Origin of the sequence: Tranquillimonas rosea, assembly GCF_900111315.1 — a bacterium.
GTDB lineage: Bacteria > Pseudomonadota > Alphaproteobacteria > Rhodobacterales > Rhodobacteraceae > Tranquillimonas > Tranquillimonas rosea.
This window is the reverse complement of the sequence record NZ_FOGU01000002.1, coordinates 110,179-434,003: the sequence shown is the minus strand read 5'-3', so window position 1 is coordinate 434,003 and position 323,825 is coordinate 110,179. Positions and strand designations below refer to the sequence as shown.

Annotated in this window: 319 protein-coding genes, 5 tRNA genes and 3 riboswitches (1 of these 327 running past the window's edge); of the genes, 133 read left to right on the top strand and 191 right to left on the bottom strand. The window is 68.5% G+C overall.

What is annotated here, in order from left to right; all coding sequences use genetic code 11:
- The first annotated feature begins 453 nt into the window (after positions 1-453).
- Together BMZ25_RS05155 and BMZ25_RS05150 are read left to right on the top strand one after the other, a co-directional pair.
- Entirely contained in the window at positions 454-2,154 is a 1,701-nt protein-coding gene (locus BMZ25_RS05155; RefSeq protein ID WP_092689417.1) for a hypothetical protein, read from the top strand.
- Positions 2,155-2,275: 121 nt separating this feature from the next.
- Entirely contained in the window at positions 2,276-2,932 is a 657-nt protein-coding gene (locus tag BMZ25_RS05150; RefSeq protein ID WP_092689410.1) for a BRO-N domain-containing protein, read from the top strand.
- Positions 2,933-3,156: 224 nt separating this feature from the next.
- Here the strand turns inward: BMZ25_RS05150 and BMZ25_RS05145 are convergent, their stop codons facing one another.
- From BMZ25_RS05145 to BMZ25_RS20730, 13 genes are all read right to left on the bottom strand, one after another.
- Entirely contained in the window at positions 3,157-4,332 is a 1,176-nt protein-coding gene (locus BMZ25_RS05145; RefSeq protein ID WP_092689404.1) for a DUF6538 domain-containing protein, read from the bottom strand.
- Between the two features lie 63 nt (positions 4,333-4,395).
- A tRNA-Phe gene (locus BMZ25_RS05140) sits at positions 4,396-4,470 on the bottom strand.
- 85 nt (positions 4,471-4,555) lie between these two features.
- On the bottom strand, positions 4,556-4,729 hold the full coding sequence (locus BMZ25_RS05135; protein WP_092689401.1) for a DNA gyrase inhibitor YacG: 174 nt from the start codon (positions 4,727-4,729) through the stop codon (positions 4,556-4,558).
- Positions 4,726-5,763, bottom strand: coding sequence for a ribonuclease E/G (locus BMZ25_RS05130; RefSeq protein ID WP_092689398.1), 1,038 nt, complete (start codon positions 5,761-5,763; stop codon positions 4,726-4,728). Before BMZ25_RS05130 ends, BMZ25_RS05135 begins: the two co-directional genes overlap by 4 nt.
- Positions 5,760-6,338, bottom strand: a complete 579-nt coding sequence (locus BMZ25_RS05125) for a Maf family protein (protein ID WP_092689395.1) — start codon at positions 6,336-6,338, stop codon at positions 5,760-5,762. The genes BMZ25_RS05130 and BMZ25_RS05125 overlap by 4 nt, the downstream gene beginning before the upstream one ends.
- Before the next feature lie 7 nt (positions 6,339-6,345).
- Positions 6,346-6,564 carry a translation initiation factor IF-1 gene (gene infA / locus BMZ25_RS05120; protein ID WP_007205486.1) on the bottom strand — a complete coding sequence of 73 codons (219 nt, stop codon included), beginning with the start codon at positions 6,562-6,564 and terminating at the stop codon, positions 6,346-6,348.
- A 102-nt stretch (positions 6,565-6,666) separates the two neighbouring features.
- Positions 6,667-7,254, bottom strand: coding sequence for a GNAT family N-acetyltransferase (locus BMZ25_RS05115; RefSeq protein WP_092689392.1), 588 nt, complete (start codon positions 7,252-7,254; stop codon positions 6,667-6,669).
- Positions 7,251-7,733, bottom strand: a complete 483-nt coding sequence (locus BMZ25_RS05110) for an arsenate-mycothiol transferase ArsC (protein ID WP_092689390.1) — start codon at positions 7,731-7,733, stop codon at positions 7,251-7,253. The genes BMZ25_RS05115 and BMZ25_RS05110 overlap by 4 nt, the downstream gene beginning before the upstream one ends.
- 4 nt (positions 7,734-7,737) lie before the next feature.
- Entirely contained in the window at positions 7,738-8,217 is a 480-nt protein-coding gene (locus BMZ25_RS05105; protein WP_092689387.1) for a UPF0262 family protein, read from the bottom strand.
- A complete protein-coding gene (gene hisD, locus BMZ25_RS05100) occupies positions 8,214-9,518 on the bottom strand; it encodes a histidinol dehydrogenase (RefSeq protein ID WP_092689384.1) in 1,305 nt (434 codons plus the stop codon). The genes BMZ25_RS05105 and hisD overlap by 4 nt, the downstream gene beginning before the upstream one ends.
- 77 nt (positions 9,519-9,595) lie before the next feature.
- On the bottom strand, positions 9,596-10,072 hold the full coding sequence (locus tag BMZ25_RS05095; RefSeq protein ID WP_092689381.1) for a DUF2948 family protein: 477 nt from the start codon (positions 10,070-10,072) through the stop codon (positions 9,596-9,598).
- A complete protein-coding gene (gene murA, locus BMZ25_RS05090; RefSeq protein ID WP_092689379.1) occupies positions 10,069-11,334 on the bottom strand; it encodes a UDP-N-acetylglucosamine 1-carboxyvinyltransferase in 1,266 nt (421 codons plus the stop codon). Before murA ends, BMZ25_RS05095 begins: the two co-directional genes overlap by 4 nt.
- 16 nt (positions 11,335-11,350) lie before the next feature.
- A complete protein-coding gene (locus tag BMZ25_RS20730) occupies positions 11,351-11,503 on the bottom strand; it encodes a hypothetical protein (RefSeq protein WP_177190387.1) in 153 nt (50 codons plus the stop codon).
- A 163-nt stretch (positions 11,504-11,666) separates the two neighbouring features.
- Here BMZ25_RS20730 and BMZ25_RS05085 point away from each other — a divergent pair.
- Positions 11,667-11,741 (top strand) — tRNA-Thr (locus tag BMZ25_RS05085).
- A 216-nt stretch (positions 11,742-11,957) separates the two neighbouring features.
- Positions 11,958-13,034: an acyltransferase family protein gene (locus tag BMZ25_RS05080; RefSeq protein WP_092689376.1), complete on the top strand. Its 1,077-nt coding sequence runs from the start codon at positions 11,958-11,960 to the stop codon at positions 13,032-13,034.
- Between the two features lie 30 nt (positions 13,035-13,064).
- Here the strand turns inward: BMZ25_RS05080 and BMZ25_RS05075 are convergent, their stop codons facing one another.
- The 8 genes from BMZ25_RS05075 to BMZ25_RS05040 all read right to left on the bottom strand — a co-directional run bounded on the left by BMZ25_RS05075 (position 13,065) and on the right by BMZ25_RS05040 (position 24,035).
- Positions 13,065-13,733 carry an HAD family hydrolase gene (locus BMZ25_RS05075; RefSeq protein WP_092689369.1) on the bottom strand — a complete coding sequence of 223 codons (669 nt, stop codon included), beginning with the start codon at positions 13,731-13,733 and terminating at the stop codon, positions 13,065-13,067.
- Positions 13,730-16,090: an aldehyde dehydrogenase family protein gene (locus tag BMZ25_RS05070; protein ID WP_092689362.1), complete on the bottom strand. Its 2,361-nt coding sequence runs from the start codon at positions 16,088-16,090 to the stop codon at positions 13,730-13,732. Before BMZ25_RS05070 ends, BMZ25_RS05075 begins: the two co-directional genes overlap by 4 nt.
- Positions 16,091-16,098: 8 nt before the next feature.
- Positions 16,099-17,010 (bottom strand): deoxyribose-phosphate aldolase, encoded by a 912-nt coding sequence (deoC, locus tag BMZ25_RS05065; protein WP_092689557.1) that lies wholly within the window; start codon positions 17,008-17,010, stop codon positions 16,099-16,101.
- A 310-nt stretch (positions 17,011-17,320) separates the two neighbouring features.
- Positions 17,321-19,357 carry an ATP-binding protein gene (locus BMZ25_RS05060; protein WP_143071491.1) on the bottom strand — a complete coding sequence of 679 codons (2,037 nt, stop codon included), beginning with the start codon at positions 19,355-19,357 and terminating at the stop codon, positions 17,321-17,323.
- A gap of 172 nt (positions 19,358-19,529) precedes the next feature.
- Complete coding sequence (locus BMZ25_RS05055) at positions 19,530-21,413, bottom strand: acyl-CoA synthetase (RefSeq protein ID WP_092689352.1); 1,884 nt, start codon at positions 21,411-21,413, stop codon at positions 19,530-19,532.
- A 247-nt stretch (positions 21,414-21,660) separates the two neighbouring features.
- The gene (locus BMZ25_RS05050; RefSeq protein ID WP_092689350.1) at positions 21,661-23,442 is read right to left on the bottom strand and encodes an ABC transporter transmembrane domain-containing protein; all 1,782 of its coding nucleotides are present in this window, start codon (positions 23,440-23,442) and stop codon (positions 21,661-21,663) included.
- An 87-nt stretch (positions 23,443-23,529) separates the two neighbouring features.
- Positions 23,530-23,603: transfer RNA gene (locus tag BMZ25_RS05045), tRNA-Gly, on the bottom strand.
- 63 nt (positions 23,604-23,666) lie between these two features.
- Entirely contained in the window at positions 23,667-24,035 is a 369-nt protein-coding gene (locus tag BMZ25_RS05040; RefSeq protein ID WP_092689347.1) for a DUF1428 domain-containing protein, read from the bottom strand.
- A gap of 73 nt (positions 24,036-24,108) precedes the next feature.
- Here BMZ25_RS05040 and BMZ25_RS05035 point away from each other — a divergent pair, with 73 nt between their 5' ends.
- Complete coding sequence (locus BMZ25_RS05035; protein ID WP_092689344.1) at positions 24,109-24,546, top strand: MarR family winged helix-turn-helix transcriptional regulator; 438 nt, start codon at positions 24,109-24,111, stop codon at positions 24,544-24,546.
- 7 nt (positions 24,547-24,553) lie between these two features.
- Here BMZ25_RS05035 and BMZ25_RS05030 read toward each other — a convergent pair whose 3' ends face one another.
- A complete protein-coding gene (locus tag BMZ25_RS05030; RefSeq protein WP_235859776.1) occupies positions 24,554-25,960 on the bottom strand; it encodes a hypothetical protein in 1,407 nt (468 codons plus the stop codon).
- A 94-nt stretch (positions 25,961-26,054) separates the two neighbouring features.
- The gene (locus BMZ25_RS05025; protein WP_177190385.1) at positions 26,055-26,669 is read right to left on the bottom strand and encodes an exopolysaccharide biosynthesis protein; all 615 of its coding nucleotides are present in this window, start codon (positions 26,667-26,669) and stop codon (positions 26,055-26,057) included.
- 447 nt (positions 26,670-27,116) lie between these two features.
- On the opposite strand from BMZ25_RS05025, the gene BMZ25_RS05020 reads away from it, so the two are divergent.
- Genes BMZ25_RS05020 through BMZ25_RS20725 form a run of 5 tightly spaced genes read left to right on the top strand, consistent with a single transcriptional unit; the run spans position 27,117 to position 32,504 of the window.
- Positions 27,117-27,311: a hypothetical protein gene (locus tag BMZ25_RS05020; RefSeq protein ID WP_092689339.1), complete on the top strand. Its 195-nt coding sequence runs from the start codon at positions 27,117-27,119 to the stop codon at positions 27,309-27,311.
- Between the two features lie 10 nt (positions 27,312-27,321).
- The gene (locus BMZ25_RS05015) at positions 27,322-30,465 is read left to right on the top strand and encodes a formate dehydrogenase subunit alpha (RefSeq protein WP_092689335.1); all 3,144 of its coding nucleotides are present in this window, start codon (positions 27,322-27,324) and stop codon (positions 30,463-30,465) included.
- 10 nt (positions 30,466-30,475) lie between these two features.
- Complete coding sequence (gene fdh3B, locus BMZ25_RS05010; RefSeq protein WP_092689329.1) at positions 30,476-31,072, top strand: formate dehydrogenase FDH3 subunit beta; 597 nt, start codon at positions 30,476-30,478, stop codon at positions 31,070-31,072.
- Complete coding sequence (locus BMZ25_RS05005; protein ID WP_092689326.1) at positions 31,069-32,352, top strand: formate dehydrogenase subunit gamma; 1,284 nt, start codon at positions 31,069-31,071, stop codon at positions 32,350-32,352. Before fdh3B ends, BMZ25_RS05005 begins: the two co-directional genes overlap by 4 nt.
- The gene (locus BMZ25_RS20725; RefSeq protein ID WP_177190384.1) at positions 32,349-32,504 is read left to right on the top strand and encodes a hypothetical protein; all 156 of its coding nucleotides are present in this window, start codon (positions 32,349-32,351) and stop codon (positions 32,502-32,504) included. The genes BMZ25_RS05005 and BMZ25_RS20725 overlap by 4 nt, the downstream gene beginning before the upstream one ends.
- A gap of 18 nt (positions 32,505-32,522) precedes the next feature.
- On the opposite strand, the gene BMZ25_RS05000 is transcribed toward BMZ25_RS20725, so the two are convergent.
- The 7 genes from BMZ25_RS05000 to BMZ25_RS04970 all read right to left on the bottom strand — a co-directional run bounded on the left by BMZ25_RS05000 (position 32,523) and on the right by BMZ25_RS04970 (position 39,725).
- Positions 32,523-33,206, bottom strand: a complete 684-nt coding sequence (locus BMZ25_RS05000) for a dimethylsulfonioproprionate lyase family protein (protein WP_092689323.1) — start codon at positions 33,204-33,206, stop codon at positions 32,523-32,525.
- Between the two features lie 29 nt (positions 33,207-33,235).
- Positions 33,236-34,327 (bottom strand): c-type cytochrome, encoded by a 1,092-nt coding sequence (locus BMZ25_RS04995; protein WP_092689320.1) that lies wholly within the window; start codon positions 34,325-34,327, stop codon positions 33,236-33,238.
- On the bottom strand, positions 34,324-34,968 hold the full coding sequence (locus BMZ25_RS04990) for a cytochrome c oxidase assembly protein (RefSeq protein ID WP_092689318.1): 645 nt from the start codon (positions 34,966-34,968) through the stop codon (positions 34,324-34,326). Before BMZ25_RS04990 ends, BMZ25_RS04995 begins: the two co-directional genes overlap by 4 nt.
- A complete protein-coding gene (locus BMZ25_RS04985) occupies positions 34,962-35,348 on the bottom strand; it encodes a hypothetical protein (protein ID WP_235859775.1) in 387 nt (128 codons plus the stop codon). Before BMZ25_RS04985 ends, BMZ25_RS04990 begins: the two co-directional genes overlap by 7 nt.
- A gap of 12 nt (positions 35,349-35,360) precedes the next feature.
- On the bottom strand, positions 35,361-37,901 hold the full coding sequence (gene ctaD / locus BMZ25_RS04980; protein ID WP_092689315.1) for a cytochrome c oxidase subunit I: 2,541 nt from the start codon (positions 37,899-37,901) through the stop codon (positions 35,361-35,363).
- Positions 37,898-38,890 carry a cytochrome c oxidase subunit II gene (gene coxB, locus BMZ25_RS04975; protein WP_092689312.1) on the bottom strand — a complete coding sequence of 331 codons (993 nt, stop codon included), beginning with the start codon at positions 38,888-38,890 and terminating at the stop codon, positions 37,898-37,900. Before coxB ends, ctaD begins: the two co-directional genes overlap by 4 nt.
- A gap of 97 nt (positions 38,891-38,987) precedes the next feature.
- The gene (locus BMZ25_RS04970) at positions 38,988-39,725 is read right to left on the bottom strand and encodes an FkbM family methyltransferase (protein WP_092689542.1); all 738 of its coding nucleotides are present in this window, start codon (positions 39,723-39,725) and stop codon (positions 38,988-38,990) included.
- A 580-nt stretch (positions 39,726-40,305) separates the two neighbouring features.
- Here BMZ25_RS04970 and BMZ25_RS04965 point away from each other — a divergent pair.
- The 3 genes from BMZ25_RS04965 to BMZ25_RS04955 all read left to right on the top strand — a co-directional run bounded on the left by BMZ25_RS04965 (position 40,306) and on the right by BMZ25_RS04955 (position 43,181).
- Positions 40,306-40,707 carry a hypothetical protein gene (locus tag BMZ25_RS04965; RefSeq protein ID WP_092689307.1) on the top strand — a complete coding sequence of 134 codons (402 nt, stop codon included), beginning with the start codon at positions 40,306-40,308 and terminating at the stop codon, positions 40,705-40,707.
- Positions 40,708-40,817: 110 nt separating this feature from the next.
- Positions 40,818-42,851, top strand: coding sequence for a hypothetical protein (locus BMZ25_RS04960; RefSeq protein WP_092689300.1), 2,034 nt, complete (start codon positions 40,818-40,820; stop codon positions 42,849-42,851).
- 24 nt (positions 42,852-42,875) lie between these two features.
- Complete coding sequence (locus BMZ25_RS04955; RefSeq protein ID WP_092689297.1) at positions 42,876-43,181, top strand: hypothetical protein; 306 nt, start codon at positions 42,876-42,878, stop codon at positions 43,179-43,181.
- Between the two features lie 50 nt (positions 43,182-43,231).
- Here BMZ25_RS04955 and BMZ25_RS04950 read toward each other — a convergent pair.
- The 4 genes from BMZ25_RS04950 to gcvT form a co-directional block, all read right to left on the bottom strand.
- Positions 43,232-43,307, bottom strand: a tRNA-Ala gene (locus BMZ25_RS04950).
- Positions 43,308-43,353: 46 nt separating this feature from the next.
- On the bottom strand, positions 43,354-46,191 hold the full coding sequence (gene gcvP, locus BMZ25_RS04945; RefSeq protein WP_092689294.1) for an aminomethyl-transferring glycine dehydrogenase: 2,838 nt from the start codon (positions 46,189-46,191) through the stop codon (positions 43,354-43,356).
- A 94-nt stretch (positions 46,192-46,285) separates the two neighbouring features.
- Positions 46,286-46,645: a glycine cleavage system protein GcvH gene (gcvH, locus tag BMZ25_RS04940; protein WP_092689291.1), complete on the bottom strand. Its 360-nt coding sequence runs from the start codon at positions 46,643-46,645 to the stop codon at positions 46,286-46,288.
- A 17-nt stretch (positions 46,646-46,662) separates the two neighbouring features.
- Positions 46,663-47,775: a glycine cleavage system aminomethyltransferase GcvT gene (gcvT, locus tag BMZ25_RS04935; RefSeq protein WP_092689288.1), complete on the bottom strand. Its 1,113-nt coding sequence runs from the start codon at positions 47,773-47,775 to the stop codon at positions 46,663-46,665.
- A gap of 150 nt (positions 47,776-47,925) precedes the next feature.
- A riboswitch (glycine riboswitch) is annotated at positions 47,926-48,015 on the bottom strand.
- A 75-nt stretch (positions 48,016-48,090) separates the two neighbouring features.
- On the opposite strand from gcvT, the gene BMZ25_RS04930 reads away from it, so the two are divergent.
- The gene (locus tag BMZ25_RS04930; RefSeq protein WP_092689285.1) at positions 48,091-48,645 is read left to right on the top strand and encodes a gamma-glutamylcyclotransferase family protein; all 555 of its coding nucleotides are present in this window, start codon (positions 48,091-48,093) and stop codon (positions 48,643-48,645) included.
- Here the strand turns inward: BMZ25_RS04930 and gltX are convergent.
- Positions 48,642-49,964 (bottom strand): glutamate--tRNA ligase, encoded by a 1,323-nt coding sequence (gene gltX, locus BMZ25_RS04925; RefSeq protein WP_092689282.1) that lies wholly within the window; start codon positions 49,962-49,964, stop codon positions 48,642-48,644. The genes BMZ25_RS04930 and gltX overlap by 4 nt on opposite strands.
- A 150-nt stretch (positions 49,965-50,114) precedes the next feature.
- Here gltX and BMZ25_RS04920 point away from each other — a divergent pair, with 150 nt between their 5' ends.
- On the top strand, positions 50,115-50,528 hold the full coding sequence (locus tag BMZ25_RS04920) for a metallopeptidase family protein (protein WP_092689279.1): 414 nt from the start codon (positions 50,115-50,117) through the stop codon (positions 50,526-50,528).
- A gap of 63 nt (positions 50,529-50,591) precedes the next feature.
- On the top strand, positions 50,592-51,434 hold the full coding sequence (locus tag BMZ25_RS04915) for an MBL fold metallo-hydrolase (protein WP_092689273.1): 843 nt from the start codon (positions 50,592-50,594) through the stop codon (positions 51,432-51,434).
- 4 nt (positions 51,435-51,438) lie between these two features.
- Here the strand turns inward: BMZ25_RS04915 and BMZ25_RS04910 are convergent, their stop codons facing one another.
- The gene (locus BMZ25_RS04910; RefSeq protein ID WP_092689270.1) at positions 51,439-51,990 is read right to left on the bottom strand and encodes a 2OG-Fe(II) oxygenase; all 552 of its coding nucleotides are present in this window, start codon (positions 51,988-51,990) and stop codon (positions 51,439-51,441) included.
- A gap of 170 nt (positions 51,991-52,160) precedes the next feature.
- Between BMZ25_RS04910 and BMZ25_RS04905 the strand changes: the two genes are divergently transcribed.
- The gene (locus BMZ25_RS04905; RefSeq protein WP_092689267.1) at positions 52,161-53,111 is read left to right on the top strand and encodes a 1-phosphofructokinase family hexose kinase; all 951 of its coding nucleotides are present in this window, start codon (positions 52,161-52,163) and stop codon (positions 53,109-53,111) included.
- Positions 53,112-53,178: 67 nt separating this feature from the next.
- On the opposite strand, the gene wrbA is transcribed toward BMZ25_RS04905, so the two are convergent.
- Positions 53,179-53,772, bottom strand: a complete 594-nt coding sequence (gene wrbA, locus BMZ25_RS04900; RefSeq protein ID WP_092689264.1) for an NAD(P)H:quinone oxidoreductase — start codon at positions 53,770-53,772, stop codon at positions 53,179-53,181.
- A 110-nt stretch (positions 53,773-53,882) separates the two neighbouring features.
- On the opposite strand from wrbA, the gene BMZ25_RS04895 reads away from it, so the two are divergent.
- The gene (locus BMZ25_RS04895; protein WP_092689261.1) at positions 53,883-54,380 is read left to right on the top strand and encodes a cupin domain-containing protein; all 498 of its coding nucleotides are present in this window, start codon (positions 53,883-53,885) and stop codon (positions 54,378-54,380) included.
- Here the strand turns inward: BMZ25_RS04895 and BMZ25_RS04890 are convergent.
- Positions 54,377-56,041 carry an NAD+ synthase gene (locus BMZ25_RS04890; RefSeq protein ID WP_092689258.1) on the bottom strand — a complete coding sequence of 555 codons (1,665 nt, stop codon included), beginning with the start codon at positions 56,039-56,041 and terminating at the stop codon, positions 54,377-54,379. The two genes, BMZ25_RS04895 and BMZ25_RS04890, sit on opposite strands and share 4 nt — an antisense overlap.
- 160 nt (positions 56,042-56,201) lie before the next feature.
- On the opposite strand from BMZ25_RS04890, the gene BMZ25_RS04885 reads away from it, so the two are divergent.
- Both BMZ25_RS04885 and BMZ25_RS04880 read left to right on the top strand, forming a co-directional pair.
- On the top strand, positions 56,202-57,650 hold the full coding sequence (locus BMZ25_RS04885) for an MORN repeat-containing protein (RefSeq protein ID WP_092689254.1): 1,449 nt from the start codon (positions 56,202-56,204) through the stop codon (positions 57,648-57,650).
- 5 nt (positions 57,651-57,655) lie between these two features.
- On the top strand, positions 57,656-58,012 hold the full coding sequence (locus BMZ25_RS04880) for an antibiotic biosynthesis monooxygenase family protein (protein WP_092689250.1): 357 nt from the start codon (positions 57,656-57,658) through the stop codon (positions 58,010-58,012).
- A 124-nt stretch (positions 58,013-58,136) separates the two neighbouring features.
- On the opposite strand, the gene BMZ25_RS04875 is transcribed toward BMZ25_RS04880, so the two are convergent.
- From BMZ25_RS04875 to BMZ25_RS04865, 3 genes are read right to left on the bottom strand one after another with little or no spacing between them, the layout of a single operon-like run.
- Positions 58,137-59,666, bottom strand: a complete 1,530-nt coding sequence (locus BMZ25_RS04875; RefSeq protein ID WP_177190383.1) for a cryptochrome/photolyase family protein — start codon at positions 59,664-59,666, stop codon at positions 58,137-58,139.
- Positions 59,663-60,325, bottom strand: coding sequence for an SDR family NAD(P)-dependent oxidoreductase (locus BMZ25_RS04870; protein ID WP_092689532.1), 663 nt, complete (start codon positions 60,323-60,325; stop codon positions 59,663-59,665). The genes BMZ25_RS04875 and BMZ25_RS04870 overlap by 4 nt, the downstream gene beginning before the upstream one ends.
- A 5-nt stretch (positions 60,326-60,330) precedes the next feature.
- Complete coding sequence (locus tag BMZ25_RS04865; protein ID WP_092689247.1) at positions 60,331-61,062, bottom strand: SDR family oxidoreductase; 732 nt, start codon at positions 61,060-61,062, stop codon at positions 60,331-60,333.
- 252 nt (positions 61,063-61,314) lie between these two features.
- Between BMZ25_RS04865 and BMZ25_RS04860 the strand changes: the two genes are divergently transcribed.
- On the top strand, positions 61,315-62,880 hold the full coding sequence (locus tag BMZ25_RS04860) for a 2-isopropylmalate synthase (RefSeq protein ID WP_092689245.1): 1,566 nt from the start codon (positions 61,315-61,317) through the stop codon (positions 62,878-62,880).
- A 73-nt stretch (positions 62,881-62,953) separates the two neighbouring features.
- On the opposite strand, the gene gndA is transcribed toward BMZ25_RS04860, so the two are convergent.
- Positions 62,954-64,354 (bottom strand): NADP-dependent phosphogluconate dehydrogenase, encoded by a 1,401-nt coding sequence (gene gndA / locus BMZ25_RS04855; protein ID WP_092689243.1) that lies wholly within the window; start codon positions 64,352-64,354, stop codon positions 62,954-62,956.
- Between the two features lie 77 nt (positions 64,355-64,431).
- Between gndA and BMZ25_RS04850 the strand changes: the two genes are divergently transcribed.
- Positions 64,432-64,641: a hypothetical protein gene (locus tag BMZ25_RS04850; protein ID WP_092689240.1), complete on the top strand. Its 210-nt coding sequence runs from the start codon at positions 64,432-64,434 to the stop codon at positions 64,639-64,641.
- A gap of 4 nt (positions 64,642-64,645) precedes the next feature.
- Here BMZ25_RS04850 and argF read toward each other — a convergent pair whose 3' ends face one another.
- The 3 genes from argF to BMZ25_RS04835 form a co-directional block, all read right to left on the bottom strand.
- On the bottom strand, positions 64,646-65,551 hold the full coding sequence (gene argF, locus BMZ25_RS04845; protein ID WP_092689236.1) for an ornithine carbamoyltransferase: 906 nt from the start codon (positions 65,549-65,551) through the stop codon (positions 64,646-64,648).
- Positions 65,552-65,633: 82 nt separating this feature from the next.
- Positions 65,634-66,815, bottom strand: a complete 1,182-nt coding sequence (locus tag BMZ25_RS04840) for an aspartate aminotransferase family protein (protein WP_092689234.1) — start codon at positions 66,813-66,815, stop codon at positions 65,634-65,636.
- 204 nt (positions 66,816-67,019) lie between these two features.
- Entirely contained in the window at positions 67,020-67,823 is an 804-nt protein-coding gene (locus BMZ25_RS04835; RefSeq protein WP_235859774.1) for an ABC transporter permease, read from the bottom strand.
- Positions 67,824-67,946: 123 nt separating this feature from the next.
- On the opposite strand from BMZ25_RS04835, the gene BMZ25_RS04830 reads away from it, so the two are divergent.
- Both BMZ25_RS04830 and rimO read left to right on the top strand, forming a co-directional pair.
- Entirely contained in the window at positions 67,947-68,540 is a 594-nt protein-coding gene (locus tag BMZ25_RS04830; RefSeq protein WP_092689231.1) for a GcrA family cell cycle regulator, read from the top strand.
- A 177-nt stretch (positions 68,541-68,717) separates the two neighbouring features.
- A complete protein-coding gene (rimO, locus tag BMZ25_RS04825; RefSeq protein ID WP_092689228.1) occupies positions 68,718-70,076 on the top strand; it encodes a 30S ribosomal protein S12 methylthiotransferase RimO in 1,359 nt (452 codons plus the stop codon).
- A gap of 3 nt (positions 70,077-70,079) precedes the next feature.
- On the opposite strand, the gene BMZ25_RS04820 is transcribed toward rimO, so the two are convergent.
- The gene (locus tag BMZ25_RS04820; RefSeq protein ID WP_177190382.1) at positions 70,080-71,090 is read right to left on the bottom strand and encodes a Hint domain-containing protein; all 1,011 of its coding nucleotides are present in this window, start codon (positions 71,088-71,090) and stop codon (positions 70,080-70,082) included.
- Between the two features lie 301 nt (positions 71,091-71,391).
- Here BMZ25_RS04820 and cutA point away from each other — a divergent pair, with 301 nt between their 5' ends.
- On the top strand, positions 71,392-71,706 hold the full coding sequence (cutA, locus tag BMZ25_RS04815; protein WP_092689224.1) for a divalent-cation tolerance protein CutA: 315 nt from the start codon (positions 71,392-71,394) through the stop codon (positions 71,704-71,706).
- Positions 71,707-71,881: 175 nt separating this feature from the next.
- Here cutA and BMZ25_RS04810 read toward each other — a convergent pair whose 3' ends face one another.
- Positions 71,882-72,610, bottom strand: coding sequence for a M48 family metalloprotease (locus tag BMZ25_RS04810; protein WP_092689221.1), 729 nt, complete (start codon positions 72,608-72,610; stop codon positions 71,882-71,884).
- A gap of 130 nt (positions 72,611-72,740) precedes the next feature.
- On the opposite strand from BMZ25_RS04810, the gene BMZ25_RS04805 reads away from it, so the two are divergent.
- Positions 72,741-72,980, top strand: coding sequence for a hypothetical protein (locus BMZ25_RS04805; RefSeq protein ID WP_092689219.1), 240 nt, complete (start codon positions 72,741-72,743; stop codon positions 72,978-72,980).
- On the opposite strand, the gene BMZ25_RS04800 is transcribed toward BMZ25_RS04805, so the two are convergent.
- Positions 72,977-73,240: a DUF167 domain-containing protein gene (locus tag BMZ25_RS04800; RefSeq protein ID WP_092689214.1), complete on the bottom strand. Its 264-nt coding sequence runs from the start codon at positions 73,238-73,240 to the stop codon at positions 72,977-72,979. The two genes, BMZ25_RS04805 and BMZ25_RS04800, sit on opposite strands and share 4 nt — an antisense overlap.
- Positions 73,241-73,291: 51 nt before the next feature.
- Here BMZ25_RS04800 and BMZ25_RS04795 point away from each other — a divergent pair, with 51 nt between their 5' ends.
- From BMZ25_RS04795 to BMZ25_RS04785, 3 genes are all read left to right on the top strand, one after another.
- Positions 73,292-74,398 (top strand): class II histone deacetylase, encoded by a 1,107-nt coding sequence (locus tag BMZ25_RS04795; protein ID WP_092689212.1) that lies wholly within the window; start codon positions 73,292-73,294, stop codon positions 74,396-74,398.
- Positions 74,399-74,469: 71 nt separating this feature from the next.
- Complete coding sequence (locus BMZ25_RS04790; RefSeq protein WP_092689209.1) at positions 74,470-75,048, top strand: nitroreductase family protein; 579 nt, start codon at positions 74,470-74,472, stop codon at positions 75,046-75,048.
- Positions 75,045-75,761 carry an EI24 domain-containing protein gene (locus BMZ25_RS04785; RefSeq protein WP_092689203.1) on the top strand — a complete coding sequence of 239 codons (717 nt, stop codon included), beginning with the start codon at positions 75,045-75,047 and terminating at the stop codon, positions 75,759-75,761. Before BMZ25_RS04790 ends, BMZ25_RS04785 begins: the two co-directional genes overlap by 4 nt.
- Here the strand turns inward: BMZ25_RS04785 and BMZ25_RS04780 are convergent.
- Positions 75,700-75,987 carry a DUF1467 family protein gene (locus BMZ25_RS04780; protein WP_092689200.1) on the bottom strand — a complete coding sequence of 96 codons (288 nt, stop codon included), beginning with the start codon at positions 75,985-75,987 and terminating at the stop codon, positions 75,700-75,702. The genes BMZ25_RS04785 and BMZ25_RS04780 overlap by 62 nt on opposite strands.
- 128 nt (positions 75,988-76,115) lie before the next feature.
- Positions 76,116-76,520: a methylmalonyl-CoA epimerase gene (gene mce / locus BMZ25_RS04775; RefSeq protein ID WP_092689197.1), complete on the bottom strand. Its 405-nt coding sequence runs from the start codon at positions 76,518-76,520 to the stop codon at positions 76,116-76,118.
- 138 nt (positions 76,521-76,658) lie between these two features.
- On the opposite strand from mce, the gene BMZ25_RS04770 reads away from it, so the two are divergent.
- A complete protein-coding gene (locus tag BMZ25_RS04770) occupies positions 76,659-77,372 on the top strand; it encodes a response regulator (protein WP_092689195.1) in 714 nt (237 codons plus the stop codon).
- 12 nt (positions 77,373-77,384) lie between these two features.
- Here BMZ25_RS04770 and BMZ25_RS04765 read toward each other — a convergent pair whose 3' ends face one another.
- Positions 77,385-78,599, bottom strand: a complete 1,215-nt coding sequence (locus tag BMZ25_RS04765) for a DUF1501 domain-containing protein (RefSeq protein ID WP_092689191.1) — start codon at positions 78,597-78,599, stop codon at positions 77,385-77,387.
- 5 nt (positions 78,600-78,604) lie between these two features.
- On the bottom strand, positions 78,605-79,969 hold the full coding sequence (locus tag BMZ25_RS04760; RefSeq protein ID WP_092689189.1) for a DUF1800 domain-containing protein: 1,365 nt from the start codon (positions 79,967-79,969) through the stop codon (positions 78,605-78,607).
- A gap of 207 nt (positions 79,970-80,176) precedes the next feature.
- On the opposite strand from BMZ25_RS04760, the gene BMZ25_RS04755 reads away from it, so the two are divergent.
- On the top strand, positions 80,177-80,809 hold the full coding sequence (locus tag BMZ25_RS04755) for an MT-A70 family methyltransferase (protein WP_092689187.1): 633 nt from the start codon (positions 80,177-80,179) through the stop codon (positions 80,807-80,809).
- Position 80,810: 1 nt separating this feature from the next.
- Here BMZ25_RS04755 and BMZ25_RS04750 read toward each other — a convergent pair whose 3' ends face one another.
- The gene (locus BMZ25_RS04750; protein ID WP_092689184.1) at positions 80,811-81,542 is read right to left on the bottom strand and encodes a BglII/BstYI family type II restriction endonuclease; all 732 of its coding nucleotides are present in this window, start codon (positions 81,540-81,542) and stop codon (positions 80,811-80,813) included.
- A 154-nt stretch (positions 81,543-81,696) separates the two neighbouring features.
- Between BMZ25_RS04750 and BMZ25_RS04745 the strand changes: the two genes are divergently transcribed.
- Positions 81,697-82,296, top strand: a complete 600-nt coding sequence (locus BMZ25_RS04745) for a L,D-transpeptidase (protein WP_408033424.1) — start codon at positions 81,697-81,699, stop codon at positions 82,294-82,296.
- Here the strand turns inward: BMZ25_RS04745 and BMZ25_RS04740 are convergent.
- Together BMZ25_RS04740 and aspS are read right to left on the bottom strand one after the other, a co-directional pair.
- Entirely contained in the window at positions 82,293-82,979 is a 687-nt protein-coding gene (locus BMZ25_RS04740; RefSeq protein WP_092689178.1) for a GNAT family N-acetyltransferase, read from the bottom strand. The two genes, BMZ25_RS04745 and BMZ25_RS04740, sit on opposite strands and share 4 nt — an antisense overlap.
- A gap of 49 nt (positions 82,980-83,028) precedes the next feature.
- Positions 83,029-84,807 (bottom strand): aspartate--tRNA ligase, encoded by a 1,779-nt coding sequence (gene aspS / locus BMZ25_RS04735; RefSeq protein ID WP_092689175.1) that lies wholly within the window; start codon positions 84,805-84,807, stop codon positions 83,029-83,031.
- 323 nt (positions 84,808-85,130) lie between these two features.
- Here aspS and BMZ25_RS04730 point away from each other — a divergent pair, with 323 nt between their 5' ends.
- Together BMZ25_RS04730 and aac(6') are read left to right on the top strand one after the other, a co-directional pair.
- Entirely contained in the window at positions 85,131-86,363 is a 1,233-nt protein-coding gene (locus BMZ25_RS04730) for an SAM-dependent methyltransferase (protein WP_092689173.1), read from the top strand.
- 143 nt (positions 86,364-86,506) lie between these two features.
- On the top strand, positions 86,507-86,953 hold the full coding sequence (aac(6'), locus tag BMZ25_RS04725) for an aminoglycoside 6'-N-acetyltransferase (protein ID WP_092689170.1): 447 nt from the start codon (positions 86,507-86,509) through the stop codon (positions 86,951-86,953).
- A 103-nt stretch (positions 86,954-87,056) separates the two neighbouring features.
- Here the strand turns inward: aac(6') and BMZ25_RS04720 are convergent, their stop codons facing one another.
- Complete coding sequence (locus BMZ25_RS04720; RefSeq protein ID WP_092689167.1) at positions 87,057-87,737, bottom strand: CPBP family intramembrane glutamic endopeptidase; 681 nt, start codon at positions 87,735-87,737, stop codon at positions 87,057-87,059.
- 146 nt (positions 87,738-87,883) lie between these two features.
- On the opposite strand from BMZ25_RS04720, the gene carB reads away from it, so the two are divergent.
- Positions 87,884-91,222, top strand: a complete 3,339-nt coding sequence (gene carB / locus BMZ25_RS04715; RefSeq protein ID WP_092689164.1) for a carbamoyl-phosphate synthase large subunit — start codon at positions 87,884-87,886, stop codon at positions 91,220-91,222.
- 38 nt (positions 91,223-91,260) lie between these two features.
- Here carB and BMZ25_RS04710 read toward each other — a convergent pair whose 3' ends face one another.
- Positions 91,261-91,764: a BrnA antitoxin family protein gene (locus BMZ25_RS04710; RefSeq protein ID WP_092689161.1), complete on the bottom strand. Its 504-nt coding sequence runs from the start codon at positions 91,762-91,764 to the stop codon at positions 91,261-91,263.
- Positions 91,765-91,945: 181 nt separating this feature from the next.
- Between BMZ25_RS04710 and BMZ25_RS04705 the strand changes: the two genes are divergently transcribed.
- Together BMZ25_RS04705 and BMZ25_RS04700 are read left to right on the top strand one after the other, a co-directional pair.
- The gene (locus BMZ25_RS04705; RefSeq protein ID WP_092689158.1) at positions 91,946-92,377 is read left to right on the top strand and encodes a DUF2267 domain-containing protein; all 432 of its coding nucleotides are present in this window, start codon (positions 91,946-91,948) and stop codon (positions 92,375-92,377) included.
- Between the two features lie 77 nt (positions 92,378-92,454).
- Complete coding sequence (locus BMZ25_RS04700) at positions 92,455-93,036, top strand: thymidine kinase (RefSeq protein ID WP_092689155.1); 582 nt, start codon at positions 92,455-92,457, stop codon at positions 93,034-93,036.
- Positions 93,037-93,038: 2 nt separating this feature from the next.
- Here the strand turns inward: BMZ25_RS04700 and BMZ25_RS04695 are convergent, their stop codons facing one another.
- The 14 genes from BMZ25_RS04695 to BMZ25_RS04635 form a co-directional block, all read right to left on the bottom strand.
- Positions 93,039-93,989 (bottom strand): 2-hydroxyacid dehydrogenase, encoded by a 951-nt coding sequence (locus BMZ25_RS04695; protein WP_092689152.1) that lies wholly within the window; start codon positions 93,987-93,989, stop codon positions 93,039-93,041.
- The gene (locus BMZ25_RS04690; RefSeq protein WP_092689149.1) at positions 93,989-94,327 is read right to left on the bottom strand and encodes a tRNA-binding protein; all 339 of its coding nucleotides are present in this window, start codon (positions 94,325-94,327) and stop codon (positions 93,989-93,991) included. Before BMZ25_RS04690 ends, BMZ25_RS04695 begins: the two co-directional genes overlap by 1 nt.
- Positions 94,324-95,136, bottom strand: coding sequence for a pyrroline-5-carboxylate reductase (gene proC / locus BMZ25_RS04685; RefSeq protein ID WP_092689146.1), 813 nt, complete (start codon positions 95,134-95,136; stop codon positions 94,324-94,326). Before proC ends, BMZ25_RS04690 begins: the two co-directional genes overlap by 4 nt.
- A 175-nt stretch (positions 95,137-95,311) precedes the next feature.
- Positions 95,312-95,815 (bottom strand): type III secretion system chaperone family protein, encoded by a 504-nt coding sequence (locus tag BMZ25_RS04680; protein WP_092689144.1) that lies wholly within the window; start codon positions 95,813-95,815, stop codon positions 95,312-95,314.
- Positions 95,816-96,090: 275 nt separating this feature from the next.
- Positions 96,091-96,228 (bottom strand): hypothetical protein, encoded by a 138-nt coding sequence (locus BMZ25_RS20720; protein WP_177190381.1) that lies wholly within the window; start codon positions 96,226-96,228, stop codon positions 96,091-96,093.
- Between the two features lie 202 nt (positions 96,229-96,430).
- Positions 96,431-99,577 carry an efflux RND transporter permease subunit gene (locus tag BMZ25_RS04675; protein ID WP_092689141.1) on the bottom strand — a complete coding sequence of 1,049 codons (3,147 nt, stop codon included), beginning with the start codon at positions 99,575-99,577 and terminating at the stop codon, positions 96,431-96,433.
- Positions 99,574-100,728, bottom strand: coding sequence for an efflux RND transporter periplasmic adaptor subunit (locus BMZ25_RS04670; RefSeq protein WP_235859773.1), 1,155 nt, complete (start codon positions 100,726-100,728; stop codon positions 99,574-99,576). Before BMZ25_RS04670 ends, BMZ25_RS04675 begins: the two co-directional genes overlap by 4 nt.
- Before the next feature lie 219 nt (positions 100,729-100,947).
- Positions 100,948-102,726 (bottom strand): gamma-glutamyltransferase, encoded by a 1,779-nt coding sequence (ggt, locus tag BMZ25_RS04665; RefSeq protein WP_092689135.1) that lies wholly within the window; start codon positions 102,724-102,726, stop codon positions 100,948-100,950.
- Between the two features lie 69 nt (positions 102,727-102,795).
- Complete coding sequence (locus tag BMZ25_RS04660) at positions 102,796-105,864, bottom strand: efflux RND transporter permease subunit (RefSeq protein WP_092689132.1); 3,069 nt, start codon at positions 105,862-105,864, stop codon at positions 102,796-102,798.
- Complete coding sequence (locus BMZ25_RS04655) at positions 105,861-106,955, bottom strand: efflux RND transporter periplasmic adaptor subunit (protein ID WP_092689129.1); 1,095 nt, start codon at positions 106,953-106,955, stop codon at positions 105,861-105,863. The genes BMZ25_RS04660 and BMZ25_RS04655 overlap by 4 nt, the downstream gene beginning before the upstream one ends.
- A gap of 144 nt (positions 106,956-107,099) precedes the next feature.
- Positions 107,100-107,894: an NAD-dependent epimerase/dehydratase family protein gene (locus BMZ25_RS04650; RefSeq protein WP_092689126.1), complete on the bottom strand. Its 795-nt coding sequence runs from the start codon at positions 107,892-107,894 to the stop codon at positions 107,100-107,102.
- A gap of 14 nt (positions 107,895-107,908) precedes the next feature.
- Entirely contained in the window at positions 107,909-109,189 is a 1,281-nt protein-coding gene (locus BMZ25_RS04645; RefSeq protein WP_092689123.1) for a TRAP transporter large permease, read from the bottom strand.
- A gap of 4 nt (positions 109,190-109,193) precedes the next feature.
- Positions 109,194-109,706 (bottom strand): TRAP transporter small permease, encoded by a 513-nt coding sequence (locus tag BMZ25_RS04640; protein ID WP_092689120.1) that lies wholly within the window; start codon positions 109,704-109,706, stop codon positions 109,194-109,196.
- Positions 109,707-109,764: 58 nt separating this feature from the next.
- The gene (locus tag BMZ25_RS04635) at positions 109,765-110,751 is read right to left on the bottom strand and encodes a TRAP transporter substrate-binding protein (protein WP_092689117.1); all 987 of its coding nucleotides are present in this window, start codon (positions 110,749-110,751) and stop codon (positions 109,765-109,767) included.
- A gap of 101 nt (positions 110,752-110,852) precedes the next feature.
- Between BMZ25_RS04635 and BMZ25_RS04630 the strand changes: the two genes are divergently transcribed.
- The 5 genes from BMZ25_RS04630 to BMZ25_RS04610 all read left to right on the top strand — a co-directional run bounded on the left by BMZ25_RS04630 (position 110,853) and on the right by BMZ25_RS04610 (position 115,694).
- Positions 110,853-111,581 (top strand): FadR/GntR family transcriptional regulator, encoded by a 729-nt coding sequence (locus BMZ25_RS04630; RefSeq protein ID WP_092689114.1) that lies wholly within the window; start codon positions 110,853-110,855, stop codon positions 111,579-111,581.
- A gap of 78 nt (positions 111,582-111,659) precedes the next feature.
- Positions 111,660-112,565 (top strand): 5-dehydro-4-deoxyglucarate dehydratase, encoded by a 906-nt coding sequence (gene kdgD / locus BMZ25_RS04625; RefSeq protein WP_092689112.1) that lies wholly within the window; start codon positions 111,660-111,662, stop codon positions 112,563-112,565.
- On the top strand, positions 112,562-113,695 hold the full coding sequence (locus tag BMZ25_RS04620) for a mandelate racemase/muconate lactonizing enzyme family protein (RefSeq protein WP_092689109.1): 1,134 nt from the start codon (positions 112,562-112,564) through the stop codon (positions 113,693-113,695). Before kdgD ends, BMZ25_RS04620 begins: the two co-directional genes overlap by 4 nt.
- A 6-nt stretch (positions 113,696-113,701) precedes the next feature.
- The gene (locus BMZ25_RS04615) at positions 113,702-114,565 is read left to right on the top strand and encodes an amidohydrolase family protein (protein WP_092689106.1); all 864 of its coding nucleotides are present in this window, start codon (positions 113,702-113,704) and stop codon (positions 114,563-114,565) included.
- A 97-nt stretch (positions 114,566-114,662) separates the two neighbouring features.
- Positions 114,663-115,694: an ABC transporter ATP-binding protein gene (locus BMZ25_RS04610; protein WP_092689103.1), complete on the top strand. Its 1,032-nt coding sequence runs from the start codon at positions 114,663-114,665 to the stop codon at positions 115,692-115,694.
- On the opposite strand, the gene BMZ25_RS04605 is transcribed toward BMZ25_RS04610, so the two are convergent.
- The 3 genes from BMZ25_RS04605 to BMZ25_RS04595 form a co-directional block, all read right to left on the bottom strand.
- The gene (locus BMZ25_RS04605) at positions 115,691-117,394 is read right to left on the bottom strand and encodes an ABC transporter permease (RefSeq protein ID WP_092689100.1); all 1,704 of its coding nucleotides are present in this window, start codon (positions 117,392-117,394) and stop codon (positions 115,691-115,693) included. The two genes, BMZ25_RS04610 and BMZ25_RS04605, sit on opposite strands and share 4 nt — an antisense overlap.
- Position 117,395: 1 nt before the next feature.
- Positions 117,396-118,379: an ABC transporter substrate-binding protein gene (locus tag BMZ25_RS04600; RefSeq protein ID WP_092689526.1), complete on the bottom strand. Its 984-nt coding sequence runs from the start codon at positions 118,377-118,379 to the stop codon at positions 117,396-117,398.
- 80 nt (positions 118,380-118,459) lie between these two features.
- Positions 118,460-118,708, bottom strand: coding sequence for an accessory factor UbiK family protein (locus BMZ25_RS04595; RefSeq protein WP_092689097.1), 249 nt, complete (start codon positions 118,706-118,708; stop codon positions 118,460-118,462).
- 95 nt (positions 118,709-118,803) lie between these two features.
- Between BMZ25_RS04595 and lgt the strand changes: the two genes are divergently transcribed.
- From lgt to BMZ25_RS04575, 4 genes are all read left to right on the top strand, one after another.
- Positions 118,804-119,688, top strand: coding sequence for a prolipoprotein diacylglyceryl transferase (gene lgt, locus BMZ25_RS04590; protein WP_092689094.1), 885 nt, complete (start codon positions 118,804-118,806; stop codon positions 119,686-119,688).
- On the top strand, positions 119,685-120,746 hold the full coding sequence (locus tag BMZ25_RS04585; protein ID WP_092689091.1) for a class I SAM-dependent methyltransferase: 1,062 nt from the start codon (positions 119,685-119,687) through the stop codon (positions 120,744-120,746). The genes lgt and BMZ25_RS04585 overlap by 4 nt, the downstream gene beginning before the upstream one ends.
- Positions 120,743-121,498 (top strand): peptidoglycan editing factor PgeF, encoded by a 756-nt coding sequence (gene pgeF / locus BMZ25_RS04580; RefSeq protein WP_092689088.1) that lies wholly within the window; start codon positions 120,743-120,745, stop codon positions 121,496-121,498. The genes BMZ25_RS04585 and pgeF overlap by 4 nt, the downstream gene beginning before the upstream one ends.
- A gap of 326 nt (positions 121,499-121,824) precedes the next feature.
- Positions 121,825-122,607, top strand: coding sequence for a Hint domain-containing protein (locus BMZ25_RS04575; protein WP_177190380.1), 783 nt, complete (start codon positions 121,825-121,827; stop codon positions 122,605-122,607).
- A 9-nt stretch (positions 122,608-122,616) separates the two neighbouring features.
- On the opposite strand, the gene BMZ25_RS04570 is transcribed toward BMZ25_RS04575, so the two are convergent.
- Complete coding sequence (locus BMZ25_RS04570) at positions 122,617-123,117, bottom strand: Lrp/AsnC family transcriptional regulator (RefSeq protein ID WP_092689082.1); 501 nt, start codon at positions 123,115-123,117, stop codon at positions 122,617-122,619.
- A gap of 203 nt (positions 123,118-123,320) precedes the next feature.
- On the opposite strand from BMZ25_RS04570, the gene trxB reads away from it, so the two are divergent.
- From trxB to BMZ25_RS04555, 3 genes are all read left to right on the top strand, one after another.
- Positions 123,321-124,325: a thioredoxin-disulfide reductase gene (trxB, locus tag BMZ25_RS04565; protein WP_092689079.1), complete on the top strand. Its 1,005-nt coding sequence runs from the start codon at positions 123,321-123,323 to the stop codon at positions 124,323-124,325.
- 218 nt (positions 124,326-124,543) lie between these two features.
- A complete protein-coding gene (locus tag BMZ25_RS04560; protein ID WP_092689077.1) occupies positions 124,544-126,256 on the top strand; it encodes a bifunctional sulfate adenylyltransferase/adenylylsulfate kinase in 1,713 nt (570 codons plus the stop codon).
- 156 nt (positions 126,257-126,412) lie between these two features.
- Positions 126,413-126,730: a hypothetical protein gene (locus BMZ25_RS04555; protein WP_092689074.1), complete on the top strand. Its 318-nt coding sequence runs from the start codon at positions 126,413-126,415 to the stop codon at positions 126,728-126,730.
- 72 nt (positions 126,731-126,802) lie between these two features.
- Here the strand turns inward: BMZ25_RS04555 and BMZ25_RS04550 are convergent, their stop codons facing one another.
- Complete coding sequence (locus BMZ25_RS04550) at positions 126,803-127,030, bottom strand: DUF1150 family protein (RefSeq protein WP_092689071.1); 228 nt, start codon at positions 127,028-127,030, stop codon at positions 126,803-126,805.
- 1 nt (position 127,031) lies between these two features.
- Positions 127,032-127,460 (bottom strand): Hsp20 family protein, encoded by a 429-nt coding sequence (locus BMZ25_RS04545; RefSeq protein WP_092689068.1) that lies wholly within the window; start codon positions 127,458-127,460, stop codon positions 127,032-127,034.
- Between the two features lie 167 nt (positions 127,461-127,627).
- Between BMZ25_RS04545 and BMZ25_RS04540 the strand changes: the two genes are divergently transcribed.
- From BMZ25_RS04540 to BMZ25_RS04525, 4 genes are all read left to right on the top strand, one after another.
- Positions 127,628-127,843, top strand: coding sequence for a YdcH family protein (locus tag BMZ25_RS04540; RefSeq protein ID WP_092689065.1), 216 nt, complete (start codon positions 127,628-127,630; stop codon positions 127,841-127,843).
- An 84-nt stretch (positions 127,844-127,927) separates the two neighbouring features.
- Entirely contained in the window at positions 127,928-128,410 is a 483-nt protein-coding gene (gene purE / locus BMZ25_RS04535; protein ID WP_177190379.1) for a 5-(carboxyamino)imidazole ribonucleotide mutase, read from the top strand.
- A complete protein-coding gene (locus tag BMZ25_RS04530; protein ID WP_092689062.1) occupies positions 128,403-129,482 on the top strand; it encodes a 5-(carboxyamino)imidazole ribonucleotide synthase in 1,080 nt (359 codons plus the stop codon). Before purE ends, BMZ25_RS04530 begins: the two co-directional genes overlap by 8 nt.
- A complete protein-coding gene (locus tag BMZ25_RS04525) occupies positions 129,479-129,925 on the top strand; it encodes an NUDIX domain-containing protein (protein ID WP_092689059.1) in 447 nt (148 codons plus the stop codon). The genes BMZ25_RS04530 and BMZ25_RS04525 overlap by 4 nt, the downstream gene beginning before the upstream one ends.
- A gap of 157 nt (positions 129,926-130,082) precedes the next feature.
- On the opposite strand, the gene groL is transcribed toward BMZ25_RS04525, so the two are convergent.
- Both groL and groES read right to left on the bottom strand, forming a co-directional pair.
- Entirely contained in the window at positions 130,083-131,735 is a 1,653-nt protein-coding gene (groL, locus tag BMZ25_RS04520; RefSeq protein WP_092689056.1) for a chaperonin GroEL, read from the bottom strand.
- A 57-nt stretch (positions 131,736-131,792) separates the two neighbouring features.
- The gene (gene groES / locus BMZ25_RS04515) at positions 131,793-132,080 is read right to left on the bottom strand and encodes a co-chaperone GroES (RefSeq protein ID WP_092689053.1); all 288 of its coding nucleotides are present in this window, start codon (positions 132,078-132,080) and stop codon (positions 131,793-131,795) included.
- Positions 132,081-132,391: 311 nt separating this feature from the next.
- Here groES and BMZ25_RS04510 point away from each other — a divergent pair, with 311 nt between their 5' ends.
- The 6 genes from BMZ25_RS04510 to BMZ25_RS04485 all read left to right on the top strand — a co-directional run bounded on the left by BMZ25_RS04510 (position 132,392) and on the right by BMZ25_RS04485 (position 137,342).
- Positions 132,392-133,312 (top strand): manganese-dependent inorganic pyrophosphatase, encoded by a 921-nt coding sequence (locus BMZ25_RS04510; RefSeq protein WP_092689050.1) that lies wholly within the window; start codon positions 132,392-132,394, stop codon positions 133,310-133,312.
- A 78-nt stretch (positions 133,313-133,390) separates the two neighbouring features.
- Positions 133,391-134,263: a TIGR01459 family HAD-type hydrolase gene (locus BMZ25_RS04505; protein ID WP_092689047.1), complete on the top strand. Its 873-nt coding sequence runs from the start codon at positions 133,391-133,393 to the stop codon at positions 134,261-134,263.
- A gap of 93 nt (positions 134,264-134,356) precedes the next feature.
- The gene (locus BMZ25_RS04500) at positions 134,357-134,800 is read left to right on the top strand and encodes a MaoC family dehydratase (protein ID WP_092689044.1); all 444 of its coding nucleotides are present in this window, start codon (positions 134,357-134,359) and stop codon (positions 134,798-134,800) included.
- A 39-nt stretch (positions 134,801-134,839) separates the two neighbouring features.
- Positions 134,840-135,778 (top strand): bifunctional riboflavin kinase/FAD synthetase, encoded by a 939-nt coding sequence (locus BMZ25_RS04495; RefSeq protein ID WP_092689041.1) that lies wholly within the window; start codon positions 134,840-134,842, stop codon positions 135,776-135,778.
- Between the two features lie 41 nt (positions 135,779-135,819).
- On the top strand, positions 135,820-136,293 hold the full coding sequence (locus tag BMZ25_RS04490; RefSeq protein WP_092689038.1) for a YcgN family cysteine cluster protein: 474 nt from the start codon (positions 135,820-135,822) through the stop codon (positions 136,291-136,293).
- On the top strand, positions 136,290-137,342 hold the full coding sequence (locus BMZ25_RS04485; protein ID WP_092689035.1) for a threonine aldolase family protein: 1,053 nt from the start codon (positions 136,290-136,292) through the stop codon (positions 137,340-137,342). The genes BMZ25_RS04490 and BMZ25_RS04485 overlap by 4 nt, the downstream gene beginning before the upstream one ends.
- 94 nt (positions 137,343-137,436) lie before the next feature.
- Here BMZ25_RS04485 and BMZ25_RS04480 read toward each other — a convergent pair whose 3' ends face one another.
- Together BMZ25_RS04480 and BMZ25_RS04475 are read right to left on the bottom strand one after the other, a co-directional pair.
- Positions 137,437-138,243, bottom strand: a complete 807-nt coding sequence (locus tag BMZ25_RS04480) for an alpha/beta fold hydrolase (RefSeq protein ID WP_092689032.1) — start codon at positions 138,241-138,243, stop codon at positions 137,437-137,439.
- The gene (locus BMZ25_RS04475) at positions 138,240-138,839 is read right to left on the bottom strand and encodes a 2-hydroxychromene-2-carboxylate isomerase (protein ID WP_092689519.1); all 600 of its coding nucleotides are present in this window, start codon (positions 138,837-138,839) and stop codon (positions 138,240-138,242) included. Before BMZ25_RS04475 ends, BMZ25_RS04480 begins: the two co-directional genes overlap by 4 nt.
- Before the next feature lie 106 nt (positions 138,840-138,945).
- Here BMZ25_RS04475 and BMZ25_RS04470 point away from each other — a divergent pair, with 106 nt between their 5' ends.
- Positions 138,946-139,965 carry a ribose-phosphate pyrophosphokinase gene (locus BMZ25_RS04470; RefSeq protein WP_092689029.1) on the top strand — a complete coding sequence of 340 codons (1,020 nt, stop codon included), beginning with the start codon at positions 138,946-138,948 and terminating at the stop codon, positions 139,963-139,965.
- Between the two features lie 18 nt (positions 139,966-139,983).
- A complete protein-coding gene (locus tag BMZ25_RS04465; RefSeq protein WP_092689026.1) occupies positions 139,984-141,099 on the top strand; it encodes a helix-turn-helix transcriptional regulator in 1,116 nt (371 codons plus the stop codon).
- 179 nt (positions 141,100-141,278) lie between these two features.
- Here the strand turns inward: BMZ25_RS04465 and BMZ25_RS04460 are convergent, their stop codons facing one another.
- The 7 genes from BMZ25_RS04460 to BMZ25_RS04430 all read right to left on the bottom strand — a co-directional run bounded on the left by BMZ25_RS04460 (position 141,279) and on the right by BMZ25_RS04430 (position 147,616).
- Entirely contained in the window at positions 141,279-141,629 is a 351-nt protein-coding gene (locus BMZ25_RS04460; RefSeq protein ID WP_092689023.1) for an H-type lectin domain-containing protein, read from the bottom strand.
- A gap of 99 nt (positions 141,630-141,728) precedes the next feature.
- On the bottom strand, positions 141,729-142,160 hold the full coding sequence (locus tag BMZ25_RS04455; protein WP_092689020.1) for a F0F1 ATP synthase subunit epsilon: 432 nt from the start codon (positions 142,158-142,160) through the stop codon (positions 141,729-141,731).
- Positions 142,161-142,169: 9 nt separating this feature from the next.
- The gene (gene atpD / locus BMZ25_RS04450; RefSeq protein WP_092689017.1) at positions 142,170-143,594 is read right to left on the bottom strand and encodes a F0F1 ATP synthase subunit beta; all 1,425 of its coding nucleotides are present in this window, start codon (positions 143,592-143,594) and stop codon (positions 142,170-142,172) included.
- A 16-nt stretch (positions 143,595-143,610) separates the two neighbouring features.
- A complete protein-coding gene (locus BMZ25_RS04445; RefSeq protein WP_092689015.1) occupies positions 143,611-144,489 on the bottom strand; it encodes a F0F1 ATP synthase subunit gamma in 879 nt (292 codons plus the stop codon).
- A gap of 21 nt (positions 144,490-144,510) precedes the next feature.
- Positions 144,511-146,046, bottom strand: a complete 1,536-nt coding sequence (gene atpA / locus BMZ25_RS04440; protein WP_092689012.1) for a F0F1 ATP synthase subunit alpha — start codon at positions 146,044-146,046, stop codon at positions 144,511-144,513.
- A complete protein-coding gene (locus BMZ25_RS04435; protein WP_092689009.1) occupies positions 146,047-146,613 on the bottom strand; it encodes a F0F1 ATP synthase subunit delta in 567 nt (188 codons plus the stop codon).
- A gap of 259 nt (positions 146,614-146,872) precedes the next feature.
- Positions 146,873-147,616, bottom strand: coding sequence for a methyltransferase domain-containing protein (locus BMZ25_RS04430; RefSeq protein ID WP_092689007.1), 744 nt, complete (start codon positions 147,614-147,616; stop codon positions 146,873-146,875).
- Between the two features lie 63 nt (positions 147,617-147,679).
- Here BMZ25_RS04430 and gloB point away from each other — a divergent pair, with 63 nt between their 5' ends.
- From gloB to BMZ25_RS04415, 3 genes are all read left to right on the top strand, one after another.
- Positions 147,680-148,450: a hydroxyacylglutathione hydrolase gene (gene gloB, locus BMZ25_RS04425; protein WP_177190378.1), complete on the top strand. Its 771-nt coding sequence runs from the start codon at positions 147,680-147,682 to the stop codon at positions 148,448-148,450.
- 178 nt (positions 148,451-148,628) lie between these two features.
- Positions 148,629-150,947: an ATP-dependent Clp protease ATP-binding subunit ClpA gene (gene clpA, locus BMZ25_RS04420; protein ID WP_092689001.1), complete on the top strand. Its 2,319-nt coding sequence runs from the start codon at positions 148,629-148,631 to the stop codon at positions 150,945-150,947.
- 71 nt (positions 150,948-151,018) lie between these two features.
- Positions 151,019-151,915 (top strand): M23 family metallopeptidase, encoded by an 897-nt coding sequence (locus tag BMZ25_RS04415; RefSeq protein WP_235859781.1) that lies wholly within the window; start codon positions 151,019-151,021, stop codon positions 151,913-151,915.
- A 6-nt stretch (positions 151,916-151,921) separates the two neighbouring features.
- Here the strand turns inward: BMZ25_RS04415 and BMZ25_RS04410 are convergent, their stop codons facing one another.
- From BMZ25_RS04410 to BMZ25_RS04400, 3 genes are all read right to left on the bottom strand, one after another.
- A complete protein-coding gene (locus BMZ25_RS04410; protein WP_092688998.1) occupies positions 151,922-154,228 on the bottom strand; it encodes a peptidoglycan -binding protein in 2,307 nt (768 codons plus the stop codon).
- 3 nt (positions 154,229-154,231) lie between these two features.
- Complete coding sequence (locus tag BMZ25_RS04405) at positions 154,232-155,446, bottom strand: biopolymer transporter ExbB (protein WP_092688995.1); 1,215 nt, start codon at positions 155,444-155,446, stop codon at positions 154,232-154,234.
- A gap of 68 nt (positions 155,447-155,514) precedes the next feature.
- Positions 155,515-156,066, bottom strand: a complete 552-nt coding sequence (locus tag BMZ25_RS04400; RefSeq protein ID WP_092688992.1) for a gamma-glutamylcyclotransferase — start codon at positions 156,064-156,066, stop codon at positions 155,515-155,517.
- Between the two features lie 64 nt (positions 156,067-156,130).
- On the opposite strand from BMZ25_RS04400, the gene BMZ25_RS04395 reads away from it, so the two are divergent.
- Positions 156,131-157,138 carry a DUF2125 domain-containing protein gene (locus tag BMZ25_RS04395; protein ID WP_092688989.1) on the top strand — a complete coding sequence of 336 codons (1,008 nt, stop codon included), beginning with the start codon at positions 156,131-156,133 and terminating at the stop codon, positions 157,136-157,138.
- On the opposite strand, the gene BMZ25_RS04390 is transcribed toward BMZ25_RS04395, so the two are convergent.
- From BMZ25_RS04390 to BMZ25_RS04370, 5 genes are all read right to left on the bottom strand, one after another.
- Positions 157,135-157,917: an extensin-like domain-containing protein gene (locus BMZ25_RS04390; protein ID WP_092688986.1), complete on the bottom strand. Its 783-nt coding sequence runs from the start codon at positions 157,915-157,917 to the stop codon at positions 157,135-157,137. The two genes, BMZ25_RS04395 and BMZ25_RS04390, sit on opposite strands and share 4 nt — an antisense overlap.
- The gene (locus tag BMZ25_RS04385) at positions 157,914-158,834 is read right to left on the bottom strand and encodes a prephenate/arogenate dehydrogenase family protein (protein WP_092688983.1); all 921 of its coding nucleotides are present in this window, start codon (positions 158,832-158,834) and stop codon (positions 157,914-157,916) included. The genes BMZ25_RS04390 and BMZ25_RS04385 overlap by 4 nt, the downstream gene beginning before the upstream one ends.
- Entirely contained in the window at positions 158,831-159,916 is a 1,086-nt protein-coding gene (gene hisC, locus BMZ25_RS04380) for a histidinol-phosphate transaminase (protein ID WP_092688980.1), read from the bottom strand. The genes BMZ25_RS04385 and hisC overlap by 4 nt, the downstream gene beginning before the upstream one ends.
- Positions 159,917-160,224: 308 nt before the next feature.
- Positions 160,225-160,845 (bottom strand): 30S ribosomal protein S4, encoded by a 621-nt coding sequence (gene rpsD / locus BMZ25_RS04375; RefSeq protein ID WP_092688977.1) that lies wholly within the window; start codon positions 160,843-160,845, stop codon positions 160,225-160,227.
- Positions 160,846-161,040: 195 nt separating this feature from the next.
- Positions 161,041-161,595, bottom strand: coding sequence for a L,D-transpeptidase (locus tag BMZ25_RS04370; protein WP_177190376.1), 555 nt, complete (start codon positions 161,593-161,595; stop codon positions 161,041-161,043).
- 259 nt (positions 161,596-161,854) lie between these two features.
- Between BMZ25_RS04370 and BMZ25_RS04365 the strand changes: the two genes are divergently transcribed.
- The 4 genes from BMZ25_RS04365 (at position 161,855) to cydB (ending at position 167,233) form a co-directional block, all read left to right on the top strand.
- Positions 161,855-164,317 (top strand): heavy metal translocating P-type ATPase, encoded by a 2,463-nt coding sequence (locus tag BMZ25_RS04365; RefSeq protein WP_092688974.1) that lies wholly within the window; start codon positions 161,855-161,857, stop codon positions 164,315-164,317.
- Positions 164,314-164,703 carry a Cu(I)-responsive transcriptional regulator gene (cueR, locus tag BMZ25_RS04360; protein ID WP_092688971.1) on the top strand — a complete coding sequence of 130 codons (390 nt, stop codon included), beginning with the start codon at positions 164,314-164,316 and terminating at the stop codon, positions 164,701-164,703. Before BMZ25_RS04365 ends, cueR begins: the two co-directional genes overlap by 4 nt.
- Positions 164,704-164,805: 102 nt before the next feature.
- Entirely contained in the window at positions 164,806-166,215 is a 1,410-nt protein-coding gene (locus tag BMZ25_RS04355) for a cytochrome ubiquinol oxidase subunit I (protein ID WP_092689503.1), read from the top strand.
- A 13-nt stretch (positions 166,216-166,228) separates the two neighbouring features.
- Positions 166,229-167,233, top strand: a complete 1,005-nt coding sequence (gene cydB / locus BMZ25_RS04350; RefSeq protein WP_092688968.1) for a cytochrome d ubiquinol oxidase subunit II — start codon at positions 166,229-166,231, stop codon at positions 167,231-167,233.
- Positions 167,234-167,398: 165 nt separating this feature from the next.
- Here the strand turns inward: cydB and BMZ25_RS04345 are convergent, their stop codons facing one another.
- The 4 genes from BMZ25_RS04345 to eutB form a co-directional block, all read right to left on the bottom strand.
- Positions 167,399-168,580, bottom strand: a complete 1,182-nt coding sequence (locus BMZ25_RS04345) for a M24 family metallopeptidase (RefSeq protein ID WP_092688965.1) — start codon at positions 168,578-168,580, stop codon at positions 167,399-167,401.
- Between the two features lie 7 nt (positions 168,581-168,587).
- Positions 168,588-169,958, bottom strand: a complete 1,371-nt coding sequence (locus BMZ25_RS04340) for an aspartate aminotransferase family protein (protein ID WP_092688962.1) — start codon at positions 169,956-169,958, stop codon at positions 168,588-168,590.
- A 141-nt stretch (positions 169,959-170,099) separates the two neighbouring features.
- The gene (locus BMZ25_RS04335) at positions 170,100-171,113 is read right to left on the bottom strand and encodes a cyclodeaminase (RefSeq protein WP_092688959.1); all 1,014 of its coding nucleotides are present in this window, start codon (positions 171,111-171,113) and stop codon (positions 170,100-170,102) included.
- On the bottom strand, positions 171,103-172,110 hold the full coding sequence (gene eutB / locus BMZ25_RS04330) for a hydroxyectoine utilization dehydratase EutB (protein WP_092688956.1): 1,008 nt from the start codon (positions 172,108-172,110) through the stop codon (positions 171,103-171,105). The genes BMZ25_RS04335 and eutB overlap by 11 nt, the downstream gene beginning before the upstream one ends.
- Before the next feature lie 103 nt (positions 172,111-172,213).
- Here eutB and argE point away from each other — a divergent pair, with 103 nt between their 5' ends.
- The gene (gene argE, locus BMZ25_RS04325; protein WP_092688954.1) at positions 172,214-173,368 is read left to right on the top strand and encodes an acetylornithine deacetylase; all 1,155 of its coding nucleotides are present in this window, start codon (positions 172,214-172,216) and stop codon (positions 173,366-173,368) included.
- Here the strand turns inward: argE and BMZ25_RS04320 are convergent.
- Together BMZ25_RS04320 and BMZ25_RS04315 are read right to left on the bottom strand one after the other, a co-directional pair.
- A complete protein-coding gene (locus tag BMZ25_RS04320) occupies positions 173,362-174,165 on the bottom strand; it encodes a fructosamine kinase family protein (RefSeq protein WP_092688951.1) in 804 nt (267 codons plus the stop codon). The two genes, argE and BMZ25_RS04320, sit on opposite strands and share 7 nt — an antisense overlap.
- Entirely contained in the window at positions 174,162-174,635 is a 474-nt protein-coding gene (locus tag BMZ25_RS04315; RefSeq protein WP_092688949.1) for a low molecular weight protein-tyrosine-phosphatase, read from the bottom strand. The genes BMZ25_RS04320 and BMZ25_RS04315 overlap by 4 nt, the downstream gene beginning before the upstream one ends.
- 146 nt (positions 174,636-174,781) lie before the next feature.
- A riboswitch (cobalamin riboswitch) is annotated at positions 174,782-175,000 on the top strand.
- A gap of 130 nt (positions 175,001-175,130) precedes the next feature.
- On the opposite strand from BMZ25_RS04315, the gene BMZ25_RS04310 reads away from it, so the two are divergent.
- From BMZ25_RS04310 to BMZ25_RS04295, 4 genes are read left to right on the top strand one after another with little or no spacing between them, the layout of a single operon-like run.
- Positions 175,131-176,993 carry a TonB-dependent receptor plug domain-containing protein gene (locus BMZ25_RS04310; protein ID WP_092688946.1) on the top strand — a complete coding sequence of 621 codons (1,863 nt, stop codon included), beginning with the start codon at positions 175,131-175,133 and terminating at the stop codon, positions 176,991-176,993.
- Between the two features lie 7 nt (positions 176,994-177,000).
- Positions 177,001-177,813, top strand: coding sequence for an ABC transporter substrate-binding protein (locus BMZ25_RS04305; protein WP_235859771.1), 813 nt, complete (start codon positions 177,001-177,003; stop codon positions 177,811-177,813).
- An 8-nt stretch (positions 177,814-177,821) separates the two neighbouring features.
- Positions 177,822-178,793, top strand: a complete 972-nt coding sequence (locus BMZ25_RS04300) for a FecCD family ABC transporter permease (protein ID WP_092689494.1) — start codon at positions 177,822-177,824, stop codon at positions 178,791-178,793.
- On the top strand, positions 178,790-179,548 hold the full coding sequence (locus tag BMZ25_RS04295; protein WP_092688940.1) for an ABC transporter ATP-binding protein: 759 nt from the start codon (positions 178,790-178,792) through the stop codon (positions 179,546-179,548). Before BMZ25_RS04300 ends, BMZ25_RS04295 begins: the two co-directional genes overlap by 4 nt.
- Positions 179,549-179,557: 9 nt before the next feature.
- Here BMZ25_RS04295 and xylA read toward each other — a convergent pair whose 3' ends face one another.
- From xylA to BMZ25_RS04245, 10 genes are all read right to left on the bottom strand, one after another.
- Entirely contained in the window at positions 179,558-180,859 is a 1,302-nt protein-coding gene (xylA, locus tag BMZ25_RS04290) for a xylose isomerase (RefSeq protein WP_092688937.1), read from the bottom strand.
- A gap of 60 nt (positions 180,860-180,919) precedes the next feature.
- Positions 180,920-181,561 carry a ThuA domain-containing protein gene (locus BMZ25_RS04285; protein WP_092688934.1) on the bottom strand — a complete coding sequence of 214 codons (642 nt, stop codon included), beginning with the start codon at positions 181,559-181,561 and terminating at the stop codon, positions 180,920-180,922.
- The gene (locus BMZ25_RS04280; RefSeq protein ID WP_092688931.1) at positions 181,558-182,667 is read right to left on the bottom strand and encodes a Gfo/Idh/MocA family protein; all 1,110 of its coding nucleotides are present in this window, start codon (positions 182,665-182,667) and stop codon (positions 181,558-181,560) included. The genes BMZ25_RS04285 and BMZ25_RS04280 overlap by 4 nt, the downstream gene beginning before the upstream one ends.
- Complete coding sequence (locus tag BMZ25_RS04275) at positions 182,664-183,674, bottom strand: ABC transporter ATP-binding protein (protein WP_092688928.1); 1,011 nt, start codon at positions 183,672-183,674, stop codon at positions 182,664-182,666. The genes BMZ25_RS04280 and BMZ25_RS04275 overlap by 4 nt, the downstream gene beginning before the upstream one ends.
- 24 nt (positions 183,675-183,698) lie before the next feature.
- Positions 183,699-185,342, bottom strand: a complete 1,644-nt coding sequence (locus tag BMZ25_RS04270; RefSeq protein ID WP_092688925.1) for a glycoside hydrolase family 43 protein — start codon at positions 185,340-185,342, stop codon at positions 183,699-183,701.
- 2 nt (positions 185,343-185,344) lie between these two features.
- On the bottom strand, positions 185,345-186,175 hold the full coding sequence (locus BMZ25_RS04265) for a carbohydrate ABC transporter permease (RefSeq protein WP_092688922.1): 831 nt from the start codon (positions 186,173-186,175) through the stop codon (positions 185,345-185,347).
- Positions 186,172-187,098: a carbohydrate ABC transporter permease gene (locus BMZ25_RS04260; protein WP_092688919.1), complete on the bottom strand. Its 927-nt coding sequence runs from the start codon at positions 187,096-187,098 to the stop codon at positions 186,172-186,174. Before BMZ25_RS04260 ends, BMZ25_RS04265 begins: the two co-directional genes overlap by 4 nt.
- 80 nt (positions 187,099-187,178) lie before the next feature.
- The gene (locus tag BMZ25_RS04255; RefSeq protein ID WP_092688916.1) at positions 187,179-188,441 is read right to left on the bottom strand and encodes an ABC transporter substrate-binding protein; all 1,263 of its coding nucleotides are present in this window, start codon (positions 188,439-188,441) and stop codon (positions 187,179-187,181) included.
- Between the two features lie 132 nt (positions 188,442-188,573).
- Complete coding sequence (locus BMZ25_RS04250; protein ID WP_092688913.1) at positions 188,574-189,602, bottom strand: LacI family DNA-binding transcriptional regulator; 1,029 nt, start codon at positions 189,600-189,602, stop codon at positions 188,574-188,576.
- An 84-nt stretch (positions 189,603-189,686) separates the two neighbouring features.
- Positions 189,687-190,289, bottom strand: coding sequence for a sulfotransferase family protein (locus tag BMZ25_RS04245; protein WP_092688910.1), 603 nt, complete (start codon positions 190,287-190,289; stop codon positions 189,687-189,689).
- A 312-nt stretch (positions 190,290-190,601) separates the two neighbouring features.
- Here BMZ25_RS04245 and BMZ25_RS04240 point away from each other — a divergent pair, with 312 nt between their 5' ends.
- The 3 genes from BMZ25_RS04240 (at position 190,602) to BMZ25_RS04230 (ending at position 192,529) form a co-directional block, all read left to right on the top strand.
- On the top strand, positions 190,602-191,291 hold the full coding sequence (locus BMZ25_RS04240) for a winged helix-turn-helix domain-containing protein (RefSeq protein ID WP_092688907.1): 690 nt from the start codon (positions 190,602-190,604) through the stop codon (positions 191,289-191,291).
- 68 nt (positions 191,292-191,359) lie between these two features.
- The gene (locus tag BMZ25_RS04235; RefSeq protein WP_092688904.1) at positions 191,360-192,019 is read left to right on the top strand and encodes a hypothetical protein; all 660 of its coding nucleotides are present in this window, start codon (positions 191,360-191,362) and stop codon (positions 192,017-192,019) included.
- 30 nt (positions 192,020-192,049) lie between these two features.
- A complete protein-coding gene (locus BMZ25_RS04230; RefSeq protein ID WP_092688902.1) occupies positions 192,050-192,529 on the top strand; it encodes a pyridoxamine 5'-phosphate oxidase family protein in 480 nt (159 codons plus the stop codon).
- Here BMZ25_RS04230 and BMZ25_RS04225 read toward each other — a convergent pair.
- Positions 192,526-194,817: a glycosyl hydrolase family 28-related protein gene (locus BMZ25_RS04225; RefSeq protein ID WP_092688899.1), complete on the bottom strand. Its 2,292-nt coding sequence runs from the start codon at positions 194,815-194,817 to the stop codon at positions 192,526-192,528. The genes BMZ25_RS04230 and BMZ25_RS04225 overlap by 4 nt on opposite strands.
- A gap of 92 nt (positions 194,818-194,909) precedes the next feature.
- On the bottom strand, positions 194,910-195,323 hold the full coding sequence (locus tag BMZ25_RS04220; protein WP_092688896.1) for a DUF4864 domain-containing protein: 414 nt from the start codon (positions 195,321-195,323) through the stop codon (positions 194,910-194,912).
- Between the two features lie 138 nt (positions 195,324-195,461).
- On the opposite strand from BMZ25_RS04220, the gene BMZ25_RS04215 reads away from it, so the two are divergent.
- Positions 195,462-196,364: a CHAD domain-containing protein gene (locus BMZ25_RS04215; protein WP_177190375.1), complete on the top strand. Its 903-nt coding sequence runs from the start codon at positions 195,462-195,464 to the stop codon at positions 196,362-196,364.
- A gap of 12 nt (positions 196,365-196,376) precedes the next feature.
- Here the strand turns inward: BMZ25_RS04215 and BMZ25_RS04210 are convergent, their stop codons facing one another.
- The gene (locus tag BMZ25_RS04210) at positions 196,377-197,966 is read right to left on the bottom strand and encodes a lysine--tRNA ligase (protein ID WP_092688890.1); all 1,590 of its coding nucleotides are present in this window, start codon (positions 197,964-197,966) and stop codon (positions 196,377-196,379) included.
- Between the two features lie 181 nt (positions 197,967-198,147).
- Between BMZ25_RS04210 and BMZ25_RS04205 the strand changes: the two genes are divergently transcribed.
- A complete protein-coding gene (locus BMZ25_RS04205) occupies positions 198,148-198,519 on the top strand; it encodes a tellurite resistance TerB family protein (RefSeq protein ID WP_092689491.1) in 372 nt (123 codons plus the stop codon).
- 72 nt (positions 198,520-198,591) lie between these two features.
- Complete coding sequence (locus BMZ25_RS04200) at positions 198,592-198,777, top strand: PLDc N-terminal domain-containing protein (RefSeq protein ID WP_092688887.1); 186 nt, start codon at positions 198,592-198,594, stop codon at positions 198,775-198,777.
- Between the two features lie 4 nt (positions 198,778-198,781).
- Here BMZ25_RS04200 and dacB read toward each other — a convergent pair whose 3' ends face one another.
- Complete coding sequence (dacB, locus tag BMZ25_RS04195) at positions 198,782-200,266, bottom strand: D-alanyl-D-alanine carboxypeptidase/D-alanyl-D-alanine endopeptidase (RefSeq protein WP_235859770.1); 1,485 nt, start codon at positions 200,264-200,266, stop codon at positions 198,782-198,784.
- Positions 200,267-200,305: 39 nt separating this feature from the next.
- Positions 200,306-200,944 (bottom strand): nicotinate-nucleotide adenylyltransferase, encoded by a 639-nt coding sequence (locus BMZ25_RS04190; protein ID WP_092688881.1) that lies wholly within the window; start codon positions 200,942-200,944, stop codon positions 200,306-200,308.
- A gap of 83 nt (positions 200,945-201,027) precedes the next feature.
- Here BMZ25_RS04190 and BMZ25_RS04185 point away from each other — a divergent pair, with 83 nt between their 5' ends.
- Positions 201,028-201,984 carry an MBL fold metallo-hydrolase gene (locus BMZ25_RS04185; RefSeq protein WP_092688879.1) on the top strand — a complete coding sequence of 319 codons (957 nt, stop codon included), beginning with the start codon at positions 201,028-201,030 and terminating at the stop codon, positions 201,982-201,984.
- A gap of 36 nt (positions 201,985-202,020) precedes the next feature.
- On the opposite strand, the gene BMZ25_RS04180 is transcribed toward BMZ25_RS04185, so the two are convergent.
- A complete protein-coding gene (locus tag BMZ25_RS04180) occupies positions 202,021-203,184 on the bottom strand; it encodes an AI-2E family transporter (protein ID WP_235859769.1) in 1,164 nt (387 codons plus the stop codon).
- Between the two features lie 129 nt (positions 203,185-203,313).
- Between BMZ25_RS04180 and ettA the strand changes: the two genes are divergently transcribed.
- Entirely contained in the window at positions 203,314-204,969 is a 1,656-nt protein-coding gene (gene ettA, locus BMZ25_RS04175) for an energy-dependent translational throttle protein EttA (RefSeq protein WP_092688876.1), read from the top strand.
- A gap of 105 nt (positions 204,970-205,074) precedes the next feature.
- Here the strand turns inward: ettA and BMZ25_RS20715 are convergent, their stop codons facing one another.
- The 4 genes from BMZ25_RS20715 to BMZ25_RS04165 form a co-directional block, all read right to left on the bottom strand.
- The gene (locus BMZ25_RS20715) at positions 205,075-205,236 is read right to left on the bottom strand and encodes a hypothetical protein (protein ID WP_177190374.1); all 162 of its coding nucleotides are present in this window, start codon (positions 205,234-205,236) and stop codon (positions 205,075-205,077) included.
- Positions 205,237-205,448: 212 nt separating this feature from the next.
- On the bottom strand, positions 205,449-205,619 hold the full coding sequence (locus BMZ25_RS20710) for a hypothetical protein (protein ID WP_177190373.1): 171 nt from the start codon (positions 205,617-205,619) through the stop codon (positions 205,449-205,451).
- Positions 205,620-205,805: 186 nt separating this feature from the next.
- Complete coding sequence (locus tag BMZ25_RS04170; protein ID WP_092688873.1) at positions 205,806-206,018, bottom strand: TOBE domain-containing protein; 213 nt, start codon at positions 206,016-206,018, stop codon at positions 205,806-205,808.
- A gap of 132 nt (positions 206,019-206,150) precedes the next feature.
- The gene (locus BMZ25_RS04165) at positions 206,151-207,176 is read right to left on the bottom strand and encodes a LacI family DNA-binding transcriptional regulator (RefSeq protein WP_092688870.1); all 1,026 of its coding nucleotides are present in this window, start codon (positions 207,174-207,176) and stop codon (positions 206,151-206,153) included.
- A gap of 78 nt (positions 207,177-207,254) precedes the next feature.
- Here BMZ25_RS04165 and BMZ25_RS04160 point away from each other — a divergent pair, with 78 nt between their 5' ends.
- From BMZ25_RS04160 to BMZ25_RS04105, 12 genes are all read left to right on the top strand, one after another.
- The gene (locus tag BMZ25_RS04160; protein WP_235859768.1) at positions 207,255-207,836 is read left to right on the top strand and encodes a gluconokinase; all 582 of its coding nucleotides are present in this window, start codon (positions 207,255-207,257) and stop codon (positions 207,834-207,836) included.
- A gap of 66 nt (positions 207,837-207,902) precedes the next feature.
- Positions 207,903-208,889 carry a TRAP transporter substrate-binding protein gene (locus BMZ25_RS04155; RefSeq protein ID WP_092688867.1) on the top strand — a complete coding sequence of 329 codons (987 nt, stop codon included), beginning with the start codon at positions 207,903-207,905 and terminating at the stop codon, positions 208,887-208,889.
- 71 nt (positions 208,890-208,960) lie between these two features.
- A complete protein-coding gene (locus tag BMZ25_RS04150) occupies positions 208,961-210,874 on the top strand; it encodes a TRAP transporter large permease (RefSeq protein ID WP_092688865.1) in 1,914 nt (637 codons plus the stop codon).
- A 32-nt stretch (positions 210,875-210,906) separates the two neighbouring features.
- The gene (locus BMZ25_RS04145) at positions 210,907-211,674 is read left to right on the top strand and encodes an SDR family oxidoreductase (RefSeq protein WP_092688862.1); all 768 of its coding nucleotides are present in this window, start codon (positions 210,907-210,909) and stop codon (positions 211,672-211,674) included.
- Positions 211,675-211,881: 207 nt separating this feature from the next.
- The gene (locus BMZ25_RS04140; protein WP_092688859.1) at positions 211,882-212,247 is read left to right on the top strand and encodes a response regulator; all 366 of its coding nucleotides are present in this window, start codon (positions 211,882-211,884) and stop codon (positions 212,245-212,247) included.
- On the top strand, positions 212,244-214,148 hold the full coding sequence (locus BMZ25_RS04135) for a chemotaxis protein CheA (protein WP_092688856.1): 1,905 nt from the start codon (positions 212,244-212,246) through the stop codon (positions 214,146-214,148). Before BMZ25_RS04140 ends, BMZ25_RS04135 begins: the two co-directional genes overlap by 4 nt.
- Entirely contained in the window at positions 214,145-214,678 is a 534-nt protein-coding gene (locus BMZ25_RS04130; RefSeq protein WP_092688853.1) for a chemotaxis protein CheW, read from the top strand. The genes BMZ25_RS04135 and BMZ25_RS04130 overlap by 4 nt, the downstream gene beginning before the upstream one ends.
- Entirely contained in the window at positions 214,678-216,321 is a 1,644-nt protein-coding gene (locus BMZ25_RS04125; RefSeq protein ID WP_092688850.1) for a methyl-accepting chemotaxis protein, read from the top strand. Before BMZ25_RS04130 ends, BMZ25_RS04125 begins: the two co-directional genes overlap by 1 nt.
- Before the next feature lie 22 nt (positions 216,322-216,343).
- Positions 216,344-216,808, top strand: coding sequence for a chemotaxis protein CheW (locus BMZ25_RS04120; protein WP_092688847.1), 465 nt, complete (start codon positions 216,344-216,346; stop codon positions 216,806-216,808).
- On the top strand, positions 216,805-217,665 hold the full coding sequence (locus tag BMZ25_RS04115) for a CheR family methyltransferase (protein WP_235859767.1): 861 nt from the start codon (positions 216,805-216,807) through the stop codon (positions 217,663-217,665). The genes BMZ25_RS04120 and BMZ25_RS04115 overlap by 4 nt, the downstream gene beginning before the upstream one ends.
- Positions 217,665-218,744, top strand: a complete 1,080-nt coding sequence (locus tag BMZ25_RS04110) for a protein-glutamate methylesterase/protein-glutamine glutaminase (RefSeq protein ID WP_092688844.1) — start codon at positions 217,665-217,667, stop codon at positions 218,742-218,744. The genes BMZ25_RS04115 and BMZ25_RS04110 overlap by 1 nt, the downstream gene beginning before the upstream one ends.
- Positions 218,741-220,327 carry a hypothetical protein gene (locus BMZ25_RS04105; protein ID WP_092688841.1) on the top strand — a complete coding sequence of 529 codons (1,587 nt, stop codon included), beginning with the start codon at positions 218,741-218,743 and terminating at the stop codon, positions 220,325-220,327. Before BMZ25_RS04110 ends, BMZ25_RS04105 begins: the two co-directional genes overlap by 4 nt.
- Positions 220,328-220,374: 47 nt before the next feature.
- On the opposite strand, the gene BMZ25_RS04100 is transcribed toward BMZ25_RS04105, so the two are convergent.
- Positions 220,375-220,451: transfer RNA gene (locus tag BMZ25_RS04100), tRNA-Met, on the bottom strand.
- A 121-nt stretch (positions 220,452-220,572) separates the two neighbouring features.
- Between BMZ25_RS04100 and BMZ25_RS04095 the strand changes: the two genes are divergently transcribed.
- Entirely contained in the window at positions 220,573-221,208 is a 636-nt protein-coding gene (locus BMZ25_RS04095; protein WP_092688838.1) for an alpha/beta family hydrolase, read from the top strand.
- Between the two features lie 41 nt (positions 221,209-221,249).
- Here BMZ25_RS04095 and BMZ25_RS20705 read toward each other — a convergent pair whose 3' ends face one another.
- From BMZ25_RS20705 to BMZ25_RS04055, 8 genes are all read right to left on the bottom strand, one after another.
- Positions 221,250-221,426 (bottom strand): hypothetical protein, encoded by a 177-nt coding sequence (locus tag BMZ25_RS20705; protein WP_092688835.1) that lies wholly within the window; start codon positions 221,424-221,426, stop codon positions 221,250-221,252.
- The gene (locus BMZ25_RS04085; protein WP_092688832.1) at positions 221,423-222,547 is read right to left on the bottom strand and encodes a YeeE/YedE family protein; all 1,125 of its coding nucleotides are present in this window, start codon (positions 222,545-222,547) and stop codon (positions 221,423-221,425) included. Before BMZ25_RS04085 ends, BMZ25_RS20705 begins: the two co-directional genes overlap by 4 nt.
- Before the next feature lie 7 nt (positions 222,548-222,554).
- Positions 222,555-223,490, bottom strand: coding sequence for a sulfurtransferase (locus BMZ25_RS04080; RefSeq protein WP_092688829.1), 936 nt, complete (start codon positions 223,488-223,490; stop codon positions 222,555-222,557).
- A gap of 189 nt (positions 223,491-223,679) precedes the next feature.
- Positions 223,680-224,048: a response regulator gene (locus BMZ25_RS04075; protein WP_092688827.1), complete on the bottom strand. Its 369-nt coding sequence runs from the start codon at positions 224,046-224,048 to the stop codon at positions 223,680-223,682.
- The gene (locus BMZ25_RS04070) at positions 224,041-227,493 is read right to left on the bottom strand and encodes a CheR family methyltransferase (RefSeq protein WP_092688824.1); all 3,453 of its coding nucleotides are present in this window, start codon (positions 227,491-227,493) and stop codon (positions 224,041-224,043) included. The genes BMZ25_RS04075 and BMZ25_RS04070 overlap by 8 nt, the downstream gene beginning before the upstream one ends.
- Before the next feature lie 110 nt (positions 227,494-227,603).
- Positions 227,604-228,170, bottom strand: a complete 567-nt coding sequence (locus BMZ25_RS04065) for a PAS domain-containing protein (RefSeq protein WP_092688821.1) — start codon at positions 228,168-228,170, stop codon at positions 227,604-227,606.
- Positions 228,171-228,254: 84 nt separating this feature from the next.
- Positions 228,255-229,727 carry a sodium:solute symporter family protein gene (locus BMZ25_RS04060; RefSeq protein ID WP_092688819.1) on the bottom strand — a complete coding sequence of 491 codons (1,473 nt, stop codon included), beginning with the start codon at positions 229,725-229,727 and terminating at the stop codon, positions 228,255-228,257.
- Position 229,728: 1 nt separating this feature from the next.
- Entirely contained in the window at positions 229,729-229,908 is a 180-nt protein-coding gene (locus tag BMZ25_RS04055; protein WP_092688816.1) for a hypothetical protein, read from the bottom strand.
- Between the two features lie 131 nt (positions 229,909-230,039).
- Between BMZ25_RS04055 and BMZ25_RS04050 the strand changes: the two genes are divergently transcribed.
- The 8 genes from BMZ25_RS04050 (at position 230,040) to BMZ25_RS04015 (ending at position 238,863) form a co-directional block, all read left to right on the top strand.
- A complete protein-coding gene (locus BMZ25_RS04050) occupies positions 230,040-231,260 on the top strand; it encodes an NAD-dependent epimerase/dehydratase family protein (RefSeq protein ID WP_092689480.1) in 1,221 nt (406 codons plus the stop codon).
- Positions 231,257-232,087: a glycosyltransferase gene (locus BMZ25_RS04045; RefSeq protein WP_092688813.1), complete on the top strand. Its 831-nt coding sequence runs from the start codon at positions 231,257-231,259 to the stop codon at positions 232,085-232,087. Before BMZ25_RS04050 ends, BMZ25_RS04045 begins: the two co-directional genes overlap by 4 nt.
- Entirely contained in the window at positions 232,084-232,938 is an 855-nt protein-coding gene (locus tag BMZ25_RS04040; RefSeq protein WP_092688810.1) for an NAD-dependent epimerase/dehydratase family protein, read from the top strand. The genes BMZ25_RS04045 and BMZ25_RS04040 overlap by 4 nt, the downstream gene beginning before the upstream one ends.
- Before the next feature lie 230 nt (positions 232,939-233,168).
- Complete coding sequence (locus BMZ25_RS04035; protein ID WP_092688807.1) at positions 233,169-234,095, top strand: response regulator; 927 nt, start codon at positions 233,169-233,171, stop codon at positions 234,093-234,095.
- A 4-nt stretch (positions 234,096-234,099) separates the two neighbouring features.
- Positions 234,100-234,459 carry an Hpt domain-containing protein gene (locus BMZ25_RS04030; RefSeq protein ID WP_092688804.1) on the top strand — a complete coding sequence of 120 codons (360 nt, stop codon included), beginning with the start codon at positions 234,100-234,102 and terminating at the stop codon, positions 234,457-234,459.
- Between the two features lie 174 nt (positions 234,460-234,633).
- Complete coding sequence (locus BMZ25_RS04025; protein WP_177190372.1) at positions 234,634-236,670, top strand: sensor histidine kinase; 2,037 nt, start codon at positions 234,634-234,636, stop codon at positions 236,668-236,670.
- A 120-nt stretch (positions 236,671-236,790) separates the two neighbouring features.
- Positions 236,791-238,449, top strand: coding sequence for a PAS domain-containing sensor histidine kinase (locus BMZ25_RS04020; RefSeq protein WP_092688798.1), 1,659 nt, complete (start codon positions 236,791-236,793; stop codon positions 238,447-238,449).
- An 18-nt stretch (positions 238,450-238,467) separates the two neighbouring features.
- A complete protein-coding gene (locus BMZ25_RS04015; RefSeq protein ID WP_092688795.1) occupies positions 238,468-238,863 on the top strand; it encodes a response regulator in 396 nt (131 codons plus the stop codon).
- A gap of 3 nt (positions 238,864-238,866) precedes the next feature.
- Here BMZ25_RS04015 and BMZ25_RS04010 read toward each other — a convergent pair whose 3' ends face one another.
- Genes BMZ25_RS04010 through thiD form a run of 10 tightly spaced genes read right to left on the bottom strand, consistent with a single transcriptional unit; the run spans position 238,867 to position 246,223 of the window.
- A complete protein-coding gene (locus BMZ25_RS04010) occupies positions 238,867-239,604 on the bottom strand; it encodes an ABC transporter permease (protein ID WP_092688792.1) in 738 nt (245 codons plus the stop codon).
- Positions 239,601-240,326, bottom strand: coding sequence for an ABC transporter ATP-binding protein (locus BMZ25_RS04005; protein ID WP_092688789.1), 726 nt, complete (start codon positions 240,324-240,326; stop codon positions 239,601-239,603). Before BMZ25_RS04005 ends, BMZ25_RS04010 begins: the two co-directional genes overlap by 4 nt.
- Positions 240,323-240,988, bottom strand: a complete 666-nt coding sequence (locus tag BMZ25_RS04000) for a TenA family protein (RefSeq protein WP_092688786.1) — start codon at positions 240,986-240,988, stop codon at positions 240,323-240,325. Before BMZ25_RS04000 ends, BMZ25_RS04005 begins: the two co-directional genes overlap by 4 nt.
- A complete protein-coding gene (locus BMZ25_RS03995; RefSeq protein ID WP_092688783.1) occupies positions 240,988-241,923 on the bottom strand; it encodes an ABC transporter substrate-binding protein in 936 nt (311 codons plus the stop codon). The genes BMZ25_RS04000 and BMZ25_RS03995 overlap by 1 nt, the downstream gene beginning before the upstream one ends.
- A complete protein-coding gene (locus BMZ25_RS03990; protein ID WP_092688780.1) occupies positions 241,920-242,903 on the bottom strand; it encodes a HesA/MoeB/ThiF family protein in 984 nt (327 codons plus the stop codon). The genes BMZ25_RS03995 and BMZ25_RS03990 overlap by 4 nt, the downstream gene beginning before the upstream one ends.
- On the bottom strand, positions 242,900-243,496 hold the full coding sequence (locus BMZ25_RS03985) for a thiamine phosphate synthase (protein WP_092688777.1): 597 nt from the start codon (positions 243,494-243,496) through the stop codon (positions 242,900-242,902). Before BMZ25_RS03985 ends, BMZ25_RS03990 begins: the two co-directional genes overlap by 4 nt.
- Positions 243,493-244,266: a thiazole synthase gene (locus BMZ25_RS03980; RefSeq protein WP_092688774.1), complete on the bottom strand. Its 774-nt coding sequence runs from the start codon at positions 244,264-244,266 to the stop codon at positions 243,493-243,495. The genes BMZ25_RS03985 and BMZ25_RS03980 overlap by 4 nt, the downstream gene beginning before the upstream one ends.
- Before the next feature lies 1 nt (position 244,267).
- On the bottom strand, positions 244,268-244,465 hold the full coding sequence (gene thiS / locus BMZ25_RS03975) for a sulfur carrier protein ThiS (protein ID WP_092688771.1): 198 nt from the start codon (positions 244,463-244,465) through the stop codon (positions 244,268-244,270).
- A complete protein-coding gene (locus tag BMZ25_RS03970; protein WP_092688768.1) occupies positions 244,434-245,423 on the bottom strand; it encodes an FAD-dependent oxidoreductase in 990 nt (329 codons plus the stop codon). The genes thiS and BMZ25_RS03970 overlap by 32 nt, the downstream gene beginning before the upstream one ends.
- Positions 245,420-246,223, bottom strand: coding sequence for a bifunctional hydroxymethylpyrimidine kinase/phosphomethylpyrimidine kinase (thiD, locus tag BMZ25_RS03965; RefSeq protein ID WP_092688765.1), 804 nt, complete (start codon positions 246,221-246,223; stop codon positions 245,420-245,422). Before thiD ends, BMZ25_RS03970 begins: the two co-directional genes overlap by 4 nt.
- A gap of 65 nt (positions 246,224-246,288) precedes the next feature.
- Positions 246,289-246,392, bottom strand: a riboswitch (TPP riboswitch).
- Positions 246,393-246,643: 251 nt separating this feature from the next.
- On the opposite strand from thiD, the gene BMZ25_RS03960 reads away from it, so the two are divergent.
- The 7 genes from BMZ25_RS03960 to BMZ25_RS03930 all read left to right on the top strand — a co-directional run bounded on the left by BMZ25_RS03960 (position 246,644) and on the right by BMZ25_RS03930 (position 253,208).
- Positions 246,644-249,493, top strand: coding sequence for a monovalent cation/H+ antiporter subunit A (locus BMZ25_RS03960; protein WP_092688762.1), 2,850 nt, complete (start codon positions 246,644-246,646; stop codon positions 249,491-249,493).
- Between the two features lies 1 nt (position 249,494).
- A complete protein-coding gene (locus tag BMZ25_RS03955) occupies positions 249,495-249,842 on the top strand; it encodes a Na+/H+ antiporter subunit C (RefSeq protein ID WP_092688759.1) in 348 nt (115 codons plus the stop codon).
- Complete coding sequence (locus BMZ25_RS03950) at positions 249,839-251,371, top strand: monovalent cation/H+ antiporter subunit D (RefSeq protein WP_092688757.1); 1,533 nt, start codon at positions 249,839-249,841, stop codon at positions 251,369-251,371. The genes BMZ25_RS03955 and BMZ25_RS03950 overlap by 4 nt, the downstream gene beginning before the upstream one ends.
- Complete coding sequence (locus tag BMZ25_RS03945) at positions 251,368-251,859, top strand: Na+/H+ antiporter subunit E (RefSeq protein ID WP_092688754.1); 492 nt, start codon at positions 251,368-251,370, stop codon at positions 251,857-251,859. Before BMZ25_RS03950 ends, BMZ25_RS03945 begins: the two co-directional genes overlap by 4 nt.
- The gene (locus BMZ25_RS03940) at positions 251,856-252,125 is read left to right on the top strand and encodes a K+/H+ antiporter subunit F (RefSeq protein WP_092688751.1); all 270 of its coding nucleotides are present in this window, start codon (positions 251,856-251,858) and stop codon (positions 252,123-252,125) included. The genes BMZ25_RS03945 and BMZ25_RS03940 overlap by 4 nt, the downstream gene beginning before the upstream one ends.
- 7 nt (positions 252,126-252,132) lie before the next feature.
- On the top strand, positions 252,133-252,507 hold the full coding sequence (locus tag BMZ25_RS03935) for a Na+/H+ antiporter subunit G (protein WP_092688748.1): 375 nt from the start codon (positions 252,133-252,135) through the stop codon (positions 252,505-252,507).
- Between the two features lie 314 nt (positions 252,508-252,821).
- Complete coding sequence (locus tag BMZ25_RS03930) at positions 252,822-253,208, top strand: helix-turn-helix domain-containing protein (protein WP_092688745.1); 387 nt, start codon at positions 252,822-252,824, stop codon at positions 253,206-253,208.
- 7 nt (positions 253,209-253,215) lie between these two features.
- Here the strand turns inward: BMZ25_RS03930 and BMZ25_RS03925 are convergent, their stop codons facing one another.
- Positions 253,216-255,747, bottom strand: a complete 2,532-nt coding sequence (locus BMZ25_RS03925; protein ID WP_092688742.1) for an ABC transporter permease — start codon at positions 255,745-255,747, stop codon at positions 253,216-253,218.
- A 22-nt stretch (positions 255,748-255,769) separates the two neighbouring features.
- The gene (locus BMZ25_RS03920; RefSeq protein ID WP_092688739.1) at positions 255,770-256,465 is read right to left on the bottom strand and encodes an ABC transporter ATP-binding protein; all 696 of its coding nucleotides are present in this window, start codon (positions 256,463-256,465) and stop codon (positions 255,770-255,772) included.
- Here BMZ25_RS03920 and BMZ25_RS03915 point away from each other — a divergent pair.
- Positions 256,464-257,168 carry an arylesterase gene (locus tag BMZ25_RS03915; RefSeq protein WP_092688736.1) on the top strand — a complete coding sequence of 235 codons (705 nt, stop codon included), beginning with the start codon at positions 256,464-256,466 and terminating at the stop codon, positions 257,166-257,168. The genes BMZ25_RS03920 and BMZ25_RS03915 overlap by 2 nt on opposite strands.
- Here the strand turns inward: BMZ25_RS03915 and BMZ25_RS03910 are convergent.
- From BMZ25_RS03910 to BMZ25_RS03895, 4 genes are all read right to left on the bottom strand, one after another.
- Positions 257,165-259,225, bottom strand: coding sequence for a hypothetical protein (locus BMZ25_RS03910; RefSeq protein ID WP_092688733.1), 2,061 nt, complete (start codon positions 259,223-259,225; stop codon positions 257,165-257,167). The two genes, BMZ25_RS03915 and BMZ25_RS03910, sit on opposite strands and share 4 nt — an antisense overlap.
- Before the next feature lie 91 nt (positions 259,226-259,316).
- Positions 259,317-262,100, bottom strand: a complete 2,784-nt coding sequence (locus BMZ25_RS03905; RefSeq protein ID WP_092688730.1) for a DUF4159 domain-containing protein — start codon at positions 262,098-262,100, stop codon at positions 259,317-259,319.
- A gap of 45 nt (positions 262,101-262,145) precedes the next feature.
- A complete protein-coding gene (locus tag BMZ25_RS03900) occupies positions 262,146-263,021 on the bottom strand; it encodes a DUF58 domain-containing protein (protein ID WP_092688727.1) in 876 nt (291 codons plus the stop codon).
- Complete coding sequence (locus BMZ25_RS03895) at positions 263,018-264,031, bottom strand: AAA family ATPase (protein ID WP_092688724.1); 1,014 nt, start codon at positions 264,029-264,031, stop codon at positions 263,018-263,020. The genes BMZ25_RS03900 and BMZ25_RS03895 overlap by 4 nt, the downstream gene beginning before the upstream one ends.
- Positions 264,032-264,097: 66 nt before the next feature.
- Between BMZ25_RS03895 and BMZ25_RS03890 the strand changes: the two genes are divergently transcribed.
- Complete coding sequence (locus tag BMZ25_RS03890) at positions 264,098-264,691, top strand: DUF1285 domain-containing protein (protein WP_092688722.1); 594 nt, start codon at positions 264,098-264,100, stop codon at positions 264,689-264,691.
- On the opposite strand, the gene BMZ25_RS03885 is transcribed toward BMZ25_RS03890, so the two are convergent.
- Positions 264,688-265,344 (bottom strand): hypothetical protein, encoded by a 657-nt coding sequence (locus BMZ25_RS03885; RefSeq protein ID WP_092688719.1) that lies wholly within the window; start codon positions 265,342-265,344, stop codon positions 264,688-264,690. The two genes, BMZ25_RS03890 and BMZ25_RS03885, sit on opposite strands and share 4 nt — an antisense overlap.
- A 79-nt stretch (positions 265,345-265,423) precedes the next feature.
- Positions 265,424-266,185: a DUF1013 domain-containing protein gene (locus BMZ25_RS03880; RefSeq protein WP_092688716.1), complete on the bottom strand. Its 762-nt coding sequence runs from the start codon at positions 266,183-266,185 to the stop codon at positions 265,424-265,426.
- Between the two features lie 140 nt (positions 266,186-266,325).
- Here BMZ25_RS03880 and BMZ25_RS03875 point away from each other — a divergent pair, with 140 nt between their 5' ends.
- Positions 266,326-266,955 (top strand): ribonuclease T2 family protein, encoded by a 630-nt coding sequence (locus BMZ25_RS03875; protein ID WP_092688714.1) that lies wholly within the window; start codon positions 266,326-266,328, stop codon positions 266,953-266,955.
- Positions 266,956-267,094: 139 nt separating this feature from the next.
- Positions 267,095-267,964, top strand: a complete 870-nt coding sequence (locus BMZ25_RS03870) for a DUF2189 domain-containing protein (protein WP_092688711.1) — start codon at positions 267,095-267,097, stop codon at positions 267,962-267,964.
- Between the two features lie 43 nt (positions 267,965-268,007).
- Here the strand turns inward: BMZ25_RS03870 and BMZ25_RS03865 are convergent, their stop codons facing one another.
- From BMZ25_RS03865 to BMZ25_RS03855, 3 genes are read right to left on the bottom strand one after another with little or no spacing between them, the layout of a single operon-like run.
- Positions 268,008-268,982 carry a quinone oxidoreductase family protein gene (locus tag BMZ25_RS03865; RefSeq protein ID WP_092688708.1) on the bottom strand — a complete coding sequence of 325 codons (975 nt, stop codon included), beginning with the start codon at positions 268,980-268,982 and terminating at the stop codon, positions 268,008-268,010.
- Positions 268,983-269,010: 28 nt separating this feature from the next.
- Positions 269,011-270,003 carry an NAD(P)H-quinone oxidoreductase gene (locus BMZ25_RS03860; protein WP_408033423.1) on the bottom strand — a complete coding sequence of 331 codons (993 nt, stop codon included), beginning with the start codon at positions 270,001-270,003 and terminating at the stop codon, positions 269,011-269,013.
- A gap of 60 nt (positions 270,004-270,063) precedes the next feature.
- Positions 270,064-270,756: a COQ9 family protein gene (locus BMZ25_RS03855; protein ID WP_092688705.1), complete on the bottom strand. Its 693-nt coding sequence runs from the start codon at positions 270,754-270,756 to the stop codon at positions 270,064-270,066.
- A gap of 171 nt (positions 270,757-270,927) precedes the next feature.
- Here BMZ25_RS03855 and rpsU point away from each other — a divergent pair, with 171 nt between their 5' ends.
- The gene (rpsU, locus tag BMZ25_RS03850; protein ID WP_008885097.1) at positions 270,928-271,134 is read left to right on the top strand and encodes a 30S ribosomal protein S21; all 207 of its coding nucleotides are present in this window, start codon (positions 270,928-270,930) and stop codon (positions 271,132-271,134) included.
- 126 nt (positions 271,135-271,260) lie between these two features.
- Here rpsU and mscL read toward each other — a convergent pair whose 3' ends face one another.
- Positions 271,261-271,719, bottom strand: a complete 459-nt coding sequence (gene mscL, locus BMZ25_RS03845; protein WP_092688702.1) for a large conductance mechanosensitive channel protein MscL — start codon at positions 271,717-271,719, stop codon at positions 271,261-271,263.
- Positions 271,720-271,856: 137 nt separating this feature from the next.
- Here mscL and BMZ25_RS03840 point away from each other — a divergent pair, with 137 nt between their 5' ends.
- On the top strand, positions 271,857-272,552 hold the full coding sequence (locus BMZ25_RS03840; RefSeq protein WP_092688700.1) for a glutathione S-transferase family protein: 696 nt from the start codon (positions 271,857-271,859) through the stop codon (positions 272,550-272,552).
- A gap of 3 nt (positions 272,553-272,555) precedes the next feature.
- Here BMZ25_RS03840 and BMZ25_RS03835 read toward each other — a convergent pair whose 3' ends face one another.
- A complete protein-coding gene (locus tag BMZ25_RS03835) occupies positions 272,556-273,464 on the bottom strand; it encodes a LysR family transcriptional regulator (RefSeq protein ID WP_092688697.1) in 909 nt (302 codons plus the stop codon).
- A 96-nt stretch (positions 273,465-273,560) separates the two neighbouring features.
- On the opposite strand from BMZ25_RS03835, the gene BMZ25_RS03830 reads away from it, so the two are divergent.
- Entirely contained in the window at positions 273,561-274,766 is a 1,206-nt protein-coding gene (locus tag BMZ25_RS03830) for an MFS transporter (RefSeq protein ID WP_092688694.1), read from the top strand.
- A 4-nt stretch (positions 274,767-274,770) separates the two neighbouring features.
- Here BMZ25_RS03830 and BMZ25_RS03825 read toward each other — a convergent pair whose 3' ends face one another.
- The 7 genes from BMZ25_RS03825 to pyk all read right to left on the bottom strand — a co-directional run bounded on the left by BMZ25_RS03825 (position 274,771) and on the right by pyk (position 281,447).
- Positions 274,771-275,241, bottom strand: coding sequence for a YtoQ family protein (locus BMZ25_RS03825; protein ID WP_092688691.1), 471 nt, complete (start codon positions 275,239-275,241; stop codon positions 274,771-274,773).
- Positions 275,242-275,304: 63 nt separating this feature from the next.
- Entirely contained in the window at positions 275,305-277,698 is a 2,394-nt protein-coding gene (pheT, locus tag BMZ25_RS03820; protein WP_092688688.1) for a phenylalanine--tRNA ligase subunit beta, read from the bottom strand.
- Between the two features lie 127 nt (positions 277,699-277,825).
- The gene (gene pheS, locus BMZ25_RS03815) at positions 277,826-278,890 is read right to left on the bottom strand and encodes a phenylalanine--tRNA ligase subunit alpha (protein ID WP_092688685.1); all 1,065 of its coding nucleotides are present in this window, start codon (positions 278,888-278,890) and stop codon (positions 277,826-277,828) included.
- Positions 278,891-279,047: 157 nt separating this feature from the next.
- Positions 279,048-279,410 (bottom strand): 50S ribosomal protein L20, encoded by a 363-nt coding sequence (gene rplT, locus BMZ25_RS03810; RefSeq protein WP_092688683.1) that lies wholly within the window; start codon positions 279,408-279,410, stop codon positions 279,048-279,050.
- A 12-nt stretch (positions 279,411-279,422) separates the two neighbouring features.
- Positions 279,423-279,626, bottom strand: a complete 204-nt coding sequence (rpmI, locus tag BMZ25_RS03805; protein ID WP_092688680.1) for a 50S ribosomal protein L35 — start codon at positions 279,624-279,626, stop codon at positions 279,423-279,425.
- Between the two features lie 119 nt (positions 279,627-279,745).
- A complete protein-coding gene (locus BMZ25_RS03800) occupies positions 279,746-279,970 on the bottom strand; it encodes a hypothetical protein (protein ID WP_092688677.1) in 225 nt (74 codons plus the stop codon).
- A 31-nt stretch (positions 279,971-280,001) separates the two neighbouring features.
- Positions 280,002-281,447: a pyruvate kinase gene (pyk, locus tag BMZ25_RS03795; RefSeq protein ID WP_092688674.1), complete on the bottom strand. Its 1,446-nt coding sequence runs from the start codon at positions 281,445-281,447 to the stop codon at positions 280,002-280,004.
- 185 nt (positions 281,448-281,632) lie between these two features.
- On the opposite strand from pyk, the gene BMZ25_RS03790 reads away from it, so the two are divergent.
- On the top strand, positions 281,633-281,923 hold the full coding sequence (locus BMZ25_RS03790) for a DUF1244 domain-containing protein (RefSeq protein WP_092688671.1): 291 nt from the start codon (positions 281,633-281,635) through the stop codon (positions 281,921-281,923).
- 50 nt (positions 281,924-281,973) lie between these two features.
- Here BMZ25_RS03790 and BMZ25_RS03785 read toward each other — a convergent pair whose 3' ends face one another.
- Genes BMZ25_RS03785 through dgcN form a run of 3 tightly spaced genes read right to left on the bottom strand, consistent with a single transcriptional unit; the run spans position 281,974 to position 284,840 of the window.
- Positions 281,974-282,828, bottom strand: a complete 855-nt coding sequence (locus tag BMZ25_RS03785; RefSeq protein WP_092688668.1) for a D-amino-acid transaminase — start codon at positions 282,826-282,828, stop codon at positions 281,974-281,976.
- A 54-nt stretch (positions 282,829-282,882) separates the two neighbouring features.
- Complete coding sequence (dgcA, locus tag BMZ25_RS03780; RefSeq protein WP_092688665.1) at positions 282,883-283,845, bottom strand: N-acetyl-D-Glu racemase DgcA; 963 nt, start codon at positions 283,843-283,845, stop codon at positions 282,883-282,885.
- Positions 283,842-284,840, bottom strand: coding sequence for an N-acetyltransferase DgcN (gene dgcN, locus BMZ25_RS03775; RefSeq protein ID WP_092688662.1), 999 nt, complete (start codon positions 284,838-284,840; stop codon positions 283,842-283,844). Before dgcN ends, dgcA begins: the two co-directional genes overlap by 4 nt.
- 193 nt (positions 284,841-285,033) lie before the next feature.
- Between dgcN and BMZ25_RS03770 the strand changes: the two genes are divergently transcribed.
- Entirely contained in the window at positions 285,034-285,990 is a 957-nt protein-coding gene (locus BMZ25_RS03770; RefSeq protein WP_092688659.1) for an L-malyl-CoA/beta-methylmalyl-CoA lyase, read from the top strand.
- Positions 285,991-285,993: 3 nt separating this feature from the next.
- Here BMZ25_RS03770 and BMZ25_RS03765 read toward each other — a convergent pair whose 3' ends face one another.
- On the bottom strand, positions 285,994-286,845 hold the full coding sequence (locus tag BMZ25_RS03765) for an AraC family transcriptional regulator (protein ID WP_092688656.1): 852 nt from the start codon (positions 286,843-286,845) through the stop codon (positions 285,994-285,996).
- 119 nt (positions 286,846-286,964) lie between these two features.
- Here BMZ25_RS03765 and BMZ25_RS03760 point away from each other — a divergent pair, with 119 nt between their 5' ends.
- Positions 286,965-287,927, top strand: coding sequence for an acetyl-CoA carboxylase carboxyltransferase subunit alpha (locus BMZ25_RS03760; protein ID WP_092688653.1), 963 nt, complete (start codon positions 286,965-286,967; stop codon positions 287,925-287,927).
- 9 nt (positions 287,928-287,936) lie between these two features.
- On the opposite strand, the gene BMZ25_RS03755 is transcribed toward BMZ25_RS03760, so the two are convergent.
- From BMZ25_RS03755 to BMZ25_RS03745, 3 genes are read right to left on the bottom strand one after another with little or no spacing between them, the layout of a single operon-like run.
- A complete protein-coding gene (locus BMZ25_RS03755) occupies positions 287,937-288,689 on the bottom strand; it encodes a lysophospholipid acyltransferase family protein (RefSeq protein ID WP_092688650.1) in 753 nt (250 codons plus the stop codon).
- Positions 288,690-289,592, bottom strand: a complete 903-nt coding sequence (locus BMZ25_RS03750; RefSeq protein WP_092688648.1) for a cell division protein FtsX — start codon at positions 289,590-289,592, stop codon at positions 288,690-288,692.
- Positions 289,589-290,266 carry a cell division ATP-binding protein FtsE gene (locus tag BMZ25_RS03745; RefSeq protein ID WP_092688645.1) on the bottom strand — a complete coding sequence of 226 codons (678 nt, stop codon included), beginning with the start codon at positions 290,264-290,266 and terminating at the stop codon, positions 289,589-289,591. Before BMZ25_RS03745 ends, BMZ25_RS03750 begins: the two co-directional genes overlap by 4 nt.
- A 179-nt stretch (positions 290,267-290,445) precedes the next feature.
- Here BMZ25_RS03745 and BMZ25_RS03740 point away from each other — a divergent pair, with 179 nt between their 5' ends.
- Positions 290,446-291,420 (top strand): zinc-ribbon domain-containing protein, encoded by a 975-nt coding sequence (locus BMZ25_RS03740; RefSeq protein WP_092688642.1) that lies wholly within the window; start codon positions 290,446-290,448, stop codon positions 291,418-291,420.
- Between the two features lie 9 nt (positions 291,421-291,429).
- Here BMZ25_RS03740 and BMZ25_RS03735 read toward each other — a convergent pair whose 3' ends face one another.
- The 5 genes from BMZ25_RS03735 to argH all read right to left on the bottom strand — a co-directional run bounded on the left by BMZ25_RS03735 (position 291,430) and on the right by argH (position 297,390).
- The gene (locus tag BMZ25_RS03735; RefSeq protein ID WP_092688639.1) at positions 291,430-293,997 is read right to left on the bottom strand and encodes a TIGR02302 family protein; all 2,568 of its coding nucleotides are present in this window, start codon (positions 293,995-293,997) and stop codon (positions 291,430-291,432) included.
- Between the two features lie 39 nt (positions 293,998-294,036).
- Entirely contained in the window at positions 294,037-295,302 is a 1,266-nt protein-coding gene (lysA, locus tag BMZ25_RS03730; protein WP_092688636.1) for a diaminopimelate decarboxylase, read from the bottom strand.
- 158 nt (positions 295,303-295,460) lie between these two features.
- Positions 295,461-295,778 carry a DUF2834 domain-containing protein gene (locus BMZ25_RS03725; protein ID WP_092688633.1) on the bottom strand — a complete coding sequence of 106 codons (318 nt, stop codon included), beginning with the start codon at positions 295,776-295,778 and terminating at the stop codon, positions 295,461-295,463.
- A 1-nt stretch (position 295,779) separates the two neighbouring features.
- Positions 295,780-295,938, bottom strand: coding sequence for a hypothetical protein (locus BMZ25_RS20700; protein ID WP_177190371.1), 159 nt, complete (start codon positions 295,936-295,938; stop codon positions 295,780-295,782).
- 60 nt (positions 295,939-295,998) lie between these two features.
- Complete coding sequence (argH, locus tag BMZ25_RS03720) at positions 295,999-297,390, bottom strand: argininosuccinate lyase (protein ID WP_092688631.1); 1,392 nt, start codon at positions 297,388-297,390, stop codon at positions 295,999-296,001.
- A gap of 25 nt (positions 297,391-297,415) precedes the next feature.
- Here argH and BMZ25_RS03715 point away from each other — a divergent pair, with 25 nt between their 5' ends.
- Positions 297,416-297,982, top strand: a complete 567-nt coding sequence (locus BMZ25_RS03715; protein ID WP_092688628.1) for a TlpA disulfide reductase family protein — start codon at positions 297,416-297,418, stop codon at positions 297,980-297,982.
- Between the two features lie 20 nt (positions 297,983-298,002).
- Here BMZ25_RS03715 and BMZ25_RS03710 read toward each other — a convergent pair whose 3' ends face one another.
- Together BMZ25_RS03710 and BMZ25_RS03705 are read right to left on the bottom strand one after the other, a co-directional pair.
- Positions 298,003-299,505: a DUF2252 domain-containing protein gene (locus BMZ25_RS03710; protein ID WP_092688625.1), complete on the bottom strand. Its 1,503-nt coding sequence runs from the start codon at positions 299,503-299,505 to the stop codon at positions 298,003-298,005.
- 32 nt (positions 299,506-299,537) lie between these two features.
- The gene (locus BMZ25_RS03705) at positions 299,538-300,134 is read right to left on the bottom strand and encodes a DNA-3-methyladenine glycosylase I (protein ID WP_092688622.1); all 597 of its coding nucleotides are present in this window, start codon (positions 300,132-300,134) and stop codon (positions 299,538-299,540) included.
- A 77-nt stretch (positions 300,135-300,211) separates the two neighbouring features.
- On the opposite strand from BMZ25_RS03705, the gene BMZ25_RS03700 reads away from it, so the two are divergent.
- The 3 genes from BMZ25_RS03700 (at position 300,212) to BMZ25_RS03690 (ending at position 303,187) form a co-directional block, all read left to right on the top strand.
- Positions 300,212-301,051, top strand: coding sequence for an EAL domain-containing protein (locus BMZ25_RS03700; RefSeq protein WP_092688619.1), 840 nt, complete (start codon positions 300,212-300,214; stop codon positions 301,049-301,051).
- Between the two features lie 109 nt (positions 301,052-301,160).
- Positions 301,161-302,336 (top strand): acetyl-CoA C-acetyltransferase, encoded by a 1,176-nt coding sequence (locus BMZ25_RS03695; protein WP_092688616.1) that lies wholly within the window; start codon positions 301,161-301,163, stop codon positions 302,334-302,336.
- Between the two features lie 20 nt (positions 302,337-302,356).
- On the top strand, positions 302,357-303,187 hold the full coding sequence (locus BMZ25_RS03690) for a patatin-like phospholipase family protein (RefSeq protein ID WP_092688613.1): 831 nt from the start codon (positions 302,357-302,359) through the stop codon (positions 303,185-303,187).
- Between the two features lie 36 nt (positions 303,188-303,223).
- On the opposite strand, the gene BMZ25_RS03685 is transcribed toward BMZ25_RS03690, so the two are convergent.
- The 3 genes from BMZ25_RS03685 to BMZ25_RS03675 all read right to left on the bottom strand — a co-directional run bounded on the left by BMZ25_RS03685 (position 303,224) and on the right by BMZ25_RS03675 (position 304,462).
- Positions 303,224-303,391 (bottom strand): YdcH family protein, encoded by a 168-nt coding sequence (locus BMZ25_RS03685; protein ID WP_092688610.1) that lies wholly within the window; start codon positions 303,389-303,391, stop codon positions 303,224-303,226.
- A gap of 97 nt (positions 303,392-303,488) precedes the next feature.
- Positions 303,489-304,250, bottom strand: coding sequence for a tRNA1(Val) (adenine(37)-N6)-methyltransferase (locus BMZ25_RS03680; protein WP_092688607.1), 762 nt, complete (start codon positions 304,248-304,250; stop codon positions 303,489-303,491).
- Complete coding sequence (locus BMZ25_RS03675) at positions 304,247-304,462, bottom strand: putative signal transducing protein (protein ID WP_092688604.1); 216 nt, start codon at positions 304,460-304,462, stop codon at positions 304,247-304,249. The genes BMZ25_RS03680 and BMZ25_RS03675 overlap by 4 nt, the downstream gene beginning before the upstream one ends.
- Before the next feature lie 64 nt (positions 304,463-304,526).
- Between BMZ25_RS03675 and BMZ25_RS03670 the strand changes: the two genes are divergently transcribed.
- Positions 304,527-305,513, top strand: a complete 987-nt coding sequence (locus BMZ25_RS03670) for a polyprenyl synthetase family protein (protein ID WP_092688601.1) — start codon at positions 304,527-304,529, stop codon at positions 305,511-305,513.
- A 9-nt stretch (positions 305,514-305,522) separates the two neighbouring features.
- Here the strand turns inward: BMZ25_RS03670 and BMZ25_RS03665 are convergent, their stop codons facing one another.
- The 3 genes from BMZ25_RS03665 to BMZ25_RS03655 all read right to left on the bottom strand — a co-directional run bounded on the left by BMZ25_RS03665 (position 305,523) and on the right by BMZ25_RS03655 (position 309,807).
- Positions 305,523-306,362: a 4-(cytidine 5'-diphospho)-2-C-methyl-D-erythritol kinase gene (locus tag BMZ25_RS03665; protein WP_092688598.1), complete on the bottom strand. Its 840-nt coding sequence runs from the start codon at positions 306,360-306,362 to the stop codon at positions 305,523-305,525.
- A complete protein-coding gene (locus BMZ25_RS03660) occupies positions 306,352-308,064 on the bottom strand; it encodes a tetratricopeptide repeat protein (RefSeq protein WP_092689473.1) in 1,713 nt (570 codons plus the stop codon). The genes BMZ25_RS03665 and BMZ25_RS03660 overlap by 11 nt, the downstream gene beginning before the upstream one ends.
- 90 nt (positions 308,065-308,154) lie before the next feature.
- A complete protein-coding gene (locus BMZ25_RS03655; RefSeq protein WP_092688595.1) occupies positions 308,155-309,807 on the bottom strand; it encodes an electron transfer flavoprotein-ubiquinone oxidoreductase in 1,653 nt (550 codons plus the stop codon).
- A 313-nt stretch (positions 309,808-310,120) separates the two neighbouring features.
- Between BMZ25_RS03655 and greA the strand changes: the two genes are divergently transcribed.
- Together greA and BMZ25_RS20695 are read left to right on the top strand one after the other, a co-directional pair.
- The gene (greA, locus tag BMZ25_RS03650; RefSeq protein ID WP_092688592.1) at positions 310,121-310,591 is read left to right on the top strand and encodes a transcription elongation factor GreA; all 471 of its coding nucleotides are present in this window, start codon (positions 310,121-310,123) and stop codon (positions 310,589-310,591) included.
- A 21-nt stretch (positions 310,592-310,612) separates the two neighbouring features.
- Positions 310,613-311,605, top strand: coding sequence for a hypothetical protein (locus BMZ25_RS20695; protein WP_092688589.1), 993 nt, complete (start codon positions 310,613-310,615; stop codon positions 311,603-311,605).
- Positions 311,606-311,618: 13 nt separating this feature from the next.
- Here the strand turns inward: BMZ25_RS20695 and BMZ25_RS03640 are convergent, their stop codons facing one another.
- Genes BMZ25_RS03640 through BMZ25_RS03625 form a run of 4 tightly spaced genes read right to left on the bottom strand, consistent with a single transcriptional unit; the run spans position 311,619 to position 315,778 of the window.
- The gene (locus BMZ25_RS03640) at positions 311,619-313,763 is read right to left on the bottom strand and encodes a molybdopterin-binding protein (protein ID WP_328586831.1); all 2,145 of its coding nucleotides are present in this window, start codon (positions 313,761-313,763) and stop codon (positions 311,619-311,621) included.
- Positions 313,760-314,254 (bottom strand): molybdopterin-guanine dinucleotide biosynthesis protein B, encoded by a 495-nt coding sequence (mobB, locus tag BMZ25_RS03635; protein ID WP_092688587.1) that lies wholly within the window; start codon positions 314,252-314,254, stop codon positions 313,760-313,762. The genes BMZ25_RS03640 and mobB overlap by 4 nt, the downstream gene beginning before the upstream one ends.
- A complete protein-coding gene (mobA, locus tag BMZ25_RS03630) occupies positions 314,251-314,868 on the bottom strand; it encodes a molybdenum cofactor guanylyltransferase MobA (RefSeq protein ID WP_092689467.1) in 618 nt (205 codons plus the stop codon). Before mobA ends, mobB begins: the two co-directional genes overlap by 4 nt.
- Positions 314,869-314,899: 31 nt before the next feature.
- A complete protein-coding gene (locus BMZ25_RS03625) occupies positions 314,900-315,778 on the bottom strand; it encodes a formate dehydrogenase accessory sulfurtransferase FdhD (RefSeq protein WP_092688583.1) in 879 nt (292 codons plus the stop codon).
- Positions 315,779-315,832: 54 nt separating this feature from the next.
- Between BMZ25_RS03625 and BMZ25_RS03620 the strand changes: the two genes are divergently transcribed.
- Both BMZ25_RS03620 and BMZ25_RS03615 read left to right on the top strand, forming a co-directional pair.
- On the top strand, positions 315,833-316,561 hold the full coding sequence (locus BMZ25_RS03620) for an AzlC family ABC transporter permease (protein ID WP_092688580.1): 729 nt from the start codon (positions 315,833-315,835) through the stop codon (positions 316,559-316,561).
- Complete coding sequence (locus BMZ25_RS03615) at positions 316,558-316,890, top strand: AzlD domain-containing protein (RefSeq protein ID WP_092688577.1); 333 nt, start codon at positions 316,558-316,560, stop codon at positions 316,888-316,890. The genes BMZ25_RS03620 and BMZ25_RS03615 overlap by 4 nt, the downstream gene beginning before the upstream one ends.
- On the opposite strand, the gene BMZ25_RS03610 is transcribed toward BMZ25_RS03615, so the two are convergent.
- From BMZ25_RS03610 to BMZ25_RS03595, 4 genes are all read right to left on the bottom strand, one after another.
- Complete coding sequence (locus tag BMZ25_RS03610) at positions 316,884-317,513, bottom strand: hypothetical protein (RefSeq protein ID WP_092688574.1); 630 nt, start codon at positions 317,511-317,513, stop codon at positions 316,884-316,886. The genes BMZ25_RS03615 and BMZ25_RS03610 overlap by 7 nt on opposite strands.
- Complete coding sequence (locus BMZ25_RS03605; RefSeq protein WP_092688571.1) at positions 317,510-317,656, bottom strand: aa3-type cytochrome c oxidase subunit IV; 147 nt, start codon at positions 317,654-317,656, stop codon at positions 317,510-317,512. The genes BMZ25_RS03610 and BMZ25_RS03605 overlap by 4 nt, the downstream gene beginning before the upstream one ends.
- A gap of 84 nt (positions 317,657-317,740) precedes the next feature.
- Positions 317,741-318,787, bottom strand: a complete 1,047-nt coding sequence (locus tag BMZ25_RS03600) for an MBL fold metallo-hydrolase (protein ID WP_092688568.1) — start codon at positions 318,785-318,787, stop codon at positions 317,741-317,743.
- Positions 318,787-320,496 (bottom strand): acyl-CoA dehydrogenase, encoded by a 1,710-nt coding sequence (locus BMZ25_RS03595; RefSeq protein ID WP_092689464.1) that lies wholly within the window; start codon positions 320,494-320,496, stop codon positions 318,787-318,789. The genes BMZ25_RS03600 and BMZ25_RS03595 overlap by 1 nt, the downstream gene beginning before the upstream one ends.
- 128 nt (positions 320,497-320,624) lie before the next feature.
- Between BMZ25_RS03595 and BMZ25_RS03590 the strand changes: the two genes are divergently transcribed.
- The gene (locus BMZ25_RS03590) at positions 320,625-321,566 is read left to right on the top strand and encodes an L-threonylcarbamoyladenylate synthase (RefSeq protein WP_092688566.1); all 942 of its coding nucleotides are present in this window, start codon (positions 320,625-320,627) and stop codon (positions 321,564-321,566) included.
- On the opposite strand, the gene BMZ25_RS03585 is transcribed toward BMZ25_RS03590, so the two are convergent.
- Positions 321,563-322,138: a YqgE/AlgH family protein gene (locus tag BMZ25_RS03585; protein ID WP_092688563.1), complete on the bottom strand. Its 576-nt coding sequence runs from the start codon at positions 322,136-322,138 to the stop codon at positions 321,563-321,565. The two genes, BMZ25_RS03590 and BMZ25_RS03585, sit on opposite strands and share 4 nt — an antisense overlap.
- 112 nt (positions 322,139-322,250) lie before the next feature.
- Between BMZ25_RS03585 and BMZ25_RS03580 the strand changes: the two genes are divergently transcribed.
- Both BMZ25_RS03580 and BMZ25_RS03575 read left to right on the top strand, forming a co-directional pair.
- Positions 322,251-323,048, top strand: a complete 798-nt coding sequence (locus BMZ25_RS03580; RefSeq protein ID WP_092688560.1) for a protein-disulfide reductase DsbD domain-containing protein — start codon at positions 322,251-322,253, stop codon at positions 323,046-323,048.
- A gap of 67 nt (positions 323,049-323,115) precedes the next feature.
- Positions 323,116-323,664 carry a hypothetical protein gene (locus BMZ25_RS03575; RefSeq protein ID WP_092688557.1) on the top strand — a complete coding sequence of 183 codons (549 nt, stop codon included), beginning with the start codon at positions 323,116-323,118 and terminating at the stop codon, positions 323,662-323,664.
- Here the strand turns inward: BMZ25_RS03575 and BMZ25_RS03570 are convergent, their stop codons facing one another.
- Positions 323,665-323,825, bottom strand: the final stretch of a protein-coding gene (locus BMZ25_RS03570) for an alpha/beta hydrolase (RefSeq protein ID WP_092688554.1). Its footprint extends 619 nt past the window's final position; 161 of the gene's 780 nt are visible here — the last part of the coding sequence; the start codon falls outside the window, past its right edge; the stop codon is at positions 323,665-323,667. It lies immediately after the preceding gene.

The following is a 323,825-nucleotide window of genomic DNA, read 5'->3' as shown; positions in this document are numbered from 1 at the left end:
GCGAGGAGATCCGCGCCAGCCTGTTGGAGCTTCTTCTTGATAACGGCCAGCTGTGGGAGATGCTTCGGCGCAGCGGTGGGTCTGCCGGGGAAGATGTACGCACCGGCTGAGCGAACGCTCGAGAGGTTGGGTGCCACCATTGCACAACTCTGCGTCGCCCTTGGCGGAGTGGACCTCTTGCGTCCTGCTCTCGCGGTGGCGTCGAACCAGCAATGAGGACCCATCACCATGTATCACACCACAGCGTCGTTATTCGTGGGTCGTCCTGTCTCGTCGACCTCGTTGAGGGGGCAGTTTCCTGTAGAGACCCCTATAGGTTTTCACCCCCCGAACCATAACTGCCTTGCTACTGTGGCCATGCGATCACTTCAGCAGGAGTTGGAGGACCATGGTTGCCCCTCCTCCTCGACGACTTGGAGGGGACTACACGCTGTTGCGGAAGCACTCGAGCAGATGGCCGAGGGTGAGTCGCTGCCTCGGTTTCACCTCTCGAGCTTGGATCCAGGGACTGGCAAGACCCTCCTGGTCAAGCACTTCATCAAGACCCTGCTTAGTTCTTCCAATCATGAAGAGGTCGCCGTCCTAGTCTGTGTCTCTCGCCTGGAGGAGGTCGACAGGATGTGGGTTGCCCTCGAGGCGTGCCAGGACGAGGTCGCGATCTGGACTGGGGATGAGGAGGTCAACGCCAAGTCTAGCACTCCTGTCAGCGAAGCTCGGGTCTTGCTCACCACACAGCAGAAGTTGGAGGCGGTGTGCCAGGGCAACAGTTTCAAGGCGACCACTGCCTTCCACTACCTGGGACGACCACGCGAAGTTCGCATCTGGGATGAAAGCTTCCTGCCGGGCACTGAGGGCTTGCTTTCGTCAGATGATCTTGGGGGCCTGTTAGGATACTTCCGCCGCTCTGCGCCCGAGCTGTGTTCCGCGTTGGAGAACCTTCAGGACGAACTGAAGCTTGCAGCCCATGGGGACATTCTCGACGTGCCCAGCCTTGAGGAGATGGGCGGTCAGGTCGGGATCGCGGAAGTCCAGAGGGTCGGTAACGCCGAGACCACGTCCCTGGTCGACAAGAAACGGCTTGAGCGTCTTTGTCATGCTGTTGGCGACAGCCTTCCCGTCCACCGGAACAACCTCGGTGAGATCAAGCTGCTCGACTACCGAGACACGCTGCCCGACGACCTCGCCCCTATGATGATCCTCGACGCGTCGGGGCGCTGTCGGGAGACCTATGCCCTGATGGAAAGTGAGCGCCAAAGCCTAGTGCGGCTGCCGTCAGCCGTGAAGGACTACAGCAACCTCAAGATCAGCCTATGGGCCAAGGGAAGCAGCAAGGCATCGCATTGGCGGGACAAGGAGGAGGTCCTCATCCAAGGGATCGCCGAAGCGGTCATGACCCGACCTGACGAGGAGTGGCTGATCTTCCATCACAAGGAGCTGACGTACCTCAGGGATCGGCTCGAGGCATATCTTCCAGATGGCCTCTCCGACCAACTCAACTTCCTCACCTGGGGCCACCACCATGGGACGAACGCCTTCGCACATGTTCCGAACGTGATCCTCGCGAGCCTGCTGTTCCTGCCGCCTGAGGTCTACGAGACCCGTGCCCGGCTCTGCGCAGGAACATCCACCACCGAAACGGTCTGCGAGAAGACCTGCTTGTCTATGGAGAGCGGGGAGCTGCAGAACGACGTCTTGCAGGCCCTGTGCCGTGCTTCTGTGCGCGGAATGCAGGCAGAGGGGACATGCCCACCTTGTCGAGCCTGGATCATCGCAGCCAAAGCAACAGGCCTCGAGGATCGCCTCCCTGAGTTGTTCCCTGGGTGCCGGGTCGAGCCGTGGCGCCCTACAAAGGCGACCAAACTGTCGGGGTCCATCCGCAAGGCTTTGGACGTGATCGACCGGTGGACTCACGAGGGGGGCGGTGACGAGATCGTCTTCGCGGAGGTAGCAGAGGCGATCGGGATGTCTCTGAAGGACTTCAACAAACGCGTCGCCAAGGACCCACGTTTCAAGCGGGAGTTGGCCAAACGCGACTTCGACGAGGTCATGGTCTCCAGGCAAACCATCAAGGGGCGCCGCCAGGCCAAGGGCATCACCCAGGCATCACCGGCTTCCCCCTTCATCCCTGACCCCGAGGCGACGTTCATCGTCTGAGACCCTCTGGAGGTTTTGGGGGTCACATGTCCGAGCGCCTTTTCAATAGTGCGTCCGCTCGACTTCCCCCCATCGCTTTGACGGCCCCACCCCATGCGAAGGCATTAGGGGACACCATTGCATGAGCCAGCAGACCGCCACTGCGGCACAATCCGACAACTGGAAAGAAACCATCATGACCGCCAACGTCACACTGAACATCAACACCTTCTGCCCGCTGCCCATCTGGATCCCGACCGTCAAGGATGATCGCGATGGGGCTTGGTTCATACTCACCGATCAGCTTCGAAAGCTATTGGAGTTGCCGAAGGACTTTGATCACGAGGAGATGCTCGACCTCGATGAATGGTCCCGGCGCCCACTCGAACTTGGGCAGGGCGAGAACCGGGAGTTCCAGCTCATCTCAGAGAGCGGCCTCTACAAGCTCATTCTCTTGAGCGATGCGCGGCCTGTCCAGGCCTTCAAGTCCTGGGTCTTGCACACTGTCGCACCGAGCCTTGCTGAGGACGGCCTGTTCAAGATGGGCGAGGAGGCCTTCTTCCATGCACCCGAAGGCTATGACCTCACCCAGGATGACATCTGGGACGAGTTCGCCTCTGATAGCGGCAGCGCAAGTGACCTAGCCAGGCGCTACCTGCCCGAGCTGCGCAAATGGGGAACTGCCGAAGAAGGCATGGTCTGTTTGCTGGACCGGCAACCTACGCTACTGGAGCAAAACGTTGCCGACGCCTTCGCGCGGAAAGCCGAAAGGCAGCGCGTGCCAAGAGAGGCGGCCTGAACCGGCGACCGTAGACCAAACCGTAGACCATCCGGTGCCTGTTGACGCCGGGTGGTCGATCCTCTTAACCCTTGTCTTGCTGAAAGAAACACCCGAGAGGGTGCCTGTAACGGGAATAGAACCGGGGACAACAACAGCCCCCGGGCACCAGTTCTCTCAGGTAACCCTTTGTTTTTCTTCAGCTTCAACACGAGCTGAGCAAAGGCGTAGACCATGCTCGCTCGTTATGTTGCCGCTTCCAGCCATTTCGCCAGAACTTGGAGCGGATATCCGTTGCCGTAACCGTGGCCCACGCCTTCAGTCTGCCAGCCGCCGATCTGGTCGACGATGTCAGAGGGGCACTCGACCGCTCGCAACCGATCCCGCATGGAGTGGCGAAAACTGTGCATGGTGCAACCGTTCGGCACGTCTCCTTTTACCCATTTGTTGAGTGCGGCACTGGCTGAGTTTGCGTTGGTTGTCTCGCCCCTATTGTATCGAGGGAAAGCGAACCGGTCACTACGGCTCTCCTCGACGATCCTCTGTGCGGCCCAGAGCGAACTGCCTACGAGCGGGACCAGACGACGGCTGCCATCAGTCTTGAGCCGGCGCCACGGGTGCTGCTCAAGGACGACATGAGGAATGGTGGCATCGAGCTTGATATCGTCGATCAACAGGCCGGCCGCTTCTGCCAGACGCATCCCGGTATCCGACACCAAGGCGATGAGCCAGCGAGCCTCATCATCACGCGAGCGGCACTTGGTCTGCAGGGTGCGAATGACATCGAGAGGGAGCGGTTGCCGGTCGGCGACACCCGCCCTCCTGTCGTAGTAGACCCCGGAGAATGGGTTCTGAAGGGATATCCCGATCTCAGAAGCGGCAAAGTTCATAACTGAGCGTACCGTCCCGATGACCCGCGTGATGCTGCTCCCGGCTAAACCTCTGGCGACCAGCGCGTCGCGAAGGGCGTTTGCGTCAGCCCTTTTATAGGCTGTGATATCCTTGTTGCCACAAGCGTCGATAACATAGCCACAGGATCGCTCAGCGGCGCGGTGAAAGGTGTCAGGTCGGTTCTTGCCTTTGAGACGCAAGTAGATCGAAACTGCTTCGCTTAGTGTCACGGCGTCTTCAGCGTGTTGTACACTCTCAGCGGCGGACGCGGCACCTTGGCCGAACGTCGAGCGCAGCAGGTGCCTACCCGGCAGATCAACCTCTTGGATGCGCAGGTGATACCAATGCTCATCGAGCTTTTGCGCAGCACGTGTCGCCCTGGATGCCGCGACAGCAACGGACTTGGTGCGCAACGAGAACATGACCCGCGATGTCGTGTAGTGGTGTCTCAGATCGTTCGGAACGCGTCGTGAGAAGTAATAGATGCCCTGCTTTACAAATGTGAAAGCGGCAGTCTTGGTCTCCAGCATGGTCTACGCCTTTGCTCAGCTCGTGTTGAAGCTGAAGAAAAACAAAGGGTTACCTGAGAGAACTGGTGCCCGGGGGCGGAATCGAACCACCGACACGAGGATTTTCAATCCACTGCTCTACCCCTGAGCTACCCGGGCACGGGTGACGTGGGCTGGCGCCCCGTCGGGTTGCGACCTTCTAAGACCCAAGGGATTGGGTGTCCAGAGCCGCGGGGGCAAAAATTCAGTGCGGTTTGCCTTCGGGCGGCACGCTATCCTCGTTCCACTCCTCGTCTTCGCCCGCCGGAACGGAATAGGCGCCCGAGAGCCATTTCCCGAGGTCGATGTCCGCGCAGCGGCGGGAGCAGAAGGGGCGGTATTTCGGATCGGCGTCCTTGGCACAGATCGGGCAGGTCATCGGGGCTCCGTCAGGGTCTCGGACAGCGGGAGTCGCTCGCGCTTGCGCTGAAGTTCGAAATGGCCGAGCGGAGTCCAGCCAAGCGGGACCGTCTCGACAGGGCAGGCGCGGAACGCCGCCCGCAGCGCGTTCTCGAGGTTGCGCCGCTCTTTCTTGGGCATCGGCGCCAGGTCGAGCACGATCTGCCCGCCAAGCCCGCGGCAGCGCAGTTGCGCCGGCAGGGCGCGGACGAGGGCAAGGTTGGCCTTCATCCCCGCCGACTGGCTGGTGTCGCCGCCGGTATTCACGTCCACCGCCACGAGCGCCCGCGTCGGCTCGATGAAGGCGCTCGCGCCGCCGGAGAGGCGCACCTCGGGCGAGGTCAGACGATCGATCCACTCGGCGACACCGGTCCGCTCGAACGCGCCCGGCTCGGCCAAGACACTGTCGGCATCCCAGTCCCGCCAGGAGATGGCATGGGGATCGGGCCCGTCCAGCAGCAGCTCGGCCCCGTCGTCGGGCGAGCCCATGACCTTGGCCGCGATGTCCTGCATGGCGGCGATATCGTCGGCGATCTCGTCGTCGTCGGCCGTCTCGGCGGCCGAGCGCAGGATCAGTCCGGCGCCCTCGGGCAGATCGGCGACATCCGTGGCCAGCGAGCGCAGTTCGACGCGGCGCTCCTCGTCGTGGATCGAGCGCGAAACGTTGATGCCGGGCGCGCCGGGGGTGACGATGGCGTAGCGGCTCTTGAAGAGGATCTTGGGCGTCACGGGCACGGCCTTTCCGGCCTCGGCGTGTCCGGTGACCTGCACCAGGAACCGCTCGCCCGGCGCGATGCCCTTGATCTGCCGCAGGAAACCGGTGGCATGGCCGAGATCGACCGTCAGGCCGCCCTGCCCCTTCATCGGACGCTGCGCCACGGCGCGGTAGATCGCACCCGGCACGGGCCGGTCGTCGGAGGGGGCGATCAGGAGATCGTCGAGTACGCCGTCCACCAGCAGCGCCGCCGCGGGTCGGCCGTCGATCTCGTCCAGAACGATCTGCCGTCCCTTCACGCCGCCGCCCCCGTCACGTCATAGCCGGCGGCGCCGAGAAGCTGGGACGTTTCGGCCAGCGGCAGCCCGACGATCGCGGAATGAGAGCCCGAGATCCACGGCACGAACGCAGCCGCAGGGCCCTGGATTCCATAGCCGCCCGCCTTGCCCTGCCAGTCGCCGCTGGCGAGATAGCCGTTCACCTCGGCATCGGAGAGCTGCTTCATCCTGACGGCGCTGACGACGTCGCGCTGCCAGACCTGGCCGCCGGCGCGCACCGCCACGGCGGTGACGACGCTATGGCGCCGCCCGGACAGCTTGTAGAGGAAGGCTGCGGCCTCGCCCGCGTCGGCGGGCTTGCCCAGGATGCGGCGCCCCAGTGCCACGGTCGTGTCCGCGCACAGCACGACCTCGTCCGCGGCCGCGGGGACCGCGTCCAGCTTTTCGCGCGCCATGCGGATGCAGTAGCGGCGCGGCAGCTCACCCTTGGAGGGGGATTCGTCGATATCGGGGGCGCGGACGTCGTCCGGGGTCAGGCCGAGCTGCGCCAGAAGCTCAAGCCGTCGGGGCGAGCCCGAGCCGAGAATCAGGCGCATGATGGCCTTACTTGAAGCGATAGTTGATGCGTCCCTTGGTCAGGTCGTAGGGGGTCATCTCGACCTGCACCTTGTCGCCAGCCAGAACGCGGATGCGGTTCTTGCGCATCTTTCCTGCCGTGTGCGCGATAATCTCATGGCCGTTCTCCAGCTCGACCCGGAATGTCGCGTTCGGCAGGAGTTCCTTCACGACGCCGGGAAATTCGAGCAGTTCTTCCTTGGCCATGGTCACTCCGTGCAAATGGGGCCCGCCTAGTTCAGGCGGGCGTCCCGTTAGATGCGCCCAAAAGGCGCGTTTTTCAAGCCTTTTAAGCAAGCGAATTGGCAGTCAGAGGCGCTTCAACCAAACTTGAAGCGGTTTGTCGGTTTCCTGCGCGTCGCCGACGTCCCGCCACGCGAAGGTGGCGACCGCTCCATCGACCGGGGCATAGCCGCGCCGCCGCCAGAAATCGTCGAGGGGCACGTAGTCGGTGGGGCGCTGCGGATGATTCTCGGGGCGAATCACCGCGCAGAACATAGAATGAGTCCGTCCCAGCGCGCGGGCGTGCTCCTCGCGTGCCTCGAAGAAGGCGCGACCGGCGCCCTGCCCCCGGTAGGCGGGCAGCAGGACGCTTTCAGCGCAGTAGAACACCGACCCGACGTCCAGCCCGGTCACCTCAAGCGGCTTCGCGAAGTCGTCCGCGTGATCCTCCATCGGCGTGCCCGTGGCTGCGCCGACCAACCGGTCGCCATCGAAGGCGCCCACGAGGATCGCGTCGCGCGCGTTCTGGTAGGTCGCCATGTACTCCCGCTCATAGCCGAGATCCCCGTCATAGAGGTACGGCCAGTCGCGGAACACGTCGATCCGCAACCGCGCGAGGTCGTCCAACGCCCGCTCGACCTCCGCGCCGGTCAGCGTCTCGAATCTCAGGCTCATCGCTCGTCCCCTCCGGTCTCGTTCGGATTGGCATGCGGCGGGCCGAACCGCGCGATCAGGCGGTCGCGGATCTGATCCCGCGCGATACGGTAGCGTTGCAGGATCGCCTCGCGCCCATCGTCCAGCCCTACCGGATCGAGGACGGGCCAGTAGACGACCTCGGGGTCCCGCGTGCGCGTCAGCTCGAGCGCCCGCCGCTGCGATGCGGGCGACAACGCCACGACCAGCCCGAACCCGGCCAGGTCGTCGCCCCATTCCTCCATCTCGTCGAAGCTGCGGGTGCGGTGGCGCTCCAACTCGATCCCGATTTCGCGGCAGACGGCGATGGCGAAGCCGTCGATCTCGCGGTCGCTGCGCACGCCGGCCGACTGGACGTAGGCGGCATGGCCGTACATCCGCTTCATCAGGCCCTCGGCCATCGGCGACCGGACCGAATTGTGGTCGCAGCAGAACAGCACCGAGTCCGGGAAAGGGTCCATCGCGCTACCCGTCGGCAGAGAGAACGCAGATCAGGGTGAACAGCCGCCGGGCCGTGTCGAGATCGACCTCGGCCTTGCCGTCCAGACGCTCCTGGACGATCCGCCCACCCTCGGTATGGATGCCGCGCCGGGCCATATCGATCGTCTCGATCTGGGCCGGGGGCAGCGTCTTGACCGCGTCGAAGTAGCTTTCGCAGATCTGGAAGTAGTCCTTGGTCGCCTGGCGGAACGGGCCGAGCGACAACTGGAACTCGCGCACACGCGTCCCTGCCGCGTCGGCCACGTCGAACACCAGCCGCTTGTCCCGGATCGCGAGCGTCAGGCGGAACGGACCGGGGGGCGCGGCGGCGCCGTCGAGCGGCGGCAGCTCGAAGCTGTTCTCTTCCAGCAGGTCGAAGAGCGCGACGCGCCGCTCCTGCTCGATCTCCGGCGCCGGCGGCGGCAAGCCGCCATCCTCGATGTCGATATGGACGATCCGGCTCATTGCTCGTTCAGCCGATCCAGGCGCGCCCGGACGCTCAGCCCGTGCGCCTCGAGGCTCTCGGACCGCGCCAGCCGCTCGGCCGAGGGGCCGATCGCCTTGAGCGCGCCGGGCGTCATGGTGGCGATCGTGGTGCGCTTGAGGAAATCCATGACGCTCAGCCCGGACGAGAAGCGCGCCGAGCGGGCCGTGGGCAGGACGTGGTTCGGGCCACCGACATAGTCGCCGATCGCCTCCGGAGTCCACTTCCCGAGGAACATCGCGCCCGCGTGGCTGATGTTGTCGGCCAGCGCCTCCGGCGTGGCGACGCATAGTTCCAAGTGCTCGGGCGCGATCATGTCGGCCAGCTCGGCCGCCTCGCCCAGGTTGTTGACGGTGACGATCGCACCGAAATCGCGCCAGCTCGCCCCGGCGATCTCGCGCCGCTCCAGCGTCTTCAGCCGGGCCTCGACCGCCCGCGCCACGTCGTTCGCGAGGCCGTCGTCGGTGGTGATGAGGATCGCCTGGGCGCTCTCGTCGTGCTCGGCTTGGCTGAGAAGATCCAGCGCGATCCAGTCGGGATCGTTGTCACCGTCCGCGATCACCAGGATCTCGGACGGCCCCGCGATCATGTCGATACCGACGCGCCCGAACACGCGGCGCTTTGCCGCCGCGACATAGGCATTTCCCGGACCTGTGATCTTGTCGACCGCCGGGATCGTCGCGGTGCCATAGGCGAGCGCGGCAATCGCCTGCGCCCCGCCGACGCGAAAGACAGTCTCGACGCCGGACAGGCGCGCGGCCAGCAGGACGAGAGGGTTCGCCTTACCGTCGGGCGTGGGCGCCGTCACCACCAGCCGCTCGACTCCCGCCACCTGGGCCGGAATCGCGTTCATCAGCAGCGACGAGGGATACGACGCCAGCCCGCCGGGAACGTAGAGCCCCGCCGCCCGCACGGGCGTCCACCGCCAGCCCAGCGTGGCGCCCTCGGGGTCGACCCATTCGGCGTCCTCTGGCATCTGGCGCGCGTGATAGGCCCGGATCCGTTCGGCGGCGCGTTCCAGCGCAGCGCGGTCGGCGTCCGGGACCCTGGCGATCTCTTCGTCGATCTCGTCCTCGGTAAAGGCCAGCGTGTCCGGCGTCAGCGTCAGCCGGTCGAACCGCCGGGTCAGGTCGATGACGGCGTCGTCGCCCCGGGTGCGGACATCGGCGATGATGCGGCCGACCGCCTCGTCCACGTCGGGGCTGTCTTCGCGCTTCATCGCCAGGAGCCGCGCGAAGCCCTCGTCGAAATCTGCGTCCTGAGTCGAAAGGAAATGGGGCATCGTCGTCTCCTGCGTCCGTCAAACGACATAGCCGCGGTGCAGCGCTGCCTCAAGCATCCGCGACGGAGCTTGCCGGGTCAGTCGTCGTGGCGGGGCGCCTGGCCCGAGGGCGCGCGGTAGGGCCGGGTCACGTCGCGCAGCATCAGTTCGGCGGCTTCCACATCGACCGCGATGGCGCCATCACCTGCCAACGTCAGCAGGACGCGGCCCGACGGGGAGTCGCCATCGATCCAAGAGATCGACAGAAGCGACATCACCTGGTCCCGATCCTGCTGGTCGATGCCGTCGGATTGCACGTTTCGGACATTCTCGATGGTCAGAACAGATTGCACCCGCTCGAAGTCCCGGCCACGGCTCTCGGCGGCGCCGGCATCCTCCCAGCGGAATCGGTTCAGCAGGATCGCGAAGCGCCGGTCGGTCTTCTGCCAGGCGACTTCGGTGATCGGGAAAACCGCGTCCTGCACCAGCGCCGAGATGACGGCGATATCCTCGTCATCGAACGCCGCCAGCCGCAGCGGGGCCTCTCCGCCATCTTCGAAACGTGCATCGCTCATGCGTGGATCCGTTCGATATCCGCACCGCAGGCCCGCAGCTTTTCTTCGACGCGCTCGTAACCGCGGTCAAGGTGGTAGACGCGGTTCACCGTCGTCTCGCCCTCGGCCGCGAGACCGGCGAGGATCAGCGAGATGCTCGCCCGCAGGTCGGTCGCCATGACCGGCGCGCCCTTCAGCTTCTCGACACCATGCACGGTGGCGGTGCCGCCGGAAACATCGATTCGCGCGCCCATCCGAATGAGTTCGGGGGCGTGCATGAAACGGTTCTCGAAGATACGTTCTTCCAGCACGCTTGTCCCCTCGGCCGTGCACATCAACGCCATCATCTGCGCCTGAAGGTCGGTGGGGAAGCCAGGATAGGGCTCTGTCTCGACATCGACGGCCCGGATCCGGCCGTTCTTGCGCGACACGCGGACGCCGCGATCGGTCTCTTCGACCGAGACGCCGGCAGCTTCGAGCCGTTCACAGAAGGCCCCCACCAGATCTATCCGGCCGCCCAGACATTCGACCGTGCCGCCGCAGATCGCGGGCGCCAGCATGTAGGTGCCCAGTTCGATCCGGTCGGGCACGACCGGATGCGTGGCCCCGGACAGCGTGTCGACGCCCTGCACGGTGATCTCGGATGTGCCCTCGCCCTCGATCTGCGCACCCATCCGGCGCAGGCACTGGGCGAGATCGACGATCTCGGGCTCGCGCGCGGCGTTCTTCAGAACGGTCGTCCCCTTGGCCAGCGTCGCGGCCATCAGCACGTTCTCGGTCGCGCCGACTGAGACCAGCGGAAACTCGACGAAACCGCCGCTCAGCCCGCCCGGAGCCTTGGCGTGGACGTAACCGTCGCGCAGGTCCATCTCGGCGCCCATCGCCTCGAGGCCGCGCAGGTGCAGGTCCACTGGACGGGCCCCGATCGCGCACCCGCCGGGAAGCGAGACCTTCGCCTCGCCGAACCGCGCGAGAAGCGGCCCGAGCACGAGGATGGAGGCGCGCATCTTGCGGACGATGTCGTACTCGGCCGTCAGCTTGTTCAGGTCGTGCGAACTGAGCGCCAGCACCCGCCCGCCCTGAAGCGCCGAGACCTCGGCCCCGAACGAGCGCAGAAGCTCGGTCATCGTGGCGATGTCCGACAGGCGCGGCGCGTTCGTCAGCGTGAGGGGCTCGTCGCTGAGCAGGGTCGCCGGCATCAGCGTGAGGCAGGCATTCTTGGCGCCCGCGATGGGAATCTCTCCGTTGAGCTCGCCATTGCCGCGAACGATTATCGAATCCATGGGTGTGCCTGCCTTCTCAGTCCTGCTCGTCCTGCCGCCCCTTGCGCGCGCGGGCCTGCGCCTTTCGGCGGGCAAGGTTCGCCCGCAGCGCTTTCTTCAGCCGCGCATCGCGCTCGTTCTCGCGCTCTTTTGGCGTCTTTCGCGTGGGATCGGAAGGCTTCTCTGCCATACCGATCCTGTACCCTACGGCGCGCAACGCGTCCAGAACGCCGGCACGCCCCGGCAACGGGTCCATGCGCGGCCACCTGCACACCGAAAATCGCGGCGCGGAAGACACGGATTCCCGCTTGCACCCCATGTTTCATCCGTCTATTCACCCGCCACGCAAACGGGCTGCCGTAGCTCAGGGGTAGAGCACTCCCTTGGTAAGGGAGAGGTCGAGAGTTCAAATCTCTCCGGCAGCACCATTTCTCCAGACATACCAATCTCCGGATGAACGCTTGGCCCGTGCCGTGATCGTCCTGCGCCTCGTGCGTTATGCTGCTGCTGCAATCACCGTCTAGCGACAGGCGCGGACGGTCGCGCGCATCCCCCTTGCATGTCTTTGCCGAGACACCGCTAGCCGCTTTACGCGATCATGGGTTGGATCTAACAACCTATAGTTGCACAACGGGACGGAGCGGATGTTCGGAACCTTTCGCACTCTTCTCGCCTTCGCGGTCGTCTTTCACCACGTCCGCGTTCTCGTGCCCTTCGGCAACCACGCGGTCGGCGGGTTCTTCATCCTGTCAGGCTTCCTGATGACGCTCGTGATGCAGAAGAGCTACGGCTACTCTGCCGGCGGGATGCGAAACTTCGCGATGAACCGGGCGCTTCGCCTTCTGCCTTCCTACTGGGGGGCGCTGGCGCTAACCCTTCTCTGCATCGCCTGGATCGGCCCCGACGCGGTAAGGGCCTACAATCCGCACATGGGGATACCGGACGAGGTCGGGACCTTTCTCCAGAACCTGTTACTGTTCTATCTCAGCCCCTTCCCGCAGGACATCGCCCCACGCATCTCGCCTGCCACCTGGGCCATCTCGGTCGAGGTCTTCTATTATGCGCTGATCGCGTTCGGCCTGTCGCGGAGCCGCCGGATCACCTGGTTGTGGTTCGTCCTCGCGCTGGCGTGGCACGTGGGCGTGGTAATGCTCGGGCTCGACAAGCAGTACTGGTACTTCAACGTCTTCGCGGGGGCGCTGCCCTTTTCGATCGGGGCGCTGATCTTTCACCATCGCGAACGATTGTCCCGGCCCCTGGACGACGCGGCGCTGCCGCTCGCGGTCGGGTTGTTCGCCGGGTTCGTGGGCCTGGCCTATGGCATCCGGGTCGCGCGCTGGCACGTGAACTTCGACGTCGCCCTGCTGGGGTATTACCTGAACTTCGCCCTATGCGCCGCGCTGGTCCTGTGCCTGTCCAACATCAGGCGTCCGGCGATGAAGGCCGCCGACAAGTGGATCGGCGACTTCAGCTACCACACCTACGTGCTGCACTGGATCGTGGCGACGGTCTGGGCGACGCAGGTCTTCGGCGTCACCGCGCCGAACCGGAGCGAGACCAGTTTCTGGATCGCGATGCTGACCGTCATCACCTGCTGCGGGCTGAGCCTGCTGTTGACCCGCTTCATCGACGAACCGGTGGAGCGGCACCGCAAGCGACTGCGCGAGCGCGCCATGCCGGCGGGAGAAACGGCGGCCGCGCGTAAGATGCAGGCGCCCTAGCGGAAGACAGGCCCGATCCAGCAGCCCGCCCTACACCCGCGCGATCCCGGCGTGCAACCTCTCGGCGGTCGCAGGCAGGTCGCGCATGCTCGTCACGACCGCCACCGCGCCCGCGGCCCGCAGACCTTCTGCATGGCCGGGAAAGCTGTGACGACCACCGGTAAAGCCGATCGCGGTCATTCCTGCGGCGCGAGCAGCGGTCACCCCGGCGACGCTGTCCTCGATCACCAGGCAGGACCGGGCGTCAGCCGCGGCACGGGTGGCCGCGAAGAGAAAGACGTCGGGCGCGGGCTTGCCGCGGGCCACCTGCTCGGCCGAATAGACGTGGGGCGAGAAGTGCCCGAGCAGCCCACACTGGCGCAGCGACTGGTGCAGCTTGTCGAGCCGCGAGGACGAGGCGACCGCCCTTGGCACATCGAGCGCCTCCAGCGCCGCGTGAACCCCCTCCACCGGGGCGAGGTCGGTGGCGATCCTCTCGGAGAGCATCGCCTCCGCACGCTCGATCAGGCCATCGGGCCAGGACACGCCGCGCTCTTCGGCGATCGCGGCCCAGATCTCGCGCTTGGGCCGGCCGATGTAGCCGGCGATCAGCTCTTCCGTGGTGATCGGATGGCCGGCCTCCCGCATGAGGCCCGCGTCGATCCCGCACGAGAGGATCTCGCTGTCGACCAGGACACCGTCGCAGTCGAAGATGATCATTCGCCGTAGGGCACCCAGATGTTTTTGACCTGCGTCGCCCGGTGCAGGAACCCGCGCCCCTGCCCGGCGCCGCCGCTCCAATCGCGGGCGGCCTCGTCCTCGACCCAGGTCTGCTTGAGGTTCCCGGCGCTGTCGGCCTCAACCGTCGCGCATCCGTCCGCGGTGCCGAAGTACCACATCGCCGCGACCTCGTCATGCTGGGCCAGGGTTCGGGCCAGGCTGTCCCGCGGACCGGTGACGATGTTCACGACGCCGCCGGGAATGTCGGACGTGTCGAGCACCTGGTAGAGATCGGTCGCCGCCAGCGGATGCGTCTGCGAGGGGACCAGCACGACGCTGTTGCCCATCGCGATCGCCGGTAGCACGGTCGACAGCGCGCCCAGCAGCGGATGCGCGGTGGGCGCGACGATGCCCACGACGCCCAAGGGCTCGTGCATCGCCAGGGTGACGTGCGCCGGCTTGGTCTGGTGCACGGCCCCGTCGAACTTGTCGGCCTGCGCGGCGTACCAGAAACAGCGCCGCACGCTGGCCTCGACCTCGGCGCGGGCGGCCTTCTCGGTCGCGCCGAAGCTGCGCAGGCGCTGCTCGAATTCGGCCGACCGCGCGGCGAGGTTCTCGCCAACGTAATACAGGACCTGCGCCCGGTTGTGGCCGGTCGCCTTGCCCCATCCTCCGGCCTTCGCGGCCGCCTCGACGGCGTTGCGGATGTCCTTGCGGTTGCCCAGCCCGGCCCGGCCGACGGGCCCCTTCGGCCCCTCGACGGCGTAGACATAGCCCGAGTCGGGGCGCGCCTGCTTGCCGCCGACATAGAGCTTGGCGGTGCGGTCGATCCCGCTTTCCGCCCCTGCGGCGTGGGGTGCGGCGTCGGGCGCGGGCAGCTCCTTCGCGCCGCTCTTCGCCCTGGGTTTGGGATGCGCGAGATAGGCCATCATGCCCTCGCGCCCGCCTTCGCGCCCGAACCCGCTTTCGCGGTAGCCGCCGAAGCCCGCGCCCGCGTCCAGCACGTTGGTGCAGTTGATCCAGACCACGCCGGCCTTCACCTTGGCCGCCACATCGAGGCAGAGATTGACGTTCTCGGACCAGATCGACGCGGCAAGGCCGTAGCGCGTGTTGTTCGCCAGCGCGACCGCGTCCTCGGGGGTGCGGAAGGTGGTCAGCGTCGCGACGGGGCCGAAGATCTCTTCGGTCGCCAGGACGGACGCAGGCTCGACCTCGGTCGCCAGCGTGGGCGGATAGAAACAGCCCTGCGGCGCCGCGACCTGGTGCAGCTTGGCGCCTTCGGCGACGCCCCGCTCCATCAGGGTCTTGATGCGATCCAGTTGCACGGGATGCACGATCGCCCCCACATCGGTGCACTTGTCCAGCGGGTCGCCGGTGCGCAGGGTCTCCATCCGGGCGCGGAGCAGCCCGGCAAAACGGTCGGCCACGGCCTCGGCCACGAGAATCCGTGCGCCGGCACAGCAGACCTGTCCCTGGTTGAACCAGATCGCATCGACCACGCCCTCGACAGCGGCGTCGAGATCGGCATCCGCAAAGACGACGAAGGGCGACTTGCCGCCAAGCTCCAGCGTCAACGCCTTGCCGGAGCCGGCGGTCTGCCGGCGGATCAGCTTGCCCACCTCGGTCGAGCCCGTGAACGCCACCTTGTCGATGTCCTTGTGCCCGGCGATCGCCCCGCCGGTGTCGCCATCGCCGGTGACGATGTTGACGACGCCTTTCGGAAGGCCGCATTCCTCGACGATCCCGGCGAAGGCCAGCGCGGTCAGCGGCGTGTACTCGGCCGGCTTCAGGACCACCGTGTTGCCCGCGGCCAGCGCCGGAGCGACCTTCCAGGCCAGCATCAGAAGCGGGAAGTTCCAGGGGATGACCTGCCCGCAGACGCCGTGCGGCGCGGTGCCGGGAAATTCGTCCTTGGCGATCTCGGCCCAGCCGGCATGGTGGTAGAGATGCCGCGCCACGAGGGGGATGTCGATGTCGCGGCTCTCGCGGATCGGCTTGCCGTTGTCGAGGCTCTCGAGCACCGCGAGGAACCGGGCATGCTGCTGGACATGCCGCGCCAGCGCGTAGAGATGGCGCGCCCGCTCGTGCCCCGACAGCGCCGCCCATTTCGGTTGCGCCTTGCGTGCGGCGGCCACCGCGGCATCGACGTCCTCGGTCGTGCCCTGCGACGCCCGCGCGATGACGTCGCCCGTGGCAGGGTTCATCACCTCGAAGGTCTCGCCTGGCCGGGTGAAGCTGCCGTCGATGAAATGGCCGAAGCCGTCGGCATGGCGGGCGAGCCAGTCGGTCACGATCGAGGCGTCCTCCGGGGCGGGTCCGTATTCCATGGTGTCGAGAATGTTGGCAATTGTGGTCATGGACTTCCTCAGGACATCGCGTGGCGGTGCGCGGCGGCGTAGCGCCCGGTAACGTGGTGTTCGAGCTGCCGCTCGATGTCGCCCAGCATGGACGACGCGCCGAAGCGGAACAGATCGGGGCTCAGCCAGGGGCGGCCCAGTTCCTCTTTCATCAGGATCTGCCAGGCCAGCGCCTCTTTCGCGGCCTTCATCCCGCCGGCCGGCTTGAATCCGATCCGATATCCGGTCGCGGCGCCGTAGTCGCGCAGCGCCCGCAACATCACCAGGCTGACGGGCAGCGTGGCGTTGACGCCCTCTTTCCCGGTCGAGGTCTTGATGAAGTCCGCTCCCGCCTGCATCGCCACCATCGACGCGCCATAGACGTTCCGTAGGGTCTGCAGGTCGCCCGTGGCGAGGATGGCCTTGAGATGCGCGTCGCCACAGGCCTCGCGCATCGCGGCGACCTCGTCGTACAGGGCCTGCCAATCCTGCCTGAGCACGTGCTCGCGCGTGATGACGATGTCGATCTCGTCGGCGCCCTCGTCCACGGCATACTTGATCTCCTCAAGCCGCAGCTTGAGCGGCATCAGACCCGTGGGAAAGCCCGTCGCCACCGAGGCGACCGGCACGCCCGACCCCTCCAGCGCGCGGACGGCATGGGCCACCATGGTCGGATAGACGCAGACGGCGCCGGTGGTCAGCGGCATGTCCGAGATGCCGAGCTCTTCCTTGATGTGCCCGGCGAGCGGGTTGCGCGCCTTGGCGCAGAGCCGCTTGACCCGCCCCTCGGTATCGTCGCCGGCCAGCGTCGTCAGGTCGATGCAGCGGATCGCGTTCACCAGCCACGCCGCCTGGTGCAGCTTCTTGACAGACCGGCGCGTGCCCAGCGTCGCCGCGCGCCGCTCGGCCGCGCTGCGGTTGACCGCGTGCCCCTCGAACATCCCCAAATCCAGCGGCAGACCCGCGTTGCGCACCGGGTGACCGTCCTCCGTGCGGACCGGAACCGGGTGCGACGGCGTCGCGATGTCGCTTTCCGACGTGGTCTCGAGGGTCATGGGACAAGCTCCAGTGCGGTTTCGTGTTTCTTTCGCCGTGGCGGCAATCAGGACAGGATTGGACCGCGGGCGCAAGGCATGTGCCGCCGCGTCGTGCACGATGGAACCGCCAACGCTCCTCCCGATGCGCGCAAGAGTTCACGATCGGACGGCGATTGTCGATGTCGCGGCGCATCCAAGCGACCCGGCGCGGCGCCTAGACCGCGCTGTCGGCGGCGCGCGGGAGGGTGAGGATGAAGGCGCTCCCCTCGTTCGCGACGCTTTCGACAGATAGGTCGCCTCCCTGAGCCCGCGCCAGTTCGAGCGAGATCGCAAGCCCCAGGCCGGTGCCGCCCACGCGCCTTGCCGCACTCGAGTCGACTTGGTGGAAGGCATCGAAGATCTTGCACCGCTCCGCGTCCGGAATTCCCGGCCCGCTGTCCCGCACCGTGAATCGGACGCTCTCGGCCAGCATCTCGACGCGCAGCGCGATGCCCCCCGTCTCGGTGAATTTGACGGCATTGCCGATCAGGTTGAACAGGATCTGCCGTGCACGCACCTCGTCGGCCAGCACGCATCCCGGATGCAGATCGACGGAAAACGACAGGCCCTTCTCCTCGGCCGCGAGGCGCATCTGCTCTTCGACCGGGCCGACGATGCGGTAGATGTCGCACGGCGTCGGCTCGACCGAAAGCGTGCCCGACTCGATCTTGGCGAAGTTCAGCATCTCGTTGATGAGATACAGGAGGTGATCGCCGGACTGCTCGACCCGGTCCATGCTGGCCGCGATCGTGTCGACGACATCGTGCGCGCGGGCCGCGATCCGGTCGCGCGGGGTGTCGGGATCGGCGATCGCCTCGAACAGCTTCCTGCCGGCCTCCATCCGGTCGACGTGACGGACCAGCCGAACGTGGCCCAGGACCACTGTGAGCGGCGTGCGCAGCTCGTGGCTGAGCAGGCTGATGAACTGGGTCTTGGCGGCGTTCGCGGCCTCGGCGCTTTCCTTGGCGCGATCCAGCTCGGTCACGTCGACGCGCAGGCCCACCGTGCTGCCGTCGCTCGTCCGCCGGTCGGAGACACGGATATGACGGCCCGAGCCATGAAGCTGCACGTGCTCGGTGTCCGCCGCGAGGAAGGACGCGACCCTCTCCTGCACCCATTGCTCCCGCTGTTCCGGCGGAACGGAATGTTGTCCGCGCCGAAGTTCCTCGCGCGCAAGCACCTCGAACTCCGCGCCCGGCACGGTGATGTCGGCGACCTCGCTGTAGATCTTCTTGTAGCTCGCATTCGCCATGACAAGGCGGCCGTCCGGCCCGAACATCGCGAACCCGTCGTCCAGGGCCTCGATCGCATCCGACAGCCGGAGTTGCGCCATGCGCCGCGCGTCGGCCAGATACATCGTGTAGGCCAGCCCGCCCAGAAACAGTAGCCCGACCGAGATCATCGCCGCCCTCTCCCGGCCGAAATCGGGATGCGTCGCCGGCCAGCCGCCGAGCGTGGTCGCCATGAACGTCCAGGACCCGTCGGGGAAGTCGAACTCGAGCGTGATGTGATCGGTGTGGGCGACCTCCGGATCGCCGAAGATCAATTCGCCACCGCGGTCGTCGACGACGAGCACGTCCAGCGTATCCGCGACCTCGATCAGCCCGGCCCCCCGGAGGAACGCGTAGAAGTCGATGACCAGCGACACCACGCCCCACAGCTCGCGCCCGTCGGGTCCGTCGGTATAGACGGGCCGATGCGCGATCAGCCCCGTGCCCCCCTGCACAAGCGTCACCGGCGCGGTAAGCACGACGTCACCGCTGCGGATGGCTTCAGTGACGGGGGCCGACCCCCCGTCGTGGGTGCGATAATTCAGCCCGAGGACCGCGGCATTCGGGGCCACCGGGTAAGTCATCGCGACTTCCAGGTCGGGAGCGGCGGCGATGTTGAGGATACTGTCGCCCGGCGCGACGAGGCGACCGGCGAGCCGGGAGAACTCCTGCTGGCCGAGATCGGGGTTCTCGCCGATATACGTGGCGACCTCGTTGAGGATCAGCATGTCCTCGAAAATCCGGGCCTCGACGCCTTCGCGGACGTCGATCAGGTCGACGGTGGTCGACAGCTTCAGATCCTGCAGGTACGCGCTGTAGCTGAGCTGCTCGATCCGCAGGCCCACCAGGGCGAGGACCAAGGCGGCCATGGTGAAGAGCACGCCCATGAGCACGCGGCGCTGGGTCGTGGGAGAGACCAGTCGGCTCTTCAGTCCTACCAACACACGGTTCCCCGGCCCCTCTATTGGCGCCTCCGCCCGGCGCGCTGCGACGGCGCGGAATGCATCCCGAACTGGTATCCACAAGGACACCGGTGCGTCTGCCCCCGGCCCCGCGTTTCAGCCTGACGCCGCGGTCATGTTGCCCCGTAACAACGCCGGGGCGGCGGGTGCGTCACCCCGCCCATTCCCACGGGCGCGTGAACTCGCCCAGTGTTGTGGCGACACGGGCCTCGTCGACCTCTCCGTCGCGGGCGAGCCGGGCGACGAGACCGCGCTTGGGATCCTCGATCACCTCGGCGACGTGTACCGGATGGCCCGCCTCGGCCAGGGCGGCGTCATAGACCCGCCGGATCGCGCGCTTGCGCAGGTCGGGCTTGAAGATCTTGCCCACGGCGGTCTTCGGCAACTCGTCCAGGATCTCGATGTATTTCGGACGGGCAGCCCGCTCGTGCACGGTTTCGGCGGCATGGGCCATCAGGTCCTCGGAGGTGGCGGTCGCCCCCTCGCAGAGTTCGACATAGGCGCAGGGCAGCTCGCCCGCGAAGGCGTCGGGCTGGCCGATCGCGCCGACGAAGGCGATGTCCTTGTGCGCGGCGAGCGCCTCCTCGATCTCGGCGGGGTCGATGTTGTGGCCGCCGCGGATGATCAGGTCCTTGGCGCGGCCGGTGATCCAGAGATAACCATCGGCGTCGATCCGTCCGAGATCGCCCGTCCGCAGGTAGCGGTCGTGGTGGAACAGGTCATGGTTCTTGTCGACCTCGGTGTAGGTCGAGCCCGGAAAGACGCCCGGACTGTCGATGCAGATCTCGCCGACCGAGTCGGTGGGACATTCCTGCGGCCCCTCCGGCGTGTGCTTGAGGATGCGCACGTCGGTGTAGGGGAACGGCAGGCCGATGGAGCCGACCTTCTTCTCGCCGTCGGGCGGGTTGATCGAGACCAGGCACGTCGCCTCTGTCAGGCCGTAGCCCTCGCAGATCGTCACGCCGGCGGCGGCCTCGAACCGCTTGTAGAGCTCCAGCGGCAGGGGCGCGGAGCCGCAGAAGGCCAATTTCAGCGACGAGATGTCGGCGTCGACCTTGCGTTGCATCAGCGCCGAGATCGCCGTGGGGACGGTGATCATGAATGTGACGCGATAGCGCTCGACCAGTTTCCAGAAATTGTCGAACACGCCGGCGCCGCGATAGCCCTGCGGGGTCGGCAGGACGATATGCGCCCCCGACCCCAGCGACGCCCCGAGCGACACGATCGTCGCGAAGACGTGGAACAGCGGCAGCGGACAGATCTGCACGTCCTCGGCGGTGAACAGCAGGCGCGAGCCCAGCCAGGCGTTGTAGATGATGCCCGAATAGCGGTGCTGGGCGACCTTCGGCATACCGGTCGTGCCGCCGGTATGGAACAGCGCGGCCACGCGGTCGCCAGTGCTGTCCGCGAAGGTCAGGTCGGTCTTCTGCCGCGCCAGCTCGGCGTTGAAGTCACGCACGCGGGCCTTGTGCGCGACCTTGTTCTTCGGCCGGATCAGCGGCACCAGGAGCCGCTTGGCCCCGGTGAGATAGCGGCGCAGGTCGACCTCGAGCACGGTCTCGACATTCGGCGCCATCGCCACCGCCTCGGCCGTCTTCTGGGCGACGTCGGTCTGCGGGAAGGCGCGCAGGGTCACGACGACCTTGGCGTTGGTCTGCCGCAGGATCGCGGCAATGTGCTCGGGCTCGAGCAGCGGGTTGATCGGATTGACGATGCCCGCGACCGACCCGCCGAGATAGGTCAGCACCGTCTCGGTCGCATTCGGCAGCACGAAGGCCACCACGTCGTTCTCGCCCACGCCGAGGCTGCGGAACAGGTTCGCCGCCTGAGCGACACGGGCGCGCAGTTCGGCCCAGGTGAGCGTCTCGGCCGGATCGTCCGGGCCGGACTGAAGCTGGAAGGTGGTCGCCGGACGCTCGGCATGGGCGCGGGCCGTCGACTCCAGCATCGACCATGTCGTCGAGGGTAGGTCGCGCGCCTCCCACGGCATCTCGTCCTGGATACGGTTGCGGTCGGCCAGCGTGGCGTAGCTCATGTCGGTCTCCTCCCGTCGCGGTCGGATGTGGTCTTGTCGCCGCCCCGGTCCGCGTTCCCCCTCGGACAAGAACGTGCCAAGCCTCCTCGCGCAAGTGTGACGCAGCGATAGAGATGTATCGCGCGCCGCCCCCTATCAAGCGGCGCGGCGGGGCCGCGTTCCATCTGCCCTTCCGGCGGAGGGGGCGCTGCCCCCGTCCGCCTGGCGGTGGACTCCCCCGGGATATTTCCGGACAGGAGAAGACGGGCTATTCCGCGGCGAGGCCCTCGGTGAACTGGAGCCGGGCGAGGCGGGCATAGAGGCCGCCTTCGGCGACGAGCGCGTCGTGGGTGCCTTCGGCGACGATCCGGCCCTGGTCGAAGACGAGGATGCGGTCGGCCTTCTTCACCGTCGCCAGCCGGTGCGCGACGATCAGGGTCGTGCGGCCCCGGCTGAGACGCTCGACCGCGGTCTGGACGGCCTGCTCGCTTTCGGCGTCGAGTGCGCTGGTGGCCTCGTCGAGCAGCATCACCGGCGCGTCCCGGAGGATGGCGCGGGCGATGGCGATGCGCTGTTTCTGGCCGCCCGACAGCATCACGCCGCGCTCGCCCACATGGGTGTCGTAGCCTTCGGGGAGCGCGGCGAGGAAGTCGTGCGCGGCGGCGGCGCGGGCCGCCGCTTCGACCTCGGCATCGGTGGCCTCGGGGCGGCCGAAGCGGATGTTCTCGCGCGCGGTGGCGGCGAAGATCACCGGGTCCTGCGGGACCAGGGCCAGGGCGTGGCGGAAATCCGGGCGGGCCATGTCGCGCAGGTCGATCCCGTCGAGCCTGACGGCCCCGCCGGTGGGATCGTAGAACCGAAGGAGCAGCTGGATGATCGTCGTCTTGCCCGCGCCGGAGGGGCCGACGAGGGCGACCGTCTCACCCGGCGCGACGTCGAGCGACACGCCGTCGAGCGCCGCCTGTCCCGGACGCGCGGGATAGGCGAAATGCACGTCCTCGAAGGCGATTCGGCCGGCGAAGGCGTCGGGCGGGGTCACAGGGTGTTCGGGGTCGCGGACGGTGTCGGTGGTCTCGAGCAGCTCCACCAGCCGCTCGGTCGCACCGGCGGCGCGCTGCAGCTCGCCCCAGATCTCGCTGAGCGCGGCCACGGATCCCGCGACCATCACCGCGTAGATCACGAACTGCACCAGCTCGCCCACGGTCATGGCGTCGGCGCGGACGTCCCGGGCGCCGATCCAGAGCACGCCGACGATACCGGTGAAGATCAGCGAGATAACGATCACCGTCATCACGGCCCGGGTGCCGATGCGGCGCTTGGCAGAATCGAAGCTGGCCTCGGTCACGTCGGCGAAGGTCCGGCGGCTGATCGTCTCGTGAGTGAAGGCCTGAAGGGTCTGGACCGAGCTCAGCGCCTCGGAGGCGTTGCCCGAGGAATTGGCGATCCAGTCCTGGTTCTCGCGGCTGAGGCCGCGCAGGCGCCGGCCCAGCACGATGATCGGCACGATCACCAGCGGCACGATCAGCAGCACCAGGAGCGTCAGCTTCACCGAGGTGAACATCAGCATCGCCAGCCCGCCGATCAGCAGCAGCAGGTTGCGCAGGGCGACCGAGACGGAGGAGCCGATGACGCTGAGGATCAGGGTCGTGTCGGTCGTGATGCGCGAGAGCACCTCGCCGGTCATGATCCGCTCGTAGAATACGGGGCTCATGCCGATGACGCGGTCGAACACGGCCTTGCGGATGTCGGCCACGACGCGCTCGCCCAGACGCGTCACGAGGTAGTAGCGCAGCCCCGTGCCCACCGCGAGAAGGCCCGCGATCCCGAGGGCGGCGAGGAAGTAGCCGTCGAGCAGCCGCGCGGCCGAGGTCTCGAACCCGTCCACGACGCGGCGCACGGCGAGCGGCAGGATCAGCGACACGCAGGCTGTCAGCACCAGGGCCGACAAAGAGGCGGCCAGCAGGGCGCGGTAGGGGGACATGAACGGCCAGAGCGCGGCGAGCGCCCTCACCTGCTTGGATTTGGCGCGGTCTTCGCGGTTCGGCGGCATGGGGATCCTTCGCTCGTCTGCGGCCCCGTCTTAGGCGCCGAACGAAAGGGCCGCAATCGCCGGCAAGGTCGCAGGCAGAGGGATGGATGGAGCGGGTAGCGGGAATCGAACCCGCACGACCAGCTTGGAAGGCTGGGGCGCTACCATTACACCATACCCGCGGCACTGACTTCCCTATGCCAAGCCACCGAGCCGGTCAAGCCGCAGGCGGGTGTGCGGCCCCCTCAGGCGGGGACCGCGGCGCCGAAGCGCGCAAGTTCCTCGAACCCGCCCCACATCATGCGCATGCCGTCGAACGGCATGTCCTTCATCTCGGCCATGCGCAGGTCGTTCATCATCGCCTCCCACGCGGTGTCGCAGGTCTTCTTGTCGGGCCAGATCATCCAGGAGAAGACGACGACCTCGTCGTCCTTCCGCTTCACCGCCATAGGAAAGGACGTGACCTTTCCGTCCGGCACGTCGACGCCCCAGTTCTCCTGCATGCCGAGGCAGCCATGTTCCTCGAAGATGCGCCATGCCGTTTCGGCCATCTCGCGATAGACCGCCTTGTTGGCCGCGGGCACGGCCAGAAGAAACCCGGTGACATACGACATTGCCCACGCTCCTTGCTCTGGATTGACGGGATCATCTTGCGCCCGGCTTTAGGTTGATATCAACATTATTCGCATGAAAGACCCCGACCTGCCGTTTTCCGCCGCACCGGAGGTGCGCGACCGCTGCCTCTGCCTGCATCTTCAGCGGGCAGCGCGGGTCGTCGCGCGCCGGTTCGACGACTCGCTGCGGCCCCACGGGCTGACGAACGGGCAGTTCTCGGTGCTGATGTCCCTGAACCGGCCCGAAGGCCCGCGGATTGGCGAACTGGTGCCGCTTCTCGGGATGGACCGGACGACGCTGATCGCCGCTCTCAAGCCACTGCGCCGGCGGGGGCTGGTGGAGGCGGCTCTGGATCCGGAGGATTCCCGCGCCCGGCGGCTGCGGCTAACGAAGGCGGGACGCGACGTGCTGGCCCGCGCCCTGCCCGCGTGGCGCGCGACCCAGGACGCGATCGACGCAGAGTTGGGTGGCGCCGACGGGGTGCGAGAGACGCTGGCGCGGATCGGATGACGGCGGCTCAGACCACCGCGTTCAGAACCACCCAGAACGACAGCAGCACCGCCAGCACGAGGCTGTAGACACCGTTCCAGCGCAGGCCGACATGGCGGGCGCTCACGCCGCCGAAATTGCCGGTCAGCAGCGTCGTCGCGGTGAAGGGCGAGTTCACGCCGCTCAACGCCCAGCCGGCGGTGATGGCAACGATCACGTCCGTGGCGCTGACGCCGAGCGTCTCGGGGGATGGCAGGGAAGGTGCCAGGAGCGAGACGGTCAGGATCGGGTTCGCCCCGATCTGGCCGGCCAGCGGGATCAGCCACACGAACGAGGCCAGCAGCAGCCAGGTGGGCACCGCCGTCAGGTCGAGTCCCGCCGCCTCGATCACCGGGACCAGCAGGACCGAGCCGAGCGAGCCGATGAAGCCCGCCATCATCAGCAGCACCAGCTCTCCGCGATAGCCCGGCAGCTCCCGGTGGGCATATTGCGAGACGCTGCGGGCGACGCCCGAGGGCGACTGGAGGATGAGCCAGCCCAGCGAGATCGCGGGCACGACGACGAGGACGACGCCGATGATCCGGACGCCTGAGGCGAAGTTGAGGATCGCCACCAGCGTGACCAGCAGCCCGAGCAGACCGGCGAGCGGCAGGATCAGCTTCCAGTCTCCCTCGGGCGCGGTGCGCGGGGGCGGCGGCGCGCTGAGGCGCGGCTTGAACGCGGTGTCGAGCGCCCAGCCGGTCACCGCGATGATCACGCCGGTGCCGAGACAGGGCAGGACCACGCGCGTCCACTCGGCCCCCGGCACCAGAGCGGTCGAGATGGCGATGGCGAAGGACAGCGGCGACCACGGCAGCGTCGAGATGAAACCGCGCTGGATCGCCAGCAGCATCCGCCGCGTGCGGTGACGCCGGATCTCGTCGTTGGGCTCCTCGCTGGCGCTGGCGACCGAGAGCGAGCCGAGCAGCACGATCGCGCCGTAGTTCAGCAGCAGCGCGAAGAGCTGGCCGCCGACCGTCAGCGCGGCATAGCGGCGGCCCGGCGGCTGCTGCGCCAGGAACCGGCCGCAGGCCCGGATCGCAGGCGAGCCGTCGGCGACGTGACGCAGCGTGGCGAGCGCGGTGAAGAAGCCGGCGATGAAGGCGGCGCGTTCCAGCGCGATTTCCACATGGCTCAGCCAGTCGGCCTGTGTGGCGATGTCCGCCAGGACAAGGCCCAGCGCCACGACCACGAACATCACCCGCCCCCACCGCACGCGCATCGCCAACAGCGCCACCAGCAGCACGGTCATCGCCGCCGAGGCGGGCCCGGCCCAGGCCGCGAGGTCCCATTCGTCGAGGATCACGAGAAACATCGTCGCGACCGCGGCGGAGCCGGTGGCACGGGCGGCGAAGGGCGGGGCGTCCGGCGTTTCGGACGACGCGGAGCTACTCATGGCGAACTCGTTCTGGGCGGCGGACGCGCGCCGCTACTCGGTCGGTAAAGCGCGTGGACCGGAAATGTTCAAGGCACCCGGCTTGCCCGGCCGTTCAGCCGGACAGGCCGCTGGCCGCCGCCACGAGGAACGGCACGCTCGACGCGAAGCCGACGAACAGCAGCGCGACGAGGACGAACAGACCGTCGCGCGACAGGAATCCCGCCGCGATCAGGGCGACGGCCGTGCCCAGCAGAGACGACGAGAACGGCAGCAATTCGAGAAACGGCATCGCCAGCCCGCAGAGCACGCACAGCATCTGCGGGAGCGCGTTCACGGGCGGATCGGTCAGCACTCGCAGGCGCGGCCGGGCCAGCCGGTCGATCCAGTCGGCGATGCGCCCGAGCCAAGTTGCGGCCTTGTGCATACGCGCGCCGTCGAGCCGTCGGCGCATGATGAAATCGGGCAGCCAGAGATGCCGCCTGCGGGCCAGCATCTGTCCGGCGATCAGCGCGATGGAGATGCCGCAGAAGCTCGAGAACAGGGGGATACCGCTGAGCGGAGAGATCACCAGAAGCGCCGGGATCAGCATGACGGGCAGGAACGAGGTCTGGCCGAACGCCGCCACGACCTCTCGCACCGACAGCACGTCGGAGCTGCTGAGCTCGTCCAGACGGTCCACGACGCCGCGGACCGCGTGGGGACGCTCCTCTTGCTCGGTCGCCGTCATCATCGCCCTGCTTGTCCGCAGGCCCCGATGCCTGCCGCCGCTGAGATAGGCACTCTGCCCTTCGAGAGGAAGTCACGAGGTCGCACACGGCCCGGATCGGCGCGGAACCGCGGCACCCGGCGGCGACACACTGACGAGCGTTGCCAATTGGCAACATTCCACACAAGCCGCATGGCGCCGGGAACCGAACCAAGTCATGCAGTGTTCGAGGGTCAAGCTTGGACGTCATCCCTGTGTCGCAAGCCCGGGCCATCTCATCCCTATCCCGGCCCTCACCGGATCGTCGGCGGCATTTTGTTACCTCGGTGCCGCCGACGATCCGACCCCCAGTTCATCGATTTATTAAAGTACGACACAAAACCGTCGGAAAATTATCGACAATTATCGGAACCACTCCCAGCCTCTCGAACTTGACCACTTGATCCTGTCATCTTCTGGAGGAGCGCGATGCGTTCGCACAAACCCGACCGCCGGTCGGTCCTGACCGGGCTCGCCGTGCTTCCGACAGCGGTCGCGCCGATGGCGCAGGCCTCTTCACTGCCGCAGCCAGAGACCAAGACGACGACGGGCAAGCCGCGCCACGATCCGGTCCTCCACGAGACCGATCATACGCGCACCTATTACCGCCTCGCCCGCAGCTGAGGAGACTTCGATGCTGAAGCGCCGGAGCGCCGCCCCGCATGCCACAGCAACCCGCCCGACACCGGCAGGCCCCGACGGCCTGACGCGTCGGGCTTTTTTACGTCGCTCCGGCGTCACGGGCGTTGCGCTCGGTGCGCTGGGGGGCGCGGCGGGCCGCGTCGCGCAATCGCAGGATGCCGGCGCCGCCGCCGAGGCGGCCGATGTCGTCCGCCGCAAGACGGTCTGCCCGTTCTGCTCGGTCGGCTGCTCGATCTGGGCCGAGGTGAAGAACGGCGTCTGGGTGGGCCAGGAGCCGGTCTTCGAAAGCCCGATCAACCAGGGAACCCACTGCGCCAAGGGGGCCGCCACCCGCGAGGTGGCGCTGGGGGAACGTCGCCTGAAATACCCCATGAAGCGCGTCGATGGCGAATGGCAGCGCATCAGTTGGGACCAAGCGATCGAGGAGATCGGCAGCGAGCTGACGCGCCTCCGCGAAGAGACCGGTCCCGACGCCGTGGAATGGCTGGGATCGGCCAAGTTCTCAAACGAACAGGCCTATCTCTTCCGCAAGTTCGCGGCGCTCTGGGGCACGAACAATGTCGATCACCAGGCGCGGATCTGTCACTCGACGACCGTGGCGGGCGTGGCCAACTCGTTCGGCTACGGCGCGATGACGAACAGCTACAACGACATCCGCAACTCGAAGTCGATCATCATCATCGGCGGCAACCCCGCCGAGGCGCACCCGGTGTCTATGCTGCACGTCCTGAACGGCAAGGAAAACGGCGCGCCGCTGATCGTGGTCGATCCGCGCTTCACCCGCACCGCCGCCCATGCCGACGAATATGTCCGCATCCGCCCCGGTGCCGACGTGGCGTTCCTGTGGGGGCTGGCGAAGATCATCCTCGACAACGGATGGGAGGACACCGAGTACCTCGAACAGCGCGTCTGGGGCATGGACCAGATCCGCGAAGAGGTCGCGAACTGGACGCCCAATGAGGTCGAGCGCGTCTCGGGCATCCCGCCAGAACAGCTCGAGCGTGTCGCCCGCACCCTGGCCGAGAACCGCCCCGGAACGCTGATCTGGTGCATGGGCTTGACCCAGTCGACGATCGGCAACAACAAGACCCGCGCTGCATCCGTGCTGCAATTGATCCTGGGCAATATCGGCAAGACCGGCGGGGGCGCGAACATCTTCCGCGGCCACGACAACGTGCAGGGCGCCACCGACCTTGGCGTGTCGTGCGACACCCTGCCCGCCTATTACGGCTTAAAGGAAGGCGCGTGGCGGCACTGGGGCCGCGTCTGGGACATCGACTACGACTGGATGCGCGGCCGGTTCAAATCGAAGGAGTTGATGGAAAGCCCCGGTATCCCGGTGAGCCGCTGGGTCGACGGCATCCTCGAAGACGGCGATGCGCTGGACCAGCCCGACCCGCTGAAGGCGGTGTTCTTCTGGGGACACGCCTCGAACAGCCAGACCCGCGGGCCCGACCGTCAGCGGGCGCTGCAGGACGCCGAGCTCGTGGTCGTCGTGGACCCCTACCCCACGCAGACGGCGATCGAGGCCGACCGAGACAACGGGATGTACATCCTGCCCTCGGGCACGACGATGGAGATGTCGGGCACGGTCACCAACTCGAACCGCTCGATCCAGTGGCGCGAGAAGGTCGTGGACCCGGTGTTCGAGGCCAAGGCCGACACCGAGATCCTCTACCTGCTGTCCGAGAGGCTCGGCTTTGCCGACCAGATGTGGAAGCACATCCGCGTCGAGGACAACGTGCCGGTCGCCGAGGATGCACTGCGCGAGATCAACCGCGGCACCTGGACCATCGGCTATACCGGCCCCAGCCCCGAGCGGGTCAAGCTTCACATGGAACAGCAGGACCGCTTCGACTCGATCTCGCTGATCGGCAAGGGCGGCGACGTCGAGGGCGCCTATTACTGTCTGCCCTGGCCCTCCTGGGGGACGCCGGAACAGAACCATCCGGGCACGCCGCTGCTGTATGACACGTCCAAGAGTGTGGCCGAGGGCGGGCTGCCGTTCCGGGCCCGCTGGGGCGTCTCGCACGATGGCGACAACCTTCTGGCCGAGGACAGCTTCACCAAGGACTCCGATCTGAAGGACGGCTATCCCGAGATCACGGCCGGCATGCTGCAGGCATTGGGTTGGGCGTCCGAATTGACGGACCGCGAGAAACTGATGATCGTTGCCGTCGCCGCCGACCGGTTCCGCTGGGACATGTTCGACATGAGCGATGGCGACGTCGAGGACGCGATGACCCGGCTCGAGGACGAGGTCAGGCGCATGCAGTCGACCGGCGAGTCCGGCGATGTCGAAGGCGCCTGGCAGAACTCGTCGGGCGAAGGCTCGGACCGGCTTCAGCCCGGCCGGGCGCGGTCGTTCTTCCCCGACTACCCCGAACAGGCGCTGACCGCGATCGAGGCCTACCTGGCGCACAACCCGCAGGCGGACGCGCCCGACGACCTGACGCTCTCGGCCAAGATCGCGCGGGTGAACTGGAAGACCGACCTGTCCGGCGGCCTGCAACGCGTGGCCATCGCGCACGGGCTGGCGCCCTACGGCAACGGCAAGGCGCGCGCCGTGGTCTGGACGTTCCCCGACCAGGTGCCGCAGCACCGCGAGCCGCTTTACACCAACCGGCGCGACTTGCTGCCGCAATACGCGACCTTTGACGACACCCGCGTTTGGCGCCTGCCCTCGCTCTACAAGTCGGTGCAGGACACCGACTACAGCGAAGAGTTTCCGCTTCAGCTCACGTCGGGAAGGCTGGTGGAATACGAGGGCGGCGGCGACGAGACGCGGTCGAACCCCTGGCTCGCCGAGTTCCAGCAGCAGATGTTCGTCGAGATCAGCCCAGGCGACGCCCAGTCGGCCGGCATCTCCGACGGCGGCTGGGCCTGGGTCCATACGCCCGAGGGCCAGATCCGCGTGAAGGCGCTGGTCACCAACCGCGTGGGCGAAGGCACGGTGTTCGTGCCGTTCCACTTCGCCGGCATGTGGATGGGAGAGCCCATCCACGAGCGCTATCCCGAAGGCGCCAAACCCTACGTCGTGGGGGAGGCGTCGAACACCGTGCAAACCTACGGCTACGATATCGTGACGCAGATGCAGGAGACGAAAGCCACCCTGTGCCGCGTCGAGAAAGCCTGAGGAGGTCCGATTGGCCCGAGTTAAGTTTCTTTGCGACGCCGAGCGCTGCATCGAATGCAACGCCTGTGCGACCGTCTGCAAGAACGAGCACGAGGTCCCGTGGGGCATGGTCCGCCGGCGCGTGGTGACGATCGACGACGGCGAGCCGGGCGAGAAATCGGTAGCCGTCTCGTGCATGCACTGCACCGACGCCCCCTGCGTGGCGGTCTGCCCCGTCTCGACGCTCTACCAGACCGATATCGGCGTGGTTCTGCACGACAAGGACACCTGCATCGGCTGCGGCTACTGCTTCTACGCCTGCCCGTTCGGGGCGCCGCAATTCCCCAAGTCGACGCTGTTCGGCAGCCGCGGGACGATGGACAAATGCACCTTCTGCGCCGGCGGTCCCGAAGAGAACGGCTCGGAAGAGGAGTTCCGGAAATACGGTCGCAACCGCATTGCCGAGGGCAAGCTGCCGATCTGCGCCGAGGTCTGCTCGACCCGCGCGCTTCTGGCCGGTGACGGCGAGGAAATCGGCGAGATCTACCGTGAGCGCGTGGTGCATCGCGGCTTCGGCTCGGGCGCCTGGGGCTGGGGCACGGCCTATTATCCGGAGGAAGAGGCATGACCGAAACGTCGATGCACACCGGCGGCACCGGACGTGCACAGAGCGTGCACGACGGCGGCGTACGCGGTCGCGACTTCACCGGCTACCGCATCGCCGGCGCGATCTGCGCGGTGGTGTTCCTGTTCCTGCTGGCCTGGCAGGCCGTCTACCTTTTCGCGGGCGACAGCCGGACGATCCCCGAGGTCGCCTGGTCGGCTTCCGAGTTCAACGGCGAGACGGTGCCGGAGGCCGATACCGGCGGCACCCTGGCCGCCGAGGTGCTGACCGAACGCACGCGGCTGCAGGACGAACGTTTCCGCACCGGCCCTTCGCCCGAGGCGACGCCGCCCGAGGCCGCGCTGGGAGAGGGCGAGATGCTGCGCACCGGTCCGCTGGACGACGGTAGCCGCCTGACAGGCGCCTGGGCGACGCTCGACGGCGAGACCGGGTCGATGCTGCGCGCCTCGGACCGGACCGAGGGCATCTCGTCCCTGCCCTATTCCAACGCCGACCTGTTCGAGCGGCCCTTCGCCCGCGACTGGCGGGTGGGAATCGCGGATGTCGTGACCCACATGGGCGCGCTGGCGATCCTGGGGATGGCGTTTCTGCTGTCGGCGGTGCTGGCGCTGCGCGGCCGGGTGCCGATCCGGCACGGAAAAAGCGGAAAATCGGTCAAGCGCTTCGGCTTCGTCGAGCGCGCGACCCACTGGCTGACCGCGCTGAGCTTTCTCGGCCTCGCCTTCACCGGAATCGCCATCGCCTATGGCGAGACACTGTTCGTTCCGCTGGGCGAGCGGGCAATGGGCACGCTGGGCTGGTGGTCCACCTGGGGCCACGTGCTGTTCGCGCCGACCTTCACCATCGGGCTGGTGCTAATGATCGTCATGTGGACCGCGCGCAACCTGCCGTCCAAGCTGGACCTCAACTGGCTGGCGCAGGGCGGCGGCTTCTTCTCGGACGAGGGCGGCCACCCCTCGGCGCGCAAGTTCAACGCGGGGCAGAAGCTGATCTTCTGGTCCGCGGTGCTGGGCGGTCTGTTGATGATCCTGTCGGGCGTGACGCTGATGTTCCCGTTCTACTGGCTGGACCTCGGCGGCATGAGCTGGGCGATGCTGATCCATGCGGGCATCGCGGTGCTGCTGATCGCGGTGTTCCTGGCGCACATCTACATCGGCTCCGTCGGGATGCAGGGCGCCATCGACGCGATGTGGGGCGGCGATGTCGACCGCAACTGGGCGGCCGAGCACCACGACCTTTGGCTGCGTGACGAGGTCGACGGCAAGAAGGGGACGGCGCAATGAAGGCCTTCGTGACAGCCGCCGGTATCGTCGCCGTGGGCGCGGTGCTGACCTACTTCGCGCTCGGCGCCTTCGCCCAGCCGACCGCGCTGCGCTATGGCGACGAGTCGGTGATCCTGCTGGACCACGACATCGGGATGGGCGGCGGCCACTGAGCCGCCGGCCCCCACCGATCACCCCGATTTCCGGCGCGGGGCGGACAGCTTCATGCCGGGCGATTCCAGCGATGCCTCGGACCCGGTCCACGCATAGGCCAGAAGGCAGGGGTCCAGCTCTCCGGTCGTGATGCGGTGCTCGTCGCCCGAGCGGTTCAGGATCAGCGATCCCGGCGCATACACGGCCGCGTTGTTCTCGGACCAGGCGCCGGCGACCGAGATGTAGCTTTCCTCGATCTCCTTGTGGCTGTGCTGCGGATAGGTCGTGTTCGGCGCGAACAGAACGAACCCCAGGATCAGCCGGTTGGTGTGGATCGGTCCACGGGGGCCCAGAACCTCGCAATAGGCGTACTTGCGGGCCAGCGCCTTGGGCACCCTCTCATACCCGTATTCCCAGGTCAGCCGCCCGCGCACCTCGCGCAGGGCGCGGGCCATCCCCTCCATCCGCGTCCTCTCGCCCAGGTCCAGCGCGCGAGAGAAATGCGCGGTCACCGGTTTGGACTGAGGGTCGCGCAGCAGGATCTCGGGGTTCGCGGCCACAACCGAGGACAGGCCCTCGCGCACCCGCTTGCGATGGCTTCGGATCGTCGTGCTGCCGCCCGCCGAACCATAGCGGTACAGCGCCTCGAACTCGCGTAACAGATACAGCCAGTCGGGGCTGTCGTTCAGGCGGGGCGGGTTGGCCGGCTCTGTGTCGGACAAGGGGCGTTCTCCGTTGCCATGCGCGGCGCTCAGTCCGCCGCGCCGCCCGAATAATACGCCGCCAGCGCTTCGATGTCGTCGTCCGTCAGATGGCGCGCGGCGGCGTGCATCTTGTCGTCCTGCCCCAGCGCGCCGTGAGGCGTCTCACGCCAGAGACGCAGCCAGGTGGCGATCCAGCGTTCGGATTGTCCGGCGATGATCGGCCAGCCTTCCTTGCGGTTGGAACCGTGGCAGCCGGAACAGGCGGGGATGTCATGGCTTTCGTCGCCCTCGGCAGCCAGGCGGGCGCCCCGGCTGTCACCCTCGGGCAGCGCGGCGTCGAGCCCGTCCATATCGGCAAAGAGGCGGGCCAGTTCATCCCGCTCGGCGGGGTCTAGCGCGGCCGCCACGGGTTCCATGTAGCCCGATTGCCTTGCGTCGTCGGCATAGGCATCGAGCGCGGCGCGTAGATAGCTCTGGCTCTGCCCGGCCAGCACGGGCGCGGTGCCGCCACGGCCCTGCCCGTCGCGGCCGTGGCAGCGCATGCAGGATTCGGCCAGCTCCAGCTCTCCCGCCGGCATGCCGAAACCCTCGCTCTCGTCGGATTGCGGCGGCTGCTCGGCCGTCTCGCCGAAGGCCAGCTGCCGGTAGCCCTCGGGATCGAGCGTGTCGTAGTCTTCGAGGAACGCGGCCAGCGCCCAAAGCTCGTCCCTCCGGTCCGCCCCTGCCCAGGCGGGCATGCCGGAATAGCGAAAGCCGTTGTAGCCGATCCAGTGTAACTCCGTCGCCGAATAGTCGACATGGGCAAGGTCCGTTGGCGCGGGGTTCATCTCGCGCGCGACGGGATTGCGCGGGCTGCCCGGCGCCCCGTGGCACAGCGCGCAGGCGCTGGCGTAATGTCCTGCGCCCAGCTGTTTCAGCGCGTCGGAGTCCAGATCGACATGGGCGGGCACCCGGTCGAGCAGCGTGCGGTTTCGCACCGAGTTCTGCAGATAGGAATGAAGGACCCAGCCGAACCCCGGCACATGGTGCGCGCGGGCCGAGATCGTGTAGGGCGCGGTCAGCCAGAAAGCGAAGCCCAAGATTGCGGCGATCCCGACCGCCCAGGCAAGGTGGACCCAGCGAAGCGTGAGACGGATCACAGGACGTCCTCCTTCAAGACAAGGCTGCCGCGCAGCCGCGCGAGCGCCGCGACAAGGTAGATCAGCCCCCCGATGCCGGCCATGATCGCGCCCGACAGCTGCTGTTGCTGCAACGCGGTCAGACCGAACCGCCCGGTGACCTGCTGCTCGACGAGGAAGGCCGCGTCGCCCGTGACCGGCCCAGTGGGACCCGCCGGCAGGCCGCACAGAAGTTCGGGGCTGTAGATCAACCGAGGCGCGAGGCCGATGAGCGCACCGAGCAGCGTCATGTGCATCACCGTGCCCAGCAGCACCGCCGTGCCGCCCAGCACCCCGGCGCCGCGCACCGCGGCCCACAGCACGAGGCCGACGGCGAGATAGCTCAGCTGCTCCAGCACGAGGCCCGGCCCAGTCGCAGCAAAGGCGTGCGCCTGCGGCAGGTGCCACGACCAGACGACGACCATCTCGGCGACCACCGCCAGTCCCAGCGCGACCGGTCCCGACAGCGCCAGCGGCGGCGGGTCGAGCAGGGCCGGCACCACGGCCACGACGCCCAGGTGGATCACCATGTGCTCGGACATCGTCAGCCCGCCCGAGGCCGCGGCATAGCCCCAGAGCGCGGCCAGAAGGGCCAGGCCCGAAAGGCGCGGCGCCGTCAGCATGACGGGACGATCACCGAGGGCAGCGCGGTGAACACGATGGCCACGGTGCTGATCAGCGACAGCAGCAGCGCGACATGGCCGGTGAAGGACTTTCGCTCTTCATCGGTGTCGCGGGTCATCTCCTCGTTGATGACGAAATCGGCATTGTAGCGGCGCCAGGCCTTCAGCGCGACAGCGCCCACGCCAAGCAGCGCCACTGCCGTCAGCCCCCAGATCGCGCCCTTCGTCCCAACCGACAGAAGCTCGGAGCTGGCCGCCTTGGCGCAATAGATCGCGGCGATCCAGTAGCACAGCAGGAAATGCGCGGCCCAGATCGTCGGGCTCGCCACGAGGATGTAGAGCGAGCCCTCGTCGATCAGCCTGGGGTGTCTCTCGGCCATCCTGCGTCTCCCTCAGAGCATTGCCGGGAACAGCGCCAGCAGCGCAAAGGTGATCACCGTCGTCACCGCCGCGAAATGCCAGTAGAGCGTGATGTTGCGCAGGTCGGCATCGTAGACCTGCGTGACATAGCCCGCCAGGCTGCGCGCCAAGCAATAGGCCTGCATCAGCGCCCCGGCGGCAAGGTGGCCGCCCAGCCACAGCACCAGGACCCAGGCCGTCGCGTCGAAGGCGTGCCGCGTGGGATCGAGCTCGGGCGCGAACAGCGCCCAGGAAAAGGCCGCAATCGCAGCGAGCGCCAGCAGCGGCGCGGCGCCCATCATCACGCGCGACCGCCCCGCCCGTCCGGCGGTGTTGGCGCTGCGCGCCGCGAGCATCAGCCCCCACGAGACGAGCGCGAGCGCGAGCCCCACGACCAGCCAGACGGTCAGCGGCATCGCCGCGTCCTGCGGCGGCCAGTCGGCGTGGATCGTCCAGAAGAAGAAATACGCGAAGACCAGGCCGAAATAGGCCGTCATGTCGCCGATCATGGTGATGAACATCGCCCACCAGCCCACCGCGGCAGGGCCCGAGGCATAGAGCGGCAGGGTCATGCCGCGGCCGACGTATTTCTCGGGCTTCTCGGGCAGCTGCGCGGTGCCGGTCCAGAGCCACCAGAGGATCGCCGCGATCGCCACCACCGCCGACACCAACGTCGCCGTCCACCAGTGATAGGTGGCGAAGATGAACACGCAGCCCAGCGCCACGGCGGCCAGCAGCGTCTTGTAGGTCGGTCCGGGCACGCGCTGGACGAACATCGGGCGCGCGTCGAGGACGTCGGTGACCATCATCTCGCGCTTGCCCTCCTCGGCGTCGGGAAGGAACCACTCGCCCCGGTCGATCTCTCCGATGATGCCCGGCTGATCCCAGATCGGATAGCGCCCCCTGATCAGCGGCACCGAGCGGATGCCCCAGGGTTTGTCCGGCACCTCGGCCGCCCATTCCAGCGTGCCCGCGCCCCAGCAGTTCCGCTCGACCATCGGGCGGTTGCGCTTGGGCCAGAGCACGTCGAGCGCGAGGATGGCGAAGCCGGCGGCAAAGACGAAGGCGCCCACCGTCGAGACCATGTTCAGAAGCGCCCAGCCCTGGTCGGCGGAATAGGTCCAGACGCGGCGGGGCATGCCCTCGACCCCCGTCCAGTGCATCGGCAGGAAGGCCACGTTGAAGCCCGCGAACATCAGCCAGAACGCCCAGCGGCCCCAGTCGTCCGACAGCTTCTTCTGCCGGGCGAAGGGGAACCAGTAGTAGACGCCGCCCATGAGCGGAAACAGCATCCCGCCGATCAGGGTATAGTGCAGGTGCGCGACCACGAAGTAGCTGTCATGCGCCTGAAGGTCGAACGGCACCAGCGCCACCATCACGCCGGTCAGCCCGCCGAAGACGAAGATCGCCAGCGCCCCGCCCGCGAACAGCATCGGCACCGAGTTGACCACCCGCCCCATCAGCACCGTCGCGATCAGGCAGAAGATCTGCACCCCCGTGGGAATCGCCACCGCCTCGGACGCCGCCGAGAAGAAGGCGAGCGAGATCTCCGGCAGGCCCGTGGCGAACATGTGGTGCACCCACAGCCCGAAGCTGAGGAAGGCCACCGCCACCGCCGAGAGGACGATCCAGCTGTGCCCCACCATCGGACGGCGCACGAAGGTGGGCACGATGCCGGCCATCAGCGCAATCGAGGGCAGGAAGATGATGTAGACCTCGGGATGGCCGAAAATCCAGAACAGGTGCTGCCACAGTACCGGGTCGCCGCCGCGCTCGGGGTCGAAGAAGGCCCAATGGAAGGCACGCTCCATCTCGAGCAGCAGGTCGCCCGCGATCAGCGGCGGGAAGGCGAACAGGATCATGCCGCCCACGACCAGCACGTACCAGCAATAGAGCGGCATCAGGTTCAACCGCATCCCCGGCGGCCGCGACTTGAGCACGCCCACGATCAGCTCGACCGCCGCCGCGATCGACGCCACCTCGATGAAGGACAGGCCGAGCAGCCAGATGTCGGTGCCGATGCCGGTCTGATCCTCGTTCGAGGCGAGCGGCGGATACATGAACCACCCGCCCGCGGGCGCGGCGCCGAAGAAGATCGAGCCGGCGACGAACACGCCGCCGATGACGAAGCAGAAATAGCCGAAGGCCGACAGGCGCGGGAACGGCAGATCCCGCGCACCCAGCATCTCGGGCAGGATGAGGATCGCCACCGCCTCGAAGATCGGGACGGCGAACAGGAACATCATCATCGTGCCGTGCAACGTGAAGACCTGGTTGTAGAGCTCCATCGACAGGAAGTCGTTGTCGGGCACCGCCAGCTGCGTGCGGATCATCAGCGCGAGGATCCCCGCGAACACGAAGAAGCCGAACGCCGTCAGCAGATACCAGATGCCGACCTTGTCGTTGTTCACCGCCGCGAGGTAGCGCCAGCCCGTCGGCCCGCGCCAGGTGTCGAGCAGCCGCTCGCGTTGCGCCTTGTCGCGCTCGGGGTCGTAGGGCGGCGCCGGGGGCAGGTTGTCGGGAAAGCCGGTCATTCGAGCCTCATCAGGAAGTCGACGAGGCGGCTCATGTCGGCCTCGGTCAGGTCGTCGTAGGCGGGCATGTCGGCGCCGGGCTTGATCGCCTCGGGCGCCGCGATCCAGCGGCGCAAGGTGCTGGGAGTGATCTCGCGGATCCCGGCGGCCAGCGTCGTGCGGCTCGCGAAATGGGTGAGGTCCGGCCCCACCCGGCCGCGCGCGGGCGTGCCGCGGATGGCATGGCACGCGCCGCAGCCGTTCTCCTGGAAGACGGCGAGGCCCGGATCGTCGTCGGCCACGTCGGCCGGCCGCGCCAGGCGCTCGAGGGTCGCGGCATGCTCGTCGGGGTCGGTGACGACCACCTTGAACAGCATCTGCGCGTGGGCATCGCCGCAGAATTCGGCGCAGACGCCGTTCCAGATGCCCGTCTCGGTCGGTGTCAGCGTCAGCTCGTTGGTGCGGCCGGGGATCATGTCCATCTTGCCGCCGATCGCCGGCACCCAGAAGGAATGGATCACGTCGTCGCTGGTCAGGCGGAAGGTGACGGGCTGTCCGGCGGGAAGGTGTATCTCGTTGGCGTCGCGGATCGGGCCGTCCTCGCCTTCGTAGGTGACCCGCCACCACCATTGCTCTCCGTCGACCTCGACCACCGTCTCGCCCTGCCCGCGCGTGGTGTCGCGCAGCACGATCAGCCCGAAGGTCAGCAGGCCGGCCAGCACCACGGTCGGCAGCGCCACCCCGCCCCAGCGGACCATAGACCGGGCCAGGCGTTCGGTGCGTTCGGGATCGACCGGCGTGGTTCGGACCGCGTAGGCGGCGATCACCATCACGAGGGTCCAGATCACGCCGGCGCCGATGACGAGGGGCCAGAACAGCATCTCGACGGCCTGCGCCTCGCGTCCGGCGCCGGAGAGCCAGTTCTGAGGGCCACTGCAGCCGGCCAGAATGAGCGCGCCTGCACAGACAAGCGCCCATACGCGCGGGCTTCCGCCGGATTGTCGCCGCATGCGGACCTTCCCCAAGAACCTTCAATCAAATGCGCGAGATGACGGGCGGTTCCCGAAAACGTGAGCGGCGTGGACGGGTGTGTCCGCAGGGAAACAGTCAGTCGAGCCGCAGGTAGATGTCGCCCGAATTTGTGTCGTGGGGCAGATCGGCGACATGCCGGGCCATCGACGCCGGAGAACACCATTCGGGCAGGCAGAGCGTGTGACGCTCGCCCAGGGCATAGTTGCACCGGTACGTCCCGAGCGCCTCGAGCCGTTCGAGCGCCCGCCCCGCCACGTCCCGCTGGAGCGTTGTGAACTCGACCGAAAGCGCCGGCAGCGCGGTGGAAAGCCCCGCGACGACCGCATCCTCCAGCCCCTCGACATCGATCTTGGCAAAGGCCGGGAAACCGTACCTGGCGATCAGCGCGTCGAGCGTGGTCACCGGCACCTCGATGCGCCCGTCCCAGCACTGTTCCGCCCAGCCCTCGGCGCCGTCGGCGGCAGCGACGAAGGTCGTCGAAGCGGTGGCGACCGTCGGGTTACGGGAATTGAGGTGCAGGACCGTCGTGCCGCAGGTACTCCCCACCGCCGCACGGACAAGCGCCACGTCCGGATCGCGTCCATGCAGACGCTGCAGCGCGCGGAACACGGCGGGCTGCGGTTCCAGCGCGACCACCCGCGCCCCGAGACGGCGGGCACAGGCGGTGCGGTCGCCCACATGGGCGCCGATGTCGAAGACCAGGTCGCCGGGCCGGATGAACTGCGAGAGCAGCGCCTCCATCCGCGTGGTGCGGTGCGCGTCGCCGTAATAGGCACGCAGCGATCGTCCGATGGCGCGGGCGGTGCGGGTCATCGCGCCAGTTGGCCCGAGGGTGACGCGGCACGCAACCGGCATCACTGTCGCAACCAGGCGCGTCGCGGCGGCGACCTCACGACCGATCACGGGCGCGTGGTTGCCGCGGCGCCACGGAACAGGGGCGAATTCGGGGGCACCCTTAAACCAAACCGGGTCGGCCACCATTTCTCCCGTGTGAGGGAAAATCGGTCCGCCTCACATTGCGCCGTCGGGTTTCTCCTCCTCCCGGCCCGACGGCGCCAAATCCCCCCAGCGCGCCCGCCGCAGGTAACGAGCTAGCATTGGGCCGAAACCTCCTGAAACGAGAACTCGACCGATCCGTACACCCCACTGGATGTGAGCGTCGCTTGGTTAACGACAGATTAATATCTATCCGCGAATTGGCTCCGCTCCGGAAACGGTTGCGCCTTAATTTTACCCCGCAATAGCTTAACACTTCCTTACTTCGGTCATCCGCCGATGGTCTTTCTGCGTTCGCGACGGACGCGGTGGAACGGCCGCCGGATCGTCGCCCAGACCTAGACGCAAGGACGAATTCGCTTCCATAACAAATGGTTGCGATACATCAGGAGAGACTATGTCCACCATCAAGACCTTTTCCGCCGCTCTGGTTGCCAGCATTATCGCGACGGTCCCCTTCGCCGCCTCGGCGCAGAGCCTGACCGACACCAACGGCCCGCTTTCCGTTTCCATCGGCGTGACATTCGACACCAAGGCCATGGAGTCGCTTCCGCTCGACACGCTGGCCGCCTCGATCGCGACCGGCTCGCAATCGGCCGTCTCGAACGCCACGGCTGTGGTCGACGGCGACTTCAGCGCCACCAACGCGAACAGCGGCGCCACCGGCGGGAAGACCGACTACATGTCCATCAACAGCTACGACATGTATCCCTCGTCGAACACCATCAGCTCGACCGTGCAGTTCAATGATCAGGGCTTCACTTCGAACGTGAACACCGGGAACAATTTCCACTACTGATCGCGACGCGCACCGCAAGAGCCGACAACGCACAAGGCGGGCCGACCGCCTTGTGCGCACATGTACCAAGACCCTTTTTCGGAACGCCGTTCCTCCGGAGACCCCACCGCATGCCCACGAAACGCGCCCGCAGCGTTTGGACCGCCAGCTGCTCGGCGGCCGCCCTCGCCTGTCTTTCCATTCCGGCGATCGCGGACGGGGCGCCCCGGACAGACAAAAACGCCGCACGCGTCGTGCCGCTGACGACGCGCGTTCCGCTCAACGGCGTGCAGCTGGAATTCGGGCTCGAGGGCGTGGCCGGCCTCGGCGCCCTGGGCGGACCGGACCGCGACACGGTCCCGACGCTCGACACCACGTTCACGCTGGACGAGCAGATCGACGAGGCCGTGCGCGGCACGCTCTTCACGCGCCGTCAGACGGGGCTGTACTTCCAGCTGCGCACCGTCGACAACACCCGCACAGTCACCACCACCAAGCGCGAGGCGGTGGACCTTAGCGGGTCGCGGCTGTTCCTCAGCATCACCGGCAAGTGCCTGTTCCGGAACGAAGACCCCGACGCTTACTGCAGCTATACCCCCGGCGCCGACGTGGGCGAGGCCGACGTGAACCCCGACACGCTACTTCCCGAGAACTTCGAGTTCGACAGCACCTTCGGACGCGTCATCCAGCGCGAGACGCACGAGGCGCTGACCGCCCCCGGCTTTCAGCGTGGCAGCGCCGCGACCGGCGAGTATCCCGGCCTCGTCGTCGACCTGCCCAACAACGGCTACAGCTTTTCGGAGCTGCGCGGCGACCGGAACGGCATCAGCCGCTACGAAAACGTCGAGACCCGCCCGATCGCGACGATGTCGCATGTCGAGCAGCGGCTCTACAGCAACAGCGACGAGGCGACACTGGACCGGACGATCCGCGGCGCTGTCGTCCTGAAGGCGGACGAGTGGACCACCGAAGCGCTCGTGACGCAGGGCCTCGCGTGGGTCCTGCCCTCGTTCGACGCGCGCCTGCCCGAAACCGGGGAGGCCCCGAACCTGGGCATCAGCAACAACCTGTTCTACGCCGCGAACAACACCCGCCTGCCCGAAGACAGCTTCACCGCCTATCAGTCCGGCGTGGCCTGGGTCTCGCACCCTGAAACGCCCCCCACGAGCGCCGCGGAAACGCCCGTCGCCTGGGCGAACACCATCTGGCTGGGCTTCTCGCCGGTGAGGGACATCGCGCAGTCGACCAGCTATCGCTTCGACCGGACGGGCACCCGCGACATCGTCGAGTCCGAGTTCACGCAGGGCGGCACCACGGGCCAGGCCGGCGAGATCATCGAGGGTCAGCTGACCATCGTGGACAACCTCACCGACCAGCTGTCCGAGATCGACCTGACCAGCATCGACGACCTTTTCGTGCAAAGCGGCGCCGACGTGACGAGCGAGGACGCGATCCGCGAGGTCACCTCGCAGGAGGTCTCCGACTATCGCTACGTCCCGCACCTGAGCTTTTCCGGCAACCGGACCAGCGGCAACAGCGTGCTGCGCTACTATACCGGCCTGATCGTCGGCGACGACATCAACGCCTATGCGGGCGGAGACGTGCAGGTCAACACGGAAACCGGGTGGGAAGCGTTCGCCGGTGGCACGTTCTACAGCGACCCCGACCGTGACTATTTCAGCGAGCTCTCGGCCAGCCTCAGCCGTCGTGTCGCCCTGGGCGCGGAAAGCAGCCTGCGGTTCGGCGTCTCCGGCTCGGTCGAACTGGACCGCCCCGAGGTGGACGGCACGGTGCTGGAGCCTGGCGAGGGCGCGAACCTGGTCGACGTGGTCGCGGGCTATCGCCGCAGCAACCTCGGCTACACCCTGCGCCAGCGCTTCAGCGATGTCGGCACCGACGAGAACGCGACGAGCACCACCCTTGGCGTGAACTACCGGGTGGACCAGCGCCTCTCGCTGACGATGGAGGTGACGCCCGCCTCCACCGAGGACGCCTATATCAGCGCCCGCGCCGGCCTTGCGTGGAAACTGCGCGACGCGGCCGACGCCCCCACCCTGCGGGTGCAATGGGCGAAGATCGACTACGACTACGGCAACGACGCGATCGGGCAACCGCTCGAGACGTCCGAGCAGACCTTGCTTGCATCGTTGCAGATGCGCTTCTGACGCTGCCCCGACCGGAGAGCCCCGATGCCCAGACCCGTCCTGATTCCGCTCTGCCTTGCCGCCGCGACGCTCTGCCCGACGCCGGGCGCCGCCGAAGAGCCCGATGCCGCGCGCGTCGAAATGGTGCTGATCCAAGAGGGCGACAAGACGGTCGGGATGGCGGTCTCTGTCGCCCACGGCCCCTATACGGACACGGCCTCGTTCATCTCGCCCGACAACACGGCCGTCTCGACCGGTGCCATCGCCTCGGTTTCGCCGGTGGTGACCAACGAGAACGACAGCGGCTACACGCAGTTCACATCGCAGGTCGGCGCGACGCTGGACCGCTGAGCGTCCCGGTCAAGTCGGCGGGAGATATGTCGGATCGTGGCGGAGAGACTTGGTGGAGCTGAGGGGAATCGAACCCCTGACCTCGTCATTGCGAACGACGCGCTCTCCCAACTGAGCTACAGCCCCAAGTCCCGCGCGATTTGGACCATCGCGCGGGCAGTGTCAAGCGGCCTCACTCGGCCGCGTCGAGATATTCTTCCAGCGGCGGACAGGTGCAGATCAGGTTCCGGTCGCCATAGACGTTGTCGACGCGGTTGACCGGCGGCCAGTACTTGTCGACGCGGAACGCCCCGGCCGGGAAGCAGCCCGCCTCGCGGGTGTAGGGCCGGTCCCACTCGCCCACCAGGTCCTCGACAGTGTGCGGGGCGCCCTTCAGCACGTTGACCTCGGCGTCGGCGCTGCCGTCCTCGATCTCGCGAATCTCGTCGCGGATCGAGAGCATGGCGTCGCAGAAGCGGTCCAGCTCGGCCTTGGTCTCGCTCTCGGTGGGCTCGACCATCAGCGTGCCGGCGACCGGCCAGCTCATCGTCGGCGCGTGAAAGCCGTTGTCCATCAGGCGCTTGGCGATGTCGTCCACCGTCACGCCGGCCGACTTGTCGAACGGACGCACGTCGATGATGCATTCGTGCGCGACGCGGTCGTTCTGTCCGCGGTAGAGGATGCCGAACCCGTCGGAAAGACGCGCGGCCATGTAGTTCGCGTTGAGGATGGCGATCTTGGTGGCCTGAGTCAGTCCGGCGCCGCCCATCAGCAGACAATAGGCCCAGCTGATCGGAAGGATCGACGCGCTGCCATAGGCCGTGGCCGACACGGCCGTCCCACCCTGTGCCGGGTCGCCCGGCAGGTGAGGCGCGAGATGCGCCTTGACACCGATCGGCCCCATGCCGGGCCCGCCGCCGCCATGCGGGATGCAGAACGTCTTGTGCAGGTTCAGGTGGCTGACATCCGCGCCGATCTCACCCGGCTTGGAGACGCCCACCATCGCGTTGAGGTTCGCACCGTCGAGATAGACCTGCCCGCCATACTGGTGGGTGATGTCGCAGACCTCGCGCACCGTCTCCTCGAACACGCCGTGAGTCGAGGGATAGGTGATCATGCAGGCAGCCAGATCGTCGCCGGCCTCCGCCGCCTTGGCCCGGAAATCCTCTACGTCGACGTCGCCGCGCTCGGTGCACTTGACCACAACGACCTTCATTCCGGCCATCTGCGCGCTGGCAGGGTTGGTCCCGTGCGCGTTCATCGGGATCAGGCAGATGCGGCGGTCCTGACCATTGGCGGCATGGTAGGCCGCGATGGTCAGCAGGCCGGCATATTCGCCCTGCGCGCCCGAGTTCGGCTGCATCGACATCTCGTCGTAGCCGGTGATCTCGCACAGCTTGTCCGAAAGATCCCGCACCAGCCACTCGTAGCCCCGCGTCTGGTCCTTGGGCGCATAGGGGTGGATGGCCGAAAACTCGGGCCATGTGATCGGCATCATCTCGACGGCGGCGTTGAGCTTCATCGTGCACGAGCCCAGCGGGATCATCGCCCGGTCGAGGGCCAGGTCACGGTCCGCGAGGCGCCGCATGTAGCGCATCATCTCGGTCTCGGCCCGGTTCATCTGGAACACCGGATGCGTCAGGTAGTCCGACCGGCGCACCAGAGCGTCGGGAATGCGGATGCCGTCCGAGACACCGCCCGCGGCCTCGATCCCAAAGGACGCGAAAAGAAGCGCCATCGTCTCGTCGCGCGTCGTCTCGTCCAGGGTGATGCCGAGCTGCGTGTCGCCCACCTTGCGCAGGTTGATCCGGTTGCGCGCCGCGGCGTCGAAGATCACGCCCTGCAACGCGCCGACCTCGACCGTCACGGTGTCGAAGAACGCCTCGTGCGCGACGGTGAAGCCCGCGCCTTCCAGCACCTCGGCCACGCGGACGGTCTTGCGATGGACACGCTCGGCGATGGCGCGCAGGCCGTTGGGCCCGTGGAACACCGCGTAGAACGACGCCATGACGGCCAGCAGCGCCTGCGCGGTGCAGACATTCGACGTGGCCTTCTCACGCCGGATGTGCTGCTCGCGCGTTTGCAGCGCCAGCCGGTAGGCCTTGTTCCCGCGCGAGTCGATGCTGACGCCGACAAGGCGTCCCGGCATCGCGCGCTTGAAGGAATCGCGGCAGGCCATGTAGGCGGCGTGCGGGCCGCCAAAGCCCATGGGCACGCCGAAACGCTGGGTCGAGCCCACGGCGATGTCCGCGCCCATCGCACCCGGCTCCTTCACCAGCGTCAGGGCCAGCGGGTCGGCGATGACGATGCCGACGCCGCGCTGTTCGTGCAGGGCCGAGAACTGCTGCGAGAAATCGGCGAGACGGCCGTGCGTGCCGGGATACTGGAAGATCGCGCCATAGACCTTGGTGGCGTCCATGTCCTCGGGCTTGCCGACGATCACCTCGATGCCCAAGGGCTCGGCACGGGTCTTCATCACGGCGATGTTCTGCGGGTGGCAGTTCTCGTCGATGAAGAAGCCCTTGGCCTTCGACTTGGACACGCGCTCGGCCATCGTCATCGCCTCGGCGGCGGCCGTGGCCTCATCCAGCAGCGACGCGTTGGCGATCTCGAGCCCGGTGAGATCGCTGATCATCGTCTGGTAGTTCAGCAGCGCCTCGAGCCGGCCCTGACTGATTTCCGGCTGGTAGGGCGTGTAGGCGGTGTACCAGGCCGGGTTCTCGAGGATGTTCCGCTGGATCGCGGGGGGCGTCACGGTGCCGTGGAAGCCCTGCCCGATCATCGAGGCGTAGACCTCGTTCTGGGCGGCGACCTCGCGCATGTGGACGATCAGTTCGCTCTCGCTCAGGGCCGGCCCGAAGTCGAGCGGCTTGGCCTGGCGGATCGCCTTGGGCACCGTCTGGTCGATCAGCTCGTCGAGGCTGTCGACGCCGAGCGTGGCGAACATCTCGTCCATCTCGGCCGGCGACGGGCCCATGTGGCGGCGATTGGCGAAATCGTCGGGCTGATAGTCTGTCGGTTCGAACGGCATTCTCTCATCTCCCGGGGCGGCGCTCGGCCACCCTCATCATCTTTCGTCAAGGTGTCCCGCCGGAGCCCGTCTCCGGCCGGCCGGATCGGACCGGTCAGCCGACGAACATGGCGTAGGCGTCCTCGTCCATCAGGTCCGCCAGCACCGAGGGGTCGGCGATCTTCATCTTGAAGAACCAGCCCTCGCCGAGCGGATCCTCGTTCACCAGCGCCGGGTTGTCCTCGAGCGCGGCGTTGACCTCGACGACCTCGCCGTCGATGGGGGCCAGGATGTCCGAGGCGGCCTTGACCGACTCGATCACTACGATCTCGTCGTCCTTGGCGACCTTGGTGCCGGACTCGGGCAGTTCCACGAAGACCAGGTCGCCCAGTTGCTCGGCGGCGTGCTCGGTGATGCCGACGACCACCAGCTCGCCCTCTTCGCGCAGCCACTCGTGTTGCTCGGTGAATTTCATAGTCATTGTCCCTGCTGTCAGCGTTTGTAGGTTGCGGGTCGGAAGGGCGTCTCGGCGACGGTGACCGGACGGCGCTTTCCGCGCACCTCCGCCCACAGCCGGGTGCCTGTTTCGGCCAGCCCGGTCTCGACATAGCCCATCGAGATCGGATGCCCCACGCTTGGACCGAAGCCGCCCGAGGTCACGTGACCGGCGGGGGTTTCGGCGTCTTCTTGTGCATAAAGCGGCGTCCCCTGCCGCATCGGTGCGCGTCCCTCGGGTTTCAGCCCAACGCGCAGGCGGGCCGGACCCTCGGACAGTTCGCGCAGGATGCGCTCGGCACCGGGGAAGCCGCCCTCGCGGTCGCCACCGGGGCGGCGCACCTTCTGCATCGCCCAGACGAGGTTGCCCTCGACCGGGGTGGTCGTCTCGTCGAGATCTTGGCCGTAGAGGCACAGCCCCGCCTCGAGCCGCAGGCTGTCGCGGGCGCCCAGACCGATGGGCTCGACCGCCTCGTCCGACAGCAGAGCCTCGGCGAAGGCCTCGGCATGGGCGGCGGGCACCGAGATCTCGTAGCCGTCCTCGCCCGTATACCCCGAGCGCGAGACCCAGAGTTCGCCGAAATCGCTGTCGAAGCTCGCCACGTCCATGAACTTCATGTTGGCGGCGGCCGGCACGATCCGCGCCAGCGCGGCCTCGGCCGCCGGGCCCTGCAGCGCGATCAGGCCGCGATCGTCGATCATCTCGACCTCGTGGTCCGGCAGGCCGGCCTTCAGATGGGCCAGATCGGCATCCTTGCAGGCGGCGTTGACGACGAGGAACAGGTGGTCGCCCTTGTGGGCGATCATCAGGTCGTCGCGGATGCCGCCCGCGTCATTGGTGAACAGCGCATAGCGCTGGCGGCCTTCCTTGAGGCCCGAAACACTCTGCGGCACCAGCGCCTCGAGCGCCTCGGCCGCACCGTCGCCGCGCACGATGACCTGCCCCATGTGGCTGACATCGAAAAGGCCGGCGGCGCTGCGGCAGTGCAGGTGTTCCTTCATCACGCCGGGCGGGTACTGCACGGGCATCTCGTACCCCGCGAACGGCACCATCTTGGCGTCGTGCGCGAGGTGCATGGCGTGCAGGCATGTCCGTTTCAGGTCGGGCATCCGTCCTCCGCTTGCTCGCCGAGGGGATCGGCCCCGGCACCGGTCGACACGCCGGCCCCGCCGGCAGCGATCAAGGTGCCCCCTCTGTCCTTTCGCCTGAGATCGTTATCCCTTCGGCGGACGCCAATGGCGCCTCTCTCCAGAGTATATGTGCCGACGGCGGTCCTTTGGCCTGAGAGTTTACCGGGGCGGTTGCTCCTTCGGCACCGGGCAGGACCCGGATTCTCCCGTCGTCGTTCCGCGGATAGTTAGACCGTCTGGGCATCAGCGGCAAGCCCTTGCCTTCGGGGCGACCAGCGGCCACACCTGCAAGGCATGAGCGACCCCTACTTCTTTGGCTATGGCAGCCTCGTGAACCGTGCGACCCACAGCTATGCCGCGGCACATCCCGCGCGCTTGCACGGCTGGCGGCGCGTCTGGCGGCATACCGACCTGCAACCGCAGGCTTTTCTGACGGCGGTTCCGGTCGAGGGTAGCGCCATCGACGGCCTGATCGCCGCCGTTCCGGGCGCCGACTGGGCGGCGCTGGACGCCCGCGAGACCGGCTATGACCGCGTCGCGGCACCGCGGGTCGATCATCCTGTCGGGGACGTGGACGTGCGCGTCTACACGATCCCGAAGGGCAAGCATCGCGTGCCCGACGACACCTGCCCGATTCTCCTCAGCTATCTCGACGTGGTCGTGCAGGGATACCTGACCGAGTTCGGCGAGAGCGGCGTCGAGGCGTTCTTCGCCACGACCGACGGCTGGGACACCCCGATCCGCGACGACCGTCACGCGCCGCTCTATCCGCGCGCGCAGGTCCTCGAACCGCGCGAGCGGGCGATGGTCGACGCCCACCTGCGCGCGGTGGGCGCCGTCGCGATCTAGAGCCGCGGCTTGGTCTGCAGCAGCGCCATCACGCCGGCCATCTCCGGCCCGCGCTGGCGTCCGGTTATCGCAAGGCGCAGCGGCATGAACAGCCCCTTGCCCTTGCGCCCGGTCTGGTCCTTCACCTGCGCGGTCCAAGCGCCCCAGGTGTCCTGCGTGTAGGGCGGCTCGGGCAGCAGGCGGAACGCCTCGGCGACGAAGTCGCGATCCTCGTCGGCCACGACCGGATCATCGGTCCCGTCGCGGAACAGCGCCCACCACGGGCCCAGGTCGTTCCGCGTCTCGACGTTCTCGTGCACGACCTTCCAGAACAGCGGCGCAAGATCGTCCGGCACGCCCACCGCGCGGATGTCCTCGGCCATGTCCTCGTAGGGGCGCGCGGCGAGGGTCCGGGCGGTCAGCGGCTTGAGATCCTCGGAATCGAACTTCGTCGGCGCCGCGCCGAAGCGGCTGATGTCGAAGCCCTCGACCAGCTCGTCGAGCGAGCCGCGCAGTTCCACCGGATCGGACGAGCCGAGCCGCGCCATCAGCGACAAGAGCGCCATCGGCTCGATCCCCGCCGCGCGGAAATCCCGCAAAGACAGCGTGCCCAGCCGCTTCGACAGCGCCTCGCCCTGGGGGCCGGTCAGAAGCGAATGGTGCGCGAAATGCGGCACCTGCCCGCCCAGCGCCTCGATGATCTGGATCTGGGTGGCGGTGTTCGTGACGTGGTCCGAGCCGCGCACGACATGGGTGACGCCCATCTCGGTGTCGTCCACGACCGAGGCCAGCGTATACAGCACCTGGCCGTCCGCGCGGATCAGCACCGGGTCCGAAACGCTGGCCGCATCGATGGACACGTCGCCCAGGATGCCGTCGGCCCATTCGATCCGCTCGTGGTTCAGCTTGAACCGCCAGTGGCCGCCCCGCTCGTCGCGCAGGCGGGCCTTCTCATCCTCGGACAGCGACAGCGCGGCCCGGTCATAGACCGGCGGGCGGCCCATGTTCAGCTGCTTCTTGCGCTTGAGGTCCAGCTCTCCGGGCGTCTCGAACGCCTCGTAGAAGCGGCCTTTCTCGCGCAGGTCGACCGCGGCGGCGGCATAGCGGTCGAGTCGCGCAGATTGCCGCTCGACCCGGTCCCAGGTCAGGCCGAGCCATTCGAGGTCTTCCTTGATGGCGTCGGCGTATTCCTCCTTCGAGCGCTCGGGATCGGTGTCGTCGAGCCGGAGGATGAAGGTGCCGCCCGCCTTGCGCGCGATCAGCCAGTTGAACAGCGCGGTGCGCAGGTTGCCGATATGGATGTGGCCCGTCGGCGACGGGGCGAAGCGGGTCGTGGTCATGGGTGTCTCCTGTCGCGGGCTCATTTCCACATGGCGCGGGTCTTGTCCAGAAATGCGCGCCTCCGGACCTGCGTATCCTGTGCCACGCCCGGCCCGCCCGGCGTCGACGCAGCCTTGCGCCCGGCCCCGCCTCGCGCAAGTGTGAGCGGGATGGAAGAGACCGACTACGCCCCCCTCCTCGCGCCCGATGCGGGCGAGATCGCCGCGATGGCCCGTTCGGCGATCGAGGCGCTGCCTCCGCCCGTGGCGCGCGCTGCCCGCGAGATCGCGCTCCGGGTCGAGGAATTCGCCCCCGACGTCCTGCTGGACGAGATGGAGATCGACGACGCCTTCGATCTGACCGGGCTGTATGACGGGGTTCCGCTGACGGACAAGTCCGTCGCCGACCAGCCGCTGCGGCCCGACACGATTTGGCTGTTCCGCCGCCCGATCCTGGACGAATGGTCCGGGCGCGGCGACGTGCCCCTTGGCGACCTCGTGGCGCATGTGCTGGTGCACGAGCTGGCCCACCATTTCGGCTGGAGCGACGAGGAGATCGCCAGCATCGACCGCTGGTGGGAGTAGGCGCCCCTCGACCCGCCCCTTCGCGCGCCTAGCTTGCCGCCCGGCAACCCAAGGAGGCCGCACATGGACACGCCCATCGACAGAAACGCCATCCAGCACAGCCTGCCGCTTGGCGGGTTCACGGTGTCGACGCTGCTGGCGGGCACCCGGACGGTCGCCGACGACCCGCAGAAGACCTTCGGCACCAATGTCCGCGCCGAGGATTTCGCCACGGTCGCGCGGGACGCCTTCCTGCCCGCGGACCGCTGGCAATCGTATTTCACGCCGGTCCTCGTCTCGACCCCGCAGGGGCGCGTCCTGTTCGACACCGGCCTGTCCGCCGACGGCCTGCTGCGCGCGCTCACCGCGGCGGGGCACACGCCCGACGACATCGACACGGTCGTGCTGACCCACATGCACGGCGACCACGTGAACGGGCTGATGACCGATGACGGCCCGACCTTCCCCAACGCCCGGCATGTCGCGGGGCGGGTGGAATTCGACGCCTGGTCGCAGATGGAGAGCGAGACGTTCGAGGCCAAGGTCCGCCCCCTGGCCGAGCGCATGACCTTCGTCGAGGGCGGCGATGCCGTGGTGCAGGGCATCACGGCGGTCGAGGCCTTCGGCCACACACCCGGTCACATGGCATTCCGGCTGGACTCCGAGGGCGAAGAGCTGCTGATGATGGTCGACACCGCCAACCACCATGTCTTTTCGCTCGCCCATCCCGACTGGGAGGTAAGCTTCGACATGGACAAGGCCGCCGCGGCGGCGACCCGGCGGCGCATCGTCGGCATGGCTGCGGCGGAAAAGCTGCCGGTGATCGGCTATCACATGCCCTTCCCCGCCACGGGCTTCGTCGAGGCGCGGGGCGACGGGTTCCGCTGGGTGCCGGCGACCGACCAGTTCCGGATCGCCGCCGGCTGACCCATCAGCGGAACGCCGGGCCGTGTGCCCAAACGGTGAGCGACCGGCGCGCGCCCTCGGTCACCGGCGTGACGCGGTGCAAAAGGAACGACGGGAACAGGCAGGCGGCGCCACGCTCGCGCGGGGCGGTCACGGTGCGGGCCGACGGCATGACCTCGAGCGCGCCGCCGGCATACATCTCGGGCAGCGAAAGCTGGATCACGATCGTCAGCTTGCGCCGTCCCGCCACGGCGCCGTCGCCGATATCGGCGTGCCAGTGGAAGTGGCCTTCCCGGTCCGCCCCATAGCGCGCGACCTGCGCGCTTTCCGCGAACTCCGTCAGGTCGAAGCCGAATGCGTCCCGGTTGGCCTCGCGCACGATGTCGATGATCCGGTCCATGACCCAACCGGCCTCGGGCACGTCGTCCAGCCAGACCAGCTCGGACCGGCGCTGGTTGTCGTCGCGGGCCCGACCGACCAGCCGCGCCTCGGCGGCGGGCGCGGCGTCGGCCTGCGCGACGATGCGAAGACATTCCGCGTCGCTGAACGCGCCGGGGATCGAGTGTGTGTGGATCATGTGTTTTGGGTCACGGAAACAGGGGCGGAAGGCGCGGTGATACAGCGCCCGCGCGGCCCCGGCCCGCCCGTCCGCGACAGGAGCGGCGGAAAACGACATTGCCGAAACCCGCTTGAAACCCGGCCGACGAGGGCGGACGCTGCGGCGAACGCACGGAAGGGGACAGAGACATGCGCGCGCATATCCTGACGATCACGCTCAACCCGACGGTCGATTTCTCGACAAACGCCCCCGAGGTGCAGCCCGAGCTCAAGCTGCGCTGCAGCGAGCCGCATATCGATCCCGGCGGCGGCGGCATCAACGTGGCCCGCGCGATCAAGCAGCTCGGCGGCCAGGGGGTCGCGCTGATCGCCATCGGCGGCTCCACCGGGGCACAGCTGTTGCAGCGGCTAGCGCACGAGGGCGTCGCGACCGTGGCCTTCCAGGGGCCCGGCGAGACGCGGCAAAGCGTGTCGATCATCGACGAGTCGAACGGCGACCAGTACCGCTTCGTGATGCCCGGCCCCTCGTGGGAACAGGGCGATGTCGAGCGGGCGCTGGCCTCGATCGACCAGGCGACCGGGGACGGCACGCTTGTCGTGCTGTCGGGCAGCCAGCCGCCCGGCGTCGCCAAGGACTTTCCCTCGATCCTGGCCAGCCACGTCGCCGGCCGGCAGGCGCGGCTGATCGTCGACACCTCCGGCCCCGCCCTGCACCACCTCGTCGAGACGCCGCACGATTCGGTCTACTGCCTTAGGATGGACGACGTCGAGGCCGAGGAAATGGCAGGCCGCGCCCTGCCCGAAGTCGAGGACACCGCCGCCTTCGCGCAGGACCTCGTCAAGCGCGGGGTCGCGCGGATGGTCATCGTGGCACGCGGCGCCGACGGATCGGTCCTGTCGACCGCCGAGGAAAGCTGGCACTCGGTCGGGGCGAAGGTGCCGGTGCTTTCCAAGGTCGGCGCGGGCGACAGTTTCGTCGGGGCGTTCACCCTTGCGCTGGCCGAGGCTCACGGCCCCGAAGAGGCGCTGCGGTTCGGTGTCGCGGCCGCGTCGAACGCGGTGATGACCGAGGCGACACGCCTCTGCGACCGCGAGACCACGGAAAAGCTCGCGCAGGACTGCTCGCTCCGCAAGCTCTGACGCCCGAATGAAACGGCCGGGGCGACACTGGCCCCGGCCGATCCGATGTCCGTCAAAGCCCGGTCAGTCAGCCGACGAGCTTCTGCGTCATGTCGACCAGACGCTTGGCCTGGTAGGCGATTGACTGCTCGCCCGTCTCGTCCAGCGACCCGGCGGCGAAGGAATAGCCATAGGGGTTGCCGCCATCCTGGAACTTGATGCCGTCCGCGTATGCCGGCGGCACGATGATCGTCCCCCAGTGCATCGCCGTGACGTAGAGGCTCAGCAGCGTCGATTCCTGTCCACCGTGCAGCGTCTGCGCGCTGGTCGTCGCGGTGAAGGTCTTGTTCGCCAGCTTGCCCTCCTGCCAGAGCGGGCCGAGCCCGTCGATGAAGGCGCGCATCTGGCTGGTCACGTTGCCGAAACGCGTCGGCGACGAGAAGAAATAGCCGTCGGCCCAGACCATGTCGTCGTGGGACACCTCGGGGATGTCGGCCATCTTCTCCAGCTGCGCCTTCCAGGCGTCCTGCTGCTCGATGACGTCCTTGGGCGCGGTTTCCTTCACGCGGCGCAGCCTCACCTCGGCGCCGGCCGCCTCGGCGGCGCGGGCGGCGAGCTCTGCGACGCGCTGGTTGTTGCCGTAAGTCGTGTAGAACACGATCGCGATCTTCGGTGCAGCCATGATTGGATCCTTTCGAGCCAGTTGGGCGTTGTTCTGACAGGTAAGGTAATCACGCGCGCCACGGGGCCAACTCACGTAGCCTGTGCGCCGACGCACGAGAGACGAGTGACATGGAAACAGTGAAAACAGTGGTCGCCCCGGCGAACGGCGGCATACCCAACCACCCCCGATGGCCCGCGCTTCTCGAAGCCGACGCCTGCCCCGGTGGCGAATCGCAGCTGCGCGACGTCTTTGCCGACAACGGCTGGGGCGGCATGTGGACGTGGAGTGTCTTCGACTACCATCACTACCACCCCGCCAGCCACGAGGTGCTAGGCGTCGCCGCGGGCCACGCCGAGCTGCATCTCGGCGGTCCGGACGGAGAGATCGTTAAGATCTCGAAGGGCGACGTGCTGGTCCTGCCCGCGGGCTTCGGCCACAAGCTGTTGTCGGCAAGCGAGGATTTCCGCGTCGTCGGCGCCTATCCGCCCGGACAGGAACGGCCCGACATCCTGCGCGCGTTCGACTGCGGGCTCGACGAAGTGCTCAAGTCGATCGCCGCGGTGCCCCGTCCGGCATCCGACCCCGCGCAGGGCCGGGACGGCCCCCTCGCGCAGCACTGGAACTAGCCGCGCGGCCGGTCCCGCCAGCGATTGACGATCGGATACCGCCGGTCGAGCCAGAAGGCGCGCGGCGTCAGCCGCGTGCCCGGCGCCGACTGAAAGCGCTTGTACTCGCTGGCATAGATCAGCGATTCGACCTTTTCGACCAGGGCCCGCTCGTGGCCCAACTGCACCACCTCGTCGATGCTCGCCTCGCGGTCGATCAGCTGCTCCAGGATGACATCCAGCACCGAATAGGGCGGCAGGCTGTCCTCGTCCTTCTGATCTTCGCGCAGTTCGGCCGTCGGCGGCTTGTCGATCACGCGGGGCGGGACGACCACGCCCTCCGGCCCCTTCATCCAGTCGCGGTGATTGGCGTTGCGCCAGCGGCAGGTCTCGAACACCCGTGTCTTGTAGAGATCCTTGATCGGGTTATAGCCGCCCGCCATGTCGCCGTAGATCGTGGCATATCCCACCGCGACCTCGGACTTGTTGCCGGTGGTCAACAGCATCTCGCCGAACTTGTTGGACAGCGCCATCAGGCTCAGCCCGCGCAGGCGTGACTGGATGTTCTCCTCGGTCAGATCGGGCGCGTGGCCCGCGAAGAGATGCGCCAGCGCGTCGGTCACCGCCTGCCGCGGCCCGTCGATGGCCACCTCGTCCAGGCGGCAGCCAAGAGCGTCTGCCACGGCGGCCGCGTCGTCGAGCGACGCCTGAGAGGTGTATTCCGTCGGCAGCATCACGCAGCGCACGTTCTCCGGCCCCAGCGCATCCGCCGCGATCACCGCCACCAGCGCGCTGTCGATGCCGCCCGAAAGCCCCAGCAGCACCTTCGCGAACCCGCTCTTGCGGCAATAATCCCGTACCGCCTCGACCATGGCGCGGTAATCCTGCTCCCACGCGTCCGGCAGCACCGCGCGCGGCCCCTCCTCGGCCCGCCAGCCCTCGTCGGACTCGACGAAATCCACGTGGGCGATCGTCTCGTCGAAGACGGGCATCTGCAGCGCCAGCGCCCCGTGCGGGTTCAGCACGAAGGACCCGCCGTCGAACACCTGGTCGTCCTGCGCCCCCACCATGTTGAGATAGACCAGCGGCAACCCGGTCTCGACCGTCCGCGCGACCATGTGGCTCAGCCTGGTGTCGAACCGGTCGCGGAAATACGGCGAGCCGTTCGGCACCAGCAGGATCTGCGCGCCGCTTTCGGCCAGCGCCTCGGACACGTCGTCGTACCAGGCGTCCTCGCAGATCGGCGTGCCGATCCGCACCGGCCCGATGCTGTAGGGTCCGCTGATCGGCCCCCTGTCATAGAGCCGGACCTCGTCGAACACCGTGTCGTTCGGCAGCCAGTGCTTCAGCACCCGCGCCACGACCGCGCCGTCGCGGCAGATCCAGTAGGCGTTGTAGAGCTTGTCGCCAAAGGCATAGGGCGCGCCGATCCCCAACGCCGGCCCGTCCGCGCATTCGGCCGCCAGCTGCTCCACCTGCTCCATCGCGGCCTGCACGAAGGCGGGCTTCAGCACCAGGTCCTGCACCTGGTAGCCGGTGACGAACATCTCGGGAAAGGCCACCATGTCGGCGCCGGCGTCGCGGCCGGCCGCCCAGGCATCGCGGATCCGGGCGGCGTTGCCCTCGAGATCCCCCACCGTTGGATTGAGCTGGGCGAGCGTCAGGCGGAAACGCTGCGTCATGGTACCTCCGTCGCGGACTGGGGCCGATCTAGCAGAGTTGACCGCGATGGAAAGGCGCCGCGGGCAAAAAGCGTTGCGGGCCCAGGGGGTGAAGGTTACGTTTGCCGCAATCCGGAAAAGGGCGCCGCGGACCGTGCGGCAGGGGGCGAACGTGCAGCGAATGAAGGCAGGCAAACCGTCGATCCGGACCGGGGTCGCGGCCGCGGCGCTGAGCCTGGCGCTGGCCGGCCTGGCCGTGGCGCAGGACGATGGCGACGTGGTCACCAAGCAGTACGAGGACGGCGGCGTCTACGAGGGCACCTTCAAGGGCGGCCTGCAGCACGGCACCGGCACCTACACGCTGCCCAACGGCTACGAGTACAGCGGCGACTGGGTCGACGGCGAAATCCGCGGCGAGGGCACAGCGCGCTTCCCCAACGGTTCGATCTACGAGGGCGCGTTCGTCGCCGGCAAGCCCGAGGGCCAGGGCAAGATCACCTTCGCCGACGGCGGCACCTACCAGGGCGAATGGGAGGACGGCGCGATCAACGGCCAGGGCGTCGCCGTCTACGCCAACGGCGTGCGCTACGAGGGCGCATTCCGCAACGCCCGCCACCACGGCTTCGGCCGCATGGAAAGCCCATCGGGCTACGTCTACGAGGGCAACTGGGTCGACGGTGTCAAGGACGGCCGGGGCACGATCACCTATCCCGACGGCGCCGTCTACGAGGGCCAGCTGGTCCGCGGCGCCCGCGAGGGCGAGGGCACCCTGACGATGCCCGACGGCCTCGTCTACGAAGGCGAATGGAATGACGGCCAGATCAACGGCACCGGGACCCTCACCCAGGCCAACGGCGACGTCTACGAGGGCCAGCTCGTCAACGGAGAGCGGCAGGGCACCGGCAAGGTCACATACGCCAACGGCGACGTCTACGAGGGCGAATTCGTCGCGGACCAGCGCGAGGGCAAGGGCACCTTCCGCGGCACCGACGGCTACATCTATACCGGCGACTGGGTCGCGGGCCGGATCGAGGGCGACGGCACCGTCACCTACCCCGATGGCTCGATCTATACCGGCCAGTTCCGCGACGACCTCGCCGACGGCCAGGGCAAGATCACCTATCCCGACGGCTCCACCTACGAGGGCGGCTGGAGCGCCGGCGTGATCGACGGCGAAGGCACCGCGACCTACGCCAACGGCATGGTGTACGAGGGCGCGTTCAAGGACGCCAAGAACCACGGCACCGGCACCATGACCTATCCCGACGGCTACACCTATACCGGCGAGTGGCGGAACGGCCAGCGTCACGGCCAGGGCAAGGCGACCTACGCCGACGGCACGGTCTACGAGGGCGAGTTCGCCGACGGCGCACGCGAGGGCGAGGGCACGATCACGATGTCCGACGGCTTCACCTATACCGGCGCCTGGCAGGACGGAGAGATCGAGGGCCGCGGCACCGCCACCTATGCCAATGGCGATGTCTACGAAGGCGAGTTCGTCGGCGGCAAGCGCCAGGGCGACGGCACGATCCGCTACGCCACCGGCGAAGAGGCCAGCGGCACCTGGGAAAACGGCGCCCTGGTCGAGAACGAGGCCGCCGCGGACGACGCCGAGACCCAGGCGAACTGACCGCCATGATCGCCGTCATCTTCGAGGTCACGCCCCACGACGAACACCGCGACACCTACTTCTCGATCGCCGCCGAGATGCGCCCGATGCTCGAAGAGGTCGAGGGCTTCATCTCCGTCGAGCGGTTCGAGAGCCTCTCGACGCCCGGCAAGATCCTGTCGGTTTCCTTCTTCGAGGACGAGGCCGCCGTCGCCCGCTGGCGCCGCCTCGCCGCCCATCGCGGCGCCCAGCGCCAGGGCCGCGACATGATCTTCGCCGATTACCGCCTCCGCGTCGCCCATGTCCTGCGCGACTACGGTCTCCACGACCGCGCTGAGGCCCCCGCCGACAGCCGCGCCCATCACGAGTCCGGATCGGCCTGAAGCCCCCCCTTCTTCTGCCCCGAAATATCCCCGCCGGAGGCGTCGCCGGACCGCAGGTCCGGCCCGGCGCGGCGCCCGGAGGGCGGCGCAATTGTCGTGTCGCGCCGCAGGCGCGGCCTTGGGATCAGACCCGGTCGCCGCGCGACATCGCGTCGAGGAACTGGCCCGCCTCAGCCAGGATCGTCTCGCGGCGGTCCTCCGCCATTCGGTCCCAGGTGGCGTACATCTGCGTCATGCGCGGGTTCTTCTCGAACCGCTCCCGGTGACGGTCCATGAACGCCCAGTAGAGCAGGTTGAACGGGCACGCCCCCTCCCCCGTCTTCCGCTTCACCGAATAGGCGCAGTGGTCGCAGTAATCCGACATCTTCGCGATGTAGTTGCCGGACGAGACATAGGGTTTCGAGGCGAACACGCCGCCGTCGGCGAACTGGCTCATCCCGATCACGTTCGGCGCCTCGACCCATTCGTAGGCGTCGGCATAGACCGAAAGGTACCATTCGTGGACCTCGGCCGGGTCAATCCCGGCGAGAAGGGCGAAATTGCCGGTCACCATCAGCCGCTGGATGTGGTGTGCATAGGCCTCCTCCCGCGTCTGCTCGACGACGCGGGCGACGCAGTTCATCCGGGTCGCCGTCTCGTCCCAGTAGAACCATGGCAGCTTGCGCTGGTGGTTCAGGGCGTTCCGCCGCACGTAGTCGGGGCCGTGCAGGAAGTAGATGCCGCGCATGAACTCGCGCCAGCCGATGATCTGCCGGACGAACCCCTCGACCGCGTTGATCGGCGCGTCGCCGGACCGCCAGGCGTCCTCGGCCGCGCGGCACACCTCCAGCGGTTCCAGAAAGCCGATGTTGATGTAGAGCGACAGGACCGAGTGATAGAGGAACCGCGCGTCGTCCAGCATCGCGTCCTGGTAATCGCCGAAGCGCGGCAGGGCGTGCTTGACGAAATGGGTCAGCGCCCGCCGGGCCTGCCCCGCCTCGGTGGCGAACCAGAAGGGGCGCACCTCGCCGAAGCCGTTGCCGAAGCGGCGCTCGACCAGCTCCAGCACCTCCTCGACGGTCTCGTCGGGGGTGAACCGCATCGGACCGCCGAAGTCGATTTCCTCCGGCGCGGGCTCGCGGTTGTCGTGGTCGAAGTTCCACTTGCCGCCCGCCGGCTCGCCCTCCTCCATCAAGAGGCCGGTTTCGCGCCGCATCTCGCGATAGAAGTACTCCATCCGCAGGCTCTTGCGGCCCTCGGCCCAGCTCTCGAACCTTGCGTGAGAGGCGACGAAGCGCGTGTCGGGCAACTGCCGCACCGGCAGCGGCATGTCCTCCAGCACCGAGATCAGCCGCCACTCGCCCGGCTCCGTCGCGACGACCTCGCGCGCTCCGTGTTCCTCGGCCCGGCGCAGCAATTCGCCCGCGATCGAGCCCGAGTTGCCCCTGTCGTCCAGTTCGCTGTAGGCGACCGTCCAGCCGTCGGCGCGCAGGGCGGCAGCGAACTTGCGCATCGCGGCAAGGATCAGCGCGATCTTCTTGGGATGGTGCGGCACATAGGTCGTCTCGTCGGCCACCTCCGCCATCACCACCACGTCCGAGGTCTTGTCGGCCTCCTTCAACGCGGACAGCTCCGGGCTCAGCTGATCGCCGAGGACAAGGATCAGGCGGCTCACCAGGGGATCTCCTTGCCGGCGTAATCGTAGAACCCGCCCGAGTGTTCGGGCGTCAGCGTCTCCACCACGTCCACCAGGCGCTCGGCGGCCCGCTCCGGCCCGACCTTGTCGTGATCGGGATAGTCCTGCGTGAAGCCGGTCTCGACCGTACCGGGATGCAGGCACGCCACGACAAGGCTGCGGTGGCTGCGGCCCAGTTCGATGGCGGCGCCGTGCATCAGCTGATTCAGCGCGGCCTTGGCCGTGCGGTAGGAGTACCAGCCGCCCAGCCCGTTGTCGCCGATCGACCCGACCCGCGCCGAAAGGGCGACGAACACCGCCCGTTCCTTGCGCGGCAGAAGCCGCCGGGCGTGTTTCAGCACCAGCGCCGGCCCCACCGCGTTGGCGCGGAACTGCCCGACCAGGGCCTCCTCGTTCAGCTGCCGCAGGGACTTTTCCGGCCCGTTGCCGTCGATCTTGAGCGCGCCCGTCGCGACGAAAATCAGGTCGAACGTCCCCTCGAGATCGGCCAGGCCCGCCTCGATCCGGGCCTCGTCGGTCACTTCGAAGCCGTCCTCGCTCCGCGAGCGGCGCGTGACCTCGACGTCCCGCCGCTCCAGCTCGGCCGCCACGGCGTGGCCGATCCCGCCGGTGGCCCCGATCACGAGTGCCCTCTTCATGCGCATCACTCCCGATAGATCATCTTGCGGGTCATCCCGCCGTCGACGGTCAGCACCTGCCCCGTCACGAATCCCGCGGCCTCGTCCGCCAGCCACCTGATCGCGGCCGCCACGTCGTCGGGCTGGCCCACCCGCCCCGCGGGATGCTGGGCGTGATCCTCGGGGCGCAGCGTCTCTCCGGTGGTGTCGATCCAGCCGGGTGCCACGGCGTTCACCCGGATCGCCGGCCCGAGGCTGACGGCGAGCGCGTGGGTCAGGGCCGAAAGACCGCCCTTCGAGGCGGCATAGGCCTCGCAATCGGGTTCCGATTGCTGCGCGCGGGTCGACGAGACGTTGACGATTGCGCCCTCGCCCGCCCGCAGCAGCGGCACGCAATGCTTCACCATCAGGAAGGCGCCGGTCAGATTGGTGCCGATCCAGTCGTTCCAGGCGTCGAGCGACAGCGCCTCGACCGGACCCGAGAGCGGATCGGCGATGCCTGCGTTGTTCACCAGCAGGTGCAGTTCGGGCGACCAGCCCGACACCTCGGTCACCGCGCGACGCACGTCGCCCTCGTCCGAGACATCGGCGACGAGGGGGAGGATCTCGCCGACCTCACCCACCAGCGACTCCACCGTCCGCGCGTCGCGGTCGAGCGCCGCCACGCGCCAGCCACGCCGTGCTAGATGCAGCGCCGTGCCGCGTCCGATACCGGCGCCCGCGCCGGTGACCAATGCCGTCCGTGCCGTGTCATCCATGCCGCGCCAGCTAGGGGGCGGCGGTGTCCGGTCAAACGCGAGACATTTTTGATCTTTTCCCTGCGGCGCTTTGCCGTCATACTATGCTTCATGACCAGCACCGCACATATCGTTGCCCGCGCCGCACCCGCGCTGCGCCTTGCCGGTCTGCTTCTCCTTACCCGCCTCTGAGCGTGCCATTCGGCGCGAGCGCTCAGGGGCCGCCTTCCGCGCCGGACGACAAGGCTTAAGGACGAAACGAAAGACAGTTCCATGACCGACCAGACCAAGGACCGGGTGTTGATATTCGACACCACGCTGCGCGACGGCGAGCAATCTCCGGGCGCGACCATGAGCCACGCCGAAAAGCTCGAGATCGCGGGCATGCTCGACGAGATGGGCGTCGACATCATCGAGGCGGGCTTTCCCATCGCCTCGATCGGCGATTTCGAGGCGGTGAAGGCGATCGCCGAGCAGACCGAGCGCGCCACGATCTGCGGCCTCGCCCGCGCCAACACCAAGGACATCGACCGCTGCTGGGAGGCGGTCCGGCATGCGAAATCGCCGCGCATCCACACCTTCATCGGGACCTCGCCGCTGCACCGGGCCATCCCCGACCTGACGCAGGACCAGATGGCCGACCGCATCCACGAGACGGTCACGCACGCCCGCAACCTCTGCGACAACGTGCAATGGTCCCCGATGGACGCCACGCGGACCGAGTGGGACTATCTCAAGCGCGTGGTCGAGATCGCGATCAACGCCGGCGCCACGACGATCAACATCCCCGACACCGTGGGCTATACCGCCCCGGTCGAAAGCGCCGACCTTATCCGCCGCCTGATCGCCGAGATCGACGGAGCCGAGGACATCGTGTTCGCCACCCACTGCCACAACGACCTGGGCATGGCGACGGCCAACAGCCTTGCCGCCGTCGAAGGCGGCGCGCGTCAGATCGAATGCACGATCAATGGCCTGGGCGAGCGGGCGGGCAACACCGCCCTGGAAGAGGTCGTCATGGCGCTGCGCGTGCGCGGCGACATCATGCCTTACCGCACGTCGATCGACACCACGAAGATCATCAACATCTCGCGCAAGGTGGCGACCGTCTCGGGCTTTCCGGTGCAATACAACAAGGCCATCGTGGGCAAGAACGCCTTTGCCCATGAAAGCGGCATCCACCAGGACGGCATGCTGAAGAACGCCGAGACGTTCGAGATCATGCGCCCCGAGGATATCGGCCTGAAGGAAACCAACCTCGTCCTGGGCAAGCACTCGGGCCGCGCCGCGCTGCGTGCCAAGCTCAAGGACCTGGGTTTCGACTTGGCCGACAACCAGCTGTCGGACATCTTCGTGCGGTTCAAGGCGCTCGCCGACCGCAAGAAGGAGGTCTACGACGACGACCTCGAGGCACTGATGCGCGACCAGTCCGGCAGCGACGGCGAGCGGATCAAGCTCAAGTTCCTGCGGGTCATCTGCGGCACCGAGGCGCCGCAGACCGCCGACCTGACGCTCGAGGTCGACGGCGACGATCTGCAGGTGACGGCGCATGGCGACGGTCCGGTGGACGCGGCGTTCAACGCGGTGAAGGAGCTGTTCCCCCACGAGGCGCGGTTGCAGCTCTACCAGGTCCACGCCGTGACCGAGGGCACCGACGCCCAGGCCACGGTCAGCGTCCGGATGGAAGAGAACGGCCGCCTCGTCACCGGCCAGTCGGCCGACACCGACACCGTGGTCGCCAGCGTCAAGGCGTATATCCACGCCCTGAACCGCCTGCTGCTGCGGCGCGAGCAATCGGGCGGCGACGTCAAGCAGGTGTCCTACAAGGACGTGGGCTAGGCGCGACGCGCGCACTGCCGCCAAGGACAAGGGGCGCCCCGCCGGGCGCCCCTTACTCGTATCCGGGTGGCGATCAGTCGGCCCAGGGGCCGTGCTGGTCGCTCAGGCCGTTGTCCGTCCGCTCGAACCCGTGGCGGCCGAAGAAATCGCGCTGCCCCTGGATCAGGTCGGCCGAGCCGCGCGACTGGCGCATCGTGTCAAACCAGGCAAGCGCGCTCGACATGGCGGGCATCGGCAGCCCGGCGCGCAGACCTTCCAGCACCACGCGCCGCAGCGCCGGCACCGCCGTCTCCATCCGGTCGGCAAAGGCGGGCGCGAGCGTCAGCAACCCGTGGGGTAGTCCCTCGCGCGCGGCCTGCGAGATGTCGTCCAACAGGTCCGACCGGATGATGCAGCCGGCCCGCCAGATCTCGGCCACGCGGCCGAGGTCGAGGGACCAGTCGAAATGCTCGGACGCCGATTGCAGCAGTGCCAGCCCCTGCCCATAGGCGATGATGCGCGCGGCCAGCAGGGCCTGCTCCAGCTCGCCGTCATCCAGCGACAGCGTGCCCTTTTCCGCCGCGCCGAACCGGCTCTCGCCCGCGGCGCGCGCCTCGCCCATCGACGACCAGGACCGCGCGGCGACGGCGGACTCGATGGCCGAGGCCGACTGCCCCAGCTTGAGCGCCTCGATCACGGTCCAGCGGCCGGTGCCCTTCTGCCCCGCGCTGTCGCGGATCACATCCAGAAGCGGCCCGCCCGACGTCTTGTCCTGGGCGCGCAGCACCTCTGCCGTGATCTCGATCAGGTACGAGCGCAGCTTGCCCTCGTTCCAGCGCTCGAACAGCGGCGCGGTCTCGGCGGGCGTCTTGCCTTCGCCGTCGCGCAGCAGGCCGTAGACCTCGGCGATCATCTGCATGTCGGCGTATTCGATGCCGTTGTGCACCGTCTTGACGAAATGCCCGGCGCCGTCCGGCCCGAGCCAGGCGGCACAGGGAGAGCCTTGGTAATCCGCGGCGATGGCCTCGACGATCTCGCGGATCGCCGCATAGCTCTTCTCGGGACCGCCGACCATGATCGAGGGACCGTGCCGCGCACCATCCTCGCCGCCGGACACGCCCATGCCGATGAAGTTCAGCCCGCGCTCGGCCAGCGCGGCCTCGCGGCGACGGGTGTCGTTGAAATCCGCGTTGCCCGCGTCGACCAGCGTGTCACCCTTGTCCAGCAGCGGGATCAACTGGTCGATCGTGGCGTCGACCGCCGCCCCGGCGGGGACCATGAGGATCACCGACCGCGGCGCCGACAGCGATGCGACGAGGGCCTCGGGCGTCTCGGCGGCCGTCAGGCGCGATGCAAGCTCGCCGGCACTGTCGACGAACTGCCCGATCTTCTCGACAGTGCGATTGTGCACCGCTATGTCGTATCCACGCTCGGCGATATTGAGGGCAAGCGCCGCCCCCATCGTTCCGAGCCCTACTAGCCCGATGTCGGCCATTGTACTGTTCCTTTCCTTGCCGGCAGCAGATATTCGGGTTACCGCCGCGCGCAAGCGGTGGCGCAACGGGAGCCGGGATGCAACTACTGGAGACCCTCGCGGACGAACTCGCCCAGGAAACCCTGGCCCGCGCCGGCAGGACGGGTGACGAGTCGCTGGTGCAGAAGGTTGCCGACGAAATCGGCTCCTCCTCGCAGACCATGCAGGAAGCGTTCCTGACCGCCGTTCGCGTCCGCCGCGCCGAGGCCCGCGCACGGGCGCTTCTGGCGCGTCACGGCGACGGCTAGACACTCAGACGTCGAGGCACCAGCGCAGGATCGCCTTCTGCGCGTGCAGCCGGTTCTCGGCCTCGTCGAACACGACCGAGCTCGGTCCGTCCATCACTTCGCTCGTGACCTCGTCACCGCGATGCGCGGGAAGGCAATGCATGAACAGCGCATCCGGCTTGGCCTGCGCCATCAGGTCCCGATCCACACGGTAGCCGCGCAGCTGGTTGTGCCGGCGCTCCTTGGCGCTCTGGGGATCGTGCATCGACACCCAGGTATCCGTCACCACTAGGTCGGCGCCCTGCACCGCCTTGTAGGGGTCGCGCTCGATCGTGATCCAATCCCGCAGCGACGGTTCGGGGTCCAGAGGCTGCGGCCCGGTGAAGGTCAGGTCGAAGCCGAACTGGCGGCTGGCATGGGCGAAGGAGGCGAACACGTTGTTGCCGTCGCCCGACCACACGACCTTGCGCCCCGCGATCGGCCCGCGATGCTCTTCGTAGGTCATAACGTCGGTCATGATCTGGCAGGGATGCGTCCGGTTGGTCAGGCCGTTGATCACCGGCACGGTGGCATGCTCGGCCATTTCCAGCAGCGTCTGCTCCTCGTAGGTCCGGATCATGATGAGATCGACGTACCGGCTCATCACGCGGGCAGTGTCGGCGATCGTCTCGCCGTGGCCCAGCTGCATGTCCGCGCCCGACAGGACCATCGTCTGCCCGCCCATCTGCCGGATCCCGACGTCGAACGACACCCGCGTCCGCGTCGACGGCTTCTCGAAGATCAGCGCGACCATGCGCCCGGCCAGCGGCTGTTCGGAATCCGGCACGCCCTTGGGCGCCCCGTTGCGCGCCATCTTCATGGCGCGCGCGCGGTCGATCATGCCCCGCAGCGCCTGCGGATCGGTCCGGTCGATATCGAGAAAATGTGGCATCTGTCCTGTCCTGAAAATTGCGCGGGTCCGACCCCGCCGGGCGGCTCACGCCCACCCCGACGTCTCCGATGTCCCGCGGGCCTCAGGCCGCATCCGCCCGCACCCGCGCGGCCGCGCGGTCCAGACGCGCCGCGGCCTCGGCGATCTCGTCGTCGCCGATGGTCAGCGGCGGCAGCAGCCGGACGACGTTCTCGGCCGCCGGCACCGTCAGCATCTCTTCCGCGAAGCCGGCCTTGACCACGTCGGCATTCGGCGCGCGGCAGACCACGCCCAGCATCAGCCCCTCGCCGCGCACGCTCTCGAACACGTCGGGATGGGCGGCGACCACTCCCTCGAGCTTCTGGCGCAGGAGCCCCGCCTTGCGCGAGACCTCCGCGAGGAAACCGGGATCAGCCACGATCTCCATCACCTTCGAACCGACGGCACAGCCCAGGGGGTTGCCGCCATAGGTCGAGCCGTGGGTGCCTGCCGTCATTCCGGCCGCCGCACGCTCGGTCGCCAGCACGGCCCCCAGGGGAAAGCCGCCGCCGATGCCCTTGGCGATCATCATGATGTCCGGCGTGATCCCGGCCCATTCGTGGGCGAACAGCCGCCCCGTCCGACCCATGCCGCACTGCACCTCGTCGAGGATCAGCAGCAGACCGTGTTCGTCGCACAGCTCGCGCAGCCCTTTCAGGCACACGTCCGGCAGGGGCCGGATCCCGCCCTCGCCCTGGATCGGCTCGATCAGGATCGCCGCGGTCCGCTCGGTCACCGCCGCGCGCATCGCCTCGTGGTCGCCGAAGGGAAGATGCACGAAGCCCGGCAGCATCGGCCCGAAGCCCTTGGTCATCTTCTCGGACCCCGCGGCGGAAATCCCGGCCGTCGACCGGCCGTGGAACGCGCCGGAAAAGGTCAGGATCTCGACCCGGTCGGGCTGTCCCGCCTCGTGGAAGTGCTTCCGCGCCATCTTCACCGCCAGTTCGCAGGACTCGGTCCCCGAATTGGTGAAGAACGCCGTGTCCGCAAAGGTCGCCGCCACCAGCCGGTCGGCCAGGTCCTGTTGCGCGGGAATGTTGTAGAGGTTCGAGACATGCCACAGCGTCTCGGCCTGCCGCGTCAGTGCCTCGACCAGCGCCGGATGGGCGTGCCCCAGCGCGTTCACCGCGATCCCGGCCCCCATGTCCAGGAATCGGCGCCCGTCGGCCTCGACCAGCCAGCTGCCCTCGCCCTTGACGAAGCTGAGCGGCGCACGGGTATAGGTCGGCAGGATCGACGGGATCATGGCGGTTTCCTTCGCGGGAAGAAGCCCGAGTGGTGCCAAAGGGCTGCGGGCAAGTCAATATTTCGGGAACGGACGCGCCCCGTCCGGGCGCAGGAACACGGGACGTCTCAGACGCGGCGGCGTCGACGTCGGATCGCGGGAAGGTTGCGGATCGCGGTATTCATGGCGGAAGCGTTAGACGCTTCCGCCGCTCCTGTCCAGCCGTCAGGCCTTCAGCCGGTAGCCGCGCTTGAACCAGTGCCAGCACACCGCCAGCACCGCCGCCGTGGCGGCCAGGCAGATCACCAGTCCCAGCCAGGGAGAGCTGTCGGATGTGCCGATCACCCCGTAGCGCACCCCGTCGATCAGGTAGAAGACCGGGTTCAGGTGCGTCAGCCAGAACATCGCCGGCGGCAACGTCTCGATCGAGTAGAACGTCCCCGACAGAAAGCTCAGCGGCGTGATGATGAAGTTGGTGATCGCCGCCATCTGGTCGAACTTGGTGGCGAAGATCGCCGCGATGATCCCCAGCCCGCCGAGAAAGGCCGAGCCCAGGACGACAAAGACAAGCGCCCAGATCGGATAGCTCAGCCCGACGCCCACGAAGACCGCCATCATGATCCAGATCGCAACGGCGACGAACACGCCGCGCCCGACCGCGCCGGCCATGTAGCCGATCACCATTTCCAGCGGCGACAGCGGCGGCATCAGCGTGTCGATGATGTTGCCCTGCACCTTGGCGATCATGATCGATGACGACGTGTTCGCGAAGGCGTTCTGGATCACGTTCATCATCAGGATTCCCGGCGCCAGGAACTCGACGAAGCGCACCCCCATCACCTCGCCCCGCGTCGGCCCGATCGCCAGCGCGAAGACGGCCAGGAACAGCCCCGCGGTGATCAGCGGCGCCATCAGCGTCTGGGTCCAGACGGCAAGGAACCGGCGCACCTCCCGCTCGGCAAGGGTATAGAGACCCATCCAGTTCCAGCGCCCGAAGCGGCGGGTGCCCATCTGCATCGTGTCGGCCATGACGCGCTCCTTTTCATCGGTGGGGCGGTTCTTGTTTGCCCCCTCGCGGATGCTTAGAATAGAGGTTTCCGAGAAAACTCAAGGCGGGGGCGGACAAGTCCCTCCATTGCGAAGGAAGCGGCGATGTCCTGGACCGACGAACGTGTCGAGATGCTCAAGAAGATGTGGTCCGAAGGCCAGTCGGCCAGCCGCATCGCCAAGGAACTGGGCGGCGTGACGCGCAATGCGGTGATCGGCAAGGTCCATCGCCTCGGTCTGTCGAACCGCACCGGCGGCACGCCCGAGGCCGAGCCCGAGGCCCCCGCGCAGGCCGCGCCCCCCGCGCCCGACCCGGCCCCCGAGCCCGCGGCACCGCCCCAGGCGGCCGAGCCGGCGCCCGAACCGAAACGTCCCGAGACAGAGGAGCCCGAACCCACCGTGGCACCCACCCCGATGCGCAAGTCGATCATTCCCGCCGGCCAACCGCTGCCGCCGCAGCCCTCGGCGAACGAGATTTCCGCCGAGGCCCTGGAAAGCGTCCGCGAGGTCGAGAAGAAGGCCAAGAGGCTCGGCCTGATGGAACTGACCGAACGGACCTGCAAGTGGCCCGTGGGCGACCCGGCGACCGAGGATTTCTGGTTCTGCGGCCTCCCCGTCCAGACCGGCAAGCCCTATTGCGAGGCCCATGTCGGCGTCGCCTTCCAGCCGATGAACAACCGCCGCGACCGCAAGCGCTGACACCAGGCGCAGCGGCCCTTCTTCTGCCCCGAAATATCCCCGCCGGAGGCACCGCCGGGCCGCCAGGCCCGGCGTGACGCAGCGCCCGCAGGGCGATGCCGACATCATGTCGCGCCGCACGGCGCGGCCGCATGATAGAGCTTCCCGCGGCATCTGCGCGGGCGTATACACCGGCGGATGAGCCAGAACCCGCCAGAGCTGCGCCCCGACCTCTCCCGCGCCCGCATCGCCGAAACAAACCGCGACGGCCAGCCGACGATCGGCATGGTCTCGCTGGGCTGTCCCAAGGCCCTCGTCGACAGCGAGCGCATCCTGACCCGCCTCAGGGCCGAGGGCTACGGCATCTCGGCCGAGTATGCCGGCGCCGACGCGGTGATCGTGAACACCTGCGGCTTTCTCGACAGCGCCAAGGCGGAAAGCCTCGACGCGATCGGCGAGGCGCTGGCCGAGAACGGGCGCGTGATCGTCACCGGCTGCCTCGGGGCCGAGCCCGACTACATCACCGGCGCGCATCCCAAGGTGCTCGCGGTGACGGGGCCGCACCAGTACGAGCAAGTGCTCGACGCCGTCCACGAGGCGGTGCCCGCCGCACCCGATCCGTTCGTCGACCTCCTCCCCGAGGCCGGCATCCGGCTGACGCCGCGGCATTACAGCTATCTCAAGATTTCCGAGGGCTGCAATCATGCCTGCCGGTTCTGCATCATCCCCGACATGCGCGGCCGGCTCCAGTCGCGGCCGCACCGCGCGGTTCTGCGGGAAGCCGAGAAGCTGGTCGAGTCTGGGGTCCGGGAGCTCCTCGTCATCAGCCAAGACACCTCCGCCTATGGCACCGATTGGCGCGACCGCGACGCGAAGGCGCCGATCCACGCCCTCGCACGCGATCTGGGCGGGCTCGGCGCCTGGGTCCGGCTGCATTACGTCTATCCCTACCCCCATGTCCGAGGTCTGATCCCGCTGATGGCCGAGGGCCTGATCCTTCCCTATCTCGACATCCCGTTCCAGCACGCCCATCCCGACACGCTCCGCCGGATGGCGCGCCCCGCCGCCGCGGCGCGGACGCTGGACGAGATCGCCGCCTGGCGCGCGGATTGTCCCGACATCGCCCTGCGCTCCACCTTCATCGTCGGCTATCCCGGCGAGACGGAAGAGGAATTCGCCACACTGCTCGACTGGCTGGACGAGGCTCAGCTCGACCGGGTCGGCTGCTTCCAGTACGAGAATGTCGCCGGCGCGCGGTCGAACGCCCTGCCCGATCACGTCCCCGACGAGATCAAGCAGGAGCGCTGGGAACGCTTCATGCAAAAGGCGCAGGCCATCTCCGAGATCCGCCTCGCCGCAAAGCTGGGCACGCGGCAGGAGGTGATCGTGGACGACATCGACACCGACGGCATCGCCACCTGCCGGACTCGCGCGGACGCCCCCGAGATCGACGGATGCCTCTTCATCGACGAGGACACCGCGCATCTGTTAGTGGGCGACATCGTCACGGTCGAGGTGGACGAGACGGGCGAGTACGACCTCTGGGGCCGACTCTGACGGTCAGGACAGCGCGCCGCCGGTGTGGCTCAACTGCCCCTCGGCAGTGGCCACCGTGCGCGCGGCCGGGCCGCAGAGACGACCGTTCAGCATCTTCAGCTGCGGGAACGCCTTGCGGATCGCCGCCTGCGCCCGCGCCGAGGACGTGGCGTCCAGCGCCTCGCGCGGGAACAGCGTCTCGCACATCAGCCCGCCGGCGCTGACGACTTCGTGGGTGTCGAGCAGCAAGCAGTGATAACGCACCTCCGCGATCTCGTCGTCGCGCGCCACACCCTTCCACTGGGTCAGCGCCGCCGCCGGGACCAGCACCTCCGAGACGCCGAAGAACAGGTCCGCCCGCCAACCGCTGACCAGCACGCGGTGCCCCGGCGCCAGCCAGACCGGCTTGTCCGGATAACCCGTGGCAAGGGCATGACTGTCGAACCGGATCGGGCGCAGATGCGCGTTGCTGTCGTCGAACCTGACCGACATCTCGGTCTTCCAGCGCAGGGGACGGATGCCGCGATCCAGCGTCCAGACGCCGTCGCCGATTTCCAGCTCCTCGACGTTGCGGCGGCCGACGCCGCTCAGCATCGGGGTGCCCTCGGTGAAGCAGACGGACGGGATGTCGGCCCTGCCGCCACGGCGGGCCGGCGTGGTCCGCTGCTGCTTGCCGTAGAAACGCGTCTGGGGATGCCGCCGCAGACCGTCGAGGTCCAGGAGGATGCGCGCACCGCTTCCCCCCGTCTCGAACACGACGTGATTGTCGCCCCCCGCAAGGCCGCGCATCGCCTCGGCCCGCGCGATCAGGTCGGCCGCGATCAGATCGCCACCGGGACCGTGCAGCGCGAAATACAACCTTGAGGGCGCGGCTTCGCCCGAGGGCGGCGCGACCTGCTGCAGCTGGAAGCGTTCGTCGGCCCGGCCCATCGCCCGGACCCCCGAGAGGCGCAGGCGCAGTTCCGAGGCGCGGTGCCCCTCCACATGGGCCTCGTCATAGGTGCCGATCGTGTCGCCCCGAAGATCGTAGAACATTCCATGCTCCAATTTCGCAGGTCGCCGTATCGTCGACCGCATGACAAACGCACCGCCAGACACAACTTAAAGGTGTTCGATGCGAAGGCCAGTCTCCGTCGCCTCGGAATCGGCCAATTGGTTCCTATTTCGTTAACACCGACGCCGCAGGCGAAACGATGCGGTATCTTTGGAAGAATCGTCCACGAAGAAACGCCTCAGGCACCGGCATCGCGCCCCGTCCCACGCAACGTTGGTCCAGCCGCGAATCGCGCGACGGTGGGGTGGTTGCCATGCACGCTGCGGTCGATAGGCTTGTTCCATGACCCAACCCGTAACGCTTTCCGTGCCCTGCCCCGACCGTGACTGTGCCCTGTCCCTCGCACGGGCCGCGGTGGCCGGGCGTCTTGCCGCCTGCGCCAACATCTACGGCCCCGTGACAAGCGTGTTCACCTGGAACGACGCGGTCGAGGAAGAGGACGAGCACGTACTGACGCTCAAGACCGTCGCGGCGCGGGTCGACGAACTGGCGACGCTCTTGCAGACGCGGCATCCCTACGACGTGCCCGCGATCACGTGGGAGACCTGTTCGGCCGACGACGACACGCTGACATGGCTCGCCGACGAAACCCGCTAGCGCGCGCCGGTCACCCGCGCGCTGCCCGCGACGAGAGAGAAGATCGCGCCGGGCCAGTCGGCACGGCGGATGGTCCGCCCGCCAGATGCCGTATTGTGCGATCCACCACCTCCGCGGCGGAATACTGACGCGGAGTGGTTGGCGCGTGATTATCGCCGGATCGACCGCTTCGGCGTCACAATCCTGCCGCGATCCGCCGAACCGTCGCGATGCGCTCGGAATTGGGCGGGTGGGTGCCAAGGAACGAGTTGCCGGGATCGGGAGACCGGGCGAAATACTGCGCACCGACCACCGGATCGTACCCCGCCCGTGCCGCGATCACCGTGCCCAGGGCGTCGGCCTCGAGCTCGTAGCCCTTGGAATAGCGCCGCGCGCCCATCGTCGCGCCAAGGCTCTGCGCCTGCCGCACGGCATCCGGCCCCGCGCCGCCCAGCGTCGCCAGCGCCCCGGCGAGGATCGCCCCGGACATCGCGTTGGCCTGGCTGCGGTCCAGGTGGCCCGAGATGTGGTGCGCCGCCTCGTGGCCCAGGATGAAGGCCAGCTCGTCGCGGTTCCGCGCTTCGGCGATCAGGGAAATGGTAAAGCCCACGACCGGCCGTCCGTCGCGACTGACGGTCTGGAACGCGTTGGGCGGCACCTCGACCCGGTCGTCGACGACGATGGCGAAATCGCAGTTGGTGCCCGGCCCGGTGCGCCGGCGACATTCCTGCTCGGCCACAGGCTCGACCCGCGTGATCACGTTGAAGAAGTTGCTCGCCGCGCGGTCGGCCCGCGCCTCCGTCGACCGGGCTTGGACCTGCTGTCGCGAGGGGGCGCTGGTCGTCGTGCCGCCGGACTGTTGCTGCGGCGGCGGAACGGCACAGCCTGCCAGAGCCACTGCCAGCCCAAGGATCGCCCATCGCATTACCGCACCTCCACGTCGCATCGGGCCTACCTTAACGGCCATGCGGCCGAGGGCCAGTGCCCCGCGCGCCCTGCGTCGGCACGTCACTGCTATGACTTGCGCCTGCCATTATCGGGGATAGTCTCGACCCATGTTCAGCATCGAGCACGACTTCGACGCCACCGTCGTCACCCTCGTCGACGATCCCGCGCAATACCGGCAGGAGGACATCATCGTCTCCGCCTTCGAGGAATGTGTGACGGTCACGCAGCTCGATCCGCGGACGGATCGGGAGCAGACCGTCACCTTCTCGATGGCGCAACTGCGCGACCTGTCCGCAGCGCTCGACCTGCCCGAAGGCGTCTACCGGCTGCGCAGGAACACGCGCTAGTCGACGCGCACCACCTTGTCCCGCCCACTTGCCCCGCGTACGAGCGACAGGCGGGATTTAGGCACGCCCAGCGCCTTGGCCAGCATCTTGAGAATCGCCGCATTCGCCTTGCCGTCCGCCGGCGGCGCGGTGACATGCACCCGCAACTGCCCCGCCTCTTCGACGATGGCGTCGCGCGAGGCGCCCGGCGTCGCGCGCAGCCGCAGTTCGGCGCCGGGGGCGGCAAGGTGGGACAGGTCGGGCGGGCGCTTGCTGGACATCGCGGGGGGCTCGTTTCACTCTCACGCCAATTGACGCGAAAGGGGCACCCGATGGCCACCGGTTTTTTCTGGGACGAACGCTGCTTCTGGCATGCCGGCGGCACCTACGCCTTCACCGTGCCGGTGGGCGGGCTGGTCCAGCCGCAGGCGGCCGGCGGGTTGCCGGAATCGCCCGAGACCAAGCGCCGTCTCAAGACACTGATGGAGGTCACGGGCCTCTGGTCCGAAGTGACGCCGCAGACGGCACCGCCCGCGTCGCGCGACGACCTGCTGCGGGTCCATCCCGAAGCGTTCCTCGACCGGTTCCAGGCCGTCTCCGACGCCGGCGGCGGCGAGCTGGGCCTGCGCACGCCCTTCTCGAAGGGCGGGTTCGAGATCGCGGCGCTGTCGGCGGGGCTGGCCACCGGCGCGCTGCGCTCGGTCCTGTCGGGGCAGACCGAGACCGCCTACGCGCTGTCGCGCCCGCCGGGCCACCATTGCCTGCCGGATTGGCCCAACGGGTTCTGCCTGCTGGCGAACATCGCCGTCGCGGTGGAATCGGTGCTGGCCGAAGGGCTGGCCGGGCGCGTCGCGGTGCTGGACTGGGACGTGCATCACGGCAACGGGACCGAGGCGATCTTCTACGACCGCGACGACGTGCTCACCGTTTCGCTGCACCAGGAGCACAACTACCCGCTCGAGACCGGCGACGCCGACGCGTGCGGCGAGGGCGACGGGACAGGCTGCAACGTCAACATCCCGCTGCCACCCGGCACGGGGCACGACGGCTACCTCGCCGCGTTCGACCGCATCGCCGCGCCCGCCATCGCGCGGTTCGCCCCAGACGTCATCGTCGTGGCGTGCGGCTATGACGCCGCGGCAATCGACCCGCTGGGGCGGATGCTGGCCAGCGTCGAGACCTTCCGCGCCCTTGCCCAGCGGACGATGCAGTTGGCCGCCGACACCTGCGGCGGCCGCATGGCCTGCGTGCACGAGGGCGGCTATTCCGAACTCTACGTGCCGTTCTGCGGCCACGCCGTGATCCGCGCGCTGTCCGACAGCGCGATCGAGGCGCCCGATCCGCTGGCCGACATGATCGCCGCGCGGCAACCGGGCCCGGCGCAATCGCGGTTCATCGACGGCTGGATCGACGAGCTCGCGGCCTTCCACGGCACCTGACCCGTCCGCCCGCCCTTGACCCCGACCCCGACAGCGCCGACATCGGCGCGGACACGGCCACGGAGATCCCCATGCCCCAGCCCAATCCGGCGGCGCTCGACTTTCTGCTGACGCGCCGCTCGCGCCCGGCCAAGACGCTCACATCACCGGTCCCCGACCGCGCCGCGCTCGAACCGATCCTGCGCGCCGCCGGCCGCAGCCCGGACCACGGCAAGCTCGAGCCCTGGCGCTTCATCGTGCTCGAGCGCGAGGCGCTACTGCGGCTGGCCGGCTACGTCGAGACGCGGGGCGCCGCGCTCGGAAAGGCACCGGAGGACATCGAGAAACAGCGCCGGCAATACGCCGACGCGCATCTCGTGGTGGCGGTGATCGCCTGCCCCGAAGCCTCGGACAAGATCCCTCAGATCGAGCAGACCCTCTCGGTCGGGGCGGTGTGCCTGCAGCTTCTGAACGCCGCGCTGGCCTCGGGCTGGGGCGCGAACTGGCTGACCGGCTGGGCCAGCCACGACCCGATGTTCATGGAAGAGGCGCTTGGCCTCAGCAGCGTCGAATGGGTGGGCGGCCTGATCCATATCGGCACCGAGACCGCCGAACCGCCCGACCGCCCGCGTCCCGACCTCGACGCCAAGGTCAGCTGGGTCGCCACATGATCGTCACCGACGCACTCCGCGCCCTGGGCCAGATCGGCGATCCCCGGTTCAGCCGCGTGCTGGCGCGGGGGATCGGGCTGACCGTCCTGCTGCTGGTCGCCGTCTACGTGGCGGTCTTCTACCTCGTCGGCTGGATGGTGCCGGATTCGTTCAGCCTGCCCTGGATCGGGCAGGTCACCTGGGTCGACGGGCTCGCATCCGGCGCGTCGCTGCTGCTGATGATGGCGCTTTCGGTGTTCCTGATGGTGCCCGTCGCCTCGGCCTTCACGTCGCTGTTCCTCGACGACGTCGCCGACGCGGTCGAGGCGCGGCATTATCCCGGCCTCGGCCCCGCGCTACGGGTGCCCTGGGCCGAGGCGCTGCACGACAGCGTGTCGTTCCTGGGCGTGCTGATCGCGGCGAACCTGGGCGCGCTGGTGTTGTACCTGCTGCTCGCCCCGGCGGCACCGCTGATCTTCCTGGCGCTGAACGGCTACCTGCTTGGGCGGGAATATTTCCAGCTTGTCGCGATACGACGGCTCGGGCGGTCAGGCGCCGCCGCGATGCGCCGGCGTCACGCCGGGCAGATCTGGGCGGCCGGCGCGCTGATGGCGTTGCCGCTGACGATTCCGCTGGTCAATCTGTTGGTGCCGGTGCTGGGGGCGGCGACCTTCACGCACCTGTTCCACCGGTTGGCCCCATCCGGCCGAACCAGTCCAGCGTCCGCACGCTGACGAAATCCGTGACGACGAGCACATAGCTCACGCTCCAGAGCACGACGGTCACGGCCGTGACCCACATGAACTTGCGCTTGAGGTTGAGGTCGACCGGAGCGCCCTCATGCGTGCCGGGCACGACGACACCTTCGTCGTGCTGGCTGCGCTGACCGATGGGAAGCGCGACGAAAAGGGCCATGAACCAGATCACGGCGAAGAGGACGAGTGCGGACGTAATAGCCATGGATGCGACTCATGAACGAGCAGGGATTTGCTTCGTGGATCCATTAGTCCAGAGCCGACGTTCAGGCAATCTCGGAACCGATCACCTTTAAGTAAAATATGCTTCGGCGGGCGGAGTGGCGCCGATCGTCACACCTGTTCCAGCTCGATCAGGCAGCCATTGAAATCCTTGGGGTGCAGGAACAGCACCGGCTTGCCATGCGCGCCGATCTTGGGCTCGCCGCCGCCCAGAACGCGGGCGCCCTCGGCCGCCAGCCGGTCGCGCGCGGCGTGAATGTCGTCGACCTCGTAGCAGATGTGGTGGATGCCGCCGCCGGGGTTCTTTTCGAGGAAACCAGCGATCGGGGACCCCTCGCCCAACGGATACAGAAGCTCGATCTTCGTGTTCGGCAGTTCGATGAAGACCACAGTGACGCCGTGCTCAGGCTCGTCCTGCGGGGCGCCCACGCTTGCGCCGAGCGTATCGCGGTACTGCGCGGCCGCGGCCTTAAGGTCGGGCACCGCGATGGCCACGTGGTTCAGGCGTCCGATCATCTGTTCCTCCCTGCGTGCCGGTATCCTCTCTGTAGGGGGCGATCCCCTGCAACGGCAAGCCCGGCGCGACGTTAACCCGCCCTTAGCGCGAAATGCGGTCAATGCCTCCGTCACCCGTCGAAATGTCCGGAGAGACCAATGCAGTCCGTCCAAGCCGAATTCATGCGCCCCCGCCCCACGGCCGAGCGTCCGCTGCTTGGCCAGACGATCATGGTCGTCGAGGACAGCCACGTCGCGAGCGAGACGTTGCGCCTGATGTGCCTGCGCAGCGGGGCGCGCATCCGCAGGGCCGACAGCCTGAAATCGGCGGGGCGGCACCTGTGCACCTACCGGCCCAGCATCGCGATCGTCGACATGGGCCTGCCCGACGGGTCGGGCGCGGACCTGATCACTTCGCTTGCCGGGGCAAGGCATCGGGTGCAGGTCCTGCTGGCCATCTCGGGCGATCCAGCCTCGCTGGAAGAGGCGCAGGAGGCCGGCGCCGACGGCACCCTGGCGAAACCGCTGAGCAAGCTGGCCACTTTCCAGGCCGAGATCCTCTCGCGCCTGTCGGAGTCCGAGCAACCGTCCGGCCCGCGGCCCCTGCCGATGGAGGAAATCGTGCCCGATCCCGCGGCGCTGCAGGACGACTTCGCGCATCTGCAGATGCTTCTGGCGGCGCCCAACGCATCCGGGACCACGCGCTACGCTGCCGGCTTCGCGCTGGGGGTCGCGCAATCCTGCGGCGATGCCGAAATGGTCGCGGCGGCCGAGGCCCTGTTGCGGGCCTGCCATGACGGCCTGCCGCTCGTGCCCCCCCGCGAAGCGTTGCTCGACGCGGTCAGGACGCACCTCGCCCCCGCCCCGGCCTGATGAGCGGCGACACTACAGCAACAGGCCCGGATCGCTGCCCATGTCGAGGCCGGGAAAGACCGAGCGTTCCAGCACGCCGCGCTCCAGCCCGAACAGCCCGCGCATCGCCCAGGCCGCGTAGGCGCGGACATCGCCCGTCGGCATCAGGTCGCGCCGGTCGTAGAGCTCCGACTCGGACAGGCCCGGCCACCGGCCCAGCACGCGCCCGCCGCGAATCGCGCCGCCCGCCATCAGCATCGCGCCCCCGGTGCCGTGGTCGGTGCCCTTGGTGCCGTTCTCGCGCAGGGTGCGGCCGAACTCGGTCATCGCCAGCACCGTCGTCTTGGACCACGCGTCGCCCAGGCCGATGCGCAGCGTCTCGATCACCTCGGCCAGAAGCTCCAGCCGCTGCGGCATCACCTTGGCCTGGCCGCGGTGGTGGTCCCATCCGGGGACCGAGAACGCCGCGATCCGCGTGTCGTGATACAGACGGTCCGCCGCGAACGCCGCAAGGTCGTTCATCGACGAGCTGCGCCCTTCCTGAAGCCGCGCGTTCAGCGCCGCCCCGCGTTCGGTCGAGGTGTCCGGCTCGGCCAGTTCCGCCAGCTCGATCGCCTCGAGCGCGGTGTCCCGGAACAGCGGATCCTCGTGATAGACATGCTCAAGCAGCAGACGGGTCTGCGGCGTGATGTCCAGTGCCACGTCCGGCGACCAGTTCATCACCGGCGCCTTGCCCCGCAGCACCTTCATCTCGTCCCGGCCAATGGCGAAGGCGGTCTGCCCCTCCAGCCCGCCGACCGTCTGCAACATCCGGTTCAGCCAGCCGTCCCGCGCCGCCAGGCGGGAGACATCCATGCCGGTCCCGGCCTCAAGCAGGTCCTGTCCATCGAAATGGCTGCGCTTGTCGCGGTAGGGGGTCGAGACGGCGTGCACCACGCCCAGCTCGCCCTTGCCCCACAGGGGATGCAGCGGCTTGAGCGAGGGGTGCAGCGTGAAGAACCCGTCCAGCGGCAGCCCCGGCGCCGCGGCGTCGAACAGCCCCGCGCGGGCGGGCGCGAAATGCGGGTCGCCCACCGGGCGCACCACGTCCAGCCCGTCCATCGCGCCGCGCAGGATCAGCACCACCAGCCGCTCGTCCCACGGCGCGCTCGCCATCGTCACGGTCGTCGTCAGCGGGAACGCCGCGGCGGAACATCCCAGCACCGCCGCGCCGCCGCGCAAGAGACCCCGGCGTGTGATATCGGCCATGCGACCTACCTTCTGTTGAACTCTGGGGCCGACAGGACCAGCCCAACGCCCTGCGGTCGGGTCTCGGCCGCACCCACCGCCCATGCGAGCCGCCGGCTGGCCGTACTGCCAAGCGCGGTCTGCACGAAGGCTCGCGGATCGGGCAGCGTGTCCCGCAGCGCCGCCGGCGTACGCATCGACCAGACGATGCGCTGCGACAGGCCCTGCGGCGTGATCCAGGCGTCCGCCGCCTCGGGCCAGCCATCCGGCCCCGGCGGCGAGAAGAAGTCCTGCCCCATCTTCACCATCGGCTGCTCGACGTACTGGCGCCAGTCGCGGCGCTTCCAGCCGGCCACCTCGCTGCCCTGCATGCCCAGCGCCAGGAAGGACGAGGCGACGAAATCGAAGGGCTGCTTGGCCTTGCCGCCCGGCTCGGTCCACATCGCGGGATGGGACAGGAGAGCGCGATACACCTCGGTCAGCGCGCCGCCGCTGTCCCGGTAGGCGCGTTCGAGGCTGGCGACGAGATCGGGATCGGGCGTGTCGGCTTGGAAATGCACCGCCAGCTTGCGCGCCACGTGCCGCGCCGTGTCGGGATGCACGGCCAGATCCTCGAGGAACTCGGTAATGTCGGCCTGCGCCGGCCCGCCGGGCCCGCCATAGGTCGCCCCCAGCACCGACTCGGGGCCGGGTTCGGCCAGCGCCGGCTGAAAGCGCACGCCCTTGCGGGGTGTGTAGGTCATGCCGGTCAGAAGCTCGGCGAACTGCCGCACGTCGGCCTGGCTGTAGGTGCCGGTGCTGCCCAGGGTGTGCAGCTCAAGCACCTCACGCGCGAGGTTCTCGTTCATCCCGCGCCGCTGCGTGCGCCCCACGCGAGAGTTCGGACCGGCCGAGCGGCTCTGATCGAGATATTCCAGCATCAGCGGATGCAGCACCGCCGCCTTGAGAAGATCGGCGAAACGGCCGGCTATGTTCGGGCGCACCGCCTCGTCCACGAAGGCCGGGACCAGAGCCCAGCGGCCCGGCCCCTGCCCGACCGCGGTGAAGTGATCCACCCAGAACCCCGTCAGGCGTTCGCGGAACGGCGTGTCGGTGTCGAGGATTCGGGCCAGCCGCTGACGGGCGGCGCCGTCGCGCGCCGCGATCACGGCGCGGCGCAGGGTCTTGGCCTCGTCCTTGGCGCCGTCGACACCCTTGCGCAGATCGCGCCGCGCAGCCTGCAACTGCGCCGCCAGAACGCTGGCCTGTGCAAGCCCAGTCATCGGATAGGCCTTGCGCTGGTCGTCGTCGGTCAGCAGACCGGCGACAATGGCGTCGGGATCTTCGGGCATCGGCGCGCCGCCAAGGCCGTAGCCCATGCGGATCGCCGCGATATCGGATCGCTTGGCCATCGGCCATCCGGCTCCTTTGCAGATGCAGCGACGCTACGCCCAACCGGGGCGGCCCGCAATTGCTCCAATCGCCGCAGCCTCTGTCCGGATGATTGACTGGCGGTGCTCCGCCGACTAGGATGTTCGCTCTACGTTCCGCGCAGATCATCGGCGCGGGGCGGCAGTTTGGAATTGCAGCAGGGCGGGGCTTGGCGCTAGATGTTGGACATGTGCGGCGACCCTTCTCAAGACCTGCAGCAATTCCTCGGCACCGACCGGTTCGGCTGCGTCATGGCGGATCCGCCGTGGCGATTCACCAACCGCACCGGCAAGGTCGCGCCCGAGCACAAGCGCCTGTCGCGCTATCCGACGCTCACCGTGGACGAGATCTGCGCCCTGCCCGTGGCCCAGCATCTCGAGGATCGCGCGCATTGCTACCTGTGGGTGCCGAACGCGCTGTTGCCCGAGGGGCTGGCCGTGCTGCAGGCTTGGGGCTTCGACTACAAGTCGAACATCGTCTGGCACAAGATCCGCAAGGACGGCGGCTCTGACGGGCGCGGCGTGGGCTTCTACTTCCGCAACGTGACCGAACTTCTGCTGTTCGGCACGCGGGGCAAGAACGCCCGGACCGAAGCCGCGGGGCGGCGGCAGGTCAACATGATCCAGACCCGCAAGCGTGAACATTCCCGCAAGCCGGACGAGCAATACGACCTGATCGAGCAATGCTCGTGGGGCCCCTACCTGGAGCTCTTCGGCCGCGGCATCCGCGACGGCTGGACGGTCTGGGGCAACCAGGCCGATTCCGACTACAAACCCAGCTGGAAGACCTACCCCTACAATTCCGGAATGGCCGCCGAATAGGTCAGGCCGTCAGGATCGTCTCGGGCAGACCGATCAGCAGCAGCGGGCACGGATTCCCCACACCCCGCGCGACCCGGTCCTCGAGCTTGGCCCAGTGGGTCGTGGCGGGGCCGAACTTGTCGGCGACGAACTTCTTGGAGAAGGCTTCGGGAAACGGCACGCCCCGCGCAACCTGCCGGGCGACGTTGCGCTTCTGCGCCGCCGTGCGGCTGCCAAGGCCCAGCCGGTCCAGATCGTCCTCGTCGGTCAGCCCCTCGTCCCGCATCCAGCCGGTGATCCGGCGCAGCATGGCATCCTGCATCGACCGCCCCCGCGTCACGATCACCCCGAGAGAGATCGCCGACAGCGCGTGCAGACGGTGGAAGTTCTCGAGATCGCGGTCGAAGAACGGATCCTTGTTGTTCCACTCGATCTCCAGCGCGAGAGAGCCGTTCGCGGCAAACCGGACGTGATCGACCTCGTGGCTCACCGCCTCGCGCTCGCGCCCGTCCACAACGGTCTGGACCGCAAAACGGTGCTTGCCCCAGCCCAGGTCGCTCAACTCGTGGCGCATGCGCTGGGTCTGGCCCGACTCGCCGCCGCCGCCGCCCACCAGCTCGCGCAGCGAGATGCGAAAATCCCGCAGAACCGTCTCCAGCTCTTCGATCTGGCGGGGGAAGTCATGCGCCAGGATCGCCTCGGCATGGTTCTTGGCAAGAATGTCGAATCCCGCCGCCCGCAGGTCACTCAGCATCGGCGTCCCTTTTTCGCTTTTCGGCCCGCGATGCCACCCCGCAGCGCGGCCCGCAAGCCTCACACAGCTGTGTGATGCAAGTGCCGGGGAACCTGTCAGACTCGAGGGCCGTTGGGCAGCCTAGTCTCCCACCCCGCAGAAGGAGTCTGCCATGTTGAGCCGTCGACAGTTTCTCGCCACGACGACCGCCGCCCTCGCCGCGCCGGCCGTCCACGCGCAAACCGCCGACCCGAGGGACGCGAACCTCGTCGATCTTCCGGCCGGTTTCGCGCCGGCCCGCGTCAACCTCCAGACCGAGATTGCGTCGGGCGAGATCCATGTCGTGCCGGACCAGTACCGGCTGTACTGGACGCTGCCGGACTTCCAGGCGATCCGCTATTTCGTCGGCGTCGGCCGCGACCGGTTGTACGAATCCGGCGAGTTCTATGTCGGCGCCAAGAAGGAATATCCCAGCTGGACGCCCACGCCCGACATGATCGAGCGCGAGCCCGATCACTACGGCCAGTACGAGGACGGCATGCCCGGCGGCCCGACGAATCCTCTGGGCGCGCGCGCGCTCTACCTGTTCCAGCCCGACCGCGGCGACACGTTCCTGCGCATCCACGGCACGCACAAGCCCGACACGATCGGATTCGACGTGTCGAACGGCTGCGCGCGGCTGGTCAATGCGCAGATCGTGGACCTCTACGACCGCGTGCCGATGGACAGCCGCGTCGTGCTGCATCCCAAGGACATCCCCAACCCGATCGTCTAACCGGGATCGCGGGAGACAAGGATCGGTCGCGTCAGCTCACCGAGGGGCTGGCGCTGCCGCCCGGCCGCGTCGAAGTTCTCCGGCGCCAGCCAGGTCTCGAACGCGGCGCGCAGCTGCGGCCATTCGGAGTCGATGGCGGCGAACCAAGCGGTGTCGCGGTTGCGCCCCTTCACCACGGTCGCCTGCCGAAAGATGCCCTCATAGCTCATCCCGAAGCGCTCGGCGGCGCGGCGCGACGGGATGTTGGCGGCGTCGCACTTCCACTCGAAGCGCCGATACCCCGCCTCGAACGCCCAGCGCATCAGCAGGACCAGCGCCTCGGTCGATTCGGGCGTGCGTTGCAGTCGCGGCGCATAGGTCAGCCAGCCGGCCTCGATGCTGCCCGAAGCGGGGGCGATCCGCATCAGGCTCAGCGTGCCGCCCAGCCGGCCGTCGCGCATGCGCACCGCGAAATGCAACGGGTCGTGTTGCAGGCGGGCGGTGTCCAGCCAGGCCCGATAGGCGGCGAGGCTGTCGAACGGCCCCGTCGGAAGATACCGCCACATCGCGCCCTCGGCATCCTCGCGGAACGCGTCGAACAGGCCCTCGGCGTGGTCGGGGCCCAGCGGTTCGAGCCGGGCGAACCGCCCGTCGAGGGCGATCCGCGGGGGCAGCGGTGGCGGCGTCCAGTCGGCAAGGTCCATCGGCCCGTCCCTGATTGCGGCTAGGCGCCCGGACGCGCCCGCCCCTGCCCTAGTCCTCGGGCGGCAGCACCCGCAGCCGCAACTCGCGCAGCTGCTCGTTCGTCGGATCGGACGGTGCGCCCATCATCAGGTCCTCGGCCCGCTGGTTCATCGGGAACATGATGACCTCGCGGATATTCACCTCATCCGCCAGCAGCATCACCATCCGGTCGATACCGGCGGCACAGCCGCCATGCGGAGGCGCGCCGTACTGGAACGCGTTGACCATGCCGCCGAAGCGGGTGCGCACCTCGTCCTCACCGTAGCCGGCGATCTCGAACGCCTTGAACATGATGTCCGGCCGGTGGTTCCGGATTGCGCCCGACACCAGCTCATAGCCATTGCAGGCCAGGTCGTACTGGTAACCCTTCACCTCCAGCGGGTCGCCGTCCAGCGCCTCGAGCCCGCCCTGCGGCATCGAGAACGGGTTGTGGCTGAAGTCGATCTCGCCGCTTTCCTCGTCCTTCTCGTACATCGGGAAGTCGACGATCCAGGCAAAGGCGAACCGGTTCTCGTCGGTCAGGCCCAGCTCGGTGCCGATGACATTCCGCGCCCGCGACGCCACGCCGACGAACGAGTCCGGCTTGCCTCCCAGGAAGAACGCCGCGTCGCCCTTGCCCAGACCCAGCTGCTGGCGGATCGCCTCGGTCCGCTCGGGGCCGATATTCTTGGCCAGCGGTCCCGCCGGCTCGGGACCGTTCTCGCCCTCGCGCCAGAAGATATAGCCCATCCCCGGCAGCCCCTCGTGCTGGGCAAAGGCGTTCATCCGGTCGCAGAACTTGCGCGAGCCGCCGCCGGGCGCGGGGATCGCGCGGATCTCGGTGCCCTCCTGCTCCAGCAGCTTGGCGAAGATGGCAAAGCCCGAGCCGCGGAAATGCTCGCTGACGATCTCCATCTCGATCGGGTTGCGCAGGTCCGGCTTGTCGGTGCCGTATTTCAGCATCGCCTCGGCGTATGGGATGCGCGGGAACACCGCGTCGACGGTGCGGCCGCCGCCGAACCGCTCGAAGCAGCCGCGCACGACGGGCTCGATCGTGGCGAACACGTCGTCCTGCTCGACGAAGGACATCTCCATGTCGAGCTGGTAGAAGTCGGTGGGCGAGCGGTCGGCGCGCGGGTCCTCGTCGCGGAAGCAGGGCGCGATCTGGAAGTACTTGTCGAAACCCGACACCATGATCAGCTGCTTGAACTGCTGCGGCGCCTGCGGCAGCGCGTAGAACTTGCCCGGATGCAGCCGCGAGGGCACCAGGAAGTCGCGCGCGCCCTCGGGCGACGAGGCGGTCAGGATCGGGGTCTGGAACTCGTTGAAGTTCTGGTCCCACATCCGCTGGCGCAGGTCCTTCACCACCTCCGACCGCAGCACCATGTTGTCGTGCAGCGCCTGCCGCCGCAGGTCGAGGAAGCGATAGCGCAGGCGCGTCTCCTCGGGGTATTCCTGGTCGCCGAACACGGTCAGCGGCAGTTCCTTGGCGCTGCCCAGCACCTCGATGTCGCGGATGAAGACCTCGATCTCGCCGGTGGGGATCTTGGGGTTCACCAGGTCGGGCGCGCGCGCCTTCACGGTGCCGTCAATGCGGATGCACCATTCGCTGCGGATCTTCTCAACCTGGTCGAAGACCGGGCTGTCGCCGTCGCACAGGCACTGCGTCACGCCGTAATGGTCGCGCAGGTCGACGAACAGCACCCCGCCGTGGTCGCGCACGCGATGGACCCAGCCGGACAGGCGCACGGTATCGCCCACGTTGGCAGAGGTGAGATCGGCGCAGGTCTGGCTGCGATAGGCGTGCATGGAAAGGTCCTTCCGGGGCGAGGGGTGGCTCGGTTGCGGGCCGATACACCTTGCCCGCCGCGCGAAGTCAAGGGAGACGCCCGCGCGCGTCGCCCGAGGCCCGATCCGGTCGTTGCCAGAATATTGCACATGTCAGCCGACATGGCGCAAGATCTTGAAAACCGTGACCGCGCAGCAACGCTTACCCCTCGGGGGGCATTGAATTTTTGCACGATTGTCGCACCATTATGGCCGGAGGCGCGCGGTGGGGCGCGCACGCATTCAGAAAGGACAGGCAGCCGAAAGCCGACACCCGGCGTTCGACGCGCCTCAAGGGGGTGAAAATGTGGAGATGGCTTCTGGACCGGTTCGTCCGACAAATCATCGAAACCGGATCGCTGAAGGTCACCTATCCCGACGGAAGCGTCGGCCAGTACGGTGACGGGACGGGCACGACGGTGCACGTCACCCTGCACCAGACCGCGATCATACCGAAGCTCCTGCGCGATCCCGATCTCGGCGTGGGCGAGGCCTATACCGACGGCACGCTGACGATCGAGAACGACGACCTGCGCGGCTTCATGACGATCGCGCTGACCAACGGCAAGTCGCGCAACGGCTACTGGACCCAGCGCATCCTGAACGCCGCGCGCAAGACCTTCCGGTGGCTCCAGCAGAACAACGTCATGGGACGGTCGAAGGACAACGTCGCCCATCACTACGACCTGTCGGGCGAGCTCTACGATCTGTTTCTCGACGCCGACAAACAGTATTCCTGCGGCTACTTCCCGCGTCGTGGCATGCGCCTCGACGAAGCGCAGGAGGCCAAGAAGCATCACATCGCCCGCAAGCTCCTGATCGAGCCGGGGATGCGCGTGCTCGACATCGGCTGCGGCTGGGGCGGCATGGGCCTGACGCTGGCGCGGGATTACGGCGCCGAAGTCGTGGGCGTGACGCTCAGCGAAGAGCAGATCAAGGTCGCCAAGGAACGCGCCCGGGCCGAAGGGCTGGAGGACAAGGTCGACTTCCGCCTGCAGGATTACCGCGAGGTCGAGGGCACCTTCGACCGCATCGTGTCGGTCGGCATGTTCGAGCATGTCGGCGTGCCCTATTACCGCGAGTATTTCAGCCACATCCACGACAAGCTGACCGAGGACGGCGTCGCCCTGATCCACACGATCGGCCGGGCCGAGCCGCCGGGCACCACCTCGTCGTGGATCGCCAAGTACATCTTCCCCGGCGGCTACGTCCCGGCCCTGTCCGAGATGATGGCGCGGGTCGAACCCGAACACCTCATCGCCACCGACATCGAGGTCTGGCGGCTGCACTATGCCGAGACGCTCAGGCAGTGGGAGGCGCGCTTCACCGCGAACGAGGACCGCGCCCGCGAGCTTTATGACGAGCGGTTCTGCCGGATGTGGCGCTATTACCTGATCGCCTGCGAGATGAGCTTCCGGCACACCGGACAGGTCGTCTTCCAGGTGCAGCTCACCCATCGCCACGACGCCGTTCCGCTGAGCCGCGACTACCTCTATCGCGACGACGTCCCCGCCGAACAGCGCCACGCCGCCGAGTGACGGCCCCGCGGGGGGCCGCCGTCGGCGCGGCCCCTTGCCGAATTCAGCGCAGCGCCGATGGGGTGAGCTGCCGGGAAACAAGCCATTTGGATGTCGGGTTCGCGGACGTTGCAGACGTTCTTGACTGCAGGCAAGCTTGAAAAATGCCGATACGGATCGCCAAACCTGCGGATATCGAGGCATGGGCTGAATTGCGCGCCCAGCTTTGGGAGGATACGTCGCTCGACGAGCATCGGGACGAGATAGCGGCGATGCTTTCAAGGCCCCGAACGGAATGCGCCACCTTCTTGGAGGACGGTGGTAAGGGTGATCTCCTTGCCTTCGCGGAAGCCGCCTTGCGCCGGGACCACGTGAACGGGTGCGATACGACGCCGGTTGCTTTTCTGGAGGGTATCTTCGTGCGTCCCGCACATCGGCAACGTGGCCTCGGTGCCCAATTGTTGCGAGCGGTCCGATCCTGGGCGAGCGAATCCGGATGTTCAGAGCTTGGCTCAGACGCAGATCTCGCAAACGAGGAAAGCCACGCTTTCCACGCGGCCATGGGCTTTGAAGAGACCGAGCGTGTCATTTTCTTTCGAATGCGACTGTAGATCGGGCAGGTTGGGCTGGCACTGCCACGGATGAGTTGGCGGCCCTCGCGGGAAGTCTGTTGAGGGCTCAAATTCGCCAAGGCCGCGCCTCCCGCATTATCCCTCAGAACGGCCGCGTCACGTTCCCGGAATAGAAGAACACGCCCAGCCCCAGCGCAAACACGATGATCCCCGAGATCGCGTGCAGCAGCAGCGCCTCGGGAAAGTTGCGGCGGATGCGGTAGGAATAGCCGAAGGCGAGGCTGCCGAAGAAGGTCATCGCGGCGACCACCCAGCTCCAGTACATCAGATGCGCCATCGAGAAGAGCGCCGCGTTCAGCGTCACCTGCGCCCACGCCCCACCCGGCAGCAGCAGGCCGTAGCGGCGAAAGAACAGCGGACGGAACAGCAGCTCCTGCGGCAGCGCCGACAGCACAGGATAGAGCACCGCGATCATCAGCATCAGGCGCGGATTGCCTGTGACCAGCCGCCCGAAGGCCTCGGGCGCCGTCGCCTGCACCACGCCATAGCCCGTGGCCGCCGTCGCCACCGACCAGCCCAGCACCAGCAGCGGCGAGATCCGCCCCGCCCCTTGCACCAGCTCGTCCCAGCCGAAGCCCGGCGTCAGGTGCAGCAGGGCGATTCCCAGCACGGTGACGGCGAACAGCCCCGGAAACAGCGCGTCTGGCGGCAGCACCACGGCCATCGCCAGCGGCGCCGCCACGAACAGCAGCGCGAACTCGACCCAGAGCTGGGCCTTGCGTCCCGCGCGCGCCTGCGCCGCCGTTCCGCGCGTGTCGGCCATCCCGCGCCCCTCGCTGCCGTGCCGCCCGCTGCCACAGATGGCCCGGAACGACCCCGCGGCAACCCGCCTTGAGCGCAAACGGCCCCGGCCCCTTGCAGCGGCTGCGCGGGCGTCTATAAACCGCACGGATTTGCCCGGGGGACGCCATGCCGAAACGCACCGACATCCAGTCGATCATGATCATCGGGGCGGGGCCGATCATCATCGGCCAGGCCTGCGAATTCGACTATTCAGGCGCACAGGCCTGCAAGGCCCTGCGCGAGGAGGGCTACCGCGTCATCCTCGTCAACTCGAACCCCGCGACGATCATGACCGATCCGGGGCTCGCCGACGCCACCTACATCGAACCGATCACCCCCGAGATCGTCGCCAAGATCATCGAGAAGGAGCGCCCCGACGCCGTCCTGCCCACGATGGGCGGCCAGACCGGCCTGAACACCGCGCTCAAGCTCGCCGACATGGGCGTGCTGGAAAAGTTCGGGGTCGAGCTGATCGGCGCCAACCGCGACGCCATCGAGATGGCCGAGGACCGCGGCCTCTTCCGCGAGGCGATGGACCGGATCGGCCTCGAGAATCCCAAGGCCACCATCGTCTCGGCCCCCAAGACCGGCGACGGCGGGTTCGACCTCAAGGCCGGCGTCGCCCGCGCCATGGACGAGCTCGAACATATCGGTCTGCCCGCCATCATCCGCCCCGCCTATACCCTTGGCGGCACCGGCGGCGGCGTGGCCTACAACCGCGACGATTACGAACATTACTGCCGCTCGGGCATGGACGCCTCGCCCGTGGGCCAGATCCTGGTCGACGAATCCCTCCTCGGCTGGAAGGAATTCGAGATGGAGGTCGTCCGCGACAAGGCGGACAACGCGATCATCGTCTGCGCGATCGAGAACGTCGATCCGATGGGCGTGCATACCGGCGACTCGGTCACCGTCGCCCCGGCGCTGACGCTGACCGACAAGGAATACCAGATGATGCGCGCCGGCAGCATCGCCGTCCTGCGCGAGATCGGGGTCGAGACCGGCGGCTCGAACGTGCAATGGGCGATCAACCCCGATGACGGCCGCATGGTCGTCATCGAGATGAACCCCCGCGTGTCGCGCTCGTCGGCGCTGGCGTCCAAGGCCACCGGTTTCCCGATCGCCAAGATCGCCGCCAAGCTCGCCGTCGGCTACACGCTGGACGAGCTGGACAACGACATCACCAAGGTCACGCCGGCCTCGTTCGAGCCGACGATCGACTACGTCGTCACCAAGATCCCGCGCTTCGCCTTCGAGAAGTTCCCCGGATCGGAACCCGTCCTGTCCACCGCGATGAAGTCGGTGGGCGAGGCGATGGCGATCGGCCGCACGGTGCACGAGAGCTTCCAGAAGGCGCTGTCCTCGCTGGAAACCGGCCTGTCGGGCTTCGACGAGATCGAGATCCCCGGCGCGGCGGACGAGGGCAAGCCCGCCGTCGTCGCCGCCCTGTCGCGCCAGACCCCGGACCGCATGCGCATCATCGCCGAGGCGATGCGCTTCGGCATGGACGACGACGAGATCCAGGCGATCACCAAGTTCGACCCGTGGTTCCTGGCCCGCATCCGCGAGATCGTCGAGACCGAGGAACAGGTCCGCAAGGACGGCCTGCCCGTCACCGAAGAGGGCCTGCGCCGGCTCAAGTCGATGGGCTTTACCGATGCCCGCCTCGCCATGCTCACCGGCCGGGACGAGGCGCAGATCCGCCGCGCCCGCCACAATCTCGGCGTCACCGCGGTGTTCAAGCGGATCGACACCTGCGCGGCCGAGTTCGAGGCCCAGACGCCCTACATGTACTCCACCTACGAGATGCCCGTGATGGGCGAGGTGGAATGCGAGGCGCGGCCCTCGTCCCGCAAGAAGGTGGTCATCCTCGGCGGCGGCCCGAACCGGATCGGCCAGGGGATCGAGTTCGACTATTGCTGCTGTCACGCCTGCTTCGCGCTGACCGAGGCCGGCTACGAGACGATCATGGTCAACTGCAACCCCGAGACCGTCTCGACCGACTACGACACCTCGGACCGGCTCTATTTTGAGCCGCTGACCCTGGAACACGTGATGGAGATCCTGCGCGTCGAGCAGGAGCGCGGCACCCTGCACGGCGTCATCGTGCAGTTCGGCGGGCAGACCCCGCTCAAGCTCGCCAACGATCTCCACGCCGCCGGCATCCCGATCCTCGGCACCACGCCCGACGCGATCGACCTCGCCGAGGACCGCGAGCGCTTCCAGGAGATGTTGTACAAGCTGAATCTCAAGCAGCCGCGCAACGGCATCGCCTCGTCCCACGAGCAGGCCATGCAGATCGCCGAGCGGGTGGGCTTCCCGCTGGTGATCCGCCCGTCCTATGTCCTCGGCGGCCGCGCCATGGAGATCGTGCGCGACGAGGCCCATCTCGACCGCTACATCCGCGAGGCGGTGGTCGTCTCGGGCAAGAACCCCGTCCTGCTCGACAGCTACCTGTCCGGCGCGGTCGAAGTCGATGTCGACTGCCTGAGCGACGGCACCGATGTCCATGTCGCCGGCGTGATGCAGCACATCGAAGAGGCCGGCGTCCACTCGGGCGATTCCGCCTGCTCGCTGCCGCCCTACACGCTCGACGACGACACCATTGCCGAGCTCGAGCGTCAGACCCGCGCGATGGCCATCGAGCTGGGCGTCGTCGGCCTGATGAACGTGCAGTTCGCGATCAAGGACGGCGAGATCTTCGTGCTCGAGGTCAACCCGCGCGCCTCGCGCACCGTGCCCTTCGTCGCCAAGGCCACCGACAGCGCCATCGCCTCGATCGCCGCGCGCCTGATGGCGGGCGAGCCGCTGTCGACCTTCGACCGGCGTCCGCCCTACCCCGCCGGCACCTCGCCCGACGACACGCTGCCGCTGGCCGACCCGATGACGCTGGCCGACCCGGCGATGCCGTGGTTCTCGGTCAAGGAGGCGGTGCTGCCCTTCGCGCGCTTTCCGGGCGTCGACACCCTGCTCGGCCCCGAGATGCGCTCCACCGGCGAGGTGATGGGCTGGGACCGCTCGTTCCCCCGCGCCTTCCTCAAGGCGCAGATGGGCGCCGGCGTGCACCTCCCGACGGAAGGCACCGCCTTCCTGTCGATCAAGGAAGCCGACAAGACCGAGCAGCTGATCGAGACGGCGCGCATCATCGTCGATCTCGGCCTGCGGATCGTCGCCACCACCGGGACCGCCGCCTACCTATCCGAGCACGGGATCGACTCGACCCACGTGCACAAGGTCTACGAGGGCCGGCCGCATATCGTCGACCTGATGAAGGACGGCGGCGTCGACGTGGTGATGAACACCACCGAGGGCGCGCAGGCCGTGGCCGACAGCCGCGAGATGCGCAGCGTCGCGCTCTACGACAAGATCCCCTACTTCACCACGCTCGCCGCCTCCCACGCCGCCGCGCAGGCGATGCGGGCACGACAGGAAGGCGAGCTGGACGTGCGCAGCCTTCAGGGCTGAGCCGCCCTTCGGCGCCGCCGCGACGGCGGCGCCGGGCGCTACCTTCCGTCGGCGGCATCCGACGCGCGGACCATCTCGCGCATCTCCTCGACGATCTCGCGCTGGCGGGCCGCCTCCAGCGCGACGGTCACCCGGCCCATCTGCTCGGCGTTGTCGCCCCATTCGGTGCGCGTCTCGGACAGCTGCGCCCGGCGGAACCCGATGTCCACGGTATCCGGCCCCTCGATCATCCGTGCCAGGCGCCCGTGCATCCATGCGCTCAGCACCCGGTTGATCCGCGCCTGGTAGCCGGACCCCATCGCGCGGAAATACGTCACGATGTCCGCGTCCAGCCGCAGGGTGATCCGCTGCTTCTGCTGCGAGGGGTCGGCGGCGATCTGGTGCCATTCCTTCGGGACGACGCTGCGGGCCTGCGCATGGCTGAAGAGGTCGTACTCGATCATCTGCAACGCGTCGAAGAACAGCCCGGCCTCGCGCCGCTCGGCCTTTGTCATCCGTCTCAGGTCGGTCTCGGGGATCGTCGTCGGATCGGTCCGGGGCATCGCGGATCTCCTCTCTGGTCGCCCGGCATCCTGCCCCGGAAATGGTTAATGGACCGCGAGACCATCGTATGCCGCCCTGTGCACGCGCGGTGCACGCCCGGTGCACGGATTGTGCATCGGTCCGGAACCCGCTCCGGGGCGGTCGGCGTTGCCCGGTCAACAGACGATACCGGAGGACACCATGCCCGAGATGGGACTAGAGGTCATCGACCGCACCGTTAACGATACCAACAACTGGCTGAACCAGATCTCCACGGATCTGGGCTGTGACAAGAAGCACGCCTACCACGTCCTGCGCGGCGGTCTGCACACGCTGCGCGACCGCATGACGGTCGAGGAAGCGGCCCACTTGTCCGCCCAGCTGCCGCACCTGATCCGCGGCATCTACTACGAGAACTGGCGCCCCGCCGACGCCCCGCAAAAGCTGCGCGACCGCGAGGAATACCTTACGATCATGGTCGAAAACGTCGGCGACCGGGAAACCGAGGACGACCCCGAAGAGGCCGCCCGCGCGGTGTTCCGCGTGCTCAAGGCCAATGTCGATCCCAACGAACTGCGCCATGTCGGCGCGCTTCTGCCCGACGACGTGACCGAGCTGTATCAGGCCGCGTAACGCCCTCTCCGGCCCGCCTTTCGTGGCGGGCCGGACCCCGCTTGCCGCCCTCGCCGCACCGGGCTAAGGCACGCGCGATGGCCAAGCTCTATTTCAACTATTCCACGATGAACGCGGGCAAGAGCACCGTGCTCCTGCAGGCCGCCCACAACTACCGCGAACGCGGCATGACGACCTACCTCCTCACCGCCCGCCTAGACCGCCGCGCCGGCGAGGGCCGCATCGCCTCGCGCATCGGCATAGGTGAGGCCGCGGATACCTTCGCCCCCGGCGACGACCTGTTCGAGCGCCTGCGCACGCACCCGCAATTCCCTGATCTTGCGTGCGTTTTCGTCGACGAGGCGCAGTTCCTCACCGAAGAGCAAGCCTGGCAGCTGGCGCGTGCGGCGGACGATCTGAAGCTGCCGGTGATGTGCTATGGCCTGCGCGTCGACTTCCGCGGCAAGCTGTTTCCCGGCTCGGCCACCCTGCTCGCCCTGGCCGACGATCTGCGCGAAATCCGCACCATCTGCCATTGCGGCCGCAAGGCGACGATGGTCGTCCGTCAGGACGAGACCGGCCGCATCCTGACCGAGGGCGAGCAGATCCAGATCGGCGGGAACGAGACCTATGTTTCGCTCTGCCGCCGCCACTGGCGCGCGGCCACCGGCGAGCCCTGAGCTCAGACCAGATTCGGCAGCGTCTCGCCGTCGAGATAGGCGGTCAGGTTGCGCACCGCCATCAGCCCCATCTCGGTCCGGACCTCCAGCGCGGCGGTGCCCAGATGCGGCAGCAGCACGACGTTCTCCATCCCGCGCAGCGCCTCCGGCACCTCGGGCTCGCGTTCGTAGACGTCCAGCCCGGCCCCGGCGATCGTCCCGTCCTGCAGCGCGCGAATCATTGCCGCCTCGTCGACGATGTCACCACGCGCGATGTTAACGAAATATCCAGCCGCCCCGAGCGAAGATAGCACGTCGCCGTCGATCAGGCGCCGGGTCTGCGGCGTGGCGGGTACCGCGCAAACCAGAACGTCCGCCGCCTCTGCCACTTGCGTCAGGCTGTCCAGCTGGCGCCCGTAAACATCCGAGTCCGCAACGGAAGATCGATTATGAAACACGACCTCCATTCCGAAACCGGCCTGCGCCCGACGGGCGATCGCCTTGCCGATCCGTCCCATCCCGACGATGCCCAGGGTCTTTCCGCCCAGGTGCATGCCAAGCAGCTGCGTGGGGTGCCATCCGTCCCACTGCCCGGCCCGCACCATCCGCTCGCCCTCGCCCGCACGGCGGCAGGTCATAAGGATCAGCATCATCCCGATATCGGCTGTCGCGTCGGTCACGGCGCCCGGCGTGTTGGTGACACGGACCCCGGCCGTGCCCGCGGCATCCGTGTCGATATGATCGGTGCCGACACCGAAATTGGCAAGGATGCGGCACCGGACGTCGCCCGCGAACGCCTCGGCCGTGAAGCGGTCGCGCAGCGTCGGCAGTATCGCGTCGTAACGGGCCAGGGCGTCGGCACAATCGGCAACGTCCATCGGCACGTTGCTTTCGCGCAGCGTCACTTCGAAACGGCCGCCAAGCGCGTCGACCACGGGCTGCGGCATCGGGCGGGTGATCAGCAGTGAGGGCATCAGTAAAGCCTCCCGCCCAGCGGCACGTCCTGATCGGGCCGGACCAGCACGACCTCTCCGTCCTCGTCAGGCACGCCCAGCACCAGGACCTCGGACAGGACCTTGCCGATCTGGCGCGGGGGGAAGTTCACTACCGCCATGACCTCGCGCCCGACCAGGTCATCGGGGCGATAGTGCCGGGTGATCTGGGCCGAGGACCGCTTTTCGCCAAGCTCGGCGCCGAAATCGACCCAGAGCTTGATGGCCGGCTTGCGCGCCTCGGGAAACGGCTCGGCGCGGGTGACGCGGCCGACCCGGACGTCGACCTTCTGGAAATCCTCCATGTCGATCTCGCTCATCCCTTCAACTCCCTCGAGCGGTCGGCCGCGGCGGCGACGGTGCGCTGCATCAGCGGCGGCAGACCGGTTTCCTCGTCCATAAGCACCTCAAGCCCCGCTTGCGTCGTGCCGTTGGGTGAGGTGACGTTCTTGCGCAGCTGGCCCGGATCCTCGTCGGAGTCCTCGGCAAGTTGCCCGGCCCCGCCGACCGTCGCCTTGGCAAGCTTCAGCGCCAGCTCGGGATCCAGCCCCTGCGCCTCGCCGGCCCTGGCCAGCGACTCGATCAGGTGGAACACGTAGGCCGGCCCGGAGCCGGAGACGGCAGTGACGGCGTCCATCTGCTCTTCGCTGTCGAGCCGCACGGTCTGGCCCACGGCGCGCAACAGCTCTTCGGCCACCGACAGGCTGTCGGCGCCGCGCCGGTTGGCGATCAGCGCCGTGACCCCGCGGCCGATGGCGGCGGGCGTGTTCGGCATCGCGCGGATCACAGGCGTCGCCGCGCCGAAGACGCTTTCGAAATACCCGATGGCGGTGCCCGCCGCGATCGACAGCACGACCGTGTCGCCGCCGCCGTAAGAGCCAAGGTTCGGAACCGCATCGCCCATCATCTGCGGCTTCACGGCGATCAGCAGGATCGCCGGCGCCTCGGGCAGATCGACGTTCAGGTTCAGGCCGTCCAACCCGCGCAGCCATTCCGACGGGTTGGGATCCTGCACCCAGACCGAACTGGCCGGAAGCCCGTCGTTCAGCCACCCGGCCAGCATCGCCGACCCCATCTTGCCACAGCCAAGAAGCACAAGCCCCCGGTCGTGCACCGCCTGCATGTCCATCGCAGCGTTCCCTCCGATCCGTTTGCAGGGCAGCCTATACCGCTGCCGCCAGAGGTAAAGGGAGGCCCGAACGCGGACCCGCCGCCGAAGCGGGCGCTGCGGCGGCGGGTCATTGCCTGCGATGTAACCACGTCCGGGGCCGCCGGGCCCCGTCCGCCCCTGTCAACGGCGGATCTTACGCCCGTCCGTATGCCTCTGCGATGGCCACCTGCATCGCCTCTTTCGGGCTCTGGTCGCCCCAGGCCACCAGCTGAAACGCCGGATAGTACCGCTCGGCCGCCGCCAGCGCGGCCCCGATCATCGTGTCGATCTGCTCGGGCCCGGCGATCTGCCCGCCGGAAAGGACCAGCCCATAGCGGTAGACCATCAGTTTCTGGTCCGCCCAGAAGCTGAACGCGCCGGCCCAGCAGCGATCGTTCGTCGCGTTCAGCGTCTCGTAGAGCTGCGGCAGTCGGTCTTCCGGCGGCTCCATGTCGAAGGTGCAGATCAGGCGCAGCGTCTCGTCCACGCCGGACCAGGCCAGCGTGATCGCATAGGTGCGCCACTGCCCCTCGACCGCCATCGCGATCTGATCGTCGGCCACGCGGTCGAAATCCCAATCGTTATGCTCGGCCAGATGCTCGACAATATCGATCGGATGGATGTCTCCGGTCTCGAAATACTGCTCGGAAAGCGACATAGCGCGGCCTCTCGGGTTATGGCCCGGCACGGCATTCGCCCTACCAAGGCTGGGTGCCTGCTCAAGGGACGGGATGGGATCACCTGCCCCTCACCAAATATGGTGTGACCAAAGTATGACCCTGTAAAGCGAAATGTTGGAGACAACCTCACCTTCTTGTGGATAGCTCCAAGCCACCCACACTCGATGGACACGCAATCCATCCAGAGACGGTCGTCACAAGGCTCCGCGCCAGCGTGTCGGGCCCGGTCGGGAGGACGCATTGCAGGACGGTCTCAGAGCAGAAGGACGATACCGGCAAAGACCACGGCGATCAGGCCCGCCGTCACCGCGAAGACCAGACCTTCGCCGAACTGCTGTGGTCGCGTCTTGGCGGCGTGGCACAAGCCGCAATACGCGCCGGACGCACGCATACGATGACCGCATTCTATGCACCGAAAGAACCTGAGGGCCATTGCGGCACTCCAATTAAATGATCTGCTTTGAAAAAAGGCACCGTGCGAACGGCGCGGAGACGTCTACCAAGTGAAAATTTATAATCAACTCAGTACGTTATAGCAACACACCAATAAATAGAGAGCGCGCCCGGCGAGCACTTCATGGTTGCAGGCGCGATCACTCCGCCGGCGCGGCCGCCGCACCTCCCTGACGCCGTTCCGCGCGGCGCTGGCGCCATGCGGCGGTGTTGGCGCCCAGCATCAGCATCGCAGGGGTCACGATGAGCGTCAGGATCGTGGCCACGACAAGCCCGCCCGCGATGGCGCTGGACAGTTCCGTCCACCATTGGGTCGAGGGCGCCCCGTAGACGATCTCGCGGCCGAAGAAGTCAATGTTCAGCCCGATCACCATGGGCATCAGCCCCAGCGCCGTCGTGAGCGAGGTCAGCACCACCGGCCGCAGACGCTGCGCCCCGGTGCGCAACACCGCCTCCAGCGGCGAAAGGCCGGTCCGTCGCATGTCGTTGTAGGTGTCGATCAGCACGATGTTGTTGTTCACGACGATGCCCGCCAGCGCGATGACACCGATCCCGCCCATCACCACGCCGAACGGACGGCCCGTCACCAAGAGCCCCAGCAGGACGCCGGCCACTGAGAACACGATAGCCGACATCACCACGAAAGCGTGGTAGAAGCCGTTGAACTGGGTGACGAGGATGGCGAACATAAGGCCGATCGCGGTCAGGAACGCGCCCACCAGGAAGATCATCGCATCCTGCTGATCCTCGGCCTCGCCGCCGAAGGACCACTCGACGCCGTCCGGCAGGTCCGCCGCAACGAGCGCCTGGCGCAGTTCCGCGATCTGTTCGCTCACCAGAAGCCCCGGCGCGACATTGGCGGCGACCGTGACCACCCGTTGCTGATCCACCCGCTTGATCGTGCCGGTGCGCGGCGCGGGTTCGAACGACACGAAGTTCGAGATCGGCACAAGCCCGGACGAGGTCGGCACCCGCAGGTTTTCGAGCTGTTCGAGCGTCCGGTCCGACGACGGAAAGCGCACGCGAATGTCGACCGCGCCCTCGGCGTCGTCGGGGCGGTAGTCGGCCACCGTGATGCCCTGCGTGATTAGCTGGACCGCCTGCCCCAGCAGGCTGACATCCGCACCGAACCGCGCGGCCTCGGAGCGGTCGACGGACAGGCGCCACTCGACACCGGGCAGCGGCGTGGTGTCGGTCACGTCAGTGAAGCCCCCTGTCCGGTCCATCAGGGTGCGCACTGTCTCGACGACCTGCTCCTGCGCGTCGCGGTCGTTGGTGCGCACCTCGAGCTGCACTGGCTTGCCGGCGGCGGGGCCCTGGGACTGGGTCTGGACCTGCACGTCGATGCCCGGGATTTCCGCCATCTCTGTGCGGATCTGCTCGCCGATCACCTCAGCGGTGCGGCGGGTGTCCCATTCGGTGAGCTCGAGCTGGAGCGTGCCGATCACCTCGGCATCGTCGCGGCTGTCGGCGGACGAGCGGGCGTAGACGCTGGCGATCTCGTCATAGTCGTAGAGCCGTTCCTCGACCCGCCGGACCAGCGCGTCGCGCTCGTAGATCGAGAAGTTGTCGCGCGCACGGACCTGCACCTGCATGAAGTCCGGCTCCACCGACGGAAAGAAGCTCGTGCCGTTGCCGAACTTCTCGTAGAGCCCGAACGCCGCCAGCAAAAGCGCGACGGCGAACAGCAGGGTGGCCACGGGCCGCAGGACCGCTGCCTGCAACAGGCGGACATACCTCCCCGTTGCGCCGCCGATCCGGCGTGGGTCGCCCGCCTCGGCCTCGTGCAGCGCGGCCTTGGCCGCGGCGGATTGCGGCTGCCGCTTGCCGATGATGCCACCCACCACCGGGATGAACACCAGCGCCATCGCCAGCGACGCCCCCAGCGTCAGGATGACGGTGATCGGCAGGAACTTCATGAACTCGCCCACCACGCCGGACCAGAACAGCAGCGGAAAGAACACGCTCAGTGTCGTCGCCGTCGAAGCGATGATCGGCCAGGCCATGCGCTTGGCGGCATGGGCATAGGCCGCCTTGGGCCCGTGGCCCTCCTGCAGCTTGCGGTCCGCCAGCTCGGTCGTGACGATAGCGCCGTCGACCAGCATCCCCACCACGAGGATCAGCGAGAACAGGACGACGATGTTCATCGTGTAGCCCATCGCCCAGAGCGCCGCGACACCGCTGAGGAACGCGCCCGGAATCGACAGACCCACCAGCAGCGCCGAGCGCAGGCCGAGCGCGAAGACGATCACGATCATCACCAGGATGATGGCGGCGATGACGTTCGCCTCGAGATCGTTGAGCATGTCCTCGACCTGCTCGCTCTCGTCCTGGAGGTAGGTGATATCGACGCTTTCGGGCCAGTCGGCGCGGGCGCTGGCGATGATCGCCTTGGCGGATTGCACGGTCTCGATGATGTTCGCGCCCGCCCGCTTCTTGATCTCCAGCGCCAGGGCCGGCTGGCCGTTGATCCGCGCGAAACTGGTCGGGTCCTCGAAGGTGCGCCGGATCGTGGCCACGTCGGAAAAGCTGACGACGGTGTCGCCGCGCACCTTGACCGGCATTTCCATCACGTCGTCGATATTCTCGATCAGACCCGGCACCTTCAGCACCAGCCGCCCCGCCCCCGTCTCGATCGCGCCCGCGGCGATCAGAAGGTTGTTGCGGTTGATCTGGCTGATGAGTTCGTCGAACGAGATGTCGTAGGTCTCGAAGACGGTCGGGTCGATCAGCACTTCCAGAAGCTCGGTCCGCGCACCGCCGACATCGACCTCGAGGATTCCCGGTGCGCTCTCAAGGTCGTTCTGAAGTCTCTCGGCAAGGTCGTTCAGCGTCCGCTCGGGCACCGGGCCGGACAATGTCGCGGTCAGGATCGGAAAGAGCGCGGTGTTGACCTCGGTCACGGTGGGTTCGGTGGCATCCTCGGGTAGCTCCGCCTTGGCGCGGTCCACCGCTTCGCGCACGTTGCTCAGCGCCTCGTCGGCATCGAAGCCCGGCTCGAACTCGAGCGTGACACTCGCATAGCCCTCGCCCGCCGAGGCGCTCATCTCGTCCAGCGAGGTGAGCGCGCCAAGCTCGGTCTCCAGCGGCTCGACCAGCAGGCGCTCGGCATCCTCGGGCGAGATGCCGTCGACGGTCGTGACGACATAGATCGTCGGGATCGGGATCTCGGGAGAGCTTTCCTTGGGAATGTTCACATAGGCGAAGGTCCCGACCGCCAGGATCATCACCAGGGCCAGCGCGACGACCCGGCTGCGCGAGAACGCCGCGTCGATCAGTGCGTTCATGGCTGTTCACCCTGCGCGACCTGCGCGCCGAACATGTCCTCGACCTTGGGCGCGACCTCTTCGCCCGCGCTGACGAAGCCCTGTCCGACGGTAATGATGCGGGCACTGTCGGGCAGGCCCCGGACCCAGATGCCATCGGTCTGGGCGCGCACGATCTCGACCTCGTGAAAGACGACGCGGTCCTCTTCGTCCACCGTTTTGACGCCCAGCTGCCCCTCGGGGCCGAGCGACAGGATGGCCGGCGACAGGAAATGCGCGACGACCTCTCCGGTGGCGACGCGAACCTCGGCGCTGACGCCCGAGGGTATCGTCCCGCCCTCGTTCGGCACGGTGATCTCGGCCAGGAACGTCCGGGTCTCGGGATCGGCGCTGGAGCCCAGGAAGGTGATCTCGCCCTCGCGGCTCTCGCCGGTGATGAAGGTGACTTCGGCCGTCTGCCCCACGTCGAGCCGGCCGATCGTCTGCTGCGGCACCTGTAGCGTCACGGTCAGGGGCTGGGTGTCGAGGATGCGGCCGACCTCGCCGCCGGCCTGCACGAACTCGCCCGGATCGATCGGCAGCTCTTCGACGCGGCCGGCGAAGGGCGCGCGAATCTCGGTGTCGTTCAACGCCTCCTGCGCGCTCGTCACGCCGGCCTCGGCGGCGGACAGCGCGGTGCGCGCCTCGGCCACCCGGTCGACGGTGGAGGTGCCGCGCTCGAGCAGGGCGCTGGCATTGTCGAACTCCCGTTGCGCGCGGGACAGTTCTTCTTCCGCCTGCCGCAGGTTGGCCTCGGCGCTGGCGCGCGACAGCCGGGCGATGATCGCCCGTTCTTCGACCATGGCGCCCTTGTCGACCAGCACCTCCGCGACCTCGCCCGAGATCTCGGCGCGGATCGTCGTCTCGCGGTCGGGCTGCGCCTGCCCCTCGGCCACGAAATATTGTGCGACGCTTTCGGCCTCTGACGGGCGCACGGCAACCGCGATTGGATCGTCCGCCTGTTCGGCGACCGGCTCGGACGTCGGCTCGGGCCCGGACGGAAAGACGAGCCCGCTGGCCATCCAGCCGGTCAGCAGGACGACCAGCGCAAGGGCGATCCACGCCGCGCGCGAGGCCCCGCGGTCGTCGGTGAAGGAGAGCGGCTGGCGCTCTGGCTCGTCGTTCTCGGGCAAGTCCTGCCTCCTGTCGTGTCCGAGTGTTCGCGGCACCGCGCACTTCCGAATGGCGGGGAGAGGCCTCCCCGCCTGCGCATGCCATCCGGCCACTGTTCGCCCGAAGGTGGGCACGGAAGCGAAGGACGTCCAGCCAGAACGCTGAAATGCCGCTGCGTCACCCGCCATCGCGGACCAGGAGGCCGTTTCAACAGCCCCCCTTGGCGTCGTGCCCCGTGCTCACTCGCCCAGGGCGATGCCCTCGCGCCGCGGGTCCGCGCCGCCGATCAGCCGGCCATCCTCGATCGCGATGACATGCAGGCCGCTGGTCAGGTCGCGGACCTCGACCTCGAACCCGGCCGCCTGCAGCGGCTGTTCGAGCGCTTCGGCATCGGTCCCGGCCTCGAGATCGAAGGTGCCGAAGCGGTTTATCAGGTGCGGTGTCGAGACGGCCTGCTGCGGGTCCATGTGCCAGACCAGCATGTTGGCGACGCTCTGCGCGACATAGCCGATGATCCGGCTTCCGCCGGGCGAGCCGACGACGAGCGCCGGCGCACCGTCGCGCATGACGATGGTGGGCGACATCGACGACCGGGGCCGCTTTCCGGGCTCGACCCTGTTGGCGATGGACCGACCGTCCTCGTGAGTGGCGAAGGAGAAATCGGTCAGTTCGTTGTTGAGCAGGTACCCCCGCACGAACAGCCGCGAGCCGAAGCCGTTCTCGATCGTCGTGGTCATCGACAGGGCGTTGCCGTCGGCATCGACGATCGAGATGTGCGAGGTCGATGGCAGCTCGAGCGACTGGTCGTCGCCCCACAACATCGCGTGGTCCCATTCGGGATCGCCCGGCTCGGCGGTGTCGAGCGCGGCGTCGGGGCGCAACTGCTCGGCCCGACCGGCGAGATAGCCGTCATCGACCAACCCCTCGGTCGGCATCGGGACAAAATCGCTGTCGGCCATGTACCGGCCCCGATCCGCGAAGGCGAGCCGCGAGGCATCACCGAACAGCGTCCACGCCTCGGGCGCCAGCGGATCCTCCCCGAGGTCCACGTTGTCCAGCATTCCGAGGATCTGCCCCACCGTCAGCGCGCCCGACGACGGCGGCCCCATGCCGCAGACATCCGCGCCCGCGAAGGCGGCGCAGACCGCAGGCCGCTCGATCACGCGGTAGATGGCGAAATCCGTCGGCGTCAGCAGCCCGCCCTCGGCCTGCACCGTGGCGACGAGGTCCTCGACGATCGGGCCGGAATAGAAGGCCTGCGCCCCTTCGGAGGCGAGCGTGCGCAGGCTGTCGGCATAGGCCGGGTTCTTCAGCGTGTCGCCTTCCCGGATCGGTTCGCCGTCAGGGTAGAAGTACTCCGCCGTCGCCTCGAACCGGGGCAGCCGGTCCTCCGGCTCTTCGGCCACGAGGGTGGCGAGGCGGGGCGACACCGTGAAGCCCTCCTCGGCCAGCGCGATGGCGTCGTCGAACAGGTCCGACCACTCGGCCTTGCCCCAGCGCTCGTGCGCCTCTTCCAGCAGCATCGGCGTTCCCGGCGTGCCGACCGAGCGCCCGCCCACGACGGCCTCGTAGAACTCCAGCGGCGCGCCGGCGTTGTCCTGGAAATACTGCGGCGTCGCGTCGAGCGGCGCCGTCTCGCGCCCGTCCAGCGTGGTCAGCTCGCCGCGTTCGGCATCGTACCAGACGAGGAAGGCACCGCCCCCGAGGCCGGAGGATTGCGGCTCCACCAGCCCCAGCACCGCCTGTACGGCGACCATGGCGTCCGCCGCGCTGCCGCCCTCGCGCAGGACCTCGGCGCCCGCCTCGACCGCCAGCGGATTGGCGGCGGCGACCATCCAGTCTTCCGCGATCACCGGGTTGCCGTTGCGTTTGGCCTCCAGCGCGGCCTGTGCCGCATCGCCGAGGCCCCGGACCTCGCCCGCGCCCGCCGCTTCGGTGGTCACCTCGTCGGCCGCCTGCTGGGCGGCGACCGGCCCCGCCAGCAGAAGGGTCAGGAGACAGGTTGTTCGGATTATCATGGCGTCGCTCCACGGTTGAATACCGCCAGAATGACGCATCCTGTGGCTGCGACAAGGACCGAAGCGCACTCAGGCGGTCCGCGCGTCGCCTTCCGCCTGCGACGACGGCTCGGGATCGCGCTGCATCAGGTCGTAGAGCACCGGCGTCAGGAACAGCGTCAGCACCGAGGCGGCCATGAACCCGCCGATGATGACGATGCCGATGGAGAATCGGCTTTCGGCCCCGGCGCCAGACGACAGCACCAACGGCACCGCGCCCAGAACGGTGGACAGGACCGTCATCAGGATCGGGCGCAGGCGCACCGTTGACGCTTCGATCACCGCGTCGCGCACCGATCTGCCCTGTTCGCGCAGCTGGTTGGCGAACTCGACGATAAGGATGCCATTCTTCGCCATCAGACCGATCAGCATGACCATGCCGACCTGCGTGTAGACGTTGATCGCCTGCCCCAGCACGAGCAGCGTCAGCAAGGCCCCCGTGATCGCCAGCGGAACGGACAAGAGGATCACCACGGGCTGCACGAAGCTTTCGAACTGCGCCGCCAGCACCAGAAACACAACCAGCAGCGCAAGGCCGAAGGTCGCGATCAGCCCGCCCGAGGTCTCCTGATAGCTCTCGGCCTGCCCGGAATAGCTGAGCGTGAGGCCCGAGGGGAGCTGATCGGCCGCGCTGTTGGTGATCGAGATCGCGGTGCCGAGATCGACGCCTTCGGCAAGCGAGCCGGAAATTTCGACCGAGGGCTGGCGGTCGTAGCGGTTGTAGGCGCGGACCGACGCCTGCCGCTCGACTTCGACCAGCCCGTCAAGAGGCACAAGCGTGCCGTCCTCAGTGCGGATGTTCAGCCCGCGCAGGTCGTCGGGATTGGTGCGGGCGCCCTCGCGGGCCTGCAGGATCACCGGGTATTGCCGGTCACGCTCGATGAACTCGGTCACCTCGGCCGAGGCGAACAGCGTCTGCACCGTGTTCGCGATCGTCCTCGCGTCGATCCCCAGCTCACGCGCGCGCTGCCGGTTCACGGTGATGTCGTAGCCCGGCGTGTTCACCTCGTAGGCCCGGCGAACATTGGTGATGGAAGGCTCTTGGCGCAGCAGTTCGACGAGGTCCTGAGACCACGTCGCGGCCTGCTCGAAGCTGGGCGCGGTGACAATCGCCTCCAGCGGCGAGCCGCCCCCGCCGGCCCCCAGCCCCGACGGCGCGAAGCCGCGCACGTTGGCCAGGGTAATCTCGGCGAATTTCGGGCGCACCTCGTTCAGCAGGTCGCGCGGCGTCATCTCGCGCTCGCCCCATTGCGCCATCGAGCCCACGACGAAGGCGCTGCCCGGCTCGCCATAGCGGCCGACGAGCGCGATCATGTCGTCCAGAACCCCGTCCTCGCGGTAGGGCGCGAGGATCTCCTCGACACGCTGCACGGCGGCGTTGGTGTAGCCCACGTTCGACCCGGCGGGCGCCTCGACGCTGATGAAGAAGACGCCCCGGTCGGATTGCGGCGTCAGTTGCGAGGGCAGATTCTGGTACAGCGAATAGGACGCCCCGGACAGCAGCGCGGCGATACCGAGAACAAGCGCCGGCGCCCGGATCGCCCGCGTCAACGCGCTGCGATAGCCCGAAGACAGGCGTTGCATGCCGCCGTTGACGGCGCGGGCGAAGCGGTGATCGTTCTGCCCCTGCTTCAGCACCCGCGAGGCAAGGACGGGGCACAGCGACAGCGCCACGAAAGTCGAGACGGCCACGGCGATGGCCAGCGTGATGCCGAACTCGGTAAACAGCCGCCCGACCTCGCCCTGCAGGAACGACAGCGGCAGGAACACCGCGATCAGGGTTGCCGAGGTCGAGATCACGGCGAACAGGACCTGTCGCGCGCCGTTCTTCGCGGCGTCGAACGGCGCTTCGCCCTCTTCCACGCGGCGCTCGATGTTCTCGAGCACCACGATGGCGTCATCGACCACCAGCCCGATCGCCAGGATCAGCGCGAACAGCGTCAGAACGTTGATCGAGAATCCCGCCGCCGCGATCCCAGCGCAGGCCCCGAGCAGCGCGATGGGGATCGTCACGGCGGGCACCAGCGTGGCGCGGGCCGAGGTGAGAAAGACAAAGATCACACCAACCACGACCGCCACGGCGATGGCTAGCGTCTGCACCACCTGGACGATCGAGTTGCGGATATAGGTCGCGTCGTCGCTGGTCACGGCGATCGTGGTGCCGCCGGGCAGGTCCTGCCGGATCTGCGAGACGACTTCTCCGATCGCCGAAGAGATCGCCATCGTGTTCGATTCCGACTGGCGCAGCACGCCCAGGCCGATCGCCGTTTCCTGGTTGGCGCGGAAGATCGAGTCGTCGCTCTCGACGCCCAGCTCGACATCGGCCACGTCGCTCACCCGGATCTGGTAGCCGTCGCGCTCGGCGATCACGAGGTCCTCGAACTCCTCGACCGAGGCGAGCCGCGTCTCGGTCCGCAGGAGATAGCGCCGCGAGTCCGTCTCGATCTGCCCGGCGGGCAGCTCGATGTTGTTGTCGCGCAGCGCAGTGGCGATCTCGTCCACCGTCACACCCCGCGCGGCCATCGCGTCGGGATCGAGCCAGAGGCGCATGGCATAGGCCCGCTCGCCATATATCTGCACCGTGGCGACGCCCGAGACCGTCTCGAGACGGTCGGTGACGAACCGGTCGGCGTAGTCCGTCAGCTCGGAGGCCGAGAGCGTGTCGCTCGTCATCGTCATCCAGATGATCGGATCGCCCTGGGTGTCGTTCTTTTCGACCTCGGGCTCGTCGGCGGCCTCGGGCAGCTCTGGCGCGATGCTCTGGACGGCGGCGCGCACATCCGCGGCGGCCTGGTCGATGTTCCGGTCGGCGTTGAATGTGATGACGCTGCGGCTTCCGCCGAGCTCGGATTCCGACGAGATCGAGTCGATGCCGGACACGCCCGAGATCGCGCCTTCGATCACCGTCGTCACCTCGGCGTCGACTACTCCGGGCCCGGCGCCGGTGTAGTTCACGCTGACCGTGACCTCGGCCGTGTCGATGTTGGGCAGCTCGCGCACCGGCACCCGCATCAGGGCGGCGATGCCGAAGATGACGATCATGATCGACATGACCGTCGCCAGGACCGGGCGGCGCAGACAGAGCTCGGAGATGCTCAATTCAGGGCCTCCTGCGGGGCCTCGCCGTCGGCGACCTGAACCGGCGCACCGTCGCTCAGCCGGTCATAGCCGGTGATGACGACGCGCGAGTCGGCCGAGACGCCGTCGGTGATCTCGGTGCGGCCGTCGTTGCGGCTGCCGAGGCTGACGGGCGTGCGGGCGGCATTGCCGTCGGAGACGGTGTAGACATAGGTCGCGCTGCCCTCGCTGATGATCGCGTCATCCGGCAGGGTCAGCGCCTCATAGGTCTCGAACACGAGGGTCGCTGTCATGAACATGCCGTCGGTCAGCGCGCGGTCCTCGTTCGGCACCCGGACGCGCAGGGTGAAGCTGCGCGAGTTGGCATCGACGCGCGGCGCCTTGACCGACACCTCGCCCTCGAACTCGCGATCGTAGACCGAGCCGTTCAGGATAACCTGCTGCCCTACCTCGGCCCGGGCATAGTACCGTTCCGGCACCGAGAACTGCGCCTCGACGGTCGAGATGTCGTCGAGCGAGGAGAACGACATCGACGTATCGACCCGCTCGCCGGGGTCGATATCGACCAGGCCGAGGACGCCCGAGAATGGCGCGCTCAGCCGCCGGTCGTCCAGCGTCGCCTCGGCCGTCGCCACGGCGGCCTGAGCGCGGCGATATCCGGCGCGGGCCTCTTCCAGTTGCGCCTCGGCGCTGACGTTCTCGGTGGCGAGCTCCTGCACGCGGCTGAACTCGGACTCGGCCTCGCTCAGCGTCGCCTCGGCCTCCTGCAGTGCCGCCTGCGCCGCGCGGTCATCCAGCGCGAAGATCAGGTCGCCCTCTTCGACGCGCTCGCCGGACTCGACCGCGACCTCGGTGACGCGGCCCGACGCCAGTGGTTGCAGCTCGATCGAGCGCACGGCGCGGATCGACCCGACCGCCTGGAAGGTGTCGCGCACCTTGTCCCTCTGCGGCTGGGCCACCTCGACGCGGGTGGGCGGGCGCTCGCCGCCTCCCTGCTCGTCGCTCGGGCGCACCAGGGCGAAGATCTCGGAGGTGCCCCAGACGCCGGCCGCGCCGCACGCCGCGACGAAGACCACCGCAAGACCGATTCCGATTCCCTTCTTCAGCGCCATGGCACCCCCGTTGCGCGGGTTTCCGCAGATCAAACGAGGCACACATCTGTAGCAGTGCGCGGACGTGGCAAGTCACACGAAAATGACCGCCCGGCATCTCGCCGGGCGGTCCGAAAAGGCTAATGCGTCAGTCGGTCGCGGTGCTCAGTCGCGATAGATCGGGTCGGCGGTGAACTTGCCGCCCTGCCACAGCGCGTCGGGGCTGTCGGGGGCGGGACGCGCGTTCTCTGCCTCGACCTCCTCGCGGAAGCGCGACGAGCTGTCCTTGGGCCGCCACCCCAGATAGCGCGCGGCGGAATTGTCCCACCACATCTCGTCGTTGTCCGAGACGCCCCAGATCACCGGGCACCCTAGCCGAGGGACGTTGAACACCGTCTCGATGAGCGAAACGAAGTCGTCGGGGCTGAACCACGTGGCCAGCATCCGGTGGTTCGTGGGGCGCGGGAAGCACGAGCCGATCCGGACCAGCGCCGTCTCCTGCCCGAACTTCGAGTGATACATCGAGGCGATTGCCTCGCCAAAGCACTTGGACACACCGTAGAGCCCGTCGGGCTTCATCGGGTCGTGCGCGGTCAGGTGGCGGTCCTGCGGGTGAAAGCCGATCGTGTGGTTCGAGCTGGCGAACACAATGCGCGGCATCCCGTTGGCGCGGCACGCCTCGTAGAGGTTGTAGACCCCCTGGATGTTGCCGGCCATGATCTTGTCGAAGCGGTCCTCGACAGAAACGCCGCCGAAATGCACGATGCCGTCGCAGCCGGCAACAAGGTCGTGCACCGCGGCCTCGTCGGCGAGGTCGCATTGCACCAGTTCCTCATTCGGGCCGGCCTCGCCCAGATCGGCGATGTCGGACAGGCGCAGTTTCGTCGCGACGTGGCTCAGGCGCTCACGCATCATGCGGCCGAGGCCGCCGGCGGCACCGGTGATCAGCAGTCTTTCCATGCTCGGGATCTCTCCTAGTCGATGAGGCCGGGCAGATACATCGAGAAGAACGGAACGTACGTCACGAGCATCAACGCGGCCAGGATGGCGAGGTAGAACGGCCAGATCGTGCGCACCGCTTCCTCGATTCGGATGTTGCCGACGACACATCCGACGAAGAGGCAGGCACCGACCGGCGGGGTGCACAGGCCCAGGCCGAGGTTCATCATCAGGATCACGCCGAACTGCAGCGGGTCCATGCCCAGGTCGGTGACCACGGGCAGGAAGATCGGCGTGCAGATCAGGATCAGCGCGGCCATGTCCATGATCATGCCCAGCAGCAGCAGGATCACGTTCAGCATCAGCAGGATGACCAGCGGGTTGTCCGACAGCGTGGTGACGCTTTCGGCCAGAAGATCGGGGACGCGGTAGAGTGCCAGCAGATAGGCGAAGGACGACGCCGTCGCGACGAGGATCATCACCAGCGAGGTCGTCCGCACCGCCTGCGTGACGGCGCGCACGAATTTCGGCCAGGTCAGTTCGCGGTAGACGAAGACGGTCACGAGGATCGCCCAGATCGCGCCGAACGCGCCGGATTCGGTCACCGTCATCACGCCCGACAGCACGCCGCCGACGATGATGATCGCGGTCATCAGACCCGGCAGCGCGACCACGGTGGACACGGCCAGCGACTTGAAGCCGGGAAAGGGCTCGGCCGGGTAGCCGCGGCGCACGGCGATGATCCAGGCGACGAGGCCGAGGCACAGGCACATCAGGATGCCGGGCAGCACGCCGGCGATGAACAGGCTCGAGACCGACACGCCGCCGCCCGACGCGACGGCGAACAGGATCATGTTGTGGCTGGGCGGGATCACGACGCCGGCGATCGACGAGCTGACGGTGACGTTCACCGCGTAGTCGGCGTCGTAGCCCTTTTCCTTCATCACCGGCATCAGGATCGAGCCGAGCGCCGAGGTGTCGGCGACCGCCGAGCCCGAGATGCCGCCGAACAGCATCGACGAGGACACGTTCACGAGGCCCAGCCCGCCGCGCATCCAGCCCACGGCCGAACTCGCCAGCCGGACGAGGCGGCCCGCGATGCCGCCCTGGAGCATCAGCTCGCCCGCGAAGATGAAGAACGGGATCGCCAGCAGCGAAAAGACGGAGACGCCGGAGAGGATGCGTTGGAAGCCGATCAGCAGCGGCAGGCCTTCGTAGACGAAGCCGCCCACCGTGGCGAGACCGAGCGCGAACGCCACCGGCATGCCGGTCAGCAGGCCGAGCGCGAAGATACCGAACAGAATGGTCAGGCCCACAGGGTCACTCCTGATGCACGGTGCGGCCGGGCAAGAGACCGGCGAGATGATAGGCCGAGAACACCACGGTGAGCACACCGCAGATCGCCATGGGAAGCGCGCGCCAGCCCTCGGCTATGCCCAGCATCGGGATCGAGCGGCTCCAGGTAGAGGTCGTCAGCCCCCATCCCTGCCATGCGAGGCATGCGCCGAAGACGATCATGCCGAACACGCCGAGCCAGTGTAGCGGCACGCCGATGACGCGGGGCATCGCCTCGCGCACGAACTCGATCGACAGGTGCGAGCGGGTCCAGACACCGGCGGCGGCGCCGAGGAACGTGATCCACGCGACCAGCACCAGCGCCAGCTGTTCGACCCATGTGGGCGTGTCGTTCAGGATGTAGCGGCCGAATACGAGCCATCCGAAGACGGCGATCAGCAGGACGATCTGCACACCGGCCACCAGCATGCAGGCGCGCGCCAGAAGATCCAGCGCGCGGCCCAGCGGTCCCGTGGCCTGTTCGGACATCGGTTTCATGTCCCCTCCTCGACCTGCTGCACGGGCCGGGCGGCGGATGCGCCGCCCGACCGCGGTGTCACTTCGTTTCCTGGATGTCGGAGACGAGCGACTCCAGCTCGGGGTTCTCTTCGACGAAGGCGTCGTAGACCGGCTGCATCGCTTCCTGGAATGCCGCCGGATCCTGCACCTCGTTCACCGCGACGCCGGCTTCCTCGACCTTCTGGCGCGACTGCTCGGAGCGCTCGGCCCAGAGCTGGCGCTGCTCTTCGGCCGCCTCGACCGCGGCCTGGCGGACGATCTCCTTGTCCTCGTCCGAGGTGTTTTCCCACGTCTGCGCCGAGATGCAGATGCACTCGGGGATGATGAGGTGGTTGGTGATCGAGTAGTACTGCGCGACCTCGAAGTGGTTCGAGCTGTCGAAGGACGGCCAGTTGTTCTCGGCGCCGTCGATCACGCCGGTGCGCAGCGACTGGTAGACCTCGGAATAGGCCATGGGCGTCGCGTTGCCGCCCAGCTGGTCGACCATGTCGACATACAGGTCGTTGTTCATCACGCGGAACTTCAGACCGTCCATGTCGGCCGGCGTCTCGATCGGGCGCTGCGTATTGTAGAAGCTGCGCGACCCGCTGTCGAACCAGCTCAGCGCGATGATGTTGTACTCGGCCAGTGCGTCGGCGAAACGTTCGCCGATCTCGCCGTCCATCACCTTGTGCATGTGGTCGAGGTCGGTGAAGATGAACGGCAGCGACAGCACGTTCGTCTCGGGAACGATCTGTCCCATCGGCCCCATGTTGAAGTTCGCGAAGTCGAGCCCGCCGGTGCGCAGCTGCTCGATCGCGTCGGGCTGCGCGCCGAGGACGCCGTTGTGGTAGACTTCGGGCTCGATCCGGCCCTCGGTCCCCTCGGCGACCGCCTCGGCGAAGGAATCCAGTGCCACGCCGTTGGGATAGTCCTCGGGGTGGATGTTCCAGCCGCGCCACGTTTCCGCCGCCGCGGGCCCTGCCAGGATGCCGGTGACCACGCCGATGGCGGCGCCTGCGCGAAGAATGCTCATAACAGTCATGTGTGTCTCCTCCCGTTAATGCGGATATGTATGACAAGTTGCACCGGCACGAGTCAACAGATACGATGAACTCACCGAGACATCGGGAGGAGGACATCTGAATGGAGCGTGGCGAGACCGCGAAGACCGGCGGCCGGCGAAACCTTGTGGCCACCCTGGTGTCCGCCCTGCGCGACGAGATCACGTCGGGCCGCTTCGTGCCCGGCGACAGGCTGCCCTCCGAAGCCCGCCTCACCGAACGGTTCGACGTCAGCCGCACCGTCGTCCGCGAGGCGATCGCCGGCCTCAGGGCCGACGGCCTTGTCGAGCCGCGCCAGGGCGCCGGCGTGTTCGTCCTGCAGCCTCCGCCGGATCCGCCGGGCCTTTTCGAGATCGCGGATTACGAGAAGATTTCCTCGATAATCGAAATGCTTGAGCTGCGCGTCGCGGTCGAGATGGAGGCCGCCGCCCTTGCCGCGCTGCGGCACTCGCCCGCCCAGGAAGAGACGATTTTCGCCGCCGAACTGGCCGTGCGAGAGGGGATGGCAGAGGGCCGCCCGACAACCGAGGCCGACCTTGCCTTTCACCTCGCCATCGCCGATGCGACCAACAATCCGCGCTTCCGCGAATTTCTCGAAGCGCTTGGGGTCTCGATGATTCCGCGCGCCGCGCTGCAGGCCGAGAACGGCACGAGAAGCCCCACCGACTATATCGAGATGATCTCGGCCGAGCACCTGTCGATCGCCGAGGCGATCAGTGCGGGCGAACCCGAGCGCGCGCGCGAGGCGATGCGCGGGCACCTGAAGAAATCTCAGGGACGCTACCGTGAGTTATTGCGGGCGAAGCGCTAGTTGTCATACAAATCTTGACTTCTGCTGGACATGCTTGCTAGCTGACCATCGAGTAACACGGGAGGGGAGGCCCGGCCGATGGATCCACAGCAGTTGAAACACGCTCTCGGGGCCGGCCTTCTGTCGTTCCCCGTCACGGCTTTCGATGACAGGGGACGCTTCTCCCCCGATCCCTACAAGAAGCACATCTCGTGGCTCTCGGGCTTCGACGCGAGCGCGCTGTTCGCCGCGGGCGGCACGGGCGAGATGTTCTCGCTCCTGCCCGACGAGATCCCGATGATCGTCGCCGCGGCCAAGGAATCGGCCGGCGACACCCCCATCGTCGCGGGCTGCGGCTATGGCACCGAGATGGCCGTGCAGGTCGCCCGCAGCGCCGAGAAGGCGGGCGCGGACGGCATCCTGCTGCTGCCGCACTACCTGATCGACGCACCCCAGGCCGGGCTTTACGCCCACGTGAAGGCGGTCTGCGACAGTGTCGACATCGGCGTGATGGTCTACAACCGCGACAACGCGGTCCTTCAGCCCGACACGCTGGCACGGCTGGCGGATGTCTGCCCCAACCTCGTCGGTTTCAAGGACGGAACCGGCGACATCGGTCTGGTCCGCCAGGTCACGGCGACGCTGGGCGACAGACTTACCTACCTGGGCGGCATGCCCACCGCGGAACTCTTTGCCGAGGCCTATCTCGGCGCCGGCTTTACCACCTATTCCTCGGCGGTCTTCAACTTCGTGCCCGGCCTCGCGGTGGATTTCTACAACGCGCTGCGCAAGGGCAACCACGAGACCTGCCGCACCTACCTGACAGACTTCTTCTATCCGTTCATGGCGATCCGGAACCGGCAAAAGGGCTATGCCGTCAGCGCCATCAAGGCCGGCGTGCGACTGCAGGGCTTCGACGCCGGGCCGGTGCGCCCGCCGCTGACCGACCTGACAGACGAGGAGATGGGACTCATGGAAGCGCTGATCGCGCCGTACAAGTCATGAAGATTGACGCCGTCCGCACCCACTTCCTGGACCACAAGCTCGACACCGCGTTCGAGAGCGCCTCGATGCGGTTCGACCGGCGGACCCACCTGCTGGTCGAGATCGTCTGCGACGACGGCACGACCGGCTGGGGTGAGTGCCTCGGCCCAGCCGGGCCGAACGCCGCCGTGGTCGCCGCCTATGCGCCGCGGCTGATCGGGCGCGATCCGCTCGAGACCGAGAAGATTTGGCTCGAGCTCTACAACGCCATGCGCGATCAGGGACAGCGCGGGCTGACCGTGACCGCGCTGTCGGGCATCGACGTCGCGCTCTGGGACATCAAGGGCAAGCACATCGGCGTGCCGGTCTCCACGCTGCTCGGCGGCCGTTTCCGCGACAGCGTGCGCGCCTATGCCACCGGAAGCTTCAAGCGCGACGGCGTCGACCGGGTTGAGGACAACGCCGCCGAGATCGCGCGCTATCGAGCCGAGGGCTTCCACGCCGCAAAGATCAAGATCGGCTTCGGGCTGGACGAGGACCTGCGCGTCATCGCCGCCGTCCGCGAGGCGATGGGCGACGACATGCGCCTGATGATCGACGCCAATCACGGCTACGACGCGATGGAAGCGATCGAGCTGGGCAAGCGCGCGGCCGAGTATCGCATCGACTGGTTCGAAGAGCCCGTGCTGCCCGAACACCTCGCGTCCTACCGCGACGTTCGGGCCGGTCAGCCGATCCCCGTCGCGGGCGGCGAGACGTGGCACACCCGCTGGGGCATGAAAGAGCCGCTCGAGACGCGCTGCGTCGACATCCTTCAGCCCGACCTGTGCGGTTGCGGCGGCTATACCGAGATCCGGCGGATCATGGATATGGCGGCGCTGCACGGCGTCCGGCTTGTACCGCATGTCTGGGGCACGGCGGTGCAGATCGCCGCCTCGCTGCAGTTCATGGCGGCCTTGCTTCCCAACCCGCCGCGCAAGAACCCGATCGAGCCGATCCTGGAGTTCGACCGCACGCCGATGCCGTTCCGGCAGGCCATCGTGGCCCACCCGATCGAGCACGAGAACGGCGTGGTGACCATTCCCGACGGCCCCGGCCTCGGGATCGAGATCGACCGCGCCGCGCTGACAGAATTCGCGCCGAAGGACTGATACCCCATGCTGACCCGCACCCTCACAGGGCCCAAGCCCGCCGTCACCCTGCCCGCCGGCACGGTGGACACGCAGATGCACATGTACATGCCGGGCTTTCCCGCGCAGCCCGGCGGCCCGCCGAACCCCGCCGGCGACCTGCCGACGCCGCAGCAGTACCGTCAGGTGATGGACTGGCTTGGCATCGACCGGGTCGTGATCACCCAGGGCAACGCCCAGCAGCGCGACAACGGCAACGTCATCGCCTGCCTGGCCGAGATGGGCGATGTCGCCCGCGGCGTGGCCGTCATCGACGGTGACACCGACGACGCCGAGATGACCCGGCTGTCCGATGCCGGCGTCGTCGGCGCCCGCGTGATGGATCTGCCCGGTGGCGCCGTCGGGCTGGACGCGCTCGAGGACGTTGCCGCGCGGGCCAAGGCGCATGGCTGGATGATGACGGTGCAGTTCGACGGCTCGCGCATCGAAGAGCTCGAGCCGCGGCTCGCCAAGCTGGACGTGCCGTGGATCCTCGACCACCACGCCAAGATCTTCGACGGCCCCACGCCTGGGCGCGTGGCGGCGATCAAGCGGCTCGTCGATACCGGGAACTGCTGGTTCAAGTTTGCCGGCTGCTACGAATCCAGCAAGAGCGGACCGCCCGACTATACCGACATCGCCGACGTCGCGCGCGAGATGGCCGCCTTCGCGCCACAGCGCATCGTCTGGGGCACGAACTGGCCGCACAACCTTGCCAAGGCGACCGAGGATTATCCCGACGACCGCGCGCTCACCGATACTGTCCTGTCGTGGTTCCCCTCGGACGAGGCGCGGCGGCAGGCGCTGGTCGACAACCCCGAAGCTCTGTTCGGCTTTCCCCGCTTTAGCTGAGCGCTTCCGTGAAACTTCCGTGACAGAGCGCCGCCCGCGCTTGTGAGGGCGCGACCCCGCGGCTAATCGCGAGCGCAAGGCCACCACGGAGGGCAGGATGTCGGTTCGCATCAGCGGCGCATGCAAGACGTTCGGCGATCACCCGGCGGTCGACGGTGTCGACCTTGACGCGACCCAGGGCGAGTTCGTCGTCGTGCTCGGCCCTTCGGGCTGCGGCAAGTCCACGCTTCTCCGCCTTATCGCCGGGCTCGAGACGCTCGATTCCGGCGAGATTGCTCTGGGGGCAGACACCGTGTCGGGGCCCGGCCGCCATGTCCCGCCCGAGGACCGCTCGGTCGGCGTGGTCTTTCAATCCTACGCCCTCTGGCCGCACATGAGCGTCCGCGACAACGTCGCCTTTCCGCTGGAATCCGCCGGTCAGCGCCGCGGCGCTGCGCGCGAGGGGGCCACCGCGCATCTCGAAACCGTGGATCTCTCGGCCCTTGCCGAGCGCAAGCCGTCCGAGCTGTCGGGCGGCCAGCGGCAGCGCGTGGCGCTGGCGCGGTGCCTCGCCGGCGGGGCGCGAACCGTCCTGATGGACGAGCCGCTCGCCAATCTGGACCCGCACCTCCGCGGCCGGATGGAGGCCGAGATCGCCGAGTTCCACCGCAAGACCGGCGTCACCTCGATCTACATCACCCACGATCAGCGCGAGGCGATGGCCCTCGCCGACCGGATCGCGGTGATGTCCGAAGGCCGGTTCCTGCAGGTCGCTCCGCCGCAGGAGATCCACGACCGCCCGGCAACGGCCGAGGTCGCCCGGTTCATCGGACAGGCCGCCGTCGTGCCCGCGACCCTGCGCCACGAGGCCGGCTGGCACGCCGACCTGGGCCCGCTCCGGGTTCCGGTGACCGCGCCCGAGGGACTGAACGGCGGTGCGGGCCAGATCGTCCTGCGCGCGACCGACCTGACGCTCGGCACCGGGCCGCTGTCGGGGCGGATCGACGCCGCCTTCTACCGGGGTGGCGGCTGGGAGGGACGTGTGTCGGTTGACGGGATCGCGGACCCCCTGCCCGTCGCCTCGCGCCGGAGGATGACCGCGGGCGAGCAGGTCGCGCTGTCGCTGCACGGCGGCTGGGCCCTGCCCTAGACGCGCCAGGGCACGACGCCCGGCGGCAGCCGCCGCCCCACCCGGTCGAGCACGGCCATCAGCACGACCGTCGCCAGAACCGTCACGCTCGACAGCGCGGCGGCGAGCGTGGTGTAGCCGCCGTCCTCGTAATTGAAGATCTGCGTGCCGATCGTCTCGTTCCCGGTCGACCACAGCAGGGCCGAAACCGTTACCTCGTTGTAGGCCGTCAGAAAGACGAGGATCGCCCCCGAGGCGGCGGCAGGCGCGACCATCGGCGTGAACACACGCCACAGCCGCCGTCCAAAGCCCGCACCGGCGACCCGTGCCGCATCGTCGAGCGCCGGATCGAGCTGCGCGTAGGCGGCCGTGACCGGCTTGAGCGCGATGGCGAAGAACGCAGTGAGATAGGCCAGGAAAATGATCCCCAGCGTGTTGTAGAGCGACACGCCGACCAACGGCAGGGGCCGGATGAAGGCCAGGATGAACGCGATCGAGATGACGAGGCCGGGAATGGCATAGCTGACATCCCCCAGCACCGCGATCGCACCGGCCGCCCGGCGCCGCGCGACGTCGCGGCGGCTCAGGAAATAGGCGGTCAGCCCGGCGAGCATGGCCAGCGCCAGCGCCGCGGCCCCGGCCGTCAGCGTCGAATTGGCGAAAGCGCGGATCGTCGCTTCCTGACGGAACAGGATCTCGGCGAAATTGCCCCATGTCAGCGTCTCGCGCGTCAGCGGCACGCCATAGGTCGGCACCAGGGCCGTCGCCACCAGCGAAGCGAGCGGCAGCAGCAGCGTGGCGCCGACATAGAGCATCAGCCCCGCCTCGGCCACGGGGCGAAGGCGCCCCAGGCGGATGCGCAGCGATTGCGCCGGCGGCCCCGTCACCTGCGACCTGAGCCGCCGCTGAAGCATGAGTTGCGCAGAGATCGCCGCGATGGCGATGATCGCCAGGAGGAACGAGATGGCCGCCACGTCGCCCAGCACCGACGGCCCGAACCCGGAAAGCCGCCGCCAGATCAGCACCGGCAGCGTGGTGTAGCGCGCCGGGATGCCCAGGATCGCCTGGATCCCGAAATTCCCCAGCGCCGAGACGAAGGCGAGCGCGAAAGCCGCCACCAGGCTGGGCGCGAGGAGCGGCAGCAGAACCCGACGCAGCACCCGTCCGGGCCCTGCCCCGGCGATCCGCGCCGCCTCTGTCAGCTCCCGCGGGAGGGCGCGCAGGGCGGCGAGGATCAGCAACAGCACGAGCGGCATGTGCTGCAGGGTGAGCAGCGCCATGACGCCGCCGCCCGAGTAGAGCGGATGGTCGCTGCCCGGCGCCGGGGCAAGGCCGACCCAGCCCAGCACGGGACTGCCGGGCCCGAGCGCCTGGATCCAGGCGATGGCCGTCACCTGCGGCGGGATCATCATCGGCAACAGCAGCAGGAACACGAACGCGCCCTTGCCGCGCACATCCGTCAACCCGATCAGCAGCGCCAGCGCGGTGCCGACGGCCAGTGCGCCGAGACCGGACATCCCGGCCGATTCGAGGCTGTGCCAGAAGGCCCGGCGCACCGACGCGCTGCCCAGCACCTCGACGATCGGGGACAGCGACGGCGCGCCCTGCGCTGTCAGGCCGACCCAGGCCAACAGCGCCAGCGGCAACAGAAACAGCCCCGCCGCCCAGACAAGAAGCGCGGCGAGGGTCAGCCCCTCGCCGCGCGGGATCCTCGGGCGCATCTCAGCCGCCGAAGAGGTCCATGAACCGTTCCTTGTTCTCTTGGTCATTCGCAAGCGCCTCGGCCGGATCGAACGCCATCAGGCTGATCCCGTCGCGGGCCGGAAAGCCTTCGGGCGGCATCACGTCCGGGTGGGCTGGCAAATAACCCTGACCGGCGGCCATCTCCTGCCCCTCGCGCGAGATCAGGAAGTCGATGAACGCCTTTGCCGCGCCCGGGTTCTGCGCGGTCGACAGGATCGCCGCGGGTTCGGTCACGGCCGAGACCCCCTCTTCGGGAAACACGAACTCGACCGGGGCGCCCTCGGCCTTGTTGCGGATCGGCAGGAAGTCGACGACGAAACCGTAAAGCTTCTCGCCGCCCGCGACAGCCTGGTAGGTGCCGCCATTGCCGCCCTGCGGGTTGGCGTTCTGATCCGCGAGCCCTTGGTAGTAGTCCCAGCCCAGATCGGGATTCGAGGTCAGCGTGGCCATGTGGATCGTTGCCGCGCCCGATGTCAGGGGCGAGGGCATCGCGATCTGGCCTTCGGCCTCGGGCTTCAGCAGGTCCTGGTAGGAACTCGGAACCATCTCGGCGGAAGTGTTGTAGACGATGCCGGTGGTGATAAGCTTGGTCGAGAAGTAGTAGCCCTCGTCATCCATGATGCCGGCGGAATAGGCCGACGTGTCGGCCTCGGGATAGGCCATCAGGCGGTCCTCTCCCTTCAGGCCCTCCATCGTCACCATGTCGGCGATGAGCAGCACGTCGGGCTGCGGCTGGCCGGCCTGGAACTCGGCGCGGAGCTTGGCCATCACCTTGGTGGTCCCGTCGCGGAACCACTCGACCTCGACGTCGGGGTGGCGGTCCTCGAACGCCGCGACCGTCTCTTGCGCGTCGGCGTTCGGCTGCGATGTGTAGAGCGTCAGCGTGCCCGACACATCCTGGGCGGCGGCGGCCGTCGTCAGCGCAATCGCGGACACGCCCGCCAGAGCCATGGTGCGTTTCATCGTCATCTCCTGATCCTGCTTCACGCCTGTGGGTTCGGGCGCGAGCGCTATCAGCGGGGGATGACGGTTTCTTGACGGTCTCAGCCGGTCTTGTCGCCTTCCAGCGCGTCGAGCCGGGCCTTCAGCGCCTCGTTCTCCTCGCGCGCCTTCTGGGCCATCGCGCGGACGGCGTCGAATTCCTCGCGGGTGACGAAATCGCGGTCGGCGAGCCAGCGGTCCACCATGGACTTCATCGCGGTCTCGGCCTCTTCGCGCGCGCCTTGCGCGACGCCCATGGCATTGGTCATCAGCTGCGACATATCGTCGAAAAATCTGTTGCGGGTCTGCATGTTTGCGGCTCCTCTCAGCGTTGTCTGCAATATGGGCCGGGGCAGGCCCGGTCACAAGGTTGACTTCCCCCGCGCTTCACGGCCTTTTCGCCGCCATGCAGGCGGTGCTTCCCTTTCCCGACATCAGCCCCGAGATCTTCTCGGTCAGCCTGGGCGATTTCACCTTCGCGCTGCGTTGGTACGCGCTGGCCTATATCGCCGGTATCCTGCTGGGATGGCGTCTTGCCGTCACGGCGATCAACCGGCCGTATCTGTGGCCGGCGGAAAGCCCCCCGATGACCCGCGCCCAGCTGGAAGAGCTGGTGACGGCGGTGATCCTGGGCATCATCGTGGGCGGTCGTCTGGGCTTCGTCCTGTTCTACCAGCCCGGCTACTACCTGGCCAACCCGTTGGAAATCCCCGCGATCTGGCAGGGCGGGATGTCGTTCCACGGCGGCATGATCGGCGTTGCGGTGGCGGCTCTGATCTTCTGGCGGCGGCAGCGCGTGCCGGTGTGGTCGGTGCTGGACACGCTGGCCCTGGCGACGCCGCCGGGACTGCTGTTCGGGCGGATCGCGAACTTCATCAATGCCGAGCTGTGGGGCCGGCCGTCGGACGTGCCGTGGGCCGTGGTCTTTCCCGGACCGCTGGCGCAGGACTGCCCCGACGTCGAGGGGCTGTGCGCCCGCCATCCCTCGCAGCTCTACGAAGCGGGGCTCGAAGGGCTGCTGCTGGGCGCGATCCTGCTGATGCTGGCCTTCTCCTCTCGCTGGCTGAAACGCCCCGGCGCGATCACCGGCGTGTTCCTGGCGGGTTACGCGATCTCGCGCATCATCGTGGAGTTCTTCCGGCAGGCCGATCCGCAATTCATAACCCCCGACAATCCCTGGGGCCACGTGGTGCAGATCGGGTCGGCGGGCCTGACCATGGGGCAGCTCCTGTCGTTGCCGATGCTGGTTCTGGGACTGGCCGTCGTCGGGGCGGCCCTGCGCCGCGCATGACCGAGCTCGAGACGATCCTGCTGCGCCAGATCGCGGCGACCGGTCCGCTCAGCGTGGCCGAGTACATGCAGACCTGCCTGATGCATCCCGTGCACGGCTACTACACGACCCGTGCTCCGCTGGGCGATGCCGGCGACTTCATCACCGCGCCGGAGATCAGCCAGATGTTCGGCGAGATGCTGGGCCTTGCGCTGGCGCAGGCGTGGATCGATCAGGGCCGGCCCGCCCGCTTCTGCCTGGGCGAGCTTGGGCCGGGGCGCGGCACGCTGATGGCCGACGCGCTGCGCGCGACGCGGGCGGTGCCCGGCTTTCGGGAGGCGGCCGAGCTGCACCTGGTCGAGGTCTCTCCCGCCCTGCGCGAGGAACAGGCGGCGCGGCTTGGCGATGCGGCCCCCACATGGCACGACAGCGCCGAGGACCTGCCCGACCTGCCGCTGTTCCTGATCGCCAACGAGTTCCTCGATGCCCTGCCCGTCCGCCAGTTCCTGCGCGACGGCCCGGGCTGGCATGAGCGGCTGATCGGCGAAAGCGACGGCGCGCTGGCCTTCGGCCTGTCGGACGCGGCCCCGCTCGCGCTGCTGGAGGACCGGCTGGACGACACGCAGGACGGCGACATGGTCGAGACCTGCGCCCCGGCGACCGCCCTGGCCGAGACGCTGGGCCGGCGGATCGCCGACCGGGGCGGCGTGGCGCTGATCGTGGATTACGGCGAATGGCTGTCGCGCGGCGACAGCCTTCAGGCGGTGAAGGGGCACGAGAAGGTCGCACCCCTGACGACCCCCGGCGCCGCCGACCTGACGGCCCATGTCGCGTTCGGCGCGCTGGCCGCGGCGGCCCCCTGCGCCCACGCAGGCCTGACGCATCAAGGCGTGTTCCTGGAGCGTCTGGGCATCACCGCGCGGGCACAGGCGCTAGCCCGCGGCATGTCCGGCGACCGGCTGGACGCGCATGTCGCCGCGCATCGGCGGTTGACCCATCCCGACGAAATGGGACACCTCTTTAAGGTGCTGGCATTGTTTCCGGACGGTGCCCCCCCGCCGCCGGGAGTGGACGCATGACACTGGACATCATCACCTCCGACACGCTCGCGCCGCTGCGCCACGGCTTCTTCGGACGGCGCGGCGGTGCCTCGTCCGGGGTGTTCGCCGGGCTGAACTGCGGGCACGGGTCCTCGGACCAGTCCGAGGCCGTGACGATCAACCGGCGCCGCGTCGCGGACGTGATGGAGGTCGCACCGGACGCCCTTCTGACGGTGCACCAGGTGCACTCGGCCGACGTCGTGGTGCTGGACGACCCGCCCGAGACGGCACCACGTGCGGACGGACTGGTGACGACGACGCCGGGGCTGGCGCTTGGCGTCCTGACGGCGGATTGCCAGCCCGTCCTGTTCGCCGATCCCGAGGCGGGCGTGGTCGGCGCGGCCCATGCAGGCTGGAAAGGGGCGCTGGCCGGCATCCTCGATGCCACGATCGACGCGATGGTCGACGCCGGCGCGCGGCGCGAAGCCATCCGCGCCGTGATCGGCCCGACGATCAGCCAGCGCGCCTACGAGGTCGGCCCCGACTTCTTCGAGGATTTCATTGCCGAGGATCCCGACAGCGCCCGCTTCTTCGCGCAGGGCGACGGCGACCGGATGCTGTTCGACCTGCCGGGCTTCGGTCTCTACCGCCTTCGCGCGGCCGGGATCGCCGAGGCGGAATGGACGCGGCACTGCACCTATTCCGATGCGGACCGATTCTATTCCTATCGCCGCAGCACGCATCTGCGCGAGGCCGATTACGGCCGCATGATTGCAGCGATCCGGCTTTGACATCCTCCACGTGACGGACGCGATCGGCGCGGGATTACCGCACCGCCGCCATCTGATCGCCCGATTTCGGCACGAAGTTGAGGCAACGGATCAACCTCAGGTGCAACGCCCCGTCAGAGCAAGGGAGAGGCTCATGGCATCCCATCGCCGCTGGATGAAGTCGGTTCTCGAGGAAAGCGCAAAGCCCCAGCCGGCACCGGCCTGGCATGGCCGCGGCTCCGACCGGGCCCACGTCTGATACGGGGCGCCGCAGCCCCCCTTTGCCATTCGCCCGACACATCCCGCCGACAGGATCCCGGACCGCCGGGGACGCCGAGGAGACCCCCATGAGCGACGCCAGCCAAGGATCGACGGACCACGCCGCCGCCCGACAACGTCCCTGGACGGTGCGCCGCATGACCGGCCAGCCGATGCGCAGCCGCCCCGAGCCCGAGCCGACGGGCCCGACGCGGCGCTTTGACGTCACCTGCCTTGACGCCTCCGGCGCGCCGATGTCCTTCGCCAAGATGGGCCCGGCCGTGCCCGACTTCGAGAACGCGTTCTCGGCCCTCGCCCGCGGCACGCTGATCCAGACGACGGACGGGCCCGTGGCGATCGAGGATCTCGAACCGGGCGTGCAACTCGAGACGGATCGCGGCGCGGCCGAGCTGGTCTGGATCGGGGCCATCACGCTGCTGCCCCGAGGGCCGCTGAAGCTCTACCGGGTGCCGGCCGATTCCTTCGGCCTCGGCCGGCCGATGCCGGATCTGATGCTGGGACCCTCGGCGCGGCTGGTGCGCCGCAGCGCCGCGCTGCGCCAGAGCGTCGGCGGGGATCAGGCCCTGCTGCCCGTCGCGCCGCTGGCCGACGGCATGAACCTAGTTGAGATCACGCCGCTGTCGCCGGTGCGCGTGTTCCACCTTGCCTGCCGCCGGCACCGGCTGCTGACCGCGAATGGCGTCGAGGTCGAAAGCTTCCATCCCGGCGCGCTGTCGACCCACCACCTGGGCCCAGGCATGAGCGAGCTGTTCCTGTCGTTCTTCCCGTACCTGACGCGCCTGTCCGAGTTCGGCCCGCTGGCGATGCCGCAGGTCGAGGCGAGCGACGAGGACGCGATCAACGCCGCCTGACCGGCGCGGTCAGGCCGATTTCTCCAGCCGCTGCTCCAGCACGTCGAAGGGCACGCCCGGCGCCTCCTTGGCATTGCGGATCACCAGCGATGTCTTGACGCTGCCCACGTTCTTCGCCGCCGTCAGCTCTTCCGTCAGGAAGGTCTGGAAGGTCGACAGGTCCGGCGCCACGCATTTCAGGATGAAATCGACCTCGCCGTTCAGCATGTGACACTCGCGGACCAGCGGCCACTCGCGGCAACGCTCCTCGAACGCCTTGAGATCGGCCTCGGCCTGGCTCTGCAGACCGACCATGGCGAACACCTGCACCTCGAAGCCGAGCGCGCGGGAATCGACCTTGGCGTGGTAGCCCTTGATATAGCCCTGCTCTTCGAGCGTGCGGACACGGCGCAGGCACGGCGGCGCCGAGATCTGCACCCGACGGGCGAGCTCGACATTCGTCATGCGACCGTCGCCCTGCAACTCGGCGAGAATCTTGCGGTCGATAGGATCGAGTTTGGTGCCCGGCATCTGCACGCTCCTGGCCTCAGGTTTTTTCAAAGCTTACGCTGGTCACGCCACCGCCGCAAGAATGTTCCAAAATGGCGCAATATCCTTAATCCGGCGTTGGGGGAGGTATCATCGCAGGGGGGATATGCAAGGGGTTTCGGCGGCGTCCACATGGCCTTATATGCGGCCAATCCGAACGATGTTGCGCACAAGGGAAGACGACGATGGCCGAGACACGGCATGCCAAGGTTCTGATCATCGGCTCGGGGCCGGCGGGCTATACCGCCGCAGTCTATGCCGCGCGCGCGATGCTGGAACCGGTCCTGATCCAGGGCATCCAGCCCGGCGGACAGCTGACGATCACCACCGATGTCGAGAACTGGCCGGGCGAGGCCTCGATCCTCGGGCCCGACCTGATGACCCGGATGGAGGCCCATGCCCGCGAAACGGGCACAGAAGTGATCTCTGACCACGTCATGTCGCTCGACATCTCCAAGCGGCCCTTCACCGCCACTACAGACAGCGGCACCAACTGGACCGCGGACGCCGTGATCCTGGCGACGGGCGCACAGGCGAAGTGGCTGGGCCTGCCCTCGGAAGAGAAGTTCAAGGGCTTCGGCGTGTCGGCCTGCGCAACTTGCGACGGCTTTTTCTACCGCAACCAGGAGGTCGCGGTGATCGGCGGCGGCAATACCGCGGTCGAAGAGGCGCTGTTCCTGACCAACTTCGCGAGCAAGGTCACCGTCATCCACCGCCGCAACGAGCTGCGGGCCGAGAAGATCCTGCAGAAGCGCCTTCTGGACAACCCGAAGGTCGAGATGCTGTGGGAGCACGAGGTCGACGAGGTCGTCGGCACCGAACAGCCGCTGGGGGTCGAGGGCGTGCGCGCGCGCAACGTCAAGACGGGCGAGATCACCGAAGTGCCGAGCAAGGGCTTCTTCGTGGCGATCGGCCATGCCCCGGCTTCGGAATTGGTGGCCGACCAGCTCGAGACGCATCACGGCGGCTACGTCGTGACCCAGCCCGATTCCACCGCGACGTCGGTGCCCGGCATATTCGCCGCGGGCGACCTGACCGACCACGTCTATCGGCAGGCGGTGACAAGCGCCGGCATGGGCTGCATGGCAGCGCTCGAGGCCGAGCGCTTCCTCGCCGAGGTCGGCGAGGACGAGGGCAAGGTCGAGACCTACCCCTTGGGCTACGGCGCCGAAGTCCCCGCCGAGGGCTGATCGTTCAGGGACGACGGGCCGGTATCCTGCGCGCGGGGGCCGGCCCGCTTCCCTGCCCGGCCGGCACCGGGACGGGACTTGCAGTCGGCGCAAATCCCCCATGACGTGAAAAATCGCTGCTCCCGGCTTGAATCTCGGCAAATGCGTGGTCTAGGTCGCCGCGACCTCTCCATCGCGGGCCCGCGCCCAAGATTTCCGACAACGGGATTACACACGACATGCACACGCCGAACGCCGCTCCGATACCCGAGCTGTACGTCTCCTACGAGTCCGCGCAGAAGCTGAAGGTCGAGGCCGGCGATCTGCCCTCCTGGGACCTGACCCCGCGCCAGACCTGCGACCTGGAACTGCTGATGAACGGCGGGTTCAGCCCGCTCAAGGGTTTCCTGACCGAGCAGGACTACGACAGCGTCGTCGACACGATGCGGCTGTCGGACGGCTCGCTCTGGCCGATGCCGATCACGCTGGACGTGAGCGAGAAGTTCGCCGAGACGATCGAGCCCGGCCAGGACATCGCCCTGCGCGACCAGGAAGGCGTGATCCTCGCGACGATGACAGTCACCGACAAATGGGTCCCGAACAAGACCAAGGAGGCCGAGAAGGTCTTCGGCGCCGACGACGACGCGCACCCGGCGGTCTACTACCTGCACCACCAGGCGGGCGGCGTGTATCTCGGCGGCCCCGTGACGGGCATCCAGCCGCCGACGCACTATGACTTCAAGGCCCGCCGGGACACGCCGAACGAATTGCGCGCCTTCTTCCGCAAGATGGGCTGGCGCAAGGTCGTGGCGTTCCAGACGCGCAACCCGCTGCACCGCGCCCACCAGGAGCTTACCTTCCGCGCCGCGCGTGAATCCGAGGCGAACCTGCTGATCCACCCCGTCGTCGGCATGACCAAGCCGGGCGACGTGGACCACTTCACCCGCGTGCGCTGCTACGAGGCTGTGCTGGACAAGTATCCGCAGTCGACCACGAACATGTCGCTGCTGAACCTGGCGATGCGGATGGCGGGCCCGCGCGAGGCGCTGTGGCACGGTCTGATCCGCAAGAACCACGGCGTGACGCACTTCATCGTCGGCCGCGACCACGCGGGCCCGGGCAAGAACAGCCAGGGCGAGGACTTCTACGGCCCCTACGACGCGCAGGAGCTGTTCAAGGAACACGCCGAGGAAATGGGCATCGAGATGGTGCCGTTCAAACACATGGTCTTCGTGCAGGAGCGCGCCCAGTACGAACCCGCGGACGAGATCGAGGACGGCGTCACCGTCCTGAACATCTCGGGCACCGAGCTGCGCCGCCGGCTGCAGGAAGGGCTGGAGATCCCCGACTGGTTCTCGTTCCCCGAGGTCGTGGCCGAGCTGCGCAAGACCCGGCCGCCGCGGGACGAGCAGGGCTTCACGGTGTTCTTCACCGGCCTGTCGGGGTCGGGCAAGTCCACCATCGCCAATGCCCTGCGGGTCAAGCTGATGGAAATGGGCGGCCGGCCGGTGACGCTGCTGGACGGCGACATCGTCCGCAAGAACCTGTCGAGCGAGCTGGGCTTCTCGAAGGAGCACCGCGACCTGAACATCCGCCGCATCGGCTATGTCGCGAGCGAGATCACCAAGAACGGCGGCATCGCGCTCTGCGCCCCGATCGCGCCCTACTCGGCCACGCGCCGGGCTGTGCGCGAGGAGATCGAGCAATACGGCGCCTTCGTCGAGGTCCACGTCGCGACCTCGCTCGAGGAATGCGAGCGCCGCGACCGCAAGGGGCTCTACAAGCTGGCGCGCGAGGGCAAGATCAAGGAGTTCACCGGCATCTCCGACCCCTATGACGAGCCCAAGGACCCCGAGCTGCGCATCGACACCGAGACGATCGACGTCGACAACTGCGCACACCAGGTCGTCCTCAAGCTCGAGAGCATGGGCCTGATCGGCACCGACCGCTGAGGCGGCGGGAAATCCAGGCGGTTTCGGCCCGCCCCGGCGCTTCGGGGCGGGCCTTTTCGTGCGTGGCGCCGGGCGCTCCGCCGCCACCGGCCGAAATGACGCGATGACAGGACGCCTGCCCGGTCGTAGACTTGATCGGCAGAAAGGAGACATCCGATGCAGACCCGTCATCCGCTGATCGCCTTCTACATCCGCTCCTGCCTCCTGGGCTTCGCGCTGGCCGCCGTATTCACCGGCGGCGTGCTCTGGCTGGACGTGGGCCACCTGCGCCACCTCGTCACCAACGTGGACGGTGGCTTTCTGGCGCTGTTCCTGCTGTGGGCCTTCAACGGCATCGTGTTCTCGGGCGCACAGGCCACCGTGTCGGTGCTGCTGATGGCCGAGGACATGCCGGCCGATCGCGGCCCGCGGGGCGGCACGACCGTTCCGATCCCGGTGCGCGTCGACGGACGCCCGACCTCGCGCCGCGCCTGAGCGCCACCCGCGCACGAAAAACCCCCGCCGAAGCGGGGGCCTTGGACCGTTCGTTACCTGTGCGTGGCGTCCTCAGTGGACGCTGACCGGCGCCAGGTCGTTCTGCCGCGCCACGATGAAGGCGAGCTTTCGGTCGCGCACCAGCGCCAGACGGTCTCCGTCGGTGTTGTGAAGCGCGTACAGCTCGTCCAGACCCTCGGCCTGTTCCTGCACGTCTTCCGGCAAGTCGGCGACCGCCACGGGGCGGACATAGACCATGTTGTCGCCGGAGGCGGTGATGATGTCCTGTTCGGTATCCATATCAGTTCCCTTCCGTCTTGCCGCTCGAAATCTGGATCGTACGCACCACGGTGTCGGGCACCGAGCGGTGCAGATCCACGTGCAAGAGACCGTTCTCGAGCCTTGCTCCCGCGACCTCAACGCCATCGGCCAGCACGAAGGTCCGCTGAAACTGCCGCGCCGCAATGCCGCGGTGCAGGAAGTTCCGGCTTTCGTCCGGCTCGGCCTGACGTCCGCGCACGACCAGTTGGCGATCCTCCACGGTGATCGACAGGTCGTCCTCGGCAAAGCCCGCCACGGCCAGCGTGATCCGGTAGGCGGTATCGCTGGTCTGTTCGATGTTATAGGGCGGGTAACCGCCGGGATCGGATTTCGCGGTCCGCTCCACCAGCCGTTCCAGCTGTTCGAAGCCGAGCAGGAAGGGATGTGATCCCAAGGCCATCTTGCTCATCTACACGTCCTTGTATCGAAGCGACTGTGTTTTTCGGGCCCCGTTTCGGCGACCCGTCTAATACGAAATATGGTAGTGCCGCAGCGTTTGCGCAAGGCGGCCCCTATGCGCAGCCGGCGTCACGCGATAGCATTGCGGTGACCTGACGACGGGCGGATGCCGACGACATGAATTCCTCGAAGATGGAACGAGAAGAGGTGCTGCGCGTGCGCCTCGAAGTGCTGCGACGCGAACACCGGGATCTCGACGAGGCGATCACGGCCCTGCAGGAGGCGGGGCGCGCCGACCCTCTCACGCTGCAACGGCTCAAGCGTCAGAAGCTGGCGCTGAAGGACCGCATCGCGCAGATCGAGGACGAGCTGTTTCCCGACATCATCGCCTGACCCCCCTGCCTGTCCGGTAGACGAGTTGCAGCCGCACGCGCGGCTTCTATGATGCGACCGGCGACACTGGGGCGAGAGGCAGGCATGGCCGAGATCGGCATCGTGATGGGCAGTCAGTCCGACTGGGCGACCATGAAGGCGGCGGCGGAGCTGCTGGACGAACTGGAGGTTGCCTACGAGGCGCGGATCGTCTCGGCGCATCGCACGCCCGACCGGCTCTATTCCTACGGCACCGAGGCGGCGGGACGCGGGCTCAAGGCGATCATCGCCGGGGCCGGCGGCGCGGCGCACCTGCCGGGGATGATGGCCTCGAAGACATTGCTGCCGGTGATCGGCGTCCCGGTGCAGAGCCGCGCCCTATCCGGCGTCGACAGCCTGTACTCGATCGTGCAGATGCCCCGCGGCTTTCCGGTGGCGACGATGGCGATCGGCGCGTCGGGGGCGGCGAACGCGGCGCTGATGGCCGCGCAGATCCTCGCCCTGTCGGACCCGGCACTGGCGACCCGCCTGTCGGCGTGGCGCACGGCGCTGTCCGCCTCGATTCCGGAGGTGCCGCAGGATGACTGAGCCCCTTGCCCCCGGATCGGTGATCGGGATTCTCGGCGGCGGCCAGCTGGGCCGCATGCTCGCGGTGGCGGCGTCGCGGCTGGGCCTCGTCGCCCATGTCTTCGACCCCGACGCCGCCGCGCCCGCGGCCCAGGTCGCGGCTCGCCATGTGCGCGCGGACTACGACGATGCCGAGGCGCTGGCCGCCTTCGCCGAGGCGGTCGACGTGGTGACCTACGAGTTCGAGAACATCCCGACCGAGGCGCTCGACCGGATCGAGGCGCTTCGCCCGATCCGGCCCGGACGCGAGGCGCTGCGAGTCAGCCAGGACCGGCTGGTCGAGAAGCGCTGGTTGGCCGAGCTCGGGCTGCGCACGGCCCCCTTTGCCGGTGTCGACGACGCCGCCTCGCTGGAGGCCGCGGTGACCCAGGTCGGGCTGCCGGCGATCCTGAAGACACGACGCTTCGGCTATGACGGCAAGGGCCAGGCCCGGATCGCGGACGACGCCGACACCGGCGCCGCGCTGGACGCGATGGCGGGCGCGCCGGCGGTGCTGGAGGGGCATGTCGATTTCGGCTCGGAGATCTCGGTGATCGGAGCGCGCGGGCTCGACGGCGCGGTCGCCTGTTTCGAACCGGGGCTGAACGTGCACGAGGACGGCATCCTGCGTACCACCACCCTGCCCGCGCCCCTGAGCCACGCCCAGCGGACCGACGCCGTGCTGCTCGCGGGGCGCATCCTGAACGCGCTGGATTATGTCGGCGTGCTGGGCGTCGAGCTGTTCGTGACGCCCGGCGGGCCGATCGTGAACGAAATCGCGCCGCGGGTGCACAATTCGGGCCACTGGACGCAGGACGGCTGCGTTATCGACCAGTTCGAGCAGCATGTCCGCGCGGTGGCGGGCTGGCCCCTGGGCGACGGCAGCCGCCATTCTGACATCCGGATGCAGAACCTGATCGGCGCCGACATCGAGACCGTGCCGGAGCTCGCCGGCTCGGCAAGCGCGGCATTGCATCTCTACGGCAAGGCCGAGGCGCGGCCGGGGCGCAAGATGGGCCACGTCAATCACTGGTTGGGCCCGGCGGCGCCATGACAGGCCCGCGCCTGGCCGTCCGGGCGGTGATCGTCCGCGACGACCGGGTACTGCTGGTCAACGCCTATCCTGACGGCGAGAGCGACATGTGGTGCCTGCCGGGGGGCGGCGTCGAACGCCATACCTCGCTGCCCGACAACCTGCGCCGCGAGATGTACGAGGAGACCGGCCTGACCGTAACCGTCGGCGCGCCACTGGCCCTGAACGAGTTCCACGCGCCGGAGACGGGGTTCCACCAGGTCGACGTGTATTTCCGCTGCACGCTGGAGGAGACGCGGATCGCCCCGGACTGGCACGACCCGGACGGGGTGGTTACAAGGCATGTCTGGGCCTCGCGCGAGGACCTCGCCACGCTGCACCACAAGCCCGACAGCCTGGCCGACATCGCCTTCGGACCGCCGGGACGGGTGTTGTACGATCCGTTGGAAATCCTGACGAAATAGGCTGTGCGCCGCCTGAAGGCGCCGCGACGGCGGGGGCTCTGCCCCCGCACCCCCGGGATATTTGCAGGCAGAAGAAGGAGGCGGCGCGGACCGGTGCCACCCATGAAAAAGGGGCGCCGGAGCGCCCCTTTCGATAGCCTGGCAAAGGGCCGGCAGATTACATCATACCGCCCATGCCGCCCATGGCGTCCATGCCACCGCCGGCGCCACCGCCGCCGGAGCCTTCCTTCTGCGGCTTGTCGGCAACCATGGCCTCGGTCGTGACCAGCAGGCCGGCCACCGACGCGGCGTCTTCCAGCGCGGTGCGGACGACCTTGGCGGGGTCGATGACACCGAACTTGAACATGTCGCCGTATTCCTCGGTCTGCGCGTTGAAGCCGAAGGACAGGTCGTCGGATTCGCGGATCTTGCCGGCAACCACCGAGCCGTCGACACCGGCGTTCTCGGCGATCTGACGCAGCGGCGCCTCGAGCGCGCGGCGAACGATCGCGATGCCGGCGTTCTGGTCGGAGTTGTCCCCGGTCACGCCGTCGAGGGCCTTGGTGGCCTGGACGAGGCTGACGCCGCCGCCAACGACGATGCCTTCCTGCACGGCAGCGCGGGTGGCGTTCAGGGCGTCATCGACGCGGTCCTTGCGCTCTTTCACCTCGACCTCGGTCAGGCCGCCGACGCGGATCACGGCGACACCGCCGGCCAGCTTGGCAACGCGCTCCTGCAGCTTCTCGCGATCGTAGTCCGAGGTGGTTTCCTCGATCTGCGTGCGGATCTGGCTGACGCGGGCCTCGATCTCGTCCTTGTCGCCGGCGCCGTCGACGATCGTGGTCTCGTCCTTGGTGATCGACACGCGCTTGGCCTGGCCGAGCATCTCCATGCCGACATTCTCGAGCTTCATGCCGAGATCTTCCGAGATCACCTGGCCGCCGGTCAGGACGGCGATGTCCTGCAGCATGGCCTTGCGGCGGTCACCGAAGCCGGGCGCCTTAACGGCGGCGATCTTGAGGCCGCCACGCAGCTTGTTGACCACGAGAGTCGCCAGCGCTTCGCCTTCGACGTCCTCGGCGATGATCAGCAGCGGCTTCTGCGACTGGATCACCTGCTCGAGCAGCGGAACCATCGGCTGCAGCGACGACAACTTCTTCTCGTGCAGCAGGATGAGGCAATCGTCGAGCTCGGCGATCATCTTTTCCTGGTTGGTCACGAAGTAGGGCGACAGGTAACCGCGATCGAACTGCATGCCCTCGACCACGTCGGTCTCGGTCACGGTGCCGCGGTTCTCCTCGACGGTGATGACGCCGTCATTGCCGACCTTCTGCATCGCGTCGGCGATCTGCTGGCCGATTTCCTTCTCGCCGTTGGCCGAGATGGTGCCGACCTGGGCGACTTCCTCGGTGCCCGACACATCGCGCGCCGCGTTGCGGATGTGCTCGACGACCTTCTGGGTGGCGAGGTCGATGCCACGCTTGAGGTCCATCGGGTTCATGCCGGCGGCGACCGACTTGAGGCCGTCCTTGACGATGGCCTGGGCCAGCACGGTGGCGGTGGTGGTGCCGTCGCCGGCCTCGTCGTTGGTGCGCGAGGCGACTTCCTTCACCATCTGCGCGCCCATGTTCTCGAACTTGTCCTCAAGCTCGATTTCCTTGGCGACCGTCACACCGTCCTTGGTGATGCGCGGCGCGCCGAACGACTTCTCGATGACGACGTTGCGGCCCTTGGGGCCGAGCGTGACCTTCACAGCGTCGGCGAGAATGTTGACGCCCTTCAGCATCCGGTTGCGGGCATCGATCTCGAACTTGACGTCCTTGGCAGCCATTATGCTTGCTCCTGGTTGTCTTTATGAATGCGGTATTGCGGTGGAAGGGACCGGGCCTCAGGCGAGAACGCCGAGGATGTCCGATTCCTTCATGATCAGGTACTCTTCGCCGTCCAGCGTGATCTCGGTGCCGGACCACTTGCCGAACAGGACCTTGTCACCTTCCTTGACAGACATCGCGATCAGGTCGCCCGAGTCCTTGCGAGCCCCCTCGCCGGTGGCGACGATTTCACCCTCGGCGGGCTTTTCCTTGGCGCTGTCGGGGATGATCAGACCGCCCTTGGTCTTCTCGTCGGATTCGACACGGCGGACCAGCACGCGGTCATGCAGCGGTTTGAATGCCATCTCTGAACGCTCCTATGGCTCATTTTGTGTGCGTTGTCACTCGTGGGTTCCGAGTGCTAACAGCGCGGAGATAGGTAAGGCGCGAAAGCCTGTCAATAAGGCGCGAGGGCAAATCTTCGAGGTTTCGCATCCGGCCGGAAGTCTGCCGCGTCGCGGGTGCCGCGGGGCCGAGAACGCGGAGGGCAACATGCCACCGCCCCGTCCGCAAGCCGACGGGCGGGGCCGGCGGAATCGGGCCGCGGTCAGGTGACATCCCGCCGGGCCGCTCCTATAAGGGCGGCGACCTGCGACTCAGCACCACGGATGGGGACATGACGATCAAAGTATTCGGCCACAAATCACCCGACACCGACGCGACCGGCGCTCCGCTGATCTGGGCCTGGTATCTGACCGACGTGAAGGGCCAGTCGGCCGAGGCCGCGCTTCTGGGCGAGCCCAACACCGAGGCCGCCTTCGTTCTCGATCGGTGGGGCGTCGAGAAGCCCGGGATCATCGGCGACGTCTCGGAGGGCGAGAAGGTCGTCGTGGTCGACACCAACAACCCGGCCGAACTGCCCCAGGGCATCAACGACGCCGACATCCTGCAGGTGATCGACCATCACCGCCTGGCCGGCGGGCTGGAGACCAAGGGGCCGATCGACATCACCGTGCGGCCGCTGGCCTGCACCGCGACGGTCATGCATCAGCTGATGGGCGACGACGCCGCGCGGATGCCCGAATGGGTTAAGGGCGTGATGCTGTCCTGCATCCTCAGCGACACGCTGGAATTCCGCTCGCCCACCACCACCGCGACCGACCGCGACCTGGCCGAGAGCCTGGCGAAGGACCTGAGCGTGAACGTGAACGGCTACGCGGCCGAGATGTTCGCCGCCAAGTCCGATGTCTCGGCGTTCTCGGACGCGGAACTGCTGCGGATGGACTCGAAGGAGACCAAGGTCGGCGGCAAGACGTTCCGCGTGAGCGTGCTCGAGACGACCTCGCCCGAGACTGTGCTGGAGCGGAAGGACTCGCTGCTGGCGGCAACGCGGCAGGTGGCCGAAGAGGACGGAGTCGACGAGGTGCTGATGTTCATCGTCGACATCCTCAAGGAAGAAGCGACGCTGCTGGTGCCGAACGACACGGTGCGCCAGGTGGCCGAGAAGAGCTTCTCGACGGTGTGCGGCGACGACACGGTCGTCCTGCCCGGCATCATGAGCCGCAAGAAGCAGATCATCCCGAACCTCGCGGTGTGATCCGCTTCCGATAGTCCGGAAAAGGGCGCCGCGGGCGCCCTTTTTCATGCGCCCCCTCCCGATCCGCACAGGAATCCCATGACACCGATCATTTCCGCTCTCTCGGAGGTCTCCGACCGATACGACGCCGTGTTCTGCGACCTCTGGGGATGTCTCCACGACGGCGTACGCGCCCTGCCCGAGGCCGTCGAGGCGCTTCAGGGGTTCAAGGCGCGAGGCGGGACCGTCGTGCTGCTGACCAACGCGCCGCGACCGCGGGTGTATGTCGAGCGCCAGATCGAGCGTCTCGGCGTGCCGCGAGATTGCTGGGACACGATCGCCACGTCTGGCGACAGCGCACGGACGGGCATGTTCCAAGGCGACGTGGGGCAGAAGGTATGGTTCGTGGGCGAAGAGACGGACCGGGTCTTCTTCGATCCGCTCAAACTGGTGCACGATCCGGTCGCGGTCGAAAGGGTGGACCTGTCCGAGGCCGAGGGAATCGTCTGCTGCGGCCCGCGCGATCCGCTGTCGCCGCCCGATGTGATGCGTGAGGAACTGGAGGATGCCAAGGCGCGCGGGCTGAAGCTCTTGTGCGCAAATCCCGATGTCATCGTCGATCGGGGCGACTCGCGGGAATGGTGCGCGGGCGCGGTGGCCGCCTATTACGAGGAACTGGGCGGCACAGCGTTGTACTACGGCAAGCCGCACGCGCCGGTCTATGACCTCGCCCGGCAGCGCATGGCCGAGGCCGGACGCGAGCCCGAGGGCGCCCGCGTGCTGGCGATCGGCGACGGCATCGCGACCGACATCGCCGGCGCCGAGGGACAGGGCATCGACTCGCTCTTCATCACCGGCGGGCTGGCGGCGGCCGAGACGAAGACCTCGGATCAGCCCGACGCGGATGCGCTCGGCCGGTACCTGGCAGAGGCGCCGCACACGCCGACCTATGCGCTGGGGAAACTGCGCTGACCCAGTTTTCTCTTGATTTTCTGCGCGCGCAAAGTAATTAAATTGCGTGAGGCCCAAAGAGGCCTGCGCATTTGTTGCGCGCAGGAGGTCAGGATGCTGGACAACATGCCCCGCGGGACGATCGTCATCGAAGAGATCGAGATCGGGATGAAGCGGCACGTCTGGAAAGAGGTGACCGACCGCGACATCGAGCTATTCGCCGAGGTCTCTACCGACCGGAACCCGGTGCATCTCGACGAGGACTACGCGCAGGAGACGATCTTTGCCGGACGGGTGGCGCACGGCATGCTGACGGCGGGCCTGATCTCGGCCGTGATCGGCGAGCAGCTGCCCGGCCACGGCTCGATCTACATGGGGCAGAGCCTGCGCTTCCTGGGCCCGGTGCGCCCGGGCGATCACGTCAAGGCCGAGGTCGAGGTGATCGATGTCGACTATCCCAAGCGCCGGGTGACCCTGTCGACGACCGCCTACGTGAACGAGAAGCCCGTCCTGCAGGGCGAGGCGACGGTCCTCGCCCCGTCCGCCAAGCTCGACTGACGCTTGCGAAGGATCGGCCGGGCCGCTACCGGATGCGGCATGCGGATCATCCGGGATCATCACCAGGTCGCCGCCGAAGCTCGCGGCGCCAGCGCCGCCATCGGCAACTTCGACGGCGTGCATCGCGGCCACCAGACCGTGATCGACATCGCCCGCGACGTCGCAGCGCGCGAGGGTGCGCCACTGGGCGTGGTGACGTTCGAGCCCCACCCGCGCGAGGTCTTCGCGCCCGAGGCCCCTCCCTTTCGCCTGATGAACGCGGTCGCCAAGGCGCACCGGCTGGAAAAGCTGGGCATCGACACGCTGTTCGAGCTGCCCTTCGGGCCGCAGCTGGCCGAGCTTTCGGCCGAGGCCTTCGCCCGCGACGTACTGGCGCGGGGACTCGGGCTATCGCATGTCGTCGTGGGTGCCGATTTCCGCTTCGGCAAGAAGCGCGCCGGCACCACCGACCAGCTGCGCGAGCTGGGCGCCGAGTTCGGATTCGGCGTGACCGTCGCGGAACTGGTGCGGGCCGAGACGGGCCAGGTCTCGTCCACCCGCATCCGTGAAGCGCTGAGCGCGGGCCTCCCCCGCGACGCCGCCGAGATGCTGGGCCACCGCCATCGGATCGAGGGACCTGTGCTGAACGGCGACCGGCGCGGGCGCGACCTGGGCTATCCCACGGCGAACATGTCCATCGCCGGCCTGCACCCGCCCAGATTCGGGGTCTATGCCGTCGAGATCGACATTCTGACCGGTCCCCATGCCGGCCCCCGCACCGGCGTCGCCTCGATCGGAGTCCGGCCGATGTTCGGCGAGAACCAGCCCAATATCGAAACCTACCTCTTCGACTTCGACGGCGACCTCTACGGCGAGGAATTGTCCGTGGCTCTGGTGGATTTCCTGCGGTCGGAAGAGCGGTTCGACAGCCTCGAGGCGCTGATCGCGCAGATGGACGACGACAGCGCGCGGGCGCGGGCCATCCTGGCGGCGGAGTGACGCCTTTTCGACGCCGCGCGAAAGGCCTAGGGTCCGCCGCGATGACAGACGATCCGATCCCCCGCCACGGACTGCGCGACCGCTACTGGGAACGCGTCCCTCTCAAGAACATGTCTCCGCGCGAGTGGGAGGCGCTCTGCGACGGCTGCGGCAAGTGCTGCCTGAACAAGCTGGAAGATCCCGACACCAACGAGATCGCCTTTACCAACGTCGCCTGCCGCCTGCTGGACGACGAGACGTGCCGCTGCGCGCAATACGAGATCCGCAAGCAGTTCGTGCCCGACTGCGTCGTGCTGACCCCCAGGAACATCGCCGAGATCGCGTACTGGATGCCCTCCACCTGCGCCTACCGGCTGCTCTACGAGGGCAAGGCGCTCTATGACTGGCACCCGCTGATCTCGGGCCGGGCGGAAAGCGTCCACGAGGCCGGCATCTCGCTGCAGGGGCGGACCGTGCCCGAGTTCGAGATCGACGAGGAGGAGTGGGAGGACCACATCATCGAGGAGCCCACATGAACTTCGCCTCCGACAACGCGAGCCCGGCCCATCCCAGCGTGATCGAGGCGCTGGCCACCGCGAACGAGGGCTATGCCATGCCCTACGGCGCCGACCCGACCATGGAACGGGTGCGCACGAAAATCCGCGATCTGTTCGAGGCCCCCGAGGCGGCGGTCTACCTGGTGCCCACCGGCACCTCGGCGAACGCGCTGGCCCTGGCCTGCTACTGCCCGCCCTGGGCCGCGATCTTCTGTCACCGCAACGCCCATATCGAGGAGGACGAGTGCGGCGCGCCGGAATTCTACACCAACGGCGCGAAGCTGACCCTTGTCGACGGCGAGGATGCTCGGATGACGCCGGAGGCGCTGGATGCCGCGATCGCCTTCACCGGGCGCGGCGGCATCCACAACGTGCAGCGCGGCATGGTGTCGATCACCAACTCGACCGAGAACGGCGCGGTCTACACGCCCGAGATGGTCGGCGCCCTGTCCGGCGTCGCGAAGGAATACGGCCTGCCGGTCCACATGGACGGCGCCCGCTTCGCGAACGCGCTGGTCGCCGCCGAGGCCAGCCCCGCGGAGATGACGTGGAAGGCCGGGATCGACGTGCTGTCCTTCGGCGGCACCAAGAACGGCCTGATGGGTGTCGAGGCGGTCGTCCTGTTCGATCCCGAGAAAGCGTGGGAGTTCGAAATGCGCCGCAAGCGGGCGGGGCACCTGTTCTCGAAGCACCGCTATCTCGCGGCACAGATGGACGCCTACCTGAGCGACGACCTGTGGCGCGCGATGGCGCGAGACGCCAACGCCTCGGCCCGCAGGCTGTCGGAGGGCATCCTCGAGATCCCCGGCGCGTCGCTGCTGCACCCGACCGAGGCGAACGCGGTCTTTGCCGCATGGCCGCGCGACGGGCACCGCCGGGCGCAGGAGAACGGGGCGCACTATTACCTCTGGCCGATGAACCAGTCGCTCGAGGGGCCGGGCGACGAGATGCTCGCGGCGCGGCTGGTGTGCTCCTGGTCGACGACTGCGGAGGACATCGACCGGTTCCTCGACCTCATCCGCGGCTGAGGCGGGCCGGCGCTGCTGTCCGCCGCCCTGACGGGCGGCGGCGCCTCCGGCGGGGATATTTCAGGGCAGAAGAAGACGGGACGTCGCGCGCCGCTCAGAGCGGCGCGCCGAGGTGCCGGGCGCGGATGGCATCCGCCACGGCCACGGGGTGGGTCAGCGGCGCCATGTGGCCGGCGCCGGGCACGGTCACGGAACGGGCATCCGGCAGCCGCGCGGCGAGCGTCTCGAGGATCGCCGGCATCACGGCGGGGCTTTCGGCGCCCCGGATCAGCAGGACAGGGCGGTTCAGGGCCTCGAGCCGGCCGGGAGCGAGAAGGCCATGGGAATCGGCGTCGAGGGCGGCATCGGCGGCGCCGACCATCCACATCCGATCGGCGAAGCCGTGCTTCTGGGCGTCGCTCAGCGCCTCCCACGGCTGCCCCGCGCCCCAAAGATCGGTGAAGCCGCGCGCGGCGGCGCTCGTGTCGCCACGGTCGAGGGCGGCGAAGATGTCGAGATGGGCGGCCCGGCAGCTGTCATGCCCCGCGCTGCCCCGGGCGGCGGCGAAGAGCACCGGCTCGACCAGGGTGAGCGAGCGGCAGAGATCGGGACGTTCCAGCGCGACCTTCAGCGCCACGACCGCGCCGAAGGAATGGCCCACGAGATCGGCCGGACCGGCGAGGCAGTCGGCGGTGACCCCGGCGCAGAGATCGAGGTAGTCGCCCTGCCCGTGCCAGTCGCCGCTCTGCCCGTGGCCCGGCAGGTCGAACGCGGTCATCGACAGCGCGTCGGAGAGCCGGGTCATCACGCCGCTCCAGGCGCGGTGCGAGGCGAGGGAGGCGTGGATCAACAGGGCCGGACGCGCGCCACGGCCCCGGTGGGCGACGAAGACGGGATGACCGCCGCGGGTCTCGACGCTCACAGTTCGCCGGCCAGATGCCTGTCGAGATGGTGCAGGCGGTCCTGCCCCCAGAAGCGCCCGCCGCTGTCGGTGATGTAGAACGGCGCCCCGAAGGCCCCTGCTGCGACCGCGTCCTCGAGATTGCGCTCGTAGGTCTCGGCCCCGGCGAGCAGGCCCTTGTCGGCCAGAGCGGGGTCGAAACCGGCGTCGGACAGGCAGTCGCGCACGACCTCGTCCTGGGCGATGTCGCGCTCTTCGGCCCAGCAGGCGCGGCAGATGCCGTGGGCGAGACGGCCCAGATCGCCGCCGCCCGCCTGCTGCGCGGCGATGATGGCATAGGAGGACGGCGCGGGATTCGTTGGCCAGTGCGCCGGCTTGAGGTTGATCGGCATGTCGTTGAGCACGGACAGGCGCTGAAGCTCCTGCAGCCGGTATTCCTGGCGCGAGGGGTGACGCTCCTTCGGGGGCGTGCCGCCGGTGCGGGCGAACAGCGCGAGGATGTCGAGAGGCTTGTAGGTCACGGTCGCGCCGTGACGCTGCGCGATCTCTTCCATCCTGAGCCCAGCGAGGTATGTGAACGGCGACACCGTCGCGAAGTAGTAGTCGATATGCGCCATCCGCATCCCCCCGATCCCTGCTTGTATTTCACGCACCGTAGGCGCGTGCTAAGCGGTGTCAACGTGACGACTCCGTGACTCTCCGTCGACCCAGGATCCCTGCCCCATGCCCTCCATGACCGAGCCGAAGCTGATCGCCGGCAACGCCAACCTCACGCTCGCCAATGCCATCGCGCGCCGCATGTCGATGCATCGCGGCATGAGCGTCGGCCTGGTGGACGCGCGCGTCGAGCGGTTCAACGACGGCGAAATCTTCGTCGAAGTGTTCGAGAACGTCCGCGGCGAGGACATGTTCATCATCCAGCCGGTGTCGCGCCCCGCGAACGACAACCTGATGGAGCTGCTCATCATCGCGGATGCGCTGCGGCGATCCTCGGCGTCGCGGACGACGGCGGTGATCCCGTATTTCGGCTATGCCCGGCAGGACCGGCGCACCAAGTCGCGCACGCCGATTTCGGCCAAGCTGGTGGCGAACATGCTGACCGAGGCCGGGATCGAGCGGATCCTGACGATGGACCTGCACGCGGCGCAGATCCAGGGGTTCTTCGACATCCCCGTCGACAACCTCTATGCCGCGCCGATCTTCGCGCTGGACATCGAGCACCACTTCAAGGGCAACCTGGACAACGTCACCGTGGTCTCGCCCGACGTCGGCGGTGTGGCCCGCGCGCGTGAGCTGGCGCAGCGCATCGGCTGCGCGCTGGCGATCGTCGACAAGCGCCGCGAGAAGCAGGGCGAAGTGGCCGAGATGACCGTGATCGGCGACGTGAAGGACCAGACCTGCATCATCGTCGACGACATCTGCGACACGGCCGGGACGCTGTGCAAGGCAGCGGACGTGCTGCTGGAGAACGGCGCGGCCGAGGTCCACGCCTATACCACCCACGGCGTGCTGTCGGGCCCGGCGATCGAGCGGGTGACCGGCTCGCAGCTGAAGAGCCTGGTGATCACCGACACGATCGAGGCGCCCGAGGCGGTCAGGACCTGCCCGAACATCCGCATCGTGCCCACCGCGCCGATCTTTGCCCAGGCGATCCTGAACACATGGAACGGGACCTCGATCTCGTCGTTGCTGGATATCGACACGCTCGGCCCGATCTACGAAGGTACCTACGCCAAGCTCTGACGACGACACAGGCCACGGATGGACAGCACGTCACTCGACCGCCTGACGACGCAGATCATGTCTGCCGCGATCGCGCCAGACCGATGGCAGGCGGTGATCGAGGAGATCTCCCGGGCCCTGCCCGGAACGATGCCGCATCTCTACGGCGTGGGCCTCGACGGCCGGCGGGGCCCGTTCACCCTGGTGACCGAGCACGATCCCTACTGGGTCGACCTCTACGAACGCCATTTCGCCGCGCTGAATGTCTGGGGTCCGCGGCTGGCGCAGGCTCCGGCGGGAACCGTGATGCGCTCCTCCGAGATGTGCCCCGAGCACAAGCTGCTCGGGACCGAGTTCTATGCCGACTGGGTGCGGCCACAGGGCGATGCCCGTGGCGGCGGCGGGGCGGTCATCGCACAGACCGAAGGGGCGACGCTGCTGCTGGGCGGCAGCATCACGCAGGCCCGGCGCGACACGCTGGAGCCGGCCTGGATGAGCCTGCTGCACCGGTTGCTGCCCTCGCTGCGGCAGGCGTGGCAGGTGAACCGCAGGCTGGCCGAGGCCAGCATCGAGAGCGCCGGCACGGCCGTGGCGGAAGGCAAGAGCGCGGCGATCTGCGTGATCGATCCCGACGAGCATATCCTGTTCGCGAACGCCGAAGCCGAGCGGCTGCTGGCGGCGGGCAGCCCGATCCGAAGGGACATGCGGAACCGTCTGCGCTGTGCCGCGCGGCCGCCGGGCAGGCCGCTGCCGATGGCGCCGGGACTGGCCGGGACGATGCTGCGGGACGCGCAGGGCGCGCGCTGGCAGGTCTGGACGGGCGACCTCGCCCCCGACGTCCTGGACGACTGGCATGCCGCCCTGACGCTGGGGCTGGACGGGCCGCGCCGGCTTTTCGTGCTGGCGCCGATGGCGACCTCGCCCGACCTCGTCGCGCGGCTGCAGGCGACCTTGGGCCTGACCCAGGCCGAGGCGGAGATCACGCTGGCGCTGACCGAAGGGCATCTGGTCGAGGAGATCGCCCAGGACCGGGGCGTCAGCGTCCACACGGTGCGCAACCAGATCAAGACGGCGGTGGGCCGGTGCGGATTGCGGCGTCAACTGGACCTCGCGGTCTGCGCCGCGCGGCTCTGCAGCGCGTCCGTGTCCGGCTGAAATCCGAACGAACCGGCGGCGAAGTAAGTAGGGGACCGGTCGCACCAGACCGGCCCCCTTCTCCCATTGAAAATGGGTGTACTAATTAATCGCTATCGAAATCGTGAGTGTTATGCCGAACGCCGCCCGCGACCACATGACCCAAATGGACTAGGTCGACGCACCTTTTCCGGGTGACGTTACGGAACGTCCCACAGATCGTCATCGGACAACGGCCCGAGCGCGAGCCAATCGGCGCGGACACGGGCGATGCGGGTGTCGCCCCAGGTTCGGAACACGATCGTGAACCCACGTTCGGACACCGCGGCGCTGCTGATGTCCGCGCGGATGTTCGCGGCGCTGTCGATGTCCCACATGGACAGGCTGACCTGGACATTGGGCGGCGCGACGAACGGCTCGGAAAAGGCGATGTCGCGCTGAAGCTCACGCGCGCCCGCGCCGGTCCACATCTCGCCCCCGTCCTTGAAATCGGAAAACAGCAGCAGGCTGCCCTGATCGATACCGAGGGTGCGTGACTCGAGACGACGCATGTGACCTCCCCTGCCGCGGGCATCGTATCCCCGGAGGAGATAAAGAAAAGACCCCGGCCGTCCGGCCGGGGTCCGCAACGGATCGCGCTGTGGCGTCCGTCAGAGGTTGGGTTGCCGCGGCGACAGACCGATATGCGACCCCATCGCGACCATGTCGGCGAGCAGCTTGGCGATGTCGTCGGCAGCGCCGTGCTCTTCCGCCTCGCGGGCCTTGCGGTAGTTCTCTTCGGCTTCGGTCATGAAGTCCTCGAGAATGTCCTGCGTGACCTCGCTCACATGCATCGACCGTTCGGCCAGCAGTGAGACGCCCGACGGGCCGATCTCGGCGAAACCGCCGGTCACGGCGTATTCGTCGGACCCGTCAGAGCCGGACAGCCGCACGATGCCGGGCCGCAGCGTGGTCAGCATCGGCGCGTGCTGCGCCATCGCCGTCAGGTCGCCTTCGGCGCCCGGAATGACGACCTCGGTGATCTCTTTCGAGACGAGCAGCCTCTCGGGGCTGACCAGGTCGAACTGGAACGTGTCGGCCATGAGACCTCCTTAGGCGGCGTCGGACGCCATCTTCTCGGCTTTGGCGCGCACCTCGTCGATGCCGCCGACCATGTAGAAGGCACCTTCGGGAAGGTGGTCGTACTCACCGTCCACGACTGCCTTGAACGAGGCGATGGTATCCTCGAGCGGGACCTGCACGCCCGGCGAGCCGGTGAACACCTCGGCGACGTCGAACGGCTGGCTGAGGAAGCGCTGGATCTTCCGGGCGCGGGCAACGGTCAGCTTATCTTCCTCGGACAGCTCGTCCATCCCGAGAATCGCGATGATGTCCTGCAGCGACTTGTAGCGCTGGAGGATGCCCTGCACGTCGCGGGCCACCTGGTAGTGCTCTTCGCCGACGACGCCCGGATCGAGGATCCGGCTCGTGGAGTCGAGCGGGTCCACCGCCGGGTAGATGCCGAGCTCGGAGATCGAGCGCGACAGCACCGTGGTGGCGTCGAGGTGGGCGAACGACGTGGCGGGCGCCGGGTCGGTCAGGTCGTCGGCGGGCACGTAAATGGCCTGCACCGAGGTGATCGAACCCGACCGCGTCGAGGTGATCCGCTCCTGCAGGGCGCCCATGTCGGTGGCCAGCGTCGGCTGGTAGCCCACGGCCGAGGGGATGCGGCCCAGCAGCGCCGACACCTCGGAGCCCGCCTGCGTGAAGCGGAAGATGTTGTCGACGAAGAACAGCACGTCGGTCCCGGACTGGTCGCGGAACTGCTCGGCCACGGTCAGGCCGGACAGCGCGACACGGGCACGGGCCCCCGGCGGCTCGTTCATCTGGCCGTAGACCAGGGCCACCTTCGACTTCGTCAGGTCGTCGGCGTTGATGACGCCCGACTCGATGAACTCGTAGTAGAGGTCGTTGCCCTCACGCGTACGCTCGCCCACACCGGCGAACACCGAGTAGCCCGAGTGCACCTTGGCGATGTTGTTGATCAGCTCCTGGATCAGAACCGTCTTGCCCACGCCGGCGCCGCCGAACAGGCCGATCTTGCCGCCCTTGGCGTAGGGGGCCAGCAGGTCGATGACCTTGATGCCGGTGATCAGGATTTCCGAGCTGGTCGACTGGTCGGCGAAGTCGGGCGCCGCGCGGTGGATCGGGCGACGCTCGTCGCTCTCGACCGGGCCCTTCTCGTCGATCGACTCTCCGACGACGTTCATGATGCGGCCGAGCGTGGCGTCGCCCACCGGCATCGTGATCGGGCCGTCGGTATCAGTGACTTCCTGACCGCGGACCAGCCCCTCGGTGCTGTCCATGGCGATCGTGCGCACGGTCGATTCCCCAAGGTGCTGGGCAACTTCCAGAACCAGGGTCTTGCCATTGTTCTCGGTGGTCAGGGCGTTCAGGATCTCGGGCAGATGTTCGTCGAACTGAACGTCGACGACGGCGCCGATGACCTGGGTCACTCTGCCTTTTGCGTTTGCCATTGTTCTCTCCGGTTCCTTAGAGCGCCTCGGCGCCCGAAATGATCTCGATCAGCTCGTTGGTGATGACGGCCTGGCGGGTGCGGTTGTACTCGATCGTCAGGTTGTCGATCATCTCGCCGGCGTTGCGGGTCGCGTTGTCCATCGCGGACATCCGCGCGCCCTGCTCCGACGCCGCATTCTCGAGAAGTGCCGCGAAGATCTGCGTGGCGACCCCCTTGGGCAGCAGATCGGCAAGGATCGCCTCTTCGTCGGGCTCGTACTCGTAGTTGGGCACGGCGCCGGCATCCTCTTCCGCGGCCTCGAACTGTGCCGGGATGATCTGCTGTTCCGTCGGCTTCTGGGTGACGACGTTCTCGAACTCGGCGTAGTAGATCGTCGCCACGTCGAATTCGCCGTCGTCGAAACGGCCGAGGATGTCCTTCGCGACGCCCTGCGCCTCGGCATAGCCGATGCGCTTGACCTCGCTCAGGTCCACGTGGCCGACCAGCTTGTCGCCGTGGTCGCGGCGCAGCTGCTCACGGCCCTTCTTGCCGACAGTCAGGATCTTCACCGTCTTGCCCTCGCCCACCAGCTTCTCGATGCGGTAGCGGGCGAGTTTCACGATCGACGAGTTGAAGCCGCCGCAGAGTCCCCTCTCGGCCGTCATCACGACGATCAGGTGCGTGCGATCATCGCCCGTGCCAGTGAGCAGCTTGGGCGCGGTGTCGCTGCCGCCAACCGACGCGGCGAGGCCGGACATCACCTTCTGGAACCGCTCGGCATAGGGCCGGGCGTTCTCGGCGGCATCCTGGGCGCGGCGGAGCTTGGCCGCCGCGACCATCTGCATGGCCTTCGTGATCTTGCGGGTCGATTTGACCGACGCGATCCGGTTCTTGAGGTCCTTCAGGTTAGGCATCTAGCTGTCCTTCCTGGGGCTTCAGGCGAAGTCCTTGGCATACTCGTCCAAAGCTGACGTGATCCGGTCGGCGGCATCGCCCTTGATCTTCGGATCCTCGTTGGTGATCCAATCCAGCATGTCCTGGTGCTTGGAGCGCAGGTGCTGCAAAAGACCCTGCTCGAACCGTCCGACGTCGTTAACCTTGACCTCGTCGAGGTAGCCGTTGGTGCCCGCGAAGATGATGCAGACGATCTCGGCGTTGGTCAGCGGCGAGTATTGCGGCTGCTTCATCAGCTCGGTCAGGCGCGCGCCGCGGTTCAGCAGCTTCTGCGTCGAGGCGTCGAGGTCCGAGCCGAACTGGGCGAAGGCCGCCATCTCGCGGTACTGCGCCAGTTCCAGCTTCACCGGGCCGGCAACGGACTTCATCGCGGCGGTCTGCGCCGACGAGCCGACACGCGACACCGACAGGCCTGTGTTCACCGCCGGGCGGATGCCCTGGTAGAACAGCTCGGTCTCGAGGAAGATCTGACCGTCGGTGATCGAGATCACGTTAGTCGGAATGAACGCCGACACGTCGCCGCCCTGAGTCTCGATGATCGGCAACGCGGTCAGCGAGCCCGCGCCGTTCTCCTCGTTCAGCTTCGCAGAACGCTCCAACAGGCGGGAGTGGAGGTAGAACACGTCGCCCGGATAGGCTTCACGCCCCGGCGGACGGCGCAGCAGCAGCGACATCTGGCGATAGGCGACGGCCTGCTTGGAGAGGTCGTCGTAGATGATCAGCGCGTGACGGCCATTGTCGCGGTAGGCCTCGGCCATCGCGGTGGCGGTGTACGGCGCGAGGTACTGCATCGGCGCCGGGTCCGACGCGGTCGCGGCGACGACGGTGGTGTATTCGATCGCCCCGGTTGCCTCGAGCTTCTTCACCAGCTGCGCCACGGTCGAGCGCTTCTGGCCGATCGCGACGTAGATGCAGTAGAGCTTCTGGCTCTCGTCGGTCGCGTTGTCGTTGTAGGTCTTCTGGTTCAGGACGGTGTCCATCGCCACGGCGGTCTTGCCGGTCTGACGGTCACCGATGATCAGCTCGCGCTGGCCGCGGCCGATCGGGATCATCGCGTCGATGGCCTTGAGGCCGGTCGCCATCGGCTCATGCACCGATTTCCGCGGGATGATGCCCGGCGCCTTGACGTCGGCGACGCGGCGCTCGGAGGTCTTGATGTCGCCGCGGCCGTCGATCGCCACGCCGAGACCGTCGACCACGCGGCCCAGAAGCTCGTCACCGACCGGCACGTCCACGATCGAGTTCGTGCGCTTGACGGTGTCGCCTTCCTTGATGTCGCGGTCCGAGCCGAAGATCACGACGCCGACGTTGTCCTGCTCGAGGTTCAGCGCCATGCCCTGAATACCGCCGGGGAACTCGACCATCTCGCCGGCCTGGACGTTGTCGAGGCCGTGGACACGGGCAATACCGTCGCCGACGGAGAGCACGCGGCCCACCTCGGCGACTTCGGCCTCCTGGCCGAAGTTCTTGATCTGCTCCTTCAGGATCGCAGAGATTTCAGACGCTTGGATCCCCATTTATCCGACCTCTTTCATGGTGTTCTGCAGGGCGTTGAGCTTCGAGCGGATCGAGGTGTCGATCATCTTCGAGCCCACTTTAACGACGAGGCCGCCAATCAGCGCCTCGTCGACCGTCGTGTTCAGTTTGACGTCTCGGCCGACGGCGCCCTTCAGCACCTCGGCCAGCTTGCTGCGCTGACCGTCGGTCAGCGCCTTGGCGGCGGTCACGTCCGCGGTGACCTCGCCCTTCTCCTCGGCGATCATCGCCCGCAGGCGCGTGATCAGGTGCGGCAGGGCGAAAAGCCGGCGCTTCTGCGCCATCAGGCGCAGGGTGTTCGTCATGGTCGTCGAAAGACCCATCTTCTCCGCGATCGCGCCGATCGCCTTCGCCAGTTCGGCGCGCGTGTAGATCGGAGATGAGATCAGGTTGCGAAAGTCGGCGCTGTCGTTCAGCGCGCCTTCGAGGGTGTCGATATCGGACTCGGTCCGGTCCAGTGCGCCGTCCTCGCGCGCCAGCTCGAAGACTGCCGTCGCGTAACGTTCTGCAATCCCGCTGGAAATCGATGCTGTCTCGGCCACGTCGATCCTTCCGATTAGTTCCCGCCCCAGACACGCAAAGACGTGCGGTGTGGGTATGCTCAGACCCCACGCCTCACGGGCATGTCATCCACAAAATCGGCGTCCATGTAGCAGAGCCCCCGCTACCCCGCAACAGCCCTTTCCCCACGGCATGCCCCGCGCGACGTTCCCGCATGACAAGGCCATGCCACCGATAGCGGCGCCCGCGACGGGCTGCCGCGCATGCCGGGGCGCGGCGTCTTGTCACGACGATTCCCGCTGTGTCTCACACCGGCTTGGCGCCAGGCTGGCCGATGCCGTCGAGCACACCGAGCGGCTCGCGCGTCACCACCGGGCTGCCCCGCGTGGGCGCCGGGACCTGCTTGAGCGCCTCGACCAGCAGGACGCCGCCCGCATAACGTCGCGACAGCCCCGAGCCCGTGCGCTCCATCAGGGGGCCGGCCCGCATCCAGAAACGCCGCTCGCTCGGCGGCTGGAACAGCGCCGCGGCGTGCTGTTCTGGGACAAAGCCGTGGCGTTTCAGCTGCGCCTCGAGCTGGCTCAGGCTGTAGGGCCGCCCGAAGCCGAACGGCGTGCGGTCGCTGCGCGACCAGAGCCCCGCCCGGTTCGGCACGATGAACATCGCCCGGCCGCCGGGACCGAGCACGCGGTACGCCTCGTCCAGGACGCCGGCGGGGTTCTCGGAGGTCTCGAGCCCGTGCAGGAGGACCAGCTTGTCAGCGTGGCCCGTCTGGATCGGCCAGAGCCGCTCTTCGCACAGGACCGACACGTTCGGACCGCCGGCGGGCCACGGCATCGCCCCCTGCTGCCCCGGCATCAGCCCGATGACGCGCCGCGCCTCGGAGAGGTAGGGACGCAACAGCGGGACGGCAAAGCCGAAGCCCAGCACGTTCTGCTTCTCGGCCTCGGGCCACAGCGCGACGAGCTTGTCCCGCACCGCCCGTTGTGCCGCCCGCCCCAGCCGGGTGCGGTAGTAGAAGCGCCGCAGATCGCGGACATCCAGATGCATTGCCGCCGCCCGTGTTAGCTGCAAGTCTCGCCCAGAGGATAGGAACAGACCGGACGGATTGCCATGCCCCTTCAGATCGAAACGATTCCCTGCCGCACGGACAACTACGCGTTCCTCATCCACTGCGAGGAAAGCGGCGAGACCGCCCTGGTCGATGCACCGGAAGCGGCGCCGATCCTGGCCGCGCTGGAGCGCAACGACTGGAAGCTGAGCCACGTCTTCATCACGCACCACCATGCCGACCACGTCGAGGGGCTGGACGGGCTCAAGGCCGAATACCCCGACCTGCGCGTCGTCGGCGCCGCGGACGACGCGCATCGCCTGCCCCCGCTCGACATGGCGGTGAAGGACGGTGACAAGTTTTCCTTCGCGGACGAGACGGTCGAGGTGGTGGACGTCTCGGGGCACACCGTCGGGCACATCGCCTTCCACCTGCCGGACGAGAAGGCGGCGTTCACCGCGGACAGCCTGATGGCCCTCGGATGCGGCCGCGTGTTCGAGGGCACGCCCGAGATGATGTGGGACAGCCTGTCACGGCTGGCCGCTCTGCCGAAGGAGACAATCATCCACTCCGGGCACGAATATACCATGACCAATGCACGGTTCGCGCTGACGATCGAGCCCGAAAACGAGGCGCTGAAGGCCCGCGCCAAGTCGGTCGAAGCGGCGCGGGAACAAGGACTTCCGACCGTGCCGTCGCTGCTGTCCGAAGAGCTGGACACGAATCCGTTCCTGCGGGCACATTTGAATGAAGTGAAACGCGCTATATCTATGGAAGGTGCCGGGGACGCGGAGGTCTTCGCGGAAATTCGGCGGCGCAAGGACCAGTTTTAAGCCCGCCCTCTTTTTCGCCACGACGACCCCGACACAGACGCCTGCGCCCGAATTGTGAGCGGCGCGACGTAGAAAAGTCTTGAAGCACGGCCGCAAACCCCCAAGCTTTAAGATGAAGAGGCCACGGTCGCGAGAAGGGCGGACGCCCCTAGCGGCCAAGAGAGAAGGAGCACATCGCGTGCCTTCATTTTCGAATACACTCGAGCAAGCCATCCACGCGGCGCTGGCTCTGGCCAACGCCCGCCGCCACGAACTCGCCACCCTGGAACACCTTCTGCTGGCGCTGACGGACGAGCCGGACGCCGCGAAGGTCATGCAGGCCTGCTCGGTCGATCTCGATGAGCTGAAATCGACGCTCGTCGACTTCATCGACGACGACCTTTCCACCCTCGTTACCGAGATCGAGGGGTCCGAAGCCGTACCGACCGCCGCCTTCCAGCGCGTGATCCAGCGCGCCGCGATCCACGTTCAGTCGTCGGGTCGCAGCGAGGTGACGGGTGCCAACGTGCTCGTCGCGATTTTCGCCGAGCGCGAGTCGAACGCGGCTTATTTCCTGCAGGAACAGGACATGACCCGTTACGATGCGGTCAACTTCATCGCCCACGGTGTCGCCAAGGATCCCTCCTTCGGCGAGGCGCGCCCGGTCAGCGGGGCCACGGAGATCGAAGAGGAAATGTCCCAGGAAGACGGTGATCAGAAGGAATCGGCGCTCGCCAAGTACTGCGTCGATCTCAACGCCAAGTCCCGCAAGGGCGATGTCGATCCGCTGATCGGCCGCGAGACCGAGGTCGAGCGCTGCATCCAGGTCCTGTGCCGTCGGCGCAAGAACAACCCGCTGCTGGTGGGCGACCCCGGCGTCGGCAAGACCGCCATCGCCGAGGGGCTGGCGCGCAAGATCGTCAAGGGCGAGACGCCCGATGTCCTGTCGACCGCCACGATCTACAGTCTCGACATGGGCGCGCTGCTGGCCGGCACCCGCTATCGCGGCGATTTCGAGGAACGGCTGAAGGCCGTCGTCTCGGAGCTAGAAGAGCATCCCGACGCGGTGCTGTTCATCGACGAGATCCACACCGTGATCGGAGCGGGCGCCACCTCGGGCGGCGCGATGGACGCGAGCAACCTGCTCAAGCCGGCGCTTCAGGGCGGCCGCCTGCGCTGCATGGGCTCGACCACCTACAAGGAGTTCCGCCAGCACTTCGAGAAGGACCGTGCGCTGTCGCGGCGTTTCCAGAAGATCGACGTGAACGAGCCCACGGTCGATGACGCGGTGAAGATCCTGAAGGGCCTAAAGCCGTATTTCGAGACCCACCACGAGATCAAGTACACCCACGACGCGATCAAGACCGCCGTTGAACTGTCGGCGCGTTACATAAACGACCGCAAGCTGCCCGACAAGGCCATCGACGTCATCGACGAGGCCGGCGCGGCGCAGCATCTCGTGGCCGAATCGAAGCGGCGCAAGACCATCGGTGCCAAGGAGATCGAGGCCGTCGTCGCCAAGATCGCCCGCATCCCGCCCAAGAACGTCAGCAAGAACGACGCCGAGGTACTCAAGGACCTGGAAGGCACGCTCAAGCGCGTGGTCTTCGGGCAGGACACCGCGATCGAGGCACTGTCGTCGGCGATCAAGCTCAGCCGCGCGGGTCTGCGCGAGCCCGAGAAACCGATCGGCAACTACCTGTTCGCCGGCCCCACCGGCGTCGGCAAGACCGAGGTCGCCAAGCAGTTGGCCGCGACGCTGGGCGTCGAGATGCTGCGCTTCGACATGTCCGAGTACATGGAGAAGCACGCCGTCTCGCGCCTGATCGGGGCACCGCCGGGCTATGTCGGGTTCGACCAGGGCGGTCTGCTGACCGACGGGGTCGACCAGCACCCGCATTGCGTGCTGCTGCTGGACGAGATCGAAAAGGCGCACCCGGACGTGTTCAACATCCTCCTGCAGGTGATGGACCACGGCAAGCTGACCGACCATAACGGCCGGGCGGTGGACTTCCGCAACGTGGTGCTGATCATGACCTCGAACGCGGGCGCCACCGAGCAGGCGAAGTCGGCGATCGGCTTTGGCCGCGACCGGCGCGAGGGCGAGGATACGGCCGCCATCGAGCGGACCTTCACGCCCGAGTTCAGGAACCGTCTGGACGCCGTCATCAGCTTCGCGCCGCTGCCCAAGCAGGTGATCCGCCAGGTCGTCGAGAAGTTCGTCCTCCAGCTCGAGGCGCAGCTGATGGACCGCAACGTCTCGATCGAGCTGACCGAGGACGCCGCGGCCTGGCTCGGCGAGAAGGGTTACGACGACAAGATGGGCGCCCGCCCGCTTGGTCGCGTGATCCAGGAGCACATCAAGAAACCGCTCGCCGAGGAACTGCTCTTCGGCCAGCTGTCGAAGGGTGGCGTCGTCAAGGTCGGCATCAAGGACGACAAGATCGACCTGCAGTTTGAGCCGCCGGAAACCCGGCGCCTCTCCTCGAAGAAGCCGCCGTTACTCACGGCGCAGTGAAACGGGCTGCACTCACACTGAGCCTTGTCTCCCTCGCGGCACCCGCTGCCGCGAGGGAACCCATTTTGAGCGTGCCGATTGACTGCGCGCTCGGCGAAACCTGCCACATCCAGCAATACACCGACGCCGATCCCGGACCGGGGGCGACGGATTACACTTGCGGCCCGCTCAGCTATGACGGCCACAAGGGCACCGATTTCGCCCTGCCCAGCATGAAGATGATGGAGGACGGCGTGGATGTCCGCGCCGCGGCACCCGGAACCGTCCGCGCCATGCGCGACGGCGTGGCCGACAGGCTGTATTCCGACGAAACCGCCTCCGCGGTCGAAGGCCGTGAATGCGGCAACGGCGTCGTCATCACCCACGGCGACGGGTGGGAGACGCAGTATTGTCACCTCAAGCAGGGCTCGGTCGCCGTCCGCGAGGGCCAGCGCGTCAACACCACGACCGTGATCGGCCAGGTCGGCCTCAGCGGTCAGACGCAGTTCCCCCACCTGCACCTGTCGGTCCGCCACATGGATGCGGTCGTCGATCCCTTTGCGCCCGACGCCACCGCCCAGTGCGGCCGGGACGACGCCGGATCGCTGTGGAGCGAACCGCCGGCCTACGAGCCCGGCGGGCTGATCTCGGCGGGCTTCGCGGACACGATCCCCGAGTTCGACGCGATCAAGGCCGGCGACGCGGCGACTGATACCCTTCCCACCGACGCCGCGGCGCTCGTGGTGTGGGGCTATGTCTTCGGCGCCCGGCCGGGAGACGAGCTGGCCCTGTCGATCACCGGCCCCGAGGGCAGTGTGATCGAAGAGACCGTCGCGCTGGACCGGCAACAGGCGCAGCTCTTCCGCGCCGTCGGTCGTCGCCAGCCCGAGGGCGGCTGGGCGCCCGGCACCTACGAGGGTGACGTGGTCATGCGCCGCGACGGGGAAGAACTATCGCGCCAGAGCACGACCATCTCGATCGGCGGCTAGCCCCGCTCAGCGTTCCGTCAGTTTCAGTTCGATCCGCCGGTTCTGCGCGCGCGCCTCGGCGGTGTCGGCGGTGTTCACCGGGCGGTACTCTCCGAACCCGGTGGGCGCCAGCCGCTCGGGCGGAAAGCCCAGCTGCTGCGTCATGAACTGCACGACCGACAGCGCGCGCGCCTGGCTGAGCTCCCAGTTGTTCTCGAACTGCGCAGAGGGCAGCAGCGGCGTGTCGTCGGTGTGGCCGTCGACGCGGATCACCCAGTCGATCCCGTCCGGGATCTGGTCGGCGACGTCGAACAGGATCTCCGCGACGTTGGCGATCTGCTCGCGCCCGTTCGCCGACAGCTCTGCCGAGCCCACGCCGAACAGCACCTCGGACGAGAACACGAAGCGGTCGCCGACGATCTGCACGCCCTCGCGGTCGTCCAGAAGGTCGCGCAGCTTGCCGAAGAACTCGGACTGATACCGCTCCAGCCGCTCGGCGCGCTCGGCTTCCAGCTCGGCCCGGCGCTGCGCCTCGGCGGCCGCACGGGCCAGGGCGGCGTTCAGGTCGGCGCCCAGCGTCTCGATCCTCACCTGCGCCTCGGCATCGCTTTCGCGGGCGGCGTCCAGGAGACCCTGCAAGTCGTCCAGTTGCGAGCGCAGCTCCGAGACCTGGGCGTTCAACGCGGCGACCTTGCGCTGCGCCGCCGCCGATTGCGCCTCGGTCCGGTCGAGTTCCCGGTTCGCGGCCTGCAACAGCGTCTCGCGACGCTCCGCCTCGCTCATGCTGGCCTGCGCCTCCTGCTCTGCCGCGATGCGCGCCGCCAGCGCCTCTTCAAGACGCGAGCGCAGGTTCTCCTGCGTCTCCTGCGATTCCTCCTCGAGGCTGGCGAGGGCCGCCCGCGTCGCGTCCAGCTCGTTCTCCAGGCGCTCGCTCGTGGACAGGGCCAGCTGCAGGGCGTCCTCGCTCTGTTGCAGGTCGTCCCGCAGCGCGGCGCGCTCGTCGAGCGCGGCCTGCAATGCCGCGCGGCTCTGCGCCAGTTCGTCCTGTGTTTCCGCCGCCTCGGTCTCGGCGGTCTGTTGCGCGCTCCGGGCCGCGTCGGCATCGCTCAGGGCGGCGGCGAGACGGCGGTTCAGCGCGGCGGCCTCGGCCTCGCTCTCGGCCAGGGCCACCTCGTCCGCGTCGCGCTCCAGCAGCGCCGCGGCAAGGTCGCGGTTCAGCGCCTCGCGCGCCGCGCGCTCTTCCTCGATGGTCTGCCGCGCCACGTCGAGGCTGTCCTGCACGGTATCCCGGTCCAATAGCGCCGAGGCGAGACGGGCGTTCAGGTCGGCGACGTTGCCCTCGGACTCGTCCAACGCCGATTGCAGCGCATCCGCCTCGGCCTCGGCCCGTTCGCGTGTCAGCAGGGCCGTGGCGAGACGGCGGTTCAGGTCGGCCTGTTCGGCCACCGTTTCGTTCAGCTCGCCCTGCAGGTTCTCGCGGGCCAGGATCGCCGCGGCCAGCCTGTCGTTGAGCTGCTCCTTGGCCGATTCCGCCGCGGCGAGCAGGGTCATGGTCTCTTCGGCCTCGCGACGCTGTTCCTCCAGCGCGAGCGTCATGGCGTTCAGTTCGGCCTGCGAGTCCTCGAGCCGCTCGCGCAGTTCCTCGGCGGCCGCCGCTTCGGCAAGGCGGGCCTGTTCCTCTTGCGACAGCTGCTCTTCCAGCTCACCAACCCGCGCGGTCAGCGCCTGTCCTTCGCTCTCGCTCTCTTCGGCGCGGGCGCGCAGGTCGGCGGCCATCGCCTCCAACGCCTCGCGGCGGGCGGCGGCCAGACGGGCGGCCTCGGCCTGCGCGTCGATCTCGTCGCGCGCCTGGGCCAGGGCGAGGTTCAACGATTCCTGCTCGGAGAGAAGCTCCTGCTGCTCGTCCTCCAGCGAGGCCACCCGCTCGCGCGCCGTGTCCCGCTGCGACAGAAGCGAGGCGACCTGTTCCTCGAAACTCGCGATCCGGGCCGTCTGCTCCTCGTTCGCCTGCCGCAGACCCGCGATCCGCTCGGATTGCGCGGCCACCGTCGACTGCGCCTGTTCAAGCTGCTGCTGCAGGTCGGTATTCGCGCCCTCGAGCGCCTCGTTTCGGTCCTGTTCCAGCCCAAGAAGCCGCGTGAGCCCCGCCACCTCGCTCGTCAGCTCGTCCAGCTCGCTCTCCTGCCCCGAGATCGTCTCGCGCAGGGTGAACTGGACGACCATGAAGATCGTCAGCACGAACATCATCACCAGGAGGAGCGCGGTCATCGCGTCCACGAAACCGGGCCAGATGCTGCCCGAGACACGCTGTGTCGAGCGGCGGGTCAGCGCCATGGATCAGCCCCGCCCAGTGCCGACCTGCGGGAAATCGGTGTCGGGCCGGGTCCCGCCCTGCCCCTGCCGCAGCGCGCGCACCAGTTGCCTGATGTCCTGCCGCAGCTCGGCGGTGCTTTCCTGCCGGCCCGCAGACATCTCTTCGAGCACACGCAGCAGCTGCACGTCGATCGACCGCAGCCGCATCCGGCTTTCAGCGTCGAGCCCGCCGGTCGCGCCCTCCTCGATCTGCGCCTCGATGGCGGCGGCCAGCCGGTCCTGCCCTTGCGCCAGCCGGTCCATCGCGGCGGCCCCGCCGCTCTCGGCCTCGAGCTTGCGGGTCAGGCGGTCCATGGATTGCGCGACGTCGCCCAGACGCTCGTCGACCTGGGTACGGCTGGCGTCGGACCTGGTGAAGATGGACTGCAGCCGGTCCATCTGCTCGGACATCTGGTCCATCATCTGCGCCAGCATCGCCTGGTCGGTCGGCGCCTCTTCGCCCGAGGCGAAGCCCAGCCGCGTGATCGTCGACAGCCATTCTTCGAGCTCGCGGTAGAACCGGTTCTGCCCGTGCGAGGCGAACAGTTCCAACAGGCCCACGACCAGCGACCCGGCCAGGCCCAGCAGCGACGACGAGAACGCCACGCCCATGCCGCCCAGCTGCTCCTGCAGGCCGCTCATCAGCCGCTCGAACACCGCCATGCCGCTTTCGCCCTCGCTCGGGGCGAGGTTGCCGATCGTGTCGACGATCGCCGGCACGGTGGTCGCTAGGCCGTAGAACGTGCCCAAAAGGCCCAAGAAGATCAGAAGGTTGACGAGATAGCGGGTGATGTCCCGAGCCTCGTCGATCCGGGTCGCGACCGAATCCAGGATCGAGCGCGAGGACGACGCGCTGATCTGCATCCGCCGCCCGCGCGTCCGCAGAAGCTGCGCCAGCGGCGCCAGCAGGCGCGGCGCGCGCACAAGATCGTGCCCCGGCGTCTCGGCCGCGTGCCCCTCGATCCAGCTGACGGACTGGATCAGCTGCAGCACCTGCCAGAAACAGGCCAGCACCCCGATGACGAAGACGAAGGCAATCACGCCGTTCAGGATCGGGTTAGCCAGAAACACCGGCGCCACCCGCGGAAAGATGACATAGGCGCCCGCGATCACGAGTCCGAGGACGACCAGCATCATGGTGATCTGGCGGACGGGTTGAGTGAATTGCGGCTCGGCCTGACGGCCGCCGATATCCTTCATGAACGCATCCCGGCGTTTCTATTGCGGTGCAGCATACGAAAACTCGCTGCACCTGTCCAAGGTGCGAATCAGGACGCCCCTTCCGCCTCTATCTCACGAACCCGGGCGGCAAGCCATTCCAGCTCGGCGTCGGCGATGCCCAGCTCGGCGAGATGTGCCGTTGTGTTGTATAGATACTCGGCATTGGGCCCCTTCCCGCCATGCGCGGCGGCGATGATTCTGGCCTGATCCTCCAGCGGCAGTCCGTGGACATACTGCTCGTGGTGCGGGTCGATCACGAAGGTCATCGCGTCCACCTCGCGCCCGTCCTCCAGCCGGATCGCCACCTCGGCTTCCAGATAGGCGGCCGAGACGAGCTCGCGCTCGCGCAGATAGTCCACCGTCTCCTCCTCGGCCCCCGCCCGCACGCGGAAGCCGATGCCGTGGCACGCCGAGCCCTGCGTCGGATCCAGCGCCAGCACCAGCCCCGGCCGATCGGAGGTGCCGCGATGATGGATCGAGCGCATGCAGAAGCTGCGCGAATGGCCCGGCAGGGTGGCGATGTGGCGCTCGGCCACCGGAAAGCCGGGGTTCCAGATCAACGAGCCGTAGCCGAAAACCCACAGGGATGTGTCGTGCATGACGCTGGTCCTCCGGTTGCCGCGCCTGTAAACACGCGCTGGCGACGGGAGGAAAGGGGGCGTGATGCGCAAGGTGATCGTGTTGGCGCTGGTGTTGCTGGCCCTGGCCCTGCTCTATGCAGGTTACTGGTTCGTCGGCCAGGCGATGGTCGAGCGCAAGCTCGCCACCTGGTTCCAGGAGCGTCAGGCCGCCGGGTGGGTCGCCGAGTACGACAGCCTGAACACGAGCGGCTTTCCCAGCCGCTTCGACACGACGATCACGGACATCACCCTCGCCGACCCGGCCACCGGGGTCGCCTGGGACGCGCCGTTCTTCCAGATCCTCGCGCTGAGCTACAAGCCGAACCATGTCATCGTCGCCTTTCCCCACGAGCAGTCGATCGCCAGCCCCTACGACACCGTGGCCGTGGGCACCGAACAGATGCGCGGCAGCGTGGTATTCAGGCCCGGCACCGCGCTGGCGCTCGACCGCGTGCAGTTCGTCCTCGACGGCCTGACGCTCGACGGCTCCGGCTGGTCCGCCGCCTTGGACGAGGGCCGCTTTGCCGTCCGCCAGGCCCCGGCGCAGGAGAACGCCTACGAGATCGGCCTCGACGCCTCGCAACTGGTCCCCTCGAAGCAACTCCGCGACGCGCTCGATCCCAGCGGGCGGCTGCCCGAAGAGGTCGAGGTGCTGCGGCTCGACACGATCGTCGGCTTCGACCGGCAATGGGATCGCACCGCGATCGAGGACTCGCGCCCCCAGCCCACCGCCATTGACCTCTCCGAACTCCGCGCCGAATGGGGCGGGATGGAGCTGCGCGCCGCGGGCGCGCTCGACATCGACGACGAGGGCCGCCCGTCGGGCAAGATCACCGTCAAGGCCGTGAACTGGCGCGAGATGCTGCAGGTCGCCCGGCAGGCCGGCGCCCTGCCCGAGGGCCTCTCCGACACGCTGGAACGCGGGCTTCAACTGCTGGCGGGCATGTCCGGGGCGAAAGACACGCTTGACGCGACGCTGACATTCTCCGAGGGCGCGATCTCGTTCGGCCCGATCCCGCTGGGCCGCGTCCCGCCGCTCACGATCCGCTAGCGGCAGTAGGCGCCGCCGCGATACCGCGCGGTGTCGAGGTGGAAATGATCCTGGTGGAACCGGTCGGCGCGCGGGCCCAGGACAGTGCCGAACGTGCCGCAGGCGTTTCGGTGCATCCGGCGCAGCATCCGCCGCGTGGTCAGCCGCCCCCAGCCCTGTTCGACCGTCACCACGTTGCCGTTCGCCAGGCGGATGGCCGAGATGTCGATCGCCCGGCCCTTGCCGTGCTCGGATATCTTCGCGCCGGACTGGTTGTTGCGGGTCCGGCAGGCGTAGTGCGCCGCCACCCGCAGGCCGACAACGCCACCGCCGCGCCGCCCGACCACCGGCTTCACGCCCTCCTGCACCCACTCCTTCAGCGCCCGCGCCGTGGTGCAGTCCATCACCGCCGCATCGCTCAGCGCGACACCGGCGACCGCCGTGACCGCGACCGGATCGGCAACGCCGCAGCCGCGGATGCGCCCCTCTATCGGGGCGACGTCCCGGCCCTGGATCGACGGGTCTCCGCAGATCGCCTCTCCCGCGCCGGCGACGCGGTCGGGGCTGTCGCGCCGAACCCAGGCCGACATGGCCGGCACGACATCGGGCCGCGGCGACGGCCGGAGCGAGCGCAGCACCACGCCCTCCGCCCCGGCGACGACCGGCAGGGGCGCGCGGCGCGTGACCTCGACGGCGGGCGCGGGACGCGCCTCGGGCCGCGGCGTGGCCTCCGGCGCCTGCGCCCCGGCGGCCAGCGGCCAGAGGAGCGTCAGGGCGAGCCACGCTGCGGATCGTGTCATGTCTTGCCGTGCCCCCGTCCGAAATCGGGCGCGTCGGTGTCCTGACCCGCCTCGATGATGCCGCGCCGGATGGCGCGCGTCCGGGTAAAGTAGTCGAACAACTGCTCGCCGTCACCTGTGCGGATCGCCCGCTGCAGCGCGAACAGCTCCTCGGTGAAGCGGCCCAGGATCTCCAGCGTCGCCTCCTTGTTCGTCAGGAAGACGTCGCGCCACATGGTCGGGTCGCTCGCGGCGATGCGGGTGAAGTCGCGGAACCCGGCGGCAGAGTACTTGATGACCTCGCTGTCGGTGACCCGGCGCAGGTCGTCAGCCACCCCGACCATCGTGTAGGCGATCAGGTGCGGCGCGTGGCTGGTCACCGCGAGGACGAGGTCGTGGTGTTCGGCGTCCATCTCCTCGACATGGGCGCCGATGCCTTCCCAGAGGGCGCGCAGCCGCGCCACCGCCTCGGGCTCGGTTCCGGGCACGGGGACCAGCAGGCACCAGCGGTTGTCGAAGAGCTCGGCAAAGCCCGAGCGTGGGCCGGAATGTTCCGTGCCGGCCAGGGGATGACCGGGCACGAAATGCACGCCCTCGGGGATGTGCGGCCCCACCGCCTCGATCACCGACTTCTTGACCGAGCCCACGTCGGTGACCGTCGCCCCCGGCGCGAGATACGGCCCGATCTCGGCGGCCACGGCCCCCATCGCGCCCACCGGTACCGCAAGGACGACCAGGTCGGCCCCGGCGACCGCCTCGGTGGCGGTGTCGACGATCCGGTCGCACAGACCGATCTCGGCCGCCACGGCGCGGGTCTCGGGGGACCGCGCGGTGCCCACGACCTCGCCGGCCAGCCCTGCCCGACGGATCGCCAGCGACATCGACCCCGCGATCAGGCCCAGCCCGATCAGCGCGACGCGCTCGTAGACCGCGCTCATTCGACCGGGCTCATGAACTGGCCGATTCCGTGGGCGACGCGCCGGCACGACGCCTCGTCCCCCACGGTGATCCGCAGGCAGTCCGGCAGGCGATAGCCGCCCACCTTGCGCACCAGAAGCCCCTCGCGCCGCAGATGCGCCTCGCAGGCCTCGGCCTCTTCGACGCTGGAAAAGCGCGCCAGCAGAAAGTTCGCGTGACTCGGGTCGCTCGGCACACCGTGCTTGTCCAGTGCGCGCGCCAGCCAGCGCCGCAGCCGCACGTTCTCCGACAGGCAGCGGCGGGCATAGTCGCGATCCCGCACCGCCGCCTCGGCGGCGACCTGCTGGGACTGGCTCAGGTTGAAGGGCCCCCTGACCCGGTTCAGCACGTCGATCACGTGCCCCGGCCCGTACGCCCAGCCGATCCGCAGCCCGCCCAGCCCGTAGAGCTTCGAGAAGGTCCGCGTCATCACCACGTTCTCGCGCTCCGCGATCAGCCCGGCGCCGCCGTCATAGCCCTCGGCGTATTCGGCATAGGCACCGTCGAGCACCAGAAGAACGTGCTCCGGCAGCCCGTCCGCCAGCCGCGCAAGCTCGGGCGTCCCGATCATCGTGCCCGTCGGGTTCGCCGGGTTGGCGATGAAGACCAGCTTGGTGCGGAAATTGCACGCCTCGAGGATCGCGTCCACGTCGACCCGGCGCTCGGTCTCGGCCACCTCGACCGGCGTCGCGCCGGCCACCAGCGTCGAGATGCGGTACATCGCGAAGCCGTGCTCGGTATGGATCACCTCGTCCCCCGCGCCGGCATAGGCCTGGCAGAGAAAGGCGATGATCTCGTCCGACCCCGCGCCGCAGATGATCCGCTCCGGGTCCAGGTCGTGAACCGCCCCGAGCGCCCGGCGCAGTGCGGCATGGTCGGTCGAGGGATAGCGGTGCAGCTGGTGCGCCGAGCGGCGCAACGCTTCCTTCGCGGCCTCCGAGGGGCCGAACGGGTTCTCGTTCGAGCTCAGCTTGACCACCTCGGTCACGCCCTCGGCCGTGCTCGCGCCTCCCACATAGGGTGCGATCTCGAGTATGCCGGGTTTCGGGCGGATGTCGGTCATGGTCGGGCCTCCTGTCGGCCCTGTTATCCGTGAGGCGGGGGCGTGGCCAGAACGAAACAGGTCCCGATCCGTCCCCCGGCGCTCCACGCTGCGTCTCTTGCCGCAAGCGTTGTCGCGTTACAACGCTCGCCCCCAAGAATACACGCGCCTCTAAACCGTCCGAACCACCCCCACACCTTCTTCTGCCCCAAAATATCCCGGGGGAGTCGCCGCAGGCGACGGGGGCAGAGCCCCCAGCCCACCGCGCAAAAAAAGAGGCCGCGCCAACCCGGCACGGCCCCCTTTCGAGTAATCGGCGCAGGCTGCGATCAGTTCTGCGCGTAGTATTCGATGACCAGGTTCGGTTCCATCTGCACCGGGTAGGGCACGTCCGACAGGTTCGGCACCCGGGTAAAGGTCGCGGCCATCTTCGAGTGGTCGGCGTCGATGTAGTCCGGCACGTCGCGCTCGGGAAGTTGCGACGCTTCCAGAACGCTGGCCAGCTGCTTGGATTTCTGCTGGACCTCGACGACGTCGCCTTCCTTCACGCGGTAGGAGGGGACGTTCACGCGCTCGCCGTTCACCAGGACATGGCCGTGGTTCACGAATTGGCGCGCGGCAAAGACGGTAGCGACGAACTTGGCGCGGTAGACGATCGCGTCCAGGCGCTGCTCGAGCAGGCCGATGAGGATCTCGCCGGTGTCGCCGCGGCGGCGCTCGGCCTCGGCGAAGATGCGGCGGAACTGGCGCTCGGTCAGGTCGCCGTAATAGCCCTTGAGCTTCTGCTTGGCGCGCAGCTGCAGGCCGAAGTCGGACATCTTGCCCTTGCGGCGCTGGCCGTGCTGGCCGGGGCCGTATTCACGGCGGTTCACGGGGCTCTTCGGGCGGCCCCAGATGTTCTCGCCCATGCGGCGGTCGATCTTGTACTTGGCAGAGGTGCGTTTGGTCACCGTCTGATCTCCTTCTCTGTGGCGCCGCCCGGACCGGGCGGCCGTGGAAGGGCGTTGTCCTCTGGCACGGTCCGTGCGGACCGTCCCGACAGGCTTCCCCTTGCGGGGGCCACCAACACCAATGAAGACGGGACCCGCCGAGGGATCCCGCGAAGGGCGCCTTCTACAGGCTTTCGCGCCGGAGTCAATCGCCGATCAGAAGACCGTCACGCGGGTGCCCAAGGGCACGCGCTGGTAGAGGTCCTTCACATGGGCGTTCAGCATCCGGATGCACCCGTTCGACACCGACCGTCCGATGGATTGCGGCTGGGTCGTGCCGTGGATGCGGAAATACGTGTCCCTGCCGTCCTTGAACAGGTACAGCGCCCGCGCGCCCAGCGGATTGCTCGGTCCGCCCGGCTGGACGTAATCGTTATCCACGAAGCGGGAATAGGTGTCGGGCTCGCGCTCGATCATCTCGTTGGTGGGCCGCCAGGTGGGCCATTCCTTCTTGGCCTGGATCGAGGCGGTGCCCTTGAACTCCAGCCCCGCACGCCCGACGCCGACGCCATAGCGCATCGCCTCGCCCTGGGCGGTGACGTAGTAGAGATAGTGCTGCTGCGGCACGATGAGGATCTGCTGCGGCGACAGGCGCGGGTTCACCGGAACGCTCTGCGGCATCAGACGCGGCGGCAGGTCGGTGCCCTGCGCGACCGCGGGGGCGGCGATAAGCGCGGCCCCGGCCGCAAGGAACTGGCGTCGTTTCATCATTCGGTCTCCGATTCTGCGGCGCGTCCGGCCTTCCCCAAGGTTTCCGGCACGGCCTGTGGCAGCGGCCCGGCACGGTAAACGCCGGACATCCGCAGCAGTCTAGCCACTTCCACCGCCGATCTGAGGCGATTCGGGCCCGTTCGGCGGGGATTTTTCCGCGGCCTTGCGCCGAAACCACGATCCTTGCATCCCACCCCTTGACCTTACAGTTACTGGAACCCCCATCTCTGCCCGGACACGACACACCGGAGGCCGCCCCATGTCCCACGCCCGCGACGTCACCCTCTCGCTGCCAGACCTGTCCTGCGCGGGCTGCGTCAACCGCGCCGAGCGCGCGCTGACGGGCGCCGACGGCGTCGCGGCGGCCCATGTCAACCTTGCCACCCGCAGCGCCGCGGTGACGCTGGCCGACGGTGCCTCGGCGGGCCCTGCGCTCGAGGCGCTGCGCCGCGCGGGCTATCCGGCCCGGCTTTACGAGGACAGGTTCCCGCTCGACGGGCTGACCTGCGCCTCCTGCGTGGCGCGGGCCGAGCGGGCGCTCGGGCGCACACCCGGCGTGACCGGCGCCGAGGTGAACCTCGCCACTCGCAGCGCGCATGTCACCGCGACCACGCTCGACGCCCTCTCCGCCGCCCGCCGCAGCGTCGCCGAGGCCGGGTATCCGCCGGCGGCCGAAACGGACACCGACCGGACCCTCCGCGACGACGAGGACGAGGTGACGCGGGCGCGACGGACGACGATCCTCGCTGCGGCGCTGACCGTGCCGGTCGTGGTGCTCGAGATGGGCGGCCACGCGGTGCCTGGCTTCCGCGATTGGCTCACCGGGCTGGCCGGGGCGTTTCCGTTGCTTCTGCTGGAATTCGCGCTCACCTCGCTCGTGCTGGCCTGGCCGGGGCGCGAGTTTTTCGCCAGGGGTGTCCCCGCGTTGCTGCGCGGCGCGCCCGAGATGAACGCGCTGGTCGCGATCGGCACCTTCGCCGCCTGGGGCTATTCCACCGTCGCGGTGTTTGCGCCGGGCCTGCTGCCCGAGGGCAGCGCGCAGGTCTATTTCGAGGCCGCGGCCACCATCGTCACCCTCATCCTGCTGGGCCGCTGGCTGGAGGCGCGGGCCCGAGGGCGCGCGGGCGAAGCCGTGCGTGCGCTGATCGGCCTGCAGCCGCGAACCGCGCGGGTCGACCGCAACGGCACTGTGACCGAGCGCCCGATCGAAGAGATCGCGGTGGGCGACATCGTGCACCTACGTCCGGGCGAACGGGTGGCCGTGGACGGCACCGTCACCGGCGGCAGCAGCCATCTGGACGAAAGCAGCCTGACGGGCGAGCCGATCCCGGTGGAGAAGGCCGAGGGCGATACCGTCACCGCCGGCACGGTCAACGGCCAGGGTGCCGTGACCTACCGCGCGACGCGCGTCGGCTCCGAGACGCGGCTGGCGCAGATCGTCCGGATGGTCGAGGCCGCCCAGGGCGCGCGCCTGCCGGTGCAGGACCTCGTGAACCGGATCACCGGCGTGTTCGTGCCCGCCGTGCTGGCCATCGCGACGGTGACCGTGGCGGTCTGGCTTCTGGCCGGTGCCGGACCGTCGGCGGCGCTGGTCGCCGGCGTCTCGGTGCTGATCGTCGCCTGCCCCTGCGCCATGGGCCTTGCCGTGCCGGTGTCGATCATGGTCGCCACGGGCCGCGGAGCCGAGATGGGCTTGATCTTCCGCAAGGGCGACGCACTGCAGCGCCTCGGTGAGGTCGACACCATCGCGCTCGACAAGACCGGCACGCTGACCGAGGGTCGCCCCGAGGTCGTGGACATCGCGCTCGCCCCCGGCGCCGATCGCCGCGCCACCCTCGCCGCCATCGGCGCGGTCGAGACGGCGTCCGAGCATCCGCTGTCCCGGGCGATCGTGCGGGCTGCGCAGACCGAGACCGACCCCGCGCCGGCGGTGACGGACTTCACGGCGCTGACCGGGGCCGGCGTCTCGGCGTCGGTCGAGGGGCGCCGGGTCCTGATCGGCGCGCGCCGGCTGATGCAGCGCGAGGGCATCGACCTGTCGCCCCTGCCCACCGAAATCGGCCCCGGCCGCACGCCGGTATATGCCGCGATCGACGACCGGGCCGTGGCGCTGATCCAGATCGCCGACCGCCTGCGTGCAAGCACGCCGGGTGCCATCAAGTCGCTGCGCGCGGCCGGGATCGAGGTCGCGATGATCACCGGCGACGACGCGGCCACCGCGCAGGCCGTGGCCGACAGCCTTGGGATCGACAAGGTCACCGCCGAGGTCGCACCCGAGGGCAAGGTCGCCGCGCTGGAGGATCTGCGCCGCGACGGACGGCTCGCCTTCGTCGGCGACGGCATCAACGACGCCCCAGCACTGGCGACGGCCGATCTCGGCATCGCCATCGGCACCGGCACCGACGTGGCCATCGAAAGCGCGGACGTGGTACTGATGGGCGACGACCTGGCCGGGCTGGTCCGCGCGGTCGACCTCAGCCGCGCGACCATGCGCAACATCCGCGAGAACCTCGTCTGGGCCTTCGGCTACAATGTGGCGCTGATCCCGCTGGCGGCAGGGGTGCTTTTCCCCGCCTTCGGGCTTATGCTCTCGCCTGTCCTCGCCGCCGGCGCGATGGCCCTGTCGAGCCTCTTCGTGGTCTCGAACGCACTGCGCCTGCGGCGCTTCGATCACGCCGCCGGGCCGGCGCCGACCGGCCCGCTCAAGGAGGTCACGGCATGAACGTCTCGGATGTCGCCCGCCGCACCGGCCTGCCCGCCAAGACGATCCGGTACTACGAGGAGATCGGCCTGATCGCGCCGCATCGCGCGGCGAACGGGTATCGCAGCTTCGACGATGCGGACATGCACCGCCTCGCCTTCCTCGGCCGCGCCCGCGCGCTGGGGTTCTCGATCGAGGATTGCCGCACGCTGATGGCGCTGTGGGACGACCGCGACCGCTCCAGCGCCGACGTCAAGCAGCTGGCGCAGGGGCATCTCGAGCGGATCGACCGGAAGATGGCCGAACTCGCGCAGATGCGCGACACGCTGGCGCACCTGGTCGAGACCTGCCACGGTGACGAACGTCCCGATTGCCCGATCCTCGCGGACCTTGCGCGCGGCGCATGACGGCCCCGCCGCGACCGCCCGCGACAATGCGCTCGCCGCGCGCGAATTGAGTTCGCGGCTCAAACGGTTATTTCCCGACTAGGACGATAGTTGGAGACGGCCATGTTCGGCATCGAAGCCCTCGACCTCGCTCGATTTCAGTTCGCGTTCACCGTAGCGTTCCACATCATCTTTCCCGCCTTCTCGATCGGACTGGCAAGCTACCTCGCCGTCCTGAACGGGATGCACCTGCTCACGGGCAACGGGCTCTACCTGCGGGTCTTCAACTACTGGAAGAAGATCTTTGCCGTCGCCTTCGGCATGGGCGTCGTGTCGGGCATCGTGATGTCCTACCAGTTCGGGACGAACTGGTCGGTGTTCTCGGACAAGACCGGCCCCGTGCTGGGCCCGCTCATGGCCTACGAGGTGCTCTCGGCCTTCTTCCTCGAGGCGGGCTTTTTGGGCGTGATGCTGTTCGGGCGCGAGCGCGTCGGCCCGAGGCTGCACTTCTTCGCCACCTTCATGGTCGCCGCCGGCACGCTGATGTCGGCCACCTGGATCCTCAGCGTGAACAGCTGGATGCAGACGCCCGCGGGCTACGCGATGAACGAGGCCGGGCAGTACATCCCCGAGGATTGGTGGGCGATCGTCTTCAACCCCTCGTTCCCCTACCGCCTCGTGCACATGGTGCTCGCCGCCTACCTGACGACGGCGCTGGTCGTCGGCGCCACGGGGGCGCTGCACCTGCTGCGCAACCGGAACAACCTGCCGGCGCAGCTGATGTTCTCGATGGCGATGTGGATGGTGCTGATCACCGCGCCGCTCCAGATCGCCGCGGGCGACTTCCACGGGATCAACACGCTGGAGCATCAGCCGCAGAAGGTCATGGCGATGGAGGGGCACTACGACAGCCACGAGGGCGGCGCCCCGCTGATCCTCTTCGGCCTTGTCGATTCCGAGAACCGCGAGATCGACTATGCGCTCGAGATCCCCAAGCTCAGCTCCCTGATCCTCAAGCACGACCTGAACGCCGACCTGGCGGGGCTGGACACGATCCCCGACGACGAGGAGCCGCCCGTGAACATCGTGTTCTACTCGTTCCGCATCATGGTCGCCCTCGGCTTCGCGATGCTGGGGCTGGCGCTGGCGGGCGCGGTCCAGCGGTGGCGCGGGCGCCTCTACGAATCGCCGTGGCTGCAGCGGGCGGCGGTGGCGATGGGGCCGATGGGCTTCGTGGCCGTCCTCGCGGGCTGGATCACGACCGAGGTCGGCCGCCAGCCCTACACCGTCTACGGACTGCTCCGGACCGAGGACAGCGCCTCGGCGATCCAGGCCTCGGCGGTGGGCGCGTCGCTTCTGGCTTTCATCGTGATCTATTTCTTCGTGTTCGGCGCCGGCACGTTCTACCTGCTGCGCCTGATGAAGCGCGAGCCCGAGACCGCCAAGGGCAGCCTCGCCGAAGGGCCGATCCGGTCCGCCGGCATCACGCCGCTGCCCTCGACGGGACCCAATCCCGTGCGTCCGGCCGAATAAGGGAGTGACAGGCATGGAATCCGAACTCGCTTTCGTGTGGGCCGGCCTTCTGGCCTTCGCCATCCTCGCCTATGTCGTGCTCGACGGGTTCGACCTGGGCGTGGGCATCCTCTTTCCGTTCCTCGAGGACGACGACGACCGCGACATGGCGATGAACTCGGTCGCGCCGGTCTGGGACGGCAACGAGACCTGGCTGATCCTTGGCGGCGGCGGCCTGTTCGCGGTGTTCCCCATGGCCTATGCCATCGCGATGCCCGCGCTCTACGCGCCGATCTTCGCGATGCTGGCCGGGCTGATCTTCCGCGGCGTCGCGTTCGAGTACCGATGGCGCACGGTGCGCGGCAAGGTGCTGTGGGACTGGGCGTTCTTCAGCGGCTCGATCGTCGCGGCCTTTGCACAGGGCGTCGCGCTCGGCGCGCTGGTTCAGGGGATTGAAGTCGACGGCCGCGCCTATGGCGGCGGCAGCTGGGACTGGCTCACGCCGTTCTCGCTGCTGACCGGGGTGGCCGTCACGGTGGGCTACGCGATGCTCGGCTCGACCTGGCTGGTGATGAAGACCGAGGGCATCCTGCGCAGCTACGCCCAGCGGTTCGCCGCGGTCTGCGGCGCGGCGACGCTGGTGCTGATGGGGGCGGTCAGCCTCTGGACGCCGTTCCTCGACCCGGACTACCTGGCGCGCTGGTTCGGCGGGCCGACGATGGCCTTCACGCTGATCGTGCCCGCCCTGGTAGCGGCGGCGGCCTTCGTCCTGTTCCGAGGGCTGAAACTGGGGCAGGACGTGCGGCCGTTCCTGGCCGCGCAATCGCTCTTCGTGCTGGGCTTCATCGGCGTCGGGATCAGCTTCTATCCCCACATCCTGCCCCCGCAGGTCACCATCTGGGAGGCAGCCGCCCCCGATGAGAGCCTGCTCTTCATGCTCGTGGGAGCGGCGGTGCTGCTGCCGCTGATCCTGGCCTATACCGTCTACGCCTACTGGGTGTTCCGCGGAAAGATCGACCCGGACGAAGGCTATCACTGATGAAGAAGCTCGGATGGTTCGCGCTGTTCTGGCTGGGCGGGGTGCTCGCCGTCACCGTGGTCGGGCTCGTGATCCGGGCATTCCTGGGCTGAGAGGCGCCAAACGAAAAGAACGCCGCCCGATCGGGGCGGCGTCCTTCATTTCACCAGGTGCGCGGCGGCGCGATCACTTCACGAAGAGGCCGGTCTGGGTCTCGCACAGCTTCTCGCAGCCGCTCTCTGTGATCAGGATCGGCTCGGTGATCTCGAGCCCGCCGTCGTCCAGCCAGAGCGCCGGCATGAAGTGGAAGGTCATGCCCGGCTTCAGCTCGGTATAGTCGCCGCGGCGGAAGGACATCGTCCGCTCGCCCCAATCCGGCGGATAGCTCAGCCCGATCGGATAGCCGCAGCGGTTGTCCTTCTCGAACCCGTAGGTCGCGAGCGTCGAGTTGAAGGCGTTCGCCACATCCTCGCAGCGATATCCGGGCCGCGCGTATTCCAGCGCCTTGTCGGTGGCCACGCGCACCGCCTCTTCGGCGTGGCGGTAGATGTCGGGCACCTTGCCCAGGAACAGGGTGCGCGATTGCGGACAATGATACCGCCGGTGGGCGCCCGCGATCTCGAAGAAGTTGCTTTCCCCGGCCCGCAGGGGGCTGTCATCCCATGTCAGGTGCGCCGCGGTGGCGTCGAGGCCCGAGGGCGTCATCGGAACGATCGCCGGATAGTCGCCCCATTGCCCGTCGGCGCCCATGATCCCCGCGTGGAAGATCTCGGCCACCAGCTCGTTCTTGGGCATCCCCGGCTCGGCCCGCTCGTAGATGATCTCGTGCATCTTGGTCACGATCTTCGCCGCGCGCCGCATGTACTCGATCTCGGGCGGTGACTTGATCGCGCGCTGCCAGTTCACCAGCCCCGTCGCGTCGACCAGCGACGCCTCGTGCAGGTGGTTGGTCAGGACGTCGTGGGCCTTGGCCGAGTAATAGTAGTTCTCGAGCTCGACCCCGATCCGGCCCTGGTGCCAGCCGCGTTCGATGATGACCGAAGCCAGCGTCTCCATCGGGTGCTTGTTGGGGTTCTGGACGTAAGAGTCGTCGTAGGAGACGACGCTTTCCTCGTACTTCATGAAGACGGTGCGGTGCGCGCCGTTGGCGTCGATGCCCCGTCCCCACCAGACCGGCTCGCCCTCCATGCCCAGCAGCACGCACTGGTGGACGTAGAAGGACCAGCCGTCATAGCCCGAGATCCAGTTCATGTTGCTGGGGTCGGTGATGATGACGAGGTCGAGCCCCCGCAGTTCCATCTCCGCGCGGACCTGGCTGATCCGCGCGGCGTATTCGGCATCTGTGAAGTTTGGATTCGACGTCGTCATCGGCAGATCACCCCAGAACCTTGTCGACCGCGGCCTTGGTGGCAGCGACGACCGTATCGACCTCTTCGCGCGTGATGCAGAGCGGCGGCGCAAAGCCCAGGATGTCGCCCTGCGGCATCGCGCGCGTGATCACGCCGTTCGCCAACGTAGCCGCGGCAAGCTGCGCGCCAACCTTTTCCGACGCATCGAAGAAGATGCGATTGTCGCGATCCTTGACGAATTCCACCGCGCAGAGCATGCCCTCGCCGCGCACTTCGCCGACATTCGGGTGGTTGCCCAGGGCCTCGGCCATGCTCTTGCGGAAATAGGCGCCGGTGTCGCGGGCATTGTCCTGCAGGCCCAGCTTTTCGATCACCTCGAGGTTGGCGATGCCCGCGGCGGCGCCGATCGGATGCGCGGAATAGGTCCAGCCGTGGCCGATCGGGCCGAACTCGTCGGTGCCGTCCTCGAGCACCTTCCACATCCGCTCGCCCACGATCGAGCCCGAGAGCGGCGCATAGGCCGAGGTCAGGCCCTTGGCGATGGTCATCAGGTCGGGCTTCATGCCGTAGAAATCCGAGCCGAAGTTGCTGCCCAGCCGCCCGAAGCCGCAGACCACCTCGTCGGCGATCAGCAGGATATCGTGCTTGTCGAGGATCGGCTGGATTGCATCCCAGTAGCCCGCCGGCGGCGGCACGATGCCCCCGGTGCCCAGCAGCGGCTCGCCGATGAAGGCGGCGATGGTGTCCGGGCCCTCACGCTCGATCAGCGCCTCCAGCTCGGCGGCGCAATGGGCCACGAACTGCTCTTCGCTCATGTTCAGGTCGGGGCGGCGATAGAAGTACGGCGCCTCGGTGTGCTTCACCTGCTCGAGCGGCAGGTCGAACTTCTTGTGGAAGCTGTCGAGCCCGGTCAGCGAGCCGGTCATCAGGCCCGAGCCGTGATAGGCCCGCCAGCGCGAGATGATCTTCTTCTTCTCGGGCCGGCCGAGGATGTTGTTGTAGTACCAGACCAGCTTGATGTTGGTCTCGTTCGCGTCCGACCCGCCGAGGCCGAAATAGACCTTGGACATGTTCTGCGGCGCGCGGTCGATCACCATCTTCGCGAGCGTCACGCTGGCCTCGGTGCCATGGCCCACATAGGCGTGGTAATAGGCCAGCTCGCGCGCCTGCTCGGCGATGGCGTCCGAGATCTCGGTGCGGCCGTAGCCCGCGTTCACGCAGTAGAGCCCGGCGAAGGCGTCAAGCAGCTGCTGGCCCGAGCGGTCCTCGATGTGGACACCATGGCCGGTCCGCATGATCCGGCCCTGCGTCTCGCCGCGGGCATGCTGGGCGAGATGGGTCGAGGGGTGGAAGAAGTAATCGCGGTCCCACGCGGCGAGTTCGTCGTTTCTGAGCATGCGGCATCCTTTCAATCGTCCGGGGGCGGTCCGACAGGGGCCGCCGTCTTGGCGCCGGGTGGCCCGCCCGAAGGCCGTCCGGTCGCGTGCGCCGCCGGCCCGAGCGCCGGCGAGGGTGGTGTCGCGGCGGTAAAGGCCGCGTTATGTTTTTGGCTGGCCCTCGCGGGCCGCGATGCGCCGTCCCGCTCCCGCCGCGCCGGCTTGCTCGAGCGCGTGGTTGGCGATGACGGTGTCCTGCGCCCCCGTTCCGGTAAGGTCGCAGATGGTAATCTCCTCTGGCGCCGTACGCCCAGGATGCCGTTCGGTCAAGATCTCACCAAGCTCCGGCGGCGTCGAGTCACGCCACGTTCCCGCCGCGATGGCCGCGCGCAACTCACCGATCGTCTCGCATTGCTGCACGCGGTCGGCGACGTAGAGGTCCGCCCGCGCCAGCGCGGCGGCCTCGATCTCCTGCTTGCCCGGCGCGTCCGAGCCCATGGCGGTGACGTGCAGCCCCGGATGCAGCCACTCGGCCCGCAGGATCGGCTCTTTCGAGGGGGTGGTCGTGACGACCAGCTGCGCCGCGCCCACCGCGGCGCCGGCATCGTCCACCGCCTGCGCGTCGACCCCCAGCGCCGGGCCCAGTTCGGCGGCGCAGGCTTCGGCCTTGTCCCGGTCGCGGCCCCAGATCAGCAGCCGCGCGAACGGCCGCACCAGATGCGCGGCGCGGGCCTGCATCCGCGCCTGCAGCCCGGTGCCGAGGATGCAGCATGTCTCGACCGTCTCGGGCGCCAGCGCCCGCGCGGCCACCGCCCCCGCCGCGGCGGTGCGCAGGTCGGTGAGATAGCCGTTGTCCAGCAGCACGCCCTCGACCCGGCCCGTTTCGGCCGAGAACACGACCATCAGCCCGCCCAGCGACGGCAGGCCGAGCGCGGCGTTGCCGAAGAACCCGGTCGAGACCTTGACCGCAAAGCGCGGCGCGTCCGGCAGGTAGGCGGTCTTGACGTCGACCTCGCCGTGACGGTCGGCCAGGTCCATGGACATCACCGGCGGCATCACCGCCCCGCCCTCGGCCAGCGCGCGGAACGCCGTCGCCACGGTATCCACGGCGCCGAGGGTCAACGGGACGGCCGCGCGCAGCTCGTCCTCGGTCAGCAGGATCACCTCATCGGGCATACGCACGTCCTTTCACAATCATATCGCCCAGCGTCACGTCCTGTCCGGTCACGACGCGGGTGAAGATGTCCATGTCGGGGTTCCGGCCGGTCACGATCGTCGCCACCGGCGCCGCGGCGTCCCTCACCCGGCCGGACAGAAGCGCCGCGTGACCCGCCGCGCAGGCGCCCTCGGCGACGATCCGGTCCTCCCAGTAGAGGACCTGCATCGCCGTGTAGATCTCGTCCTCGGTCACCTGCACCACGTCGTCCAGCAGGTCGCGGCACATCGCTAAGGTCAGCCGGTTCTCCAGCCCGATGCCGCCGCCGAGGGAATCCGCCAGGCTCGCGACCTCTTCGACCTCGACGGGACGGCCCGCTTCCAGCGAGGCGACCATCGCCGCGCCCCGGTCCATCGAGACACCGATCACCCGCACGCCGGGATTTACCGCCTTCGCCGCCAGCGCCACACCGGCGGCCAGCCCGCCGCCCGACAGCGGCACCAACAGCGTGCGGATGTCGGGCCGCGCGGCCAGCATCTCGAGCCCGATGGTCCCCTGCCCCGAGATCACCAGCGGATCGTCGAAGGGCGGGATCTCGGTCAGGCCCTCTTCGTCGGCCAGCCGCCGGCTTTCGGCGGCGGCGTCGTCCTGGCTGCGGCCCACGATCTTCACCTCGCCGCCGAGCGCGCGGATGCCGTCGACCTTGGCCTGCGGCACGAGGTTCGACATGCAGATCACGGCACGCACGCCCCTGGCACGCGCCGCCCAGGCGACCGCGCGGCCGTGGTTGCCGGTGGAGCAGCAAGTGACGCCCGGCGCCTCCGGCGTCAGCGCCGCCGCGGCGTTCAGCGCGCCGCGCAGCTTGAACGCGCCCATCGGCTGCATGCTTTCCAGTTTCAGAAGGACCTCGCCGCCGGTGCGCTCCTCCATGCCGGGCGAGGGCACCAGCGGCGTGCCGTCGGCCTGCCCCCGGACAACGCGGGCGGCTGAGAGGATATCGGCCAGCGTCAGTGTCATCGCGTCCCCCCGGCAAAAGGGCGCCGCATGGACGCGGCGCACATGACCTGTCACAACGGATCGGGGCGTTTGCCCGTTCCGTCAACCTCTTCCGGGTCCGCCGATGCCGTTTCTCGATACAACGCTTCCCATCCTCGACAGACTGATCGCCTTTCCGACCGTGTCGGCGGACGGCAACCGCGCCTGCACCGAGTGGCTGGCCGAACAGCTGACCGAGGCCGGCGCGCGGATCGAGATCCTGCCCGACGCCACCGGAGAGAAGGCCAACCTCTTTGCCACGATGGGCCCCGAGGGCGATGGCGGGCTGGTGCTGTCGGGCCATACCGACGTGGTCCCCGTCGCCGGGCAGGACTGGTCAAGCGACCCCTTCGCGATGACCGAGAAGGACGGCGTGATCTACGGGCGCGGCAGCTGCGACATGAAGGGCTTCGTCGCCGCCTGCACCGCCCTGGCCCACCGCGTCGACGCGACGCGGCTGACTCGGCCGCTGCATTTCGCCTTCACCTATGATGAAGAGATCGGCTGCTTCGGCGGCCAGGCCCTGACAGAGTGGCTGGCCGAACGCGGCCTCTCCCCCGCGCTGACCCTTGTGGGAGAGCCCACGACGCTGTCGGTGATCGAGGGGCACAAGGGCTGCTATGAATACACCACGCGCATCCGCGGCCGCGCCGGGCACGGCAGCGATCCTCGCGCCGGGGTGAACGCCGCCGAGACCGCGGCGGCCTATGTCCAGACGCTGATCGGCTGCCGGGCCGAGCTCGACGCCCGCGCGCCCGAGGGCAGCCCCTTCGCCCCACCGGGCACGACGATCAATGTCGGAAGCATTTCGGCGGGGTTCGCGCACAACGTCATCGCCGCCGAGGCGGTCATCGAATGGGAGATGCGCCCGGTCCAGCCCGGCGACGCCGCGCTGGTGCACGAGCGCCTCGCCACCTTCGTCGACGAGACCCTGCCGGGGATGCAGGCCACAGCCCCCGAGGCCGCGATCGAGACCGAGACGATCGGCGAGGTCGACGGGCTGGAACCCCGGCGCGACAACGGTATGCGCGACCTGATCTTCGCGCTGACCGGGCAGAACCAGGCCGGCGTCGTCGCCTTCGGCACCGAGGCGGGGCTGTTCCAGCAGGCCGGGATGGACGTGGCGATCTGCGGCCCCGGCTCCATCGCCCAGGCGCACCAGGCGGACGAGTTCGTCACGCGGGCGCAGCTCGAGGATTGCTGCGACCTGCTGGACCGGTTGGTGCAGCGGCTCTACTGAGCTTCTCGGATCAGCCGCTCGACGAGCCCGGCATAGCCGCCGCCGAACAGGCGCAGATGCACCAGCGCGGGCCAGAGCGTGTAGATCGGACGCCGCTCTTCGAGCCCCGGCTCGACAGGGCCGTAACCGTCCCAGAACTCGGGCGCGGGACGGCCGAACAGGCACAGCATCGCCAGGTCGACCTCGGCGTCGCCGTAATAGCAGGCCGGGTCGATCAGGCCCGTCACCGCGCCCTCGGCGGCCATCACGTTGCCGGTCCACAGATCGCCGTGCAGCAGCGCCGGCCGGGGCGCCCTGGGCAGCCTCTCGGACAGGCGGCCCGCCAGCTGCTCCAGCTCGCGGGCCAGGCCGGGAGACAGCGCCGGAACGCTGGGCAAGAGCCGCCGCTCGGCCCAGAAGGTCGGCCAGTCATCGAGCGGCGCGTTCGGAATACCGACGCTGCCGAAAGCGTGATCCTCGTGCCAGCCATACTGCGTGCCGGTCTTGGCATGCAGCCGCGCCACAGCCTCTCCCAGCGGGTGCCACGCCTGCGAAAGACCGGTCTCGCGGCCCAGATCGCTCATCACCAGAAGCATGTCGCTCACCGCCAGCACGGCGGGCGCCGGGGTGCCGCTGTCGGCGATGGCCCGCAGCATCGCGGCCTCGGCCCGCGCGGTGCCGCCGGACTTCGCCACCACGGCCCGGCCCGAGGCGAGCCGCACCCGCACGATCTCGGACAGGTCGCCGCCATGCAGCGGCGTGCTGTCCTCGGCCACGTCGTCCAGCAGGTCGGCCGCCTGTTCGGCCAGCGGGTTCATGTGCGGGCCACCATGCCCTGCAGCAGCCCCGCCGCGCCGGCCGAGACGTCCTCCCACGTCGACTCGAATCCGCCGGGCCCGCCGTAATACGGGTCGGCCACCGGCTCTCGCTCGCGGCCGGGAACGTGGTCCAGCAGCATCGTGACCTGCGCGCGCGCGCCTTCGGGACGGTAGATGTGCAGCGTCTCGTAATTGTCCTCGTCCAGCGCGATCATGTGGTCGAACCGGTCGTAATCCGCCCTCGTGACCTTGCGCGCCCTGTAGCCCGAGATGTCGAGCCCGTGCTCCCGCGCGATGGCCTGCGCCCGCGGATCGGGTGCGTCGCCGAGATGCCAGGCGCCCGTGCCCGCGGAATCGACCTCGACCTCCAGCCCCGCCCGTTCGGCGGCGGCCCGGAACGCGGCCTCGGCCAGCGGCGAGCGGCAGATGTTGCCCAGGCAGACGAACAGGACGGACGGTGTGTCGCTCATTCTGCGGCTCCCTTGTTGCGCGGCTCAGACCCTAGCACGGGGGCGCGAGCCGCCCACCCCCGGCGGTGCGCCCTGCCCGGTCGCGGGCCGCACCGCCCGAAAAGTGTGCACGTCCGACGCCTGCTTGACACGGCACGCGCCCCGACGCAGGGTCGCGCCGCCTCGGTTCCGTCGTCTCAGGCGGCGGATGAAAAGGGAACGCGGTGCGGTGCGCTTTCGGTAACGGAGCCACCCATTCCGCGGCTGCCCCCGCAACTGTGAGCGGCGAGCGAAGCCGGACGACGCCACTGTCGCACCCGCGATGGGAAGGCCCGGCCAAGCAACGACCCGCAAGCCAGGAGACCTGCCGGGACGATCACCCTGTCCGCCTGCGGGGCGTCTCGCGGACAACGGACCTTCCGTCGTGGTGACATCGCACCGTCAGCGGAAGGGGACTCCTTCCAACGACTCACACGAAGAACCGTGTCGGCCGGACAGGCCGATGGAGGGACAGACATGACGAAACGCAGCAGCCTTCTGGCCGGCGCGGCGACGGCCGCCCTTGCCGCCACCGCCGCCCCCGCACAGGAGGCCTTCGACCTGGGCGAGATCATCGTCTCGGGCGGCCTCACCCCCGTTCCAGAAGAGACATACGGCCGCTCGGCCAGCGTCGTGACCGCGGACGAGATCGAGCGGCGCGGCATCACCACCGTCGCCGAGGCGCTGCGCAGCGTTCCCGGCGTCAGCGTCAGCAGCTCGGGCGGCAATTCCAGCCAAGTGCGCCTGCGCGGCGGCGAAGCCAACCACACGCTGATCCTGATCGACGGGGTCGAGGCCGCGGCGGGCGACACGGGCTATCTCTTGAGCGGCTTCGAGACCGGCGAGGTCGAGCGCATCGAGGTGCTGCGCGGGCCGCAATCGGTCTATTACGGCGCCAATGCCTCGTCCGGGGTGATCAACATCATCACCCGCAAGGCCGAGCCGGGTACCCATTACGGCGGCAGCGTCGAGTTCGGCAACGGTCACTCGGTCACCGGCTTCGTCTCGACCCGCGGCGCGCGCGGCGGCGTGCGGCTCAGCTACACAGACAGCCGCGACGACGGGTTCGACTATTCCGGCGAGGACGGCGAGGACGACAGCGTCGAGCGCGAGACCCTCCGCCTGTCCGGCGATTTCGCCGTCACCGATGACCTGACGCTCGGCCTCACCTTCCGCCGCGCGCAGGAGACGTCGGACTACGACACCGCCGACAGCTTTGCCGCCACGGCAGACGGCTACATCGTCGACGATCCCGTACCCTTTGGCACCCGCGACGAGCGCGCCGGGGAAATCTGGGCCCGCTACGAGATGCTCGGCGGCCGCCTGACCCACCGCCTCGCCTACCAGCTCACCGACAACGAGAGCGACTACAGCTACGGCACGCCGATCGAGACGCGGAACGAGTCGTTCAAGTACCGGCTGAGCTACGGGCTCGACGGGCGGCCGGTGGACGACGCCGACCAGGTGGTGAACGTCCTATTGGAACGGCAGAGCGACAGCAGCGACTCGAACCCCGATTACGACCGGCAGACCACCTCGGTCGCGCTGGAGTATCGCGGCACCTTCGACAACGGCCTGTCGCTTCAGGCCGGGCTGCGGCACGACGAGAACGAGACTTTCGAGGACGCGACGACCTGGACGCTCGGCACCGCCTACGAGCTTCCGGGCGGCGTGCGGCTGCATGCGTCTGCCGGCACGGGCGTGGTGAACCCGAGCTACTTCGAGCTTTACGCCGACGCCTTCGGCTATTCCGGCAACCCCGCCCTCTCGCCCGAGACGAACCGGGGCTACGACATCGGCGTCGAGGTTCCGCTGGCCGGGCACGGCACGATCGACGTGACCTATTTCGACGAGACGCTGACCGACGAGATCGTCGAGGTCGCCACCGGACCCGGCGCCTTCAGCTTCACCAACCAGGACGGCGACAGCGAGCGGCGCGGGCTGGAGGTCGAGGGCGAGATGGCGGTGACCGACACGCTCGATTTGCGGATGTCCTACACCTATCTCGATGCCACCGAACCCGATGGCAGCGTCGAGATCCGCCGGCCCTTCCACGAGATCGGCCTGGGCGCGACGCTGGCCACCTTCGGCGGTCGCGGCACGGTGTCGGCCGACCTGCGTCACGTCGCCGGCGCCTATGACGACCGGTTCTTCGGCGACTATTCCACCGTCCGCCTGCCCGACTACACCACCGTCGACGTCGCCGCGCGCTACCAGCTGACCGACGAGGTCGCCCTGACCGGCCGCGCGGTGAACCTGTTCGACGCCGACACCGTCGACGTGCTGGGCTATGCCGGGCGGCCGCGCAGCTTCTACGCAGGGCTCGATGCGCGCTGGTAGGAGCCTGATGGCCCTGGTGCTGGCCGGCCTCATGGGCGGCCCCGCCGGGGCCGGCGACCCGCCGGCCCGCGTCGTGTCGACCAACCTGTGCACCGACCAGTTGGCGATGCTGGTGGCCGGCGCGGGACAGCTGCACTCGGTCTCCTATCTCGCCGCCGATCCCCGGTCGTCGTCGATGCCCGAGGCCGCCGCGGCCTATCCGCTGAACCACGGGCGGGCCGAGGAGATCTACCTCATGCGGCCCGACCTCGTCCTGTCGGGTGGCTTTGCCACGCGCGCGACGACCGACATGCTGCGCCGCCTCGGCATCCGCGTCGTGGTGTTCCAGCCCGCCAGTTCGCTGGACGACGTTCGCGACCGGCTGACCCGTATGGGCGAAGTGCTGGGGCGCGAGGACCGGGCGGCGGAGCTGGTCGCGGCCTTCGACGCCCGCCTCGCCGAGCTGCGAGCGACGGACGGAAACCGCCCCTCGGCCGCGCTTTACGCCGCGAACGGGTATACGTCGGGCAACGGGTCGCTTGCGGGGCAGATCCTGGCCACCGCAGGCTTCGACAACATCGCGGACGAGGCGGGCTATCCGAACGGCGGCGCCATGCCGCTCGAGGTGCTGGCGATGGCGCGGCCCGACGCGATCGTCGCCTCGCGCCCCTATCCCGGCCGGTCGCGCGCCGAGTCCGTTCTGGACCACCCCGCGCTCGCCGCCATCGGCGCCGCGCGGGGTCATATCGACGCCGACTGGTCCTGCGGCACGCCGCACGTCCTGGACGCGGTGGCAGAGATGCGCGCCCTGCGCCGCGGGATCGGGGACGACGCCCCGTGACGCGACTGATGCTGGCCCTCGGCGCGCTGGTGGCGGCGCTGTTCCTCGCCGCGCTGGCCATCGGCCCCGCGGGAGCCGGCCCCTTCCAAAGCCTCTCCGCCCTGGTCGGCGGCGACGGCGGGCCGCTGACGCTGATCATGCGGGAAATCCGCCTGCCGCGCGCCCTGCTGGGCGTCATGGTCGGGGCCAGCCTCGGGCTGTCCGGCGCGGCGATGCAGGGTTATCTGCGCAACCCGCTGGCCGAGCCGGGGCTGATCGGCGTGTCGGCCTCGGCCGCACTGGGCGCGGTCCTGGCGATCCATACCGGCATCGCGGCGACCGTTGCGCTCGGCCTGCCGGCGATGGCGCTGGCGGGCGCGCTGGTGGGCACCGGGCTGGTCGTCGCACTCGCCGGGCCGCGCGGCACGTCGCTGACGCTGATCCTCGCCGGGATCGCGATCTCGGCACTGGCGGGGGCGCTGACCTCGCTGGTGCTGAACCTCTCGCCCAACCCCTATGCCGCGAACGAGATCGTGTTCTGGATGATGGGCTCTCTCGCGGACCGGTCGATGCGGCATGTGTGGCTGGCCTTGCCGCTGATGGGCGCCGGCTGGGTTCTGCTCGCGACACTGGCCCGCGGGCTGGACGCGCTGACACTGGGCGAGGACGCGGCGGCGGCGATGGGCATCCGCCCCGCCCGCCTGCGCCTCGCGCTGATCGGCGGGACGGCCTGCGTCGTCGGCGCGGCGACGGCGGTTGCGGGAACGATCGGCTTCGTCGGCCTCGTCGTGCCGCACCTGCTGCGGCCCGCCGTCGGGGCCCGGCCCGGTCGCCTGCTCTGGGCCAGCGCGCTCGGCGGCGCGGCGATGGTGCTGGCCGCCGACATCGCCGTCCGCGTGATCCTGCCCGAGCGCGACCTGAAGCTGGGCGTGCTGACGGCGCTGGTGGGGGCGCCACTGTTCCTGCACCTGATCTACCGCACGCGGAGAGAGATGGCATGACGGTCCTGTCGCTCGACGCGCTCTCGGTCAGCCTGCGGGGACGGCCCGTCCTGCGGGACGCGACGCTGTCCGTGGGTGCCGGTGAACTGGTGGGCCTGATCGGCCCGAACGGCGCGGGCAAGACGACGCTGATGCGCGCGGCGCTGGGGCTGCTCGGCGCGCGCGGGCGGTCGTCGCTCGCCGCGCTCCCGGCCCGAGAGCGTGCCCGCACGGCGGCGTGGATGCCCCAATCGCGCGAGATCGCGTGGCCGGTGACGGTCGAGACGCTGGTGATGCTGGGACGGCTGCCGCACATGGCTGGCGGCCAGCGCCCCGCGGCGGCCGACCATGCCAGCGTCGACCGGGCGCTGGCGCGGATGGAGCTGGACCCGCTGCGCCACCGCACCGCCACCCGCCTGTCGGGCGGCGAGCAGGCGCGCGTCCTGATCGCGCGGGCGCTGGCGCAGGAGACGCCGCTGATCCTGGCCGACGAACCGATCGCCGGGCTCGACCCGGCCTACCAGATCGCGACGATGCAGACCTTCGCCGGTCTCGCCGCCTCGGGGCACGCGGTCGTCGTCTCGTTGCACGACCTGCCGCTGGCGGCGCGGCACTGCACCCGGCTGGTGATGATGGACCGGGGCCGGATCGTCGCCGACGGCGCACCGGACGCGGTGCTGACGCCGGAACGGCTGGCCGAGGTGTTTCATGTCAGGGCCCTCCACCGTCAGACGGAAGAGGGCCCGATCTTTCAGCCGATCGAGGTGATCCGCTAGCGCGAGACCTCAGACGAAGCGGTTGACGATGTTCTCCAACCTCTCCTGCCGGCCCGAACGCGGCTCGGGGCGAAGGTCCTCGTCGCGCACGCGCTTGTCGATCGAGGCAAGGTCGCTCTGCAGCATCTGCCGGGCGGAGTCGGTGTCCCAGCCCGCATAACGCTCGGCCCGCCACGCCTCGAGCGTGCCGTCCTCGATCATCGCCGCAGCCGCCTTCAGGCCGCGAGCACAGACATCCATGCCGCCGACATGGGCCAGCACCAGATCCTCGGGGTCCAGCGACTGCCGGCGCAGCTTGGCGTCGAAGTTGGTGCCGCCGGTGGTAAAGCCGCCGGCCCGGAGCACTTCGTAATAGGCCAGCGCGACCTCGGGCGTGTTGTTGGGGAACTGGTCGGTGTCCCAGCCCGACTGGTAGTCGTTGCGGTTCATGTCGATCGAGCCGAGCATCCCCAGCGACGCGGCCAGCGCAAGCTCGTGCTCGAACGAGTGACCGGCCAGGATGGCGTGGCCCTGCTCGATGTTCAGCCGGACCTCGTCCTCCAGCCCGAAGCGCTTGAGGAAGCCATAGCAGGTCGCCACGTCGAAATCGTACTGGTGCTTGGTGGGCTCCTGCGGCTTGGGCTCGATCAGGATCTGGCCCTTGAAGCCGATCTTGTGCTTGTAGTCGATGACCATCGACAGCATCCGGGCCATCTGCTCGGCCTCGCGTCCGAGATCGGTGTTCAGCAGCGTCTCGTAGCCCTCGCGACCGCCCCACATGACGTAGTTCGCACCGCCCAGCCGGTGCGTCGCGTCGAGGCAGCCCTTGATGGTCGCCGCCGACCACGCGAACACGTCGGGATCGGGGTTCGTGGCCGCACCGGACATGAAGCGGCGGTGCGAGAACAGGTTCGCCGTCCCCCACAGCAGCTTGGTGCCGGTCTGCTCCATCTTGCCGCCGAAATAATCGGCGATCTCGTCGAGCGCCGAGATGTTGTCGGCGAGGCTGTCGAACTCGGGCCGCACGTCCACATCGTGAAAGCAGAAGAACGGCTGGCCGAGGATGCCGAACAGCTCGAACGCTGCGTCGGCTTTGATCTTGGCATGGTCCATCGTATCGCCGAACCACGGCCGGTCGAAGGTGCGCCCGCCGAACGGATCGCCGCCCTCCCACGCGAAGGAGTGCCAGTAGGCAACGGCGAGACGCAGGTGATCCTCCATCCGCTTGCCCATGACCATCTCGTCGGGGTTGTAGTGGCGGAAGGCGAACTCGTTGTCGGTGTCCGGGCCCTCGTACCGGATCTGCGGAATATCATTGAAGAAATCAGTCATTTTGCCCCTCTCGGCCAGTCATGCGCCGCCTCGGTCGGCGCGGTCGGTGTCATCCCAATCTCAGCGCGCGGCCCACAACAGCCCGCGGCGCAGGATCTCCTTCATCTGCGGCGCCTCGAACTCGGACGCCACGTGCCCCAGCGCCGAGTAGAAGACGCGCGCCGCGCCGTAGCGGTGCTTCCACACCACCGGCATGACGGTGCCCTTCGTCCAGGGCGCGTGGGTGCCATCGAAGGTCGTCGTCGCCAGCACCTCGATCCCAGGATCGACATGCATGAAGTACTGCTCGGAGCGATAGTCGAAGTCGCCGATCCCCGCCACGACCGGATCGTCGGGGCGCGTGATCTCGACGCGATAGTCGATGATGTTGCCGGGATGGGCGACCCACTGGCCGCCGACCATGAACTGATAGGCCGGCTCCATCCGGAACGCATCGCCCATGCCGCCGTGAAAGCCGCCCAGGCCGCTGCCCGCCTCGACCGCCGCGATCAGGTTCTGCAACGCATCCTTGTCGATCTGCACCTGGGTCGTCATCGGCACGATCAGGTCGTAGCGGCCGAGATCGTCCTCGGCCAACACGCCGGTGCCCGCCTCGCGCCGCACCTCTATCCCCTCGTCCGTCAGCATCCGCTCGACGATGGCCGAGGTCGCCTCGGGTTCGTGGCCGTCCCAGCCGCCGTAGAAAATCAGTGCCTTGGTCATGCCGTCTCCATTGTCTCGATCCGACCGGTATGGCCGCCGGGGGCAAGCGGCGCGGGCCGCTCGCAGGTTGTCGAAAGCGTCACCGCCGTGCCGCTCGCGGCCGAGGCCAGGAGCGATTCCATCACGTCGAGCGCATGCAGCGCGAGCGCGCCCGAGGCGCGGTGCGGGCGCCCTTCGGCGATGCCGGCGGCCATGTCCGCCAGCCCCAGCCCACGATAATTGCCGTCGCCGTGGGCGTGGCCGGTCTCCTGCGCCTGCCAGTCGCTGGCGAACAGCTCGACCGTGCCGTCGAAGCGGTTCGGGTCGGGGATCAGCAGCGAACCTTCGGTGCCGTAGAGCTCCAGCGGCGTGTGCCGGTGCGCCCTGACGTCGAAGCTGGTGACGATCTGCACCAGCGCGCCGCTGGCGAATTCCATCACGCCGGTGATGTGGGTCGGCACCTCGACCGGCACCTCCTCACCCGCGCGGGGGCCGGTGGCGATGGTGCGCGTCTCGCGCCCCCTGGCCGCCATGGCGGTGACCCGCGACACCGGACCCAGAAGGTTGACCATCGCGGTGACGTAGTAGGGGCCCATGTCCATCAGCGGCCCCGCCCCGGCCCCGGCGTAGTAGAAGTCGGGATTAGGATGCCAGCGCTCGTGGCCCGCCAGCATCAGCGTCGCGGTGCCGGCGGTCGGCCGGCCGATCCGGCCCGCGTCCACCAGCGCCCGTGCGGTCTGGTGCGCGCCGCCGAGGAACGTGTCGGGCGCGCAGCCCAGCCGCAGCCCCCGCGCCGCGGCGGCGTCGGTCAGTTGCCGCGCCTCGGCCACGCTGCCGGCCAGCGGCTTTTCGGAATAGACGTGCTTGCCCGACGCGAGCGCGGCGAGCCCGACCTCCACGTGCGCGGCCGGAACGGTCAGGTTAAGCACGATGTCGATGTCGTCGCGGTTCAGCAGCGCGACCGTTCCCATCGCGGGCACGCCGTGGGCCTCGCCCTTCTCGCGCGCGGCCTCGGGGCGCTGATCGGCGACCGCGCGCACCTCGATCTGCGGGAACAGCGCCGCGTTCTTGAGGTAGATGTCGCTGATGACGCCGCAGCCGACGATGCCGATGCCAAGGGGGGTCATGCGTGGGTCTCCATGCGGGCGCCGTCATGCCCGAAAAGGTGCAGGTTCTCGCGCGCCGGCGTCAGGTACAGGCGCTCGCCCGCCGTCAGCCGCATGTGGCCGGGCAGACGAACGGTCACGTCGCCCATGTCGTCGCCCTTCATGTAGGCGATGGTGTCTGCGCCCAGCGTCTCGACAACTTGCGCCGTCGCCGGCCAGTCGCCGCTCTCGGCATCGACGGTGATGTGCTCGGGCCGGATGCCCACGGTTTTCACGTCGTCCCGACCGATGGCCGAGCCGGACAGCAGGTTCATCTTGGGCGAGCCGATGAAGCCGGCGACGAACTCGGTCTGCGGCCGGTCGTAGAGGTCCATCGGCGCGCCGACCTGCTCGATCCGGCCGGCGTTCATCACGACGATCTGGTCCGCCAGGGTCATCGCCTCGACCTGATCGTGGGTGACGTAGATCATCGTCGCGTCGAGCGATTGGTGCAGCTGTGCCAGCTCGACCCGCATCTGCGTACGCAACGCGGCGTCGAGGTTCGACAGCGGCTCGTCGAACAGGAACACCCGCGGCTTGCGAACGATCGACCGGCCGATCGCCACGCGCTGCCGCTGGCCGCCGGACAGCTGCCCCGGCTTGCGGTCGAGGTAGTCCTCCAGGGCCAGGATGCGCGCCGCCTCGGCCACGCGGGCCTCGCGCTCTTCGGCCGAGGTCTTGGACAGGCGCAGGCCGAAATCGATGTTCTGCGCCACCGTCATGTGCGGATAGAGCGCGTAGGACTGGAACACCATCGAGATGCCGCGCTTCGACGGCTCTTCCAGCGTGACCGTGTCGCCACCGATCATCACGTCCCCCTCGCTCGGCATCTCGAGCCCCGAGATGATCCGCAAGAGCGTGGACTTGCCGCAGCCCGACGGCCCAACCAGAACCGTGAACGACCCGTCGGGCACGGTCAGGTTCAGGTCCGGGATGACGGTGAGATTGCCGAACGCCTTGCTGACGTTCTGCAGGCGGACTTCAGCCATGACGGACTCTCCTCGTTCGTTGCATCACCGGGCCTCGTAGAAGAAGTGCAGGAAATCGGCGGGCCGGCCGCGGCCCGACGTATCGTGCGCGCACATCCCCACGAAGGCGCCGGTAAAGTTGTTTCCGGGTCCGTTCCCCGCCTCGTCCGAGATCGCCGACTGGTCGAGCGCGATCCCGAGGTCGCGCCAGTCGCCGCCCTCGCGGGCATAGCGGAACCGCAGCACCGCCCCGTCGACGTCGCAACCCAGCCGGACCGGGGCCTCGCCCGGCAGCGGGATCGGCGCAATCGGCAGGGTAATCCGCGCGTCGGGCCAGTCGGCGGGACAGGAATAGACCGTCAGCACCCGCTCGCCCGCCTCGTTGGCGGTGACGGCGAGGTAGTGGAACTTGAATCGCCCGTACCACGCCACGAGACCGGCGAAGTGCTGGTAGTCGCCCGGCTGCATGTCGATCTCGGTCTCGGCGGTAAAGGCGATTTCGGTCTGGCGGCGGGCCACCAGCGCATGCTCGAACTGCGAACCCGGCGATTCCCGCCCGAAGAGCCGCAGCGCGCCGGGCCGCTCGGTCAGTGAGAACAGCCGTTCGGGCGCGGGGATGCGCAGCCACTGGAAGTCGATCGGCAGGCGGTCGGGGGCGAACGTGGTCCGCGCCGGCGTGGCATCGAATGGATGCTCGGGCAGGTCGGGCGCCGGGACCGTCGCGGCGGGCGCCGGGCCGCCATGGGCCAGACGGGGAAAGGCGCCGGGCTCCCATGTCAGTTTCTGGATCGCGGTCTCGCGGCCCAGGGGCGAGCGGCGCACATCGTCGGCGTGGATGCCGTCCGCGCGCCCCGTCTCGGTCGCGCGGGTCTCGTCCAGCGGGCGAGAGCACAGATGCACCAGGTAGAATTCCCCGCCCTGCGTCTCGACGATGTCACCGTGACCCGCGCGTTGCAGATACGCGTCGGGCGCGTCCTTGGCGGTGACGAGGTGCTTTTGGGGATCGGTCTCATACGGGCCCAGCAGGTCGCGCGAGCGCGCCATCGTCACCGCGTGGTCATAGCCGGTGCCGCCCTCGGCCGTCAGCAGGTAGTAGTAGCCGTCGCGGCGGTAGAGATGCGGCCCCTCTGTCAGCTTGTGATCGGTGCCGCGGTAGATGTTGTGCACCGGCCCCGTCAGCCGCTGCTCGGCCACCGAGTATTCCTGGCACAGGATGCCGCCGAACCGGTCGCCCCCGGTTTGGTTGTGGTCCCAGACCATGTTGAGAAGCCACTTGCGCCCGTCCTCGTCGTGGAACAGCGACGGGTCGAACCCCGACGAGTTCAGGTAGACCGGATCGGACCACGGCCCCTCGATCGCGGGGGCGGTGACGAGGTAGTTGTGGCTGTCCTTCCACGCCCCGTCGCGGCGCTTCATGTCGGTGTAGATCAGCCAGAACTGCCCGTCCGCGCGGGTCAGGCACGGCGCCCAGACGCCGCCCGAATCCGGGTCGCCCCGCATGTCGAGCTGCGCCGCCCGGTCCAGCGGGCGCGTCAGCAGCCGCCAGTGCCTCAGGTCGCGCGAGTGATGGATCTGCACGCCCGGATACCACTCGAACGTCGAGGTCGCGATGTAGTAGTCGTCGCCGACACGCAGGATCGAGGGGTCCGGGTTGAAGCCGGGCAGGATCGGGTTCTGGATTTCGGTCATGGTCATCCCTTGACGGCGCCGCCCGTGAGACCGGCGACGATGTATTTCTGCGCGGCGAGGAAGAAGACGATCGCGGGCACGATGGTCAGCGTCACGAAGGCCAGCGTGCGGTTCCACTCGGTCACGAACTCTCCGCGGAACTGCATCATGCCCAAGGGCCAGGTGAACGCCTCGCGGCTGTTCAGCACCACCAGCGGCAACAGGAAGTTGTTCCAGCTCTGAACGAAGACGAACACGCCCACCGTCGCCAGGATCGGCGTCGACAGCGGCAGGGTGAAGCGCCAGAAGAAGCGCACGTAGCCGCAGCCGTCGATATAGGCGGCCTCGAACAGCTCTTTCGGCAGCTGCTCGAAGAAGGTGCGGAACAGCAGGATGGCAAGGCTCAGGCTGAACGCCGCCTGCGGCAGGATCACCGCCCAGTAGGTGTCCAAGAGCCCGATGTCGCGGACCTTGATGAACAGCGGCAGGATCGCCGTGGCGAACGGGAACATCAGACCCAGCAGCAGGTACGAGAACAGCATGCGCGAGCCGAAGAACCGGATCTGGGCAAAGACATAGGCCGCCGCCGCGCCGACGATCAGCGTCAGCACCACCGCCAACGTCGAGATGAGCAGCGAGTTGCCGAGATAGCGCCAGAACATCGGGTCGCTGACGATCGAGCCGTAGAACTCCCAGTTCCAGCTGTCGGGCAGCGCGAAGGCGCTGGTGCGGATTTCGGCGTTGGTCTTGAAGCCGCCCAGCACCGTGGCCAGCATCGGCGCCAGCACGAAGCTCGCCACGATGCACAGGAAGCCGACGCGCAGGATGTTGCGGATGATGTGGCCGCGGGTCATGTCTCGCTCCGGTTCATGAAGAAGCGCTGGTAGAAGACCGCCACCGTGATCGCCGCGATGAACAGGATCACGCCCACCGCGCTGCCGAAGCCGATGTTCAGCCGCGTCAGCCCGAAGGTGTAGAGATAGGTGACGATGGTGTGGGTCTGGTTCGACGGGCCGCCATTGGTCAGCGGTATGATGATGTCGAACACCTGCAGCGCGCCGATGATCGCGAAGAAGGCGCTCACCACCAGCGCGTGCTTGATCTGGGGGATCTGAACGTAGCGCACGATCTGGTGGCGCTTGGCGCCCTCGATCCGCGCGGCCTCGATCAGGTCCTCTGGCACGCTCTGCAGGGCGGCGATGTAGATCATCATGTGAAAGCCGAAATACTTCCACACGATCACCGTCATCACCGCCACGAAGGCCCAGTCACGGTCCGCCAGGATGAAGAAGCTCTCGACGCCCATCGACTGCGCGATCGACGCGGTCACGCCGTAATTGCCGTCGAAGACGAAGCTCCAGATCAGGCCCGCGGCGACCTCGGCCAGGATGTAGGGCACGAAGAAGATCAACCGGAACAGCGCGTTCGTCGGGGTCTTGCGATAGATCAGCAGCGCCAGCAGCAGCGCCAGCGGCATCTGCAGGAACAGCGAGATCGCGACGATCTTGAGCGTGTTCGTCACCGCCTTCTGGAACACCGAATGGCCGGCGATCCGCTGGAAGTTCTCCATCCCGACATAGTCGGTCGGCGTGCCGTAGCCGTTCCAGTTGAAGAAGGCGTAGTACACCGACTCGCCCAGGGGCAGCATGACGAACAGCGTGAACAGGATCAGCGCGGGCGGCAGCAGGATCAGGGCCGCTGTGACGCGCCCGTTGTTCAGACTGCGGCGCAGGCGCTCGGACGCCGACAGACGCCGGCTGGCGACGGAAGTGGCCATGCCATCCCCCAGATGCTCGGTTAGGATCGGATGAAGCGGATGCGCGGCGCGCGCGGGTCAGGCGCGCGCCGCGGCAAGGCTCAGCGGAAGTCCCAGGCCTCCTGGACCTGCGCCGCCGCCTCTTCCGGCGTGATCGCGTCCTGCGCGAGGTCGGCCGAGATGTCGTTCACGGTCGCGCCCACCGAGGCCCCCAGGAACTGGTCCAGGAAGATCTGGTGGTAACTGCTGTTCGTGATGTCCTCGGACACCTGCTGGTAGAACGGGTTGGACAGCGCGTCGCCGGTACCCTCGACGATCGGGATGAACAGCTCCTGCTCGGCCGCCTTGCGCTGGTTCTCCTCGCTCAGCATGAAGGCGAGGAAGTCCACCGCCTCGGGCTCGGCCGATTGCGACACCGCCCAGCCGTTGATGCCGCCCAGCGTGGCGCCCTCGCCCCCCTCGGACACCGGGTCGGCCAGGACGGGGAAGCTGAAGATCGCCAGTTGCTCATCCGGCAGGCCCTCGCCGCTGGTCGAGCGCTCGCGCATCGGCAGGTAGTCCCAGTCGCCCATCAGATGGAACGCGCCCTCGCCGTCGGCGAACATGCCGCTCGCCGTCTCGTAGGTCGTGCCCATGAAGCCCGACTGGAACGGCTCCATGTCGGTGAGCTTCTGGAACTCCTTGCCGGCTTCGACGAATGCTTCGCTTTCGAAGCCGCCGTTCTCGCCCGCCATCGCATCGCTCACCACGTCGGGACCGCCTTCGCGCAACGCGAGGTAGCTCCAGTAGAAGTGCAGCGGCCACTTGTCCTGACCGCCGGCGATGATCGGCGTGACGCTCGCATCCTTCAGCGTCTGCACAGCTCCCAGGAAATCTTCCCAGGTCTCGATCTGGTCGATGTCGACCCCGGCCTCTTCGGTCAGCGCGGTGTTGGTCCAGAACACCACCTCGGTCGCGTAGAGCGGCAGGCCATAGAGATTGCCGTCCACCGTATAGGCGTTCAGCCCGGCCTCGGGGATGGTGCCGGTCATCTCTTCGGGCAGCATGTCCGAGATGCCCTGCAGGAAACCGGCATTCGCCTGCTCCACCAGCGTCTGACCGCCCCAGCTGTAGAAGATGTCGGGCCGGGCGTCGGATTGCAGCAGCGTCGGCAGCTTCGACTTGTACGCCTCGTTGGCGATGTACTCGAAGGTGACGGTCACGCCGTCGTTCTGCTCTTCGTAGGCCTGCGCAATCTCTTCGTAATAGGCCTCTTGCTCGTCGTTCACGGCCACGCGCAGAACGTTGATCTCGGTCTGCGCCATCGCGGCGTTGGCACCCGCCACACCGATAAGCAGCGCGGCCGTCGCAACGGAATGTCTCATGCTATCCTCCCTGCATGATCTGGCGGCCGGACGGACCGGCCTCTCGAATCACATCGTTTGACTAACGTACATCAGGAAAAGCCGTGACGCAAATTTGGTATACCATTTTTGGGCGGCGCCGCGTAGGCCCGCTCAGGGAAGGTTGTCGCGCAGGAAAACCTCGACACCGATCCGCTCACCCGCCGCCTCGGGCGAGGCCCCGTCGATCAGCGCCCGCAGCGCCCGGACCGCGCCGCGCACCTCGCGGCCGATGTCCTGGTTGATCGCCGCGTCGAACATACCCGACAGAAGCGCCTCGCGCGTATGGGGCGTCAGTTCGTGCACCACGATCGCCGGTCGCTCGGCCTCGGGCGTGTCCGACAGCGCCCGGATCACCCCGCGATTCCCCGCGCCCAGGCTGTAGATTCCTACAAGGTCGTCATGCGCCGCCAGAAGCGCCCCAAGCTTGTCCGCGACCACGTCGGCGTCGTCGAGGCCCTCGATCGTCGGCATGACCTCGAGCGTGGGAAACTCGCTGCGCATCACCTGCTCGAACCCCAGCCGCCGCTCGACATGGTCGCGCACCACCATCGATCCGGCGATGACAGCCACCTTTCCAGGCCGGAACCGGCAGAAACGCCCCAAAAGACCCGCCGCAGTCCGCCCGGCGACCACGTTGTCGATCCCCACGAAATACCCCCGGCGCGAAGACGGCAGGTCGGAGACCAGCGTCACCACCGGCACCCCGGCCTCCACCAAGCGCGCGATCGCGGCCATCACCGCCGCACTGTCGGTGGCGACCACCGCCAGCCCGTCGACCGCCTCGGGATCGACCGCGCGCAGCCGCTCGGCCAGCGCCTCGGCGTCGAACGGCGGCACCGTCTCGACCGACAACTCGACCCGCTCCGGCCACATCTCCGAGCCGCAGGACTCCACCTCGTCCTGCACCCCGCGCATGAAGGCGTTGGGCCCCTCGGGCAGAAAGAACCGCAGACGATAGCGCCGCCGCTTGGACAGGTTCGCCGCCGCCACGTCGCGCTGGTAACCCAACTCGCGCATCGCCGCGTTGACCCGTTCGAGCGTCGCCGCGCGCACCCCGTCGCGGCCGTTCAACACCCTGTCGACGGTCGACAGGCTGACCCCGGCGGTGCGGGCGACATCGTGGACGGTGGGTCTGCTCATGCTCTTTTCCGACTTCTTGACCAAAGGCAGCCTAGAGGAGCGAGCAATTTTGGGCAACGTACATCAGATATTCCGTCAGCCTCATCAGGCGGAGCTTGCCAGAACCCGTTCGTACAGCGCGACATCGGCGGCCCGCGCCGCCCGGACCCGCGCCGCGATCTCGGCGCACACCGTCAGTTCCTCGCGCGGCGAGACATTGACCTGCGGCAGTTCCACCGCGCCGAACCGCGCCTCTAGGAACCCGCGCAGCCGCTCGGGCCGCTCGTAGGGAAACAGGAAGTCGGGCGGCGCCTTTTTCGTCCATTCGCCCACGAACCGGCTCTGGCTGCCGACCCGAGCGCAGGGCGCGGGCTCGTCCTTCAGCGTCTCCAGCAGGAACGCCTCTGCCGTCAGGCCCGCCGTGCTCTTCGGGCTGCCGGCGATCTGGCCGCGCCGGCGATAGCGGTACCAGCTCAGCAGGTGAGAGAGCGGCTCGCGCACGACAACGAAGAGCTCCGGCGCCCGGCCCGAGTGGCGGGTGATCATCGGCTCCAGGCTATTGCGGAAGCCCGCGACGTTCATGTGACGCAGGCCGGAGGGCGAGCGGATCTCCATCGCCGCACGCCCCGCCAGCGCGGCCTCGACCGCCATCGAACCGGTCTTGGGGTTGGCCAGATAGACCAGGTTCTCCGTCTCGAAATACAGCATGTCCTGTCCCGCCCGGCGTCACCGGCACACCATGATGTGGAAAGCCGCGCGATCTCAATACCTTCCGCGCCGTTCCTGCGGTGCCTTGGTATTTTCCGGACTTTCGGCGCGGTGCTGCCGCGTTTCCGCCACGCTCCGGCAGCATCCCGTCAAGCATGCACCGCGGCCCCTCGATGGGCCACTGGCCCCGCGCGGCAAAGCCCGCGCCTCTCCCCAGAACGGGTCCGGCCACCGCGCCGCAGTCCGTGCGAACGCACGACACCCCTGTTTTGCCCGCCGGCTCGACCGGCCCCGTCCGATGGGAGAAAGACCATGCGCGTTCTCGTTACCGAAACCACCTGGGCCGCTACCGCCATGGCCCACGATCTGATGTCCCAGGGCCTGCTGATCAGCCGCGTCGAAACCGCCGCCGACTTTCTGCACGCACTGGACCACGGCGCGCAGGATGCGGTCGTGCTCGACCCAACCCTCCCCGATCTCGCCGGCCCCGCCGCGCTGCGGACGCTGCGCGCGCGGTCGGCCACCCTGCCCGCTCTCGTCCTGCCGCCGCGCCGCGAGACCGATCGCGCCGCGCTGTACGAGGCCGGCGCCGACCTGGTGCTCGGGTCGGCACGGATGCGCCCCGCCGAAAGCGCCGCGCGCCTGCGCACGATGGTTCGCCGCGCCACCGGCTTCGCCACCGACCGCATCGAGCACGGTCCCCTGACACTCGACCTCGGCGCGCGCCGGGTCACGGTCGCCGGGACGCTCCTGCACCTCACCCGGCTGGAATACGAGATCGTCGAGATGATGGTGCTGCGGGCCGGGCACCTGATCGGCAAGGACGAAATGATGACCCGGCTCTACGCATGGGACGACGAGCCCGAGATCCGCATCCTCGACGTCTATGTCTGCCGCATCCGCAAGAAGATCGCGGCCGCCGGCGGCCCCTCGGATGCGATCGAGACGGCCTTCGGACGCGGCTACCGCTTCACGCCCGCGCCGCTGGTCGCCGCCGCCTGACGCGGCGCTTAACGCGGCCTTAATTCTCTGCCCGGCATGGTTGTCTCCGACCTGATAGGAGACCGCCCATGCGCCGTGCCCTCCTTGCCGCCGCCCTGCTCTGCGCCGGCCCCGCCCTAGGCGGCCCCTGGCTGAGGGAGGAGGGAGAGCTGTTCATCAGCAGCGTCTCGGAACTGACCGAAGAGGACGGCGTGCGCGACCTCTGGGGCGCGACCTATGCCGAATGGGGCGCCCGGCCGGGCCTGACCCTCGGCGCCAAGTACGGCCGCGCCACCGCTACCGAGAGCGGCGAGACATACGGCTTCCTGCGCGTGGCGGTCCCGGTCACCCCACCCTATCGCGTGGCGGCCGAACTTGGGCTCGGCCACCGCACCGACGATGCGGGCAGGGGCGAGCCGCTGCTGCGCCCCGGCCTGTCCTGGGGCCGCGGGCTCACCGCGCTGGGGCGGCCCGGCTGGGTGTCGCTCGACGCGGCGGCCGAGATCGGGCTCGACACCGGCAACCGTGCCTCGAAGATCGAGATCACGCTGGGCCTCAACCCCGACGACCGCTCCCACGCCATCCTCCAGCTGCGCCGTGATGGCGACGACGAGGACAGCGACTGGGTGCTCGCCCCGTCCTATGTCCGCCGCGCAACCAAACGCATGGACCTTCAGATCGGCGGGATCTGGTCGCCCGACGACGAGGGCAAGCGCGGCCTGCTGGCGGGAACCTGGTTCACGTTCTAGCCTCGGCGTACCGCAGCACGACGAGGCCCGATGCCAAACGACCCGTTCCGCCCGCCCGACGCAGACAGCCGCGCCCTCGCCGCGCGGCTGATCCGAGAAGCCGACCATGCCGCCCTTGCCGTCACCCGCGCCGAGACGGGTACGCCTTCGGTCAGCCGGATCGCGCTCTGCACCGGGCCCGAGGCGGGGCTGCTCAGCCTCGTATCGGACCTTGCGCCACACACCGCCGCACTGCGGGCGCATCCCCGCGCTGCGCTTCTGGTCGGCGAGGCCGGGCGCGGCGACCCGCTGGCGCATCCCCGCTTGACCCTGCACGTCGTGGCCGCCTTCGTGCCCCGCGACGGGGCCGAGCACCGCACCCTCCGCGCCCAGCTCCTCGACCGGCTGCCGAAGACGAAGCTCTACATCGACTTCGCGGATTTCCATATCGTCACCTTCACGCCCGAAGGCGGGCTGCTGAACGGCGGCTTCGGCCGGGCCACACGGCTCGACCCCTGCGACCTGCCCTAGATCGGAGAATCCGCGCGGACGGTGACCTGTACCCGCCCCCGCGCCGGCACCGGCCAGCCCAGACGCACGCTCCCCTCCCCGGCCCCGGCCCGTGGCGTCACCGACGGCATGGCATGTACCGCCGCGCCGCCGGTCGTCCGGATCTCGCCCTCGGGGACCACCGCCACCACCGTCCGGGCCGCGCCGCCGAACGGCAGATACGCGCCCGCCGCCAGCGTCCAGGTCGCCGCGTTGGTGTTCTGCGCGTAGTCCAGCACGACCGGGTTGATCGTCGCCTGCCCGACCCCGTTGAAAGTGTTCCCGGCAAAGGTGACGTTCCGCATCCGCCCGCGGTCCAGCGCGGCGATCGAATCGTCCAGACGCTCGACCCGCTGGATCGTCGAGTTGAGCACCTTGAACGTGTTGCCTGTCACCGTCAGCCCATTGATGAAATGCCCCCAGCCGCAGGGCCGCACCACGATCCAGCGGAACGACGCCGCGACGTCGTTGGCGGTAAAGATGTTGCCCGAAAACGAGAGACCGCCGAACGAGAACTCGCTGGAGAAGGCCGGCCGCGCGTCGTGCTCATTTGTCCACTCGACAAAGGAATTGTCCAGGTAGTTGCCGGTGATCACCGTCTTGACGTTCGTCTGTGTCAGCACCAGCCCGGCCGCCCGCGCGCCGTCAGTGCGGGTATCGCCCTGGAACCAGTGGTTGCCCACCAGAAGGTTGCCGGCCCCGCACAGCACCATCGTCGTGCCGAACTGCTGGAAGCGGTTGCCGCGGATCTTGGGATCGTTGGCGTTGACGTTGAAGCCGACGCTCGTGCGCTGCGTCGCGGCCTGCGACAGCTCGGACGAGGTAAAGTTGCAGCCGTCGATCTGCATCCCCTGACAGCCCCGGCCCGGCGAGCTCAGGCCGCGGTCCCTGGGCTTGGTCACGAAGCAGTCCTTCAGCTGGAACAGCGCGCCTTGCGGCGCCAGCATCACGCCGCTCGCCCGGTCGTTCATCTGCAGCTCGACGCCTTCCAGCGCGAATTTCGACAGCTTCTCGAACCCGGAGAAATCCAGAACATAGCGGAACCGCCGGAAGGTATAGGCCTGCACCCCCGCTGGAGCATGCAGCTCTTGCGCCAGCGTCACCGTCCCGGCACCGACATTCTTCGCGGTGACATAGACCTCGCGCCCGACGCCATCGCCTGCGACCAGCGAGCCGACCTCGATATTGGCCACGTTCGCCACGTCGGTCAACGTTTTGGGATTGTCCGCGCTATAGCGCGCCTGGCTGGTCACCACGCCGGTGTCCCAGTCGGGGCCGTCGACCGCGTTGAACGCCCCGTTGCGGATCACCCGCCGCGTCTCGAACCGGGCGCGGTTGCCCACTGCGGCCTGGAGGTCCACCGGAGCGGTCACGTCGATCCGCCGGCCGCACAGGTCCAGGCTGTCGTGATCGGCCTCGTTCAGTAGCGCCTGGAACGCCTTGCGAAACGCCAGAAGCTCATCCCCGAACGCATCCGCATACGCCGCTAGGTCGAACCCCTTGCGCAGCACGAACCGATCCTCCGCCGCCTGCACGATACGCCCCTGAAAGCGCACGGCGCTGTCCAGTACCAGCGGCCCGCCAATGCGGAACGCACCCTCGGGCACCAGGATGCGGCGCCCCCCGGCGGCGGCATCCGCCGCCTCGAACGCGGCCCGGTCGTCGGTCGTGCCGTCCCCCACCGCGCCGAAGTCGCGCACGTCGACCCAGTCCATCATGTCGCGCAGGAAGGCGCCGGTGACGTCTTCGATCGTCAGGTCGTCGATCCGCACCACCCCGCCGTTCGGCCCCGACAGGTCCACCCCGAAATGGCCATAGAGGGCATCCGTCCCCCACACCATGTGGACGCCGGTTCTCGGCCCGCTGCCGACGATGGCGCTGACCTCGACGACCTCTCCATAGGTCTCAAGCGTCACGGACGGACCGCGCGTCACCACGCCCTGCACCGCACCGCCCCCGGCGGCCCCGGCATGGGCGGCGATGCGAACGGTCGGCCGGTTGCCCGAGACGGCCTTCACCCGCGCCCTCACGCGCAGGTAGCACCCCGGCAGCAGCGGCGTCTCGCCGGCATAGCGCAGCCGCTGCAGGCTTTCCGTCTTGAGGATCTCGAGACATCCGCCGAAATCCGGATCGGACGGCACGAAGGCCGCGTCGTCGGCATCGGCGTAACTGGCGCCGCCGGGCGTTCCGTCCCCCCGCGACCACACGTCCAGACCGTTGGCAAAAGGGGGCGGCGTCAGCACAAGGCCGTCGGTGATCGCTTTGTTCATCGGCTATCCTTTCCCGCAAGCCGCTCCTCGCGGCGCTGTTGCGGAAAAGGTCTAGCAACACCGCGTTAACCGCGGCTGAGACCACCGTGCTGTCAGGCGCCCACCTGCGGCTGACGCAACAGGCGCACGCCGTCGATCTGCCAGCCGTCCTCGGTGCGGATCATCTGGTAATCCAGCACGTGATACGCGCCGGACGCGTCACGCACCGTCACCTTCTGCCACAGCGCGCCGTCGATCTCGCGCAGTTCCAGGAACCCGACCTCGGCGTTGCGATACACCATCGGATAGCCCTGCCGCACCATCGCGCCAAAGCGTTCGGGCGTCTGGAACAGGCCCTTGATCCCCGGCGAGGCAAAGGTGAAGGCGGTGTCGACGTCCTCGGACCGGAACGCCCGCATCTGGTCGGCGATCACGTCCTCGATCGCCGGCGCAGCGGCGTTCTCTTGCGCCGTGGCGGGCAGGCTCAGCGCGAGGGCGGTGAGAAGTGTCAGGCAAATCCGGCGCATGGCGTCCTCCGTGCTCTGCCCACAGATACGGGCCACCCGGCCGACCGGTTTCACCGCGCCGGGCGTTGGACGCGCAACTCCCTGTCATCGCTGCCGAGTTTCCGGGAACGCGCGATGGTCGGGCCGCGTTCTGACGCCATGAGCTACAGCTTCAAATCCTCCGACGCGGATGTCGCCGCGGGACTGCGCCGCATCGCGGGCGAACAGCTCGACACCGCGCTCGCCGCGCTCGAGATCGGCCGCGGCACCGATGACGACATGCACGAGCGCATCCACACGGCCCGCAAGAGCGCCAAGAAGGTGCGCGGTCTGCTCCGGCTCGTCCGCCCGGCTTTTCCGGACTACAAGGCCGAGAACCGCGCGTTTCGCGACGCCGCCCGCGTGCTGTCGCCGATGCGCGACCTGACCGCGCGGATCGAAAGCTACGACTGGCTGACCGAGCGGTATTCCGACGCGCTCGACCGTCGCCGTACCGGGCCGTTCCGGGCCGAGCTGACGCGGGACCGCACCACCGCCGAGGGCGGAAACGAGATCACCGACCGCATGATGACCATGGCCGACGCGGTGCGGGCGATCCGTCAGCGGGTCGACGACTGGACGCTGGCAGAGAAAGACTGGGACGCGCTCGGCCCCGGCATGGCCAAGACCTATGATCGCGCGCGCGGCGCGATGGCGGTCGCGGCGGACACGGGGGCCGCCGACGACATGCACGATTGGCGCAAGCGCGTGAAATATCACTGGTACCACGCCCGGCTGCTGAAGAAGACATGGCCGGTGATGATGGACGCGCACCGCGACGCCGCCGACACCCTCAGCGAGCTTCTGGGCGATGAACACGACCTCGTCGAACTCGACAAGCGGCTCGGCAGGGCGACCATCGCCGACGACATCGCGCAGCAGCTGCGCGGCATCATCGTGGACGAACGCAAGCGGCTGGGATCGCTCGCCTTTTCGCAGGGCGCGTTCCTGCTGGCGGAAAAGCCGAAACCGCTGGTCAAGCGCTGGGGCACATGGTGGGGCCTCTGGCGCGAGGGCGCCTGAGCCCCCGCGGCCTCAGGCGGCCAGTTCGCCCGCCAGCCCCTTTTCGATCAGCGCGACAGTCTCGTCGATTCCGTAAAGCGCGATGAACCCGCCGAAACGCGGCCCCTGGCTGGCGCCCAGCAAGACCTCGTAGAGCGCCTTGAACCAATCGCGCAGCGGCTCGAATCCGTGCTCCTTGCCGACGGCGAACACCACCGACTGCAGCGCTTCGGGGTCCAGCCCGCCGTCCCACGCCTTCAGCCGAGCGGCGAGGTCCTCCATCGCGGCGCGTTCCTTGGCATCGGGGGCACGGAAGGTGCGCTCGGGCGCGACGAAATCGTGGAAATACCGCACCGCGAACGCCGCAGCCGCGTCGAGGCCCGGATGCGTCTCGGCCGAGGCGTCGGGCGCGTAGCGCTGGATAAAGCCCCACAGCCGGTCCTTGCTCTCGGCCCCGGACACGGCGGCAAGGTTCAGGAGCATGGCGAACGGCACGACCATGTCCGATTGCGGAACGTCCTGGCCGTGGATGTGGAACACCGGGTTCGCCAGTTGCTTGTCGAGATCCTGGTCGGGATAGGCGCGCAGCTGCTGGTGGTATTCGTCCACCGCCTTGGGGATCACGTCGAAATGCAGCCGCTTCGCCGTCTTGGGCTTCTGGTACATGAAGTACGACAGGCTCTCGGGCGCGGCGTATGTCAGCCACTCGTCCATCGACAGGCCGTTGCCCTTGGACTTGGAGATCTTCGTCCCCTTGTCGTCGAGGAACAGCTCGTAATTGTAGAGCTCCGGTGCCTTCGTCCCCAGCGCCTTGCAGATCTTCGACGACAGCTCGGCCGAGGGGATCAGGTCCTTGCCGTACATCTCGTAATCGACGCCGAGCGCGGCCCAACGCATGCCCCAGTCGGGCTTCCACTGCAGCTTGACGTTGCCGCCGGTCACGGGCAGCTCGACACGCTCGCCGTCGGGCTCTTCGTAGACGATCGTGCCCTTCTCCACGTTGCGCTCCAGCGTCGGCACCTGCAGCACCTTGCCGGTCTTGGGGCTCACGGGGAGGAACGGCGAATAGGTATTCACGCGCTCGGCCTCGACCCCGCCGAGGCTGGGCAGCATGATCTCCATGATCTTGTCGAACCGCTCCAGCACCGTCATCAGCGCCGCGTCGAACCGCCCCTCGCGGTAATAGTCGGTCGAGGAAGCGAACTCGTACTCGAACCCGAAGGAATCGAGAAACGCCCGCAGCCGCGCGTTGTTGTGCGCGCCGAAGCTGTCATGCGTCTCGAACGGGTCGCGCACCTGCGTCAGCGGCAGGTGAAGGTCCTCGGCGACCATCTCCTGGTTCGGCACGTTGGTGGGCACCTTGCGCAGGCCGTCCATGTCGTCGGAAAAGCAGATCAGCTTGGTCGGGATGTCCGACAGGATCTCGAACGCGCGGCGCACCATGGTGGTGCGCTGCACCTCGCCGAACGTACCGATATGCGGCAGGCCCGAGGGGCCGTACCCGGTCTCGAACAGGACGTATCCCTTCTCCGGTGCCGCCTTCTCATAGCGTTTCAGAACCCGGCGCGCTTCCTCGAAGGGCCAGGCTTTCGAACGCATCGCGGCATCGCGCAGATCGGACATCTCGGTTCCAACTCTCATTGACGGTGACCTGCCGGAAACGGGCGCCCGGCAGGCGCCGCTTCCTATTGCCCCTTATGGCCCGCGTCAATAAATTGCCGGCGACACGCAGGACAACCGGGGGACTCGAGCGGTGAGCGACACGATCGAAAAGCTGAGCGCGCCGGACTGCCTGGTCGCCCTGATGGTGGCGATCTCGGCCTCGGACGAGGAAATCCGCACGCCCGAGCTTCTGACGATCGAGCGGATCGTCAACCACTATCCCGCCTTCGCGGAATACGACCAAGGCCGCATCCGCGATGTGTCGCAGCGCGTGTTCGAGCTTTTCCTGGACGAGGACGGGCTCGACACCCTGTTCCAGATCGTGCGCGACAACCTCCCCGCCCGCCTGTTCGAGACCGCCTATGCGCTGGCCTGCGACGTCGCGGCGTCCGACGGCAAGCTGGGCGAGGCCGAGTTGCAGCTGCTGGAAGAGATTCGCTACGAGCTGACGATCGACCGGCTGGCCGCCGCGGCGATCGAGCGGTCGGCCCGCGCCCGCCACGCCACGTTGTAGGCCGGGGAACCCCCGCCGCGCCGGTCCGTTGGCCCTTCGGTGACGGGCATTCCGCCCGCAATGGAGGGACTTATGGAATACGGCCTATTCGGTCTGATCATCTTTATTCTGGACATCTACGCGCTCTACAAGATCATCACGTCCGGCGCGTCGACCGGCGCCAAGATCCTCTGGTCGCTGCTTGTCCTGATCCTGCCGCTTGTCGGCCTGATCATCTGGTTCTTCGCCGGACCGAAGGGCGGCGGTCACGGGATCTGATCCGTCAGGTCCCGAACACGACGCCCCACCGTTCGAGCAATTCCTTCTGCAGGTTCCGCGACCGCGCCAGCCAGGCGCGGCCGCCCGGAGGACGCTCGCGCTGTTCCATAGGCAGGGCGTCGCGCCGCTCGACATCGGCGGTAAAGATCGCGAAGGCCAGCGTCGTGTTTCCTGGCGCCTGCAGATAGCCGACGAGACAGCTGCAGAAGTTCAGTGTGCCGGTCTTGGCCTTGACCTTGAGGTCGGGCCGGCCGGGCACCGACACCTCTTTCATAAGATCGCGCAGCTTGCTGTCGGCACCTTCCTGCACCAGCGCCTGCACCATGTCGCGCGGGCTGACGCGGCTGTCGTCGCCCAGGCCGGAATGATCCTCGAGATCGGTGGCGCGGGCGGAATATTCCTCGGCCAGCCACGCGTTCATCCGCGCCGCCGAGGCGTGCAGATCCTCGACCGGCCCGCCGATCTCGGTGCTCGCCGCCAGCCCCACGACCTCGGCCGTGAGGTTGGTGGAGTATTTCATCATGTCGCGCAGGATGTCGTCGAGCGGCGCGCTCTCGTGCCGGGCCAGCAGGAAGTCGCCGGGCCGGTCCGATCGCCCGATCTCACGCCCCAGCTGGATGCCGTGGGACCGCGCGATCACGCGGAACGCCTCGCCCGCGTATTCGCCCGGCCGCCGCACCGGCAGCCACCGCGCCCCGCTGCCACCCAGGGCCCAGCGCGCAACGGTCCAGTCGTCGATGCCGCCGGAATCCTCGTAGGTGTAGACCGGAGACTTGCGCTCGACGACGCTCATCCGCGCCATCGTCACGTCGGGGCGATACCGCGCGGCGCGGGCATCCATCGACACGTTATAGCCGTCCGAGCCCTTTTCCCACTGGAAGTGGACCCGGTTGAAGTTGAGGTTCAGGCCGCCGACCGCGGGATTGTAGCCGACGTGGTCGGGCTGCTCGATGTCGATCTCGCGCACCGTGGGCAACTCGCCGGTATAGACGCGGAATGTGCCCGAGATCTCGCGCACCCCGGCTTCCTTCAGCCGCTCGGCCAGCGCGCCCAGCGCATCGGTGTCGAGCGTCGGGTCGCCGCCGCCAGCAAGGATCAGGTCGCCGTCGATCTTGCCGTCGATAAGCGGGCCGGTCGTGCGCAGTTCTGTCCCGAAGCGATAATCGCCGCCCAGCGTCTTGCGGGCATAGAGCGTCGTCAGCGCCTTGGCGGTGCTGGCGGGGGGATGGCCCTTGAGCGGGCTGCGCGTCTCGAGCATCAGGCCGGTCGAGACGTCGGCCACGGCGAACCCGACCTCGCCGGTCAGACCGGCGCGGCGCACCAGTTCGTCCGCGGCGGCCTGCGCCTGCTTGTAGAGGCCATCGGGGCGCGGCAGCGGGCGGCGCGACCGCTCGGGCGCGTCGGCCAGCGCGGGGCCGGCCACGCCGGCCATCAGTCCCCCGAGGAGAGCGCGGCGCGTCAGGCGCATCGGATCGTTACTTGAAGCCATCCGGCGCCTTCTAGGCCTGTCCATCATCGGGCCGCAAGCCTATCGGCCCCATCGTCCCTGCGCCCTGATGTCCGAAGATGACAGATCGACCATCGGCACGTTCACGAAACACCATGCCGGCGGCGTCCGCCACGGCAGGCTGCGCGACAGCCGCGCCGGCACCCGCCCCGCGGCAAAGCGCCGGGCCGCCACCGACGCGCGGGCGGGCAGCCGCAGTCCCGGCCGCGCCAGCACGCCGACGGGAACGGTCTCGATAATCCATTGCCACTTGCCCCACAGGTGAAAACTCGTCAGGTTATCCGCGCCCATCAGCCACACGAAGCGGACGCCGGGATAGGCCTGCCGGAGCGCGTCGAGCGTATCGGCTGTATAGCGCGTGCCCAGCCGCGCCTCCAGAGCCGTCACATGCACGAAGGGGTGATCCATCACGCTCCGCGCCTGCGCCATCCGCCGGTCGAGCGGCGCGGGCCCCTCGGACTTCAGCGGGTTGCCTGGGCTCATCAGCCACCACACCCGGTCCAGGCCGAAACGCTTCATCGCCTCGCGGGTGATGTGCGCGTGCCCGTCATGCGCGGGGTCGAACGATCCGCCCAAGAGGCCGACCGCCTGCCCACGCGCGGCCGTGGGCCATCCGGGACCGGGGCGCCGTTCGCGCCGGCCTGTCTCATCGTTCGTCATTGCTGTGCGCTATCCTCTGGCCGCGAACCGGGGGCACCCTAGCTGACCCCCCGAGGGAGAGCCATGCAAGGAGGACATCGCACATGCACCGCAGACAGTTCCTGACGACGGTTCCGCTGGCAGGTCTTGCCGCCGGCGCCGGCCTGCCCGCCGGGGCCGACAGCCACGGCGGAGACGCCCCGGCCCTGCCCGCAGCCCAGCGGTTCCGGATCGGCGACATGACCGTCACCGCGCTTTCCGACGGTTATCTGCATATCGGCCCCGAGGCCCTGAGCGGCATCGACGCGGACGGCTACGACGAGCTGATGCGCGCCGCCTTCCGCGACCCCGCGACCCATCCCAGCGCGGTGAACGCCTTTGTCATCGAAAGCGGCGACGAGACGATGATCGTGGACGCCGGCACTGGCTCGGCGATGGGCGACACGCTGGGCAAGCTGCCCGCCAACCTCGAGGGGGCCGGCATCGACCCCGCCAACGTGACGCGGCTGCTGGCCACCCACCTGCATCCCGACCATGTCGGCGGCGCGGTGCTGGACGGTGCGGCCCTGTTCCCCAACGCCGAACTGGTCGTCTCCGAGACCGACCGCCAGTTCTGGAGCGACGAAAGCAACTTCGCCAATGCCGGCGACCAGGCGCAGAGCTTTGCCAAACTGGCGCAGAACGTGCTGTCGGTCTACGGCGACCGGCTGAGCCCGTTCGACGGAGAGGCCGACATCGCGCCCGGCATCACCGCGATGCCTCTGCCGGGACATACGCCCGGCCATTCCGGCTTTATGCTGGCGTCGGGCGATGCGGGATTGCTGATCTGGGCCGACATCGTGCACGTCCCGCCGGTGCAGTTCGCCCGGCCCGAGGTGACGATCGGGTTCGACGTGAACCCCGAACAGGCCGCCGAGACGCGGGCGCAGATCCTCGACCGCGTGGTCTCGGACCGGATCATGGTCGCCGGATCGCACATGGGCTTTCCCGGCCTCGCCAACATCGCACAGGACGGCGAGGGCTATCGCCCGGTCGACGCGCACTGGGATTACGAGGCCTGAGCGGCTCCGGGACCGGGCGGGACGCCGCCCGGTTCGTCAATGCGGTTCCGGGCGGCTCGGCTCGACCCGCGCCTCGCGGAAATCCGAGGCGGACAGGAAGCTGCCCAGCACGCGCAGCCCCTCGATATGATCGCAGACCACCTTAAGACAGACGAGGAACGGCACCGCCATCAGCGCGCCGGGAATCCCCCAGAGCCAGCCCCAGAACAGCACCGTGATGAACACCGCGAGCGCGTTCATCTCGAGCCGACGCCCGACCAGCATCGGCGTGATGAACTGCCCCTCGAGCGCCGTCAGTCCGAGATACGCCATCGGCACCAGCGCCGCCTCGCCCACGGTGGAAAAGGTCAGCAGCGCCACCGCCGCTGACGCCGCGATGCCGATGACCGCCCCCAGATACGGCAGGTAATTCAGAAGGAACGCCCCCACCCCCCAGAGCCACGCGCTCGGCATGCCCAGAAGGTGCATCGCAAGGCCGATGCACAGGCCGAGGGCCGCGTTGATCAGCGTGATCGCACCAAGGTAGCGCGAGATCTGACGCTCGATGTCGCGCACGATCGAGATCGCTCGGCGTTTGTCGTGGAAGGTGTCAAGCGCGTTGACGATGCGAAGCTGCATCGAATCCCAGCCCGCCAGAAGGAACAGCGACACCACCAGCGCGATCGCCGCCGCGCTGCCCGCCTGCGCGACACTCGCCATTGCCGTCGACAAGAGGTCCGACTCGCGCAGTTCGACCTGCTGCGGCTCGGGCGCGCCGGGGGCGGGCTCATTCTGGCCGTCGGTGATCTTCTGGACCTCTTCGGTCGCCTCCTTCATCTGCTGGAACGAATCCGACACGCCGGCCAGCCGCCGTTCCAGCCTTGTGCCGATGGTGGGCGCCTCTTCCATCATCGTCGTCAGCGGCCCGCTCATCCCCCAGCCGAGCGCGAGCGACCCCACGACGATGGACGCCACCAGCGCCACCGCCGAGATCATGCGCGGCACGCCAAGACGGCGCAGCGCGCGGACGGCCGGCGACAGCGTCAGCGCGATCAGGATCGCCAGGACCAGCGGCAGAAGCATGTTGCGGGAAAAGTAGATGGCGGTGAACGCCGCCAGCAGGAAGATGCCCCAGAGCAGCCGCTCGATGTTGCGGAGCCGGCGTCGCGTGATGCCGACCTGCGCCAATGTCTCGCGCGATCGCTTCTGGTCGTTCTCCAAGATCGGGGTCCCCCTCGCCAACACAGGGCGAACGCCGCCCGCGCCCCCCGGTTCCGCGGCCCCACGGACGATTGAACGTCCCTGCCCGGGCGTCTATCACGGGGGCCGATCAGCAGGAGCAGCATCGACATGGCAGCCTATCAGTTCGTCTACCACATGGATGGCGTCTCCAAGACCTATCCCGGCGGCAAGAAGACCTTCGAAAACATCCGCCTGAACTTCCTGCCCGGCGTGAAGATCGGCGTCGTGGGCGTTAACGGCGCGGGCAAGTCCACGCTGCTGCGGATCATTGCCGGGCTCGACACCGACTACACTGGCGAGGCCTGGGCCGCCGAGGGCGCCCGCGTCGGCTATCTCCCGCAGGAGCCCGAGCTGGATCCCGCGCTCGACGTGCGCGGCAACGTCATGGAAGGCGTCGCCGGCAAGCGCGCCAAGCTCGAGCGGTTCAACGAGCTGGCCATGAACTACTCGGACGAGACGGCCGAGGAGATGGCCAAGCTGCAGGACGAGATCGACTCCGAGAACCTTTGGGATCTCGACGCCCAGATCGATATCGCGATGGAGGCGCTGCGCTGCCCGCCGGACGATGCGCAGGTCGATACGCTGTCGGGTGGCGAAAAGCGGCGCGTGGCGCTGTGCAAGCTGCTGTTGGAAGCGCCCGACATGCTGCTGCTGGACGAGCCGACGAACCACCTCGACGCCGAGACGATCGCCTGGCTTCAGCAGCACCTGATCAACTACAAGGGGACGATCCTGATCGTCACCCACGACCGGTATTTCCTGGACGACATCACCGGCTGGATCCTCGAGCTCGATCGCGGGCGCGGCATCCCCTACGAGGGCAACTATACCGCCTGGCTCGAACAGAAGGCCAAGCGGCTGGAGCAGGAGGCGCGCGAGGACAAGTCGCGGCAAAAGACTCTTGCCCGCGAACTCGAGTGGATCCGGCAGGGCGCCAAGGCGCGGCAGGCCAAGCAGAAGGCGCGGATCAACGCCTACGAGGATCTGGCGAACCAGTCCGAGCGCGAGAAGATCCAGAACGCGCAGATCATCATCCCGAACGGCCCGCGGCTTGGCTCCAAGGTGGTCGAGGTCGAGGGCGTGCGGAAGGCGATGGGCGACAAGCTGCTGATCGAGGATCTCAGCTTTTCCCTGCCGCCGGGCGGCATCGTGGGCGTGATCGGCCCGAACGGCGCCGGCAAGTCGACGCTGTTCCGCATGCTGACCGGCCAGGACGAACCCGATGCCGGCATGATCGACTGGGGCGACACGGTCGAGATGTCCTATGTCGACCAGTCGCGCGACGCGCTCGACGCGGACAAGACCGTCTGGGAAGAGATCTCCGGCGGCGGCGAGGTGATCCAGCTGGGCACCGCGCAGATGAACTCGCGCGCCTATTGCTCGGCGTTCAACTTCAAGGGCGGCGACCAGCAGAAGAAGGTCGGCCTGCTGTCGGGCGGTGAGCGCAACCGGGTGCACATGGCCAAGCTGCTGAAATCCGGCGGCAACGTCCTGCTCCTTGACGAGCCGACGAACGACCTCGACGTCGAGACGCTGCGCGCGCTCGAGGACGCTCTGGTGGATTTCGCGGGCTGCGCCGTCGTGATCTCGCACGACCGCTTCTTCCTCGACCGGATCTGCACGCACATCCTGGCCTTCGAGGGCGAGGCGCATGTGGAATGGTTCGAGGGCAACTTCGCCGATTACGAGGAAGACAAGAAAAAGCGGCTCGGCCCCGATGCGCTGGAGCCCAAGCGCGTGAAATACAAGAAGTTCGCACGCTGAGCCCTGGTCGGCGCCTCGGTTCGCCGGGGCGCCGATGGCTGCCGCGAAAGCAATGGCGCCCGGCCGCGGGGGCCGGACGCCAAAACTCGTAACCAGATCACACTATTACTTCTTCAAGGCCTTGCTGACGTGGCGCACCGCAGTGCGGGCGGCCGCCTGTTTCGGCGAGCTCGTCCGCTTGACCGGGCGGCTATGCACGGGGCGGTTGCTCATCTTCGACCGGGCGGCGGTCGACAGGGCCTTTTTCGCGAAGCTCATGATCGACATCTCGGCTCTCCTTGGTCCGGGCGGCGTCCTGGGCCGCATCTGCCCGTCAACCCCGACAGTGCCCGACGCGTTCCCGGCCGGTTCCACGACCGGCGGGGAGCTGCCCAAAACGACGCTGCCCGGCCCGCCAGTCGCGGGTCGGGCAGGTCTTGCCGGAAGCCCGGCATCGGACAGCGGGCGGGAGGACATCTCCCGCCATCCGCGAGTGAAGATCAGCTGGCCTTGCGCGCCCGCTCCGAGGTGAACACCATCGCGGACTCGGTCCACTTGCCGGCGAAGATGTTGCGATCATTGAGAGATTCGACACGCCCCTCTTGTCGCGCGGCGCGTGTGGCGAGGGCTCGGGTGCGGTTCGCGCGGGCTTTCGCCATCAGGTCGGACATCTCTGTATCCTCGATCTGCGGGGCGAAGCCCCATCGGTTGTTCTTGTCGCGGCCACAATAGCCGACTTTGTATAGATCTGTTCGAAGGTGGTGGCGAATTAATGGTCGCATCGCGCCTGAATTGTGGCAATTCCCTGAACTTTGCGTGGCGCACCACCCTAGGGCGAGTCGCTCCGGAGCGCCGGATCAGTCCCCTGCGGCGACCATCACGTCCGACGCCTTGATCACCGCGTGGGCAGTGCCGCCTTCCTTCAGGCCAAGCTCTTTCACCGCCTCGTTGGTGATCATCGAGGTGATGACGGTGCCGCCGCCGACGTCGATCCGGACGGTCGAATTGACCGCGCCCGTCTCGATCCCGACGATCGTTCCCTTCAGCTGGTTGCGTGCGCTGAGTTTCATGTGCGTTCCCTTTCCGGTTGTGCGTGGCGCCCCCATCCGACCACTCCCCACTCCGCCCTTCAATCGGCGGAAACGGGTGTCACGAACCGTGCACCGCGCGTGCACAGGCCGTGCACCGGGCGTCTGCACATGTCAGCGCGGGCGGGTCGAGGCGCGTTCCACGATCTCGAAGCCCAAATCCTCACGCAGGCCACGCTCCACCCCGGCGCCCGCGACGGCCTCGATCATCAGGCGCACGGAGCGGCGGCCCATCTCGTGCCGGAAGATCCGCACCGACGAGATCGGCGGACAGGTCTGCGCCATCATCTCGAGATCGTTGAAGCCGCAGATCGCCAGCCGGTCGGGCACGCGCATGCCGCGGCGCTGACATTCGAACAGCGCCCCGGCGGCGAGGTCGTCGTTGTTGCAGAACACCGCGTCGGTGTCGGGCATCGCGGCCAGGAGGTCCGACAGGAGCCGTCCGCCCAGCTCGGTGGACGAGGCCTCGGGCGTGGTGAACACGCGGCTGTCGGTCGGATCGTCAAGGTCTGCGACCGCCCGGTGATAGCCCGCCAGACGGTTCTGCGAGCGCGGGTCCATGCGGGCGCCGAGAAAGCCGATGCGTTGGTAGCCGCGCTCACGCAGGTGCCGCACGGCGGCTTCGGCGGCCTCGGTGTGCGACAGGCCCAGCACCATGTCGATGCCGTCGATCTCCGTGTCCATGATCTGCACGATGCGGCAATCGGCGGCGCGCAGCATTTCGGCCGCCGCCGGGGTCTGGTTTCCGCCCGCGATCACGAGGCCCAGCGGCTTCTGGTGGAGGAAGGTGCGAATCAGCGCCTCTTCCTCGGACGGGCGATAGCGGTAATTGCCGATCTGGATGGAATACGGTGTGCCCTGCACCTCGTCGAACGCGCCGCTGAGCACGTCGTTGAACACGTTGTTGGTCAGCGACGGCACAAGGAGGCCGATGATGTTGGTGCGCCGCGACGCCAAAGCCGAGGCGGCGGCGTTGGGCGCATAGCCCAGCTCCGAGACCGCCTGTTCGATTCGCCCGCGCGCCGCCTCCGAGACCTTCTCGGGGTGGCGGAAAAAGCGGGAAACCGTGACCGCGCTTACATTTGCAGCCTCTGCGACGTCCGCCAGCGTCGGCGTCTTTTTGTTTCCCGTCGGGCACATAGGCGGAGAATACAGGGGAATGCGCAATTATCCAGACACGATTGACTTATGAAAACGCTGTCATTTAAGGTGCAGCACATGAACAAGACCAGCGACATGGCACAGATAGACGGCGCCCGGCCCGACCGACCCACGGCTGCGATCCTCGTGACGGGGATCTGCGGCTCGGGGAAGTCGACGATCGCGCAGCACCTGGCGCACCGGCTTGGCGCCGCCTTCGTCGAGGGCGACGACCATCATCCGCCGGAGAACGTGAAAGCGATGTCTTCGGGCACGCCGCTCTCGGACGAGATGCGCGCGCCCTGGCTGGATGCGCTGGCCGCCGCGGCGACGGAGCTGCAGGCGGTGGGCGATGTCGTCATCACCTGTTCGGCGCTGAAGCGGCGCTATCGCGACCGTCTGGCCCGCGACCTGAATAACATCGTTCTGGTGCACCTGACCGCGCCGCGCCCCGTCATCGAAGAACGGATGTCGGCGCGGGAACATTTCATGCCGACCGGTCTGATCGACAGTCAGATCGCCGCGCTGGAGCTTCCGGCCGAGGACGAACGGCCGATCACGATCGATGTCTCCGGATCGCTCGAGGACATCCTCGACACCCTGACGGCGCGCCTGCGGGAGCGCCTGGGCGAAGCGGACGGAGACCCGAAGGGCGCGTGACCGCCCGGAACCGGACACGACCGGACGTCACAGACCGAAACCCACAGACCTGAATTGGGAGGACCAATGAAACCCTTCACGCTTACCACGGGAACCGCCGTCGCGCTGTCGCTGATGGCTGGTAGCGCTGTCGCGCAGGACTTCACCGCGCGGCTGTCGCTCGACGTGCCGGAGGGCAACCCGAAATTCGTCGCGGCCCAGCAATTCGCCGACGGCGTGTCCGAGCGCACCGACGGCGCGGTCGAGATCAAGCTGTTCCCGAACTCGCTGCTGGGCGGCGAGGTCGAGTCGGCCGAAGGCATCCGCCTGGGCTCGATCCAGGCCGGCATCCTGACGAGCTCGGTCCTGGCGCAGTGGGTGCCCGAGGTTCAGGTGCTCGACCTGCCCTTCGTGTTCGAGAGCGACGCGCACTCGGTCGCCGTCAACGAACCGCTGACCGAGGAGCTGCAGGACGAGTTCGCCGACGCCGGCTTTCACCTGCTGGGCTTCACGCCCAACGGCGCGCGCGCGCTGATCAGCAAGGACGAGATCAAGGTGCCCGCCGACGTCGAGGGCAAGAAGATGCGCGTCATCCAGAGCGACCTGCACGTCGACCTGTGGAAGACCGCCGGCGCCAACCCGGTGCCGATCCCGGCGCCCGAGATCTACAACTCGATGCAGACCGGCGTGGTCGACTTCTTCGACAACACCGCCTCGAACTACGAGAACGAGAAGTGGTACGAGGTCGCGCCCTACTTCACCAAGCTGAACCACATCTACGCGATGGGCAGCTGGGTCGTGTCGCAGAGCTGGTGGGAGTCGCTCCCCGAAGAGTACCAGACTGCCGTCGAGGAAGCCGCCGCCGAAGCCCAGCAGGCCCAGCCCGAGCTGCAGGCCGAGGCCGATGAAGAGGCGCTGTCGGCGACCGAGGAAGAAGGCGCCACCGTCGTCTCCGACCTCGACCGTCAGCCGTGGATCGAGAAGATGAGCCCGGTCCGCGAGAAGTACTCGCAGGAGATCCCGCAAGCCGAGAGCCTGCTGGACGTGATCGAGCAGGCCAACCCGGAAAGCTGATTCCGGCCTTGGCGTGACAGGACAGCCGGCGGCGCCCTGCCGCCGGCTTCTCTGCTTTCGAGGGAGGACCCATGGACCACGAGCATCATCCCGAATTCCCCGAGTCGGCCGGGCGCGAACCTGCCGACGCGCCGTTCCAGCCGGGCTGGAAGCGCAACGTGGATATCGCCCATTGGGCCGTGGACCGCATCGTCTCCGGCTTCTGCTTCGTCGTGCTGTCGGCGATGTCGGTGGTGGTGCTGGCCGGCGTCATCAGCCGATACGTCTTCAACGACGCGCTGTCCTGGTCCGAGGAGTTCGCGATCTGGGCGTTCACCTGGCTGATCTTCCTGGGCGCGGCCGTGGCGATCGGCCGGCACGGCCACGTGGCGATGACCTTTCTCTCGAACGCGTTGAAGGGCCGCGCGCGGGACGCGCTGGCCATCGTGCGGGACGGCGCGATCTTCCTGACGTTGTTGATGTTCGTCACCAAGGGGATCGAGCTGTCGCAGATGGTCGGCGGCACCAGCGCCAGCCTGCAATGGCCCAACGCGCTGCGCTATGCGGTGATCCCGGCGGCGGGCGTGATCGGGGCCTTCCTCTATCTCACGAACGACGTGGCGCGCTCCGCCTCGCGGGTGCACCGGCTGGCGGGGCTGGCCCTGTCGGTCGCGGCCTATTTCGCGCTGGAGGGCGGCGCGCTGATGCCGCTTCTGGGCGGCGCCTCGCCCAGCGTGGTGATGCTGGGTGCGTTCTTCGTGCTGCTGCTGCTGGGTGTGCCGGTGAGCTTCTGCCTGATCGCCAGCGTCATGGTCACCACCTGGACCGGCGGCATGCTGCCCGCGCCGGCGGTGATGCAGAACGCGGTCGCCGGGGCCGGCAAGTTCATCCTGCTGGCGATCCCGTTCTTCCTGTCGGCGGGCTACCTGCTGACGCTGGGCGGGCTGTCGAGCCGGCTGATCGACTTTGCCAACAGCCTCGTCGGCCATTTCCGCGGCGGTCTGGCCCATGTCAACGTGCTCAACAGTCTGATGCTGGGCGGCGTGTCGGGCTCGACCAGCGCGGACGCGGCGAGCACGACGAAGATCATCGTGCCCGAGATGGTCAAGCGCGGCTATTCGGCGCCGTTCTCGTGCGCGATCACCGCGGCCTCGTCGCTGCTGCCGAACGTGGTGCCGCCGGCGATCGCGATGCTGGTCTTCGCGTCGGTCGTCGACGTGTCGATCGCGCAGCTCTTCATCGGCGGTGTCGTGCCCGGCATCGTCCTGGCCGCGGCACTGATGCTGACGGCCTACATCATCGCACGCCGCCGCAACTACGAAAGCGCCAAGGCGCGGGCGCCCTATTCCGAGGTCTGGCGCACGTTCCTGCGCGCGATCCCGGTGCTGATCGTGGTGATCGTCGTGCTGGGCGGCATCCGCTTCGGCGTGACGACGGCCACCGAGGCGGGCGTGATGACGCTGTTCTATGTCTTCCTGCTGGGGAAGATCGTGTTCAACGCCTATTCCTGGCCCGACTTCTACACCAACTTCCGCGAATGCTCGGTCGAGGCCGCGACGGTGGCCTTCCTGATCGCCGCCTCGGCGCCCTTCGCCTGGATCCTGATCGCCGAGCAGGTGCCGCAGACGCTGATCGCCTGGGTCAGCACCGTCGCCGACAGCCGCATCCTGGTGCTGCTGGCGATGAACGTCGTGCTGTTCGGGGTCGGCATGTTCCTGGACCTGACGCCGGCGATGCTGATCACCGCGCCGCTGTTCATGCCGGTGCTGGCGAATTTCGGCGTCGATCCCGTGCAGGTCGGCATCATCATGATCATCAACCTGCAGCTCGGCGGCGTGACGCCCCCGGTAGGTATCCTGGTCTTCGTGTCGTCACAGATCGCCAAGGTGCAGCCGGGCCTCGTGTTCCGGGCGGTGATCCCGTTCATCGTCGCCATCCTGGGCGTGATCCTGCTGCTGGACATGCTGCCCTTCCTGACGCTCGGCCTGTGGGACCTGCTGGGCTGAGCCAAACCTGAAACGACTTGGAGCGAACACAGATGACGAGTCCCCTTTTCGACCTGACGGGCAAGCGTGCGCTGGTGACCGGCTCGAGCGGCGGGATCGGCCGCGCGCTGGCCCGCGGGCTGGCCGAGCACGGCGCCGAGGTGATCCTGAACGGCCGCACCGAAAACACGCTGGCCGAGGCGGCCGAGGCGTTCCGCGCCGACGGCCTGACCGTGTCCTATGCCGCCTTCGACGTGACCGACCCCGAAGCCGTCAAGGCCGGCATCGTCGCGATCGAGCGGGACCACGGCACGATCGACATCCTGATCAACAATGCCGGCATCCAGCACCGCGCGCCGCTGGAGGAGTTCCCCGAAGAGGCCTGGGACCGGCTGATTGCGACCAACGTCACGAGCCTGTTCCACGTCTCGAAGGCCGTGGCGCCGGGCATGATCGCCAAGGGCGAGGGCCGGATCATCAACATCGCCTCGGTCCAGGCCGAGCTGGCAAGGCCCGGCATCGCCCCCTACACCGCCACCAAGGGCGCCGTGCGCAACCTGACGCGCGGCATGTCGACGGACTGGGCGCGCCACGGCCTGCGCGTCAACGCGCTGGCGCCGGGATATTTCAAGACGCCGCTGAACAAGGCGCTGACCGAGGACGCCGACTTCACCGCCTGGCTCGAAAAGCGCACACCCGCCGCGCGCTGGGGCAATGTAGAAGAGCTGGTCGGCACGGCGGTCTACCTGTCGAGCCAGGCGGCGAGCTTCGTCACCGGCCAGACGCTTTTCGTCGACGGCGGCATGACCACCAGCGTCTGAACCACGCCTTTCCCGGCGCCGCCTGAGGCGCCGGGACCCCAGTCCGGCTGCTGGGAGCGGCGCGCCGCTCTAAACCAGTTGTTTAGCTCCGGACTATAGCCCTTGCGCAACCGATGCAGCTGCGAGGGCGAAAATGCACGCACCTGACAACACCAGCGCGGGCCGCGCCGCGCGATTCGAATGCCGGGGCCGCGCGGGGGCCACCGGATGAGCAGGACCGTCCTGGTGGCCGACGATTCGCCCTCGGTGCGGCGGATGATCGTGCTGACGCTCAGGGGCGCCGGCTATGCCGCGATCGAGGCCGAGAACGGTCAGGAGGCGCTGGACGTCGCCACCACGCACTCCGTCGATGCCGTCATCACCGACCAGAACATGCCGCGGCTCGACGGTCTTGGCTTTGCCCGCGCCTTCCGCGCCCGCCCCGAGGGGCGGGGCGTGCCGATCGTGTTCCTGTCCACCGAAAGCGATCCCGCCCTGCGCGAACAGGCCCGCGCCGCCGGGGCGATCGGGTGGATGGTCAAGCCGTTCGACCAGGCCAAGCTGCTGGACGTGATGCGGCGGGTGGTCGGATGATGGACGCCGAGACGCTCGCCGTGTTCCGGGCCGAAGCCGAGGGGCTGGTCGAAAGCCTCGAGTCGAACCTTTTGGCACTGAAGGACGCGCCCCGCGACCGGGCGCTGATCGACGGCGCCTTCCGTGACCTGCACACGCTGAAGGGCACCGGCGCCATGTTCGGCCGGGCCGATATCGCCTCGTTCCTGCACGACTTCGAGACCGCCTTCGACCGGGTCCGCGACGGCTCAGTCGAGGTCACGCCCGACCTGCTGTCCGTGGCGCTGGCCGCTCGGGACCACGTGGTCGCCCTGCTGTCGGCCGAGCCGGCCGAGGGCGCGGACCGGGCGGGCGCCGCGATCCTGTCGCGCCTCGCCGCCCTGATGGGCACGCCGGCGGCCCCCGGCGCCGCCCCCGACGCAGGGCCTTGGCACGCGACATTCCGCCTGCCCGCCGACACGGCGGCGCTCGGCGGGCGCCCCGAACTGGTGCTGGAAGAGCTGCGTCGCCTCGGCGCCCGGACCATCCGCGCGCGGACCGGCGACGTGCCCCCGCTCGACCGGCTGGACCCTGTGTGCCTCTACCTCGGGTGGGAGGCCGAGATCGACGCCACCGCGACCGAGGACGACATCCGCGGCGCCTTCCTGTTCCACGAGGACGGGCTGCAATTGTCGCTGACGCCGCCCGCGGCCCCCGACGCCACCGCACCGCCGCCGCGCGGGCCCGAGCCGCCGCAACACCGCGCGCCGGCCCTGATGCGCGTCCCGGCGGAACGGCTGGACGAGATGATGGACCGCGTCGGCGAACTCGTCATCGCCGAGGCGCGTCTGAACGAACTGGCGGCCCGCTTCGGCGATCCGGGCCTCGTGGCCGTGGCCGAGGACATTCAGCGCCTCGCTACCGCGATGCGCGACAACACCATGTCGATCCGCATGACCCCCATCGGCGCCATCACCGGGCGGTTCCGGCGGCTGGTGCACGACCTGTCGCGAGAGCTGGGCAAGCCGCTAGCGCTGGAGGTGACGGGCGAGGAGACCGAGCTGGACAAGACGGTGATCGAACGGCTCGCCGATCCGCTCATGCACCTGATCCGCAACGCCGCCGATCACGGGCTCGAACCGCCCGCGGCGCGCGCGGCGGCCGGCAAGCCCGAAGAGGGACGCATCACGCTGTCCGCCCGCTATTCCGGCGCCGAGGTGCTGGTCGCGCTGTCGGACGATGGCGGCGGCCTCGACCGCGACCGCATCCGCGCGCGGGCGGTCGAGCGCGGCCTGCTGGCCGAGGATGCCGATCCCCCCGACGACGCCCTGTGGAAGCTGATCTTCGAGCCCGGCTTCTCGACGGCCCCGGCGGTGACCGAGCTGTCCGGGCGCGGCGTCGGCATGGACGTGGTGCGCCGCACGATCGAGGACCTGCGCGGCACCATCGACGTCGCCAGCGCGCCCGGCGGCGGCACCACGGTGACGCTGCGCCTGCCACTGACCCTCGCGATCATCGACGGGCTTCTGATCGACGTCGCGGGCGAGCGGCTGGTGATCCCGCTGGCGGCGGTGGACGAGATCGTCGAACTGCCCGACAGCCTCGCAGACGACGACAGCGGCAACGCATTCCTCGACATCAGGTCAAGCCTCGTCCCGTTCCTGCGCCTGCGCCGCCTGCTCGACAGCGAGGGACAGCCGGGCGCGCATCAGAAGGTGGTGGTCGTGACCAGTGGCGAAGGACGGGTCGGCCTCGTCGTCGATCGGATCATCGGGTCGAACCAGACGGTCATCAAGCAGCTCTCGCCGCTCCATTCCGGCATCAAGACCTTCTCGGGCGCGACGATCCTCGGCGACGGCGCGGTCGCACTGATCCTGGACGTGCCGCAGCTCGTCGCCCGCGGCCGCAGCGACACCGACTGCCAGGGCGAGGCCGCCGCATGACCGACGCCGCACAGTTCCCCGGCGCAGCCCGCGACGTGCTGACCTTTCGCCTGGGCGGCGAAGTGCTGGCCGTTGCCGCGACGCAGCTGCGCGAGGTGCTCGAACCCGCGCCGGTGACGCGGGTGCCCGGCGCCCCGGCCTTTTCGGCCGGGCTGATCAACGTGCGTGGCGCCGTCGTGCCCCTGGCCGACCTGCGCGTGCCGCTCCGGATGCGGCACACGCCGCCAGGCCCGGACGCGCGCATCCTGGTCCTGGACCTTCCGCTGGCGGGCCAGCAGGCGATCGTCGGCATCCACGCCGACGCCGTCCACGAGGTGACGCGCATCGGCCCCGCCGACCTGGAGGACATCCCCACCGTCGGCACCCGCTGGCCGCCCCGCTTCGTCGCCGCGATCGGCCGTTGGGGCGGGCACTTCGTCACCCTGCCCGACCTGCCGGCCATCTTCGCCGACTTCCTGTCCGGACAGAGCGGCCGATCCCACCTGCCCGGCCCCACCGCAGCGGGCCAACAAGACCTGGAGATCTCCTGATGCGCCTGACCCTGAAACTGAAGCTCGCGGCCACCTTCGTGCTGCTGATCGCCGTCTCGGCCCTGGCGATGTTCATCGCCCTCGGCAACCTTTCCGAGATGAACCGCAATCTCGTCGCGCTGGTGAACGGCGATTCCGAACGTGTCCGCCTTTCGCAGGAGCTGGGGATGGAACAGCTTCGCGTGCAGCGCGACATCCGCGAATACATCCTGTCGGAGACCGCGCAGACCCAGCAGGAGATCACGGCGCACATGCGCGCGGCCCGCGCCTATCACGACGAGGTGCTCGACGGGCTCAACGCCATGGCCACGCCCGAGGGGCAGACCCAGCTCGCCACCTATGCCGACCTGACCGAAGACATCCGGGCCGTGGGCGAGCGGGCGATGCAGATGGCCGACCGTGGCGACGCTACGGGGGCGTTCCGGCTGCTCAACCGCGAGGGGCAGGCCCTGTGGGAAGAGATGGAATCCGCACTCGACACCGTCCTCGCCGGCAACCGCGACGCGATGGCAGAGGCCGCCGACGCGGCGACGCTGCGCTACGAGGACGCGCGCACGACGCTGATCGTGCTGATGGTGGGCGCGCTGATCCTGGGCGTCCTCAGCGCGGCATGGATCACGCTGACGATCAGCCGGGGCCTCGCACGCGGGATCGCCCTGGCGCGGCAGGTCGCGAATGGCGACCTCACCAATACCGCGACGCTGCGCGGCCGCGACGAGATCACCGATCTCCTCCGCACGCTCAACGACATGGTCGAAAAGCTGCGCGGCGTCGTGGGCGACGTGTCCGGCGGCGCGTCGAACGTCGCCGCGGGCGCGGGCCAGATGGCCTCGACCTCCGAGGAGCTGAGCCAGGGCGCCACCGAACAGGCCTCGTCGACCGAGGAGGCGTCGAGCTCGGTGGAGCAGATGGCCGCCAGCATCCGTCAGACCGCCGAGAACGCCACCGAGACCGAGAGCATGGCACAGAAATCCGCGCAGGACGCCCGCACCAGCGGCAAGGCCGTGTCCGAAGCGGTGGCCGCGATGAAGACCATCGCCGAGCGGATCATGGTCGTGCAGGAAATCGCGCGCCAGACCGACCTGCTTGCCCTGAACGCCGCGGTCGAGGCGGCGCGGGCCGGCGAGCACGGCCGCGGCTTCGCCGTGGTGGCGAGCGAGGTGCGCAAGCTGGCCGAACGCAGCCAGCAGGCCGCGGGCGAGATCTCGGGGCTGTCGTCCAACACGGTGAAGGCCGCCGAAGAGGCCGGACAGATGCTGGACGGCCTGGTGCCAGACATCGAGCGCACCGCCCATCTCGTCAGCCAGATCAGCGGCGCGAGCCAGGAACTCGCGACCGGCGCCGCGCAAGTGAACACGGCGATCCAGCAGCTCGACAAGGTCACGCAAGAGAACACCTCGGCCTCGGAAGAGCTGAGCTCCACCGCCGAGGAGCTGGCAGCCCAGGCCCAGACGCTGCGTGCCACGATGGCCTATTTCCGCATCGCTGAGGGCGCCGCCAGTGTCCCGGCGCCCGAGTCCAGGGTTCCGGCCCCGGCGCCCCGGACGCAGCCGAACAGCGGCGGCGGCTTCGAGTTCGACATGGGATCGGCCGAGGACGCGCTGGATGCCGAATTTGCCCGCCGTGCCCGCGCGGCCGCCTGATCCTGCCGCGGGAGGCCCTGTCATGAATGGCAAGACTGTCGTCACGTTCGGGCTGGGGGATGCGCTGTTCGCGCTGCCCGTCGCCCCGGTGATGGAGATCCTCGACACCTCGCCCATCGCCCCCTTGCCCCGCGCGCCCGCGCACCTTCTGGGGCTGATCGACCGGCGCGGGGCGAGCGTGCCGGTCGTCGACCTCAGGCGCCTTCTGGGCGAGCCGCCGCAAGACGACACGCCCGAGACCCGCATCATCGTGCTGCGGCTCGAGACCGGCGGGATCGGCCTGCGGGTCGACAGGGTGATCGAGGTGACCCAACTGGACGAGGCCGGCGCGGCCCCTCTGCCGGAAGCCGGGCTCCTGAACTGGAACGAGCGGATGGTGGCCGGTGTGGGCCGGCGCGACGGCGCTTTCGTCAGCGAATTGAGGGTCGAGGCGCTCTTCGACCCCGAGATCACCGCCGCCCTTTCGCCGGAGATCGAACTCCAGTGACCAGCGTCACCCGGCCAGACGCGGCGCAGAAGCATCTTGCCACGCTTCGTCGCCTGATCATGGAGACCACCGGCATCAAGCTGCCGGAGTCGAAGCGATCCATGATCGAGGCCCGGCTGCGGCGGCGACTGATCGCGCTCGGCCTGCCTGACCTCGGCGCCTACCTGACCCATCTTTTCGAAGAGCAGGGGCTGGAACGCGAGCTGCCGCGGATCGTGGACCTGCTGACGACGAACAAGACGGACTTCTTCCGAGAGCCCGAGCATTACCGCATGCTGTCCGAACGGCTGATCCCCGAGGCGCTGAACCGGGTCCCCGGCCGGGACCGCGTCCGGTTCCGCCTTTGGAGTGCCGCCGCCTCGACCGGGGCCGAGGCCTGGTCGGCGGCGATGCTGCTGGCCCGTGCGGCCGAGGCCGCCCCCCGGCTGGACTGGGCGATACTCGGGACGGACATCTCGCGCCGCGTGCTCGACGTCGCGCGGCGCGCGATCTATCCCGAGAGCGACCTCGCTCCCGTGCCGGCGCCGCTGCGCGAGGCTTATACGATGCGCGGCCGGGGCCCCGACGGCGCGCCGGCAATCCGCATCGTGCCCGAGCTTCGCGCGCGGGTGCGGTTCGCGCCGCTCAACCTGCTGTCGGCGCCTCATGCCGTGGATACCGGGCTCGACCTCGTCTTTCTGCGCAACGTGCTGATCTACTTCGAGCCCGAGATCCAGGCCCGGGTCATCGCCGGCGTCGCGCGTCACCTGCGGCCGCAGGGCCACCTGATCGTCGGTCATTCCGAGTCGATGAGCGTCCAGAAGCCCGGCCTGCGCCAGATCGCGCCGGGCGTGTTCCGCAACGAAGGAGGGAGCTGATGCGCGAAATCCGCGTGCTGATCGTCGACGACAGCGCCACGGTGCGCAGCGGGCTGCGCCGCCTGCTGGAGGAGGACGGGGCAATCCGCGTCCGCGCCGCCGTGCCGGACGCCTTCGCCGCGGCCGAACATATGCGCAAGGAGCTGCCCGATGTCCTGCTGCTGGACCTGGAGCTGCCGCGCATGGACGGGCTGACCTTCCTGCAGAAGATCATGGAACAGCGCCCGATCCCCGTGATCGTGTGTTCCAGCCACACGGACTCGGGCTCGCGCGCGGCGCTGCGCGCGCTCGAACTCGGGGCCTCCGAGGTCGTCGGCAAGCCCCGCCTGTCGACCCCGGCAGAGCGGCAGGAGGCGCAGATCCGGCTGTGCGACGCGATCCGGGCCGCGGCGCAGGCCGCCGGCGAGCGCACCGCGCCGCCCCCTCTCAGCCCCGGCCCCAAGCTGACCGCCGACGTGATACTGGCGCCGCCCCGGCCCGGCGCGCGCACCGCCGGCCCGCAGCCTTTGATCGCCATCGGCGCCTCGACCGGCGGGACCGAGGCGCTGGCGCGTGTCCTGCCCGCGCTCGCCCCGGACAGCCCGGCGACGCTGATCGTCCAGCACATGCCCGAAAAATTCACCGCCGCCTTCGCCCGCCGCCTGAACGCGCTGTGCGACGTGCAGGTGGCCGAGGCGCGTTCCGGCGACAGGCCGGCCCCCGGAACGGTGCTGATCGCCCCCGGCGACCGGCACATGATCCTGCGCCGACAAGGCCGCGGCTATCTCGTCGAGATCGCCGGCGGACCTTACGTCGCGCGGCACCGGCCCTCGGTCGACGTGCTGTTCCGGTCCGCCGCCATCGCGGCGGGTCGCGCGGGGCTGGGTGTCCTGATGACCGGGATGGGCGACGACGGGGCGCGGGGCCTGGTCGAGATGCGCGAGGCGGGGGCCGAGACGCTGGTCCAGGACGAGGCGAGCTCGATCGTCTGGGGCATGCCGGGCGAGGCGATGCGCCTGGGCGGGGCCCGGCGGGCCGTCACGCTCGATCGGATCCCGCACGAGATTGCCGCCTTTTCCGAGCGCGGGCACGTGGCATGACGGGGCTGCGCACGGACATCCCGCCCGACCGGGCCGCCGCCACCCTCGCCGCCGAGATCGAGACGGTGTTCGACGAGGTGCCACGGCTGCTGTTCGACCTGCTCGACCGGACCGCGCGGACGGCCGACGCCCTGAAGGCCATCGCGCGGGCCTGCGGACCGGAGGGGCAGGCCGACCTCGCGCGGCTGGCGGACTCGGCCGGAGACGCGGCGGCCGCCGTCGCCGCAGAGCTCGGCGCCCTGTCGGACACCGCCGCCGGCATGCGTCGTCGCTCGGACGAGATGAACGCGGTGCTGCAACGCATCAGGCGCGACGCGCGCATGACCCGGATGATCGCCGTCAACGCCCAGATCGTCAGCCGGTCGCTGCCCACGAGCGACGGCTCGCTCGAATACTTCGCCAACGGCACCCGGTCGCTGCTGGACGAGATCGAGGCCGCGCAGGACAGCCTCGGCCAAGCCCTGCGGCACGCGGACACACGGATGGAACGGACGGGGCCCGATCTCGACGCGTGCGTCGCGGCGCTGGCCGGGCTGGGCGCGTTGCACCGCAGCCTGCCTGCCACCGTCCGCTCGGCCTTTGCCGACGCGAACCTCGCGCGGATGGCGGAGGCCGCGGGCGGGCGTGTCGCCGCGCTCAACGACCGCCTGGGCCAGGCCGTCGGCCGGCTGCAGATCGGCGACGCTGTGCGACAGCGGCTGGAGCACGCGGTCACCATCGCCGGCCTCGCCCGAAGCGCGGCCCCGCGCGATCGGCAGGCGCTGCACCAGCTGTGCGCTGTACAGACCGACGCCGCCCTCTCCGACCTGCAGGAGGCGCTTTCCGACCTGCTGCCCCGGCTGGCCCAAATGCTGTCCGAGGTCGAAACGTCGGCCACCGAACTCGCCCGCATCGGGCACCGCGACGGCACCATCGCCAAGGGCCTGTCGCGGGGACCGGACCCCGAGGATCTGGTGGCGCGGGCCGAGGCGCTGCGTCGGGGGATGGTGGAGGCCGCGTCGACCTATGGCGCCGCCGACGCGGCCGCGGCGCAGATCGCGGACGCCGACGGCGCGATCCACCTGCTCGGCCTCAATGCGACACTGGTCTCGGGCCGCCTCGGCACCGCTGGCGATCCGATGGCCGAGGTGTCGAAGCAACTGCGGACCTGTACGGCCCGGATCGGAGAGGAGACACGGCGCCTCATCGCGCTGACCGCCGCGCAGATATCCGATGCCGAACGGCTCGAACAGGACGGAACGCGGCACGGGGCGGGCGAGACGCTCGGCCCCCTGCTGACCCTAGATACACGGCTGCGCGAGTTACTGGATAATGTCGCCAAGCTGGGTCGGGAAAGCGGCGAGGCGTCTGTCGATCTCGTCCGACGGGCGGAGGCGGCGCTGCGCCGGTTCCAGCGCCGCGCCACCGAGATGCGGCCCGCACCGGCCGGTGACGTGGCGTCACCGCTGCCCCTGTCGCCAGAGCTCGCGCAGCGGGTCCGCGCGCTTTATTCGATGGAAGAAGAACGCCGGCTGCACGACAGGCTGCTGGGCACGGCGCCAGGCAGCGAGGCCGACCACGCCGTCAGGAACGTGTTCTTCTGACCGATCCGGTCAGGATCGCCAGCCATGTCGTCGCAGGAAGGGAGGGCTGGTAGCGGAGGAGGGACTTGAACCCCCGACACATGGATTATGATTCCACTGCTCTAACCAACTGAGCTACTCCGCCAAGAGCGAGCGCCGGATTAGGCGAGAGCGGCGGAAGGGTCAAGTAGGATTGTCCGATTTTGTCGCCTTCAATTCTGCCCTATCCAGGGACCTCCCCTTTGCCGGCCCGCGGAGACCTGCGCATGACCGACTTCCGACACGACGGCCCCGTCGAGGGCCCGCGTCTCTTGCTGGCGCATGGTGCCGGAGCGGGGTCCGACTCGCCCGCGATGGAGGCGATGACCGCCGCGCTCGTGGAGGTCGGGCTGGGCGTCAGCCGGTTCGAGTTCGGCTACATGGCCGCCCGCCGGGCCGGGGGCGGCCGGCGCCCGCCGCCGAAGGCCGCGACGATGACCGACGAGTACCGCGAAGCCGTCGCGGCGCTGGACCACCGCGGCCCTCTCGTCATCGGCGGCAAGTCCATGGGCGGGCGCGTGGCGAGCCTGATCGCGGACGAGGCGCTGGACGCGCGGCAGGCCGGGGGCCTTCTGTGCCTGGGCTACCCGTTCCACCCGCCAAAGCGCCCCGACCAGCCGCGCACGGCGCACCTCGCGGCGCTGCGGATGCCGACGCTGATCTGCCAGGGCACGCGCGACCCGTTCGGCGGACCGGACGAGGTGGCCGGCTACGCGCTGTCCGACCGGATCGAGATCGCGTGGTTCGAGGACGGGGACCACGACCTGAAACCGCGCAAGCGGGTCACGGGGCTGGGCCATGCCGACCACCTGGCTGCGATGGCGGCGCGGGTGCGCGGCTGGGTGGACGGGCTGATCGCGTGAGACGAGCCGCGCCCGCACGGGGCGGACGCGGCCGGAGTGGTCTACTGGCTGGGCAGCGCGGCACAGTGGGCGCCGCCGGCGGCCTGCCCCGACCCCAGCGCGACCAGCGGCGGCGCCTGGTACGGGTTGGGCGGCTCGGAGGCCGACAGGTCGAAGGCCAGCAGGGCCGCGAACAGCACGCAGGTCGCGAGGGCGCAGAGCTTGCGGGTGCTGGTCATCTCCGGCCCTCCAGCCCAAGGACGGGGCGCAGGCGGATGCCGACATAGGTGCCGGCGAAGGCGGCGACGAACCATACCCAGCCATGCAGGCTGCCGGTGGAGATGCCGCTGAAAAACGCGCCGACGTTGCACCCGAAGGCCAGCCGCGAGGAATAGCCCAGCAGGAAGCCCGCGACGATCGTGGTCACCCACGCCTTCGCCGGAAGCGACGGCAGCGGCTGCGAGAACCCGCCGCGCCAGGCCGCGACCAGGAACGCCCCCGCCACGATGCCGAGATTGGTGAGCGAGGTCACGTCGGTCAGCAGCGTCTGCTGCACCCGCTCGACGTTCTCTGCCGTCGACCAGAACGCCGACCCCGACAGGTCCGCCCCCAGCGCCGACGCGCCCTTTGCGCCCCACAGGCCCAGGCCGTAGACGATGCCCCAGGGCTGCCCTGCGACGACGAGGTTCGCCAGCGCCAGCACCGCCAGCAGCACGGCGGCGATCACGTAGCGGCGCGGCATGGACCGGTATCCCGGTCTGCCAAGGAAGAACGCCACCGCCGCCGCCACGGCCAGGGCGCCCAGCGTGATCGCCGTGCCCCCTGCCCCTTCGAAGGCGATCACGGGCAGGGTGCCGAGATTGCTCCACCAGATCAGGCCGTAGGCGCCGAAGAAGCTGCCGATGGCGAAGAACGGCAGCGCCACCAGGCTGACGGCGTTGCCGCTGCCGACATTGACCAGCGTGCCCGAGCCGCAGCCCATGACGAGCTGCATGCAGGCCCCGAACACGAAGGCGCCGCCGATCATCGCGAAGCCGACCGGCGCGCGGGCGCCGACCAGTTCGTCGGGATGCGACGCAAGAAGCGGAATCGCCACCACCGCCACCAGCGCGATCGCCAGGAAATGCGCAATCACGCCGGCCGGCTCGCGCCGCACGATCATCGCGCGCCAGGGCCCGGCGAACCCGAAGCGGAAGCCCTCGAGCACCAGCCCGAAGCCCAGACCGATGGCCAGAAGCAGACCGTAGCGCGCGCCCACGAAGACGGCGACGGCCAGCGTCAACACAAGTGCCGCCCCGACCAGGGCGGCACGCTGAAGAGTGGTGGACGCGCCGGAGGGCGCGTCGACGGCTTGTGTCATGGGCGCCTCAGAACGTGCTCTTGATCTGGTTCCAGAGATTCCGGATCGGGCCCGGAACGTTGGCCATCTGGTAGCCCTCGTTGGACCAGCCGACCATGCTTTCGGGGTAGAGCTTGACGTTCTCGACGCCGGCAAGCTCGCTCAGGGCGAACCAGTTGGTCGCCGCCCAGTGACCGGTGTTGCAGAAAGAGATCAGTTGATCGGCGTCGGTGAAGCCCTGCTCCTGCGCCAGCTCGCGGGCCGCCTCGGCATCGACGATGGCCGGACCGCCCGAGAACCAGCCGGCATGCTCGAAGTATTCCGACTGCGGCAGCGTGCCGGGCTTGGCGGCCGCCGGGTGCGACTGCTCGCCGTTCCAGAAGCTTTCGGGCCGCGCATCGAGCAGCAGCGCCTCGTCGTCGCCGTCGACCACGGCGCGAACATCCTCGGCGGTGGCGAGCCACTGGTCCGAGAAGCTGACCTCGAAATCGCTCTCGGACGGTGTGACCTCGGACTCGGACAGATCATTGCCCGCCTCGGTCCAGGCGTTCACCCCACCGTTGAGGATCGACAGGTTCTCGACCCCACTCGACTTGAGCGTCCAGTAGACGCGGGCTGCGGCGCCGAAATCGGTGACGTCCTCCCCCTGGTAGACCACCACGGTGGGACGGTCGGCGGTGACGCCGATGCCGCTGAGAACCTCGGTCAGTTCATCCTCGCTCGGCACCTGGCCGGGATTGTCGGACGGGCCGCGGAACAGGCCGTAGGGCGCGTTGACGGCGCCTTCGATATGCCCGTCGGCATATCCCTCTTCGGCCGCGCGGATGTCGATGATCAGCGGGTTCTGTTCGCCTTGCACCTCGGTCAGCTCGGCCGGCGTCAGAAGCGGCGAGAGGCTGTCCTGCGCGATCGCGGGCGACAACGAGAGAGAGAGCACCGCGGCTGCGGCGAGCGACTGTTTCATATCTGCCTCCGTAAGTCTTGGGACATACATCGTCCAATGGGCCGAAGATGCAAGGCGGCACGCACCGCGGTCACCGGAACGGCCGTCCGACACGGCGGCCGCAAATGGCACACCGCCCTCGCCCGCGTGCGTCGGACAAAACGCCTGTTTGCCGTGGAAACGCCGCCGCCGGACGCCGGTCCTTTTTTGTCAGGCCGGGTCGAGAACCTCGCGCAGGCAGTCGCGCAGCCGCGCCTCGGTCATCGGCTTTGGGCAGAACTTCGCACCCGGATAGCGCTCGTCGATGTGTTCCTTGTCGAGATGGCCCGAGTGGAAGATCAGCCGGACGCCGGCCGCCAACAGGGCGTCGGCAAGACGGAACACCTCTCCGTCGCGAAGGCGGACATCGAGAACGGCGACGTCCGGATTGCACGACAGCCCACGGTCGAGCCCGTCGCGCACGCGGGCGACGGTCGCCACGACCTCGTGGCCCATGTCCTCGAGGATGAAGCGCAGATCGAGGGCGACGATCGCCTCGTCCTCGGCCAGAAGGACGCGCAGGCAGCCGGAATCAATCATGGGGCACGTCCGGCGTGTACGTGAGCGTGATCCGTCGCTGAGAACCGTCTTTTTCCACTTCTACCTCGCCTCCAAGCTGCGTCGCGGAAACCTCGACCAGCGTCGACCCGAACCCTGAACCTGCTTCCTCTTGCGAAAATTCGGTGGCGTAGATTTCGTTCCAATGCAGCGTGACCTGCCCGTCGTCATCGAGCGTCCATGTCACGTCCAGCCGCCCCTCGACTGGGCCCAGAACGCCGTATTTCGAGGCGTTCGTCGCCCATTCATGCAGCAAGAGGCCAATCGACGTGGTCTCTTTGGGGGTCAGCGCCACGTCGGGCCCGTCCGTCGTCACCGGCGCGGTCCCCTCGTAGGGTTCGAGCGCGGCTTGAAGCGCTCTCTTCAACGTGATCGGCTCGCCCCGGACGCCGCGCTGCGTCATGTCGTGCGAGCGGGCCAGCGCCGAAATACGGCGTTCCACGTTGTCGACGACCTCGCGCGGGGTCTCGGCGGTGCGCCCGGCGATCCGCAGCATGCCGGTGATGATCGAGAACAGGTTCTTCACCCGATGGTTCATCTCGCTCAGCATCACCTCGCGGACGCGGGCGGCCTCGCGCTCCATCGTCACGTCGTAGGTCACGCCCAGAAGCCGGCCGCGCCCGGTACCGTCGATCAGGCGGCCGAGCCCGCGCAGGGTGCGCTGTTCGCCGCCCGCGGTCTCGACCCGGAACGTCGCCTCGAAATCGGCCTCGCCCGAGATGGCGAGACGGAGGGATTCGTTCACCGTGTCCGCGTCGTCGGGATGGACCATGTCCAGCAGGCCGCGGACGCTGTGCTCATCGCTTTCGGCCTCGCCGGGCTTGTCCGCCGGGCGCAGTCCGAACATCTCGGCCTCGCTCCGGTCCAGTTCGACGAGCCCGCTGCTGACGTCGTATTCCCAGACGCCCAGGCGCGCGACATCCAGGGCGAGACGCAGGCGCGCGCTCTCTTCCTCGAGCGCCCGCTCCATCGCCAGCGCGTCGGTGATGTCGGTGAAGACAAGCGTGGCGCCCTCGACCTCTCCTTCGCCGGTGCGATACGGGGTGACCAGAAGCGACCATGTGCGGGTCCGGTCGCGGTCCATCACCCGCATCTGCGTCGGCTCTTCGTCCCTGATGACCTGCTCGACCGCCTGGCGGACGGCACCATGATCCTCGAGGATGCTCTGGACGTCGTCGATCGGACGGCCCCGGTCCCCCGGCCGCAGCGGAAAGATCAGGCTGGCGGCCTCGGTGAAGTTGCGGATCGTGCGGTCCTTGTCGAGCACCAGCAGCGGCAGCGCGGTGCTGTCGAAGAAGTTCTGCAGGTCGGCGTTCGCCACCTGCAGCTGATCGACCTTTGACTTCAGCTCGTCGTTGACCGTCGAAAGCTCCTCGTTCGTCGACTGGAGCTCCTCGTTCATCGACATCATTTCTTCGTTGGAGCTCTTCAGCTCCTCGTTTGCCGTCTCGAGCTCTTCGACCGTGGTGCGCAGGCGACCACGGGTGACGCGCAGCTCTTCCTCGAGCTGCTGGACGTGGCTGTCGGATTCCTCGATGTCGACGACATCGCTTTCGTTCGGCTCGAACGGCCCGCGGTCGCGGAACACCAGAAGGATGCTCTCGTCCGGCAGCGGGTCGGCCACGAGGTCCAGCGCCTGCTCGCCGAACTCGGAGCCGGCGCGCAGGTCGCGGGCGACGGTCGGCTTGCCCCGCTTCACCGCCTCGCGCAGCAGCGCCGAGATCGCGTCACGCAGACCCGGCCGTGCCAGCGTCTGCACGATGTCGTTCTCGCGGTTCACCGGATCGAGCGAGAGATACTTCGTCAGACGGCCGTACGAGGCGAGGATCTCTCCCCCGTGTCCCACTTGCAGGGTCGGCGGCGCATGGGTCTGCAGGATACGGTCCGAGGCGATGCCCTGCGTCCAGTCGACCTGCGTGGAATTGTCGGCCTCGCGCGAGGATGACGTCGACGGCGCCGGACGTTCCGTCGACGAGACGGGCCGCAGCCCGGACGGATAGATCGGCTTGGCGTTGTTGCGGCGAAACAGGCGCGCGCGCTGGTCGACCACCTCGAACAGGTTCTCGAAACGGCCGATGCTCTCGGACGGGCCGAGGAACAGGTAGCCGCGCGGACGGATCGAATAGTGGAACACCGGAAGCGCCGTGGTCTGCAGGCGCTCGCCGAGATAGATCAGCAGGTTCCGGCACGACACGAGGTCGATCTTCGAGAACGGCGGGTCCTTGATCACGCTGTGGGACGAGAAACGGACCATGTCGCGGATCTGGGCCGTGATCTGGAAACTGCCCTCGCGGCCGATCGTGTAGGAGTCCCTCATGTCTTCTGGGATCGCCGGCAGGGCGGCCAGCGGATAGACCCCGTTGCGCGCGATCTTCAGCATCTGCTCATCGATGTCAGTGGCGAAGATCTGGATCTTGATCGACTTGCGCTGCCGCCGCACCTCGTCGGCGAACATCATAGCGAGGGAATAGGCCTCTTCGCCGCTGGAACAGCCGGGAACCCACACGCGCACCTCGTCGCCGGCGGCGTCGCGCACCAGCGGCGTCACGGCGTGATCGCGCAGCTCGTCGAAATGCTCGGGGTCGCGGAAGAAGCGGGTGACGTTGATCAGCAGCTCGCGGAACAGCGTCTCGCATTCCTCGCGGTCGGCTTCCAGCCGGCGCAGGTATTCCCACGCGCTGCCGAGGTTCAACACCTGGATGCGCCGCTCGATCCGGCGCACCAGGGTCGACCGCTTGTAGCCCGAGAAATCGTGCCCGATGGTCCGGCGCAGCGTCTGCGAGATGTCATCGATGCTTTCGGCCACGGTGCGCTTCAGCCCGTCGTCGCTTTCGGCCATGGCGCGATGCGCATAGAACGTTTCGATACATTCGACGATCTCGACCGGCGCGCGGATGAAATCGACGAGCCCCGTCCCCTCGGCCGACAGCGGCATGCCGTCATAGCGCGCGGTCTCGGGGTCCTGCGCTATGCTCAGGCCGCCCTTTTCCTTGATCGCGCGCAGCCCGGTCGACCCGTCGGCCCCGGTGCCCGACAGGATCACGCAGGCGGCAAACCGGCCCTGGTCGCTCGCGAGGCTCTCGAAGAAGTCGTCGATCGGGCGGCGCAGGCCCCGTGGCTGGGCGAAATCCGTCAGCTGCAGGACGCCGTCGTTGATCGACAGGCCGTGGCCCGGCGGAATGATGTAGACATTCCCCGCCTCGACCTTCTCGCCACCCGACGCCTGCAGGACGGTCATTTCGGTGTGGCGGCCCAGCAGTTCGGCCAGCATGCTTTCGTGGTTGGGGTCGAGATGCTGGATCACGACATAGGCGAGTTGCGACTCGCGCTGCGCCGTGGTCAGCATTTCACGGATGGCTTCCAGCCCGCCGGCGGAAGCGCCCACGCCCACGATACAGACGCGGCCCAAGTCGTCGGTGTCTTTCATCAACCTGTCTCGTAAGAAGTCGGCGGGCTGCGCCGTCCGCCTATGGTAGTCGCCAATCTGAGCTTGGCTACGTCAACCGACACGCAATCTGCAAGCGGCACAGGTTGACGTTACGTCGCGTCGTCACTGTCGAGGGACAAACGCGCAAGCATCGCCACGGAATCGGCGAGGATCCTGGCCGATCCCATCATCGCCAGCCCGTATTCCTTCCCGATAAGGTCGATGTCGCGCAGATGCTCGCTCAACTGCTCGTCGTTACGGCGCAGTTTCACCCGGTCCATCGCGGAGGTCATGTCGAACTGCGAGGCTAGGATGAAGCGGGTCGATCCGTCTTTGCGCCGCAGACGGCTCATGAAGACGAAATTGTGAAACCGCGTCCCGTCCTTGCGGTAGTTCACGATCGGGAACCGGCCAGAGTCGGTCTCGTCGTCGGCAATGAAATCGCGGACATCGCGGAGCGAGTCCTCGGTCGTGTCGGGCCCCTGCAGAAAACGGCAGTTCTGCCCGATCACATCGTCCGATCCATAGCCCGTGAGCGTGTAGAAGCTTGAATTCGCGAGGATCAGCGGCAGGTCTTCCTGCGAGACATCCGCAAGCGACAGGGCCACGGTCGACGACTCGAAGTAGTCCTCCAGCACCTTCGGAAGCCGGTCCGCTACCGCCTCGTGTTCCGGCATGTCGTTCCTTTCGTTCACTTTGCCGTACGAGCGGCTTTGTCGCACCCACCTAAGTTGGAATCGCGCGAAAACCAGAGGCCTCGCCTACCACACGCGCATCGCGTCAAGCTCGGGGCGCAGGGCCACGGGGAAATCCAGTGCCTCGGGGCGCGGCCGCGTCAGCAGGCTGATTCCAACGAACAGACCGACACTCACGCCGATGACGGTGAAGGCCAGCCACGGGTCGAACACGCTCACGCCCAGCCCCATCGACAGGACGATTGCCGTCGCCGCGCCGCCCAGCAGAGAGGTCAGCGCCCCGGCCGCCGTACCGCCGCGCCAGAAGAACGCCCCCACAGTCGCGGGGACCGACACGACCAGCCCGGCGGCAGACAGCGCGGCGAGCTGATCCACGATCGACGCCTGCCGCACCGCGAAGATCGCGGCGAACACGATCACCAGCACGACGACCACCCGCCCGATGAACACCTGCGCGGCGTCGTGGCCCTTGGCCCGGCCCACCAGGTCACGCGCCACCATCGACCCCAGCGTTAGCGCGATCGAGTCCAGCGTCGAGACCGCGGCCGAAAGGATGCCGATGATCAGCAACAGCGCCACCGGCACCGGCACGGCGCCCGAGGCCAGCAGCGCCGGCGTCGCCGTCGCGGGGTTCTCGAGATCGGGGGCGAGGATCAGAGCGGCATAGCCCCAGATCACCGCGACCAGGGTAAAGACCAGGCCAAAGCCCAGCACCCACAGGATCATCCCCCGCATCGCCGCCATGTCGCGCACGACGAACAGCCGCTGGCTGACCTGCGGGTTCGACAGCGGAAAGAAGAACCACGGCACCGACAGCGCAAGGAAGGTCGGCAGGCTCCACAACCCCGGCCCCGGCACGTCCAGCCATTGCCCCCGCTCTTCGACGAGCGTGCCGACAAAGGCGTCCGGCCCGCCGATGGCAGAGACGACGAAGCCGATCGCCAGCAGCGCCGAGACGAGCATCACCGCCGCCTGCCCCGCGTCGGTCCAGGCGACCGACCGCAGCCCCGCCACGAGGGTCCAGAAGATCGCCAGGACCGCGCCGGTGACGATCGCCGCCTCCAGCCCGATGGCGCCGCCGGTGACCTCGGAGAGCAACAGCCCGATACCGGCCATCTGCGTCGTGCAATAGGGCATCAGGAAGATCAGCCCCAGAAGCGCGGTCGCCCGCGCCACGTTGCGGCTGCCGTAGCGGGCGCCCAGCATCTCGGCGGGGGTGACGAAGCCCCATTTCTGCGCCGCCAGCCAGAACCGCGGGCCGAACACGATCACCAGCGTGAGGCCCGAGAAATAGATCAGCTCGAAGCCCAGAGCGCCCACGCCGCCGCGATAGGTCAGACCGGTCAGCACCACCAGCATGAAGGCCGAATAGGTCGTCGCCGCGTAGGACAGGCCCGAGACCATGCCGCCGATGCGCCGCCCGCCGAGATAGTAGTCGACCGCGCTGCCGGTATTGCCCCGCGCCGCCGCGAAGGCCACCACGAAGCCGACCAGGGCAAAGACGCCCACGGCGCCCCAGACGAGGACAGGCGAGATCATCTCAGCGCCTCCAGCCCGACAGCCCGACCCCGATCAGGACGATCACGCCCAGGCCGAAGACACACCAGAACACGAAGATGTCGGTCGCCGGCTGCCCGCCGCCCAACAGGCCGTAAGGCACGACGATGCCGGCCAGGATGGTCGCGGCCACGGCACTCAGCCAGACCTGAAATCCGCCCATGATGCTGCCGCCCCCTTGCTGACGCTGCACCCGCAGCCTTAAACATCGGGCGACGTAGCGGCAACAGGTGCTGTCGCAATGCCGTTACAGGCGTCGTGCAGGACGCCCCGGACATGCGCGAAGGAGACGAGATGAAGATTGCGATCCTCGGCGGCGACGGTTTCGTCGGCTGGCCCACCACCCTGCATCTGTCGGACCAAGGCCACGAGGTGCATATCGTCGACAACCTCTCGCGCCGGTGGATCGACACCGAGCTGGGCGTGCAGTCCCTGACGCCGATGGACTCGATCCAGGAGCGCTGCCGCATCTGGAAGCAGGAGACGGGTCGCTCGATCCACTTCCACCTGCTCGACCTCGCCCGCGAATACGAGCGGCTCAAGGGCTGGCTGGCCGAGGAAAAGCCCGACGCGATCATCCACTTCGCCGAACAGCGCGCCGCGCCCTATTCGATGAAAACCGACCGCCACAAGGTCTACACCGTCAACAACAACACCAACGCGACGCACAACCTGCTGGCCGCGCTGGTCGAGACGGGGATCGACGCGCATCTCGTCCATCTGGGGACGATGGGGGTCTACGGCTATTCCAGCGTCGGCGCGGCGATTCCCGAGGGGTATCTCGACGTCGATGTCGAGACGCTGGACGGCACCAAGGCGCAGCAGGAAATCCTGTACCCGACCAAGCCGGGCTCGGTCTATCACATGACCAAGTCCCTCGATCAGATCCTCTTCCAGTTCTACGCGCAGAACGACGGCCTCAGGATCACCGACCTGCACCAGGGCATCGTCTGGGGCACCCATACCGAGCAGACGCGCCGCCACGAGCAGCTGATCAACCGCTTCGACTATGACGGCGATTACGGCACGGTCCTGAACCGGTTCCTGATCCAGGCGGCGATCGACTATCCGCTGACCGTGCACGGCACCGGCGGCCAGACCCGCGCCTTCATCCACATCCAGGACAGCGTGCGCTGCATCGAGCTGGCGCTGAAGGACGCCCCCAAGTCGGGCGAGCGGGTGCGGATCTTCAACCAGATGACCGAGACGCACCGCGTGCGCGACCTCGCCGAGCTGGTCGCCAAACTGAGCGACGCGCGCGTCGCCTACCTGCCCAACCCGCGGAAGGAAGCGGAAGAGAACGATCTCGTCGTCAGGAACGACCAGTTTCTCGCGCTGGGTCTGGAACCGACGACGCTGGCCGAGGGGCTGCTGGAAGAGGTCGTCGAGGTCGCGAAGAAATACGCCCACCGGATCGACCGGAGCCGCGTGCCGGCCGTCTCGGCCTGGACCCGTGATCTCGCGCAGCGGGTCGAGCGCGACCCCGAGGGCAAGGCGCTGAAATCGGCCTCATGATCGACGCACCGGCCGGGCATGCGCCGCGGGGCGAGCGGGCCTATGTCACGCTCGTCACCAACGAGGATTTCGCCCGCGGCGCGGCGGCGCTGCTGCGGTCTCTGTCGCTGACCGGCACCGAGGCCGACCTGGTCGTGATGCACACCGCGGCGGTGCCGGACGAGGCGCTCGCGCGGCTGCATGCGCGGGGGGCGCGGCTGGTCCCGGTGGACCTGCTGCCAACCTCCGACGCGTTCAACGCGGCCCATGCCCGCGACCGCCTGCACGGCAACGCCCCCTTCACCAGGGGCGAGAAGCCGCCCTTTCACACGCCGCTGGACAATTTCGCCAAGCTGCGGCTCTGGCAGCTGGACTATGAGCGGGTGGTCTTTCTGGACGCCGACACGCTGGTGTTGCGCAACAGCGACGCGCTGTTCGACTATCCCGAGTTCTGCGCGGCGCCGAACGTCTATGAAAGCCTCGCCGACTTTCACCGCATGAACTCGGGCGTGTTCACGGCCCGCCCCTCTCGCGCGACGTTCAACGCGATGCTGGCACGGCTCGATGCGCCGGGGGCCTTCTGGCGGCGGACCGACCAGACCTTCCTGCAGGACTTCTTTCCCGACTGGCACGGACTGCCGGTGTTCTCGAACATGCTGCAATATGTCTGGTTCAACATGCCGGAGCTGTGGAGTTGGGAACAGATCCGCATCCTGCACTTCCAGTACGAAAAGCCCTGGCAGGACCATGCCAAGGCGGATCGTCTGCGGCCTCTGATCGACCTCTGGCGGGCCTATGAGGGCGACGGGCCGGTGCCCGCCCCCGCAGACCTGCCGCGCCCGGCATGAGGGTCGCCGTCACCGGCGCCTCGGGGCTTGTCGGCCACCCCGTCGCCGCGGGACTGCTGCGCCGGGGCCATGAGGTGACGACGCTGTGCCGCGCGCCCGTGCCCCTCCCCGGCGCCGGCCACCGGGCCTACACGCTGGGCGACCGCCCCGACCTGTCGGGCATCGACGCGCTGGTGCATGCGGCGTTCTCGCACGTGCCGGGCAAGTATCGCGGCGGCGAGGGCGACGATCCGCAGGGGTTCCTGCGGTCCAACCTCGACGGCAGCCTCGCCCTGTTCGACGCCGCGCGGCAGGCCTCGGTCCCCCACGTGGTCTTTCTGTCCAGCCGGGCGGTCTATGGCCCCAATCCACCGGGAACGAGCCTGCACGAAGAGATGACGCCCCGGCCCGACACGCTCTATGGCGAGGTGAAGCTTGCGGCGGAAGAGGCGCTTGCCGCGATGGCGGCCGATTTCGAGTCGGCCGTCAGCCTGCGGGCCACCGGCGTCTACGGCCCGCCGCCGCCCGCGCGCGCCCACAAGTGGGCAGACCTCTTCAAGGCGTTCGCCCGCGGGGACGAGGTCGCCCCCCGCGCCGGGACCGAGGTGCACGCCGACGACCTTTGCGCCGCCATCGACCGCGTTCTGGGGGCGAGAGACCGTCCCGCGCCGCTCTACAACGTGTCGGCATTCGTGCTGGACCGGCACGACCTGCTGGCCTGCTACGCCCGGATCGCGGGCCTGTCGATCGCGCCCCCGCCACGCGCCGACACCACGTCCCTGAACGCCATGTCGACGCAACGACTGCGCCAACTCGGTTGGCAGCCGCGCGGGGCCGAGACGTTGAAGCGCGACCTGCGCGCGATGCTCTGACGGGCTGCCGGCAAAGGTCGATTGTCAACCGACGGGCGATCACCCCTTGCGCGAACCGCCGAGTCGGCGGCCAAGTGGACGCCCAGTCAAGCAAAGCCTCCCGCGCCCCGGATTCGCCAAACAGGCGAAAATTTAACCTAGGTGTCGCCAAAATCTGACCACAATCGTTAGCAAAAGTTAATGAAACGCCCGCACCCCCCCCAGCGTGCGGCCCATCGGGAACCTGACACATGCGCGCACTCCTCGTGGACGACGATCCGCTGTTCATGGACCTGCTGACGCAGTCGCTCAGGACACTCGGATATTCGGACTTCGAGACGGCGGCATCTGGGGACGAGGCCCTGGGCCGGATCGCCCGCGCAGAGCGGCCCTTCGACTGCTTCCTGCTGGACATCCGCATGCCGGGGATGAGCGGGATCGACCTTGTCGGGCACATCCGCCGGCTGCCCGATCACCGTCAGACGCCGGTGCTGATGATCTCGTCGCTGATCGAGAAGGACCAGATCGACAGCGCCTTCCGTGCCGGCGCCCACGATTACATCAACAAGCCGCTCGACCAGACCGAGCTTGCCGCGCGGCTACACATGGTCGAGCGTCTGAACGCCGAGCGCGATCGCTCGGCCGCGCTCTCGGCGGAACTGGGCGAGGGCCGCGCCGCGCGCAGCATCGCGTTCGAGAGCGCGGTGACGCTGGACGAGGCCGAGGGGCTGGTCCCCTACGTCACGCTCGAGAACTGGCTGCTCAAGCTCGGCTCGGTGCGCCTGATCGGCAGCTCGGCCTTCGCTGTGAGGGTGGACAACGCCGAAGACATCCTGCTGGCGCTCGGCAGCAACGCCTTCATCCAGGCGATGACGGATGTCGCCGCGCTTCTGAGCGACGGGCTCAAGGGCGAGTCGCGCCTGATCGCCTATGCCGGCTCCGGTCACTTCGTCTGTGCGATGCAGCAGGGCCGTCCCGACCTCGAAACCCTGGCGCTGCAGATCGAGCTCGGGCTCGACGAGTTCCGCCCGCTCTACCGCGACACCGGAGAGATCCTGCCGCGTGTCACCATCGGCACGGTCGCGACCTATTCGCCGCTGCCGATGCGCCCGCCGACCAAGCTGATCGACGCCGCAATCGCGCGGGTGGGCAAGTCGGACGGCCTGAGAGCGGCCTGAGCCGATGAACCGGGCGTCCTCACAGGCCCAGTTCGACGGGCAGGTCTCGGCGATCCGCGACCAGTTCCTCGCGGGGCTGCCGGACCGCATCCTCGAGATGGAGGCCCTGTGCGTTGCCCTGCGGCGCGCACCCGACCGCGGGCGGATCGACCAGTTGGGGATGCACCTGCACAAGATCGCGGGGATCGCCGGGTCGCTCGGCTATGCCCGGCTTGGCGAAACGGCGCGGCGCGCGGACGCGACCGTGTCCCAGGCCCCGGCCGAGGCGTCGGCCGCCGCGCTGTGGCACGAGATCGAAGCACAGGTCGAGCAGTGCCTCGACGACATGGAAGACGCGCTCGACGCGCTCGACCGAAGCGCGTGACCGAAGGGCGACAGGCCCGCGGTCGTGTTCCCCCGACGCCACGGCCACGCTTGCCAACGGCACCGACGCCGAGATCAATCAGCCACCAATAACAAGCAAGCGGTCCCCCGCGCCGCCAGACCGAGTAGCCCGATGTTCAGCCGGCGCCACAAGCGAGCAAGCCAGCCAGCGAAAATGGCGCGCCCCGCGGGACGACAGCTGGGGCTGACCGCGGCCTATGCCGCGATCCTGTCGATCGCGGTCGCGGCGGGCGTCTACCTGGATCGCTCGGCCCTGATCGACGAGCGGACGAAACTGCGCGCCGCGCTGGCCGATACGGCGTATACCCTGTCGCTGTCCGTCCAGCGCGAGCTCGTGACAAACGAGATGCGTGCGCGCGGCATCAGCGGCTCCATCGCCGGGAACCCCGACTACACCACGGCCCAGTTCGAACAGGTGGCCAGTCACTTGATCTCCAACGCGCCCGAAGTGGTCAACATCGCCGCTGCGCCGGGGCTCGTCATCACCGACATCTTCCCCCGGCGCGGCAATACCAGCGTGATCGGCCTGGATTACAGCGAGGTGCCCGATCAGCTTGCCTCGGTGGCGCGGGCGCTGCGGTCGAACGCGGTCGTGCTCGACGGGCCGGTGAACCTGGTTCAGGGCGGCAAGGCCTTTATCCTGCGCGCGCCGGTCCGCCTGACGCCGGGTGGAAATCCCAAGGGCTCCCTGCCCTGGGGCGTCGTCTCGATCGTGATCGATTCAGAATCGATGATCGCGCGCACCGGCCTCGACCCCGCCCCGGCAGGCACCCGCATCGCCGTCCGGGCGCTGCGCCCCGGTGGCGAGGGCCCCGAGATGATCCACGGCGACGCCGACGTGTTCTCGGCACGGCCGGTGCTGCGGCAGCTTTCGCTGCTCGGCGTCACCTGGCAGATCGGCCTCGCGCCCGAGGGCGGCTGGCCCACCGCACCGACGGGCCGCGGGGCGATGGTGGCGCTGATCGCGGCAATCGCGCTGGTCGTGATGATCGTCGTCCACATCGTCAGCCGCCTCTCGCGAGAACGCGACGCCTCTCGGGCGCAGCTGTTCCAGGCGATCGAGTCGATCAACGACGGCTTCGCGCTCTACGGTCCCGACGACCGGCTGGTGATGTGCAACAGCAAGTATTGCAGCTATTACAACAAGTCCGCCGACCAGTTCGTGCCGGGCGCCCGGTTCGAGGACATCCTGCGCGAGGGACTGAGGCGCGGACAGTACCAGGACGCGATCGGACGCGAGGAAGAGTGGCTGCAGGAGCGGCTGGCCCTTCATGCCCAGGACCACAGCGTCAGCGAACAGTACCTGGACGACGGCCGCTGGCTGAAGGTTGCCGAAAACCGGACCCCTGACGGCAGCACCGTCGGCTTCCGCGTCGATGTGACCGAACTGAAGCGCGCGCAGCATTCGGCCGAGCAGGCGAACCGCGCGAAGTCGGATTTCCTCAACAATGTCAGTCACGAACTGCGAACGCCGCTGACCGTCATCCTCGGCTATTCCAGCTTTCTCCTCCGCCTCGAGCGGCTGCCCGAATACGCGCGGCTGCGCGACCTCATGGAACAGAACGGCGACGTGCCGGCCATCCGCGAGGCGCACGAGACGCACATGGAGACAATCCGCAGCCTGTCGCGGCGCATCGACTCGGCCGGGCAGATGCTGCTGAGCCTGATCAACGGCGTGCTCGACTGGTCCCGCATCGAAGCCGGAGAGATGAACCTCGCCCCCGAGCCGGTGCAGGTGGACCGGCTGGTCGACGAGATCGGCAGCCAGCTTCAGGATCTGGCCGACAGCAAGGGCCTCTGCTTCAACTATTCCGCCGACGAGGCGACCGTGGAAGCCGACCCGGTCCGGCTGCGGCAGGTTCTCATCAACCTCGTCGGCAACGCGATCAAGTTCACCGACAGTGGCCATGTCGCCCTGCGCGCCGAGTGCGACGGCGATGCCCTGACCTTCACCATCGAGGATTCCGGCTGCGGCATCGCGCCCGAGAACCACGAGCTCGTCTTCGAGCGTTTCAAGCAGGTCGACGATTCCATCACCCGCGCCTACACGGGCACCGGTCTGGGTCTGGCGATCACGCGGCAGATCGTCGAGGCGCATGGCAGCCGCATCAGGCTGGACAGCGTTCCCGGCGAAGGCAGCATCTTCAGATTCGCGCTCCCGGTCTGCACCCGGACCGCCAAAGCCGCCTGAACGGAGGCGGTACATGGCCACGTTTTGGGCACAGAGCCGACTTGCTAGGATCAAACTCCCCCGCCAAGATCCGGGCATGGATTTTGATTTTGCTAAGTTTTGTCCGGAAGGCGCGTCTTGATGGCACAACACTCGTATCTCTCCGTGACCGTCTTGGCTCTGCTCGCGCTTCTCGGACTTTACGCGGCATCCCTCGCCTTCGGAGTGGTCGGCCTGCCGTCGGGGCCGGTGATCTCCGGCCTCTGGGCGACGACCGGTCTGCTCGTGGGCAGCGGCGCGGTTCTTGTCCTTACCCGCCAGCAGGACCGGCGTGGACAGCGGCTGCTGCAGCAATACGGCAAGGAACTGAACTTCGGGCGGCAGGCGATCAACGCGCACACGATCGTCAATGTGTCCGAGCGCACCGGCGAGATCATCGAGGTGAACGAGAACTTCACGCGGCTCTTCGGCTATTCCGCCGACGAGGTGCTGGGCCATGAGTTGTCGTTCATCTACGAGAACGGCGAAGAGGACCCGGTCTTTCAGGAGATGATGTCGTGCTCGCTGGCCGGCACCGGCTGGACCGGTGAGCAGCGGCTGCGCACCAAGGATGGCGCGGCGGTCTACACGCAGTGCACGATGATGCCGCTCTTCGACGAAGACGGGCAGCACAGCCGCAACATCACCCTGCGCACGGACGTCACCGCCAGCCGCCGGGCCGAGGCGGATCACTATCTCACCGTCGTCCTCGAGGAACTCAAGGACGAGGTCTTCATCTACGACACCGCCGAGCACGTCATCACCTACATGAACGCCGCCGCCCGTCGCCGGACCGGGTGGGAAGACGGCGCCCGCGGCGGGCGCCGCATCGACGAGGCGATCTCGGACATCGACCCCGGCGTCTTCGCCGAGCACATTGCGCCGCTGACCAACGGCCGCGATCCCATCGTGCGGCTCGAATGCCGCGACGACGCCCACGCGCTCGAGGTGGCCACCCAGCGGATCACCGCCCCCGGCGGCAAGCCGCTCTATGTCTCGGTGATCCGCGACATCACCGAACGCCGCGCAGTGGAGAAGGCCAAGCTCGACATGGTGTCGACGGTCAGCCACGAGCTGCGCGCGCCGCTGACCTCGATCAAGGGCTCGCTGCGGATGCTGCAATCCGGCGCGCTCGGCACGTTCGAGGGCCGCGCCAACACGGTCATCGAGATCGCCGCGCGCAACAGCGAGCGGCTGCTGCTGGTCCTGAACGACATCCTCGACCTCGACAAGATCCGCGCCAAGCAGATGGATTTCACCCGCGAGTCGATGACGCTGGGCCCCCTCCTGCAAAGCGCCATCGACATGAACAGCGGCTACGGCGAGGAACACGGCGTCCGCTTCCGGCTGGACGACCCGACCTCGGACGCGCGGATCATGGGCAATGCCGATCGGCTGATGCAGGTCCTGACCAACCTGATGTCGAACGCGGCCAAGTTCTCGCCGCAGGACGGCGAGGTCCGCGTGGGCCTGCGCGATCAGGGCGATGTCTGGCAGATTTTCGTCCGCGATTCCGGACCCGGCATCGCCGAAAGCGACCGGCCCCGCGTGTTCGACACCTTCGCGCAGCTCAAGCCCGCCGACGGACGCCCGCGCTCGGGCACCGGGCTGGGGCTCGCCATCTGCAAGTCCATCGTCGAGCGGCACGAGGGGGAGATCGACTTCGTCAGCCAGATCGGTCACGGCACGGAATTCCGGGTCGATCTTCCCAAGGCCGCTGGACCAGAAAGAAACCTGACGCTAGAACGTCTGGCCAGCTAGCACGCGAAAGGCGAGTTCATGACACTCCGCTCCATCCTCCACGTCGAAGACGATGCCGACATCCGCGCCATCGTCCAGCTGTCCCTGGAAACCTTGGGCGGATACCAGTTGTCGCAATACGCCTCCGGGCCCGAAGCGCTGGAGGCGGCGCCCTCAGAGACGCCCGACCTGATCCTGCTGGACGTGATGATGCCGGGCATGAGCGGCGAGGACGTCTGGAAGTCCTTCACCGAGATGCCGCATCTGCGCGACGTGCCGACGATCTTCATGACCGCGAAGGCCGAGGGCGTCTATTCCGCCGACCTGATCCGCCGCGGCGCCTGCGCGGTCATCACCAAGCCGTTCGACCCGATGAGCCTGCCGGACGAGATCCGCAGCCACTGGGACAAATGCGCCTCGGAACACTCCGCCTGACGCTCAGCGGGTACGCCGCCTGAGCAGCGCTTCGGTCGCGCGGTCCACGCCAGCATGCAGCAACAGCGTGAAGACGGCCAGCACCAGCAGGGCCGCGAACATGAGGTCGATCTTGGCGCGTCCGTTGGCCAGCAGCATCAGGTAGCCCAGCCCCTTCGACGCGCCGACCCATTCGCCGATGATCGCGCCGATGGGGGCATAGACCGCGGCGAGCTTCAGCCCCGAGACGAAACCGGGCAGCGCCGCGGGCACACGGACGCGCCACATGACCTGCCGCCGCCCCGCGCCCATGACGCGCGCCAGGTCCAGCCAGCCCGACGGCGTGCGCATCAGCGCGTCGAAGAACGCCGACGTCACCGGGAAATAGATGATGAGCAACGCCATCGCGATCTTCGAGGCCAGCCCGTAGCCGAACCAGAGCGTCAGGATCGGCGCCAGCGCGAACACCGGCACCGCCTGGCTGAAGACGAGGATCGGCCGCAGCAGACGCCGCGCCCGCTCGGACGCCGCAAGACCGATGGCCGACCCCGCGCCCAGGACGGCGCCCAGCACCAGCCCGGCGAGCACCTCGATGATGGTGACGACCGCATTCTCGGCGATCAGCACGCGTGACGTCCAGAGCGCCTGCGCCACGCGGGCAGGTCCCGGCAGGATGAAGGGCGGCATGTCCAGCGCCACAACCACCGCCTGCCACAGCGCGATGACCAGCAGCGCCGGCCCGGCGAGGTGCACCGCCCTCATGCGGCCTCCAGCAGGCAGCGGGTGAGCCGGCCCTGCGCGGCCAGTGTCTCTTCCCCGTCCGCGGCGCGGGGCATCGGCGTGTCGGGGGGGGCGACGGTCTGAAGCTCGTGTTCGGTCAGCAGCAGGATGCGCTCGCCCAGCCGCGCCGCCTCGGCCGCGTCGTGGGTCACGTGCAGCACGGTGCGGCCCCGCAACAACTCGGCGGCGAGGTCCTGCATCCGCGCGCGGGTGGCGGCGTCGAGGGCCGAGAACGGCTCGTCCAGCAGCACGACGGGGCGGTCCTCCATCAGCGTCCGGGCCAGAGCGGCCCGCTGGCGCTGACCGCCCGACAGCGCGCCCGGCTTCTTGTCGCTATGGGCCTCGAGCCCCACGCGAGACAGGATGGCGCGGGCGGCGTCGCGGTCGGGCGTCTCTCCCCGAAGGCGCGCACCGAGGAGGGCGTTGTCGAGGACGGTCAGCCACGGCATCAGCAGGTCCGACTGCGCCATCAGCGCGACGCGACCCGCCAGGGGGGCACCGTCGTCGGCCCCGCAGGTGCCGTCCAGCGCGACCTCGTCGTCGATCCCGGCAAAGGTCCGCAGGATCGTCGACTTGCCGACGCCGGACGGCCCCAGAAGACAGGTCCAGCGGCCTGCCGGAACACGCATTTCCAGCGGGCCGAAGACCCGCGTCCCTGCGATGTCGGCAGTGCCGGACAGCGACAGGCCGGGGGCGGTGATCATCCGTCGAGACCCATCTGCCAGAACGCGATCTCCAGCTGCGTTGCGGTCCGGAACCGGCCGCACAGACGCGACCAGCGGGGGCTTTTTTCCGGTTCGGTTCCAATGCGTTGTGCGACGGAGGCGTCGATCTGCGCGCCGACGGTACGGCACAGCGACTGGTACTCGTCCCCGGCATAGGTCTCGATCCACTTGGCGTAGGGGCCGCCGGTGCCGGAGAGGCGGGCGCCGATCTCGCCATAGCCCAGCACGCAGGGCGCCAGGGCGGCGAAGAGGTCGAGCAGGTCGCCAGAATGGCCGGCATCCAGGACGTAGCGCGTATAGGCCAGGTTGGCGGGCGCCTCGACGGTGTCGAACAGGGCCCGGCGGCCGATCCCCTCGTCCGCACAGGTCTGGATATGGAGCGGCATCTCGTCGTGCAGCAGGGCGTACACAACCTGTGCACAGAGCGTATGCTCTTCGTATGTCTCCGATTTCGTCACACCGAGCGCCCAGGCGCGGGCGAAATGGACGAGAAAGACGTAATCCTGGCGCAGGTAATGCAGGAACGACTCGCGCGGCAGCGTGCCGTCCGCGAGGCCCGCGACGAAGGGATGGCGCACATAGGCGTCCCAGTCGTCGCCGGCCGCCGCGCGCCAGGCCGCGAAGGTCTGGCCGTAGGACATCACTCGCCCCCGATCTCGATGGCCAGATCCTCGACCGGCTTGACCTCGTCGATCAGCCCGGCCTCGGCCATGAACCGCTCGAACCGGGCGTAGCGCGACGAATCCAGCGCGGCGGGCCGCAGGGCGAAGCGCGGGATCGTGTCGGTCCACGCCTTGCGGTTCAGCTCGTCCTGAAGCTCGGTCGAGGTCGAGGCGAAGATCTCCCAGCTCTCTTCGGGGTGGTTCACGATGTACTGGGTCGCCCGCTCGGTCGCCTGGAGGAAGCGGCCGATCATGTCGGCATCCATCGTCTCGGGGTTGGCGACGTAGATCAGTTCGTCATAGACCGGCACGCCCTCTTCCTCGAGGTAGAAGCAGCGGCCGGGCACGCCCTCGATCTCCATCTGGTTGAGCTCGAAGTTGCGGTAGGCGCCGATCACCGCGTCGACCTGCCCCGACATCAGCGCGGGCGCGAGCGAGAAGTTGACGTTCACCAGTTCGACATCGTCCATCGACAGGCCAGCAGGTTCCAGCATCGCCTCGAGCAGTGCCTCCTCGACTCCCGCGACCGAGAACCCGACGCTGCGGCCCTCGAGGTCGGCGATCTCCTGCACCGGGCCGTCCTGCCGCACCAGCAGGCAGTTGAGCGGCGAGGCGATCAGCGTGCCCACGCGCTTGAGCGGCAGCCCCTCGGCCACCTGCAGGTGCAGCTGCGGCTGATAGCTGACGGCAAGGTCGGCGCGGCCCGCCGCGGCCATCTTGGGCGGGTCGGCGGGATCGGCTGGGGCGACGATGTCCACGTCGAGGTTTTCTTCCGCGAAATAGCCCAGCTCGTCGGCCAGCACGATCGGGCCGTGGTCTGGGTTCACGAACCAGTCGAGCACCAGCGTCATGTCGTCCTGCGCGGCGGCGGGCGTGGCGCCCAGCGCGAGGGCGAATAGGGGGGCAAATCTCATGTCTCTCCTCCGGATTGGTCGCCCAGGGCGACGAGGGCGATCTCGCCGTTCCAGACGGCGGACAGGCGGTCGGCCGCGCTCCACGAGCGCTGGCCGGACCGGCAACAAAATACCGCGCGCTGCCCCGATGCGGGCACCGGGCCGTCGGCCCCGAACGCGTCGACGGGCAGGCGGCGGGCGGCAGGATGGGCGATGGGGCCTTCCTCGGGGCGACGCAGATCGACGACGAAATCCTCGGGACCGATCGCGTCGGGCGCGATGAAGGCCGGGGCGCCCTGGGGTTCGGGTGCGGCGTGGAAGTCGAAACCGCCGAAACGGTGGCCGAGCGCATCGAAGCTGACGACCCGGCCCAGGGGCGACGGGGCGATCCCGGCGACAAGCGACAGCGCCTGCTGCGCCTGCACCGCGCCGATCACGCCGACCACGGGGCCCAGCACGCCGTCCTCGGCGCACGAGCCGATGCGCTCGGGCAGGTCGGGGAACACCGCGCGCAGCGACGGCGCCCCGCCGCAGAACGCGCCGGAATAGCCGCCCGTGCCGATCACCGAGGCGCTGACCAGCGGCACGCCCCCGGCGCGGCACCAGTCCGACAGGACGTAGGAGGCGGCGAAGCTGTCGGCGCAGTCGAGCACCACGTCGCAGCCCTGCCCCAGCGTGGCGACGTTCGCCGGGCCCAGCGTATCGACCACCGGCGCGACCGCGCTGTCGGGGTTCAGCGCCCGCATCGACGCCGCCGCGGCCTCGGCCTTGGGCGTGCCGATGTCGGTGCCGCGGAACAGCGTCTGGCGGTGCAGGTTCGAGTCCTCGACCCGATCGGGATCGACGAGGCGGATGTGCCCCACGCCGGCGCCGACGAGATATTGCAGCACCGGCGCCGCCAGCCCCCCGGCACCGACAACCAGCACCGACGCGGCGCGCAGGCGGTCCTGCCCCGCCTGCCCCAGTTCGGGCACGGCGATCTGGCGGGCATAGCGGCTCATCTCGTGGCCTCCAGCCAGGCACGGACACGGCCCTCGGGATCGGCGTTCAGCGTGATGTCCGTGACCACCGACACGATGTCGGCCCCGGCGTCGAAGGCGTCCGGCGCCCGGTCGATGTTCAACCCGCCGATGGCGACGAGGGGGATGTCGCCGATACGCGCCTTCCAGTCGCGCACCCGGTCGAGCCCTTGCTCGTGCCATTTCATCTTCTTGAGGATCGTCGGCCAGACCGGCCCCAGCGCGACATAGTCTGGCGCGAGGGACAGGGCGCGGTCCAGTTCGGCTTCGTCATGGGTCGAGATGCCCAGCTTCAACCCCGCCTTGCGGATCGCGGCCAGGTCGGCGGTGTCGAGATCCTCCTGCCCCAGGTGGACCCAGTCGCAGCCAAGGTCGATGGCGTGGCGCCAGTGGTCGTTCACCACCATCGTCGCGCCGGACGCACGGGACAGCGCGTGCGATTGCTCGATCGCGTCGCGCAGGTCCTGGTCGGGCCGGTCCTTGAGCCGCAGCTGGAACAGCCGCACGCCGAGCGGCAGCATCCGGACCAGCCAGGCGGGATCGTCGAAGATCGGATAGAAACGGTCGAGTGTCATTCCAGGAACGCCATGCCGATCACGGGGGTCGAGGGCGCGGCCATGTCGCGCGGCTCCATCGGGTCGGCCTCGTAGCCGAGCCGCCCGGCCTCGAGCGCGCGGGCAAAGCCCTCGGCCATCGCGGCGGGGTCGCCGGCCTTGGCGACGGCGGTGTTCAGCAGGATCGCGTCATAGCCGAGCTCCATCGCCATGGCGGCGTGGCTGGGCATGCCCAGGCCCGCGTCGATCACCAGCGGAACGTCCGGGAACTGCGCCCGCAGGGTGCGCAACCCGTAGACGTTGTTCAGCCCCAGACCGGTCCCGATGGGCGCGCCCCAGGGCATCAGCACCTCGCATCCCGCATCCAGCAGCCGCCCGGCCAGCACGCCGTCCTCGGTGGTGTAGGGAAAGACCTTGAACCCGTCGTCCGAGAGGATGCGCGCCGCCTCGACCAGCCCGAACGGGTCGGGTTGCAACGTGTCGGGGTGGCCCACGACCTCGAGCTTGATCCAGTCGGTGCCGAACATCTCGCGCGCCATCTGCGCGGTCGTCACAGCCTCGCGCACGGTGTGGCAGCCGGCGGTGTTCGGCAGGACCGGCAGGCCGAGATCGCGGATCAGGCCCCAGAACGACTCTCCGGCCCCCTCGCCCGCCGATTCCCGGCGCAGCGAGACGGTAGCGATGCCGGCGCCCGAGCGGCGAAAGGCCTGTTCGAGGACCGCGGGCGAGGGATACTGGGCCGTGCCCAGCATCAGCCGCGAGTCCACCTGCGTGCCGTAGAACGTGGGCATGTCAGCCTCCCTGCCGGGGCGCTAGGATTTCCAGCCGGTCGCCGTCGGACAGCGCCGTCTCACCCCGCGCCGGGACCGGCACGAAGCCCTCGTTCAGCGCCGTGGCGACGCGCGCGCCGCCATAGCCCAGTTCGTCGAGCGCGTCGGTCAGGGTCGGGCCCGCGACCTCACGCTGTTCGCCGTTGACGGTGATCTTCATCGTCCATGACCTCCGGTCGTGTTCCGTCGAGCAGCCAGTCCGCCGTCATCCGCGCCATCGCGGGCGCAAGCAGGAAACCGTGGCGGAACAGGCCGTTGACGTGGGTGGTGGCGCCGCGCTGACGGATGCGCGGCAGGTTGTCGGGAAAGGCGGGGCGGGCGTCGGCGCCGATTTCCAGCAGCGCCGCCTCGCCGAAGGCGGGATGCAGGGCGTAGGCGGTGCTGAGCAGCTCCATCACCGACCGTGCGGTGGCGGGGGCGCGGCTGTCGCTTTCGATCTGGGTGGCGCCCAGCATGTAGACCCCGTCGCCGCGCGGCACGATGTAGAGCGGGTGGCGCGGGTGCAGCAGGCGGATCGGGCGCGTCAGGTGCACGTCGGGCGCGCGAAGCACCACCATCTCGCCGCGGACCCCGCGCAGGTCGGACAGCGCCTCCCGCGCCGCCAGCCCCCGGCAGTCGATCACGGGGCCGTCCCCCGACATCCCGACACGCGGCACGCCGGCGGCGGCGAGCCCGTCGCGCAAGGTGGCGAGGGCGGCGCGGGGGTCGATATGCGCCTCGTCGGCGAAATGCAGCGCGCGGGAGAAGCGGCGCTCCAGCCCCGGCTCGAGCGCGTCGATGGCCTCGGCGTCGAGCGACGAGTGATGCGCGGTCCGCCGGGCGAAGCGGTCAAGCTCGGCCCGGTCGCGCCCCGGCGTGACCACCAGCGATCCACGACGCTCGACCCCGACGCCGCGCGCCTGCCACCAGTCGGCGGCCTCGCGACCAAGCCGGGTGACCGGCTCTTCGGCCGTCTCGCTTTCGCAATCGGGGGCGAGCATGCCGCCGGCCCACCACGAACACGCGTGCGGGCCCGGCCGCTCGTGGGGATCGCACAGCTGCACGGTTGCGCCGCGCGCCGTCAGTTCGGCGGCGACCGCCAGCCCCATGACACCGGCGCCGAGAACCGTGTACGTCATCGCCACACCTCGTGGAAATGATGGACGGGGCCGTGCCCCTTGCCCACGGACAACGCGTCGGCGGCGGCAATCGCTCCATGCAGCCAGCTCTGCGCGCGGCCGACGGCGTCGGTCAGCGTGGCGCCCCGGGCCAGCTCGGCGGCGATGGCCGACGACAGCGAGCAGCCGGTGCCGTGGGTGTTCGCGGTCCGCAGCCGGGGTGCACGGAACGCGGTCGTCCCTGCGGCGGTGACCAGCAGATCGGCACATTCGTCGCCGCCCGCATGCCCGCCCTTCATCAGCACTGCGCGGGGGCCCAGCACCAGGAGCTCGCCCCCCTGCGCGGCGGCCTCGGCCTCGGACGCGGCCACGCCGGTACCCAGAAGGCGGGCGGCCTCGGGAAGGTTCGGGGTCAGCACGTCGGCGCGGGGCACGAGACCGGCAAGGATCGCCCGCACCGCGTCGTCGGCCAGCAGCGGATCGCCGGACTTGGCGACCATCACCGGGTCAAGCACGACCGGGCCGTGAAACCCCGACAGGGCCTCCGCCACGGCCTGCGCCACCGGCGCGGTCGCCAACATGCCGATCTTGACCGCGCCGATGTCGATGTCGTCCAGCACCGAGCGGATCTGCGCGGCGACCAGATCGGGGTCGAGCGCCTGCACGGCCTGCACGCCGACCGTGTTCTGCGCGGTAATCGCGGTGATCGCGCTGGCCGCATAGACGCCGAGCGCCGAGGCGGCCTTGATGTCGGCCTGAATCCCGGCGCCCCCGCCGCTGTCGGAGCCCGCAATGGTGAGTATCTTCGCCGGTGTCTCCATACTCTCCTCACGCGTCACGGATCATGGGCGAGGAGTGGGAGACACGAAGCGCCGGATTTGGCGCCTGACATCGTTCTTCCGTTCCCTACGCCGGCATGGTCCGGATCAGGTTCGATGGGTTGGCATGCGGCCTCTCAGCCCGCGCGAACGGGCACCCCAACGGATGACGCAGAGATAGCAACGACGCGGCCGGGCTTCAAGCCGAAGCGGCCGCAACGGCAGGCATGCACGCCGATCGGCAGGGGGTCGTGCGCCCCGCCAACCCGCGACGCTCTGACGCAGTTTCGCGCGCGCGGGCGCGCGCACGCGTGGCGAACAGGACACGACGTTTCCGACAATCGCCGCACCCCGGCCCTGCCAAGACCATTTTTTTACGCCTTGGGTCTGGCCTCTTGCGCGGATTTCGTGCCGATTGGGGACATGTCGCTGTTTCTGATCGTCGCCCTTCCGTTTCTCGGTGCGTTGCTGCCGGGCCTCATGGTCCAGGCGGGCCGCCGCGCGTGTTCGATCACCACCGGGCTGGTGACGCTTCTGGCGCTGACCGGGCTTCTGGTGAACGCCCCGGCGGTCCTGTCCGGAGAGGTGCAGACGGCGCGGCTGGAGTGGCTGCCGGGCCTCGGCATGAACGCCAACTTCTTCCTCGATCCGCTGGGCCTGTTCTTCGCCGGGCTGATCCTGGGGATCGGGCTGCTGATCATCATCTACGCGCGGTTCTACCTCTCGCGCGAGGATTCGATGGGCGAGTTCTTCACCTACCTGCTGCTGTTCCAGGGCGCGATGGTGGGCATCGTCCTGAGCGACAACGTCCTCGTGCTGCTGATCTTCTGGGAGCTGACCTCGCTGTCGTCGTTCCTGCTGATCGGATACTGGAAACACACCGCCGAGGGGCGACAGGGCGCGCGGATGGCGCTGGCCGTGACCGGCATGGGCGGGCTGGCCCTGATCGGCGGCATGCTGATCCTGGGCAACATCGTCGGCAGCTACGACCTGACCGAGATCCTGCAGAACCGCGAGGCGATCCAGGCCTCGCCGCTTTACCTGCCGGCGCTGATCCTGATCCTGCTGGGCTGCTTCACCAAGTCGGCGCAGTTCCCGTTCCATTTCTGGCTGCCGCACGCGATGGCCGCACCGACGCCCGTTTCGGCCTACCTGCACAGCGCGACGATGGTGAAGGCCGGGCTGTTCCTGATGGCGCGGCTGTGGCCGGTGCTCTCGGGCACCGACGCCTGGTTCTATCTCGTCGGCACGGCGGGGCTGATCACGATGGTGCTGGGCGCGCTGATCGCGATCTTCAAGGACGACCTGAAGGCGCTGCTGGCCTTCTCGACCGTCAGCCACCTGGGCCTGATCACGATGCTTCTGGGCTTTGGCACGCCGTTCGCGGCGCTGGCGGCGGTATTCCACATCCTCAACCACGCGACGTTCAAGGCCGCGCTCTTCATGACCGCGGGCATCGTCGACCACGAGGCGCACACCCGCGACATCAAGCGGCTGGGCGGCCTGCGCAAGCTGATGCCGGTGACCTTCGTGATCGCCACCGTCGCGTCGCTGTCGATGGCGGGCATCCCGCTGTTCAACGGCTTCCTCTCGAAGGAGATGATGCTGGAAGAGGCCGTGCACACGACCTGGGCCGGAAGCCACTGGGTGCTGCCCGTCTTCGTCACGATCGGCGCGCTGTTCTCGGCGGCGTACTCGTTCCGCTACGTGGCGCACACCTTCCTGGGCCCGGTGCGCGACGACTACCCGCACAAGCCGCACGATCCCGGCTTCGGCATGTGGGCGCCCGCGGCGTTCCTGTGCGTGCTGGTGCTGGCGATCGGCCTGATGCCGTTCCTCGTAGAACCGCTGGTCTTTACCGTGGCCGAGGCGGTGATCGGCGGCGTCGGCGAGATCGAGGAGGGCTATCATCTGGCGATCTGGCACGGCCTGACGCCCGCGCTGCTGATGTCGGGCATCGCCGTGGTCGGCGGCCTGCTGCTGCTGGCGCTGCACCGCCCGCTGGACCGCGCGTGGATCGCCACGCCGCGACCCGAGGCCAAGGCGATGTTCGACCGCCTGATGGCGGCCTGCGTGGGCGGCGCGCGGGGCCTGACCGACGCGCTGCACGACGGGGCCCTGACCCGCTACGCGGCGATCTTCACGGTGACCGTGGTCGCCGCGGGGGCGCACGCCTTCTGGACGGGCAACCTGGTGGTCGCCGACCGCGGCGGCGCCATCCCCGACCTCGTGCCGCTGGTCGGCTGGGCGCTGCTGGTCGTCTCGGCCGCGTGGCTGGCGCTGTCGCACCGCCGCCGGCTGCTGTCGCTGGTGCTGGTGTCGATCGTCGGGCTCGTGATCTCGATCGGCTTCAATTACTTCAGCGCGCCGGACCTGGCGTTGACGCAGATCTCGGTCGAGGTCGTGACCGTCATCCTGCTGCTCTTGGCGCTGAACTTCCTGCCCAAGACGACGCCGGTCGAAAGCTCGGTCGGCAAGCGCACCCGCGACGGTCTGATCGCGGTGGTCGGCGGGCTGGGCGTCGGCGCGCTGAGCTATGCGCTGCTGGTCCACGAATTCGCCTTCGAGACGATCTCGGACTTCCACCTCGAGAATTCCTACAAGGGCGGCGGCGGTCATAACGTGGTCAACGTCATCCTGGTGGATTTCCGTGGCTTCGACACCTTTGGCGAGATCATCGTGCTGGGGATCGCCGCGCTGGTGATCTACGCCGCGACCGAGGCGCTGCTGTCGGGGCCGGTGCGCGCGCGCCTGCTGAACTGGGTGCCCGACATGGTCCGCGCCGGCGACGCGCATCCGCTGATGATGGTGGTCGCGACCCGCGTGATGATGCCGGTCGTGCTGATGGTCGGCTTCTACATCTTCCTGCGCGGCCACAACGAACCCGGCGGCGGCTTCATCGCGGGCCTCGTCGTCGCGATCGGCGTGGTGATGCAGTATATGGCCTCGGGCTTTGCCTGGGCCGACCGGCGGCAGCGCTTCCCCTATCACGGGATCATCGGCGCCGGCGTGCTGGCCGCGGGCCTGACCGGCATCGGGGCCTGGTTCGCGGGGCAGCCGTTCCTGACATCGGATTTCGGCTATGCCCGCATCCCGCCCTTCAACGAGTTCGAGCTGGCCACCGCGATGGCCTTCGACCTGGGTGTGTTCCTCGCCGTGGTCGGCGCCGTGCTGCTGTCGCTGGAAAGCTTCAGTCGCATCGCCCGCCGCTCGAACGAGCAAGTGAGCGACTACGCGATGGACATCGATCCCTCGCGCAACGAGGAGGCCTGACATGGAAGCCATGGTGGCCAGCGCCGTCGGGGTCCTGACGGCGGCCGGACTGTACCTTGTGCTGCGGCTGCGCACCTTCCCGGTGATCATCGGGCTGTCCCTGCTGACCTACGCGGTCAACGTGTTCCTGTTCGGATCCGGCGGGCTGGTGGTGAACGAGCCGCCGATCTGGCACGAGCACGACAACAGCTACACCGATCCGCTGCCCCAGGCGCTCGTGCTGACGGCGATCGTGATTTCGTTCGGGATGACGGCCGTCTCGGTGGTGATCGCCCTCGCCGCCTATCTCAGCGGCGACGACGACAGTATCAACATGACGCCGGGCGAGGCGGAGGACGACGCCCCATGAGCCACTGGATCATCGTTCCCGTCGTCCTGCCGGCGCTTCTTGCGGCGTTCATCGTGCTGCTGTGCCGCTTCAACCTGACCGTCCAGCGCGCGCTCTCGACCGCGGGCACGGCCGTGATGGTGGTCATCGCCACGGGCCTGATGCTGCGTGCCGGCACCGGCGCGATCGACGTCTACGAGTTGGGCGACTGGCCCGCGCCGTTCGGCATCGTGCTCGTCGCCGACCGGCTGGCGACAATGATGGTGCTGCTCACCTCGGTGCTCGCGCTTGCCGTCGTGCTGTACGTGATCGGCACCGGCTGGGACAAGCGCGGCCGCCATTTCCACGCCCTGTTCCAGTTTCAGCTGATGGGCGTCTGCGGCGCCTTCCTGACCGGCGACGCGTTCAACCTCTTCGTGTTCTTCGAGGTGCTGCTGATCGCCTCCTACGGGCTGATGATCCATTCCGGCGGGCCGGTGCGGCTGCGCGCGGGGATGCAGTACGTGGTCTACAACCTGCTGGGCTCGACGCTCTTCCTGTTCGCGCTGGGAACGATCTACGCTGTGACCGGCACGCTGAACATGGCGGACCTGGCCGACCGCGTGGCGCAGCTGCCGACCGACGACACCGCGCTGCTGCGGGTGGGCGCGACGCTGCTGATCCTGGTGTTCGCGGTGAAGGCCGCGGTCCTGCCGCTGCATTTCTGGCTGCCGGCAAGCTATTCCAACGCCCCGGCCCCGGTCGCGGCGCTGTTCGCGATCATGACCAAGGTCGGCGCCTATGCGATGCTGCGCTTCCTGACGCTGGTCTTTCCGCCCGACCTCGAGGCGACGCAGGGCCTGTTCGACTTCTGGCTGCAGCCGGCCGCGATGCTGACGCTGATCGCGGGCATGGTGGGCGTCCTCGGCGCGCGACGGCTCGACCGGCTGGCGGCCTTCGCGGTGATCGGGTCGATGGGCACGCTGCTGACCTCGATCTCGCTGTTGACGCCGCAGGGCACGCAGGCGGCGCTGTTCTACATCCTACACTCGACCTTCGCCTCGGCGACGCTGTTCCTGATCGTGGGCCTCGTGCAGGCGGGGCGCGGCGGAGCCGGCGGCCGGATCGAGGCGCTGGCGCCGATCGCCCGCAACGGGCTGGTCGCCGGGTTGTTCTTCATCAGCGCCATCGCCCTCTCGGGCGTGCCGCCGCTGTCGGGCTTCGTCGGCAAGCTGATGGTGCTCGACGCGGCGCGCGCCGCGTCGGGGCCATACTGGCCGGTCTGGACGGCGATCCTGGTGACCTCGCTGATCGCGATCGTCGGCTTCGCCCGCGCCGGCAGCACGGTGTTCTGGAAGGCCAACGAATCCGCCGCCGCTGCCGCCCATCCCGAGGCGCCGCCGGCCACGGGCCTGTCGATCGTGGCCATCGGCGGCATCATGGTGCTGCTGGTCGCGCTGACCGTGCTTGCGGGGCCGGTGATGGCCTTCATGGGCGAGACGACCGATCAGCTCTACAATACCACGGGCTACATCTCGGCGGTGCTGGGTGACGGGGAGGCCGCGCAATGATCCAACGCCTCGTGCCTCATCCCTTCCTGACGGCGCTTCTGACCGCCGTCTGGATGCTGCTGGAGAACACGCTCAGCTGGGGGGTGTTCGTCTTTGCCCTGATCCTCGGGCTCGTCATCCCCTTCCTGACGAGGATGTGGTGGCCCAACCGTCCGAAGCTGAGCCGGCCGTTCAAGGTGCCGGAATACCTCGTCATCCTGATCTGGGACATCATCGTCGCCAACGTGTCGGTCGCGATCACCGTGGTGTTCAAGCGCAACGCCGACATGAAGCCCGCCTGGATCGCGATCCCGCTCGACATCCGCTCACCCGAGGCGATCACCTGCCTCGCGTCGACGATCACGCTGACGCCGGGCACCGTCTCGGCCGACGTGTCGAGCGAGGGCGCCTACCTGCTGGTGCATTGCCTCGATACCGACGATGCCGACGCTGTCCGCGACGAGATCAAGAGCCGCTACGAACGCCGCCTGAAGGAGATTTTCGAATGATCCAGATCGCGCTCGTCTTTGCCTATGTCTGCATCGGGCTGTCGCTGATCCTGGCGATGTGGCGGCTCTGGAAGGGTCCGAACGTGATCGACCGGGTCCTGGCGCTCGACACGCTGGTCGTGAACGGGATCGGCATGATCGTTGTGTTCGGCATTAGCACCGGGGTCGAGACCTATTTCGAATCCGCGCTCATCATCGCGATGCTCGGCTTCGTCTCGACAGTGGCCTACGCGCGGTTCGTGCTGCGCGGCAACATCATCGAGTGAGGCGGGCATGATCTGGGACATCCTCATCGCCGTAGCGCTGGTCATCGGCGCCGTCTTCACCCTCGTCGGCTCGTACGGGCTGGTGAAGATCGACCGCCCCATGTCGCGGCTCCACGCCCCCACCAAGGCCAGCACGCTGGGGGTCGGCAGCCTGCTGCTCGCCTCGATTCTCGACGCCTATTCCAGCGGCGACGGGTCGCTGCACGAAATCCTCGTGATGGCGTTCCTCTTCGTCACCGCGCCGATCTCGGCACACTTCATGGCCAAGGCGCACATCCACCGCGGCACCGTGGCCGCGGCACCGCCGACGCTGGAGTCGGGCGAAACGTGGGCCTGTCTGGACAAGGACCGCGAAGAGCAGCCGGCGGACACCAGCGCCTGATCCGGCGGGCCGGCGCGCTTCAACTCAGCCGAGAATCATTCCGACGCGCCTGGCACTATCTGTCACGATCCGGAAACAGAAATCCGGGCACCCGAAACATTGTTGCTTTGTATTAATGCGCAACCAACCCACCGGCGAGTTTCCGTAACGGAAGGTATTGCGTGAATGGTCACAATCGGAACTGCTTTGACCATAAGTATATTTACTCAAAGGCGTACGACGTCGTGGACAACAGTGATTCATATACTCCGGACTCCGGTCAGCCGGTAGCCGCGGGCCGCGACAAAAGTCGTTCCAAGAATGAAGCGAGTGGAATGGTGCATCCCGTGGACGCCCATGTAGGGCGACAATTGAAGACGGCCCGCCACCTCAGGGAACTGTCCCAGGGCGACGTGGCCCGGAACCTTGGCGTCAGTTTCCAGCAGGTTCAGAAATACGAATCCGGCACGAACCGCGTTTCGGCCAGCCGCCTGTTCGAGCTGGCGGTGATGCTGCACGTGCCACCGGGCTATTTCTTCGACGGCCTGAGCGGGCTCGATTCCCCGGACGAGGACGAGCGGCTGACGCCCGAGGACGCGCAGATCGCGCGCGCCCTCTCGCGCATCACCGACCGCAAGACCAAGTCGATGCTGCACGCCCTGATCTCCGAGATCGCGGGCTACGAGGACGACCGCAGCTCGGACGTGGCCGCCAACTGCTGAGCGCGCGCTATTCCCGCGCGCGCAGGATGCTGGCGGGCCGCGCCGCAAGCGGCCGCCAGGCAAAGACCAGCCCCGCCGCCAGCGTCAGCAGCACGCCGCCCACGACGATCGCCAGCGCCGACAGGGGCGCGAAGCGGAACTCGGTCTCCATCACGAAACGGCTGACGGCCCATCCCGCGCCGCCGCCCGCCGCGACCGCGACCACGCCGGCGGCCGCCCCCAGCAGCGCCGAGCGCAGGGCAAAGCTGGTCAGAATCCGCCGTCTCCCCGCCCCCACCGTCTTGAGGATCGCGGCCTCGTAGGTGCGCGCGCGCTCACCGGCCGCCGCGGCGCCGATCAGCACCACCGCCCCGGTCACCAGCGTCGCCATCGCGCCATAGGTCACGGCCGCCGCGACACCGGCCAGCACCTCGCTGACGCGGTCGATCGCGTCGCGCACGCGGATCGCGGTGATGTTGGGATAGGTGTCCGAGATGTCGCGCAGGATCGCCGCCTCGGCCTGCGGCTCGGCGTAGATCGTCGAGATGTAGGTGTGCGGCGCCCCGCGCAGCGCGGCGGGGTTCATTGCCAGCACGAAGCCGATCCCGGCGGTCGAGAAATCGACCTCGCGGAAACTGGTGATCTCTCCGGTGATGTCGCGGCCGAGGATGTTGATGGTCAGCGTGTCGCCCAGCGACACTCCCAGTTCCGCGGCCTCTTCGGCGGCAAAGCTGATCTGCGGCGGGCCGTCGTACGCCTCGGGCCACCATTCTCCCGCGGTGATCGTCGTGTCGTCGCCCGGCCGGTCCGAGTAGGTCACGCCGCGGTCGCCCTGCAGCACCCAGTGATCGCCCGCGACCTCGTCCGCCGGGCGGTCATTGATCCGGGTGATGATGCCGCGCAGCATCGGCGCGGTCTCGACCCGGCTGACCGCCGGATCGGTGTCCAGCCGCTCGCGGAAGCCGTCGATCTGGTCGGGCTGGATGTCCACCATGAAGAAGGCCGGCGCGACCTCGGGCAGATCGCGCGAGATCGCGCTGCGCAGGTTGGTGTCGATCTGTCCGATCGCCGCCAGCACGCTGAGCCCCAGACCCAGCGACAGCACCACGCTCGTCGCCTCTCCGCCGGGGCCGCCCACGGCCCCCAGGGCCAGGCGCAGCGCGCTGCGCCCCTGCACGACCCGCGCACGGGCAAGGCGCCGCGCCACCCGCCGCACGAGCCACGCCGCCCCCAGCAGGACGACGAACGCCGCACTCAGCCCCGCGGCGGCCCACAGGGTCAGCTCGGGCAGACCCGACAGCCACGCGGCCAGGCCCACCAGCAAGACCACGAGCCCGGCGATCACGGCGAGGGTGCCCGGATGCGGCGTGACGCGGAGGCCGCCGATGTCGCGAAACAGCGCCGCCGCCCGTACCTCGCGCGTGCGAGCCAGCGGCCATAGGGTGAAGATCGCCGCCGCCAGCAGACCGTAGAGCGCCGCCTGCGCCAGCGGCGCGGCATGCAGCCCGAAATCCGCCGGGACCGGCAGCTGCGCCGCGATGACGGGCGAGAACAGGAGCGGAAGTCCCGCCCCCAGTGACACGCCAAGCACGACGCCGACCAGGGCCAGCACGCCGACCTGGATCAGGTAGACCTCGAAGATTGTGCGCCCCTCGGCACCGAGCGTCTTGAGCACGGCGATCGTGCCGGTCTTGCCGTCGAGATGCGCCCGCACGGCCGCCGCGACGCCGACCCCGCCCACGGCAAGGCCGGCAAGCCCGACCAGCACCAGGAACGCGCTGAGCCTGTCGACGAACTCGGACACGCCGGGCGCGCCGTTCCGCCGGTCGCGCCAGCGAAAGCCGGTTTCGTCCAGCACCGCGTCGGCCTGCGCCTCCAGCGCATCGAGATCCGCGCCCGGCGGCACCCGCAGCCGATATTCCGTCTCGTAGAGCGTGCCAGGCACCAGCAGCCCGGACTCGCTCAGCGCCGACGTCCGGACCAGCGTGCGCGGGCCCAGCTCGAACCCGCCGCCGCCGTCGTCCGGCTCGCGCTCCAGCGCGGCGCTCAGCACGAAGGATTGCGTACCCAGGCGGAACGTCTCGCCCACCGACAGGCCCAGCCGGTCGATCAGCACCGGGTCCATCACCGCGCCCGGCAGGCCGCCGGTGCCGTCCAGCGCCTCGGCCAGCGTCATCTCGGGCGCAAGCGTGACCGCGCCGTAGATCGGATAGACGCCGTCTACCGCCTTCACCTGGGTCAGCCCCCGGTCGCGCTCGTCCCCCTCGCCCACCACGGCCATCGAGCGGAAGTCGACGACCTCCGCCACCTCGGTTGCGATGCTGTCGAGGAACGCGCGCTCTTCCGGTTCGGCGAAGCGGTAGGTGAACTGCACCTCGGCATCGCCACCCAGAAGGGTCGCGCCCTCCCGCTGCAACCCGGCCTCGATGCTCTCGCGGACGGTGCCGACGGCGGCGATGGCCGCGATCCCCAGCGCCAGGCAGGCCAGGAACACGCGGAACCCGCGCAGCCCGCCGCGCAATTCCCGGCGCGCGATCCGTGCAGCGATCCCGAGGCTCATGTCCGTTGCTCCGATCGCGCGCTCATTCCGCCGCCCGCGCCATGTCGGCGGGGGCGATCCGCCCGTCTTCGAGCCGCACGACACGGTCGCAGCGGTCCGCCAGCTCGGGCGCATGGGTCACGAGGATCAACGTGGACCCGTGCCGGTCCCTGAGACCGAACAGCAGGTCCATGATTGCCTGCCCCGTCGCGCCGTCCAGATTGCCCGTCGGCTCGTCGGCCAGCAGGATGTCGGGGCGCGGCGCCGCCGCGCGGGCCAGCGCCACGCGCTGCTGCTCGCCGCCCGACAGCTGGCTGGGATAATGCCCCGCGCGCGCGCTCAGCCCCACGGTTTCGAGCTCGGCCCGCGCGCGGTCGAAGGCGTCACGGTGCCCCGCCAGTTCCAGCGGCGTGGCCACGTTCTCAAGCGCGGTCATCGTCGGAACCAGGTGGAAGGACTGGAAGACCACCCCCATATGGTCCCTGCGAAACCGGGCCAGCGCGTCCTCGCCCAGAGCGGTCAGGTCACGGCCCAGGACGGTGACCGACCCGCCCGTGGCGCGTTCGAGCCCGCCCATCAGCATCAGGAGAGACGATTTGCCAGACCCGCTCGGACCGACCAGCCCCAGCGTCTCGCCGCGCGCGACATCCAGGGTGATCCCCCGCAGGATGTCGACCCGGCCCGCATTGCCGTCCAGCGTCAGGCGGGCGTCGGCGAAAGAGAGGATCGTGTCTGTCATGGGGCGTATCCTGGCAATGGCGTCAGGGGGATATGGGGCACGGCCGGCCCCGCGCAACCGCGCCGCGGCGCTCTGCCTCGGGCTGATGTCGGCCGTCGCCTGCCCTGCCGTGGCCGGCGCGCAGGAGGTGACGCTCGCCGCCCTGGGCGACAGCCTGACCCAGGGTTACGGTCTGCCGCCTGAAGACGGCTTCGTGCCCCAGCTTGAGGCGTGGCTGCAAGAGCGGGGTCACGATGTCGCGATCACCAATGCCGGCGTGTCCGGCGACACCACGGCGGGGGGCCTCAGCCGGATCGACTGGACGCTCACTCCGGACGTCGACGGGCTGATCGTGGCGCTCGGCGGCAACGACCTCCTGCGCGGCATCCCCCCCGAGGAAAGCCGCGCCAATCTCGACGGCATCCTGTCGCGCGCAGACCAGGCCGACGTTCCGGTCCTGCTGATCGGCATGACCGCGCCCGGCAATTACGGCCCCGAGTTCAAGGCGGCGTTCGACGCGATGTATCCCGAGCTGGCCGAGGAATACGGCGCCCTCTATGCCGAGAGCTTCCTCGGTGCGCTCGAACAGCGCGAGGACCGCGACGCGGCGATGGCCAGCTACATGCAGGATGACGGCATCCACCCCAACGCCGACGGCGTCGAGGTGATCGTCGACAGCCTCGGCCCCGCGGTCGAGCGGCTGATCGAACGGGCGGCGGACTAGCGCCGCCCCTCGCGCAGCCACGCCCCCACGGTCAACAGCGCCGACAGCAGCAGGAACAGCCACGGCGCGATCAGCGGCGTCACGGTGACATCGGCGGTAAGATACGCCTCGCGCGGGGTGATGCCGATCCAGCCGCGCCCCTCGGCGGGGCGCCCGGCCCGGACCCGGCGCAGGTCCGGCAGCCCCTCTTCGATCCGCTTGATGCCGCCCTCGGTCGGCCCGATCACCGGCGCCAGCGTCTCGCCGGTGGCGACGGTCTGCTCGAACTCCTTCGGCGCCGACGGCCCCAGGGCGATCACCGCCTCCTGGTCGCCCTCGGCCAGCCGGTAGAGCCCGATCTCAGGCCCCTCGAACCGCGCCTGGAACCGGCCCGGCGCGACCTGCTCCAGCGGCAGGGTCGTGACGGTGCCGTCGGGACCCGTGATCTCGACGTCGCCCACCTCGTCGGCCAGGGTGCGGCGGGTGATCGTCATGGTCTGGCCCTCGGCGGTGGCGGTCAGCGCCTCTTCGTCCAGCTCGGGCTCCTTCATCATCCAGTGCGCCAGCCGCCGCAGCAGCTCCAGCTGCGGCCCGCCGCCCTCGAACCCGCGCGACCAGAGCCAGGCGTGGTCCGACCCCAGCAGCGCGACCCGCCCCTCTCCGACCCGATCGAGCACCAGGAGCGCCCCCCCCCCGACGCCGGCCATCACCTCCTGGCCCTGCGGCTGTCCCAGCTGGATGTGGCGGAACCACCGGCCCCAGCCGGGATCCTCGGCCTCCGGCCCCGCCGGCGCGAGACCCTGGGTCACCGGGTGCTTCTCGCCCAAATCGGTGATCTCGGGCAGGAAGCCCTCCTCGAACACCCGGCCGGTCGGCTCCGCCGGCAGCACCTCGCCCAGCGGCGACCGCGAGATCGAGGCCGCCGAGGCGAAATCCGGCCCCGCAGCGATCAGCACCGCGCCGCCCCGCTCGACGTATTGCGCAATGTTGTCGAGATAGAGCGACGGCAGGATCCCGCGTCGCTTGTAGCGGTCGAAGACGATCAGATCGAACTCGTCGATCTTGTCGAGAAACAGCTCCCGCGTGGGAAAGGCGATCAGCGACAGCTCGCTCACCGGCACCCCATCCTGCTTCTCAGGGGGACGCAGGATGGTGAAATGCACGAGATCGACGCTCGAATCCGATTTCAGAAGGTTGCGCCAGACGCGCTCGCCGGGATGCGGCTCGCCCGACACCAGAAGGACCCGCAGCCGGTCTCGCACGCCGTTGATCTGCACCACGGCGGCGTTGTTGCGGTCCGTCAGTTCACCGTCACGTGCGGGCACCGAGAACTGGATCACATTGGTGCCGCCATGGGTCAGCGTGATCGGCAGCTCAAGGTCCTCGCCCACGGGCACGTCGAAGGTCTGCGGGTCGCCGCCGTCGATGGCGACCTGCAGCTCTGCCTGCCCGCCCACCGCGCCGGGCACCGCGCCCTGGTCCTCGATCCGAAGGCCCAGCGTGATCTCCTCGTCGATGATGCCGAAGGCCGGCGCGTTGGTCACCGTCAGCCGCCGGTCCCAGTCCTCCGCGCGCCCGGTCAGCAGCGCGTGCAGCGGCGCCGGCAGGTCGGGCGCGGCCTCGACGTCGTGCAGCCGTCCGTCGGTGATCACCACCGCCCCGGCCAGCCGCGCCCGCGGCTCCTCGGCCATCGCCTCGGCCAGCGCGCCCATCAAGAGCGTCCCGCCGTTCTCAGGATCGTCACCCAGCCGCACGACCCGCAGCTCGGTGTTCTCCATCCCCGCGACCTCGTCCTCCAGCGCCGCCAGCGCCGCCGCGCTCTGGTCGCCGCGGTCCGACAGGTCCTGGCTGGAGCTGTCGTCCACGACGGCAATGACGATGTCCGACAGCGGCGTGCGGTCCTCGTCCTGCAGCGACGGGTTCGCCAGCGCCGCCAGCAGCGCCGCCGCCGCCAGCCCGCGCAGCCACCAGCCCGACAGCCGCCGCCACAGCGCCAGGGCGACGAACAGCACGGCCACCGCGACGGCGCCCCACACCACCGGCAGGGGCACGAGGGGATCGAAGATCACGCTATCCATTCAGGGCTCGGTCCCATGTTCTTCTGTCCAAAAATATCCCGGGGGAGTCGCCGCAGGCGACGGGGGCAGCACCCCCGGGGCGACGGCAGCATCACTGTCCCAGCCGGTCCAGCAGGGCCGGCACGTGAACCTGGTCGGATTTGTAGTTCCCGGTCAGGACATGCATGATCAGGTTCACCCCGAACCGCATGGCGATCTCGCGCTGGCGCTCGCCGGCATAGCCGCGCCCGACCGGGAACAGCGCGGAACCGCTGTCGTCCACCGCCCAGGCCGCGGCCCAGTCGTTGCCGCCGATGACCACCGGCGTGACGTTGTCGTTGAGGTCGCGGAACGGCATCCCCTCGACCTGCTCGGCATCGGCCGGGGCCGCCTCGACCCAGACGTCGGCGCCCGCGTAACGGCCGGGGAAGTCCTGCAGCAGGTAGAAGGTGCGCGTCAGGACATGGTCCTCGGGCACAGGCTCCAGCGGCGGGATGTCCAGCGGCCCGGCCAGCCGCTGCAGCTTGCGCCCCGTATCGGTCGACGCGCCATAGCCCGCGACATCCGCGTCGCGGGTGTCGAACAGGATCATGCCCCCCGTCCGCAGGTAGGTGTTCAGCTTGGCATAGGCCTCGTCCGAGGGGATCGGCTGGTCGGCGTCCACGGGCCAGTAGAGGAACGGGAAAAAGGCCAGCTCGTCGGTCTCGAGGTCCACGGCGATCGGCGCGGCCGGCTCGATCGAGGTGCGCTGGAACAGGGTCCGCGACAGGCCGCGCAGGCCGGCATGGGCGGTCTCGTCCAGCCTGTCGTTGCCGGTGACGACATGGGCGAGCACCACCTCGGTCGTCGCCTCCAGCGCCAGCGGCGGATCGTCGGTCTCGGCCCGCTCGATCTCCTGCGCGGTGCCGGGCTGCGGCACCGCCGCCAGCGCAAGCACCAGCGCCGCCGCGGCACCGGCCCCCGCCCGCGGCCCGCGCAGCCGTCCGGCGAGCGCCAGCGCGGCGAGCACGTCCAGAGCCATCAGCCCCAGCGCGAGCGTCAGCAGCCAGCCCTTCAGCGCGGTCTCGCGCACGATATCCAGCCCCTCCACGGGAATCCGGTCGGGCCAGGCCGTCGGCGCGAGGGTCGTCTCGGCACCGATCACGTTCAGCGACACTCTCCGGTCCTCGCCGCGATAGAGGCCCGGCGGCGTTTCGGGGCCGGGCCGCGCCTCGGCCAGCGCGGCGCCGTCGATGCCCGGCAGCGTGCCCGCGTCCTGCAGGTCGCCGAACGCGGTCAGCACGGTGTCGGGCTCCCACACTGTCCCCTCCAGGTCGGCGGCGTCGGGCCGCGCGGGGCGGGTCGACACGGCCAACCGCTCCAGCATCTGCACGAACAGGCCGGACAGCGGCAGCGTCGACCATTCGGCATTGGCCGAGACGTGGAACAACACGATCTGCCCCTCGCCCACGCGCTTCCGCGTCACCAGCGGGGTGCCGTCCTCGAGCGAGGCGATCACCCGGTCGGACAACGTGGGGTCCGGCTGTGCCATGACCTGCGCGTTCACGCTGACGTCCTCGGGCACGCTCAGCCCGGCAAAGGGTGAGTCCTCCTGGAAGTCGCGCAGCCCCTTGGGCTCGCCCCAGCTCATCGCGCCGCCGACGCTGCGTCCCCCGGCGCGCAGGCGGACCGGCATCAGCGGATCCTCCTCGCTCCGGCTGACATCGCTGGCGGCCAGGCGCGGGCCGGCGAACCGCACCAGCAGCCCGCCGCCCTCGACCCACTCCAGCAGTTCCTCGGCGCGGCTGACCTGGGCCACGTCGGCCAGGATGATCGCGTCGGGATTGGCCTGCATCACGTCGTCCATCGCGCCGTCGATCAGGTCGGCCGTCGGTTCCAGCGCCTCTTCGAGGTAGTGGGTCGGCGACAGCAGTTCGAGCCCCTCGCGGTCGTCGCGCCCCGCCACCAGCGCCACCTCGCGGCGCTGCAGGGCATCGTCGGTCAGAGACACGGCGGCGGCCGAGCGGACGGCGTCCAGTTCGAACCGGGTGATGCGGTTGCGCAGTTCGGGCGGCACCGAGAGGCTCGCCTCGGCCTCCGTCGCGCCCTGTGCGAACGGCAGGGTCGCGGTCACCAGCGCGCGCTCGATCCCGTTGGGATCGGTGCCGTGGCCGGTGACGCCGATCTCGCGCTCCGGCCCCGGCGCCGCGCGCAGGGCCGAAAGCTGCACGGCGCCGTCCTCGAACCGCGCCGGGCGCAGCCCGGTCACCGAACGCGGGCTCTCGAAAACGGTGACGCCGCCGTGGTCTTCGAGGTCGGCCAGCAGGTCGTCGCGCCACGGACGGTCCACGCCGTCCGACAGCCAGAACGTCTCGAACGCACCGTCGAGCGCGCCGCCCCATTCGGCCACGGCGTCCTCCTGCGGCACCCACGGCCGCGGCTGGATGCTGGGCAGGCGCCCGGCCCAGGCGTCGGCGGCCTGGAACGGCACCGGCCCCTCGGGCAGGTCCGTCAGGCTGACCACGGCCGCGGTGCGGCCCTGGCGCGCGGCCTCGGACAGCACGGCCTCGGCCCGGTCCATGCGGCGGGGCCAGTCGCCCGCATCGGCCCAGGTCCCGTCGAGCAGCACCAGCAGCGGCCCGCTGCCCGCCCGCTCGGGCTCGGGGTTCAGCACCGGCCCGGCAAAGCCCAGGATCACGGCCGCCACCGCCAGCGTGCGCAGCAGCAGAAGCCACCATGGCGTTTTGTCACTCTGCTGATCGTCGTCGGAGAGGCCCAGAAGCAGCGCCACGCCGGGAAAGCGGCGGCGCACCGGTGCCGGCGGCACCGCCCGAAGCAGCAGCCAGAGAATCGGAAGCGCCACGAGCCCCAGCAGCAGCCAGGGCGTGGTGAATCCTATTCCGAACAGCGTGAACATCGGCTGTTGCTCCTCATCGCGGGCCGGGCCGGATGGCGCGGCCGCTTACTGCACGTGTTCCAGGGCGCGGTAGAGCCAGAGTAGCGCAGGCGTCGGCGGCTCGCCCGTATGGTGACATTCGTACTGCCACCCGGTCACGCGACAGAGTGTCCTCAGGCGGTCCTTTCGTTCGGCGAGCCGCGCCAGGTACCGGTCGCGCAGGTCGCCGGCCTTCAGCGTCTCGTGCCGCATGGAACCGCCCATGGATTCGAAAATCGTGCGCCCGTCGAACGGAAACGCCTCTTCCTCGGGGTCGAGAACCTGGACCAGCGCCCCCTTCACGCCGCGATCTGCGGCCTTGGTCAACGCGGCTTCCACCGGCTCCATGTCGCCCAGGAAATCCGACACGAACAGCGCGCGCGACCGCGGCAGCATACCCCGCGCCTCGGGCGTGCCGTAATCGGGGACATCCTCGGCCTCGCCCAGGGCGCTCGCCAGCCGCAAGAGCTGCACGGGACCGGCGCGGGGCGGCAGGCCGAAGCCCGACAGGCCTACACGCTCGCCCCCGTGGATCAACAGGATCGCCGCCGCCATCGCCAGCAGCCGCGCGCGGTCGCCCTTCTGGGGCACGTTTCGGCCCGAGGTGAAGGACATCGACCGGGCGTTGTCGACCCAGATCAGCACCGATTGCGCCGCCTGCCATTCCTTCTCGCGCACGAAATGGGCGTCGGACCGGCCGGACCGGCGCCAGTCGACGTTGCGAGCCTCGTCCCCGACCATTGCCGGGCGGTACTGCCAGAACTCGTCGCCCTGCCCCGCGCGGCGGCGACCATGGGCGCCCAGCAGAACCGACTGCGCAAGATGCTGCGCGTCCGCCAGGAGCGGCGGCAGGGGGCTGGCGAGATCTTCGGCCCGTGCGCGGAGGGTGGCGGACGTGGTCACGCGGCGGCCCGTGCCTTCGTCGTCGAGTCGATGACCTCGTGGATGACGTGCTGCAGGCTTTCGCCGCGGGCGCGGGCGGCAAAGGTCAGCGCCATGCGGTGGCTCAGGACCGGCCCCGCCATCGCCGCCACGTCGTCGAGCGACGGGGCGAGCCGCCCCTCGAGCAGCGCCCGCGCTCGGACGGTCAGCATCAGCGCCTGCGCGGCGCGCGGTCCCGGCCCCCAGCCGACATGGGCGCGAACCGGGTCGGGCGCGGTCTCGTCCTCGGGGCGGCAGGCCCGCACGAGGTCGAGTATCGCCTCCACCACGGCATCGCCCACCGGCATCCGTCGCAGCAGCGTCTGCGCCTGCAACAGCTCGGTCTCGGTGAAGACGGCCTGCGCCTCGTCCTCGGCCACGCCGGTCGTCGCCATCAGGATGTCGCGCTCGGTCCCGCGGTCCGGATAGGGCACGTCGATCTGCACGAGGAAGCGGTCGAGCTGTGCCTCGGGCAGCGGATAGGTGCCCTCCTGCTCGATGGGGTTCTGCGTCGCGAGCACGTGGAACGGCTTGCCGAGGGCGTGGGGCTGACCGGCGACGGTCACGGATTTCTCCTGCATCGCCTGAAGCAGCGCCGACTGCGTGCGCGGGCTGGCGCGGTTGATCTCGTCCGCCATCAGCAGCTGGCAGAAGATCGGCCCCTCGATGAAGCGGAACGCGCGGCTGCCGTCATCGGCGGTCTCGAGCACCTCGGAGCCGAGGATGTCGGCGGGCATCAGGTCTGGGGTGAACTGCACTCGCGCGCCGTCGAGCCCCATCACCGTGCTCAACGTCTCGACAAGGCGGGTCTTGCCCAGCCCCGGCAGCCCGATCAGCAGGCCATGTCCGCCGCACAGGAGGGCCGAAAGGACGAGATCGACGACGACCGGTTGGCCGATGAAGCGCCGCGTGATCGAGGATTTCGCCGCGGCCAACTTTTCGCCGAGCGCCTCGATATCGGCGACCAGGGGCTCGGCATTCACGTCGGCCATGACAGATCTCCTTCGGCGCACTATCTGCGGGTGAAGGTATTGCCGCACGAACGATAGGCAAAAGCAATGAGCGCACAAAACATCGTGAAACCCTCGGCCGACGATCTGGCGTCAAGCGCACAGGCTGCCGCGAAAAAGGGCGGATTGCCGCCGGTGCACCTGTGGGATCCCCCGTTCTGCGGCGATCTGGACATGCGGATCGCCCGCGACGGGACGTGGTTCTACCAGGGCACGCCGATCGGCCGCCCGGCGCTCGTCCGCCTGTTCTCGACGATCCTCAAGGTCGAGGACGGCGCGTACTTCCTTGTCACGCCGGTCGAGAAGGTCGGCATCACCGTCGACGATGCCCCCTTCGTGGCGCAGGACTTCACCGCCGACGGCGACGGCGCCGCACAGGTCATCACCTTCGTCACGAATGTCGGGGACAGCGTGGCCGCCGGGCCGGACCACCCGATCCGCGTGGTCCGCGACGCCGAGACCGGCGAGCCTGCGCCCTACGTCATGGTCCGCGCCGGGCTGGAGGCACTGATCGACCGCAAGAGCTTCTACCGGCTGGTGGATATCTGCGAGACGCAGCGGCACGAGGGCACCGATTGGTTCGGCCTGCACTCGGACGGCGCGTTCTTTCCGGTGATCCCCGCGGACGAACTGCCGGCCTAGCAGCTTTCCTGCTCGGACTTGGACAGCAGGCGGTCGACCTCGTCCTGTCGTTCCTCGTCCATCTGGGCCCGCAGCTTGCGCCGCTCGAAGAAGCCGCTCTTCTGGTCGGTCGTCGCGCGTTCCGGCACGAAGGTCCGAGAGCCGTCGACCCAGCCGAGGAAGAAGCAGCGGCGCCCGCCGACAAGGTGCGCGGTGTGCCCGGACGCGGCCACGACCGTCAGGTCGAGCTTGTCGATCTGCATCTCGTCGACATTCCCGTGAAGCCGCGATGCCGCGCGCACCAGGATGTCGCGGAAGCTGCCCATGTCGAGGAACTCGCCCGATTGCAGCGGGCCCTGTGTCGTGCCCTTGGTGGGCGTCGACAGGTCGTCGGAACTGACCTCGTAACGGTCGACGATGTTGGCCGTCAGTTCCTCGCCGCCGCTCGATATCTTGGCGATGACGTTGACGACGTAGATCGGCTCGGCGCCCATGTTGCTGACGAAGCAGCGGGCATGTTCACCCTCGCCCGCGCCACGGTTGATGAGCAGCATGGACTGCCTTTGGCGCAGGAAGTTCATCAGGAAGACCTGAAGATAGCCGACCCAGACGAACAGCATCACCACGTTGATGATGACGTTCAGCCCTGCACTGTTGGCGGACAACCACTCCACACCTGCCTCCTGCGCGTTCCCGTCCCCGGTGACGGCGCAACGTCGCAGGCAGGCAGTGTGGTTCCACGACGAACGTGAATCAGCCGCGATTGTCCTCGTCGTCCGACGAGTCGTCGTCCGGCAGGTTGAAGAAGCTGTCGGCGTCGGGAACGTCGTCCTCGACGTTCTCTTCGTATTCCTCGCCAGTCTCGGACAGGCTGAAGGTCTCCAGACCCGAGATCGCGGTGGGCATCTTCGGCTCGGCCGGCATCTCGAGGCTCTGCTCGGTCGACACCAGCTTGCGGCGCTCGTCGTCGGACATGACCTCGCCCTCGCGGGCGCGACGCTCGGCCGCCTTCTGCACGGACTGGTCCAGCTCGGACTGCTTGCAGAGCCCCAGCGCGACCGGGTCGATCGGCTGGATGTTGGCGATGTTCCAGTGCGTCCGCTCGCGGATCGACTGGATCGTCGGCTTGGTGGTGCCGACCAGCTTCGACACCTGCCCGTCGGTCAGCTCGGGGTGGAACTTGACCAGCCACAGGATAGCGGCGGGGCGGTCCTGACGCTTGGACAGCGGCGTGTAGCGCGGCCCGCGACGCTTTTCCTCGCCCACCGCGGCAGCGTTGAACTTGAGCTTGAGCTTGTGCACCGGGTTCTGCTCGCCCTTGTCGATCTCTTCCTGCGTCAGCTGGTTGTTCGAGATCGGATCGAAGCCCTTCACGCCGGCGGCCACGTCGCCGTCCGCGATGCCCTGCACCTCGAGCTCGTGCAGGCCGCAGAAATCGGCGATCTGCTTGAAGCTCAGCGTCGTGTTGTCCACCAGCCAGACAGCGGTGGCTTTCGCCATGATCGGTTTGTTCATCGCTCGGCGTCTCCTTTCCCGGGTCCCCCCGACAACGGCTCCGCAGGCCGGAGAAAACGGCTGGTCCCACTGGACCCTTACCACGTTTTCGGGGAAGTTGACGCGCATATAGTCTCTGACCGGTCCGGAGAAAAGAGCAAATGCGCTGGCTTGCCGTGCTCATGGCCCTTGCGTCACCCGCCCTCGCCGAGGGCGAGCGGGCCGGCGATTTCGACTATTTCGTGCTCGCGCTCAGTTGGCAGCCCAACTGGTGCGCGCGCGAGGGCGACGCCCGCGACGCCCCCACATGCGCCCCCGAGGCGGATGCCGGCTGGACGGTGCACGGCCTCTGGCCGCAATACGAGACCGGCTGGCCCAGCTACTGCGACACCGGGATGCGCGATCCCACGCGGGACGAGACCGCGGCCGAGGCCGACATCTTCGGCTCGGCCGGGTCGGCGTGGTACCAGTGGAAAAAGCACGGCCGCTGCGCCGGATTGCCGCCCGAGGATTATTTCGCCACCGTCCGCCGGGCCTATGAAGGCGTCACCCGGCCCGACGTGTTCCGGCGGCTGCAAGAGGCGGTCCGCCTGCCGGCGCGCGTGGTCGAGGAAGCGTTCCTCGAAGCAAATCCCGACCTTGCCCCGGACATGCTGACCATCACCTGCACCTCCGGCCAGATACAGGAGGCGCGGCTCTGCCTGACGCAGGGGCTCGAACCGCGGACCTGCGGCGCCGATGTCGTCCGCGACTGCAGCGACAGCGACGCGCTGCTCTACCCCGTCCGGTGAGCGCACGGCAGACGCCGGTGCCCTAAATCGTGATTCTTGCCCTAGCGTAATTCTGTTACGGTGCCCTCAACGCGCGGTCGCCCCGCGCCTTTGGCGGCAGGGCCGGACCGCTGCGTTTCGCAGACAGGAGGTTCTTGCGATGGTCAAGACGATTGAAAACCCGGCATCCCTGACAGCCATCGGGATCGGGCGTGCGGCAAACCACCTCGGCGCCAGTTTCAAGAAGATCGGATCCCGACGGGATGGAGAGCCGGTCGAGCTGCCGCAGGTGCGCGACATGGCCCTCGGCGACATATCCGACGCGCTCCGGCTAGGCATGGAGGATTTCATGCGGTTCCGGGCGGACGTGATCTTTCTGGTGCTGCTCTACCCGATCATGGGGCTCGTGCTGGCCGGGATAGGGCTGCAGCTCGACATGCTGCCGCTGCTGTTCCCGGTGGTCTCGGGCTTTGCCCTGCTCGGCCCGCTCGCCGCAGTCGGCGTCTACGAGATGAGCCGCCGGCACGAAAAGGGACTGAGCGCGAACTGGGGCAGCGCCTTCGCCGTCTTCGGCTCGACCGCGTTTCCCGCGCTGTTCGTCATGGGCATCGTAATGGTCGGACTGTTCATCCTGTGGATGATGGCCGCCTACCTGATCTTCACGCTCACCCTCGGCCCCGCGACACCGGCATCGGCGGGCGCGTTCTTCACCGAGGTGCTGACGACCGGCGCGGGCTGGACGATGACGCTGGTGGGCATAGTGGTCGGCGCCGCCTTCGCCGCCGTCGCGCTGGCGCTCAGCATCGTGTCGTTCCCGCTTCTGCTCGACCGCGAAGTGGGCGTTCCCGCGGCCATAAAGACCTCGATCGCGGTCACGCGCCGCAACCCGGTGGTCGTGGGCGCCTGGGGCCTGATCGTGGCCGGCGGCCTGGTGGTCGGGTCGATCCCGCTGCTGCTTGGGCTGGTGCTGGTCATGCCGATCTTCGGGCATGCCACCTGGCACCTCTACCGCCGGGCGCTGGACTCCTGAGACCGGCCGCGCGCCGCCCCCCCGGCGGCGCGCGGTCCCGTCGCTACAGGGTCAGGATCGTCTGGCCGGTCGTCTCGCGCGCCTCGAGCGCGCGATGCGCGTCGCCCACCCGTTCCAGCGGAAAGGACTGTCCGACCCGGATCGTCACGGCCCCCGACAGCACCTTGTCGAACAGGGCGCGCGCCATGTCCTGGCAGGTCTGGGGGTCGCTGATATGCGTGAACAGCGTCGGCCGGGTCAGCTTCAGCGATCCGCGGCTGGCCAGCATCGTCAGATCGACCGGCGGCACCGGCCCCGAGGCATTGCCGAACGACATCATCATGCCCAGCGGCCTGAGGCAGTTCAGCGACGCCTCGAACGTGTCCTTGCCGATCGAGTCCATCACGGCGTCGACCCCGCGCCCCTCGGTGATCTCCTTCACCCGCGCCTCGAAATCCTCGGTGCGGTAGTTGATGCAGTGCGCGGCCCCGTGATCCAGCGCAAGCTGGCACTTCTCGTCCGATCCCGCGGTGCCGATCAGCGTGATGCCCTCGGACCGCGCCCATTGACAGGCGATCAGACCGACACCCCCGGCAGCGGCGTGGAACAGCACCGTGTCGCCCTTCGACAGAGGCGTCGTGCGGGCAAAGAGGTATTCCGCCGTCATGCCGTTGAGCATCATGGCCGCGCCATCCTCGAAGCTGATGCCATCGGGCAGCGGGCAGACCTGCGCGGCGGGCATCACCCGTTCCTCGCAATAGGCGCCCGGCGGGGCCGAGGCATAGGCGGCCCGATCGCCCGCCCTGAGATGCGTGACGCCCTCGCCCACGGCCTCGACGATGCCCGAGGCCTCCATACCCAGGGCATGCGGATAGTCCAGCTTGTAGAGCCCTGTGCGCTGATAGACGTCGATGAAGTTCAGGCCGCATGCCTTGTGACGGATGCGTATCTCGCCCGGCCCCGGGTCTCCGACCTCGACATCCCGGATCTCGAACTTCTCGGGCCCGCCGGCCTCTGTCACGAAAGCGGTTCTCGCCATCGGTCCTCCACTTGGTCCTGTCGCAGCGTCAGCCGGCGACCTTCAACACGATCTTGCCGATATGGCCCGACTCCTCCATCCGCCGATGCGCTGCGGCAGCGTCCGACAGGGGATATTCGCTGTCGTGGATCGGGCCGATCTTGCGTGCGTCCAGCAGGGGCCAGACTTCGTGCAGAAGCGCCTCGGCGATCTTCGCCTTGGCTATGTCGGATTGCGGGCGCAGCGTCGAGCCGGTGATGGTCTGCCGCCGCACCATGAGCGGGGCGAAGTTCACCTCGGCCTTGGGACCGCCCAGGAACGCGATCTGCACCAGCCGCCCATCTTCGGCCAGCGCCTTGAGATTGCGTGGAATGTAGTCGCCGCCCACCATGTCGAGGATCACGTCGGCCCCGCCGACGCCCTTCATCACATCGACGAAATCCTCTTCGCGGTAATTGATCGCCCGTTCGGCGCCCAACCGTTCGCAGGCGGCGCACTTGTCGGCCGAACCGGCGGTGGCGAACACCCGCGCCCCCCGCTCGCGCGCCAGCTGGATGGCGGTGGTGCCGATCCCCGAGGAGCCGCCATGCACCAAGAGCCGCTCACCGGCCTGCAGCGCGCCGCGCTGGAACACGTTGCTCCAGACGGTGAAATACGTCTCGGGCAGACACGCGGCCGCGCGCATGTCCATCCCGCGCGGCACCCGAAGGGCATGAGCGGCGGGGGTGGCAACATACTCGGCGTATCCGCCGCCGGGCAGCAGCGCGCAGACCTTGTCGCCCACTGCCCACTGGTCGACGCCGTCGCCAAGCGCGACGACCTCGCCCGACGCCTCGAGCCCCGGAAGGTCACTGGCGGTTGGCGGCGGCGCGTAGGCGCCCGCACGTTGCAGCGCGTCGGGGCGGTTCACCCCGGCAAAGGCGACGCGGATCACGATCTCGCCCTGGCGCGGCCGCGGCACGGGCCGGCGCACGGGCGTCAGGACCTCCGGGCCGCCGGGTTCCGAGATTTCGACGGCGGTCATTTCGTCTGGCAGGCTCATTGCGGTCCCTCGCTTGTCGGTCGCGCCCCGTGATGACCCCGGAGCCGACCGGTCGCAAGATCAGCTCTCGCTGTTCCAGCTGCCCGGCATGTCGACCTTGGGCATGCGACGCGGGGGGCGGACCCGGCTCAGCGCCCAATTCGGCCCGGCAAGCAGGGTGCGCATGACCGGGTTCGCGTTGACGCTCGCCTTGGCCTTCTCGAAGCGCATCACGTCCTCAATCCGGCGCTCGAGAAAGGACCATGTCGCCTGGTTTTCGAGGCTCTCGTCGCCCAGCCAGTAGAGCACGGTCGAGCCGTAGACGCCGGACAGCGTGGCGCGCTTGGTGTACCAGTTGATGTCGTCCGAGGGATCGCCCAGCACCGTCCAGATCAGGTCGGCGGTGTCCCAGATCGCCCGGCTGCCGGCCGCCGCGTGCTGCGGCAAGGCAAAGAGCGAGGTCGCCCGACGGGCCGCTTCCTTGTCCTCGATCGCTTCTATCCGGGTGCGCACGGCACGGATGATTTTCTCGCGCACCTTGAGATCGTCGAGCGGCTCGCGGCGCAGCCGCCGCTCCATCTCGGCATCGCCGCGCCGGTGAAAGGCCAGCGCCATGTCGACGCCGCCGCGCGGGAACAGCGCCCGCGCCTCGGACAGGTCGACCCCGGCATCGCGGGCCGCCGCGCGCAGCGTCGCGTCGGACCAGCCGTCGAAGGCAACGTGGATCAGGGCCGCGTCGATCAGGCGGTCTTCCGGGGTCGCTGTCTCGCTCATCGGGTGCTCCTCCATGTGGCATGGCAAGGTCACAGGTTCGCAGGATCATGTAGCGAAACGTTCGGCCGCGACCAGCCCCACTGCACGGTGGACACAGGGGGCGATGGTTGTTAGATACAGGCCTCCTGCAGTTTTCCTGTAACTCAAACCTAGAAAGGTGGTGACAACCACATGCAGGTCAGCGTTCGCGACAACAATGTCGATCAGGCGCTTCGCGCCCTGAAGAAGAAGCTCCAGCGTGAGGGCGTCTTCCGCGAGATGAAGCTTCGGCAACATTTCGAGAAGCCCTCCGAGAAGAAGGCGCGGGAAAAGGCCGAGGCCGTCCGCCGTGCCCGTAAGCTCGCGCGCAAGAAGGCGCAACGCGAAGGGCTCCTTTAAGGCACAAGCCCCGAACTCTGGGTGGCCGCAAGGCCACCGAACTGGCGACCCCCGGGCTGAGAAGCTTCGGGGGTTTGTCTTGTCCGGGTGGCGGGCCAACACGACCGCGCCACCCGACCGTCAGCCTCACACCGGCGAGGATGGCGGCGTGTCGCGCATCCGCAGGGCATCGCGGATCTCGATCAGAATGTCCTTTTCGGACGGGCCTGCCGGTGCCTCTTCGGTCGCCTCGGCCTTCGCCTTGCGCTCTGCCGCTTCCTTCACGCGGTTCACGCCCTTGACCAGCAGGAACACCACGAAGGCGATGATCAGGAAATTGATCACCGCCATGATGAAGCTGCCATAGGCGAACACCGCCGCGCCGGCGTCGCGCGCGGCCTGGAGCGAGGCATGATCCCCGCTCCCGCCCAACACGAGGAACATGTTGGAAAAATCGATCCCCCCGATGATCAGCCCGATGATCGGGTTGATGAGATCGGCGACGAGCGAGCTGACGATGGCGGTGAACGCCGCGCCGACGATGATGCCGACGGCCATGTCCATGACATTCCCGCGCGAAATGAACTCCCGGAATTCCTGAAGCATGTTGTCCTCATGAAAAGGTGCCGCGTCCCGAAGCGGCTGCGCACACCGTGTATCACACCAGCGCGCGAAATTGGCCCTTTCTGATGCGCCGGTCGCGCTTACCTCCTTCCCCGACGACGTAAAGAGGAGCCCACCCCATGGCCGACCTGTCCGCCTTTCCGATCACCAAGCGCTGGCCCGCCGAGGACCCGTCCAGGATCCAACTCTATTCCTTCCCGACACCGAACGGCGTGAAGGCCTCGATCGCTCTGGAAGAGCTCGGCCTGCCCTACGAGGCGCACAAGGTGTCGCTGTCGGACACCGACGTGAAGAGCCCGGAATTCCTGTCGCTGAACCCGAACAACAAGATTCCCGCGATGATCGACCCGGACGGGCCGGACGGCGGCCCGATCGACCTGTTCGAATCCGGCGCCATACTGATCTACCTCGCGGAAAAGACCGGCAAGCTCATGCCCAAGGGGGCCGAGCGCTATGACGTGCTCAAGTGGCTCATGTTCCAGATGGGCGGCGTCGGCCCGATGTTCGGGCAGCTCGGCTTCTTCGTGAAGCTCGGCGGCAAGGACATCGAGGATCCCCGCCCGCGGGAGCGCTACATCAGCGAGGCGCGGCGCCTGCTGGACGTCGTCGAGAGCGAACTTGCCGACCGGGACTGGATCGCCGGCGCGTACAGCATCGCCGACATCGCGCTGGCGCCCTGGCTCAACGCGCTGGATTTCTACGGAGCGAAGGACATGGTCGGCTGGGGCGAACTGAGCCGAGTCCCGGCCTATGTCGACCGGTTCTACGCGCGGCCGGCGGTTCAGCGGGGCAAGGAGATCCCGCCCCGCGACTGACTCTCAGTCCCGCTTGTTCTGGCGGTGATAGGCGGCCGTCGTCTCGATCAGGACGTCGAGGAAGGCCCGCAGCCGCGCGGTGACAGATTGCGGCGAGGGGTAGACGAACAGGATCTCCCGCTTCGCCGCGTCCCACTCGGGCAGCAGGCGCAGGAGCCGCCCGGCGGCGATGTCGTCGCGCGTCAGAAACTCGGGCAGCATCGCGACGCCGCCCCCCGCCAGCGCGGCGTCGCGGCAGCTGAGCGGCGAGCCGAAGGTCATCACCCCGATGACATCGACACCGCGCGTCGTGCTACCCCGCTCGAACACCCAGTGATTGCGCCGCGGCCCCAGCGTGATCGCCGGAAGCTCGCTCAGCTTGTCCGGGGTCGCCGGCTGGCCGCCCGACACGACCGACGGCGCCGCCACCGGGACCGTCTGCCCGCGCGTGAGCGTGCGCACGACGAGGTCGCTGTCGGCCAGTGGCCCATAAGTGATCGCGCCGTCGAACCCCTCTTCCAGAAGATCGGGCAGCCGGTCGAGAAAGACGAATTCCAGCGTCAGGTCCGGATGGCGTTCACGGCACAACGCCGCGACGCGCCCCAGCACGTAGATTCCGTAAAAGCTTGGCGCCGCGATCCTGAGGTGACCGACGGGTTCCCGGTTCGACAGGCCGATGTCGCGCCGGATCGTCTCGGCCTCGTGCAGAAGGCGATCCGCCCTGTGCGCCAGCAGGTCGCCCTCGGGCGTTACTCGCATCCGGCGCGTCGTCCGCTCGACCAAGCGAACGTCGAGCGCGGTCTCGAGATCGCGGACCCGCTTCGACACGGTCGACTTTGGCACCTGCAACAGCCGCGCGGCCGCAGAGAAGCTGCCCGCGCGCACCACGCTGCGGAACACCTTCAGCGCGACGAGGTCGATTTCATCATCCATGATTTTGCACGATCAATCCATAATTCGCCCACTTGTCCATGCTGGTGTTCGACCAAATAACAGGGCGACGCAAGTCATTCCCCGGAGCTGCCACCGATGTCGGAACATCAGAACCCGTCGCGGGTCGTCACGGCCGCGATTCTCGCCTCGTCGAGCCTTACCGTGATGGCGAACGCCACCATCTCGCCGGGTCTCGCGGGGCTCGAGGCGCATTTCTCGGACGTTCCGAACATCCGGACTCTGGCGGGGCTGGTGGTCACGCTGCCGTCGTTGTTCGTCATCCTCTTCGCCGGGCTGTTCGGCTGGCTCGCCGACCGTTTCGACCGGCGGCACCTTCTGGCGATCGGCATGGTGATCTATGCCATCGGCGGCGTCTCGGGCATCTTCCTGTCGTCGATCGAAAGCATCCTCGTCGGCCGGGCGATCCTGGGGGTGGGCGTCGCGGGGACGATGACGCTGGCGATCACCCTGGCCGGGGACATGTGGCAGGGCGAGGCGCGGCAGCGCTTCCTGGGCCTCCAGGCCAGTTCGATGGCGGCGGGCGGCGCGATCTTCATGACGATCGGCGGGGTGCTGGCCAGCCTCGACTGGCGGTATCCGTTCCTCGTCTATCTCTTCGCCATCCCCATCGCGATCCTCGTCCAGATCGCCCTGGCACCGGTGAACACGCGCCCGCAGGGCAACGCCGACGGCAGCGGCAACACGCAGGCGCGCGAGCCGTTCCCCTGGGCGCGCCTCGGCCCCGTCTACCTGGCCGCCGTGCTTTTCATGGTCGCCTTCTACCTCGTGCCGACCCGCCTGCCCTTCCTGCTGTCCGACCTTGGCGTGACCTCGCCCAGTGCGGTCGCGATGGCGATGGCCGGGGCGACACTGGTGTCGATTCCCGGCTCGGCCTTCTATGGCCGCCTGCGCAGGTATCTCTCTGGCCTCGGGGTCTTCGGGCTGGGCTTTTCGCTGATGGGGCTGGGACTCTTGACGATCAGCCAGTCGGGCGGGCTGGCCGGCGCGCTGCTGGGCACGCTCATCATGGGCAGCGGGATGGGCACGCTGATGCCCAACTTCAGCACCTTCATCATGAACCGCCTGCCCGACTCGCAGCGCGGCCGCGGATCGGGCCTGCTGACGACCTCGATCTTCTCGGGACAGTTCCTGTCGCCCATCCTTTCGGCCCCGGTGGGCGAGGTCGTCGGGCTTCAGAACGTGTTCATCGTGTTCGGCGGCGTCGTGCTTTTGATCGGGCTGTGCCTGGCGGTCGCCGCCATGCGGGCCCCCGGCCCGATGCAGCGCCCGGCCGAGGCCTGAGCGCCTATTCCGCCGCCCGCGCGGCGCGGTCGGGCAGCGCGCCCGTCAGCACGTAGCGCAGGATCTCGACCACCTGCTCGGGCTCTTCCGCAACGGCCAGAGCCGCGGCGTCGACCTCTTTCAGGGCGTGCTGATGCTCGGGCGGATGCAGCACCACCAGCGCCTTGCCGAGGGCCGAGGCATAGCCGGCATCGAAGGCAGCGTTCCACTGCTTGTACTTGTCGCCAAAGCGCACGACGACGACATCCGCCTGCTCGATCCCGCGGCGGGTCCGGATCGCGTTGAGCTTGGCGCCCTTGTGATCGTGCCAGAACTTCTGGTCCTCGGCCCCGAGGATCGCGACGCCGCAATCGTCGCTCGCACCGTGGTCGGTGACCGGCGCATCGAAGCTCACGTCCAGATCGCGCGCGCCCACCGTGATGCGCTCGCGCCAGTCGCTGTGGATTTCACCTGACAGATAGACCTTCAGCGTCATGCCATCCTCCGTTCCCTGACGCCCGGGATCATAGGGCGCCCGGGCCGGCGGGGCCAGCACCGCTCAGCCCCGCAAGGTTCCGCCGGTGGCATTGCGCACCTTCTCGACCACCTTTTCGCCCACGGCCTCGATGTCCTCGTCCTTGAGCGTGCGGTCGGTGGGCTGCAGGCGCACCGTGATCGCGAGGGACTTCTTGCCCTCGCCCAGGCTGCCGCCCTCGAACTGGTCGAACACGCGGACCTCCTCGATCAGGGCCTTGTCCGCCCCCTGCGCCGCGTTCACCAGCGTCAGCGCCTCGACATCGCTGTCGACCACGAAGGCGAAGTCACGCTCCACCGCCTGCAGGGTCGCGGCCTGTAGCGCCGGCCGCCCCGAGGCGGTCTTGCGCGGCAGCGGGATTTCTTCGGGCCACAGCGTGAACGCCACCGCGGGCCCCTTCACGTCGAGCGCCTCTAGCACGCGCGGATGCAGCTCGCCGAACACGCCCAGCACCTTCTTCGGGCCCAGGCAGATCATGCCGTGGCGCCCCGGATGCCACCACTCCGAGGCACCGCGCAGGATCTGGACCTTCGCCGGCGCGCCGATGGCGCCCAGCACCGCCTCGGCATCGGCCTTGGCGTCATAAAGGTCGACCGCCCGGTTCGCGCCGTGCACGTCCTTGGGGCCGGTCCGGCCGACCAGTAGGCCGCTGACCAGAAGGTGCTGCTGTCCGGGTTCGCCACCGTGGAAGGCCGGCCCCACCTCGAACAGGGCCAGGTCGGCATTGCCCCGCGCCTGGTTGCGCGCCGCCGCCTGCAACAGCCCCGGCAGCAGCGCCGGACGCATGTGGCTCATCTCGGACGAGATCGGGTTCTCCAGCATCGTCGCATCGTCGCCCCCGCCGAAGAGCGCGGCCGCGGCGGCGTCGATGAAGGAATAGGTCACGCACTCGTTGTAGCCGAGCGCGGCGCAGGTCCGCCGCGCGGTGCGCTCGCGCACCTGGATCTGCGTCAGGATCGGCGCCGGGACGCCGGCCGTGGCGCGCGGCAGCGGCGTGCCTTCCAGCCGGGTCAGCGACGCGACCCTCGCGACCTCTTCGACGAGGTCCGCCTCGCCCATCACGTCGGGCCGCCAGGTCGGGACATGCGCCATGTCCCCGTCCAGCCGGAACCCCAGCGCCTCCAGCGTCGCGCGCTGGCTCTCGGCGGGGATCTCCATGCCGACGAGGCTCTGCACCCGGTCGGTATCCAGACGATACGCGCGCGAGACATCCGGCACCGCGCCCGCCTCGATCACCTCGGACGGCTCTCCGCCGCACAGCGCCAGGATCATCGCGGCAGCGTCGTCCAGTCCCTGCCGGTTGTAGCCGGGATCGATCCCCCGTTCGTTGCGGTAGCGCGCGTCCGAGTTGATCTTCAGCGCCCGCCCGGTATGGGCGATCCGGACATGGTCCCAGTAGGCACATTCGAGCAGCACATCCGTCGTCTCCTCGATGCAGCCGGTCGCCTCGCCCCCCATGATCCCGGCAAGGCTGACGACGCCGGTGTCGTCGGAAAAGACCAGCGCGCCCTCGGGCATCGCGTAGGTGCGCTCGTCCAGCGCCTCGAGCTGTTCGCCACCCTGCGCCGCGTGGATCGTCAGGTCGCCCTTGATCTTGCCGGCGTCGAAGACGTGCAGCGGCCGGTTCCGGTCGAAGGTGAAGAAGTTGGTGATGTCGACCAGCGCCGAGATCGGCCGCAGACCGATCGCCTTGAGCCGCTCCTGCAGCCATTGCGGGCTGGGACCGTTCTTCACACCGCGGATATAGCGGCCGTGGAACACCTTGGCGCCGTCCGCGTCCGCGGCGATGCTCACGCCGACCGGGCTGGGGAAGCCGCTCTCGACGGTCTCTTCCTTCAGCGGCTTCAGCGTGCCGAGACCGCGCGCCGCGAGATCCCGCGCGATGCCGTGGACGCCAAGCGCGTCGGGGCGATTCGGCGTGATGCCGATCTCGATGACGGGGTCGACCTTGGCGGGGTCGTTCTCGGCCAGCCAGTCGGAAAAGCGCTGCCCGACCTCGCCCGAGGGCAGTTCGATGATGCCGTCATGCTCGTCCGACAGCTCGAGCTCCCGCTCCGAGGCCATCATGCCGTGGCTCTCGACACCCCGGATCTTGCCGACCTTGATCTCGGTATCGATGCCGGGAACGTAGGTGCCGGGCTTGGCGACGACGACGGTGATCCCCTCGCGCGCGTTCGGGGCGCCGCAGATGATCTGCTTCTCGCCCTCGTCGGTGGCGACGGTGCAGACCCGCAGGCGGTCGGCATCGGGATGCTGCTCGGCGGCCGTGACGTAGCCCAGGGTGAAATCCGTCAGCCGGTCGGCCGGGCTTTCGATCCCTTCCACTTCGAGCCCGAGATCCGTCAGCGCCTCGGCGATCTCGGCGACGCTCGCGGTGGTGTCGAGGTGATCCTTGAGCCAGGAGAGGGTGAATTTCATCGCGGCAATCCTCGGGTCTGACCGGCGTCTGGCGGCGCATCGCCCTGCCGGCAAATTGGAAACGGTTCACGGGACGGCGGGCGGGGCGAGGCCCGCAGGGCGAGCGCCGTCCCGCCGGAGCGGCCTCTCAGAGCCCCCCGTGCAGCGTCGGCACCTGCAGCGCGCCGAAGCCGTAATGGCGGAGCCAGCGCAGGTCGCTGTCGAAGAAGGCCCGCAGATCGGGGATGCCGTATTTCAGCATCGCGATGCGGTCGATTCCCATGCCGAAGGCAAAGCCCTGCCATTCGTCCGGGTCGATCCCGCCCGAGCGCAGGACATGGGGATGCACCATCCCCGAGCCCAGCACCTCGAGCCAGTCGTCGCCCTCGCCGACCTTCACCGTGCCGCCCTCGAAGCTGCACTGGATGTCGACCTCGGCCGAGGGTTCGGTGAAGGGGAAGTGCGAGGCGCGGAAGCGGGTCTTCACGTCGGTGCCGAAATAGGCCGAGAAGAACGATTCCAGCACCCATTTCAGGTTCGCCATGCTGATGTCGCGGCCCAGCGCCAGGCCTTCGACCTGGTGGAACATCGGCGTGTGCGTCTGGTCGTAATCCGCGCGATAGACCCGGCCCGGCGCGATCACGCGGCACGGGGCGCCGTAGGTCTCCATGTGCCGGATCTGCACCGGCGAGGTATGGGTCCGCAGCACGTGGGGCGGGCGCTCGTCGCCCTCGGCCCGGTGCATGTAGAACGTATCCATCTCGGCCCGCGCGGGATGGTGCGAGGGGATGTTGAGCGAGTCGAAGTTGTACCAGTCGCTCTCGACCTGCGGCCCCTCGGCCACGGCAAAGCCCATGTCGGCGAAGATCGCCGTCACCTCTTCCCAGACCTGGCTGACGGGGTGAATGGTGCCCTGGCGCCGGGGCCGCCCCGGCAGCGTCACGTCCAGCCACTCGGCCTTCAGCCGCTCGTCCAGAGCCGCGTCCGCCAGCGCAGCCTTCTTGGCTGCGAGCGCCGCGTTCACCTCGTCCTTCAGGGCGTTCAGCTTGGGGCCCGCCTCCTTGCGCTCTTCGGGCGTCATCTTGCCCAGTTCGCGCATCTGCAGGCTGATCTCGCCCTTCTTGCCCAGCGCGGCGACCCGCAGCTCCTCGAGCGCGGCCTCGTCCGCCGCCTCGGCGATCAGGCCCAGATACTTGTTCCTCAGATCGTCCATCGCTCACGCCTCTCGCTCTGCCGGGCCGGGTTACCCATTCGCCGCCACGCGTGCAAGCGCGGTCCCGCGCCCGTCCGGCCGTGCCGGTGACCCGACAAAAAAAGAACGCCGCGGAGACCTCCGCGGCGTTCCATTCAGATCGTCCTGTCCCGCGGAATCAGGCCAGCGCGGCCTTCGCCTTGTCGACGATGGCGCCGAACGCCTCGGGCTCGTGCACGGCGAGATCGGCCAGGACCTTGCGGTCCACCTCGATCCCGGCCAGCGACAGGCCGTTGATGAAGCGGCTGTAGGTCAGCGCCTCGTCGTGGCTGCGGACCGCGGCGTTGATCCGCTGAATCCACAGCGCGCGGAAGTTGCGCTTGCGCGCCTTGCGGTCCCGCGTGGCGTACTGGTTCGCCTTGTCGACCGCCTGCGTGGCGGTGCGGTACGCGGTCGAGCGGCGGCCATAATAGCCTTTCGCCGCCTTCAGGACCTTCTTGTGGCGGGCGTGGGTCGTCGTACCACCTTTGACTCGTGCCATGTCAGGGTCTCCTTAGCGCGCGTAGGGCATGTAATGCTTCTTGACCGTCTTCTGGTCGGGCTCGGCAAGCACCTGGGTGCCGCGTGCGTCGCGGATGAACTTGGTCGTCCGCTTGATCATGCCGTGCCGCTTGCCGGCCTGGCCGCCGACAACCTTGCCACGCGCGGTGACCTTGAAGCGCTTCTTGGCGCTCGACTTCGTCTTCATCTTGGGCATTTCCGTCTCCTCGTCTGAAGCGGTGAGAACGGCGACGCTCGGCATGCCACGTGGGCCGGCCCCGCCGGATGAGACGGTGCGCATACACGCTGCGCCGCGCCATGACAAGAGCCGTGCGCCTAGTTCACCACCTTCGCGGCGACGCGGGTGAAGACGTCCGGCAGCTGCGCCAGGGAATAGCCGCCGGGATGCATCGAGACGGCCCAGACGATCGCCCCGCCGCCGATGACCAGCAGCACCGCCGCCAGCCGCGGCGGACGCGATTCGGAATAGGCCGAGACGAGCGAGGGGAAGGACAGCGCGGCGCACAGGACGCCGACAACAAGCACCGTATCAGCGTCCATCCCGTAGCCTCCCCTTCCCTCGCTGGCGAGGCTACTCCGGGTCGGTATTGAAGATCAATCGCTCCTCGCAGGGTGCCACGCGGAGAATGTTGGTCGTTCCCGGCATGTTGAAGGGCACACCCGCGGTGACGACGATCTGGTCCCGCTCGCCGGCGAAACCCTCGCGCCGGGCCGCGCGGGCGGCGTTGACCACCGCCATCTTGAACCGCTCCAGCTCACCGGTGATGACGCAGTGCATCCCCCAGCTCAGGCACAGGCGCCGGGCCGTCGACGTCAGGTGCGTCATCGCGATGATCGGCACGTGCGGCCGCTCGCGCGCGACCAGCAGGGCGGTGGTGCCCGACTGCGAGAAGCAGCAGATCGCCTTGATGTTGGTGGTCTCGGCGATCTCGCGCGCGGCCGAGACGATGGCGTCGGCCACCGTATCCTTCCGCCCGCCCCGACTGGCATCCATCACCTCGCGGAAGGTCGGGTCGCTCTCGACCTCGCGGGCGACGTTGTCCATCGTCGTGACCGCCTCGATCGGATAGGAGCCCGCCGCGGATTCGGCCGACAGCATCACCGCATCGGTGCCTTCGTAGATCGCGGCGGCCACATCGGACACCTCGGCCCGGGTGGGCATCGGCGAATCGATCATCGATTCCAGCATCTGCGTGGCCACGATCACCGGCTTGGCGGCGGCGCGGCACTTGCGGATCAGGCGCTTCTGGATTGGCGGCACGTTCTGCACCGGCAGCTCGACGCCCAGATCGCCGCGGGCGACCATGATTCCGTCGCTGACCGACAGGATCTCGTCGAACGCGTTCACGGCCGCCGGTTTTTCGATCTTCGACAGGATCGCGGCCCGACCGTTGGCCAGGTCGCGGGCCTCCCACACGTCGTCGGGCCGCTGGACAAAGCTCAGCGCCAACCAGTCGACGCCCAGTTCGCAGACGAATTCCAGGTCCTTGCGGTCCTTCTCGCTCAGTGCGGCGAGCGGCAGGACCACGTCGGGCACGTTCACGCCCTTGCGGTTCGAGATCGTGCCACCGACGACGACCTCGCACTCGGCATGCTCGCGCGAGCACTCAATGACTTTCAGGCGGATCTTCCCGTCATTGACCAGAAGCCGCGACCCTGCTTCCAGTGCGGCGAAGATCTCGGGATGCGGCAGGCGTACGCGGGTGGAGTCGCCCTCGGCCTCGTCCAGGTCCAGCCGGAAGGTCTGACCCTCGACCAGTTCCTCCTCGCCGTTGGCGAAGACGCCGACGCGCAGCTTCGGGCCCTGCAGGTCGGCGAGGATGGCGATCGGGCGGCGCTTCTCGGCCTCGATCTTGCGGATCATCTCGTGCCGCGCCCGGATTTCGCTGTGGTCCCCGTGGCTCATGTTCAGACGGAACACGTCGGCGCCCGCCTCGAACAGCGCCCTGATCGTGTCGTAGTCGTTCGATGCCGGCCCCAGCGTGGCGACGATCTTTACATTGCGCAGGCGTCTCATCACATCCTCATGGTCCGGGCCGCCGTCGCGCGGCACATCCGCGTTATGGCGGCTGTGACCCCACCTGACAACCGCACGAACGCAGCATTGTGACCGCTAACGACAGTCATTTCGCGGCGCCCACCGCTTGACGCGGCCCGCCGGCCCGCGCAGCTAGACAACGACCCGTATCGGAGGAGACCGTCATGGACGACCAGACCCGGATCGAACTCGAGGCCGCCGCCTTCCGACGGCTGCGCGATCACCTGGCCGAGCGCACGGACGTGCAGAACATCGACATGATGAACCTTGCCGGGTTCTGCCGGAACTGTCTGTCGCGCTGGTACCAGGAGGCCGCGAACGAGCGCGGCATCGAGATGACCAAGGAAGAAGCCCGCGAGGCGTTCTACGGCATGCCCTACGACGAGTGGCGCGCCAAGCATCAGACCGAGGCCAGCGCCCAACAGCAGGCCGCGTTCTCGAAAACCCACGGCTGAAGCCGGGGCGCGGCCGGCCTCGCGCCGGCCGCACCACTGTCAGGGTCTGGTCAGACCGCCGTCTTGCGGCTTTCGTCGAGGTAGATTTCGCGCAGACGCCGGGCGACCGGGCCCGGCGTGCCGTCGCCAAGCGCGGTGCCGTCGATCTCGACCACCGGCATCACGAAGGTCGATGCCGAGGTGATGAACGCCTCGTCGGCCTCCTTCGCCTCGTCCAGGGTAAAGGCGCGCTCTTCGACCTTCATCTGCGCCTCCTTGGCGAACCGAAGGACCGCGGCGCGGGTGATCCCGTGCAGTATCTCGGTGCCCAGATGGCGGGTGATGATCGTCCCGTCCTTGACGATGTAGGCGTTGTTCGAGGTGCCTTCGGTGACGTGGCCCTCCTCGGTCATCCAGGCGTCGTCGGCGCCCGCGGCCTTGGCCATCATCTTGCCCATCGACGGATACAGCAGCTGCACCGTCTTGATGTCGCGGCGGCCCCAGCGCTGATCCTCGATCGAAATGACCTTCATCCCGGTCTGCGCCTTGGGATTGTCGGCAAGCCCCGGCTTTGCCTGCGTGAACAGCACGATCGTCGGCGTCGGATCCTCGGGATAGGCGAAATCCCGGTCGGCGGCGCCGCGCGTGATCTGGAGATACACCAGCCCGTCCTCTATGCCGTTCGCGCTGACGAGTTCGCGGTGCACCGCCAAGAGATCGTCGCGCGAGATCGGGTTCGGCATCTCCAGCTCGTTCAGCGACCGCTCGAGCCGCGCGGCGTGGCCGTCGAAGTCCAGAAGCTTGCCGCCGATGACGCTGGTGACCTCGTAGACGCCGTCGGCGAAAAGAAAGCCTCGGTCGAATATCGACACGGTTGCCTGCTCTTCCGGCAGATACTCTCCGTTGACATAGACGGTGCGGCTCATCTCGGTCTCCTTTGGTGCCGGTCCGACCGGCTAAATCGTGTCAGCGGGGCGGTGTCAGCCCCAGAGCGCCGGCTCGGACGGATGCACGCCGGCCTCGTCGAAACAAAGCGGCGCGTCGCGGTCTTCCGCCAGCAGGAGCGGCCCGTCAAGATCGGTCACCTTGGCGCCCTGCGCGACGAGCACCGCCGGCGCCATCGCCAGCGACGACCCGACCATGCAGCCCACCATGACGGCGTAGCCCCCGGCGTGGGCGGCGTCCCGCAGCGCGAGCGCCTCGGTCAGGCCGCCGGTCTTGTCCAGCTTGATGTTCACCATGTCGTACTTGCCCTCGAGCGCGGGCAACGACGCGCGGTCGTGGCAGCTTTCGTCGGCGCAGACGGGGATCGGGCGCGCGATCTCGGCCAGCATGTCGTCCTCGCCGGCGGGTAGCGGCTGCTCGACCATCTCGACGCCCAGCCGAAGGAGGTGCGGCGCGAGATCGCTGTAGACCTCGGCGGTCCAGCCCTCGTTCGCATCGACGATGATCCGTGCGTCGGGGGCGCCCTCGCGCACGGCCTCAAGCCGGGGCATGTCGTCGGGCGTGCCGAGCTTGATCTTCAGAAGCGGGCGGTGTGCCGCCGCCGCCGCGGCCTCACGCATCTGGTCCGGCTCTTCCAGCGACAGCGTATAGGCCGTGACCTCGGGCCCCGGAGCCGGCAATCCGGCAAGCTCCCACGCGCGCTTGCCGGCGCGCTTCGCCTCCCAGTCCCAGAGCGCGCAATCCACCGCGTTCCGGGCCGCACCGGGGGGCAACGTGTCCTGCAGGGTGGCGCGGTCGATGTCGGGTGCCAGCCCCTCGATCTGGGCGGCGACGCTGTCGAGCGTCTCGTCATAGCGCGCATAGGGCAGGCATTCGCCCCACCCTTTCACGCCATCGCGGTCGACCGTCACGCTGATCACGCGGGATTCGGTGCGCGACCCGCGCGAGATGGTGAACGCGCGGGCCAGTCGAAACGTGTCGCGGCTGACGGTGATCATGCCGGCAGCGCGTCCACCAGCCGCTCGGCGCCGTGGCGATAGGGATCGACCGTGGGCAGGCCCATGCGATCCTCGATCTCGCGCAGCAGCAGCTCGGCCTCGTCGTCGCCGAGCGCGGCGGTGTTCACCGAGATGCCAGTGACCTGCACGGCCGGGTTGGCGATCCGCGCCAGCGGCAGGACCGTGTCGCGCAGCTGTTCCAGCGTCGGCAGATCGTAATCGGGCAGGCCGCGCATGTGGGTCCGCGTCGGCTCGTGGCACAGGATCAGCGCGTCCGGTTGCCCCCCGTGGATCAGCGCCATCGTCACGCCGGAATACGAGACGTGGAACAGGCTGCCCTGCCCCTCGATGTGGTCCCAGTGATCGAGCTCGTTGTCGGGCGTGAGCCATTCGACGGCGCCGGCCATGAAGTCGGCGATCACCGCATCCAGCGGCACGCCCTCTCCGGTCACGAGGATGCCTGTCTGCCCCGTCGCGCGGAATGAGGATTTCAGGCCGCGCTTCTTCATCTCCATGTCCATGGCGAGCGCGGTGTACATCTTGCCGACCGAGCAGTCGGTCCCCACGGCGAGGCAGCGCTTGCCGCCGCGCTTCTTGCCGTCGGCGATGGGGTAGCGGACGGTGGGCACGCGCACGTCGTGCAGCGCCCGGCCGTGTTCCTTGGCCGCCGCGACAAGCTCGGGCTCGTCCCGGAGCAGGTTGTGCAGGCCGCTGGCCACATCGAAGCCCTGGGCCAGAGCGTCCTTCAGGACGGCCTTCCAGCTTTCGGCGATCACGCCGCCCCGGTTGGCAACGCCGATGACCAGCGTCTTGACCCCGGCCGACTTCGCCTCTTCCAGCGTCATGTCCGGCAGGCCCATGTCGGCGTTGCAGCCGGGCAGCCGGAACTGGCCGACGGCATTGTCCGGCCGCCAGTCGCGGATGCCCTGGGCAACCTTCGCGGCCAGCCGGTCGGGCGCGTCGCCCAGGAACAGAAGATACGGTGTCTCGATCATCGAAGGGACCTTTCAAGCTGCGCGCCAAAGTCAGCACGCCGACCCGCGGACTGCAAGCCGACAAACTATTTGTCCCGGTTATCCATCCTCAGGCGCCCAAATGCCGAGCATCGGGATGCTGTTGCGCAGCGAAGCGCAGTTTCCTAACAATGCAGAAAGCCAAGGCGAAACAAAATTACCCGGAGCCTCTCGAATGTCCTTCCGCATCCAGCCCGCCCCGCCCGCGCGCCTGAACCGCTGCCAGCTTTTCGGGCCAGGGTCCCGCCCGTCGATCTTCGAAAAGATGGGTAAGAGCGAGGCCGACGTCATCAACCTCGACCTCGAGGATTCCGTGGCGCCCGACGACAAGGCCGAGGCGCGCGCGAACATCGTGCAGGCCATCGGCGACGTCGACTGGGGCGAGAAGACGCTGAGCGTGCGGATCAACGGGCTCGACACGCCCTACTGGTACCGCGACGTGGTGGACATGCTGGAACAGGCGGGCGACCGGCTGGACCAGATGATGATCCCCAAGGTGGGCAACGCGGCCGACGTCTATGCCGTCGATGCGCTCGTCACCGCCGTCGAGGCCGCGGCCGGACGCAAGCGGCCGATCGCGCTGGAGGTCATCATCGAAACCGCCGCCGGCATCGCCCATGTCGAAGAGATCGCCGCCGCCTCGCCGCGCCTGGCCGCGATGAGCCTGGGCGCCGCGGACTTCGCCGCCTCGATGGGCATGGCGACGACCGGAATCGGCGGCACGCAGGAGAACTATTACATGGCGCGCGAGGGGCAGAAATACTGGTCCGACCCGTGGCACTGGGCGCAGGCCGCCATCGTGGCCGCCTGCCGGACCCACGGCGTGCTGCCGGTGGACGGCCCCTTCGGCGACTTCTCGGACGACGAGGGCTTTCGCGCGCAGGCGCTGCGGTCTGCGACGCTCGGGATGGTCGGCAAGTGGGCCATCCATCCCAAGCAGGTCGCACTCGCCAACGAGGTGTTCACCCCGACCGAGACCGCCGTGACCGAGGCGCGCGAAATCCTCGAAGCGATGGAAGAGGCCAAGCGGACCGGTCAGGGCGCCGCGGTCTACAAGGGCCGGCTGGTCGACCTCGCCTCGATCCGGCAGGCCGAGGTCATCGTGCGCCAGGCCGAGATGATCGGCACCTGAGCCTCACGCCACCACCTCGGCTCGCAGCGGCACGCAGACATCGGTCAGCAGATCCTCGGGCGCGATGTTGCGCGGGTCGTTGAGATAGATCTCGATCGGCGGGTGATCGCCCGGCTCTTCGTCGGTGCCGGCCAGCCAGTCGCCGTAGAGATACTTGTAGGCCGCCTCGAGCCCCGGATACGGTCCCTTGTAGTGCATCACGGCATACCGCCCCGCGGGCAGGCGCACCTCTTCGAGCGGCGCGGCAAGCGTGACCTCCTCGTCGATCACGATCCCCGCCTTGCTGCGCAGATCGCCTTCGGCGACGGCGGCGGGGTCGTCGTAGTAGACGCCGATCATCTCGTGCGCGTGGGGCCAGAGGCCGCGGGCCGAAAAGATGGCCGCCACGGCGTCGAAGGTCTCTCCGATACGGATATAGGCCCCGCGATGCGGCAGGGCGGCGAGCCGGCGGGCGGGCTGGTCCAGGGTTTCGACGGGATACATGGGGTGGTCTCCTTTGCTGGCGGGACAATGCGGCGGCACAAGCACGCCGCGGTGACGGAACGCCCCCGGAGTCAGGCCATAGGCGGCGCGGAAGGCCCGCGTGAAGCTCTGCTGGCTGGGATAGCCCACGTCGCCAGCGATCAGCCGCAGGGGCCGGTCGCCCTGCACCAGCGCGGCGGCGGCGCGGTACATCCGCGCCCGCCGCACGGCCTCGGCACAGCTTTCGCCGGTCATGGCGTGAAACACGCGATGCCAGTGAAAGCGCGACATCGCCGCGACCTCGGCCAGCGCATCCAGCGACAGGTCCCCGGCGGGGTTGTCGTGGATGTGCCGGAGGACGCGCAGCAGCCGATCCTCGTACTTCGCAGGCATGTCTGTCTCCGGTTCGTTCCGTGCCAACCGTGCCGCGATCGGCGTTCACAAGTCTTGCCAAGTTGCATCTCCCCGGCTTGGACCATTATATCGCCCGCATCGCCCAACCGGAGCGCCTGATGACCCACTACCTCGAATTCGAGAAATCCCTGGCCGAGATCGAAGGAAAGGCCGAAGAGCTGCGCGCGATGGCGGCCAAGTCCGAGGGGATGGACGTCGAGAAAGAGGCCAAGGCTCTCGACAAGAAGGCCGCGACGATGCTGAAGGACCTCTATGGCGACCTGACGCCATGGCGGAAATGCCAGGTCGCGCGGCACCCCGAACGGCCCCACTGCCTCGACTACATCGAGGCGCTTTTCACCGAGTACACCCCGCTGGCGGGCGACCGGAACTTCGCCGACGACCACGCCGTCATGGGCGGGCTGGCGCGGCTCGAGGACCGCCCGGTGATGGTGATCGGCCACGAGAAGGGCAACAACACCAGCAGCCGGATCGAGCGCAATTTCGGCATGGCCCGCCCCGAGGGCTACCGCAAGGCGATCCGCCTGATGGACATGGCCGACCGTTTCGGCCTGCCGGTGGTCACGCTGGTGGACACGCCGGGCGCCTATCCAGGCAAGGGCGCCGAGGAACGCGGCCAGTCCGAGGCGATCGCCCGGTCGACGCAGAAATGCCTGTCGCTGGGGGTGCCCAGCGTCTCGGTCATCATCGGCGAGGGCGGCTCGGGCGGCGCGGTCGCGTTCGCCACCGCCAACCGTGTCGCGATGCTCGAACACTCGGTCTACTCGGTGATCTCTCCCGAGGGCTGCGCCTCGATCCTGTGGAAGGACGCCGAGAAGATGCGCGAGGCCGCCGAGGCACTGCGGCTCACGGCACAGGATCTGCACAAGCTGGGCGTGATCGACCGCATCATCCCGGAACCGCTGGGCGGCGCGCAGCGCGACACCGACGGCACCATCGCCAAGGTCGGGACCGAGATCGGCAAGCTCCTGAAGCAGCTCGACGGCAAGAGCCGCGATCAGCTCATCGCCGACCGGCGCAAGAAATACCTGCAGATGGGCAGCAAGGGCCTCGCGAACTGAGCCGGGCGCTCAGCGCTCGACCTCCTCGATCTCTTCCGGTGTCAGACCGGTCTCGGCCAGCAACTTGTCCGACGCGCCCTCGATGTCCTGACGCAGCTTGTCCATGAAGTGCGGCAGCGGCAGGCCGGGCTCGATCTCGGGAAGAAACTCCACCACCGCCAGCCCGGGCTTGCGCACGACGCCCCGCCGCGGCCAGAACGCGCCGACATTGGTGGCCACCGGTACGCAGGGCTGGCCGAGCTGCTGGTACAGCACGCCCGTCCCGGTCTTGTAGGGCGCGTCGACGCCGGGGGCCACGCGCGTGCCCTGCGGATAGATGATCAGCTGCCCCGGCGCGATCAGGCCCCGGCCCACATCCTGCAGCATCTGCTTGATCGCCCGCCCCCGCTTGCCGCGGTCCACGGGAACGCAGCCGATCCGCATGGCGTACTGCCCGAGGAGCGGCGCGAATTTCAGCTCGCGCTTCATGATGAACTTCCCCGCGGGAACCGAGCTGAAGATCAGGATGATGTCGAGGAAGGACTGGTGCTTGGCCGCGATCATCACCTCGCCCGTGGGTGGCGTGCCGCGCACCTCGCTGCGCAGGCCGATCATCCACGCCGCCGACCAGCGCACCCAGTTGCACCACGTCAGGCACGCCCTGCGGGCCCAATGCCGGCTGAACAGCGCCATCGGGGCGAACGCGATCGCGATCACGAACATGGCGAGATACATCGACACGTTGAAGATCAGCGAGCGGACCCATTGCATCGCCTGTCCCATTCAGCGCACCTCCTTCAGCGCGCGGAATGAGGCGGCGCGCGTCGCCCAGAATGCAACGATAGCGGCGAGCGGCGGGATCGTCAGGGGCAGAAGCCAGCTCGCGCCCGAAAAACCGAGACCCGTCAGGAAGCTGCTCGCCGTCTCGGCACTGGGCAGGGCCCAGACCGCCAGCATCCCCAAGGCCGTGCCGATCGCCGCGCCGGTGAGGCTTCGCAGGGTGAACCGGCGCACGAAGGCGCGGGCGATGTAGGTGTCCCGCGCCCCAACGAGCCGCAGGACCGCGATCACCTGCGCGTTGGCGGCCAGCGCGGCATTGGCGGCGAGCGTGATCATCGCGCCGGTCGTCAGCGTGATCAGCAGGATCGAAGTCCAGCCCAGGCTGCGCAGCCTGTCCGCCGCCCGCACCAGCGGCCGCCGCCACCGCGTGTGATCGTCCAGGATGGCACCCGGCGCCTCGGCCCTGAGCCGCAGCCGCAGCCCCTCGGCATCGTAGCCGGCCTGCGTCTCGACGACCTCGATCAGCTGCGGGATCGGCAACGTCTCGACCGGCAGGTCGGCCCCGAACCAGGGCGCCAGGAGCGCGCGCTGCTCGGCATCGCTCAGGGCGCGGGCGCTTTCCACGCCGGGGGTTTCGGCCAGGATGTCGAGCACCGCCTGCGTCTGCGCCGCGCGCTGGTCGTCCGGCGCCGAGATTCTGACGGTCGAGCTTTGCGCAAGCGCGCTGGACCAGCGCTCGGCCAACCGCCCCGCCGACAGCGACAGGGCAAGCGCGAAGACGGCGAGAAACGCCATGGCCGCGGCGGCGAAGGTCGTCAGATGCGCCGCGACGCCGCTGGGCGGCACAACGCGATCGGCCCGCGGGTCGCCAACGAGGAACGAGATGAACGCGCGCAGCGGCCTCACAGCTCGGCCCCCGCGACCTGCAACGTCCGGTCCCGGATGCGCAGCACGCGCGCGGCGAGCTGCGTCTTGGCCTGCCGGATCAGGGCAAGGTCGTGGGTCGCGATCAGGACGGCCTTGCCCATGCGGTTCAGCTCGACCAGCAGGGTCAGAAGCCGCAGCGACATCTCCCAGTCGAGGTTCCCGGTCGGCTCGTCGGCCAGGATCACGTCCGGCGACATGATCAGGGCCCGCGCCAGCGCGGCCCGCTGCCGTTCGCCACCGGAGAGTTCGGGCGGCAGGGCGGTCGCGCGGTGCTTCAGACCGACCCAGGCCAGCAGCTCCCGCATCTCGGTGCTGTCGGCATGGTCGGGCTGTCCCGAGACGCTGAGCGGCAGCGCGACGTTCTCGACCAGCGGAAGATGGTCGAGGAACCGGCAATCCTGGTGCACGATTCCAACCCGGCGGCGCATCCGCGCCACGCCATCGCGGCTGAGCTGGCGCGCCGGACGGCCAAAGGCCACGACCTCGCCACGCGTTGCCTGAAGCTCAAGATAGCACAGCTTGAGCAGCGTCGTCTTGCCCGCGCCGGACGGCCCGGTCAGGAAGTGGAACGATCCCGGGGAAAGGTTCAGCGACACGTCTGTCAGCAGGGCGTCCCCGCCATAGCTGTAGCCGACGTCGTTCAGCTCTATCACGCGCCTGTCGCCCCCGGCTGCCCGCAGCGCCTGCCTGACACTGCGCGGCCCTTTTGCCTCAGGTGTGATAATCTTTCAATGATCGCCCCGGCGAATGCCTTTGTGGACAGCGGGTTGCTTGCTAGTGCTGTGCACAAGGTGGGGTACGTCAATCGGGGTAGACGGGGCTGGAGACGAGTATGAGGCTGATTTGTCCGAATTGTGCCGCACAGTACGAGGTCGATGCCGGGCTGATCCCCGAGGCCGGACGCGACGTCCAGTGTTCGTCCTGCGGCCACACGTGGTTCCAGCCCTCGACCTCGGCCGCAGAGGACACCGCGCCTGCCAATGACGGCGTAGCGGCGGCGCCCGATGTCACCTCCCGGACGCTGCGCGAGCCCGGCCAGCCCCGGCCGAAGATGGACGAGGCCACCCGCGCGATCCTGCGCGAAGAGGCCGAGCGCGAGGCCGAACAGCGCCGCCGCGAGCGCGCCGGTTCGCTGGAGACGCAGGGCGAGTTCGGGCTGGAAGAACTGCCCGAACGCCATCCCGAAACGACACCGCCACCCCCGTCCGACCCCGAGCCGGCGGCTACGGAGCGCGAGGACACCCTCGACACCTTGTCCGAGCCGGAGCCCGAGGAGCATTCCGAGGAATGGACGACGGCCCCCGACCCGGCCGAACCGGAAGAAGCCGTCACTGAAGCGACGGAGCCGGAGCGCGAGGATACCGCCGACGCCACGCCAGAGCCGGCCCCCGACCCGGCGCCAGAGCCGACGTCCGAGAGCCGGAAGGACGAACCGCCCGAGTCCGGCGCCTCGCGCCGTGACCTGCTTCCGGACATCGAAGAGATCAACTCGACCCTGACGGCCACCTCGACCACGCACCACGCCGAGCCAGCAACCGACGAGGATACGCCGCCGCACGCGCCGCATGGACGCCGCGGCTTTCGTCTCGGCTTCGGGCTGGTGATCGGGATCACGGCGCTGGCCATGCTGCTTTATGGATACGCCCCGCGGATCGCGGCGGCCTCGCCCGCGCTCGAAGCGCCTCTCGAGGCCTATGTCGCATGGGCCAACGACATGCGCGACGGGCTCGACTCGGTGCTCGAGAACCTGGTGGCCCGTCTCGGCAACCTCAGCGACGAGGCCGCGACGGTCACGATCGCCGGCTGAGGCCCACGCTCAGAACCGGTCGAGCAGCCGCCTGAGATAGTCGAGCTCCACGTCCGGACGCTCCTGTTCGCCCGAACGGCGGCGGATCTCGTCGAGGATTTCTTCCGCCCGCCGATACACGTCCTCGCCCTGAAGCAGTTGCTCATCGGTACCCAACCGCCCCTGCGACCCGGCCTGCCGGCCCAGCGGATCGCGCTGCGCCCCCGGCGGCATCTCGCCCTCGGCGCGCGCCTGGCCCTGCCCGCCCTGTTGCTGCTGCTGGGCCATCTGTTCGCCGAGGTTGCGCATGCCTTCGCGCAGGGCTTCCATTGCCTCGGACTGGCGGTCGAGCGCCTCGGCGTAGTCGTCGTCACGCAGCGCCTCTTCGGCCCCGTCCATCGCCTCGCCCGCGCGACCAAGGCTCTCGCGGGCCGCGTCGCCCTCCTCGCTGCCCGCGCCGGGCAGGTTCTGCTGCTGCCGGTTAAGCTCCTCGCGCAAGGCGCGCTGTCTGTCGGCCAGTCCCTGCCCCGGCTGTTGGCCCTGTCCCTGTTGACCCTGTCCCTGCTGCTGTCCCTGGCCTTGCCCCGGCTGCTGCCCCTGGCCGGGCTGCTGGCCCTGCTGGCCCGGTTGCTGGCCTTGCTGCCCCTGCTGGTTCTGGCCGAACTGCCGCTGGAGGTCCTGGAAGGACTCGTCGCTCAGCTCCTGCTGTTCACGCAGGGTCTCGGCAAGACCCTCCATGGCCTGCTGGCCTTCGCCCTGCTGTCCCTGCCCGCCTTCACGGCGGGTGACCTGCATATTCTCCATCATGCGGTTCAACTGCTCCATCAGCTGCTGGGCCTCGGCCATGCGGCCCTGCTCCATCAGCTCCTGGATGCGGTCCATCATCTGCTGCAACTGGTCGCCGGTGATCTCCTGCGTCTCGCCCTGCGCCTGCTGCTGTTCACCGTTGCGCTCGCTCTCCTCGGCGAGCTGCTGCATGTAGTCCTGCATCGCCTCGCGCAGCTCCTGCATCAGCTCGGCGATTTCCTCGTTGCTGGCGCCATTCTCCATCGCCTCGGACAGACGGTCCTGCGCCCGGCGCAGCCGTTCCAACGCGTCCGACAGATCGCCGTATTCCAGCTGCTGCGCGATGTCCCACAGGGCCTGCGCGATCTCTTCCTGCCGCTCCACCGACAGGTCGCCGACCATCATCCCCGCCTCGAGCCGGCGGATCGCCACCCGCAGGCGCAGGTACAGCGTCTCGGACCGGAAGATGTCCTCGGGCCGGTACGACACCGCCCGCAGGATCTGCGCCACGTCGCGACCGTTCTCGCGCGTCCACAGAAGGTCGCGCCGCTGCTCGATCACCGCCTTGGCCAGCGGATCGAAATAGCGCAGCCCGGCCAGCGTCGTCTCCTTCGGGGCGCTGCGCCCGGTCTGGCCCTGGGCGTCGGTCACCTCGAACGTCATCGTGACGGGCAGGTTGGCCCAGGGATGTTCCGAGAAGTTCTCGACCAGCGTTTCCTCGAACGCGGCGCGGTCGCCCGAGATCGGCAGCGGCAGATCGACGATGATCGGATCGCGGGGCTCGGGATCGGCGGCAAGTCCGTGCACGCGGTCGAGCCTGTCCATGTCCAGCGCGATTACCGCCCGCCCGGCGACGACGCCGAAATCGTCCTCGGCCCTGAAGGGCTGCGAAAACTCGCCATCGGCCGTCCGCGACATCTCTGCGGGAATGGTGACCTGCGGCGCCCGGTCCGGTTCCACCGCCACGTCCCAGGCCCGTCCGCCGGGGCCGTCGATCTCGAGCCGGCCGGATCGCGTGACCTCGAAGCTCTGCGACGGGTCCGACGCCGCGCCCGTGTCGCCCGTGCGCCCCGACACCGTCTCCGAGACGATCAGGTCGCCGACGTCACCATACAGTCGCACGGTGATGCGGCTGCCCTCGGGCACGCTCAGCGTGTCGTCCGTGATGTCGGCCAGATAGAGGCTCGGCTTGCCGGTGTAATCCGGCGGCTCGACCCAACCCTCCCAGGCCGGCCCGCCTGCCACGGCCGGGCCGCCCCCCGGCGCCATCTCGGTCACGCTGCCGACGCGCAGGATCGACCCGAAGAGAAGCGCGGCGACGAAGGCCAGCAGCGCCACGTAACGCAGCGCGAAGGGGTCGCGCCTCGCCATCCGCAGGTCCGGCCGCACCGCCCGCGCCGCGCGGGCGCGCTCCGCCATCCGCTCCAGATGCGCGCGCCAGACGCCTTCGGAGCCCGAGTCGCCTGATCCGATCGCCTGGTTGTCGGCCAGTGCGCCCAGCGGCCGGCCGGGCAGCGTCGCGTCCAGCCGGTCCAGCGCCGCCGCCTGCCCCGGCCAGCGGAACCGCGACAGCCCGTACCAGCAGGCCCAGCCCAATCCGGCGAGCGTGATAAGCCCCCCGCCCCAGAGCACCTCGAGCGGCAGGGTCTCGTGCCCCCCGAACATCAGGAAGGCCAGCGCCACGAGAAGGATAGACCAGAGCGGCCAGAAGGCCAGCGTCGCCCGCTCGGCCACCAGGCCCATCCGGGTCAGGAACAGCGGACGTCGCAGGGCGTCACGCACAGGCTCGGGAAGGGGACGTTCCGTGCTCATGCAACTCGCGTCAGCCGGCCCGATGCGGAGGATGCCACGTTAGAGCCATTCCGGAATGCTATCGCGCGCGAGCATCTCGTCAAAGGTCGGGCGGGCGCGGATGACGGCGAATTGATCGCCCTGCACCAGCACCTCGGGCACCAGCGGGCGTGAATTGTACTCCGACGCCATCACCGCCCCGTAGGCCCCGGCACTGCGGAACGCGACCAGCTCTCCCGGCTCCACGGGCGGCATCGGGCGGGCCTTCGCGAAGGTGTCGCCGCTCTCGCAGACCGGCCCGACGATGTCGATCTCCGCGGCCTCGACGCCCGGCGCGGCCTCGATCACCGGGACGATGTCGTGCCAGGCCCCGTACATCGCAGGACGAACGAGGTCATTCATCGCCGCATCGAGGATCAGGAAACTCCGCCCGTCGCCCTCCTTGCGGTAGATCACCTCGCTGACCAGCAGGCCGGCATTGCCGGCGATCAGGCGCCCCGGCTCGATCTCGATCTCGCAGCCCAGATCGCCCACGGTGCGGCGGATCGCCTCGCCATACTCCCGCGGCAAGGGCGGCGCCTCGTTCGACCGCGTATAGGGAATCCCGAGCCCTCCACCCAGGTCCAGCCGGGTGATCTCGTGCCCGTCGGCCCGCAGCATCCGCGTCAGCTCGGCCACCTTGCCGTAGGCCGCCTCGAACGGAGCGATCTCCGTCAGCTGGCTGCCGATATGGACGTCGATCCCGACCACCCTGATCCCCGGCAGCAGTGCCGCCTCGGCATAGACGTCACGGGCCCGGGCGATCGGGATGCCGAACTTGTCCTCCTTGCGGCCCGTGGCGATCTTCTCGTGCGTTCCGGCATCCACGTCCGGATTGACCCGCATCGCGACCGGCGCCTCCACGCCCATCGACGCCGCGACCTCGCTCAATGCCCTGAGCTCCGGCTCGCTCTCGACATTGATCTGCCGGATACCGCCCTCGAGCGCCTGCCGCATCTCGGCCCGGGTCTTGCCCACGCCGGAGAACACGATCCGCTCGCCCGGAATGTCCGCGGCCCGAGCCCGCGCATACTCTCCGCCCGACACCACGTCGACGCCCGCGCCGAGCTCGCCCAGGAGCTTCACCACGGCAAGGTTGGAATTCGCCTTCATCGCGAAGCAGACGAGGTGATCCATCCCGTCCAGCGCCTCGTCGAACAACGCGAAATGCCGCGTCAGCGTGGCGGCGGAATAACAGTAGAACGGGGTGCCCACCGCCGCGGCGATCTCGGGCACGGGCACGTCCTCGGCGTGCAGCACGCCGTCGCGGTAGAGAAAATGATCCATGATCCGCCCAAAGCCTCCGGTATTGCCTGTGGCCTAGCCCGCGTCGGCGCCGGTTTCAAATGCCGCTTCGCTTCTTCTGCCCGGAAATATCCCCGCCGGAGGCCGTTTTCGCCAAAGGCGAAAACCATCGTCTCATGGCGCGCGCCAACGCGCCGCGTTCAGGTCACGGGCCGGGTGCGCAGGAACAAGTAGAGCGGCAGCCCGCAGCTCACCCCGATCAGGAAGGTCGCCGGGATCGCGACCAGCGCCGACCAGTTCCGCCGCATCCAAGTCTCGGCGACGATCCAGACCGTCAGGGCGATCGCCGCGATGGTCAGGTCCCAGGTCAGGCCGGTCGTCGCGGCGTTGACGTACCAGGCGTCGATCATGCCGCCGAAATCCCAGCCGTTTGCGCTGAGCCAGGTGACGAACCAGGCCATCGGGTGCACCGCACCCCAAACCGCCAGCGCGAGATAGGCCATCCGCAGGACCGACATCTCAGAGCTGCGTCGTCACGCCGAAATTCGCGGACCCCGTGACCGAGATGCCGTCGCGCGCCTCGGGCGAGGTCCGGTCGGGGGCGTAGGGTTCCGGCGCGCCGGGCGCGCCGCAGGCCGCCAGCGCCAGAAGTCCGGTGAATAGCATGGCGAGTCGCATCGCTGTCTCCCTTGTCGGCGCGGCGAGCCTAGCATCTGCCGGCGGCGGCGCCAGACGCGCTCAGCCCAGCCGCGCGCGCCAGGCCGCGACCTGTTCGCGCACCCGCTCGGGCGCCGTACCGCCAAAGCTCGTCCGGCTGGCGACCGAGTTGTCGACGCCCAGCACGTCGAACACGCCCTCGGTGATCGCGGGGTTCACCGCCTGCATCTCGGCCAGCGACAGGTCCGGCAGGTCGCAGCCCTTCTCCTCGGCCATCGCCACCAGCGTGCCGGTGACGTGGTGCGCCTCGCGGAAGGGCAGCTCGGCCTCGCGCACCAGCCAGTCGGCAAGATCGGTCGCCGTCGAGAAACCGGTCGCCGCGGCGGCGCGGAGGTTTTCGACATTGGCCGTCATGTCGCGTACCATCCCGTCCATCGCGGCAAGAGACAGCAGCAGGGCATCGGCCGCGTCGAACACCTGCTCCTTGTCCTCCTGCATGTCCTTGGAATAGGCGAGCGGCAGGCCCTTCATCACCGTGAACAGCGCGACATTGGCCCCGAGGATCCGGCCGATCTTGGCGCGGATCAGCTCGGCCGCGTCGGGGTTGCGCTTCTGGGGCATGATCGACGAGCCGGTCGAGAACCGGTCCGACAGCTTGACGAAACGGAACTGCGCCGACGACCAGATCACCAGCTCCTCGGCGAAGCGCGACAGGTGCGTGGCGCAGATCGAGGCCGCCGACAGGAATTCCAGCGCGAAGTCCCGGTCGCTGACCGCGTCCAGCGAATTGGCGCAGGGCCGGTCGAACGCCATTGCATCGGCCGTCATGTGCCGGTCGATCGGGAACGAGGTGCCTGCCAGGGCCGCCGCGCCGAGGGGCGATTCGTTCATCCGCCGGCGCGCATCCTCCAGCCGCCCGGTGTCGCGGCCGAGCATTTCGACATAGGCCAGCATGTGATGGCCCCAGGTCACCGGCTGCGCCGTCTGGAGGTGGGTAAAGCCGGGCATCACCCAGTCGGCGCCCGCCTCGGCCTGATCCAGCAGCGCGTGCTGCAGCGACACCAGCCCCGCCAGCGCCGCGTCGATCTGCGCGCGGGTCCAGAGGCGGAAATCGGTGGCCACCTGGTCATTGCGCGACCGCGCCGTGTGCAACCGGCCGGCCGCGGGGCCGATGATCTCGCGCAGGCGGTTCTCGACGTTCATGTGGATGTCCTCGAGCGCGGCGGAGAACGTGAACGTGCCCTCCTCGATCTCTGACATCACCGTGAGAAGTCCTTCCCGGATCGCCTCGGCATCTTTATCGCTCAGGATGCCCGTCGCCGCGAGCATCGCGGCATGGGCGCGCGAGCCCTGGATGTCCTGGGCGGCAAGCCGCTGGTCGAAACCGATCGAGGCGTTGATCGCCTCCATGATCGCGTCCGGCCCCTCGGCGAACCGTCCGCCCCACATCGCGTTCGAGGAATGATCGGTCATGGCAACGGCCCCTGGAGGATACGGGATGGGAATTGTGAAGTCTGCGGTGCTTTATACGGCGCTCGTGCTGGGTGCAAACGCCGCCAACGCGCAGGCGGCCGACATCTCGGCCCTGCGCGAGGGCGACATGAAGAAGCTCGTGGTGCACGACGACCCCCGGCCCGCCTCCGACAAGAGCTTTTCCGACGCCGACGGCGGCGACCATTCCCTCGCCGATTACGAGGGCCAGGTGGTCCTGCTGAATTTCTGGGCCACCTGGTGCGCCCCCTGCCGCGAGGAGATGCCCGCGCTCGACTCGCTTCAGGCCGAGATGGGCGGCGACGATTTCCAGGTCGTGCCCGTGGCCACGGGGCGCAACTCTCTGACCGGGATCCGGAAGTTCTTCGAGGAGGAAGGTGTCGAGGCGCTGCCGATCCGGCTCGACCCGAAACAGGCGCTGGCGCGCGAGATGGCGGTGCTGGGCCTGCCCATCACCGTCCTGCTGAACCGCGCGGGACAGGAGATCGCCCGCCTGCAAGGCGACGCCGACTGGGCCAGCGACAGCGCCAGGGCGATCATCTCCGAGGTGATATCGGCAGGCGGCGACAGCTGAGCGCCGCCCGCCGGGGGCGTTCAGCGATAGACCATGTCGATGTTGTTGAACGCGCCGTGCTTCTGGTCGGCGCGGAAATAGGCGTGGTCCTGCTGCAGGCGTTCGAGCGCCTCCTCCGCGAACTGCATGATGTCAGAGATGAACAGGTCGCGCGGCTGCGTGGCCTCGACGATGCCGGGCTCGACATCGTAGTCGACCTGCCCCGCGTCGTCCGAAAGGGCATGGGCCTGCGCCAGCGCGCGTCCACAGACATGGGCGTAGGACTTCCACGTCTTGCTCGACAGATCATCGAGGTCGATGTCGTCGCGGAACGGGGCGCGTTCGCGGGTCATGAAGCTGATGCCGTCGATCGTGACCGCACCGTAGAAGACATCGCCATGCGCCAGCTGCACCCGCTGGCCGTGGGCGATCCGGTCGCCCTGGTCCCCGGCATGAAAGCCCGTGGGCGGCGTCAACCCCTCCAGCGCCGAGCGGCGGGCGCGCTTGAACTCGATGATGATGTCGTCGGACGCGTCCTTCAGCGGCCCCTCGATCAGCACGTAGTACCGCGGCAGTCCGAGTGACGCGGTGCCCTGCCCGTGGCGTACAGCGACGTCCTTCACCTTCAGCTCGCCGGCCCGGTGTGGAACCTCGATCCCGTTCGACTTCACCAGTTTCTCGACATATTTCTGGAACTCGTCGCGGCGGCTCGAGATCGGCGTCAGCTCGTCGTTCGAGCGGAAGCCCTTGCCGTGTTCGTCAAGGTAATCGTCCTTCAGCCAATCGGCCCGCTCGTTCCAGGCGTCCTTGAACAGCCGCTGAATCACCTTCGGGCTGTTGTCCATGCGGAACTCGTCGGCCTTCTCGGTGTGGTATTCCGCGTAGGTCTCCATCGCCTCGAGATAGCCTTCGAGGAACTTCCTGACGATCTTGCGCTGGGTCTTGCGTTTCTGATCGCCCTCTTCGCCGGCCGCGACCATGAAGCCGAGCGCGCCGCGCTTCAGATCCCAGGTGAACGGGGCATAGATCGTTTCGTCGAAATCGTTGACGGAGAAGATCGGCACATTGTCCGCGTTGGGCATCACGCCGAAGTTCGACGGATGCACGTCGCCCAGGACCAACACCGTCGGCATGTTCGCATCCGTTCCCGCCAGATCGCGGTAGAACAGCAGCGCCGTGCCGCGGAAGAACTTGAACAGCGATCCGGCGAGTTTCTCGAACTTGACCTCGGCGCCGGACGAGCGCTCTTCGATGCGGGTCTGGTGATCCTCGCGCAGCGTCGCGCGCACGTGCTTGCGCCGGGCCAGCCCCGTCAGGTGGACCGGCGGCATCACCACCTCGCCCCCGGCGATTCGCTGGCTCAGGCCGCGGTAATCCTCGACCCGTCCCTCGGACTTCTTGACCGGCTGGTCCTCGGCCTTGGTCTGCTGGGACTTCTTCGTGCCGGTCTCGGTCGACGCGGTCGACTTCTTGGTCGACGTGCCCGATTTCGTCCGATTGCCCGTCTTGGTCTGCGCAGTCTTGCCCTTGGTCGTGGTCGCCATTGCCGGCCCCCTTTCATGGGATTGCGACCTGCTCAACGCGGTTCCGGCGCCTCCGTTCCCGGCGCCATCGCCGCCACACGCGGCCGGATCGGGCATCCGACGAGGTGATCGTTCACCACGCCGGTCGCCTGCAGCCACGCGTAGACGATGGTCGGACCGCAGAACCGGAGACCCGCCCCGCGCAGCTTTTTCGACAGGTCCTGCGACAGCGGGGTCTGCGCCGGCACCTCGGCCATGGAGGCGAAGGCGTTCTGCACCGGGACGTGACCGACATGGGCCCAGACGAAGTCGGAAAAGCCCTGCGTGTCTTCGATTTCGAGGAAGGCGCGTGCGTTGCCGATCGTCGCCTCGATCTTGCCGCGGTGCCGGACGATGCCCGGATCGGCGAGACAGCGGGCGATCTCGGGCTCGCCCCAGCCCGCGATCCTTTCGGGGTCGAACCCCTCGAACGCGGTGCGGAAGTTCTCGCGCTTGCGCAGGATGGTCAGCCAGCTCAGACCCGCCTGGAACCCGTCGAGCACCAGCTTTTCCCAGAGCGCCCGACTGTCGAACTCGGGCACGCCCCATTCGTGATCGTGATACGCGACATATAGCGGATCGGTCCCGCACCAGTCGCAACGCTCGCCCATGTCTGTCCTCCGTCTCTCGTTCACCACTTCTTAGACCGCATCGGTCAGGTTTGTCCCGACGGACGGAGGAGCCTGACATGACCGCGCGCCAGCCACGGCACTACGCGCCCGACGATTCGACGGAGTCGCCGCTGTCGGTCGCCACCGACGCCCGCGACCGTGACGTCCTGCGATTGGTCGAACGCGCGATCGACACGCGCGCCGTCCTTCTCGCCTACCAACCCGTCGTGCCGGCGCGGCGGCAGGACCAGCCGGCGATGTACGAGGGCCTGGTGCGGCTTCTGGACCCGACCGGCCGCATGATCCCGGCACGCGACTTCATCGCGTCGGTCGAGACGCACGAGCTCGGGCGCAGGCTCGACTGCCTGTCGCTCGACCTCGGGCTTCGCACGCTCTCACGTCATTCCAACCTGCGCATCGCCATCAACATGTCGGCGCGGTCGATCGGCTATCCCGACTGGGTCGGGCGGCTTGAAAGCGCGCTCGACGCCGACAGCACGCTGGGCGAGCGGCTGGTTCTGGAAATTACCGAAAGCTCGGCGATCCTGATGCCCGATCTCGTGCGCGTCTTCATGCGGTCGTTGCAGGACCGTGGCGTCAGCTTCGCCCTCGACGATTTCGGCTCGGGCTTCACCTCCCTCCGGCATCTCAAGGATCTCTATTTCGACGTCCTCAAGATCGACGGGACCTATGTCCGCGAGATCGCCGCGAACCCCGACAACCAGGTCGTCGTGAAGGCGCTCCTGTCGATCGGCCGCCACTTCGAGATGCTGACCGTCGCCGAGGCCGTCGAGACCGCGGAAGATGCCCGCTACCTCGCCCGGATCGGCGTGGATTGCATGCAGGGCTACCACTTCGGCGCACCGACTGTTCGGCCCGACTGGGATGCCCGCGACAGGCGTCATGCGGCGGGTTGATCGCCCGAACGACTCGGAATTGTTGTGAATCGCGTTCTTGCGCCCTATCCCTTAGGCGCAAGGGTCACAAATTGAGCGGACCCGCGAACGCAACGCAAAGGAGCTTTCCATGACCAATGTCGTTATCGCTTCGGCCGCCAGAACGGCCGTTGGCAGCTTTGCCGGGGCGTTCGCCAACACGCCCGCGCACGATCTCGGCTCTGCCGTGCTCGAGGCGCTGGTCGAACGCGCCGGCATCGACAAGTCCGAGGTCAGCGAAACGATCCTGGGGCAGGTCCTCACCGCCGGCCAGGGGCAGAACCCGGCCCGGCAGGCGCATGTCAATGCCGGCCTGCCAGAGACGAGCGCGGCCTGGGGCATCAACCAGGTCTGCGGGTCCGGCCTGCGGGCGGTCGCGCTCGGCGCGCAGCATATCCAGCTGGGCGACGCGCAGATCATCGCCGCCGGCGGCCAGGAAAACATGAGCATGGCGCCCCACGTCGCCAACCTGCGTGCCGGACACAAGATGGGCGACATGAAGTTCATCGACTCGATGATCCGCGACGGTCTGTGGGACGCGTTCAACGGCTATCACATGGGCCAGACGGCCGAGAACGTCGCCGAGAAGTGGCAGATCGGCCGCGAACAGCAGGACGAGTTCGCGATGGCCAGCCAGAACAAGGCCGAGGCCGCGCAGACTGCCGGCAAGTTCGACGACGAGGTGATCCCGTTTACCGTCAAGACCCGCAAGGGCGACATCACCGTCGATAAGGACGAATACATCCGCTACGGCGCCACGCTCGAAGGCATGCAGAAGCTCAAGCCGGCCTTCGCCAAGGATGGCAGCGTCACCGCCGGCAACGCCAGCGGCATCAATGACGGCGCCGCCGGCGTCCTGCTGATGAGCGCCGACGACGCCGAGAAGCGCGGGATCGAACCGCTCGCTCGCATCGTCAGCTACGCGACCGCCGGACTCGACCCGTCGATCATGGGCGTCGGCCCGATCCATGCCAGCCGCAAGGCGCTTGAAAAGGCGGGCTGGAAACCGGGCGATCTCGATCTCGTCGAGGCGAACGAAGCGTTCGCCGCGCAGGCCTGCGCCGTGAACAAGGATATGGGCTGGGACCCGTCGATCGTGAACGTGAATGGCGGCGCCATCGCCATCGGCCACCCGATCGGCGCCTCCGGGGCGCGGGTGTTCAACACGCTCCTGTTCGAGATGAAGCGCCGCGGTGCCAAGAAGGGCCTCGCCACGCTCTGCATCGGCGGGGGCATGGGCGTCGCGATGTGCGTCGAGCGGCCATAACGCGGCGCGAGGATCGCGAGATGGCAAACCTGCCCGAGTTCAACCAGATCGTCTTTTCCGGGGGCGGCACGCGCTGCTTCTGGCAGGGCGGGTTCCTCGACGTGATCGCGGAAGAAAAGAAACTGACCCCGGCGCGCGTCACCGGGGTCAGCGGCGGTGCGCTTTCGGCCGCCTGCTGGATCGCCTCGAAAGAGCGCGAGCTGTTCGACCGGATGCGCGAAACCTTCCGCAAGCAGGAAAGCAACATCGCCTGGCATACGCGCGAGGTGGACGGGATGACCCCGCACCAGCGCCTCTATCGCGAGGTGGTGACCAGCGTGATCGACGCAGAGGCCGAGCAACGGGTCGCCAACGGGCCGGAATTCCACATCCTTCTCGCCCATCCGCACAGCGACGCGGCGGGCACGCTGACCGGCATGCTCTCGACACTGATCTACGAGGCCGAACTGCACATCAAGGCGCGCGCCGACGGCCAGTGGCCAGAGCAGACGGGCGTCGAAAGCAGTTTCGTCGATGCGCGCGACGTTGCGCGTCAGGGACATCTGTGTGAACTGGTCTGCGCGGCGGCGACGATCCCGCCGATCTTCGAACTGCCGGAATGGCAGGGCCGCAAGGTGATCGACGGTGGCATGGCAAGCCAAGTTCCGTTTCCGCAGCCGGACGAGGGAAAGACCCTGATCCTGCTGACGCGGAACTACGAGGAATTGCCGGAGGCTCCGGGGCGCGTCTTCGTGGCCCCCTCGCGGGAGGTTCCCGCCGACAAGATCGACTTTACCGATGCCGGCAAGATCACCCGCACCTGGGATCTGGGCAAGACCGACGCCCGCTCGTATCTTCAATCATTGCGATAGAAAGCCTGGCGAGCGCCGGACGGGATCAGGCGGCGCTCATTGCGCGCTGAGGCGGGAAATCTCCTCCTTGAGGCGCAGCTTCTGCTTCTTCAGTTCGGTGATCTGCAGTTCGTCGGCCGAAGGGCTTCTTTGCGCAGCCTCCACCCGGTCCGAGAGAGTTTGATGTTTCTTCCTCAGCTCATTCAGATGCGAACCCAGGCTCATCGGCAGTCTCCTCTCAGATGATGTGCAGGTTGATTGCAGCACAGATGCTGATTCCTGTCACGTGCATGTCATTAGATGGGTGCAAATCTCCTGATTTTCACCGGCCGGGCCACGGCATCGGCAGCGCATCGCGCAGAACGCCCGCTATTTCGGCGGCATAACTCTCGCCGTCACGCTCGTGCCGGTCGCCCTCGTGCAGCACAACCGGGGCGTGCAGGACCATGGGACTGCGGCCGCCCTTTCGCGCGCGCAACAGGACAAGCCGCGCCGCCCGGCCGTGGCGCGGCGCCAGAGGCAGAACCTCCAGCGCGCCCAGCCGGTCGTCGCAGGCGGCCAGCACGTCGCGCAGCCGATCCGCGCGCTGGATCAGCGTCAGCCACCCGCCCGGCGCCAGACGCCGCGTCGCCACGTCGATCCAGGTCCGCAGATCGGTGTCCTCGGCCAGTGCGGCCTCGCGCCCCGCATCCGCCGCGCCGGTGCGGGTGTCAGGCACGTAATACGGCGGGTTGGCGATCACGTGGTCGAAACTCTGCACCCGGACCGGGTCGGGCAGCCGCGACAGGTCCGCGGTGAAGATGCTCATCCCGATGGCGTTCCCGGCGGCATTCTCCCGCGCGAGCGTGGCATAATCGGCCTCGCGCTCGATACCCGTCAGGTCCAGCCCTGCGACGCGCCGGGCCAGGCACAGGCTGGCCGTGCCGACGCCGCATCCCAGTTCCAGCACGGTGTCTCCGGACCGCGCCGGAACCGCAGCGGCCAGCATCACCGCGTCGACACCGGCGCGAAAGCCGCGGGCGGGCTGGCGCACGGTCAGACGTCCGCCAAGGAACGCGTCGGCGGTCAGGGCCGCGCCGCTCATTGCCCCGTGGGAATCTCGTTGTCGCGCAGCACAACGGTGGCGCGAAAGTGATCGGCGTCCCGCACCATGATGCGACGTGGCAGCACACCGATCGAGCCCTCGAGCACGCTCATGTGGACATCCATCTGAAACGTCTCTATCCCCTCGCCATCGAGAAGGGCGGTGGCGAACGCCACGAGGGTGGGATCGTTGGTGCGCATCAACTCTCTCATATTCCTCAGATAAGTCTGTCGCCGGCCCGTTGTCGAGTGCCAAGGTCTGCCCGAGAGGACGCCAATGCTGCAGACAAAACCGCAGGACCGTCTGAGCGCGGCGCTGGCGCCCGAGCTGGAGCAGGTGAACGACCTGATCCGGTCGCGCATGGCCTCGCGCCACGCCCCGCGCATACCGGAAGTCTCCGCGCACCTGATCGAGGCCGGCGGCAAGCGCATCCGCCCCATGCTGACGCTCGCCGCGGCCAAGATGTGCGGCTATGACGGCCCCTACCACGTGCACCTCGCCGCGACGGTCGAGTTCATCCATACCGCCACCCTGCTGCACGACGACGTGGTCGACGAAAGCCGTCAGCGGCGCGGCCGCCCCACGGCGAACCTGCTGTGGGACAACAAGTCGAGCGTACTTGTCGGCGACTACCTTTTCGCGCGGTCGTTCCAGCTGATGGTCGAGCCGGGCTCGCTGCCGGTGCTGGGCATCCTGTCGAACGCCGCCGCCACCATCGCCGAGGGCGAGGTGCTGCAGCTCACGGCCGCATCGAACCTTGCCACCGATGCCGACACCTATCTGCAGATCGTGCGGGGCAAGACCGCCGCCCTGTTCGCGGCCGCGACGGAATCCGGCGGCGTCATCGCCGGCGCGTCCGAGGCGCAGGTCGACGCTCTGCGGACCTATGGCGACGCCCTGGGCATCGCCTTCCAGATGGCCGACGACCTGATCGACTGGACCCCGTCCGAAACCACCGGCAAGGGCTTTGGCGACGATTTCCGCGAGCGCAAGATGACCCTCGCCGTCATCCGCGCCCTAGAGACCGCTGACGACGACGAGAGGGCCTTCTGGACCCGCACGATCGGCAAGGGGAACCAGACCGACGACGACCTCGAGACGGCGCTGGCGATCCTCGACCGGCGCGGCGCGCTGGAATCGGTGCGGGAGGACGCGCTGGGATACGCGGCGCGGGCGAAAGAGGCGCTGACCGCCCTGCCCGATCACGAATTGCGGGACATGCTGCGCGATCTGGCCGATTTCGTCGTCGAGCGGATCGCCTGACGCCCCGGCTCAGCCCGGTGCCCTGAGCGGCAGCGCGGCGACGATCCACCAGTCCGGATGCAGCGCGGCAAGCTCTGCCGCCGCCGCGTTCGCCTGCACGCTGTCGGCATACAGCCCGAAACACGTCGCGCCCGACCCCGACATCCGCGAGAGAAGGCACCCGTCGGTCGCCTGCAACCGCGACAGCGCGACGCCGACCGCCGGTGCTTCCATCCGCGCGACATCCTCGAGGTCGTTGCGCTGCGTCGAGAGCCACCGTGCAAAAGTCTCGGCGTCGCGCCAGTGCGGCAGATCCTCGGGCATCGGCGGATTCTCCCGGCGGGTCAGCGCCGCGAACACGGCTGGCGTCGGTACCGGCACGCCCGGATTGACCAGCACCAGCGCGCAACCCGGCAGATCCGGCACCTCGGCCTGCGTTTCGCCGATGCCGGACATTCGCGTCGGACGACCGTGCAGGCAGACCGGCACGTCGGCGCCCAGCGTCACCACGTCGTCCGGGATCGCCCGTCCGTCGAGCCGGTGCAGCGCGGTCAGCACCGCCGCCGCGTCGGCCGAGCCGCCACCGATCCCGGCGGCCACGGGCAAGCGCTTGTCCAGGGAAATGCGTGCCGGCGGCCCTTCGGTCATCCGGGCCGCCCGCAGCACAAGGTTGTCGTCACCGCCCGGCACCGACGCCGCCATCGGCCCCGACACGGTCAGCGACCATGCTTCGGCGGGCTCGACCGTGACGCGGTCCGCGGCATCCGCGAACACAACGAGCGAATCCAGCAGGTGATAGCCGTCGGCCCGGCGGCCCGTGACGTGCAGCGTCAGGTTGACCTTGGCCGGCGCCGCAGCCTCAACCGCCATCGCGGGCCATGTCGAGCGGCTCTTCCCCCTCTTCCTCGAGCACCTTGTCCAGCCCGACCTCCAGCTTGCGGCGGATGCGGTCGGGATCGGCGTCGGTAGAGGTGTCGTCGTCGATGAACGACAGCGCACGGCTCCACTGGAAGCGCGCCTCGAGCTTGCGGCCGACGGCCCAGTAGACGTCGCCGAGATGGTCGTTGATCACCGGGTCCACGGGCACAAGGGAGACGGCCTTCTCCATCGGCTCCACCGCTTCCTGGAAGCGGCCCAGACGATAGTAGGCCCAGCCGAGCGAGTCGGTGATGTAGCCGGAATCCGGCCGCGCGGCGACGGCCTCCTCGATCATCGTCAACGCCTCGTCGAGGTTCTCGCCCATCTCGACATAGGAATAGCCGAGATAGTTCAGCACCTGCGGCTGCTTGGGGTTCAGCTCCAGCGCGGTGCGAAAATCGGCCTCGGCCTCGTCCCAGCGGTCGGTCCGCTCGTAGGCGATGGCGCGGGCGAAATAGACCACCCATTGCGGCTCTGCGGGGGAGTCGAACTGCGCGATGGCAGCGTCGTAGGCGGTCGCCGCCTCTTCGTAGCGCTCCAGCTGCCGAAGCGCGTCGCCGAGCGCGGTGTGGATCGCCGGGTTGTCGGGCTGCAGCTCGCTCAGCTGCTGCATCACCTCGATCGCGGCGTCGTCACGGCCCGCACTGCGCAGGGCCTCGGCGCGGCCCATCTCTGCGGCGGCAAAGGCCGGATCGTCGCGCGACACGCGGCGATAGGCGGCGATCGCCTGGTCGTACTGGCCCAGCCGCTCGAGCAGACCGGCCGCCATCAGCGTCGCCTCGGTCAGGTCGGGACGCAGGTATTGCGCCATCCTGACATACAGCAGGATATAGCCGTTCGACGTCTCGCCGCCGAGCGCCCCTGCGATGGACATGTAGATCTCGGCAACGCCGTCGGTCGCATCGCGGATCGCGGAGACCGGCACCCGCTCGCCATCGGCCAGGCGCGCGCGCAACTGGGCGAGCGCAGGGTCGAGATCACCGCCGAACCCCTCGTCGAGCAGCGCGATCGCGTCATCGTTCCGGTCGAGCTGGCTCAGGACCTGCGCGTAGGCGACGATGCCCGAGCGGTTGAGCCGCATCGCGTCGTTCTCGTCGCCCGACATGATCTCGGCGGCGCCCTCGAGGTCGCCCACCGACGCCAGCGCCAGCGCCTTGTGATAGAGCCCGAACGCGCTGACGCCGTCCTGCTCGATCACGCTGTCGAACTGTTCCAGCGCGTCCGAGACGCGCCCCTCGCCGATCAACGTCCAGCCGCGCAGCAGGTCGTCGAACAGCGGCCCGACCGACTGTCCCGCATCGAGATCCTCGAGCACGTTCTCCCAGTCGCCGGACTTCGCGTCAGCGCCCAGAAGCACCATGTTCGCCAGCTGGCTGTCGGCGCCGGTCTGGATCATCCGCCGCGAGATGTCGCGCGCGCTCTCGATCTGGCCGAGGCTGACGAACGCGGTCAGCGCATTCTCCAGCAGCATCGGGTTGTCGGGATCGGCGACCATCGCCTGCGAGAAATAGTCGGTGGCCTGCGCAAACTCGCTCATCGACAGCGCCTGACGCGCCGCGAGATACGCGCCGGGGGCGACCTCCGCCTGGACGGGCGCGGCCACGAGGCCGAGGGCCACGGTCGAAGCAAGGCAGGTCGAGCGCCAGATGGGCATCAGCATGTCTCCCGAAGTGCGTTTGGCGAGGCTATGACGCACCCGGACGGCAAGCAACACCCCTCTGTTGCGGTGCGCGTCGATGCCGCCTCACATGTTGGGATAGTTCGGTCCGTCGCCGCCCTGGGGGACGGTCCAGCGGATGTTGCCGCCGGGTTCCTTGATGTCGCAGGTCTTGCAGTGGACGCAGTTCTGGAAGTTGATCTGGAACCGCTTGGCGCCGTCGTCGCCCTCGACATATTCGTAGACCCCGGCGGGGCAGTAGCGCGCCGAGGGGCCGGCATAGGTCTGCAGGTTCTCGCCGGTCTGTCGGTCGGGGTCGATCAGCTGCAGGTGCGACGGCTGGCTTTCCTCGTGGTTGGTGCCCGAGTAGCTGACATTGGTCAGCCGGTCGAAGGACAGCTTGCCGTCGGGCTTGGGATACGCGATCTCGGGGTGGTCGGCGGCGCGGCCGGTCGCCTCGGCGTCGCTCTTGCCGTGTGCGAGCGTCCCGAAGACCGAACCGCCGAACAGCGTGTTCGTCCACATGTCGAGCCCGCCGAGCGCCAGCGACGCCCCCAGCCCGTATTTCGACCACAGCGGTTTGACGTTGCGCACCGGGCGCAGGTCGCGGCCCACCGGACCGCCCCGCAGCTCGTCCTCGTAGGTGGTCAGCTCGTCCTGCGCGCGGCCCTCCTGCAGCGCCGCGTGCGCCGCCTCGGCCGCCGCCTTGCCCGACAGCATGGCGTTGTGGTTGCCCTTGATCCGCGGAACGTTCACCAGCCCCACGCCGCAGCCCAGGATCGCGCCGCCGGGGAAGCACGCCTTGGGCATCGACTGCCAGCCGCCCTCGGCGATGGCGCGGGCGCCGTAGGACAGCCGCTTGCCGCCCTCCAGCAGCTCGGCCAGCATCGGGTGATGCTTGAAGCGCTGGAACTCCATGTAGGGATAGACATGGGGATTGGCGTAGTTCAGATGCACCACGAAGCCGACATAGACCTGGTTGTTGTCCAGGTGGTAGATGAACGACCCGCCGCCGGCATTCTTGCCCAGCGGCCAGCCCATCGTGTGCGTGACCTGGCCCTGCTGGTGCTTCGAGGGATCGATCTCCCACAGCTCCTTCATGCCCAGCCCGAACTTCTGCGGATCGCGGCCCGCCGAAAGGTCGTATTTCGCCATCACCTCCTTGGTGAGCGAGCCGCGCACGCCCTCGCCCAGGAAGACGTACTTGCCATGCAGCTCCATCCCCGGCTCGTAGCCCGGTCCCGGCGTGCCATCGGCCTGGCGGCCGAACTCGCCCGCGACGACGCCTTTCACCCGGCCGTCCTCGTCGTAGACCAGCTCCGAGCAGGACATGCCGGGGAACACCTCGACGCCCAGCTCCTCGGCCTGTTCGGCCATCCAGCGGCAGACATTGCCCATCGAGACGATGTAGTTGCCATGGTTGTTCATCAGCGGCGGCATCGCGACGTTCGGCACCCGCATCTTGCCGGCTTCACCCAGCAGGTAGAACCGGTCGTCGGTCACCGGCACGTTCAGCGGCGCGCCGCGGTCCTTCCAGTCGGGGATCAGCGCGTTCAGACCGGACGGATCCAGCACCGCGCCCGACAGGATGTGCGCGCCCACCTCGGACCCCTTCTCCAGCACGACCACCTCGAGATCGGAGTCGAGCTGCTTGAGACGGATCGCGGCCGACAGGCCCGCCGGACCCGCGCCGACAATGACTACATCGTATTCCATCGCTTCGCGGGTCGAGTCGGTCATCCTGGCTTCCTTCGATCTGGGCGGTGGGGCGCGGTCGGCCGACCTACCTTGACGTCGGAGCAGAGTTAATGGCCGCGCCGCCCCGGGGTCAATTGCGACACGGCGTTAGAGACCTCGCAGCGGAGTTTTCTGGAACCCTGAGCCCGTGTTCCGACTTGAGCGTGCAGCGACCGGTCAATCGCCGAAGCCGCGTGGAACAGCTATGTCGATTGCCGGTCCGCAAGACCCGCCCGAGCGCTACTTGACTTTGCCTGCGGGGCTTGAATTAACGACCGGGTGTTGCGCACACTCCCGAAAACAAAAGGCACGCGCCATGGAAAAGATACCGCTGACCCGCGCGGGCCACACCGCGCTGAACGACGAACTGAAGCAGCTCAAGTCCGTTGAGCGGCCCGCCATCATCCGCGCCATCGCCGAGGCGCGCGAGCATGGCGATCTCAGCGAAAACGCCGAGTATCACTCGGCCCGCGAGAAGCAGTCGTTCATCGAGGGGCGCATCAAGGAGATCGAGGGCATCCTGGGACGCGCGGACGTGATCGACACGTCCAAGCTGTCCGGCCCGATCAAGTTCGGTGCCACCGTCCGCCTCGTCGACGAGGACACGGACGAGGAACGCACCTACCAGATCGTCGGCGAGCCCGAGGCGGACGTCGAGTCCGGGCGGCTGAACATCAAGTCGCCGCTCGCCCGCGCCCTGATCGGCAAGGAAGAGGGCGACAGCGTCGAAGTGCGCACACCGGGCGGCGAGAAGAGCTACGAAGTTCTCTCCGTCGCCTATTCCTGACCGCCGGGCGGGGGGTCGCAGATGGCCGATGCCGAAGAGCGCCAGGGTCCGGACCTGGGGCTGTTTCACAATGCCTCTCCGACCCGGTCGCGCACGTCGCTGATCGCGGTTGGCCTGTCGGCCGTCTGGATCGTCGTCACCGGCGCCGTGTTGCTGTTCGGCGGCGGCGGCGAGGACGGCGGCGATCCGCTGCGGCTGATCCTCGGCGTGATCGCGGTATTCCTGCCGGTCGCTGTGATCTGGATCGGCGCCGTGACGGCCGACAGCGCGGCGGCGGTGCGGGGCGAGGCCGCCCGCTTGCGCGCCACCGTCGACACGATGCGTCAAAGCTACCTGTCCCAGAACCGCGGCGTGTCCGAGCCCGGGCTGCAGAAGCGCCTCGACGAGATCGCGGCGGCCCAGAAGAAGACCGAGACCGCGCTCGCCACCTTCGCCTCGATCCGCACGGCGACGCCGCCGCCCGCGCCCGAGAGCACGGCGCCCGCCGCGCGGGACGAGCAGCCGACGCTGGCCCTGCCCGACCAAGCCGAGGACCGCGCTCCGCCGCTGTCGAACGCCGACCTGATCGGGGCGCTGCAATTCCCGCAGACCCCCGACGACGTCGAGGGCTTCCGCACGTTGCGCCGCGCGATGCAGGACCGGCAGGCCGCGCAGCTCATCACCGCGGCACAGGACGTGCTGACCCTGCTCAGCCAGGATGGCGTCTACATGGACGACCTCGATCCCGACCGTGCGCGTCCCGATGTCTGGCGACGCTTCGCGGCAGGCGAACGGGGCCGCGCCATAGCCACGCTGGGCGGCGTCCGCGACCGCGAGACGCTGGCCCGCACGGTGACGCGCATGCGCAAGGACACGATCTTTCGCGATGCCGCGCACCACTTCCTGCGCCGGTTCGACCAGGTGTTCGCGGATTGGGCCCCCAACGCGACCGACACCGAGATCGCCGACCTGGCCGACACGCGCACCGCGCGGGCGTTCATGCTGCTGGGCCGCGTGACGGGCACCTTCGACTAGGGCGCTGCGAAGGCTACAGGCCGAACAGCCCGTAGGGCAGGAACGTCACCGGATCGCCCGGCCTGATCTCGGCCGCGCCATCCCCCAGTTCGACCAGCCCCTCGGCCCAGCTCAGCCCCGAGATTCGCCCCGACCCTTCGGAGCGGAACACCTCGACCCGGCCGTCGGGCGCGAGGCGCGCGCGCAGGTATTCGCGGCGGCCCGGCTTCTTGCGCTTCTCGAAGGCGGCGGGCACGACGAAGCCGCGCGTCTCGGGCCAGGGGCCGCCCGCCAGCACCGACAATGCGGGGCGGCCGAACACCAGCGCGCAGACGAAGGCGGCCACCGGGTTTCCAGGCAGGCCGAACACCGGCATGCCGCGCCACATGCCAAGCGCCAGAGGACGGCCGGGCTTGAGCGCGATGCGCCAGGCGGTCAGGCTGCCGGTTTCGCGCAGCAGCGCCGACACATGGTCCTCGTCGCCCGCCGATGCGCCGCCCGAGGTCAGGATCACGTCTGCCCCCGCCGTGTCCAGCCGGTGCGCCAGGGCGGCGCGGTCGTCGGGCACATGGCCCAGGTCGATCGCCGCATGGCCCCAACGCTCGGCCAGTGCCAGAAGCATCGGCCGGTTGGCGTCGTAGGTGCGCGCGGGGTCCTGCGTCGCGCCCGGCGCGGCCAGCTCGTCCCCCGTCGACAGCACGCCGACCCGCAGCCTGCGGCGCACCCGCGCCTCCGCCAGGCCAAGCGCTGACAGAAGAGCGAGGTCCGGCGGTCTGAGCGCGTGCCCCCCCTCCAACGCCACCTCGCCCACTGATACGTCCTCGCCCGCGCGGCGGGTATTGGCGCCCGGCTTGACCGCGCCGTCGAACACGACGGCCCCGTCCTCGAGCCGCGTGTCCTCTTCCAGAACCACCGTGTCCACGCCCTCGGGCAGCAGCGCGCCCGTCAGGATGCGCACGGCCTCTCCCCGCGGCAAGGCATGCTCCAGCGGGCCGCCCGCCGCCGCCCGGCCCCGGGTCAGGGGCAGGCGATGGGGCGCATCGCCGAGCGCGGCGTGGGCGAAGCCATAGCCGTCGACCGCGGCGTTGGCGGCCGGGGGATTGCTGCGTGCGGCAACATGGGGCTGCGCCAGGATGCGGCCGGCAGCCGCACCGACCGGGACCGTCTCGGTCCCGACCACGCAGGTCAGGCGGTCCCGCAGCAGGGTCAGAGCCTCGTCCACCGGTGTCCAGCTGACGCCCGACGGCAGGGCGAAGCAATCGTTGCGCAGGCGGGGCTGGGCGGCGGCCCGCAGCTCTGGCTCGACCCCCACGCCCAGGATCCAGCCTTCTTCCGCAAGGTCAGTGCCCTCGGCCGCGGCAAAGGCAGCGTCGATCCGGCCATCGACACACAATGCCGACAGCGCCTCGGACAGAACCGCCACCTGCACGGCATCCTTGATCGGCCGCCCCTCGCGCCCGGCACCGGGCAGGCTCGCATCCTCGGCCATGCGGCGCGTGACGGCATCGGACAGAAGCGAGGGCCAGACCTCGGCGATGACGAGCGGGCTGTCCCCCACCGGATCGAAGGGCCAGATCGCCGCCTCGGGCCAGAGATGCCGCAGGCGCGACAACGTCGCCATGCCGGTCATCGCCTGCGAGCCCACGGCCCCCGCGCCGCCCATCTGCCAGCACGCGAAGCTGCCCGGCGCCCTGGTCTCGACCAGCCGGCGCTCGGGCGGCCAATCGGCCTGCCGCGGCGGCTTGCCCTTGCCGAGTCCGGGCAGGTCCCGCTTGAGTCCGTTGAACCAGAACGGCCCCTCGTCCCCGGTGAACAGACCGTTCAGGCGCGCGGCGATGTCAAAGCGCCCCTCGCCGTCGGCGAGCGCATCGAACGCCGCCGCGAACCAGTCCCACAACAGGCGCGGGTCGTCGTGGCCAGTGATCCGCCGCGCAGTGCCGGCGGGATAGGCGAAGGGGAAATCGAAGCCCAGCAGCACCCGGCGCCCCACGGCGCGTTCGGCCGGAACGACCTCGGCCAGCCAGGCCTCTGCGGCGGCGCGGCTGCGCAAATAGACCGGCGCGTCGGCCTGCCCGTCCCGTGCCACGCCGGCCCAGATCGCGTCCGCTCTCGGCGTCGCGCCGCGATCTCCGGCGCCGGACCAGTCGACCATTACCACGGTGTCGAACGTCGCGCTCACAATCCCAGCTCCGCCGCGATGAAGTCCGCGATCGCCGTGGTGTCGTCGAGCGGCAGGAGCGGGCAGCCCCCGGTCGCGATCGTCACGTCAGCGGCCACGGCACGGATCGTCGCGTCGTCCGGTGCCATCACCTCATGCCCGGCAGAGGCGCGGAACGCCTCGATCTTGGGATGCCGGTCGCGCTTGAACCCCTCGACCAGCACGAGGTCGACGGGCGACAGCTTGCCCAGCAGCTCGTCCAGCGGCACCTCGCCCGCGCCGCGCAGCTCGGCCATCAGCGCCCACCGGTTGCGCGAGGACAGCAGCACCTCCTGCGCGCCCGCGCTGCGGTGGCGGTAACTGTCGCGTCCCTCCTGGTCGACGTCGAAATGGTGATGCGCGTGCTTGACCGTAGAGACCGCCAGACCGCGTTCCGTGAACTCGGTCACGAGACGCTCCATCAGACCGGTCTTTCCCGCATTCTTCCAGCCCGTCACGCCCCAGAGCTTCATCCGGCCTCCAGCGCGTCTTCGGCCTGCGCGAGGTCCTCGGGCGTGTTGACGTTGAAGAACGGGTCGAGCCCGGTGGTGGGAAACACCGCCTCGGCGGCGCCGTGGCGGTCGGTCCAGATCACCACCTTGCGCAGCCCGTCCTTCAGCGCGCCGCGCAGGTTCTCGCGCAGGTCGACGGGCCAGAGGCCGAAGGTCGGATGCCGCACATGCCCGCGCACCGGATCGGGCGTCGCGGCCAGCGCGATGGGAGTGCCCACGCGTTCGGCGGCAAGGATCAGCTGCGGGACGAGATCGCAGGGAAAGAACGGCGTGTCGGCGGCAGCGGTGACGATATGCGTCGCCCCCTGCCCCGCGGCCCAGTCCATCCCGGCAAGCACGCCGGCCAGCGGGCCGGGAAAGCCGTCGACCGGGTCGGGCACCACCGGCAGGCCGACCGAGGCAAAGCGGGCGGCCTCGCCATTGGCGTTCAGCGCCAGCCCGGCGACCTGCGGCGACAGCCGCTCGATCACCCGCGACAGGATGCTCTGCCCGCCCAGTTCCAGCAGGCCCTTGTCGCCGCCGCCCATCCGCGTGGCGCGGCCGCCGGCAAGGATGACCCCGAGAGGTGCGTCGATCATGGTTTCTCTCCCTTGCGCGCGGGTCCGGTCAGACCGCGCTCTTGCGGCGGTGGCGGCTGTCTTCGTCGGCCACGCTGTCGGGGTCGGCGTCGCGCACCAGCCGGTCCTCGCCCGCGAGGCAGACGAAGCGCTTGCCCTTCAGCCGCCCCACGAGCGTCAGGCCAACCTGCCGCGCGATCTCGACGCCCCAGGCGGTGAAGCCCGAGCGCGAGGCAAGCACCGGTATCCCCATCAATGCCGTCTTGATCACCATCTCCGAGGTCAGCCGGCCGGTGGTGTAGAGGATCTTGTCCTCCGGGCCCACGCCTTCTGACAGCATCCAGCCGGCGATCTTGTCCACCGCGTTGTGGCGGCCGACATCCTCCATGTAGACGAGCGGGCGATCCTCCTGGCACAGCACCGTGCCGTGGATCGCGCCGGCCTCGAGATAGAGCGACGGCGTACGGTTGATCCGGGACGACAGGGCGTAGAGCCACGAGGTGCGCACCGTCGCCGCCGGCAGCGTCAGCCCCTCGAGCCCTTCCATCATGTCGCCGAACACGGTGCCCACCGCGCAGCCCGACGTGCGGGTCTTCTTCGACAGCTTCTCTTCGTAGCTCGTCTCGCCGTCGGTGCGCACCACGACGGTTTCGAGCTCTTCGTCGAAATCGACGCCGCGGACGGTCTCGCCGTCGCGCAACATGCCCTGATTGCGGAGGAATCCCAGGGCGAGATACTCGGGGTAGTCGCCGATGGTCATGGCGGTCACGATCTCGCGACCGTTGAGGAAGATGGTCAGCGGCCGCTCCTCGACGACCGACAGGTCGAGCGGCTTGCCCTCTTGATCGGTTCCGGTGACGCGGCGGGTCAGGTCGCCCCGCCCCGGATCGGGCGCCACGATATAGGAAGGTGCGTCCCGCGTTGACATTCCGTGCGCTCCCGTGTGGGTGGCTCTTCGAGAACGATACCCTAGGGCGAACCCATGGCAGTCTCCACAGCGAATGCGACCGCCCCGCGCGGCGACTTCCTGGCCGGCGCGGCGAAGGCGGCGCCGTTCATCATCATGCTGATCCCGTTCGGCGCGGTGTTCGGCGTGGTCGCGCGCAATTCCGGCCTGGACCTGACGCAGACGATGGCGTTCTCCGGCGCCGTCATCGCGGGGGCGTCGCAGTTCACCGCCGTGCAGCTTCTGGTCGACGACGCGCCGGTCGCGGTGATCGTGGCGACGGCGCTGGCGGTGAACCTGCGGATGATGATGTATTCGATCGCCATGGTGCCGCATCTGGGCCCCGCACCTCTGTGGCAGCGCGCGCTGATCGCCTATCTCAACGTCGACCAGACCTACGCGCTGTCGGTCGCGGAATACGAGACGCGCCCCGAGATGCCGATCCGCAACCGCGTGGCGTATTTCGTGGGCACCGCGGCGCCCATCGTGCCCTGCTGGATCCTGTCGACGCTGGCGGGGGCCACGCTTGGCCGGGCGCTGCCCGAATCCATGCCCGTCGATTTCGTTCTGCCGCTGATGTTCCTGGGCATGGCGAGCCCGATGATGAAGACCCGCGCCCATGTCGCCGCGGCGCTCGTCGCCTCGGGCGCGGCGATCCTGTTCACCGGCTTTCCCGCCGGAACCGGCCTGCTGGCGGCGGCGATCCTGGGCATGATCGCGGGGGCCGTCGTGGACGACGCCGATCCGAACCGGAGGCCGACATGATCGAGAACGACGCGAAGGTCTGGCTGGTCCTCGCACTGCTGGCCGTCGGGACCTACCTGATCCGCCTGTCGTTCCTCGGGCTGGTCGGAAACCGCCGCCTGCCGGACTGGCTGGCGCGGACGCTGCGCTTTACCCCCGTCGCGGTGCTGCCGGCGTTGGTGGCGCCGCTGATCCTGTGGCCCGAGGCGACGGGCGGCACCTTCGACCCGGTGCGCGGCGCGGCCGCCGCGACGACGGTGGGCGTCGGGCTGGTCACCCGGAACACCGTGCTCGCCATCGTCTGCGGCGGCGTGGTGCTGTTCGGCGGGCTCTGGCTGATCCCTCAGTAGGCGATCTCTTCGCGGATCTCGTTCTGCGCCGCGCGGATCAGGACACCGTGGTTGTCGTCGGCGTCGTCGTCGCCGATCCGTCTTTCCTGCACGTCCGGGCGGCCGGCGAAATAAGCTGCCAGCCTGTTGGGAAAGAAGGTCGCCGGCGCGTCCTCGAAACCGGGGAGCTGCCGCAGTATGTTGGCGATCGAGATGGTGCAGCGCGCGGGCCCCACCGCGCCGTTCGACTGCGCGAGCCGCAGCGCCTGCCGCGCCACCGCCGGGCTGACCTCCACCCGCTGTTCGCGGACGTCGTAGGTTTCGCGCGCGTGGAAGTCGATGTAGACCTTGTGGACGTTCGGCGTGAAGCCGTACAGCACGTCGCGCTGCTCGGGCACCTGCGGCAGGTGGAATGTGCCGAAGGGGTCGAACAGCACGCGCTGGTCGGCATTGATCAGCAGCGCCGAGTGATCGCCCGAGCCGCTGCGCGTGTTCGTCATGGTATAGAGCGTCAGCGCGGGCGGGCCGTCATGGCTGTAGGCCCGGCGCGCCACCTCGACGTCCGGGTCCATGACCGTTTCGGCACAGCCCGCCGCGATCAGCGGCAGAAGAAGCGCGAGCGCCAGACGGCGCAGGGGGGTCATCCGTTGAAGATCGCGAGAAGGATCAGCGCCACGATGATCGCGACGGTGCTCCAGGTAACCCACTTGACGAACCCCTCGAAGGTTTTCTCCTGGGTGTCGATGTCCATCGACCCGTGCTCGTGCTTGTGCTGTTGCTCGGCCATCGTGCGCAATCCTCGTAGCTGGCGTTCTGCGATGCGTTAGACGATTCCGGCGCGCCTGTCACGAGGCCACGCCGCGGCGAGATGTCAGACGGCGCGCCAGAGCCACGCCCCGTCCGCCCGACGGGTGCGGCTCGCCTCTCCGGCGTGCCAGAGGTGGAGGCAGTGCGCCATCGCCTCGGCCAGCGCCAGACCGTATTCGGCGCCGCCGATCGTGCTCTTGAAGAGCGGCGGAAAGCATTCGACCGCGGTGCGGGGCTCGGCCAGCCAGGCCCGCAGCCGTCCCAGCGCGCCGTGGTGGTTGTCGATCAGCTGCCGCATCCGGGTCGGCAGGCCGGTGAACGGCAGCTTGTGACCGGGCAGGACCAGCTGCTTCGGCGTGGCATGGGCCGACAGCCGCCCGCACGCCTCCAGCCAGTCGGCCACCGGGTCGGCCTCGGGCTCGGTCGCGTAGACGCCGAGATTGGGCGAGATCGAGGGCAGCATCTGGTCGCCGCCGATCACCAGCTCGCCGGCACGGTCCCACAGCGTGACATGCGCCGGCGCGTGCCCTCCCCCGAGCCGCACGTCCCAGTCGCGGCCCCCGGTGTGCAGCGTGCCGCCTTCGCGCAGCCGGGTGTAGCCCAGCGGCAACGGTGCGACACCGTCGGCAAAGTTGAACGGCCGCTCGGCGGCGCGGTCCTCGACCATCTCGGCCGGCATGCCCGCCGCGCGCCAGAACGCGATCGTCTCGGGCGTCGGACGCTCCTGCACGTCCAGCGTCAGCATCCGCGCCAGAAGCCAGGCGGTGCGGCTGGCCAGCGTCTCGGCTCCGTGGTCCCGCTGGAACCAACCTGCAAGGCCCACATGGTCGGGGTGGTGGTGGGTCAGCACGACCCGCCGCACCGGCCGCCCGAAAGAGGCCAAGGCGGCCTCCCACATCCCGCGCGTGCGGCCTGTGTCGAGCCCGGTATCCACGACGGTCCAGCTGTCGCCGTCGTCCAGCAGGTAGACGTTGACGTGATCCAGCTTCATCGGCAGCGGCAGGCGCAGCCAGACCACACCCTCGGCCACCTCGCGCCACGCGCCCGGCTCGGGCGGGATCCCAAAGGGATACCGGATGCCCGTCTGTGCGGCGTCGCCATTACCGTCCATCACACCGCCAGGTCCTCGACCCCCATCTCGTACAGCCCCTCGGCCCCGGCGCGGGCATGGGCCAGCAGGCCCGCATGCTCGGGCAGCAGCCGCTCGATATAGAACCGGGCCAGCGCGGTGCGGCGGCCCGCCGTCCCTTCGGCCAGCGCGGCCCTCAGGTGGAAATGCCCGCCCAGAACCCGCGCGAAGGCCTTGAGATAGGGCACGGCGCCCGCGAACCGGGCCTGCATCTCGTCCTGCGCGACAAGCCACTCGGTCGTCTCGCGCAGCGCCTCGGCCGCCGACCAGACCGCCTGGGCAAGCTCGCCATGCCCATTGCGCGCCGCCTCGGCGTCCTTCTCGATCTCGTCCAGCAGGCGATAGGCCGCCTCGCCGCCGTCGGACAGCTTGCGGCCCACCAGGTCCATCGCCTGGATACCGTTGGTTCCCTCGTAGATCGCCGTGACGCGCACGTCGCGCAGGTACTGCGCCGCGCCCATCTCTTCGATGAAGCCCATGCCGCCATGGACCTGCACGCCCTCGTTCGCGACGGCGATGCCCGTCTCGGTGCCGAAGGCCTTGGCGATCGGCGTCAGCAGCGCGGCGCGGGCCGTCCACTCGGCATCGCCGGTCGCGTTGGACATGTCGATGGCCACGGCGCAGGACAGGGCGATCGCGCGGGCGGCCATGGTGTCGGCCTTCATGCCGGTCAGCATGCGGCGGACGTCCGGGTGCTCGACGATGGTGCCGGTTCCGTCGGCCTTGCCTTGCTTGCGCTCCAGCGCATAGGCCAGCGCGTGCTGATACGCGCCCTCGGCCACGCCGACACCCTGCACGCCGACGCCGAGGCGGGCGTTGTTCATCATGGTGAACATCGCCGCCATGCCCTTGTTCTGCCCGCCGACGAGCCAGCCCTTCGCGCCGTCGTACTGCATCACGCAGGTCGGGCTGCCGTGAAGGCCCATCTTCTCTTCCAGGCTGACGACCTTCATGTCGTTGGCCACGCCTGCATCGCCGTTCTCGTCGGGCAAGCGCTTGGGCACCATGAACAGGCTGATCCCCCTGGTCCCCGGCGCCGCGTCGGGCAGCCGGGCCAGGACCAGGTGGCAGACATTGTCGGTAAAGTCGTTGTCGCCCCAGGAGATGTAGATCTTCTGCCCCGTCACCGCGTAGGTGCCGTCGTCGTTCGGCACGGCCCGTGTCGACAGCGCCCCCACGTCCGACCCGGCCTGAGGCTCGGTCAGGTTCATCGTGCCGCACCATTCGCCCGAGATCAGCTTGGGCAGGTAGAGCGCCTTGAGCTCGTCGCTGGCGTGGTTCTCGAGCGCCTCGATCTGACCCTGGGTCATCAGCGGGTTCAGCTGCAGCGCCAGGCAGGCCGAGGACATCATCTCGTTGACCGTCGTGGTCACTGCCAGCGGCAGGCCCAGGCCGCCGAACTCGGGCTCGGCCGACATGCCGATATAGCCGCCCTCGGCGATCGCGCGATACGCCTCCGCGAAACCGGGCGTGGTGCGGACGACACCGTTCTCGAGAAAGGCAGGCTTGGTGTCGCCGTCGCGCTGCAGCGGCGCCAGCACCTCCTCGCAGACTCGACCGGCCTCGGTCACGATGGCCTCGCAGACATCGCGCGTGGCCTCGGCAAAGGCGTCGGTCCGGGTGACCGTCTCGAAATTGACGACGTGATCCAACAGATACATGAAATCGCGGGTCGGTGCGGTATAGGGCATCGAAACCTCCTCGGCCTGGCGGGTTGGCATCGCGACAATCCCCGCCTATGGCGTTTAATGCGACGTAAGGATGATTGCCCCCGCCGGGGCCATCAACCCGAACGCAGCGTCACGGCAAGAGGTGCGCAATGACCCGGATGCAGGTGCTGAGCCCCGACCAGGACGGGATCGAACGGGGCGCCGAGCTTCTCCGCCGCGGGCGGCTGGTCGCATTCCCCACCGAGACGGTCTACGGGCTGGGCGGAGACGCCACCGACGACCTCGCGGTGGCGGAGATCTTCGCGGCCAAGGGACGGCCCCGGTTCAATCCGCTGATCGTCCACGTGCCCGACCTCGACGCCGCGCGGGCCATCGCCGATTTCCCAGATCAGGCGCTTCGCCTGGCCGAGACGTTCTGGCCCGGACCGCTCACGCTGGTGGTGCCGCTGCGCGCCTCCGCCGGGATCGCGCCGCTCGTGTCGGCGGGGCTGGATACCATCGCGCTGCGGGTGCCGGACCTGCCGCTGGCCCGGAACCTGCTGATCCGGGCGGGCATCCCCGTTGCCGCGCCCTCGGCCAACCCCTCGGGCCGGGTCAGCCCGACCCGGGCCGAGCACGTGGCCGAAGGGCTGTCGGACCGGATCGACGCGGTGCTCGACGGCGGGCCCTGCAGCGTCGGGGTGGAATCAACCATCGTCGGCGTCTCGGACACGCCCACCCTGCTGCGCCCCGGCGGGCTGCCGGCCGAGGCGATCGAGGCCTGTCTCGGGCAGGAGCTGTCGCACCACGCGGGCGGCGACACGCCGAACGCGCCCGGCCAGCTCGCCTCGCACTATGCGCCGAACGCGGCAATGCGCCTGAACGTGACTGCGCCCGAAGCCGGCGAGGTGCTGCTGGGCTTCGGCAGGGTCGACGCGCCGATCAACCTGTCGCCCACGGGCGATCTGACCGAGGCCGCCGCGCAGCTGTTCCATCACCTCAGAACGCTCGATGCCGAGGGCGCAACGCGGATTGCGGTGTCGCCGATCCCCGAGACAGGACTGGGGCTGGCGATCAACGACCGCCTGCGCCGCGCCGCCGCGCCCCGCTAGGCCCGGCCCGCCGTCGAGGACAGCAGGACCGGGTCGATTCCCAACGTGCGCAGCGCCGCCGACCACTTGGCCTCGTCGTTCCCGTCAAAGACGATCTCGCCCGAGGCATCGGCGGTGAGCCAGCCGTTGCCGCGGATTTCGTCCTCCAGCTGCCCCGGCCCCCAGCCCGCATAGCCCAGCGCGAGAATCGCGTTGTCGGGGCCGCGCCCCTCGGAGATATCCTCGAGCACATCCAGCGTGGCGGTCATCCCGAAGGAGTCGTCCACATGCAGGGTCGAGCTGTTCGTCCCGTAATCCGCCGAATGAAGCACAAAGCCCCGGCCGGTATCGACGGGACCGCCGAAATACACCCGGATCTCGCGCGGCGACATGCCGGGATCGATCGACAACTGCTCCAGCAGTTCAGCGAAGGTCACGCCGCTGCTGGGCTTGTTGACGATCAGGCCCATGGCCCCGTCCTCGGAATGGGCGCACAGGAAGATTACGCTCCGGTCGAAGCGCGGATCCCCCATGCCGGGCATCGCGATCAGCAGCTTGCCGCTGAGGTCTTCGTTCGCAGGATCGTCGCTCATGTCCCGAATCTGCCGGATCCACCGCAAAGAACAAGAGGGCTCAGACGGATAACGTCCGCTTCCGTCGATTGTGACTTCCCTTCGTGCCCCTCTTCTGGTGCAGATCGCGACCATGAGACGCATCCTGCTCCTGCTGCTGGCCCTGACCTGCGCCGCCTCGCCCGCCATCGCGCAGACCATGCCCGAGGACGTGGCCGAGGTGTCTCTCCTGCCCGGATGGCGCACCGAGCGCGGCACGCACATGGCCGCGCTGCGGATCGACCTGGCGCCTGGATGGAAGACCTACTGGCGCAGTCCGGGCGACGCCGGCATCCCGCCGGTCTTTCGCTGGACGGGCACGCGCAACGTATCGACCGCGGCGGTGCACTGGCCGGTGCCGAAGGTGTTCGATCAGGCCGGCATGCGCTCAATAGGCTACGGCGGGTCGGTGATCATCCCGATCGAACTAGGGCTGCGGGACGCGCGTGACGCGGCGCGGCTGGCCGGCGAGATCGAGATCGGCGTCTGCCACGACATCTGCATCCCCTACTCCACCACGGTCGCCGCCGCGCTGCCCGCGGGCGGCAGCGCCGACCCGCGCATCGCCGCGGCGCTCGGCGACCAGCCCGCGACGGCACGCGCGTCGGGCGCGGGACCCCTCGCCTGCCGGATCGACCCGATTTCCGACGGGATCGCGCTGACCGCGCAGCTGGACATCCCGCGGCTCGGGCCGGACGAGACGGTCGTGGCCGAGCTGCCCGGCACCGATCTGTGGATCTCTCCGGCCGAGACGCGGCGCGACGGCACCACGCTGACCACGCGGGTCGAGATCGTGCCGCCGGACGGCGGACCCGTCGCGCTGGACCGCGGCGCCCTGCGCCTGACTGTCATCGGCGGCGGCCGGGCGGTGGACATCCGCGGCTGCGGCTGACGCGCCCCCTCGACGCGCGCCACCGCCTCGGACATGTTGGGGTTCGGATGACCCGTCGAGAACTCGCATGAGCCGCGTCGCGCCGCTGATCGCAGCACTGGCCCTGGCCGCCGGTCCCGTTGCCGCCGACGACTTGGCACGCAGCCTCGACGCGGCCCGCACGGCCTATGACGCGGGCGACCTGCAAGCGGCGCTGGAGGAGCTCGACAACGCGCGCGAGCACATCCAGACCGCCAGGGCCGAACGACTCGCCGCCTTCCTGCCCGCGCCGCGCGACGGATGGGAGCGCACGGTGAACCTCACGCCCGCCGACCCAATCGGTGGAATCGCCGTCTCGGGCAGCTATTCCGACGAGGGCACCGCCTTCACGCTGACGCTGGTGGCCGACAGCCCGCTGATCACGGGCTTCGCCGGCATGATGCGCGACGCGGGCCTTATGACCCAGATGGGCCAGATCCGCGTGATCGACGAAAAGGTGTTCATCGACAACGGGGGCGAACTGACCACCGTGGTCGGGGACAGGGTGCTCGTGCAGGCCGGCGGGGCCACGCCGACGCAGATGTCGCACCATCTCGCGGCAATGGACTTCGATGCGCTGTCCGGCTTCGGCAGCTGACTAGCCGAGTAGCGCCTCGGTGAGCGCCGAGTCCGCAGTCTCGAGCCCGTCGACCACGTCGAAGTGATGCCGCGCCGGTTCGACGACCAGTGGAACGTTCCACGCCTGCGCCAGCCACCGGGCCTGGTCGCGGAAGGCCGGGCGCTCGTCCGCGCCGACCC

Bases quoted from the DNA above. Each gene is read 5' to 3' on its own strand.
- BMZ25_RS05155 (WP_092689417.1), top strand. From the start codon at position 454: ATGGCCGAGGGTGAGTCGCTGCCTCGGTTTCACCTCTCGAGCTTGGAT.
- BMZ25_RS05150 (WP_092689410.1), top strand. From the start codon at position 2,276: ATGAGCCAGCAGACCGCCACTGCGGCACAATCCGACAACTGGAAAGAA.
- BMZ25_RS05145 (WP_092689404.1), bottom strand. From the start codon at position 4,332: ATGCTGGAGACCAAGACTGCCGCTTTCACATTTGTAAAGCAGGGCATC.
- BMZ25_RS05135 (WP_092689401.1), bottom strand. From the start codon at position 4,729: ATGACCTGCCCGATCTGTGCCAAGGACGCCGATCCGAAATACCGCCCC.
- BMZ25_RS05125 (WP_092689395.1), bottom strand. From the start codon at position 6,338: ATGCGCCTGATTCTCGGCTCGGGCTCGCCCCGACGGCTTGAGCTTCTG.
- infA (WP_007205486.1), bottom strand. From the start codon at position 6,564: ATGGCCAAGGAAGAACTGCTCGAATTTCCCGGCGTCGTGAAGGAACTC.
- BMZ25_RS05115 (WP_092689392.1), bottom strand. From the start codon at position 7,254: ATGAGCCTGAGATTCGAGACGCTGACCGGCGCGGAGGTCGAGCGGGCG.
- BMZ25_RS05110 (WP_092689390.1), bottom strand. From the start codon at position 7,733: ATGGACCCTTTCCCGGACTCGGTGCTGTTCTGCTGCGACCACAATTCG.
- BMZ25_RS05105 (WP_092689387.1), bottom strand. From the start codon at position 8,217: ATGAGCCGGATCGTCCATATCGACATCGAGGATGGCGGCTTGCCGCCG.
- hisD (WP_092689384.1), bottom strand. From the start codon at position 9,518: ATGCCCCATTTCCTTTCGACTCAGGACGCAGATTTCGACGAGGGCTTC.
- BMZ25_RS05095 (WP_092689381.1), bottom strand. From the start codon at position 10,072: ATGAGCGATGCACGTTTCGAAGATGGCGGAGAGGCCCCGCTGCGGCTG.
- murA (WP_092689379.1), bottom strand. From the start codon at position 11,334: ATGGATTCGATAATCGTTCGCGGCAATGGCGAGCTCAACGGAGAGATT.
- BMZ25_RS20730 (WP_177190387.1), bottom strand. From the start codon at position 11,503: ATGGCAGAGAAGCCTTCCGATCCCACGCGAAAGACGCCAAAAGAGCGC.
- BMZ25_RS05080 (WP_092689376.1), top strand. From the start codon at position 11,958: ATGTTCGGAACCTTTCGCACTCTTCTCGCCTTCGCGGTCGTCTTTCAC.
- BMZ25_RS05075 (WP_092689369.1), bottom strand. From the start codon at position 13,733: ATGATCATCTTCGACTGCGACGGTGTCCTGGTCGACAGCGAGATCCTC.
- BMZ25_RS05070 (WP_092689362.1), bottom strand. From the start codon at position 16,090: ATGACCACAATTGCCAACATTCTCGACACCATGGAATACGGACCCGCC.
- deoC (WP_092689557.1), bottom strand. From the start codon at position 17,010: ATGTTCGAGGGGCACGCGGTCAACCGCAGCGCGGCCGAGCGGCGCGCG.
- BMZ25_RS05055 (WP_092689352.1), bottom strand. From the start codon at position 21,413: ATGAGCTACGCCACGCTGGCCGACCGCAACCGTATCCAGGACGAGATG.
- BMZ25_RS05050 (WP_092689350.1), bottom strand. From the start codon at position 23,442: ATGCCGCCGAACCGCGAAGACCGCGCCAAATCCAAGCAGGTGAGGGCG.
- BMZ25_RS05040 (WP_092689347.1), bottom strand. From the start codon at position 24,035: ATGTCGTATGTCACCGGGTTTCTTCTGGCCGTGCCCGCGGCCAACAAG.
- BMZ25_RS05035 (WP_092689344.1), top strand. From the start codon at position 24,109: ATGAAAGACCCCGACCTGCCGTTTTCCGCCGCACCGGAGGTGCGCGAC.
- BMZ25_RS05030 (WP_235859776.1), bottom strand. From the start codon at position 25,960: ATGAGTAGCTCCGCGTCGTCCGAAACGCCGGACGCCCCGCCCTTCGCC.
- BMZ25_RS05025 (WP_177190385.1), bottom strand. From the start codon at position 26,669: ATGACGGCGACCGAGCAAGAGGAGCGTCCCCACGCGGTCCGCGGCGTC.
- BMZ25_RS05020 (WP_092689339.1), top strand. From the start codon at position 27,117: ATGCGTTCGCACAAACCCGACCGCCGGTCGGTCCTGACCGGGCTCGCC.
- BMZ25_RS05015 (WP_092689335.1), top strand. From the start codon at position 27,322: ATGCTGAAGCGCCGGAGCGCCGCCCCGCATGCCACAGCAACCCGCCCG.
- BMZ25_RS05005 (WP_092689326.1), top strand. From the start codon at position 31,069: ATGACCGAAACGTCGATGCACACCGGCGGCACCGGACGTGCACAGAGC.
- BMZ25_RS20725 (WP_177190384.1), top strand. From the start codon at position 32,349: ATGAAGGCCTTCGTGACAGCCGCCGGTATCGTCGCCGTGGGCGCGGTG.
- BMZ25_RS04990 (WP_092689318.1), bottom strand. From the start codon at position 34,968: ATGCTGACGGCGCCGCGCCTTTCGGGCCTGGCCCTTCTGGCCGCGCTC.
- BMZ25_RS04985 (WP_235859775.1), bottom strand. From the start codon at position 35,348: ATGGCCGAGAGACACCCCAGGCTGATCGACGAGGGCTCGCTCTACATC.
- ctaD (WP_092689315.1), bottom strand. From the start codon at position 37,901: ATGACCGGCTTTCCCGACAACCTGCCCCCGGCGCCGCCCTACGACCCC.
- coxB (WP_092689312.1), bottom strand. From the start codon at position 38,890: ATGCGGCGACAATCCGGCGGAAGCCCGCGCGTATGGGCGCTTGTCTGT.
- BMZ25_RS04970 (WP_092689542.1), bottom strand. From the start codon at position 39,725: ATGACCCGCACCGCCCGCGCCATCGGACGATCGCTGCGTGCCTATTAC.
- BMZ25_RS04965 (WP_092689307.1), top strand. From the start codon at position 40,306: ATGTCCACCATCAAGACCTTTTCCGCCGCTCTGGTTGCCAGCATTATC.
- BMZ25_RS04960 (WP_092689300.1), top strand. From the start codon at position 40,818: ATGCCCACGAAACGCGCCCGCAGCGTTTGGACCGCCAGCTGCTCGGCG.
- BMZ25_RS04955 (WP_092689297.1), top strand. From the start codon at position 42,876: ATGCCCAGACCCGTCCTGATTCCGCTCTGCCTTGCCGCCGCGACGCTC.
- gcvP (WP_092689294.1), bottom strand. From the start codon at position 46,191: ATGCCGTTCGAACCGACAGACTATCAGCCCGACGATTTCGCCAATCGC.
- gcvH (WP_092689291.1), bottom strand. From the start codon at position 46,645: ATGAAATTCACCGAGCAACACGAGTGGCTGCGCGAAGAGGGCGAGCTG.
- gcvT (WP_092689288.1), bottom strand. From the start codon at position 47,775: ATGCCCGACCTGAAACGGACATGCCTGCACGCCATGCACCTCGCGCAC.
- BMZ25_RS04930 (WP_092689285.1), top strand. From the start codon at position 48,091: ATGAGCGACCCCTACTTCTTTGGCTATGGCAGCCTCGTGAACCGTGCG.
- gltX (WP_092689282.1), bottom strand. From the start codon at position 49,964: ATGACCACGACCCGCTTCGCCCCGTCGCCGACGGGCCACATCCATATC.
- BMZ25_RS04920 (WP_092689279.1), top strand. From the start codon at position 50,115: ATGGAAGAGACCGACTACGCCCCCCTCCTCGCGCCCGATGCGGGCGAG.
- BMZ25_RS04915 (WP_092689273.1), top strand. From the start codon at position 50,592: ATGGACACGCCCATCGACAGAAACGCCATCCAGCACAGCCTGCCGCTT.
- BMZ25_RS04910 (WP_092689270.1), bottom strand. From the start codon at position 51,990: ATGATCCACACACACTCGATCCCCGGCGCGTTCAGCGACGCGGAATGT.
- BMZ25_RS04905 (WP_092689267.1), top strand. From the start codon at position 52,161: ATGCGCGCGCATATCCTGACGATCACGCTCAACCCGACGGTCGATTTC.
- wrbA (WP_092689264.1), bottom strand. From the start codon at position 53,772: ATGGCTGCACCGAAGATCGCGATCGTGTTCTACACGACTTACGGCAAC.
- BMZ25_RS04895 (WP_092689261.1), top strand. From the start codon at position 53,883: ATGGAAACAGTGAAAACAGTGGTCGCCCCGGCGAACGGCGGCATACCC.
- BMZ25_RS04890 (WP_092689258.1), bottom strand. From the start codon at position 56,041: ATGACGCAGCGTTTCCGCCTGACGCTCGCCCAGCTCAATCCAACGGTG.
- BMZ25_RS04885 (WP_092689254.1), top strand. From the start codon at position 56,202: ATGAAGGCAGGCAAACCGTCGATCCGGACCGGGGTCGCGGCCGCGGCG.
- BMZ25_RS04880 (WP_092689250.1), top strand. From the start codon at position 57,656: ATGATCGCCGTCATCTTCGAGGTCACGCCCCACGACGAACACCGCGAC.
- BMZ25_RS04870 (WP_092689532.1), bottom strand. From the start codon at position 60,325: ATGAAGAGGGCACTCGTGATCGGGGCCACCGGCGGGATCGGCCACGCC.
- BMZ25_RS04865 (WP_092689247.1), bottom strand. From the start codon at position 61,062: ATGGATGACACGGCACGGACGGCATTGGTCACCGGCGCGGGCGCCGGT.
- BMZ25_RS04860 (WP_092689245.1), top strand. From the start codon at position 61,315: ATGACCGACCAGACCAAGGACCGGGTGTTGATATTCGACACCACGCTG.
- gndA (WP_092689243.1), bottom strand. From the start codon at position 64,354: ATGGCCGACATCGGGCTAGTAGGGCTCGGAACGATGGGGGCGGCGCTT.
- BMZ25_RS04850 (WP_092689240.1), top strand. From the start codon at position 64,432: ATGCAACTACTGGAGACCCTCGCGGACGAACTCGCCCAGGAAACCCTG.
- argF (WP_092689236.1), bottom strand. From the start codon at position 65,551: ATGCCACATTTTCTCGATATCGACCGGACCGATCCGCAGGCGCTGCGG.
- BMZ25_RS04840 (WP_092689234.1), bottom strand. From the start codon at position 66,815: ATGATCCCGTCGATCCTGCCGACCTATACCCGTGCGCCGCTCAGCTTC.
- BMZ25_RS04835 (WP_235859774.1), bottom strand. From the start codon at position 67,823: ATGGCCGACACGATGCAGATGGGCACCCGCCGCTTCGGGCGCTGGAAC.
- BMZ25_RS04830 (WP_092689231.1), top strand. From the start codon at position 67,947: ATGTCCTGGACCGACGAACGTGTCGAGATGCTCAAGAAGATGTGGTCC.
- rimO (WP_092689228.1), top strand. From the start codon at position 68,718: ATGAGCCAGAACCCGCCAGAGCTGCGCCCCGACCTCTCCCGCGCCCGC.
- BMZ25_RS04820 (WP_177190382.1), bottom strand. From the start codon at position 71,090: ATGTTCTACGATCTTCGGGGCGACACGATCGGCACCTATGACGAGGCC.
- cutA (WP_092689224.1), top strand. From the start codon at position 71,392: ATGACCCAACCCGTAACGCTTTCCGTGCCCTGCCCCGACCGTGACTGT.
- BMZ25_RS04810 (WP_092689221.1), bottom strand. From the start codon at position 72,610: ATGCGATGGGCGATCCTTGGGCTGGCAGTGGCTCTGGCAGGCTGTGCC.
- BMZ25_RS04805 (WP_092689219.1), top strand. From the start codon at position 72,741: ATGTTCAGCATCGAGCACGACTTCGACGCCACCGTCGTCACCCTCGTC.
- BMZ25_RS04800 (WP_092689214.1), bottom strand. From the start codon at position 73,240: ATGTCCAGCAAGCGCCCGCCCGACCTGTCCCACCTTGCCGCCCCCGGC.
- BMZ25_RS04795 (WP_092689212.1), top strand. From the start codon at position 73,292: ATGGCCACCGGTTTTTTCTGGGACGAACGCTGCTTCTGGCATGCCGGC.
- BMZ25_RS04790 (WP_092689209.1), top strand. From the start codon at position 74,470: ATGCCCCAGCCCAATCCGGCGGCGCTCGACTTTCTGCTGACGCGCCGC.
- BMZ25_RS04785 (WP_092689203.1), top strand. From the start codon at position 75,045: ATGATCGTCACCGACGCACTCCGCGCCCTGGGCCAGATCGGCGATCCC.
- BMZ25_RS04780 (WP_092689200.1), bottom strand. From the start codon at position 75,987: ATGGCTATTACGTCCGCACTCGTCCTCTTCGCCGTGATCTGGTTCATG.
- mce (WP_092689197.1), bottom strand. From the start codon at position 76,520: ATGATCGGACGCCTGAACCACGTGGCCATCGCGGTGCCCGACCTTAAG.
- BMZ25_RS04770 (WP_092689195.1), top strand. From the start codon at position 76,659: ATGCAGTCCGTCCAAGCCGAATTCATGCGCCCCCGCCCCACGGCCGAG.
- BMZ25_RS04765 (WP_092689191.1), bottom strand. From the start codon at position 78,599: ATGGCCGATATCACACGCCGGGGTCTCTTGCGCGGCGGCGCGGCGGTG.
- BMZ25_RS04760 (WP_092689189.1), bottom strand. From the start codon at position 79,969: ATGGCCAAGCGATCCGATATCGCGGCGATCCGCATGGGCTACGGCCTT.
- BMZ25_RS04755 (WP_092689187.1), top strand. From the start codon at position 80,177: ATGTGCGGCGACCCTTCTCAAGACCTGCAGCAATTCCTCGGCACCGAC.
- BMZ25_RS04750 (WP_092689184.1), bottom strand. From the start codon at position 81,542: ATGCTGAGTGACCTGCGGGCGGCGGGATTCGACATTCTTGCCAAGAAC.
- BMZ25_RS04740 (WP_092689178.1), bottom strand. From the start codon at position 82,979: ATGGACCTTGCCGACTGGACGCCGCCACCGCTGCCCCCGCGGATCGCC.
- aspS (WP_092689175.1), bottom strand. From the start codon at position 84,807: ATGCACGCCTATCGCAGCCAGACCTGCGCCGATCTCACCTCTGCCAAC.
- BMZ25_RS04730 (WP_092689173.1), top strand. From the start codon at position 85,131: ATGTGGAGATGGCTTCTGGACCGGTTCGTCCGACAAATCATCGAAACC.
- BMZ25_RS04720 (WP_092689167.1), bottom strand. From the start codon at position 87,737: ATGGCCGACACGCGCGGAACGGCGGCGCAGGCGCGCGCGGGACGCAAG.
- carB (WP_092689164.1), top strand. From the start codon at position 87,884: ATGCCGAAACGCACCGACATCCAGTCGATCATGATCATCGGGGCGGGG.
- BMZ25_RS04710 (WP_092689161.1), bottom strand. From the start codon at position 91,764: ATGCCCCGGACCGATCCGACGACGATCCCCGAGACCGACCTGAGACGG.
- BMZ25_RS04705 (WP_092689158.1), top strand. From the start codon at position 91,946: ATGCCCGAGATGGGACTAGAGGTCATCGACCGCACCGTTAACGATACC.
- BMZ25_RS04700 (WP_092689155.1), top strand. From the start codon at position 92,455: ATGGCCAAGCTCTATTTCAACTATTCCACGATGAACGCGGGCAAGAGC.
- BMZ25_RS04695 (WP_092689152.1), bottom strand. From the start codon at position 93,989: ATGCCCTCACTGCTGATCACCCGCCCGATGCCGCAGCCCGTGGTCGAC.
- BMZ25_RS04690 (WP_092689149.1), bottom strand. From the start codon at position 94,327: ATGAGCGAGATCGACATGGAGGATTTCCAGAAGGTCGACGTCCGGGTC.
- proC (WP_092689146.1), bottom strand. From the start codon at position 95,136: ATGGACATGCAGGCGGTGCACGACCGGGGGCTTGTGCTTCTTGGCTGT.
- BMZ25_RS04680 (WP_092689144.1), bottom strand. From the start codon at position 95,815: ATGTCGCTTTCCGAGCAGTATTTCGAGACCGGAGACATCCATCCGATC.
- BMZ25_RS20720 (WP_177190381.1), bottom strand. From the start codon at position 96,228: ATGCGTGCGTCCGGCGCGTATTGCGGCTTGTGCCACGCCGCCAAGACG.
- BMZ25_RS04675 (WP_092689141.1), bottom strand. From the start codon at position 99,577: ATGAACGCACTGATCGACGCGGCGTTCTCGCGCAGCCGGGTCGTCGCG.
- ggt (WP_092689135.1), bottom strand. From the start codon at position 102,726: ATGATAATCCGAACAACCTGTCTCCTGACCCTTCTGCTGGCGGGGCCG.
- BMZ25_RS04655 (WP_092689129.1), bottom strand. From the start codon at position 106,955: ATGGCGCTGAAGAAGGGAATCGGAATCGGTCTTGCGGTGGTCTTCGTC.
- BMZ25_RS04650 (WP_092689126.1), bottom strand. From the start codon at position 107,894: ATGGAAAGACTGCTGATCACCGGTGCCGCCGGCGGCCTCGGCCGCATG.
- BMZ25_RS04640 (WP_092689120.1), bottom strand. From the start codon at position 109,706: ATGAAACCGATGTCCGAACAGGCCACGGGACCGCTGGGCCGCGCGCTG.
- BMZ25_RS04635 (WP_092689117.1), bottom strand. From the start codon at position 110,751: ATGACTGTTATGAGCATTCTTCGCGCAGGCGCCGCCATCGGCGTGGTC.
- BMZ25_RS04630 (WP_092689114.1), top strand. From the start codon at position 110,853: ATGGAGCGTGGCGAGACCGCGAAGACCGGCGGCCGGCGAAACCTTGTG.
- kdgD (WP_092689112.1), top strand. From the start codon at position 111,660: ATGGATCCACAGCAGTTGAAACACGCTCTCGGGGCCGGCCTTCTGTCG.
- BMZ25_RS04620 (WP_092689109.1), top strand. From the start codon at position 112,562: ATGAAGATTGACGCCGTCCGCACCCACTTCCTGGACCACAAGCTCGAC.
- BMZ25_RS04615 (WP_092689106.1), top strand. From the start codon at position 113,702: ATGCTGACCCGCACCCTCACAGGGCCCAAGCCCGCCGTCACCCTGCCC.
- BMZ25_RS04610 (WP_092689103.1), top strand. From the start codon at position 114,663: ATGTCGGTTCGCATCAGCGGCGCATGCAAGACGTTCGGCGATCACCCG.
- BMZ25_RS04605 (WP_092689100.1), bottom strand. From the start codon at position 117,394: ATGCGCCCGAGGATCCCGCGCGGCGAGGGGCTGACCCTCGCCGCGCTT.
- BMZ25_RS04600 (WP_092689526.1), bottom strand. From the start codon at position 118,379: ATGAAACGCACCATGGCTCTGGCGGGCGTGTCCGCGATTGCGCTGACG.
- BMZ25_RS04595 (WP_092689097.1), bottom strand. From the start codon at position 118,708: ATGCAGACCCGCAACAGATTTTTCGACGATATGTCGCAGCTGATGACC.
- lgt (WP_092689094.1), top strand. From the start codon at position 118,804: ATGCAGGCGGTGCTTCCCTTTCCCGACATCAGCCCCGAGATCTTCTCG.
- BMZ25_RS04585 (WP_092689091.1), top strand. From the start codon at position 119,685: ATGACCGAGCTCGAGACGATCCTGCTGCGCCAGATCGCGGCGACCGGT.
- pgeF (WP_092689088.1), top strand. From the start codon at position 120,743: ATGACACTGGACATCATCACCTCCGACACGCTCGCGCCGCTGCGCCAC.
- BMZ25_RS04575 (WP_177190380.1), top strand. From the start codon at position 121,825: ATGAGCGACGCCAGCCAAGGATCGACGGACCACGCCGCCGCCCGACAA.
- BMZ25_RS04570 (WP_092689082.1), bottom strand. From the start codon at position 123,117: ATGCCGGGCACCAAACTCGATCCTATCGACCGCAAGATTCTCGCCGAG.
- trxB (WP_092689079.1), top strand. From the start codon at position 123,321: ATGGCCGAGACACGGCATGCCAAGGTTCTGATCATCGGCTCGGGGCCG.
- BMZ25_RS04560 (WP_092689077.1), top strand. From the start codon at position 124,544: ATGCACACGCCGAACGCCGCTCCGATACCCGAGCTGTACGTCTCCTAC.
- BMZ25_RS04555 (WP_092689074.1), top strand. From the start codon at position 126,413: ATGCAGACCCGTCATCCGCTGATCGCCTTCTACATCCGCTCCTGCCTC.
- BMZ25_RS04550 (WP_092689071.1), bottom strand. From the start codon at position 127,030: ATGGATACCGAACAGGACATCATCACCGCCTCCGGCGACAACATGGTC.
- BMZ25_RS04545 (WP_092689068.1), bottom strand. From the start codon at position 127,460: ATGAGCAAGATGGCCTTGGGATCACATCCCTTCCTGCTCGGCTTCGAA.
- BMZ25_RS04540 (WP_092689065.1), top strand. From the start codon at position 127,628: ATGAATTCCTCGAAGATGGAACGAGAAGAGGTGCTGCGCGTGCGCCTC.
- purE (WP_177190379.1), top strand. From the start codon at position 127,928: ATGGCCGAGATCGGCATCGTGATGGGCAGTCAGTCCGACTGGGCGACC.
- BMZ25_RS04530 (WP_092689062.1), top strand. From the start codon at position 128,403: ATGACTGAGCCCCTTGCCCCCGGATCGGTGATCGGGATTCTCGGCGGC.
- BMZ25_RS04525 (WP_092689059.1), top strand. From the start codon at position 129,479: ATGACAGGCCCGCGCCTGGCCGTCCGGGCGGTGATCGTCCGCGACGAC.
- groL (WP_092689056.1), bottom strand. From the start codon at position 131,735: ATGGCTGCCAAGGACGTCAAGTTCGAGATCGATGCCCGCAACCGGATG.
- groES (WP_092689053.1), bottom strand. From the start codon at position 132,080: ATGGCATTCAAACCGCTGCATGACCGCGTGCTGGTCCGCCGTGTCGAA.
- BMZ25_RS04510 (WP_092689050.1), top strand. From the start codon at position 132,392: ATGACGATCAAAGTATTCGGCCACAAATCACCCGACACCGACGCGACC.
- BMZ25_RS04505 (WP_092689047.1), top strand. From the start codon at position 133,391: ATGACACCGATCATTTCCGCTCTCTCGGAGGTCTCCGACCGATACGAC.
- BMZ25_RS04500 (WP_092689044.1), top strand. From the start codon at position 134,357: ATGCTGGACAACATGCCCCGCGGGACGATCGTCATCGAAGAGATCGAG.
- BMZ25_RS04495 (WP_092689041.1), top strand. From the start codon at position 134,840: ATGCGGATCATCCGGGATCATCACCAGGTCGCCGCCGAAGCTCGCGGC.
- BMZ25_RS04490 (WP_092689038.1), top strand. From the start codon at position 135,820: ATGACAGACGATCCGATCCCCCGCCACGGACTGCGCGACCGCTACTGG.
- BMZ25_RS04485 (WP_092689035.1), top strand. From the start codon at position 136,290: ATGAACTTCGCCTCCGACAACGCGAGCCCGGCCCATCCCAGCGTGATC.
- BMZ25_RS04475 (WP_092689519.1), bottom strand. From the start codon at position 138,839: ATGGCGCATATCGACTACTACTTCGCGACGGTGTCGCCGTTCACATAC.
- BMZ25_RS04470 (WP_092689029.1), top strand. From the start codon at position 138,946: ATGCCCTCCATGACCGAGCCGAAGCTGATCGCCGGCAACGCCAACCTC.
- BMZ25_RS04465 (WP_092689026.1), top strand. From the start codon at position 139,984: ATGGACAGCACGTCACTCGACCGCCTGACGACGCAGATCATGTCTGCC.
- BMZ25_RS04460 (WP_092689023.1), bottom strand. From the start codon at position 141,629: ATGCGTCGTCTCGAGTCACGCACCCTCGGTATCGATCAGGGCAGCCTG.
- BMZ25_RS04455 (WP_092689020.1), bottom strand. From the start codon at position 142,160: ATGGCCGACACGTTCCAGTTCGACCTGGTCAGCCCCGAGAGGCTGCTC.
- atpD (WP_092689017.1), bottom strand. From the start codon at position 143,594: ATGGCAAACGCAAAAGGCAGAGTGACCCAGGTCATCGGCGCCGTCGTC.
- BMZ25_RS04445 (WP_092689015.1), bottom strand. From the start codon at position 144,489: ATGCCTAACCTGAAGGACCTCAAGAACCGGATCGCGTCGGTCAAATCG.
- atpA (WP_092689012.1), bottom strand. From the start codon at position 146,046: ATGGGGATCCAAGCGTCTGAAATCTCTGCGATCCTGAAGGAGCAGATC.
- BMZ25_RS04430 (WP_092689007.1), bottom strand. From the start codon at position 147,616: ATGCATCTGGATGTCCGCGATCTGCGGCGCTTCTACTACCGCACCCGG.
- gloB (WP_177190378.1), top strand. From the start codon at position 147,680: ATGCCCCTTCAGATCGAAACGATTCCCTGCCGCACGGACAACTACGCG.
- BMZ25_RS04410 (WP_092688998.1), bottom strand. From the start codon at position 154,228: ATGGCGCTGACCCGCCGCTCGACACAGCGTGTCTCGGGCAGCATCTGG.
- BMZ25_RS04405 (WP_092688995.1), bottom strand. From the start codon at position 155,446: ATGAAGGATATCGGCGGCCGTCAGGCCGAGCCGCAATTCACTCAACCC.
- BMZ25_RS04400 (WP_092688992.1), bottom strand. From the start codon at position 156,066: ATGCACGACACATCCCTGTGGGTTTTCGGCTACGGCTCGTTGATCTGG.
- BMZ25_RS04395 (WP_092688989.1), top strand. From the start codon at position 156,131: ATGCGCAAGGTGATCGTGTTGGCGCTGGTGTTGCTGGCCCTGGCCCTG.
- BMZ25_RS04390 (WP_092688986.1), bottom strand. From the start codon at position 157,917: ATGACACGATCCGCAGCGTGGCTCGCCCTGACGCTCCTCTGGCCGCTG.
- BMZ25_RS04385 (WP_092688983.1), bottom strand. From the start codon at position 158,834: ATGAGCGCGGTCTACGAGCGCGTCGCGCTGATCGGGCTGGGCCTGATC.
- hisC (WP_092688980.1), bottom strand. From the start codon at position 159,916: ATGACCGACATCCGCCCGAAACCCGGCATACTCGAGATCGCACCCTAT.
- BMZ25_RS04370 (WP_177190376.1), bottom strand. From the start codon at position 161,595: ATGATGAAACGACGCCAGTTCCTTGCGGCCGGGGCCGCGCTTATCGCC.
- BMZ25_RS04365 (WP_092688974.1), top strand. From the start codon at position 161,855: ATGTCCCACGCCCGCGACGTCACCCTCTCGCTGCCAGACCTGTCCTGC.
- cueR (WP_092688971.1), top strand. From the start codon at position 164,314: ATGAACGTCTCGGATGTCGCCCGCCGCACCGGCCTGCCCGCCAAGACG.
- BMZ25_RS04355 (WP_092689503.1), top strand. From the start codon at position 164,806: ATGTTCGGCATCGAAGCCCTCGACCTCGCTCGATTTCAGTTCGCGTTC.
- cydB (WP_092688968.1), top strand. From the start codon at position 166,229: ATGGAATCCGAACTCGCTTTCGTGTGGGCCGGCCTTCTGGCCTTCGCC.
- BMZ25_RS04345 (WP_092688965.1), bottom strand. From the start codon at position 168,580: ATGACGACGTCGAATCCAAACTTCACAGATGCCGAATACGCCGCGCGG.
- BMZ25_RS04340 (WP_092688962.1), bottom strand. From the start codon at position 169,958: ATGCTCAGAAACGACGAACTCGCCGCGTGGGACCGCGATTACTTCTTC.
- BMZ25_RS04335 (WP_092688959.1), bottom strand. From the start codon at position 171,113: ATGCCCGATGAGGTGATCCTGCTGACCGAGGACGAGCTGCGCGCGGCC.
- eutB (WP_092688956.1), bottom strand. From the start codon at position 172,110: ATGACACTGACGCTGGCCGATATCCTCTCAGCCGCCCGCGTTGTCCGG.
- argE (WP_092688954.1), top strand. From the start codon at position 172,214: ATGCCGTTTCTCGATACAACGCTTCCCATCCTCGACAGACTGATCGCC.
- BMZ25_RS04320 (WP_092688951.1), bottom strand. From the start codon at position 174,165: ATGAACCCGCTGGCCGAACAGGCGGCCGACCTGCTGGACGACGTGGCC.
- BMZ25_RS04315 (WP_092688949.1), bottom strand. From the start codon at position 174,635: ATGAGCGACACACCGTCCGTCCTGTTCGTCTGCCTGGGCAACATCTGC.
- BMZ25_RS04310 (WP_092688946.1), top strand. From the start codon at position 175,131: ATGACGAAACGCAGCAGCCTTCTGGCCGGCGCGGCGACGGCCGCCCTT.
- BMZ25_RS04305 (WP_235859771.1), top strand. From the start codon at position 177,001: ATGGCCCTGGTGCTGGCCGGCCTCATGGGCGGCCCCGCCGGGGCCGGC.
- BMZ25_RS04300 (WP_092689494.1), top strand. From the start codon at position 177,822: ATGCTGGCCCTCGGCGCGCTGGTGGCGGCGCTGTTCCTCGCCGCGCTG.
- BMZ25_RS04295 (WP_092688940.1), top strand. From the start codon at position 178,790: ATGACGGTCCTGTCGCTCGACGCGCTCTCGGTCAGCCTGCGGGGACGG.
- xylA (WP_092688937.1), bottom strand. From the start codon at position 180,859: ATGACTGATTTCTTCAATGATATTCCGCAGATCCGGTACGAGGGCCCG.
- BMZ25_RS04285 (WP_092688934.1), bottom strand. From the start codon at position 181,561: ATGACCAAGGCACTGATTTTCTACGGCGGCTGGGACGGCCACGAACCC.
- BMZ25_RS04280 (WP_092688931.1), bottom strand. From the start codon at position 182,667: ATGACCCCCCTTGGCATCGGCATCGTCGGCTGCGGCGTCATCAGCGAC.
- BMZ25_RS04275 (WP_092688928.1), bottom strand. From the start codon at position 183,674: ATGGCTGAAGTCCGCCTGCAGAACGTCAGCAAGGCGTTCGGCAATCTC.
- BMZ25_RS04270 (WP_092688925.1), bottom strand. From the start codon at position 185,342: ATGACCGAAATCCAGAACCCGATCCTGCCCGGCTTCAACCCGGACCCC.
- BMZ25_RS04265 (WP_092688922.1), bottom strand. From the start codon at position 186,175: ATGACCCGCGGCCACATCATCCGCAACATCCTGCGCGTCGGCTTCCTG.
- BMZ25_RS04260 (WP_092688919.1), bottom strand. From the start codon at position 187,098: ATGGCCACTTCCGTCGCCAGCCGGCGTCTGTCGGCGTCCGAGCGCCTG.
- BMZ25_RS04255 (WP_092688916.1), bottom strand. From the start codon at position 188,441: ATGAGACATTCCGTTGCGACGGCCGCGCTGCTTATCGGTGTGGCGGGT.
- BMZ25_RS04250 (WP_092688913.1), bottom strand. From the start codon at position 189,602: ATGAGCAGACCCACCGTCCACGATGTCGCCCGCACCGCCGGGGTCAGC.
- BMZ25_RS04245 (WP_092688910.1), bottom strand. From the start codon at position 190,289: ATGCTGTATTTCGAGACGGAGAACCTGGTCTATCTGGCCAACCCCAAG.
- BMZ25_RS04240 (WP_092688907.1), top strand. From the start codon at position 190,602: ATGCGCGTTCTCGTTACCGAAACCACCTGGGCCGCTACCGCCATGGCC.
- BMZ25_RS04235 (WP_092688904.1), top strand. From the start codon at position 191,360: ATGCGCCGTGCCCTCCTTGCCGCCGCCCTGCTCTGCGCCGGCCCCGCC.
- BMZ25_RS04230 (WP_092688902.1), top strand. From the start codon at position 192,050: ATGCCAAACGACCCGTTCCGCCCGCCCGACGCAGACAGCCGCGCCCTC.
- BMZ25_RS04225 (WP_092688899.1), bottom strand. From the start codon at position 194,817: ATGAACAAAGCGATCACCGACGGCCTTGTGCTGACGCCGCCCCCTTTT.
- BMZ25_RS04220 (WP_092688896.1), bottom strand. From the start codon at position 195,323: ATGCGCCGGATTTGCCTGACACTTCTCACCGCCCTCGCGCTGAGCCTG.
- BMZ25_RS04215 (WP_177190375.1), top strand. From the start codon at position 195,462: ATGAGCTACAGCTTCAAATCCTCCGACGCGGATGTCGCCGCGGGACTG.
- BMZ25_RS04210 (WP_092688890.1), bottom strand. From the start codon at position 197,966: ATGTCCGATCTGCGCGATGCCGCGATGCGTTCGAAAGCCTGGCCCTTC.
- BMZ25_RS04205 (WP_092689491.1), top strand. From the start codon at position 198,148: ATGGTGGCGATCTCGGCCTCGGACGAGGAAATCCGCACGCCCGAGCTT.
- BMZ25_RS04200 (WP_092688887.1), top strand. From the start codon at position 198,592: ATGGAATACGGCCTATTCGGTCTGATCATCTTTATTCTGGACATCTAC.
- dacB (WP_235859770.1), bottom strand. From the start codon at position 200,266: ATGGCTTCAAGTAACGATCCGATGCGCCTGACGCGCCGCGCTCTCCTC.
- BMZ25_RS04190 (WP_092688881.1), bottom strand. From the start codon at position 200,944: ATGACGAACGATGAGACAGGCCGGCGCGAACGGCGCCCCGGTCCCGGA.
- BMZ25_RS04185 (WP_092688879.1), top strand. From the start codon at position 201,028: ATGCACCGCAGACAGTTCCTGACGACGGTTCCGCTGGCAGGTCTTGCC.
- ettA (WP_092688876.1), top strand. From the start codon at position 203,314: ATGGCAGCCTATCAGTTCGTCTACCACATGGATGGCGTCTCCAAGACC.
- BMZ25_RS20715 (WP_177190374.1), bottom strand. From the start codon at position 205,236: ATGTCGATCATGAGCTTCGCGAAAAAGGCCCTGTCGACCGCCGCCCGG.
- BMZ25_RS20710 (WP_177190373.1), bottom strand. From the start codon at position 205,619: ATGTCCGACCTGATGGCGAAAGCCCGCGCGAACCGCACCCGAGCCCTC.
- BMZ25_RS04170 (WP_092688873.1), bottom strand. From the start codon at position 206,018: ATGAAACTCAGCGCACGCAACCAGCTGAAGGGAACGATCGTCGGGATC.
- BMZ25_RS04165 (WP_092688870.1), bottom strand. From the start codon at position 207,176: ATGTGCCCGACGGGAAACAAAAAGACGCCGACGCTGGCGGACGTCGCA.
- BMZ25_RS04160 (WP_235859768.1), top strand. From the start codon at position 207,255: ATGAACAAGACCAGCGACATGGCACAGATAGACGGCGCCCGGCCCGAC.
- BMZ25_RS04155 (WP_092688867.1), top strand. From the start codon at position 207,903: ATGAAACCCTTCACGCTTACCACGGGAACCGCCGTCGCGCTGTCGCTG.
- BMZ25_RS04150 (WP_092688865.1), top strand. From the start codon at position 208,961: ATGGACCACGAGCATCATCCCGAATTCCCCGAGTCGGCCGGGCGCGAA.
- BMZ25_RS04145 (WP_092688862.1), top strand. From the start codon at position 210,907: ATGACGAGTCCCCTTTTCGACCTGACGGGCAAGCGTGCGCTGGTGACC.
- BMZ25_RS04140 (WP_092688859.1), top strand. From the start codon at position 211,882: ATGAGCAGGACCGTCCTGGTGGCCGACGATTCGCCCTCGGTGCGGCGG.
- BMZ25_RS04135 (WP_092688856.1), top strand. From the start codon at position 212,244: ATGATGGACGCCGAGACGCTCGCCGTGTTCCGGGCCGAAGCCGAGGGG.
- BMZ25_RS04130 (WP_092688853.1), top strand. From the start codon at position 214,145: ATGACCGACGCCGCACAGTTCCCCGGCGCAGCCCGCGACGTGCTGACC.
- BMZ25_RS04125 (WP_092688850.1), top strand. From the start codon at position 214,678: ATGCGCCTGACCCTGAAACTGAAGCTCGCGGCCACCTTCGTGCTGCTG.
- BMZ25_RS04120 (WP_092688847.1), top strand. From the start codon at position 216,344: ATGAATGGCAAGACTGTCGTCACGTTCGGGCTGGGGGATGCGCTGTTC.
- BMZ25_RS04110 (WP_092688844.1), top strand. From the start codon at position 217,665: ATGCGCGAAATCCGCGTGCTGATCGTCGACGACAGCGCCACGGTGCGC.
- BMZ25_RS04105 (WP_092688841.1), top strand. From the start codon at position 218,741: ATGACGGGGCTGCGCACGGACATCCCGCCCGACCGGGCCGCCGCCACC.
- BMZ25_RS04095 (WP_092688838.1), top strand. From the start codon at position 220,573: ATGACCGACTTCCGACACGACGGCCCCGTCGAGGGCCCGCGTCTCTTG.
- BMZ25_RS20705 (WP_092688835.1), bottom strand. From the start codon at position 221,426: ATGACCAGCACCCGCAAGCTCTGCGCCCTCGCGACCTGCGTGCTGTTC.
- BMZ25_RS04085 (WP_092688832.1), bottom strand. From the start codon at position 222,547: ATGACACAAGCCGTCGACGCGCCCTCCGGCGCGTCCACCACTCTTCAG.
- BMZ25_RS04080 (WP_092688829.1), bottom strand. From the start codon at position 223,490: ATGAAACAGTCGCTCGCCGCAGCCGCGGTGCTCTCTCTCTCGTTGTCG.
- BMZ25_RS04075 (WP_092688827.1), bottom strand. From the start codon at position 224,048: ATGATTGATTCCGGCTGCCTGCGCGTCCTTCTGGCCGAGGACGAGGCG.
- BMZ25_RS04070 (WP_092688824.1), bottom strand. From the start codon at position 227,493: ATGAAAGACACCGACGACTTGGGCCGCGTCTGTATCGTGGGCGTGGGC.
- BMZ25_RS04065 (WP_092688821.1), bottom strand. From the start codon at position 228,170: ATGCCGGAACACGAGGCGGTAGCGGACCGGCTTCCGAAGGTGCTGGAG.
- BMZ25_RS04060 (WP_092688819.1), bottom strand. From the start codon at position 229,727: ATGATCTCGCCTGTCCTCGTCTGGGGCGCCGTGGGCGTCTTTGCCCTG.
- BMZ25_RS04055 (WP_092688816.1), bottom strand. From the start codon at position 229,908: ATGGGCGGATTTCAGGTCTGGCTGAGTGCCGTGGCCGCGACCATCCTG.
- BMZ25_RS04050 (WP_092689480.1), top strand. From the start codon at position 230,040: ATGAAGATTGCGATCCTCGGCGGCGACGGTTTCGTCGGCTGGCCCACC.
- BMZ25_RS04045 (WP_092688813.1), top strand. From the start codon at position 231,257: ATGATCGACGCACCGGCCGGGCATGCGCCGCGGGGCGAGCGGGCCTAT.
- BMZ25_RS04040 (WP_092688810.1), top strand. From the start codon at position 232,084: ATGAGGGTCGCCGTCACCGGCGCCTCGGGGCTTGTCGGCCACCCCGTC.
- BMZ25_RS04035 (WP_092688807.1), top strand. From the start codon at position 233,169: ATGCGCGCACTCCTCGTGGACGACGATCCGCTGTTCATGGACCTGCTG.
- BMZ25_RS04030 (WP_092688804.1), top strand. From the start codon at position 234,100: ATGAACCGGGCGTCCTCACAGGCCCAGTTCGACGGGCAGGTCTCGGCG.
- BMZ25_RS04025 (WP_177190372.1), top strand. From the start codon at position 234,634: ATGGCGCGCCCCGCGGGACGACAGCTGGGGCTGACCGCGGCCTATGCC.
- BMZ25_RS04020 (WP_092688798.1), top strand. From the start codon at position 236,791: ATGGCACAACACTCGTATCTCTCCGTGACCGTCTTGGCTCTGCTCGCG.
- BMZ25_RS04015 (WP_092688795.1), top strand. From the start codon at position 238,468: ATGACACTCCGCTCCATCCTCCACGTCGAAGACGATGCCGACATCCGC.
- BMZ25_RS04010 (WP_092688792.1), bottom strand. From the start codon at position 239,604: ATGAGGGCGGTGCACCTCGCCGGGCCGGCGCTGCTGGTCATCGCGCTG.
- BMZ25_RS04005 (WP_092688789.1), bottom strand. From the start codon at position 240,326: ATGATCACCGCCCCCGGCCTGTCGCTGTCCGGCACTGCCGACATCGCA.
- BMZ25_RS04000 (WP_092688786.1), bottom strand. From the start codon at position 240,988: ATGTCCTACGGCCAGACCTTCGCGGCCTGGCGCGCGGCGGCCGGCGAC.
- BMZ25_RS03995 (WP_092688783.1), bottom strand. From the start codon at position 241,923: ATGAGATTTGCCCCCCTATTCGCCCTCGCGCTGGGCGCCACGCCCGCC.
- BMZ25_RS03990 (WP_092688780.1), bottom strand. From the start codon at position 242,903: ATGAGCCGCTATGCCCGCCAGATCGCCGTGCCCGAACTGGGGCAGGCG.
- BMZ25_RS03985 (WP_092688777.1), bottom strand. From the start codon at position 243,496: ATGACACTCGACCGTTTCTATCCGATCTTCGACGATCCCGCCTGGCTG.
- BMZ25_RS03980 (WP_092688774.1), bottom strand. From the start codon at position 244,266: ATGCCCACGTTCTACGGCACGCAGGTGGACTCGCGGCTGATGCTGGGC.
- thiS (WP_092688771.1), bottom strand. From the start codon at position 244,465: ATGAAGATCACCGTCAACGGCGAACAGCGTGAGGTCGCGGGCCCGACC.
- BMZ25_RS03970 (WP_092688768.1), bottom strand. From the start codon at position 245,423: ATGACGTACACGGTTCTCGGCGCCGGTGTCATGGGGCTGGCGGTCGCC.
- thiD (WP_092688765.1), bottom strand. From the start codon at position 246,223: ATGGAGACACCGGCGAAGATACTCACCATTGCGGGCTCCGACAGCGGC.
- BMZ25_RS03960 (WP_092688762.1), top strand. From the start codon at position 246,644: ATGTCGCTGTTTCTGATCGTCGCCCTTCCGTTTCTCGGTGCGTTGCTG.
- BMZ25_RS03955 (WP_092688759.1), top strand. From the start codon at position 249,495: ATGGAAGCCATGGTGGCCAGCGCCGTCGGGGTCCTGACGGCGGCCGGA.
- BMZ25_RS03950 (WP_092688757.1), top strand. From the start codon at position 249,839: ATGAGCCACTGGATCATCGTTCCCGTCGTCCTGCCGGCGCTTCTTGCG.
- BMZ25_RS03945 (WP_092688754.1), top strand. From the start codon at position 251,368: ATGATCCAACGCCTCGTGCCTCATCCCTTCCTGACGGCGCTTCTGACC.
- BMZ25_RS03940 (WP_092688751.1), top strand. From the start codon at position 251,856: ATGATCCAGATCGCGCTCGTCTTTGCCTATGTCTGCATCGGGCTGTCG.
- BMZ25_RS03935 (WP_092688748.1), top strand. From the start codon at position 252,133: ATGATCTGGGACATCCTCATCGCCGTAGCGCTGGTCATCGGCGCCGTC.
- BMZ25_RS03930 (WP_092688745.1), top strand. From the start codon at position 252,822: ATGGTGCATCCCGTGGACGCCCATGTAGGGCGACAATTGAAGACGGCC.
- BMZ25_RS03925 (WP_092688742.1), bottom strand. From the start codon at position 255,747: ATGAGCCTCGGGATCGCTGCACGGATCGCGCGCCGGGAATTGCGCGGC.
- BMZ25_RS03915 (WP_092688736.1), top strand. From the start codon at position 256,464: ATGGGGCGTATCCTGGCAATGGCGTCAGGGGGATATGGGGCACGGCCG.
- BMZ25_RS03920 (WP_092688739.1), bottom strand. From the start codon at position 256,465: ATGACAGACACGATCCTCTCTTTCGCCGACGCCCGCCTGACGCTGGAC.
- BMZ25_RS03910 (WP_092688733.1), bottom strand. From the start codon at position 259,225: ATGGATAGCGTGATCTTCGATCCCCTCGTGCCCCTGCCGGTGGTGTGG.
- BMZ25_RS03905 (WP_092688730.1), bottom strand. From the start codon at position 262,100: ATGTTCACGCTGTTCGGAATAGGATTCACCACGCCCTGGCTGCTGCTG.
- BMZ25_RS03895 (WP_092688724.1), bottom strand. From the start codon at position 264,031: ATGGCCGACGTGAATGCCGAGCCCCTGGTCGCCGATATCGAGGCGCTC.
- BMZ25_RS03890 (WP_092688722.1), top strand. From the start codon at position 264,098: ATGAGCGCACAAAACATCGTGAAACCCTCGGCCGACGATCTGGCGTCA.
- BMZ25_RS03880 (WP_092688716.1), bottom strand. From the start codon at position 266,185: ATGAACAAACCGATCATGGCGAAAGCCACCGCTGTCTGGCTGGTGGAC.
- BMZ25_RS03875 (WP_092688714.1), top strand. From the start codon at position 266,326: ATGCGCTGGCTTGCCGTGCTCATGGCCCTTGCGTCACCCGCCCTCGCC.
- BMZ25_RS03870 (WP_092688711.1), top strand. From the start codon at position 267,095: ATGGTCAAGACGATTGAAAACCCGGCATCCCTGACAGCCATCGGGATC.
- BMZ25_RS03865 (WP_092688708.1), bottom strand. From the start codon at position 268,982: ATGGCGAGAACCGCTTTCGTGACAGAGGCCGGCGGGCCCGAGAAGTTC.
- BMZ25_RS03860 (WP_408033423.1), bottom strand. From the start codon at position 270,003: ATGAGCCTGCCAGACGAAATGACCGCCGTCGAAATCTCGGAACCCGGC.
- BMZ25_RS03855 (WP_092688705.1), bottom strand. From the start codon at position 270,756: ATGAGCGAGACAGCGACCCCGGAAGACCGCCTGATCGACGCGGCCCTG.
- rpsU (WP_008885097.1), top strand. From the start codon at position 270,928: ATGCAGGTCAGCGTTCGCGACAACAATGTCGATCAGGCGCTTCGCGCC.
- mscL (WP_092688702.1), bottom strand. From the start codon at position 271,719: ATGCTTCAGGAATTCCGGGAGTTCATTTCGCGCGGGAATGTCATGGAC.
- BMZ25_RS03840 (WP_092688700.1), top strand. From the start codon at position 271,857: ATGGCCGACCTGTCCGCCTTTCCGATCACCAAGCGCTGGCCCGCCGAG.
- BMZ25_RS03835 (WP_092688697.1), bottom strand. From the start codon at position 273,464: ATGGATGATGAAATCGACCTCGTCGCGCTGAAGGTGTTCCGCAGCGTG.
- BMZ25_RS03830 (WP_092688694.1), top strand. From the start codon at position 273,561: ATGTCGGAACATCAGAACCCGTCGCGGGTCGTCACGGCCGCGATTCTC.
- BMZ25_RS03825 (WP_092688691.1), bottom strand. From the start codon at position 275,241: ATGACGCTGAAGGTCTATCTGTCAGGTGAAATCCACAGCGACTGGCGC.
- pheT (WP_092688688.1), bottom strand. From the start codon at position 277,698: ATGAAATTCACCCTCTCCTGGCTCAAGGATCACCTCGACACCACCGCG.
- pheS (WP_092688685.1), bottom strand. From the start codon at position 278,890: ATGGACGATCTGAGGAACAAGTATCTGGGCCTGATCGCCGAGGCGGCG.
- rplT (WP_092688683.1), bottom strand. From the start codon at position 279,410: ATGGCACGAGTCAAAGGTGGTACGACGACCCACGCCCGCCACAAGAAG.
- rpmI (WP_092688680.1), bottom strand. From the start codon at position 279,626: ATGCCCAAGATGAAGACGAAGTCGAGCGCCAAGAAGCGCTTCAAGGTC.
- BMZ25_RS03800 (WP_092688677.1), bottom strand. From the start codon at position 279,970: ATGGACGCTGATACGGTGCTTGTTGTCGGCGTCCTGTGCGCCGCGCTG.
- pyk (WP_092688674.1), bottom strand. From the start codon at position 281,447: ATGAGACGCCTGCGCAATGTAAAGATCGTCGCCACGCTGGGGCCGGCA.
- BMZ25_RS03790 (WP_092688671.1), top strand. From the start codon at position 281,633: ATGGACGACCAGACCCGGATCGAACTCGAGGCCGCCGCCTTCCGACGG.
- BMZ25_RS03785 (WP_092688668.1), bottom strand. From the start codon at position 282,828: ATGAGCCGCACCGTCTATGTCAACGGAGAGTATCTGCCGGAAGAGCAG.
- dgcA (WP_092688665.1), bottom strand. From the start codon at position 283,845: ATGATCACCGTCAGCCGCGACACGTTTCGACTGGCCCGCGCGTTCACC.
- dgcN (WP_092688662.1), bottom strand. From the start codon at position 284,840: ATGATCGAGACACCGTATCTTCTGTTCCTGGGCGACGCGCCCGACCGG.
- BMZ25_RS03770 (WP_092688659.1), top strand. From the start codon at position 285,034: ATGTCCTTCCGCATCCAGCCCGCCCCGCCCGCGCGCCTGAACCGCTGC.
- BMZ25_RS03765 (WP_092688656.1), bottom strand. From the start codon at position 286,845: ATGCCTGCGAAGTACGAGGATCGGCTGCTGCGCGTCCTCCGGCACATC.
- BMZ25_RS03760 (WP_092688653.1), top strand. From the start codon at position 286,965: ATGACCCACTACCTCGAATTCGAGAAATCCCTGGCCGAGATCGAAGGA.
- BMZ25_RS03755 (WP_092688650.1), bottom strand. From the start codon at position 288,689: ATGGGACAGGCGATGCAATGGGTCCGCTCGCTGATCTTCAACGTGTCG.
- BMZ25_RS03740 (WP_092688642.1), top strand. From the start codon at position 290,446: ATGAGGCTGATTTGTCCGAATTGTGCCGCACAGTACGAGGTCGATGCC.
- BMZ25_RS03735 (WP_092688639.1), bottom strand. From the start codon at position 293,997: ATGAGCACGGAACGTCCCCTTCCCGAGCCTGTGCGTGACGCCCTGCGA.
- lysA (WP_092688636.1), bottom strand. From the start codon at position 295,302: ATGGATCATTTTCTCTACCGCGACGGCGTGCTGCACGCCGAGGACGTG.
- BMZ25_RS03725 (WP_092688633.1), bottom strand. From the start codon at position 295,778: ATGTCGGTCCTGCGGATGGCCTATCTCGCGCTGGCGGTTTGGGGTGCG.
- BMZ25_RS20700 (WP_177190371.1), bottom strand. From the start codon at position 295,938: ATGCGACTCGCCATGCTATTCACCGGACTTCTGGCGCTGGCGGCCTGC.
- argH (WP_092688631.1), bottom strand. From the start codon at position 297,390: ATGACCGATCATTCCTCGAACGCGATGTGGGGCGGACGGTTCGCCGAG.
- BMZ25_RS03715 (WP_092688628.1), top strand. From the start codon at position 297,416: ATGGGAATTGTGAAGTCTGCGGTGCTTTATACGGCGCTCGTGCTGGGT.
- BMZ25_RS03710 (WP_092688625.1), bottom strand. From the start codon at position 299,505: ATGGCGACCACGACCAAGGGCAAGACTGCGCAGACCAAGACGGGCAAT.
- BMZ25_RS03705 (WP_092688622.1), bottom strand. From the start codon at position 300,134: ATGGGCGAGCGTTGCGACTGGTGCGGGACCGATCCGCTATATGTCGCG.
- BMZ25_RS03700 (WP_092688619.1), top strand. From the start codon at position 300,212: ATGACCGCGCGCCAGCCACGGCACTACGCGCCCGACGATTCGACGGAG.
- BMZ25_RS03695 (WP_092688616.1), top strand. From the start codon at position 301,161: ATGACCAATGTCGTTATCGCTTCGGCCGCCAGAACGGCCGTTGGCAGC.
- BMZ25_RS03690 (WP_092688613.1), top strand. From the start codon at position 302,357: ATGGCAAACCTGCCCGAGTTCAACCAGATCGTCTTTTCCGGGGGCGGC.
- BMZ25_RS03685 (WP_092688610.1), bottom strand. From the start codon at position 303,391: ATGAGCCTGGGTTCGCATCTGAATGAGCTGAGGAAGAAACATCAAACT.
- BMZ25_RS03680 (WP_092688607.1), bottom strand. From the start codon at position 304,250: ATGAGCGGCGCGGCCCTGACCGCCGACGCGTTCCTTGGCGGACGTCTG.
- BMZ25_RS03675 (WP_092688604.1), bottom strand. From the start codon at position 304,462: ATGAGAGAGTTGATGCGCACCAACGATCCCACCCTCGTGGCGTTCGCC.
- BMZ25_RS03670 (WP_092688601.1), top strand. From the start codon at position 304,527: ATGCTGCAGACAAAACCGCAGGACCGTCTGAGCGCGGCGCTGGCGCCC.
- BMZ25_RS03665 (WP_092688598.1), bottom strand. From the start codon at position 306,362: ATGGCGGTTGAGGCTGCGGCGCCGGCCAAGGTCAACCTGACGCTGCAC.
- BMZ25_RS03660 (WP_092689473.1), bottom strand. From the start codon at position 308,064: ATGCCCATCTGGCGCTCGACCTGCCTTGCTTCGACCGTGGCCCTCGGC.
- BMZ25_RS03655 (WP_092688595.1), bottom strand. From the start codon at position 309,807: ATGACCGACTCGACCCGCGAAGCGATGGAATACGATGTAGTCATTGTC.
- greA (WP_092688592.1), top strand. From the start codon at position 310,121: ATGGAAAAGATACCGCTGACCCGCGCGGGCCACACCGCGCTGAACGAC.
- BMZ25_RS20695 (WP_092688589.1), top strand. From the start codon at position 310,613: ATGGCCGATGCCGAAGAGCGCCAGGGTCCGGACCTGGGGCTGTTTCAC.
- mobB (WP_092688587.1), bottom strand. From the start codon at position 314,254: ATGAAGCTCTGGGGCGTGACGGGCTGGAAGAATGCGGGAAAGACCGGT.
- BMZ25_RS03625 (WP_092688583.1), bottom strand. From the start codon at position 315,778: ATGTCAACGCGGGACGCACCTTCCTATATCGTGGCGCCCGATCCGGGG.
- BMZ25_RS03620 (WP_092688580.1), top strand. From the start codon at position 315,833: ATGGCAGTCTCCACAGCGAATGCGACCGCCCCGCGCGGCGACTTCCTG.
- BMZ25_RS03615 (WP_092688577.1), top strand. From the start codon at position 316,558: ATGATCGAGAACGACGCGAAGGTCTGGCTGGTCCTCGCACTGCTGGCC.
- BMZ25_RS03610 (WP_092688574.1), bottom strand. From the start codon at position 317,513: ATGACCCCCCTGCGCCGTCTGGCGCTCGCGCTTCTTCTGCCGCTGATC.
- BMZ25_RS03605 (WP_092688571.1), bottom strand. From the start codon at position 317,656: ATGGCCGAGCAACAGCACAAGCACGAGCACGGGTCGATGGACATCGAC.
- BMZ25_RS03600 (WP_092688568.1), bottom strand. From the start codon at position 318,787: ATGGACGGTAATGGCGACGCCGCACAGACGGGCATCCGGTATCCCTTT.
- BMZ25_RS03595 (WP_092689464.1), bottom strand. From the start codon at position 320,496: ATGCCCTATACCGCACCGACCCGCGATTTCATGTATCTGTTGGATCAC.
- BMZ25_RS03590 (WP_092688566.1), top strand. From the start codon at position 320,625: ATGACCCGGATGCAGGTGCTGAGCCCCGACCAGGACGGGATCGAACGG.
- BMZ25_RS03585 (WP_092688563.1), bottom strand. From the start codon at position 322,138: ATGAGCGACGATCCTGCGAACGAAGACCTCAGCGGCAAGCTGCTGATC.
- BMZ25_RS03580 (WP_092688560.1), top strand. From the start codon at position 322,251: ATGAGACGCATCCTGCTCCTGCTGCTGGCCCTGACCTGCGCCGCCTCG.
- BMZ25_RS03575 (WP_092688557.1), top strand. From the start codon at position 323,116: ATGAGCCGCGTCGCGCCGCTGATCGCAGCACTGGCCCTGGCCGCCGGT.